This is a genomic window from Curtobacterium sp. 24E2, assembly GCF_016925595.1.
Lineage (GTDB): Bacteria > Actinomycetota > Actinomycetes > Actinomycetales > Microbacteriaceae > Curtobacterium.
The window spans coordinates 57,672-508,766 of sequence record NZ_CP068987.1; the positions used below are offsets into that span (position 1 = coordinate 57,672).

The following is a 451,095-nucleotide window of genomic DNA, read 5'->3' on the forward strand; positions in this document are numbered from 1 at the left end:
TCCGTGCGAAGTGCATCTCGTGCGTGGTCATCAGGATCGTCGATCCCTGCCGCTTCAGCTCGGTGACCAGGTCGAGCACCTCACCGACGAGCTGGGGGTCGAGCGCGCTCGTGACCTCGTCGAGCAGCAGGAGCTCGGGGTCGGACGCGATCGCCCGGACGATGGCCACACGCTGCTGCTGCCCGCCGGAGAGCCGGTCCGGGTAGGCGTCGGCGAACTCTGCCAGCCCGATCCGTTCGAGCAGCCGACGCGCGGTCGCCTCCGCCTGCGCTCGACCGACGCCGTGCACCTGCCGCGAGGCGAGCGTCACGTTGTCGAGCACGCGCATGTGCGGGAACAGGTTGAACTGCTGGAAGACCACGCCGATCCGCGCCCGGACGCCGTCGACGGCGATGCGGGGATCGGCGATGTCGGTCCCCTGCAGCAGGATCTCGCCGTCGTCGATGCCCTCGAGCAGGTTCACCGTCTTGAGCAGGGTCGACTTGCCCGAGCCGGACGCCCCGATGACGCAGATGACCTCGTGGCGGTGCAGCGTCAGGTCGATGCCGCGCAGGACCTCGTGCTCGCCGAAGGCCTTGCGCAACCCGCGCAGTTCGAGGACCGCAGCGTCCGCACCCGACGCACCACGGGCCTCCTGGCCGACCTCGCTCATACGGTCCCTCCGATCTGCTCGCGCCGCTGCTGGCGGCGCGCGATCGCGTCCGTGACGCGGATCAGCGGCAGGCTGATCACCACGAACAGCAGCCCCGCGACGAAGTACGGCGTGAAGTTGTAGGTCTCCGCCTGCGCGATCTGCGCCGAACGGACCGCGTCGACGGCGCCGAGGATCGACACCAGACCGACGTCCTTCTGCATCGAGACGAAGTCGTTCATCAGTGCCGGTGTGACCTTGCGGATCGCCTGCGGCAGCACCACGAGCCGCAGCGTCTTGGCGTGCGAGAGCCCGAGCGACCGCGCGGCCAGACGCTGCGAGGGGTGCACGGCCTCCATGCCGGCACGCAGGACCTCGGCGATGTACGACGAGTACGTCAGGACGATCGCGATCGTGCCCCAGACCTCGGCGGGCAGCCGCGGGAACACCCCGAGACCGGGAATCCCGTAGCCGACCAGGTACAGCACGATGATGAGCGGCAGGCCGCGGAACAGGTCCGTGTACCCGGTGGCGAGCATCCGCAGCGGGAAGAAGACCGGGTTCCGCAGGCCCCGCACCACGGCGAGCAGGGTGCCGAACACGGCGACGCCGATGGCACTGAAGAACAGGATGCGCACGTTCAGCCAGAGGCCCAGCAGGATGTCCGGGAAGCTGTCGATCGCGGTCTGCGGGTCGAAGAACGACTGCTGGACCGCTGCCCAGCCGGGGGTGTTCACGACACCGAAGTAGGCGATCGCGATCACCACGAGCGTCGACACCACCGACACCACGATCGACCGGCGTCCACGCTGCCGACGGTAGAGCCGCCGCTCGGCCTCGACCTGGCTCGGCGCGGCTGCGGCGACCGCGGTACCGGCGCCTGCTGGCACGGTCATGCGGTTACTTCAGGACCGGGGTGTTGGTCTCCGAGGAGAGCCACTTGGTCTGCAGGTCCTCGAGCGTGCCGTCGTCCGTCAGCGACTTGAGCGCCTTGTCGACCTTGCTCGTGAGCTCCGAGCCCTTCGGCAGGACGAAGCCGAACTGGTCGCCCTTGCCGTCCGACGGGAACTGCGCCGACACCGCGCCGTCGTCGAGCTGCGCTGCCGCCATGTAGAACGCCGTCGGCAGGTCGGTGACGATCGCGTCGATCTGGCCCGACTTCAGTGCGAGCACGGCGTCGTCGTTCGAGTTGAAGACCTGCGGAGTGACCCCCAGCACGCTCTTCACGCTGGCGATCGACGTGGACCCGGTGGCGACGCCGATCGCGTCCTTCTTCAGCGCGGCGATGCTCGTGTCGTCGACGGCCTTCGAGGTGCTGGTCGTCACCACGGCCTGCGTCGTCGTGTAGTAGGCGCTCGACATGTCGACGGCCTTCTTGCGCTTGGCGTCGATCGAGAACTGCTGGACGTTGAGGTCCCAGTCCTTCGGACCCGGCGCGATCGCGCTGTCGAAGGTGCTGCGCTTCCAGACGACGTCGGACTTGCTGTAGCCCATCTCCTTCGCGACCGCGTAGGCGACGGCGGACTCGAAGCCCTTGCCGGACTCCGGCTTGTTGTCCTCGATCCACGGCGAGTACGCCGGCTCACCGGTGGCGATCGTCAGCTTGCCGTCGGTGACGGTGCCGTCTTCGTTGCTGCCGCTGCCGGCGGCGCACGACGTCAGGGCGAGGGCGGCGACCGCGGCTGTTGCGACGGCGAGGGTGAGGCGGAGGGGTCGGGTCACGGTCGGGCCTTCGTGCGAGGGGTGGGGGCAGGTGGAAGTGTACTTCGCGGTGGGATACCAACGCGAAACGGAGTCGCGGTACTACTCGGCCTCGTCCGCCATCGTGAAGTCCTCGAACGAGAAGCCCGGTGACACCAGGCAGCTCAGCAGCACCTCGCCGTCGTTCGGGATCGTCCGCTGCCACACGCCGCCGCGTACGAACGCCTGCGCGTCGTTCACCCGGTCACGTCCGGCGTCGGGCCCGAGGGTGATCCGCGCACCGGGCTCGGGAGCATCGTCGGATCCACCGAGTTCGAGCTCGACGGTGTCCGGCCCGTGCCACATCCAGATCTCGTCGCTCGTCACCCGGTGCCAGGCCGAGGCCTCGCCCGGGGGCAGCAGGAAGTGGATCAGGGTCGCGGCGGGACGGTCCCCGGCGGGTGTCGTCACCGTGGCCGGCGAGGTCCAGGTGCGGACGTACCAACCGCCCTCGGGGTGCGGTTCCATGCCGAGGGCGATGGCACGCTTCGGCACGTCGAGCCACTCGATCAGTTCGCCGTCGACGGTGCGACGGGCGGCCATGCCGGGGCGGGGTGCGGTCTCGGTCATGATTCCTCCACAGGGATGACAGGGCGGGCAGGGCGGTCGGGCGATGACGTGGGCACGCCGGTCAGTGCTCCGTCGACGGCGCGGACGACCCCACGGATGACGGTCGCGGACGCACGCCCGGCACCGTCCTCGACGAGCTCGGCGAGTGCGTCGGGCACGGTCCGGGCGTCGACGTCGAAGACGGCCAGGTCGGCGCGGGCCCCCACGGCGAGGTGACCGATGCGGTCCGGCCCGACGGCGAGGCCCATGGCGTGGGCACCACCGAGGGTCGCCGCTGACAGGAGCCGCTCGTGCAGGTCGCGGTGGCCGTACCCCTGGGCGCGGGCGATCCGGTGCAGCGCGGTGACGTCGGCCATCAGGTCGAGGGACGGCGACGACGACAGCGAGTCGGTGCCGATGGCGATCGGGCTGCCCTCGCGCAGGTAGTCGGCGACCGGTGGCGGATCGAGGCCGATGACGGCGTTCGACCGCGGGCACAGTGCGACGGCGGTGCCGCGAGCGCGCAGGAGCGCCCGGTCGGCAGCGGTCATGTAGACGCCGTGCGCGATGTGGCAGTCCGGGCCGAGTACCCCGAGCCGGTCGACGAACGCGGTGGCACTCGCGCCGAAGCCCAGGGCTCGCAGCGCCCGGAACGAGGGCACGTTCGCCAGGTGCCAGTCGTTGCCGTGGCCGACGCCGTCGACGCCGTCCAGTCCGGGGACCGGCCCCAGGGCGATGCGCTCACCCTCGAAGGCGGCCTCGCCCAGGTGCAGGTGCAGCCTGAGTCCGCGCTGCCGGACGATGTCGGGGAGCTCGAGCAGGGGCGCGACGTCGAGCGAGTACGGCGCGTGCGGTGACAGCCCGGCGCCGGGGGTGGTCGGGATCCGGGCGAGTTCGTCGAGCACCTGGTCGCGGCCGTGCGACTGCCAGGCGTCGTTCTCCCAGTCCATCACCTCCCAGTAGGCGATGCCGCCGAGCCCGTACGTCTCGAGCGCGGTGGAGGCCTCGATGTCGGTGACGATGTCCGCGATGCTCGTCACGCCGGCGAGGATCGACGCCTCGGCACCGGCCGCAGCCTCGGCCCGCCAGTCGTGGGGTTCGGCGTAGTCCTCGTTGAACGCGACCGCCCAGTCCTCGAATCCGTCGTACTGGCGGCGTCCGACACTAGCCATGCCGGTGTACTGCAGGTGCGAGTGCGCGTTGACGAGGCCCGGCAGGAGGGCCCCTCGCCACTGCCGTTCGGTGAACGTCGCACCCGAGCCGGCGAGCTGGTCGACGACCCACGACCGGTCGCCGACGTGCAGGATGCGGCCGTCCTGCACGGCTACGGCGCCGTCGGCGATCGGGGGCGCGGTCATCGGCACGACGACGCGCGCCGAGTGCACGACGACGGAGTGGTCGGCACGCGGGTGCGCGGCGCTCGGGGGCGCGGCGCTCATGCGGGGTCTCCGAAACGGCGAGTCCGGACGTCCGGCTCGCGGTCCGCAGGGTGTTCGGCTGGAAGGCCGGGAGGAACGGGGCGCGCTCCGAACGCGGCGAGCGCCACGCGGGCGGTCGCGTCGTCGACCGCGGGGTCGATGGGCACGACGGCTCGCTCGAGTTCGTCGCCCCGCTCGAGCAGCATGCGGACGGCCCCGAGCTGCGCGGCGAAGGACAGGTCCATGATCTCGATCGGGTTGCCCTCGGCCGCCGTGATGTTGATGCAGCCGCCGCGGTCGAGCACGATCGGTCCGCCCTCGGCGTCGGGGAACACGAGGCGTTCGGCCTTCGGGCCCACTGGCCGCAGTTCGGCTCCGGCGGCGCGGGCGTCGTCGAGCGCGACCTCGTGGTCGACCCCGCCCGCGGCGGCGACGACGGCCCCGTCCGCGCACGAGCGCAGCACCCGCAGGTCGATGGTGTCGGCGACCCCGGTGGCGCTCACCACGAGGTCGGCGTCCTGCACGGCCTCGGCGAGCGGCGCGACGGCGTGGCCGGCGAACAGCGCCTGCAGGGCGCGCACGGGATCCGTCTCGGCGACCGTGACCCGGAGACCGAGGGCGGACAGCACCAGCGCGACCCCTTCGCCGACGTGCCCGAACCCGGCGACGACCGCCGCGCCTCCCGACCGCACTCGGTGCGTGCCGGACGGGAGCCCGTCGACCAGGTCGAGCGCCGCGAACACCGTCGACTGCCCGGTGCCGTACCGGTTGTCGAAGAACGTCTTGGTGCGGGCGTCGTTGACGGCGACCACGGGGATGTAGAGCTCGCCCCGCGACGCCATCACGCGCAGGGGTCGGAGGCCGCTCGTGGTCTCCTCGGCCGCGCCGAGCATCGTCGGCAGCAGGTCCGGACGCTCCTGGTGGGCGAGTCGGATGACGTGCGAACCGTCGTCGAGCAGGATGTGCGGCCGGGTGTCGAGCATCGCGAGGGCGAGCGCCTTCTGCTCCGGCAGCGACGCTGCGCTGTTCGCGTGCACCGTGAGACCCGCTGCCCGGAGCGACGCGGCCACGGCGTCGTCGGTCTCGTCGGCGTGTGCGTAGACGACGACCTCGGCACCAGCGTCGCGGAGGAGCAGGCTCAGCACCGCGGTCTTCGGCTCGAGGAACATCGCGACGCCGATGCGGGTGCCGCGGAGCAGTCCGCCGTCGCGGAGTTCGGCGGCGACCGCGCGCGAGACGGGCATCGAGCGTCGCGCCCAGCGCAGCCGGGCGTCGGCGGCCGGGTCGTCCTCGGGGTCGCGACCGGTGGAGACGAGGAAGACGTCGTCGGAGAGCATCGGGACGCCGAGCACGCCGGGGCGGGCGGTGACGACGGGGCCGAAGGCGTCCTCGTCGACGGCGGGCAGGTGCCGGCCGGCGTCGATCACGATGAGCGTGGCGCCGCGGGGGCGGTCCGCCTCGCGCTCGATGACGGGGGTGGAGTCGTCGGGGGAACCGAGGCACCAGAGCTGGTCGATCGGCTCGTGCTCCGCGGCCGGACGGGCACCGAGTCCGGTGAGCAGCCCGTGCAGTGCCGCGGTGTCGCGGGGGTCGCCACCGACGATGCGGAACCGGCGGGCTGCGACGAGCAGGTTCGTGACCGCGGCGAAGCGTCGGACTGCTGCCGACGCCCAGGATCGCGTCTCGGGGTCGGGTCCTGGCGGCATGCCCCAATCGTAGGGAATGCGCGGGGGTCCGCCGACGTACTGTCTGGGCATGAGCGATGCATCCACGACCGGAGTGTTCGACAAGGTGACGATGTTCGGTGCGGACTGGTGCCGCGACTGCCGCCGGTCCAAGGCGCTGCTCGACACCCTCGGCGTCGACTACGAGTACGTCGACGTCGAGCAGGACCTGTCGGCGGCCGACCGTGCCGAGGCGATCAGCGGGCGGAAGAACATCCCCGTCGTGGTGCTGCCGAACGGCAAGCACTTCGTCGAGCCGTCGGACGCGGAGCTGCGCGCCGAGCTCGAGGCCTCCGGCGCCGTCTGAGCTGCGGCCGGCTCCAGCCGGCCGCACGGTCGGCCGCTTCCGCGAAAGCGACAGTGTGCCGCCGAACATCGGCGGCACACTGTCGCGCTGGCGGCACCGACCGTGCGACGGGACGAGATCTGTCGCCTTCGCGGGATGCTCTGGGATCAACCCGGCCGGGAGGCACGGTGCGCGCCCGACGCGCACCGCGCCTCCCGGCCGTGGTCGCGTCCAGAGCCAGCCTGTCGCCGTCGGGCGCGCTGGCGCTCCGCGCTCCCGCGAAAGCGACAGTGTGCCGCCGAACACCGGCGGCACACTGTCGCCTTCGCAGACCTGACCGGCGGAAGACGGCGACTTCTGTCGCTTTCGCACGAGGCGCCACGACTCGGCCGGGCGGACATCGGATGAATCGGGCATCATGAGGGCGTGATCATCGACGCTCACCACCACCTCTGGGACCCCGCCGACCGGCCGTACCCCTGGATGGACGACTCCGTCGCCCCGATCCGCCGCCGGTTCGACGTGGACGACCTCCGAGCGGCGACGCGGGACACCGGCGTGACGCGGACCATCGTCGTGCAGGCCGTGCACGATCCCGGCGAGACCGCCTGGCTGCTCGAACAGCCCGGACCGGTCGCGGGCGTCGTCGGCTGGGTGGACCTCACCGCGCCGGACGTGGCCGACCGGATCGCCGCCGTCCGTGCGCTGCCGGGCGGGCAGCGTCTGGCGGGCATCCGGCACCAGGCGCAGGACGAACCGGATCCGGGCTGGCTCGCCCGCCCGGACGTCGCCCGCGGGGTGCGCGCCCTCGCTGGTGCCGGCCTGGTGTTCGACGTCCTCGTCCGAGCGCGGGAGCACGCCGCTGCGCTGACCCTGGTCGACGCCGTCCCCGACGCATCGTTCGTGCTGGACCACGCCGGCAAGCCGGACATCGCGCACGACGATGCCGAGTCGGCGGCGGCCTGGCGCGGACGGATGACCGACTTCGCCGCACGCCCGAACGTCACGTGCAAGGTCTCCGGCCTGTTCACCGAGGCCGGCCTCGACTGGCGCGACGGCCCGGTCGACCGGTACGTGCGCGAGGTCGTGGAGCAGTTCGGTCCTGATCGGTCGCTGTTCGGCTCGGACTGGCCGGTGTCGACCCTGGCGTCCGGGTACGCCGAGGTCGTGCAGCGGACCACGGACGCCCTCGCCGACCTGTCGACGACCGAGCACGAGGCCGTCTTCAGCGGCACCGCGGAGCGCATCTACCTTGTCCCGATGACCACGCAGACATAGGATGTTTCTGGCTGCACTGGCGCAGCCGGAGAGCGAGGAACGATGCAGTTCGCACGACTCGGCCCGGTGGGGAGCGAGATCCCCGTGGCCATCGACATCGACGGCGAGGTCTTCGACCTCCGCTCGATCACCAGTGACATCAGCGGGGCCTTCCTGGCCTCGGACCCGGTCGGCCGCGTCGACCACGCGCGCAGCGCCGGCGACCTGACGATCATCGGCCGCGACCGGGCCGACGGCATGCGGCGCGGAGCGCCGATCGCACGCCCCGGCAAGGTCGTGTGCATCGGCCTGAACTACCGCGACCACGCCGCCGAGACCGGCGCCGACATCCCCACCGAACCGATCGTGTTCATGAAGGACCCGATGACGGTGATCGGCCCCGACGACGAGGTCCTGATCCCCCGGAACAGCACGAAGACCGATTGGGAGATCGAGCTCGCGATCGTCATCGGCCGCACGGCTCGGTACTGCGAGACCGATGCGGACGCCGAGGCCTCCATCGCCGGCTACGCCATCGCGAACGACGTGTCCGAGCGCGAGTTCCAGCTCGAGCGCGGTGGACAGTGGGACAAGGGCAAGTCCTGCGAGACCTTCAACCCGCTCGGGCCGTGGCTGGTGACACCCGGGTCGCTCGCCGCCGCCGGCCTCGACCCTGCGGCACTCGCGCTCCGACTGACCGTCAACGGCGAGGTCCGCCAGGACGGCACCACCGCCGACATGATCTTCCGGCCTGTGGAGATCGTCCGGTACCTGTCGCAGTTCATGGTGCTGTACCCCGGCGACGTCATCAGCACGGGGACCCCGGCGGGCGTCGCGCTGGCCGGACACGCGCCCTACCTGCAGCCCGGCGACGTCGTCGAGCTCACCGCTGACGGGCTCGGCTCGCAGCGCCAGACGGTCGGAGCAGCCTGATGGCGGACGCAACCGGCAGCACCGGCAGCACCGGCAGCACCGGCGGCACCGGCGGCACCGGCGGCACCGGCTCCGGCCGCGCCGGCTCCGGCCGCGCCAGCAGCGCCGGCAGCCACGCCGGCGTCCGGGCGATCGTCACCGGCGGCGCGTCCGGCATCGGCGCAGCGATCGCCGCCGCCCTGCAGGACCGCGGTGCGACGGTCGCCGTGCTCGACCTCCAGCCGTCGACCGTCGAGGGGTTCCTCTCGGTCACGTGCGACGTCAGCGACGACGCCTCGGTCCGCACCGCCGTCGCCACCGCCGTCGAGCAGCTCGGCGGCCTCGACGTCCTGGTCAACAACGCCGGCATCGGCGCACAGGGCACGATCGAGGACAACGACGACGACGAGTGGCGCCGCGTGTACGAGGTCAACGTCCTCGGCGCTGTCCGGCTGTCGCGGGCCGCGCTCCCCATCTGCGGGCGTCGGGCAACGCGAGCATCGTGAACACCTGCTCGATCGCCGCCACCGCCGGGCTGCCCCAGCGGGCGCTCTACTCGGCGACCAAGGGTGCGATCGCCGCGCTGACCCGCGCGATGGCCGCCGACCACATCCGTGAGGGCATCCGCGTCAACGCCGTCAACCCCGGAACGGCCGACACCCCGTGGGTCGCGCGGTTGCTGTCCACCGCGGGCGACCCGGCCGCCGAACGCGCAGCGCTCGAGGCCCGGCAGCCGCACGGCCGGCTCGTGCAGGCGGAGGAGGTCGCCGAGGCGGTCGCCTACCTGACGAGCCCGCTCGCCCGGTCGACGACGGGCGTCGACCTGGCCGTCGACGGCGGGATGCAGGCCCTCCGGCTGCGGCCCGCCTGATGGTCGGGCCGTGACGACCGGGAGGCCCGGCTATCGTCGACCTGTCGGCTCGCGTCCGCGAGCGGGCCGGGATCAGGAGGTGGTGACGTGGCGTCGCTGACCGACGATGCGATCGCACGCATCCAGCAGATGATCGTGAGCGGTGAGCTCCAACCCGGGCAGCGCCTCCCGCCCGAGAAGGAACTGAGCGAGTCGCTCGGCCTGTCCCGGAACAGCCTGCGTGAAGCGGTGAAGGCCCTCGAGCTCATCCGCGTGCTCGACGTCCGCCGCGGCGACGGCACCTACGTGACGTCGCTGGAACCCGGCGTCCTGCTCGAGGCCGTGTCGTTCGTCGTCGACATGCACCACGACCGGTCCCTCGTCGACCTGCTCGAGGTCCGCCGCATCCTCGAGCCCGCGTCCGCCGTCCTGGCCACCGCGCGGGCCTCGGAGCAGCAGATCGACGAGCTCGCCACGCTGATGCAGTCCGTCGGCGAGGACACCGGCGTCGAGGACCTGGTGGCGCACGACCTGCTGTTCCACTCGACGATCGCGGGCATCGGCGGCAACCAGTACCTGTCCGGGCTGCTCGACGCGCTGTCGAGCAAGACCGTGCGGGTGCGGGTCTGGCGCGGGCTGACGCAGAACGGTTCGGTGCAGCGCACCCTCGACGAGCACGCCGCCATCGTGGACGCCATCCGACGCCGGGACCCGCAGCTCGTGCAGGCGCTCGTGGTGTCGCACGTCGAGGGCGTCGAGCGCTGGTTGCGGCGCTCCCTCGACTGAAACCGAGAACGCGTGCAGGTGGGTGGGTGTTGTGTCGGGCGTCGGCCCTGACTCCGGCAACCATGCCGCGGCAACCGCACCCACGAGGAGGAAACCGTGCTCGGTCTCATCATCAGCTTGATCATCGTCGGACTCATCGCCGGCGCCATCGCCCGGCTCGTCGTCCCCGGCAAGCAGCACATCTCGATCCCCATGACCATCCTGCTGGGCATCATCGGCTCGTTCGTGGGCGGGTTCCTCGGGTTCCTGATCTTCCAGCACGACCCGATGGACGGCTTCTTCCAGCCGGCCGGCATCATCGGTTCGATCATCGGCGCCATCATCGTGCTGATCATCTACGTCCGCTTCTCGGGTCGCAGCGCCAAGACCCGCTAGGCACCAGCACCCCGCCGGGCACGACCCGGCGCACAACCGAAGTCACCCCGAACCGCGCATCCGTGCGGTTCGGGGTGACTTTGGTTGTGCGGGGCTCAGTCGCTGAGCAGGCCAGCGGCGCGCAGGTCCTCCCACAGGGCCTCCGGCACCACGGCCACGGCCCGGGCGACGTTCGAGCGCACCTGCTCGGCGGACTGCGCGCCGAGGGCGATCGCGGCGACCGCAGCCGCACGGCGCGGGAACGCCAGCGCCGCTTCGGGCAGCGTGACCCCGTGCCGCGCGCAGACGTCGGCGATCGCGTTCGCCCGCGCGACGAGTGCCGCCGGCGCCGTGGCGTAGTCGTACGTCGCCGTGGCGTCCGGCCGGTCCTGCCCGAGTAGTCCCGAGTTGTAGACACCGACCGCGACGACCGCGACGCCGAGCGAGGCGCACCGGTCGACGAGGTCCGCCGCCGGCTGTTCGAGCAGTGTGTACCGTCCCGCGAGCATGACCACGTCGCAGAGCCCGGTGGACACCGCGGCGTCGAGGGCTCCGACCGAGTTCGACCCGACGCCGACGGCCCGGACGACACCCTCGTCCCGCAGCTCGGCGAGCGTCGGCAGCGCCTGCGTCAGGCCGTCCTCGAGCGAGTACACGTCGGGGTCGTGCAGGTACGCGATGTCGACGTGGTCGAGTCCGAGCCGTCCGAGCGACTCGTCCAACGACCGCCGTACGCCCATCGGCGACGGGTCCCACTGCCGCACGGTGTCGTTCGGCACCGCGAACCCGCCGGAGGCCAGGTCGTCGCCGTCACCCCGCCCGGGGACGAGCAGCCGCCCGACCTTCGTCGACACCAGGAACGAGTCGCGCGGACGGTCGGCGAGCGCCGCCCCGAGCCGCCGCTCCGACAGCCCGAGGCCGTAGTGCGGCGCGGTGTCGAACCCGCGCACGCCGGCGTCCCAGGCGGCGTCGACCGTGGCACGGGCGTCGTCGTCGGACACCGGGCGCAGCAGGTTGCCGATGCCGGCGCCGCCGAACCAGAACGGACCGCGGTCGAGGTCGAGGTCCGTCATACGTCCACCTGGTCCGCCAGGGACCAGACCCGCGGCACGCCGTCGTCGTTCCCCGAGTAGTCGTCGTCGGCTTCGAGCAGGGGGTTGATGGTCTCCTGCCACTCCGCGTTGACCGGGTCGTCGGCGAGCACCCGGCGCATCGCGCAGTAGTCCTCGACCTCGATGAGGTGGACCAGGTCCTGCCCGTCCCGCCACACCGTCCAGTCGTGCACGCCGGCCTCACGCAGTCGGGCCGCGAGCGCGGGCGGGATCGAAGCGTGCACGGCGTCGTACGCGGCCTCGTTCCCCGCCCGCAGTCGGGTCCTCGACAGGATGCGCTGCATCAGTCGCGCAGGAACAGTTCGACCACCGGCACGGCGACATCGGGTCGCACGATCGGCAGCGTGAGCGTCAGCGTCCCCGCCGGCTGCCCGCCGAGCCCGGTGTTCTGCGCACGGGTCCCCGGCGGGATCTCGCGGAAGTGCAGCTCCGACGCGTCGTTGAGCAGTTGGGCGTAGGCGACGCGTCCGGCCAGGTCGGGCAGGTGCACGTGCTCGAACGGCCATGCGAACAGGTGCAGGTACAGGCGGTTGCCGTTCTGCGTGTACACGGTGTTGTGCGGCGCGACGAACGACGACGGTCCGGCGCCGTAGACGGAGCGGGCGTGCTGGTGCATCCACGTCCCGATGCCGTCGAGGGTCCGGCGCGAGACCCCGTCGAACTCGCCACGACCGGTGGGGCCGATGTTGAGCAGCATGTTCCCGTTGTTCGAGACGCCGTCGACGAGCATGCGGACGAGCAGGTCGACGGGCTTGAGGTTCACGTTGTCGCGGTCGTAGCCCCACGACCCGTTGAGCGTCTGGCAGGCCTCCCACGGCACCTGGGCACCGTCGACCTCCATCGGCTTGTCCGGCTGGTACTGCTCCGGGGTGACGATGTCGCCCGGCAGGTCGAGCCGGTCGTTGACGATGATGCCGGGCTGGAGCCGCCTGGTCAGTTCAAGCAGTTCCGCGGATCCCCAGTCGTCGCGACCCTTGCCACCCCAGATGTCCTCGTGGTCGTTGTCCCGGTACGAGAAGTCGTAGAACAGGTAGTCGATCTGCCCGTAGTCCGACAACAGCTCAGACACCTGCCCGTGCAGGTACTCCCGGTAGCGCGACATGTCACGGCCCTGGTTGAACGCCTCGATCTCCTCGGGCGAGTCGTCGCGCCTCGGGTGCACGCCGTCGACGGTGAAGTCCGGGTGGTGCCAGTCGATGAGCGAGTGGTAGAAGCCGACCCGCAGCCCCTCGGCCCGGACGGCGTCGACGAACTCGCGCACGATGTCGCGGCCGAACGGGGTGTTCGTGGACTTGTAGTCGGTGAGCTTGCTGTCCCAGAGGCAGAAGCCCTCGTGGTGCTTCGTGGTGAGCACGACGTACTTCATGCCGGCTTCGCGAGCACGGCGGGCCCAGTCGGCGGCGTCGAACAGGTCGGGGTCGAAGTGGTCGAAGTACTTCTGGTAGTCGGCGTCGGTGATCCGTTCGCGGTTCTTCACCCACTCGTGCCGTGCCGGCAGGGCGTACAGCCCCCAGTGGATGAACATGCCGAACCGGTCGTGGGTGAACCAGGCGGGCAGGCCGCTCGCGTCGGTCGCGGTCTGCGGCTCTGCAGGTGCGGTGATGGTCATGAGGCCAGTGTTCCTTTCAGAGGGGGAGGGTGTCACCGGCCGCCGAGGCCGCTGGTGACGATGCCCTTGACGAGGTGCTTCTGCAGCAGGACGAGCAGGATCACGGTGGGCAGCATCGAGATCACCGACGCCGCCATCACGAGGTTCCACTCGGAGCCCTGCTGGCCGAAGAACTGCTGCAGGCCGAGCGGGATCGTGCCGTGGGCCTCGACGTCGTTGACGACGACGAGCGGCCAGAGGAACGAGTTCCAGTACGAGATGAACGAGAACACCGCGAGGACGGCCATGGTCGGCCGGGCGAGCGGCAGCATCACCGAGAAGAAGGTCCGGATCGCGCCGGCTCCGTCGACCCGGGCAGCGTCGTCGAGCTCCTGCGGCACGGTCAGGAAGAACTGCCGCACCAGGAACGCGCCGAGGGCCGTGAACGCCCACGGGATGATGAGCGCCTGGAACGTGTCGACCCAGCCGAAGCCCTGCATCATCACGTACATCGGGATGACGAGGACGTCCTGCGGGATCATCAGCGTGACGAGGAACAGCAGGAACACCGTGTTCCGGCCGCGCCAGCGCAGTCGTGAGAACGCGTACCCGGAGAGCACGGCCACGGCGACGTTGATGGCCGTCCCGACCGCCGCGACGAACACACCGTTGAGGATGAACCGCGCGAACGGCAGGTAGGTGAACGCCTGCACGTAGTTGTCCCACTCGAGCGAGCGGCCCCAGAGCGTCGGCGGGGTGGTGAACACCTGGTCGGCGGGCTTGAGGCTCGTCGCGACCATGTAGATGAGCGGCGAGACGAACAGGAGTGTGACGAGGCAGAGCAGGGCGTACCCGATCGCGTGCCGGACCCGCCCCGGTCGTGGCGCGGACTTCGTCCTGGCGACGGCACGCGGGTTGACCGTCCGGTTCGACGTGGTGGCACCGACGTGCCCGCGGACCGCTTCACTCATAGTGCACCCACCGCTTCTGCCCGAGGAACTGGACGGCCGTGATCCCGAGGATGATGACGAACAGCACCCAGGCGCCGGCCGAGGCCAGACCGAGCTGCTGGTTCTGGAAGCCGGTGTTGTAGATGTACTGCACGAGGGTCTCCGTCGCGGTGCCCGGCCCGCCCTTCGTCAGGACGAACGGCTGCACGAACACCTGGAACGAGGTGATCAGCGTCATCATCGTCGCGAAGAAGACCGACGGCGAGATGAGCGGGAACTTGATGGCCCAGAATGTCTGCCAGGCGTTCGCGCCGTCGAGCTGCGAGGCCTCGATCTGGTTCTCCGGCACGGCGTCGAGCGCCGCCGAGAAGATCAGCATGTTGTAGCCGAAGCCCTGCCACACGCTCATCGCGACGATGGCGAGCATCGCCCAGTGCTCGTCGGCGAGGAAGTTCGGCGCGTGCACGCCGACGGTGGACTGCAGGGACGCGTCGATCGCGCCACCGGGCTGGTACAGCATCCGCCACACCACGACGTTCGCGACGATCGGCGTGATGGTCGGGATGAAGAACAGGACGCGGAAGACGTGCCGGCCGGCGATCCGCGGTGTCAGCCAGGCGGCGAGCCCGAGTGACACGACCAGGTTGAGGGGCACGTAGAGCACCACGAACAGCGCCGTGTTGAGCGCGACGGTGCGGAAGACCGGGTCGCCGAAGAGCCGGGCGTAGTTCTCGATGCCGGCCCAGCTGCGTTCGCCGAGCATCGGCCAGTTCATGAAGCTCACGACGAGGGACGCGACGATCGGGAACGCGGTGAAGACGACAAGGCCGATCGAGTGCGGGGCGGCGAAGGCGGCGCCCCACCAGGAGCGGCGTCCGAGCGCGCTCGTGTCCTCGCCGTCCTTCCGCCGTGGGGTGGCGGCTCCGACCGCGACCGCGGTCGCGACCGCGGGGACGGCCGCTTCGGCCGGTGGGTCCTGGATGGTGGTCATGCGACGACCTCCTCGTCGTTCGCGCGGTCCTGAACAGGGGATGGATCGGACTGGAGGCCCGTGGCGGGGCCGCAACGGGCCTCCAGTCCGCTCGTTGGTTCAGCTGGTCACTGCGTGCCGAGCTGGCCGGCGATGGAGGACATCGTCTCCTTGCCGGAGGTCTGCCCGTTCACCGCCTGCAGCGCGTACTGCGTGAACAGCTGGGAGAGCTGGTCGCTCTGCTTGTTCCCGAGGAGCGGCGAGGACTTCGCGAGTCCCGCCTTGAGCGCGGCCTCGGCGCCGTCGATGCCGGCGCTCGAGTACCACGCCGACTGGGCAGCGGTGCGGCCGGGGAAGGCTCGTCCGGCTTCGGCGAGCGACGTCAGGACCTTCTCGCTGGTCATCGTCTGGACGGCCTTGAACGCCTGCTCCGGGTACTTGCACTGCTTCGAGACACCGAAGCCGGAGCCGGCGGCGAAGGTCGACGGACCGGACGTACCCGCGGGGAGCGTCGTGACCCCGAGGTCGAACTCCACCTTGGCCTTCTGGCTGATGAGCGACCACGGACCGTCGGTGTACATCGCGACCTTGCCGGCGGCGAAGTCATTGCCCGGCGTCGAGGAGTCGGAGGACGCCTGCGTGGCGTATCCCTTCTTCACCAGCGACGCGAGCCAGTCGAGGCCGTCCGCGAACTTCGCGTTCGTCGCGTCGAGCTTGCCGGACTCCGTGATGACCCGACCACCGTTGTAGCCGTAGACCATCGACTCGAGGTTGAGGTCGCCCACCGTCGAACCGAACATGGTGATGCCCTTCGCCTTGAGCGCGGCGCCCGCCGCCTCGAAGTCGTCGACGGTCCACCCCGGCTTCGGCTCGGCCACGCCTGCTTTCTCGAAGACGTCCTTGTTGTAGAACATCATGATGGGGCCGGTGTCGTAGGGCAGGCCGTAGAGCTTCCCGTCGACCTTCATGCCGTCGAGCGCGGTGCTGTCGAACGCGGACAGGTCGGTGCCGTCCTTCTCGGCGAGGTCGTCGAGCGGCAGCAGCGACGACGTGTAGTTCGCGGCGCGGAGGGACTGCATGCTCACGACGCACTGGGCGCCGCCCGCGCTCAGCTGCGTGCTGAGCTTCGTGAAGTAGTTCTCGAACGGCGCACCCTGGATCGTCAGGGTGATGCCGTCCTCGCTCTTCACGGTGTCGGCGACCTTCTGCCAGGCGGCCTTGTCCTCCTTCCCGGCGATCCACATGGACCAGGTCAGGGCGTCCTTCGACTGGCTTCCACCGGCACTGCTGCCGGAGGAACAGCCGGTGAGCACGAGGGCCGCGGCAGCTGCTGCCGCGAGTCCGGTGATGATGCGTCGTCGTTGCATCGGTGTCTCCACTTCGTCGTGGTGATGGGGTGTGTGGGGTGGGATCAGGCGACGCGGACCGCGTCGGGGACCGTCTCGGTGTCGACCACGGCCCAGGCCGGGCCGTCCGGGAACGCGTAGGCGTCGAGGGAGTCGGCGAGCATCTCGGTGCCGGCTCCGGGAGCGGTCGGCGGCCAGTAGCGGCCGTCGTGGACGTCGACCGGGGTCACGAAGTGCTCGTGCAGGTGGTCGACGAACTCGATGCACCGGGTGTCGAGGTCGCCGGTCAGCGCGACGGCGTCGAACATCGACAGGTGCTGCACGGCCTCGCACAGGCCGACCCCGCCGGCGTGCGGGCACACCCGGACGCCGTGCTTCGCGGCGAGCAGCAGGATCGCGAGGTTCTCGTTGACCCCCGCGACCCGGGTGGCGTCGATCTGGAGCACCGACATCGACCCCGCCTGGATGAGCTGCTTCGCGATCACCCGGTTGGCCATGTGCTCGCCGGTCGCGACGGGGATCGGGGCGATGCGTCGGGCGATCTCGGCGTGCCCGAGGACGTCGTCGGGGCTCGTGGGTTCCTCGACCCAGGCGAGGTCGAACGGGCGCAGCCGCTCGATCCAGGTGACGGCCTCGTCCACGTCCCAGCGCTGGTTGGCGTCCACCGCGATGCGGATGTCCGGGCCGACCGTGGCGCGGGCGATGCCCATCCGGCGGACGTCCTCGTCGACGTCGCCGCCGACCTTGAGCTTGATCTGGGTAAACCCCTCGTCGACCGCCTCGCGGCAGAGCCGGGTGAGCTTCTCGTCGTCGTAGCCGAGCCAGCCCGGGGTGGTCGTGTACGCCTGGTAGCCCTGCGCTTCGAGCCGGGCCCGACGGCTCGCACGGTGCGGCTCGGCGGCCCGGAACAGCTCGAGCGCCTCGGCCGGGGTGATCGCGTCGGTGAGGTACCGGAAGTCCACCAGCTCGACGAGTTCCTCGGGGCTCAGGTCCGCCAGCAGCGCCCACAGCGGCTGCCCCGCGCGCTTGGCTCGGAGGTCCCAGAGCGCGTTCACCACGGCGCCGATCGCCATGTGCATGACGCCCTTCTCCGGGCCGAGCCAGCGCAGCTGCGAGTCGTGGACCATCGCGCGCCAGGTACCGCCCATGTCGGCGAGGACCGCTTCGGCGTCGGCGCCGACGACGTGCCTGCGCAGTGCGGCGATCGCGGCTTCCTGCACCTCGTTGCCGCGTCCGATCGTGAACACGAAGCCGGTGCCGACGTGTCCGTCCAGGGCGTCGGTCGTGATCTCGACGTACGCGGCGGAGTAGTCGGGCGCGGGGTTCATGGCGTCGGATCCGTCGTGCTCCCGAGAGGTCGGGAAGCGGATGTCGCGCACGTGCAGACCGGTGATGCGGCTCATTCGTGTCTCCTGCCGTCCGGTCTCCGTCGACCGAACGAAGCAATCAAAACATCGGATGTCTCGCGCGTCAAGAGAACTCTTCGTCACGTTCTGGTCTCGAACGGGGCCGAGTCGTCGGATGGCTGTGCTTTGGGTCGGCGTGGATTACGGCGGCGTGGCCGATCCGCGAAAGCGACAGATCCCGGCCAACTGTTCGCGGGGATCTGTCGCGCTCGCGGCACTGTCGACAGTGGAGCTCGCGCATCCGTCGCTTCGGCGGGGCGACCGGACCACGGACGGGAGGCGCGGTGCGGGTCGGACCCGCACCGCGCCTCCCGTCCGTGGTCGCGTGTCAGGCGGAGGCGAGCCGGCCCATCTCGGCCACCACGCCGCGGAGGCGATCCGCCAGCTCATCGCGCGAGCCGTCGGCGAAGCGGTGCGCGGACTCGATGAGCGCCGCCATGACGAGCGTCACCGCGGTCCGTGCGGAGTCCACGTCGGTGCGCTCGGCGGCGACGGTGAACACGGCGAGCCGGGCACGCGCCATCCACTGCAGCATCGCGGGCACCATCTCCGGTCGCGCCTGCACGAGTTCCTTCATGCGACGGCGGTCCGTGGGCAGTGTCACCGTCCGGGCGACGAGGTCGCAGAGGTCCGACACGAGCGGGCCCTCCGCGGTCAGGAACGCCTGCCGTGCCGTGTCAGGCACCGAGCTCTCGGGGAGTCCGAGTGCCGCGTCGCCCTTCGACGGGAAGTAGTTGAAGAAGGTGCGCGGCGAGACGCCGGCGTCGGCGCAGATCTCCTCGACCGTGACGCCGGCCAGGCCCCGTTCGGAGACCAGCGCCAACGCGGCCTGGTGGATCGCGTGCCGGGTCTGCTGCTTCTTGCGTTCCCGCAGGCCGCTGTCGCCTGCCGGGTGCGATTCGATCGTGCTCACTGCTGCTCCTGGTGCGGGTCGGGGCCTCCCGTCTGGTGACGGGAGGCCCCGGTTGCCGGTCCTACGGGCGGTCCCGCTGCACGGGGATCGATCCGGTGACGGGTGCCGTGGGCGACCCCATCGTGTCGGCTGCCTTGACGGCCTGCACCTCGAGGTCGTCGGCGGTGCCGGCCTGGTCGGCCTGCTCCTGCAGGGCCGAGCTCTTGCGGAGCGGCGGCGCCTTGAAGAACCAGCTGAGGACGAACGCCAGCAGGATCACGGCGAAGCCGACCCAGTAGACGGTCACGGCCGATGCGTTGAAGCCCGTCATGAACGGCTTGGTCAGTGCCGGGGTCGCACCGTTGAGGTAGGACGTGTCGCTCGTCTCGCTGCTCGAGCTGCTGCCGTCGCCGGCCCCCTTGTCGATCTGCTTCGACAGTTCGGGGGCGAGCTCGCCGACCCAGTACGAGCGCTGCGAGGCGTCCGACCAGTCGACCACGAGCTTGCCGTCCTGCACGCTGGCGTGCGCCTTGTCGGCTGCGGCGGTGAGGGCCTGCTGCTGCACGGCCTCCGGCGCACCGGTCGTCGCAGCGGTGACCTGCGCGGTGGCCTGGTCGAGGCCGGACTGCACCTGCGACTTCACCGGGGTGACGATCGGGTTCCAGATCTGCTCCATGACCCCCGCGTTCGCCTTCGCCGTGGCGACGGTCGGGTTCAGGGCGGCGTCGAGCGCACCGGACAGGTTCTTCTGGTCCGCGGTGGCGTGCAGGATGTTCGCCGGCATGATCGAGAACAGGACGCTGAGCAGCACCGCCGTACCGAGCGTTCCACCGATCTGGCGGAAGAACGTGGCGGACGACGTCGCCACACCCATGTCCCGCGGCTGCACGGAGTTCTGCGAGGCGAGGGTGATGCTCTGCATGAGCTGCCCGAGGCCGAGGCCGATCAGGAACATGCCGATCATCAGGAACCAGAGGGGCTTGTCGATCGTCATGAACGTCAGGACGACGTAGCCGACCGAGACAAGGGCCGTGCCGATCACCGGGAAGATCCGGTAGCGACCGGTGCGGGCGACGATCTGTCCGGAGGCGATCGAGGCGATCATGAGGCCACCGATCATCGGCAGGGTCGCGAAGCCGGACTCCGTCGGGGTCAGCCCCGTGACGATCTGCAGGTACAGCGGGATGGTCAGCATGGCGCCGAACATCGCGAAGCCGACCAGGAACCCGAGGATCGTGGCCATCGAGAAGGTGCCCGAGCGGAAGAGCTTGAGCGGGATGATCGCGTCGTCCTTCATGAGGGTCTCGATCACCAGGAACGCGACGAGCCCGAGCGCGCCGATCACGTAGCAGGCGATGGCGCCGGCCGAACCCCAGCCCCAGGTGCGGCCCTGTTCGGCCACGAGCAGGAGCGGGACGAGCGTCGCGATGACCGAGGTGGCACCCCACCAGTCGATGCGCGGCTTCGCCTTGGCGTCACCGAACTTCGGCAGGTGCAGGAAGGCGATGACCATCAGGAGCGCCGCGACGCCGATCGGCACGTTGATCAGGAAGACCCAGCGCCAGCCGGTGACACCGAGGATCGTGCTCGCGCCGGCGAACAGGCCGCCGATGAGCGGGCCGATGACGGACGAGATGCCGAAGACCGCGAGGAAGTAGCCCTGGTACTTCGCACGCTCACGCGGGGCGAGGATGTCGCCCATGATCGCGAGCGGCAGCGACATCAGCGCACCGGCACCGATGCCCTGGAAGGCACGGAACGCGGCGAGCATGATCATCGAGGTCGACATCGTCGAGAGCAGCGAGCCGAGGATGAAGACCGCGATGCCGAAGATGTACAGCGGCCGACGGCCGAAGACGTCGGAGAGCTTGCCGTAGATCGGCGTCGTGATGGTCGACGCGATCAGGTACGCGGTCGTGACCCACGCCTGCTGGTCGAGACCGTGCAGGTCGTCGCCGATGGTGCGGATCGCGGTGCCGACGATCGTCTGGTCGAGCGACGACAGGAACATGCCGGCCATGAGGCCGTAGATGACGAGCAGGATCTGACGGTGCGACATGATCGGCTTGCCCGGCGTACTGGCCGGGGAGTCGTGTCGTCCGCGCGACACCTCGACGGGTGCGGTGGCAGTAGACATGGGGGTCCTTCAGGGGTGCGTGGTGGTCGTCGTGCGGGCAAGGGACGCCGGAGCGTGTGTGGCGGGCCGTCGAACGGCGGGTCAACCTTGCAGACGCTGCAACTTTACATCACGAGCACGTTTGCCGCCAGCGCAAACTTGCCATCCCTGCACGTTCGTGAACGGCTTCTCAGGTAGCGTCGTCGGGCATGGGGCGAACTGCGTGGACGGACGTGCCGGCGGTCCTGCGCGACCGGGTGGAACAGACCCTCGGCGGAACGGTGACGAACGCTGAGTCCCAGACCGCCGGGTGGTCGCCGGGGAGTGCCGACCGTGTGGTCACGGCGACGGGGCGACGGGCGTTCGTCAAGACGGTCTCGCGATCGCGGAACGCCGATGCCTTCGCCCTGCACCGCCGGGAAGCCCGCGTGGTGGCGCAGCTGCCGTCGACCGTGCAGGCGCCGCCCCTGCTGGACGCCTTCGACGCCACCGTGGACGGCGACGAGTGGGTCGTCCTGGTCCTCGACGACATCGAGGGCAAGCACCCCGGGGCAGCACTCGACGGCAGGGACACCGCGGCGGTGCTCGATGCGCTGGACACCCTGCCGTCGGCGACCGGCGACCTCGGCACGCTCCCCGGATCGCCGACGACCTGCGCCACGAGTTCGGCGCGTGGGACCGGATGCTCGGCGACCCCACCCTGTCCGACCGGGCCGCCGAGGTCGTTCCGGCGCACGTGCTCGCCGCCGGACCCGAGTTCGCCCGCACCGCCGCCCGGGCAGCGACCCTCGTCGACGGCGAGCACCTCGTGCACGCCGACTGCCGTGCCGACAACCTGCTCGTCGACCGCTCCGGGGCCGTCTGGGTCGTGGACTGGCCGTGGGCGAGCATCGGCGCGCACTGGCTCGACCCGCTGACCTACCTGATCGACACGCTCGTCCGCGGCGAGGACACCGACGTCGAGCACCACCTCGCCACCCACCCGGTGTTCACCGGTGTGCCCGCCACCACGGTCGACGCCGTGCTCGCCGGTCTCGCCGGTCTGTTCTTCGAGCACGCACTGCCCCCGGCACCGCCGAACATGCCGACCATCCGTGACTTCCAACGGCGCGAGGGTCTGGCCGCTGCGGAGTGGCTGCTCCGCCGGTGGCACACGACACCTCGCTGACGACGGACGACAGGCGTCGGGTACCCCGACTGTCCAGCAAGCGCGGCACCACGGAGCGTACGGTCCCCCGCATGACTGATGAGCACCGCACTCCGCGTCCCGAAGACGACGCCGCGCGCCTCGGTCTCGTCGTCGTCGGAGAGGCAGCAGCGCTGCACTCCGGTGACGAGGCGGCACTGGACGCGAGCGAGCAGAACATCCGCGACACCATCGACGAGATGGTCGACGAACCCCTGACCCCACGCCAGGAACAGGTGGTCGAACGACTGGCATCGGCCGGCGGGACCCTCACCGCCGGGCTCAGCGGTGCGCTCGCGGCGCAGACCGGACGGAGCGTCGACGACATCCTCGAGGGCGCGGCCCGCAGCGTCGTGTGGCAGCAGCGGCTCGCCGACCAGCGCGACGCTGCCGGCGCCGAGGACCCGCGCGACGCGGACCCGCGCAACGGCGGCCAGCGCAACGGCGGCCAGCGCGAGGACGCCGGTGGCCAGCAGCGCGAGCGCCGGGACGAGAACGGGCGCGACGAGGACTGATCCTCGCCACGCCCGCTGCGCGCTGCCGCTGACGACTACTCGATCGGCTCCACGACATCGGCGGACTGCTCGCGCACGACGGCCCGGGCCGCGGCCTGCCCCGTCGTCGCACTCTTGACGATGTCGCTCAGGGTGAACCCGGCAGTCGTCCCGAGCAGGGCGTCCACCTCGCTGAACTGGCTCACGACGCTCTTCGACAGGGCGCCGGCGCCGTCGGAGGACACCACGGTCAGCTTGTCGATGTTGCCCATCGGCGCCGCGAGCTCGCGGGCGATGCTCGGTAAGGTCTCGATGGCCTTGACCCGCAGGACGGCTTCGGAGTGCTGCGCGAGTGCGTCGGCCTGGGCCTTCGTGGCGTCCGCCTCGGCCTGGCCCTTGGCGCGGATCGCATCGGCGGCAGCCGCACCCTCGGCACGGGAGGCGTCGGCGGCCAGCTTGCGCGCCTCGGACTCGGCCTTCGCCTCGGCGGCGATGGCCTCGGCGGAGATCCGACGGGCCTCAGCCTGGGCGCGAGCGGTCTCGACCTGGGCACCGGCTGCGGCTTCGGCCTCGACACGGGTCTTGCGAGCCTGCGCCTCGGCGACGGCGGAGACCTCGGACTCGAGCTCGGCACGGCGCAGCTCGGCACGCTTCTGCGCGGTGATCTGCTCCTGCTCGACGACGCCCTGCGCCGCACGGGCCTGGGCGAGCGGACCGGCGGCTGCGGCCTCGGCCGATGCCCGATCGGCGTCGAGCTGCAGCGCGGCACGTCGGATCGCCAGGGTGTTCTCGGCCTCGGCGATGGCCTGGTCGGCGGTCGCACGGGCCTCTCGCGCTTCGCGGTCGGCCTGCGCCTCGGCGTTCTCCGCCTCGAGCCGGACGCGGGCGCGTTCGGCACGGCCGAGGTCACTGATGTACTCGTTGCGGTCCGAGATGCCCTTGATCTCGAAGGAGTCGACGTCGAGCCCCTGGCTGTGCAGCGCGTCCTGCGCGACGGTGAGCACGGCGACGGTCAGTTGGTCGCGGTTGCGGATGATCGTCGACACGTCGGTCGCGCCGATCGACGCACGGAGCGAACCCGACAAGACTTCACGCGCGAAGTCGTCGATCTTCTTCTCCTGCCCGAGGAACCGCTGCGCGGCCGCCCGGATCGAGGAATCGGCCTCCCCGACCTTGACGAGCGCGACGGCCTCGACGTCGATCGTCACACCGCGGGAGTCCTGCGCGTTGACGTTGATGTCGATCGCTCGTGAGCTGAGCGAGAGCTTCGCGACCTTCTCGAAGAACGGCCGGACGAGGACGCCGGCTCCGAGCACCACCTTGATGCCGGACTCGACGGTCTCGGTGCCGTCGTCGTTCTTGACCTTGCGCGAGCGCTTGCCGGTGATGATGAGCGCTTCGTCGGCCCCGGCGTTGCGGTACACGACCTTCGCGTAGATCAGCGCGATCACGGCGAGGACGATGATCCCCACGATGATCAGCGGGATGGCACCGAGCGCGAACAGTACTTCCATGACTCCCCTCCGGACCAGGCGACAGCCTGGATTCCGCATCTGTTGTTCCGTCGGCTCCCATCCTAGGAGACCGCGCGAACGGACAGGAGGCGCGGTGCAGGATCACCTGCAGCGCGCCTCCTGTCGATGGTCGCGTCAGCGCCTACGCGCCCGCACGCCACCAGTCGTCGAAGGGCGTCGCCGGCACCTGGCGCTTGTGCTCGGTCGCGCGGTACCGCGCCTCGATCGCCTCGGCGACCTCGAGCGGCACGTCGTGCCCCTGCAGGTAGGCGTCGATCTCGGCGTAGGACAGCCCGAGGTTCGCTTCGTCGGTCTGGCCGGGCATCTCGTCGAGCAGGTCCGCGGTGGGGGCCTTCTCGTACAGGCGGGCGGGCGCTCCGAGGTGCTCGAGCAGCTGCCGCCCCTGGCTCTTCGACAGGCCGGTGAGCGGCGTCAGGTCGACGCCGCCGTCGCCGTACTTCGTGAAGAAGCCGGTGACCGCCTCGGCCGCGTGGTCGGTCCCGACGACGAGCAGCCCGCGTTGGCCGGCGACGGCGTACTGGGCGACCATGCGCATCCGGGCCTTGACGTTGCCCTTCACGAAGTCGCTCAGCTCGACGCCCGAGGCAGCGGTGTCGTGCATGACGCCGTCGACGCCGTGCTCGATGTTGACGGTGATGCCCGGGTCGGCTGCGATGAACTGCAGGGCGAGTTGGGCATCGTCCTCGTCGGCCTGCACGCGGTACGGCATGCGGACGGTCGTGAACTCGGCGGGGTGACCCTCGGCGCGGAGGGACTCGACCGCGAGCTGGGTCAGGCGCCCGGCGAGCGTGGAGTCCTGGCCGCCGCTGATCGCGAGCAGGAACCCCTTCGCGCCGGTCGTGAGCAGGTAGTCACGGAGGAACCCGACACGGCGGGCGATCTCCTGCTCCGGCTCGATGGTCGGCTGGACGTTGAGGTCCGCGGCGATGGCGGCTTGGAGTTCACGCACCACCCCAGTATCCCGCTGCACCCGCCGGTGTGCACAGGGTTCAGCGGACGGGTTCTGCGTGCAGCGGCCGGATCGTGTTGTCGTGGTCGACGCCGATCGCGCAGGTGCAGACGACGCCGAGCGTCTCGGCGCTCTGCGTCAGGAGGAACCGCTCGACGTGCGGCGGCCCGACGTGCCGGTCGAGCGGGTGGGTGTCGTGATCGTGCACGGTGGTCCTCACTGACTCGTGGTGGTGCGGATGTCCGGTGCGGTGGCGGTCCGAACCGCCACCGCACCGGAGGGCCCGAGGCGACCCGAACGCCGCGGCCCCGTGGAGACGCACGCCGGTACCCGCCGGCGCGCGTCGGAGTTCATGGACGCCGGCGGCGTCGCGCTCGGAGCGCAGTGCGAGTCATGGGTCCCCTTCCCGGGCGGAGATCCGCCACTGCTGATCCATCCCCCGTCGGTTCGACGGGAGACCCGAACGGTCCGGCACCGGACCGAGGACGACGACTGGTGAGGCCGTCTTCCTGTGCAAGCTACCAGCGGCACACCGCGACGCCATACCCCCGTTCCAGGGCCGAACCGTGGATCGATCCCTCGTTGACAGTTAGAGCTCGAACAGTTAGAGTCCTGATCATGCAGGCACCGGATCTCACCACCCCGCTCGAACTCATGCGGTGGATCGGATGGGCACAGCGCAAGGCGGCCGACGAGTGGGTCCGTGATCGGGACCTCACCCGCGAGCAGAGCTTCGTGCTCGGGTACCTGCAGCAGAACCCCGGAGCGATCCAACGCGACATCGCCGAGATCACCCGGACCAGCGCGGCCAGCGTCTCGAGTCTCCTGCAGGGCCTCGAGCGGCGCGGCCTCGTCGAACGACGACCCGACGCCACGAACGGTCGGACCAAGACGGTGCACGCCACCCCGGCGGGCATCGACCTCATCGCCGGCTTCACCGACGCGATGGTCGCCCTCGACGACACCCTGCTCGCACCACTCGACCCGGACGAACGCGCCACCCTGCGGCACCTGCTGCAGAAGGTGACCGCGGAGCTCGCACCGCCGACGCGGTAGCGCCCGCCCCGGCACCGACGTCACCGGCGCGCTCGACGCGCCACGGGCCTCCCGGCCCCACCCCGCACGCGACGGCATCCCGTCGCGCCCTCCGCCCTGCCCAGAAGGAGGCAGTCATGACCACCACGACCCCCGAGAACACCGCCGCGGCCACCAACCGCTGGTACCTCTCCGCCGCCCCGATCGCCCGAGCCCTCGTGCACCTGTGTGTGCCGATGGCCGCGGCGATGGTCGTCAGCGCCCTGTACAACGTCATCAACGCCGGCTTCATCGGCTCGCAGCACGACACGTCGCTGCTCGCCGCGATCACGTTCGGCACTCCGCTGCTCGGCATCGTGATGGCCGTCGGCGGTGTGTTCGGCGTCGGCGGCAGCGCCCTGATGTCCCGCTTGCTCGGCGCCTCGGAACACGACCCCGCCAAGGCGCAGGACATCAAGCACGTCGCCTCGTTCGCCCTCTGGGGAGCCGTCGTCACCGGCGCGGTCCTGGCCGTCGTCGGGCTCGTGTTCCTGCGCCCGCTGGTTGCCGTGCTCGGTGCCGATGCCGCAGCCGTCCCCGCCACGAGCGAGTACGTCGCCGTGATGCTCGCGTTCGTCCCGGTGCTCGCCTCGTCGTTCGCCCTCGAGCAGATCGTCCGCTCCGAGGGTGCCGCACGCCAGGCGATGGTCGGCCTGGTCCTGTCGACCATCGGGAACCTGGTGTTCGACGTGCTCTTCATCCTCCTGCTGCACTGGGGGTCGGCGGTGCAGCACTGGCCGTCGGACTCGCGAACGTCGTGTCGATCGCCTACTGGGTGACCTGGCTGCAGCGGAACAGCGAGAACGTCAGCTTCGCGCCGAAGTGGTTCACGCTCCGTGCCGACATCCTGAAGCCCGTCTTCGGCATCGGCGTCGGCGAACTGCTGCAGTCCGCCTTCCTGATCGTCACGACGCTCGTGCTCAACAACCTCGCCGCCGCCTACGGCGACGACCCGCTCGCCGCCATGGGCGTCGCGGTCCGCATCGCACAGGTGCCGGAGTTCCTGGTGATGGGCGTCACGATCGGCGTACTGCCGCTGCTCGCCTACGCGTTCGGCAAGGGCGACGCTGCACGACTCCGGGCCGCCCTGCGCGGAGCTGCCTTCACGGTGGGGGCGATCGTCCTCGTGTTCTCCGGCGCGGTGTTCACGTTCCGCGAGCAGGTCTTCACGATCTTCTCCGGCGACCACGCGGTCCTCGCGATCGGCCTGACGATCCTGACGGCGCAGCTCGTCGCCGCCATCGTGAACGGGTTCACGGGATTGCTCACCTCGCTGTTCCAGGCGACCGGCATGGTGCTGCCCGCGATGGTGCTGTCGCTGGCGCAGGGCGTGCTGTTCATCCCGATCGTCATCGTCGGCAACCTGTGGTTCGGACTCGCCGGGATCATCTGGGCGCTGACCGTCACCGAGGTCATCGTGTTCGTCGCCGCGGTGGTGCTGTGGCTGGCGTCGCGCGGGAAGATCGCGCGCGGCCTGGCCGCCGGCAGCGAGGAGCGGGCGGACGCCGCGCTCGAGGAGGTGCCCGCCGCGTAACGCGGTGCTCTTGGCACGCGCTCGTGCGCATGGTGAGCAGACGAGGTCGGGTCCCGTTCCAGGACCCGACCTCTTCTGCTCACGAAGCGGGGGTGAACGCGGCCGGCGTCGGACGGGAGGCCCGTGGCGGCCGGGTGACGGGCCTCCCGTCCGGTGCGTGGCCGGGTTGCAGGCGCGGCGCATGGTGCGCAGGAATGGTCGGGTCCCGGAAGGCGACCCGACCATTTCTGCTCACGAAGTGAGCGGGGCGCGCTACGCGCGACCGCGACCGCGGCCGCCGCGGCGCAGGAGGAGCACGACGACGGCCCCGGCGGCGAGGACCGTGCCGGCGCCGAGCGCGACCCAGACACCCGGGGCGATGCCCGGCGCCGAGTCGGGCGCACCATCGGAGGCACCGGTGGCCGTCGCGGTCGACGTCGGAGTAGGCGTGACGGCGCCCGACGTGGGCTCCGTCGTCGCCGGATTCGTCGCGACAGCGGCCCGGTACTCGAACCCGTACGAGCCGTCGATCGGGTGCCCGTCCGGCGACACGTACCGCCAGAGCACCGTGTACGCACCGGCCTCGAGATCGACGGCCTTGCCCATCGTCATGCCGGAGACGGTCACCTCGCCCGTCGACACGTCAGTACCAGCGGCGTCGGTGACCTGGATCCGCAGCCCGGCGTCGAGACCCGCGAGCGGAGCCTCGCTGAACGTCAGGTCGACGCGGTCGAGCGGTTCGGTGACGACCGCGCCGTCAGCGGGCGTGCTGCTCGTCAGCGCCGAGTGCGCCGATGCCGGCTGGACCCCGAGGATCGCGAACACCCCACCGATGACGATCGCGAGGGAAGCTGCCGTCGTTCGTCCTGTCCGCATGCACAGACTCTACAAGCCGTAGAGCAGCGGAGCGGACGGCTCAGAGCTGCTCGCCGAGGAAGTCCGCGTAGGACGGCTCGCGCCGTGCGTCGCCCGTGCTGGTGGACGCGTGGCCCGTTCCTTCGAGGCGTTCGGCCACGAGGGCTTCGAGGTCCTCGGGCGACCGGAGACCGTGACGGTGCCAGTCGTGCTGCATTCTGGCGGCCATGATGACCAGCCCTTCGTCGAGATGATGCGCATCTCGGATTCGTCCGGATCGACCCGCTGTGCCAGACCCCACAAGCGTGTGGGGAGCATCGTGACGACGGGTCCCTGATGACCGATCCAGTTCCTCCACGGTAGGGGTTCCGTCCGATGTCGTCGAGTCCGATGCGCTTCTCGGCCGACCGCGCGCCGCCGCGCGGATCGCCGTAGCGTCGGGGCATGGAGATCCTCTTCGTCCACGGCGCCCTGGTCCGCGACGGTGCCTGGTGGTGGCAGCCCACCGCCGACCTGCTGCACAGCCGCACCGGCATCCGCAGTCGGGCGGTCGCGCTGCCCTCCTGCGGTGAGGGGCCGTCGGGCCACCCTGACGGTGGGCTCGCCGAGGACGCAGCCGCCCTGCGCGCCGCCCTCGACGACAGCGACGGGGCGATCGTCGTCGGGCACTCCTACGGCGGCACCGTCATCGCCGAGGCCGGACGACATGACGCCGTCGCGCACCTGCTGTATGTGTCCTCGTACCTGCCCGACGTCGGCTCCGCGCAGGCCGGCATCATGGCCGACGAGCCCGACCCCGTGTCGATCGGCCCGGCCGGTGACGGTGTCCTCGCCGTCGCCGGCTACGACGCTGCGTCCTTCGGTGCGCGCTTCCTGCAGGACGCCGACGGGAACACGCAGCGAGCGGCATGGGAGCGGGTGACCGCCCAGTCGGCGGGGGCGTTCGTGACGCCGACGACGGCGGCCGGGTGGCAGGACGTCGACTCGACCTCCCTCGTCTGCACCGAGGACCGCAGCACCACCGTCGGGCTGCAGCGCGCGCACGCGGCGCGGGCGACGCGGAGCGTCGACGTGCCGACCGGGCACCACCCGTTCGTCACGCGGCCCGACGTGGTCGTCGAGCAGCTGGAGCTGCTGCTCGGAGGCGCCGCGGCCTGAGCCGGCGGCAGGACGACGGACAGGAGGCGCGGTGCCAGCTGGCACCGCGCCTCCCGTCATGCTCGTTGCGCGTCCACGGCGCGTGACCGGCCGCGTGGTACCGGTCCCGTGGCGCTGCGCTCGTCAGTCGGTGCCGGAGTCGAAGGCTGCGCCCTCGGAGGCGAGGTCCGTCCGGCGTCCGAGTGCATCCTCGGCGTCCGAGGCGATGACGGCGCCACCGAGGATCTCCTCGGACTCGCCCGCCTCGAGCTCGCCGACGAGCTCGGCCGTCGCACCGCCGATGAGACCGGCCGCCGCGTACTGCTCGAGCCTTGAGCGGGAGTCCGCGATGTCGAGGTTGCGCATCGTCAGCTGACCGATGCGGTCGTCCGGACCGAAGGCGGCGTCGCCGACACGCTCCATCGAGAGCTTGTCGGGGTGGTACGACAGCGCCGGACCCGTCGTGTCGAGGATCGTGTAGTCGTCGCCGCGACGCAGGCGCAACGTGACCTCGCCGGTGACGGCCGAGGCGACCCAGCGCTGCAGGGACTCGCGGAGCATGAGCGACTGCGGGTCGAGCCAGCGGCCCTCGTACATCAGACGCCCGAGTCGGCGGCCCTCGTTGTGGTACGACGCGACCGTGTCCTCGTTGTGGATCGCGTTGAGCAGCCGCTCGTACGCGATGTGCAGCAGGGCCATGCCCGGTGCCTCGTAGATGCCGCGGCTCTTCGCCTCGATGATGCGGTTCTCGATCTGGTCGGACGCGCCGAGGCCGTGACGACCGCCGATCGCGTTCGCCTCGTAGACGAGTGCGACGGCGTCCGTGTACTCCTGGCCGTTGATCGCGACGGGGCGTCCGGCCTCGAAGCGGATGCTGACGACCTCGGTGGCGACCTCGACGTCGTCACGCCAGGCGGCGACGCCCATGATCGGCTCGACGATGTCCAGGCCGCTCGAGAGCTCTTCGAGGCTCTTCGCCTCGTGCGTGGCACCCCAGATGTTGGCGTCGGTCGAGTACGCCTTCTCGGTGGAGTCGCGGTACGGGAAGCCGCGGGCGACGAGCCACTCGCTCATCTCCTTGCGACCGCCGAGCTCCTCGACGAACTCGGAGTCCAGCCACGGCTTGTAGACGCGCAGACGCGGGTTGGCCATCAGGCCGTAGCGGTAGAACCGCTCGATGTCGTTGCCCTTGTAGGTGGAGCCGTCACCCCAGATGTCGACGCCGTCCTCCTTCATCGCACGGACGAGCATCGTGCCCGTCACCGCACGACCGAGGGGCGTCGTGTTGAAGTACGTCTTGCCGCCGGAACGGATGTGGAACGCGCCGGTCTGCAGGGCGACGAGGCCCTCTTCCACCAGGGCGCTCTTCGCGTCGACCAGGCGGGCGATCTCGGCACCGTACTCGTGGGCGCGGCTCGGGACGGCGTCGATGTCCGGCTCGTCGTACTGACCGATGTCGGCCGTGTACGTGCAGGGGATCGCCCCCTTCTCGCGCATCCAGGCAACGGCGCAGGAGGTGTCGAGACCCCCTGAGAACGCGATGCCGACTCGTTCGCCGACGGGGAGACTGCTCAGGACCTTGGACACGGGGTCAATCGTACGGGGAGACCGGGGGTCGCTACCGTCCAGCGCGACGGTTGTGGAGAACTGCCCGGCAAAGTGCCCCTGGAAGGCGCGACCTGTTGGTGCCCCTGGAGGGACTCGAACCCCCAACCGTTTCCTTAGGACGGAACTGCTCTTCCATTGAGCTACAGAGGCTGGCCCGTCCACTCTAGCGGCGGAACGGCTCCAGGAAGGTCGTGAGCTCGTCGACGTACAGCGCCGGTTGCTCGAACGGCGCGAAGTGCCCGCCGCGCGGCATCATCCGGTACGACACCAGGTTCGTCGTCCGCTCGAGCCACGCCCGCGGCGGCTCCACCAGGTCGCCGGGGAACAGCGAGAAACCGGAGGGCACCTCGACCCGGCGGGCGAGCTGGTCCGCCGGGATCGCGGCGTTCGCGTGGTACATCCGCATCGCCGAGCCGATCGTGCCGGTGGCCCAGTACTCGGTCAGGAGCGCGAGCACCTCGTCCCGCGTGTAGACGGACCACAGGTCACCGTCGCAGTCGCTCCACGACCGCAGCTTCTCGACGATCCACGCGGCGAGCCCGGCCGGTGAGTCGTTCAGGCCGACCGCGACGGTCTGCGGCTTGGTGCGGTGCATCATCGCGTAGGCACCCTCGGCGTCGCGCCACCGGGCGGTCGCCGCGACGAACCCGCGTTCCTCCGGCGACAACGCGTCCAGGTCGATGCCGGGCCAGGCGAGCCCGCCGTCGATGCGGTGCACGGCGACGACCCGGTCGGCGTGGTCGAGCGCGAGGTAGCGGGCGACGTGGGTGCCGATGTCCCCGCCGGCGACCGCGAAGCGTTCGTAGCCGAGCTCGGTCATCAGCTCGGCCCACATGCCGGCGACCGCTCGGGCGTCGATCGGCTGCGGTGGGGCGTCGGAGAACCCGTACCCGGGCATGTCCGGCACGATCACGTCGAAGCCGGCCTCGACGAGCATCGGCAGGACCTTGCGGTACCGCCATCCGGAGTCCGGCCAGCCGTGGGCAAGCAGGAGCGGCAGTGCGTCGGGCGTGTCCGCTCGGGCGTGCAGCACGTGGATCCCGGTGCCGTCGATCGTCAGCCGTCGGCTGGGCAGTGCGGCGAGCGCCGCCCGGTGCGCGTCGAAGTCGAAGCCGTCTGCCCAGTACTCGATGAGTGACCGGAGCTCGTCGACGTCCGCCCCGAGCGACCAACCAGCGCCAGCGAGGGCGTCCGGCCAGCGCGTGGCCCGCAGTCGCGCGCGGAGGTCCTCGATGGTCGCGTCGTCGATCTGCGGTGTCTCGCCCATGCCCGCGACGCTACTCAGCGGGACCGACACGCGGACGGCGGTCAACGCACCCGAGCCCGCGTCAGCAGCAGTCGCAGGCGTCGACCGCGCGCTCGCCGGTCAGGGCGGCGACCGGCTGCTTGCAGGCATCGCCCCGCCAGGCCTCGAGCCCCTCGCGCACCGCGAACACGACGACCACCAGGCCGGCCACCGGATCCGCCCACGACCACCCGAACAACGTGTTCAGGAGCAGACCGACCAGCACCGCGGCGGACAGGTAGCTGCACACCAGGGTCTGCTTGGAGTCCGCGATCGCCGACGCCGAACCGAGTTCCTTGCCCGTGCGACGCTCGAACAGGCTGAGGAACGGCATCACGGCCAGGCTGACCGCCGCCAACACGATCCCGACGGTGCTGTGCTCCGGCTCGCGCAGCCCGGTCAGGGTCAGCACCGCGTCGACACTGACGTACAGCGCCAGTGCGAAGAACGACACTGCGATGACCTTGAGCGTGACGCGCTCCCGCGCTTCGGGGTCCGGCCCGGCGAACTGCCACGCGACGGCAGCGGCGGACAGGACCTCGACGACGGAGTCGAGTCCGAAGCCGATCAGCGCGGTCGAGGACGCCACCGAACCGGCTGCGATCGCGATGACCGCCTCGATGACGTTGTACGTGATCGTCGCGGCGACGATCAACCGGATCCGTCGCTGCAGCACCAGTCGGCGATCGGGGACGACCGGAGCCATCACCCTGGTCATGCGCCGGGCCCGCAGCAGAGCGGGACGTCGCAGTCCTCGTCGGTGCACGCTTCGCCGTCGTCGACGGCGAGCACGACTTCGAGGAGCGAGCGGATCGCGGCCCCGAGGTGCGGGTCGGCGATCTCGTAGCGGGTGGAACGCCCCTCGGGCACCGCGACGACGATGCCGCATCCGCGCAGGCACGCGAGGTGGTTCGAGACGTTGGACCGGGTCAGCCCGAGTTCGGCCGCGAGCCGGCCCGGGTAGACGGGCGCTTCGAGCATCTCGAGCAGGATCCGGGAGCGCGTCCGGTCCGCCATCGCCCGGCCGAGCCGGTGCATGACGTCGAGCCGCGGAGCCATGGTCAGCATGCGCTGACCATACAGCGTTCGCTGACGTGTCGCGAGCGAACGGCGGACGGGAGGCCCGTGGCGGGGCCGCCACGGGCCTCCCGTCCGCCACGGGGTGGGCACAAGGCGACAGGTCGCCACCCGCGACCCGTCGTCTCGTGCCCACCGGGCGCCTGCGGCGCAGGCCGCTACGCGGCCACGAGGTACTCGTCCCACTCCGCCTGCGGACGCTCGATCCCGCGCACGACCCACGACGAGCCGTGCGGGATCTTCGGACGGAAACGCAGCCGCCACCCCATCTCCTGCGGGGTGCGATCACCCTTCTCGTTGTTGCACGCCAGGCAGCAGGCCACGAGGTTCTCCCACGAGTCCTGCCCACCGCGCGACTTCGGCTGCACGTGGTCGATCGTCGTCGCGTGCCGGTCGCAGTACGCGCACCGGTTGGCGTCACGGCGCAGGACTCCGCGGCGCGACACCGGCACGAGTCTCGAGTGCGGGATGCGCACGTACCGGGTGAGGATGATGACGGACGGCCGATCAGAAGCTCGAGGTCGACCCGGTGACCGGGTGTTCGAGGTCGGCTGCGACGACGGAGGCCTTCTGGTTCATGACCAGCACGAGGGCTCGTCGGAACGAGATCACCGCGAGGGGCTCGTAACCGGCGTTGAGGACGAAGTGCGCATTGGTTCCCTTCCGACGTGCCTGGACGGCTTCCAGGCGCTGCGGCTGCGTCGGACCGGGGTCCTTCGCAGGTGACCGTCGCTCGCGCACACGTCCCCTGAACCACGAAGAGCACCACCCGGAAGGGCAGTGCTCTGGTCATGCAGGGGCGTGCTCGTGCACGCAGGCGGTGGTCGACCGTATGTCGATGCGCGCGCGCCGACCCATGGTGCGGGTCGTGCGGAACAACGACATGGGGTCTCCCTGCTCGGGGCCTTGCGGACCGGTGCAGCGCCAGGCTACGTCAGAAACCGGCCCGGCACGAGGGTGTGCGGGCCGGTTTCGGCGATGTTCACGGGTTCGATGCCCCGCGGTCGGGTCGGATGCCTCAGATGCCGAAGCGGACGATGTGGTAGTCGCTGGTCCAGATGGGACGGATCGACACGGAGCCACCGGGCTTCGGGGCGTCCATGATCATGCCGTTGCCCATGTAGAAGCCGTCGTGCGCCTCGTTGTTGAAGATGACGACGTCGCCGGGCTGCGCCTCGGACTCGGGGATCGTGGTGCCGGCCTGGTCCTGCAGCGGCACGGAGTGCGCGAGGTTGATGCCGTACTGGGCGTAGACGAACATGACGTAGCCCGAGCAGTCGAAGCCGGACGGATCGGCACCGCCGAAGACGTACGGGGTACCGATGTACTGCTTGGCGGTGGCGACCACGGCCGGCAGCGAGAACGGGGTGTCCGCGGCGCTGGAGCTGGCCACGTAGTCGGCGGCGGACGGACCGGTGTACGAGGCGTACTGCTCGGCGGTCTGGGCGCGCGCCGCCTGCGTGGCCGATGCTGCCTGCTCGGCCTGCTCCGCGGTCGCCTCGGCCTGGTCGGCTGCAGCCTGCTTGGCCGCCGCTCGTGCGTCGAGCGTCGCCGTCGAGGTGGCGCCGTAGCCGTCGCGGCTCGTGCCGGCCAGCGCGACGGCGTCGGACACCGAGAACTCCTGGCTCTCGGTCGCGCGGACCTGACGCTGCGCGTTCGCGGCGTCGGTGCTGGTGGAGGGCTGCGCGGCGAAGGCCGGGGCGACGGCCACGGTGCCGAACATGCCGGCCGCGACGGTCAGGACGATGGGCGCGAGGAACTTGCGCTTGCGCGACGACGAGGTCGCCTTGGCTGCGGTCGCCGTGGCTGCGGCCTGTGCGGCTCGACGGCCACCGGGGAGCGGGGCGGAGCGGACCGGGACGACCTTGCGGGTCGGGCGGGTGTCGGCCTGGCGGACGGACCGCCGGGTGAGCGGTGCGTCGGTGGCGTTCTCGGTGTTCGTCGGGTTCGCGGGCGTCTGGTCGTCCGCGGCGGAACCGGTCTGCGTCAAGGGTGTGGTCTCCGGCGTCTCGTCATCACGCTGCCGTGGGTGTCCGACGGCGTGCAACCCCATCCGTTCGTCATCGTTTCCGATCGAGGCAGGAGACGGGTTCGAGACGTCCTGCCACGGGTCTCCGGCTCAGGCGCAGCCGGGGACTCGACGAGTGTACGGGGCCGTCGTTACCTTGTCGAGATGAAACGGGCCGTTTGTAACGAAACGGTTAAGAAGCCCTGGTCAGGGGCAGGAAATCAGTCTCGCTCGATGTACACGTGCTGCGCGACCTCGACGGGAGCTCGATGCCCGAGTCCTCGCCCTCGACGCGGACGGCGACGTAGGCCCCGGCGCGCTGCACGCTCGCCAGACGACCGGGCATGACGCCGGCCGTGCGGAGCTGGTGCAGGAGCTCGGGCTCGAACTGCACGGGCTCGCCCAGACGACGGATGACACCGGTCGCGACGGCGTCGGTGCCCTCGGTCGCGGCGACGATGTTCTGCACGCCGTCGAGGAACCCGGCGGCTGCGGGGCCGCCGATCTCGGCCAGGCCGGGGATCGGGTTGCCGTAGGGCGACTCGGTCGGGTTGCCGAGCATCTCGAGCAGGCGGACCTCGACTTGCTCGCTCATGACGTGTTCCCACCGGCAGGCCTCGTCGTGGACGAACGCCCAGTCGAGTCCGATGACGTCGGCCAGCAGGCGCTCCGCCAGACGGTGCTTGCGCATGACGTGGGTGGCTCGGGAGCGCCCTTCGTCGGTGAGCTCGAGGTGGCGGTCGCCGGAGACGACGACCAGGCCGTCGCGCTCCATGCGGGCGATGGTCTGCGAGACCGTCGGGCCCGAGTGGCCGAGGCGCTCCGAGATGCGAGCGCGCAGCGGAACGATCGCCTCCTCCTCCAAGTCGAGGATGGTGCGAAGGTACATCTCCGTGGTGTCGACGAGATCGGTCACGGTCCGCCTCTCATGTCTGGGCCCAGCGGCCACCACCCTACTTGTTCGGACCGACGAACTCCGACCGACACTTGCACGGGGCAAGAAGAGGGCCGCGGCCGCGGTGGTCCCGGCCTCCCCGTCCGGCCGGTACAGACGCACCAGCACTGGGATCACGCTCGGTAGGATCGGCGCATGGCAGACATCGTCATCCCCGCCGAACTCCTCCCCACCGACGGCCGCTTCGGCTGCGGACCGTCCAAGATCCGCGGCGCGCAGCTCGAGTCCCTCGTGACGCGCGGGGCCACGATCCTCGGCACGTCCCACCGCCAGAAGCCCGTGAAGGACCTGGTCGGCAGCGTCCGCTCCGGGCTCGCCGACCTGTTCGAGGTCCCCGAGGGCTACGAGGTCGTCCTCGGCAACGGCGGTTCGACCGCGTTCTGGGACGCCGCCGCGTTCGGCCTCATCGAGCGCCGTGCCGAGAACCTGTCCTTCGGCGAGTTCGGATCGAAGTTCGCCAAGGCCGCCAGCGCCCCCTGGCTCGAGGCACCGCACGTCGTCGAGGCCCCCGGCGGATCGCTCGCCGCGCTCGAGCCCGTCGACGGCGTCGACGTCTACGCCTACCCCCACAACGAGACCTCGACCGGTGTCATGGCCCCGGTCGTCCGCGCCACCGGTGATGCCGGAGCGCTCACGGTCGTCGACGCCACGAGCGCCGCCGGTGGTGCCGCGTTCGACGTGGACGCCACCGACGTCTACTACTTCGCGCCGCAGAAGAACTTCGCCTCGGACGGCGGCCTGTGGCTCGCGCTGTTCTCCCCTGCCGCGATCGAGCGCATCGAGCGCATCGCAGCGAGCGGTCGGTACATCCCCGAGTTCCTGTCGCTCAAGAACGCCGTCGACAACTCGCGCCTGAACCAGACGCTGAACACCCCGGCGATCTCGACGCTGTTGCTGCTCGACGACCAGGTCCGCTGGATCAACGAGTCCGGCGGCCTGGCCTGGGCGGACACCCGCACGAAGACCTCGTCGTCGACGCTGTACGACTGGGCCGAGTCGGTCGACTACGCGACGCCGTTCGTGACCGACCCCGCAGCCCGCTCGCAGGTCGTCGCCACGATCGACCTCGACGACTCGATCGACGCCAAGGCCGTCGCCGCGACCCTGCGCGCGAACGGCATCGTCGACACCGAGCCGTACCGGAAGCTCGGGCGCAACCAGCTGCGCGTCGCGACGTTCACCGCGATCGACCCGGACGACGTCGCGAAGCTCGTGCAGGCGATCGACTTCACGGTCGACGCCCTGCGCTGACCCGTCCGTCGCGCAGGCCAGCGCCAGCGACGAACACCACGGAAACGACGAAGCACCACGGGATCCCGTGGTGCTTCGTCGTTCTTCGGGTGCGTGTCAGGAGCGGTGGAAGTCCGGGTCGACCTCGCCGGCATCGAGCTGGGCGCCGTCGAGGTCGGCGTCCGGGTCGACGGGCTGCACGCGCTGCGCGCGACGACGGCGGGGCGGCTGCGGCGCTTCGTCGACGTCCTCGTCGTCCGGCTCGGAGGCGTCCGGCTCCGAGGCGTCGGCGAGCGCGTCGACGTCCACACCATCGATGTCGTCGTCGTCCGGTTCGTCGAGGTCGTCCTCGTCCGCTTCGAACTCGGCGTCGTCGTCGTCCTCGTCGTCATCCGACTCGTCGTCGGCTTCGTCGTCGTCCGAGTCGTCGTAGTCGGCGTCCTCGTCGTCGTCCTCATCCGACTCGTCATCGAAGTCGTCGTCGTGCTCGTCGTCGTCGGACTCCTCGTCCGACTCGTGGTCCTGCGCCGCCCGGTACTCGGCCAGTCGCTCGGACCACGGCACCCACTCCGGTGCCACGAGCGAGCCGTCGCCGGGCATCAGCTCGACCTCGAGCACGGTGGGGTCCTCGTCGCCGACCTTCGCGACGCTGACGGTCCAGCGCCAGCCGGGGTAGCCCGGCATGCGGTTCGCGAACAGGACGGAGACGACGCCGTCGCCTTCGTCCACGGTGCCGACGGGCGCGCCGATGCTCGACTCGGGCGTCACCTCGAGCAGCGCGGTCCGCGCCAGGTCGGTGTAGTCAACGGGTACTGCGTCGCTGTCTGTCATGGCGTCACGCCTCCAACTGGTCTGCGACGTGCCGCAGGATGGCGGCGAGTCGATCGCCGTTCTTCGGGTAGCGGCCGTGGCGGAGGTCTCCGCTGATCCGGTCGAGTTCCTTCACCAGGTCCTCGACGATCACGGCCATGTCGTCCGCGGAGCGACGGGTCATCCGGGACAACGACGGCTGCGGGTCGAGGAGCCGCACGGACAGTGCCTGCGACCCCTTCTTGCCCTGCACGACGCCGTACTCGAGCCGGGATCCCGCCTTCACGGTCACGACGCCCTCGGGCAGCGAGGACGCGTGCAGGAACACCTGGTCGCCGTCGTCTCCGGTGATGAAGCCGAAGCCCTTGTCGTCGTCGTAGAACTTGACCTTGCCGGTGGGCATGCGTGGACTCCTCGAGGTCGTGGTACGGCCGTGGTGCGTCGGATATCCTGGGTCGATGGCCAATCCGACCCGATCAACCGGGAACCCGCAGGATTCCGCAGAACCCCCGGTGACGTTCAATCGTACCGAACGCGCTCTGGCGTTCATGGTCGGTGGCATCTTCATCGCTGCGTTCCTCTGCATGGCGGCGATGATCGTCATGTGGCTGACGGTCCCGAGCGCGCAGGGCTCCATGCCGTGGCCGGTGATCATGGCGATCCCGCTCGTCGGCTTCCCGATCGGCATGGTCCTGGTCTTCACGCTCCTCGCCATCACCTGGACGCGCCGCGCACGAGCCAACCGGACGGCTCGCTGACGTCCGCCCCGGACGCTGGCAACGGACGATGACGACCACCGCCGACCTGGCCGCCCGACTCCGGGCGTTGCCGGACGACTCCCTCGAACGACTCGTCGCTGCGCGGAGCCTGCCCCCGGCCGCCCTCGGCGAGACCGGTCCGCAACGGATCACCGACTTCTTCGACCTGGCCGAGGCGCTCCGCACCGACGACGCCGTCGACGCCGCCGTCGAGCACCTGCCCCGCGCCACGATCCTGGCGCTCCGCGACGGCGGGGACGCCGACCGCCTCGGTCCGGCGATCACGCTCGGCCTGGCCGACGAGGACGGCGCCGTCGACGACGCGGTCGCCGCACGCGTGGCCGCCCACCCCGACCTCGTGGCACTGCGATCGACGGGAGGCCCGGATCGCCCCGACCGCGCCACCCACGCCGACGACGTGGCCGGCCAGGACCGCGCGCGCACCACGGGCGCGGAGCAGGCGTTCTCGAGCATGACCGTGCTCGCCGAGCTGCTGCGTGCGGTGGACGCCGGCACCGTCCGCGAGCTCGTCAAGGGCGGCATCGGCACGCCGCTCGCCAAGACCCTGGCCGAGCGCATCGGCACCGACGCCGACGTCGTGCCCGGACGCCTCGCACTGCTCGACCGGGTCGGGTTCGCCGACCCGGGCTCCGGCCGGTGGACGGTCACCGACGCCGGACAGGACTGGCTCGTCGCCGACTGGCCGGACCGCTGGGCGACGTTAGTGTCGGCGTGGGCGGACACGCTCGGCCCCGCGGTGCACGAGGTCCTCGCCCTCGCCGACGACGACCTGCGCGACCTCGTGGCACTCGGCCGTTGGGCGTACCCGGCGGGCTCGCGCTGGCTCGACTCCGTGCTGCTCGACGCGGCCGGCACCGCCGCGTCGCTCGGACTCGCGGTCGACGGCATCGTCACGAGCACCGGCCGAGCACTGTTGGACGGCGACGCCGGGCCCGCGGCGGATGACCTGCCCGGCACCGTCGACCAGGTGTACCTGCAGCACGACCTGACGGTGATCGCCCCCGGTCCCCTCGCGCCGGTCGACGACGCCGCCCTGCGCACGGTCGCCGTGCTCGAGGCACCCGGTCTGGCCGCCCGCTACCGCATCTCCGAGGACACCCTGCGCACGGCGTTCCGTGCCGGGCACTCCCGCGACGACGTCCTGGCGCTGCTCACCCGCCTGTCGTCGACCGGGGTCCCGCAGCCCCTCGCCTACCTGGTCGACCAGGTCGCCGGACGCGACGGCAGCATCGTCGTCGACCGCGGCGAGGGCGGGGTCGGCACCGTGGTGCGCGGCACCGCGGACCAGCTCGACCTGATCGGTGTGGACGTCGAGCTCCGGCAGATGGCGTGGGAGCGCAGCGACCTGACGACGCTCACCACCCGCTACCCGGCGCACGTCGTGCACACCGCGCTCGAGGACCAGCGCTACCCGGCCGTGCTCGCGACCGGGGCCCGCCCCGAGACGCACCACGGGCCTCCCGGTCGGCGCAGTCCCACCGGACGCTCGCCGGAACAGGCGGCGCACGCACTCGTGGAACGGCTCCGCCTGACCACCCAGCGTGGCGACGCGGAACCCGAGCAGGAGTGGCTGGGGCGGCAGATCGACCTGGCCGTGCGCGGTCGCACGCCGATCCGGCTGACGGTGCGGATGCCGGACGGCTCCGAACGGCCGTTCTCGATCATCCCGACCTCGGTCGCCGCCGGACGCGTCCGTGGGCGCGACACCAGCGTCGACGTCGAGCGCACGCTGCCGCTGTCGCTCGTCGTGGCGGTCGAGAGCGACGCCTGAGGTGCACGGTCACCCGAACGCAGGTGACGACGGCTAGGCTGGCAGGTCATGAACGGACCGCTGATCGTGCAGAGCGACCGCACCGTGCTCCTCGAGGTCGCTCACCCCGACGCCGAGGACGCACGCCACGAGCTCGCGGCCTTCGCCGAACTCGAACGCGCCCCTGAGCACGTGCACACCTACCGCATCACCCGCCTCGGCCTGTGGAACGCACGGGCCGCCGGACACGACGCCGAGGCGATGATCGCCACCCTCGAGCGCTTCGCCAAGTTCCCGGTCCCGCAGAGCGTCACCGTGGACATCCGCGACACGGTGTCCCGCTACGGCCGACTCGTCATCCGGCGCGAGGAACGCGAGGACGCCCCGGTCATCGCGAACTCCCCCACCGAGGAACTCGAGCGCCTGCCCGTCCTGCTCCTGACCGCCGAGGACCCGTCCGTGCTGGCCGAGGTCATCCGGTCGAAGCGGATCAAGCCCCTGCTCGGCGACATGCGGAACCCCTCCGAGGTCGAGGCTGCAGCCGTGGGCGCGCGGGCAGATCAAGCAGGAACTCGTGAAGCTCGGCTGGCCGGCCGAGGACCTGGCGGGCTACACACCCGGGCAGCCGCACCCCATCGACCTCGACACGGCCGAGTGGCACATGCGCCCGTACCAGGAGCAGGCCGTCGACACCTTCTTCGCGCAGGGGTCCGGGGTCGTCGTGCTGCCCTGTGGTGCCGGCAAGACCCTGGTCGGTGCCGGGGCGATGGCGACCGTCAAGGCGACCACGCTCATCCTCGTGACGAACACCGTGTCCGCACGGCAGTGGCGCAGCGAGGCTCCTCAAGCGCACGACCCTGCAGCCCGAGGACATCGGCGAGTACTCGGGCAGCGTCAAGGAGATCCGGCCGGTCACGATCGCGACCTACCAGATCCTGACCGCCCGGCGGAAGGGCGAGTACACGCACCTGTCGCTGCTCGACGCCCTCGACTGGGGCCTCATCGTCTACGACGAGGTGCACCTGCTGCCCGCCCCGGTGTTCAAGCTGACCGCTGACCTGCAGGCCCGCCGACGCCTGGGCCTGACCGCGACGCTCGTGCGCGAGGACGGCCGCGAGGGGGACGTGTTCTCGCTCATCGGCCCGAAGCGCTACGACGCCCCGTGGAAGGAGATCGAGGCGCAGGGCTACATCTCCCCAGCCGAGTGCTACGAGGTCCGCATCGACCTGCCGCACCAGGAGCGCCTGGAGTACGCGGCCTCGAGCGACGACGAGCGCTACCGGCTCGCCGCCACGTCGCCCGCGAAGACCCCGGTCGTCCGCGAGGCTCATCGAGAAGCACCGCGGCGAGCAGATCCTGGTGATCGGGCAGTACATCGACCAGCTCGACGAACTGGCGGCGTCGCTCGACGCGGCCGAGATCACGGGTGCGACCCCGGTCGACGAACGTGAGCGGCTGTACGACGCGTTCCGTGCCGGCGAGGTGGACGTGCTCGTCGTGTCGAAGGTCGCGAACTTCTCGATCGACCTGCCCGACGCCACCGTCGCGATCCAGGTCTCCGGGTCGTTCGGGTCACGGCAGGAAGAGGCGCAGCGCCTCGGTCGACTGCTCCGTCCGAACAAGGACGGCCTGCCGGCGTCGTTCTACACGCTCGTCGCGCGGGACACCGTCGACCAGGACTTCGCGCAGAACCGGCAGCGGTTCCTCGCGGAGCAGGGGTACTCCTACACGATCCTGGATGCCGACCAGGTCCAGGCGCCCGTGGGCTGACGTACGCACCGCTCTCAGGAAACCATTAGGGAACGGTCAGAAGATAGGACCATGAGCGATGGCCCCAAGATCCTGATCGTCGACGACGAGCCGAACATCCGCGACCTCCTGACGACCTCGTTGCGCTTCGCCGGGTTCGCCGTCCGTGCCGTCGGCAACGGCGCACAGGCGATCTCGGCCGTGCTCGAGGAAGAACCCGACCTGATCATCCTCGACGTGATGCTCCCCGACATGAACGGCTTCGGCGTCACCAAGCGCCTGCGGTCGTCGGGTTACACCTCGCCGATCCTGTTCCTCACCGCGAAGGACGACACCGAGGACAAGATCACCGGCCTCACCGTCGGCGGCGACGACTACGTCACCAAGCCGTTCTCCCTCGACGAGATCGTCGCCCGCATCAAGGCCATCCTGCGTCGCACCATGAACGACGAGGAAGACGCGATCATCCGCGCCGGCGAGCTCACCATGGACCAGGACACGCACGAGGTCACGATCGGCGACGCGCAGATCGAACTCTCCCCACCGAGTTCAAGCTGCTCCGCTACCTGATGCTCAACCCCAACCGCGTGCTGTCGAAGGCACAGATCCTCGACCACGTGTGGGAGTACGACTTCAACGGCGACGCGGGCATCGTCGAGAGCTACATCTCGTACCTGCGCCGCAAGCTCGACCAGTACTCGGCCGAGCCGATCATCCAGACCAAGCGCGGCTTCGGGTACATGCTGAAGGCCTCCAAGGCCTCGTAGCACCGACCGTTCTTCACGGCGGCCGTCCGGTTTCACCGGGCGGCCGCTGTCTATCGTTGAGGCAGCATGCACACGCGAATGAACCGCTGGTGGGACGGGATCTCCCTGCGCACCAAGATCACCGGGATCACGGTGCTCCTGGTCGCGCTCGGCCTGCTCGTCGCCGGGCTCGGCACCATGACCGTCCTGTCGACGTACCTGATGGCGCAGCTCGACAACAACGTCAAGGGCACCACGGAGCAGCTCGAGGGCCAGAACATCAGCGACGGCGAGCAGTACTGCAAGCTGTCGGTCGTGCTGTCGCAGAGCGCCTACGTCGCCGCGTACGACGCCGACGGCGACCAGATCTGCGAGACGCCGGCGTCCAGCCGACCGGACGTCCGCGAACTCGACTTCTCGACGGCAGCGCAGAACGGTGCGCGCTTCTCGCTCTACGACAGCCAGCACAACCACGAGTGGCGCGCCCAGATCATCCCGGCATCGCTGCAGAACCAGTCCGACGGCTCCACCGAGACCGGCTTCGTGCTCGTCGCGGTGTCGAGCGCCGACACCGACCAGACCATCGCCCGGTTCACCGTCATCTTCCTGGGCTTCGGCATCTCCGTGATCCTGCTCGGCGCCATGCTCACACGGCTGCTCGTCACCGCCACGTTCGACCCGCTGCGCGACGTCGAGGACACCGCCGCGCGCTTCGCCGCCGGGGACTTCAACCAGCGCCTCGAGGCCGACACCCCGAACACCGAGGTCGGGCGCCTGAACCGCTCCCTCAACGTCATGCTCGAGCGCATCGACACCGCGTTCGAGGACCGCCAGCGCACCATCGACCAGATGCGCCGGTTCGTCGGCGACGCCTCGCACGAACTCCGCACCCCGCTGGTGTCCCTGCGCGGGTACGCCGAGCTCTACCGGATGGGCGCCCTCCGCAAGGAAGAAGACGTCGCCCAGGCGATGGAGCGCATCGAGAAAGAGGCGAAGCGGATGGGCCTGCTCGTGCAGGACCTGCTCCAGCTCGCCCGCATCGACGAGTCGAAGCCGCTCGAGCTCGGTCCGGTCGACCTCGTGGCGATCGCCCGTGACTCGGCGCTCGACACCATGGCGTCCAACCCGGACCGCGAGATCCAGGTGCTCGTCGAGGACGCCTTGACGGGCGAGAGCGTGCCCCAGGCCGTGCGGCCGCGCGCGTCGTCGTCGTCGCTCTCGTCGGGGTCGTCGGACTCGTCGGGCTCGTCGTCCGACACGGGCGAGGTCCCCCGGCATCGCCGACGTCGGCGAACACCACCGGCCCCATCGCGTTCTCGCGGCAGACGATCGCGCGGCTGCGTGCTCGGCGGACCCGGGCGATGGACATCGAGGCCGGTGCCGCCCCCACCGACGAGACGACGCCACTGCCCACGGTCGTCATGCCCAAGCGTCCCCCGATCGTGCTGGCGGAGGAGAACAAGATCCGCCAGATCGTGACGAACCTGATGGGCAACGCCATGCGGTTCACCGAGCACGACGACCCGATCGAGATCGGCGTCGGGGTGGATGACGACCGCGGCATGGCCCACATCGACGTCATCGACCACGGTGAGGGGATCCCGGCGCAGCTGCGCGACAAGATCTTCCAGCGGTTCTGGCGAGCCGACACCTCGCGTGCGCGGGACACCGGTGGCTCGGGCCTCGGGCTCGCCATCGTGTCGGGCATCGTCGCGGCACACCACGGCTCGGTCGAGGTCTTCGACACCGAGGGCGGCGGCGCGACCTTCCGCGTCTGGCTGCCGCTGCTGCCCCGCGACTACGCCGCCTGACGGGGTCGCCCGGCCGTCCCGCCCGGTCACAACACCCCGTTCGACGCCGCCGAGCGGTCACGATCTGTCGTCTGTGCGCTCGGCGGACGACAGTTCGTGACCACCCGACGACCGGCTGGCGACGTGTCGTGACCGCGCGACGACCTGTCTCTGTGCGCGGCGATCGCGGCGATCACGCTGACCGCCGACGACTTCTGACCGCTCGGACCTCGAACGCCTGGCGAAGCCGCTCGAACAACACCGCGGGTCGGTGTGCATCCGATGCCGTCGCGTGGATCACGAGCCAGTCGTTCACCACGAACCCGTTGTCCCTCCGCTGATCGTGTCGGAAGGTGTCGCGCTCGCGGTGGTGGTCGCCGTCGTACTCCAACGCGATGCCGAACTCCGACCACGCCATGTCGACGCGGCCGAGGAACTTCCCCGTACCGTCGTGCACGTCGACGTTCAGCTCCGGCTCGGGGAACCCCGCATCGATGACTGCCAGGCGGAGCCACGTCTCCCGAGGGGACTCCGCGCCGGGCCGGACGAGGTCCAGCGCACGCCGAGCAGCGACCGCGAAGCGTGTTCCGGGTCGGATCGACGCACGGAGGTCGTCCGCCGTCGCCAGCCCGGCGGGTCCGACGAGGTGGTCCCCGATCGCGACCAGGGCGTCACGCTGGAGCACGCCGGCGCACTCGAACCACATCTGTGCGGGGACGCTGACCAGGAACCCGCGGTGTTCGACGGTCCTTGGTCGGTCGAGACGGTGTGCGGCCACCCCGGGCCGCCGCATCCGGTACCCGTCCCGCGTGGTCGAGACGTGCACCGGGCCGACCGAGCGCACCGACTGCGGCAGTGGCGCGCCCCAGATCTCGGCGGCAGTCGTGTGACTGAAGAACTGGTCGGGACGCATGACCAGCGCGACGGCGTCGATGAAGTCCGACGAGTCGATCGGGGCACGCACACCGTGGACCGGGGCTGCCAGGTCGGCACGTCGAAGTCGTTCCCGATCGATGCCGTGCTCCACCGCATCGGCCACGCGGAAGGTGGAACGGTCGAACGGAGCAGGAAGGCGGCGGGCAGCTGGCATGCCGTCATGGTCGTTGTGGGGCACTCGAGCCGACCTCGCGCGCACGGAACCTGTGGAGAACGAGGTGAGCCGGGCCTCCTGTGCGGGAGAGACGACCCAAGACACCCGCAAGCCGCACGCAGGAGCCGGCTAGGACTCCCCGCTGCGGCGCCGCCGAGCGGTCACGACGTGTCGACTGGAACGGGCCGAACCGACGGTTTGTGACCGCTCGGCGAACTAGAGCGGGGTGTTGTGACCTCCCGCCGCACGCGCCCGCCCCACGCGCAAGCCCCCGCCGCACGCACAAGACCACACCCCCGCACGCGGAAGGGCCCGCACGCGCAGCGTGCGGGGCCCTTCGAACAGGACTGCCTAGAAGTCCATGCCACCCGTCGGGTCGCCGGCCGGAGCGGCCGCGGCACGCTCGGGCTTGTCGGCGACGACGACCTCGGTCGTCAGGAACAGACCGGCGATCGACGCAGCGTTCTGCAGCGCCGAACGCGTGACCTTGGCCGGGTCGATGATGCCCGCGGCGATGAGGTCGACGTACTCGCCGGTCGCGGCGTTGAGGCCCCAACCCGACTCGAGCTCGCGCACCTTGGCGGCGACGACACCCGGCTCGAGACCGGCGTTCAGCGCGATCTGCTTGAGCGGCGCGTCGATCGCGACGCGGACGATGTTCGCACCGGTCGCCTCGTCACCCTCGAGCTCGAGGGCCTCGAGCGCGACGGCACCGGCCTGGATGAGGGCGACGCCACCACCGGCGACGATGCCCTCTTCGACGGCAGCCTTCGCGTTGCGGACGGCGTCCTCGATGCGGTGCTTGCGCTCCTTGAGCTCGACCTCGGTCGCGGCACCCGCCTTGATGACGGCGACGCCACCGGCGAGCTTCGCGAGGCGCTCCTGGAGCTTCTCGCGGTCGTAATCGGAGTCGGTCGCCTCGATCTCGGAGCGGATCTGGCGGACACGGCCGGCGATCTGCTCGGCGTCGCCGGCACCCTCGACGATCGTGGTCTCGTCCTTGGTGATGACGACCTTGCGGGCACGACCGAGCAGGTCGAGCGTCGCGTTCTCGAGCTTGAGGCCGACCTCTTCCGAGATGACCTGGCCACCGGTCAGGATCGCGATGTCCTGCAGCATGGCCTTGCGGCGGTCACCGAAGCCCGGGGCCTTGACGGCGACGGACTTGAAGATGCCGCGGATCTTGTTCACGACGAGCGTTGCCAGGGCCTCGCCGTCGACGTCCTCGGCGATGATCAGGAGCTGCTTGCCCGCCTGGATCACCTTGTCGACGACCGGCAGGAGGTCCTTGATGTTCGAGATCTTCGAGTTGACGATCAGGATGTAGGCGTCCTCGAAGACGGCTTCCTGACGCTCGGGGTCGGTGACGAAGTACTGCGACAGGTAGCCCTTGTCGAAGCGCATGCCCTCGGTCAGCTCGAGCTCGGTGCCGAAGGTGTTCGACTCCTCGACGGTGACGACACCTTCCTTGCCGACCTTGTCGATGGCCTCGGCGATGAGCGCGCCGATGGTCGGGTCCGCAGCCGAGATCGACGCGGTCGCGGCGATCTGGTCCTTGGTCTCGATGTCCTTCGCGTTGGCGAGGAGCTGGTCGGAGACGGCGGAGACGGCCTTCTCGATGCCGCGCTTGAGCGACACGGGGTCGGCGCCGGCGGCGACGTTGCGGAGGCCCTCGCGGACGAGTGCCTGGGCGAGGACGGTCGCGGTGGTCGTACCGTCACCGGCGACGTCGTCGGTCTTCTTGGCGACCTCCTTGACGAGCTCCGCACCGATCTTCTCGTACGGGTCGTCGAGCTCGATCTCCTTGGCGATGGAGACACCGTCGTTCGTGATCGTGGGGGCGCCCCACTTCTTCTCGAGGACGACGTTGCGGCCGCGCGGGCCGAGCGTCACCTTCACGGCGTCGGCCAGCTGGTTCAGGCCGCGCTCGAGGCCACGGCGGGCCTCCTCGTCGAAAGCAATGATCTTAGCCATGTGAGTTCTCGTCCCTCCCGGACGTCGTGGGGTCGTGCTGGCACTCAACGTGAGCGAGTGCCAACGCCGATTCTGGCACTCGACCGGTGCGAGTGCAACACGATCGGGAGGCTCGTCACGTCTTCCCAGGACACGCCCCGCAAACAGCACACCTCGACCACCGCCACGGGCCGCCCGCCATGCACGTCACGCTGCACGGACCGCGCACGACGAACGCGCCGCCCCTGACGGGACGGCGCGTTCGCGATGAGTGTCGTGCGTTCAGGCCGGTCGGACTGCCTCCGCCTGCGGGCCCTTCGACCCGGTGCCGACGTCGAACACCACTGCCTGGCCCTCCTCGAGGACCTTGTAACCCGACATGTCGATGGCCGAGTAGTGCACGAACACGTCCTGGCCTCCTCCATCGACGGTGATGAAGCCGAAGCCCTTTTCAGCGTTGAACCACTTCACGGTTCCGTTGGCCATGATCTCTTGCTCCCTGGTACTGCTGTGCGAACGACGTGTTCGTCGTCTGCAAGGGACTCTGCTCGAAGCGCGCCGATCAGGCAAGAGGTGTGACGTCGTTTCACGTCGATTCCGTCAGAAATCAACGTGCCCGAAACACGACCGTCACAAAGGCGGGCGGAAAGCGCCCGCGGAATGCGGATCAGCCGGTGTAGTCGGCTCCGAGCACGACGCTCACGTCGGCGTTCGGGAACGCCGTCGACTGCTGCACGGCGGTCACCCCGAGCTGCTTCGCGATGCCCTGGGCGACTGCTGCCTGTGCGGCCTGCTGGTAGTACACGATCGTCGAGGTCGACCCGGTCGTGCCGGCGTCCCCGGTCGAGGCGACTCCCCAGCCGGCACCGGTCAGCGCCGCACTGGCCCGGGCAGCGAGGCCGGAGGTGGTCGTGCCGTTCAGGACGACGACGGTGGTCGTGCCCTGCTGTGCCGGCGTCGCAGCGGCAGCGCCGGAGTCGGCACCCGACCCGGCCGACGACGACGCCGAGGGGTTCGAGGTGGCGGACGCGGACGGCTTCGATGTGGCAGACGAGGTCGACGACGCCGAGGGCGAGTCCGACCCGCTGAACGAGTAGCTGCCGTTGAGCAGCGCGAGGGCGAGCACGCCGATGCCGACGAGCACGCCGGTCGCGAGTGCCGCCCAGGCGAAGACGATCCAGCCACGGCCGCGGCGCTGGGCACCGCGGTGTGCGCCGACCCGGGGCCGTCGGCGACGTCGTCGAACCGGTCACGGGGGAATCTGGTGCTCATCGTTCCTCTTCACGTCCTTCGGGAGCTGCTCCGGGCGCGACGAAGCTGCGCGAGGCCCGGGCGCTGGTGCGCGCATGTCGGAGCCGCTGCAGCCTGGTGACGAGCTGCGGGTCGTACGCGAGTGCCGCCGGCGAGTCGATCACGCGGTTGAGCACCTGGTAGTAGCGCGCCGCCGACATCTCGAACTCGACCCGGATCTCCGCTTCCTTCGTGCGGTCGTGCCGTGCCCGGTCGTGCTCGAACGACAGCACGTGCTTGGCGAGCTCACTGAGTTCGCCAGCGGTGCGCTGCTCGTCGGTGGGGCTGGTCACGGCGGTTCCGATCACGTATCGGGGAACGGGTCTCGCACATCGTAGGGGCCGAGCGCATCCGGACCCTGGCACGGCGCTGGACTGTCGCGAACACCGGTCACAGGTTCGGGTCGCGGAGCCAGCGCACGTGCGTGCCGAACGGGTCCGAGACGGCGACCGCGGTGCCGTCGATCGAGGCCGTGGCGAAGGCGTCCTGATCTGCGGGGTCGACGTCCTCGGGCAGCGTCGCCGCCACACCACGCAGGATCCCGGTGCGCTCGAGTGCGATCCAGTGCACGCCGCGCTCGCGGACGCGGTCCACGAACCGCTGACGCTCGGCGCCCGGCACGTAGACCAGGGTGCCGGTGGTCAGCACGACCGGCTCCACGTCGTCCGGCAGGGCGTCCAGTGCACGGTCGAGGTCACCCGGCAGCGTGCCCCGGATCCGGACGGGAGGCACGGCGAGCGTCGCGCGCGCCGCCTCGCGCATCAGGGCGATCCGGTCCAGGGCCTCCGGTGGGACCGCGTGCACCAGACGGTCGAACGCGCCCGGTGCGGCGAGGTCGATCGGGTTCGGGTCGAGGGCGATCCGCGCGCCGATCCGGATCGGCCTGCTCGCCGGAGCCGGAAGGACCCCGGAGACTTCTGCGACGAGACGGACCGCGGGTTCGTCGACCGCCGTGTGCATCCGGACGAGCTCGGTGCGCACCCCGCCGTGGTCGTCGCGCCCCGAGGAGTCGGGGCGCGACGACAGCTCCGGGGCGCGATCCGCCGGCACCCGGGACTCCGACGTCCGGTGGTCGAGCGTGACCCGGTCCGGGATCGAGCAGAGCCCGGCGGCGGCGCCCGCGTCCACCAGCCCGAGCGGCCGCGAGGCCCGCTCGGCGAGCGCCGCGAACAGCGGGACGACGGGACCGAGCCGCCGCGGGTCGTTGGCCTGCACCGTGGCGGAGGCGAGCGCTGCGACCAGGGCGGGGCGGGCCTCCCGACCGATCGCGCGCAGCGCACCGGGGTCCGACGGATCCGCGCCGAGCCGCCGCGCGACCGCGAAGAGCAGTTCCGGCTGCCGCTGCTGCTCGGCCACCTCGTCGAGGAGCGCGACCAACCCGGGGTCGAGTGACCGCGCCCAGGCGGCGTAGGACGGGGACACGGCCTCGATGCGGTCGGCGTAGGCGGCGTAGCGGCCGAGGGTGTCCATCAGCGCCCCGGGCGGTGCATGCCGACGTGCCGGATGCCGGCTTCGTCGTAGGGTGCCCCGAACCGGACGAAGCCGTGGCGTTCGTAGAGCGCGGCGACGTACTCCTGGGCGTGCAGGACGACGGGTTCGTGCCCGTGGGCCGCGAGCACGGCGGCGACGAGCCGGCCGGCGATGCCCTGCCCACGGTGGTCGGGGTGCGTCGCGACCCGGCCGATCACCCAGGACGGCGGCGGTGCGTCCGCCGGGTGTTCCTCGTCGGCAGCCGGTCGGATCAGGCGCAGGTACCCAACCGCTCCGGCGTCCGTACCGAACCACCAGTGCTCGGTCTCGGGCTCGCGGTCACGGCCGTCGAAGTCCTCGGCCGTCACCCGTTGTTCGAGTGCGAAGACGCGGTTCCGGAGCACCACGATGCCGTACAGTTCGTCCGTCGTCAGACGGGTCCAGCGGGCGTGGTGCACGGAATGCTCGGACATCGTCGCGAGTTTACTGAAGTGGTCGGGAGTGCCCGGAAGAACCCGACCGGAAGCAGGAGGAAACAATGGCATACAACGTCGACAAGTCCGACGCCCAGTGGCGCGAGGAGCTCTCCCCGGACCAGTACGCCGTCCTGCGTCAGGCGGGGACCGAACGGCCGTGGACCGGTGAACTCCTCGATGAGGAGCGTGCCGGCGTCTACACCTGTGCGGCCTGCGGCGCGGAGCTGTTCAAGAGTGGCACGAAGTTCGACTCCGGCTGCGGCTGGCCGTCGTTCTACGAGTCGGTGAACCCCGACGCCGTCCAGCTGATCGACGACAAGTCGCTCGGCATGGTGCGCACCGAGGTCCGTTGCGCGAACTGCGGTTCGCACCTGGGCCACGTGTTCCCCGACGGCTTCGGCACCCCCACCGGCGACCGGTACTGCATGAACTCGATCTCGCTGAACTTCTCGGAGAAGCCGGCCGAGTGAGACCCCGACGCCCTCACCGGTAGGATGAGCGGCGTCAGCCGGCATGGCGCAATTGGTAGCGCACCGTACTTGTAATACGGGGGTTGCGGGTTCAAGTCCCGCTGCCGGCCCCACAACCGCCGTCCGGCGGAGCGATGCCCCGGGTGATCACTCACCCGGGGCAACGGCGCATGTGGAACACGGATCAGGGAGTGTTCCCGGCGCTGGACACGGTAACCAGCCGGTCGTGCGACGAGGATGACACCTCACCGAACCGTGCGTCCACACCCGGACCCCACATCCGCGCGAATCCGCACGAACGTGCACGGATCTTCAGCGTCCGCCGGTGATCTTGCGCTCCCGCTGGGCGACGCCGGCGGTGCCGTACGGGTAGTCGTCGATGCGCGGCGCGCTGGCGTCGGTGAGCTGCGTGAGCTCCGCATCGGTCAGCACGAGGTCGGCCGCACCGAGGTTGTCCTCGAGCTGGGACACCGTCCGGGCGCCGAGGATCACGCTCGTCACCGCCGGCCGGGCGAGCAGCCAGGCGAGGGCGACCTGCGACCGCGAGGCGCCGTGCGCGTCGGCGACCGCGGACACCGCGTCGAGGACGGCCCAGGTGCGCTCGTCACCGTTCCGCGCTTCCCAGGCCTCCATGCCGCGTGCCGGGTTCTCGCCGAGGCGGGTGGAGCCGGTGGGTGCTTCGTCGCGCTGGTACTTGCCGGACAGCCAGCCGCCGGCCAGGGGCGACCAGGGCAGCAGGCCGATCCCGGCGTCGAGGCTGGCGGGCACGATCTCGTGCTCGATGTCGCGGACGAGCAGGTTGTACTGCGGCTGCAGGGTGACCGGCGGGGCCCAACCGTGCGCCTTCGCCTCGTACACGGCCTTCGTGATCTGGTAGCCGAGGTAGTTCGAGAAGCCGTACGAGCCGATCTTGCCGGCGGAGACCGCGTCGTCGAGGAACCGGAGCGTCTCCTCGATCGGCGTCAGGGCGTCCCAGGCGTGCATCTGGTACAGGTCGATGTGCTCGACGCCGAGGCGCTCGAGCGAGGCGTCGAGGGCGACCCGGAGGTGCCGGCGCGACAGGCCGACGTCGTTCGGGCCGTCGCCCTGCGGGAAGCGGCCCTTGGTGGCAAGCACGACCTGCTGCGCCTCGGTGGGGTGTGCCGCGAGCCAGCGGCCGATGATCCGCTCGGACTCGTTGCCCGAGTAGACGTCGGCCGTGTCGATGAGGGTGCCGCCGGCCGCGACGAACGTGTCGATGATGGTGTGGGAGGTGGGTTCGTCGGCTTCGCTGCCGAACGTCATGGTGCCGAGGGTCAGCGTCGACACCGATGTCCCGCTGTTGCCGAGGAGTCTGTATTCCATGGCGGGGACGGTACGCGCGACGGCCTTCGTCAACGAGGACCTGGCAGTACCCGTCAGCGCGACGCGGACAGGCGTCAGCCCCGCAGGAACGCCAGTGCGGCCTCGCGGAACGCCCGCGACGTCGGTGCGTTGAAGTGGTTCCGCCCCGGGATCTCGAAGAACGACGCGTCCGGGGCCGCCTGCGCCAACCGCACGGCACTGTCGCGGATGCCGTCCTCGCTGCCGGCGGCCATCAGGATCGGCTGCGCGGGGGCGTTGTCGGGCGTCGGCTCGATGCTGTTCCGCATCCCCTCGACCATCGCCACGAGCGCCGCGAGGTCGTTCCCCTCGACGTTCGCCGCCATGGTCAGGTAGCCGTTGGTCACGCGGTCCTCGATCGGTGTGCCGTCCGCCAGGTACGCCTTGGCCTGGTCGACCCGCACGCGGCGCATCGGGTCGGCGTCGGGGATCCCACCGAACACCGCGCGGGTGATGCGGTCCGGCAGCCGTTCGGCGGTGTGCCAGCCGACGCGTGCGCCGAGCGAGTACCCGAGGAACGCGACCTCGTCGAGCAGGTGGGTGTCGATGACGGTCGTGACGTCCGCCACCAGCAGGTCCATCGAGTACGCACCGGGATCGCGCGGCTTCGCGCTCGCGCCGTGCCCGCGCTGGTCGAACGCCAGCACGCGGTACCCGGCGCGGACGAGGTCGCGGGTCCAGCCGGAGGCGTGCCAGTTCAGCACCGCACCGGAGGCGAACCCGTGCACCGCGACGACCGCAGGGGCGTCGGGATCGCCGAAGTCGTAGGTCGCGATCCGGAGGCCGTCGGGCGACATCACGATGCGGGGACGGGGCGCTTCGGGGACGAGTGACATGTCCCCTCCAGGGTACCGGGGCACTGTGGTCGTCATGGACGGCTACGGCGGTGACCAGATCCGGGCGGCAGAGCGGCCGCACCTCGACGCGGGTGAGCCCCTCATGCAACGAGCGGCCGACGGCCTGGCCCGCATCGTCGGCGACCTGCTCGACGATCCGGCCGTCCGGCCGGGCGACGGACCGGGGTCCGTCCTGCTGCTGGTGGGCAGTGGCGACAACGGTGGCGACGCCCTGTTCGCGGGTGCGCGGCTGGCAGCGGCCGGGAGGCACGTGGCGGTCCTGCGCGTCGGCTCACGTGTCCACGAGGCGGGCCTGGCAGCGGCGCTGGACGCCGGGGTGCGCCTCCTTGATGATCCTGCGGGACCCGAGGCTGCGGTGACGGACGCGGCACTCGACGCCGACCTGGTGCTCGACGCGATCCTCGGGATCGGGGTGCGGGGGCCTGCGGCCCTCCGCTCCCCGCCCGCGAGGTCGTCGACGCCATCCGTGAGCTCGCCCGCGACCAGCGCGCACCGTTCGTCGTCGCCGTCGACGTGCCGAGCGGCATCGACGTCGACACCGGCGGGATCGCGGACGACCACGTCCTGCACGCCGACGTCACGGTCACGTTCGGCGGGGTGAAGGCCGGGTTGCTGACCGGGCCGGCCGCCACCCTCGCGGGACGGATCGAGCTGGTGGACGTCGGGATCGGCACGGACCTGGCGACGATGGAGCCGCTGGTCCGCACCTGACCCCGATCCGTCAGCGCAGCCGTCCCTCAGTGGTGCTGGTACAGGACCGGCTCCGGCAGGCCGTGCTCGGCGCGGATGCTGCGCGCGATGCCCTCGACGGCGATGAGTGCGTCCACCACGAGCTCCGGCGTGACCGGGAACGGCATGTTGTGGATGGTCTCGCCCGCGACGGTCGCGGCCTCGGCCACGGCGCGGAGTTCCGTCGTGTCGTCGACGGTCAGGCCGATCTCGGTCAGGGTGTTCGGCAGGCCGACCTTCGTGGTGAAGACGACGAAGTCCTCGATCTCCTCGGCCGGTGCGCCCTCGAGCACGAGCTGCGCGATCGTGCCGATGTTGACCTTCTGCCCGTGCGCCAGACCGTGCGCCTGCGGAGCGGCGGTCAGTCCGTTGTGGATCGCGTGCGCTGCCGCCAGTCCGCCGGACTCGAACCCGAGGCCCGACAGCAGGGTGTTCGCCTCGACGACCTTCTCGAGCGCGGGCGTCACGACCCCGGCCTTCACGGCCTCGATGGCCTGCAGGGCGTTCTCGTGCAGCAGCTTCCAGGACAGTTCGGCGAGCGCGACGCCGGTCTCGGTCTGCAGCCCGCCGGCCATGGTGTCGGCGTTCGCACGCTTGGCGGCACGGGCCTCGACCCAGGTGGCCAGGGCGTCGCCGATGCCCGCGACCAGGAACTGGACGGGCGCGTTCGCGACGAGCTTCGTGTCGATGAGGACGAGGTCGGGGTTGTGCGGGAAGAACCGGTACTCGACGAACTCCCCTTCCTCGGAGTAGATCACCGCGAGCGCCGAGGTCGGGGCGTCGGTGCTCGCCGCTGTCGGGACGCTCGCCCAGCGGATGCCGGCCAGGTGTCCGGAGGCCTTGGCCGCGTCGATCGCTGAACCGCCGCCGAGCCCGACGATGACGTCCGCGTCGGTCGACCGGATCTGCTCGACGAGGTCGTCGACCGCCTTCGGAGTGGCGAAGCGACCGAAGCCGACGCGCTCGACCCGCAGGTCGGCCGCCTGGAAGCTCGTCGTCACCGCGGCCTCGACGATGCCCCACACGACGTCGTCGGCGACGATCAGGGGGCGCTTGCCGATGGGGGCGACGAACTCGCCGACGCGGGTGATCGCGTCCTTGCCCTGCACGTAGCGGGCGGGGCTCATCACGGTGCTGATGGGAGTGGCCATGGTGTGGTTCCTTCCGGTTGTACGACACGTGTCGGGGTCGCCGACGTCCCAGACGGTACGCGCGGGGCATGCGTGCGGCGTGCGAGTCCCGTGGGCCGTACATTCGGGGGCATGACGTTCAACGACGATTCGCAGCTCAAGGGCGGCAGGGTGAAGCGCCGGGGTCGGACGGCCGCGGTCGGCGGTGGCGCGGTCGGCGTCACGGCGATCGTGGTCTTCCTGATCGCGCAGTTCACGGGCTTCGACCTCAGCGGGTTCGTCGACGGCGGCAGCGGCACGACGCAGATCCAGCAGCAGGGCGAGACCGTGGACGCCGCCCCGGAGTGCCGCACCGGGCGAGACGCCAACCTGAAGGTCGAGTGCCGGATGGAGGGCGCCGCGGAGTCGCTCGACGGCTACTGGACGGCCGAGGCCCGGAAGCTCGGCATCGCGTACACGGCGCCGGACTTCTTCCTGTTCGACGGCTCGACCGACACGTCGTGCGGTCAGGCGTCCGCTGCAACCGGGCCCTTCTACTGCCCGCCGGACCGCGCGATCTACCTCGACACCGCGTTCTACGACGACCTGCAGTCGGAGTACGGGTCGTCGGGCGGGCCGCTCGCGCAGATGTACGTCGTCGCGCACGAGTGGGGCCACCACATCCAGCAGCTGCAGGGTGCCTTCGCGAGCACGGACCGTTCGGGCACCGGGGCATCGTCCGGCAGCGTCCGCGTCGAGCTGCAGGCCGACTGCTACGCCGGCGCCTGGGTCGGCGACGCGGCGAACACCGAGGACGCGAACGGTGAGACCTTCTTCGAGCCGATCAGTCGGTCCGAGATCGCCGATGCCCTGTCCGCCGCGAGCGCCGTGGGCGACGACAGCATCCAGGAGCGCTCGAGCGGCCGGGTCGACCCGGACTCGTTCACGCACGGCTCGAGTGAGCAGCGCCAGAAGTGGTTCGTCCGCGGCTACCAGCAGGGCGCGACGAGCTGCGACACGTTCAGCGTCCCCGGGTCGTCGCTGTAGCGATCAGCCCTTCGTCGGCGTGGGCGTCGGTGTCGCGCTCCGCGTGCGGGACGGCGTCGCGGTCGGCGTGGGGGTCGGGGTGGGTGTCGCCTCAGTGGCACCGGCCGCGGTGACCACGAAGGTGCGGAAGTCGTCGTTCGTGATCGGCGACGTGAGCTCGTACCGCTGCCCGTTGACGAGCACCAGTGGCGTGCCCGGGAAGTCGCTCAGTGTCGACCCGGGGATGTCCCCGCCGGACACCGCGGTGGTCTGCTCGTCGACCCACTTGCTGTAGTCCTGGTCGGCGATGCAGCTCGTGACGGCCCGGCGGTCCTGCAGGCCGGAGACCCCGGTGACGACCTTGGTGAGCTGCGCGTCGGTGAGCCCGGGTGTGCCTTCTTCCGGCTGCTCGGCGAAGAGCGCCTTGTTGACCGCGTAGAACTGGTCCGGCGAGTGCTCGGCGACGCAGGCCGCAGCGTTCGCCGCGCGGAGCGAGTACTTCGTCCCCTGCGAGCGGTTCGACAGGATCGCGACGGGGTGGATGTCGACGGTGGCAGCCCCGGAGTCGACGAGGCTCTCGATGTAGTCGCCGTTGGCCTGCTCGAATGCGCCGCAGGTCGGGCAGAGGTAGTCGACGTACAGCGTGATGCGCACCGTGCCCGCACCGGCGGTCGCCGAGGCGCTCGGCGATGCACTGCTCGACGCGGTCACGGGCTTGAGCCCCTCGCCGAGGGTGATGCCGCCCTGCGACATGGTCGAGGGTCCGGGGCCTGCTGGCTTCACGGAGTCGACCAGGACGAGCGTGACGACGGCGGCCGCTGCGAGCAGGACGACACCGAGTCCGATCTGGAGTCCGAGCCGGGTTCCGCGCTGGCGGCGCTTCTGCTGTGTCCTGTGGCGCTGCGCTCGCTGTCGGGCGGCTTCGCGGCGCTCGTTCCGCGCGGCGCGGGCGTCACCCTCGGGGCGGTTGGTCATCGGTGCGTCGTCCTCCTGATCGGCGTCCGCACGACCTACCCCCGCTCGGCGGACGGACCCGGCGATTGTAGTGGGCCGCTCTGGGAACCACCCAACCACGCTCTGGGAACCGACCGGCCAGGTGGAAAACACTGGCGCACCCGCGAGAACTCGTGTTGTATGAACCTCGATGGTCGACGACGACCATCCGGGGCCCTCGCGGGCTGACCGCTTCACTCGGATCGTCCGGCACGTACCTGCCGGTGAAGAAAGGACCGAACGCTCATGGCGTCCGTCACCTATGACAAGGCAACCCGTCTCTACCCCGGAGGCAACCGTCCCGCGGTCGACTCCCTCGACCTGGACGTCGCCGACGGCGAGTTCCTCGTCCTCGTCGGCCCCTCGGGTTGTGGCAAGTCCACCTCGCTCCGCATGCTGGCCGGCCTCGAAGAGGTCAACTCCGGTCAGATCCGCATCGGCGACCGCGACGTCACGGACGTCCCGCCGAAGGACCGCGACATCGCGATGGTGTTCCAGAACTACGCGCTGTACCCGCACATGACCGTCGCCGAGAACATGGGCTTCGCGCTCAAGATCGCCGGTGTCGGCAAGGACGAGCGCGCCACCCGCGTGCAGGAGGCCGCCAAGCTCCTCGACCTCGAGGACTACCTCGGCCGCAAGCCGAAGGCGCTCTCCGGTGGTCAGCGTCAGCGCGTCGCGATGGGCCGTGCGATCGTCCGCCAGCCGCAGGTGTTCCTCATGGACGAGCCGCTGTCGAACCTCGACGCCAAGCTCCGCGTCCAGACCCGTACGCAGATCGCGTCGCTCCAGCGTCGTCTCGGTGTCACCACGGTCTACGTCACGCACGACCAGACCGAGGCACTGACCATGGGTGACCGCATCGCGGTGCTCAAGGACGGCATCCTGCAGCAGGTCGGCACGCCGCGCGACCTGTACGAGAAGCCGAACAACGTCTTCGTCGCGGGCTTCATCGGCTCGCCGGCGATGAACCTGCTGCCGGCCGACGTCGTCGAGGGCGGCATCAAGTTCGGCACGCTCAACCACGCGATCGACCGCGACACGCTCTCCAACGCGCGTTCCGGCCAGATCACGGTGGGCATCCGTCCCGAGGACGTCGTCGTGGCGCAGTCGGGCGAGGGCCTGCCCGTCACGGTCGACGTGGTCGAGGAACTCGGCGCCGACGGCTACCTTTACGGTCACGCCGACGTCAAGGGCACGCGCGTCGACATCGTCGCCCGCGTGGACGGCCGTTCGCACCCGTCGATCGGTGACACCATCGTGGTGACGCCGAAGTCGGGCCACGTGCACGCCTTCGACACCGAGTCGGGCGAGCGCCTGGACGACAAGGCCGTCGTCAGCGCGTAACCGAAGCGCACTCCCCGAGAGCCCGCGCCGCCTCACAAGGGCGGGTCGCGGGCTCTCGGCTGTCCCCCACGACACCGAAGGATCCACCGTGCCCGACTCGATGTCCATCACCGCAGCCACCGTCGACCCCGGCCTGCTCGACCTGCCGTGGGACCTGCCGCTGGCGGACTGGCCGGACGAGACCATCGTCGCCCTGCCGAAGGGCATCTCACGGCACCTCGTGCGGTTCGTGCACCTGAGCGGCTACGTCGCAGCCGTCAAGGAGACCGGAGAAGAGGTCGCCCGGGCCGAGTACGACATGCTCCGCACGCTGCAGCGGATGGACGTGCCGTGCGTGGACCCCGTCGCGGTCATCACCAACCGGGTGGACGCCGACGGTGAGCAGCTGCACCCCGTGCTCGTGACGCGGCACCTGCGCTTCTCGCTGCCGTACCGCGCGCTGTACTCGCAGACCCTGCGCCCGGAGACCGCGACCCGTCTCGTCGACGCCCTCGCGCTGCTGCTCGTCCGGCTGCACATCATCGGCTTCTACTGGGGCGACGTGTCGCTGTCGAACACGCTGTTCCGTCGCGACGCGGGCTCGTTCGCCGCGTACCTGGTCGACGCCGAGACCGGCAAGCTCTACCCCGGCGGTCTGTCGAACGGGCAGCGCGAGAACGACCTCGAGGTCGCGCGCGTGAACATCGCCGGCGAGCTCCTCGACCTCGAGGCGGGTGGACGGCTGGACGAGAACGCCGACCCCGTCGACGTCTCCAACCGGATCGTGGCGCAGTACCGGACGCTCTGGACCGAGCTCACGGGCACCGAGCAGTTCGACATCAAGGAACGCTGGCGCATCAACGACCGCGTCGAGCGGCTCAACGAGCTCGGCTTCGACATCGAGGAGCTCTCGATCCACACGACCGAGGGTGGTTCGCAGGTGCGGATCCAGCCGAAGGTCGTCGACGCCGGACACCACCAGCGACGCCTGCTGCGGCTGACCGGCCTGGACGCCGGCGAGAACCAGGCCCGACGCCTGCTCAACGACCTCGACTCCTACCGGGCACGCAACGGCCGCGACGAACTCGACGAGGAGATGGTGGCGCACGAGTGGGTCTCGCGGGTCTTCGAACCCGTGGTCCGCTCGATCCCCCGTGACCTGCGTGGACGCCTCGAGCCCGCCGAGGTCTTCCACGAGCTGCTCGAGCACCGCTGGTTCATGTCGCAGGAAGAGGAGCGGTCGGTCTCGCTGCCCGAGGCCACGACGGCGTACATCAACGACGTGCTGCGCCACCGCCGCGACGAGCGCCTGCTCATCAACCCGCCGACGTCGTCGATGACGTTGCCGATCCCCGTGGTCGAGGACGCGGAGCCCACAGACGACGACGCCGACGTCGAGGACTGGCGCACCACCGTCTGACGCGTTCCCCGCTCGGTCACGACACCCCGCCGGGTGGGCGCCGACTGGTCACAGACCGTCGCCTGCGGCGTCTCGCACCGACGACTCGTGACCACACGGCGAACACCAGCCGACGTGTCCTGATCCTTCGGGGCTCGAGAACGCGACCATCTGGAGGCCCGGCCCGCGTCCCGGAGACCAGCGCCGGCCCTCCAGACCGTCACGCCCGCACCGCCGGTGGTGACGTTGCATGTCGAGCGGTCACGACACCCCGCCGGGTGGGCGCCGACTGGTCACAGAGCGTCGCCTGCGGCGTCGCGCACCGACGACTCGTGACCACACGGCGAACACCAGCCGACGTGTCCTGACCCTTCGGACCGACCCCCGCCGGCCCCGTGCCGGTGCGGCTACTCGGCGCGACGGCGCCGGGCGACCTCCACAGGGTGACGCTCGCGGCGATGCCGGCGTTGAGGGACTCGGTCGCACTCGAGATCGGGATCGACACGATCGCGTCGCAGGTCTCGGTGACCAGGCGTGACAGGCCCTTGCCCTCGGAACCGACGACGATCACGATCGGGCGGTCGGCGAGCGCGAGGCCGTCGAGCTCCACGTCGCCGTCACCGTCGAGACCGAGGACGAACAGGCCCATCGACTTCAGGGACTTCAGCGTCTGGGTGAGGTTCGGTGCCATCGCGACGGGCGTGCGCGCCGCGGCGCCAGCCGAGGTCTTCCACGCCGACGCGGTGACGCCGACCGAGCGACGCTGCGGCACGATGACGCCGTGTCCGCCGAACGCGGCGGTCGAGCGGATGATCGCACCGAGGTTGCGCGGGTCGGTGATGCCGTCGAGGGCGACGAGCAGTGGGACCTGGTCGCGCGAGAAGGCCTGCTCGACGATGTCCTCGGACACGGCGTACTCGTACGCCGGCACCTTGAGCGCGACGCCCTGGTGCACGCTGTCGTGGCCGGTGATGCGGTCGAGCTCGGGGCGCATGAGCTCGATGATCGGCACGCTGCGGTGGTTCGCGAGCGTCAGGATCTCCTTGACGCGGTCGTCGACCTCGATGCGCGACGCGATGTAGAGCGTCGTCGACGGGGTCTTCGTGCGCAGCGCCTCGAGTACGGAGTTGCGTCCGGTCACGAGCTCGGAGTCATCGGTCTTCCGGGCCGGCGGGCGACCGGTGCGGCCCTGCGGGGCGCTCGAGGAACCGTGACGGCCCTTGGCTGCCTCGAAGCGGTCCTTCGCTGCCTTGCGCTTGCCGGCGGGGTGGTACGGCCGGTCCTCGGCCTTCGGGGTCGGCTTGCGACCCTCGAGCGCCTGGGCACCCTGACCACCGGAACCGACCTGCTTGTTGCCCTTGCGACCGGTGCGGACGGCGCCGGGCCGACCCTTCTTGCTTCCCGAGACGTTCTTCATGCGTAGCTCCTGTTCGGCACTGCCGTGTTCAGGCGATGCTCCAGCGTGTTCCGGACGGCGTGTCCTCGATCGTGATGCCCGCGGCGGCGAGGTCGTCGCGCACGCGGTCGGCCGCAGCGAAGTCCCGTGCTGCCCTGGCGTCCGCGCGCTCCTGCACGAGGCGTTCGACGAGAGCGGCGAGCGGGCCTGCCGAGGTGTCCTGACCGCCCCCGACCAGTGGGCGGCTCGCGGGTCGATGCCGAGGACCTCCACCATGGCGGCCACCTGATGGTACGCGACCCCGAGCGTTTCCGCATCGTCGGAGTCCAGGGCGGCATTGCCGGTGCGCACGGTCTCGTGCAGGACGGCCAGCGCCTGGGGCACTGCGAGGTCGTCGTCCATCGCGGCGGCGAAGGCGTCCGGCACGGCGGGAGCGTCGGCGAGCTGCACGCCTTCGAGCCGCACCTCGGCCCGCTGCAGGAACCCGTCGATGCGGTCGTAGGCGGCCTCGGCCTCGGCCAACGAGCCGTCGTGGTGGTCGATCGAGGAGCGGTAGTGCGCAGCGCCGAGGAAGTACCGCACCACGGCCGGACGGGCAGCGGCGAGGAAGTCGGCGGCGAAGATCGAGTTGCCGAGCGACTTCGACATCTTCTGGCCCTCGACCGTGACGAGCCCGTTGTGCAACCAGTACGACGCGAACGGGTCGCCCGCCGCGGTGGACTGCGCGAGCTCGTTCTCGTGGTGCGGGAACCGCAGGTCGAGTCCGCCGCCGTGGATGTCGAACGCCGGACCGAGGTACCGCCGCGACATGGCGGAGCACTCGATGTGCCAGCCCGGACGGCCGGGCCCCCACGGGGAGTCCCACGACGCGGTCGACGGCTCGCCGGGCTTCGCACCCTTCCAGAGCGCGAAGTCGCGGGCGTCCCGCTTGCCGCGGGGGTCGGCGTCGGCGGCCTCGACCATGTCCTCGCGGCGCTGCCGGGTCAGGGCACCGTAGGACTCCCAGCTGCCGGTGTCGAAGTAGACGTCGCCCGAGTCGTCGGCGGCGACGTACGCGTGACCGCGGTCGATGAGCTTCGTGATGATGTCGTGCATCTGCGGCACGCTCGCTGTTGCCCGCGGCTCGTAGGTCGGGGGCAGGATGCCGAGGGCGTTGTACGCGGCGGTGAACTCGAGCTCGACGCGGTAGGCGCGGGCGAACCACGCTTCGTCGGTGCCTGCGGCCAGGTCGAGCACCTTGTCGTCGATGTCGGTGACGTTCCGCACGAGGGTGACGCGCAGACCGCGGTACGTCAGCCAGCGGCGCCAGATGTCGTAGACCAGGGCCGAACGCAGGTGGCCGATGTGCGGCGACGACTGCACCGTCGGACCGCAGACGTAGACACTGACCTGTCCGTCGACCAGGGGGACGAGGTCGACGACGGCTGCGGCGCGGGAGTCGTAGAGGCGAACGGTCACGATCCCAAGCCTAGGACGTCAGGCCGGTCGGGTGACGGCCGTGGCGATCGCGGCGAGCCCCTCGCCCCGGCCGGTGAAGCCGAGGCCGTCGGTCGTCGTACCGGACACCGCCACCGGGGCACCGACGACGACGGACAGGGCGTCCTGCATCTCGGCGCGACGGGCCCCGATGCGCGGCCGGTTCCCGATGACCTGCACCGTGACCGACACGGGTACGAGGCCGGCGTCGGCGAGGAGCGCGACGGCTCCGCGGATGAAGACGTCCCCCGCGGCTCCGGCGTAGGCGGGGTCGGCGGTGCCGAACGTCCCACCGATGTCACCGAGGCCACCGGCGGAGAGCAGGGCGTCGCACACCGCGTGCGCCACGGCGTCACCGTCGCTGTGCCCGGAGAGGCCGGGTTCGCCGGGGAAGTCGAGCAGGCCGACGCGGCACGGCGACTCGACGTCGAACGCGTGCACGTCGACCCCCAGCCCGAGCCGGACCGCCGAGGCAGCGGAGTCACCCGCGACCGTGCTGCGCGACCGGACGATCGACTCCGCCCGCCCGAGGTCCCACGGCGTCGTGATCTTGAAGGCGTCGGCGTCGCCCGGCACGAAGCGCACCGTGCCACCGGCCGCCTGGAACACGCCGGCGTCGTCGGTCTCGGACTGCGTCGACACCGCGTACGCCCGTCGGAGTGCGTCGAGCGGGAAGCCCTGCGGCGTCTGGACCCCGACGAGCGCGGATCGGTCGACGGTCTCGACGACCACGTCGCCGGACACCCGCTTGACCGTGTCGGTGACGGGCAGCGCGGGGACGACGCCGTCACCGGTGCCGGTCGCCACCGAACTCTCGACCGCGGCGAACACCCGGTCGAACTGCGCCGCCGGCGTGAGGCACCGCGCCGCGTCGTGCACCAGCACCGCGGTGACGGAGTCCGGCAGCACGCCCAGGCCGGCCTGGACCGAGCCGTGGCGATCCGTGCCTCCGGCGACGACCGCCGTGTACGCGACCGCGGAGCCCGCGACCGAGACGACCACTTGACGGCAGTCTTCGAGCAGCGCCGACGGCGCGACCACGACGACCAACGTCGGGGACGGCAGCGTGAACAGTGGCTCGAGCGCCCGCGCGAGCATGAGCCGCCCCGCGACGGGGACGAAGGCCTTCGCGGTGCCGATGCCGAGCCGAGTGCCGGACCCGGCTGCAACGACGACGACCGCCCGGTCCACCCCTTCGGGGAACCGTGCGGTCGTCGTGGTGTGCAGTGCGCTCAGGACGCGAGGACTTCGTCGAGGACGGTCGATGCCTTGTCCTCGTCGGTCTTCTCGGCCAGGGCCAGCTCGGAGATCAGGATCTGCCGGGCCTTGGCCAGCATCCGCTTCTCGCCCGCGGACAGGCCGCGGTCCTGATCGCGTCGCCAGAGGTCGCGGACGACCTCGGAGACCTTGATGACGTCCCCGGAAGCGAGCTTCTCGAGGTTCGCCTTGTACCGGCGCGACCAGTTGGTGGGTTCCTCGGTGAACGGCGCCCGGAGGACCTCGAACACCTTGTCGAGCCCTTCCTTGCCGATCACGTCGCGGACTCCGACCAGGTCGACGTTGTCCGCCGGCACCTCGATCGTCAGGTCACCCTGCGTGACCCGCAGTTTCAGGTAGACCTTTTCCTCGCCCTTGATGACGCGCGTCTTGACTTCAGAGATGGTTGCCGCCCCGTGGTGGGGGTAGACGACGGTCTCGCCGACCTCGAATTGCATGTATCAGGCTCCGTTCCCAGACTTCCAGTTTACCACAAGGGGTGTTCGGGTAAGGGGACCCTCAGCACTGGGGCTTCCCGGTGATCGCTAAGATGGAGCGGGACCGTCTGGTCCTCATCGACTTACGGAGGAATCTCTTGCGAGCTCGGGTACTCGTGTCCGTCGCCGTTGCGGCAACCATCGCGCTGGGCGCCACCGGGTGCGAGTTCATGTCGCCTGCGCACACCGTCGACATCAAGCAGATCACCGACGGCGTCAACGTCTCGACCGGCAAGGTCGACGTGCGGAACGCCATCCTCATCTCGGACGACGGCGAGGGTGCGCGGTTCATCGGCACGCTGGTGAACAACTCCGACACCGACGGCATCACCGTGTCGGTCGAGATCGGCGGGGACACCGAGACCGTGCTGGTGCCGGCGAACTCGCACGTCGACCTGGCGAACGACTCGCAGCACGACACGCTCGACTTCGACAGCGCGGACGCGGAGCCCGGCTCGCTCGTCAAGGTGTACTTCTCCTACCCCGACGCCGAGGGCGTCTCGGCCAACGTGCCGGTGCTGACCACCTCGCAAGAGGAGTACGCCACCCTCGCGCCGACCTCGACCCCCGAGCCGACCAGCCAGATCACGCTGCCGGTCGAGACCCCGTCCGCCACGCCGACGGACGGCGAGTAGCCGCACCACGCACGCGCGAGCGCGAGCGCTTCAGACCGGGAGGCCCGGTGTGAGTCCCACGGACTCGCACCGGGCCTCCTGTCCGTGCGTCTCAGGCCTCGATGCGGTACCCGAGACCGCGGACCGTCACCAGGATCTCCGGGGTGGACGGCACGCGCTCGATCTTCGAGCGGATGCGCTTGATGTGCACGTCGAGCGTCTTGGTGTCGCCGAAGTAGTCGGAGCCCCACACGCGATCGATGAGCTGCCCACGGGTGAGCACCCGGCCGGCGTTCCGCAGCAGCAGCTCGAGCAGCTCGAACTCCTTGAGCGGCATCGCCGTCTCCGACCCGTCCACCGCCACCGTGTGGCGCTCGACGTCCATCCGGATGCCGCCGACCTGCAGGATCCCGCTGTCCGCCGGGTCGTCCTCGGTGCGGCGGCGTAGGACCGCACGGATGCGGGCCAGCAGCTCGCGCGTCGAGTACGGCTTCGTCACGTAGTCGTCCGCGCCGAGCTCGAGCCCGACGACGATGTCGACCTCGGAATCCTTCGCCGTCAACATGATGATCGGCGCGTTCGACCGGGTCCGGATCTGGCGGCAGACCTCGGTGCCGGAGAGTCCCGGCAGCATGAGGTCGAGGAGCACCAGGTCCGGGTTCTCCGAGTCGAACTTCGACAGCGCGGTCACGCCGTCGGCCGCGACGGAGGTCTCGTACCCCTCACGCTGCAGCAGGAACTCCAGGGGCTCGCTCAGGGCCGGCTCGTCGTCGACGATGAGGATCTTGGTCACGATGGCTGCTCTTCCAGTTGCTCTTCGAGTGCGGTGGTCAGTTCGGTGTCCGCCTCGGGCAGGCGGATGGTGAAGGTCGAGCCCTTGCCGGGCTGCGACCAGACACGGACGTCGCCGCCGTGGTTGCCCACGACGTGCTTGACGATGGCGAGCCCCAAGCCGGTGCCGCCGGTGGCCCGTGACCGTGCCGGGTCGACGCGGTAGAACCGCTCGAACACCCGGTCGAGGTCGGCCTCGGGGATGCCGACGCCCTGGTCGGTGATCGCGATCTCGACGAACCCCTTCGCGGACCGGACGCCCACGCCGACGCGGGTGCCGTCGGGCGAGTACTTCACCGCGTTGGCGATGAGGTTCGACACGGCGACCTGCAGCAGACCCGGGTCGCCCATCACCCGGAGCTTCGACTTCTTCGCCCGGATGATCTCGATCGAGCGGGCACGCGCGACGACCTCGTTCGCGTCGATCGCGGCCTGCACGATCTTGTCGACACCGGTCTCCTCGCTGTTCTCCAACGCGTCGACCGACTGCAGCCGGGACAGCTCGATGATGTCCTTCGTCAGGGCGCCGAGCCGCTCGGACTCGGTGATGAGCTGCGCGGCGAACTTCTTGACGTGCTCCGGGTCGTCGGCCGCGATCACGAGCGTCTCGGACAGCAGGCCGATGGCGCCGATCGGGGTCTTCAGCTCGTGCGAGATGTTGGCGACGAAGTCACGGCGGACCTCGTCGATGCGCCGGCTCTCGGTCAGGTCGTCGGCCGTGATGAGCACGTACCGGTTGCCGAGCTGCGCTGCCCGGAAGCTGAGGTAGCCGATGAGCTCCCGTGCCGTCCGCGCGGGAGCTCGAGGTCCTCCGCCCCCATCTCGCCGCTCTTGCGCACCCGGTCGACCAGGTCGAGGAGCTCCTGGTGCACGAGCCGGCGCCGGACGACGAGTCCGACGGTCAGTGCCTGGGGCGATGCGGCCACGACCGTGTTCGACGGGTCGATCACCACCGCCGGGTTGTGCATCGTCGCGATCACCGCTGCGACGCCGTCCGGCAGGGTGCGTTCCGCCACGTCGGCAGCACGTGCCGTGCGCTCGGCGGTGATGATCAGCACCACGACGCCCGCGCCGAAGACCCCGCCGAGGAGCATCGACAGTGGCACGAGCCACGCGTTGTCCATGTCGCCAGTGTAGGGATGGTCATGCGGGGTTCCGGTACCGTTCACCCGCCTCGGAAGGCCGGATCGCGAAGCGTTCAGCCCCACGTCACCGTTCGTTCACCTGGGCTGACGACACTCGTCCGGTACGCAGAGAGAGGTACTCCCCCATGCGCGAAGTCTTCCAGCAGGAACTCCAGGACGTCCAGGAGCGACTGACCGAGATCGCAGGACTCGTCGAGTCCGCCATCACCCGGGCCACCCAGGCCTTCAGCGACTCCGACGTCGCCCTCGCCGAGGAGGTGATCGCCGACGACCAGAAGATCGACGAGGCCGCCAACAGCCTCGACGAGATCGCCATCGACATCCTGGCCCGCCAGGCACCGGTCGCCCGCGACCTGCGCGTCGTCGTCACCGCCCTGCGCGTGAGCTCCTCGCTCGAGCGCATGGGCGACATGGCCGAGCACATCGCGCAGCTCGCGCGCCAGCGCTTCCCCGAGAAGGTCGTGCCGAAGGGCCTCCGCGGCACCTTCAAGGAGATGGGCAAGCACGACGTCGCGATGTCGCAGAAGCTCACGCGGCTGCTCGCGACCGAGGACATCGCCCTGGCCGCGGAGATCCGCGACGAGGACGACGCCGTCGACGAACTGCACGCGAGCGTCTTCGACTTCGTGCTCGGCGAGGCGTGGAAGGGCGGGCCGATCGACACCGTCGACGCCACCCTGGCATCCCGCTACCACGAGCGCTTCGCCGACCACGCGGTGTCGATCGCCAAGAAGGTCGAGTACCTGGCGACCGGCGACTGGACCGGCGCCTCGAGTTCGACCGCCGCGGTCTGAACGCACCTGCGCGGTCTGCGAGGATCGACGCATGGCTCAGGTCGCGATCATCGTCAACGGCATGCCCGGTTCCGGCAAGAGCACGATCGGCGCTGCGCTGGCCGAGGTGCTCGGCTGCCCGTTCCTGTCGAAGGACCGCATCAAGGAGCCCCTCGCCGACATCGTCGGGCCGATGATCGCGTCGCGTCCGCTCGGTGGCATCGCGATGGACACCGTGTGGGCGATGGCCGGCGCGGTCGAGAACGGCGTCGTCCTGGACGCGGTCTGGGTCGCACCGGAGAGCCGGGACTTCCTCGCCGCCGGGCTCCTGACGGCCGGTTCGCCCCGTGCGGTCGAGGTCTGGTGCCACGTCGACCGCGCGACCGCCGACGAACGCCTGCGTGATCGCTACGAGCCGGACGCTCCGCTCCGGCACGAGGTCCACGGCGACCTGGCGTCGATCATCGACACCTGGGACACCCTCGGTCCCACCGCGGGACCGACCGGGCTGCTCCCCGTCGTGCGCGTCGACACGACGAAGCCCTACGACGTCGGCGCCCTCGTGCAGGAGATCGCGTCGCACTTCGTCTGACCGGTCGCGGCCCGAGGAGCCGACCTCCCTGCGGAAGCGACACGTCGTCGATGCGGTGATCCGTTCCTCCCGGCAGAGCGACAGGAGTCGGCGGAACGTTCGCGGCAGCCTGTCGCTTTCGCGAACCCACCAGGGAGAACGACGAACGCCCCGCCCGGAGACCGGGCGGGGCGTTCGTGTGTGTGGTGCTACTTCTTGGCGCCTTGGGCGGCCACGGCGGCAGCGCCGGCGGCAGCGGCCTCGGGGTCGAGGTAGTACGCCGGCTTCGTCGGACGGAAGTCGTCGTCGAGCTCGTACACCAGCGGGATGCCCGTCGGGATGTTCAGCCCGGCGATGTCGTCGTCGGAGATGTCGTCGAGGTGCTTCACGAGCGCGCGGAGCGAGTTGCCGTGCGCGGTGACCAGCACGGTCTTGCCCTCGCCCAGGTCCTTCGTGATGTCCGACTCCCAGTAGGGAAGCAGGCGGTCGATCACGAGCTTGAGCGACTCGGTGCGCGGCAGCTGGTCGCCGAGGTCGGCGTAGCGGCGGTCACCGGACTGCGACCACTCGGCACCGTCGGCGATGGGGGGCGGCGGGACGTCGAACGACCGGCGCCACTCCATGAACTGCTGCTCGCCGTACTCGGCCAGCGTCTGGGCCTTGTCCTTGCCCTGCAGGTCGCCGTAGTGGCGTTCGTTGAGGCGCCAGTCACGCTTGACGGGCAGCCAGGCGAGGTCGGCCTGGAGCAGCGCGATGTCGGCCGTCTGGATCGCGCGGGTGAGGAGCGAGGTGTACAGGACGTCGGGGACGATGCCGGACTCGGCGATGAGGTCGCCGGCGCGCTTCGCCTCCTTCTCGCCCAGCTCGCTGAGCCGGACGTCGACCCAACCGGTGAACAGGTTCTTCTGATTCCAGTCACTGTTTCCGTGACGGAGCAGGACGAGCGTGGAGGTCATGCTGCCGAGTCTACCGAGCGTCGGCAGGCCCGTACCCTTGACGTCATGCCCATCGGGAACGTGACGCGCGGGACGACCGGGTACAACCGGCTCCGCCGTGTCGACCGGTGGATCGCGTCGCTGCCGGCGCTCCGCAAGGCCGACGACCCGCTGGTCGCCGACGTCGGGTATGGGGCCTCGCCGACGACGACGCTCGAGCTGCGCGACCGTCTGGCGCTGGTGCGTCCGGACGTCGAGGTCACCGGCATCGAGATCGAACCGGCCCGCGTCGCCTTCGCGAACGCGGGCACCCGCGACGGCGTGACGTTCCGGCTCGGCGGCTTCGAGACGCCCACGCCCGGGCAGCGCCGACCCGCTGTGATCCGGGCGTTCAACGTGCTGCGGCAGTACGACGAGTCCGCGGTGGTGGCGTCGTGGCGGATCATGCAGGACCGGTTGCAGCCCGGCGGCGCACTGGTCGAGGGGACGTGCAACGAGGTCGGGCGGGTGGCCTCGTGGGTGACGCTCGACGAGCACGCACCGGTGTCGTTCACGGTGTCGCTGCGGCTCGCCGGACTCGACGTGCCGTCGATCGTCGCCGAACGGCTACCGAAGGCGCTCATCCACCGGAACGTGCCGGGGGAGCGGGTGCACGCGTTCCTGCGCGACCTCGACCTGTCGTGGGCGGTCGCGGCGCCGCTCGGCACGTACGGACCCCGACAGCGGTGGATCGCCACGGTGCGGGGCATGCGCGACCGCGGGTGGCCGGTGCTGCACGGGCCGAGCAGGTGGCGGCTCGGCGAGCTGAGCGTGCCGTGGTCAGCGGTCGAACCCGCCTGACGGTCGCGGCTGCGAAGGGCGGGGCGCGGGGCGCGGGGGCGCGGGGGCGCGGGGCGCGGGGGCGCGGGGGCGCGGCCGCGATTTTGCGACGATCCACGAGTCGATCACCGCGTTCAATGTCGGAACATGCACGCGCACACGATGCGTGCGCATCACCCGACGAAACACCGGTCGATCAACTCGTGGACTGTCGGAACCTGCCCAGGCGACCGACGACCGGCGACCAGCGACCGGCGACGAGCGGCGACGACCAGCGGCGACGACCGTCAGGACCGCTTGACGGCTCCGAGCCGGGGCAGCCGCGGGACGTTCGCGGTGGCGCCGGCCTCCGGCGGGACGATGGTCTCCTGCGCCGCCGTCACCACGACGTCGTCGGCGGTGAGCGTCAGCGTCGCGGTGGGGTCGAGCGAGCGCTTGACCACGGCCAGCCCGATCGGGCCGAGCTCGTGGTGGACCGCCGAGGCCGACAGGCGCCCGACTTCCTTGTCGCCGAGCATCACGGGCGTGCCCGGGGCCGGCAGCACGGCGTCGGAGCCGTCGAGGTGCAGCTGCACGACCCGACGCGGCGGGTGCCCGAGGTTGTGCACCTTCGCGACGGTCTCCTGCCCGCGGTAGCAGCCCTTCGTCAGGTGCACGGCGGAGCGGAGCCAGTCGAGCTCGTGCGGGATGGTGCGCTCGTCGGCGTCGGACAGCGTCGGACGCCAGGCGGCGATCCGCAGTGCCTCGTACGCGAGCAGCCCCGCGACGGGTTCGTCCGACGCAGCGATCGCGGCCGAGGTGCCGGGCGTGACCACGGCGATGCGGAGGGTCCAGTCGGAGCCGGGATGGGCCTCCAGGGCGGCGTAGCTCCACCCACCGGGCGTGACGGCCGCCCACGGGTCGACCCACTCGACGACGGGCGGGTCCGGCAGGACGGTCGACGCGAACGGGGCGGCCTCGCCGAACCAGCCGAGGGTCGCGAAGTCGGCCGAACGGTCGGCGACCTCGACCCGGAGCATGAAGCGCATCGAGTCGAGCCAGGCGGCGAGCGGTGCGGCGTCCTGGGGCTCGGTGAGGAGCCACGCGACCGCACCGTCGTCGACCACGCGGGCGGCGTGCTCGACCCGGCCGGACTGGTCGAGCACGAGGGTCTCGGTGCTGACGCCGGTCGGCAGGCCGGTCAGCTGCTGCGAGGTGATCGAGTTGAGCCACGACAGACGGTCCGGGCCGGAGACGGTCACGACACCGAGACCGAGCTCGACCACCGCGCGGCCACGGGCCAGCAGCCGCTGCTCGCCCAGGGGGTTGCCGAAGTGTGCGGCGGGCGCACCAGGCGCATCAGATGCTGCGACGAACCCGTCGCGCACCACGAACGCCGACATCAGTCGACCTTCGCAAGCTGCCCCGAGGCGTGCGAGGTGAGTTCACGACCGAGCGCGGCGATGTCCCACGCCCAGAACAGCTTGCCCTCGACCAGGCCGTACAGCCGGGTCGCGGCGGAGTAGTCCTTCGCGTTCGGCGAGCGCATCACGGCGTCGGTGGCCAGGTCGATCCGCCCCTTGAGGACGCGGCCGACGTAGAGCTCGTTGACGCCCGTCGGGTGCACGATCGCGGCTTCGACGTCGAAGCCGTCGGTGGTGTTGCGCAGCGCCTCGACGCTCTCGACGGTGCTGAACGGCGTCGGCCCCTCGCCCAGGAGCATCGCGGGGCCACGGTCACCGGGTTCGGTCGGACGGTCGATGCGCCAGTAGCCCATCTCGGCGGCGAGCGGGGTGTGGTCGTCGTCGAGCAGCCACGTGGTGGACGAGTAGTTGAGGTACGGCAGTCCGTCGTGGCTGAAGCTCACGCGCTGGCCGAACTCGTAGGTGCGGGGCGCCTCTTCGTCACCGACGGGGTACTCCACGACGCCGGTGCCCTCCCAGACGCCGACGAGCCACGACAACGGGACCAGTTCGGGCGCCAGGCCCTCGGGGAGCTCGATCAACGCTGACCCTTGAACAGCTTCCACGACGACGACGACCGAGATGAACGCGATCGCGAGCGACGCAAGACCGAGGAGGCCCACGTAGAACAGCTCGAGCGCAAGCAGCGAATCCATGCCCCGGAGTCTACGCGGCTCGGCTCAACGCGCCAGGAGCACCACCGCGGTGACGAGGACCACGACGAAGGCACCGGACGACGCGATGCTGATCCGTTCGACCAGCCCGTCCTTCGTCGCGGTGATGAGCTGGAGCACGAAGCTCACCATCACGCAGGCGACGAACACGAGCAGCAGCCAGGCGAAGGCGTCGCGCTCGGCGAGCGTCAGGACGAGCACCGCCCCGGCGACGCTGAGGATCCAGACCGGCAGGACGGACGTCAGCTTGAGGCGCCGCTGGTCGGTGGGCTGCACTGGCTGGGTCACGCGTTCCATCATGACAGGGGTGACGCCCGGCGCGCAGGCGCAGCCCCGCGCCCGGCGCTTGCGGCTTCACGCGCAAACCGTCCGGCCGGATGAGGACTTCCCGAGCATCACTAGGATGTGTCCACGACGTCATCCACCTGCGGAGGTCCTGTGGCACAGCTCCTGGTACTCACCTCGACCGCGCCCGGCGACGTCCTGCCGAGCCTCGGTCTCCTGAGCCACAGGATCCGTCACGTGCCGGCCGAGGCCGCACAGCTGGTCAACGCGCCGCAGAGCGACCTGATGTTCGTGGACGCCCGCACCGACCTGGTCAGCGCGAAGGCCCTGTGCAAGATCCTCGCCTCGTCCGGCTCGACGACGCCCATCGTGCTCGTGGTCACCGAGGGCGGGCTCACCGCCGTCAACAGTGACTGGAACGTCGACGACGTGGTGCTCGAGAGCGCGGGCCCGGCCGAGATCGACGCCCGCATCCGGTTGTCCGCGGGCCGTGCGGCCAAGGGGCAGTCCAGCTCGAAGATCCAGGCGTCGGGTGTCGTCATCGACGAGGCGAGCTACTCGGCGAAGGTCCGCGGCCGGCCGCTCGACCTGACGTTCAAGGAGTTCGAGCTCCTCCGCTTCTTCGCCACGCACCCGTCCCGGGTCTTCACGCGCGAGCAGCTGCTCAGCGAGGTCTGGGGCTACGACTACTTCGGTGGCACCCGCACGGTCGACGTGCACGTCCGACGTCTCCGCGCCAAGCTCGGCGACCTCGAGTCGCTCATCGGCACGGTCCGCAACGTCGGGTACCGCTTCAACGTCTACGACGACGAGGCCGAGCGCCTGATGGGCCAGTAGTGCCGGACCTCGCACGGTTCGTGGTGCCCGGTGAGGCGCCGCCGTTCTCCGACCAGACCCTGGTCGACGTCCGCGCGGGGCGCGCAACGGTCCTGACCGTCGACGACGGGGTCGCCGTGGTCCGTGACGGCGAGCTGGAACTCGTGGTCGACCGGGAGGCCCGTGGTCGCGGCACCGGCACCGCCCTCGTCACGCAGGCGCTCGCGCTGGGCGGCGGGGCCGCTCCCGTGCTCGCCTGGGCACACGGGGACCACCCCGCAGCGCGGGCCCTGGCCGATCGGTTCGGCTGGCGCGCGGTCCGCACCCTGCTGCAGCTCCGAGCCCCGATCGACGGTGCCGGGGCTTCTCCGGACGCAGCTTCCGCCGACGTGCCGGCCGGGTACAGCCTGTCCGCGTTCCGACCCGGCACCGACGACGAGGCGGACTGGCTCGCCCTGAACGCCGCGGCCTTCGCGCACCATCCCGAGCAGGGGCGGATGACCATCGACGACCTGCACGCCCGCGAGTCGGACGCCTGGTTCTCCGGCGAGGACCTGCTGCTGCTCCGCGACGCCTCCGGGCAGCTCGCCGGCTCGTGCTGGCTCAAGGTCGAGGACGGCATCGGCGAGTTCTACGCCGTCGCCGTCCGGCCCGACCTGCAGGGACAGCGGCTCGGTGGGGTGCTCATGCGCGCGGGGACTGCTCGGTTGACCGGGCGTGGGCTGACCGCCGCCGCACTGTACGTCGAGGGCGACAACGAGCCTGCGCTGGCGCTCTACCGGCGATCCGGGTTCGAGCAGTACGCGATCGACGTGCAGTACGCCGCGCCGGAGCAGGCGGAGGCGCCGACCGGCCGGTAACATTGCGTGGTCGGCGAGGGGTCGGCCAGCGGGGGAATCGGGAAGTCGGGGACGCAGTGGCGCAGTACGGTCAGGGTGAGCCACTCGGCGCGTCGTACCGGTTGGTCGAGCTGCTCGGGACCGGTGCCACCGGCGAGGTCTGGCGCACCGAGCACACCGCGACCGGCGAGCACGTCGCTGCGAAGCTGCTCCGTGCCGAGCTCGCCGCCGACCCGCAGATCGTCGAACGCTTCGTCCGCGAGCGTTCGGTGCTCCTCGCACTGCAGCACCCCTCGATCGTGCGGGTGCGGGACCTGGTCGTCGAGGGCGACCGGCTCGCGATCGTCATGGACCTGGTGCCCGGTGGGTCCGCGCGCGATCTGCTCGCATCGAACGGTCCGCTGACCCCGCGGGACGCTCTGAGCATCACCGCCGAGGCGCTCGACGCCCTCGCCGCGGCACACGAACGCGACGTGACCCACCGCGACGTCAAGCCCGACAACGTGCTGCTCCAGACCCCGTGGGTCCCCGGTGCGACGGGCGATGTCCGGGTCACCGACTTCGGCATCGCGTCGGTCGTCGCCGAACGCGAGCGCACGACCACCGGGCTCCTCGGCACACCGCAGTACATGGCCCCCGAGTCGATCAGCCACGGCCGCGCCGGTCCCGCTGCGGACGTCTACGGCGCCGGGGTCATGCTCTACGAGCTGCTGTCCGGCCGAACGCCCTTCGCCGGGCCCGGCACGGACTTCGCCGTCGCGTACCGGCACGTCACCTCGAACCCACCGCCGCTCGACGTGCCCGATGCGCTGTGGTCCGCGGTGTCCGCCCTGCTGACGAAGGACCCGAACAGCCGCCCGGCAGCAGCGGACGCCGCGGCGACCCTGCGGCGACTCGCCCGGTCCCTCGCCTCGGCCCCTGCGCTGGCCGCGACGAGCGACCCGGACGCGTTCGACGAGGTCGAGCGGCCGGCCACCGTGGTCCGCGGGGTCCGTCCCGAGCGCGATGCTGATCGGGATGACACCGGGGTACCAGAGGACGAAGCCCTGGCCGGGCCGGCCCCGGAACTCGGCCCCGCCGGGTCGCAGACCGTCATCCGGCCGATGGCACGACAGCCGCTGCTGGCCGCCCCCGCTGACGAGCCCGCACCGACGCGTCGGTTCGCTCGTCCCGAGTGGCTGACGAACCGTGCGCTCCTGTTCGGCGGTGTCGGCGTCGTGCTCGTGGCCGCGCTCGTCGTCGGCGGGGTCGTCTGGCTGCCCGGTGCGCTGCGGAAGACGCCCGGCACCGGCACCGCGACCGCACAGGCCGCCAACGCCTACCAGCAGGACCGCCCACTGCCGACCGGCCTCGCGACCACCCGCCGCGCGACCATCGACCCGGCGAAGGGAACCGTCGACCTGCGCGTCACGTACGCGGCGCAGGCATCGACCCTGACCGGTCCGTTCCTCGAGGTCGTCCCCGGAGCCCGCTCGGGTGCCGCGTGCCCCGCCGTCACCTGGACCGGCGAGGGCATCTCCGCGAAGCGCAACCAGCCCTCGCTGACGGGTGTCGACACCGCGTGCACCTGGAGCCTGTCCGGGGTCGAGGTCCCCGCCGGCGGCGACGTCACGGTCGAGGCCTCGGTGCCGCTCGCCTCCGTCACGGACGGCGCGGCGCTGCAGACGTGGCTCGACGGCGTCGGCGAGGCGACCACAGCTGCCGTGACCGACGACTCGGTGCGTGGGACCGCCTACCCGGTGCAGCGGCTGCAGGGCGTCGAGGTCCGGACGCCCGACCGCACGGTCAGTCAGACGGCCCTGCCGGTGACGCTCGTGCCGGTGTGGCCGAGCGGCGCCGACGAGCTGAACCCGCTCTACCGCAGTCCCGCCACGGGACGCCCGTCGCAGATGCTCGTCGACGTGGCCGGCGGGGAGTCCGGCGTGCGGTTCGCCGACGGCTGCTCGGGGGCGTTGGCGGTGTCGTCCGACGGGCTGGTCGTCACGGCCCTGTCGGTCGCGCCGTCGTGCACGGTGCGGGCGACGGTGGGGAACTTCACGAACCTCGAGAGCTCGCCCTTCGGGATCACGACGCGCGACTGAGCGCGCTCTGGTCGTGACTGCGGGTCGACCCAGCCGTCCGTGGCGGACGCGGCCACGGGCCTCCCGGCCGACGGTCTCGGCGTCTCGGTCAGCTGCCAGCAGACGCGGTCTGCACGAGACGGACGGTCCCGCCCGAAGCGGCGTAGCCGCGGCCGACGGTCAGCGCGACCGGTGCACGACGCGGGAGCGTGACCCCGAGCAGCTCGCCGTCGTAGTCGACGTCCGGCTGTAGCAGGACGCCACACCGGGACTTCCGGACCGCTCGGGTCCAGTGGTTGTACAGCGACCGGAGGTCAGCGGACCGGCCGGCCGCCACGACGCACAGTCCGGGGCGCTCAGTCGTGAGCAGTGTCGCGATGGCCTGGTCGCCGTCGTCGAAGCGTTCGGCGTCGTCGATGAGCAGCAGGACCGGGCCGCGCTCGAGGCGGAGTCCGGCGAGGAGCGCCGGCACCTCGTCCGCACCGACGGCGACCCGGTCGAACGAAGCCGAGGCGAGCGGCGACCGACGGTCGCAGATCGCCCAGACGGCCGGACGGACACCATCGGTCGTCCGTGCGAGCTCGGCGACGGCGAGGAGCACGCTCGACTTGCCGGACCGCGCCGGGCCGGCGACGAGCACGTGTTCGCCGTCGTAGACCTCGACGGACGCCGGCTGCAGGTCGTCCTCGGCGATGCCGATCGGAATCCGCCAGGGCTCACCCGCGAACACCGCTCCGGTGCCGAGCTCGTCCACGAGCACGGCATCGGGCAGCCGACCGACGGCGCTCGCCTTCTTCGCACCGTGCGACCGGGTCTCCGCGATCCGTTCGACGGCCTGCACGAGCGGGACGTCCGGTGTCGCGACGTGCGACTGCAGCCGCCTGGTCGAGTCGATGAAGCGGCCGGGCACCGGCGGCGGGACGTCCTTGGGGCGGACCCCGATGGACGCGTAGTCGTACGGGTCCGCGAGGCGGAACATCCACTTCTGCGTGGTGACCTCGTCCATTGCCGACGGCACCGCCTTCGCGCGGGTCGTGGAGACCGCGAACGAGATGCCGAGCGCCGGACCCTCGGCGTACACGCGGTAGAGCGCGTCGAGCAGCTGCTGCCCCTCGAAGTCCTGGTACTCGTCACGCAGGGCGGCGAGGCCGTCGATGAGCACCACCGCACGGCGCCCACCGGGTGCCGAACGACGACGCTCGAGCTCGACGCGGAGGTGCCGCAGGAACCGCGTCTGCAGCTCCCCGCACCGGCACCCGAGCCGACGTAGGCCGTCGTGTGCGGCAGCTGCGCGAGCGGAGCGAGGTCCCCAGGGCCCATGTCGAGCACCAGGAGGTCGAGCTCGTCGGGGCTCGACGACGCCGCGAGCTGCAGCGCGATCGTGGCGAGCGCGGTGCTCGTCCCGCTGCCCGGGATGCCCATGAGCATGAGGTTGCCCTCGTCGAGGTCCCAGCCGCTGGTGACCTGGCGCTGGTGGTCCGGGTCGTCGGCGAGCGCGACGGGGACGATGCCAGGACGAGGGTCGGTGCCGGGGCCTGGGGTGGTGAGGGCCGACAGCTCGACGCGGTCGCCGAGCGCCTCGGGCCAGATCGGACGCGGTGGGGCGTACCCGGCTGCCTCGTTGGCCTGCCCGATCGCCTCGATGAGCTGGTCGAGGTCGGTGACGTCCGACGCAGTCGGAGCCGGTGCCGGCATCGGAGCGGGGACGCCGAAGACGTCGGTCGGCCGGACCGAGACCGGCTGCTCGGCACGCTCGTCACGGGCCCGGCCGGTGACGAGGGCGGTCTGCACCGGGGTGATGTCGTCCTGCCCGAGTTTCACGTAGGCGCGGCCGGTCTGCTGTCGACCGATCCCGGCTGCGGCGGGGACCCCGATGACGTTCGTCGAGTCCTCGCGGCTCTGCACCCGCAGGGCGACCCGCATGTTCGTGTTCGCGAGGATGTCCTCGCTCACCACACCAGCCGGCCGCTGGGTCGCCAGGATCATGTGGACGCCGAGCGTTCGGCCGACGGCCGCAATGCTGACGAGCGACGTCAAGACGTCCGGGAAGTCCTTCGCGAGCATCGCGAACTCGTCGACGACCAGCAGCAGCCGCGGCATCGGCTCGACCGGCTTCGTCGCCAGGTAGGCATCGAGGTTGTCGATGTCGGCTCCGGCTGCCGCGAACACCCGCTGACGTCGTTCGAGTTCGGCTTCGAGTGCCCGGATCGCACGGTCGGCGAGCTGTTCGTCGAGGTTGCTGATCGTGCCGATGGTGTGCGGGAGACGCTCACACGCCGCGAAGGCCGCACCACCCTTGAAGTCGACGAGCAGGAAGTTCAAGCGTGTCGGGTCGTTCCGCGCGGCGAGCCCGGCCACGAGGGACCGGAGGAACTCGCTCTTGCCGGAACCCGTCGTGCCGCCGACCAGGCCGTGCGGGCCGTCGCGCACCAGGTCGATCTCGAGCACACCGCTCTCGGACGAGCCGATCGGGGTCGAGAAGCCCGTGCGGGCGTCCCACGCCGTGCGGATCCCCTCGCTCGACAACAGCTCTGGCAGGCGGACGAGCGACGGCAACGAGGCACCGGGCACCGTGAGCTCGGGGTCGTCGAAGTGGGCGACGCTCCGAGCACTGCGCTCGGCGGTCTCGACGCTGAGGCCGGCGAGCACGACGTCCTCGACACGGGTCCGGTCCTCTGGTCGGTAGACCGTGGCGGCGGCATCGGCACCGACCGTGATGATCGACGTGCAGGCGGCGGGGAGCTGCTGCTCGTTCGTCGCGATGACGATCCCGCTCACCCGGCGTGGTCGCTCCCCGGGCGCAGGGACTGCCCGGGCACCGAGCGGCCCTGACCGAGCAGGTTGCGGGCAGGGGCATCCCGTCCCTCGGTGAGCACCTCGGAGTCGACCACGACGAGCAGGTTCGGCGTCGGCAGCTCGTCGAGCGACTCCCGCAGGCCGCGGAGCATCGCCGCGCTCTGGTCGCGTTGTGCCGACATCCAGCGGGCGCCGGTGCTGCTCCCCGCCACACGCGCGTGCGGCAGCCAGGAGGCCCACCCCAGTCCTCCGCGCGGCCCGCGTCGCAGAAGACGCCCACCGTCAGATCCGCGGGACCGCAGTGCACGGTGGCCTGCGTGAGGAGGCTGCGCGCGAGGGCGAGGGCTCCCTGACGATCGCCGACGATCCCGACGACGCCGGCGTCGGACAGGTCGGCCACCACCGGGGCGGCCGTCAGACGGCTGTCGGCGATGGCGGCCTTCGCCTCGTCCTCGAGCTTCGCGGTCGCTGCACGCTGATCGACCTCGGGCCGCCAGGGAGCGTCCCCGGTGCCGGCGTGCAGGCTCAGGAAGTCCTCGTCATCCGAGCGGCGCTGCCACAGCAGGGTGGTCGGCAGCTCGGCTCGCCGCACCACGGTCGCCGGGTCGGGCACGAGCTCCTGGCGGCGAGCGGCCTCGACGGCCGCGGCTTCGGAGATCTCACCGCGGAAGGACTCCACGGCTTCGGCGAAGCGGGTGTCCTCTTCTTTCAGGTTCTTCGCGCGGCGGTGCTTCTGCTCGAACCACATGCCGATCGCGGTGACCGGGGAGAGCAGGGCGAAGAGCGCGAACCGTGCGTCGCCGAGCAGGAGCACCATCGCCCCGGCGAGCACCAGGGGCGCGGCGACGGTGATCCAGCTGAACTTCGAGGCCGGCGGCACGTCCTTGCGTCCGGGCGGCACGACCGTCTCGGCGTCGGAGGTCCGGCCGGCGCGTGGTGGGCGGTTGAACGGTGCCGTCGCCGCCGGGGTCAGGTTCGCCATCGAGCCGGCCGCCGGCACGGGCACCTCGTCGAGCGCCGGCCGGACGAGCAGCACGGCCCCGCCCACGATGACGCTCGTCGTCCCGGTGAGCAGGACCCCTCGGCATCGATGCGCTCCCCGGCGATGACGGTGCCGTTCGTCGATCCCGCATCACGCACCCGGACCCCGTCGTCCTCGCGATCGACGGTGCAGTGCTCCCACGATGCGCTCTCGGTGGGGAGCACGACGTCGGCCTGCGGCGCCCGTCCGACCACGAGCTTCCGCCCGCGCGGGACCGGCACCACGAGCCCGGCTTCGAGCCCGCCGGCGAGCGTGACGGTCCAGCCGTCGGTACTGAGCGGCCGTTCGTCGGGGGTTCGTCCGATGCGGGAGCCCTCGAGCAGCACGAGGTCACGGAGCGGGGTGTCGACGCTGGTGCGGTGCCCGTCGACCGCCAGGGTGGTGCCGGGTTCGAGTGTGAGGCCGACGGCCGCGGACACGAGCTCCCGAGTGAGGATGCGCCGGACCACCCGTCGACCTCGACCGCTTCACGTCGGTCGTCGAGCTCGATCAACAGGCGCATGCTCGCGTTCCTCTTCCGGGTCGGTGCGTGGGTGGGTCAGTCCGTGCTGGAGTCGTCGAACCAGACGAGCGACGCGGTCTGGACAGCGTCGGTTCCGCTCCCGGCGCCGTCGCCGGACGCGGTGCTGGCCGGGCGGAGACCGAGCTGCTGTGCCGACGCCGCGAGCACCGTCGCGTGTGCGCCGAGTGCCTGCTGCTGCGTGAAGTCGAGCGCCGGACCGGCGATCCCCGCATCCGCGTCGAGGTCGAGCGCAGCGAGGGCGTCGGAGACGTCCGCCGGCTCGATGCTCCGCGCCGAACCGACGGCGCGGACCAGGGCGATGACGGCGTCGTGGCTACGCGAGTCCGCTGCGCCCGCGACCGCCGAGAACGGCTGGTCACCGGTCAGGTTCTCGGCGTCATGATCGCCGGCGAGCACCCGGACACCGCCGAGGAAGGCGGACATCGCGCGGCCCCCGGCGTCGGAGGCGAGCGCGCGGGCGTCGTCGGTGGCGACACCGACGGTCCGGAAGGAACCGCTCAGGCTGCCGCCGGCCTCGACGAGTGCGGCGCCGAACGTCGGGCTCGTCGCATCCGGCGTGAGGACGACCGGCACCGTGACGTTCTCGGCCTGGAGCGCGGCGACGAAGGCACCCTGGCGTTCCGCGGAGCCGCTGACGACGACGGCGTCGGAGTCCGGCGTCGGGGTCTTCGCGTCGGCATCGGCATCTGCGTCCGCGTCTTGCTCGTTGCTCGTCGCGCCGGTGCGCTCGGCGACGGTCGTGGCGAGCGCTGCGGTGTCCGCGGTGTCGTCACCGTCCAGGACGTGCGCCACCCGCAGACCCGCCGGAGCACCGCCGCCCAGGTCGACCAGCAGTGGAGCGTCGGCGTCGCCGAGTGCCGTCGTCATCGCCTTGCTCATCGAGTCAGCGGCCGGCGCCGTCGACCAGGAGTCCTTCTCCGCCGGTGCGTAGGGCAGGACGACCGGGATCCCCTTCGCCGCAGCTGCCGAGAGGGCGCCGGACACGTGGCTGCCCGACGAGGCGACGACGATGCCCGCGACGCCGCTCTTCGCCAGGGCGTCGACCGCGGCCGTGCCCCCGGCAGCGGTCCCGCCGTCGTTCTTCGTGACGAGCGCGACGTCGGTACCACCGAGGGCGAGCCGACGCTCCGCCACCAGCGCGCCCTGCGCCGCTTCGTTCCACTCGGATCCCTCGCCGTCGCCGAGCGTGACGATGATGCCGATCTTCGTCTTCGCCGGGACGTGTGCCACCGTGATCTTCACCGGCACGGTCGCCGACACCGCTTCGGCCGGGGTGCTGCTGCCGAACGCCCGGAACGTCAGGACGGCGACGACGACCGCGGCCACGAGGAGCACCGCGATGCCGACGAAGAGCAGCGGACGGCGGCTGCGCGGACGCGTTCCGTCGGCGCTCTCGGCCTCAGTTGCTTCGGTCGTCTGGTCACTCATCGGTCGGCCCCGATCCGGAAGGTGTACAGCGTGGTCGACGTCGCGCTGGCCGGGACCTTCAGCTGGAACGCCGGCAGCGTCGTCGCGGCGTCGAGCGATGCACGGAACTGCTCCTGCTGGAGCAGGATGCCGGCGACGTCCTCGGCCCGGACGTTCGCGTAGCCCGCGGCGTTCTGCGACGCCAGGGCGAGCTGGTAGTCGGCGGAGTCGGACTTCGCCGCGCTGGTGGCCATGGCGCCGAGGATGCCGGAGCCGTTCACCTTGCGGTCGCCCAGGTCGAGCATCACGCGGTTGAGGTCGCCGGTCAGCAGCGTCGAGGCACCCTGCACGTCACGCGTCGAGGCGCTCGTGCTGGCCGCGATGCGCTCGAGGCTGGACGCCGTCTGCCGGTCGACCGCGGAGGAGAGCTCCGAACCCTCTTGCTCGAGCGTGCTCTTCTGCTCGTCGATCGTGCCCTTCGAGTCCTTCGTGACCTCGTCAGCGGTGGACTGCAGGCCAGAGATCGACTTGTCGAACGCGTCACGGACGGCCTGGTTGCTCTCGGACGCCGTGGTCGAGACCTTCCGGACCTGCGCGTCGATTGCCTTCTTGAAGGTCTCCGACGACTGGTCGGAAGCGTCCTTGAAGGTCTTCTCGACCTCTGCCGCGAGGTCGATCTGCGTCTGGCGGACCGTCCCGAGCTGCGTCGCGATGACCGCCTGCGAACCGTCGGCGTCCGCGACTGCTGCGCGAAGGCGTTCGATCGTGGAACCCACGTCGTCGCTCCCACCACGGACGGCGTCACGGACAGCACGGATGCTGTCGTCGAGCGCGTCCAGATCGGTTCGCAGGCCGGCGATCGCACTGCCGATGGTGCCCTCGGTCGTCGCGTCGGCGCTGGTCGAGTCGACGACTTCCTGCCAGCGCGCCGTCTGGTCGTCGAGTCGTTCGTCCATCGGGTCGGTGAACCCGAGACCGGGCTGGAGCACGGTCCCCTCAGGCGCACCGGCGCAGGGCTCAGCCGTCAGGTAGCCGCGGAGGCGATCGGCGTCGGCCTGGTCGAGCTGTCCGAGCGTCGCGAGGGTGCAGAGTTGGTCCGCGACCGCCGAGTTCTGGCGCTGCATCGACAGCGGGAACCCTGCGCCGTCGACCAGGTCACGTGCCGCCTCGGCGCGGTCGTGCGTGGTCTGCACGGCCGTCGCCAGTGCGTCGAGCCGCGTGCCGATCTGGTCAGCGCTCGCCGACAGCGCGCGGAGGGTGGCCCCGGTGCCACCGTCTCCGCCGTTCTCGTACTCGTCCAGGGCATCGGAGATGCTGGTCAGCTGCGTGTCGAGGTCAGCGGCGCTCGCGATCGCGGCGTCGACCGTCTCCGGCTGCAACCGCGCGGCGAGCGCCTGCCCGGTGCTCACCAGCCCGATCAGCGAACCGTTGATCGCGGTGGACGACTCGTAGAGCGTGCAGGTCAGCGAGTCTCGCGCGTCCGTCGCGGCGCAGGTCGTCGCGTCCGGGGCCTTCGGGCCGACGGCAGCGGAGAGCTGCGCACTGACCTGCTGCTTGCACGCCTCGCTCGCGTCGGCGTAGCCCTTGAGCTGCGACGAGACGCGGAGCAGGTTGCCGTAGACACTGCCGCCCGCGGTCGAGGTCTTCGGCGTCGCCGCGCACCCGTTACCGTCGAGCACCGTGGCCGGTGCCGTCGCCGAGGTGTCGCCGAGCAAGCTGTCGAGACTCGTGGTGGTCTGCTGGAGCTGCTGCAGCACGGTGGACTGCGTCGCCTTGACGGTCGTGCCGAGGTCGCCGTTCAGGGAACCGAGCTCGCCGGACAGGGACCGCATGGTGCCCGCCAGGGACGAGCTGCTCTCCTTGAGCCGCTCGGCCGTGCTGACGCCGAGGGTCTTCGACGTGGTCTCAAGGTTGGACCGGACCTCGGTGATCGTGCCGCCCGCTCGTGCGAGCACCTCGTTCACCTGCGAGATGAGGTCGATGGTGCGGCGCTGGAGCGCGAGTTCGGAGTCGCTGTCGGACCCGAACGCCGCGTTCACCACGCCGGTCGAGGACAGGTCCGTGGACAGCCCGGGCTGCGCGGCGACGTCGAACGTCGGTGCCGTGAAGTCCTTGACGTCGGCGACGAGGTGCAGCGTGCTGCTCGCGCCGGATGTCGGCGGTGCCAGCAGGCGACCCCACTGGACGACCGCGTCCCCGTCCTCGTTCGTGCTGACGACGCCGTCCGTGGACGAACCGGAGTCAGCGGCATCGGTGACGATGCGGTCGGCCGCGGTGCCGGTGAGGACGGTCGAGGCCGCGACGCTGAACGGTGCACCCACGAGCGCCGGCGTCGAGCGAGAGGTCCCGGCGACGTCGTAGGTCAGGTTCTTCGACGTGACCGTGAGGTTCTCGATCGTCAGGTCGATCGCGATACGACCCGAGTACCCGTCGAGGTCGGCAAGGTCGGTACCGGTCTTCTTCGACGTCGAGTACTGCGTCGTGATGCGGAGCGGGAGGTCACCAGCCGCCTTCGCGGGGTCGTGGTCGGTCGTCGCTGACGAGGAGTCCTTGCCCGCGACGGAGATCGCGGTGTCGGAGATCGACGTGATCGAGCCGTCCGCGGCCAGACGCGTGTCGACCGTCTGCAGGATCCGTGACGGGTCAGCCACCGGCTTGTCGTCGGACGTGCACCCGGCGAGCACCAGCGCGGCGATGCCGGTGACGGCGACCGCCCCCACGAGCTGGCGAGTGGTGCTTCGTGCTCCGGTGTTCCCGGCACGCTGGTTGATCACGGTCTTCCCCCAAGAGAATCGTCGAGCACATCGATGCTAGTTGCTCGATGGCGTCGGGTCCGCGTCGATCGGCCGCCCTGGCCGCCCCCGTTCGGGCCACACGCCCCGACTGGAATACAACGTATCGCATCCAGCGAGTTGTGCGTTCGCCGTCCACAACCGCGCTGATACTCTGCACGCATGATCCAGGGGGACCAGGGCTTCGGGCCCATCGAACGACGACGTCCGCACGCACGACCGGGGGCAGATCGGTGACACTCAACCTCTCGCCGGTCCTCATCGCGCTGCTCGCGATGATCGCGATCCCGGCCGCCGTCAGCGCGCTCGTCCGCCGCAACGATCGCAAGCGACCACCGTCCACCGTCGTCGGCGACGAGGCGTACGGCGTGCTCTTCACCGTCCGCGCACGCCGGTGGAACTACCTGCTGCTCCGGATCATCGGGATCGTGTTCATCGTCGTCGGCGGGTTCTTCTTCCTGGCCACGCTCAGCATGCTCGACGACCCCGACGCGATCGGGATGCTCATTGCCGGCGTCGGCATGGTGCTGTTCGGGCTGCTGTTCGTCTACCTCGGCGTCGGGCAGAAGCGCCGTCGCGTCGAGGCGTACGACTCGCAGCTGGTGGTCACTCCGATGTTCCGCGCCCCGCGGACCGTCGACCCGGCGGCGATCAAGCACATCCGGCCCACCACCAACCGGTTCGGTGGACTCGACATCAAGGTGAACGGGCAGCGCGGCGTCATCAGCGTCGTCTCCATCGATGCGGCCTACCCGGAACTGTGCGCATGGCTCGAGCAGCGTGCGCCGGCGCAGTGGAACGAATTCGTCCGGGTTTTCGGGCGATGACACAAAAGGAGCACAAGACGATGAACACCCGCCGTTCGACCAGCGCCCTCGCCCTCGGAGCAGCGATTCTGGTGGCGATCACCGGCTGCAGCGGGGGCAACATCGACCCCGCCCCTGTACAGACGGCGGAACCAGACATGTCGCAGGCACAGCGGAAGGCGACCTTGCCAGGGCTCACGTCCGATGCAGAGGCCGCCGCCAGCTCCATGCTCGAGTCCATCGCAGCAGGCGAGCTGGATGCGGACAGCGAGGACTACCTGCAAGCGAACCCGCTCGGCGAGCACCACCATCTCGGGACGTGGGAGATCACGAAGAGGTCGACCTACATCAGCGGAACGGTCTGCGTGGAGTACCGCCCGAGCAAGGACGCGGACCCAGTCGCGATGTCGACCTACAACGTGACGTACATCCCGGCACAGGGACGGATACCAGCGAGCAAGAACTCGAGCCCGGTAGGAACTGGGCTCAACACCGGCTGCTGAGCGCCGCGCTTCCACCGGGTGACATCAGCACCCGGGGAACGCCGCCCGATCCACGATCACCTGCGCCCGAAGCGCGCGGAGCGCTCCTTGCAACGTGAAAAACGCAGCACCGAAACGGAATTTGACGTAGCGCGCACGGATCAGCGTCCAGCAACGCCTCCGCTGTTCCCCTCAGTCACCCCGCGACCGAGTACCACGAGGCCGCAGTTCTCCGTTTCGACTTCGACGTGCCCGAACAAGGTCCCGACGCCCTCGGCTCGGTCGACCGCATGGTCGTCCATGGCAGATGCGAGGTCAAGCGGGTTCGAAGCTGGATCGCGCGGTTGAACCGTCGCTCATTACACACACCCTCTCAATGTCCCGGCCAACGTGGCCCCTTCGCCCCGGAGGGCCACAGCCCCGACGATCATCGCAGTCGCCAGGATCGCTTCTTTGTGATCGGCGATCCACTTGCCGGCAGCCGCGATCGCCCCCTGGTTCGCATCCCGGTACGCCTGCAGGTCCTTGTCCGTCGCCGGCCGCAACCCGAGCGGGTCGACGGCCTGCAACGGGTCGTTGCCGGCGTACGAGTAGGGGTTCCCCGACCACGCCGCACCCAGGATCGGCGCGAGCGGGTCGACCGACAGGAAGCCCCGCACCGCCGGGTCGTACACACGGGCGCCGAGCCACTCCAGCCCCGCGACGGACACCCCACCGGAACCGGTCAGTGCCACCCCCGCGGGCAGTCCCACGTCGGTGACGGCAGCGAGCGCCGCCCACGGGTCGGCAGCGTCGGTTGCGCGAGCACTGCGCCACGCGGGCTCGGTGACGGCATCGCCGAACGCGGTGACTCCGCCGGGCAGGTCGAGGAGCGACGTGTCGGCGATCCTGATGAGTGACGGCACGACCGCGGCGGAGTCCCACCACGCCGCGACCCCGGCCACCTCGGCGAGTTCACCCAGGACATCGACCCAGACGTCGAGCCGACCGGTCTCGGCGTACGAGGCGTCGCGGTCGACGACGGCAGCGAGGTACCCCAGGTCCGACCACGCGTACTCGGTGGTGGATCCGTCGACGGCGGTCCGCCGGATACCTCGGCCGACCACGACTGCACCAGATCGCCCGTGGTTGCCCGGGCGATACGACCGAGGCGTCGCAGGAGAACGTCTCGGCAGCGGCGCCGTCACGATCCATCCCGACGACGGCATCGCGGCGGTCGGCTGCGTCGTGCTCGCGTCGAGTGGTCCCGCCGGCAGGGCCTGTGATTGTCGCCAGGCGCCCGCGCTCGTCGTACTCGAACGAGGTGCCCCGTCAAGACCGTTGACGAGGATCGTCTCGGCAGTCGCGACATCGCGAGAAAAACTCCCGGCGAACGCCCGTCGGGTCGACGGTCGCCGCGACGTCGCGCCAGCGGGGTCGGTGACGCCCTGGAGGCGCGACAACGCGTCGTGCGCGAACGTCCGGACCGCACCGCCAAGCACCGCCAGGTTCCCCTGGTCGTCGAACGTCCGCGAGATGCGGCGGCCCAATTGATCGGTCGCAAGCGTCGTCCGACGCCAGAAAGGACGATCCTCAGCAGGATGGCCTGCGAGATCAGGTCTGAGGCGGGTCAGTCCGCCCGCGCCGTCGTCGGCTTCAAGGGGACGGCCGTCGGCGCCGAGGGTGATGGAGCCGTCTCCGTTGGACGTCGATCTGACCGGTTCATCGGGGTCTGCGAGGGCCTTCCTGCTCGCGGGCGGCCCGCCCAGCAGCACACGTCAGTAGCATTTCGGCATGTTCGAAAAACGTGCCTCCAAGGCGGGAGCGATCCAGATGCCGTCACCGTGGACGTGGGATTCCGGCGGTCTTCGGATCACAGCTTCCGCCGAACCCCGCGGCTTGACCCGTCGCCTCCAGCTCATCGTGACAATGGAGATTGCGAGCGTCGTCGCCGTCTTTCGTGGCGAGGAGCTCTCGAGCCTTGTCAACCGTCGGGTGCAACAGATCGAGTCTGATTCGACTCCGACCGCATTCCTGTTCTTCGGCGGAGAACAGGTGACGGGAGCACCCATCGATGCGGCGCGACAGAACGTGCCGGGCGACGCAATCGCTCTCGTCATCACGCCGAACGTCGAGGCCGTCGCGCACACGCTCGCGGCGGTCGAAGTTGAGCGACTGCATTCTTGGCTACGAAAATGTGCGCGCTGACCCACTGCCCCGCCGACTCCGCAACGGACACCGCTTGTCTGTACCAAGCAGCTCACACAGGATTGGTCAGCGCTGGATCCTCGGTTGCGCAGTTCCCCGGAGCCGTAGGCTCACGCGATCGCCGACCGCTGCGCCACTGATCAGACCGGCAAAGGCGGTGAGAAGCCACAACCATTGAAGACCCGCAATCGGCCGAGCAGCGCCGACGAGGCCGATGAAGACCAAGATCACAACCACCATCAGCACGGCCAGTACCACCGGGCGACGATCGTTCAGCTTCGACCAGAATCCGACGGCGCTCCCGTAGCCGAGAGCAACGGCACCGACAATGATCGCCGCGGGGACGTGGATGTCCTGGGGGCCACTCCGCAAGCGCCACCAGGCGATTACCAGGCAAGCGAGGGCTGCAACAGCATCTACGAACCAAGGTCGCATTCGACGGCTTGATCGACTCGTCATCCGAAAAGACCTCCCACGACCGAACCGCCGACGGCCGATCCCCACAAGGTGCTCGTGTTCTTCTGCAAGATGTTGAACGCGCCGGAGGGGTTCGCGGGTGGAAGTACGGCATCTGCGCAAGAGTATCCACTCCGTGCTGACCCGGGAGGATCCTCCCGCTGACGTACGTGCCCGCCATACCCGTGGCTCCGTTCTGCGCCACAGTGCCGAGATCCACTCCGTCCCCGCTGATCACCTGACTAACTGCCGTCCCAGCCGCCGTTGATGCGCCGCTCAGCACCAGGGACGTCCCCTGAGCGAGCGCTCCGGACGCTGAGTACCCGATTTCCTTCGCGATCGTTCCCCCGGCCGGACCAGCCATTCCTCCGGCAGCACCGGTCACCCCACCGCCGACGACGTCCCCCGCAAACTCCCACCCGTTGCGGATCTGCCAGCCGTTCTTCTGAAGGTTGGTCACACCACCACTCACAGCACCGACCCCTCCGTTGACACCCATGTTGACCGCGACGGCTCGCGCCGCTTGGCCTGCAGGTGCGCCTGCCATGGCAGCCTTGCCGAACATCATTGCTCCGCCACCGGCTGCACCGAGCACGCCGCCCACAGCAGTGTCGACTCCGACTCTGCCCCAATCTACTTTTCCGGTCTGTGCTTTCTGCGACGCCACCGAGACGCCCCCGCTGAGCAACGCCCCAGACGCAGCCATGAGCGCGATTCCAGCAGGGCCGCCGACCCCGGTGAACATGAGCGCGACACCCAGTCCAATCGCAGCACCTGCGGCGACGTACTCCCAGTTGTCGTTCCACCAGCTCCCGGCAGCCGCGATCGCCCCCTGGTTCGCATCCCGGTACGCCTGCAGGTCCTTGTCCGTCGCCGGCCGCAACCCGAGCGGGTCGACGGCCTGCAACGGGTCGTTGCCGGCGTACGAGTAGGGGTTCCCCGACCACGCCGCACCCAGGATCGGCGCGAGCGGGTCGACCGACAGGAAGCCCCGCACCGCCGGGTCGTACACACGGGCGCCGAGCCACTCCAGCCCCGCGACGGACACCCCACCGGAACCGGTCAGTGCCACCCCCGCGGGCAGTCCCACGTCGGTGACGGCAGCGAGCGCCGCCCACGGGTCGGCAGCGTCGGTTGCGCGAGCACTGCGCCACGCGGGCTCGGTGACGGCATCGCCGAACGCGGTGACTCCGCCGGGCAGGTCGAGGAGCGACGTGTCGGCGATCCTGATGAGTGACGGCACGACCGCGGCGGAGTCCCACCACGCCGCGACCCCGGCCACCTCGGCGAGTTCACCCAGGACATCGACCCAGACGTCGAGCCGACCGGTCTCGGCGTACGAGGCGTCGCGGTCGACGACGGCAGCGAGGTACCCCAGGTCCGACCACGCGTACTCGGTGGTGGATCCGTCAGCGGCGGTCCGCCGGATGCGTCGGCCGAGACCGTCGTGGACGTACTCGGTCCGGCCGGCCTCGGTGATCGTCGCGACCAGCTGACCGGCAGCGTCGTACTCGTGGCGTGTCTCGGCCCCGTCGACGGTCTCGGCGACGAGCCGCCCACGGTCGTCATAGGTCCACGTCGAGTCCCCGGCGCGGACGAGCTGCCCGGCGGCGTCGTACTCGTACGACACCATTCCGGACGGTCCGTCGACGGCGGTGATCCGCGCGTCGGCATCGCGCTCGATGCTCGTGGTGGTGACACCGTCGAGCGTCGTCGAGGTGTGCGCGACGAGGGCGCCCCCTCGTACGACCACGACTGCACCAGTTCGCCCGTGGCCGCCTGGACGATCCGACCCGAGGCGTCGTACGAGAACGTGCCGGCAGGGGCGCCGTCCCGTTCCACCCCGACGACGCGGCCGACGGCATCGCGACGGTAGGTGGTGCGGGTGCCGTTCGGGTCGACCCGAGCCGTGCGGTTGCCGTCGGCGTCGTACTCCCACGCGACGGACTGATCGCCTCGGGCACGGCGGACGAGCAGGCCACGGCGGTCGTGCTGGAGCTCGTGCTCGATCGTCCGACCGGCACCACGGGTGTGGTCCGTCACGACGACCGTGCGGTGGACGGCGTCTCGGGAGATCTCCGACTGCACCGCACCGTCGACGAGCACGGCCCGCTGTCGGCCTGCCGCGTCGTGGGTCCACTCCGTTGTGCGGCCGTCGGGATCCGTCTGGCGGATCTGGCGCCCGGCGGGGTCGTAGGCCGCGGTGGTGGTGCGGCCGAGCGGGTCGGTGACGGCGACCACACGGTCGGCGGCGTCGTACTCGCGTCGGGTGGTCCCGCCGGCAGGATCGGTGATCGTCACCAGACGCCCGCGCTCGTCGTACTCGAACGAGGCGACCCCGTCGAGACCGTTGACGGCCTCGATCAGCTGCCCCGCGGGGTCGTAGCGGAACCGACGACGGCCGAAGCGTGCGTCGTGGCTGGAGACGAGCCTCCCGGCCTGGTCGTACCGGAACCGCGCGGTGCCGGAACCTGGAGTCGTCTGCGTGACCACACGTCCGACGGCGTCGTACGTGACCTCCTCGACCTCGCCGGTGGGCAGGGTCCGGGCCACGACGCGGGAGTCCGCGTCGTAGGCGAGCGTCGTCCGCGCCCCGGCGGCGTCGGTCGCCGCGGCGGGTCGACCGCAGGCGTCGTACTCGTAGGTCGAGCGCGCTCCCGAGGGGGCGACCAAGGCGACGACACGGCCGGCGAGGTCGCGCTCGAGTCGGGTCAGGCCGCCTTCGCCGTCGACGAGTTCGACGGGTCGGCCGGCAGCGTCGTAGGTGACGAGTTCGGAACCGGTCTCGTCGGAGGTCGACTCGACCGGTCGGCCGTACTCGTCGAACCGGACGGTCGCGGTGTCGAAGGCGTCACGCAGGGTCGCGACGCCGGTCGCGACGTCGCCCGAGAACTCCTGGCGGACGCCCGTCGGGTCGACGGTCGCCGTCAGCTCGCCGACGACGTCGTACTCACGACGCCAGGTGGCGCCGGCGGGGTCGGTGATGGCCTGGAGGCGCGACAAGGCGTCGTGCGCGAACGTCCAGACCGCGCCGCCCGGCAATGCGAGCTCCGCCAGGTTCCCCTGGTCGTCGAACGTCCGCGAGACACGCCGACCCAGCGGGTCGGTGGTCGTCGCGAGCTCGCCGTTCGGGGCGTAGTCGAACGTGGTGCGTGCTCCGAGCGGGTCCACGACCGCTGCGATGCGTGAGCCGGCGCCGTACTCGAATCGCCAGACGGCTCCGTCGGCGTCACGTCGTTCGACGAGGAGCCCAGTTGCGTCGTAGCGGTACTCGCTCCGTGCGCCGGAGGGGCTGACCGCGGCGACCGGGCGACCGGCCGGATCGCGCTCGATCCGCGCGGTGTCGCCGACGGCGTTCGTGGTCGCGGCGAGCTCGCCGAACGCGTCGTGGGAAAGCGTCAGGACCACGCCCGCCGGGTCGACGACGCGGGTGAGGGCGCCGTCCTGCCAGGTCAGCTCCGTCCGGCCGCCGACCGGGTCGGTGATCACCGACGGGTCGCGGTCGTCGCCCACGTACTCGTACGCGACGACGGCGCCGGCCTCGGTGACGACGGTCGTGACGCGGTCCTGCTCGTCGTACCCGTAGGTCAGGTCACCGCCGGACGGCGTGACGGTGCGGGTCTTCCGGCCGCGGTCGTCGTACGCGTGCACGGTGACGGACCCGTCGCGCTCGGTCGCCGACACGAGGTTGCCGTGCCGGTCATGGCTCATCGACTGGCGGCGGTCATCGGAGTCGATGACCCCGACGAGACGCCCCTTGGCGTCGGCGATGTACGAGTTGGACCGGGAGCCGTCGTGGTCGGACACCACCGTGACACGACCGGGCAGGTACGCGAACCGCACCGTGCGGCCGTGCGGGCTGACCTGCTCGACGACACGACGGTGGTCGTCGTAGGTGTTGTCGACCTCGACGACACCGGCCGCGCTCGTGACCGTCGTGATCAAGTCGTCGTTCCAGCCGTAGATCCGGGTGCCGACGGCATCGGTCGCCGAGACGAGTCGGCCGCGATCGTCGTACCCGTACTCGACCCGGCGGCCGTCGGAGGCGCGGAGCACCGCCACCCGGCCGTCGACGTGGTCGACGTCGATCGAGCGACCGCGCTCGTGCACCAGGCGCACGACGACGTCGGCGGCGTCCCGCTCGACGCGGACCGCGGTGCCGGCCCCACCACGCTGTCCGAGCCACAGCCCGGACGGCGAGAAGTCGATGCGCCCGCCCTGGTTGTCGCGGACGACGAGCCGGTCGCCCTCGGCCGCGAGCCAGCGGTTCTCGCCGACGCCGCGGGCCCACCCCTCGCCGTCGCGCGGGAAGCGCACCTGGCGACCGTCGGCGCCGACGAACGACGCGCCTTCGTCGTCGATGAGCAGCCGGGTCTCGAGGATCGACGCCCACCCCGGACCGAAGAGCCCGACGTGCTGGTCGAGGGAGTTGTACATGCGGGTGACCTGCAGCGCTGCAGATGCACCGGTGAACCCGAGGTCGAGCTCCGGTTCGAGGAAGTTGCCCGTCGTGGTGTTGACCGGGTCCATCGAGTAGCCGGTCGTCGGCTGGGCCCCGTAGGCCGACGGCGCATCGAACTGCAGGTCGGTGCGGGACTGCGAGACCCCAGCGGCAGCCAGGGCCGCGGCGAGCGCGGCATCCGAAACCGTGGAGACGGCGCCTTCACCGCCGGCAGCAGCGAACGCGTCGGCGATGGTGTTCGCCCACGTGACGTCCTGGCCGTTGGCGGTGATCCACTGCTCGAAGGCGTTCACCAGGCTCGTCGCGTCGATGTGCCCCCAGGAGCACTTCGACGCGAAGTCGGTGAGCTTGCCGCGCAGGCCAGCCGGCTTGCCGTCGAGCGACTGGTTCAGTGTCGACGACCCGGTGGCGAACGAGCGGAGGTCGGCGGGCTTCGCGGACGACGTCCCGCCACCGCCCCCACCACCGGAGCCGGGGTTCGGCGTCTGGCGCGGGGTGCTCGGTCCGGTCGCCTGGTCGAACGTCGGTGCGTCCTCGTGGTGGACGGTGGGCGGCACGGGAGCCCCGGCGACCTTGTCGTGCACCCACTCGAAGAAGTTCCGGTCGCCGTACTCCGCTTCCCAGTCGCGGGCTTCCTTGCGACGAGCGTTCTCCCGCTCGGCAGCGGCCTTCATCTTGTCGACCCACCCCGCGACGGTGCGGAGGTTCGCGGCGATCGTCGAACCGTCGGACGCTGCCGTCGACGCGTTCTGCGCGAAGAGCTCGGAGAAGTGCCCGCGGAACTCTTGCGACGCGGTCGTGACGTAGGACTGCCGTGAGCCGGCCTGCCCCTCGATCGACTCGGCCGCGCCGTTCAGCGCCGTGCTGAGTGCGTCGGCCGTGCCGTCGTCGAACTTGACCGGATCGTTGCCGTGCAGGTCAGCCATGGTTCATCCCCCGAAGTCGTACTGGTCGTGCTGGTCACGCGGCCCCACCGACCGCGAACGCCCGGACCGCCGCGAGCGCGACGGTCCGGGCGGAACAAGTGGCTGCTTACGCGCCGCCACCCGCGGTGAAGATGTCCTGCGAGATCTTGTCGAGGCTGCGTGCGGAGCTGCTCGAGCTCGGTCTTCGCCTTGTCGAGGGCGGCCTTGGTCTCCGGCCAGGTCGACCCACGGAACGTCGCCGCGAGCGGGCCGTCCCAGACGTTGGAGTCGGACAGGATCCGGCCCTGGGCGTCGAGCTGCGAGATCTGGTCGGTGAAACCACCGTTGATGATCGACTGGACCTGACGGATGGCGGTCTTGGCCTGCTCGGTCGAAAGGACACGCGACATGATGAACCTCTTTCATTCGTAGCTGCACCCCCGCGCAGTGGAATCCCCCGGAGGCTCTGACGGGACCCACCATACCCACAAACGGGCGCAGATGTCACCGTTCGTATATCGTGACCGTTCCTTCACAAACGGTCCGTTCACCCGCGGTTTCCACAGCGTCCACCGGAGGCCCTCCGACCGAGGGGCCCTGGTGGCAGGATGTGGACATGGACACCGAACCGCAGCTCGACGGCGAATCCGTCGCACCCGACCTCGACGACTTCGACGAGGTCGTCGAGATCGAGCACGAGTCGCTGCCGTCGGACCGCTACTTCGACCGCGAGCTGAGCTGGCTGCGCTTCAACCAGCGCGTGCTCGAGCTGGGCGAGGACCGCACGCAGCCCCTGCTCGAGCGGGCGAACTTCCTGGCGATCTTCGCGTCCAACCTCGACGAGTTCTTCATGGTCCGGGTCGCGGGCCTGAAGCGCCGCATCGACACCGGCATCGCCGTGCCGACGAACGTCGGCCGCGCCCCGAGCGACGTCCTGCGCGACATCGCGAAGAAGGCGCACGAGCTGCAGGACCGGCACGCCCAGGCGTTCATCGGGTCGCTCAAGCCCGACCTCGACGCCGCCGGCATCCACGTCGAGCACTGGTCCGACCTCGACGAAGCCGATCGGCTCCGGATGCGCGAGTACTTCAACGAACAGATCTTCCCGGTGCTCATGCCCCTGGCGGTGGACCCGGCGCACCCGTTCCCCTACATCTCCGGGCTCTCGCTCAACCTGGCGGTCCGGGTCCGCAACCCGAAGTCGCAGCGCCAGGAGTTCGCGCGCCTCAAGGTGCCGCAGAACTTCTCCCGCTTCATCAAGCTGCCGGACGACAACTCCGGCCGGATGCGCTTCATCCCCCTCGAAGACCTCATCGCGAACCACCTCGACGACCTGTTCCCGGGGATGGAGGTGCTCGAGCACCACGTGTTCCGGGTCACCCGCAACGAGGACGTCGAGATCGAGGAAGACGAGGCCGAGAACCTCATCCAAGCCCTCGAGCGCGAACTGCTGCGTCGCCGGTTCGGTCCGCCCATCCGCCTCGAGATCACCGAGGACATGGACCCGGTGACCCTCGACCTGCTCGTGCGCGAACTCGACATCACCGAGCAGGAGGTCTTCCGGCTGCCGTCGCCGCTCGACCTCGGTGGCCTGTTCGAGCTCTCGAAGATCAACCGCCCGGACCTGCACTACCCGAAGCACGTGCCGACGACCCCGGTGCAGTTCCAGCCCGGTGAGCCGAACACGAAGCCCGACCTGTTCCGCGCGATCAAGGCGAACGACGTCCTCGTGCACCACCCGTACGAGTCCTTCGCGACGAGCGTGCAGGCGTTCCTCGAGCAGGCCGCAGCCGATCCGCACGTGCTCGCGATCAAGCAGACGCTGTACCGCACCTCGGGTGACAGCCCCATCGTCGAGGCCCTGATCGACGCGGCCGCCGCGGGCAAGCAGGTCCTGGCGCTCGTCGAGATCAAGGCGCGCTTCGACGAGCAGAACAACATCACGTGGGCCCGCAAGCTCGAGAAGGCCGGCGTGCACGTCGTCTACGGCCTGGTCGGGCTGAAGACGCACTCGAAGCTCGTCCTCGTCATCCGGCAAGAGGGCGGCACGCTCAAGCACTACAGCCACATCGGCACGGGCAACTACAACCCGAAGACCTCGCGGATCTACGAGGACATGGGCCTCTTCACCGCCGACGACACCGTGGGCAAGGACCTGACGCGCCTGTTCAACGAGCTGTCCGGCTACGCGATCGAGAAGAAGTTCAAGCGGCTGCTCGTCGCGCCGCTGCACCTGCGCAAGGGGCTGCTCAAGCGGATCCAGACCGAGTCCGACAACGCCCGTGCCGGCAAGCCGTCCGGCATCCGGATCAAGGTCAACTCGATGGTCGACGAGCAGATCATCGACGCCCTGTACCTGGCCAGCCAGGCGGGCGTGCCGGTGGACATCTGGGTGCGCGGCATCTGCTCGCTCAAGCCGGGGATGGAAGGCGTGAGCGACACCATCCGGGTACGGAGCATCGTCGGGCGGTACCTCGAGCACTCCCGTGCGTTCGCGTTCCACAACGACGGCGACCCGGCGGTCTTCATCGGCAGCGCCGACATGATGCACCGCAACCTCGACCGCCGCGTCGAGGCGCTCGTGCGGCTGACGGCACCGGACCACATCGACGAGGTGCTGGCGATGTTCGACCTGGCGATGGCCGACACCGCGAGCTCGTGGCACCTCGAGTCCGACGGTGAGTGGACCCGCCACTCGACCGACGATGACGGTCGCCCGCTCGAAGACGTGCAGAATGTGACGATGCGGAAGATCTCGGCTCGGAAGCGCTCCACTCGGTGAGCGGCGGTCCCTCGGGCCCCGTCCTCGCTGCCGGCGCAGTCGTCTGGCGCGAACAGGACGGCACGCCCCTCGTGCTGCTCATCCACCGCGACCACCACAAGGACGTCTCACTGCCCAAGGGCAAGGTCGACCCGGGCGAGGCCGTCCCGACGACCGCCGTGCGCGAGATCGACGAGGAGACCGGGTACCGCGTGCACCTCGGTGCACCGCTCGGCACCGCGGAGTACGTGCTGCCGAACGGTCGCGACAAGGTCGTGCACTACTGGGCTGCGCGCGTCTCGTCGAAGGAGTACGCCCGCGCGGGTGACTTCACCCCGAACCACGAGGTCGCCGCCCTCGAGTGGGTCACGATCGACGACGCCCGCAACCGCCTGACGTACGAACGCGACGTGGCGATCCTCGACCGGTTCGCCGAGCGCGCCGCCGCCGGCCACCACCGCACGTTCGCCCTGATCGCGCTGCGGCACGCGAAGACCGTGCCCGGCTCCGACTGGAACGGCCCGGACGCCACCCGTCCACTCCTGCCCGTCGGTCGTTCGCAGGCCAAGGCCGCCGCGTCGCCCGTCGCCGCGTTCGGCCCGAAGAAGATCGTGAGCAGCACGGCGGCCCGGTGCCTCGCCACCGTCGAACCGCTGTCCGCCACCACGAAGCTCGGCGTCTCGAGCACCCCCGACATCAGCCAGGACGCCCACGACCGCGGCGCCGCCGACGTCAAGGGCGTCGTCCGCCGTCGGCTCGACAAGGGCAAGAGCACGGTGCTCTGCTCACACGGCCCGGTGCTCCCCGACATCATCGCCCGGATCGCCACCGCGACCGCCGACGACTCGGGCCGGTTCGACCTGCGCCGCGCCGCGATGCTGTCGGTCGGCGACTTCTCGGTGATGCACATCGCCGGCGAGACGCTCGTCGCCGTCGAGACGCACCGCAACACGATCCCGGCGTAGCGACCGCACGCCCTGCACCCGGCCACGGGCCGGGCGTCCGCCGCGCCCGGAACGCGATCCGCGCCTCCCGGTCGGCACAACCCCTCGTTCACCTTCCGTTCACCAACGCGCGTGATCCCCGTCACCTCGCGTCCCTACAGTCGCTCCCGGGTCGGCACCGGCCCAGGGACCGCAGTGGTCCCACTGCACCCCATCCCCGAAGGGACCCCTGTGAACATCAAGCGAATCGGTTCGATCGCAGCAATCGCGATCGCCGGCGCAGTCGTGCTCTCCTCGTGCGCGGCGAACGAGGACGCGGGCAGCACCGAGTCCTCCTCGAGCAACTCCGGCTCCTCGAGCCTCACCGGCACCCTGACCGGCTCCGGCTCCTCCGCCCAGCAGACCGCGCAGGCCACCTGGGCCGCCGGTTTCCAGGACGTCGCCAAGGGCGTCACGGTGAACTACTCGCCCGACGGCTCGGGCGCCGGCCGCAAGAACTTCATCTCGGGCGCCGCGGACTTCGCCGGCTCCGACGCAGCACTGAACGACGAGGAGCTCTCGGGCTCCTTCGACCTGTGCAAGGCCGACACCAAGGCCATCGACATCCCGGTCTACATCTCCCCGATCGCGATCGCCTACAAGGTTGACGGCGTCAGCGACCTGACCCTCGACGCGAAGACCATCGCGGGCATCTTCTCGGGCAAGATCACCAAGTGGAACGACTCGCAGATCGCCTCGCTGAACAAGGACGCGAAGCTGCCGGACGCGAACATCACGGTCGTGCACCGCTCCGACGACTCGGGCACCACGCAGAACTTCTCGGAGTACGTCTCCGCGAACGCCGGCGACGTCTGGACCGAAGAGCCGAGCCAGACCTTCCCGTACTCGGTCGGCGACAGCGCGAAGGGCACCTCCGGTGTCGCCTCCGCCATGGGCAGCGCCACCAACGCGATCACCTACATCGACGACTCCGGCGCGGGTGACCTCGACAAGGCGAAGCTGATGGTCGGCGACAAGGCCACCGAGATCTCAGCCGACGGCGCCGCACAGGTCGTCGCCGACTCGAAGGTCGCCACCGGCCGCGAGGACAACGACCTCGCGATCGACATCGACCGCAAGGACACCGCTGACGGCGCCTGGCCGCTCGTCCTCGTCTCCTACGCCATCGCGTGCCAGGAGTACAAGGACTCGGACAAGGCCGACCTGGTCAAGGGCTTCCTGAACTACGTCGTCTCCGGCGACGCCCAGGACGCTGCGGCGAAGGAGGCCAAGTCGGCCGCCCTGTCGTCCGACCTGGCCGACAAGGCCGCTGCCGCGGTCGACTCCATCAAGTAAGACCCCCAAGCGCCCGGACGCCGGTCCCACCCACCTGACCGGCGTCCGGGCCCTTGCTCGTCGCGACGTGAGCAGCCCGGCTCCCACCGCCAGCGCCCGTCCGACCGGCACCCCGCTCCACGCTCCACCACCCGAACCCGTCGCCTCCCCGGCGTTCCTCCGACAGGAGTCCCATGACGACCGCACCGGCCCAGCCAGGGGCCACCGTCACCCCGACCAAGCCGAAGGCCGTCGTCCGCGTCGGCGACCGGGTGTTCTCCGCCGCCTCGGTGATCGCCGGCGGCCTCATCCTCTTCGTGCTCGTGCTCGTCGCCGCGTTCCTCGTCTGGCAGAGCATCCCGGCGTTCGCCGCCAAGGTCGGCGACCTGCCGAACAACGCCACGAACTTCTGGGACTACGTCGGCCCCCTGGTCTTCGGCACCGTCTGGTCCGCGCTTATCGCGCTCGTGATCGCGGTCCCGCTCGCGCTCGGGATCGCCCTGTTCATCTCGCACTACGCACCGCGACGCCTCGCGCCGGTGCTCGGCTACGTCATCGACCTGCTCGCCGCGGTCCCGTCGGTCGTCTACGGCCTCTGGGGCATCGTGGTGCTGGCACCGTTCGTGAAGCCGTTCTACGCCTTCCTGAACGAGTACCTCGGCTGGTTCCCGCTCTTCTCCGGCCAGGTGTCCGGCACCGGCCGTACCATCCTGACCGCGTCGATCGTCCTCGCCGTGATGGCGATCCCGATCATGACGGCGGTCATGCGCGAGATCTTCCTGCAGGCGCCCACGCTCAACGAGGAAGCCGCCCTGGCCCTCGGTGCGACGCGCTGGGAGATGATCCGCCTGTCCGTGCTGCCGTTCGCGAAGTCCGGCATCGTCTCCGCGATCATGCTCGGGCTCGGACGTGCCCTGGGCGAGACGATGGCGATCGCCCTGGTGCTGTCGGTCTCGACGAACGTCACCTTCCAGATGCTGACCTCGCAGAACCCCTCGACGATCGCCGCGAACATCGCGCTGCAGTTCGCCGAGGCATCGGGAACCGCCCTGAACGCCCTGATCGCGACGGGCCTGATCCTGTTCGTCATCACCCTGGTCATCAACATGCTCGCGCGGTACATCGTCCGCACGCGGGTCAGCTGAGAGGTCGCACCCGATGTCCCTCGCGCTCCGTCAGACCGGCACCGCCGGCAACGTCTACGCCAACGGCAAGCTGCACCGCTCGGTGCCGTGGCTGCTGCTGGTCGGCAGCTGGGTCGCCCTGGTGGCCGTGTTCGCCCTGCTCAACGCCGGTGGCGCGGTCAAGGACTTCAACGTCGTCGCCGCGCTGTTCCTCGGCACCGTCCTGTTCGACGTCCTGATCGTGGTCGTCTCGCGCATCGTCGAGGGCGGTCGTCAGGCCGTCAACCGACTGATCACGTCGCTCGTCATCACCGCCTTCGTCATCGCGGTCCTGCCGCTGGTGTCGCTGCTCTGGACCGTGATCGCCGACGGCCTGGCCCGCTTCGACGCGAACTTCTTCTCGTACTCGATGCGCGGCGTGATCTCCGAGGGCGGCGGCGCGATCCACGCGCTGGTCGGCACGCTCGAGATCACCCTGTTCGCGGCGCTCATCTCGGTGCCGATCGGTCTGCTCACCTCGATCTACCTGGTCGAGTACGGCCGCGGCGCACTGGCGAAGGGCATCACGTTCTTCGTCGACGTCATGACGGGCATCCCCTCGATCGTCGCCGGTCTGTTCGCCTACTCGCTGTTCGCGCTGTTCCTCGGCCCGGGCGCCCGCTTCGGACTGGTCGGCTCCGTCGCCCTGTCGGTGCTGATGATCCCGATCGTCGTGCGCTCCACCGAAGAGGTGCTGAAGATCGTGCCGATGGAGCTCCGCGAAGCGTCGTACGCCCTCGGGGTGCCGAAGTACCTCACGATCCTCAAGGTCGTCCTGCCCACGTCGCTCGCCGGCATCACCACCGGCGTCATGCTCTCCATCGCCCGCGTCATCGGTGAGACGGCTCCGCTGCTCGTCACCGCCGGCTTCACCGCGAGCATGAACTACGACCTGTTCAAGGACCCGATGATGACCCTGCCGGTGTACGCGTACACGCAGTACTCGCAGCAGGGCGCCAACCCGCAGCCGTTCGTCGACCGTGCCTGGACCGCCGCGCTGGTGCTCATCCTCATCGTGATGGCGCTCAACCTGCTCGCCCGGTTCGTCACCCGACTCTTCGCCCCCAAGCTCTCGCGCTAGCGAACCCACTTCCCCACCCACCAGAAGGATCAACGTGTCCAAGCGCATCGAGGTCGACGGCCTCAACGTCTACTACTCGAAGTTCAAGGCGGTCGAGGGTGTCGACATCACCATCGAGCCCCGCACCGTCACCGCCTTCATCGGCCCGTCCGGCTGCGGCAAGTCCACCTTCCTCCGCACCCTGAACCGCATGCACGAGGTCATCCCCGGCGCATGGGTCGAGGGCTCGGTCAAGATCGACGGCGACGACCTGTACGGCCCCGGGGTCGACCCGGTGCTCGTCCGTCGCCAGGTCGGCATGGTCTTCCAGCGTCCGAACCCGTTCCCGACGATGTCCATCAAGGACAACGTGCTCGCGGGCGTGAAGCTCAACAACAAGCGCGTCTCGAAGTCCGAGGCCGACGAGATCGTCGAGCGCTCCCTGCAGGGCGCGAACCTGTGGAACGAGGTCAAGGACCGCCTCGACAAGCCCGGCATGGGCCTGTCCGGTGGACAGCAGCAGCGTCTCTGCATCGCCCGCGCCATCGCGGTGCAGCCCGACGTGCTGCTGATGGACGAGCCCTGCTCGGCGCTCGACCCGATCTCCACCCTGGCCATCGAGGACCTGATCGAGGAGCTCAAGAAGGAGTTCACGATCGTCATCGTCACGCACAACATGCAGCAGGCCTCGCGCGTCAGCGACAAGACGGCCTTCTTCAACATCGCCGGCACCGGTGCGCCGGGCAAGCTCATCGAGTTCGACGACACCGCGACGATGTTCTCGAACCCGTCCGTCCAGGCCACCGAGGACTACGTCTCGGGTCGCTTCGGTTGATCGCTGTCAGTCCGTCGGCCTGACGGACGACCGGGAGGCCCGGTGCACGTCCGCCACGGACGCGCACCGGGCCTTCGTGGTCGCGCTGGGTGCAGGGCTGGCGGGGTTGGGTGCCGCACGGCGTGGGTGGGTGCGTGCGTGCGCATGTTCCGACGATCCACGCGTCGATCGCCTCGTGGTTCGTCGCTCGATGCGCACGCAGACGTTGCGTGCGCATGTTCCGACGTTCCACGCGTCGATCGTCTCGTGGAACGACGGAAGGTGCCCACGCATCGATCGCGTGGGCACCTTCCGGGAGGGTCAGGCCGAGGTGGTCGGGACCGCCATGATCGGCGTCGTGGTCGGCTGCTCCGAACCACCGGCCGGCTCGACCGTCATGCCGATCGTCGCACCGTCGGACATCGAGCCCTTCAGCACGGCCGAGTGCACGCCGTCGGCAACGCCGTCGACCAGACCGGCCGACTTGATCGTGCCGCCCTCGTTCTCGGAGCCGATGTACCAGAGCTCGTACGTCTTGCCCATCGGTGCCTGGGCGACACCGTCGAGGATGACCGCGGACTTGCCGAGGTCGCTCGACCACACGACCGTGGCCGTGCCGCCGCCCTCGACCTTGGTGGTGCTGCGCTGGAAGTCCGACGCCGCGTAGATGCGGTCGAGGCCGCTCGACGCCTGCGTGGTGCCGGTGCCCGGTCCGTCGGCTGGGCCGTTCGCGACGCCGACCCCCAGGCCGACACCGAGGAAGACCACGGCGACCGCAGCAGCACTGGTGAGCATGGCTGCCGGACGCTGGAACCAGCGGCGGCGGGCCTCGGAGGTCGCCCGACCACCGGTGGTGGAGCCGTCGGCGATCGAGGCGACGTGCCTGGCGGGCTCGGGACGGGCCTCCTGGACGGAGGTGGTCTCGGCGACCGAGGTCTGGTCGACCGCCGTGTCGGCCAGTGGTGCAGCCTGCGGGGTCGTGGCGATCTGGGCCAGCAGCGACGCGCGGAGCGACGTCGGGGGCTCGATCGGCGCGGCGGCGAAGGCCAGCTGCAGCGCGGTCTCGCGCAGCGAGTCGGCCTCGGCCTGGAGTTCGGGCGACGTCGTGAGGACGTCCTCGAGGAGCATGCGCTCATCGTCGGACAGCGCGTCGAGTGCGTAGGAACCCGTCAGCAGGGCGGGGTCGTCGTGTCGTTCGGTCATGAGGTCACCCCCATCTCGTCTCGGAGTCGGATCATCCCGTCACGGAGACGGGTCTTGACGGTGCCGATGGGGACACCGAGTTGTTCGGCCATCTCGCTGTGCGAGAAGCCTCCGTAGTACGCGAGCTGCACGGCCTGCCGTTGGAACTCGGTCAGTTTGGCCAGTGCCCGGCCGACCCGTTCGTGTTCGATGCGGATCTCGACCGACTCGGACACCTGGTCGAAACCGGACTCGAGGTCGCGGATACCGATCTTCGTGTCCCGGTCGTGCGAGGCCTGCGACGCCCGGACCCGGTCCACCGCTCGGCGGTGCGCCATGGTCAGGACCCAGCTGGAGGCGGTCCCGCGCTTCCGGTCGAACCGGGTGGCCTGTTGCCAGACTTCGAGGAAGACCTCCTGCGTGACCTCTTCGGACTGAGCGCGGTCCCGGAGGAGCCGCGTCACGAGTCCGAGGACCCGGCCGGAGAGGACGTCGTAGAGGTCCGCGAAGGCGGCTTGGTCACCGGAGGCAACCCGCGCCAAGAGGTCGTCCGGCGATGCCTGGGCTGGCTCTGACGAGCTCCAGCGTTCGGTGTCGCTATCCACGAGGGCAAGCATTGCAGGTTTCCCTCCTCTCGGGTGCTTCGGCGACCGGTTGTGGCCGTTCTGTCAGGGGTGCTGCGTGGCGCTGGTGGTGCTGTGCTGCGGTCCCGCCCCGGGTAGGACGGAGCCGCCGCGTGGTGCGGTCGAGACGAGAGGCCAGCGTGACCCACAGGGAATTGACCGGCGGATACCGGTCCGGGTCACGCCGGGCCCCTCGCGTTCGTGACGGTCATCAAGTCCGTCACGCTGATGATTCGGCGCGGTGCCCGTGGTGGATTGGATCGGATGCCGAGAAGTTGTGGAGACGCCGCGACCGGCCGTCTGCCGGGCACGCCCGGGTCCGGATCTGTCCACCGAGAGTGAACAGGGCAGCGGACTCAGCCGACGCGTCGTAGAGTTGACGTCGCCGGGCCGCAGCAAGCCCCGGGCTCCAAAATTCGCCGCTTCGAGCGGCCTCGCGCCGAGAGGCGCTTCTGCGGCCCGGTTCTTCTCTGCCCTGCGGCGTTCTGCCTTCCGCGTTCTGCCGGGAGGCCCGGTGCGGGTCCGGCGCGTTCGCTCGCTAGTCCAGGCTCTCGCGACGCCAGAGCGCCGCCGCCTCGGTCAGGTCGGCCGCCAGTTCCGTGAGACGGAGCGCCCGCCGCGTCAGTTCGCTCGCGCGGCCGGTCGCGGTCAGGTCGGAGTCGTCCGCCACCGCAGTCGCACCGGCCGCGGTGAGCCGGCAGAACGCCGCCCCACGGTCGAGCGCCACGGCGAAGTCGCCCGTGTACAGCCCGTGCAGGATGCGGTCCGCCAGGGTGAGGATCTCGGCAGGACCGGTCGGCTGTTCCGCCCCCGCGACGGCCTGGTCGATCGTGCCGATGCGCTCGGTGCCGCGCTGGAAGAAGTACGCGATCTCCTCCGGGTTCTGCCGGATCACCGTGCGGACGAGGTACACCCGCCACAGGGCACCCGGCAGGGTGTGCGCACCCACCCGAGCCCAGAGTTCGGCGATCGCGTCGATGCCGTGCACGTCCGTGTAGGTGACGAGCCGCTCGACCACAGCGGGGTCCGGGTCCTGACGCACCCGGTGCAGCAGCGCGTTCGCGGTCTCGTGCGCGACACGGTTCACGACGGCCGGGTCCTCGCCGCCCTGGATCGCGGCGAACTCGGCATCGGTGAAGTGGACAGGACGGTGGTGATCGCGAGGCACCGCGTCAGTGTAGGCACGGCCGGTGACACGCCCGCCCTCCGTTCGCCCAGAACGCAACGGCAGCGCCGCGGGTACGGTGTCTCGTCGGGAGGCGCTCCTCCCGAACGTGAAGGAGAGGACTCCCCATGAACCCGTTGCTCATCATCCTGGCCGTCATCGCGGTCATCCTGCTGTTCGTCGGTGGCTTCACCGCGAGCCTCAAGTTCCTGCTGTGGGTCGGCATCGTGCTGCTCATCGTGGCCGTCGTCCTGTGGCTGCTGCGGACGCTCACCGGGCGCCGCGGCTGACCGGCGACACCAGGTTCTTCCCAGAGGCCCTCACCCGCTAGCCTTGCGGGTGAGGGCCTCTAGCTCAGTTGGTAGAGCACCGGACTTTTAATCCGAGGGTCGTGGGTTCGAGCCCCACGGGGCCCACACTCTCCTGAACGCCGGCTTTTCATCCGAGGGTCGTGGGTTCGAGCCCCACGGGGCCCACACTCTCCTGAACGCCGGCTTTTCATCCGAGGGTCGTGGGTTCGAGCCCCACGGGGCCCACACTCTCCTGAACGCCGGCTTCCCATCCGAGGGTCGTGGGTTCGAGCCCCACGGGGCCCACAGACATGTCCAGTCCAGCGCGCTCGTCAGGCGGACGCCCCGCCAGCGGCGATGCGGATCGCGTTGGACAGGAGCGCCCCGGCAGTGGCGCCGGTCGCCACGGTGGGGTGCACGCCGTCAGCATCGGCGGCTCCGGTCGCGTACGTTCCGTCGAGGCGACGGACCGGGAACCAGGGATCGACCAGCAGCCAGCCGTTGTCGGCGGTGAAGCGTGCCAGGTCGCGGTTGTGGGCGAAGCCGCCGGCGGCGCGGTCGATGTGGTCGGCGCCGTAGTCCGTGAGGTTCGACGGCGCGACCTGCGCGACGACGACGTGGTCGGCGCCCACGATGCCGACGATCGCGGCGATGTTGGCGCGGATCGTCGACCGGCCCACACCGAGGCGGATGTCGTTCGTCCCCACCATGACGACGAGGACGTCCGCGTCGACGGGCGCGGCGGCGTTGCGGACCGTCGCCGACGTCGCACCGCTGATCCCGACGCCCGCGACGAGCCGCAGGTCCGTCCCGGTCAGGAACCGAGTCCACGAGAACGAGTTCTCCGGGTTGGTGATGCTGTCGCCGGCGTAGGTGACGGTCGTCACGGGGCCTCCCAGGGTCGGTGTCAGGTGCGAGCCCGATCAGCAAACCACGATCGGCGGCTCGGACCGCGCGCGCTCGCCCGCGTTCGAGGACACTCCTTCACCGGTCAGCAGGCGTCCGGACCGTGCCGCGTAGAATCCCGGCCGTGGCCCGACGAACCGACGGCGGATGGCCGGACGGTCCCCGTTCGTTGCCGCGCAGACGACGACGCAAGAGGCGACGGCTCCTGCCAGCCGTCGCCCTGAGCGCGATGGCACTCGGCGTCGGCGGGTTCCTCGTCATGCTGCCGGCGGTGTCCGATGCGTGCCTGACGATCCCGGCGACGTCGACCGTCTCGGCTTCCCGGGTGTCGTCGGCCATGGCCCGAGGCGCGGAGGTGCTCATCGTGGGCGACTCGTACACCGTCGGCCGCGGCTCGTCCGACGGCGTGCACGGGTGGGCGCAGGACCTCGCGACGGAGCGCGGCTGGGACGCCACCATCGACGGTGTCGCCGGGAGCGGCTACGTGAACACCGGGAGGTCGCACTCCCCACCATGACCTACCGTGCGCGGATCGAGCAGAACGCATCGCTCGACCCCCGGCTGGTCATCGTGCAGGGCAGCCAGAACGACTGGCTGGTGAGCGCGTCGACACTCGAGGAACGTGTCGAGCAGGCACTGCGGACGGCGAAGCAGCAGTGGCCCGATGCGGTCGTCGTCGCGATCGGGCCGTCGGCCCCGCAGCCCCGTGCGGAGACCACCGTCGCCATCTCGGCGGCGGTCGCAGCCGGCGCTCGGGACGCCGGCGTGCCGTTCGTGGACGCGGTCGACCGGCAGTGGTTCACGGCGATGAACAGCGGCAGCTACGCGGCGGGCGACGGGCAGCACCTCAACGACGACGGCTACCGGTACCTGGCCGACAAGATCGACGGCGCGCTCGAACAGCTCGCCAGCGCTGACCCGTCCGACCGCTGCTCCTGACTGCCTGATCGGCGAGCACCCGATCAGTACACCGGGGGACAAGTCGCCCCCAGCTGGCTCATGGCAGATCCCCTGCACACATCAGCCTGCGCACAGCCGACTGTTGGGCTGCCGCCGATAGTGTCGTTCCCGGATCCGATCACCGGATCCTGCAGCACCGCACCACCACGAACGAACGGGGTACACCGTGATCGAGCCCATCGAAGCCACGCAGACCAGCAGCACCGGGGACGCGCGCCGCATCGTCGAGCTCGCCGCAGCGACCAACACGACGATGAGCAACGAGCTCCTGCTCGACACCCTCCGTCGCAACGCGCAGGTCACGACCCGGCACATCCGCAAGGACTTCATCGAGGTCGCGACGGCCACCGCGGTGCTCGGCTACGTGTGCCGACAGCGCAAGGACTTCATCGCCCTGCGCGGGGACGACCCGGCCTGGGCGCACGAGGTCGGCCGGTACGCCAGCGAGTCCCTCGCGGTCGAGGCACTCCGCATGCGCCGCGGCTGAGCAGCAGCTCCGCAGGCCGACGGAGAAGGCCCCGCCGGACGTCCGGCGGGGCCTTCTCCGTGCAGCCGAGTGATCAGGACCAGACGCGGCGGATGCCCCAGGTACCCGTCCAGGTCTCGTCGGGCTCGAGCCAGCGCAGACCCTCGCCGGAGTTCAGTGCGTTGGCCGGAGCGGTCATCGGCTCGACCGCCACGGCCAGGCCCTTGGCGTTGCCGCGGGGGTACTCCCGCGAGGTGAACACCTGCACGTACGGGAACGACGTGTCCTGCCAGAGCTGCACGCCGTCACCCTCGGGGCCGTGCAAGGTCGTGTGGCGGACACCGTCGGCGTCCGGGGTGATGTCCGAGTACGCGGTGTCGAGATCGGCGTCACCGGCACGCTGCCCCCGCCGCAGGTCGAACGAAGTGCCCTCCACCGACACGGAACCGTTCGGCACCTTCTGCTCGTCGACGGTGAAGGCGGTGGCGGCGTCGAGGGTGACCACGAGGTCCTCTGCGGGGGTGTCACCGGCGCGCAGGTACGGGTGCGCACCCACGGCGAAGGGCGCGCGGGCTCCGGAACGGTTCGTGATCTCGTGGGTCACCTGGATGCCGTCGTCGACGAGCTCGTGGTGCACGCGGGTCTCGAGGGTGAACGGCCAGCCGTGCTGCGGGTGGATCGTCGCTTCCTGCACGATGCCGGTCTCGGTCTGCGACACCACGCGGTACGGCGCGAAGCGGAGCAGTCCGTGCGAGGCGTTGCCGTACTTCGGCTCCGAGACGTCCAGCTGCTGTCGTTTGCCGTCGAGCTCCCAGACCCCTCCGGCGACGCGGTTCGGCCACGGCACGAGCACGATGCCGTTGGCGCCCGGCGGCTGCTCGGTGACGGGGAACGGCTCGGTCAGGTCGAAGCCGGCGACGCGGAGTTCTCGGATGCCGGCGGCGACCTCGGTCACGACGGCCTCGACGACGCCGTCCGGTCCGGCGTGGTGCAGGCGGTACTGGCCACCGGTGGGTGCTGCGGTCATGGGGTGTGGTTCCTTCCGGCTGTGTCCTCGCCGTCGGCGACGACGACCTCGACGCCGGCCGCCCGGATCGTGGCGACCGCGTCGGCTTCGGCCTCGGCGGTGACGACGACGTCGATGTCCTCGAGCGCGCGGACGACCCCGATGTGGGCCCGGCCGAACTTCGACCCGTCCGCGACCACGACCGTACGCCGAGCGGTGGCCGCGAGCACCCGCTTCGCCTCGGTCTCGGGCAGGTTGACGTTGGTCAGGCCGTGCGCGACGTCGACACCGGTGCCGCCGAGGAACACGACGTCAGCGGCGATCACCGGCAACAGGGTGTTGTTGAACGGCGCGACGAGCGAGTGCTGGAGCGGTCGGAGGGTGCCGCCGGTGACGATCACGGTGAACCGCGGCACGGCTCGCTCGAGGGCCAGGGCGGTCGTCAGCGAGTTCGTGACCACGGTGACGTCGGACAGCTCCGTGCGCGCGACGAGCGCCTCGGCGACCGCGGCCGGGGTGGTACCGACGTCGAGCACGACGCACTCGCCGGAGCGCACGAGCGCTGCGGCCGCGCGGCCGATGGCGGCCTTGGCCACCTGGTGCTCGACCGCGGTCTCCTCGAAGGGGCGTTCGGTGGACCCAGCCCCGAGGCGGACCGCTCCCCGTGCACCCGGCGGATCCGGGCCTCCTGGTCGAGGACCGCGAGGTCCTGCCGGACCGTCACCTCACTCGTGCCGAGCGACGCGGCCAGCGCGGCGGTCCGGACCATGCCGGGTGCGCCCTCGACGATGGAGACGATGCGGTCCTGTCGCAGCGGTGCTGGTAGCGATCCAGCCAGGAAGGAGAGGTCGTCGTCGGTCACGGCTCTAGTTTCGCTTGCTTCCGAAGACTTTCGCAACGCTTCGGATCGGCGCTAGGCTGTTCCGGTGATCACCAAGCGCGTGACGAAGCTCGCGGACGGCCGCGACCTGTTCTACTTCGACGATGCGGACAGCACCCTGCCCGCTGAGCGTGCCATCGACGAGCGTGCGCTCGACCCTCGGCCCGAGACCGCGCGGATGCGCCAGGACGTCCTGACCGGCGAGTGGGTCTCCATCGCCGCGAGCCGGCAGAACCGTGCGTTCCTGCCGCCGGCAGACCAGGACCCGCTCGCGCCGCAGACACCGCAGAACCCGTCGGAGATCCCGAGCACCTACGACGTCGCCGTGTTCGAGAACCGGTCACCGTCGTTCGGTCCGGCGCTCGAGGCCGATGACGCACCCGGATCGCTCGACTCGCTCAGCGACGTCGGCCTGAACCGGCAGCTGCGCAGCGTCGGCCGGTGCGAGGTCGTGTGCTTCTCCCCCGCGACCGAGGGGTCCTTCGCGTCGATCTCCGAGTCGCGTGCCCGCACCGTGGTCGAGGCCTGGGCGGACCGCACCGCCGCGCTCTCCGCCATGCCCGGCATCCAGCAGGTCTTCCCGTTCGAGAACCGCGGCGAAGCGATCGGCGTCACGCTGCACCACCCGCACGGGCAGATCTACTCGTACCCGTACATCGCGCCCCGCACGCAGCGCCTGCTCGACTCGATCGAGCGCTTCGGACCGGACCTGTTCGAGCAGCACCTGGCGAACGAGCGGGCCTCGGACCGGGTCGTGCTGCAGGGCGAGCACTTCACGGCGTTCGTGCCGTTCGCCGCACGCTGGCCCGTCGAGATCCACATGCTGCCGCACCGCCACGTCCCCGACTTCGCCGATCTGACCGAAGCCGAGAAGGACGAACTGGCCCACATGCACCTGCGCCTGACGCGGGGCATCGACAAGCTCTACGACGACCCGACCCCGTACATCGCCGCGTGGCACCAGGCGCCGGTGCACGTCGGGCGGGACACCGTGCGGCTCATGCTGCAGATCACGTCGCCGCGTCGGGCGGCGGACAAGTTGAAGTTCCTGGCCGGCAGTGAAGCCGCCATGGGCGCCTGGATCGGGGACCTCGTGCCCGAGAAGGCAGCCGAGTTCATCCGACAGGGAATCGAGCGAGCATGACGTTCCAGCAGGTCTACGGGTACGAGCCGTCGGTGCGGTACTCCGCCCCCGGCCGGGTCAACCTGATCGGTGAGCACACCGACTACAACGACGGGTACGTCCTGCCGTTCGCGATCGACCGGCGCACCACCGCGTCGATCGCTCTGCGGCCGGACCGTCTACTGCGCGTCTCGTCCGCGTTCGACGCCGGCACCGTGCTCGAGCTGTCGCTCGACGACCTCGACCCGTCGAACATGACCGGCTGGTCGGCGTACGTCCTCGGGATCGCCTGGGCGCTCCGCGAGCAGGCCGGCGCGGACCTGTCCGACAAGACCGGATTCGACATCTTCATCGACTCCGACGTCCCCGTCGGCGCGGGCCTGTCCTCCAGCGCAGCGATCGAGTGCGGCGTCGCACTCGCCTTCAACGACCTGTGGGAGCTCGGCCTCGACCGCAAGACCCTGGCGCGCGTCGGCCAGTACTCCGAGAACCACGCCGTCGGTGCGCCCACGGGGATCATGGACCAGTCCGCCTCCCTGCTCGGCGAGCAGGACGCCGTCGTGTTCCTGGACTGCCGCACGCTCGACACCGCCGTGGTCGACCTGGCGCTCGAGGCGAACGGTCTCGAGGTCCTGGTCATCGACACCCGGGTCGAGCACGCCCACGCCACCGGTGGGTACGCAGCGCGTCGGGCCTCGTGCGAGAAGGGTGCGCAGGTGCTCGGTGTCGAGGCCCTGCGTGACCTGAGCGTCGACGACCTGCCCCGTGCGCAGGAGCTGCTCGACGACGAGACCTTCCGCCGCGTGCGCCACGTCGTGACCGAGGACCAGCGCGTCCTCGACACCGTCCGGACGCTGCGCGAACAGGGTCCGCGAGCGATCGGTTCGCTGCTCGTCGCGTCGCACGAGTCGATGCGCGACGACTTCGAGATCTCCGTGCCGGAGCTCGACCTGGCCGTCGCGACCGCGGTCGAGCACGGTGCCGTCGGTGCGCGGATGACCGGTGGCGGGTTCGGCGGTGCAGCGATCGCGTTGGTCGACCAGGAATCGCGTGGTGCGATCACCGAGGCCGTCACCGCCGCCTTCGCCGAGGTCGGCTACCGCGAGCCGAACGTCTTCACGGTGCACGCCGCGCAGGGCGCCCGCCGCGACTGAGCCCTGCGCCGAGTCTCGGGCGGGCGCGCGCGAGACTCGGGCTGGGCGACGGTCCTCGCGGCGCAGCCTCCGAGAACGGTCGCCTACCGCGAGACTCGGGGCAGCGCAGCCGAGACTCGGGCGTCAGCGCGTCATGTGCCCCGTGGTGACGGTGACGCCGCCCCACGGAAAGCCGTGCGGGTGCAGCACCTCGTGCTGCACCTGGTCCATCACGACCTGGCTCTGCCACACCGTGTAGACCAGCACGCCGACGACGATGCACACCGGGACGGCCAGGTACGCCGAGTACCGGACGATGTCGCCGAGGGCGCGGTGCCCGGAGCGCGCGAGCGTCGGCGGCAGGACGATCCCGACGACGACCACGAGCAGCAGCAGTGCGAGTGCGGCCGGCGCGACGTGCCCCTCGACCTGCACCGTGACCGGCGCGGTCTCGAGGACCTTGCCGCCGTTGTCGATCCAGTTGTCGTCTGCGTCGACCCCGCCGTACCCCGACGACGTGCTCCAGAGCACCAGGTTCGGGGACAGCACCAGTGCGACGATCCCGACGAGTGCGAGTCCCCACGCACGCGGACGCAGTTTCCGACCGGCATGCGACATCACGGGCGTGGTCTGGACGTTCTCCCCCATGCGGCGACCGTAGCACTGGGGCCGGCTCCGCACCCGTCCCCAGAACGCGCGGGGCGGGGGCGAGCCGCGCCTCCCGGCCGTCTCTGGACGCAACAGCCCCGGCAAAGCGACAGAATCCCGCGAACTGTTCGCGGGATTCTGTCGCTTTGGCGGTACGAACGGACGGCGGTACGAACCGACGGCGGTACGAACGGACGGCGGTACGAACCGACGGCGGTACGAACGGACGCCGGTACGAACGGACGCCGGTACGGACCGACGGCAGTACGGACGGACGCCAGCAGGCCCGCGCGCCGCACGGCCGGCCGCACCTACTTCAGGTGGCGCTCCGCAGCCTCGACCACGTTCTTCATGAGCATCGCGCGGGTCATCGGCCCGACGCCGCCGGGCACCGGCGACATGAACCCAGCCACGGACGCGACAGCGGGGTCGACGTCCCCGTGCAGTTTCGCCTTGCCCGTCTCGTCGTTCACGACGCGGGTGATGCCCACGTCGATCACGGCCGCGCCGGGCTGCACCCAGTCCGGCTTGACGAGCCCGGCGACCCCGGCTGCCGCGATGACGATGTCGGCGCGACGGCACTCCGCGGCGACGTCCGCCGTCAGGGAGTGGGTCAGGGTGGCGGTGGCCTCGAGCCGGGTGAGCAGCAGACCGAGCGGCCTGCCGACCGTCAGGCCCTGCCCGATGATCGTGACGTGCGCGCCGCGGATCGGGATGTCGTACGCCTCGAGCATCGCGACGATGCCCCGCGGGGTGCAGGGCAGGGGCGCGTCGATCGTGCCGGCGCCACCGGGCACGGCGAGCACGAGCTCACCGAGGTTCGTCGGGTGCAGGCCGTCGGCGTCCTTCGACGGGTCCATCAGCTCGAGCATCGGCGTCGGGTCGATGCCCTCCGGCAGCGGGAGCTGCACGATGAACGCCGTGACCCGGGGGTCGTCGTTCATCTGCAGGATCGCGGCACGGATGTCCGCGGCGGACGCCGTCGCGGGCAGGTCGATGCGGTGCGAGTCGAGCCCGATCTGCGCCGAGTCGCGGTGCTTGCCCGCGACGTAGGACAGCGAACCCGGGTTCTCGCCGACGAGGATCGTGCCGAGCCCCGGACGGATGCCGTGCTCGCGCAGCCGGTCGATGCGGCCGCGCAGTTCGTCGAGGGTCCGGGCGGCGAGGGCGGTGCCGTCGATGCGGACGGCAGTGCCCTCACCGGCCCAGTGCTCGCGCGGGAGCGCAGCAGCCACAGAACCGCTCACGCGTACAGCGGGAACGCGTCGGTCAGGGTCTTCACCCGGGCCGAGAGCGCTGCGATGTCCGGGTTCGGCATGAGGGTCAGCGCGATGATGTCCGCGACCTCGGTGAACTCGGCGTCGCCGAAGCCACGCGTGGCGAGCGCCGACGTGCCGATGCGGACACCCGAGGTGACCATCGGCGGACGCGGGTCGAACGGCACGGAGTTGCGGTTCACGGTGATGCCGACCTCGTGCAGCAGGTCTTCGGCCTGCTTGCCGTCGACCTCGGAGGTGCGCAGGTCGACCAGCACCAAGTGCACGTCGGTGCCACCGGTCAGGACGTCGATGCCGGCCGCGCGGGCGTCCGGCTGCGTGAGCCGATCCGCGAGCAAGCGGGCACCGCGGATGGTGCGCTCCTGGCGGGCCTTGAACTCCGGGGTGCCGGCGAGCAGGAACGCGGTGGCCTTGGCGGCGATCACGTGCATGAGCGGGCCACCCTGCTGACCCGGGAAGACCGCGGAGTTCAGCTTCTTGAACAGCGTCTCGTCGTTGGACAGGATGATGCCCGAGCGGGGGCCGCCGAGGGTCTTGTGCACGGTCGACGAGACGACGTGGGCGTGCGGGACCGGGGACGGGTGCAGACCGGCGGCGACGAGGCCGGCGAAGTGCGCCATGTCGACCCAGAGCTTCGCGCCGACCTCGTCCGCGATCTCGCGGAACTTCGCGAAGTCGAGCTGGCGCGGGTACGCGGACCAGCCAGCGATGAGGACCTTCGGCTGGTGCTCGATGGCCTTCGCGCGGATGTCGTCGTAGTCGACCTCGAACGTCTCGGGGTCGACGCCGTACGCGACGGCGTTGTAGATGCGGCCGGAGAAGTTGAGCTTCATGCCGTGGGTCAGGTGACCGCCGTGCGCGAGCTCGAGGCCGAGGATCGTGTCGCCGGCCGACGCGATGGCGTGCAGGACGGCCGCGTTCGCGGTCGCACCCGAGTGCGGCTGCACGTTGGCGTACTCGGCACCGAAGAGCGCCTTGGCACGGTCGATGGCGAGCTGCTCGGCGACGTCGACGTACTCGCAGCCGCCGTAGTAGCGCTTGCCCGGGTAGCCCTCGGCGTACTTGTTGGTGAGGACGGAGCCCTGGGACTCGAGCACGGCACGCGGCACGAAGTTCTCGGACGCGATCATCTCGAGGGTGTCGCGCTGACGGCCGAGCTCCTGCTGCAGGACGGCGGCGATCTCGGGGTCGACCTCGGTGAGCGGGGCGTTGAAGGCTGCGCGGTCGGTGTCGACGGAGCCGTCGACGGCGGGCAGATCGGTGATGGACACGGTTCTCCTACGTGGGTTGGCGACGACCGGTGAGGTCGCGCACGGACGATCGGTCGGTGCAGCCCAGGCGTACGGCCGCGCACCGTGTCAGGTGTCGCTCCCCGATGGTGACCCATCCAACGCCAGTCGCGACGTGACGATCGTACCGAGCCGCCCGCCCTGTGTCACCCTGGATGCATGACGCTGACCTCGCCCGACGTGGACGAACGGACCACCCCGGACGAACGCACCAGTGCGCGCGCGGACACCCCGTGGGTCACCGTCGTGTGGGACGACCCGGTGAACCTGATGTCGTACGTCACCTACGTCTTCCAGCAGCACTTCGGCTTCGGACGCGAGAAGGCGGAGCGACTCATGCACCAGGTCGACACCGAGGGTCGGGCCATCGTGGCGACGGGTCCGCGCGAGGCGATGGAGGCCCACGTCCAGTCGATGCACGGCTACGGCCTGCAGGCGACCGTCGACAAGGCCCCCGAAGCGTGATCCCCTTCGTCCGCCGGGCCGACGGCGTCCACCTCGGCATGTCCTCCGGCGAGCGCGGGTTGCTCACGTCCCTGACCGAGCAGCTGCGCCAGGTGCTCGACGGCGACCTGACGGCGGACCCGGTGGCGGCACGGATGTTCCCGGACGCCTACCCGGACGACGACGACGCCAGCGCGGAGTTCCGGAAGTACACGCAGTCGGACCTGCTGGCGCAGAAGACCACGAACGCGACGACCGTGCACGAGTGGCTGACGGGGGCCGCGACGGCGCCCTCGACCCCGAGGACGAGCAGGCCTGGCTCCGCACCCTGACCGACCTTCGGCTGACGATCGCCGACCGCCTCGGGATCGTCGACGCCGACGACGACGAGCGTTCCGTCGAGGCCGACGCGGGCGTCGGCCTGCGCGACGTCTACGACTGGCTCGGCTACGTGCAGGAGCACCTGATCACGACGATGACCGACCCGCGGTGACGGTCGCCTTCCGCGCGACCACCGAGGACGACCGGGAGGCCCTGCTCGCGTTCTCGACGTCGGAACCGGTCGCGTGGATCGGTCCGGACCGGTACCGTGCCGAGTCCGGCACGGACAACTACCGCCCGGGGTGGTCGTGGCTGGCCGTGCGCGACGGACGCCCGGTGGCACGAGCGCTCTGGTGGGGCGCGGCGGACGCCGCGGTGCCGTCGACCCTCGACGACCTGCTGGTGGCTCCGGAGGTGACCGAGGACGAGCGGGTGGCGATCGCTGCCGGGCTGATCACGGCGGGGACCGCTGCGTTCGGGCCGCGACCGGAGTGGATCGTCGACGTCGCGGTGGACTGGCACGACGATCCCGAGGCCGTCGCCGCGGTGTCGTGGCGCACGGCGGCCGCCCGCTCGGCGGGGCTCGGACGGTCGACGGAGCGGGTGAGTGTGGCGTGGACGCCGGATCGCGAGCTGCCGGCGCCGTCCTCGCTGCGCTTCCGGTCCGGTGGCGACGACGAGTTCGGGGACCTGTTCGCCCGCGTCGCGGTCGGGAGCCTCGACGCCCACACCGTTGCGTCGGTGGACGAACTCGGCCGGCGGGGCGCCGCCGCCGACGACCTCGAGTTCTACCGCTCACTGCCGGGGTCGCGCGCCGGCTGGCGGGTGGCGCTCGACGCCGACGGGTTGGTGGTCGGGTTCGTCCTGGCGACGCGGACGGCGTACGACGCGGCGATCAGCTTCATCGGCGTGCTGCCGCAGCACCGTGGGCGCGGTGTGGTCGACGGGCTGCTCGCCGAGGGGCTGCGCGTGCACGCCGAGGCCGGGGAGCCGAAGGTGGTCGGCACGACGGACGCGGCGAACACCCCGATGCGCCGGGCGTTCGAACGGGCCGGCTTCGTGGTGGCGAAGCGCCGCATCGTGTTCGAGCGCTGAGCCTGCGTCACCCGAGCAGGTCGTCGCGGTGCGCCCGAGCCCAGTCGGCCAGGCCACGGGGCGCTGCACCCGTGATCCGCAGCACGTCGTCGCTCATCACGTCCACGCCGTCGAGGCCGTGTCGCACCACCCGGCCGAACTGCTGCCGGAGTCCCTCGGCCTGCCACGCCGGCACGCCGCTCAGTCGCAGCACGCCGGCGTACACCCGGCTCGGCAGGTGGAGTGCCCGCACCGGACGCCCGAGCCCGGCGGCGAGCGCGGCGGCGACCCCGCGAGCGTCGAGCAGGTCCGGGCCGGTGAGTACGGGCTCGGTACCGTCGTGGCCGTCGCTCATCAGCACACGCGCAGCCGACCGGGCGATGTCCTCGGTGTCGATCCAGCCGATCACGCCGCGGCCCGTTGTGTGCGGGAACCACCCGCGACGGATCGCGGGCGCCGACGGGATCACGTTCGTCATGAACGACGACGGGTGCAGGATCGTCCACGCCAGACCACTGTCGCGTACCGAGCGGTCGGTGTGCCAGGCAGCGCTGGCCCACGGCATCGGCGATTGCTCGGCAGCGTCCCCGCCGGACAGGTGCACGATGCGGCGCACGCCAGCTCGTTGCGCCGCTCGGACCCCGACTGCGCCCTGCTCGGCCTGCTGCGGGCTGACCGGGGTGACGAGGAAGAACCGGTCGACCCCGTCGAGCGCGGCGGTCAGGGTGGCCACGTCGTCGAGGTCGGCGCGGCGCGCGTCGATCCCCCGGGCACGGAGCGCCGTGACCTGCTCCGGTCGGCGGACGATCGCGCGCACCGGAACGCCCATCCGCCGGAGTTCGTCCACCGTCTTGCCACCGACGTCTCCGGTCGCCCCGGTCACCGCCACGATCTCGCTCATGCGCACTCCTCCGTCAGTATCAGCTTTCTGATACCCGACCCTACGCCGGTACGATCGGCTCGTGCCCCAGGAACCCGCAGCTCCACGCGCCGACGTCGACGGGATCGTGGCGTGGACCGTGATCCGCGCGGCCCGGACGCTCTCACGGAGACTGGCGGTCGACCTGGCACCACTCGGACTCACGCCCGTCGAGTTCGGGGTGCTCATCCAGCTCGCCGCCGCGGGCGAGCTCAGCCAGGCCGACCTCGCTCGCGCCGTCGGCGTGCGGCCGCAGAGCATGACGACGCTCGTCGGCGGATTGTCGACGCGGGGACTCGTCGAGCGGGGCGCCGCGCCGGGCCGGGGACGGGCCTCCCGGATGCACCTGACGCCGGAAGGTGACGCGCTGCTGGCGCGCGCCCATCCCGTGGTGTCCGCGAGCAACGCGTGGTTCGGCAGCCTCGGCGACCAGGTCAACGAGGCACTGCACCCACTGCTCGGGCCGGAGGACCTGAGTGACGACAGCGCAGCTGTCCCGTGACCCACACCAGAAGGACAACTTGCAAGTCATCCTGTTGAGGCGTAGCGTCCGAGCGTGACCGACGCACCCGAGACCGACGCGACCGACCTCGCCGACGCCGTCCTCACGATGCACGGCCGACTCCGACGGTCGCTGCTCGCCTCGAAGGCCGACGAGGTCACCGCGTCACAGACCGCCGCCCTCGGCCGGTTGCTGCGGTACGGCCCCGCCACCGTGGCCGACCTCGCGCGCGCCGAGGGCGTCCGGCCGCAGTCGATGGGCGCGACCGTGCAGGCCCTCGTCGACCTCGGCCTCGCCGAGCGCCAGGCGGACCCGACCGACGGGCGCCGGTCGATCATCAGCGCGACCGACGCCGGTGCCGCAGCACGACAGGCCACCTGGGCCACCCGGAACCGTGAGCTCGCCGATCGACTGACCACGCTGTCCGAGGCGGACCGCCGCGTCGTCGCACGCGCGATGGCGGTGCTCGGGCCGATCGTCGACCCCTGAACCGAGAGAGAAGCCACACCACGTCCACCACCGCCCCCAGCCCACGATCGATGACACCACCAGCGGCTTCGGCCCGAAGCTCCTCATCCCGGTGCTCGTCGGGCCGCTGCTCAACCCGATCAACACCACGATGGTGTCCGTCGCGCTCACGCCGATCTCCCGCGACCTGGGGATCGGCGCGGCGCAGGCGATCTGGCTCGTCGCCGCCCTGTACCTGGCGAGTGCGATCGCGCAGCCGACGATGGGCAAGCTCGCCGACCGCTTCGGCCCGAAGAAGGTGTTCCTGACCGGGCTCGTGATCGTCGGCGTCGCCGGGGTGGTGCCCGAGTTCCTGACCGGCTTCGGCGGCGCGGTGTTCGCCCGCGTGCTCATCGGCATCGGGACCTCGTCCGCGTACCCGGCGGCACTCACCACCCTGCGACAGCACTCGGCACGGATCGGGAAGCCGACCCCGCCGCTCGTGCTCGGGGCACTGTCGATCACCTCGCTCGTGTCGGCGGCGGCCGGGCCTCCGCTCGGCGGCGCGCTGATCGCCGCGTTCGGCTGGCACGCGATCTTCCTGGTGAACGTGCCCCTGGCGGCGTTCGGCATCGTCGTGGCGTCGATGTGGCTGCCGTCCGACCGTCTCCGTCCCCGTGACGACGAGGACCTGCCCGTCCTGCAGGCGCTCGACCCGTTCGGCATGCTGCTCATGACGGGCACCGTCTCCGCGCTGCTCGTGTTCCTGCTCGACCTGTCCGCCGGGCTGTGGTGGCTGCTCGCGGTGGCGATCGTGCTGCTCGTCGGTCTGGTGCTCTGGGAGCTGCGGGCGGTCCGGCCGTTCGTGGACGTCCGGATGCTCGCGCAGAACGGCGCGCTGTCCCGCACCTACATGCGGCTGTTCCTGACCTACCTGCTCGCGTACACGATGACCTACGGGTTCTCGCAGTGGGTGCAGGACGTCGCCGGGTACTCGAGCGACGTCGCCGGGTACATCCAGCTGCCCGCCGCGATCGTGGCCGGCGTCGCGTCGTTCGTCGTCGCCCGGAAGACCGCCGTGCGCGGACCCCTGATCGTCGCGGCCGTCGTGCCGATCGTCGGCGGAGCACTCCTGCTCTTCCTGCACACCGGGTCGCCGGTCGTGCTGCTCGCCCTGGCGCCGGCACTGTTCGGCGTCCCGCAGGCCCTGGCGTCGGTGTCGAACCAGGCGGCGCTGTACCGGCTCGTGCCCGCGTCGTACATCGGCACCGCGGCTGGGCTGTCCCGCACGGCGGTGTACATCGGGGCGATCGGGGCCTCGTCGCTCATCGGTGGAGTGTTCGGCCAGGCCCCGACCACCCCGGACCTGCACGTGCTGGCGTGGGTGATCCTCGGCGTCGCGGTGCTCCTGACGGTCCTGACCCTGGCCGATCGCCGCCTCCGCTCCGCCACCACGCCCGCTTCGTGAGCAGGAATGGTCGGGTCGGGTGACGGCACTCGACCTCTTCTGCTCACGAAGCACCACGCTCGCCGCGCCCGGTACCCTGATCCGGTGACCGACCCGACCCCCACGCACTGGACCCTGACGCTCGTCTGCGACGACCAGCCCGGGATCGTGCACGCCGTCTCCGGAGCGGTCGTCGCCGCCAACGGCAACATCACCGAGTCGCAGCAGTTCTCGAGCGTCGACACGAACACGTTCTTCATGCGCCTGCAGGTCATGGCGCCGGTGGACCGCGCGACCTTCGAGGCGGCCCTCGCCCCCGTCGCCGCCCGCTACGACGCCCGCGTCCAGCTCGACGTCGTCGGTCGCCCGCTGCGCACCCTCGTCCTCGTGTCGAAGGCCGGCCACTGCCTCAACGACCTGCTCTACCGGCAGCGCGGCGGGCAGCTGCCGATCGAGGTCCCCCTCGTGCTGTCCAACCACCCGGACCTGTCCGAGCTCGCGTCGTTCTACTCGGTGCCGTTCGAGCACCGGCCCGTCACCGACGCGGACAGCAAGGCGGCCATGGAGCGCCGTGTCCTCGAGGCGGTCGAGGAGCACGACATCGAACTCGTCGTGCTCGCCCGCTACATGCAGATCCTGTCGCCGGAGCTCTGCGCGGCGCTCGAGGGGCGTGCGGTCAACATCCACCACTCGTTCCTGCCCGGCTTCAAGGGCGCGAACCCCTACCGCCAGGCGCACGCCCGGGGCGTGAAGCTCATCGGCGCGACGGCCCACTTCGTCACGAGCGACCTCGACGAGGGCCCGATCATCGAGCAGAACGTCGTCCGTGTCGACCACACGAAGGACCCCGCCGAGCTGGTCTCCATCGGCCAGGACGAAGAGTCCCGCACCCTCACCCAGGCGGTGCGCTGGATCGCCGAGGACCGCGTCCTGCTCGACGGCGCCCGCACCATCATCTTCAAGTAGGCAGCACCATGACGAACGCCCCGCAGTCCCCCGTCGACTGGGAAGCAGTCCCAGGCCCATCCCCCGCCGGCAAGCAGCGACGGCCGTTCGATGCCTGGCGCGTGCTCCGCGTCCTGGTCTGCACGTTCGGTCTGCTCTCCCTGGCGTTCTGGGGCTACTGGTCGTGGCAGCTCCCCCTGCCCGGGTACGTGTTCATGGTCGGCGCCCCACTGTTCGCGGCCGTCGTCTGGTACTTCTTCCGCTCGCCGGCGTCGCCGATCGAGACCGACATCGTCGGCAAGACGATCGTCGAGGTCGCGTTGGTCATCGCCGCGGGCGCGACCTGGATCTCCATCGGCCACCCGGTCGTGGGCTTCGTCTTCATCGTGATCGCCGCCCTGAGCGGCGTGATCGCGTTCCGCAGGGAGACCGCATGACCGCCACGGGCCTCCAGGCCGGCCGGGAGGCCCGGCGCACCCTGGTGCGCGCATCCCGCGTCGTCGACGCGGCCGGGTCCACGGCGGACGGCTGGGTCCTGCTCGCCGGTGCCGTGGTGCACGCGGTCGGCTCCGGCCCCGAAGCCCCAGCGGCGGACCAGGTCGTCGACCTGGGCGACGCCGTCCTGACGCCCGGGTTCACCGACCTGCACGGGCACGGCGGTGCGACCGAGTCCTACGAGGACGACTCCTTCGCCGAGTCGCTGGCCGTGCACCGGGCGCACGGCACGACCCGGTCGGTCCTGTCCCTCGTCGCGAACCCGGTCCCCACCCTCGCGGACTCGCTCGCGCGGATCCGTTCCGTGATGGCGACCGACCCGCTCGTGCTCGGCGTGCACCTGGAGGGGCCGTTCCTGTCCCCGCACAACAAGGGCGCCCACAACGAGTCGTTCCTCATCGACCCGTCACCCGCAGCGGTCGACGCACTGCTCGAGGCCGGCGAGGGCGTCATCCGCCAGGTCACCATCGCGCCGGAACTGCCGGGCGCGCTCGACGCCGTCCGCCGGTTCGTCGCCGCCGGGGTCACCGTCGCCGTCGGCCACACCGTCGGCACCTACGTCCAGGCCCGTGCCGCGTTCGACGCCGGTGCGACGCTGCTGACCCACGCGTTCAACGCGATGCCAGGGCTGCACCACCGCGGGCCGGGGCCGATCGGTGCCGCGGTGGCCGACGACCGTGTGACGCTCGAGCTCATCCTCGACGCCGTGCACGTGCACCCGGTCGTCGCGGACACCCTGCTCCGCGCTGCCCCGGGCCGGGTGGCACTCATCACCGACGCCATGGGCGCCGCGGGCGCTGCCGACGGCTCGTACCGACTGGGATCGCTCGACGTCACCGTGACGGACGGCGTCGCGCACGTCGCCGGGACCGACACCATCGCGGGGTCGACGTTGACGCAGGACGTGGCGTTGCGGAACGCGGTCTCGCTCGCCGGACGGACGCTGCCCGAGGCCGTCGCGGCGCTGACGAGCGTGCCGGCCGGGGCGCTGGGGCTCGGCGACCGACTGGGACGGCTCGCGCCGGGCTACGCGGCCGACCTCGTGGCGCTGTCACCGGCGCTCGAGGTGCAGCGGGTGTGGGGCGGCGGGCGCGAGCTGCGCTGATCAGCGCCGGACGAGTGCTCCCACGACGAGCCGGAGCAGCAGGGCGACCGCGCCGACCACGGCGACGGCGCACCCGATGACGACGACGATCACGAGTCAGGCGAGGGCGTGCGCCTCGGTTTCGTCCTCGCGGACGCCGATGTACGACGCCCCGACGAACACGAAGACCGCCGCGACGAGCAGCAGCACGCCGATCCAGGTCATGGCGCGGAGCGCGGCCGGTGCTGGTACCCGGTCGCGGTCGGCCGGCGACGCTGGTCGGGCCTTGGCGCCCTCGGTCTCCCAGTCGGCGAGTTCGGTCATCGTGGTCCCCCTCTGTCGCAGATCACGCCCCGGAAGGCTCTGCGTGCTGGCTGTTCCGTCGACGCTGCAGCAACAGGATCGCGGTGGTCAGGACGAGCGTGATGCCGATGAGCCAGATCGGTGCGCCCGGGTGCAGCTGCGTCGTGGCGAGATCGGCGCCCGAGCCCGCGGTTGCCTCCACCATGCCCGGGACGGCGACGGATCCGCCGGTGCTGACCGCGAGCGTGGTGACGACCATGGCGCTGAGCAGGATGACGACTGCGGCGCTGATCGCGGCACGCACGACGGCGAGACCGGTCTTGAGAGCAGTCATGATTTGCGGTTCCTTCCGGAGACGATGACTGGCGCCCGGACCGGCGCCTCGAGAAGCACGTCCGATCGCTGTGTCCTCGCTGGTTCAGCTGACCGACCGGGCTCTCTCGCAGCGTAGAACCGTACGGCACAGTGCGTCAACGGCAATGTATGAATTGCAAATACTGACCGCATTTGAGTGCTCGCAAGCGCCGTACCCTGGCTCCCGTGGCAGGGGGAAGCACGAAGGCACAGCCGGACCAGCGCAGACGACGACCGCGGAAGCGTCGCCCTCGCAAGCCACTGACGTGGGCCCGGTTCTGGCGAGGCCTCCGGACGTACGCACGCGACACCTGGGCGCGCTGGTTCACGATCATCGGCGGCCTCGCCATCCTGCTGACGGTGTTCCATCTGCCCGGCGACGTGTCCTCGCTCCGGCAGAACACCGACCTCCAGCAGCGCGGCCGAACGGCGCAAGCGGTCGTCGTCGAAGTCAGGCACGAGCACCACAGCGGATACCGGGGCGGCTCCTGGGACGAGTACTGGCCGGTGACCGAGCAGACCGTCGACGGCGACGTGTTCACGGCTTCGCTGCGCCGGTACTCCACGCGTGATCCCGATGTCTACGAGCGTGGGCGCCGCATCGAGGTGCTCTACGATCCCGACCACCACTGGACGGTCGCGCTTGCAGGAGCTGATGCTCGCGCCGCCCTGGAGCGACAGGTGCGGAGCGCGAGCACGGTCGGAGCGGTCGGCCTCGCCCTCGTGGCCGTCGGCCTGCCGGTCGACCTGCGCCGCGCGCGACGGAAGCGTCGGCGCGCGGAGATGGCGCGGCCGCTCGGCACCGCGCGGCGCAGACCCAGCCGCTGACCGCACCGCCAGAGGGCGAGACCCCGATGTGTCCGGCCCGACTCAGCGGTCGATCGGGCGCCCTTGCTGCCCGGTCGCCCACGTCGTGTCCGCGGTGTCCCCGACCCGGAGCGACAGCGTCCCACCGCGCGTCACGAAGGACGCCGGCACCCACGACTTCTCGAGGGTTCGCCCGTTCAACCGCGCATCGTGCACGTACGGCGCCGTGCCGGAGGACCGCACGACGATCCGCTCCCCGCTCGACCGCCGGATGTCGACCGTGCTGAACGTGGGGCTCCCGATGAGCATCTCCGCCCGCCCCGGCGTCTGCGGGAACAACCCGATCGACGCGAACACGTACCAGGCGCTCATCGTGCCCAGGTCGTCGTTGCCCGGCAGGCCGCGCGGCCCGGTCGTGTAGGCGTCGTCGACGACCCGGCGCACGGTCTCCTGCGTCTTCCACGGCTTGCCGAGCGCGTTGTACATCCACGGCGTGTGGATGTCGGGTTCGTTGGTCGGGTCGAACTTCGTGGCGTCGCCGCCGGTCACCGCGAACGCGCCGGTGCTGTCGTGGAAGAACGCGTCGAGTCGCGCGACCGCCGCGTCGTCCCCACCCAGCGCGGCCGACAGCCCCTGCACGTCCTGCGGCACGAGCCACGTGTACTGCGCGCTCGTCCCCTGCGCGAACCCGGTGCCGGTCGAGGGCGACCAGTCGGGCGTCCACGATCCATCCGCCTGGCGAGCGGCCTGGTAGCCGACGGCCGCGTTGAACGTGTTCTTCCAGGAGGTCCCGCGCTCCGCGAACACCCGGGCGTCGGAGCGCAGCCCGAGGGAACCCGCCCAGTAGCCGAGCGCACTGTCGGAGATCGAGTCCTCGAGCGTCTCGGCAGCACCGCCCCAGCACGAGCAGTCGTCGTTCGCGGCGTACTGGCGCTGCAGGTACTCGTCGAGCGCCGGGCGTTGCGCCAGGCACTGGCCCGGGCACCCGATGTCGCTCTCGGCGTCGGCGTTCTCGACGGTCGCCTGGTGCTCCAGCGAGGCGTAGGCGGCTCGCACGTCGAAGTTCCGGACCCCCATCGCGTACCAGGTGGCGAGGGTCGCGGCCGAGGGGTCACCCGTCATCACGTGCGTCGGCGCCCCGAGGTGGAGCCAGCGATCCCACACCCCGCCGTTCTGCTGGGCGAACCGCAGCATCGACTGCGCCATGTCCCCGGCGACGTCCGGCCGCAGCAGTGCGAGCAGTTGGATCTGCGCCCGGTACTGGTCCCACCCGGAGTACGTGCCGTAGACGGCGCGGTGCCCTCGGTCCATGCGGTGCACCCGCTGGTCCGGCCCCAGGTAGCGGCCGTCGCGGTCGTTCAACGTGTTCGGCTGCATGAGCGCGTGGTACACGGACGTGTACAGCTGGGTGGTCCGGTCCGCGGTGCCGCCTCCGACGCGCAGACGCGACAGTTCGCGGTTCCAGGAGGCCCGTGTGCCGGCCGCCACGCTGGCGACGGTGGAGCGCTGGGTCACCTCGCCGTCGCGGTTCGCGATCGCTCCTGCGGCGCTCACGTACGAGATGCCGATCTTCGCGTGCACCGTCGCACCGCGACGCGCGTCGAACCCGACCCACGCGCCGGAGCCGCGTCCGGCACGGTCGGCGCCGGTCAGGTAGCCCTCCCCACCGGATGAGGACGTGCCTCCCGGTCGGACCGTGCCGTCCTGCCAGGTGCCGGTGCTCGTGAAGGCCTTGTCGAAGGTGGCCGTGAAGAAGAGGCGGTAGTAGCTGCGCCGGTCGGGGTTGGTGGCCCCGCCGCCGTTCGCCCGGCGGCTGCAGAAGCCGCCGGTCAGGACGCTGCCGCTGACGGTGCGGGTGCGCGCGTCGACGCGGGTGGTCGCGGCCTCGCTGCCGTTGATCGAGTTCGAGGTGCGGAAGAGCAGGTTCGCTGCCTTCCCGGCGGGGAACGCGAACTCGCCGACGCCCGCGCGGGTGGTGACGGCGAGGTCCGTGCGGACGCCGTTGTCGAGGGCGACGCTGTACCGACCGGGGCTCGCGGACTCGTCGTCGTGCGAGTAGCCGGCGGCGTAGACCGCGTCGGTGGAGTCGGCCGACGGCGACGTCGTGATCGGGGTCGTGACCGGCATGATCGGGACGTCGCCCGCGGCTCCCGGTGCGCAGCCCGCGCCGTTCAGGTGCGTCAGGCTGAAGCCGCGCAACCGGTCCACGTCGTACGAGTAGCCGTTCGCGACCGGGGTCGAGGTCTGGTCACCCGCGGTGCCCGTGGGGCTCCACTGGAGCATGCCGAACGGCGCGGTCGCGCCCGGCCAGGTGTTGCCGTCGCCGCTCGTGCCGATGAACGGGTCGACGTACCGGGCGGGATCGGAGACCGTGCGGCCCGCCCGCACTGCCTGTCCCGAGGGCGAGGCGACGGCCGGAGCGGCGACGATCCCCGTCCCCAGCAGTGCGGCGATCGTGGCCGCCGCGGCGAGCGGGAGCGGACGGACGAGCGGGCGACGGTGCACGCGGGAACGGTTCACGTCGGCGACGCTAGCCCCCTCGGACGGGGGACGCGCGATCCGTCACCGAGCGGCCTCCCGCTGTTCACCACAGTCGACGTGTCCGGGACTCACCGGCAGGTCCCATCGCCGCTGGTAGCGTCCGGGCATGGTGTCGACGACCGACGAACCGGCCCGAGGACGTGTACGAGAACTGCTCGGGCTGCCGTCCCCTGACGAACTCCGTCCGGTCGCAGTCCGTCTGGAACCGCTCGGTCGCGACGGGTCGGTCCAGTGGGCACGCATCGAGCTGGACACCGCCGACGGCGACACCATCCCGTGCTTTGTCCTGACACCGGACCACGGCAGCGGAACAGACGTCATCGCCGTCCACCAGCACGCGGGCGACTTCACCTCCGGGAAGAGCGAGGCCGCCGGACGAGTCGGGGACCCGAGCCTCGCGTACGGCGTGATGCTCGCTCGCGGCGGGGCACGCGTGGTCATCCCCGATCTGATCGGCTTCGAGGAACGCCGACGGGACTGGACGGACGACCCGGCGGCCGACGAACGTCTCGACGCGCTCTTCCGTGTGGCGAACGGCAGCAGCTTGCAGGCGAAGCACTCGCACGACATCGCCACGGTGACGTCCTGGATGATCGAGACGAGCGCCGCAGACACCGAATTCGGCGTCATCGGGCACTCCCTCGGCGGCCAGGTGGCACTGTTCGCACTCGCCGTGGACGCCCGGTTCACGCGGGGCGTGGTGAGCTGCGGGCTCGGGACGCTGGCCTCGTTCGAGGCCGCTCGGATCCACCACAACCCAGCGTGGTTCGTCCCGGGGCTGACCGCCGCCGGCGACGTCCCCCTGGTCGCGTCTGCCGTCCGTCAACCGGTGCTCGTCACGGCGGGACGGGACGACGGACTGTTCCCCCTCGCCGGCGTGCAGCGCGTCCTCGACGCGTTCCGTCCAGGCGTCGCGAAGACCGAGTTGTTCGACGGCGGCCACGCGATGCCGCCGCGCATCGCGCAAGCGGCAGTCCGGCACCTCCTGTCCACGTGAACTGATGATCAGGCTCCGGCGTGCACCGCGACCTGGTCCACGAACGCCCGGACCCGAGCTCGGAACGCCGGGTCCGACGCCGGGCCCTTCACCGGCACGACGTGCAGCCGCCGGTCGCCACGACGGAGAGCTGGTCCGACGAACACCCCTCGGTGACGTCCGGGGCGGTGGCTGCCCAGAGTGTCGAACGAGCGCCGTCCGTGGCGGTCCGGGCCAGGCTGCGTGCGACCATGCCGCCGAGGCGCTGCGTCAGGGTCTCCGCCTGGTCGTTCATCCCCGTCGCCGCGATGCCGGGGTGCGCGATCACCGACCGGATGTCCGAACCGGCAGCACGGAGTCGTTCACCGAGGTCGACGCTCAGTGCAGCGGCCGCGGTCTTCGAGTCGGTGTACACACCGAACTGCGAGTAGTCGTCCGGACCGTCGACCCCGCCGGGACCGGGCACGCGGCGGGTGCGCTGCGACAGGTTCGAGCCGACGAGCACGATGCGGGGCGACGGCCCGCCGAGCAGCGGGAGCATCGCCTCGGCGAGCACGGCCGGCCCGACGACGTTCGTCGCCCAGGTGCGCTCGATGCCCTCGTCGGTACGCCCGAACGTGCCGATCGTCGCACCGGCGTTGTTGACGAGGGCGTCCACGACGATGCCGTCCTCGGCGAGCTGCCGGGCGAACGCCGTGACGGACGCGACGGACGCGGTGTCGACGAGCCGCGCCTCCAGGTCGAGGCCCACGGGGAGGACGCGAGCCGCCTTGTCGAGGTCACGCACGCCGGCGACGACGCGGGCGCCGGCCGACGCGAGGGTCGTGGCGACGACGAGGCCGAGCCCACCGGTCGCGCCGGTGACCACCACGGTCCTGCCGTGCTGGTCGGGCATCGCTGCCGGTTCCCACTCGAAGCTGTCCATCGTCGTCTCCTACTCGCTCACCGTGCCAAATCGGATGATTCATCCGGAACGCTAGCACAACCGGATAGAGTGTCCACATGGCGATCACGATGGCCCGACCCGAGGCGCTGCGCTCCGATGCCCAGCGCAACCGGACGGCGTTGCTCGACGTCGCACGCACCTTCGTCGACCGGGGCGAACCGGCCCTGCTCAACGCCGTCGCGCACGAGGCCGGAGTGGGGGTCGGGACCGCCTACCGGCACTTCCCGAGCCAGCAGCACCTGCTCGAAGCGCTCGCGATCGATGCGCTCGAGGACATGCTCGACCAGGTCCGCGACGCCGTCGTGCTGCCGGACGCAGCCGATGCGCTGCGCGGGGTCGTCACGGCCGCGTTCCGGAGCATGGTGGACGACGCAGCTCTCGGTGACCTGCTGACGAACGGCGGGTTCTCCTGTGCGGACACCGCAGCCCTCGCCGGCGACCTGGTCGTGTCCGTCGACGCGCTGCTCGCGCGGGGACGCACCGAGGGGATCGTCCGGACGGACGTCGACGCCGACGACCTCCGCCGACTGCTGTGCGGGCTGCGCGAGGCGGCCGTCGCCGGCGGCACCCGGGTCAGCGATCCGGAGCGCTACGTCGAGATCCTGCTCGCCGGGCTCCGTCCGGCCTGAGGACCGGCACTGCCACGAACCGGCGCGCACTGTCAGGATGGGCGCATGAGCGTCATGGTCTCCGTGTTCGATGCGCACCGCAGCCGTACGAGCGAGAAGTACACGGCGTACCCGCCGGACGTCCTGCCGATGTTCGTCGCCGAGATGGACTCGATGCTCGCGGAACCGGTGCGCGACGCCCTCGTCGCCGCGGTCACCAACGGTGACACCGGGTACGTCGGCCACGGTCGTGCGCTGCCCGAGGCGTTCGCGGACTTCGCCGAGAGCCGGTGGGCCTGGCGCGTCGACCCCGACCTCGTCCGCACCACCACCGACGTGTCGGTCGCCGCGGTCGAGATGCTCCGCCGGATCATCGAGCCCGGCGACCAGGTCGTCATCATGCCGCCCGTGTACCCACCGTTCTGGGAGTACGTGTCCGAAGCCGGCGGCACCGTGACCGAGGTCCCGTTGCTCGCACCCGACGGCCCTGCGGACCCGTTCGACACCACGGCAGGCTGGCGGATGGACCTGGACGGCCTCGCGCAGGCGTTCGCCGACGGGGCCCGCACCGTGCTGCTCTGCAACCCGCACAACCCCTCGGCCTGGTGCACGACCGTGCGTCGCTGGTCGCACTCGCGAAGCTCGCCGCCGAGTGGGACGCCGTGGTCGTCTCGGACGAGATCCACGCGCCGCTCGTGCACGCCGACGCGGTCTTCACGCCGTTCCTGGAGTCCTGCGCCGAGGCCGCCGCGATCGGGGTCTCGTTGACGAGCGCGAGCAAGGCCTGGAACCTCGCGGGCACGAAGTGCGCGCTGATCGTCGGCGCCTCGGAGCGGGCCCGTGCCTGGTTCGACGCCCTGCCGACCGAGGTCGTCGAGCGCACCGGGATCCTCGGGTACACCGCGAGCGTCGCCGCGTTCAGCGAAGGAGGGCCGTGGCTCGCGTCACTGCTCACCGAACTGGCCGCGAACCGCCGCACCCTGGCTGAGCGGATCGGTGACGTCCTGCCCGGCGCGGAGTACCGGCAGCCGCAGGCGTCCTACCTGGCGTGGCTGGACCTGCGCGCCCTGCCGTGGGGCGACGACCCCGCGGCACTGTTGGTCGACGAGGCGAAGGTGGCACTCGCCTCCGGCCCGGCGTTCGGACGCCAGGGTCAGGGGTTCGCGCGGCTGAACTTCGGGTGCTCGGCGGAGACCCTGGACGACGGGCTCAGCCGCCTGCACACCGCGTTCCGGCAGCGCGCAGACGGCTGATCGTCGGTCCTACTCGAACACCTGCCAGGCCGGCTTGTTCGCGTACGTGTAGCGGTAGTAGTCGGCGAGCTGCAGGCCGGCCGCGGCTTCCTCGTCGACGACGACCGTCGCGTGCTCGTGCAGTTGCAGCGCCGAACCGGGGACGAACGAGCTGAGCGGCCCCTCGACCGCTGCGGCGACCGCGTCGGCCTTGGCGGAGCCCTGCGCGACGAGGACGAGCTGCTGGGCGTCGAGGATGGTGCCGAGCCCCTGCGTCATGCAGTGCGTCGGGACCTGCTCGGGCGAGTCGAAGAACCGGGCGTTGGCGTCACGGGTCGACGGCGCCAGGGTCTTGATGCGGGTGCGCGAGGCGAACGAGGACGTCGGCTCGTTGAACCCGATGTGCCCGTTCGCGCCGATGCCGAGGATCTGCACGTCGATCCCGCCGGCGGCACGGATCGCGGCGTCGTACTCCTTCGCCGCGAACTCGAGGTCGTCGGCACGGCCGTCGGGCACCCGCACCCGCGAGGGGTCGAACCCGAGCGGCGCCACGACGTCGCGCGCGATGACGCTGGCGTACGACTCCGGGTGCTCGAGCGGGATGCCGACGTACTCGTCGAGGGCGAACCCGCGAGCCTCGGCGAACGAGATCTCGCCCGCACCGACCCGGCGCTGCAGGTCGGTGTAGATCCCCTGCGGGCTGGATCCGGTGGCGAGACCGATGACGGCGGACGGCTTCTTGGCGACGACGGACGCGATCTTGGCCGCGGCAACGCGACCGACCTCAGCCGGCGTGGGCAGGATGATGATCTCCACGCGCCCATGCTACTGGTCATGACCAGTCTCCGACAGGGTGGGATCGGTAGCGTGGGGACATGCCCACCCCCGACTTCGTCCTGTCCCTCCGCTCGAAGATCGGCACCGATCCCCTCTGGATGACCGGCGTGACGGCGGTGGTCACCCGGGGCGACGGGGACGATCGCGAACTCCTCGTGGTCCGGCGGGCGGACAACGGTGCACTCACGCCCGTCACCGGCATCATCGACCCGGGCGAGGAACCGGCCGTCGCCGCCGAACGCGAGGTCCTGGAAGAGGCCGACGTCGTCGCCATCGCGGAACGGCTGGCGTGGGTGCAGGTGCTGCCGGAGCTGACGTACGCGAACGGCGACCGGGCGCAGTACCTCGACCTGGTGTTCGCCTGCCGGTACGTCTCGGGCACGCCGAACCCCGCCGACGGCGAGAACACCGAGGCGTTCTGGGCCCGGCTCGACGCCCTGCCGGACATGCACCCGAACATGCGTGCGCGCGTCTCCGCCGCCCTGTCCGACGAGCGCGAGGCGCGCTTCCAGCGCTGACCCACCGGACGGGAGCACGTCCCGCTCAGCGGCGACGCGCCAGCGTCACGCGGGGCGCGCCGACCGAGCCTGCGAGGGAGGAGTGCCGGCCCGCCCCGCGCCTCCCGTCCGCCCGTCCGCCCGTCCGCCCGTCCGCCCGTGGTCGCGCCCACCCCGCGAAAGCGACAGTGTGCCGCCGACGTTCCGCGGGGGACTGTCGCTTTCGCCGGGGAACGTGCCCGGCCCGGCGAGGACCGTCGCTCTCGTCGAACGAGCAGTCGCGGTCACGCGAGCGGGGCGACCGCGACGGGGGCGCCGAGCAGGCGGACGGCGACGGACTCGCCGGCGGCGCGACGGTCGCCGACCTCGTGCTGCACGATCACGACGGTGTCGTCGTCGAGCCGGACGGTGGTGCGGCGGATCGAGCCGAGGAAGCTCGACGACACGACGGTGCCGGTGGTGCCCTCCGGGGCGAAGGCGACGTCCTCCGGTCGGACGTAGGCGAGCACCGGGCCGTCGGCGACCGAGGCGTCGAGCGCGGGCACGCGGAACCCGTACACGAACACGTCGCCGCCGCGCAGGTCACCCTGCAGCCGGTTGGACTGGCCGACGAAGTCCGCCGTGAACGCCGACGACGGGGACCGGTAGAGCTCTTCCGGCGTGCCGATCTGCTCGATGTCGCCGGCGTTCATCACGGCGATGCGGTCGGAGACGGCGAGCGCCTCTTCCTGGTCGTGGGTGACGAAAACGGTGGTGATGCCGAGGTCGCTCTGGATGCGGCGGATCTCCTCACGGAGCGAGACGCGCACCTTGGCGTCGAGGGCGGACAGCGGCTCGTCGAGCAGGAGGACGCAGGGCCGCGTGACCAGGGCGCGGGCGAGGGCGACGCGCTGCTGCTGACCACCCGACAGCTGGTGGGGAAGCGCTCGGCGAACTCGCCCAGGTGCACCATGTCGAGCGCCTCGACGACGCGGCTCCTGCGCTCGGCGGCGGGGACGCGGCGCATCTCGAGGCCGAACGCGACGTTCTGCCGCACCGTCATGTGCGGGAACAACGAGTACTGCTGGAACACCATCCCGATGTCGCGCTTGTTCACCGGGGTGGCGGCGACGTCCTGGCCGTCGATGCGGATGGCTCCGGCGTCGATGGCCTCGAGGCCGGCGAGTGCTCGGAGCGCCGTCGTCTTGCCGCAGCCGGACGGGCCGAGCAGGGACACGAACTCGCCCGGTTCGACTCGGAGCGACAGTCCGGCCAGGGCCCGGTGCGTGCCGTAGTGCTTCTCGACGGCCTCGAGCTCGACGACGGCGCCCGTGGAGGCGAGGGACGCCGGGGCTGCCGGTGCGGTGACGGTCATGCGGACTCCTTGACGCGGGTGGTGCGGACGGTGCGGACACGGCCGGCACGACGGCCGGTCCCGATGCGGCCGATGACGACGAGCAGGACGAAGCCGAACACGAGGGCCGCGACCGAGAAGATCGCGGCGACGTACGGGTCGGTCTGCTGCACGAGCACGAGGGCGGTCTGGAAGGTGGTGCGGGACAGGAACGCTGCGAGCGTGTACTCGCCGAGGACCACCGTGATGGTGAGGAAGCACGCGGCGGTGATGCCCCGGCGGAGGTTCGGCAGGAGCACCCTCCAGGTGACCGTCCACCACGAGGCGCCGAGCGACCGGGCAGCCTCGGACAGCACCGTCATGTCCGTCGCGGTGATGGCGGCGGCGATCGGGCGGAACGCGAACGGCAGCGTGACGATGCCGATCGCGAAGGCCAGCGTCCACGCGCCGGATCCGAAGACCTGCGCGACCACCTGGTACACGGGGATGAAGCCGACGACGAGCACCACGACGGGGACCGTGATCGGCACGATGCAGACGAACTCGAGCACGCGGCGGAGCCGCGGGTACCGCAGCGCCGTGATGATCTGGGCGGGCAGCAGGACGAACAGCACGATGCCCACGGAGATGGCGGCGATGAGCAGGGATGCCCCGAGGCCGTCGAACACCGGCTGGTAGGTGAACGCGTTGACCGGGTCGACGATGGCCGCCCAGTGCGCGAAGGTCAGACCGTCGTCGGTGCCCTGGCGGAAGGTGAACTGCACCAACGCGGCCAGCGGGACGGCGAAGACGATCCCGACGACCGTGAGCACGGCCGTGGCGGCGCCCCGAGACGGGGCCGTGCCGAAGCGGCCGACGCGAGCCGGGCCTCCCGTCCGAGCGGACGCGACCGCCGCCGGACGCGACGGGCCCACCGGCGTTGCCGCGCTCATCGCTGCCACCGGGCAGCCCGGCGCTGCAGCAGCGAGTACGCGCCCATCACGACCGCCATCACGACGACCATGCCGAACGCGAGCACCCCGGCGACGTTCTGCAGACCGATGATGGTCTCACTCGTGAGCTGCGTGCGGATCGTGAGCGGCACGATGCCGCCCTGCGAGATGAGTGCCGCGGCGGTGGCGAACGACGAGAAGCCGTTCGCGAAGAGCAGGAGCAACGAGCCCCAGAACGCCGGTGCGAGCACGGGCAGGGCGATCCGGCGCCAGTACGTGGCGCGGGAGGCACCGAGGGTGGCGGCGGCCTCGCCCCACTGCGTCTTCACGCCCTCGAGCGCGGGCATGAACGTGAGGACCATCAGCGGCACCTGGAAGTAGACGTAGGGGATCACGAGACCGGGCACCGTGTAGAGGAAGGCGCCGGTCGCGTTGCGGTCGACGTCGACGAGGGACACCAGCCACGTCGTGACGAGGCCCTGCACGCCGATCGTGGCGATGAACGCGAACGCGAGCATGACGCCGCCGAACTGGGCGAGGACGCTCGCGGCCGAGTCGATCATCGAACGGACGAGCCCGTCAGGCCGCAGTGCCGACAGCGCCCAGCAGACGAGCGCTCCGATGACGGCGCCGATCACGGCGGACACGGCGGACAGGCCGAACGAGCCGCCGAAGGCCCGCAGGACGGACGGATCGGCGAACGCTGCGAGGTTCGCGAGGGTGAACGCGCCGGCGTCGGTGAAGAACCCGCTGCCGACCGCGATCACCGCGGGGACGGCGAGGAAGAGCAGGACGTACGCGGCGAACGGGGTGAGGCCGAGCCACGCCAGGCCGACACGGCGCCGGACACGGGGTCCGGCGCCGCGGGTGGCATCGGCGGACGCTCGTGCGGACGTCGGGAGCACGGGGCTCGTCGCGCTCGTCGCCGGTGCGCTCGCCGCTGGCGCGGGCGCGCCCGCCGATGCGGTGGTCATGCTGGTCAGGACCCCATGGTCGAGGACCACTTCGCCGACAGCACCTTCGCTGCGTCGGCGACCTGGGCATCGGTCAGCTCGACGTAGTCCTTCGGCGCACCGCCGGCGGCGTCGAGGGCGTCTTGGTCGACCTTGCCGGACTTCTCCATCGCGGAGAGCGTCGCGGGGAACGCACCGGCCTGCAGGTAGAGGTTCTGCGCCTCGGGGCTAGCGATGTACTCCTGCCACAGTCGAGCGGCGGCGGGGTGCGGGGCGTCCTTGTTGATCGCCTGCGAGTAGTACGAGCCGAGCGCCTGGCCCTCGGGCACGACGGTCTTCCAGTCCTTGTTGCCACTCGCACCCGCTGCGGGGCCCCACGCGAGGTTGTTGTACGACCACTGGATGACCACGGGGGTCTCACCCGAGGCGACCGTGGCCTGCGTGGGCAGCACGTTCTGGAAGTTGCCGGCCTGCTTGAGCTTGCCGAAGTAGTCGACGCCCTTGGTGATGTCGTCGGCCGAGCCGCCGTTCTCGAGCGCTGCCAGGTACACGGCCGATGCGGCCTGGTTCGCCTGCGTCGGGTCGCCCGCGATGGAGACCTTGCCCTTGTACTCGGAGCCGAGCAGGTCCGTCAGGTCCTTCGGTGCGTCCGTGATCTTCGACGAGTCGTAGCCGATGGACATCAGGCCCGTGTAGTCGCGGGTCCAGGCGCCGTTCTTCTCCTTGAGCGTGTCCGGGATGTCGCTCCAGTTCGCGACCTTGTAGTCCGTCAGCAGGTCGAGGTTCTCCTGCAGCACGGCGTTGCCGAGGTCGAGCACGTCGGGAGCGGTGGACTGTCCCTTCTGCGACTTCACCGCGGCGACCTCGTCGGCGCTGGAGCCGTTCGGGTTCGCGGAGTTGACCTTGATGTCGTACTTCTTGGTGAAGCCGTCGATGATCTTGCCGTAGTTGGCCCACGACGGCGGCAGCGCGATGACGTTGAGCTGTCCCTCGGCCTTCGCGGCCTTCACCAGGGCGTCCATGCCGCCGGAGGCCTCGGCGCTCGTGGCGGTCTTCCAGTTCGTGTCGTCCTTCGTCGTGCTGGCCGAGCTCGTGGCCGAGCATCCGGCGAGGGTGACGATCGCTGCGGCGGCGAGGGCGATGCCGGCGATGGTGCGCTTGTGCTGCACGGGAGGTGCCTTTCGGGTGGGTGCTGCGGGTGCTTCGGGTCGGGCCGCGGTTCTCGGCCCGGGACGATCGTGGAGGCGGCCGGTTTCCGGCCCGTGCTGCGCCGGTGAACGGCTGCGGAACAGCGGGTGTGCCGGTACGATCTCGCCTGGCGGCACGCTCGGTGCGTGCTCCGGTTCACGCCTGGAGGCACGGATGCAGTTCACGACGACGGTCCTGCTGGCGAGGAAGACGGCAACAGGGCTCCCGGTCCCGTCGTCCGTGATCGATGCGCTCGGCTCGGGGAAGCGCCCACCCGTGGTCGTCACGATCAACGGCGGCTACACCTACCGGTCCACCGTCGGGGTCATGGACGAGCAGTTCCTGGTGCCGCTCTCCGCAGCACACCGCGAGTCCGCCGGGATCGCTGCCGGGGACACCGTCGAGGTCACGCTCGTCGTCGACACGCAGCCCCGGGTCATCGACCTGCCCGACGACCTGGCGGCTGCGCTGCAGGAGGCCGGGGTCCGTGCGGCCTTCGACACGCTGTCGAACTCGCGGCAGCGAGCGCTCGCCGACCCGGTGTCGCAGGCGAAGGCGCCGGAGACCCGAGCGCGGCGCATCGCGAAGGCCGTGGAGGCGCTGCAGGGCTGAGCGGGGCGGGGTGGGCGGGGGCGCGGGGCGGGCGGGCGGCGTACCTGGTCGATTCGGGCGTACCTGGTCAGAAGTTTCGGGCAGGTATGCCCGAGAGCATCAGGTATCGCGCGCGCCCTGGGAAAGAACGGGTGAGCTCAGGCGCCGAGTTCGACGAGCACCCGCGGGATCTCGGCTACGAGCCTCGCTCGCCAGGTAACCGAGCGGGCCGACCTGCACCGCGAGCCGATCACCCGCGGCCGCGTGCACGTACGACGCCCACGCCACTGCCTGCGCGGGATCGGCACCCCGTGCCAGCAGCCCCGTGACCGCACCCGACAGGACGTCCCCACTGCCGCTGGTGCCGAGTCCTCCGGAGCCGGTGCCCTTGATCCAGCTCCGCCCCTTCGGAGTCGCGATGGCGTCCCCGAGGGCCACGACCGCACCGAACCGCTGCGCGATCGCCATCGCGTCGGCCACGTCGTCGTCGCTGACCTCCCGACCGAGGAGCCGTTCGGCTTCGCCGGAGTTGGGCGTCATCACCAGCCGACCCCGGAGCGGTTCCAGACGGTCCCGCACGTCGGCCGCCACCCCGAGGGCGAACGCATCGAGCACGACGGTGGCCTGTGGTCCGACGACGTCGGCGAGGCCGGCCACCAGGTCACGGGTGCCGTTCGGCTCGTCGAGCCCCGGGCCGACCAGCAGCGCGTCCGCACTCGCGGCGGCGGCGGCGATCCCCTCGATGGCACCGACGGCGACGTGACCGTCCGCGTCCTCGTCGAGCGGTTCGACGCCGGACTCGGGCACGGCGACCGCGACCTCGTTCGCGATGCTCCGTCCCACTGCGAGGGTGAGCCGCCCCGCTCCCACCCGGAGTGCAGCGAGTGCCGAGAGCATCGCGGCTCCGGGCGTCCGCGCTGCGCCGCCGACCACGAGCACCTGCCCGCGACCGTACTTGCCGGCGCCGGGCTCGGGGAGCGGCCAGTCCCGCAGGAAGTTCGGGGTGACGGTCTCAGCGGACATGCTCGTCGTCCTTCCGGCCGGTGTGTGCCGTGACCTCGTCGTCGTCGAGGTGCCCGACGGAGGAGAACTCCTCGAGCACCCACGGTGCACCGGCACGTTCGCGCCGGAGTCGTGTGAGCGAGGCGTTCGCGACCGCGTGCGTCCGAGCGAACTCCATGAGCGCCGGCTCGTCGAGGTCGAGGCACACCGCCACGACCAGCATCACGACGGCGTCGTGGGCCGCGACGACGAGCCGCTCGGTGCCCTCGATCCGGTCGACGTCGACCAGTGCTGATCGGAGGCGGAGCATCACATCGGCCCAGGACTCACCGCCCGCTGGCCGGTGGTAGTACTTGCCGAGCCACTGCCGGCGACGTTCCTCGTCGGGGTGCCGGTTCCGGACACCCTGCAGAGTGAGCAGGTCGAGGACACCGAGCTCGCGGTCACGGAGCCGCTCGTCCACCCGTCTCTCCGGCTCGGCCAGTCCGCCGGCCCCGAGCGCGATCTCGATGGTCTGCTGCGCACGCAGGTACGGGGAGACCCACAGCGCCACGGGGACGTCGTCGATGCCACGATCGGCGAGTTCCTGCCCGAGCGACCGCGACTGCGACTCGCCGAGCGGGCTGAGCGGGACGTCGGCGTCACGGTACTGGACGTCGATGACGTCGTCGCCCGCGGCCTCCGCTCGGGCGGCGGCGACGTTCGCGAGCGATTCACCGTGGCGGACGAGCCAGATCTCCTGCACTGCCATGCCGCCACGCTAACCACGACGCGCTGAGCCGGCTCACCGACGCCCACCGACTGCGGTGTGGCGGGCGCTCCGGACCGGGCGGATCGCGCAGGGCAACCCCGCGGCGCGGAACCGGAGCGCCAGCGCATCCAGGTCGAACAGGTCTCGCCACTCGAGCCGGATGATCGTCCGGACTCCCGGCACGGTGAGCAGCCGACCGTGCCGCCGCTTCTCGTCGAGGAACACCTCGGCCTGGCTGCGGCCCCCGAGGTAGCGCTCCTGCGTGTACTTCGCGCGTCCGTCGATCTCGACGACGACGCCTTCTGCGGGGAACCAGAAGTCGACGGCGGACCGGCGACCATCGACGACGAACTCCTGCTGCAGCACGGGCGTAGGCAACCCGAGCTCGCGGAAGACCACGCGCGCGAGTGACTCCGCCGGGGAACCCGAACGCCCGTCGGCCAGGTCGAGGACCTGCGCTGCCCTCGCCCGCCCGCGAGCACTCGGGTGCACCGCTCGCCACAGCTCGTCGCGCCCGGTCCCGTTGCGCAGCGCGGCGTCTGCCACGACGACCCCCGTGCGCAGGTCTCCGGTCATCGCGATGTCGATCACCGTCCGCGGGACCGCGGTCACTGCGAGGTCGCCGACCCGGACCCGTTCGGCACCGGACACCGGTCTCGTGTGCAGGACCAGCTCGGGGGTCCTGCCCCGGTACATCGAATCCGGCACGGTGGCGTGCACCGGGATGCTCCACCCGCCGAGCGCGGGCAGCCCGTGCACCGCGGCCGCTGAGTCGTGCGATGCCGTCGCCCGCGGGCCGAGCCGGCCGAGCCGTGCGTACACGCGGGTGACGTACCGCTGCCGTGGCCCGGCCGCGTCCCACGCTGCCCCGTCGACGAACGCGTTCGGGCCTGCCCGGACGAGTCGGCCCGGACCCTGGAGTCGGGTCCGGCGGCGCAGGGTGGTGGCGTCGAGTCCGGCCTCTCGCGTGGCCGAGGCTCGGAGGATGGGCAGCGGTTCGTTCATGGAGGAGACGTTGCCCGACCCGCCATGCGCCCAGCGGGCTGACGTCGAGGACTGTGGACGGGCCTCCAGGCCTGCCCGTCTGTGGAGGAAGGACGTTCCTTCCCAGAACGGCCGCGATGCCAAGTGGAATCGGGCGTACCTGCTCAGAACTTTCGACCAGGTACGCCCGAATCGACCTCCTACGCCCGAATCGACCAAGCGCTCACGCACACACGCAAGGCGGCGCCGGACGGAACGCACCCGTGTCCCGTCCGGCGCCGCGGTCTCTCCCCGAGGGGGACCGGCCCCGCTGCCTCAGGCCCGGCGTACCCGCAAGGTCACGATCTCGAAGGGCCGGAGCGTGAGCACGACCGGCTCCCCCGAGTCCCACGAATTCCCCAGCGGGCGTTCCAACAGGTCCACCGTCGCCACCGAAGCGACGTCGAACCCGAACGACACCCCGACGTCGGTCGCCCGACCACCGGAGGCCTCGTACAGTCGCACGACCACGTCACCGGAGCGGTCCTCGGCGAGCTTCCACGGCCTCGACGAACACCTGCGGCGACGACACCGAGACCAGCGGCGAAACAACGGTCGAACCGGCGACAGAGCGCACCGGCAGGTTCAACCGGTAGCCGGAGTCGGCGGCGTCGAGCACCGATGCCCCCACCCGCAGCACCGTCCGGAACACGTGGTGCCCCTGGTCGGCGTTCGGGTCCGGGAACGTCGGCCCGCGCAACAGCGACTCGCGCACGAGCGTCGTCGTCCCACCGTCTGGTCGCGTGGACCGCGTGATGTCGTGCCCGTAGGTGGAGTCGTTCGCCACCGCGACGCCGAACCCGGGCTCGGCGACGTGCACCCAGCGGTGCGCCGACGTCTCGAAGCGGGCGTGGTCCCACGAGGTGTTCTGGTGGGTCGGCCGGTCGATGTGGCCGAACTGGATCTCGCTCGAGGCGGACGAGGCGCGCACATCGAGCGGGAACGCCAGCTTGAGCAGCTTCTGGTGCTCGTGCCAGTCGACCTCGGTCTCGATGGTGAGTTCCGGCCCGCCCTCGACGGCCGAGTAGCGGGTCGTGAGCGTCGACGACCCGAAAGACCGTTCCACCACGAGCGAAGAGCCGTCGATCGCGACCGACGAGGCCGACAGCACCGTGCCGTTGCGCTGGTACGCGCGGTCGATGTCCCACGCCTCCCACTGGTTCGGGGTGTCGCGGAAGACCGTGTACTCGGCAGCGGCCGCACCCGGTGCGATCGCGTCGCGTCCGCTCGCGCGGTCGACGAGCGAGACGACGTGCCCGGCTCCGTCGATGGTCGCCGTGACGACGCCGGTGTCGAACACGAAGTGGTCGCCGGAGCGGACGGGAGGCACGGGTCGGGGTTCCGAGCCGAGCGAACCACCCAGGGCGGTTGCGTCCCCTGCCGCGACCGGCGAGGCGTTGAAGCGCACGACGTTCCCGGACGAGCCGCTACCGCCGACGGTGTCGCCGCCGGACGGCGCGTCGAGCAGCGCACTGCTGCCGCCGGCGGCCGTCGACGACGAGGCCCCGACCCCGGCGAGCGCCGCAGCGCCCCGTTCGCGAGCGCGGTCGTCGCGTTGCCGATCAGCCCCTCGAGCACCCGGGCGATCTGCGCGTAGTTCTCCTCGGCGTTCTCGTAGACCCAGGCGATCGAGGACCCCGGCAGGATGTCGTGGAACTGCTGCAGCAGGACGGTGTGCCAGGCGCGCTCGAGCTCTTCGTAGGGGTAGTCCAGCCCGAGGCGCACGGCCGCGGTCGACGCCCAGAGCTCGGCTTCGCGGAGCAGGTGCTCGGAGCGGCGGTTGCCCTGCTTCGTGCGGATCTGCGACGTGTAGGTGCCGCGGTGGAACTCGAGGTACATCTCGCCGGACCACACGCCGGGGGTCGGCAGGACCCGTTCGAGCTCCTCGAAGACCTGCGCCGGGGTGCCGAGCTGCACGCGCGGCGAGCCGTCCAGGTCGTGCTGGCGTCGGGCTGCGGCGACCATCTCGCGGGTGGGTCCACCGCCGCCGTCACCGAAGCCGTAGAGCAGCATCGAGGTGTTCGCGACCCCGCGCTCCTTGTTGTTCCGTTCGCCGCGGTGCAGGTCGGCGGCGGAGACGTCGGAGTTGTAGGTGTCGGCCGGCGGCAGGTGCGTCAGGACGCGCGAGCCGTCGATGCCCTCCCAGTGGAAGGAGGTGTGCGGGATGACGTTCGTCTCGTTCCACGACGGCTTCTGGGTGACGAACCACTTCGAGCCGGCGGCGCGGACGATCTGGGGCAGCGCGCCGGAGTAGCCGAACGAGTCGGGCAGCCAGGCCTCGGGGGTGTCGATGCCGAACTCCTCGAGGAAGAAGCGCTTGCCGGCGACGAACTGTCGGGCGAGCGCTTCACCACCGGGCAGGTTCGTGTCCGACTCGACCCACATGCCACCGACCGGGATCCACCGGCCCTCGGCGACGCGCTGCTTGATGCGGGCCCAGATCGACGGGTAGCCGTCGCGGATCCACGCGTACTGCTGCGCGGACGAGCAGGCGAAGGTGAAGTCCGGGTCGCGGTCCATCAGGTCGAGGACGTTCGAGAAGGTGCGGGCGCACTTGCGGATCGTCTCGCGCACCGGCCAGAGCCACGCGGAGTCGATGTGGGCGTGGCCGACGGCGATCGCCCGGTGTGCCGCGGCGCTCGCGGGGACGGCCAGCACGGGTGCCAGGACCTCGCGGGCATCGGCTGCGGTGGCCGCGACGTCGTCGGGGTCGAGGGCGTCCGCTGCCAGCTCGAGGGCGTGCAGGATGTCCGCGCCGCGGGTGCCGTCGGTGGGCAGCTCCGCCATCAGGCCGCGCAGGACCCAGAAGTCCTGCTGCAGTTCCCACACGGTGTCGTCGCGCTCGACGAGTTCGAGGGCGCGCACCCGGTAGATCGGCTTGTCACCCGCGGTGGAGCGCGACCCGAGGGGCGTCGCGCCCTGGAACGAGTCGCCGCCGATGTCCGGGTTCGCACCGGCCTCGACGTACAGCTCGAACGACTCCCCGGCACCGACCTCGACCGGCACGGTGTCGTTCCGCGGCTCGACGCCCTTGATCGTGGAGCCGTCGGGCCGGTACGCCAGTCCCTCGGCCTGGAACCCCGGGTGCCGCTTCGTGAACCCGAGGTCGACGAGCAGCTCCGCGGTGGTGCCCGGCGCCGTGCCGAAGTCGGCGGGGACGGTGCCGGTGATCCGGAACCAGGTGGTCCCCCACGGCCGGCCACCCCAGGCGCTGCCCACGGTGAACGGTGTGTACGCCTGCTGGACGGCGGAGTCGAACGGCACCGGCTCGCCCGGTACCTCCCACGCCTCGATCGTCACCGGCGCCGAGCGGCGGTGGACGGCGGGGTCGACACGGTCGCGGACGAGGCGGGCGATCCGGGCCTCGACGAGCGGTTCGTCCTGGTGCATGTGGTTCCTTTCGAGAGAGCCGGCCGGGGCCAGCAGATCAGCCCTTGATGCCGCCGGCGAGGGCGTTGCCGCCGCCGAGGCCTCGGGACACGATCACGTAGAGGGCGATGACGGGCACGGAGTAGACGATGGAGAACGCGGCGAGCTGTCCGTACGCGACCGCCCCGTTCTGCCCGAAGAAGTTGAAGATGCTCACCGCGGCGGGCACCTTGTCGGGCGAGAGCAGCAGGACGAACGGGACGAAGAAGTTCCCCCACGCCTGGATGAACACGAAGATGAACACGACGGCGATGCCCGGACGCATGAGCGGGACGACGATGCGCGTCAGGGTGGTCATCATCGACGCCCCGTCGGTCCACGCTGCTTCCTCGAGCGAGATCGGCACGGAGTCCATGAAGTTCTTCGCCATCCAGATCGCCATCGGCAGCGACGTGGCGGCGAGGAAGAAGATGCAGCCCCACACGTTGTCGATCAGGTTGAGCGACACGAACAGCGCGTAGACGGGCACCATCATCGCGGTGATCGGCAGGCCGGTCCCGAACAGGATGCTGTACAGGAACGGCTTGTTGACCCGCATCTTGTAGCGGGACAGCGGGTACGCGGCGAGCAGTGCGAAGACCACGGTGACGACCGCCGTACCGCCGGAGAGCAGCAGGCTGTTCGCGAGTGGGATGAACGACAGCTCGGGCGTGAGCACCTTCGTGAAGTTGTCGAGCGTGAACTGCGTCGGCAGCTTCACGGACAGCGACGCCTGCGTGTCGACCGAGGCGAGGACGAGCCAGAGCAGCGGGACCGCGAAGCACACCGCGATCACGAGGAGCACGATGTTCGCCACCCACCGCATGGTGCGGCCGCGGGGCGACGTCATGTGCAGCGAACCGGGAGCGGTCACCGAGCGGGTGGTGGTCGGGTCGAGGGACGGGGCAGTGATGGCCATCAGTCCACCTCCGGCTTGAGGGCTCGGATGTAGATGATCGAGAAGACCGCCCCCACCACGAGCAAGATGGTCGCGATCGCGGTCCCGAAGCCGAGCTGCGAGAACTTGAACGCCTCTTGGTAGGCGAGGATCGGCAGGGTCGACGAGTTCGTGCCCGGCCCACCCCCGGTCATCACGAAGATGAGGGTGAAGACCGACAGCGTCTGCAGCGTCGTCAGCATGAGGTTCGTCGAGATGCTCCGTCGGATCACCGGCAAGGTGATGTAGACGAGGCGCTGCCACCCGGTGGCACCGTCGACCTCGGCGGACTCGGTGATCTCCTCGGGGACCTCCTGCACGGCGGCGGAGTAGACGAGCATCGAGAAGGCCGTACCGCGCCAGATGTTCGCCAGGATCACGGCGAACATCGGGAACGTGTAGAGCCAGTTCGGTCCGCTGATGCCGATGGACCCCAGGAACTCGTTGAGCGTGCCCTCGTCGTTGAAGAACGCGTACGCGGCGAACGAGGCGACGATCTCCGGCAGGACCCAGGCGGCGACGACGAAGGTGCCGACGATCGCGCGGACCGCCTTGTTGGCCGAGCGCATCAGGAGTGCGAGGCCGAGCCCCAGCACGTTCTGTCCCACGACCGCCGAGGCGAGGAGGAACACGACCGTCAGGATGACGGACTTCGGGAAGTCCGGGTCCTGGAACAGTTCGACGTAGTTCTGGAAGCCGACGAACTGCTGGTCTGCAGCGCCGGCGCCGGTGAGCGCGGAGTTCGTGAACGACCCGTAGAACGACGAGATGACGGGGCCGAGCAGGAAGATGACGAGCAGGACGAGGGCGGGCAGGAGCGGGACCGCTCGACCGACGTTCCGCAGTGGCCGCCGCTTGCGCGGCACGGGTGGATCGGTGCGCTTCGGCGCACCGGGCGCCGACAGCGTCGGCGCGAGGGGGTGCTGGACACGATGGGTGCCTTCCGGGTGCGGAGGGGTTCCGAAGGTGGGGAAGGACGGACCGGGAGGCGCGGTGCGGGGCCGCCCCGCGCCTCCCGTCCGTCAGTGGGTGACGTCCGTCAACCAGCCGAGACGGTGTTCTCCTTGCCGACCACCTGCGTGACGGCCTTGTCGTACACGGCAGCCGCCTGCTTCGGTGTCTGCTGTCCGGTCATGACCGACTCCATCGCGACCTGGATCGCGTTGGACACCTGCGAGTAGTCACTCGTCGCCGGGCGGAAGTTCGTGTTCTCCACCAGTCCGGAGAAGAACTTGAACGTCGGGTTGGCGTCGGTGTAGGCGGTGTCGTCCGCGACGTCCTTGCGGACCGCGATCTGGCTGTTCTCGGTGTCGTACTTCAGCGAGCCGTCCTTGTCGAGGAAGCTCGTGATGAAGTCGAACGCCGCCTGCGGGTTCTTCGACTTCGCGCCGACCGCCAGGGTCCAGCCGCCGGACATCGAGTTGTAGCCCGGGTCCTGACCGTTCTGCGTCGGCATCGGCGCCTGACCCATCACGTCGTTCCACTCGGCCCACGGAGCGGTGCCGGACTTCAGCCACGTGCCGGACTGCCACGAACCGTCGAGGTCGATCGCGAGCTTGCCCTTCGGCAGCCACGTCTGCGCGATGGTCGTGCCGACGTTCGTGTCGAGCGCCTGCTGCGGTGTCGGACCGAGGCCGCCCTGGTAGACGTCCTTCACGAACTGCAGCGAGTCCTCGAACTGCTTCGAGCCCGTGACCCACTTCTTGTCCTTGTAGAGCGTGTTCCCGGAGCCGTCCGCTCCGTACAGGAGCATCTCGAAGCCCTGCATGGTCGACGCCTCGCCCTGCGCCTTGCCCGAGTAGATGTTGAACGGGATCAGGTCGGGCTTCTTGTCCTTGATCGTCTTCGCCGCGGCGAGCACGTCGTCCCAGGTCTTCGGCTGCCACGGCACGGGCAGGCCGACGGACTCGAAGATGTCCTTGTTGTACCAGAGGGCGCGGGTGTCGGTGCCCATCGGGACGCCGTAGATCTTGCCGTCGTCACCCTGCCCGGCCTGCTTGGCGTTGTCGAAGAACTGGTCCCAGTCCTTCCACTTCGCCGTGTACTTGTCGAGGGGCAGGAGGTAGCCGGCCTCGGCGTCGGCCTTGACGAGGAAGGTGTCCTCGTACATGACGTCGGGAGCCGTCGCGGGCGCCTTGTTCATGAGCGCGAGCTTCGTGTAGTAGTCGTTGCCCTGGGCCTGGATCGGGACGAGCGTGACCTTCTTGCCCGGGTTGTCCTTCTCGTACTCCTTCTTGACGACCTTCATCTGGGCGTCGAGCTGCTGGAAGGCTCCGAACTTCTGGTACGCGATCTTGATCGTGTCGCTCGAGGCGGACCCCGAGGCTGAGCAGCCTGCCAGGCCGACCGCGGCGACGGCCACGGCTGCGAGTCCGGCGATGATGCGGGTGCGTTTCATCGGTGCTCCTTTGCACGGGTGACATCCGCGGGCTCCATCGCCCGCGCGCAGGATTAGTCCAGCGTATGGACTTATCCGTGTCAAGGAGTTTCTCGCGCCGCGCGCGTCGCGTGCGCGTGGTTGGGGGCGTACCGTGCCGAATCGGGCGTACCTGGTCAGAAGTTTCGACCAGGTACGCCCGATTCCGCTTCCCATCCCACGCGCTGCGGCTCACGCGATCGGGGTCGCGCCCCCGGTCACGGTGATCCCGCCGGCCGACGGGACGTCGACGAGCAGCAGGCTCGGACGACCGACGTGGCGCCCCTGCCGGATGACGATGTGGTCCCCCGGCTCGACGACGCCGACCTCGCGCAGGTACGCCCCGGTCGACGCCGCCGCCGAACCCGTCGCCGGGTCCTCGGTGATGCGGCCGGCGGGGAAGAGATTCCGTGCCTCATACTCGCGCTCCCCGGTCCGGTGCAGCACCGTGACCGTTCCCTGCCAGCCGGCCTCGCGCTTGAGGTCGGCGAGCGGGCCGGGTGCGAAGCGGAACTGGTGGAAGAGCTCCCGGTCGTGCAGCACGAGCACCGGGTGCCAGTTGCCGGCGAAGGACTCGAGCACCGGGAACCCCGGCGCGATGTCGTCGGCCGTGAGGCCGAGCAGTTCGAACAACCGTGCGAGGAGCGCCGGATCGATGTCCCGCGACGCCGGTTCGACGCTCGTCATCGCGACCTGGACCACCCCGTCCTGGCCGGTGGTGGCGTCGAGGGCGACCTCGCCGGCGGCCGTCGAGAACACCCGGCGGCCGAGACCCTGCCGTTCGGCGAGCGCCACTGCGAGCGCGACCGTCGCGTGCCCGCAGAACGGCACCTCGGCGGCGGGCGAGAAGTAGCGGACGTGCGGGCCCGTCGCCGTTGCGCCCACGACGAACGCGGTCTCGGGGTAGCCGACCTCGCGGGCGACGGCGAGCATCTCGTCGTCGGTCAGGCCCGCTGCGTCGAGGACCAGCCCGGCGGGGTTGCCGCCCCCGGGCTCGGCGGCGAAGGCGGTGTACCGGAGGACGTCGATGCTCATGGTGCGACGCTACTGCGGGGGCAGCGCGGTCCGCGCGGGCCGATCACCGACGCGTGGCTCGGCACCTCAGGTGGGGGTAACCCCCGCACAATTCCGGGTGTGCACGTGATGTTTCAGCAGGAGATCCGTCACGAGACTGGGTGCATGAGCATCGACACGCGCCCGAACACCTCCCGCCGCACCCTCCGCATCGCCCTCGCCGGGGCCGCAGCACTGTCCGCGCTCCTCCTGACGACGGGATGCAGCGTGATCCAGGACATCGTCCCGAACAAGACGCCGCAGAAGCACTTCGCCACGTACTCGGACGCCCCGCGGTCCGGTGAGTCGAAGGACATGGCGTTCTTCATGCCGGAGTGGGTGCCCGAGGACGCGAAGGACATCGACGTCCGACTGCATGCCTCCCAGCCCGGGTACGTCATCCGGTTCGCCTCACAGGACGGTGTCGACCTCACCGCGTGCACGAAGCTCGACGGCTCGTACGGCGGCCCGGCGATGGAGGCGGACTTCCTGCCCGACGACCTGCCCACGACGGGCCTGGTCACGTGCGGCGACGGCCGCGCGGTCGCCGAGATCGGCGACCGCTGGTACGGCTGGACCACGAAGGACGCGATCCCCGGTCAGGACCACTCGAGCACGCTGCGCACGGACGGCTGACGCGCCCACAGGGCGGACGGGAGGCCCGTGGCGGCCTGGCCACGGGCCTCCCGTCCGCCTGGGACTCGCGCCCAGGGCTACTCCGCAGCCGCCACCGTGCGACGACGGACGACCAGCACACCCGCACCCGCGGCGATCAGCAGGAACGCGACCAGCGCACCGGCACCGAGGCCCTCGGCGCCCGTGAACGCGAGCTGCCCGTCAGCGGTGATGGTGATCGTGGTCCAGCCCAGCACCGTGCCGTCCGCAGCGGTCACCACGATGCGGTGCTCGCCAGCCGGAGCATCGGCCGGGATCGTGACGCGCACCGTGCCGTCGGCGGCCACCGTCACGGTGCCGAGCAGCGTCGGGGTCGAGTACAGCCAGACGTTCACGACGTCCCCCGCGTACTGCGTGCCGACGGTCACGGTGATGGTCTCCCCGCACGAGCCGACGACGGCGCCGAGACGCTCCCACGGTTCGCGTCGGTCAGGTCGGTCTCCGAGGGAGCCACCGGGGCGATCGGAGCGGCCGGCGACGGGCTCGGCGTCGGCGTCGGTCCACCGGTCCCGGGGGTCGGCGCAGGCGTCGATCCACCGTCACCCGGAGCAGGCGTCGGCGTCGGCGTCGGCGTCGGGTCGGTGCCCGGGTCCGTGCCCGGGTCGGTGCCGCTGCCGTTGCACGGGTACGTCCCCGTGCGGAGCGAGAACCCGTCCGTGTCGTTGTCGTCGGCGTAGAAGGTGGCGCGCTCCCCGTCGGTGCAGACGCCGGAGATCGCGAAGCCCTCGTTGGCGAAGGTCCGGTCGGCGTTCGACGGTGCCTCGAAGACCTTCGCGGCGGTGAAGGCGCCGTCGGTCAGCTCGTACAGCGCGGTGCGTCCGGCGCAGGCGTCGTCGCACACCACCCAGAGCGCGTCGAGGGTCGGGTCGAACTGCACGTCGGCGACGACCGCGAACGGCGACCCGATGGTGGCCACGCGCTGGGACGAACCGTCCGCCATCAGGGCGTACGCGTACACGCTCGCGGTGCCCTCGACACCGACGAAGAAGAGCCCCTCGCCGTGTCCGGCGTACGTCGACGGCGCGTAGGCCGCGCCCGTGTGCTCGTCGGCCAAGCCGTGCTCGGTGAGCCACGAGTCCGGGATCCAGGTGACGCCCTCGAGACCGGCGTTCGCACCGAGTCCCGGGAAGTCGGCGGCGAGGTCCCACTCGTCGGTGGCGCGCAGGGTCGACTCGGACCCGTCGGTGGTGGCGTACCGCAGGACCGACGGACGGCTGGTCTTCGACACGTCGTTGTCCCGCTCGGTCGACACGTACACGGCGCCCGGGTCGTCGCTCGTGACGGTGACGCCCTCGGCGTCCGGGGTCCCCGTGCCGTCGGCGTACCGCAGGTCCGTGCCCGCGGCGTTCGACGGTGCCCAGCCACCCCGCCCGTCCGAGGCCAGGTGGTAGAGCAGGCCGTCGCCGTTCTGCACGGCCCACAGCTGGCCGTCCTCGGACGTGCTCGAGGTGGTCCAGTCGATGCCGCTCAGGTCACCGGTGAAGGTGTCCTCGTCGTCGAGCACGGTCTCGTCCGGGCCGCCGGGCCAGGGCTCGGCGGTGACGACTCCGGCGAACCGGTTCGCGGTGCCCTTCGTCGGCTCGGCGGTGTCGGCGAAGTCGCCGGTGCCGTCCGGGTTGCGGCCGTACGTGGCGGCAGCGTGGGCCGTCCACGAGTACGAGTCGACCAGCGCACCCCGCGGATCGAAGACCCGGGCGGATTCGGCCTTGCCGAGGCCGAAGCCGAAGTCCGCCTCGTCGAGGACGGCGAAGCCCCCGGCCGCGACGGTCGTGCCGGCGGGGATCGTGTACGCGTGGTCGTCCTCGCTGTCCTTGAGGACGTACCCACCCAGGTCGACCGTGGCGCTGCCGACGTTGGTCAGCTCCACCCAGTCGCCGGGGGTGCCGTCCTGCGACTCGACCTCGTTGATGCGCACGGGCGAGGAGCAGTCGTTGGCGGCCCCCTTCGTCGGCGCGGTGGTGTCGATCAGCGCACCGGTCCCGTCGGCGCACCGGCCGTACGTGACGACCGCGTGGCTCGTCCACGAGTACCGCAGCACCAGGTCGCCGGCGGGGTCGTACACCTGCGCGGTGTCGGCGCCGCCGAGCCCGAAGTCGAACCCGGGTGCGGTGGCCGAGAGCTGGTCGATGACGAAGTACCCGCCGGGGGCGATCGTCGAGCCGGCGGGCAGGACGTACGCGTCGTGGGTGCTGTCGTCGTCGAGGAACGCGTAACCGGTCAGGTCGATCGACGCCGACGACGTGTTCTTCAGCTCGACCCAGTCGGTGTCGTCGCCGTTCGACTCGACCTCGTTGACGACGAGGCCGTTCCGAGCGGCGGCGCCGACGCTCGGGTCGTCGTCACCGACGGTCGCGAGTGCCGGGCTGGCAGTGACGACGCCGGCGCCGAGGGCCAGCGCGGTGACGATCGTGGCACCGAGCCGCACGGAGCGGGGGCGCAGGGCAGGAGTGCGCATGCAGGTCCTTCTCGGGAGGAGGGGAGACCTGCACGACTGTTCAGCACCCGGGCATCCGACCGGTGGCCGCCCGGTGAACGACAGGTGTCGCGCGGCGCCGCAACGCTCGACGTCGCAGCGCTCGACGTCGCAACGTTCGATGTCAGCGGCGGATGAGCAGCCCGCTCGCCCGCGGTGACAACGCGGCGTCGAGCACCAGGCACGCGGCTCCCACCGCGGCGACGTCGGCACCGCGGTCGCTCTCGACCACGTCGACCGCGTGCTTCGGGACGAGCAACGGCGACCCGACGATCGCTGCGCGGGCCGCCGGCAGCGCGGCACTGGCGATGCGCGACCAGAACGGTCCGCCGAACACGACCCGGTCGATGTCGAGCAGGTTCACGATGACGACCGCGGCGTCGCCCATCACGGTGCCGGCCTCGGCGGCGAGGGTGATCGCGGCCTCGTCTCCGGCGACGATGGCCTCGGCGAGCTCGTCCCACGCGCGGTTCACCGCATCGACCGCTCCATCGGACGAGACCACACCAGCAGCATCGCCGTCGCCGTCGCCGTCGCCGGACAACGCCACCCCACGCTCCCGCGCGATCCGCACGAGCCGGTCCGGCGCCACGGCCGCACCCACCTCGCCCCGGGTGCCGGACCCGTCGGGGGTGCCGGCGAGCGATCGCTGGTCGACCATGATGTGCCCGGCGTCCCCGGCGTTCGACCCGACGCCGCGCACGGGTTCGTGGTCGACGACGAGCCCGACGCCGAAACCGGTGCCGAAGTACACGAACGCGAAGTTCCGTGCCGACGACTCCCCGCCAGGAACATCTCGCCGACCGCGGCGGCCGTGACGTCCTTCTCGAGCAGCACCGGGTAGCCGGTCGCCTCGGCGAGCGCGTCGCGCAGGGGCACGTCCCGCCACCGGGGCAGGAACGGCGGGTCGACCACGATGCCGGCGTCGACGTCGATGGGGCCGGGGCTGGCGATCCCGATGCCGAGCACCCCGTCGACGTCGACGCCGGCGTCGGCGATCAGGCCGTCGACGGCCGAGCCGATGGTGCGGACGACCTCGGACGGGTCGTCCGCGGTGGGGGTCGAGGTGGTGGACGAGGCGACGACGGTGCCGGCCAGGTCGAGGAGCACGTAGGTGACGACGGCCGGGTCGACGTGCACGCCGACGGCGTAGCGGCTGCCGGGTTCGAGCCGCAGGATGGTGCGCGGCTTGCCCCGACCGGCGACGACGGTGCCGGACTCGACGATCATGCCCGCCTCGATCAGGAACCGGGTGACGTTCGACACCGTCTGCGCGCTGAGGCCCGTTCGCGAGGCGAGTTCGACACGGCTCAGGCCGTCCGGCGAGCGTCGGACGGCATCGAGCACGACCGTGCGGTTGAACCCGCCGATCGACGGGAGGTTCGCTCCACGCCGATGTTCTGCCATTCCGCGACCATACCGCGGCAACGGTGCGGTCTCGGTCTCCCGTCCGCGCTGGCCCCACACGGGTCGCACCGTTACCCTGGCCGCATGGCCGACCTGCGTCTCGAAGAACTCTCCGCGAAGACCGCTGCCGCGGCGAACTCCCTGACGCTCAAGCCGGGGCAGGAACAGTTCGTGCAGCCGACCACCTACGGGGTCGCCGAGTCCGACGTCAAGCCGAGCTCCGCGTGGACCCGGGTGGTCCTGGACGGTGACGAGGTCCTGGGCCTCATCATCGGTTCGTTCGACGCCGACAATTCGCAGGAAGAACTGCGCAGTGCCATCTGGCGGGTCAACGTCGCTGGCACCGCGCAGGGTCGCGGCGTCGGCCGCTTCGCGGTGCACGGCCTGGCGGACGAGGCCCGCAGCCGTGGGCAGGAACGCCTGACGGTCGTGTACGAGCCTGGTGGCGACGACAGCCCCGAGGCGTTCTTCCGCGCCGTGGGCTTCGAGGTCGTCCGTGAGACCCAGTACGGCGACCACTTCGCGGTCCTGACGCTCTAGTACTTCCCGACGACGTGCCCGAGGACGACGCCCCCGCGCCGGAGCAGGACTTCGGGGCGGCGGTGGCCGAGGTGGTCCGGATGATCCCGTCCGGTCACGTCATGACGTACGGCGACGTCGCCGCGGCGCTCGGCTCACGCGCGTCGCGTGCGGTTGGCAAGGTGATGGCGCACGAGGGCGCCGACCTGCCCTGGTGGCGTGTGGTGCGCGCGGGTGGGCACCCGCCGCTGCACCACGAGGCCCGTGCACTCCAGCACTACCGCGCGGAGGGCACGCCGATCGTGCAGGGGACGGCGGCCTGGAGGCTCGACATGCGTCGTGCCCGCTGGTCGCCGTCCACGGATGCGGACGACCCGTTCTGACGCGCCGCCCGCGGACGTCGGCCGTCAGCGGTCGAAGCGCTCGCCTCTCGGGCTCGTCGGGATCAGGCACAGCACGTACACGACGAGCGAACCGATGCCGGGCACGACGTACAGGAACTGCCAGAAGCCGGACAGGCCGGCGTCGTGCAGCCGTCGGGCGCCGAGGGCGAGCGACCCGATCAGGGTCGCGAGGCCCCAGAGCACGAACAGGTAGGACCCGACGGGGTTCTCGAACAGCGCGGTGTCCGGCGTGAACGCCTGCGGGACGAGCTGCAGCACGAGTCCGATGGCGAGCGACGTCAGCCACCACCACCAGAACTCGGCACGCGAGGCCCGACCGGTGAACACGGTGTACTTCCGCCAGAACCGCCGGACGGCCTCGGTGAAGGGCGCGCCGTAGAAGGGGTCACGCAGGGCGACGCCGCCGGGCTGCACGCTGTCGTTGCTCATGGAGCAAGCCAACCACGTGGTGCAGCCCGGCCGCGTCCTACACGAGCGAGTCGCGCCAGGCCGCGTGCAGCTGGGCGAACCGCCCGGTACCCGCGATGAGGTCGGCGGGGGTGCCGTCCTCGACGATCTTCCCGTGTTCCATCACGAGCACGCGGTGGGCGATCGCGACGGTGGACAGGCGATGCGCGATGATCACCGCGGTGCGGTCGGCGAGCAGGGTCTCGAGCCCTTCCTGCACCAGCCGCTCCGAGGGGATGTCGAGCGACGCCGTGGCCTCGTCGAGGATGAGCACCTTCGGGTCCGCGATGAACGCCCGCGCGAACGAGAGCAGCTGCCGCTGTCCCGCCGAGACACGACCACCGCGCTTGTTCACGTCGGTGTCGTACCCGTCGGGGAGCGCCATGATGAACTCGTGCGCGCCCACCGCCTTGGCGGACGCCTCGATCTCGGCGCGGGAGGCCCCCGGCTTGCCGAGCGCGATGTTGTCGGCGACCGTGCCGGAGAACAGGTAGGCCTCCTGCGTGACCATGACGATCGCGCGGCGCATGTCCTTCGTGTCGAGGTCGCGCAGGTCCACGCCGTCGAGCCGCACGGATCCCTGCGACGGGTCGTAGAAGCGCGCCATGAGCTTGGCGAGCGTCGACTTGCCGGCGCCGGTGGACCCGACGAGTGCGATGGTCTGCCCCGAGGGGATGTGCAGGTCGAACTCCGGCAGCACGACCTTGCCCGCGTTGTACGCGAACACGACCTCGTCGAAGTCCATCTTGCCCGTGGCGTCGGCCAGCTTGGTCGGCTTCACCGGGTCCGGCACGCTCGGCCGTTCCTCGAGGACGCCGGAGATCTTCTCCATCGCCGCCGAGGCCGACTGGTACCCGTTGTAGAACATCGCGAGCTCCTGCGCCGGGTCGAAGAAGCGCTTGGCGTACAGCGCGACCGCGAGCAGCGCACCGACCTCGAGCGTCCCGCCGACGATCCGGAAGCCACCGACGATGACGACCGCGGCGAGGGTCGCGTTGCCGATGAGCACGAGCACCGGGTCGAACGTCCCGAACAGGTTGAACACCTTCGTGTTCGCCAGCCGGTAGTCCTCGACGAAGCCGCCGTACTCGTCCTTGTTGCGGGACTCCTTGCGGAACGCCTGCACGGCGCGGATGCCCGTCATCGTCTCGACGAAGTGCACGATCACGCGTGCCGAGGTGACGCGGGTGGCGCGGAACAGCGTCTGCGAGTTCGTCTGGAACCAGCGGATCAGGAACCAGAGCGGCACGAGCGACACCGCGAGCACGAGCCCCGACGTCGGGTCGAGCAGCACCAGGGCCACGGCGGTGAACACCATGTAGAGCACGCCCTGGATGAGCTGGTTCAGCCCGGAGTCGAGCAGCTCGCGGATCGAGTCGAGGTCACTCGTCTGGCGGGAGATGATCCGGCCGGACGTGTAGGTCTCGTGGAACTCGAGCGACAGCCGCTGCGTGTGCAGGAACACCCGCTTGCGCAGGTCGAACAGGATGGCCTGGCTGATCCGGGCGGCGAGCACGGTGTACCAGGCGGTGAGCACCGCGCCGAGGACGGCCACGACGATGTACGTCGCGACGACGCCGAACGCCGGCACCCAGTCGTTCTGGTCCATCACCGCGGGCAGGGCGTTGTCGATTCCCCACGCGATGAGCGCCGGACCCGCGACGGTGCCCGCCGTGGAGACCACGACGACGATCCCGAGCAGCACCAGGCGGAGCTTCAGCGGAGCCGCGAGGGAACCGAGCAGGGCGAGGAGCGACGCCGCAGGCGCTTGCTCTCCGCCTTGGTGAAGTCCTCGCGCTCCTCGCCGCGCACGCCCAGGGTGGTGATCGAGGCGGTGACGGGCGCGGCAGACTGCGCGTCCGCAGCGTCGTCGGTGACCGGTGCCGTGCCTCCCGGCAGGTCCTGGTCCGTCTGCTGGCTCATGCCATCGCCTCCTGTCGTGCGACCTGGTCATCGTCGTCGAGCGACGAGATGACGTAGCGGTAGTGCTCGTTGGTGGCCATCAGGTCGTGGTGGGTCCCGACGGCGGTGATGACGCCGTTCTCCATCAGGGCGACCCGGTCGGCCAGCGTCACCGTCGACGGACGGTGCGCCACGATGAGCGACGTCGTCTCGGCGAGGACGCGGCGGAGGCCGGCCTCGACCCGCGCCTCGGTGTCGACGTCGAGCGCCGACAGCGGGTCGTCGAGCACGAGCACCGACGGCCGCGCGGCGATCGCACGGGCGAGCGCCAGACGCTGTCGCTGTCCACCGGACAGCGACAGGCCCTCTTCACCGACGCGGGTGTCGACGCCGTCGGGCAGGTCGTCCACGAAGGACGCCTGCGCGATGTCGAGGGCCTCGCGCATGAGCGCCTCGGCCTCGTCACCCTCGACGTCCGGACGACCGAGCAGCACGTTCTGCCGCACCGTCGTCGAGAACAGGGTGGCGTCCTCGAACGCGACGCCGACGTGACGTCGCAGTTCTTCGCGGGTGAGGTCGCGGATGTCGACCCCGTCGATCGTCACCGAACCGCCGGTCACGTCGTAGAGGCGCGGCACCAGCGAGAGCAGCGTCGTCTTGCCGCAGCCCGTGAGTCCGACGAGCGCCATGGTCTCGCCCGGCTGCAGCTGCAGCTCGACGCCGTTGATCAGGTCCGGGTACTGCGGCGCGGAGTCCTGGTACCGGAAGTGCACGCTGTTGAACGACAGTGCACCGTGCGGCTCCGCGATCGTCTTCGGGTCCTTCGGGTCCGTGATGGTGTTCTCGGAGTCCATGACCTCGAAGAAGCGGTCGACCGCGGTGCGGGTGTCGAACGTCATCGAGAGCAGGAAGCCGATCGACTCGATCGGGAACCGCAGCACCGTCGCCGTCGCGAAGAACGCGAACAGCTGACCGACGGTCATCTCGCCCTGCGACGCCAGCCAGATGCCGGCGAGCAAGCACAGCGCGAACGCGACGTCCGGCACGAGCAGTAGCCACAGCCAGATGCTCGCGATGGCCTTCGCCTTCTTGATCTCCGTGCCGCGCAGGGCTTCGGCCTGCTCGCTGAACTCCTCGAGCTTCGACCCGCCGCGGCCGAACGCCTTGAGCACGCGGATGCCGTGCACCGACTGCTCGACGCTCGTCGCGAGGTCACCGACCTGGTCCTGGCTGCGGCGCGCGACGACGGAGTACCGACGCTCGAACAGCAGCCCGTTGATCCACAGCGGGATCGACGCGATCAGGAAGATCAGCCCGAGCAGCCACCCGAAGGTGAACAGCACGACGAAGCCGACGACGATCGTCACGACGTTCACGACGAGCAGGACGACACCGAAGGCCAGCCAGCGGCGGATCAGCGACAGGTCCGACACGGAACGGGACAGCAGCTGCCCCGATTCCCACCGGTCGTGGAACGCGACGGGCAGGTCCTGCAGCTTCGCGTACAGCGAGTTCCGCATGCTGGCCTCGATCCGCGTCGAGGGACGCATCACCATCCGGCGGCGCGAGGCGATGAAGAACGCCTCGAGCACACCGAGGGCGAGCACGCCGAGGCCGGCGGGCCAGATCTGTGCGCCGTCCTTCGATGACAGCGGACCGTCGACGAGCCACTGCAGGACGTAGGGGATTGCGAGCGCCACCAAGGAGGCTCCCATCGCTGCGGCCATGCCGCCGATGAGGCGCCCCTGGTAGGGCTTCACGTAGGGGTGGATCCGCGCGATCGCGCGGAAGGTGGACGGGCGCGCCGTGGTGGGCGACTTGGACATGCGTTGCGTCCTCATGCGTCTGCCGGGTCCCCGGGTCGCGCTGCGCCCTGGCCGCCTGCTGCTTGCTTGCTGCTGGCGTGCGGTGCGTGCGCGGCCTCGACCTGGAGGCTCGGTGTGGCGTTGCGTGGTGATTATCGGCCGGGCGCGTGGTCGCGCCTCCGCCGTCACTCGCGTGACGTCGGTCGGGCCGGAGGGCACCGGGAGACACTCGTCCCCCGGGTTCAGGCGGGTGGTTCGCGGACGCTCGTCGTGCGGCGCCGCGAGGCCGTGGGAACGGCCTGGCTAGACGGCGGCCGCGACGCGCAGTCGCGGTGCGATCAGGGATCGCCGTGCGGGAGTGGTCCCCACGACGGACACGAGACCTGCACGGGCGGCCGTCGCCACGGTTCCGGTCATGTTGTCCATCGTCACTCCAGTCGTCGTCTTCGTCACCGTTGTGTCCGCGGTGCCACCGGTCCCGGAGGATCGTCGGCTGCCTGTCGCGGAGCCTTACAGACTATTCACAGAGACTCTCAGCGCGCAATAGGGTGCCGCGATTTGTTCACTTCAGTGGACGAACCGGTGCTCGCCTCAGTGGAAGAAGTGGCGCTCACCCGTGAAGTACATCGTGACCCCAGCGGCCGTCGCTGCGGCGATGACCTCGTCGTCGCGGACGCTGCCACCGGGCTGGGCCACCGCGCGCACACCGGCGTCGAGCAGCACCTGCAGGCCGTCGGCGAACGGGAAGAACGCATCGGACGCCGCGACGCTGCCGGTCGCGCGGTCACCGGCACGGTTGACCGCGAGGTGGCACGAGTCCACCCGGTTGACCTGGCCCATGCCGACCCCGACGCTCGCGCCCTGGTTCGCCAGCAGGATGGCGTTCGACTTGACCGAACGGCTCGCCTTCCACGCGAAGGCCAGGTCGGCGAGGGTCTGGTCGTCGGCGGGCTCGCCGGCGACCAGGGTCCACGTGGACTGGTCGAACGCCGTGAAGCGGTCGGCGTCCTGCACCAGGAAGCCGCCGGAGATCTGCTTGACCTCGCGCGGCGCCAGGGCGAAGTCGGCCGGCAGCGTGAGCAGGCGGATGTTCTTCTTGCGCGACAGGATCTCGAGCGCCTCGGGGTCGAAGCCCGGGGCGACGACGACCTCGGTGAAGATGTCCTTCACGGTCTCCGCCATCGCCACGGTGACCGGACGGTTCGCGGCGATGACCCCACCGAACGCCGACAGCGGGTCGCAGGCGTGCGCGGCGGCGTGGGCCGAGGCGATCGGGTCGGCGGCGTCCGCCGGGGCGATCGCGATGCCGCACGGGTTGGCGTGCTTGATGATCGCGACGGCGGGGGTGTCGAAGTCGAACGCTGCACGGACGGCCGCGTCGGCGTCGACGTAGTTGTTGTAGGACATCTCCTTGCCGTGCAGCTGCGTCGCCTGCGCGATGCCGGCGCCGTCGGTGCTCGTGTACAGCGCGGCGGCCTGGTGCGCGTTCTCGCCGTAGCGGAGCGTGGCCGACAGGTCGGCGGTGAAGCCGAGGTGCTCATCGAACGCGCCGGGTGTCTGGATGTCGCCGCTGGTCGTCGGCGCCGCAGCGGCCGCGACGACGTCGCTGGCGAAGTAGGACGCCACCGCGGTGTCGTACGCCGCGGTGTGCGCGAACGCCTGGGCCGCCAGACGCTTGCGGAGCTCGAGCGAGGTGCCGCCGGCGCGGACGGCCTCGACGACCTCGGCGTAGGACGACGGCGAGACGACGATCGCGACGTTCGGGTGGTTCTTCGCCGACGCACGGACCATCGCGGGGCCGCCGATGTCGACGTTCTCGACCACGGTCGCGGTGTCGGCGCCGGAGGCCACCGTCTCGACGAACGGGTACAGGTTCACGACGACGAGCTCGAACGCCGCGATCCCGAGGTCGGCGAGCTGCTGCTCGTGCGACTCGAGCCGCAGGTCGGCGAGCAGACCGGCGTGCACCGACGGGTGCAGCGTCTTGACCCGGCCGTCGAGCGACTCCGGGAACCCGGTGACGCTCGCGACGTCGGTGACGGCGTACCCGGCGTCGCGGATGGTCTGGGCGGTGGACCCCGTCGACACGATCTCGACACCCGACTCGGCGAGGGCGCCGGCGAGCTCGAGCAGGCCGGACTTGTCGCTCACCGAGATGAGTGCGCGGCGGACCGGCACCACGTCACGGTCGCGGTAGAGGCTGGGGTCGGCTGCGTGCACGCTCATGCGCTCGGGGTGCCCTTCAGGTCGGTGGTGCCGTTGGCGATGTCGAGGATGGTCTGGATGAGCAGGCGGCGCTCGACCGGCTTGATGCGGTCGTGCAGCGTCGACTCGGAGTCGCCCGGGAGCACGGGGACGCGCTCCTGGGCCAGGATCGGGCCGGTGTCCACGCCGTCGTCGACCGCGATGACGCTCGCGCCGGTCTCGGTGACGCCGGCGGCCAGGGCGTCCCGCACGCCGTGGGCGCCGGGGAACTCGGGCAGGTAGGCCGGGTGGGTGTTGATGATGCCCGGAGCGAACTCGGACACCACGGCCGGGGGCAGCAGGCGCATCAGGCCGGAGAGCACGAGCAGGTCGGGCGACCACGGTCGGATCTGCTCGGCGAGGGACTGTCCCCACTCGGCGCGGGTCTCGTAGCGCGAGAACGGCACCGTGAAGGTCGGGATCGAGAACTCCTCGCCCAGACCGAGGCCCTCGGCATCACGGTCGGCACCGATGGCGACGACACGGGCGGGGTACTCGGCGTCGAAGGTCGCTTCGAGCAGGGCTCGGAGGTTCGACCCGGTACCGGAGATCAGGACGACCAGTTCGAGCACGGCACCAACCCTACCGGGACCCGCGGGTGGTGACGTCGGCGCTAGCGATCGCCCTTCGGGCGGCGCCACCAGGGCAGCTCCTCGTCGGGGATCTGGTCGGTGACGTCCCAGTTCGTCGGCCGGGCCGACGGGGTGGAAGCGGCGGCGGCCTCGGGTGCGGCCGGTTCGTCGTCGACGTCGTCCCGTCCGGCGACGAACTCCTCGGTGCTCCACGGGAACGCCGGCTGCGCGTCGGTGTGGTCGGGCGTGGACGTCGACGTGGCGGGCCGTTCCGGAGCGGGCACCGGGCGCTGCTGCTCGGCGACGGCGTCGGCACCGGTCACACGGTCGCGGAGTCCACCGGCGCGGTCGCGGAGTCCACCGGCTCGCTCGCGGAGTCCACCAGCCCGTTCGCGCGCACCGTCGGCGACACCGTGCAGTCGATCGCGCAGGGCACCCATCGCGGCACGTCCCGACGAGCGGGGTTCACTCGGGCTCTCGTCGGCCAGGCGCTCCGAAGCGACGGCGTCGGTCTTCGCCCAGGCCGGCAGTTCCACGTCGTGGTCCGGGTCCTGCGGGGGCGTCCGATGCGTTGCGATGGGCGCAGGCACGACCGGCTCGTCGGCGATCGGTTCCGTCGGGCTGTCCACAGTGGCGCGCGAGCGAGCAGCGGTCGACCCGTCGTGGGACTCCTCGACCACGAACCGGTGCACGTCCGTGGTCCGTCCCGCGCCGGCCTGGTCGAGCGCGGCGAGCAGCGAGCCCGCCCCCGCGTCAGCACCGCCGCGAACGGCCTCGTCGTCGTCCGCCTCGGTCCAGCGCTCTCGTGTCCAGCCCCGGTCCGGCAGGCGGACGAGGTCGCTGCCCGCGGCGAGGGCGATGACCGCCGGCAGGCCGATCTCGAGCGCGGCGAAGCCCCCACCACCAGGGCGTGCGGGCCGACGTCGGCCAGTCGTCCGGGGCCGAACGATCCGGACGACACCCAGGCGATCAGCCCGGTCAGCACACCGGCGACGACGCCCGTCGCGACACCGGCGAGCGCTCGGTGGAGTGCGGAGTCGGCGTTCCCCAGCGCGCGGACGAGTCGCGGGCGCATCGAGCCGCCGATCGCGAAGCCGGCGATCACCGGTACCAGGATCCAGACCAGGCCGAAGGTGTGACCAGCGGCCGGCAGTGCGCCGAACACCGGCAGTCCGGGGATCGGCCCGAGGGTCGTGGCGATCGGGGACACGCTCGAACCGGTGCCGATGGCGAACCCGGGGCCGATCAGCCACGACGTCGCCCACCCGACGAAGTCCGGCAGGAACGCGAGCTGTCCGACGGTGAGGGCGATGCCGCCGATGACGCCGGCGTGGGACTGTTCGTACAGGGTGATGACCTCGGCGAACGAGGTGAAGAGCAGGAGCGCGACGACGACTCCGGCGAACGCGACGACGACTGCGGTGGCGGCGGTTCCGGCGCGGAGACCGAACCCGGCGATCGCACGCCAGAGCAGGGGCACGCGGTCGAGCAGGTCGAGCACACGCTGGGTGGCGGGGTCCGCCGGCAGGTCCCGCCGGCGTCGGCAGACCTCCGAACTGATGAGCGCCGGTATCCCGAACCACAGGGCAGGCAGGACCACGGCCTGCCAGATCGTGGGCTGCGTGGCTGCGGAGGTCGACGACAGCGCGACGCCGAGCCCGAGCGCCGCGACGACCGCCGTCCCGACCAGCAGGCCGGTGGTGCGGTGCTCGGTCTCCGCGAAGCGTCGACCGGCACGGGCGCCGAGCCAGGCGGTCACGACCGCGAAGCCGAGTGCCGCGAGCGTCACGTGGATCGGGTCGGCGGCACCGCTGACCCCCGAGCTCTTCGCCAGCGCGGACCCGAGCAGGAACGAGACGTCGACACCGTGGCCGACGAGCCAGACGCTGCCGGTGGCCTTCCAGAACACGTCCCAGTCGATCTGCAGGCCGTACTCGAAGCCCCACAGCAGCGTGAGCGGGACCAGTGCGATCCCGATGCCGACGCCGACCGTCACGACCGCCTCGATCGCGGCGAGCAGAGCGGTTCCCAGGCGGTTCATCGCAGCGAGGATACGTGAGCCGACCCCGAACGACGGGAGGCTCGGCGCGGAAGCCGCACCGAGCCTCCCGGCTTCGTCCCGACCGTGTGCCGGGCGATGGTCGCTAGCGGGCGGCGACGACCTCGCGCAGCAGCGCAGCGGTCTCGGACGGCGTCTTGCCGACCTTCACGCCTGCGGCCTCGAGCGCCTGCTTCTTCGCCTCGGCGGTGCCGGCGGAACCGGACACGATCGCCCCGGCGTGACCCATCGTCTTGCCCTCGGGAGCGGTGAAGCCCGCGACGTAGCCGACGACCGGCTTCGTGACGTGCGCCTTGATGAACTCGGCTGCGCGCTCCTCGGCGTCGCCACCGATCTCACCGATCATCACGATGGCCTCGGTCTCGGGGTCGGCCTCGAACGCGGCGAGCGCGTCGATGTGCGTCGTCCCGATGACCGGGTCGCCGCCGATGCCGATGGCGGTCGAGAAGCCCAGGTCACGCAGCTCGTACATCATCTGGTAGGTCAGGGTGCCCGACTTCGAGACGAGGCCGATCGGGCCCTTGCCGGTGATCGTCGCCGGGGTGATGCCGACGAGCGACTCCCCGGGGTGATGATGCCGGGGCAGTTCGGGCCGATGATGCGGGTCTTCCCGCCGAGCGCCTTGGCGTGCGCCCAGAACTCGGCGGCGTCCTGCACCGGGATGCCCTCGGTGATGACGACGACGAGAGGGATCGCGGCATCGATGGCCTCGAGCACGGCGTCCTTGGCGAAGGCCGGCGGCACGAAGACGATGGAGACGTCGGCACCGGTGGTGTCGATGGCCTCGCGCACGGTGCCGAAGACGGGCAGCGACACGTCACCGTGGGTGACGGTGGTGCCGGCCTTGCGGGCGTTGACGCCACCGACGACCTGGGTGCCGGCCTTGAGCATCAGTGCAGTGTGCTTGGTGCCCTCGCCGCCGGTGATGCCCTGGACGATGACCTTGGAGTCCTTGTTGAGGAAGATCGACATGGTCAGTCCCTTCAGGCCGCGGCAGCGGCGAGTTCGGCGGCCTGCTCGGCCGCGTCGTCCATGGTCGCGGCGACGGTGACGAGCGGGTGCGCTGCCTCCGCCAGGATCCGTCGGCCCTCTTCCACGTTGTTGCCGTCCAGGCGCACGACGAGCGGCTTGGTGGCCGCGTCGCCGAGGATGCCGAGGGCGGCGACGATGCCGTTCGCGACGGCGTCGCAGGCGGTGATGCCGCCGAAGACGTTCACGAAGACGCTCTTCACCTGCGGGTCGCCGAGGATGACGTCGAGGCCGTTGGCCATGACCTCGGCCGAGGCACCGCCACCGATGTCGAGGAAGTTCGCGGGCTTGACGCCGCCGTGCCGCTCACCGGCGTAGGCGACGACGTCGAGCGTCGACATGACGAGGCCCGCGCCGTTGCCGATGACGCCGACCTGGCCGTCGAGCTTCACGTAGTTCAGGCCGTGGGCCTTCGCCTTGGCCTCGAGCGGGTCCTCGCTCGCGGAGTCCTCGAGGTCCTTGTGCGCGGGGTGGCGGAAGTCGGCGTTCTCGTCGAGCGAGACCTTGCCGTCGAGCGCCAGGATCTGGCCGTCGCCGGTGCGGACGAGGGGTTCACCTCGACGAGCGTGGCGTCCTCGCCCTTGTAGACGTCGTAGAGCTTCGAGAAGACGTCGGCCACCTGGTCGACGAGCTCAGCCGGGAACCCGGCCTGCTCGGCGATCGCACGGCCGGCGGCCGCGTCGATCCCGGTGAGCGGGTCGACCTCGACGCGCGCGAGCGCCTCGGGCTTCTCCACCGCGAGCTGCTCGATCTCCATGCCGCCCTCGACGCTGGTGAGCGAGAGGTAGGAGCGGTTGGCCCGGTCGAGCAGCACGGAGAAGTAGAACTCCTCGGCGATGTCCGCGCCCTGGGCGATCATGACGCGCTTGACGGTGTGGCCCTTGATGTCGAGCCCGAGGATGGCCTGCGCGTGCTCGAACGCCTCGTCGGGGGTCTTCGCGACCTTGACGCCGCCGGCCTTGCCGCGCCCACCGACCTTCACCTGGGCCTTGACGACCACGACGCCACCGATCTTCTCGGCCGCCGCTCTCGCCTCTTCCGGGGTGTCGGCGATGATCCCCTGGAGGACGGGGACGCCGTAGGACTCGAAGAGGTCCCTGGCCTGATACTCGAAAAGATCCACGCTGTTCTTCTTCCCGCACGGTTCGTGCGATCGGCATCGGTTTCCCGGTCGCGCACTCCACATCGAGGGTCGCTCGATGTCGAGACAACGGCCGTCACGCAGCCTAGCGCGGTGACATGGACGTCGAGACAACGGGCGGCGCGGGACGCAGGGGAAGGCGCGGTCGCTCGACCACCCGTCGGCGACCGCGCTCCACTCCCCGAGCACCGGCAGTGTGCACGTCCCTCGTGACGAGCAGGTGACGTCGAGGTGAACTCCCTCGGCGTTCCGGGTCGTCCCAGGGGGACCGGCGTACACCAGAAGACCCCGACGGAAGGACCCCGCATGACCGCGGAACGGAACCAGCAGGCGCAGGAACGACTCGGCGAGATCCTGGAGGCGCGCGCCTTCGACCGCTTCCCCGAGGTGTGGGCCGAAGACGTCGTGGACCACGACCCCGCGCCCGACCAGCAGCCCGGCCTCGCGGGGATCGTCGACTTCTGGACCGAGTTCACCACCGCGTTCCCGGACCTCACGCTCGAGCCCGACCCGCTCGTCGTCACCGACGACTACATCACCGCGGTGTTCACGATCCGCGGGACCCACACCGGTCCGTTCCAGGGCCATGCGCCGACGGGTCGCACCTTCGAGGTCCGCGGCATCCAGGTCTCGAAGTTCCGTGACGGCAAGATCGCCGAACGCTGGGGCGCGACCGACGAGAAGGGTCTGGCGGAGCAGCTCGCGCTCGGCTCCGGCGACGTCCACTTCGTCAGCGCCTGAACACCATCCGACACCCGGCACCACCCACACCCAGGAGGACACCATGAGCGATCCCGGCATCAGCCCCGTCGACGACTTCGAGGCCCAGCAGCGCCGCGACGACGACATCGACCGCGAGCACGTCGGCCCGTACGAGGTGGACGAGTCCGAGGAGTCCCTCGAGACCGTGACGAACGACGCCGTCGCCGGCGAGACCGTCGAGCCGCAGCCCGGTGACGGTACCGACGACGGTCCGACCGGCGGCTCCCCGCGCGAGGGCTCGCCCGACCTGTGGGAGCACGACGCCGACGAGGACCGGCCGGACCTGGGTGACGACCTCGGCACCAAGCCGCTCTGATCCGCTTCCCTGACCAGCGATCCCCAGGGATCCGCGGAACACGGCCCGTAGCATCGGGCCGTGTTCCGTCGCGTCCGAGCCAGCGTCCGCAGCACGCCGTCGGCCGCCCGGCTGGTGGCGATCGCGGCGATGCTGCTCGTCGCGGCCTCTGCACACCTCGCCGCGCAGTCCGAGCCGGCAGGACGGTGGGTCCCGCTCCTCGCGGTCGCGGTGGTCGGAGCCGTCGTCACCGGAGCACCGAGCCGCCTCTGGCCGCTCCCCGCGATCTGGCTCGTCGCGACCCTGCTCGCCCTGACGGGCGCCGTCCGGGTCGACGGCACGTACCTGGTGACCGCCCTCGCGACCGGCGCGATCACGCTCGTCGCGGCGATCGCCGCTGATCTCGTCCCCGTCCTGCGGGCGCGACGCCGACGGGGTGCGTCGTGACCACCCCGCAGCCTGGAGGCCCGGTGCCGGGCCCGCCATGTCCCTCCAGTCACGGCCGTCACCCCGCTGGCGCGGTGCGCCGGAACCGGCTGGTGGGGCCCACCTCCCGTCCGTCGTCCGGTCACGTCCACGACCGCAGCCTGCGTCGGTTCCTCGGTGACAGCACGCCCGTGGCCGCTGGCGGCCGTGCCATCCTGCTGCAGATCGCCGACCCGGTCGTCGCGGCTGGCGTCCGCCGGCACTCGGACTTCGCACGACGACCGCAGCAGCGGCTGGCCCACACCCTGATGTTCGTGTACGCCGTCGTCTCCGGCACGGAGCGGGACGCCGCGATCGCCGCCGGCTTCGTGAACCGGGCCCATGCGCCCGTGACCGGCGCGGACGACGTCGACCGGCAGCTGTGGGTGGCCGCGACCCTGTTCGACTCGGCTCGTCGGGCGCACGACCTGTTCGGTGCGCCCGTCACGGCGGAACGCGCCGAGGCCGTACTCGCCGCGTACGCCCCGATCGCGACGACGCTGCGGGTGCCCGCCGAGCGCTGGCCGACCTCCGTCGCGGCCTTCGACGAGTACTGGGCCGACGCCCTCGAGCGGCTCGAGGTCACCGACGACGCCCGCGGCGTGGTGCGGGACCTGCTCCACCCGCGCTTCGCGCCGTTCTGGGTGCGTGCCGCGATGCCGCTCGTCCGGATCGTCACGGTCGGGATGCTGCCGGAACGGCTGCGGACCGCTTACGGGTTCCCGTGGGGGCCGCGCGAGCACCGTCGGTTCCAGCGCACGGTCGCCGTGGTCAGCTGGGTGCGGTCGGTCCTGCCCGGGGCCCTGCTGCGGCTGCCGGGTCCGCTGCTGCTGCGGGCGATGCGGCGGACGGCCGGGCGACACGCCACTGCTGCTCGTGCTGCTGCTGGCGCTGCTGCTGCTGCTCAGCCGGCGAGTACCCGCACGGCGTAGTCCCCCACCATCACGACGTCACCGGGCCGGGCGATGACCTGCGCACCGCCCACGCTCGGTTCCTGGGCACCGGAGGCGCGGACGACCACCGTGCCGTTCGACGATCCGAGGTCCTCGACCACCAGGCCGCCGTCCCCCGTCGGCCGCATCGCGGCGTGCTCGCGCGACACCGACTTCCCCGGGTCGTCGAGCAGCACGGCTCGTCGCCCCGGCGCGGTCGGGACGCGTCGTCCCACGACGACCGGCTGGTCGAGCGGCACGACGGTGCCCGGCGCGACCTCGAGCACGAGTCGCGGCACGATGCCGATCGTCGGCAGCGGCTGCTCGGTCCGGACGACGGCGTCCGGCTCGTCGTCCGACACCGGAGCCGCGGGCAGCACCCATGCCCGGGACAGGTACCCGGCCTGTCGGTCGCGCTCGACGTCGGCACGCGTCACGACCGGACGTCTCGGAGTGTCGTCGTCCTTCCGGCGTCGAGCCACCGTGTACCCCTCGTTCTGGTGATTGTTCAGAAGTGGTGCGAGATGCAACGCGATCCAGTATGGTCGAATCGCGCCGGGGGTCGCCCGGTACTTCACATACGCATCGGGAGGGCATGCGCCATGGCCAACGTCAACGTCACCTACGACGATCTTCGCAACCAGGCTTCGCAGCTTCGCAACGGCCAGAAGGCCATCGAGGACCAGCTGAGCCAGCTCAAGAGCCAGATCGACAACCTCGTCTCGTCCGGCTACGTCACCGACAAGTCCTCGAAGGCGTTCGACTCGACGTACTCGGAGTTCAACTCCGGCGCGACGCAGACGATCCAGGCCATCGACGGCATGGCCGGGTTCCTCGAGAGCGCGGCCAACACCCTCGAGTCGACCGACGAGCAGCTCGCGTCCAGCATCGGCTGAGACCGGCTCGGAACGGTGGTGGCCGGCGTCTTCGGATGCCGGCCACCGTTCTCGCTGCTCCGGCAGCACACGCTTCGAACGACGACTTGACCAACGGGGGGACCGTGGGCGGCACGCTCAAACTCGATCTCGACATGATCGGCGGCCTGGCAGCTGATCTATCGAGGCTGCACGGCGACTTCGAACACGTCGCCTCGACTGCTGCTGACTACAAGTCCGGGGTCGGCTCGTCGACCATCGTCAGTGCGATCGACGAGTTCGCCAGCAACTGGGACATCCGCCGGGGGCGACTCCAGGAGTCCATCAAGGCGGTCGCCGAGATGGCTGAGAGCGCACACGACGGTTTCACGCAGACCGAGGTCGAACTCGCCAACAAGATCCTCGGGAAGGACAGCTGATGGCGCGTCCCACCGACTGGAGCGCCGTCGACCTGCCGATCGACCCGGTGCCGGGCGATCCCACGGAGATCCGCCAGTCCGCATCGGGCGCTCGTTCGATCGAACGGGCCATCACCGAGCAGGTCAACCGCCTCAATTCCCTCAAGGACGGCGAGGGTTGGGAGAGCGAGTCGGGTACGAAGTTCCGCGACTCGGCCGGTGACCTCGCCGGCGCCATCGAGAAGGCGAAGGGGCGCTACACCCAGCTCGCCGCGGCGCTCGACGACTGGGCGAACGGGCTCGAGGGGCTCCAGCGCGAGGCCGACGCGGCCCTGGTGCAGGCGCAGGACGCGCGGGATGCGCACCGCGCGGCGGCGAACCAGACGATCACCGCCGAGGCCGACAGCCCGGACCACCAGGACCAGGTCGACGCGCAGGACCGCGCGCTGAGTGCGGCGCAGGGCGACATCGACGCGGCGAAGGCGATCATCCACCGGATCGCTGGCCCGTCCGGGCTGGCAGGCGAGTACGGGGACCTCTCCGACCGCGTCGCGAGCCGCATCCGGGACGGTGCGGACGACGGGATGAAGGACGGCTGGTTCGACCACGTGAAGCAGGCGATCCACGATGCCAAGGGGGTGCTCGAGGCGATCAAGAGCATCCTGAACGTGGTCGCCCTCGTCCTCGTGGTGGCCGCGGTCATCGTCGCCTTCGCGATCCCGGGCGTCAACCTCATCGCGTTCGCCGTCGCCGGCCTCGTCGTGGCGAGTCTGACGTTCGGTATCACTGCAACGCAGGCCGCCGCCGGAGACGCCACAGCATCGGATGTGGCGTGGGCGGCCGTCGGCGTCGCGGCGTCCGCTGTGGGCCTCGGAGCCGCGAAGACTGCTGCGTCCGCGCTACCGGCCTTGACACGGTCGACCCTGCAGTCCGGCGCACGCGGAGCAGCGAACAGCGCGCGAGCGGCCGGCATCCCGGAGGGACCGGTCTTCTCTGCCAAGTACGCCGAACTGCGAGCGAGCGCGGCAGCGGTCGGCGACAAGGCCTTGGTCAAGTTCTTCGACAACACGCTCACCAACGGTGCGATCGCGCCGGTGCTCATCAGCCGGCTTGCGAGCGGAGGGCCGATCGCTCAGGAGATGCTGCCGAAGATCCTGCTCCCAGCCGTGACCGCCTCGGTACTCGGGGCGAAGGGCATCTACGACGGCGTCGTCGACGCTGCTGACGACCTCGGCGACCTCTTCTCCGGCAACTACTGGAAGAACGCGACGTCGGTGCAGGTCGGCTCTCTGTGACCGGCTACCGCCTGCAACTCCCGGAAGGGTGGATCCGGACCCGTCTCTCCGGCGACCTCGACCACGTCGTCGACCAGATGGTCGAGCGGACGATCCCGCGCGGGCGCTTCGGAGACTCGGACGGTGCCATCGCCAGACGCCGGCTCAGAGACGACCTTCGCCAGTCCTTCGGCGCCGCCGCCGACGCAGGAGCGGTCGACATGTACTCCTTCGAGGGCGAGGTCAGCGGTGTCCGGCTGCCGATGAGCTTCTCGGTCTCCGTGGCGCACTTCGGCGTGACCGTCGGCGCCCTGCCGCTCGAGGTCTTCGCAGAGGCGCTCAGCGACTCGGGTGACGCGCGGGTCGTCGACTTCCCCGCGGGCAAGATGATCCGTGCTCGGAAGGAAGTCAGCGAGACTGCCGGAGCAGCACTCCGCGCCGCAGGGCCCCTGCCACCGGGATCGGTCTCCTCTCCGCGCCGTCCCAGCGCTCGCTGGAGGCGTTGAACCGATTCGTCGCAGACAACGCCGACGTCGAGGTGTCAACGACAACGGTCGATTACCTCGCTCCCATCCCGGGTGAGCAGGGGACCTTCGTCCTTGTTTCGCTGACGGCTCCCGGCCCCACGGACGTCGAAGCACGTGTCGGGCACTTCGACGTGCTCATGGCAGGGTTCGGGTGGACACGATGACGACGCGGCTGGAGGTCCCTGTCACCACCGTGATGGCCCCGCTCGGGATCGTGTCGAACCGCGTCCAGACCAGCGAGGACCTCGCCACGACGGATCGCGAGGACCTTTCCGAGCTCGGCCAGCTGCTGGCTGCGCGGGGAGCAGATGCCGCATGGGCCCTCCTCGACGAAGTCGACGATTCGATCGCGTCCTGGATCGCGCTCACGCTCCGACCCCTCGGAGGTGCTGCGCCGGGTGTCGTCCGTCGAGCCGCGCGCTACGACGATCCGATCGAGAGCGACGAGGCGATGCGCAACACGACGCTCGGCCGAGCGCTTCGGCTTCGACAACGAGCCGCCATCACAGCGCCGAGGCGCGACGAACCGAATGCCACCATCGTGAGCGAGAGTCTCAATTGGTCGTGGGTCCTCCCCGCGGACATGATGTTGTGCGTGCACTCGAACACAACACAACTGGTCTATGCCGATTGGGTCGCCCGTCACGTCGATCTGGTAGCGAACGGCATCGACGTTGTCCACTGATCTCCCTGAACTCGTCGTCCGCAGCGCGGTCGTCAGTGATCGGGCAGCGGCGCGTGACCAGTTCATCGGTCTGACCGTCGTCGATGGCACGGTCTTCTCGGTCCGATCGGACGGCCGCATCGAGACGCTCTGCTCCGGCATCCGCCGAGCGGCATGGGCTCCCGCCACGGCACTGCCACGGGAGATCGGCGTCGTCACCTCCGTCGGGGCGGTTGTCCTGATCAGCGACGACAGCACCAACGTGTTCCCACTGGACGTGTGGTGGATCGAGCCTGCCGCTCCGGCGACGCCTCGCCAAGCAGTGTCATCAAGCGGGTTCTACGACCTCGCCGACCGACTCGGTCTCGAGATCGCGTTCGATCCGGACGCGATGACGGGCTTCCAGACAGCGAGCGCCGTCGTCCACGTCCCGCTTCCGGACACCGCAGCACGCCGCGCCCGACGGCGCACCTTCGTGGTCGCGCTCCTGCAGGCGATCGCGCTCGTTCCCGTCCCCATCGCGTTCGCGCTGCTCGGCCGAGGGTGGGGCGGCAGCGTCGCGGTGCTGGGTTGGCTGAGTGCGGCCGTCTCAGCAGCCGCTCTGGTGAACGTCGTGCTCAGTGTCCGAGGACGACGTCGAACGCGACTGCGGATCGGGACCACGGTGGTTCGTCCGAGATCCGGGCCCGGGTGGTTCCGAGCGCGAGCCGGCATCTCAGTCGCGAGCGGCATGGTCGTGATCGACGACGGACGCGGCCGATCCGTCCTGCTGTCCACACCGCAAGCGACCTCATCCGCGTCGGCTGTCGTTCGTGCGCGCACGGTCCGCGGGAAGCAGGCTCGCGCGGTACTGATCGACGGGACGGACGTCGTCCGCGCCGAGCTGCCGTTCGCGTCCTGGCCCGAGTCCGACATCGACGAACTGCTCCGAGAGCTCTCGGTGATCCGAGATGCAGGCAGCGACCGACGCAGGTCTGCGGACGTGCGCTTCGACCCGCACCGCGGTGCCGCCGTTCCTGGCACATCACTCATCGCGTGGACCTCGCTCGGGGTCGTCCCGCTCACCGCCGTGGGCGGTGCGACGATCCTGCAACTGATGGTCTCGGTCTTCGCGAAGATCGGAGGGCCGCTGACATGGGGGATCGCCCTCTCGTTCGGTTCCGCGTCCGTCGTGATCCTGCTCGCGGTCATCGGCACCGAGCTCGGCGGACGACTGCCCCCTGTCGAACCGCCTCCTCGAGGTTTCCGGCCTTCTCGGACCTTCGGGTCTGTTGTCGGCTGGTTCGTCCTCCTCTCCGCCGTGGCAGTCGGGTTCCTCGCGGTCGGAGACCCGGGGACCGCCTGCTACGCGGAAGCGCTTGCTTTCGCGAGTGTGGCGTTGCACTGGTCGCTGTACCGTCGCCGTGCCATCCAGTCCCGTCGTGGAGTGACGAGCATCGGGCGCTGGCTCGCAACGGGATGCAGGAATTGACCGGACAGCCGAGAAGGGAGAACTCCTGATGGGACTCGAATTCGATTACGTCAACGCCTGGACGAGGTTCATCGAGGGCGACCCGGCCACCGCGGGGCGCGCCGCAACAGCGAACGTGATCAGCCACATCCACCGGCCTGTTCCGAAGCGTGTCGCAGGATCGCTCGAGTCGGCGATGACTGAACTGGCACGACTGCGGAACGACGTCGATGCCCACGACTTCTTCGTCCTGACGACCGACGCCCCGACCATCGAGATACTCGCCTACACGGTCATCCAGTACTTCCCAGGACTCGATGCTGCAGCCCGGGCGGTCGACGACGCACTCCTCCCGCTCGCCGAACGGACAGCCGATGCCGATGTGTCCACCGTCACGACGGCACTCGGCCCCGCAACGAGGATCCTCGACCGGACGGAGACACCGGCTCGCTCACTCCTGCGCCGCGCGGTTCCGTCCACGACGATCCGATGGGTGCAGCCCATCGGACAGCTGCCCGATCCGCTGACCGCCGTCCTGACCACGTTCATCCCGAAGCGTGCGGACGAGTCGTTCGCTGCGCCCTTGGCCGACCAGTTCGCCCTCGGGCTGGTGCTCACTCCAGACGCCGAGTGAGAACGACCACGACAACCATCACGACCACGACCACGACCACCGACCCGCGAAGGAAGCGATGACACGACGGCTCCCCCGCACACCCGGACGCCGCTGGGCCGCATTCGCCCGCGACACGGTGATCGTGCTGGCCATCGGTGTCGGCGTCTCCCTCCTCCCAGGTGGCAAGTACGACACGGGTCCCTGGGACGGACCGACCGCGTGGCTCATCCGGTACGTCGTGTGGGGATTCGCGTTGGTCGTCGGCGTCGTCATCGGAAGTCGTCACCTGAAGGCATCCCGTCCGTCGAGGGGCGGACGATGACGACGCCCGCTGGCGGCGGCGCACCGCCCGCGCACGTGCAGCGCATGACCTGGCCGTTCGTGTCCGACGCATCCACGGCGCGACGTGACCGATGGGGGCTGCGCTGAGCCCGCGTCGCGGTGAACCGACCCGCTCCCCCACACCGCGCCTCCAGGCCGAGCGCCCATCCACAACCCGGACGCAACACGACCTGCCCGACCGAGGAACCTGCGAGAATCAGGCCATGAGCGGCAGCATGACGCTGCGGGGGCCTCGTCCGACCACCGCGCTGCGACCACGACGACCACGATCTCCGGTGCGGGGCGCCACACGTGCGCCTGACGTTCACCGCGAGCCACCTTCCATCGAGCGCCTCCGCCGACTTCGTGGTGGAGTGCGACGAGGACACCCTGCTCGGCGAGGTCGTCGAGGTCGTCGCCAAGCGGCTCGGCCACGGGGCCGCGGCGATCGTCGACGTCGCGGTCGACGCGGTTCCGACCACCCCGCACGCCCGCATCGGTGACGGCGTCCTGCTCGAGGGTGCTCGGCTGACGTTCGGGGCCCCGGCCCCGGTGCTCCCACTGCCCGGTGACCTGCCGAGCGTCCGCATCGTCGGCGGACCTGGCGCCGGCACCGTCGTGGTGCTCGACGCCGGCATCGCCCACGTCGGTTCAGCGCCCGACGCGACCGTGCCCCTGCCGGACCGGAGCGCACCGGAGTACGCCGCGATCCTGCGGCTCGACCTCAACCGTCGGTTCACGATCACGCCGACCGACGGCGCCACGGTACTGGTGGACCGCGCCGAGATCGACGACGAGACCCCGGTCGAGCCGGGCAGCATCGTCACCATCGGCGACACCCTGCTGTCGGTCGCGGTGCCGGACGCCGACCGAGCAGCGATCACCCTGACCGCCGGCGGCGGCTCGCTCGACTACACACGGCCGCCGCGGCTCCTGCCCGAGGACCACCCCTCCGTGTTCAAGTTGCCGGCCGTGCCGGCGCAGCAGTCGCGGCGCTCCATCCCGATCATCGCGGCGCTCGCGCCGCTGGGCATGGCCGCCGTGATGATCTCGATCTTCCACAACGTCGCGTACCTCGCGTTCGGTCTGATGTCGCCGATCATCATGTTCGGCAACGCCTGGTGGGACCGCCGGAACGGCAAGAAGACCCACAAGCAGCGCGTCGCCGAGTACGAGGAGACCAAGAAGGCGGTCGAGGCGGACGCCCTGGAGGCAGTGGTCCGGTACCAGCGCGAGCTGCGGACGAGCGCACCCGACCCCGCGACCGTGCTCGACGTCGCGTTGCGGCGTCGCGCCCGCCTGTGGGAGCGACGCCGGACCGATCCGGACTACCTGACGCTCCGCGTCGGGACCGCTGACGTGCCGTCCGGTGTCGTGCTCGAGGACCCGGCGGCGCTCGAGCACCGTCGCGCCGTGGACACGCTGGCGGAGGACGTGCCGGTGGTCGTCGACCTCGGCGTGCAGGGCGTCGTCGGCGTCGCGGGTCGTGACGAGCACACCCGCCACCTCACGTCGTGGTTCGTCGCGCAACTCGCGGTGCTGCAGAGCCCGCGCGACACCCAGTTCGTCGTGCTGACCGACACCCGGTCGGCTGACGAGTGGGCGTGGCTGCGGTGGATCCCGCAGGCCCGTCCGGGCTTCGGGCAGGACGCGGTGATCGCCATCGGCAACGACGCCGAGACGCTCGGCGCCCGGGTGGCCGAGGTCGGTCAGTTGATCGATGCACGACAGCGGGCGATGCGGGAGTCCAACCTGCGCGGCATCCCCGGTCCGGACATCGTCGTCGTGCTCGACGGCGCTCGACGGCTCCGCGCGCTGCCCGGCCTGATCCGCATCCTCAAGGAAGGTCCGGCGGTCGGCGTCCGGTCCGTCTGCATCGAGGAAGAGGCGCGTCTGCTGCCGGAGGAGTGCTCGGTCGTCGTCACCGTCGGCCCGGAGCGCATCCGCGTGGCTGCCCAACGCCAGGCGACGGTCACCGACGTGCGTCCCGACCGGATCCCGGACGGCTGGTTCGAGACGGTCGCCCGTGCGGTCGCACCGATGGTCGACGCCGACGACGAGAGCGATGCCGGCGGCCTGCCCACCTCGTCGCGGTTGCTCGACGTCATGCTGCTCGAACCGCCGACGGCCCGGGCGATCACCGGGAAGTGGACCGCCCGACCGCGGACGACCGAGGTGGTCGTCGGGGAGAGCCTCGACGGTCCGTTCGCGTTCGACCTGCGGAAGGACGGCCCCCACGGGCTCGTCGCCGGCACCACGGGCTCCGGCAAGTCCGAACTCCTGCAGACGATCGTGGCCTCGCTCGCGGCCACGAACACACCGGAGGGCATGAACTTCGTCCTCATCGACTACAAGGGCGGCGCGGCGTTCCGCGACTTCGCACCGCTGCCGCACACCGTCGGCATGGTGACCGACCTCGACACGCACCTGGTCGAGCGGGCACTCGAGTCCCTCGGCGCCGAGCTCCGTCGTCGCGAGCACCTGCTGGCCGATGCGGCGGCGAAGGACATCGAGGACTACCTCGACCGCCTCGGCCGGGGCGAGCCCCTGCCGCCGATGCCGCGCCTGCTCATCGTGATCGACGAGTTCGCGAGCCTGGTGCGGGAGCTGCCCGACTTCGTCACGGGGCTCGTCAACATCGCCCAACGCGGCCGTTCGCTCGGCATCCACCTCATCCTCGCCACCCAGCGTCCGACCGGCGTCGTGTCGAACGACATCCGCGCGAACACGAACCTGCGGATCGCGCTGCGAGTCACCGACTCGAGTGAGAGCACCGACGTGATCGACGCCGGAGACGCGGCGCAGATCCAGAAGAGCACGCCGGGCCGTGGGTACATCCGGCTCGGCGCCGGTGCGCTGCTGCCGTTCCAGTCCGGTCGCGTCGGTGGACGCCGTCCCGGGCAGTCGACCCAGCGGAAGCAGGTCTGGGCCGGCGCCGTCTCGTGGTCCGCGCTCGGCACCACCCCGCCGGCGCCGCCGAAGTCGCAGGAGCAGCACACCGATGCGCGCACCGACCTGCAGGAGCTCGTCAGCGCCGTCACCCAGGCCGCGGTCGACCTCGGCGGGCCGGCACCGTACCGGCCGTGGCTCGACGCCCTGCCGGAGACCCTGCTCTTCACCGACCTCAACGACCGTGCGTGGCAGCTCGACGACAGCACCGTGACCGACGCCCGGCTGACCCCGCTGCCGTTCGCGTTGCAGGACTTCCCAGCCGAGCAGGCCCAGCGGGTGCGCAGCTTCGACCTCGACTCCGACGGCCACCTGTACGTCGTCGGCGCCCCGCGGAGCGGCCGCTCGCAGGTCCTCCGCACCATCGCGGCGGCCATCGCGCGGAACACCTCGTCGGCCGACGTCCACGTGTACGCGCTCGACTGCGGCAACGGCGCACTGCTGCCGATCCAGGCCCTCCCGCACGCCGGCGCGGTCGTGCAGCGGGTGCAGACCGAGCGGGCGCAGCGCCTCCTGACGAAGCTCACGCAGGAGCTCGCCCGGCGGCAGCAGGTCCTGGCAGACGGCGGGTTCGCGAGCATCGTCGAGCAGCGCGCCGCTGCAGTGGTGCCGGCCGAGCGGCTCCCCCACGTCGTGTTCATGCTCGACCGGTGGGAGGGCTTCGTCGGTTCCCTCGGAGAACTCGACCACGGTGCCCCGACGGACCAGGTGATGACCCTGCTGCGCGAGGGCGCGAGCGTCGGCATCCACCTCGTCGTCACCGGGGACCGCCAACTGCTCTCCAGCCGGATGGCGACCCTGGTCGAGGACAAGCTCGTCCTCCGGCTGTCGGACCGCGGGGACTACGGGCTCGCGTCGCTCAACCCGCGCAAGCTCCCGGAGCAGGTGCCCGACGGTCGCGCCTTCGCCTCCGAGTCCGCGACCGAGACCCAGATCGCGCTGCTCGCCGCCGCCGGGACCGGCCAGTCGCAGGCCGCGGCGATCACCGCCCTCGCGACCTTCGCCACCGAACGCGACCGCGCGGTCGAACGTGCCCGCCGTCCGTTCCGGGTGGACCAGCTCTCCGGCCCGGTGCCGTTCGAGCGCGCATGGGAGATGCGCGACGACGATGCCGGGTTGTTCGGCCTGGTCGGCATCGGCGGTGACGACCTCACCGCGATCGGACCGGACCTCGCAACCGCCGGATCGTTCGTGGTGGGTGGACCCGCGAAGTCCGGGCGCAGCGCCGTCCTGCTGTCGATGACCCGGTCGGTCCTGCGCGAGGGAGGCGAGGTCGTGCTCGTGACCCCGCGGCAGTCCCCGCTCCGCGCACTCGCCACCGAGCCCGGCGTCCTCGCGGCCCACGAAGGCGTCGACCTCGCCGAGGACGACCTCGCACCGCTGTTCGACGGTCGGCCCGGCCGCCGGGTCCTCGTCATCGACGACGCCGAGCTCGTCAAGGACGCCCCGGCGAAGAGCTGGCTGCAGGCCTTCGTGAAGAGCGCGGCGGACAACGGCCAGGCGATCGTCGCCGCGGGCCTGACGGCCGAGTTCGGTGTCGGGTTCACCGGGTGGCAGGTCGACATGAAGCGCCGCCGGTCCGGAGCCCTGCTCAGTCCGCAGACGATCACCGAGGGCGACCTGCTCGGCATGCGCCTGCCGCGCAGCAGCATCGTCGAGCGCGTGCAGGTCGGCTCCGCGATCGTGCACCTGGGTGACGGCGAACTGGTCTCCGTCCAGGTCCCGACACCCTGAGGCCGGGGAGTCGACACAGCTTCTTGTCATCCTGACAATTACCGTGGTACGGTCGAGTCATGGCAGTCGAACTCAGCACCTGGGATGCCCAGGGCAACCAGACGACACCGACGTTCTCCACCATGCGGTTCCCCGCCGGTGAAGCCCACGTCAAGGTCGCGAACGACACCGCCGAGCCGGGGGACCTCACCGAGATCGCGACCCTGCGCGGCACGAACGGCGACGACCTGATCATGCTCGGCATGTGGGCGGACGCCGTGCGACAGCGCGGCTCGAAGTCCGTCGCACTCGTCCCCTACCTGCCCGGTGCGCGGCAGGACCGCGGCCTGCCGTTCGGCGCGAAGGTCTACGCCGACGTCCTCAACGGGTTCCACCTCGACCAGGTCATCGCGTTCGACCCGCACTCGCCGGTCATCGTCGGACTGGTCGACAACCTGATCGTCGTCACGAGCGAGCAGGTCGTCCGCGACGCCGTGGTCAGCGCACCCGAGCACGACAGCGGCGACCCGTACACCGGCATCATCGCCCCGGACAAGGGCGCGGTGCCCCGTGCCACCGCGGTCGCCGAGGCGTGCGGGCTGCCGCTCTACCGGGCCGAGAAGCACCGCAACCCCGACACCGGCAAGCTCGACGGCTTCACCTGCGAACCCCTGCCCGACACCGGACGGTTCCTGGTGGTCGACGACATCTGCGACGGCGGCGGCACGTTCATGGGCCTCGCCGGCTCGACGGGTCTGCCCAAGGAACGCCTCGGCCTCTGGGTCTCGCACGGCGTCTTCTCCGGTCGGGCCGCACAGCTCGCCGACCACTTCGGCGAGATCGTCACCACCGACTCGTACCCCGCGCAGAACGCCGTCGACGGCCTGCGCACGATCGCACTCACCCCCTACCTGACGGAGCAGATCCGATGACGCAGACCACGAGCACCACGACCAGCACGAGCACCGGGATCGAGCCGCGCATCACCACGGCGAGCCCGATCGCGCCCCTGCTGGCCGTCGACGGCTACAAGCACTCGCACCGGCAGGTCTACCCGGCAGGCACCACCCGCATCCTGATCAACTGGACGAACCGGTCGAACGCGCACATGCCCGAGTCGAGGCACGCCGTGGTCTTCGGACTGCAGGCGTTCATCCAGCGCTCGCTCGTCGAGGCCTGGGCGCCGTTCTTCGCGGCCGACGAAGACGAGGTCGTCCGGCTGTTCGACGAAGCGCTGCAGAGCTACTTCGGTCCGAACCACATCGGCACCGACCACGTCCGGGCCCTGCACCGTCTCGGCTTCCTCCCCTCGAGATCCGTGCGCTTCCCGAGGGCACCCTCGCCCCGATCGGCGTCGCGACCCTCACCGTCGAGAACACGATCGACGAGTTCTACTGGCTGCCCAACTACATCGAGACCGCCCTGTCGGCGTCGATCTGGCACCCGTCGACGGTCGCGACGAAGGCGCTCGAGTACCGCGACCTGATGGAGGACTGGGCCGCCCGCACCGGCGCGGTCCCGGCCGGCATCGACTTCGCCGCGCACGACTTCTCGTTCCGTGGGCAGTCGAGCATCGAGTCGGCCGCAGCCGGCGGAGCGGGCCACCTGCTCTCGTTCCTCGGCACCGACTCGATGCCGTCGCTCGACTTCATCGACCGCTACTACCCGGGCGACAACGGCCTCGTGGCCGCGAGCGTGCCCGCCACCGAGCACAGCGTGATGTGCGTCCGCGGCGCTGACGGCGAGCTGGCGACGTTCGAGCAGATCCTCGACGTGTACCCGACGGGCATCGTCTCGGCGGTCAGCGACGGCTTCGACCTGTTCAAGGTCATCACCGACACCCTGCCGCAGCTCAAGGACCGCATCACCGGTCGCGACGGCAAGCTCGTCATCCGCCCCGACTCGGGCGACCCGGTCGACATCGTCACCGGCACCGTGCACGGTGTCGACGAGGCGGAACTGTTCGCCGCTGACCGCAGCCACGAGCAGAAGGGCGTCGTCGAACTGCTCGACGAGATCTTCGGGCACACCGTGAACGAGCAGGGCTTCAAGGTCCTCGACCAGCACATCGGGGTCATCTACGGCGACAGCATCACGCTCGACCGTGCTCGTCGCATCTACGAGCGACTGGCCGCCAAGGGGTACTCGAGCGACAACATCGTGCTCGGCATCGGCTCGTACACGTACCAGTACATGACCCGCGACAACCTCGGCAGCGCGGTCAAGGCCACATGGGCACTCGTCGACGGCGAACCCGTCGACATCCAGAAGGACCCGAAGACCGGCAGCGGCAAGAAGAGCGCGAAGGGCCGCATCGCCCTGCACCGCGACGAGACCGGCGAGATCCGGCAGACGGACCAGGCCACCGCTGACGACGAGGCGACCAGCCTGCTCCAGCCGGTGTGGGTCGACGGCCGCTTCACGCGCCTCCAGTCCTTCGCAGACGTCCGTCAGACGCTCCGCGAGGAGCGTTCGGCCCGCGCCACCCGCCGGGCGGCCACCGCGTGACCGACGCCGCAGCGGCGATCCGCGACCAACCGCTCATCGCGATCGACGTCGTCCCGGTGTCCTTCGCGACGACGGAAGGTCTGCGGATCGCCACCGCGCGTCGGGCGTACGCACCGTACGCCGGACGAGAAGCGCTCCCCGGCGTGCTCCTCGACGGCACCGAGATCCTCGCCGACGGTGCGCGGCGCGCCCTGCGGACCAAGACCGGGATCGGCTCGACGGCGGTACGCCACCTCGCGCAGGTCGGCGCGTTCGACGGACCCGACCGCGATCCACGGAGCGCCGCGATCAGCATCGCGTTCCTCGCGGTCATCGACCCGGCAGCGCACGCCGACGCGACGTGGCACGACGTCGGTGCGCTGCCGCTCGGGTTGCCGTTCGACCACGACCGGATCGTTGACTCGGCGCTCGAGCGCGCACGGGTCCTCCTCTGGTCGGACCTCCCGTTCACACGGGCACTCCTCGGTGATCCGTTCACCACGGCGGACGCCGCTCGGCTGCGGATCGCACTGACGGGGACCGCACCGGACCCGGGCAACCTCAACCGGACCCTCCGCACGAACACCGCGCTTGCCCGGGTCGACCTCCCAGCGAGTGCGGGACCCCGCGGGGGCGTCCCCGGCAGCCTGGACGTGGCAGGACTGAGCACGGTTGGGTGGACCCATGTCCTCCTCCCTGTCCGGTGACGATTCCCTGCACCTGCCCGAGTTCGACGCACCCCCGGCGTCGCCCCTCGACCTCGCGCAGCAATGGCTGGATGCCGCGGACGAACGCGACGTCTCCGAGCCGAAGTCGATGACCCTCGCCACGGCCGGGGCGGACGGTCGAGTGGCCGCCCGCACGGTCGACGTGAAGCGGCTCGACGACCGTGGGCTCGTGTTCGGCACCTCGACGCTGAGCCCGAAGGGTCGTCAGCTCGCCGACAACCCGCACGCGGCGCTGCAGGTCTACTGGCGCGAGACCATGCAGCAGCTCCGGTTCGAGGGCCGGGCGGTGCAGCTGTCCGACGACGAGTCCGACGCGCTGTTCGCCGATCGTTCGCCGAAGTCCCGCGCCGCCACAGCCATCGCCGACCAGTCCGCCGTGCTCGAACCGCGGACGCTGCAGGACCTGATCGACGACGCCAACGTGCTGCTCGACGAGTCCGACGACGCCGTGCCACGACCCGCCGGGTGGGTGGCGTGGCGGCTTGAGCCCGACGTCGTCGAGTTCTGGCACGGCAGCCGCGACCGCATGCACCGCCGGCTGCAGTACGTGCTCGACGAGGGCACCTGGTCGGCCACGCGCCTGCAGCCGTAGTCGAGTCCGCTCCCGCCCGCAGCCCCTACCGCCCGATCGGGTTCGGCATCGCCCCCGCCCGGATGAGCGACGACGACTGGTCCGCCAGGTCGACCATCGACAGGGTGTTCCGCAGCTGCAGCCGGTTCAGGCAGGAGTGCTCGAACGTCGGCACCCGCAGGTCCAACGGCCGGCGTAGGCCCGGGTGCGCGGCGGCGTGCGCGTCGATGCACTCCCCACGACCTCCCAGAACCGGCCCTCCGGCAGCACCCCGTCGTCGTCGAGGATCGCGCCGACGAACCGCAGCACCCCGTCGAACACGTCGGTGAACACCGCGAGCGCAGCCTCGTCGTCGGACACCGGGTGCACGATCCGGTCGATGTCGGCGGGCACGGGACGGTCGTCGTGCCGCCCGAGCACCGCGGCCTCTTCCCCGATGTCCTTCATGACGGCACGGACCACGGCACCGTCGCGGACGACGAGCACGAGGTTCTCGCCGTGCGGCATGAACACCAGGTCGTGCACGGTCAGGCAGTGCACGACGGGCAACAGGTAGGCGTCGAGCCAGCGCCGCACCCACTCGTCGGCAGGAAGTCCCGACGCCTCGATCAGCGCTGAGACGACGGCGTTGCCCGAGGCGTCACGGTGCAGCAGCGCCGCCATGGTGAGCAGCCGTTCGCCCTCCGCCAGCCGCGGCAGCGGGCTCTCCCGCCACAGTGCCGCGAGCATCTTCCGCTGCGGCGACGACACGGCGACCCGGTGGTACGCGTCGCCGGTGTACCCGATGGCGGCGTGCTCCCGGAGCACCGAGAACCCGACCGACTCGAGTGTCGGGTCGGCGGCGACGATCGACTCGACCCAGTCGTTCACCGCCGGGGTGTTCCGCATGTACGCGGGCGACATCCCCGCAGGAATCCCATGTTCTGCACGGCGAGCGCCGTCTTGACGTACGAGCGCGTCGGGTCCGAGTGGTCGAACGCGGTGCGGATCGACTGCTGCGGCTGGTACTCGTCCGGCCCCTCACCGAGGTCGACGAGGTCCTGCCGCCCCAGGTCGGGTGCGAACGTCACGGCGATCCGGTGCTGCCACTGCCAGGGGTGCACGGGGATCCACACGTAGTCGTCGGGGTCGAGGCCGCGGGACACGAGCACGGCCCGGAACCCATCGATGGTCTGCGGGTCGAGCTCGGCCGCCCAGTGGTCGCGCTCGGTGCGGTCCGCGGCGAGCGCCAGGTGGGTGTGCTGGCGTCGGGCGGCGAGCCACCGGTAGCGGAACCGGCCGCCGACCTCGGGCGCGAAGGCGCGGTACTCGTCGAGCCCGAACCCGATCCGCCCGTTCGCGGCGACGAACGCCGGGTGTCCTTCGGTCATCGCCGCCTCGACGTCCTGGAACGAGGCGACGGCAGCCTCGACGGAATCGCCCGTCCGCCCACGCGCGAGCTGCGCGGCCGACGGCCCACCCCGCCGGTGCTTCGCCGCGGCGCTCGCCAAGGTCGAGGCGATCTCCTCCAGGTACGTGCCGAGCAGCTCGTCCGGGATCCCGAGGACCTCGTGCAGTTCGAGCACGAGGTCCTGCGCACTGAGTGACGTCGGCATCCCAGAGCGAGTGCGTGTCAGCGAGGCTTCGTCGATCGACCAGTGCTCGAGCACGTGCTGCCGTGCGCGGAACCGGTAGGTCGAGTCCGCCGCGTCGAGCCGCCAGCCCTCCTCGTCCGGAACCGGTGCGATCAGCCGCTCGTGCGTGAACTCGGCGATGGCCTTCGCGACGAGGTGCCGTTCGGCGGGTTCCAGGTGCTCGGGTCGCAGGTGCGCGGCCGGCCCGTCGTCGTCCGTCACGCCGATCCGGTCGGTGTCGAGCACCGACAGCAGGGCCCGCTTGCCGTCGACGTCCACCTGGCGCAGCGCGCGGAACCCCACCTCGGCGTTCTTCGCCTGCACCGCGGTGTTCCGCACGTCCGGCTCGACGACGACCCGGCGTGCACCGAGGGCGTCGCGGCAGTGCTCGACGACGGCGCGCATCACGGCGCTCGTCAGTCCGTGCACGCGTCCGCCGGCAGGGACCGGTGCGACGAGCAGGTGCATGCCGACGTCGCCCGGCTCCGCCGCCCACACGTCGGTGAGCAGGACGACGGCGGGGTCGTAGGTCTCGACCAGGAAGCACGGCTCACCGTCGCGTCGGCCGAGCCACGCGGCCTGCGCCGGGTCGGCCTGCACCCCGGCCAGGTAGTCGCGGACGCCCGCCACGTCGAGGTGCCCCATCTCCCACCACGACGACGCCGGGTGGGCGAGCCACGACCGGACGACGGCGGCGTCGCGATCCGGGTCCACGGGTTCGACGGTCAGGAGGCCCGGAGCGACTCCGGCAGACACCGGCACCTCGGGCACACTGGCCAGTCCAGTGCCCGTCAGACCGGCGCCCGTCAGATCGGCGCCCGTCAGATCTGCGCCCGTCACGTGCGTGCTCATGCGGGCACCTCCGTGCGCTCGGTCGTTCTGCCGGGCCGGCGCGCGGTGCGCGCCGTCGGGTGGGGTCGTGGACTGGTCCGTTGCGGGCAGGCCGAACTCCTGGAAGGCGATCCGGGCCTCCAGGCCGTACACGGGGCGACCCGTGACGGACCGGATGATCGATGCGTTCCGCCACGCACCCATCCCGAGGTCGGGCGCGGTCAGGCCGTGCGTGTGCTCCTCGGCGTTCTGCACCCAGATGCGTCCGCCCAGGGTGTCGACGTGGTGGTCGCGTGCGACGGCCAGGCGACCACGGGAGTCACGGGCGATGAGGTGCTCGACGGGGTCGAGGAACCGTGGCGTCCGCGGCGTGTACCCGGTCGCCAGGACCAGCCGCTCGACCTCGTGCTCGTACGTCTCGCCGAGCTGCTCGTGGCGGAGCGTCAGCCGGTACGTCCCCCGGTCGGCGAGCCACTCGGCGTCGACGACGCTGGTCTCGGTGCGCAGGGTCGTCGGGATCGGGCCTCGAGCGCTGATCCGGTACAGCTGGTCGTAGAGCTCGTCGACGAGGTCCGCGCTGATGCCCTTGTAGAGCCCGCGCTGCTCGCGGCCGAGGCGGTCGCGCTCCCCTCGGGCAGGCCGTGGAAGTGGTCCGTGTACTCCGGGCTCGTCATCTCGAGCGTGAGCTTCGTGTCCTCCATCGGGAAGAACCGCGGCGACCGGGTGATCCAGTCGAGTCGGTAGCCGTCCTGGCGCAGGTCCTCGAGCAGCTCGCGGTAGACCTCGGCAGCGGACTGCCCGCTGCCGACCACCGCGATCGAGGCGGCACCGCGGAGCGCGTCGCGGTTCGGCAGGAACTCGGCGGAGTGGATGACCGGTCCGGCGATCCCACGCAGCGGGGCGGGGACCGACGGCTCCGTGCCGATGCCGACCACGACGTGGCGCGCGCGGTACGTCTCGGGACCCTGATCGGTCTCGGCGTGCACCGTGAACACGTCCGTCGCCGGGTCGTGCTCGACCGCCGTGACGGACCGGCCCCAGCGGAGCGTGTCGAGCCGGTCGGCGGCCCACCGGCAGTACGCGTCGTACTCGCTGCGCAGGGGGTGGAAGTCCTCGCGGATGTAGAACGGGTACAGCCGGCCGGTCTCCTTGAGCCAGGCGAGGAACGAGAACGGCGAGGTCGGGTCGGCCATCGTCACCAGGTCCGCCATGAAGGGCACCTGGATCGTGGCGTCGTCGAGCATCATGCCGTGGTGCCAGGCGAAGCCGTCGGCGGCGTCGAGGAACACCGCGTCGAGGTCGTCGAGCGGGTCGGTGAGGCAGGCGAGGCCGAGGTTGAACGGGCCGATGCCGATGCCGATCAGGTCGTGGACGGGCTGCTCGTCGTGGCTCATCGGATCGCTCCTTCCGGGGTGGTGGTGACGGCTCGGACGCGCGCGGCCGTCGCGGCGACGTGCTCCAGCGAGGCGCGCATCTGCGCCGGGGTGGTCTCGGGGTTGAGCAGCGTCAGCTTGTTGCAGGGTCGGCCGTCGATCACGGTCTTCGCGATGAGGACCCGGCCCTCGGCGAGGAGGGCCGCACGGATCGGGGCGACGAGCGCGTCGGCCTGCTCGTCGGTCACCCCGGCCGACTGCCAGCGGAAGAGCACGGTGCTGAGCTGCGTCGGGGCGACGAGCACCAGGTCGGGGTGCTCCTCGACGATCCGGTGGGTGGCGGCGGCGAGGTCGATGACGGCGTCGAACGCGGTGCCGATCGCGTCTGCCCCGGTCGCGCGCAGGGTGGCCCAGAGCTTCAGGGCGTCGAACCGGCGGGTGGTCTGCAGCGACTTGTCGACCTGGTTCGGTTCGGCGGCGTCCTCGGGGTTGAGGTAGTCGGCGTACCAGGCAGTCCTGCGCAGGTCGGCCGGGTCACGGACGAGCAGTGCACTCGAGGACACCGGCTGGAAGAAGGACTTGTGCAGATCGGTCGTCACGCTGCGCGCCCGCTCGATGCCGGCGAGCAGGTGCCGACGCGTCGGGGACACGAGCAGTCCGCAGCCGTACGCGGCGTCGACGTGCAGCCAGACGTCCTCGAGGTCGCACACGTCGGCGATCGGCTCGATCGGGTCGATGACCCCGCGGTCGGTGGTGCCGGCGGTCGCGACGACCGCGATCGGGGTCCCGCCCGATGCCCGCGTCGCGGCGATCGCCTCCGCGAGGGCCGCCGGCCGCATCCGACCGGCGTGGTCCGTGGCGACGTCGACCACGGCCTCGAGACCGAGGAGTCGTGCCGACTTCGCGATGCTGAAGTGCGTCTCGGCCGTCGTGAACACGGTGCCGGCCACGCCGACCGATTCGCGCGCCAGCAGCAGCGCCTGCAGGTTGGACTGCGAACCGCCCGAGGTGAACACCCCGTCACCGGCAGCGAACCCGGCACGACGGGCCAGCCAGTCGATCACGTGGCGTTCGATGTCGGTGCCGATGCGGGACTGGTCCCAGGTGTCGACCGACGGGTTCACCGCGGCGAGGACGGACTCGGCGGCGACCGCGGGCAGCGCGACCGGGCAGTTGAGGTGTGCGAGGTAGCCGGGGTCGTGGAACCACACGGCCTCGCGGACGAACAGGTCGTCGAGTTCGGCGAGCGCCTGTTCCGTCCCGACGGGAGCGGCGTCCAGGTCGACCGCGCGCACCCGGTCGTGCAGCGCTTCCGGGTTGGTCGCGGTCGTCGGGCGATCCACGGTGGCGAGTCGGTCGGCGAGCTGGTCCACCGTCGACCCGACGGTCGACCGGTAGCGCTCGGCGTTGGCAGTGGTCAGCAGTTCGATGGGTGTCACGTTAGGTAAGGCTAACCTCACCTCGTTTTCGGTGTCACCCGAACAGGGGTGGACTCTCAGGTCTCGGGCGTGGCGCAACGTCCTCGCGCCCACGACGAGCGCACCCCGCCGGGGAACCGGCGGGGTGTACGGACGTTCAGCCGGCTCTGGCTAGAGCTTCTCGATCGGCGCGATCTTGATGAGCAGCTTCTTGCGGCCCGCGGAGTCGAACGCGATCTCGGCGATGCGCTTCGCACCCTGGCCGGTCACCGCCGAGACGGTGCCCTCGCCGAAGTCGACGTGCTTGATCCGGTCGCCGGCGACGAGTTCCATGTCGCCGTTGTCGCGGACCTGGCCGGACACCCGGTTCGCCCACTCGGTCTTCGGGCGGGTCTTCGACGCAGCGGCCGCGCGGTCGTACGAGCCACCGCCCCAGCCGCCGCCACCGCGGTAGCCACCGCCGCCGCCCCCGCCGATGCCGCCCTCGCGCTTCGCGTTCAGCGCACGGGGCTGCGTGCCGCCACGGCTGTTCGCCATGCCCGGCGACTGCTTCCACTCGATGAGCCCCTCGGGGATCTCCTGCAGGAAGCGCGACGGCATGGCGACGTTGACGTCACCGAACTGGGCGCGGGTCATCGCCAGTGACAGGAACAGGACCTTCTTCGCGCGGGTGATGCCGACGTAGAACAGCCGGCGTTCCTCCGCCGGGCCACCCGGCTCGTTCGCGGACATCCGGTGCGGCAGCAGGTCTTCCTCGACCCCGGTCAGGAACACGGCCTCGTACTCCAACCCCTTGGCCGTGTGCAGCGTCATGAGCGACACCGTGCCGGACGAGTCGTCGAGCTCATCCGCCGCCGCGACCAACGAGACCTCGGTCAGGAAGTCCGTCAGCGTGCCCTCGGGGTTGTTCTTCTGGAACTCGCGCGTCACCGCCACGAGCTCGTCGATGTTGTCGGCCCGGGCGGCGTCCTGCGCGTCGGGCGACTTCCGCAGGTTCTCGAGCAGGTGGGAGCCGTCGAGCAGCTGGGTCAGGGTGTCGACGACCGGCTGCCTCGGAGCCTTCTCGGACACGGAGTCCAGCAGCGCCGCGAACTCGGTGATGGCGTTCCGCACCTTCGGCCCGAAGCCGAGCTCGCCCGCGTGCCGCAGGGCATCGCGCATCGTGGTCTCGTGCTCGTCGGCGTAGCGCTGCAGGGTCGTCTCGGTGACGGAGCCGATGCCGCGCTTCGGCACGTTGAGCACGCGACGGAGCGCCATCGGGTCGGCGGGGTTCGCCACGGTGATCAGGTACGCCATGGCGTCCTTGATCTCGGCGCGCTCGTAGAACTTCGTGCCGCCGAGCACCCGGTACGGGATCGCGGCGCGGATGAAGATCTCCTCGAGCGCACGGGTCTGCGAGTTGGTCCGGTAGAACACCGCCATGTCGCGGTAGTCCATGCCGTCCTCGCGCAGGCGCTGGATCTCGTCGGCGACGAACTGGGCCTCGTCGTGGCCGGTGTACCCGGTGAAGCCGACGATCTTCTCGCCCGCGCCGACGTCCGTGAACAGGTTCTTCGCCTGACGGTCGAAGTTGTTCGCGATGACGGCGTTCGCGGCGTCGAGGATGGTCTGCGTCGAGCGGTAGTTCTGCTCGAGCAGGATCACCTTGGAGTTCGGGAAGTCGCGCTCGAACTCGACGATGTTGCGGATGTCGGCCCCGCGGAACGCGTAGATCGACTGGTCCGAGTCGCCGACGACGGTCAGGGACGCTCCGGCGATCGACCCGTCACGCTCGCGCATGCGGGCGACGTGCTGGCCGGAGTCCTCGAGCTTGTCGACCTGCTCGACCGGCACCGGACGCGTGAGTTCGCGGATCAGGGAGTACTGCGCGTGGTTGGTGTCCTGGTACTCGTCGACCAGGATGAAGCGGAAGCGCCGCTGGTAGAGCGCAGCGACCTCGGGGAACGCCCGGAACAGGAAGACGGTCTGGCCGATGAGGTCGTCGAAGTCGAAGGCGTTCGCCCGGCGCAGGTCGTTCGTGTACCGACGGAAGACCTCGGTGAACATGACTTCCTGCGGGTCGTTCACGTTGATGTTGCGCGCGTACGAGTCGATGTCCTGCAGCTCGTTCTTGAGCTTCGAGATCTTCGACGCCGCGGCGCCCACGGTGAGCCCGAGCGTGTCCGCCTCGAGGTCCTTGATGATCCGCTTCAGCAGCGCCTTGGAGTCGGCGGAGTCGTAGATCGTGAACGACTGCGCGAACCCGAACCGCTCGGCCTCGCGCCGGAGGATGCGCACGCACGCCGAGTGGAACGTCGAGATCCACATGCCGTCGGACTCGCCGCCCACCAGGGCCCGGACGCGCTCACGCATCTCGGCCGCGGCCTTGTTCGTGAACGTGATCGCGAGGATCTGCGACGGCCAGGCTTCACGGTTGGCGAGCAGCAGCGCGATGCGGCGCGTGAGGACGCTCGTCTTGCCGGACCCGGCGCCGGCCACGATCAACAGGGACTCGCCGCGGTACTCGACGGCTTCCTTCTGCTGGGGGTTCAGACCCGCGGTGAACGGGTCTTCGTACGCACGGGCACCGGCGCCCGGCTCGGGCGTCGATTCGAAGGGGTCGAGCACGATCGTCATGTTCGGGACAGTCTAAGCGGGACCCCCGACAGCCGACCGGGCGAGGACCGCCAGGTCGGTGTGGTCCGCGAACACCCCGTCGAGGCCGGTCCGGATCACCGAGGTGTACCAGCGCTCCCAGTCACCGAAGCCAGCGACGTCCCCACCGCGGCGCAGCGGCCCGGGCAGGAACCGGTTCTCCGGTCGGAGCGTCCACGTGTACACCGCGAGGCCCACGGCGTGCGCACGGTCGACGATCGCGCTCCGGACCGGCGTCGGGTCCTCGAGCGCGACGCTGTCCACCCCGGCCATCAGCGTGCCGAGGTCGACGCTGATGCCGTGGAACTCGGTCGCGAACGACGCGAGCGCGTCCTCGGAACGCTCCGCAGCGTAGGTGGGGGCGAGCGATCCGTGGGACGCGACCTCGTCGGCGGCACTGCCACGGGCCTCCTGGAGGTACACCAGCCGACCACCCGTGTGCCGCTCGCGCAGGTCGCGGAGCACGCCCTTCTCGAAGCTCTCGACCGTGAGCCGCTCGTCACGGCGCCACCCGGCGTCACCGAGCGTGCGGTCGACGAGTTCGCCCATCGGGAAGCCCGCGCGGTCGAAGAACGCCGCGTGCTTGACCTCGGCGACCAGCCCGACCGGACGAGGCGCGGCGTCGAGGATCGCGAGCAGGTCCTCCAGGCGCAGGATCGGCTCCTCGCCGTCGTGCTCGGCCGATCCGGGCCGCAGGGCGGGCAGACGTTCCCGGGTGCGGAGCGTCTGCAGCTCGGCCCAGGTGAAGTCCTCGGTGAACCAGCCGGTCAGGCTCTGGCCGTCGACGGTCTTCGTCGTGCGCAGGTGCCGGAACTCCGCGTGGTCCGCGACGTCGGTGGTGCCGGACACCTCGTTCTCGTGGCGGAGCACGAGCACGCCGTCCTTCGTGGGCACCAGGTCCGGCTCGATCGCGTCGGCACCGAGCTCGATCGCGAGTGCGTACGCGCTCCGCGAGTGCTCGGGGCGGTAGCCGGACGCACCACGGTGGGCGATCACGAGGGTCATGGCGCGACCCTACTGGGCCAGGGTGACGGCGGACCGTCCTGTGTCGCGGGACACACGCGCCCGGCCGGGCCCCGTGCATCTCAGCATCGGCGCTGACCATCGCTGCATGACCGTCCGATCGCTCTCCACCGCCGTCGAGGCCCGGATCGACCGCGCCGCCCGCCGACTGCTCGACGCCGGGCACCAACCGCGCCGGCCCGTCCGGCTGTTCGTCACCGAGTTCCTGGTGTTCGGCGCGAAGCAGGCGTGGGCGTGCGCGTTCGGGGCGTTGCTGCTCGGTTCGATGGCCGTGGCCTCGCTGACCGTGCCGGCGGCGTTCCGGAACGACGTGCTGACCGTCGTGGCGGTGCTGCTGCAGCTCGGCATGCTCGTCTTCGGGCTCGAGACCGTGCGGGAACTCCGGGTCGTGCTGCTCTTCCACGTCGTCGGCACCGCCATGGAGGTCTTCAAGACGCACATGGGTTCGTGGTCGTACGAACCCGGCGGGCTGCTCGTCATCGCCGGCGTCCCGCTGTTCTCCGGGTTCATGTACGGCGCGGTCGGGTCGTACATGGTCCGCGTGCACCGCCTGTTCGACCTGCGGTTCGACCGGTACCCGCGGCAGTGGCTGCTCGCCGTCGTCGCTGCCGGCGTGTACCTGAACTTCTTCGGGCAGCACTTCCTGCCCGACGCCCGCTGGGTCCTGCTCGCACTCATCGTGCTGCTCTTCGCCCGCACGACCATGCACGTCCGGATCCACCGAGCGACGATGCGCATGCCGGTGCTCGTCGCCATGGGACTCGTCGCCGTGTTCATCTGGTTCGCCGAGAACGTCGCGACCTGGGCCGGGGCCTGGAGCTACCCCGCGCAGCCTCGCCGTCTGGCACCCGGTGGCCCCGATGAAGATCGTCGCGTGGTTCCTGCTCATGACGATCTCGGTCGCGCTCGTCACCTGGCTCCACCCGGCGCTGCCGTCGGACTCGGCGCGCTCGACGGCGGACTCTCGACGTCTTCGAGGCGTGCGTGCAGCGGGCGCCCATAGGCTGCCGTCGTCAGGGCCTGCGGGCCCGCGTCCGCTCGCCGCGAATCCTCAGCCTTCCGCGACCGAGCGCACCTAGGCTGAGAGGACTCATATCTCCTAGGAAGAGGACACCATGGCCTTCAAGCCCGGTTTCGACCAGTCCCCCGCCTTCAACGCCCAGGGAGCCAACACCTGGGGTGGGCGCGGCGCTGGTCAGCAGCAGGCCGGCTGGGGACAGACCCCGCAGCAGGCACAGGGCGGGATGACCCCCGAGCAGCTGCAGTACATGTACGACCGCCCGGCGGCATCGACGGTCGACACCGACCGCATGTCGTACGAGGACACCATCGTCAAGACGCTGCTCGCCTTCGGCGTGCTCGTCGTCGGTGCAGTCGCCGGTTGGAACCTGCCCCCGATCGTCTGGATCATCGGCGCCGTCGTCGGGTTCGTCCTGGCGCTCGTGAACATGTTCAAGAAGAAGCCCTCACCGGGCCTCGTCCTGGCGTACTCGTTCGCCCAGGGCCTGTTCGTGGGTGGCATCTCCGGCGCGTACAACTCGATGTGGGGCGGCATCGTCACCCAGGCAGTGTTCGGGACGCTCGGTGTCTTCGCCGTGACGCTCGCGCTGTTCGCATCGGGGAAGGTCCGGGCCACACCGAAGGCCACGCGCTTCTTCCTCGTCGCGATGGTCGGGTACATGGTGTTCTCGCTCATCAACCTGGTCCTGATGTGGACCGGGGTGACGAACACCGCGTTCGGTGCCCTCGGGTACGAAGTCTTCGGCATCCCGCTCGGCGTGATCATCGGCATCCTCGTCGTGGTCATGGCGGCGTACTCGCTGATCCTCGACTTCGACCAGATCCAGACCGGTGTCCGTCGTGGAGCTCCCGCATCTACGCCTGGACCGCGGCGTTCGGCCTGATCATGACGATCGTCTGGCTGTACCTCGAGATCCTGCGCATCCTCGCCATCGTCGCGAGCAGCGCGCGCAACTAGTACCACCGCGTACACGAGGGCCCCGGCGCTGCCGGGGCCCTTCGTCGTTCCGGGCCGTTGGGCGACCACGCTCGCTCCGCCGCCCGGTCACAACATCCCGCCAGTCGCCCGGCGAGTGGTCACGAAGTGTCGCCCGGGCCGGGGCCAGCCGACAGTTCGTGACCGCTCGGCAACGGGCCGCGGGGTGTTGTGGCCACTCGACGGTCCCCGGCAGCGCACGCGCGCCCGGCCCCGGACGCACGCCCGGACGCGCGGAGGCCCGGCACGCAGGGCGTGCCGGGCCTCCGGTCGTTCAGGGGAGCGTCACTCCCACTCGATCGTCCCCGGCGGCTTCGACGTGACGTCGAGCACGACCCGGTTGACGTCGGGCACCTCGTTGGTGATGCGGTTCGAGATCTTCGCGAGCACGTCGTACGGCAGGCGCGTCCAGTCCGCGGTCATGGCGTCCTCGGACGAGACCGGACGGAGCACGATCGGGTGCCCGTACGTGCGGCCGTCACCCTGGACCCCCACGGAGCGGACATCGGCGAGCAGGACGACCGGGCACTGCCAGATCTCCCCGTCGAGGCCCGCTGCGGAGAGTTCCTCGCGCGCGATCTTGTCGGCGGCGCGGAGCAGCTCGAGTCGCTGCTTGTCGACCGAACCCACGATGCGGATGCCGAGCCCCGGTCCGGGGAACGGCTGGCGGCCGACGATGACCTCGGGCAGACCGAGCTCGCGACCGACGGCACGGACCTCGTCCTTGAAGAGCGCACGGAGCGGCTCGACGAGCTCGAAGGTCATGTCCTCGGGCAGGCCGCCCACGTTGTGGTGCGACTTGATGTTCGCGGTCCCCGCTCCGCCGCCGGACTCGACGACGTCGGGGTAGAGGGTGCCCTGCACGAGGAACTTGACCTCGCCGTCGTCACCGTCCCCGCGCGCCTCGAGCACGAGCGCCTCGGCCGCAGCCTCGAACGTGCGGATGAACTCGCGGCCGATGATCTTGCGCTTCTGCTCGGGGTCGCTCACGCCGGCGAGGGCGTCGAGGAACTGCTGCTCGGCATCGATCGTGATGAGCCGGACACCGGTGGAGGCGACGTAGTCCTCTTCCACCTGCTTGCGCTCGTCGGCGCGGAGGAGCCCGTGGTCGACGAAGACGCAGGTGAGCTGGTCACCGACGGCCTTGTGCACGATGGCTGCGGCGACGGCGGAGTCGACACCGCCGGACAGGCCGGCGATCACACGGTTCGACCCGACCTGGGCCTGGATCCGGGCGACCTGCTCGTCGATGACGTTGCTCGAGTTCCAGTCACCGGGCAGACCGGCGGCGCGGTGCAGGAAGTTCTCGAGGACGGCCTGGCCGTGCTCGGAGTGCTTCACCTCGGGGTGCCACTGCACGCCGTAGAGCTTGCGCTCGTCGGACGCGAAGGCCGCGACGGGGGTCGACGCGCTCGACGCGAGGACCTCGAAGCCCTCGGGGGCCTTCGCTACGGAGTCGCCGTGCGACATCCACGTGACCTGGGACCCGGGCTGCCCGCCGAGCAGGACGCTGTCGGTCCCGCTGACGTCGACGGACGTCGCGCCGTACTCACGCAGGCCGGTGTTCGCGACCTCGCCACCGAGGGCGGTCGCCATGGCCTGGAAGCCGTAGCAGATGCCGAGCACGGGGACGCCGAGGTCGAGGATGTCGCCGTCGAGGGACGGTGCACCTGCTTCGTACACGGACGACGGACCACCGGACAGCACGATGGCTGCGGGGTCCTTCGCGCGGATCTCCTCCGCCGTGATGGAGTGCGGGACGATCTCGCTGTAGACGTTCGCTTCACGGACCCGGCGCGCGATGAGCTGCGCGTACTGGGCCCCGAAGTCGACGACGAGGACGGGACGCTGTTCGGTCTCGCTCACCGAGCGGCCTCCTTCTCACGCTGCTGGGCAGCGATCAGCTCGTGGTAGGTGTCCATGGCCTTCTGCTGCATGCGGTGTTCGACCACGAAGGACATGAACGGGATGATGCCACCGAGGGCGATGAGCAGGAAGCGGGAGGGCTTCCAGCGCATGATGCTCCACAGACGGAAGTCCGTGAAGAGGTAGAGGACGTACAGCCAGCCGTGCGCGATGAGGATCGCGATCGACAGGTTGAACGTGCCGGGTGCTTCACCGGCCGTGCCGTTCGGCACGAAGAACGGGCCGTTGCCGAGCTGCATCTCGAGCTGGAGCGGCGTGTACTTGATGATGACCTCGATCACGAGGGCCAGCAGCAGCACACCGGTGATGTACGCGGAGACGCGGTACCACTTCACCGCACCCGGGATCTTCGGGATGTCGCGGGTTCGGACGGTCAAGGCCATGACGACCAGCCTACCGTCGGTCCGCGAGGGCCCCGTCGACGCTGAGGGCAGCCTCACGCCGCTCCTCTTCCTCGCGCTCCCAGGCGTCCTTCACGAACCGGTACCAGAGGAACACCGCGAAGCCGGCGAAGACGACCCACTCGATCGCGTAGAACAGGTTCAGCCAGTCGAACTGGACCTCGCGCGACGGCGCCCGGTCGGCGATGGTGCCGAGGTCGGCGGCCTGCGCGGTGGCACCGTCGGCGACGACGTACCCGAGGTACATCCGGTCGTCGAACGCCTTCCACGTGTTCACGAAGCGCGCGGGTGCGACGGCGGAGTACTCCGCCTGCTTGTAGGTGTCCTGGTCGGGCGACTCGGCGGGGTAGTACCGGCCCTGCACCGTGAGCGTCTGCCCGTCCGTCAGGCGGTCACCACCGGCGACGGCGGCCGACCGCTGGTCGGACCACCCGATGACGACCGGGAGGCTCGCCCCACCATCCGAGTCCACCAGGTGACCCACGGTCTGGTACGTCCCACCCCCGGTGCGGCCGGTCAGGATCGTGGTGTCGCCGGCGACGAAGGTGCCGGTGACGGTGACCTTCTGGCCGGCGATGGTCTCGCTCGCGGGCTCTTCCGGCGCGGTGACCGCCTCGAGCGTCTTGCGGGTCTCGGTGGTCGCCGGCAGCGGCTTGCCGTTGGCGATGCTCCGCTCCAGCTGCCACTTGCCCAGCCCGGCGAACACCGCCGCGAGCACGAGCGCCAGCAACAGCAGCGCGATCCACCTCGGTCGTCGGGCAACGGCCCACATCTGTATCAGTACTCCGGATCGCGCTGTCGGACCGGACGCTCAGGGCGCTCGGTGGGGATCTCGACGGGCGACGTGACGGGTTCGTCGGTCGCCTCCGGTGACCCATTCTCCTGCTCGTCCCTGCCAGCGGCCTCCACGAGCGCGAACTCCTCCGCGAACTGGCGGTCCCGTTCGGCACGTCGGACGGCTGCGGCAGACGCTGCCTCGGCTTCCTCGGCCTCTGCCGCCTCGGCGGCGGCAGCCGCGGCGACCGCTCGACGGCCCCCGAGTCGCCCGCGCAGGCGTGCGAGGCGGGCGGGACGCACCACGAGGCGGCCGATCCGCTCCGAGTTCACCGCGAGCAACGGCCCGAGGACCGCCATGACGAGGACGTAGAGGCCCGCGAACGCGGTGATCCGTGATTCCAGTCCGGCGGCAGCCGAGAGCGTTGCGAGGATCAGCGCGAACTCGCCACGGTTCACCAGGATGACGGCGGTGTTGATCCCCTGCTGGACGTTGAAGCCGTTCATGCGCGCGACGATCTGCCCGGCGACCGCGTTGAGCACGACCGTCATGCCGATCGCACCGAGGACCGGCCAGAGCACCTCGCCGAAGGTCGACAGGTCGAGACCGAGGCCGAAGTTCACGAAGAAGAACGCGGCGAAGACGTCGCGCATCGGCAGTGCGAGCTGCTCGATGCGGTCGCGGTACCGGGTGGCGCCGCAGAGCAGACCGATGACGAACGCGCCGATGGCGTCGGTGACGCCGAGCAGGTCGCCGATGCCACCGAACATCACGGCGAGCCCGAAGAACAGCACCGTGAACAGTTCGTCGTCACGCGTCGCGAAGATCTTCGAGACCCACTTGCCGGCGAACCGGGCGAGCGTGAACATCACGATGAGGAAGCCGAACGCGAGCGCGAGCTTGCCGACGACGGCCCAAGCGTTGGTGTCGCCGGACAGCACGACCGAGACGATCGCCAGGTAGATGGCGATGAAGACGTCCTCGATGACCGTGACGCCCAGGATCATCGGAGTCTCGTCGTTCGCGAGTCGTCGCAGCTCGATGAGGAGCTTCGTGACGATCGCGCTCGACGAGGTGGCCGTCATGCCGGCGATGATCAGGGCTTCCCGGGTGCCCCAGCCGAGCGAGAACCCGAACGCGAACCCGACGCCCATGTTGATGACGACGTAGGTGCCGCCCGACACGAGGAGTTTGCCGGCGTTGCCGTAGAACTCCTCTTGGTCGAACTCCAACCCGAGGTTGAACAGCAGCAGGATGAGCCCGAACGTCGCGATGAGCTCGATCGTGTGCGACTCGACGTTGAGCCCGATCCACGGGGTGTGCGGACTCGCGATGAGCCCGACGATCATGTAGATCGGGATCGCCGGCAGACCGATGGTCTTGCCGAGCCGCCCGAGCACGTAGGCGATGACGAACAGCACACCGATGGTGAGCAGTTCACCGCCCAGGTGCATGCGCTAGCTCTTCCGCGGGGCCTCGGCCGATGCGGCCGCAAGCTCTCCGCTGCGGTAGAAGGAGAAGGCCTTGGCGACCTTCTCGGGGGAACCGGCGACGACGATGGTGTCACCGGGGAAGACGACGAAGTCCGGCGAGGGTGCCGGGTTCGCGCTGTCGCCACGGACGACCGCCACGACGGTCAGACCGATGAAGCCGGAGTCGTGCAGGTCGCCCAGCGGCTTGCCGGCGATCGCGTCGTCGTAGTCGACCGAGAACCAGTCGATGGACAGCCCGGGGATCTCGTCGAGCTTGTCGAGGCCCTCGGTGATCCGGGTGCCGCCCAGGAGTTCGGCGAGGGTGTGCGCCTCGTCCTCGCTGAGGCGCAGCGAGACCTTCTCGGACTTGTCCGCGCCGTCGGAGACGTCGGCGAACGAGATGAGGTCGGAGTGACCCGACCGGTGCGTGATGACACCGCACTTGCCACCGTCGTCGGTGTAGAAGCTGTGCAGCACGCCGACTCCGGGGAGTTTGACGCGATGGACGTCGACCATGATGGCTCCCTTTTCGAGTACGTCCATGCTAACCACCGCACGGCCCAGCGCATTCCGGCCGCTACTGTTCCGTGGATGGGGAACACTCGGATCGTCGTCGGGGTCGTCGGGACGCTGGTCGTCACGCTGTACGCGGGGTTGCTGGCGCTCAACGCGCTCGTACTCGATCCGCTCGGCGCGGTGCCCGGGCAGTCGCTCGCGCAGATCCACGCCGAGCTCACCCGCCAGGGCTTCTCGGTGCGGACCGACACGGTGATCGTGGTCGTGGTCGCCGCGGTCGGTGTCCTGCTCGCCGGCGGGCTCTCCGTGCTGCTGCTGATCACCCGCGCCACCGCACACGTGATGGCGGCCGTGCTGCTCGCCGTCGTGGCGTTCGGTGCTCCGGCGTCGTTCTGGAGCGGGTTCGCACTCGGCATGGACGTCGCGGACGGCTTCGGGATCGGCGGCGGGGACCACACCATCTGGGCCGGTGTGCTGTACGTCACGAGTCTCGTCGCGCTGATCGCGGTGCCGGTCGTGCTCGTCGTCGGCCAGGCGGTGCACGTGCGCCGCGCCGCCCTGCGGGCGCGCGCCGCCTGACGGACGCGCCACGGGCCTCCCGTCCGGTGTTCCCCGTCTGGGCCCACGCCGCCGGTTCCGGGGCGACGCGCCAGCGGCGTCACGGCCGTGCCGGTGGGGAGAGGCCTGTGGCCGCGTCCGCGGGTCGCTACTCCGGCTCGCTCGTCTTCTCCCCCACCACCTGCTCGTCGGACGCCTTCGCGCCCTCGGCGCCGCTGCTGCGGCCGCCGCCCACGACGACGTCGTCCTCGTCGAAGCCGAACGCGATGTCCGGCGCCTCGAGCCGCACGCGGTCGGCGCTCTCGTCGTCGGGCTGCAGCTGCGACTCGCGTTCCGCTGCCACACGCTTCAGGTAGTTCGACACCTCGTGCTCGGTGGTCTCCTGGTCCCAGCCGAGCACGTCGGCCATGAGCTTCGCGGCGACCGGGGCCGCCGACTCACCGCGGTCCCAGGCCTCGATCGAGATGCGGGTGCGGCGGGCGAGGACGTCCTCCAGGTGCAGGGCTCCCTCGTGCGAGGCGGCGTACACGACCTCGGCACCGATGTAGTCGTCGGCTCCCGGCAGCGGCTCGGCCAGGGCGGGGTCCTGCTCGACGAGCTGCAGCACCTCGGTGGCCAGGGTGCCGTAGCGGTTCAGCAGGTGCTCGATGCGGACCTTGTGCACGTTGAAGCTGCGGGCGGTCCGTGCGCGACGGTTCCACGCGGCCGGGTAGCCCTCGGCCCCGAGCAGGGGGATGTCCTCGGTCGTGGACGCCGGGATCTTGCCGTCCATCGCGGCGACCGCCTCGTCGATGGCGTCCTTGCCCATCACCCGGTAGGTCGTCCACTTGCCGCCGGCGACCACGACGAGTCCGGGCACCGTGTGCGCCACGACGTGCTCGCGGCTGAGCTTCGAGGTCTGGTCGGACTCCCCGCCAGCAGGGGACGGAGGCCGGCGTAGACGCCCTCGACGTCCTCTCGGGTGAGCGGGACGCGCAGCACCTTGTTGACGTGCTCGAGGATGTAGTCGATGTCGGCCGCGGTCGCCGCCGGGTGCGCCTTGTCGAGGTACCAGTCGGTGTCGGTCGTGCCGACCAGCCAGTGCCGGCCCCACGGGATCACGAACAGCACGCTCTTCTCGGTGCGCAGGATCATGCCCATGTTCGACTGGAACCGGTCGCGCGGGATGACCAGGTGCACGCCCTTCGACGCCCGCACCTTGAACTGCCCGCGGGTGCCGATCATCGCCTGGGTGTCGTCCGTCCAGACGCCCGTGGCGTTCACGACCTGCTTCGCGCGGATCTCGAACCGCTCACCGGTCTGGATGTCGTGGGCCTGCGCGCCGACCACGCGCTCCCCACCTTGATGAAGCCCTCGATCCGGATCCGGCTCGCGGCGTGGGCCCCGTAGGACACCGCCGTGCGGACGAGCGAGGCCACGTAGCGGGCGTCGTCGACCTGGGCGTCGTAGTAGGTCATGCCACCGACGAAGGCGTCCTTCTTGAGCGACGGCATCGAGCGGAGCACCTGCGTGCGGCTGAGGTGCCGGTGGTGCGGGACCCCGGGCGGACGACCGCCGGACCAACTGAAGGCGTCGTACATCGCCATGCCGATGCCGATGTAGAACCGCTCCCACACGCGGTGGTTGAGCGGGTACAGGAAGCGCACCGGCTTCACCAGGTGCGGGGCGATCCGCTGCAGCAGCAGGCCACGTTCGATGAGGGCCTCGCGCACGAGCCCGAAGTTCAACTGCTCCAGGTAGCGGATGCCGCCGTGCACGAGCTTCGACGAACGGCTCGACGTGCCGGAACCCCAGTCACGGGCCTCGACGATGCCGACGGTCAGGCCGCGGGTGACGGCGTCGAGGGCACTGCCCGCACCGACGATGCCGCCGCCCACGACCAGGACGTCGAGCTCCTTCGTCTTGAGGGTCTCGATCGCCGCCGCGCGTTCGTCGGGGCCGAGCTTGGCCGCGGGGTCGAACCCCGCCCCCGGCACGACGTCGCCAGGACGTCCGGCCGAACTGGTCTGCTTCGTGGTGCTGGACTTCGCCATCGTCGCCTCCGGGTCACGGTCGGCGCCGAAGCGTCACCCGCGTCGGTGCGCGGGTGCCACCGTGGTCACTGGTGGTACGGCGCCACGACCACTTCTACTCGCTGGAACTCCTTGACGTCGGAGTACCCGGTCGTCGCCATCGAGCGGCGCAGCGCACCGACCAGGTTGGCGCGGCCGTCGAACGTCGGGGTCGGGCCGTTCAGCACGTTCTCGAGCGGGGCGATCGTGCCCACCTCGACCCGGCGGCCACGGGGCAGCTCCGGGTGGTGCGCCTCGGCACCCCAGTGGAAGCCGCCACCCGGTGCCTCGGTGGCACGGGCGAGCGCGGTGCCGAGCATGACGGCGTCCGCACCGACCGCGATCGCCTTGACGACGTCGCCGGCGGTGTCGAGACCGCCGTCGGCGATGACGTGCACGTAGCGGCCACCCGACTCGTCGAGGTAGTCACGACGCGCACCCGCGACGTCGGCGACCGCGGTGGCCATCGGCGCGTGGATGCCCAGCGCGGCACGCGTGGTGGACGCAGCACCGCCACCGAAGCCGACGAGGACACCGGCGGCTCCCGTGCGCATGAGGTGCAGCGCCGATGTGTAGGTCGAGGCACCGCCCACGATCACCGGGACGTCGAGCTCGTAGATGAACTTCTTGAGGTTGAGGGGCTCTTCGTTCTGCGACACGTGCTCGGCCGAGACCGTCGTGCCGCGGATGACGAACAGGTCGACACCGGCGTCGACGACCGTCTTCGAGAACTCCTGCGTGCGCTGCGGGCTGAGCGAGCCGGCGACCGGCACCCCGGCGGCGCGGATCTCGGCCAGGCGGGCGGTGATCAGCTCCGGCTTGATCGGCTCGGAGTAGATCTCCTGCATGCGCTTCGTGACGTTGCCGTCGGTGAGCGACTTGATCTCGTCGTAGTAGGGCGTCGGGTCCTCGTAGCGGGTCCACAGCCCCTCGAGGTCGAGGACGCCCAGGATCCCGAGCTTGCCCATCTGGATGACCGTGGCCGGCGAGGACACGGAGTCCATCGGCGCGGAGAGGATCGGCGACGCGAAGGTGAACGCGTCGATCGACCACTGCACGCTGACGTCGCGCGGGTCACGCGTCCGCCTGGAGGGGACCACCGCGATGTCGTCGAACGCGTACGCCCGACGTCCGCGCTTGCCTGCACCGATCTCGACTTCACTCACCCGGCAAGCCTACCGGGCAGGTCCGGGGCGTGCACGGACCGGACGGTGCGGACCAGGGCAGGGGCCGCGGGGCGGCGGGGCGCGCGGTCAGCGCGGACGCCGCGGGGTCCGGCGTCGCTTGCGGAGCACCCGCAGCACGAAGCCGAGCAGGAGCGCGAGCACCACGAGGACGACCAGGAGCGCAGCCGCCACCTTCACGAGCAGCGCCGCACCGACGAACAGCGCGATGAAGACCACCCACACCAGGGCGTCCATCGCGCCCGCCGACAGTCTCTGCACCTGCGGAACGATACCGACCCGGCGGACGCGGGGCGGGCCTCCCGTCCGGTCCGGACCGGCCACGCACCGTCGCGAGCCGACGGGGCCCCACGCACCGTCGCGAGCCGACCGGGCCCCACGTGCAGGAGCGGGGCCGTGCGGCGCGAAGCGACCACGCACGGCCCCACCCGTCGCGGATACCACCCCCACAGCGGTACCCGCAGTCGACACAGGGCGCTAGCGCCCCGCGTCGACGTCCTTTGCGAGCGTCCCGAGGTACAGCTCGATGACCTTCGGGTCGTCCGCGAGTTCCTTCCCCGTGCCCGAGTACGCGTTCCTCCCCTGGTCGAGCACGTACCCACGATCGCAGATCTGCAGACAGCGTCGCGCGTTCTGCTCCACCATCACGATCGACACACCGGCCTTGTTGATCCGGCGGGTCCGCAGGAACGTCTCGTCCTGGCGCACCGGGGACAGCCCGGCACTCGGCTCGTCGAGCAGCAGCACCTTCGGGTCCATCATCAGCGCACGTGCCATGGCGACCGACTGCCGCTCGCCGCCGGACAGGGATCCCGCCCGCTGGCCGCGGCGCTGCGCGAGCACCGGGAACAGGTCGTAGATGACCTCGAGGCGCTCGGCGAACTTGCGGGGCCGCAGGTACAGCCCCATCTGCAGGTTCTCCTCGATGGACAGCGACGGGAACACGTTGTTCGTCTGCGGGACGAAGCCGACGCCGGCCTGGACGAGCTTGTTCGCCTTGAGGTTCGTGATGTCCTCCCCTGCAGGGTGACCGAGCCCTCGCGGATCGACACGAGACCGAACAGGGCCTTGAGCAGCGTGGACTTGCCCGCGCCGTTCGGCCCGATGATCCCGATCAGCTCGCCGGGGTAGCAGTCCAGGTCGCAGCCGTTCAGGATGTTCACGCCCGGCAGGTAGCCGGCGACGAGGTTCTTCGCGCTCAGTACCGGCTCGCGTTCCAGCGTGGCGGTGCTCGCTTTCGGCGCTTCCGGACTGGAGGCGCTGCTCGCGTTCGTGGGGTCGACTGCGTCCGTCATCGGGTCTTCTCCTCTGCTGCTGCGTCCGCCGCGTCTTCTTCCGCGACTTCCTCCGCCAGTTCCTCGAAGGTCTCCTCGGTGAGGAGCGAGTCGTCACCCAGGTCGGTGTCGTGGTGCGCACCCAGGTACGCGTCGATGACCGCCTGGTCGTCCATCACGGTGTCGGCAGGGCCCTCGGCGACGACCTTGCCCTCGGCCATCACGACCACCCAGTCCGAGATGTGCCGGACCATGTGCATGTCGTGCTCGACGAACAGCACGGTCATGCCGTCGTCGCGCAGGGACTGGATGTGCCCGAGCAGCGACTGCGTCAGCGCGGGGTTCACGCCCGCCATCGGCTCGTCGAGCATGATCATCGTCGGGTCGGACATCAGCGCCCTGGCCATCTCGAGGAGCTTCCGCTGGCCGCCGGACAGCGAACCGGCGTAGTCGTCCGCCTTGTCGTCGAGCTTGAAGCGGGCGAGGAGGTCCTCGGCCTTCGCGGTGATCTCCCGCTCGCGCTTCGCCCACACCGGCTTGACGAGCGCGGCGAAGAAGTTCTCGCCGGGCTGGTCGCGGGCGCCGAGCAGCATGTTCTGCATCACGGTGAGCCGCGACAGCGCCTTCGTCAGCTGGAAGGTGCGGACCATGCCGCGGTTGGCGATGTGGGTCGCGCTGGTCTTCTGCAGCGTGGCGCCGTTGAACTGCGTCCTGGCGCCGGGGCTGGGCTTGTCGAAGCCGGTCAGCAGGTTGAAGAAGGTCGTCTTGCCGGCGCCGTTCGGGCCGATCAGGGCCGTGATGGAGCCGCGCTGGACCTCGAGGTGGTCGACGTCCACGGCGGTCATGCCGCCGAAGTGCCGGGTGACGCCGTCGACCGTGAGGATCGGGTCGGCCTTCGTGTAGCCGTAGGTCTCAGACACTGAACGTCAGCTCCTTCTTGTTGCCGAGCAGGCCCTGTGGTCGGAACACGATCAGGAGCATGAGCGCGACGCCGACGAGCACGTACGAGAACTGCTCGGCCTGCTGGGCGTTCATGATCGAGTCGGGGATGAAGTCGCCGGCCAGGGTGCGGATGAAGAGCCGGACGACGAAGAACAGCACCGCACCGAGCACCGGACCGAACACCGTCGCGGCACCACCGAGGATGAGCGCCGTCCAGATGAAGAAGGTCATCGAGCGGCCCATGGCGTCCGGTTGCACCGAACTCGGCAGCACGTAGATGATCCCGGCGATCGCACCGAGCGCACCACCGAACACGAGCGCCTGCATCTTGTACGAGTAGACGTTCTTGCCGAGGGAGCGGACGGCGTCCTCGTCCTCGCGGATCGCCTTCAGGACACGGCCCCAGGGGCTGCGCATGAGCAGGAAGAGCACGAGGGTGAACAACGCGACGAGGGCCCAGGCGGCGATGCGGATCCACCAGCCGTTGACGCCGTTGTTCGCGTAGGTGAACCAGAGGATGGTCGTGGTGCCGTCCGGCAGCGGGCTCAGCGCGGTGAACGGGTCGCGGTAGCTCGACCCGGTGATGCCGTTGGAGCCGCCCGTCGTCTCGGTCAGCAGGCTGGAGCGGCCGACCATGCGGATGATCTCGGCGCCGGAGATCGTCACGATCGCCAGGTAGTCGCCGCGGAGCCGCAACGTCGGGACGCCGAGGATGATCGCGAACACGATGGCGACGAGCAGGGCGATGAGCACGGCCATCACGAACGGCAGCCCGTTCGTGATCGAGATCGCGAAGCCGTAGGCGCCGAGCAGCAGGAACGCCGCCTGACCCATGTTCACGAGCCCGGTCAGGCCGAAGTGCACGTTCAGTCCGATGGCCGCCAGGGCGAACGCCGCCGTGGTCGGGGCGAGGGCCTCCTGGGTGAGCGAGGACAGCAGGTTGAGGATGTAGTCCATGCGCGTGCTCCCTTAGCCGATCCGCTCGGCGCGGCCGAAGATGCCCTGCGGCCGGAACAGCAGGATGAGGATGAGGATGACGAGGGCGGTGGCGTACTTGAAGTCACCGGGGAGCACGAGGTTCGTGAGCTCGACGACGACGCCGATGATCATCGACCCCACCAGCGCGCCGTAGGCCGTCCCGAGACCGCCCAGGGTCACCGAGGCGAACATGAGCAGGAGCAGCTGCAGGCCGGTCTGCCAGTTCACGCCGTTCAGCACCAGGCCGAGCATCACGCCGGACAGGCCGGCGAGACCGGCGGCGAGCGTCCACACGAACCGGATGACGCGGTCGACGTCGATGCCCGACGCCGCGGCGAGCGCCGGGTTGTCCGACACCGCGCGGGTGGCCCGGCCGAAGCGGGTCTTCGCCAGGAACAGGCCGGTGGCGATCAGGACGACCAGCGCGATGCCCATCGCCACGTAGGACTGCACCGTGAGCGTGACCCCGGCGAACCGGACGGTCTCGGGGTTGCCCTGCTGGATCCGGACGGTCGCGGCGCCGAAGAAGTACTGGAACGCGTACTGGGCGGCGATCGACAGACCGATCGTCACGATCATGAGCTGCGTGAGGCTGATCCGCTTGCGCCGCAGTGGCCGCCAGATCCCGGCGTCCTGCAGGTACCCGGTCGCCGCACACAGCAGCGTGACGACGATGCCGGTCACCCAGATGTTCCAACCGAGCTGGTTCGCGAACACGTAGGCCAGCAGCCCGCCGAGGGTGACCTGCTCGCCGTGCGAGAAGCTCGACAGCCCCGTCGTGCCGTAGATGAGCGAGAGCCCGATCGACGCCAGCGCGATGAGCAGGCCGAGGCGGATCCCCGAGGCGAACTGCTGCCAGGCCCGCTGCGGGCTGACGCTCGACGAGTCCGTCGTGGTCGTGGCACCCTTCTGGTCGGACAGCTGGAAGATCTGTCCGACGTTGGCGTTCAGGGTCGCCTGGACCTTGCGCTCCGCATCCGCCGCGTTCGTCAGGTACTGGCCCTTCGGCAGGGTGTCCTGGTCGACACTGACGGTGTACTCGCCGGCCTCGTCGACGCTGACCGACCAGCGGCCGTCGGCGTTCGTGGTGGCGGTCTCGGCGAAGCCGCCGGGCCCGGCGACGTCGACGTCGACGTCGACGGCCGGTTCCCGCTCGGAGTCGGTGATCGTGCCCTGGATGCACCCGTTCGTCGGGCTGACGGTGCAGGCCTGGCTGGTCGCCGGTGCCGACGTGGCGCTGAAGGCCGGCAGGGTGACCGCCCAGTCGATCAGGAAGGTCGCCAGGAACGCGGCGACGAGCACGGCCGCCAGGACCGGTCGTCGCCGGGCCTGGCGGAGGCGGAACAGGCGCGGCTGCGCCCGTCCCGGAGGAGTGATGGATCCCACGGAAGAGCCTCTCGTTCGGATGTCGAGTGACGTTATGGGGATTGTGTGACACCCGTGTTTCCAACTCGTTCCCGCTGTGAGTCGTCGCGCAACCGTGACCTGTGTGGAGGAGAGCCGCAATCCGTTCTCCCAGGCGGAACGCGGAATAGCGGGACGGCCCACGCGCGTTACCATGTCCTATCCGGAACCCGCCGTTGCGTTCTCGGTGTCTCGACCACTTCACTCGCCCACGAAGGGGACCCATGGACCAGCCGGATCCGTTCGGATTCATCGGACTCACGTACGACGACGTCATGCTCCTGCCGGGGCACACCGACGTCATCCCGAGCGAGGCGTCCACGGCGTCCCGGCTCACCAGGCGGATCTCCGTCAACGTCCCGCTGCTCTCCGCGGCGATGGACACCGTCACCGAAGCCCGCATGGCCATCGCCATGGCGCGGCAGGGCGGCATCGGGATCCTCCACCGCAACCTCTCCATCGAGGACCAGGCCGCCTACGTCGACAAGGTCAAGCGCTCCGAGTCGGGCATGATCACCAACCCGGTGACCACCACCCCGGACGCCACCGTGGCCGAGGTCGACGCGATCTGCGGACAGTTCCGCGTCTCCGGCCTGCCCGTGGTCGAAGCGGACGGCACCCTCGTCGGCATCATCACCAACCGCGACATGCGGTTCGTGGCGACCTTCGAGCAGTCGACCACCTTCGTGCGCGACGTCATGACCAAGGCGCCGCTGATCACCGCGATGGAGGGCATCGACCCCGAAGAGGCCATCGCGATCTTCGCGCAGCACAAGATCGAGAAGCTCCCGCTGGTTGACGCCGAGGGCAAGCTCCGCGGCCTCATCACCGTCAAGGACTTCGATAAGAGCGAGCAGTACCCGGACGCCACCAAGGACGACGAGGGCCGACTGCGCGTCGGTGCCGCGATCGGCTTCTTCGGCGACGCCTGGCAGCGTGCCGAGGCCCTGCGTGACGCGGGCGTCGACGTGCTCGTGGTCGACACCGCCAACGGCGAGAGCGAAGGCGTGCTCGACATGGTGCGCCGCCTCAAGGCCGACCCGTCCTTCGCGGACATCGACGTCATCGGCGGCAACGTCGCGACGCGTGCCGGCGCGCAGGCGCTCATCGACGCCGGTGTCGACGCCGTCAAGGTGGGCGTCGGACCCGGCTCGATCTGCACCACCCGCGTCGTCGCCGGCGTCGGTGTCCCGCAGGTCACCGCGGTGTACGAAGCCTCCTCGCTGCGCGCGAGGCCGGCGTGCCGATCATCGCCGACGGTGGCCTGCAGTACTCGGGCGACATCGCCAAGGCCCTGGTGGCCGGCGCCGACACCGTCATGCTCGGTTCGCTGCTGGCCGGCACCGACGAGTCCCCGGCGACCTGGTCTTCGTGGGCGGCAAGCAGTTCAAGGCGTACCGCGGGATGGGCTCCCTGGGTGCACTGCAGACCCGCGGCAAGAAGACCTCGTACTCGAAGGACCGCTACTTCCAGGCCGACGTCCCGAACGACGACAAGCTGATCCCCGAGGGCATCGAGGGCCAGGTGCCCTACCGCGGCTCGGTCGGCAACGTCGTGTACCAGCTCACCGGTGGGCTCCGGCAGTCGATGTTCTACGTCGGCGGCCGCACGATCCCGGAGCTCAAGGCCCGCGGCAAGTTCGTCCGCATCACGGCCGCCGGGCTCAAGGAGTCGCACCCGCACGACGTCCAGATGGTCGTCGAGGCGCCGAACTACCGCAGCTGAGCCGACTGCACCCCGAACGCCCCGCTCCCCACCGGAGCGGGGCGTTCGTCGTCTGCCGGCAGTAGTGTCGCGGCATGGTCAGCGCCGTCTCCCACACCACGATCGACTGCCGTGACGCCTTCGCCCTGTCGGAGTGGTGGAAGCAGGTCCTCGGCTACGTCGACATCGCCGACGACCCGAACGCCCCCGGGCACGAGGAGTGCATGATCACGGCACCCGACGGCTCGCACCAGGTGCTGTTCATCCAGGTCCCCGAGGCGAAGTCCGTGAAGAACCGGATCCACTTCGACCTGCGTCCCACCGACCGCACGCGCGATGCCGAGGTCGAGCGACTGCGAGGCATCGGTGCGACCGAACTCGCGGACCTCCGCCACGACGACGGCGGGTGGGTCGTGTTCGCCGATCCGGAGGGCAACGAGTTCTGCGTGCTGCGTTCCGTGGCTGAACTCGACGGCTGACGCGCGGGCTGCCCGGATCGCCGATCCCTGATCCTCCGCACAGAAACGATCACGGCTCGGTAACGAAACACTTTCCGTACCGCCCCGTCACACGGGCGAAACACCAGGACCCTACGTTTCTCGACATCCAGTGGAGGCGCCGCGTTCGACCCGAAGCGGCACGGCCTCCGCGCAGAGAAAGGGCTCCACGGATGATCAGAACCACCCGTGCCACCACGGCACTGGCGTTGGCAGGCGCAGTAGCCGTCCTCCTCGCCGCGTGTTCCACCACCAGCAGCGGCGACTCGCCTTCCAGCTCGGCGTCGAGCGGTGCGAAGAAGGACCCCGCCGCCAGTTGCAAGGCCCCCGACACCCCCACCACCGACGCGCTGAAGATCGGCACGATCCTGCCGCTCACCGGCTCGCTCGCGTACCTGAACCCGCCGGCCGAGTCCGGCGTCGGCCTCGCGGTGAAGGACATCAACGCCGCGGGCGGCGTCCTCGACAAGGACGTCACCATCGACCCGGCGACGGACTCGGGCGACAGCAACGACATGACCGTGTCGAGCTCGGCCGCGACGAAGCTCGTGAACGCGAAGGTCCCGGTCGCGATCGGCGCCGAGTCCTCGTCGGTCACGCTCAACGTCATCGACCAGCTCACCAGCAACTGCATCGTCGAGATCTCGCCCGCGAACACCGCGAGCGACCTGTCCGGCTACTCGTCGTACTACTACCGGACCGCTCCGCCGGACTCGGTGCAGGGTTCGGCACTCGGTCAGCTCGTGACCGGTGACGGCAACGCCAAGGTCGCGTTCCTCGTCTTCAACGACACCTACGGCACGGGCCTCCGCAACTCGGTGCAGTCCGCGGTCGAGGCCTCCGGTGGCCAGGTCGTCTACGGCGGCAAGGGCGAGGGCCAGGAGTTCCCGCCCGGTCAGACCACGTTCTCGTCCGAGGTGACGGCTGCACTCGCAGCCAAGCCGGACGCGATCGTCGTCCTGGCCTTCGACGAGACGAAGTCGATCATCCCGGAGCTCGTCTCGCAGGGGAACACGGCGAAGATCTACATGTCCGACGGCAACACGGCGGACTACTCGAAGGACTTCGACAAGGGCACCCTGACCGGCGCCCAGGGCACCATCCCCGGTGCCTCGCCGAAGGACGACTTCAAGAAGCAGCTGTCCGACTTCTACAAGGAGTCGTCGAACAAGACGCTCGCCGACTACTCGTACGCGGCGGAGTCCTACGACGCCACCGTCCTCGCCGCCCTCGCTGCCGTGAAGGGCAAGGGCACCGACTCGGGCACGATCCAGGCCAACATGGCCGCGGTCTCCGGAGCAGACGGCGGCACCGAGTGCGCCACGTTCAAGGAGTGCGTCGCGCTGCTCGACGACGGCAAGGACATCCACTACACCGGCCCGTCGGGCATCGGTCCGTTCGACGACAACAACGACCCGTCGAGCGCCTACATCGGCATCTACAAGTTCGACGGCGACAACAAGCCCGTCTACCAGAGCGCGATCCAGGGCGCGGTCAAGAAGTAGGGCACCGGCTCCACCTCACGAAAGCGACAGTTCCCTGCGGATGATCCGCAGGGAACTGTCGCTTTTGCGTGTGGGACGGGCGGACGGGAGGCCCGGGGTGCGTCCGTCAGGCCGGCTCGACCGGAGCAGGTGCGAGCGCTCGGCGACGGGACGCACGCGCGGCGGCGAACGAGTCCGCCGTCAGCACCACGAGCGCCAACCACACGATCCCGAAGCCGAACCAGCGCGCGGGCGGCATCGCCTCGTGCTGCACCACCACACCGACGAGCAGCTGCATCACGGGCGCGAGGTACTGCGTCAGGCCGAGGGTCGACAGGCTCACCCGACGCGCCGACGAGGCGAACAGCAGGAGCGGGACCGCCGTCGCCGGGCCGGTGAGCACCGTCACCAGGACGTGCGCCCAGCCTTCGCTCGTGAACGTCACACCGCCGCCGAGCCCCGTCGCGCCGAGCACGACCAGCGCCACGACCGCGATCGGCAGCAGCCACACGGTCTCGATCGTCAGACCGCTCAGCGCGTCGACGGTGCCGCCGACCCGCTTCTTCACCAGGCCGTACAGGCCGAACGAGCAGGCGAGCACGAGCGAGATCCACGGCACCTGGCCGTAGCCGACGGCGATCACGACGACCGCCACGACGCTGATGCCGACCGCGGCCCACTGCGCCGGCCGCAGGCGTTCGCGGAGCACCACGACGCCGAGCGCGATGGTGACCAGGGGGTTGATGAAGTACCCGAGCGCGGCCTCGACGGTGTGCCCGGTCGTGGTCGCCAGGACGTACACGGTCCAGTTCACCAGGATGAGGACGGCGGCCAGACCCATCACGGCCATCACCCGCCGCTGCGCCATCAGGGTGCGGGTGCGGAGCCACGAGCGGGTGACGGCGATCGCGACCGCGCAGAACACCAGCCCGAAGACGATGCGCCAGGCGACGATCTCGAACGCGCCGGCGGGGGCCATCGCCGCGAAGAGCAGGGGCATGAGGCCCCAGAGCCCGTACGCGATGATCGCCTGCACCACGCCGACGGATGCCTCGCTGCGGACGGGTCGCGCGGGACTCGGTTCACTCACGGAACCATCCTAGGAACGACCGCCGACGGGCCGGGCGTGCCACGGGCCTCCCGGTCGGAGCGCGTGCACGCGACGGACCCGCCGGAAGCCCGCAGACGCACGAACGCCCCGCCGGCCGACAGGCCGAACGGGGCGTTCGTGTGGAGTACTGGACTCAGTTGACGACGACCGCGAGGACGTCGCGGGCCGACAGGACCAGCAGGTCCTCGCCCGAGTACTTGACCTCGGTTCCGCCGTACTTGGAGTAGATGACCTTGTCACCCACGGCGACGTCGAGCGGGACGCGGTTGCCGTTGTCGTCGATGCGACCGGGGCCCACGGCGACGACCTCGCCCTCCTGGGGCTTCTCCTTCGCGGTGTCGGGGATGACCAGACCGGATGCGGTGGTCTGCTCTGCCTCGACCTGGCGGATGACGATGCGATCCTCGAGCGGCTTGATGCTGACGGCCACGGTGACCTCTTCTTTCTCGGTACGGACTCGGTACAGATGAAAACCGGGTTGGCACTACGCACAGGAGAGTGCCAACGCCAACTCTAGGGGGCCATTGGCACTCGGTCAATCCGAGTGCCAGCACATCAGGGGAACATCCAGCACCTGGGAGGATCGGGACATGGAAGCCGCCGAACTCGCCGCTCTGCTGACCCCTGACGGGATGGCCCTGCTCGACCGTACTCCCGGCGTCTCGGACGGCGGCGAGATCGTCCGGGTGGTGTCGCGGCTGCGAGCCGAGGGGCACGACCCGCAGCTCGTCGCGGCGGTCCTGACCCAGGCCAAGCTCCGGCTCAGGGCCCGTGGCAAGTTCGGCGACTTCGCCGCGCGCATGCTCTTCACCGAGGCCGGGCTCGAGCAGGCCACGCGCCTGCAGGTCGCCGCGCAGCACGCCGGACGCTTCGCCGCGGCCGGACTCACCCGCGTCGCCGACCTCGGGTGCGGGATCGGCGGCGACGCGATGGCGATGGCCGCGCTCGACCTCGACGTCACGGCGGTCGACCGCGACGAGGTCACCGCTGCGGTCGCCACGCACAACCTGGCGGTGTGGCCGAACGCCCGGGTCGAACTGGGCGACGCGGCCTCGTTCGACGTCGCACGCGTCGACGGCATCTGGATGGACCCCGCACGTCGGACCTCCGGCCACTCGGACACCCGTCGCCTCGCCGACCCGGACGACTGGTCGCCATCGTTGGACACCGTGTTCGCCACCGCGACGATCACCCCGACCGGGGTGGAAGCTCGGGCCGGGCATCGACCGCGACCTGATCCCGGACACCGCCGAGGCGCAGTGGACGTCCGTCGACCGCGAGGTCGTCGAGCTCGCGCTGTGGTTCGGGACCCTCGCCCGGCCGGGGATCCGCCGTGCCGCCACGGTGATCGGTGCACACGGCATCGCCGAGATGACCGGCCCGGCAGATTCGGAGGACGCCGAGGTGGGGCCGCTCGGGGCCTACCTGTACGAGCCGGACGGCGCAGTCATCCGCGCACGGCTCATCGGCGACCTGGCCCGCACCCTGGACGGCCACATGCTCTCCGACGGGATCGCGTACGTGACCTCGGACCGTGCCGTGTCGACGCCCTTCGCCCAGGGCTTCCGGGTGCTCGACACCATGCCGCTCGACGTGAAGCGACTGTCAGCGCGACTCGCCGCCGACGGCATCGGCACCGTCGAGATCAAGAAGCGCGGCGTCGACGTCGACCCGGCGCAGTTCCGCAAGCGGCTGCGGCTGCGCGGGACCGGTCGTGTGACCCTCGTGCTCACCCGGCTGGAGGGCCGGCACACCGCGGTCCTGTGCGAGCGGCTCAGCTGAGGAACGCGCCGGTGCCCGAGTCGTAGCCGTAGTCGGAGTAGCCGCTCTGACCGACCGCCGCGAGGAAGATGATGAAGGCGATCCAGATCAGCCAGACGCCGGTCATCACCCACCCGGCGATGATGCCGGTCAGGGCGAGCCCTCGGCCAGCCTCACCGTTCTGCTTGATCTTGCCGAGTGCGACGTGGCCGAGGATGGCGCCGGCGGGACCGAGCAGGATCGCGATGAACCACATCGGGACGGCGGCGAGACCGAACACGATCGACAGGATCGCCAGCGTGTTCGTCTTCGGACGCTGCGCGTAGGGCTGGTACCCCGTCGCGCCGTATGCACCCGCGGGCGCGTACGGCTGCTGCTGCGGCTGCGCGTAGGGGTTCTGGCCGCCCTGCTGCTGCGCGTACGGGTTCTGCTGGCCGTACGGGTTCTGAGCGGCGCCGTACGGGTCCTGTGGCGCCTGTGGTGCCGAGTACGGGTTCTGCGGCTGCTGCGGAGCCGCGTACGGGTTGGACTGCTGCGGCTGGCCGTACGGGTTGGACTGCTGCGGCTGGCCGTAGGGGTTCGGCTGCTGCGGTGCGGCGTACGGGTTCGACGGCTGCTGCTGCCCGTACGGGTTCTGCGGTTGCTCGGGAGCCGACGGGGCCTGGGGTGCGTCGGGGGCCTGCGGCGCGTCCGGAGCGGACGTCCCCTCGGGCTGCCCGCCGGTCGTGCCGCCCGGCGTCGTCTCGCCCGGCTTCGGCCACTCGTTCTGATCGGACACCGTCCACCCCTCTCGGCGCCCGGTCTCTCCGACGCCATGTGAATCCTCCCACAGGCGCCCGAGGGCCGACCGGGTCGACGCCGGGACGGTTCAGACCTGGACGGTCGTCACCGGCAACGTCGAGTCGGCCGCGATCCCGAGGTCGCTCGGGGCGTGCCCCTCGGCGACCAGGCGTGCGCCGACGGCCGCGATCATGGCACCGTTGTCCGTGCACAGGTCGAACGGCGGGATCCGCAGCTGCACCCCGCGGCGGCGCACCGCTCTTCGGCGACCTGCCGCAGCCGGGCGTTCGCGACCACACCGCCACCGAGCAGGAGCCGGTCCACGCCGGTGTCGCGGCACGCGTTCAGGGCCTTGGTCAGCAGGACGTCGACGACCGCTTCGCGGAAGCTCGCGGCGACGTCGGCCACGGGCACCTCGCGCCCTTCGTCACGGCAGCGCTCGACCCAGCGGGCGACGGCGGTCTTCAGTCCGGAGAACGAGAAGTCGTAGCGGTGCGCGGCCAGGTCCTTCGGCAGCGTCAGGCCGCGGGGGAACCGGATGGCCTTCGGGTCGCCGTCCGCCGCGGCCCGGTCGATCTGCGGCCCGCCGGGGTACGGCAGGCCGAGCAGCCGTGCGACCTTGTCGAACGCTTCACCCGCGGCGTCGTCGATGGTCTCGCCGAGCAGTTCGACGTCGCCGACCAGGTCCTTCACGAGCAGCAGGGAGGTGTGCCCGCCGGACACCAGCAGCGCGATCGTCGGCAGCTCGATGTCGCTGCCGTCCGTGCGCAGGACGTCGGCGCCGACGTGCCCGACCAGGTGGTTCACGCCGTACAGGGGCTTGCCGGTGGCGACCGCGAGCGCCTTCGCGGCACCGACCCCGACCATGAGCGCGCCCGCCAGACCCGGCCCGGCGGTGACCGCGACGGCGTCCAGTTCGTCGAGGGTGACCCCGGCCCGCTCGAGGGCCGCGTGCAACGTCGGGGTCATCGCCTCGAGGTGCGCCCGCGCGGCGACCTCGGGCACGACGCCGCCGTACCGGGCGTGCTCGTCCATGCTCGACGCGATGACGTTCGCGAGCAGGGTGCTCCCCGCACGATGCCCACGCCCGTCTCGTCACAGCTCGTCTCGATGCCGAGCACCAGTGGTTCAGCCACGCTCATCGAGCGCCTCCTGTCCGATCGGGCCGACGGTCGGCGGCGTCGACGCCGCGTCTGCTGCGACCGGCAGCTCCGCCCGCATCACCCACGCGTCGACGCCGTCCGGCTGGTAGTAGCGGGGCCGGGTCGCGATGTGCTCGAACCCGAACGCCGTGTACATCGACTGCGCGACCGGGTTGTCGGCGCGCACCTCGAGGAACACCTCGCGTACACCGCGGCGACGGGCCTCGTCGAGGAGGTCCGTGAAGAGCACCCGCCCGAGCCCCTTGCCGCGCTGCTCGGCTGCGACCGCGATGGTCTGCACGTCGGCGACCGGGTTGCCCGCCAACGAGGACAGTCCGGCGTAGCCGACGACCGACGGCGCTGCCGGTTCGTCGACGGTCTCGATCACGACGTAGTACCCGTGCGGCGAGTACAGCTCGCCCGACATCTGCGACGCCGACCAGGCGTCCGTCGGGAACGAGACGTGCTCGAGCCACATGATGTCGTCGAGGTCCTGCGGGTGCGCCCGCCGCAAGCGGAGCCCGTCCGGCACCGTCACTGCTTCACCCGTTTCGGCGCACCCGGCACCGTGACGTCGGGTTCCCGCAGGTAGAGGGGTGTCCTGGTCGAACCCCGCGCCGGACCGCAGGCGGTCCGCGGCGAGTGATCCGAGCCTCCAGGCAGGGATGGACAGGGCCGTCACGCGGTCCCAGCCCACCGCTCCGGGCCGGGAGGCACGGATCGCCTCGTCGAGATCGGCGGGCCTGGCGAGACCCGGGCCCGCAACGCGCGTGCCGGTCTGGTCGTACGCGCTCCAGTAGACCTCGCGCCGGCGGGCGTCCGTCAGGACGACGAACGGTCCGTCCCGTCGGCCGTCGCGCTCGTCGGCCGCGACCGCGTCGTGGCTGACGAGCGGAAGGACGGGCACGCCGACCGCGGCGGCGAAGGTTCGGGCGGCGGCGATGCCGACGCGCAGGCCGGTGAACGGGCCGGGGCCCATGCCGGCGACGACGCCCGTGACGTCCGGGCCGGTGATGCCCGCCTCGGCGAGCGCCTCGGCCAGGAACGGGCCGATCACCTCGGCGTGCCGGCGGCTGTCCTCGGTGTCACGGGTCGCGAGGGGCGTGCCGGTGGTCGGGTCGACGACGGCCACGGACGTTCCGGCGGAGGTGTCGATGGCGAGGAGCACCCGTCCATCGTAGGCGTGCTCGTCGTGGCAGCGAGGCCGCGTCAGAGGGAGACGTCGGCCCAGCGTGGGCCGGTCGCGCTGACGACGACGCGGCGGGGTTCGTCGGGGACGTCGTCGGGGTCGTCGGCCTCGGTGGCACCCGAGGCGTCGGCGCCGGTGGCCCGGGTGATCTCGACGTCGAGCACGCTGTCGCTGATGCCGTCGACCATGCCGCGGCCCCACTCGACCACGACGATCGACGCATCCCAGTCGAGGTCGAGGTCGTCGAGCTCGACGGGGTCGGACAGCCGGTACGCGTCGACGTGCACCAGGTCCGGCCCGGCGGTGGTGGGGTGCGTCCGGGCGAGGACGAAGGTCGGGCTCGACACCTGGCCACGCGCGCCGAGGGCAGCGCCGAGGCCACGGGTCAGCGTCGTCTTGCCGGCGCCGAGCGGCCCGGTCAGCACGACCAGGTCCCCGGCACGGAGGACCGCGGCCAACCGCGCCCCGAGCTCGCCCATCGCATCGGTGCCGTCGACGGCCGTGTCCAGCAGGACCCGAGGGGTGCCGGTCACGACTGGTCGCCCCGCAGGTACTCCCCGACGCGTCCCTCGATGTCGTGGCCCTCGTAGAACCGTGGCACGCGGGTCCCGATGCGGCAGACGATCTCCTCGCCGATGGTGCCGAGCGAACGGCCCCAGTCGAGGACGGTCATCTCGTCGTGCTCGCCGGTGCCGAACAGGGTCACGGTGTCGCCGGTGCGGACGTCGTCGTCGCCGACGTCGACCAGGAACTGGTCCATGGCCACCCGGCCGGCGATCGGGTAGCGCTTGCCGCCGATCGCGACCTCGATGCGGCCCTGCGCCAGACGGGGACGCCGTCCGCGTACCCGACGGGCACGAGCGCGAGCGTGGTCTCCGCTGCGGTGCGGTACGTGTAGTCGTACGAGACGCCGGTGTCGACGGGGACCCGCTTGGTCTTCGCGACCGACGCCGTCAGGGTCATCACGGGTTCGAGCCCGAGGTCGGCTGCCGAGACACCGTCCGCGCCCGGGATGCCGAACAGGTTGGCGCCCATCCGGACCATGTCCTTGCGGAACTCCTTGCGCTCCAACCCGGCGAGCGAAGCGGCGACGTGTTCCATCGGGAGGTCGAGCCCGAGGTCGTCTGCCTGCTCCACGGCGGCGTCGAAGAGCGCCACGGCGTCGGCGTCGTCCTGGTCCGAGGACTCCGCCAGGTGCGTGTACGCCGCCACGACCTCGATGCGGCCGGCGCGCTGGGCGTCCAGCGCGAGCGACACGAGCGCTGGCCAGGCCGCCGGGGTCGCTCCGTCGCGGTGCAGCCCGGAGTCGAAGCCGAGGTGCACGCGCGCGGGTCGCTGGTCGACGGCGTCGATGACGCGCTGCAGCTCCGGCACGTTCGAGACACCGAGGTCGACGGCGGAGTCGATGGCGTCGCGGAAGTCGAGAGCGGGGTCGTGCTGCCAGGTGAAGAGGTGGACGTCCTCACCGACGCCGATCGACCGCAGCCGCAGGGCCGCGGGGACCGTGAGCACCCCGATCCAGCGGATGCCGGCGTCCACCGCGGCGAGCGCGATCGGCTCGAGACCGTGGCCGTAGGCGTCGGCCTTCATGATCGCCATGACCGCGACGGGGTCCATCCACTCGCGGACCAGGTCGAGGTTCGCGCGGTAGGCGTCCAGGTCGATTCGTGCCTGGCGCAGGGGTGCGGAGCTCACGTCGTCCTCCGGTGCACGCTGTGGCCGACCCGGGCGACCACCTCGTAGTTGATGGTGCCGATCGCCGCGGCCCAGTCCTCGACCGCGGGGTCGCCGTTCGCCGGGTCGCCCCAGAGCACGGCTTCGTCGCCGATGCTGACGTCGGCGTCGCCGATGTCCACGTGCATGGCGTTCATCGCGACCCGGCCGACCACGGGGAACGTGCGGTCGCCGATGCGGACGGAGACCCGGTTGCCGAAGTCGCGGTCGAACCCGTCGGCGTACCCGAGACCGATGACCGCGAGGCGGGTGTCGGTCGACGCCCGCCAGGTGTAGCCGTAGGACACACCCTCGCCGGCGCCGACGTCGACGGTGCGGAGCACGGCAGCGGTCACACGCATGGCGGGGCGGAGACCGAGGTCGGCCGACGTGCGGTCGGTGAACGGGCTCAGGCCGTACAGGGCGAGTCCGACGCGGGACAGGTCGCGGCGCGTCTCGGGCACGGCGATGCTCGCGGCACTCGCGGCGAGGTGCACCAGGTCGGGCACGATGCCGTTGGCGGCGAGGCCGTCGAGTGCGCGCTGCAGTGCGGCGTCCTGGTCGAGGTCGTCCGTGCGCGACGCGTTCGACAGGTGCGACATCAGCCCCTCGACACGGGTGCGGTTGCCACCACGGGCGAGGGCGCCGGCGGTCGCGAAGAGTTCGGCCCACTCGGACTCGACCGCACCGTTGCGGCTCAGGCCGGTGTCGACGCAGATGTGCACGGCGCCGACTTCGGAGTCGGCAGCGGCGGACAACTGCTCGACGCTCGACACCGCCGGGGTGATGCCGTACTGCGCTGCCCGGCGGAAGTCCTCGTCGGGGGCGTGCAACCACGCGAGGATCCGGACGTCCTCGTCGATGCCGCCCTGCCGGAGCGCGACGGCCTCGTCGATGTCCGCGACGCCGAGCCACTCGGCACCGGCGTCGACGAAGGCCCGTGCGGCGTCGAGCGCGCCGTGGCCGTAGGCGTTGGCCTTGACGACCGCGATGACACCGGCCGGTGCGACCTGCTCGGCGATCGTCGCGTAGTTCTCGATCAGCGCTTCACGATCGACCGTGATGCCGGTGAACGCACTCACTTCGTTGTTCCCTCCAGGACCACGAACGCGGTCGCGATCCCTCCATCATGCGAGAGCGACAGGTGCACGCTCGTCACGCCACGCGCATCCGCCACCTGTCGCGCCTGTTGGTGCAGCGTCAGCGACGGGTTGCGCTGGTCGTCCGACACGACCTCGAGGTCCTGCCAGCTGAGCCCGGCACTGGAGCCGAACGCCTTGATCAGGGCCTCCTTGGCGGCGAACCGCGCAGCAAGCGACGCGATCGGCCGTTGTTCGCCGTCGCGGACCTGCTCGGCCGGGGTGAACAACCGCGCACGCATCGCCGGCGTGCGCGACAGCACCCGCTCGAACCGCTCCAGGTCCACCACGTCGACCCCGATGCCGATGATCATCGTGCGACTACTCGACGGTGACCGACTTCGCGAGGTTGCGCGGCTGGTCGACGTCGAGGCCCTTGGCCGCGGCGAGCTCCATGCCGAACATGTGCAGCGGCGCCACGGCGAGCAGCGGCTCGAACAGCGGGGTCGCGAGCGGGATGCGCAGGACCTCGTCGGCGAAGGGCAGCACGGCGGCGTCGCCCTCTTCCGCGATGGCGATCACGCGAGCACCACGGGCGCGGATCTCCTGGATGTTCGACACGACCTTCGGGTGCAGCGACCGCGGGTCACGCGGCGACGGCACGATGACGAAGACGATCTGCCCGGGCTCGATGAGCGCGATCGGGCCGTGCTTGAGCTCACCGGCGGCGAAGCCCTCGGCGTGGATGTACGCGAGCTCCTTGAGCTTGAGCGCACCCTCGAGCGCGATCGGGTAGCCGACGTGGCGACCGAGGAACAGCACGCTGCGGGTGTCCGCCATCCAGCGCGCCAGGTCCTTGATGCCGGCGGCGTCGTCGATGGTCTGCTGCAGCTTCGGGGCCAGGCCCTCGAGCTCGGCGACCTGCTCGGCGATCTGCTCCGCCGTCATGGTGCCGCGGAGGGTGGCCAGGTGCAGGCCCAGCAGGTACAGCGCGACGCCCTGGGCGATGAAGGCCTTCGTCGACGCGACGGCGACCTCGGGCCCGGCGTGCGTGTAGATCACGGCGTCGGACTCGCGCGGGATCGTCGCGCCCTGGGTGTTGCAGATCGACAGCACCTGCGCGCCCTGCTCGCGGGCGTACTTGACGGCCATGAGCGTGTCCATCGTCTCGCCGGACTGGCTGATCGAGACGACGAGGGTGCGGTCGTTCAGCACCGGGTCGCGGTAGCGGAACTCGTGGGCGAGCTCGACCTCGACCGGGATGCGGGCCCACTGCTCGATGGCGTACTTGCCGAGGATGCCGGCGTACGCAGCGGTGCCGCAGGCGATCACGATGACGCGGTCGACCGTCGCCAGGCGCTCGGCGATCGGGTCGAGGTCGGTCAGGGTGACGGCACCGTCGTGCACGCGGCCGAGGATCGTCTTGGCGACGGCCTCGGGCTCCTCGCTGATCTCCTTCGCCATGAACGAGGACCAGCCGCCCTTGTCGGCGGCGGAGGCGTCCCAGTTCACCTCGAACTCGCTCGGGGTGGCCGGGGTGCCGTCGAAGTGGATCACGTCGACGCCGTCCGGGCGGATCGTGGCGATCTCGTCCTGACCGATGGCGAGCGCGCGCTGCGTGTAGGCGACGAACGCGGCGACGTCCGAGCCCATGAAGTTCTCGCCATCGCCGAGGCCCACCACCAGCGGGGAGTTGCGGCGCGCGCCGACGACGACGCCGGGCTGGTCGGCGTGCACGACGAGGAGCGTGAACGCCCCGTCCAGTCGCTGCACGGCCCGCTGCATGGCGTCGGTCAGGTCACCGGTCTCGCGGAACGCCCGACCGACCAGGTGCGCGGCGACCTCGGAGTCGGTCTCGCTGCGGAACTCGATGCCCTCGGCCTGCAGCTCGGCGCGCAGCTCGGAGAAGTTCTCGATGATGCCGTTGTGGATGAGGGCGAGCTTGTCGCCGTCGGCCAGGTGCGGGTGGGCGTTGCCGTCCGTCGGGCCGCCGTGGGTCGCCCAGCGGGTGTGTCCGATGCCCGTGGTGCCGTCCGGGATCGGCGACGACTCGAGCTCGTCGACGAGGGCCTGGAGCTTGCCCGCCTTCTTGGCGGAGACGAGGTCCCCGCGGGGTCGACCACGGCGATGCCCGCCGAGTCGTAGCCGCGGTACTCGAGGCGACGGAGGCCACCGAGGAGGACGTCCTGGCTGCTGTTGCTGCCGACGTAGCCGACGATTCCACACATGGAAGCGATCCTACGGTCTGCCTGAGCGCGGACCCTGCGAAGCAGCAGGGCTGGGGATAACGTTTCGACCATGGGACGCTTCGACGACATCGCCATCACCACGCTGCACGGCGAGGACACCACGTTCGGCTCGTTCGCGGACAAGGCGGTGCTGGTCGTGAACGTCGCGTCGCGGTGCGGTCTCGCTCCGCAGTACGAGCAGCTCGAGGCCCTCCAGAAGCAGTACGGCCCGCGCGGCTTCACGGTCCTCGGGTTCCCGAGCAACCAGTTCCTGCAGGAGCTCGGCTCGTCCGAGGCCATCGACGAGTACTGCTCCACCACGTGGGGGTCACCTTCCCGATGTCCGAGAAGGTCAAGGTGAACGGCAAGAGCGCCCACCCGCTCTACCAGGCGCTCAAGGAGACCCCGGACGCCGATGGCAAGGCCGGACGGGTCAGCTGGAACTTCGAGAAGTTCCTCGTCGCGCCGGACGGCACCGTCTCGCGCTTCCGTCCGACCACGAAGCCGGACGCCCCCGAGGTGATCGCGGCCATCGAGGCCGCCCTGCCCGCCTGATGCACCGCGTCCTGCGGACGCACACCGAGCACTGGACGGGAGGCCCGGTGCAGGTGAGCCGGTCAGCTCACCTGCACCGGGCCTCCCGTCTGTACGCTCGTCCCCATGCCGATCCCGGAGACCGCCGTCGCGCACCCGACCCCGTTCGTGGAGATCCCGCGGCACGACTGGTCGCAGCTCGCCCCCAAGGAGCACCTGTCGCTCACCGAGACCGAGATCGTGCAGCTGCGCGGGCTCGGCGACCGGTTGGACATGCAGGAGGTGCAGGAGGTCTACCTCCCGCTGTCGCGGCTGCTGACGCTCTACGCGGCCGGCGCCCGCAACCTGCACGCGTCGACATCGGCGTTCCTGGGTGACCGAGCCGGACGCACGCCGTTCGTGATCGGCGTCGCCGGGTCCGTCGCCGTCGGGAAGTCCACCGTCGCGCGACTGCTCCGCGAGCTGACGAAGCGCTGGCCGGACACCCCGCGCGTGGAACTGGTGACGACCGACGGGTTCCTGTACCCGAACGCCGAGCTCGAGCGTCGCGGGATCATGGACCGGAAGGGCTTCCCGGAGTCCTACGACCGCCGGTCCCTGCTGCGGTTCGTCAGCCAGGTCAAGAGCGGCGCGACCGAGGTCCGGGCGCCGTACTACTCGCACCTCGTCTACGACATCGTGCCGGACGCCGAGATCGTCGTCCGCCAGCCGGACATCCTCATCGTCGAGGGACTCAACGTGCTCGCGCCACCGGTGCACGGGCGGCTCGCACTGTCCGACCTGTTCGACTTCACGATCTACGTCGACGCCAAGACCAAGGACATCGAGGCCTGGTACGTCGACCGGTTCCTGGCCCTGCAGGAAGAGGCGTTCTCGAGCCCGGACTCGTTCTTCCACCGGTTCGCGAGCCTGTCGCGCGAGGACGCAGTCCGCACCGCGACAGAGGTGTGGCGGGCGATCAACGAGCCGAACCTGCTCGAGAATGTCCTGCCGACCCGCTCCCGGGCGACCCTGGTGCTGAAGAAGGCCGCCGACCACAAGGTGAACTCGGTCCTGCTCCGCAAGATCTAGCGCGGGTGCGCGCGGGCTTGCACCCGGTACGGTCGTTGCGCCCCGAAGAATCGGGGCGCAACGACCGCAGCGGGGCGCACGACCGAAGCGGCACGCAACGCAAGCGCGACGCGGTCGCGAGCGCGGTCGCGAGCGCGGGTGCGCGCCCCGTACGGTCATCGCGCCCGGAAGAGTCGGGGCGCGACGACCGCAGCGGGGCGCGAACGCGGCGCGCGCAGCGCGAAGTCGCGCCCGGCACCCCGGCCTACGCGGCGTCGAGCGCCAGGCGCTCCTGCACGACGGCGGCGAGCTCCTCGGCGATGCGCTGCGCATCGTCCTGCGAGGCGGCCTCGACCATCACGCGCACGACCGGCTCGGTGCCCGACGGACGGAGCAGCACGCGGCCGCTGTCCCCGAGCGCCTCGCTGGCTGCGGCGATGGCGTCCTGCACACCCTGGTCGGCAAGACCGTGCCGGTCGACTCCGCGCACGTTGAGCAGCACCTGCGGGAACACCGTCATGCACGATGCGAGCTCCTGCAGCGACTTCCCGGTGCGCGCCATCTCGGCGACCAGGTGCAACCCGGTCAGGATGCCGTCGCCCGTGGTGGCGTACTCGTTGAAGATGATGTGGCCGGACTGCTCGCCACCGATGGAGTAGTCGCCCTCGTTCATCTTCTCGAGCACGTAGCGGTCGCCGACACCGGCCTCGATCACGGTGATGCCCGCGTCCGCCATGGCGCGCTTGAGCCCGAGGTTGGACATGACCGTCGCGACGAGCGTGTCGTCCTTCAGCCGGCCGCGCTCCTGCAGCGACAGCGCCAGGATCGCCATGATCTGGTCACCGTCGATGGCGTTGCCGGCGGCGTCCACCGCAAGGCAGCGGTCGGCGTCGCCGTCGTGCGCGATGCCGACGTCGGCGCCGGCAGCCAGGACGGCGCGGGACAGGTTGTCGATGTGGGTCGAGCCGACCCCGTCGTTGATGTTCCACCCGTTCGGGTCGGCGCCGATCAGCGTCACACGGGCCCCGGCGTTGACGAACACCTCGGGCGAGACGCCGGCGGCTGCACCGTTGGCGCAGTCGAGCACGACGTGGATCCCGTCGAGCCGGTGCGGCAGCGTGCCGAGCAGGTGGACGACGTAGCGGTCCTCGGCGTCGGCGAACCGGGTGATCCGACCGACGTCGATGCCGGTGGGGGTCGGCGCGGAGTGGTCGTGCATGGCCGCTTCGATGCGGTCCTCGACCTCGTCCGGCAGCTTGCGACCACCCGTGGCGAAGAACTTGATCCCGTTGTCCGGGGCGGGGTTGTGCGACGCGGAGATCATCACGCCGAAGTCGGCGTCGATGTCCGCGACGAGGAACGCCGCAGCGGGGTGGGGATGACCCCGGCATCGAGCACGTCGACGCCGGCAGAGGCGAGTCCGGCCGCGACCGCGGCACCGAGGAACTCACCGGAGACGCGCGGGTCGCGCGCCAGGACCGCGCGGGGGCGCGGCCGACCGGACGCCCGCCGGGCGTCCGCATGGTGTCCGTGTGTGAGGACGGCCGCGCTCGCCTGGGCAAGACCCAGTGCGAGCGCGGCCGTCAGCTCGCCGTTGGCGAGACCACGAACCCCGTCGGTACCGAACAGACGCGGCATTGCGATCTTCAGCCGGTGACGACTAGCGCTTCGAGAACTGCGAAGCCTTGCGGGCCTTCTTGAGACCGGCCTTCTTGCGCTCGATGACGCGGGCGTCACGGGTGAGGAAGCCGGCCTTCTTGAGGGTCGCGCGGTTGTTCTCGCGGTCGATCTCGTTCAGCGTGCGGGCGATGGCGAGGCGGAGTGCGCCGGCCTGACCCGAGGGGCCGCCACCGGTGATGCGGGCGACGACGTCGTACGAGCCGAGGAGCTCGAGGACCTTGAACGGGTCGTTGATGAGCTGCTGGTGCAGCTTGTTCGGGAAGTAGTCCTCGAGCGAGCGACCGTTCACGACGAACGTGCCGGAGCCCGGAACGAGGCGAACGCGCGCGATGGCCTCCTTGCGGCGCCCGACGGCACCGCCGGAGACGTTGAGGATCTGACGGGGAGCAGCCTCGGCAGCGGCGGGTGCGCTCTCCGTGGTGAAGCTCTCCGGGGTCTGGTCGAGGGAATCAGCGATCTGAGCCATGAGTTTCTCTATGTCCTTGAAGTCGTCGTGGCCGGAACTACTGTGCGACCTGGTCGAAGATGTACGCCTTGGGCTGCTGCGCGGAGTGCGGGTGCTCCGCGCCGGCGTAGACCTTCAGCTTCTTGAGCTGCTCGCGACCGAGGGTGTTCTTCGGCAGCATGCCGCGGATCGCCTTCTCGACGGCGCGGGTGGGGTGCTTCTCGAGCATCTCCGGGTAGGAGGTCGCCGTCAGGCCGCCCGGGTACCCCGAGTGGCGGTAGTAGACCTTCTTCGCGAGCTTCTGAACCGGTCAGGGCGACCTTGTCGGCGTTCACGATGATGACGTAGTCACCCATGTCCATGTGCTGGGCGAAGGTGGCCTTGTGCTTGCCGCGCAGGAGCGCCGCGGCGTGGGTGGCGAGACGGCCGAGGACGACGTCGGTCGCGTCGATGACGATCCAGTCGTGCTGGACGTCTGCCGGCTTCGGTGAGAACGTGCGAGTCACAGGAGTGCTGCTTTCGTGTCGAGGTGAGGAGTCCGTGAATCCCACTCCGGTCGGGGTTCCCCGCGGCAGAAGCCGGCGGAACGCCCGGATGGAGGGCTCATCTGACTGTCCGGCGCGCGTGGCGCACAGACCAAGGTGAGAGCTTAGCCGATGCGGGTCGCGTCGGTCAAACGCAGCCACTGCCGGACGGGAGGCCCGTGGCGAACCCGCCACGGGCCTCCCGTCCGCCGTGGACTCGCGCCTACCCCGCATGGTGAGCAGCAATGGTCGGGTCCGATGTGCGGACCCGACCATTGCTGCTCATGAAGTGCCCCGTGGGGCGTGGGGACTACTCCGCAGCCGCCGCCTTGCGACGACGGACGACCAGCACACCCGCACCCGCGGCGAGCAGCAGGAACGCGACCAGCGCACCGGCACCGAGGCCCTCGACACCCGTGAACGCGAGCTGCCCGTCAGCGGTGATCGTGATCGGGGTCCACCCGATCAGGCTCCCGTCCGCGGCCGTCACCGCGAGGCGGTGTGCACCAGCGGGGGTGTCCGACGGGATCGTCACCCGGACCGTCCCGTCGGCGGCCACCGTCACCGTGCCGAGCAGCGTCGGGGTCGAGTACAGCCACACGTTCACGCCGTCCCCCGCGTACTGCGTGCCGACGGTCACGGTGATGGTCTCCCCGCGCGAGCCGACGACGGCGCCGAGACGCTCCCGCGGTTCGCGTCGGTCAGGCCGGTCTCCGACGGGGCAACCGGCGTCACCGCGCCCGGAGCCGACGGTGTCGGGGCAGGGGTCGGGGACGTGCCACCGTCACCCGGCGTCGGGGTCGGGGTCGGCACCGGGGTCGGGTCGGTGCCGGGGTCCGTGCCCGGGTCGGTGCCGGCAGCGTCCAGGTCGAACCCGACCAGGATCGGGTCGTGGTCGCTCGCCCGGAACACGTCGTCGCTGTACAGGTCCGACGCGTTGTAGTTGTAGCGGCTGTACTCCAGGCCCACCGACTCGACCGAGTTGATGTTCCAGATGTCCACGCCCGTGACCGTCTCGGTGGCGGCCGGGGACGCGAACACGTGGTCGAGCGACCCGCTCAGGCCGGAGAACACGTACGAGTACTCGGTGGCGTCGAGCGCCGGGCCGAGGTCGGTGTAGCCGGCGTCGTCGAGGACGACCACCGGGTCCTCCTTGCTGTAGGCGTTGAAGTCGCCGAGCATGAACACCTTGTCGGTGCCGTACTGCGCCTGCATGTCGGTGGAGAAGGTCACGAGGGCCTTCGCCTGCCGCACCCGGTCGGCGTTCGAGGCGCCCTGGCCGTCACCCTGGTCGGCGTTCTCGCCGGTGCCGGAGCCCTTCGACTTGAAGTGGTTCGCGATCACGAGGAAGTCGTCCTCGAAGGTGCCGCCGACGGGGCGGAACGCGTCCGCGACGGGCTGCCGGGCGTTCGTGAACGCGTCGTCGAGCAGGATCGTCGACTCACCGACGGGGGCGACGCGGTCCTGCTTGTAGATGAGTGCGAGGCGGATGACGTCCTCGCTCGTCGGGACGGTCGCGGGCGACTTCGCGTAGGCCCAGGTGTCCTCGCCGGTGGCGGCGTTCAGGGCGTCGACGAGCGTGGCGACCGCGGCGTCGCGGTCCTGGCCGAAGCGCGCCGAGTTCTCGATCTCCTCGAGCGAGACGACGTCCGCGCCGAGGCCGTTGATCGCCTTGACGATCTTGACCTGCTGGCGCAGGAAGTCCTCTTGCTCAGCGGCACCGCGCGCGTCGCAGCCGGAGTTCACCGTGACGGGGTCGCCCGCGCGGTCGGTGTAGTACGAGCAGCCGGTGAGCTGATCGCCCGTGGTCGGGAAGTAGTTCAGCACGTTGAACCCGGCGAGCTTGAGGTCGCCGCCGACGTCCTGCGGCTTCGCCTGTCGCACGTTCGAGAACGACGCGGGCAGGTCGGCCGCCGGGGTCGCACCGGTGATCGGCGTGGTCGGCTGGAACTTCCACCCGCTGTTGCGGTAGTCGAGGACGACCGGAGCCTCGAACGTGGCGGTCGCCCCGACGGTGACCGGCCCCTGGGTGAGCCACGACACCGGGATGCCCTGGTTGGCCTTCGTCAGGAAGTTGGTGCTGGCGCCGTCGTCGAGCGTGACCTTTCGCGCGGCGTTGGACGCCTCGACGGCCTTCGCCTCGGCGCTGCCCGGGCGGCCGACCTCGGTCGGCTGGACGAGCCGGCCGGCGCCGCTGGCGAGCACGACCTCGCCGTACTGGTTCGTCGTGTAGTTGTCGGCGACCGTGAAGGAGCCCTGCGGGGCGATGAGCATGCTCTCGAGCGACTCACGCTGCGCGTCCGACGACGGGAACGCGACCGCTGCGGGCTGCGGGGCGACGACGGTGTCGGTGAGCTTCTCGAACGATGCCGTGTCCGACACCGTGAGCTCGGTCAGGCCGAAGTACTCGGAGACCCCACCGGTGACGCGCACGTGGTCGCCCTCGGCCACCAGCCCGGCGGTCGCGGACGAGAAGACGAAGACGGCGTCGGACGCGGTGTGGGTGCCGAGGTCGATCGCGCCGCCGGTCCCCGGGGTCTGGATCGTGTAGCCGTTGAAGCCGCCGGACGCGTAGACCGCGGTGACGACACCGTCGGTGGTGACGGTCCTGCCGGCGTAGGGCGAGGTGTCCGTGGTGCCCTGCAGTTGCGCGATGGTCACGGCCTCGGCGGGGGCGCCGGGGTCCGTCGGCTCCGTCGGGTCGGTGGGCTCCGTCGGATCGGTCGGCGCAGCCGTCTCGCCCGCGGCGTTCCGCGGCGTCAGGGTCGTCGTCACCGAGAAGTCCGCGCCGTTGTCGTCGGTGTCCGTCGTGCCCTGGCGGACCAGGCCGTTCGGCACGGCGTTCGCACCCTCGACGGTGCGCACGGTGCCCTCGAAGGTGTTCGAGGCGCCGTAGCCGAGCAGGTCGACGACGCCCGCGGTGCCGGTCGCCACGGGACCCGCGGCGAGGGCCACCGGTGTGGCGGCGTTCGACAGCACGATCGTGCCCGTGGTGCCGGAGGGGTTCAGCGAGGCGGTGTCGTCCGCCGTCGGCAGGTCCGCACCGACCGCGGTGGCCCCACCGTTGCCGGCCATCGACACCAGGAACGTGCCCTCGGCCGGCACCGTCCCCTCGAGCGCGCTCGTGGAGAAGGCACCGGTGCTCGTCGCCGAGCGGTACTGCAGCGACCAGCCGTCGAGCGACACCGGGGCGTCGGTCGGGTTGCCGATCTCGATGAACTTCTGGTTGTAGAAGGCGCCGTTGCTGCCGGCCTTCAGGTAGGCCTCCTCGATGACGAGGCCACTCCCTCGGGGTTCGCGGTCGCTGCGGTGACGGTGACGAGCGGGGCCGCGAGGAGTGTCGCGGCAGCCGTGGCGCACAGCAGAGTGCGCCCGAGGGAGTTGGGCATGTCCGCACGCTACCGACCTGCGGAGTCCCTCAGGTTGCGTCGAGGTAAATGATTGCTCTCGGCAACATCAGGACCGGGCGTTCACTCCCGCCGCGCCCGCGTCTGCTCCGCTCGCCCCGCGAGCTCCTCGTCCGCCGGGTACCCGACCTCGGTCAGCGTCAGTCCCTTCGCCGGCGCCGTCTTGAACGCGCTCGTCCGCGTCTCGGCGACGCGGAGCTCCTCGAGCCGTTCCGGCCCGAACCGCCCCTCGCCGACGGCGATGGTCGCCCCCACCATCGCGCGCACCATGGAGTGGCAGAACGCATCGGCCTGGAGGCGCGCCACCAGCACCCCGTCCGGCTCGCGGTCCCAGCGGAACTCCTGCAACGTCCGGATGGTCGTCGCGCCCTCGCGCGGCTTGCAGAACGTCGCGAAGTCGTGCAGCCCCAACAGCGTCAGCGCACCGCGCTTCATCGCTGCCGGGTCGAGGCTCGCCCCGTGCCAGACCGTGTACCCGCGCCGACGTGGATCGCGCGGGGCGTCGGCGTCCGCGATCCGGTACTCGTACCGCCGCCAGAGTGGCGAGAACCGGGCGTCGAACCCGTCCGGCGCGACCGAGGCCCGAGTGACGACGACGTCGCCCTCTGGTGCCGCGATGCCGTTGACGCGTTTGACGAGCCCGTCCAGCGGCGAGCGCCCCGAGCCGCGCCCCGCGCTGAGCGCGTCCCACTGCTCGGCGGACAGGTCGAGGTGGGCGACCTGCCCGGTGGCGTGCACGCCGGCGTCGGTGCGTCCGGCGACGGTGAGCAGTGGCGGCTCGCCCCACCGGGTGAAGACGGTGGCGAGGGCGGCCTCGAGCGCGCCCTGCACCGTCCGCAGCCCGGGCTGACGGGCCCACCCGGAGAACGCGGCCCCGTCGTACGCGATGTCCAGCCGCAGCCGGATCCCGGCAGCCTCGCCGCCGCCCTGCAGGCCCGCCGTCTCGTCCACGCGACCACCGTACCGGGGCTGCACCGCGCCTCCCGTCCGTCCTGCACAGCACCCGGCTGACGCGCGCTGTCCACCGATGTCAGCGCCACGTCAGTGCCGCGTGAGCGCCCCGCGGCACAATCGTCCTCGACATCGACGAAAGGACCCTTCGATGAACACGACACCGCTCGCGGTGGAGGCCTCCGGCCTCGTGAAGACCTTCGGAACGAACCGTGCAGTGGACGGTGTCGACCTCCGTGTGGAGGCCGGCACGGTCTACGGCGTGCTCGGTCCCAACGGCGCCGGCAAGACCACCACCATCTCCATGCTCGCGACCCTGCTCAAGGCGGACGGCGGCGAGGCCCGGATCTTCGGGCACGACGTCCGGCGCGAGGCGCAGACCGTCCGCACCCTGATCGGGGTGACCGGTCAGTACGCCAGCGTCGACGAGACCCTCAGCGCGACCGAGAACCTGGTGATCTTCGCGCGCCTGCTCGGGCTGTCCCGCGCGGATGCGAAGCGGAAGGCCGTGGAGCTGCTCGAGCGCTTCGGGCTGACCGAGGCCGCGTCGCGCCCGCTCAAGGCCTTCTCCGGTGGCATGCGTCGCCGGCTCGACCTGGCTGCGAGCCTGATCGCGCAGCCGCCGCTGATCTTCCTCGACGAGCCGACCACGGGGCTCGACCCCGGACCCGTGCGCAGATGTGGGACACCATCCGCGAGCTCGTGGCGACGGGCTCGACGGTGCTGCTGACGACGCAGTACCTGGACGAGGCGGACCAGCTCGCCGACCGCATCGCGGTCATCGACCACGGCAAGGTCGTCGCCGAGGGCACGAGCGACGAGTTGAAGGCCTCGATCGGCAGTTCGTCGCTGCAGCTCCGCCTGACCGATGCGCTCCGGCTCGACGCCGCGCGCACGATCGTCCGGAACACCCTCGGTGTCGACGCGGTGGCCAGCCCCGAGGGCTCGCGTCTCACCGCACCGATGTCGGACCCCGACCGCGTGACGGACCTGCTGGTGTCGTTCCGCGAGGCCGGCATCACCCTCGCCGAGATGAGCGTGCAGAAGCCCACCCTCGACGAGGTCTTCCTGACGATCACCGGCGCACCGGCGACCACCGACGACGACAACGACAGCACCGACCGCGAACTCGCAGGGACCATCGCATGACCACCATCACCACCACCACGGGCACCGCTGCGCCCCGGATCACCCCGCGCCCCGGCGTCGGTGCGACCGGGCTCGGCGCCACCGTCCGGCAGTCGCTCACGATGGCGTACCGCGGCCTGATCAAGGTCCGGCGCACCCCGGAGCAGCTGTTCGACGTCACCCTGATGCCGATCATCTTCACCGTGATGTTCACGTACATCTTCGGTGGTGCGATCGCGGGTGACGTCGCGAGCTACCTGCCGATCATCATCCCCGGCATCCTGGTGCAGACGAACATCACGTCGTCGATCGTCACGGGCGTGCAGCTGCGCGAGGACATGGACAAGGGCGTCTTCGACCGCTTCAAGTCCCTGCCCATCGCCCGGATCGCCCCGCTCGCGGGTGCGCTGCTCGCCGACACCGTCCGGTACGCGATCGCCACCACGATCACCTTCACGGTCGGCATCATCATGGGGCTGCGTCCGGCCGGCGGCTTCGGTGCGGTCGTCCTGGCCGGGTTGCTGGTCATCGTCGTCGCGTGGGCGATCAGCTGGATCTTCGCCTACTTCGGCGTCGTCGCGCGGACGGCGTCGAGCGTCTCCGGCATCTCCAACATGGTGCTGTTCCCGCTGACGTTCCTGTCGAACGCGTTCGTGCCGGCGGACACCCTGCCGGACTGGCTGCGCTGGTTCTCCGAGGTCAACCCGATCTCGCACCTGATCACGGCGGTCCGCGAGCTCGTGAACCACGGCACGGTGGGCGTCGACCTCTGGATCAGCCTGCTCGGCGCAGCGGTCGTGGTCGCGGTGTTCGCGCCGCTGACGGTCCGCGCGTACATGCGCAAGGCCTGACGGGCGCCGGTCAGCGCACGCGGAACCGCAGCTCCTCGAGCAGGAGCCGCGCCTGCGAGACGGCCTCGGTCCGGTTCGATCCGGCCGAGGCCGTCTCGGCGTCGGCCAGCACCGTGGCACCGAGGGCCCCGGCCAGCACCGACCGCATCCGTGGGTGTGCGAGCACGCCGAAGTCCTGCCGCGAACCGAGTCGGGTCGCCAGCCCCCAACAGCGAGCGGCGTGCTCCGGCCGTCCGTCGCGGGCGGCGGCGAGCGCCAGCCCGAGCAGGGCAGTCCCGATCACGGGCAGGTCCAGCCACCACAGGTGGACGCGCAGCATCACGAGCGCACCGACGCGCAGGCGTCTCGCGACCGCCACGTCGTCGACCGGGAGGCCCGTCACGCCTCCGTCGGACCGGCGCACCGCCGCCTCGTCCCGCGCCGCGATCCGCGCCGAGCCCGCCATGAGCGTCCAGTGCGGCGTCTGCTTCCGCAGGGGCAACACGGAGTCCCAGGCGCGGGCGTACTCCGCCGCCGCGTCGTCGAGGGCTCCTTCCCAGCGCGAGCACTCCGCACCGATGGCCATCGCGAGCACGCCGATCTGCACCCGGTCCTCGTCGAACCCGCCGCGGGCCTCGACCGGCCGGTGCTGCAGGTCGTCGGCGACCTGCCGGGCACGCACGACGTCGCCGGTGCTCGCGGCGCAGAGCCCGATGGTCCAGCCGATCTCGTACAGGTCGTCGTCGGCCCCGAACCGTTCGAGTTGCTCGCGGGCGACCTCGGCGGACCGCAGGGCGTCGGCGTGCCGACCGGTCTGCGCCAGGAGCTGGGTCATGGTGACGGCGATCGACCCGGTCGTCCAGGCGTCGTCGCTCGACCGCGAGAGCCTCTCGGCGCGGGTCGCGTACCGCAGGGCGACGGCGGACTCCCCGTCGTTCTCGGCGAGCGGCGCGCTGAGCATGTTCGCCAGGCAGGCGACACCGGGCTCCGGGTCGTCGCGGTAGCGGGCGAGCAGGGCGTACCCGTCGGCCGGTCGCCCCAGGGTGAGGAGCAGCGCTGCCTGGGCGTCGAGCACCGCGAACCCGGTGGTGCCGTCGCGCATCACGCGGCGCAGGGTCGACACGGCCAGGGCTGCGGTGCGCTTGTCGCTGAACGCTGACGACCCGCCGGTGACGACGAGTCCGAGCACGGTCGCGGCACGGTCCTCGGCCGCCGGTCCGGTACGGCGCAGGACCGGGACGACCTCGGGGCCGAGTGCGACGACCTCACCGTGGGCACCGCGCAGCGACCAGTAGCCGCCGAGGGCCGCGAACAGGTGCGCGACCGCCGCGGTGTCGTCGGCAGCCAGGCTCCAGCGGAGCAGCGTGACGAGGTTGTCGGATTCGCGGGCGACCTCGCGGAACCGCTCGAGCTGTGCGGAACCCGTGATCGTGAGCAGGTTGCGCTCGGCCGCGAACCCCGGCCCCAGCCGATCATGGCCGCACGGACGGCCTCGGTGGCGCCGCGGTCCCCCAGCCGGGCCGCACCGAACTCCCGCACGGTCTCGAGCAGCCGGTACCGCACGGGCTCACCCTCGTGCTCGACGAGCTGCACGAGCGACTGCTCCACGAGCTCGGCGAGGTCGTCGAGCGCGTCCGCCCGGCGGTCCGGGGCCGCGACCGCCTCGACGGCGTCGACCGCGAGTCCGTCCGGGAAGAGGGCCAAACGCGTCAGCAGGTCCTGGGCCCCGTCGTCGAGCAGGCGCCAGCTCCACTCGATCACGGCGAGCAGGGTGCGGTGCCGCTCCGGGGCGCTCCGGTCACCGCCGCGCAGCAGCGCGAACCGGTCGTCCAACCGGCGCTCGATCTCGTCGGCGCTCATCCCCCGGATGCGTGCGGCCGCGAGCTCGATGGCCAGCGGTGACCCGTCGAGCCGCGTGCAGATCCGGCGCACCGTGTCCACCGGCAGCACGGCTCCGGGTCGTGCGGCCCGCGCCCGCTCGGTGAAGAGCCGGACGGCCGCCCCGTCGGCCTCGACGGGCAGGGGTGCGAGGGGAGCCACGACCTCGCCGGCGATGGCGAGCGGCGCGCGCGACGTCGTCAGGATCCGCAGGGCGGGCACGGTCGCGAGCAGGTCCGCGGCGAAGGCGGCGACCTCGGCCACCAGGTGCTCGCAGTTGTCCAGGACGAGCACGGTCGGCCCGTCGGCGAGCGCCCGCACGACCCGGGTGCGCAGGTCGGCCGCGACGGCGTCCCGGAGCGATCGGGTGGAGCGGAACTCGGCGATGCCGAGCAGCGCGCCGAGGGCCGGCACGATGTCGTCGGCCGAGGCGAGCGGCGCGAGTTCGACCACGACGACGCCCTGTGTCGGCGGCAGGCCGGCGGCGACCGCCTGCGCCAGGCGGGTCTTCCCCAGCCCACCCGCTCCGAGGATCGTGACCAGCCGTCCGGCGGACAGCAGGTCCGAGACGGCGGCGAGGTCGGCCTCCTCCCGACCAACGTGTTCGGCGCAGCACGCAGGCCGACGCGGCGGACGCTGCCCGTTGCGGGGCCGGATCGGCGCAGCAACTCGGCGTTGAGGCGGACCAGGTCGGCCGAGGGGTCGGCGCCGAGTTCGTCGGCGAGGCGGTCACGGTGCGCCGCGAAGGCGGCGATGGCCTCGCTCGTGCGGCCGGCTGCGGCAAGGGCGCGCATCGAACCGGCGACCGCGACCTCGTCGTAGGGGTTGGCGACGGCCTCTGCCGCCCAGAGTGCGGCGGCCTCGTCGGCGTCGCCCGCGTCGAGCAGGGCGCCGCCGAGCGCGCGCCGGAGCGTCCGCCGGAGGGCTGCCGCACGGTCCGCGAGCGCCGCGCCCAGGTCGCCGTCGACGTCGGCGCCCGGGTCACCACGCCAGAGGTCGAGGGCGGCACGGACCGCTGCCGGCTCCGTCTCGCCCACCGCACGCGCGGCACGGGCGAGGTCGACGTCCTCGGGGTCGCCGCCCAGCGCGTACCCGGTGCTCGTCGACACCACGAGGCCGTCCGCCACGCTCCGGCGCAGTCGGGACACGAGCGTCTGCAGCGCCGCACGCGCACCCCGCGGCTGCGCGTCCGGCCAGAGGTCGTCGATCAGGGACTCGGTGGTCAGGGCATGGCCGCGCGCGAGCACCAGCGCCGTCAGGAACGCCCGAGCGAGCGCTCCGGGCACGGGCGACTGCCGGCCGTCCGCACCCGTCACCGTGACCGGTCCGAGGACGGCGATGCGGGGCGGGACGGTCACGGTGCGAGTCTACGGAGCGCCGGTGTCACAGGGTCCTTGCGTCAGCCGCGCGGACGGTGGAACGCCGACGGCCCCGTGCGGGTGTCGAGGTTGTCCGTCGCACGACGCTCGGACTCCACGATGCCGCGGAGCGCCACGAGCGCGGACGCCGTCACCGCGACGTGTGAGGGTTCTCGCGCGAGGCGTCGAGCGCCTGCTCGAGTCGCTCGATCGCCTTGTCGCCTTCGTCCTCGGGGCACTCCCCGCGGATCACACAGGCGAGTTGCCGGATCGCCTCGGTGAGCGGTTCGGTGAACGCCGGGTCCGGACGACCGAGGTTCGAGGACACCGGACCCGACCGGGCGACGAGCTCGGTGAGGTCCGTCGTGTACCAGGCGACCCGTTCGAGCGCCCGGAAGCGTGCCCCGTCCTGCTGGAGCCGGGCCCGTGACCCTCGGAGCGCCCCGCGGGGTTGATCTTCCGGCTCTCGTGGGCGACGGACACCCGCGCGCGCACATCGGCGATCGCGCGGTCGAGCTTGTCCTGCTGCCGGTTCCAGGCGTCGTCGTCGCGCTCCCCGCTCTCGAGTACCCGGGCGAGGCCTTCGAGGTGCTCGGCCAAGACGGCGTTCACCTCGTCGATCCGACGTTCGGCGTCCCAGAAGTGCAGCGGAGGGAACACCAGGAAGTTCACGAGCAGACCGACGACGACGCCGACGGCCATCTGCACCAGGTACCCGAACGAGTAGCCCTCGGCGTTCGCCCCGCCGACGAGGAGCACGAACAACGCCGCCGTCGAGACCCAGGTGCTGCCCTCGCCGAGCACCCGGAACCCGCCGACGAGCACCCCGATGCCGACCGCGAGGGCCACGGCGAGGATCCCCGGGTCGCCCACGATCATCGTGAAGCCCGCGACGGCGATGCCGAGCAGGATGCCGACGAGCGTCTGGATGCCGTTGCGCAGCCCCGCGTAGACCGTCGTCTGCATCGCGACGATCGCCCCGAGCGGTGCGTAGTACGGGTAGTCGGACGCGACCCCGGGCACGTGCCTGGCGATGAACCAGGCCAGTGCCGCGGCGCCGGCGGCCTTGGCTGCGTGCAGCAGTCGCGGCTGTGTGCCGGACGTGCGGCTCCACCGCCACGCGCGGCGACCGACGCCCGCGATGTGTTGGAACTCCATGTGGTGACTCTCCCTGTCGGGCGAACACGCTACGGGGCACGCACTGGGAAGGCGACGGTCCTGCGTTCTCCGGACGTCGGGGTGCAGGGGTATCGCTCCCGAACGCGACGAAGCCCCCGCGACCTGGGTCGCGGGGGCTTCGTCGTGGTGACGCGGGGTCCTACTTGGTGTCGTCGCTCTTCTCGGCGGCGTCGGCCTCGACCTCGGCGGCAGCCTCGGTCTCGGTCTCCGACTCGACCGGCGCGGACTCCTCGGTGGTCTCGGTCTCATCGACCGGGGCCTCCTCGGTGGTCTCGTCGGCAGCCGGCTCCTCGACCGGAGCGGCGGCGGCCGGAGCCGCGGTGCGCTTCACCGGGGCGGGCGTGCCCGACACCGGCTCGAGGACGAGCTCGATCGACGCCAGCGGGGCGTTGTCGCCCTTGCGGAAGCCGAGCTTCGTGATGCGGGTGTAGCCGCCCTGACGGTCCTCGACCTGCGGGGCGATCTCCGTGAACAGCGTGTGCACGACGGACTTGTCGCGCAGGGTCGCGATGACCCGACGACGAGCGTGCAGGTCGCCGCGCTTCGCGAACGTGATGAGCCGCTCGGCGACCGGACGGAGGCGCTTGGCCTTCGTCTCGGTGGTCGTGATGCGACCGTGCGTGAAGAGGGCGTTGGCGAGGTTGCTCAGGAGCAGGCGCTCGTGAGCGGGACCGCCACCGAGGCGGGGGCCCTTGGTGGGCTTCGGCATGTCAGTTCTCCAGTGGTGAAAGTGGTGCGCGCGGTGTCAGCGCGCTTGCGCGTGAGCGCGAGATCAGTTGTTGGACTCGTCCTCGTCGTACCCGCTGTAGAAGTGGGCGCCGTCGAATCCGGGGACGGTGTCCTTGAGGGACAGGCCGAGCTCGGTGAGCTTGTCCTTGACCTCGTCCACCGACTTCTGACCGAAGTTGCGGATGTTCATGAGCTGCGTCTCCGACAGGGCGACGAGCTCGGACACCGTGTTGATGCCCTCGCGCTTCAGGCAGTTGTAGCTGCGGACCGACAGGTCGAGGTCCTCGATCGGGGTCTGCAGCTCGTTCGACAGGACAGCGTCGACCGGCGCGGGGCCGATCTCGATGCCCTCTGCGGCCGTGTTGAGCCTCGCGAGCGAGCCCGAACAGCTCGACCAGCGTGCGACCGGCCGACGCGATGGCGTCGCGCGGCGTGATCGCCGGCTTCGACTCGACGTCGACGACCAGGCGGTCGAAGTCCGTGCGCTCACCGGCACGCGTCGCCTCGACGCGGTAGGTGACCTTGAGGACCGGCGAGTAGATCGAGTCGATCGGGATCTGACCGGCCTCGGAGAACTCGGAACGGTTCTGCGTGGCCGAGACGTAGCCGCGGCCGCGCTCGATCGTGAGCTCGAGCTCGAACCGCGCGGTGTCGTTCAGGGTCGCGATGACGAGTTCCGGGTTGTGGATCTCGACGCCGGCCGGAGCGGAGATGTCCGCTGCGGTGACCTGACCGGCACCCTGCTTGCGCAGGTACGCGGTGATCGGCTCGTCGTGCTCGCTGGAGACGACGAGGCTCTTGATGTTGAGGATGATCTCGGTGACGTCTTCCTTCACACCGGGAACGGTGCTGAATTCGTGGAGGACACCGTCGATGCGGATGCTGGTGACAGCCGCGCCGGGGATCGAGGAGAGGAGCGTGCGGCGCAGCGAGTTGCCGAGGGTGTAACCGAAGCCCGGCTCGAGCGGCTCGATGACGAAGCGCGAGCGGTGCTCGGAGATCGACTCCTCGGTCAGGGTGGGGCGCTGTGCAATGAGCACTGTGGGATTCCTTTCGGCGAAGTGTCCGCTATATGACACTTGGCGGTACGACGGGGCCGCGTGGGCCCCGACGGGTCTGTTGAGTTGTGATCACGCGCACCGATGTGCGCGATCGAACGACCAGGAATGGCCGCGGGCCCTGCCCGACCCCGTCAGGGGACGAGCAGGGCGCGGCCGGTTGCTCCTCGCGTCAGACGCGACGACGCTTCGGCGGGCGGCAACCGTTGTGCGCCTGCGGAGTGACGTCGTTGATCGAGCCGACCTCGAGGCCAGCGGCCTGGAGCGAACGGATCGCGGTCTCGCGGCCCGAACCCGGACCCTTCACGAAGACGTCGACCTTCTTGACGCCGTGCTCCTGCGCCTGACGCGCAGCGGACTCGGCAGCGAGCTGCGCCGCGAACGGCGTCGACTTGCGCGAACCCTTGAAGCCGACGGCACCCGAGGACGCCCAGCTGAGGACGGCACCCGACGGGTCGGTGATGCTGACGATCGTGTTGTTGAACGTGCTCTTGATGTGGGCCTGGCCCACTGCGACGTTCTTCTTCTCCTTGCGGCGCGGCTTGCGCGCGGCAGTCTTGGGGGTAGCCATCGGGGTCTCCTATCGAGCCTTCTTCTTGCCTGCCACGGTGCGCTTCGGTCCCTTGCGGGTACGCGCGTTGGTCTTGGTGCGCTGACCGCGCACCGGGAGACCACGACGGTGGCGAAGACCCTCGTAGCTACCGATCTCGACCTTGCGACGGATGTCGGCTGCCACCTCGCGGCGGAGGTCACCCTCCACCTTGAAGTTGCCCTCGATGAAGTCACGGAGGGCGACGAGCTGGTCGTCGGTCAGGTCCTTGACGCGGATGTCACCGGAGATACCGGTCTCGGCGAGTGCCTGGACCGCGCGGGTACGGCCGACGCCGTAGATGTACGTGAGTGCGATCTCCACGCGCTTCTCGCGCGGGATGTCGACGCCTGCTAGACGTGCCATGTGATGGCTGCTCCTGTTGTCGATGGAGGTGTGGAGCAGTACCGGTGCCCGGGCCTCCGACCCGAGGTGTCCCCCGGTCGTCGTGCGACCGGGTTCTGGTACTGCGTTGTCGATCTTCAGTTGTGGGTCGTGCTCGAGCAGCCGGCTGTCCGAGGGACAGCGTCGGCGCCGGTCACGCGTCGGGGACTAGCCCTGGCGCTGCTTGTGACGCGGGTTGCTCTTGCAGATCACCATGACGCGGCCCTTGCGGCGGATCACTCGGCAGTGCTCGCACATGGGCTTGACGCTGGGGTTGACCTTCATTGTTCTTTCCTCGTGCTCGCTGGCTTCGTGCGCGGCAGGATTGCCGAGCCGTTCCTTTCCAGCTCGCGGATCACTTGTAGCGGTAGACGATCCGGCCGCGGGTCAGGTCGTACGGGCTCAGCTCCACGATCACGCGGTCCTCGGGGAGGATGCGGATGTAGTGCTGGCGCATCTTCCCGGAGATGTGCGCGAGGACCTTGTGTCCGTTCGTCAGCTCAACGCGGAACATCGCGTTGGGCAGAGCTTCTGAGCACCGAGCCTTCGATCTCGATGACGCCGTCTTTCTTGGCCATAGCCTCACTGTCGCTTGGTTGTGGAACAGGTGTGATCCCCGAACCGGTCTGCGGGTCGGTCGCCACACCCGAGAGGGCATGACACACCAAAGATCGATCTTATGTGGTAAACCCGCAATTGCCAAGTGCGCGCTCGGCACGCCCCTCACCTGGGGCTTCCGGAGGCGTGCCTGAGTGTTCCACAGTGGTTTGACGGCGCGCTCCGGGCCGACGCCCCCGCCCGGACCGTAGCGTTGCTCCGCAGCCACGTCCGCCGCCGACGTACCTCGCGCGGACCACCGAACGGAGACCACGTGCCCGACGCCAGACGACGCCCCTTCGCCGCACACGGCAAGCAGGCCCGCCGTCGCGGCTGGACCACGCTGGTGACCGTCGTGGCCTCGGCGCTGGCCGTCGTGCTCGTGAGCGGCACGAGCGTCGCCGCCATCGCCGGCGCCCAGCTGGCGACCGCGCCGCAGACCGTTCAGCTCAGCACCGACGACCAGAGCACCGCGAAGACCGCCGACATCACGGCCATCAAGGGCGGCGCGAACATCCTGCTCATCGGCAGCGACACCCGCGTCGGCCAGTTCGACTCCGACGAGGACGTCGAGGGTGCCCGCAACGACGTCACGATGCTCATCCACGTCTCGCAGGACCACCAGCAGCTCACCGCGGTCAGCTTCCCCGCGACCTCATGGTCCCGATCCCCGCGTGCACGAACCCCGCGACCGGCACGACGTACCCCGCGTCGACCTCGGCGATGTTCAACACGGCACTCGGCAACGGCGGCGTCTCGTGCGTGGTGGACACCGTCGAGAACCTCACCGGTCTGAGCATCCCGTACGCCGGCCTGATCACCTTCGACGGCGTGATCGAGATGTCGAACGCCCTGGGCGGCGTCGACGTCTGCGTCGCGGAGCCGATCAACGACACGTTCACCGGCCTGCACCTCACCGCGGGTTCGCACAACCTCGAGGGCTCGGACGCCCTCGCGTTCCTGCGCACCCGCCACGGCGTCGGCGACGGCAGCGACCTCGCTCGGATCAGCTCGCAGCAGGTGTTCCTGTCGGCGCTGCTCCGCAAGGTCACCTCCGACGGCACGCTGTCGAACCCCATCACCCTCTACAAGCTCGCCGGCGCCGCCCTGTCGAACATGACCCTGTCGGACGGCCTGGCACAGGCCCGCACCCTCGTCGGCCTCGCCTCGGCACTGCGCGGCATGAGCACCGCCAACATGCTCTTCGTGCAGTACCCGGTCGCCGACGACCCCGACGACAGCGCGCGGGTGATCGTCGACCAGGAGACCGCCCACACGCTCAACGTGGCGCTGCAGAACGACGTGAAGTCCTCGCTGAGCGACTCGAGCACGGGGCGCGCGTCAGAGGAGTCGCCGACCGCCGGGGGCGCCGCGACGACCGCACCGTCGACCGGCACCACGCCGTCCGACACGTCGTCGTCGCCCGCGTCGGGCGGCGCATCGTCGGGGACGTCGTCCGCACCGAGCTCGTCCGCCACGAGCACGGCGACGTCGACCCCGCTGCCGTCGTCGATCACCGGGCAGAGCGCCTCCGAGCAGACCTGCTCGGTCGGCAACTGACCGCGTCGCGAGACGCCGTCGTCCTGGCACGACACCCCCGAACGCACGAGACGCCGCCGATTCCGACGGCGTCTCGGCGTCTTGCCGGCGTCTCCGCACGACGACGGCGTCTCGCGCGGCCGTGGACGTGGGACTGCCAGGCGCGCGCTGCGCGACCGAGCCGCGCCGAGCCTCCCGGTCGGGGTGCACGGCCGGCAGTGGCGTGTCGGACTGGAGGCCCGCCCTACGGGATCGGGACGGGCATCACGCCCAGCGGGGCCAGGCCCGCAGCGCCGCCGTCGGCGGCCGTCAGGACCCACAGGCCGTCGGCGTGCACGGCGACGCTGTGCTCCCAGTGCGCGGCGTCCTTGCCGTCCATCGTGCGGACGGTCCAGTCGTCGTCGTCCGTCGAGCTGTCGATCGTGCCCGCGGTGACCATCGGCTCGATGGCGACCACCAGGCCGGGCTTCACCGCCGGACCGGCACCGCGGACGCGGTAGTTGAAGACCGGCGGGTCCTCGTGCATGGAGCGACCGATGCCGTGCCCCGTGTAGTCCTCGACGATGCCCCAGGCGCCGGTCTCGTCGATGGCGTCCTCGACCGCGGAACCGACCTCGTGCAGGTTCTTCGCGTGGGCGAGCGCCGCGATGCCGTGCCAGAGCGAGCGTTCCGTGGTGTCGCAGAGCGTCTGGCGCGCCGCGGACACCTCGGCGTCGCCACCGGGGACGACCGTGGTGAACGCGCTGTCGCCGTTCCAGCCGTCGACCTCGGCACCGGCGTCCACCGAAACGATGTCACCGGGAGCGAGTACGCGGTCGCCGGGGATGCCGTGCACGATCTCGTCGTTCACGGACACGCACAGCGTGTGCCGGTAGCCCGGCACGAGCTGGAAGTTCGGGATCCCGCCGCCGTCGCGGATCGTCCGCTCGGCGATCGCGTCGAGCTCGCCCGTCGTGACGCCGGGACGGATCGCCGCACGCACTGCGTCGAGCGCCTCAGCGGTCAGCAGCCCGGGGCGCACCATGGCGCGGAGCTCGTCCGGCGTCTTGTAGATCGAGGGCTTGCGGAAACGGACCACGCCGGGTCAGACGCCCGCGGTCAGCCCGCGAGCCGACAGCGCGGCCTGGATGCGGTCGCCGACCTCGTCGATCGCGCCGAGGCCGTCGACGTCGAGCACGAGACCGCGGTCGCCGTAGGCGCCGACGATCGGGGCGGTCTGCTCGGTGTAGACCTGCTGGCGACGACGGATCGTCTCCTCGTTGTCGTCACTGCGGCCCTGCTGCTCGGCACGCTTGAGCAACCGGCCGACGAGCTCGTCCTGGTCGGCGACGAGCTGCACGACCGCGTCGATCCCGGTGCCCTGCTCGGCGAGCAGCGCGTCGAGGTACTCGACCTGCCCGACCGTGCGGGGGTACCCGTCGAGCAGGAACCCTCGGCTGCGTCCGCCTCGTTCAGGCGGGACTTCACGAGCTCGTTCGTCAGGGAGTCCGGCACGTAGTCGCCGGCGTCCATGATCGCCTTGGCCTGCACACCGAGCGGCGTGCCCTCTGCGACGTTCTTGCGGAAGATGTCGCCCGTCGAGACGGCCGGGATCCCGAAGGACTCGGCGATCCGGCCGGCCTGGGTGCCCTTCCCCGCTCCGGGGGTCCGACGATGATGAGACGTGCGCTCAACGGAGAAGCCCTTCGTAGTGACGCTGCTGCAGCTGCGAGTCGATCTGCTTCACGGTCTCGAGACCGACACCCACGATGATCAGGATGCTCGCGCCACCGAACGGGAAGTTCTGGTTCGCGCCGAACAGCGCCAGTGCTGCCAGCGGGATGAGCGCGATGAAACCGAGGTAGAGCGAGCCGGGCAGCGTCACCCGGGTGAGGACGTAGTCGAGGTACTCGGCCGTCGGGCGACCGGCACGGATGCCGGGGATGAACCCGCCGTACTTCTTCATGTTGTCGGCGACCTCTTCGGGGTTGAAGGTGATCGCCACGTAGAAGTACGTGAAACCGACGATGAGCAGGAAGTACAGCACCATGTAGAACAGGTTGTCGCCGGAGACGAGGTTGTTCTCGATCCAGGTGACCCACGCCGCGGGCTCGGAGCCGTCCGAGGGCTTGTTGAACTGCGCGACCAGGGCCGGCAGGTACAGCAGCGACGACGCGAAGATGACGGGCACGACGCCGGCCATGTTCACCTTGATCGGGATGTACGTGTTGTTGCCGCCGTACGTGCGTCGGCCGACCATGCGCTTGGCGTACTGGACCGGGATCCGCCGCTGCGACTGCTCGACGAACACGACGGCCATCATGATGACCAGCCCGACCAGGATGACGAACAGGAAGAGCTCGAACGACTGCGACTGCTCGATGGCCCAGAGCGCCGACGGGAACTGCGCCGCGATCGACGTGAAGATGAGGAGCGACATGCCGTTGCCGATGCCGCGCTCGGTGACGAGCCTCGCCCATCCACATGATGAGGCCGGTACCGGCGGTCAGGGTGACGACCATCAGCATGATCGCGTACCAGCTGTCGTTCGAGATGATCGACGAGCAGGAGGACGACGCGTTCGTGCCGAAGAGGGCACCCGAGCGGGCGACCGTGATCAGGGTGGTGGACTGCAGCACGCCCAGCGCGATCGTGAGGTAGCGCGTGTACTGCGTCAGCTTGGCCTGACCGGACTGGCCCTCCTTGTAGAGGGAGTCGAAGTGCGGGATGACCACGCGCAGGAGCTGCACGATGATCGACGACGTGATGTACGGCATGATGCCGAGCGCGAAGACCGAGAGCTTCCAGCAGCGCGCCGCCGGAGAACAGGTTGATCAGGTCGTAGAGACCGCCGGACGACGAGGCGCTGGCGAGACAGCTCTGCACGGCCGCGTAGTCGACGAACGGTGCCGGGATGTACGACCCGAGGCGGAACAGCGCGATGATCGCGAGGGTGAAGCCGATCTTCTTGCGAAGATCAGGGGTGCGCATGATGCGCGCGACCGCTCTGAACACGAGGACTCCGAACTTCTGGGACCGGGGCCGTCGATCGCGGCCGTTCCGGTGTCGGTCGGCAGGGCCGACCAGGCTGGCGGATGCCGGCCACTGTCAAGGAAACCGTAACGGCGGCCCGTGCGCAAACGCACGGGCCGCCGACGGGGGTTACTGGGAGACGGTGCCGCCAGCAGCCACGATCTTCTCGGCGGCGGACGCCGAGACCTTGTCGACCGTGACCGTGATCTTCACGGTGATGTCACCCTGACCGAGAACCTTGACCTTCTCGTTCTTGCGGACGGCGCCCTTGGCGACCAGGCCCGCAACGGTGACGTCGCCACCATCGGGGTAGAGCTCCGAGATCTTGTCCAGGTTCACGACCTGGTACTCGACCCGGAACGGGTTCTTGAACCCGCGGAGCTTCGGGGTGCGCATGTGCAGCGGCATCTGCCCACCCTCGAAGCCGACCCGGACCTGGTAACGGGCCTTCGTGCCCTTGGTACCACGCCCAGCGGTCTTGCCCTTCGAGCCCTCACCGCGACCCACACGGGTGCGGTCCTTCTTGGCGCCCTCTGCGGGGCGGAGGTGGTGCAGCTTCAGCACCTGCACGCGCTCGTTCTTCTCGTCGCTCATGCGTCGACCTCCTCGACCTTCACGAGGTGCGCCACCGTTGCGATGTACCCGCGGTTCTGGGCGTTGTCCTCACGCTCGACCGTGCGGCCGATGCGCTTGAGACCCAGGCTGCGGAGCGTGTCGCGCTGGTACTGCTTCTCGCTGATAACGGACTTGATCTGCGTGATCTTCAGCGTCGCCATCACGCACCTGCCTTCTCGGTCGCGGCACGCAGTGCTGCGGCCTCGGCCTGGAGCAGACGAGCCGGGACGACCCGCTCGACGTCGAGGCCACGACGGCTCGCGACGGCGCGGGGCTCCTCGAGCTGCTTCAGAGCCTCGACGGTCGCGTGCACGATGTTGATGGTGTTCGACGAACCGAGCGACTTGCTCAGGACGTCGTGGATGCCGGCGCACTCGAGCACGGCACGGACGGGACCGCCGGCGATGACACCGGTACCCGGACCGGCCGGACGCAGGAGCACGACGCCGGCAGCGGCTTCACCCTGCACGGGGTGCGGGATGGTGTTGCCGACGCGGGGGACGCGGAAGAAGTTCTTCTTCGCCTCTTCGACACCCTTGGAGATCGCCGTGGGGACCTCCTTGGCCTTGCCGTAGCCGACGCCCACGAGGCCGTTGCCGTCACCCACAACGACGAGCGCCGTGAAGCTGAAGCGACGACCACCCTTGACGACCTTCGACACGCGGTTGATGGTCACCACGCGCTCGAGGAACTGGCTGTCGCCACCGCGGTTGTTGCGGTCGCGGCCCTGCTGACGGTCACGACCGCCACCACGACGGCCACGGTTGTCGGCCGAGTCGCGGTTGTTCGATGCGGAACCGGCAGCGGTCTCGACGGGACGCTCGGCGACGGCAGGTGCCTCCGCCTCCTTGCCCTTCGCGGCGGTGTCGGTGCCCTCAGCGGTTGCTTCGGTGGCCTCAGCGGTTGCCTCGGTGGCCTCGGGGGCCTCCGTGCTCGCCTCGGTGGTCTCGACGGCGTCCGTGGCCTCGACGGCCTCGGTCTTGGCGTCTTCGTTGGTGTTCGCGTTGTCGCTCACAGGTTCAGCCCTCCTTCACGGGCACCATCGGCGATCGCGGCGACGCGACCGGCGTACTTGCTGCCACCGCGGTCGAAGACCACGGCCTCGACGCCAGCCGACTTCGCGCGCTCGGCGAGGAGCTCACCGACGCGACGGGCCTTGGCGGTCTTGTCGCCGTCGAACGAGCGGAGGTCTGCCTCCATCGTCGAGGCGCTTGCGAGGGTGTGACCCTTCGCGTCGTCGATGACCTGCACGAACACGTGACGCGACGAGCGGGTGACGGCGAGACGGGGACGAGCCTCGGTGCCGGTGATCTTCTTGCGGAGACGGTTGTGACGACGCGCCTTGGCGGCCGCCTTGCTCTTGCCTCGTGTCTTGAGGAGTCCCATGATCACTTACCTGACTTTCCGGCCTTGCGGCGCACGTTCTCGCCGGCGTAACGGACACCCTTGCCCTTGTACGGCTCGGGCTTCCGGAGCTTCCGGATGTTCGCCGCCACTTCGCCGACTGCCTGCTTGTCGATGCCGGCGACCGTGACCTTGTTGTTGCCCTCGACCGCGAAGCTGATGCCCGCGGGCGGCTCGACCGTGATCGAGTGGGAGTACCCGAGCGCGAACTCGAGGTTCGAGCCCTTCGCCTGCACGCGGTAACCGGTGCCGACGACCTCGAGGCCCTTGGTGTAGCCCTGGGTCACGCCGATGATGTTGTTGGCGATGAGGGTACGGGTCAGGCCGTGGAGCGAACGCGACTCGCGCTCGTCGTCCGGACGGGTGACGAGAACCTGGTTCTCCTCGACCTTGGCCTGGATGGGCTCCGCGATGACGAGCGCGAGCTCGCCCTTCGGGCCCTTGACCGCCACGCTTTGACCGTCAACTGAGACGGTCACGCCGGCGGGGATGTCGATGGGAAGACGTCCGATTCGTGACATTGTCGATCACCACACGTAGGCGAGGACTTCCCCACCCACGCCCTTCTGCTCGGCTTCGCGGTCGGTCAGCAGCCCGGACGAGGTCGAGAGGATCGCCACGCCGAGGCCACCGAGGACCTGGGGGATCTCCGTCGACTTCGCGTAGACCCGGAGGCCCGGCTTCGACACGCGCTTGATGCCGGCGATCGAACGCTCGCGCTCGGGGCCGTACTTCAGGTCGATGGTGAGGGTCTGCCCGACTCGGGCGTCCTCCACCTTCCACTCGCTGATGTAGCCCTCACGCTTGAGGATGTCGGCGATGTTCTTCTTGAGCTTGGAGCTCGGGAGCGCGACGGCGTCGTGGTGCGCGGAGTTCGCGTTCCGCAATCTGGTCAGCATGTCTGCGACCGGATCGGTCATCGTCATGATGTTCGTCCATTTCTCGCCTGGTTTCGACACCCGTTCCACGAATGCCGACCTGAGCGATCGAGTGATCCCGGGGCGGTTCCCCAGGATCGGTGTGTTCGTGCGTGCGGGCCGGAGGACGTGAATCCTCCGGCCCGCACCGCCCGAAGTAGCTTAGACCGTCTGCTCGTTGGAGCGGAACGGGAAGCCGAGCTGACGGAGCAGCGCGCGTCCCTCGTCGTCCGTCTTCGCGGTGGTGACGACAGTGATGTCGAAGCCGCGGACACGGTCGATGCGGTCCTGGTCGATCTCGTGGAACACGGACTGCTCCGAGAGACCGAACGTGTAGTTGCCGTTCCCGTCGAACTGCTTGTCGCTGAGACCGCGGAAGTCGCGGATGCGGGGCAGTGCGAGGGAGATCAGGCGGTCGAGGAACTCCCAGGCGCGGTCACCACGGAGGGTGACGTGCGCACCGATCGCCTGACCCTCGCGCAGCTTGAACTGCGCGATGGACTTGCGAGCGATGTTGACCTGGGGCTTCTGACCCGTGATCGCCGTGAGGTCCTTGATGGCCCCCTCGATGATCTTCGAGTCGCGAGCGGCCTCGCCGACACCGGTGTTCACGACGACCTTGACCAGGCCGGGGACCTGGTTGACGTTCGCGTAGCCGAACTGCTCGGTGAGCGTGGCCTTGATCTCGTCCTTGTACTTCTGCTTGAGGCGCGGCTGGACCTTGGGGGCCTCAGTCGTTGCAGTCGTGTCGGTCATCAGAGCGTCTCACCTGACTTCTTGGCGTAGCGGACGCGGACGGTCTTCTTGACCCCGCCCTTCTCCACCTCTTCGGTACGGAAGCCGACGCGGGTCGGCTTCTTCGTCTTCGGGTCGACGAGAGCGACGTTGGACACGTGGATCGAGGCTTCGTGCTTCTCGATGCCACCCGTCTTCGAGCCGCGCTGCGTCTGGCCGACGCGGACGTGCTTCGTGACGAAGTTCACGCCCTCGACGACGACGCGCTGCTTGTCCTTGAGGACCTCGATGACCTTGCCCTGCTTGCCACGGTCGCCGCCACGCTCCTGCGTCGCGCCCGTGATGACCTGGACGAGGTCACCCTTCTTGATGTTCGCCATGGCTTACAGCACCTCCGGCGCGAGCGAGATGATCTTCATGAACTTCTTGTCACGGAGTTCGCGACCGACCGGACCGAAGATGCGCGTGCCGCGCGGGTCGCCGTCGGCCTTGAGGATCACTGCCGCGTTCTCGTCGAACTTGATGTAGGAGCCGTCCTGACGACGGGTCTCCTTCTTGGTGCGAACGATGACCGCCTTGACGACGTCACCCTTCTTCACGTTGCCGCCGGGGATGGCGTCCTTCACCGTGGCGACGATGACGTCACCGAGACCGGCGTAGCGACGACCCGAACCACCGAGCACACGGATGGTCAAGATCTCCTTGGCGCCCGTGTTGTCGGCGATCTTCAGGCGGGATTCCTGCTGAATCACTGCTGTCTCCTATTCCGAAGCAGGCCGAGGCCTACTTGGCCTTCTCGAGGATCTCGACCAGGCGCCAGCGCTTGGAAGCGCTGAGGGGACGGGTCTCGCTGATCACGACGAGGTCGCCGACACCAGCGGTGCCGAGCCTCGTCGTGGGCCTTCACCTTGGACGTGCGACGGATGATCTTGCCGTAGAGCGCGTGCTTCACGCGGTCCTCGACCTCGACCACGATGGTCTTGTCCATCTTGTCGCTGGTCACGTAGCCGCGACGCGTCTTGCGGTAGCCGCGAGTGAGGGCGGCGGAGGTCTTCTCTTCGTTCGCCATTACTTCTCCTCGGCGGTCTCGGCCTCGGTCGACTCAGCCGGCTTGTCAGCCTTCTTCGTCGTCTTCTTGGCCTTGGTGGCGGTCTCGACGGGCGCGGGAGTGGCACGGATGCCGAGCTCGCGCTCGCGGAGGACGGTGTAGATGCGAGCGATGTCGCGCTTGACGGCACGGAGACGACCGTGGCTCTCCAGCTGGCCGGTGGCCGACTGGAAGCGGAGGTTGAAGAGTTCCTCCTTGGCCTTCTTCAGCTCGTCAGCGAGACGCTCGTTCTCGAACGTGTCGAGCTCCGTCGGACGGAGCTCCTTGGAACCGATCGCCATTATGCGTCGCCCTCCTCGCGCTTGATGATGCGTGCCTTGAGGGGCAGCTTGTGGATTGCACGGGTCAGCGCCTCACGGGCGATGTCCTCGGTGACGCCGGAGAGCTCGAAGAGCACACGACCCGGCTTGACGTTGGCGACCCACCACTCGGGCGAGCCCTTACCGGAACCCATGCGGGTCTCAGCCGGCTTCTTCGTGAGCGGACGGTCCGGGTAGATGTTGATCCAGACCTTGCCGCCACGCTTGATGTGACGCGTCATGGCGATACGAGCGGACTCGATCTGACGGTTGGTCACGTACGCCGGGGTGAGGGCCTGGATGCCGTAGTCGCCGAAGCTGACCTTGGTACCACCGGTTGCCTGACCCGAACGCTTCGGGTGGTGCTGCTTGCGGTGCTTGACTCGACGGGGAATAAGCATGGTTACGCCTCAACTCCTGCGCCGGCCGGCGCGTCCTGCGGGGCCTGCTGCGGGCGGCGGTCACCGCGGTCGCCGCCACGACGGTCGCCGCCACGGTCGCCACGCTCACCGCGCGGGCCGCCACGACGCTCGGGGCGCGACGAACGCTGGTTCGCCTGCTCGCGAGCGAGCTCCTTGTTCGTGATGTCGCCCTTGTAGATCCAGACCTTCACGCCGATGCGGCCGAACGTGGTCCGGGCCTCGTAGAAGCCGTAGTCGATGTTCGCGCGGAGGGTGTGCAGCGGCACACGGCCTTCGCGGTAGAACTCCGAACGGGACATCTCGGCGCCGCCGAGACGACCCGACACCTGGATGCGGACACCCTTGGCGCCGGCGCGCTGTGCACCCTGCAGGCCCTTGCGCATGGCGCGACGGAACGCGACACGAGCGGAGAGCTGCTCGGCGATGCCCTGCGCGACGAGCTGGGCCTCGGTCTCGGGGTTCTTGACCTCGAGGATGTTGAGCTGGATCTGCTTCTTGGTGAGCTTCTCGAGCTCACCGCGAACGCGCTCCGCCTCGGCGCCGCGGCGACCGATGACGATGCCCGGACGCGCCGTGTGGATGTCCACGCGGACACGGTCACGGGTGCGCTCGAGCTCGATGCGGGCGACACCGGCGCGGTCGAGGGTCTTCTTCAGGTACTCGCGCACCTTGATGTCCTCGGCCACGTAGTCGGCGTAGCGCTGACCGGCCTTCTTGCTGTCGGTGAACCAGTGCGAGACGTGGTCCGTCGTGATCCCGAGACGGAAGCCGTACGGGTTGACCTTCTGGCCCATTAGTTGCTCGCCTTCTTGCTCGTCGCGGCAGCCTCGGCCTCTTCCGGCGTCGCGAGGACGACCGTGATGTGGCTGGTGCGCTTGTTGATGCGGAAGGCCCGGCCCTGGGCGCGCGGCTGGAACCGCTTCAGGGTCGTTCCCTCGTCGACGAAGACGCGGCTCACGTAGAGGTCGCGCTCGTCGAGGAAGCTGTTCGTCGAGTCAGCCTTCACCCGGGCGTTCGCGATCGCCGAGGCGACCAGCTTGTACACGGGCTCCGAAGCGCCCTGGGGGCGAACTTCAGGATGGCGAGCGCCTCGTGGGCCTGCTTGCCGCGGATCAGCTCGATGACGCGACGGGCCTTCTGAGGCGTGACGCGGATGTGTCGCACGCGTGCGATCGACTCCACCATTTCGTTCCTCCTCTGCGTCCCCGCGTTAGCGGCGACGGCCCTTCTTGTCGTCCTTCACGTGACCACGGAAGGTGCGGGTCGGCGCGAACTCGCCGAGCTTGTGACCGACCATCGACTCGGTGACGAACACCGGGATGTGCTTGCGGCCGTCGTGCACGGCGATGGTGTGCCCGAGCATGTTCGGGACGATCATCGACCGACGCGACCACGTACGGATCACGTTCTTGGTGTTGGCCTCGTTCTGCGTGACGACCTTGCGGAGCAGGTGCTCGTCGACGAAGGGGCCCTTCTTCAGACTGCGTGGCATCTTCTGAACTCCTACTTGCGCTTCTTGCCGGCGTTACGGCGACGGACGATGAGCTTGTCGCTCGGCTTGTTCGGCTTGCGCGTGCGACCCTCGGCCTGGCCCCAGGGGCTGACCGGGTGACGACCACCGGAGGTCTTGCCCTCGCCACCACCGTGGGGGTGGTCGACCGGGTTCATCGCGACACCACGCACGGTCGGGCGGACGCCCTTCCAGCGCATGCGGCCGGCCTTGCCCCAGTTGATGTTCGACTGCTCGGCGTTGCCGACCTCGCCGATCGTGGCGCGGCAGCGTGCGTCGACGTTGCGGACCTCGCCCGACGGCAGACGGAGCTGCGCGTAGGGGCCGTCCTTGGCGACGAGACGCACCGAGGCGCCGGCCGAGCGGGCCATCTTCGCGCCGCCACCGGGGCGGAGCTCGATGGCGTGCACGACGGTACCCACGGGGATGTTGCGCAGCGGCAGGTTGTTGCCGGGCTTGATGTCGGCACCGGGGCCCTGCTCGATGACGTCGCCCTGCTTGAGCTTGTTCGGCGCGATGATGTACCGCTTCGTGCCGTCCACGTAGTGCAGGAGCGCGATGCGCGCAGTGCGGTTGGGGTCGTACTCGATGTGAGCGACCTTGGCGTCCACGCCGTCCTTGTCGGAGCGACGGAAGTCGATCACGCGGTACTGGCGCTTGTGGCCACCACCGATGTGACGCGTGGTGATGCGGCCGGAGCTGTTGCGACCACCGGTCTTCGGCAGCGGACGAAGCAGGGACTTCTCCGGAGTCGAACGGGTGATCTCAGCGAAGTCGGCGACCGACGAGCCGCGACGACCGGGGGTCGTCGGCTTGTAGTTACGAATAGCCATGATTTATCCCTCTGGTCCTCAGCCGACAGCCGTGAAGATGTCGATCGAACCGGACTTGAGCGTCACGATGGCGCGCTTGGTGTCCTTGCGCTTGCCGAGACCGAACTTGGTGCGGCGGGTCTTGCCCGGGCGGTTCAGCGTGTTGATGCTCGCGACCTTGACCTCGAAGATCTTCTCGATGGCGAGCTTGATCTCGGTCTTGTTCGAGCGGGGGTCCACGATGAACGTGTACTTGCCCTGGTCGATGAGCGCGTAGCTCTTCTCCGAGACGACCGGCGAGATGATGACGTCGCGCGGGTCCTTGTTGAAGCCGCTCATGCGGTGATCTCCTTCGCGGTCTTCGACGCGATGAAGGCGTCGAGGGCGCTCTTGCTGAAGACGACGGCGTCCGACTTGAGGACGTCGTAGGCGTTCAGCTGGCCGTACGAGAGCGCGTGGACGTTCGGCAGGTTGCGGATCGACTTGAGCGTCAGCTCGTCGTTCGACTCGAGCACGATCAGCACGTGCTTGACGGGCGCGACCTTCTCGAGGAGCGTCCGGGCGACCTTGGTCGACGGCACGTCGCCCTCGACGAAGCCGTCGACGGCCGAGATGCGGCCACCGCGGGCGCGGTCCGAAAGCGAGCCGAGCAGCGCTGCGGCGATCATCTTCTTGGGGGTGCGCTGCGAGTAGTCGCGGGGGTCGGTCCGTGGACGACGCCACCACCGGTGTGCTCGGGAGCACGGACGGAACCCTGACGGGCGCGGCCGGTGCCCTTCTGCTTGAACGGCTTGCGACCGGCACCGCGGACTTCGCCGCGGTTCTTGGTCTTGTGGGTGCCCTGACGCGCGGCTGCGAGCTGCGCGGTGACGACCTGGTGGATCAGCGGGACGTTGGTCTCGACGTCGAAGAGAGCTGCGGGCAGCTCGACGGTGCCGGACTTGACACCCGATGCGTCGAGGACGTCGATCGTGGTTGCGGTCGTGGTGGCCATGATCACTTACCCTTCACGGCGGTGCGGACGAAGACGGAGCGGCCGCGAGCACCGGGGACGGCGCCCTTGACGAGCAGCAGACCCTTCTCGGCGTCGACGGCGTGCACCGTGAGGTTGAGGACGGTCACACGGTCGCCACCCATACGACCGGCCATGCGCATGCCCTTGAAGACACGCGACGGGGTCGAGGAAGCACCGATCGAGCCGGGCTTGCGGTGGTTGCGGTGTGCACCGTGCGAGGCGCCGACGCCGTGGAAGCCGTGGCGCTTCATGACACCGGCGAAGCCCTTGCCCTTGGAGGTTCCGACGACGTCGACCTTCTGGCCCGCCGTGAACGTGCCGTCCACGGTGAGCTCCTGGCCGAGCGTGTACTCAGCGGAGTCGTTGGTCCGGATCTCGGTGAGGGTGCGACGCGGGGTCACGCCAGCGGCCTCGAAGTGGCCGGCGGCCGGCTTGTTGACCTTGCGCGGGTCGATGGCACCGGCGGCGATCTGGATCGCCTCGTAGCCGTCGCGCTCAGCGTTGCGGATCTGGGTGACCACGTTCGGGCCGACCTCGATCACGGTGACGGGGATGAACTTGTTGTTCTCGTCCCACACCTGGGTCATCCCGAGCTTCTTGCCGAGGAGGCCCTTGACGGTCTTGGTTGAGTTCGCCATTGGTCAGCCCCCTTACAGCTTGATCTCGATGTTGACGTCTGCCGGAAGGTCGAGTCGCATGAGCGAGTCGACGGCCTTCGGCGTCGGGTCGACGATGTCGATGACCCGCTTGTGCGTGCGCTTCTCGAAGTGCTCGCGCGAGTCCTTGTACTTGTGAGGGGAACGGATCACTGCGATCACGTTCTTCTCGGTGGGGAGTGGCACCGGGCCGACCACGGTCGCACCGGCACGGGTCACCGTGTCGACGATCTTCCGGGCCGACGTGTCGATGACCTCGTGGTCATACGACTTGAGCCGGATGCGGATCTTCTGTCCCGCCATGTGTCTCTTGTCCTCTCTCTGCGCCGCGCACCCGCAGGCCGCCTGACGCCGCTCGGCTCCGCATTGCTGCGGACCGTGCTGTTTTCCTGAACCAACCGGCCGCATCCGCTGGGGATGACCGCTGTTCACCTGTCAACCGCGCGGGCGACCTTGGCCGTCCAGCGTGGGCAATCGACTTCCTCGCACTCCGGGCGCAACAGTGTCGCGTCCGTCATGACCTCGGGGAGTCGTGTTCTGCTGCCTGCGGCCCAACCCAGCCCTGCTGAACAGGGGGTTGTGCACTGCCAGAGCAGTGATCCTGCGGACTCGCACCCGCGGGGAATTCGGAACCGGACAAGTCTCGCATGTCCCGAGCCCACGTGCAACCCGGGCGTGTCGCGATGCGCCGGGCGTGTCGGCACCGGCTCGCTTCCCCGGATCCACGGGGATCGGACGGCCTGGAGGCACGGGTCGCCGCCGCAACGCGGAGCGCCCTCCGGAGATGGTCCGGAGGGCGCTCGTGGAGACGGTTACTCGGCCGTCACCGGGGGACGAACCACGGCGGGAAGACCGCCACGCGCGGCGCGTGGCCGCCGTGGTCGGCGAGCACCGCACGGACCGTCTGACGGGCCTTGTCGTTCGGGACGCCGATCACCGCGACGGACGAGAACGGCACGCTCGGCCCCGCGAGGAGCTCGAGCCCGAGCATCTCCGGGTCGGAGAAGTCCGTCCGGCGGATCAGGTTCGTCCCGGCGTCGGGGCCGACGGCGAAGCGGACGTCGTCGGCGTCGGCGTCCTGGTCGGCGACGACCACCGAGTCACCGAACGCCGAGACCGGGACGACGAGCACGACGTAGTCCACCGCGCGCGTGCGTCGGGCGGCGTCGGACCACCTTTCCCCGACGGCGCCGGTGCGGAGCTCGTCCCACCGGAGGGCATCCGGCGACAGGGTGAACGGCACGTGGCTCGCGATGGTGCTGCCGTCGGGTGCTTCGGCCTCGGCGCGAGCGGCACGGGTCTCGGGGCTGCTCACGTCGACGGCGGGCTCCGCCTGGTCTGCTGCGAGGATCGCACCGGAGCCGACGATGCCGTCGAGGTTGTCGATGTGGGTCACGTGGTGTGCGCGCAGCGACGCGAACACCCGGGCCTCGGGCAGGTCGGCAGACGACGACCGGAGGGACGTCGGCGAACGCAGCGACGTCCCGGGGCCGGAGGCCGGCGGGTCGACGCGCAGGTTGGTGGTGATGCGGGTCCGCCGTGGCGCCGGAGCGGCTGGGATCGCCGACTCCTCGCGCTGCCGGGGCGCGCAGATGTCGCAGAGCTCGGTGGGGAAACCGTGGATGCACTCGTCAGTCACGACTGTTGTGGGTCCTTCCGTGCCGTGTGGGGTGGTCCGGCACGTCGACCAACGCTACGTCATCCGGACGCTCCCGGGGTCATTGTCGGTAGAGCAGCGCCCGGACCTCGGACTCGGCGGCGTGGATCCGGGCCGGATCGATGGTCTCGCCGTGTTCGTAGGCGTCGAGCAGCCGCGGGTCGATGTAGCTCTGCCGACACACCGTCGGGGTGTTGCCGAGCCTCGTCGCTCGCGGCCTTCACGGCATGGGACACCGCACGCTTCCGCTTCGCCTCCGACGGCAGCGGACCGGTCTGTGCCAGGTCGACGGCCGCGGCCACCGTGCCGTGCAGGGTGCGGAAGTCCTTCGCCGTGAAGTCGTCACCCGCACGCTCCTTGACGTAACCGTTGATGTCCTCGGCGGACAACGGCTCCCACTCCTCACCGCGGCGTTCGCGGAACGACAGCAGTCGGGCGTTCGGCCCGCGGCGCTTCATGCCGGCGATCACCGTCGCGAGGTCTGCGTCGTGGATCGACGACGACCACTCCTGCCCGCTCTTGCCGGGGAAGTCGAGCCCGATGTCGTCACCGGAGACGTGGGCGTGCGCGCACAGCAGGGTCGACAGCCCGCGGCTGCCGTGCTCGCTCGCGTACCGCTCCGAACCGACTCGCAGCGATCCCTGGTCGAGCATCCGGAACGCCGCGGCCAGCGCTCGGCGGCGATCCGGTTCCGGTCGCCGGAGGTCCTGCGTCACCCCGCGCCGTGCCACCGGCAACGACTCCGCGAGTGCGAGCGCGCGGTCGTACTTGATCCGGTCCATCCGCTCGCGCCACGACGGGTGGTACATGTACTGGCGACGGCCGGCGCCGTCGATCCCGGTCGCGAGGACGTGTCCGTTCTCGTACGGCGAGATCCAGACGTCGTCCCAGGCCGGCGGTATGACGAGGTCCTCGAGCCGCTGACGCACCGCGGCATCCGTGACGGTCGCACCGTCGGGGTCGCGGTACGAGAAGCCGCGTCCGCTCCGGACACGGTGGTAGCCGCGACCGGAGGTCGTGGAACGGCGCAGACGGGTCACCCGTCCGAGCCAACTCCCCGATGCCTGGGACGCCGCACGGGGCGGACCGGCGCCGACGTGGCGGGCGTACCCCGGGCCTCCCGTCCGCCGCCCGCCACGCCCGTGAGCGACCGACAGTGACTCGTGGGCGGTACCACGCCCGTAGGGCAACGACAAAGCGGGGCCGAGCCCGAAGGCTCGACCCCGCTGAGGCAGGTAACCGGAGTTACTTGACGATCTTCTCGACCGTACCGGCACCGACCGTACGACCACCCTCACGGATGGCGAAACGGAGGCCCTCTTCCATGGCGATCGGCTGGATCAGCTCGACCGTCATGGCGACGGTGTCACCGGGCATGACCATCTCGGTGCCCTCGGGCAGCGTGATGACGCCGGTGACGTCCGTGGTGCGGAAGTAGAACTGCGGGCGGTAGTTCGCGTAGAACGGGTTGTGACGCCCGCCCTCTTCCTTGGTCAGGATGTACGCGTTCGCCTGGAACTCGGTGTGCGGCGTGACCGAACCCGGCTTGACGACGACCTGGCCGCGCTCCACGTCCTCGCGCTTGAGGCCACGGATGAGCAGACCGGTGTTGTCACCGGCGACCGCCTGGTCGAGCAGCTTGCGGAACATCTCGATGCCCGTGACGGTGGTCTTCTGCGTCGCGCGGATGCCGACGATCTCGACCTCCTCGTTCAGGTTGAGCGTGCCACGCTCGACGCGACCGGTGACGACCGTGCCACGACCGGTGATCGTGAAGACGTCCTCGATCGGCATCAGGAACGGCTGGTCGGTGGCGCGCACCGGGTCCGGCACGTGCTCGTCGACCTGGGCCATGAGGTCCTGGACCGACTTGACCCACTTCTCGTCGCCCTCGAGCGCCTTGAGCGCCGAGACCTGCACGACGGGGGCGTCCTCGTCGAACTGCTGCGAGCCGAGGAGCTCGCGGACCTCGAGCTCGACGAGCTCCAGGATCTCCTCGTCGTCCACCATGTCGGACTTGTTCAGCGCGACGACGATGTAGGGGACGCCGACCTGGCGGGCGAGCAGCACGTGCTCACGCGTCTGGGGCATCGGGCCGTCGGTGGCGGCGACCACGAGGATCGCGCCGTCCATCTGCGCCGCACCCGTGATCATGTTCTTCACGTAGTCGGCGTGACCGGGGGCGTCGACGTGCGCGTAGTGACGCTTCTCGGTCTGGTACTCGACGTGCGAGATGTTGATCGTGATGCCGCGCTGACGCTCCTCGGGAGCGTTGTCGATCTGCGCGAAGTCACGGGCCTCGTTGAGGTCCGGGTACTGGTCGTGCAGAACCTTGGTGATCGCCGCCGTGAGCGTGGTCTTGCCGTGGTCGACGTGACCGATGGTTCCGATGTTGACGTGCGGCTTGGTGCGCTCGAACTTGGCCTTGGCCACTGTGGGTCCTCCTCAGGACTCGGAAGCGTCATCCCCGGCCGGCCCTGGATGGGCTCGCGACCGTTGATGCGCGGTGTGTGTCTTTACTTTACTTGGTGGCGAGGGGCCCGTCGCCGGGCACCCCCGCCTGTGGAGAGACGCTCGAGCGTCACTCCCCGCGTTCTTCGCGATGATCTCCTCGGCGACCTTGGCCGGGACCTGGCTGTAGGTCTCGAAGGTCATCGAGTAGACCGCACGACCAGAGGTCTTCGACCGCAGGTCGCCGACGTAGCCGAACATCTCGGACAGCGGCACGCTCGCGCGGACCACCTTGACGCCCGAGGCGTCCTCCATCGAGGCGATCTGGCCACGACGGGAGTTCAGGTCACCGATGACGTCGCCCATGTACTCCTCAGGAGTACGGACCTCGACGGCCATGATCGGCTCGAGGATCGCCGGACCGGCCTTGCGAGCCGCTTCCTTGTAGGCGATGGAACCGGCGATCTTGAACGCCATCTCAGACGAGTCGACGTCGTGCGCCGCGCCGTCCTTGAGGATGGCCTTCACGCCGACGGTCGGGTAGCCCGCGAGGATGCCGACCTGCATGGCGTCCTGGATGCCGGCGTCGACCGACGGGATGTACTCGCGCGGGACACGGCCACCGGAGGTCGCGTTGACGAACTCGTAGACCTTCTCGCTCGTGACCTCCATCGGCTCGAGGGCGATCTGCACCTTCGCGAACTGGCCGGAACCACCGGTCTGCTTCTTGTGGGTGTAGTCGTACCGCTCGACGATCTTCGTGAGGGTCTCGCGGTAGGCCACCTGGGGCTTGCCGACGCTCGCCTCGACGTGGAACTCGCGCTTCATACGGTCGACGAGGATGTCGAGGTGGAGCTCGCCCATGCCCTTGATCGTCGTCTGACCGGTCTCGGCGTTGAGCTCGACGCGGAACGTCGGGTCCTCTTCGGCGAGCTTCTGGATGGCCGTGGAGAGCTTCTCCTGGTCAGCCTTCGTGTTCGGCTCGATCGCGACCTCGATGACCGGCTCCGGGAACGTCATCGACTCGAGGACGACCTGGTTGGTCGGGTCGCACAGGGTGTCACCGGTGGTGGTGTCCTTGAGGCCGATGACCGCGTAGATGTGGCCAGCGGTCACGTTGGCGACCGGGTTCTCCTTGTTGGAGTGCATCTGGAAGATCTTGCCGATGCGCTCCTTCTTGCCCTTGGTCGAGTTGATGACCTGTGCGCCGGACTCGATCGAGCCGGAGTACACGCGGACGTAGGTGAGGCGACCGAAGAAGGGGTGCACCGCGACCTTGAACGCGAGAGCCGAGAACGGCTCCGACGCGTCGGGCTTGCGGATGATCTCCTTCTCCTCGTCCTTGACGTCGTGGCCGATCATCGGCGGCACGTCGAGCGGGGACGGGAGGTAGTCGATGACGGCGTCGAGCATCGGCTGGACACCGCGGTTCTTGAACGCGGAACCGCACAGCACCGGGTAGAGCGTGCTGCTCACGGTGAGGGCGCGGATCGCGGCCTTGATCTCGTCGACCGAGAAGTCGGTGTCGCCCTCGAGGTAACGCTCCATGAGGACGTCGTCCGCCTCGGCCACGCGCTCGATGAGCTTCTCGCGGTACTCGGCGGCGCGGTCCTGCAGGTCGGCCGGGATCTCTTCGATCTCGTACTTCGCACCCATCGCGACGTCACCCTTGGCGTCGCCGCGCCAGGTGAGTGCACGCATCTGGACGAGGTCGACGACGCCTTCGAACGAGCTCTCCGAACCGATCGGCAGCTGGAGCACGAGGGGCTCCGCACCGAGGCGGTTGATGATCGTGTCGACGGTGTAGTAGAAGTCCGCGCCGAGCTTGTCCATCTTGTTGACGAAGCAGATGCGCGGGACGTTGTACTTGTCGGCCTGACGCCACACGGTCTCGGACTGGGGCTCGACGCCCTCCTTGCCGTCGAAGACGGCGACCGCACCGTCGAGGACGCGGAGCGAACGCTCCACCTCGACCGTGAAGTCCACGTGACCGGGGGTGTCGATGATGTTGATCTGGTTGTTGTCCCAGAAGCAGGTCGTCGCGGCCGACGTGATCGTGATGCCGCGCTCCTGCTCCTGCGCCATCCAGTCCATCGTGGCAGCGCCGTCGTGGACCTCACCGATCTTGTGCGTGATGCCCGTGTAGAACAGGATGCGCTCGGTCGTCGTGGTCTTGCCGGCATCGATGTGCGCCATGATGCCGATGTTGCGGACCTTGTTCAGGTCGGTGAGCACGTCCTGTGCCACAGGGTTCCTCCGGAAGAGTTGTAGGAGAGGTTGGCGGCCGTCCGGGCGCCGGGGTTCTTGACCACCGGTGCCCGGACGGTGCCGGGACTACCAGCGGTAGTGGGCGAAGGCCTTGTTCGACTCGGCCATCTTGTGCGTGTCCTCGCGGCGCTTGACCGCGGCACCGAGACCGTTCGACGCGTCGAGGATCTCGTTCATGAGACGCTCGGTCATCGTCTTCTCGCGACGGGCCTTGGCGTACGAGGTCAGCCAGCGGAGCGCGAGGGTGTTCGCGCGGTGCGGCTTGACCTCGACCGGGACCTGGTAGGTCGAGCCACCGACGCGGCGGCTGCGGACCTCGAGGGTCGGACGGACGTTGTCGAGCGCCTTCTTGAGCGTGACGACAGCATCCTGCTGGTTCTTGGCAGTGACGCCCTCGAGTGCACCGTAGACGATGCGCTCAGCGAGGCCCTTCTTGCCGTCGAGCAGGATCTTGTTGACGAGCTGGCTGACGATCGGCGCACCGTAGACCGGGTCGGCGACGACGGGACGCTTGGGGGCGGGACCCTTACGAGGCATCTAACTCAACCCTTCTTCGCGCCGTAGCGGCTACGAGCCTGCTTACGGTTCTTCACGGCCTGGGTGTCCAGGGCGCCACGGATGATCTTGTAGCGCACACCGGGGAGGTCCTTCACACGACCGCCACGGACGAGCACCATCGAGTGCTCCTGGAGGTTGTGGCCCTCACCGGGGATGTACGCCGTGACCTCGGTGCCGTTCGAGAGCTTCACACGAGCGACCTTGCGCAGTGCGGAGTTCGGCTTCTTCGGGGTGGTGGTGTAGACGCGGGTGCACACACCACGCTGCTGGGGGTTCGCCTTCAGGGCGGGCGCCTTGGTCTTGGTGACCTTCGGCGTACGACCCTTGCGAACCAGCTGCTGAATAGTAGGCAACTGTTCTCCTGGTTCTTCGCTCGTGCTCTCTGGCCGGCGCGATCCGCCGACTTCCTCGTCCCACGCTGATGACCGCCTGACGGCGGAGGAACCTGCGGGGGGACGGAGTGGTCCGACTGGGCGATCTCGCCCGCCGGACTTTTCGGGCGCGCCCGAGGGCGCACACCCAGAAGAGACTACCCGCGTAACGGGACGAAATCAATCCGGGCCGGCACCACGCCGGACACCGTCATGAGCCGGTGTCCGAGGAGCCGTTGCCGACCGCCGACCGGAACGTCGCCCCCGAGCTCGAGAACCCCGTGATGTACCCGCTGGCGTTCACGTTGAGCGGCCCGGCGGTGGCCGTCCCGGTGCCGCCGGCGCCGGCGATGTCCGCCGTGAAGGTGGCCCGGCCGAACGTCGTGGTGGAGACGAGCCAGCCGTTCGTGGTCCAGCTGCCGACGGCGACGGTCGGCCGCGACTCGAGCGTCCACTTCTCGTTCGTGTACGTGTACGCGGGGTTCTCGCCGTACGCGTAGAAGCTGCACCCGGCCGGTGCGGCGTCGTCCGAGGCGATGCAGCCGTCCACCCACGCGTCCACGGCCCGCTTCGCCGCCTGGTCCCCCGCGCTCGTGAGCGTCGCGGTGATCTGCACGGGCGTCGAGGCGCTGCCACCGAACCCTCCCACGACGGCGCTGCCGCCCGTGGCCTTCGTCCACTTGCCGCCGTCGTACGTGACCGCGTAGGTGCCGGGGAGCGCGCGGAGACCGACCGTGCCGTCCTTCGAGGTCTTCGTCGACGTGCCCGCGACCTGCACCGCGGCGCCGGACGGCCCCGGACGCTGACGTCGACGCTGCCGAGCTCCGGCGCCTGCAGCTCCCACACCGGGAACACACCCCAGTCGGTGCCGGTCTTGTCGAGCGTGAAGGTCGCCGCGACGTCACGGCCGGCCTGGCGCAGGTAGGCGCGGACGGTGGCGGTGTCGCCGTCCGTCCGCGTCGCAGCCACCCGGTATCCGGTGACCTTCGCGGTCGCCTTCGCGTACGCGTCGTCGGTGAGGAGCACGTCCGACTTCGTCCGGTCGATGCCGGCCGCGTCGAGGGCGTCGGCGACCTTGCCCGCGGTCAGGTCGTCGAGGAAGGCCCGCACGGGTCGGTCGGCCGAGTGGGTGGCGGAGCCGACCGAGAACCCGACGACACCGGCGACGAGCAGCAGCACGACGGCGGTGCCGCCCGAGATGATCCCGATGAGCTGGCCACGACGGAGCTTCCGGCGCGGAGCGGGCGAGCCGGACGGTGCGTACTGCGCGCCGTGCGCGCTCGACCCGGCCTGCGCGTTCTGCGCGGCGGCGGGCGTCTCCTGCGTCCCGCGGATCGACGCCACCGACGGCACGGCTCCCCAGCCGTCCTGCTGGTCCGGATCCGGCGTGTGCTGGTCGCTCATCGTTCCCCCGTTGCGTGTGCGTCGTGCCCGGGAAGACTACCGCCCGACGGTGTCGTCCCCCGAGACGGTGGTCTCCTGCCGCTGCCCGGCAGCGGGCGTCCGGTCCGTCGTCCGGGCCTGGTGCCGGGCCATGGAGATCCCGCCGATCACCGACAGGAGCGCCACCACGACGGACCCGACCACGAACGGCCCGAGTGCGTAGCCGGCCGGGAAGACGAGGAGCTCGGTCAGGTCGCGGCGGATCGCCGCGTAGCCGACGGCGCCGACGCCGAGCATCACCAGGTAGGCGGTCGCGGCGGCGACCAGGCCGGTGACACCGGGGTTGCCCTCGCGCGCGCCGACCGCGGTCGCGAGGAACACCACCACGGCGGCGCCGACCACCATGGCCGGGCCGAGGTACGGGGTCGCGTCCGGCTGCGCGATCGCCTCGACGTCGGCGAGGAGCGCTTCGAACCCCGCGACGGCGACGACGAGCGCGATGAAGAGGACGGACGTCATCGTCGCGATCAACCACCGGGACATGAGGTGATCGTATCGCCGACGGGACGGTCAGCGGATGGCTTCGGTCCGCTCCGCGTGGTCGATGCCGTCTGCGCTGTCCGCGCTGTCCGCGCTGTCCGCACGCTCCACGTGCCCCTGGGCTGCGGCGACCAGGGCCAGTGCGATCGTCGCGGTGATGATCGGGACGGTCTCGGTCATCGGAGCGACCTGCGTCGTGCTGGTGGTCGGTGCGGTCTGGAGGCCCGGGGCTGCGTCCGCCTCGGAGGGCTCCTCCGGCTCGTGGTCACGCAGGGCGGGGCCGATGATCGGCAGGACGCCGGTGGTGGACGCCGGCTCGGCGTGCAGGACGGTCGCCTCGGAGGCCGCCGGCTCGCCCCGCTTCGCCGCGCGACGGGCGCGTCCCATCTTCACCAGGACGACCACGGCGACGATCGCCCAGATGCCGTTGACGATGGTCGACGGCACCGCGTGGTGCGCGGCCACGTTGACGGCGACGGCCAGGCCACCCACGAGGTTGAAGAGCTGGTACACCGGCCCGTTCGGGAGCTTCCCCGTAGAGAAGAGAATGTAACCTGCCAACACGGTTACAGCGCCGAACCAACCAAGGAATTCCACGATTCCGACCAACACGCGCGACTCCGGGCACGACGGGAACGGCCGGTTCGAGCCGACCGTTCGAGAGGGAGATGAGCAGCCGCGATCACGGCGTCGTGAGCATCGTACGCACACCGACGGGTGTCGCGGAAGAGGGTCGGCGTGGCGCGTCACGCCCCAGTGGGAGGGGGCGGATCAGCCGTTCGCGGAGGTTGTCGCCGTGGTCGTGGCGGCCCCGTCTGCGGAACGATCGAGCACGTAGATCGATCCGCCGAAGGTCCACGAACTGCTGCTGGCGGTTCCGTCCTCGCCGCTCTTCTCCGCGGAGGAGATCGTCGTGATGAGGAACAGTCGATCGCCACCCTGGACTCCCTTGACGAACTGCAGCGCCTGGTCGAACGAGCCGTCGACCGCGACGGTGACGGGGATCACCGAGAAGTTCTGGCCGGTGACCGCTGCGTCCGTGACGAGGCTCGGCGCCTGCGGAGCGGACGGCGCCGCTCCGGCCGTCGCGGACGGCGATGCCGACGGCGTTGCAGCGCCCTGCCCCGCAGCCGCGGGCTCCGCCGTGACCGCTGGCGAGTACGCCGTCGCATCGCTCGCCGTGAACGACGAGACCTGCATCCCGGAAGCCGCAGCGATCGTGTTGAGCTCGTCGATGAACGCGGACAGCCGAGCGGTGTCCGGCACCGAGGCCGCACGGGTCGACAGCTCGCGCTTCATGGCTGGCAGGTCCGCCGCCTGCTCCCGCAGGCGTGCGAGCTCGCTGCGGCTGGTGTCGTTCGTCTGCTCGACGGACGCCGTCTGGGTGTGCGCCGCAGCCGTCTGGGCGAGCTGCGGCTGGACCGCGAGGAAGAACCCGCCGACGGCGACGACCGCCATCGCGAGGACGGCGAGCAAGAGGCTCAGGCGGTTGCGAGACATGGTCAGTCCTTCTTCGCGTCGTCGGCGGCGTACCGGCCGTCGAACGCCTTCTCGTCGAGGTGGATGGTCATGTTGACCGCGTACCCGCCGCCGTCCTGCGACCGCGCGACCGAGTTGGCGTTCGCATCGACGAACCCGGTGACCCCGCCGACGGCGGTCAGCCAGTCCGGGATCGAGGGCAGGGCGTCGCTCGTGGCGTCGAAGGTGAGTGTCGCGATGCGTTGCCCCTGCAGCGGGTCGTCCGACTGCGCGTAGGCTTCCTCGGCTCCGGCGGAGTCGATCGTCAGTCCGGTGATCTGCACCCCGGCAGGCAGTCTCGAACGCACCGACGCGAGCGTCGTCGCCCAGTCGATCTCCGTCGACCCGCCGACCGTCTGCGCGCTCTGCAGCAACGCGCTCTCGGACTCGGTCACCCGGACGTCCCGGTACTGGCCCTGTTGCTTGGCGAGCGTCGCCGTCTCGCTCTGGGCCGCGGCAAGGTCCTGCTCGGCAGACATGCGGTCCGTCATCGCCCACGCCGTCGCCAGTCCGACCGCGATCGCGACGACCAGCACGCCCGCCCACGCACGCCGGACCGTTGCGCGCTGCCGCCGCCTGACGTGGACCTCGACGGGGAGCAGGTCCACACGCGGCGGTCCTCCGACCACCAGGACACGCGACTTCGCGCCGGCTCTCGCCGTGTGGGGAGCGGCGTCTGCACTGCGGCCGGGAGTCGCCCGGAAGGGGCGCCGTCGGTCGGTCGAGGTGGTGTCGATCATCTTGGTCATGCTGCTCGGCCTCCGACCGCGAGGCTCCAGGCGACCGAGATGGAAGCCGACCGCTCCCGGAGGAGTTCCGGGGTGATGCCCCGCGATGTCCGCGCGGACACGAAGGGGTCCCCGACGGCGACCGGCAGACCGGAGACGTCGCCGAGGCTCTCCCGGAAGCCGGGGAGTGCCGCACCGCCGCCGACGAGCACGATTCCCCGCACGACATCGGCAGGCCGGGTGTTGGCGTAGTAGGTCACCGTGTTCCGCACGCTGGTGAGCAGTTCGCCGACGGTCTCACGCGTGACGGCCACGGCACGGGCGTCGTCCGGCGTCTGCGCTCGACCGACCAGACCGAAGTGCCGCTTGATCGCCTCGGCTTCGGCGAGGGAGACCTCGAGCCGGGTGGCGATCGTCTTCGTCACGTGGTCGCCACCCGTCGGGATGATGCGCACGAACGTGGGCACCCCGTCGTTGGCGATCACGACCGACGTCGTGTTGCCGCCGCAGTCGACGATCGCGACCGTTCCGGCGCCGTCGACCCGGGGTGCCAGGACCCGTGACAGGGCGAACGGGATCAGGTCGACACCCACCGGGCGCAGTCCGGCCAGCTCCGCAGCGCGGACGTTCGCGAGGACCGCGTCCTTGATCGCAGCGACGAGCAAGCCGTGCACGACCGGTCCGGACTCGCCGACACCCTCGGACACCGGGTAGAAGTCGAGGATCGCGTCCACGACCGGGACGGGGAGCATGTCCTGGACCTGGAAGGGGAGCGACTCGCGGATCTGCGCGAGCGGCGCCTTCGGCACGGTGAGGTCACGTGAGAGGACGCGCTGGTTCCCCATGCCCAGGACGACGTCCTTGGTCCGGAAGCGGCCGATCGACCAGAGCTCGCGGAACGCCGCCGCGACCGTGTTCGCCTCGAGGACCTCGCCCTGCTTCGTCGCGTCCTTCGGGACCGGCACCTCGGCGACACGGACGATCGTCGGGTTCGCCTTCTCGGCGTCGGCGACCTCCACCGCGCGGATCGTCTCGGCACCGATGTCGATGCCGACGATGTTCTTCGTCATGTCGTGTTCCTTCCGGTCGAGCCGGGCTCAGAGGGTGTCAGCCCGGTTCGTCAGGTGAGACCGAGGAGTCGGAGGTAGGCGTTCCAGATCGGGACCCCGGAGAACGCGCCCACCCACGCGCCGAGGAGCATCCACGGGCCGAACGGGATCCCCGTCGAGCGACCCGCACGCCTGGTCAGGAGGAGGACGATCCCGAAGGTACCGCCGAGGAGGAACGCTCCGAAAGCACCCACAGCGAGGGGTCCCCATCCGAGGTACGCCAGCAGGAGCCCCAGGGCACCGGCGAGCTTCACGTCCCCGAATCCCATCCCCCGTGGTGCCGCGATCGCGAGGACCAGGTACACGCCACCGAGGATCACGAGACCGAGCAGCCCGCGGAGCATCGCAGCCCAATCGCCGGTCAGGACGCTCGAGGCGGCGAGCAGCACGACCAGCACCGGGTACATCGGCAGGACGATCCGGTTCGGCAACGTGTGCGTGTCGATGTCGATGAGCGCCAACGCGACGCTCACCGCCATGACGAAGAGCAGGGCGACGAGCAGGACCGTCTGGCCTGCGATGACCGCACCGGGCGCACCGGCCCGCGGCAGGAACCGGACGATCACCGCGACGAACAGCACCGCCGTCGATGCCTCGACGACCGGGTAGCGGACCGAGATGGGTTCGGCGCAGTCACGGCACCGGCCACGGAGCACCAGCCAGGACACCAACGGAACGTTGTCGAAGCCCCGGATCGCGCGCCCGCACTTCGGACACGCGGATGCGGGGGCGACGACGGACATCCCGGCCGGGACCCGATGGACGACCACGTTGAGGAACGAACCGACGGCGAGCCCGAACACCGCTCCGAACGCAGCGACGAACGCCGCGAGGGTCGAGACGGCGCTGGTCACGAGGTCGGCGCTCCGTTCGGGTCGTACGCCGTCTTCGACTCGACCTGGGTGGCCACTCGGTACGTCGTCACGGTCGGCTGCGGGAACTTCGGCGGCGTGTAGGTCGCCAAGCTCGAGTCGAACGTGTACGCCTTCGTGTAGCCCTGCCCGCTCGCCAGACCGACCGCACCGCGGAAGTTCTGCGCGATCGATCCGCTGACCGTGAGGGTCCCCCGGCCGTTCGACGAACCCCGTGTCCAGTTCTGCACGACGAACGTGCCGGTGTTCGAGAGGATCGCTGCGTCGATCTCGCGATCGTTCGACAGGATCGCAGCGTTGTTCGTGTTGATCGGGTTCCACACCCAGACCGCACGCTGACCGATCAGCCCGAGGACCGTGGACGCGGACCGCGTCGTCGGGTATCGGATGTCGCCCGTGACGTAGAGGTAGTTCTCGGCGGCGATGGTGACCGCCTTGTCGACCGTGCCCTGCACGAACGCGTCGCCGCGATCGCAACCGTACGGCGCCGTCACCGAGGTGCCACCGCCAGCGGTGGGGTCGGTCTCGGAGTTGTTCGCCGAGGAACCGACGAAGGGGAAACCGACACCGTTCGGCTTCAGGGTGGTCGCGGTGCTCGCGGCCGAGGTCGCATCACACGCTGTCGCGACGTTCTTGAGGGTGGCGTTGCCCTTCCAGTAGTTCGGGTCCGGCGTCGTCCCGGCCGCACGTGCGCTCGGCTCGTTCTGCACGAAGATCAGGTTGTTCTTCGGGATCGTGACCCGAGCCCCGCTGGCGCTCCGGAGGTCGGTGGGAGCACCGCACTTGGCCGCGGCTGCCGACGTGTCGCTGTTCACGCCGGTGATCTGCGCCCCCGGTGTCGCGGTCGCTCCGGTGACCTGCGTCGCGATCGTCATCGGCGAGCGCACCGTCATCGTGCCGTCTCCGTTGAACGTGATCTTCGTCGGCCCGGTGTACATGCAGCCGGCTCCCTCGACGGTGCTGGTGGTGCTGGCCAGATCGGAGCGCGTGTAGTCGCGCAGGTCACCGATCGTGGCAGGCGGGGTCAACGTCGAGGATGTCGTCGGGTTCGAGGCGTACCGCCCGAGCGTGCACCCACTGCTGCTCACGCCGTAGACGCTCTGGACCGTGCTCTTGAACTGCGCGCCGCACACCTTGAGTTGATCGTTCGACCGCACCGGACCCTCGAGCACGTCACCGCCGCCGAACTGGATCTGGTCGCAGGTCGACGACGTCGCGACCGGTCGGTACACCGAGGTGCACGGCAGCGTCCCGACGCCCTTCTCGTTCGTGACGGTCGGGTCGCCGGACTCGAAGTTGGTGAAGTACAGGTAGTTCGAGAACCCGTCCGGCCGCACGTTGGCGACGACGGTCCTGGTCGTCGTGCCGGAACGCCCGGTCGACTGCACCCGGATCACGCCCTGCGACGAGAGCTTGCTGTTGTCGACGGCGTACCGGTACGACGAGTCGCTGGCGGAGCCGTCGCCGGTGGGGACGGACACCCACTGCTGGCCGGTCTGGTAGTTGAACGCCGCGTTGTCGCCGGTGCCCTTGCTGAAGGTGCTGTTCGACGCGGCGCTGAACGGTGCGCTCGACTGCCCGTAGTTGCCGTAGGTGTTGTCGGCGTTGAGCCGCGACTGGTAATCGGCGACGCCGGCGTAGGCCGCCGCGATGGCTCGGTTCCAGGATCGGTCCGTCGACGTGACCTTCGCGCCCGACGTCGCGATCGCGACCATCGTCGCGACCAGGATCATCACGACCATGCCGATGCCCACGACGGCAACGAGGGCGACACCACGTTCGTCGTCCCGGGAACGGATGACGCGGAGGAGTCGGATCACGAGGAGGCTCCCATCACGATGTTCGGCATGCTGGCCCTGTTGGTCAGGGTCACGGCGTTCGGGTCCGTCGTGCTCGACCCGACCGTCAGCGTCACGCTGACCGAACGGATGTTCGGCAGGTCCGTCACCGCGACCGGTGACGTCAGCGTTCCGAGCACGTTGTTCGACGCATCGGTGAACGAGAACGCAACCCCGTTCACCGCGGAGGACACCAGCGTGCGCTTCGACGTGGGAGTCGACGTCAGCGTGGCACCGAGGGCCAGCGGGAACGAGAAGTACGAGGAGTTGCCGGAGACGGCGGTACCCCTCCACGTCGTCTCGGTGATCCGCTTCGTCGCCGGGTCGAGCGTCAGCTGGACCTGGACCGGCTGGGAGAGTGTCGAGTCGAGGTTCACGTACGCGAAGAACCGGATCGACGTCGCGCTGGCGTACTGGAAGGCGAACTGCGAGTCGTCGCCGGTCGGCACCGGGTTGTCCGTCGCCGCCCGGAGCATGCGGCCCATCTCGTTCATGGCTGTCGACGCAGCTCGCGTGTTCTGACTGATCGAGCTCGCCGTCACGGAGGCCTTCTGGGACGCGACGAGGAAGGAGCCCGCGATCGTCAGCACGAGGAGCGAGAGACTCATGCCCACGATGAGCTCGACGAGCGTGATACCCCGTTGGTCGGTACGGGCGCGGTCGAGGACTCGGCGGATCCGGCCGATCACGAGGTCGGCACCGTTCGGGGGTCGAGCGTCACGACGTTGCCGCTCGAGGAGACCTTGAGGTTCGTCACGTTCGGGTTCGAGGCGATGGTCTGCGTGTTGCTGCTCAGCACGCCACCGAGTACGGTCGTCCCGCGCAGCGTCCACGTGCCGAACGGCAGTGCGATCGTCGTCGCGGCCGAGGGCGTCATGCCGGTGAAGGTGTACGTCGTCGACGGTGCGCATCCGGGATCGCCGTTGGTCACCGCTGCCGTGTTCTTGACCGTCGCGACGAGGACGGTGTCCACGCCGCCCATCTTCACGTCGAACACCCCCATGGGAGCGCGCGCGGTCGCGGTGAGCGCGGTCGTCGGGTTGTACCCGGGCGTGGAGCCGTCGGCCCCGTTGAAGATGTTCGGCGATGTCGTCAGGTTGCTCGCCGTGGGCCACGCCGTCGGGTCGACGTCCTTGCACGTCGAGGTGTAGGCGCCAGCGATCGCGGTCCACTGGTACGGGAAGAGCACGGTGGACGTGGTGGTGAACGTCTTCACCGTGTCGTCGTAGCGGTAGGTCATCGGGAGCGACGTCGGCAGCTTCGCTGTGACGCCGTCCTTGAGGTTCAGCGGCGCACCGGCCGTGACGGTGATCGCCTGGTCGTAGAGGAAGGTCGCGTTGCCGACGCCACCGGCGGTGGTCGCCACCGACGACGACGGGGCGGTGGCGCCGTCCTTGTCGATGTTCCCGGCCTTCGCGATCGTCACCTTGTAGGTTCCCGGAGTGACCCCGACCGCGTAGCTGCACCCGTTCGTATCGGTCACCGCTGGCGGGTTCGACAAGCCGGTCGCGCCGCCGGACACGGGCGTGATCGTCACGGCGACGCCGGAGTTCGGTCCGCCCGTCGCGGTCTGGACCCCGACGACGATCGTGGACGCGCTCGCGCTCGACACCGCAGCGGAAGGGGAGATCAGGGTGTCGAGCACCACGTTCTTCTGACGCGGCGACGTCCCACTCGTCCAGGAGACGGTGATCGACACGCGCTTGTAGGCGAGGACCCCTGAGCCGGCGCCGCACGAGTTGTCGGAGCCGTCCGAGTTGATCCAGTTCGTGGTCTGCTTGATCGTGTACGCCTGGTTGCCGATCGACTGCAGCGACGTGTCGTCGTCGAGCGTGAAGACGTCCTTCGTGCTGCGTGCCGCGTCGAGCGCCTGGTTCGCCAGGTTGAGCGCAGCTTCGCGCGAACGGTTGTCCTGTGTGAGGTAGAGCGTGGAGACGATGCCCGCTGCGACACCCGCGGCGATCATCGCGAAGACGGTCATCGCGACCATCACCTCGATGATCGAGAAGCCCTCGTCGGACTCACGAGCCGCCCGGAGGCGGTCGACGATGCGCAGCAACACGTTCTGCCTCTCTGTCGGAGCGGTGGTCGCGACGAGCCGTGACGGACGTCACGGCTCGTCGCTGGACGGCAGGTCAGCAGGTCGAACCGCTGACGACGCCGGAGGTGTCCGACGTGCAGAAGGTGCTGTTGGTCGAGCTGGTGCCGACGATCTTGAACGTCGGCACAGCGGTGGTGCCGCCGATCGTGTAGACGATCGACGACGTGTCGCTGCCGAGGCTCGCGCCGGCACCCTTCAACGCCGTGGTGAGCGCGGTGGTTCCGTTGTACGTCCCTGCGGCGGGGAACGAACCGCTGGTCGACTGGATGCTGATCACCGCGGTCTTGAAGTTGGTGATGTCCGACTTCGTGCTCGATTCCTTAGCGTTGTTCGTGATGCCCAGGTACACCGGGATGGCGATCGCGGCGAGGATGCCGATGATGATCACGACGACGAGGAGCTCGATGAGCGTGAAGCCCTTCTCGTTCTCTTCGAGAAGACCCTTGCGGCGAGCGTTCAGCTTGCCCATGAGAGCGAAGTACATGGTGTTTCCATTCTTTCGGGAATGTGATGGGGAAAGTGTCCGGCACTTGCTCGGCCGCCGGTGACGAGCGTATTCACACGAGGTTCGGTGCAGAATCCCGAGAACGGGGGTGATCCGGGGTGCGAAATACCCCCAGTACCGGGGTGGAACAGCACAGGCCACCCCCGTCAGAGGGTGGCCTACGCTGTTGGATCGCTACTTGACGAGCGACGAGATCTGGAAGATCGGCAGGTACAGGGCGACGATCATGCCGCCGACGACCACCCCGAGGAATCCGATGAGCAGCGGTTCGATCAGCGAGGTCAGCGCTTCTGTCGATGCCTCGACCTCGTTGTCGTAGAAGACCGCGATCCGCTCGAGCATCAATTCCATCGAACCGGCGTCCTCACCGACCGCGATCATCTGCGTCACCATTGTCGGGAAGACCGATTCCCGCTCGAGCGGGGCGGCGATTGATTCCCCCTTCCGAACCGCTTCGGAAACACGCCCCAATGCCTGCTCGACGACGAAGTTGTTCGACACCTGTCCGGCGATCTGCAATGCCTCGAGAATGGGCACGCCAGCCCCGATCATGTTCGACAGGTTGCGCGCGAACCGGGCCATCACGATCTTGCGGTTGAGTTGACCGAACACCGGAAGGCGCATCCGGAGCGGATCGACCACCCGACGCACACGGTCGGTGTTCTTGTTCGCGCGCCACCAGAACCAGCCGACGGCCACGGCGACCGCGAGGAACGGTCCGACGTACACCATCGCGTGCGACAGGTACACGAGCATCAGCGTCGGCAACGGGAGCTGCCCGCCGAGCGACTCGAACATGCCCTGGAAGATCGGCACGATGAACACGAGCATGATGACGACCGCGGCCAGTGACATGCACAGCACGACCACGGGGTAGGTCATCGCCGACTTGATCGTCGAGCGGAGCTTGTGCTCCTTCTCGAAGTTCGTGGCGATGGAGTCCATGGCCTGGTCGAGGAAACCGCCGGTCTCTCCCGCACGGATCATGTTGATCATGATCGGCGGGAACTCGACCGGGTACTTCGCCACCGCGTCGGAGAACGAGACGCCGCGCTCGACGTCGTCGCGGACCTTGCCGAGGATCTCCTTGAGCTTCTTGCTCTCGGTCTGGTCGGCGAGGATCGACAGCGCCCGCAGCAGCGAGAGGCCCGAGGTGAGCATCGTCGAGGCCTGCCGCGACATGATCGCGAGGTCCTTGAGACCGACACCCTTCTCGAAGCCCGGGATCTTGATCTCGGTCTGCAGGCCGGTGCCGGCCGTGGACTCGGTGATCGCGATCGGCGAGACACCCATGCCCCGGAGCCGCTGGACGACCGCTCCTTCGGACGAGGCGTCGAGGCGCCCCTTGACGAGCTTGCCGGCACCGTCGCGCCCGCGGTAGTCGAATGCGAGGGACATCAGTAGCCTCCGGAGAACTTGTCGCCGAAGTCGATCCCGCTGGCGGCGATCGCGGCGGCCGACGAATCGGACGGGGATTCGACGCGCTGCACCAGCCGGTCGAAGCCCTCTTCGTCGTGCACCTTGTCCATCGCGGCCTTGCGCGAGATCGTGCCGACGTTGACCAGTTCGGCGAGGTCCTGGTCCATGGTGTGCATGCCCAGGTCACGGCCGGCCTGCATGGCGGACGTGATCTGGTAGGTCTTGCCCTCGCGGATCAGGTTGCCGATGGCGGGGGTGATCGTCATGATCTCGGTGGCGACGACCCGGCCGACACCGTTGGCCTTCGGCACCAGGGTCTGGCAGACGACGCCCTGCAGGGTCGCCGCGAGCTGCGTGCGGATCTGGCCCTGCTGGTGTGGCGGGAAGACGTCGATGACACGGTCGATCGTGCCGGGGGCGCTCTGCGTGTGCAGGGTGGCGAACACCAGGTGACCGGTCTCGGCTGCAGTGAGCGCGACCGAGATGGTCTCGAGGTCGCGGAGCTCGCCGATCAGGATGACGTCGGGGTCCTGGCGCAGCACGTGCTTCAGCGCGGCGGCGAAGGAGTGCGTGTCGGCACCGACCTCGCGCTGGTTGATGATCGCCTTCTTGTGCTCGTGCATGAACTCGATCGGGTCCTCGACCGTCACGATGTGGTCGGCACGGCTCTCGTTCACCAGGTCGATGAGGGCGGCGAGGGTCGTGGACTTGCCGGAACCGGTCGGGCCGGTGACCAGGACGAGTCCGCGGGGCAGGCCGGCGAAGTCGCCGACGTGCTCGGGGATGCCGAGTTGCTTGAGCGTCTTGATCTTGGTGGGGATGATGCGGAAGGCCGCGCCCCAGTTGCCGCGCTGCTGGTAGAAGTTCACGCGGAAGCGGTACTCCGGCGACAGCGAGTAGGCGAAGTCGAGTTCCTGCTCCTGGTCGAACTGTCCGGCCTGTTCGACCGACAGCATCGTCTTGAGGGCGGCGATGACCTTGCCGCGCGACCACGCGCCTCCGGGGACCGCGGGACGAAGCGAGCCGTCGACGCGGACGGTGGGCGGCGCGTCGGCGGTGACGTGCAGGTCGGACGCGCCCTGGTACACGACCTGGGCGAGTGCGGTGATGAGGTCGGGGTCGGCGACCTCGCGCGCGTGGCGCGAGAACTCGATGTCGCCGCCGATCGTGGCGGTCGGTGCCGGGGCCGCAGGCGGCGCGGGCAGCTGCTGCGTCGGCGCCTCGGCGTAGCCGTAGGTCGCGATCGACGACGGCACCCCGGCGGGCGGCGTCGCAGGCGCGGCGAGCGGCTGCGCGACGGGCACGGCGACGGGCGACCCGGACGGTGCCGGCCAGCCGGCGGTGTCGTCCCCGAGGTCGTACACCTGTTCCGGAGGGGCCGACGCTGCGGCGGCAGCCAGACGTGCTGCACGGCGGGAGCCCACCTCGGTGCCGGGGTTGCCCGGGTGCCAGCCGGCGACGGGCTCGTCGCCGGGGTGCGTGATGTCGTACACGGAGTCGGTCATCTGCTGCGCTCTTTCGTGGCTACGCGACCACGCGCAGGATCTCGTCGACGCTCGTGAGACCGAGCTTGACCTTCTCGAAGCCGTCCTGGCGGAGCGTCAGCATCCCCTGCGCCTGGGCGACACGGCTGATCTCGGCGCTCGAGGCGCGCGAGACGGCGAGGCGTTCGATCTCCTCGGTGACGGTCATGACCTCGTGCAGGGCGAGGCGGCCGCGGTACCCGGTGTTCGAGCAGACCGCGCAGCCGATCGGGGCGAAGAACGCCGGGACCTCGTCGCCGGGGCGCAGGAACCCGAGGCTGCGGAGCTGGTCGGCCTCGTACACGGCGGGTGCCTTGCAGCGGTCGCACAGCCGTCGCGCCAGACGCTGGGCCACGACGGAGTCCAGGGCGGAGCCGACCAGGAAGGGCTCGATGTCCATCTCGGTCAGGCGGGTCACGGCCGAGGGGGCGTCGTTCGTGTGCAGGGTGGACAGCACGAGGTGCCCGGTGAGGGACGCCTCGATGGCGATCTGGGCGGTCTCGTGGTCGCGGATCTCACCGAGCAGCACGACGTCGGGGTCGGATCGCAGGATCGAGCGCAGCGCCGACGCGAAGGTCAGCCCCGCCTTCGGGTTGACCTGCACCTGGTTGATGCCGGCCATCCGGTACTCGACCGGGTCCTCGACCGTGATGACGTTGATCTCGGGCTTCGCGACCGCGTTCAGGGTCGTGTACAGCGTCGTGGACTTGCCCGAGCCGGTGGGCCCGGTGACCAGGATCATGCCGTACGGCTTCGAGTACGAGCGCTGGTACGCCTGGAAGTTCTGCTCGAGGAGGTTGAGGTCCTTGAGGGTCAGCGACGTGTTCGTGTTGTCGAGGATCCGCATGACGACCTTCTCGCCCCACACGGTGGGCAGCGTCGCCACACGGAGGTCGATCTGGCGGCCACCGTGGCGGACCGACATGCGGCCGTCCTGCGGCTTGCGACGCTCGGCGATGTCGATGTCGCTCATGATCTTCAGGCGGCTGATGACGCCGTTCTGGATGTTCTTCGGCGCCGGGGCCATCTCGTGCAGCACGCCGTCGATGCGGTACCGGATCCGGACCTCGTGCTCACCGGGCTCGATGTGGATGTCCGAGGCGTGGTCCTGGATCGCCTGCGACACGAGCAGGTTCACGAAGCGGACGATCGGGACGTCGTCGAGGGCACCGTCGGCCAGGTCGACCTGGGCCGAGGAGCTGACCGAGGCTTCTTCTTCGAGCGACGAGGTCAGGTCGTTGAGCTCGTCGTCGGCACGCAGGTAGCGATCGAGCGCGGTGAGCAGGTCGCGCTCGTCGACCTGGAGCGGCTTGATCGGCCGGCCGGACGCAGCGCGGGCGTCGTCGATCGCGAGCACGTTGGTCGGGTTGACCATCGCGAGGATGAGCAGCTCGCCCTCGAACCCGACGCCGAGGACGCCGTGCCGCCGGCAGAGCGCGGCGGGGAGGATCGAGACCGCGGTGCCGTCGACCGGGTAGTCGGTCAACGGGACGGTGCGGGAGTTGTTCGACGCCGCGCGGGCGGTGATGAACTGCGCCTCGCTCACGACGCCCTGGTCGACCAGCCCGCGGATCGCGCGCTCGTCCAGGTCCTCGTCGCCCGTCATCGAGTCGAGGTGCTCGATCGGCAAGGCGCCGTTCAGGATGAGGATCTCGGACAGGGTCGCCATGAGTCCTGTGCCTCCTTGGACTCGCGCGCGGCGAGACGTGGTCGGGTTGCGCACCACCAGGGATGTGGCGCTCGACCACGCTACTTCTGCGGCAGTCCTCGGCCGCAGTCCCAGAAGGAGGGGGCGGAGGGGGTCCGGATGCACCCAGAACTGGGGTCCGGGACCCCCGACGTGACGGTCAGAGCGACGTCGACGCGGTGACGTGGACCTCGCCGGCGACGAACCCGAGTCGCTCGTAGATGCGTCCGGCTCCGCTCGGGTTCTCGGCGTCGACGTGCAGCACCGCAGCGGACAACCCGTCGGCGCGGATCGCCTGCAGCGTGGCGTCGAGGACGATCGGGGCGAGCCCCGTCCCCCGTGCGGCACGCACGACGCCGACCCAGTGCACGTACCCGTACGAACGGCCCCGGGCAGCGAACCCGTCGGGCTCCACCTCGACGATCGTGAACGCCACGACCGAGCCGTCGGCACCGAGGACGACCCGCGACAGGTCCAGCCGGCTCTTGTCCGAGGTGAGGAACCCCCGCCAGTCCGACGCGACCATCGGCTGGGAACCCCAGTGATCGCGGAAGGCGTCGTTCTTGGCCGTCCGGAGCGGCTCGATGTCGTCCGCCGTGACGGGCCGCAGGACGAGCCCGTCCGCCAGGACGGGTACGGCACCGGCGTCCGGTCCGCGGTCGTCGAACACGACCTGCATGTCGAGCCAGGTGCGCACCGGCGCGAAGTCGAGGTGCGCCGCCAGCCGGAGCACCGAGGACCCCTGCCGCCCACCGACGTCGAGCGTCGCAGGCAGGTCGACGTCGAGCGTCGCCAGGCGCTGGCGGGCCCGGCCGACCTGCCATGCGAGTACCCGCCGTCCGATCCCCTGCCCGCGCAGGTCGGGATGGACCGCCCCGTCGAGCACGGCGCGCGCGGCGGTGACGCGGGAGGGGACGTCGATGACGATGCCGTAGGCCTGCACACGCCCTCCAGCATCGACGCCCACCACGGTGTCCCTGGTGACGTCCAGCCCCTCGGTGGACAACGACCGTTCGAGGTCAGCTGTGGAGGGACGGGCGTGCGGGTCGTCGACAGCCGCCGACGCGACCGCGACGGCGTGCATCGCCCCGACGTCGGCCTGCCCGGCGGCCCGGAACGTCAGCCCGCCGATCGCCGTGGGGAACGAGAGGTGTGCCGGGGCCGTGATCCGTTCGCGCAGGGTCGCCATCCGTCCACAGTGCCATCTCACGACCCAGCCAGCTCCACCCGGCGCCGGGGCGTCACGGAAAGCCCCTCGACGAGCAGGCCCGACCGGGACCATGATGAGTCATGGACATCACGAGCGTGACCGTGGGGCTGCCCGTCACCGACATCGAGGCGTCCTGCCTCTGGTACGGCGCCGTCTTCGAGCGCACCGAACCGGACCTCGAGCCCGAGGACGGTGTCGCCGAGTACGAGGTCGGCGGGATCTGGGTCCAGCTCTACGAGGACGACTCCGCCGAGGAGAACCCGGTGAGCGTGCGGTTCGGCGTCGACGACGTCGGGGCGCAGCACGCCCGCATCGGCGCGCTCGGGATCGACATCGGACCGGTCGAGTGCGTCGACGGCGCCGTGAACTGGTTCGACGTCCGCGACCCCGACGGCAACGTCCTCAGCCTGTTCTCGCTCGTCGACGAGACCGGTCGCGGATCGGGACGCGACAACGGCGCGGACCGCGCGCTCTAGACGCCACCGCTCGCAGGCCGGGAGGCCCGTGGCGGCCTGGCACCGTGCCTCCAGTCCGTCACGTGGTGACGACACGACGAAGGCCCCGCCTCCTTGCGGAGACGGGGCCTTCGTGGGATCACATCAGACTCAGTTGTACGTGCCCGGCGTGAAGTCGTCCGACGAGAAGCTGTCGAAGTCGACGAAGCTCAGGTCGGCGTCCGAGAACGACGAGTCGTCCGCGAAGATGCGGTTGGGGTACCGCTCTGCCTTCGCTTCTTCCGTCGCGTTCACGTCCACGTCGCGGTACCGGCTGAGGCCCGTCCCGGCGGGGATGAGCTTACCGATGATGACGTTCTCCTTGAGGCCGACGAGGTGGTCCTGCTTGCCCTCCATGGCCGCCTGCGTGAGCACGCGGGTGGTCTCCTGGAAGGAAGCGGCGGACAGCCACGACTCGGTCGCGAGGGACGCCTTCGTGATGCCCATGACCTCCTGGCGAGCCGAGGCGGTCTTGCGACCCTCCTGCAGCGCCGCACGGTTCAGCGCGTTGTAGCGCGACCGGTCGACGAGCTCACCCGGCAGCAGATCGGTGTCGCCATGGTCGACGACGGTGACCTTGCGGAGCATCTGACGGACGATGACCTCGATGTGCTTGTCGTGGATCGGCACACCCTGCGAGCCGTAGACGTCCTGCACACCGTTGACCAGGTGCTTCTGGACCTCTCGGACACCCTTGACCCGGAGGACTTCCTTCGGGTCGACGGTGCCGGCGATGAACTGCTCGCCGAGCTCGACGTGCTGGTTGTCCTCGATGAGGAGCGTCGCACGCTTGAGCACCGGGTAGATGAACGGCTCGTCACCGTTGTCCGGCGTGAGGATGATCCGACGACCCTTGTCCGTGTCCTCGACGACGACGCGGCCGGGGGCCTCGGCGATCGGGGACGCGCCCTTGGGCGTACGGGCCTCGAAGAGTTCCGTGACACGCGGCAGACCCTGGGTGATGTCGTCGGCCGAGGCCGAACCACCCGTGTGGAAGGTACGCATCGTCAGCTGGGTACCGGGCTCACCGATGGACTGCGCGGCGATGATGCCGACTGCCTCACCGATGTCGACCAGGTTGCCGGTGGCGAGCGAACGGCCGTAGCACTTCGCGCAGACACCGACGGCCGACTCGCAGGTCAGGACCGAGCGCACCTTGATGCTCTCGACACCGGCTGCCAGCAGCTTCTCGAGGAGCACGTCACCGACGTCCTCGCGAGCCTCGGCGACGACCGTGCCCTTGGCGTCCACGGCCTCGGTGGCCAGGGTGCGCGAGTACACGGTGTTCTCGACGCGCGGGTCGCGGACCAGCTTGCCGTCGGCGTCCACGGTCGCGATCGGCAGCTCGAGGCCACGGGTCGTACCGCAGTCGTCCTCGCGGATGATGACGTCCTGCGAGACGTCCACGAGACGACGGGTGAGGTACCCGGAGTCCGCGGTACGGAGCGCGGTGTCGGCAAGACCCTTACGAGCACCGTGGGTGGCGATGAAGTACTCCGCCACGGTCAGGCCCTCGCGGTACGAGTTGATGATCGGGCGGGCGATGATCTCGCCCTTCGGGTTGTTCACCAGACCACGCATACCCGCGATGTTGCGGACCTGCAGCCAGTTACCACGAGCACCCGACGACACCATGCGGTTGATCGTGTTGTCGACGGGGAAGTTGTCCCGCATCTCCTGTGCGATCTCGTTGGTGGCCTCGGTCCAGATCTTGATCAGGTCGGCGCGACGCTCGGAGTCGGTGATCAGACCCTTGTCGAACTCGCCCTGCACCTTGGCGGCCTGGATCTCGTAGCCCGCGATGATCTCCTTCTTGCGAGGAGGCGTCACGACGTCCGACAGGGCGACGGTCACACCGGAGCGGGTGCCCCAGTAGAAGCCGGCGTCCTTGATCCGGTCCAGCGCAGCGGCCGTCTCGGTCTTGGAGTACCGCTCGGCGAGGTCGTTGACGATCGCGGACAGCACGCCCTTGTCGGTGACCTTCTGGACGAACGGGTAGTTCGCCGGGAGGGTCTCGTTGAAGAGCGCACGGCCCAGGGTCGTCTCGAGGAGGACGGTGTCGCCCTGCTCGTAGCCCTCGGGAGCTTCACCCTCGGCGAAGTGGACGCCCGTCATGCGGATCTTCGCCATGGCGTTGAGGTGCAGCGTGTGCTGGTCGTTGGCCAGGATCGCCTCGGCGACCGAGGAGAACGCACGGCCCTCACCGACGGCGCCCTCGCGGACGGTCGTCAGGTGGTGCAGACCGATGATCATGTCCTGTGCGGGCAGGGTCACCGGACGGCCGTCGGACGGCTTCAGGATGTTGTTCGAGGCGAGCATCAGGATGCGGGCCTCGGCCTGGGCCTCCACCGACAGCGGCAGGTGCACGGCCATCTGGTCACCGTCGAAGTCCGCGTTGAACGCAGCACACACGAGCGGGTGGAGCTGGATGGCCTTGCCCTCGACGAGCTGCGGCTCGAACGCCTGGATGCCCAGACGGTGCAGCGTCGGCGCACGGTTCAGCAGCACGGGGCGCTCGCGGATGATCTCCTCGAGCACGTCCCACACCTGCGGACGCGAACGCTCGACCATGCGCTTGGCCGACTTGATGTTCTGCGCGTGCGACAGGTCGATCAGGCGCTTGATCACGAACGGCTTGAAGAGCTCGAGCGCCATCTGCTTGGGCAGACCACACTGGTGCAGCTTCAGCTGCGGGCCGACGATGATGACCGAACGGCCCGAGTAGTCGACGCGCTTGCCGAGCAGGTTCTGGCGGAAACGACCCTGCTTGCCCTTGAGCATGTCGCTCAGGGACTTCAGGGCGCGGTTGCCGGTACCCGTGACCGGACGTCCACGACGACCGTTGTCGAACAGCGCGTCGACGGCTTCCTGCAGCATGCGCTTCTCGTTGTTCACGATGATCTCGGGGGCACCGAGGTCGAGCAGGCGGCGGAGACGGTTGTTGCGGTTGATCACACGACGGTAGAGGTCGTTGAGGTCCGACGTGGCGAAACGGCCACCGTCGAGCTGCACCATCGGGCGCAGTTCCGGCGGGATGACCGGCACGACGCCGAGCACCATCGCTGCCGGCGAGTTGCCGGTGGCGAGGAAGGAGCTGACGACGCGCAGACGCTTGATCGCGCGGATCTTCTTCTGGCCCTTGCCCTCGGCGATCTGCAGACGCAGCGCCTCGGCCTCGGCAGCCAGGTCGAACGCCTCGAGCCGGAGCTTGATCGCCTCGGCGCCCATGTAGGCGTCGAAGTAGATCCCGAACCGGTCCTGGAGCTCGTGGAAGACGGCGTCCTCGGGCTTGAGATCGCCCACCTTGAGGTTGCGGAAGTCCTCCCACACACGCTCGAGACGGGTGATGTCCTCGTCGAACGACTTGCGGACCTGGGACATCTCCTTCTCGGCGGTGTCCTTGGTACGGCGCTTGACGTCGGCCTTCGCACCCTCTTCCTCAAGGGCTGCGAGGTCGTCCTCGAGCTTCTTGAGGCGGTCGGCGATGATCGAGTCGCGCTGGCCCTCGAGGGTCTTGATCTCGAGACGCATCTCGTTCTCGAGGCCGGGCATGTCCGCGTGACGGCCCTCTTCATCGATGTCGATGATCATGTACGCCGCGAAGTAGATGACCTTCTCGAGGTCCTTCGGCGCCATGTCGAGGAGGTACCCGAGGCGCGACGGGACGCCCTTGAAGTACCAGATGTGCGTGACGGGGGCAGCGAGCTCGATGTGGCCCATGCGCTCACGACGGACCGAGGACTTGGTGACCTCGACGCCGCAGCGCTCGCAGACGATGCCCTTGAACCGGACACGCTTGTACTTGCCGCAGGCGCACTCCCAGTCACGGGAAGGACCGAAGATCTGCTCGCCGAACAGACCGTCCTTCTCGGGCTTCAGGGTGCGGTAGTTGATGGTCTCCGGCTTCTTGACCTCGCCGTACGACCACTGACGGATGTCCTCGGCGGTCGCGAGGCCGATCCGAATGGCGTCAAAGGAAGTTGCTTCGAGCAATGTTCTTCTCTCTTGCTTGATTCAGGCTTCGATGTACGGGCGGGATCAGATGTCGTCGACGGACGACGACTCGAACCGCGAGGAGATGTTGATGCCCAGCTCCTCCGCAGCGCGGAAGACCTCGTCATCGTTGTCGCGCAGGCTGACCGCCTGGCCGTCGGCCGAGAGGACCTCGACGTTCAGGCAGAGCGACTGCATCTCCTTCATGAGGACCTTGAAGGACTCGGGGATGCCGGGTTCCTGGATGTTCTCGCCCTTGACGATCGCCTCGTAGACCTTCACGCGGCCGAGGATGTCGTCGGACTTGATCGTCAGGAGCTCCTGGAGGGCGTAGGCGGCGCCGTACGCCTCGAGCGCCCACACCTCCATCTCACCGAATCGCTGGCCACCGAACTGCGCCTTACCACCCAGCGGCTGCTGCGTGATCATCGAGTACGGCCCCGTCGAACGAGCGTGGATCTTGTCGTCGACCAGGTGGTGCAGCTTGAGGATGTACATGTAGCCGACCGAGACGGGCTCGGGGAACGGCTCGCCGGAGCGTCCGTCGAAGAGCTGCGCCTTGCCGGACGAGCCGATCAGGCGCTCGCCGTCGCGGTTCGGGAGGGTCGAGTCGAGGAGGCCCTCGATCTCGCGCTCGTACGCACCGTCGAACACCGGGGTGGCGACCTTCGTACCCGGAGCGGCGCTGTGCGCTGCCTCGGGGAGGGCCGATGCCCACTCCTGGATGCCCTCGACGTTCCAGCCCTGCTTGGCGAGCCAACCGAGGTGGATCTCGAGGACCTGGCCGAAGTTCATGCGGCCGGGGACGCCGAGCGGGTTCAGGACGATGTCGACCGGGGTGCCGTCGGCGAGGAAGGGCATGTCCTCGACCGGGAGGATGGTCGAGATGACGCCCTTGTTGCCGTGACGACCGGCGAGCTTGTCACCCGCGGTGATCTTGCGCTTCTGGGCGATGTAGACGACCACGCGCTGGTTGACACCAGAGCCGAGTTCGTCGTCGCCGTCCTGCGAGTCGAACACCTTGACGCCGATGATCGTGCCCTCTTCACCGTGGGGCACCTTCAGCGAGGTGTCGCGGACTTCGCGCGACTTCTCGTTGAAGATCGCGCGGAGGAGGCGCTCTTCAGCGGAGAGCTCGGTCTCGCCCTTCGGCGTGACCTTGCCGACCAGGATGTCGCCGGGGCGGACCTCGGCACCGATGCGGATGATGCCGCGCTCGTCGAGGTCGGCCAGCAGGTCCGGGCTGACGTTGGGGAGGTCACGGGTGATCTCCTCCTTGCCGAGCTTCGTGTCGCGGGCGTCGACCTCGTACTCCTCGATGTGGATCGAGGAGAGCGTGTCGTCCTTGATGAGGTTCTGCGACAGGATCATCGCGTCCTCGTAGTTGTAGCCCTCCCACGGCATGAACGCGACGAGGAGGTTCTTGCCGAGCGCGAGCTCGCCGTTCTCCGTCGCGGGACCGTCGGCGATGACCTCGCCCTGCTCCACACGCTCGCCGGCCGAGACGACCACGCGGTGGTTGTAGCTCGTGCCCTGGTTGGAGCGGTCGAACTTGCGCAGGTAGAAGGTCTGCGTGCCACCCTCGTCGAGCTGCAGGGTCACGGCGTCGGCCGAGACCTCGGAGACGACACCGGCCTTGTCGGCGGTGACGACGTCACCGGCGTCGATCGCGGTGTAGCCCTCCATGCCGGTGCCGACGAGCGGCGACTCGGAACGGAGCAGCGGGACGGCCTGACGCTGCATGTTCGCACCCATGAGGGCGCGGTTCGCGTCGTCGTGCTCGAGGAACGGGATGAGCGACGTCGCGACCGACACCATCTGGCGCGGCGAGACGTCCATGTAGTCGACCTCGCCCTTGGCGACGAGTTCGACCTCGCCACCCTTCTTGCGGACGAGGACCTTGTCGTCGGCGAAGTGGAACGAGTCGGTCAGCGGGGCGTTGGCCTGCGCGACGACGAACTCGTCCTCTTCCGAGGCGGTCAGGTAGTCGATGGTCTTCGTGACCTCGCCGTTGACGACGCGACGGTACGGGGTCTCGATGAAGCCGAACGAGTTGATCCGACCGAACGACGCGAGCGAGCCGATCAGGCCGATGTTCGGGCCTTCCGGGGTCTCGATCGGGCACATGCGGCCGTAGTGCGACGGGTGGACGTCGCGGACCTCGACGCCGGCACGCTCACGGGACAGACCACCCGGGCCGAGGGCCGAGAGACGACGCTTGTGCGTCAGGCCCGCGAGCGGGTTGTTCTGGTCCATGAACTGCGACAGCTGGGACGTTCCGAAGAACTCCTTGATCGCGGCGACGACCGGACGCACGTTGATGAGCGTCTGGGGCGTGATCGCCTCGATGTCCTGCGTGGTCATGCGCTCGCGGACGACGCGCTCCATGCGGGACAGACCCGTGCGGACCTGGTTCTGGATGAGCTCGCCGACGGCGCGGATGCGACGGTTGCCGAAGTGGTCGATGTCGTCCACGTCGAGGCGCAGCTGCACCGGCTCGCCGTCACGCACGCCGTTCAGCGTGGTCTTCTCGGCGTGCAGGGACACGAGGTACTTGATCGTCGCGACGATGTCCTTGACGGTCAGCACCGAGTCGGACAGCGGGGCGTCGATCCCGAGCTTGCGGTTGACCTTGTAACGGCCCACCTTCGCCAGGTCGTAACGCTTCGAGTTGAAGTAGAAGTTGTCGAGCAGCGCACGCGCGGCCTCGGCAGCGACCTGCTCGCCCGGGCGCAGCTTGCGGTAGATGTCCTTGAGCGCCTCTTCCTTCGTGAGGATGGCGTCCTTCTCGAGGGTCGACTCGATCGAGGCGAAGCCCTGGAACTCCTCCATGATCTCCTCGCTGGTCAGACCCAGCGCCTTGAGGAAGACCGTGACCGACTGCTTGCGCTTGCGGTCGATGCGCACGCCCACCTGGTCGCGCTTGTCGATCTCGAACTCGAGCCACGCACCACGCGAGGGGATGACGCGAGCGGAGTAGATGTCCTTGTCGGACGTCTTCTCCTGCTGGCGCTCGAAGTACACGCCGGGCGAACGGACGAGCTGCGACACGACGACGCGCTCGGTGCCGTTGATGATGAACGTGCCGCGTTCGGTCATGAGCGGGAAGTCGCCCATGAAGACCGTCTGCGTCTTGATCTCACCCGTCATGTGGTTCATGAACTCGGCGTTGACGTACAGCGGAGCGGCGTAGGTCTTGCCGCGCTCCTTGCAGTCGTCGATCGAGTACTTGGGGTCCTCGAGCTCGGGCGCCGTGAACGAGAGCTGCATGGTCTCGCCGAGGTCCTCGATCGGGGAGATCTCCTCGAAGATCTCCTCCAACCCGGAGTGCAGGGCGAGGTCGGTGCGACCCTGCTCCTGTCCCTCTGCGAGACGGGCCTTCCAGACGTCGTTGCCGACGAGCCAGTCGAAGCTCTCCGTCTGGAGTGCGAGCAGATCAGGAACCGTGAGGGTGTCCGTGATCTTGGCGAACGAGAGTCGCGAGTGGTTGCGACCGTTCTTGGGGTTGGTGGATGCGTTGGGCGCAGCAGCCAAGGGTGTGACCTCCGTAGGCCCCGTCGGGCCGATACTGACGAGCAGCATGTAGGTGAGTAGATGATCGCTCGGCGATCCCCGCGAGTTCATGCCCTGCGACCACGCCGACGCGTGCCTGACGCGGAACGTCGGTGCACGTGTGGGATGATCTCCGTGAGCGGGACCCGCCGCCATATACGGGTCCGGCTGCACCAGGGCGAGTTGAGCTTGTCCAACTCAGAACTCTGCGTCGACCGCAATATGACGACACGGATGCCAGGGAGCGCGAACTGCCATCATAGTTCGCGCCGAGTCGTGCTGTCCAGTCCTGGCTTGACCAGATTCGGCAGTGGCGTGTATAAGCCGCCGCGTGCCCGCAGAATTCCCGGCCCGCGCCCGGCCCGCGACGGCCCGCAACGGGCCTGCGCACCCGGCCCGCGCAGTGGACCCGGCCGTGCGCTCAGCCGAGGCGCTCGCGCTCGACGTGCCCCGCGCCTCCCGGCCGGACCTGCCGTCCCGCCAGCGCACGGAAGGCGTCTTCGGGCCGGCGGGTGCGCACGAAGGTGACGCGACCGCGGTCGTCGGTGAGCTCGATCCCGAGTCCGGGGGTGAGGATCAGTGCGCGCACGCCGCGACCGATCCGCAGGCCGACGCCACCGTAGGTGCGGGCGTCCGCCTCGACGAGTCGGACGCTGGTGATGCGCTGACGCGCGATGCGCCGTGGCGGCAGCGGCCGGAAGTGCAGGGTGACGTGCGTGTCGGTGACGGCGAACCCGGCTCGCGCGAGCAGCAGGAGCACGCCCGCCACGACGGCGACCAGCGCCGGCACGATGAGCGCGGTCTCCGGCGCGTCGCCGGGCCATGCGGTCACCGCGGCGGTCAGGCCGAGCCCGCCGAGGAGCAGGACCGCACCGACGACACGCATCCAGGTGGGCGCCGTCTCGTGGTCGGCGTGGGCCGGACGGGAGGCGCGGGGCACCCGGATCGACCGGCTCGCGGTCGTGCGCACGGTGGCGCGTGTCGTCGGTGCGGCCAGGCGTGCGGTGGGCACGCTCATCGTGTCGGCGGTCATGTCGGGTCTCCTGCGGCTCGGCGGAGTGTTGCATCCCGTATTTTACATGACGGGTGCGATGTGATCACGGCCAGCGCGCGCGGGTGACCGGAAGGGGCACGCGGACGCGCGCCGACGGCGCGCACGCTCGAGCGGTGGGGGCGCTCGACGGCACGTCGTGGTCACGTCGGGAGGGCGGACGCGCGAGGTGTGGGGCACTGCACGCATCGACGCGGTCCCGCGTGACGACCGGATGAACAGTACGGAACGAGTCTTGGCGTCCGCTGGCCGTCCATGTGTACGCATTCATGTGCCGGGCCGGGCCGGTCAGCGCGAGACGCGCGCGGCCGCGTCAACGCGAGCCGCGCGCAGCCGCGTCAACGCGAGCCGCGCCCGGTGGCGTCAGCGCAGGACGCGCGCGACCGCCTCGGCGCGGGTGGCGACCCCGAGCTTCGCGAACACCTGGTTCACGTACGACTTCACCGTCGGCACCGTCAGGAACAACTCCGCCGCGATCTGCGGGTTCGTCCGGCCCGCCGCGATGTGCTCGAGCACGTCCGCCTCGCGCGGGGTGAGGTCCGGGAACCGCTCACGCAGCGCCGGCACAGCGGGCACGGACGCCGTCGCCCCGCCGCCGGCGAGCTGCGCCACCAGCCGCGCCCCCACCGTCGCGTCGAACGTCGACTGCCCCGACGCGACCGCCCGGATCGCCGTCGCGATCTCGGTCCGTCCGGCGTCCTTCGTCAGGTACCCGCGCGCACCCGCCCGGAGCGCGGTCACGATCGACTCGTCGTCCGCGTAGGTCGTCAGCACGAGCACCGCCACCTGCGGGTGGTCGGCCACGATGCGCGCGGTCGCCGTCGGCCCGTCGGTACCGGGCATGCGCAGGTCCATGAGCACGACGTCGGGGGCGTCCCGGTCCACCGCCGCGATCGCCTCGGCGCCGTCGGCGGCCTCACCCGTCACCTGCAGGTCCGGCACGAGCGACAGCACCGTCACCAGGCCGTCGCGGACGATCGCCTGGTCGTCGACGACGAGGACACGGATGGTCACGAGACATCCCCCTCGGTGGTGACCACGGCGTCCACCGGCAGGTGCAGCGCGACGACGAACTCGTCGTCGGACCGCTCGGCCTCGACCGTCGCGCCGCTGCCGAGCTCCTCGACGCGCTCGCGCATCCCGAGCAGGCCCTGGCCGCCGCCCGTGAGCGGGTTGGCCACGACGACGTCCACGGCGTCGCCGTCGCGGACGACGGACAGCGACACGGGTCGGCCGGGGGCGTGCCTGCGGGCGTTGCTGAGGGCCTCGCGGACGACCTGGACGGCGGTGGCGCGGTGCGCCTCGTCGAGTGCGGCCAGGGTCGCGTCGCCCTGCACCACGATGGTGCCGCCGAACGAGCGGTGGGCGTCGACCAGGGCGGTCAGGTCGGTGCGGTTCGTGTGGTCGGTGCGGTTCGTGTGGTCGGTAGACGACCGGGAGGCCCGGCTCGCGTCCGGCACGTCGGCTCCGTCGGTCCGCGTGGCCGGGTCCGGGGCGGTCGCACGGTCCGGGGTGGCCGTCCGGTCCGGAGCGGTCGTCGTGTCCGGGGCGGTCGTCGTGTCCGGGGCGGCATCGGGATCGGGCTCGGCGTCCGCGTCGTCGCGGAGGGCGTGCACGGCTCGGCGGGCCTCGGCAAGGCCGTCCGCCGCCAGGGTCCTGGCCTCGCCGGCACGCCTCGTCGCGTCGTCGACCCGGCCGGCCTCGAGCAGGGCCTCGACCGCGTCGAGCTGCAGCACGAGACCGCCGAGCGAGTGCGCGAGGACGTCGTGGATGTCCCGCGAGGCCCGGGACCGGTCGGCGAGGAGCTGTGCCCGCTGCTGGTCCCGCTCAGCCTGCCGCGCACGCTGCGCCGCGACCCGGAACTGTCGGCGGCTGAACCCGATGAGCACGCCGAGCAGCAACCCGCCGCTCGTGCCCAGGACGAACTGGACCGAGGCGTGCTCGATCCTCGCGCAGACGGCGATGACCACCACCGCCCCCACCGCGGCCACCGCTGCGACCCAGACCGGCACCCGGAGGTTCGCGCCGAGCAGGACGATCCCGACGATCACGGGGACGATCATGAGCGAGTCGGTCGCCACCACCGTCAGGGAACCGGCGACGATCATCACCACGCCCGCGACGACGAGCAGCTGCGGCGTCCGGCCGAACTCACGGAGCGCCCACGCGGCGAGCGCCACCGCACCGAGCACCCACACCCACGCGGGGGCTGCAGCTCGAGTCCGTTCTTCACGAACCAGAACCCGACGATCACGATGCCGAGGGCGTTGAGTCCCCAGGCGGTTGCCGAACGGGACCGACCCCCGGGGAGGTCGGTCGGGTCCTGTCCGCTCAGCAGGGTCACCGGACCATCATGCCGCGGGTGGTGCGGCCACTGGCGGTCCGGTCTCCGCGGTCGCTCTGGTCTCCGCGGTCGCTCCGGTCTCCGCCGTGCCCGCGCGGGATGCGCTGGTCGATGACCACGGCGCGTGCGGCGCGGTTCAGGGCGAGCACGAGCAGGATCGCGCCGGTCGAGGTGAGCAGGTGCGCACCGAGGTGGCCGCCGAGGACGTCGAGGCCGACGCGCACGGCGATGAGCACGATCCAGAGCGACGCCCCGAGCCACCCCGTGCGGGACTGGATAGTCCGACCCTTGCTGTCCGGGGTGGCGGCGGTACGGAACCGGGTGATGGTGCCCATCGTCAGGCCCACGCCGATCGTGATCAGGGCCTCGATGCCGAGGAACACGACGTCGGTCGTGGTGATCGTCGCCCCCGACTGCGCCAGGACCACCACGCCGACGATCGCCATGATCATCGGCGTGCGCCAGATGCGCGCCGGGTCGAGGTACTGCCAGGTGGCCTGGCGGTACCCGAGGAAGCCGACGAGTGCGACGCCGATCAGGACGTTGACGAGGAGCTGGACCGACATGGTGTGCCTTTCGAGGTGACCCGGCGGGACGTTCCCGACCGATGGATCCAGCCTCGTTCCGGCGGGTCCGCGGGCACACCAACCAGGGGTGGGGGACCGGGTGGTGATCGCGGTGCCGGTCGGGTGGTGTTCGATTGACGGCATGGCTGATGCGTTCGACGGGTTCCGGATCGGTGCGGGGTACTCGGTCGTCGAGCCGGACCGGCACCGCCCCGGGTCCTTCACGCTCGTGGTGGACGGCACGCCGCAGTCGCACGTCGACCTCGAGGACCCGACCCACCTGGCGTTCGAGTACATCCGGCGGATCGGCCACGCCATCGACCTGCTGCCGTCCGGCCCGGTCACGGCGTTGCACCTCGGCGCCGGCGCCCTGACGCTCCCCCGGTACGTCGCGGTGACCCGACCGGGCTCGCGCCAACAGGTCATCGAGCTCGAGCGCGACCTGGTGGACCACGTCCGCGAGGTCCTGCCGTTCCCCGCGGTGCGTCGATCCGGGTGCGGTACGGCGACGCTCGCGAGGTGCTCGGCAAGCTCCCTCCGGGCTGCGCGGCACGGTGGACCTGGCGGTGGTGGACGTCTTCGGCGGGTCGCAGATCCCGGCGCACGTGACGAGCATCGAGTTCTACCGCGAGGTCGCCGCGTTCCTGTCACCGACCGGCATCGTCGCCGTGAACGTGGCCGACGGCGCGGGCCTCGCGTTCGCGCGGGGGCAGGCGTCGACGCTGCAGGCCGTGCTGCCGTCGGTGGCAGCGGTGGCGGACACCGGCATGCTCAAGGGGCGGCGGTTCGGGAACATCGTGCTGCTCGGCTCGCCGACCGACCTGCCGATCGCCGAGATGCCGCGGCGGTACTCGTCGGACCCGATGCCGGCGAAGGTGGTCCACGGGGCCGAGTTGCGGGCGTTCATCGCCGGGGCGCCGATCGTCACCGACGCGACGGCCGTGGCGTCACCGGAGCCGAACCGGAGCGTGTTCGGCGCCTGACCCCGCGACGACGACGGGGCGGCGCGCGGGGCCGTTCCCGGGCACTCGGCGGGTGCGGCTGTCAGGATGGTCTGAACGACCGCGCAGGTGCGCGACCGAGCGATGGGATCCCCTGATGACGAACGACGACCGGAGCAACCAGGACCGGACGGGCGACGGCCAGGCGCCGAGCTGGGGCGGGGCCCCGCAGCAGCAGCCCGGCGCCGACACACCGCGGTACGGCGAGCGGAGCGACCCGACACCGCAGTACGGGCAGTCCGCCCCGCAGTACGGCGAGCAGCAGGACCAGTACGGGCAGCAGCAGAACCAGTACGGCCAGCAGCAGTACGGCCAGCAGCCGTACGCCGCGGCGCCCGCGAGCTCCGGCTCCCCCGCGTGGCAGAGCTACGAGGAGCCGAAGGCCAAGAAGAAGACCGTCGGCGTCATCGCGTTCGTGGTCGGCCTCGCTGCCCTGGTCGTCGGAGCCATCGGCGGGTACCTGTTCGGGCAGTCGTTCGGCGCTTCCGACGCCTTCCGCGAATCGATGCAGAACAGCGGGGCGACGCCGAGCGATGCGCAGATCACCGAGCTGATGACCTCGTCGAACGTCATCACCGGGTCCCTCATGTTCTACCTGGGCACGGCGCTCGGGCTGTGGGCGATCGTGCAGGGCATCATCGCTGCCGTCACCAAGCGTGGCCGCGGTTGGGGCGTCTTCGCGATCGTCCTCGCCGTCGTCGCGCTCATCGTCTTCGTCGTCGCGGTCGGCGTCGCTGCGGTTGCGGCCAGTGGGATGTCCTGACCCGCTGAACCGGTCCGGAACGGCCCGTCGTGCTCCGGCACGGCGGGCCGTTCCGCGTCCACCGAAGCGAAGCCCGAGCGCGTCGCACCGGCCGCTCCCGGCAGAGCGCGGCTACCCTCGAACCGATGTCCCTCCCGCCCGACGACCGCCAGCAGCCCGACCCGTCCGACCAGTCCCGTGAACCGCGCCACGCGGCTCCCGTGACGGCCGGGGTCAGCCCGGGCAGCACCTTCGCGCCCATCAGCCTGCGGCCGGCGGTCGACGTCGACGCCGTGCACCAGCGTCTGCGTGACCTCGGTCGGAGCCGCAGCACCGAGGCGCTCGCGGAACGCGCCGAGCTCCTCCGCCTGCTCGGCCGCCTCGACGAGTCACTCGTCGTCGCGGAGGAGGTCTTCCGCCTCGCGATGTTCACGGGCGAACGCCAGGACAAGGTCGCCGCCCGGATCCGGCGCGCACACATCCTGCACGACCTCGGTCGGCACGACCGTGCCGCGACCGAGGCCGCCCTGGCCCGCGACACCGCGGCGACCGAGGAGTGGCCGGAGCTCGAGGGCGCGGCCGCCGAGATCGAGGGGTGGTCGCTGTTCGAGAACGACCGCTTCGACGAGGCGCGCGCCGCGCTGTCCCGCGCCTACCAGGCGTTCCGCCAGGCCGGAGCCCCGTCCGAGCGCACCGACGCCCTGCGCACCGCGGTCGAGGCGGCCATGCGCGCATCGATCACGCACCCCGCCGCGCCCGCCGACAAGCCGCGGACGGCCCGCGAGGTCGCCGCCCGCCGCGCCGAGGACGACGAACCGACGATGCGCGTCGCCGAGCCGGTCAAGCAGGTGCCGCCGATCCGCCGCCGGGTGCTCGGTGCGCCGGACGCCGCGCGGACCGAGGCCGACGACATCTGGGGCCGGATCGCCGCACGAGCAGCCAAGAAGGGCCAGGCCGACCCCCGCGCCGACCAGTGACCGCACTCGAGACGGTCCGCTCCCGGGCCGAGGCACTCATCACCGAGCACCTCGGCGCTGGTTCGTGGGCCTTCGGCTTCGACCACGCGAAGACCCGCGCGGGACAGTGCGACTTCGCCCGGAAACGCATCACCGTCAGCCGACACCTGGCCGCACGGTTCTCGGACGACGACGTCGAGCAGGTCCTGCTGCACGAGGTCGCCCACGCCCTCGCCGGGGCACGTGCGGGCCACGGCCCGAAGTGGAAGCGGACCGCGGCCGCCATCGGGTACACGGGTTCGCGGCTGCACGACGGCCCGATCGCCAGCGAGCTCGCACCGTGGATCGGGACCTGTCCCGCCGGACACGAGCACTTCCGGTACCGGACGCCCACCCGCCAGCTCGCCTGTGCGCGGTGCTCCCGCCGGTTCGACGCCCGCAACGCCATCGTCTGGCGGCGCCGGAGCGACGCTGACATCCCGTCGACGGCGGCCTCGACTACCGCATGAGTCCGTCCGCGCTCGGAGGCGCGCCGGTAACCCGTTAGCCTGGACGGATGCACACGGGGCAGCACATCCGCACGGACGCCGGATCCACCTGGTTCTTCGACGCCGGTCGGATCGCCCTGGACTTCGCGCACACGGGTGGGTTCGCCGACGACCCGGACGGCCGGCGTCCCCGATCGCAACTCGGTGAGCTGCTCGCGAGCCCGGCGGACCTGGACGAGTGGCTCAGCGACCACACCGAGCCGATCGACGTCGGGGCGAGTGCGCGCGAGCTGCAGGACGCCCGTGCGCTCCGCGCGGCGATCGCCCGCCTGGCCGTCGCCGCGGCCCCCGGCCCGGCGACCACCGCGGCCGAGCGCACCGCCGTCGCGGCGGGCCTGCGTGCCGGGACCGGCCGCACGCGCCCCGCGCCCGACGACATCGACACCGTCAACCTGTTCGCCGCCCTGCCGGACGTGCCCCCGAGCCTCCCGGGTGGCCGACGCCGTGCCGGAGCCAACCGCGTCCGCCTGGCCCAGGCGCTGTCCAGCGTCGCGCGCGACGCCGTCGCGCTGTTCACCGAGGTCGGCTTCGACGACGTCGAGGCCGACGGCCGGCCGACGCGTCTGAGCCGCTGCTCGGCGGACGACTGCGCGCTGGTCTTCTACGACTCCTCGCGGGGCGGGACGCGTCGCTGGTGCTCGATGCAGCGCTGCGGGAACCGCGCCAAGGTCCGTGCGCACCGCGCTCGGCGCGCGGCGGCCTGACCGCGGAGTGAGCACGGCGTGGCCACCTCTGGTGGCCGCGCCGCCACCGGCCTCCCGTCCGCCCTTCGCCAGCGGTCACGACACCCCGCGCACCACCGCCGAGCGGTCACCGACCGTCGCCCGACAGCGGCGCAGCCGACAGATTGCGACCAGCCGACGAAAAGCAAGCGACGAGTCGCGACCACCCGACCGCACAGGAGGCGCGTGGCCGCGCAGCCACGGGCCTCCCGTCCGCCCTTCGCGAGCGGTCACGACACCCCGCTCACCTCCGCCGAGCGGTCACCGACGGTCGCCCGACAGCGGCGCAGCCGACAGATTGCGACCAGCCGACGAAAAGCAAGCGACGAGTCCTGACCACCCGACACACTCACGCGCAAGTGGCGACCGGCCAGCGCAACGCCGTGTCGAAGATAAAGATTCGACGTGCCGAATTCTCTGGCATGCTGGTCCCGTGACCGACACCGCCGCCGCCAGGACCACCGAGCAGCCCTCCGGTACGCCGCGCCGCCGCGCCGCGGGCCTGACCCTGCTCGGCCCGGCGTTCGTCGCGGCCATCGCCTACGTCGACCCCGGCAACGTCGCCGCGAACCTCACCGCCGGTGCGAAGTACGGCTACCTGCTGCTCTGGGTCCTGGTCGCCGCGAACGCCAGCGCCGTGGTCGTGCAGTACCTGTCCGCCAAGCTCGGCGTCGTCACGGGCAAGTCCCTGCCGGAGCACCTCGGCCTGCGGATGCGTCGCACCCCGAGACTGCTGTTCTGGGGGCAGGCCGAGATCGTCGCGGCCGCGACCGACATCGCCGAGGTGATCGGTGGCGCACTCGCCCTGCACCTGCTCTTCGGCCTGCCGCTCGTCGCCGGCGGGCTCATCACGGGCGTCGTCTCGATGCTCCTGCTGACCCTGCACAGCCGCCGCGGGACCCGCACGTTCGAAGCCGTCGTCACGGCGATGCTCGCGATCCTGACCGTCGGCTTCTGCGCCGGACTGCTCTTCGCGCAGGTCTCCCCGCCGAGCTCGTCAGCGGCCTGGTGCCGCGGTTCGAGGGCTCCGAGTCGGTGATGCTCGCGGCGTCGATGCTCGGCGCGACGGTCATGCCGCACGCGGTCTACCTGCACTCGGCGCTCGCGCGCGACCGACACGGCGACGTCCCCGCCGGCCCGGAGCGCCGCCGCGTGCTCGTCGCGACCCGATGGGACGTCGGTCTCGCGCTGGTCGTCGCCGGCGGCGTCAACATCTGCATGCTCGTCCTCGCCGCGGCGACGCTGCCCGGCGTCGCCGGCACCGACTCGATCCCCGGTGCCCAGCGGGCGATCGCCGACCACGTCGGGCCCGTCGTCGGGGTGCTCTTCGCGGTGGGGCTGCTGGCGTCCGGACTGGCCTCGACCTCGGTCGGCTGCATGGCCGGCGCCGAGATCATGAAGGGGCTGCTGCACGTCCGGATCCCGCTCGTGGCGCGGCGCGTGGTCACCCTGGTGCCGGCGATCGTGCTGCTCGCGATCGGTGTCGACGCGACGATGCTGCTGGTGGTGAGCCAGGTGGTGCTGAGCTTCGGGATCGCGTTCGCGATCATCCCGCTGGTCGTCTACACGTCGCGCCGCAGCATCATGGGCACGGACGTGAACGCCGCGACCACCCGCGTGGTGGCGTGGGTGATCGCGGCGGTCATCGTGGCGCTCAACGTCGCGCTGGTCGTGCTGACGGTGACGCAGTGAGTGCCGTGACGTCGGTCGTCACTCGACGACCGTGACGTCCTTCCAGAACGCGACGTAGCCCGAGTAGTCCTTGCCGACGCGGTCGAACGACGACGGGATCGGCGTCGGGTAGGACCACGCGCGGTCCTGCAGCGCCTGTCCGTCGACGTTCACCGTGAAGTACTGGGTGTCGCCCTTCCACGGGCAGTGGTACTGGGTGGGGCTCTCGGTGAACAGCTCGGACTTCACGCTCGACGGCGGGAAGTACCAGTTGCCCTCGATCTTGATGAGGTCCTCTTCCGGGGCCTCCGCGATCACCGTGTCGCCGACGACTGCCTTCATGCGTTGCTCCTTCGCTCGCTGGTGCCGGACGGCCTGGGCGGCGCTCCGGTCCCCGTCCGCCCGAACGCTACGCCCGGCCCCGCGATTCCCGCAGGACGACCAGGTCCGGTCCGACGGTGAGCGCCGCGTGCGCCTGCTCGCGACCGAGGACGGCCGCGCTCTCGGACGCCGTGACCAGGTGCTTCACCGCACGCCGGAGCCCGGTGTACGCCGCACAGGCAGCGGCGGCCTCCGGAGAGGTGTGGTCGATCCCGACCGCCGCGAGCGCGTCGACGACGGCGCCGGCGGCGAGCAGGTCCTCGACGGCGAAGTCGGGTGCGTCGGGCACGTCGACGGTCTCGCCCGCGGCCTCGGCCGCGTCGTCCAACGTTCCGGGATGGTGCAGCCCGGCGGCGACGACCGCGACCACGCACCGGTCACCCCGCTCGGCCTGGAGGCCCGTCACCCGTTCCGCGACCGCGCCCGCGTTGCCGAGGTGGCCGAGCACGACCTCCGGACCGTCCGGCAGCTGGGCGGTCGCGTTCCGCAGCGCGCGGCGCTGCGCCGCCGCGTCCGTCGAGGCCGGCAGGACGTCCACCCAGACGACGAGGTGTGCGCCGTGGGCGACGCGTGCCGCCCCACCGGTGCCCCACGCGAACCGGACCTGGTACTGCTCCTGGGTGCGTTCTGCCACGTCCGTCACGATAGCCGCCCGGACGATGCTGTCCCTCTCCACAGGGTGGCCGTCCCGACAGGCTCCACCATGGTCGGCGACCGTAGGATGCACTTCCATGGAGATCGCCCCCGCGCCCACCCTGACCGGCGACCGTGTGACCCTCGAGCCCCTGTCACAGGAGCACGCGGACGACCTGCGGGCAGCGGTGACGGACGGCGATCTGTGGCGGACCTGGTACACCTCGGTCCCCGCGCCGGCCCAGGTCGAGGACGAGATCGACCGGCGCCTCGCCGAGCACGAGGCCGGTCGCATGGTGCCGTTCGCGGTACGTGACCGTCCGACCGGCCGCGTGGTGGGCTCGACGACCTTCATGAACATCGACGCGGGCAACCGGCACGTCGAGATCGGCAGCACGTTCCTGGCGAAGTCGGCGCAGCGTTCGGGCATCAACACCGAGGCGAAGCTGCTGATGCTCTCCCACGCGTTCGAGGCCTGGCAGTGCATCGCGGTGGAGTTCCGCACGCACTGGCACAACCACCAGTCCCGTGCCGCGATCGCCGGTCTGGGCGCGAAGCAGGACGGCGTGCTGCGGAACCACTCGATCGGTCGCGACGGCACGCTCCGCGACACCGTGGTGTTCTCGATCATCGCGTCGGAGTGGCCGGCGGTCCGGCTGTCCCTGGCCGAGCGGCTCCGGCAGCACGACCGTGCCGAGGGGTCGCGCCGCCGGTCCGCCCGGCACGCCTGACCGTCAGAGCGTGTGACGGACCGTCCGGTCACCCAGTGGCTGGACCGGACGCGCGTTCTCGACGTGCGCTGCCTCGAGGTCGGCGAGCTGGTCGGCGCCGAGCTCGATCGGGTCCTCGAGCACGATCCACCGCACCCCCTCGGTGCACGGCGGCGTGGTGAGCGAGCCCTCGTAGGTCGCGAAGGAGCGCGACGCGGGCAGCATCGCCTCGACGTCCACCGTGCTCTCGCGACCCGCCCCTGCCGTCGCACCGGCGAGGTAGCTCTCGTAGGCGGGGTTGTGCGCGCCCCGCTCGGCGAGGACCCCGACGACGGTCAGGGCTCCGCGGTCGTCGGCGTGCACGAAGTGGAACTCCGCCTCGGCCGGATCGCCGTCGACGGTGTGCTCCGAGCCCGCGTGGAAGTGCATCTGCACCAGGTCGAGTTCCTCGCCGGCGACGGTCGTCGAGGCGCCGTCGTCAGCGGTGAACTGCACGGTGTGCCCGTTGTCCGCCGTCAGCCCCCGGACAGCACCCGAGCCCACGAGGTCGAGGTCGGCGCCACCGCGGGCCGCCGGGAGGTCGATCGGTGACTGCTGGTCGCCGGCGCCGCACGTGCCGTACTCGTCGGTGAGACCACCCCAGTGCTGCGGGGCACCCGCTCCCTCGTACGACCACGACGTGCCGGCGTCGTGCGCGTCGGACTCGGGAGGCGTTCCGGCCGCGCAGCCGGCGAGGGCGAGGAGGACTGCTGGGGCGACGAGCAAGGGGAAGCGGGGGTGAGTGGATCGCATGCTGTCCACACTCACATACTCGTATTTCACATTTGCCGAGAGTGGTCGTCGGCCGCGAGCGTAGGGTCCTGGACATGCACGTCGGTATCCGGATCGTCCTCGATGCGCCGGTCGACGCCGTGCGCGATGCCCTGCTGTCCCCGTCGGTCATGGTCGCGGTGACGAAACCGTTCCTGGTGTACCGCTCGCGCAGCCCCGAGGGGTTCCCCGAGCGGTGGGAACCGGGGCACCCGCACCCGATCACCGCGAGTGCGTTCGGTCTGGTGCCGAGCGGCGACACGCACGTCGACCTCGACCTGTACGAGATCGACGGCGTCCCCGTGCAGCGTGACAACGGCGGCGGCACGAGCGGGCTGTTCGGCCGGATGACGATGCGCCACCGGATGGCGGTCGTGCCGGCTCCAGGAGACCGGACGCTGCTCATCGACCGCCTGACCTACCGGATGCGGCCGTGGCCACTCGGCGCACTGCTGTGGCCGGGGATGTGGGTCATCTGGCAGTGGCGGGCGTACCGGATGCGTGCCCTCGCACCCACCTGGCGGACGGATGCTGCCTGACCGAGGCGAGTCGGGCCTCCCGTCCACCGCGGAGCGGGCGTAGCCTCGACCACGTGAGCCAGACGCGCCCCCAGGAGCCGACGACCGACGACCGTGTGCGCAGCACGCTGGCGACCGTGGACTGGCGGCGCATGACGTTCGACCTGTACCGCCGCGTCCGCGCGACGCCCGATCCCCAGACGGCGCACGCACTGTGGCGGGAGACCCGCGACGCGATGTTCGCCGAGCACCCCGCGTCGCCGCTCCTGGACGACGATGCCCGCGACTTCGAGTCGCTGCCCGTGCCGGACTACGACCCCGCCTGGCGGTTCCAGGTGCGCATCGAACCGGCCGAGCCCGCCGAGTTCGACTACGAGACCGGTACCGACGGCACCGTGCACTTCGACCGCCTCGGCATCGTGACGGTCCCGGGCGTCGGCACGCTCGACGTCTGGTCGCACGGCGGCTACGGGGGCGGGCTGTTCGTCCCCGTGAAGGACTCCAGCGCCGGCAAGGCCCGCGGTACGTACGGCGGCGGACGCTACCTGCTCGACACGATCAAGGGCTCGGACCTGGGCGGCGACGACGCCGACTCGCTCGTGCTGGACTTCAACTTCGCGTACAACCCGTCGTGCGCGTACGACCCGGCGTGGGCGTGCCCGCTCGCGCCTCCCGGCAACACCGTGCCGGTGCCGATCCCGGTCGGCGAGCAGTACGACTTCTAGGGTGGAACGCATGGCAGGACTGGTCGCACTCGACGCCGGCGGACGCGTACCGCCCTTCGAGCAGGTCCGCTCGCAGATCGCGGCGCAGATCGGCGCGGGGTACCTCGTCGACGGCGAACGGCTGCCGAGCGTGCGAGGGCTGGCCGACGAGCTCGGGCTGGCGGCCGGCACGGTCGCGAAGGCCTACCAGCTGCTCGAGGAGGCCGGTCTCGTGCACACCGCGCGTGGTGCCGGCACCCGGGTGGTGCGGCCGGCCGAGGTGCCGGACGCCGTGGCTGATGCGGCCCGCGCGCTGGCTGCCGCTGCCCGCGCGGCGGGTCTGTCGGCGGACCAGGCGGCCACCGCGCTCAAGGACGCCTGGCCCGCGTAGGCGCGGGGCTTCGGGGGCGTACCTGGTGCTTCCGGGCGTACCTGGTCCGAAGTTCCGGCCCAGTACGCCCGATTCGACGTTCCATCGCGGGCGTTCTGGGAAGGAACCCGCGCTCAGCAGTGCTCGAAGACGTACGCGTCGTCCGCCGGGGTCACCAGGTCGCGGTCGCGCAGGATCGTCATCGCGGGCCGGTCCTCCAGCCCGCACACCGATGCCCACGAGCGCTCGAGGGTGTCCGCGTACTCGATGTCGATGACCCGCTTGCCGTAGGCCTTCGTGTACGCCGAGCACTCCTGGTACTGCACACACTCCTCGGCGACGACGAAGTCGAACCCGGTCTGCTTCCGGCCGGAGGCCCCGAGCTGCGGCGTGTTCTTCTGCCCGACGGCCAGACCGTGGCGGTGCCCCGTGTCGACGAGTGCCTTCGCGAGCGCCAGGTTGCCGGCGCGCGTCAACCGCTTCCCGCTCCGGGTCCACGAATCGAGGTTGTCGAACTCGACCGCGTCGAACCCGCGGTCGGCGCAGCGGGCGATGGACTTCGCGAGCACCTTCGTGATGAGCGCGCGCTTCGCCGCCGTCCGGGTGTCGAGGAGCATCTCGTCCGGCCAGCCCGGGTCGGACACCGGCTTGCCGGCCCGGTCGCGCAGGATCGCCGAGGGGTACGACTTCGTCCACGTGCGGGCGGCCTCGGGCTGCGTCTGGAACCCGTTGACGTAGCAGATGTCGTACTTGCCCTTCGCGGGCTTCGCGGTGCTGTCCCGCTCGACGATCGTCACACCGGACGGCGGCGTGTAGGAGCCGCCGAGCTGGTAGTCCGGGCGCCCCGAGGTCGGCAGGTTCCGGTAGCTCGCCGCAGCGCTGGTCGGAGCGGCCTCGGCGCAGCCGGCGGTGCCGAGGACGGCCACCAGGGCCATCGCGGTGGTGATCAGGACGGTTCGCGTGCGCACCCGGGAATCCTCGCATGCACACGGCGAACGGACCGGTCCTGGGTTCTGCGGGGTGCACGCGCTATGCTGGTGGTACTCGAGACGCCGATCGTCTCGTGCGTCGTACGGACGCCCCGAACTCCCGACCACGTTCCACTGATCCTCTGGTCGATGATCGAGCACCTCCCGAAGGTGCCCAGGCTTCTCTGCTGCGGCGACTGCGCCAGCCACCTCTGTTGGCGCGCATCCCGCCCGCGCGCTGCCTCAGAGCGCGCCCACAGCCGGTCTCATCCGGCTCGAAAGGTCACCATGACCACCGAAGACATCCGTTTCTCCGACCTCGGCGTCCCCGCCCCGATGGTCGCCGTCCTCGCCGACCAGGGCAAGGAGACCGCGTTCCCGATCCAGGAGGACACGCTCCCCGACTCCCTGCAGGGCAAGGACGTCCTCGGCCGTGGCCGCACCGGCTCCGGCAAGACGATCGCGTTCGCGATCCCGCTCGTCGCCCGCCTCGCCGCCAGTGGCCGCAAGCGCCGCGCCGGCCGCCCCCGTGCCCTGGTGCTCGCCCCCACCCGTGAGCTCGCGACCCAGATCGACGTCGCGCTCGCCCCGCTCGCCAAGGCCATGGGCCTCAACACCACGACCATCTTCGGCGGCGTCGGACAGGGCCGTCAGGTCGACGCCCTGCGCGGCGGCGTGGACGTCGTCGTGGCCTGCCCGGGTCGCCTCGCCGACCTCATGCAGCAGGGCCACGTCAACCTCGGTGACATCGAGGTGACCGTCCTCGACGAGGCCGACCACATGGCCGACATGGGCTTCCTGCCCGGCGTGACCAAGATCATGCAGGCGACGCCCGAGCAGGGGCAGCGTCTGCTGTTCTCCGCCACGCTCGACAACGGCGTGGACAAGCTCGTCAAGAAGTTCCTGCACAACCCGGTGATGCACTCCGTCGACGAGGCGAACAGCCCCGTCGAGGCGATGACCCACCACCTGTTCGAGGTGGCCGACGCCGACGCGAAGAAGCACCTCGTGAGCACCCTCGCCTCGGGCAACGGCCGCCGCATCCTCTTCATGCGCACGAAGCACCACGCCAAGCGCCTCGCCAAGCAGCTCAGCAGCCAGGGGATCCCGGCCGTCGACCTGCAGGGCAACCTGTCGCAGGGCGCCCGTGAGCGGAACCTGGCGAAGTTCTCGTCCGGCGAGGCCCTCGTCCTCGTCGCCACCGACGTCGCCGCCCGTGGTGTGCACGTCGACAACGTCGAGCTCGTCGTGCACGTCGACCCGCCCACCGAGCACAAGGCGTACCTGCACCGCTCGGGCCGTACCGCCCGTGCCGGTTCGTCCGGTGACGTCGTCACGGTGACGATGCCCGCCGAGCGTCGCGACGTCGCGCAGATGATGCGTGCCGCAGCGATCAAGGTCACCCCGCAGCAGGTCACCGCGACCTCCCCGGCGGTCACCACGCTCGTCGGCGAGGTCGCCCCGATCCGCCACGTCGCCGAGGACCAGCCCGCGCAGCGAGCAGCGTCAGCCGAAGCAGCGCTCCGCCGATTCCGCCGGTGACCGTGGCCGTCGTGGTCGCGGCGGCCGTCCGGGAGGCTCGGGGCAGCCCGCGCGCTCCGGCTCGGCTTCCGAGTCCGCCGGTTCGGCCGGGGGCCGTCAGGGCCGTCCGGCTCGCGGCGCACGTTCCGAGGGCACCGGGCGTTCCGCCGCCGCGGGCGCGGGTTCGACGGGTGGTCGCCGCAGCGGCGGCAGCCGTCGCGCCGGCAGCGACACCGTGCGCGGTGGGTCCTCTGCGGTCTGGTCCTCGGACGGTGGCTACGCCGCGGGCCGTGGAGCCGGCCAGGAGTCGGGCGGGGGCCGTCGTGGCTCGTCGCGCCGTGCCTCCCGTCCGGCCGGCGCTGCCGACCGCCACTGATCTGTCGATCCGGCTCGCGCTGACCAGCGGGGGACAACCTTGGGGGCGCCTGCGAAGCGGACGGCCCCGAGGCGTAGGTTCTTCTTCACCGGATGCCGCGCAAGCGGCTGACGGGGAAACGTCCGCTGTTGGAAGGAGTGCCTATGGCTGGGATCGAAGACATCAAGAACGCCGCTGAGAAGGCGGCAGGCAAGGTCAAGGAGGCCGTCGGGAACGCGACGGACAACGACCACCTCAAGGCTGAGGGCAAGACCGACCAGGTCAAGGCCGACACCAAGCAGGCGGGTACGAACGTCAAGGACGCCGCTTCCGGCGTCGCCGACAGCCTCAAGAGCGACCGCGACACGAAGTAACAAGCAGGTCAAGTACCGCGCTGCGAAGCCCCCGGATCCGATCGGATCCGGGGGCTTCGTCGTGTGCGGCTACGGGCCGTGCGTCACATGAGTGCGCCGACCGATGCGAGGCCCGCGCGCAGCAGGGCGCCGCGGCCACCCTCCATGTCGTCGGCGACGCCGTCGGACGCCGCTTCCGACGGGGTCATCCAGGTGAGCTCGAGGGCGTCCTGCCGGGGCTCGCACGTGCCGGTGACCGGCACGACGTAGGCCAGCGAGATCGCGTGCTGCCGCTCGTCGGTGTACACGGAGGCACCGGGCAGCGGGAAGTACTCGGCCACCGTGAACGGCGTCGGGCTCGACGGCAGCTGCGGGAACGCCATCGGGCCGAGGTCCTTCTCGAGGTGGCGGAAGAGCGCCGTGCGGATGGACTCGCCGAACATCACGCGACCGGACACCAGGGTGCGGACGATCGAACCGCTCGGGGCCACGCGGAGGAGCACCCCGACCTCGGTCACGACGCCGAGCCCGTCGGTGCGGACGGGGATCGCCTCGACGTAGCAGATGGGGAGTCGACGACGCGCGTTGGCGAGTTCCTCGTCGGACAGCCAGCCGGAGTCGGGGTCGGGGGTTTGCAACGAGGCCATGCACCGTGTCTACCAGGGACGGCGTCGAGTTCGGCGGAAGGCGCGGGACTTGGGGATGGTTAGCGTTGTCCACATGATCGATGCAGACCTGGTGCAGTGGACCCGTCCCGCGGAAGAACGCGCAGGGACACCGCTGCTCGTGACCATGCACGGGGTGGGGTCGAACGAACGCGACCTGCTCGGACTCGCCCCCGCGCTGCCGGCGGCCTGGACGATGGCGTCACTACGGGCACCGATGCCGTGGGGCCAGGGGTTCAGCTGGTACCCGCTCGGGACGCCGGGCTCCCCGCACTCGAGCCCGTCGACGCCGCGGTCGCCGAGGTGCTCGCGTGGGTCGACTCCGTCGCCGCCGACCACCCGCGGATCGGGTTGCTCGGGTTCTCGCAGGGCGGATCGATGGCGCTGCAGCTGCTGCGTGCACGACCGGCTGCGTTCGCGTTCGCGGTGTCGCTGTCCGGGTTCGTCGTGCCGGGGGTGACGGACCCGCGTGACGAGGCCGTCGCCGCCGTCCGCCCGCGGGTCTTCCTCGGGCACGGCGACCTCGACCCGGTGATCCCGGCGGAGGCCACTGCGCGGACGCAGGCGTGGGCGGCGGCGAACACCACCGTGACGGACCGGACGTACGAGGGCCTGCCGCACGCGGTGTCGGCAGCGGAGCTGTCGGACGTCGCGGCGTTCATCGGGGCGTAGGAGCCCCGAGACTCGGGCTCGGCGGCATCACTCGCGCTCGCGAGCGCGAGTGATGCCGCTCAGGCCGAGTCTCGCGGTGGGCGGGACCAGACGATCGACGGGAGGCACGGTGCCAGCTGGCACCGTGCCTCCCGTTCGTGGGTTCCGACGTCAGTCGGCGAGGATCTGCAGGAGGTCCTTGCGGAGCTGGTCGACCTTGGCGGTGGCGGCCTTGGCCTGGTCCTCCGTCGCGGTCGTCCGGTACATCTGCAGGACGCCCATGGTCTTCCGGAGCGCCTCGAAGAACTCGCGCTGCGCGTCCGGGATCCCGGGGCCGCGTCGAGCGCCGCTGCGATCTCGTCGGCCTTCGCCTCGGCCTCGGCCTTGCCGGCGTCGGTGAGCTCGAAGAGCGTCTTGCGGCCGTCGCCCGACGAGACCACGAGGTCTTCGTCGACGAGCTGCTGGAGCGTCGGGTAGACCGAGCCGGGGCTCGGCTTCCAGGCGCCGCCGGTGCGCTCGGCGATGGTCTTGATCACGGCGTAGCCGTTCTGCGGCCCCTCGGCCAGCAGGCCGAGGATCGCGAGGCGGACGTCACCGCGGCGGCGGCGTTCGCGACCGAAGCCGGGTCCGCCGAAGCCACCGAAGCCGGGGCCGAAGCCCATGCCCGGCCCGAAGCCCGGGCCGAAGCCACGGCCACCTCGGCCGCCGTGCTCGTGGTCACCGCGGTCGCGGCCGGGGAAGCCGGCGCCGTGGTGCTGCCGCGCGCCGCCGAAACGGGGGCCGCGCGGGTGGTGGTTGCTGTCGTTGTCGTTGTGCATGGGGCGCATGATGCGTCCTTCCTTGTTGCTGAGTCGGCTCGCGATCGGTCTGACTGGTTCCGCCTTCGTCGTATCGCGATGTGTTCACGATAGATCGCTACCTATCGTCTTGTCAAGGGGTACTCCCCGCTCGGGCTGCTGTCGGTGGTGACGGGCAGGATGGGACGGACCATGACGGACGTCTTCGAGCGCTTCTCCCCGCGACCGCGGAGTGGTTCCGTGGTGCGTTCGACGCCCCCACTCCCGCACAGGCGGGCGCGTGGGACGCCATCTCGACGGGGCAGCACGCACTCGTCATCGCGCCGACCGGTTCCGGCAAGACCCTCGCCTCGTTCCTGTGGTCCATCGACCGGCTCATCAGCGCGACCGACCGGCCCCCGGCCAAGCAGCGCACGCGGGTCCTGTACGTCTCGCCGCTCAAGGCCCTCGGCGTCGACGTCGAGCGGAACCTGCGCAGCCCGCTCGTCGGCATCACGCAGACGGCCCGGCGGCTCGGCACCGAACCACCCGAGGTCACCGTCGGGGTGCGCAGTGGCGACACCCCGTCGTCGGACCGGCAGAAGCTGCTCCGCCAACCGCCGGACATCCTCATCACCACGCCCGAGTCGCTGTACCTCATGCTCACCTCGCAGGCGCGCGAGACCCTGGTGAACGTCGACACCGTCATCGTCGACGAGGTCCACGCCGTCGCGTCGACCAAGCGCGGGGCGCACCTGGCCGTCTCGCTCGAACGGCTCGACGACCTGCTCGACAAGCCGGTGCAGCGCATCGGGCTGTCCGCCACGGTCCGGCCGCCGGAAGAGGTCGCCCGGTTCCTCGGGGGTCGGGCACCGGTGACGATCATCGCGCCGCCGGCGCAGAAGACCTTCGACCTGCGCGTCGTCGTGCCGGTCGACGACATGGCCGAGCTCGGTGCTCCGCCGGTCGGTGCGGACGCGTCCGACGCACCCTCGAACGGCTCGATCTGGCCGCACGTCGAAGAACGTGTGGTCGACCTCGTCGAGGAGCACCGGTCGACGATCGTGTTCGCGAACTCGCGGCGACTGGCCGAGCGACTCACCGCGCGGCTGAACGAGATCCACGAAGAGCGCGTCCTCGCTGCGGCGGCTCCGGCCGCGGTGGCCGACGCGCTGGTCCCGGCAGGTGTCTCGCCGGCCGACGACGGCCTGCCGGTGGCGCGGGGTCGCCCGCAGTCACCCGCGCGGACCTCGGCGCACGCGGTCGCACCCCAGGGCACGAAGCGGCCGCCGGCGCAGGTGATCGGCGCGTCCGGGCAGACCGGTGGCGGCGGCTCCGACACCGCGGTGCCCGTGCTCGCCCGCGCCCACCACGGCTCGGTGTCGAAGGACCAGCGGGCGATCATCGAGGACGACCTCAAGTCCGGTCGACTGCGGTGCGTGGTCGCGACCAGTTCACTCGAGCTCGGGATCGACATGGGCGAGGTCGACCTCGTCGTCCAGGTCGAGGCACCGCCCTCGGTCGCGAGCGGCCTGCAGCGCGTCGGGCGTGCCGGGCACCAGGTGGGCGAGATCTCCCGCGGGGTGCTGTTCCCGAAGCACCGCGCCGACCTCGTCAACAGTGCGGTCACGGTGGAACGGATGGTCTCGGGGCAGATCGAGTCGATCTCGGTGCCGGCGAACCCCTCGACGTCCTGGCGCAGCACACCGTCGCGGCCGGGGCGATCGACACCGTCGACGTCGAGCACTGGTTCGACCTGGTCCGGCGCAGCGCCCCGTTCAGCGGCCTGCCCCGCTCGGCGTTCGACGCCACGCTCGACCTGGTGACCGGACGGTACCCGAGCGACGAGTTCGCCGAACTCCGCCCGCGGCTGGTGTGGGACCGCGTGCACGGCACCCTGACCGGACGCCCCGGCGCCCAGCGGCTCGCGGTGACGAGCGGCGGCACGATCCCGGACCGCGGCATGTTCGGCGTGTTCATGGTCGGCGAGAAGGCGTCGCGCGTCGGCGAGCTCGACGAGGAGATGGTCTACGAGTCCCGCGTCGGCGACGTCTTCGCCCTCGGAGCCACGAGCTGGCGGATCGAGGAGATCACCCACGACCGGGTCATCGTGAGCCCGGCGTTCGGACAGCCCGGTCGGGTGCCGTTCTGGAAGGGCGACGGCATCGGCCGCCCCGCCGAACTCGGTCGCGCGACAGGGGCGTTCGTGCGCGAGGTCGAGGGCGCCTCGGACGACGACGCCCGCGCCCGGGTCGCCGCCGGCGGCCTCGACGAGCGTGCCGTCACGAACCTGCTGACCTTCCTGCGCGACCAGCGCGCGGCCACCGGTCACGTCCCCAACGACACCACGCTCGTGGTCGAGCGCTTCCGCGACGAACTCGGCGACTGGCGGCTCATCCTGCACTCGCCGTACGGCATGCAGGTGCACGCGCCGTGGGCCCTGGCCGTCGCGGCGCGTCTGCGGGAACGCCACGGCATCGACGGCGACGCGATGGCCGCCGACGACGGCATCGTGGTGCGCATCCCCGAGACCGACGCCGAACCGCCGGGTGCCGACCTGTTCGTGTTCGAGCGCGACGACCTCGAGGCACTCGTCACGGACGAGGTCGGTGGGTCGGCGCTGTTCGCCGCGCGGTTCCGCGAGTGTGCGGCGCGCGCCCTGCTGCTGCCCCGTCGGAATCCCGGGCAGCGGTCGCCCCTGTGGCAGCAGCGGCAACGGGCCTCGCAGCTGCTCGAGGTGGCCAGGAAGTACCCGTCGTTCCCGATCGTGCTCGAGACCGTGCGCGAGGTGCTGCAGGACGTCTACGACGTGCCCGCCCTGCTCGGCATCGCCGACGAGATCGCCGGCCGCCGCATCCGCCTGGTCGAGACCGAGACCGAGACGCCGTCCCCCTTCGCTCGGTCGATCCTGTTCGGGTACGTCGCCGCGTTCATGTACGAGGGCGACTCCCCGCTCGCCGAGCGTCGGGCTGCGGCGCTCTCGCTCGACTCGACGCTGCTCGGCGAACTGCTCGGTCGGGCCGAGCTGCGGGAGCTGCTGGACCCGGCGGTCATCGCCTCGGTCGAACAGGACCTGCAGCGGCTCTCGCCGGACCGCCGCGCCCGCGACGCCGAGGGGCTGGTCGACGTGCTGCGGCTCGTCGGCGCGCTCGACGTCGACGAAGCCGTCGACCGCAGCTGGCTGGCGGCGTCGGACGACCGCACCGCCGCTACGACCGAGGTGCAGACCGTGCTCACCGCGCTCGAACGGGACCGCCGCGTCCTGTCGTTCTCGCACGCCGGGTCCACCCGTTGGGCCGTCATCGAGGACGCCTCGCGCCTGCGTGACGCCCTCGGGGTCCCGCTGCCGATCGGTGTACCGACCGCGTTCGTCGAACCCGTCGCCGACCCGCTCGGTGACCTGGTCGGCCGGTACGCCCGGTCGCACGGGCCGTTCTCGGCGCAGGAGGCCGCGGGGCGCCTCGGCCTCGGGGTCGCCGTCGTGCAGGACACCCTTCGCCGTCTGGTCGCCGACCGGCGTGTGGTCGAGGGCGAGTTCCGCCCGGATCGGCAGGGCGCCGAGTGGTGTGACGCCGAAGTCCTGCGGCGGATCCGCACGAAGTCGCTCGCCGCGCTCCGGCACGAGGTCGAGCCGGTGTCACCGGACACGCTCGCGCGCTTCCTGCCCGCCTGGCAGCACGTGCAGACCCCCGGCACCCGCGGCGGCCTGCGCGGGGTCGACGGAGTCCTGCAGGTGATCGACCAGCTCGCCGGTATCGCCCTGCCCGCCAGCGCCTGGGAGACCCTGGTGCTGCCCGCGCGCGTGACCGACTACTCGACGAACATGCTCGACGAGGCTCACCGCCACCGGCGAGGTCCTGTGGTCCGGCGGCGGGACCCTGCCCGGCAACGACGGCTGGGTGCGCCTGCACCTGGCCGAGACCGCCTCGACGACCCTCGCGGAGCCCTCCGGCGACGAGACCACCGAGCTGCAGCGCGACGTGCTCGGGGCCCTGGCCGGCGGTGGCGCGTACTTCTTCCGCCAGCTCGGGCAGGCCGTCGGCAGCACCGACGACCCGGCCCTTACGACGGCGCTGTGGGACCTGGTCTGGGCCGGTCAGATCACGAACGACACGTTCGCCCCGCTGCGATCGATGCTCGGCGGCAAGGCGAGGAGCACCAGTGCGCCTCGGGCCCGCGCCTACCGCGGGCGCCGCCGTCCGACGATGCCGACGCAGTCCGGTCCGCCGTCCGTCGGCGGTCGCTGGTCCCTGCTGCCGCTCGCCGAGTCCGACTCGACCGTGCGGGCTGTGGCGACCGCCGAACAGCTGCTCGAGCGGTACGGGGTCGTGACGCGCGGTGCCGTCCAGGTGGAGGGGGTCCGGGGTGGGTTCGCGGGCGTGTACCGGGTGCTGTCGCGGTTCGAGGAGTCCGGGCGGGCGCGACGCGGGTACTTCATCGAGGGGCTCGGGGCAGCACAGTTCGCCACCGGCCCGACGATCGACCGGCTCCGCACCTACGCCCGTGAACTCGACGACGACGAACGTGTCGATCCGGACCGGAAGCGCGAAGCACTGACCCTGGCTGCGACCGACCCCGCGAACCCGTACGGAGCATCGCTGCCCTGGCCGTCCGACGACCGCGCGGCCGCCGATCCGGACGACACGGGCGCCGACGCCGCCCCTGTCGGTGCGGCTGCGCAGAAGGCCTCGGCACCGACTGCCACGGGCGCGCGCGGCCACCGGCCCGGACGCAAGGCCGGAGCGCTCGTCACCACGGTCGACGGCCGGCTCGCGGTGTACGTCGAGCGGGGCGGCAAGTCGGTGCTGACCTTCACCGACGACCCCGCCGACCTGGCCGTCGCAGCGGCGTCGATCGCGGGCATCGTGCGCACCGGGCTGCGGAAGCTCGCGGTCGAGCGCGTCGACGGCGAGTTCGTGCTCGGCACCCCGCTCGGCACCGCACTGGGCGGCGCCGGGTTCACCGCCACACCGCAGGGACTCCGGCTCCGTGCCTGAGGGCGACACCGTCTACCGAGCGGCACATCGGTTGCACACGGCGCTCGCGGGCAAGGTCCTGACCCGGAGCGACTTCCGGGTGCCCGCGTTCGCGACCGTCGACCTGGTCGGTCGCACCGTCGACGAGGTCGTGCCCCGCGGCAAGCACCTGCTGCACCGGATCGGGGACCTGACCGTGCACTCGCACCTCAAGATGGAGGGGCGGTGGGACGTCTACTCCCCGAAGAGCGCTGGCGACGTCCGGCGCACCTGGCGCGCGCGATCCTCGACGCCGAGGACGTCTCGACCGTCGGCTTCACGCTCGGGGTGCTCGAGGTGATCCCCCGCGACCAGGAGTCCGAGGTCGTCGGGCACCTCGGCCCGGACCTGCTCGGGCCCGACTGGGACGCCGACCTGGCACTCGAGAACCTGACGCGGGATCCTGCACGTCCGGTCGGACTCGCCCTGCTCGACCAGCGGGTGCTCGCCGGCCTCGGCAACGTCTACCGCAACGAACTCTGCTTCCTGCGCGGGGTCCTGCCGACCCGCCCGGTGGCCGAGGTGCACGACGCCGGCCGCACGATCGCCCTGGCGAGCCGACTCATCCTGGCGAACCGGGACCGCAGCCACCGGGTGACGACGGGGATCGACCGCCCGGGGCGTCGGTTCTGGGTCTACGGACGAGCGGGCAAGCCGTGTCTGCGGTGCGGCACCCGGATCCGGCGAGGAGACCTCGGCGATTCGGAGCTCACCCTGCGGGACACCTACTGGTGTCCGCGCTGCCAGACCTGAGCCACGGGCGCAGGGACGAGCACCGGCGTGCTCACCGGGTGACGGGGTGCAGCCGTTCGGCGGCGGTCGTCCGCACGGCGTCCGTCACCCGCTCGAGCAGCGGCGACGCCAGGTTCCACCGTTGCCACCACAGGGCGACGTCGGCCCGGCGCGTCGGGGTGAGCTCGAGCAGCTCGCCCCGTGTCAGGGCATCGAGGCACTGCGCCTCGGGCAGCATCCCCCACCCGAAGCCGAGCGAGACCGCCCGTGCGAAGTCGGCCGACGTCGGGACGAAGTGGCGTGGGCCGGAGGGCGCGTGGCCGAGCACCCGGCGGAGGTAGCCCTGCTGCAGGTCGTCATCACGGTCGTAGTCGACGAGCGGCACCCGGTCGAGGCGGCTCAGCATCCGCCGCTCGGTGTCGGCGTCGGACAGGTAGCGGTCCACGAACGCCGGCGATGCCACCGCCCGGTACCGGTCGATGCCGAGCGGCACCGACGAGCAGCCCTGCACGGGGTCCGCCTCGGCCGTCACGGCACCCATCACCGTGCCGGCGCGCAAGAGCTCGGCGGTGCGGTCCTGGTCCTCGCGGTGCAGGTCGAAGACCACCTCGGTGTCGACACGGACGAGTGCGAGCGCATCGAGGAACCACGTGCCGAGCGAGTCGGCGTTGACGGCGAGCGGGATCGACGGCACCGCGGACCCCGCACCCCGGGCATCGGTCTCGCCGAGGGCGCGGGCGGTCTCGGCGTCGAGCAACCGCACCTGACGTGCGTGCCGGAGCACGACCGCGCCGTCGGCGGTCGGGGCGACCGGGGTCGTCCGTTGCAGCAGGACCCGACCGACCTGCTGCTCCATCGACTTGATGCGCTGCGAGACCGCCGACGGGGTGATCGCCAGGGCCCGGGCGGCCGCGTCGAGCGTGCCGTGGTCGACGGCGGCCAACAGGGTCTCGAGGTGCTCGCGCTGGAACCGGACCATGCAGTGCAGCTTACGGTGCTGAAGGAACATGAGCTGGTCTACAGACCACGGCGCACCTAGCGTCGTGGACGTGACCGCACTCCTCCCCTGCTCGCCGGCCTCGGCACCGGACTCGCCCTGATCGTCGCGATCGGCGTGCAGAACACCTACCTGCTCCGGTTGGCGGTCAGCTCGGGCCTGCGGGTGGTGACGGCGGCGGTCGTCGTGTGCGCGGTGTCGGACGCCGTGCTCATCGTCGCCGGGGTGCTCGGCGTCGGGGCCGTGGTCGAGCGGTTCCCGGTGGCGCTCGTCGTCGTACGGTTCGTCGGGGCCGCGTTCCTCGTGACCTACGGCGTGCTCGCCGCGCGACGGGCGCTGCGGCCGCCGAGCGACGCCATGCGCGTGGCCGACGAGGCGGCGGACGACGGCGTGCCGGAGCCGCCCGCGGGCAGTGCACCCGAGCGCCCGGGGACGGTGGTGGCGGGGCGGACGCGCACCGTACCTCCCGGCCAGGCGGTGACCATGCGCACGGCGGTGGCGACCATGCTCGTCTTCACGTGGGCGAACCCGCACGTGTACCTGGACACGCTGGTGTTCCTTGGTTCCGTCGCGAACCAGCAGGGGCCGGACGACCGCTGGCTGTGGACCGTCGGCGCCGTCGCGGCGAGCTGCCTGTGGTTCGGCGCGCTCGGGTTCGGCGGGCGACTGCTCCGGCCGCTGTTCGCGAAGCCGGTGACGTGGCGGGTGTTCGACGGCCTGGTCGCCGTCGTGATGCTGACCTTCGGCGTCCTGCTGGTCGTCGGCGCCTAGGAGGCCGGAGCCCGCTACTGCTGGCCCTTGCCCACCCGGCTGTTGCGGCGGCTGTAGCCGAAGTAGATCGCGAAGCCGATGACGAGCCAGACGACGAACCGCAGCCACGTCTCGACCTCGAGGTTGAGCATCAGCCAGAAGCACAGCACGGCCGACAGGATCGGGATCACCGGCGACCACGGCACCCGGAACGAGCGCGGGGCGTCCGGGCGCGACTTGCGGAGCACGATGATGCCGATCGACACGAGCACGAAGGCCGACAGCGTGCCGATGTTGATCATGCCCTCGAGCTTGTCGACCGCCGTGAACCCGGCGAGCAGCGCGACGACGACCCCCGCGACGACCTGCACGCGCACCGGCGTCTGCGTCTTCGGGTTCGTCTTCGAGAACCAGCGCGGCAGCAGACCGTCACGGCTCATCGCGAAGACGATGCGGGACAGACCGAGCAACAACACCATGACGACGGTCGTCAGGCCGATCAGGGAGCCGATGGCGATGATGCCGGCCGCCCACGGCAGCCCGACGATGTCGAAGGCCGAGGCCAGGGACGGTGCGTCCTCCTGCGCCAGGCGCTGGTAGGAGACCATGCCGGTGATGACGATGCTGACGCCGACGTACAGCAGCGTCACGATGCCCAGGCCGATGAAGATGCCGCGGGGCAGCGTCTTCTGCGGGTTCTCGGTCTCCTCCGCGCTGGTCGCGACGACGTCGAAGCCGATGAACGCGAAGAACACGAGCGACGCCGCGGCGAGCAGCCCGAAGACGCCGTACTGCGCCGGCTCGGAACCGGTGAACCAGGACACGAGCGACTGGGTCCAGACGCTGCCCTCGGCGCCCTTTGCGGGCTCCGACGGCGGGATGAAGGGGTGAAGTTCGCGGCCTTGACGAAGAACGCACCGGCGACGATGACGAACACCACGATGGCGACCTTGATGATGGTGATGACCGCCGAGACCCGCGACGACAGGCGGGTGCCGAACGCGAGCAGCACCGTGAAGATGCCGACGATCAGGACCGGGCCCCAGGTGAACGGGATCGGGCCGAGCTGGATCGTGCTCGGCAGGCTCACCCCGAACACGTCGAACGCGGTGCTGAGGTAGATGCCCCAGTACTTCGCGATGACGGCGCTGGCGGTGAGGGTCTCGAGGATGAGGTCCCAGCCGACGATCCAGGCGAGCAGCTCGCCCATCGTGGCGTAGGTGAACGTGTAGGCCGAGCCGGCGACGGGGATCGTCGAGGCGAACTCGGCGTAGCACATGATCGCCAGGCCGCACGTGACGGCGGCGAGCAGGAACGAGATGATGACGCCGGGCCCGGCGAAGTTCGCGGCGGCGTTCGCGCCGACCGAGAAGATGCCGGCGCCGACGGCGACCGCGATGCCCATCGCGGCGATGTCGAACGTCTTCAGGGAGCGTTTCAGGGATCGGCCCTGCTCCTCGGAGTCGGCCAGTGAGGCCTCGATCGACTTGATGCGGAGCTTCGTTGCCATGGGGTGGATCCCGTCATCGGCTGGGCGGCGGACCCCGTGACATTACTGGTGTACCACCCCGACACGCAAACAGCGGAGCCGCTGGGCGCGCGGGAACCAGGTTCCGTGCGCAGGGCGGGTCGACCGGGAGGCCCGGCTCGGCTCAGGCGGATCGGCGCCAGTTGCGCAGGAACCGCGCTCCGGCCTCGTCGTGGATCACCCCGTCGGATGCGGTGAGCACCGGGTACGGCGTCACCGGGACGCCGTCCGAGGGACGGACGTCGACGTGCGCGACCTCGTGGCCGTTCGCGTGCAGCCAGTCCGCCATCGCGTAGTCGCTGCGCGAGTCGCCCATCGTGCGCCAGGCCGTCGGCAGCTCGCCGTCCTGCGCCAGGAGCTCGAGCGACCGCTCGGCGCCCATGTCCTTGCCGCTGCGGTCGGACTCGACGTCGGTCGAGATGATCGTCGGGTCGATCCGCCACTGCACGGCGCCGTCGGCGTCGGGTCGGACGTCGTCGAGACGGCGCACGCCCAGGCCGCGGCGCTCGAGGGCCGCCATCGCCTTCGCGTCGAACTCGGGCTGCCGGTCCAGGTACGTGGCGTTCGGCACCTCCACCCGCTGCTCGATCGACACCATGGCGCGCTTCGTCTCGTCGAAGAACACCAGGTCGGCGTACTCGGTGCGGACGAGCTCGCGCATCTCGTCGGCGTAGTCGCGCGGGAGCGCCAGGTCGTCGGCGACGGTGAGCTCGCTCATGCCGCCCTCGTACTGCGGACCGATCGAGCACCAGACGGCGCCCTTCTCGCAGACGGCGTGCACGCGGCCCCCTCGGCGAGACCACCGGCCAGCAGCGGACCGACCACCTCGCTCCGGATGAAGGCGTCGCTCCGGCCGGTGTTGAAGACGACGGGGATGCCCTCGGCGGCGAGGGCGACGAGGTCCTCGATGATGCTCGGGATCGCGATGGTGCGGGAGACCGGGCTGGCGATGGGCCCGTCGACGTCGAGCAGGAGACCGAGACGAGGTGCGTTCACGCCACCATCCTCTCAGCCCCGCGTGACCGCCCTCGCGGTGAACCCGTCGAGCACGGCGCCGATCGCAGCCGGGTCGGGGACGTGACCCTGCCCGGGGACCTCGACGTAGTCCGACCCCGGCACGGCCTCGACGACCGCTCGGGCCGCCTGCCGCATCCACTCGTGGCCGTCGCTGCCCGCGGCGACGAGCACCGGGACACCGACCGCTGCGGCGACCCGCTCCGGGATCGCCAGACCGTTGAGCACCCGCACGTCGCGGCTGAGCACGTGGGCGTCGACGACGAGGGACCGCCAGAGCGCACCCCGCAGCCGCAGCGCCGAGATCTGCCCCATCGGCACCCCCAGGACGTGCGCGAGGAACGCCCGGACGGCCTGGGCACGGCGGCCGGCGGCGACGTGCTCGTCGAGCAGGTCGGCGAAGACGACGTCGTCGGCGTGCGGGTCGACGGTCGCGCGGTACGGCGGCTCCCACAGCACGGCGGCCCCGAGCGGGACACCGGCGGCGAGGCCCCGGAGGACCACCCCCGCGCCGACGCAGAGGCCGAGCGCGGCGACGGGTCCGTCCACGCTCCCGACGACGGCCGCGAGGTCCTCGACCTCCCGTTCGATCGTCCACGGTGTGGTGTCGCCGCTCGCACCGCGGCCCCGCCGGTCGTACGTGATGACCCGGTAGCGGTCCTGCAGCGCGCCGGTCAGGTGCTCGACGGTGGGGGTGCCGTGGTGGTCGAAGGCGCCACCGACCACGACGAGCGCCGGACCGGTGCCCGCGTCGGACACGGCGATCACCGTGCCGTCGGCGGAGACGACCGTGCGGTCGACGTGCTGGTCCATTGGGGGCCTTCCGAGGGTGGTTCGACGGCGCTGCGTCGGGTCCTCGGGAGGGACCGGGCGGGTCGGTCCTCGAAGCATGGCATCGGAGCGCTCCCACGTCACCACCCGCAACCAGGGGGAGACGACCGGTCCGACGGTGGTCAGCGCCGGCGGTAGATCTCCCTCCGATGCCCGGCACGGACGACGACGACGATCAGACGGCCGTCGTCGATCAGGTAGAGGACCCGGTAGTCGCCGACACGGACTCTCCACTCCGGATTGTTCACCAGTTTGCGCGCCGCAGGGGGTCGTGGTTCCTCGGCGAGGATCGCGACGACGCCCTCGACGAGCCGTCGAGCCTGCGGCGGGAGCTTCCGGATGGAACGGGCAGCGTTCGGCTCGAACTCGACTCGGTAGGTCATCCCATACCGAGCTCGCGTTTGAGGTCTTCCCACTTCACGTTCTCGCCGCCCAGGCGCTCGTTCTCGATCCGGGCATCCTCGAGCGCCTGCAGGTCGTCGAGGTCCTCGGCCGCCTCGAGCAGGCGGTCCAGGACATCCGCGTCCACCACCGCCGCGACGCGCTTGTTGCGCCGGGTCAGGTAGACGGGTTCGTTCCGGGCGTCGTCGATGATCGACGCCAGGCGGCCACGCGCTTCGGAGATCGACACTTCGCTCACCTGTGCATTCTAGAGCGTTTTGTACAACTCAGACGAGCGCCGTGGTGCCGACCGATTCCCGTTCGAGCAACGACCGTTTGACGTCGAGCCCCCACGCGAAACCCCCAGCGTGCCGTCGGACCGCAGCACCCGGTGGCACGGCACGAACAGGGCTGGAGCGTTGCGTGCGCACACGCTGGCGGCGGCCCGCACGGCGTCCGGGCGACCCATCGCCCCCGCGAACTCGGTGTAGGTCAGGGTCCCGCCGGCGGGGATGCGGCGGAGCTGCCGCCACCCCTCGGTGAACAGGTCGGTGCCGAACTGCCGCACCGGCACCTGCATGGCGTGCTCGACCTCGCCCGAGTAGAAGGCGTCCACGGCATCGGCGGCGGCGACCGTGCCGTCGACGATGCGGGTGGGCCGGTACCGGTCGGCGAGCCGCCCGAGGATCCGGTCGACGGAGTCGGTCCAGCCCGAAGCGAGGACACGGCCCTCGGCGTCCTCGAGCACGGTGAAGGCCCCGTCGGGGGTGTCCAGGGTCTGGATGGTTGCGTCGGTCATCGTTCGTCCTTCCGAGGGTTCTCGTCTGCGTGCCGCGCACGGCCGGTGCCGTGCGCCCGTGCGCCGGCGGCCGTCGCGATCGCGCGGTCGATGATCGGTCGCCAGCAGTGCATCGTCAGGATAGCTCCGCCAGGGCGCCACCTGCTCCGACCATAGGGAGAGCTCGCGCGCCGTACCGGGCAGTCCGAGTTCCTGTGCACCGTTGCGCACCGCGAGGTCGCTGTGGAGGAACACGTCGGGGTGGTGCCGGACCCGGAGCGCCACGTAGTCAGCGGTCCACGGCCCGATGCCCTTCACCGCCAGCAACCGCTCGCGCAACTCGTCGAGGGACTGTCCACCGTCGACCACGAGCGACCCGTCGGCGAGCGCCGCGGCGACGCGCAGGATCGTGTCGACGCGGGCGGCCGGACCGCGCAGCACCTCGTGGCCGCGGGCGGCGATGACCTCGGCGGACGGGAACAGCAGGCCGTCCGGCAGGATCGCCGACGGCACGGCGGGACCGAGCGCCGCCACGAGCCGCGTCTGGGCCGTCCGGGCCGCGGCGACGGAGACCTGCTGCCCGATGAGGGTGCGGAACACGATCTCGTGCGCGTCGACGGCACCGGGCAGCCGCAGGCCGGGGACCCGCTGCACGGCCGCGGCGAGCTCGGGCACGGAACCGAGCACCGCGTCGACGGCGACCGGGTCGGCGTCGAGGTCGAAGTACGACCGGACGCGGGCGACGAGCGTCGGCAGGTCGGACAGGTCGGTGACGCGCACCCGCAGGTCGATCCCGGTGCCGCGGCCGGCTGCGGTGGAGCCGGCCGTCCCCGCGACCGTGGCCGATGCGCTGAACCAGCCCGGGCCTCCCGGCAGGTCGAGCAACCGCCCGTACGAGGTGACCCGACCGGATTCGTCGGTGTCCACCTGCTCCAGGCCCGGCAGGGCGTGCAGCGCGTGCCAGTCGAGCAGCCCCTGCGCGTCGAACGGCGGCCGCGCGGGCAGGTGGACGTGCAGCGCACCGTCGGACGCGGGCCGGAGCGTCCGCCGAGCGCGGAGCTCGGACGGGGTGACGGCGAAGACCTCGCGGACGGTCTCGTTGAACTGGCGGACGCTCGCGAACCCGGCGGCGAAGGCGACGTCCGCGATGGGCAGGTCCGACGACGTCAGCAGCGTGCGTGCCGTCTGGGCGCGGTGCGCGCGACTGAGCGCCTTCGGACCGGCGCCGAGTTCGGCCGTCATGATGCGGTTGAGCTGGCGTTCGGAGTAGCCGACCCGTGCGGCGAGCCCCGGGACGCCGTCGCGCTCGACGACGCCGTCGAGGACGAGGCGCATGGCGCGTCCGGCGACGTCCTCGCGCAGGTCCCACTCGGGGCTGCCGGGGGTCGCCTCGGGCAGGCAGCGCTTGCAGGCGCGGAAGCCGGCCAGGTGCGCCGCCGCGCTCGTGCGGTAGAAGGTGACGCCGGTCTCGCGGGGCGTGCGTGCCGGGCAGCTCGGTCGGCAGTAGATGCCCGTGGAGTGCACGGCGGTGACGAACTGGCCGTCGAAGCGTGCGTCGCGCGAGGCCACGACGCGGTAGCGCTCGGCGTGCAGTTGGTCGGTTCCGGGGATGGTCACGGGCCCAGCCTGACACGCACCACCGACCGCGACTGGCGGAAATCGGACGCCGCGGCGGACGCGTGCGGGCGGGCCTCCGTGGCGCGTCGCGTGGGGCGGGCGGGCCCGAGGTTCCGAGATCTCGGCATGTCGGCGCTCGATGTGCTCGCCTGTGGAACCTCCGCGCCACACCGACGGCGTGTTGCGGAACCTCGGCGCCGCGGTACCGACGACGGTCGACCGGGAGGCCCGGCTAGCGTTGGGCGGGTGACCTCTGGAGACGACGTGGCCGGGTCTGACCACCGGGTCGGCTCCGACGTGCTCGCCGACTCCGTCGACCTGCCGTTCCGGACCGAGGTCGAGATCGCACTGCTGCTCGTGTCGCGCCGCCACCGCTACGAGGGCAGGCCAGCCGACGGCGCCTTGCCGGTCCTGCCGGACGAGCCGGACGAGCTGCGGGACCGCGTCGAACTCCGCACCGGGCTCGGCATCGTCGGCGACCGCTACTTCGCGGCGCGGGCGCACGTGCACGCCTCGGTGACGGTCATCGGGCTCGAGGGCCTCGACGAGGTCGGACGATCACTCGGCGCACGGGTCGATCCCGTGGCGACCCGGCGGAACGTGTTCCTGCGCGGCGCCGACGTCGAAGCGCTCCGGGGCGAGCCGTTCTCGTTGCAGAGTCCCGGCAGCGATGCGGTGCTGTTCCGCGGGTACCGGCCGGCGAATCCGTGCGCCTGGATGGACCACGAGGTGGCGCCGGGTGCGTTCCGGGCGATGCGTGGACGGGGCGGGGTGCGGTGCGACCCCGAGTCCGACGGCGTGCTCACCCTCGGACCGGCGGTGCTCCGGACGACCCGCCCCGTCGCGCTGGGCTGACAGCCGCGCCGTCAGCGGCAGGGCCGCCAGCGGCAAGGCCGTCAGCGGCAGCGCCGTCAGCGGCAGCGCCGTCAGCGGCAGCGCACCGTGCTCACGCGGTCAGCGCGCTCTCGATCGCGTCGACGAAGGCCGGCAGGTCGTCGGGGTTCCGCGAGGTGATGATGCCGCCGTCGACCTGGACCTCCTGGTCGACCCACTCGGCGCCCGCGTTCCGGACGTCGGTCTGCAGCGACGGGAACGAGGTGATCGTCCGTCCGCGCAGCACGCCGGCCTCGATGAGGGTCCACGGGCCGTGGCAGATCGCCGCGACGGGCTTGTTCGCCTCGACGAAGGCCGTCACCAGGGAGACCGCCGAGTTGTCCTGTCGCAGGGTGTCGGCGTTGATGGTGCCACCGGGGACCACGAGCGCGTCGTACCCGGTCACGTTGACACCGGCGATGGTGGTGTCCGGGTCGAGGGACTTGCCGGGGTCCTTGTCGCCGACGAGGGTCGCGATCGAACCGGAGTCCTGCGCCGCCACGGTCACCGTCGCGCCGCGCTCGCGGAGCTGGTCGACGGGCACGACGATCTCGTCCTGCTCCACGCCGTAGTTCGTCGCGATGACGAGGACCTTCTTGCCGTCCAGGGTTGCCATGGTCGCTCCTTCCGCGGCCCGGTGGTTCCGGCCGCACGTGCGGCCCGGTGGTTCCGGCCGCACACCCGAGGGTCGTCGGGGAGCGCTGGGCGTGCCCGCAGGACGCAGCGGGTCCTCAGCCGCGGATGCGGAAAGCGGACCCTTCGGGCTCGACGGTGATGCCGTCGTACCCCGACACCCGGTAGAGCCCGGCCGTGACGTCCGACTCGTGCGGGCCGACGACGACCGTGGTCGCTCCCGAGGCGATGGCCGACTCGAGGCCGGCGGGGGCGTCCTCGAACGCGACGCAGTCGGTGGCCGCGACACCGAGCAGCGCAGCACCGCGCAGGTACCCGTCGGGGTGCGGCTTGCCGTGTTCGACGTCCTCGGACGGCACGAACGCCGTCGGCATGGTCAGGCCCGCTGCCGCCATCCGGCCGGCGGCCAGGTCGCGCGGTGCACTCGTCACGAGCGCCACCGGGACCCCGGCGTCGAGGAGCCGGTCCACGAAGGCGGCGGCACCGGGGATCTCGAAGATGCCCTCGCTGCTCGCGCTCTCCTCGGCGACCAGTCCGGCAGCGATGCGGAGCTGCTCGTCGCGGTCCAGGTCGGGCAGGAAGTGCTCGATCGTGCTGATCGCCTGACGGCCGTGCGAGAAGGCGAGGATGTCGGCCGGGTCGATGCCGCGGTCCTGACCGAAGCGGGTCCAGGTCGCCTCGACCACCGCGGTCGAGTCGACGAGGGTCCCGTCCATGTCGAAGAGGACCCCGGACGCCACGATGTCGATCACGCGCCCGACCCTAGCCGACGCGGGTGGTCGGCCCCGAGACTCGGGCGGTCGGCCCCGAGACTCGGGTGGGCAGCCCCGAGACACGGGTGGGCAGCCCCAAGACTCGTCTCCGGCGACACTTCTCGGCCTCCGGAGCGCGAGGAGGGTCGCTCAGGCCGAGACTCGGGCAGACGGCACCGCCCGGACGTACCGGGTCAACAGCACGTCACCCGCACCGCGGAGCACGTGCGCGGGGCGCATCCGCCGCAGCTCCGGGGAACCGCCGCGGGCGATCCGCGGCCCGGTGCCACCCTCGAGCGACGGGTCGATCGTCAGGGTCAACTCGTCGACGGCGTCCGCGGCGATCAGTGACCCGAGGAACGTCGGGCCGCCCTCGCAGTGGATCGTGCCGAGCCCCCGCGCCACCAGTGCGTCGCGGACGAGCGACACGTCGACCGACTCGGGATCGGCCGCGGAGCTGCACGGCACCACGTCGGCGACGGACGACAGCGCGACCCCGGCGTCCGACGGCGCCGCAGCCGCGGAGGTCAGGACGACGGGCCGGACCGGGGCCTCGGTGAACACCCGGGATCCGGCGTCGAGCGACAGCGACCGTGAGACGATCGCGAACACCGGGTGGTCGGGCAGGCCGTGCGACAGGCGCCAGGCGACGTCGGCGTCGTGCAGGACCATCGGCCCGTAGCCCTCGTCGCGCACGGTGCCCGCGGCGACGAGCACCACGTCGGCCACCCGGCGGAGCAGGTCGAACACGCGCAGGTCGTCCGGACCGCCGAGCGACCCCGAGACCCCGGCGGCCGAAGCGGACCCGTCGAGCGTCGCCACGAAGTTCACCCGCAGCCACGGCGCCGACGCACCCGCGGTGTACAGGTCGATCAGGTCGTCGTCGGACAGGTCAGCGATCGACGGGGGCAGGAGGTTCACGTGTTGTGCCGCGCTTCCACCGGCGCGCGCCAACCGAGCGTCGCCTCGACCATGCGCATCGCGTCGACGCTCTCGACGACGTCGTGCATCCGGACGATCCGCGCCCCGAGCATCGCGCTCACGGTCGCGACGGCGAGCGACCCCGCCAGGCGTTCGCCGCGCGGGCGTCCGAGCGACTCCCCACGAAGTCCTTGTTCGACACCGCCGCGAGCACCGGGTACCCGAGCGCCACGACCTCGGGCAGGCGCCGGGTCACCTCGAGCGTGTGCACGGTGTTCTTGTTGAGGTCGTGGCCCGGGTCGACGACGATCCGCGACTCCGGGATCCCCGCGGTGAGCGCCCGCTCGACGCGCTCCCGCAGGAAGCCGACGACGGACGCCGTGACGTCGTCGTACCGGGGCGGCTCCGGCAGCTGCTGGCGCGGCGGGGCGGTGGAGTGCGTGATGACGATCGTGGCCTCGGAGTCCGCGACGACGGCAGCCATCCGGGGGTCCGACAGGCCGGTGGTGTCGTTGATGACACTCGCACCGGCCGCGATCGCCGCTGCGGCGACCTCGGGGCGGAACGTGTCGACGCTGATCGTGACGTCGGACTCCTGGGCGAGCTGCTGGACGACGGGGACGACGCGGTCGACCTCGTCCGCAGCGGGCAGCTCGGGCCCCGGAGCGAACTTCACGCCGCCGATGTCGACCCAGTCGGCACCCTGTTCGGCAGCCCGGACGGCGGCGACGACGGCGCGGTCGAGCTCGAAGGTGGCACCGCGGTCGTGGAACGAGTCGGGCGTGCGGTTCACGATCGCCATCACGGCGATGCGGTGGTCGAAGTCGAACGAACGGCGTCCGATCGTGCGGACCGGGTCGCGCAGGTCGGGCACCACCCAGCCGTGTCCAGCCGTGCCGTCGGGGAGGCCCGTGGCGCGCCCGTCGGTCGTCATGCGTCCGCCCCGGTGTCCGTCACACGCCCCGCACCGATGAGCGCGATCGCCTCGGCCCGGCCCGCGGCGTCGGCCAGCGAACCGTTCGCCGCGACGGTGACGGTCGTCGACCCGGTCTGGCGCTCCCCACGCGTCGTCACGCACTGGTGCTGCGCGTCGAGGACCACGAGGACCCCTCGGCGCCGAGCCCCTCGGCGATCGTCGCGGCGACCTGCTCGCCCAGTCGTTCCTGCAGCTGCGGACGCGAGGCCACGGCGTCGAGCACACGCGAGAGGGTGCCGAGCCCGATCAGCCGGTCGCCCGGCGCGTAGGCCAGGTGCGCGACCCCGAGGAACGGCAGCAGGTGGTGCTCGCAGACGGACCGGAACTTCACGTCGCGGACGATGACGAGCCGACCGCGTTCGCCGTCCTCGGCGTGCACGGTGCCGTCGCGGGCGATGGCCACGGCGTCCGTGCCGATGCCGGCGAAGAACTCGGCGTACGAGTCGGCGACCCGAGCGGGGGTGCGTTCGAGTTCGGGGCGGTCGGGATCCTCGCCGATGCCGAGCAGGAGTTCGCGCACCGCGGCCTCGACGCGGGCACGGTCCATGCGTGACGTCACCCGACCATCCAACACCAGCCGTAGCCGGAGAACGCGAGCCGGTGCACGGCGTGACGTCCCCGATCGCGCGGGGCGGGCCTCCCGGTCGGACGACGACTTCGTCAGTCGGACACGGTGTGCCGGGCGAAGGTCGTCGCGACCGGCTTCTGCGCACCCCACAGGCCGGTGTCACGATCGACGGGCACCAAGCCGTAGACGTCCTGTCCGGGGGCGGCGGTGGGCTGGTCGAGGAGCTCGTAGAGGAACACGTGCGTCAGTGCGCTGGGGGCTCGGTCGCGGAGGGCGACGATGACCTCCTCGAGTCGGCCCGACTGGGCGGCGAGCCGGGAGCGGTCCGTCCCGGCACCGCCCTCGAGGTTGAGTTCGGTGATGAGCACCTGCTCCTGCGGCAGCGCCCCCAGCCGCTCGATCACAGCGAGCAGTTGGTCGTCGCCGGTCAGCTCGTTCTGCTCCGGCTGGACGTACCAGTTGAGCGAGTTGACGTCCCAGAGGACGCCGTCCTCGTGGAGGCGTTCGAGGAATCCGGTGTGCTTCCAGGCCACGTTCGCCACGGTGCGCGCAGCCGGGTCACCGAGCCGGACGCCGTCCCGGAGCGCCGACTGCACGTTGCGGACCATCGGTAACGCCTCGGTGTCGAAGTGCTCGGGCCGGGATCCGTCCACCCCCTTCCTGATCGCCACGTTGTCGAGTTCGTTCGCCAACTGGAACCAGGGATCCGGCCCGCGTAGCGCTCCACCACGGGCACGCAGTTGTCGAGGAGCGACTCGTACGACCGTCGGTACCCGCCCTCGGGCGTGAGGACGCAGAGCAGCTCGAGGTCGAGCTGCTCTGCGGTGTCGACGACGGTGTCGTACCACTGCCAGTCCCATCGGCTGGACATGGCCTGCGGCACGAACCAGTCCACCCGGTAGGAGTCGCACCCGAACACCTTGGCGAGTTGGAGTTGCTGCACCACGTCGGCTGCCGGGTAGGAGAAGCCGTCGATCCAGGGGTGGTGTGCTCCGACGCCGAACCGCAACGGCATCCCGCGCGCTCTCGGTCCCGCGGTGCCGGACACGCCCGCGGCCGATCGCGGTCCCCCGGAAGCGAGCGATCCGCCGAGCAGGGTGGCCCCCGCCGCTTGGAGGAGCGTGCGACGGCGGGGCATCGCGGGCCGGTGACTCGACTGGTTGCTGTGCATCCACACAGGCCAAGGAGCGTCCTGCACCAGCGCCCAAGAGTTCGTATATCGCGCGAGAGCTCGCGCTCTGTGAGGATCCTGTGACATGCCGGAAACCCAGCAGGCTTTAAACTTGCTCGGTGAGCGCCCCGCAGACCGACACCCCACCCCGGAACCGCTTCGCGACCGGCCTCGATCGATACTTCTCCATCACGAAGCGCGGATCCACGATCCCGCGCGAGGTGCGAGGCGGAGTCGTCTCGTTCGTGACGATGGCGTACATCGTCATCCTCAACCCGCTGATCCTCGGCGGGTTCAGCGCCGACCAGGCCGCCAAGGACGTCTCCGGCGGCTGGCTCGAGAACGCGCAGGTCGCCGCCGCGACCGGCCTCGTCGCCGGCCTGATGACGATCGCCATGGGCGTCATCGCGAACCTGCCGTTCGGCATCGCCGCGGGCCTCGGGATCAACTCGTTCCTGGCCGTCAGCGTCGTGCAGCAGGTCACCTGGGCCGAGGCGATGGGACTCGTCGTCATCAACGGCGTGATCATCGTGATCCTGGCGTTGACGGGGATCCGGACGATGATCTTCACAGCCGTCCCGGCGCAGCTGAAGGCCGCGATCACCGTCGGCATCGGCCTGTTCATCGCCTTCATCGGCCTCGTCGACTCGGGCTTCGTGCGCTCGTCCGGGCTCGCGTCGCCGCCACTGCAGCTCGGTGAGGACGGCTCCGTCGGCGCCCTGCCGACCATCGTGTTCCTGATCGGCCTCGTCATCATCGGCACGCTCATGGCCCGCAAGGTCAAGGGCGCCCTGCTCATCGGGATCGTCGCCACGACGATCATCGCGATCATCCTGCAGGCGATCTTCCAGGTGCCGACGTCGGTCGACTCGAAGACCGGCTGGAACCTCAACGCCCCCGGTCTGCCGAGCGCGCTGTTCGCGTTCCCCGACCTCTCGCTCGTCGGCCACGCCGACCTGTTCGGCGCGTTCAGCCGCATCGGGCCGTTGGCCGCGTCGATGCTCGTCTTCACCCTCGTGTTCACGAACTTCTTCGACGCGATGGGCACCATGACCGGCCTGGCGAAGGCCGCCGGCGTCGCGAAGCCCGACGGCACGTTCCCCGCCTGAAGTCGGCGCTCGTCGTCGAGGGCGTCGGCGCGATCGCCGGCGGCGGCGCCTCGGTGTCGTCGAACACCGTCTTCATCGACTCCGCCGCCGGCATCGGCGAGGGCGCACGCACCGGCATGGCGTCGGTCGTCACCGGCCTGCTGTTCCTGGCGTCGATGTTCCTCACCCCGCTCACACAGGTCGTGCCGCTCGAGGTCGCCGCTGCCGGGCTCGTCGTCGTCGGCGCCCTGATGGTGGCGCAGGTGGCAGACATCTCCTGGACGGACTTCGGGTCGGCCCTGCCCGCGTTCCTGACGATCGTCGTCATGCCGCTCACCTACTCGATCGCGAACGGCATCGGCGTGGGCTTCATCAGCTGGGTCCTCATCAAGCTGCTGTCCGGCCGGGGTCGCGAGGTGTCGTGGCTGCTCTACGTCGTCGCTGCGGGCTTCCTGCTGTACTTCGCGCGGGGGCCACTCGAGGCGCTGCTCGGCGTCGGCTGAGGCCGGGCGGACCGCGCGCGGTCCGCTTCTACGGTGCGCTTGCCTCCCGCACAACCGAAATCGGCTCGCGCCACGGAATTCCGTGGTGCGAGCCGATTCCGTCGTGCGGAGAGTGCCGACGCTCGGCCGGGAGGCCCGTGCTCAGTCCGGCAGGTCGCTCGGCGTCGCCTCGTGGTGACGTCGACCGCCGGACCGCCGGTCCTCCTTCATGCCCGCCTCGAACAGGTGGCGGCGCCCCTGCACGAGCTCGTCCCGCGCAGTGCGCTCGAGTTCCTTCGCCAGGGCGTAGTACCCGTCGTCGTAGTCCTCGACGACCTGGAACGTCCAGCGGCCGGCGATGACGTTGCGGCCCACGAGCTCCGTGTCGACGCGGTCGGCCAGTTCGGTGTGGCCCGCCTTCCGGAGCTGCTCGACGGCTTCGCCGAGGTTCAGGTCGGCGGTGCCCGTCAGACGGTGGAAGCCGTAGAGCAGGCCGCGGGCGTGCTCGATGACCTCGACCGCGGCCGACAGTGTGCCGAGCGCCTCGACCGTGGCCTCTGACACTCCCTCTGGGACCTGGTGCTGTGCGTCGGGGCCGTGATCATCGTTCGTCATGCTCCCCGTCTACACGAGGGCGTCTGCGACCGCGGACGGTCTCGTCCGCGACCCGCCGTCACGTCGGCGAGCGCTTGCGGGGTTTCGCCCGGCGACCTAGCATTCGAACACACGTTCGAACGAGGAGGCCCGATGATGATCACGGAGACGGCTGCCACGGTGTGGTGGTCCGAGGGCGCACCGAGCCGGCTGGTCTGGGGCGGGCGCCGTTGGCGGGTGAGCGACACCCCGACCCGTCTGACCGTGACGCGGGCCGAACTGCCGACCGCAATCACCCACGCCCCCGAGCGCACGGTCGGCTGGCGGTTCCAGGCCACGGCCGACGACGGGGACACGCTGGTGGTCGACATCGTGCCCGAGGGCAGCGGCTGGGGCGTCGCGCGGACGTGGACGTGAGCGCCGCCCCGGATGCGGACTACGTCGTCACGTGGTCGACCGGCGCCCGCTCCGGAGCCGGTCGTTCCATGAGACGCCAGGCGCCACCCGTCAGCGGCGCGAGCGTCACGACGGTGTAGAGCACGACGACCGCCCCGAACGTCGCCTGCACACCGACACCCTCGGCCGCGAACCCAGCGAGCAGTCCGCCGAGCGGGATCCCCGCCCACGACCCGGCTCCGAGCAGCCCGAACACCCGAGCGCGCATGTGCTCCGGGATGCGCTCGAGCTCGACGGCTCCGAGGATCGGGTTGAGTGACCCGGCGGCGAGGCCCGACACCGCCGAAGCCGCGAGCATCCACGGCAGCCCGAGGCCGAGCGCCGGCACCAGGAGCGAGGGCCCACCCGCGAGCACGAAGCACACGACGAACGTGATCCGACGGGGCACGCGGTGTGCGACGTACCCGAAGGCCACCGACCCGAGGAACGCCGCACCCCCGAAGGTCCCCGTCACGAAGCCCAGCGCCTGCGCCCCACCGAGGGTGTCGGCGGCGTAGAGCGGGAGCAACGTCGTCGATCGGGCCGCGTCGAGCAGGTTCGTGATCAGCACGAGGGCGATCACGAGCCGGAAGAACGGGTCGCGGACGCAGAACCGGAAGCCCTCGGCGATGTCCCGCCAGTACCCGCTGGTCGGAGCCGCGTCAGCGCTCACGGCCGCTGCGCCGTCGTCCGCTGGCCGGACGAGCACCGCAGCGAGCAGGGCTGCGGTGCCGAACGCCACCGCGGTGCAGACGAGCGCTGCCATCGGTCCCGCGGCGGCGACGAGCACCCCGCCGAGCGGTGCACCGATGAGCACCGAGAGTCGCTGGGACGCCTCGAAGTGACCGACCGCGCGCTCCAGCGGCACGCCGGCCGATCGTGCGAGGCCCGGGAGCAGAACCCGGCGTGCGGACTCCCCGGGCAGGTCGAAGAGGCCGCTCACGAACACGAGCGCCAGGAGCGCCCAGAACGGCAGACCCACCGTCCAGGCGAGGACCGGCATCGCCAGCAGGGTCGCACCGCTGACGAGGTCCGACGTCACGCTCGAACGGACGAACCCGACCCGCTCGACGAGCGCCCCGCCGAACGGGCCGCCGAGGACGATGGGCACCGTCGCGGCGAAGGCGGCGATCCCGACGTCCGTCGCCGAGCCACCCCGGGCCAGCACGGCGAAGGGCACGGCCACGGTCGTGACGACGTTGCCGGTCCGCGAGACGACCTGGAGCACGAGCAGTGCACGCAACCGTGCCCGGGCGTTCACGGTCGCCCCATCCGGTAGCTCTGGGTGACGGCGATGACGCGCTCCGACCCGTCGCCCGGTGTGTGCGCGTCGCTCACGGCCGTCCATCGCTCGACGACGGCACGCAGTTCGGCGCCGAGGCCGGTGAGTTCGTCGGCGGTCAGTCGCAGCACCTCGTCGGAACTGGTCGACGCCGCGACCCACTCGCGGCCGAGCACGGGCGCCTGGTCGATGAACCGCCCGTACTCGGCCGCGTACGCATCGGCGACGGTGTGGTCGAGTGCCGTCGTGGCGAGCATGCGTTCCGGGTCGTCGAGCGCATCGGCGAGGTCCCACGACGTGTGGTCCGCAGTGGCACGCCACCACCGCTCCCGCCGGTCGGAGCCGAGCTCCGGCGCCGGCTCGATGAAGTCCGCGTCGGCCAGACGCTTGCAGTGGTAGCTGATCGTGCCGGGTGCCTCGTCGATCTCGTCGCCGAGCATCGCGGCGGTCTGCGGTCCACCGGATCGCAGGAGCCCGACGATCCGCAGTCGGGTCGGGTGGGCGAGGGCGCGCATGTGGGCGGCGTCGTCGAGTCTGCGCACGGTCATGCTCTGAGAATAGATGCACAAGAACTCTTGCGCAATGCTTCTTGTGTAGTTGATCGACTGGGACCGCCGCCACCGCGCTACGGTTCCGGCATGGCGAAGTGGATCGCGCTGCTGCGCGGAGTGAACGTCAACGGCATCACGATCAAGAACGCCGACCTCGCGGAACTGCTCCGCGGACTCGGCTTCGACGACGTCCGCACGGTGCTCGCGTCCGGCAACGTGGTGTTCGGCGCGGACGCCGATGCGCCGACCCTGAAGGCCACGATCGAACAGGCGCTCCGCGAGCGCTTCGGCTACGACGCGTGGATCGTGCTCGTCCCGCACGACGACCTCGAAGGCATCGTCGAACGGTTCCCGTTCGACCGGGCCGACGATCGGCACGACTACGTGGTGTTCGGCTCCGACGACGACGCCCTCGACGCGCTGCTCGCCGACCTCACGCTCGACGCCGCCGTGGAGCAGGTCGCCCGGGGTGACGGGGTCGTGTACTGGTCCTGCCCGAAGGGGTCGAGCACGGACACCGTGTTCGCGAAGCGGGCCGGAGCAGCACGCTTCAAGCGCACGACCACGACGCGCAACACGAACACGCTCCGGAAGCTCCTGTGACCCGAGGCGCCCTGCACCACGTCGAGCTCCGCACCGCCCACCTCGACACGGCGAGCAGCGCGTGGGGCTGGCTGCTCGGCGAGCTCGGGTACACGCCGTTCCAGGCGTGGCCTGCGGGCCGGAGCTGGCGACTCGGTGACGTCTACGTCGTGCTCGAGACCGCGCCGCTCGACGGCACGCACGACCGTCGACGGCCCGGTCTGAGCCACCTTGCGTTCCACGCCGGCGATGCCGAGCAGGTCGAGCAGCTGTGGTCGGACGCGCCGAGGCACGGGTGGACCCGCCTGTACGAGGACCGGCACCCGTTCGCCGGCGGACCGGACCACCGTGCAGCCTTCTTGGAGGACACCGAACGCTTCAAGGTCGAGCTCGTCGCGAGCTGACCGGGTCGAGCTGGCCCCTGCCGACAGCCGACAGCCGACAGCCGACAGCCGACGTGACGCCCTACGCGGTCGTCTCGTCCACGTCGAAGTCGCGCTGGAGCGAGATCGTCGGGATCGACGCCGTGATCACGGAGCCGTCGGCGCGGAGCGTGCCCTGGATGTCGCTCGTGGTCGGTGCGTGCCCGGACATCCGCGGCCCCTGGTGCGGGAGCGGGACCACGGTCGGCTCGCCGGCCTCGATGTCCCACTGCTGGTTGTGCACCCAGGCGGTGAAGCCCGAACCCGTCTCGACCGTGAAGGTCATGGCGTCCTGCCCGAGGTCGACCCGGACCCGCGACCCGCGCACGGTCAGTCGGTAGGTCAGCGAGTCCCAGTGCCGCGGCAGTCGCGGGTTGAACGTCATCCGGCCGCCGTGGTCGCGCATGCCGCCGAACCCGTTGACGAGCGCACCCCAGATGCCACCGGTCGACGCGATGTGCACGCCGTCCGAGGTGTTGCCGTGCAGGTCGGCCAGGTCGACGTAGAGCGCCGTCTGGAAGTACTGGTCGGCGAGGTCGTGGTAGCCGACCTCGGCCGCCATGATCGACTGCACGACCGCCGACAGCGTCGAGTCGCCCGTGGTGAGCGCGTCGTAGTAGTCGAAGTCGCGGCGCTTCTCGGCCGCGGTGAACTCGTGCCCCTGCAGGAACAGCGCGAGCACGACGTCGGCCTGCTTGAGCACCTGGAACCGGTAGATGACCAGCGGGTGGTAGTGCAGCAGCAGCGGGCGCTTGGACTCGGGGGTGTTCTCGAGGTCCCAGAGTTCCTTGTCGAGGAACTGGGCGTCCTGCGGGTGGATACCACGGTGCGGGTCGAAGGGGATCTCCATCGACTCGGCGGCGTGCTCCCACTCGACGAGCTCGTCGGGGCGCAGACCGGTGCGCCGGATCATCCGGTCGTACTCTTCGACGTCGTCGGCCGCGAGTTCGCGGCACGCGTTGACCGCGAACCACAGGTTCGCCCGCGCCATGACGTTCGTGTAGAGGTTGTCGTCGACGACGGTCGTGTACTCGTCGGGTCCGGTGACGCCGTCGATGTGGAACTTCTTGTCGCCGTTGGAGCGCCAGAAGCCGAGGTCCGCCCACAGCCGAGCGGTCTCGACGAGCACGTCGATCGCCCCGCGCTTGAGGAACTCGGTGTCACCGGAGGCCCGCACGTACTGCATCAAGGCATGGGCGATGTCGGCGTCGATGTGGTACTGCGCGGTGCCGGCGGCGTAGTACGCGCTCGACTCCTCACCGTTGATCGTTCGCCAGGGGAACAGGGCCCCCGCTGGTTCAGCTCGCGTGCCCGCGAGCGTGCGGCGTCGAGCATGTTGTAGCGGAACCGCAGCGCGTTCCGGGCGACGATCGGCGCCGTGTACGACAGGAACGGCAGGACGTAGATCTCCATGTCCCAGAAGTAGTGCCCGCCGTAGCCGGAGCCGGTGACGCCCTTGGCGGCGATGCCGTGCCCGTCGGTGCGGGCCGTGGCCTGCGCGAGCATGAACAGGTTCCACCGGACCGCCTGCTGGATCTCCGGCTGCCCGGCGATCTCGACGTCGCTCCGGGCCCAGTAGTCGTCGAGCCAGACGCGCTGCTTCTCGAACGTCTCGTCGATGTTCTCGGCGTGCGCCCGGTCGAGCGTGCGGTCGCAGCGGTCGGCGAGTTCGCGCACCGGGACACCGCGGGAGGTGTGGTACACCACGTGCTTGACGAGTCGGATCGGCTGCCCGGCGCGCGCCTGGACGCGGTAGACGTGCTTCGCCAGGTCGTCGTCGATCGACGACGACTCGTCCCAGCTGTTCTCCGTCTCGAGGTGGTGTTCCACACCGACGCAGATCGTCATGCCGGAGCTCGACGCCTGGTACCCGAGCAGGGAACGGGCGCCGGTGCTGCGCTTGAGCTTCGGTTCGAGCACCCGGTCGGTGAAGGCCTCGGCCTTGCGCGGGTCGAAGGCGTTCGCGGCTGCCCGCATCCCCGCGTGGTACTCGTCCTGCACGTCCTGGCGGTTGAGGATCTGGCTGGACAGCAGGATCGAGGCGTCCGCGTCGAGCACGGTGACCTCGTAGTCGATGACGGCGAGGTGTCGATCGGTGAACGACACCAGGCGGCGGGACCGGATGAGCACGCGCTTGCCGGACGGCGTCGACCACTCGGTCTCGCGGAACAGGTAGCCGCCGCGGAACTCGAGGCGCCGCGTGTGGCGGAGGATGTCGGCCTCGGCCAGCACCAGGGGTTCGTCGTCGACGTACAGGCGGATCACCTTGGCGTCGGGCGCGTTGATGATCGTCTGGCCGGTCTTGGCGAACCCGAAGGCGTCTTCGGCGTGCCGGATCGGCCAGGTCTCGTGGAACCCGTTGATGTACGTGCCGTACTGCACGCCGCCACGGCCCTCGTCGAGGTTGCCGCGCAGGCCGAGGTACCCGTTGCCGACGGCGAAGTTCGTCTCGGCGACGCCCTGCTGGTCGGGGGTGTACTCGGTCTCGACGAGTGCCCACTCGTCGATCGGGTACCGGACGCGGTCGAGCGGGTCCGAGGTGATGGGGTTCATGGTGCTCCGTGGGAAGGGAGGGTGGCGTGGGGACGTCGGTTCGACCGGGAGGCGCGGCTCGCCTCCGGCGCGCTGGCTACGTCGTGCTGGTGATCGCGTGGGGAAGGTCAGCGACCAGGTCGGCGAGGTCCGTCACGACGACGTCGGCACCGTGTTCACGCAGCGCATCGGCGCCCGCTCCGCGGTCGACCCCGACGACGAGCCCGAAGGCCCCGTTCCGGCCGGCTTCGACACCACTGGTGGCGTCCTCGACCACGACGCACTCGGCGGCGGTCAGTCCGAAGCGCCCGGCGGCGTCCAGGTAGGTGTCGGGAGCGGGCTTGCCGGCGAGGCCGTCCTGGCGGGCGACGAGCCCGTCGACCACGACGGTGAACCGGTCGAGGATGCCGGCGGTCCGCAGCACCGAGACGGCGTTCGCGGAACTCGAGACGACCGCGACGTGGAAGCCGGCGTCGATCGCGGCGGTGAGGAACCGGAGCGAGCCGGGGTACGGCTCGACGCCGTGCTCGTCGAGCTCGGCGGTGAACTCGGCGTTCTTCCGGTTGCCGAGACCACACACGGTGTCGTCGTCCGGGCCGTCGTCCGGGGTGCCCTGCGGCAGGTCGATGCCCCGTGACTCGAGGAGCGACCGCACGCCGTCGTACCGCGGCTTGCCGTCGATGTACGCGAAGTAGTCGGCCTGCGTGTACGGCGCGACCCCGTGCGCCTCGAGGTACGGCGTGAAGAGCCGGCTCCAGGCGCGCATGTGCACGTCGGCGGTGGGGGTGAGGACACCGTCCAGGTCGAACAGGAGCGCTCGCGTGTCCGCGAGTCGCGCGGGTGTGCGCCGGGTCGGCGTCGTCATCTGCAGCCCTTCAGGGAACCGGGTTCGTGGACGTTGCTCTCGTCGAGTCTAGGACCGCTCCAGCACGGGTGTTCAACCGCGCCCGGCGGCCTGTGAACTCCCTGAGCCGACGGTCGACACGCTGGTCCGGACGGAAGGCTCCACCATGACCAGCGACACCGCGGCGCCCCAGCACGACGGTGCCGGATCCAAGCTCAGGCAGGCCATCACCGGGCCGCTCCTGTACCTGTTCATCCTCGGCGACGTCCTCGGCGCCGGGATCTACGCCCTGATGGGCACCCTGTCGAAGGACGTGGGCGGTGCGCTCTGGGCGCCGCTCCTGCTCGCGCTGCTGCTGGCTCTGCTCACCGCGGGCTCGTACGCGGAGCTCGTGACGAAGTACCCGAAGGCCGGCGGTGCTGCGGTGTTCGCCGAGCGCGCCTACAGGACGCCCATCGTGTCGTTCCTGGTCGGCTTCAGCATGCTCGCGGCGGGGGTCACGAGCGCCGCGGGGCTGTCACTCGCGTTCGCCGGCGACTACCTCGGCACGTTCGTCGACCTGCCACCCGTCCCGACCGCGATCGTGTTCCTCGCGCTGATCGCCTGCCTGAACGCCCGCGGCATCTCGGACTCGCTGAAGAGCAACGTCGTGATGACCGTCATCGAGGTCTCCGGCCTCGTCATCGTCATCGTGGTCGTCGCCGTGATGCTCGGCGGCGGAGGTGGCGACGTCTCCCGCATCGGCGAGTTCCCCGCCGAGGCGAACCCCGCCCTCGCGACCCTGAGCGCGGCGATCGTCGCCTACTACTCGTTCGTCGGCTTCGAGACCTCGGCGAACGTCGCGGAGGAGGCCCGCGAGCCGAGCCGGGTCTACCCGAAGGCCTTGTTCGGAGCCCTCGCCACCGCGGGCGTCGTCTACGTCCTCGTCGGGCTCGCCAGCTCGATCGCGTTGCCGGCGTCCGAACTGTCGGACTCGACCGGGCCGCTCCTCGCCGTGGTGTCGGCGAGCGGGGTCCCGATCCCGGACTGGGTCTTCAGCCTCATCGCCCTGGTCGCCGTCGCGAACGGCGCCCTGCTCACCATGATCATGTCGAGCCGGGTGACCTACGGCATGGCGGAGCAGCGTCTGTTGCCCGCGCTGTTGGCCAAGGTGCTGCCGAACCGGAAGACCCCGTGGACCGCCATCGTGGCGACCACCGTCGTCGCGATGCTCCTCACCCTGGTCGGCGACGTGGGGGTCCTGGCCGAGACCGTCGTGCTCCTGCTGCTCTTCGTCTTCATCAGCACGAACGTCGCCGTCCTGGTGCTGCGCCGTGACCGCGTCGACCACGACCACTTCCGGGTGTGGACGTTCGTCCCCGTGCTCGGCGTCGCGTCGTGTGTACTGCTGCTCACGCAGCAGAGCGGGCAGGTCTGGCTCTACTCGGCGATCCTGCTCGCCGTCGGCGTGGTGCTGTACTTCGTCGCCCGGACCACCGGGCGACGCTCTGGACGCGACCACGAGGCGGGCGTCATCCGCTGACGCGACGCGCCACGGGCCTCCCGGTCAGCGCAGGCCAGGGGCCGGCGGCAGGTCGCGCGCCCACTCCTCGATCGCCGAGGAGATCTGCTCGCGGGCGGCCTCGCGGCTGATGGTCGCCGTACGGTCGCCCGGCTGGTCCCCGTAGGCGCCGAAGTCGGCGTGGTTCGAGCCCTGGACCTCGGTCATCGTCGCGGTCGACGGCAGCAGGTGCCGGGCGGCGTCGACCTTGTCCGGCGTCGAGAGCCCGTCACGCGAGCCCGAGACGCTCAGCACGTCGATGTACGACGTGCTGATGTCGTTCGCGCAGTAGCTGCCGAGCAGCAGCAGGCCGTCCGCGTCCTGCGCGAGCTGGCAGGCGCGGACCCCGCCCAGCGAGTGCCCGCCGACCGCCCAGGTCGCGACGTCCGGCGCGTGCGCCTCGAAGGTCGAGAGCGGCCGGGTGTCGAAGAACGCGAGGTTGAGCGTCGGCTTCGTGATGACGACCGTCGTGCCGTTCGCGACCACCTGCCGGAAGGTCGCCATGTACGCGTACGGATCGACCTTGGCACCCGGGATGAACACGATGCCCTTGCCGTCGGCCTGCCCCGTCGGCGTCATCACCACGGAGTCACCGGCGTCCTGGACCGACACGCGGTCGTCGCGCCAGACCTGCAGCGCGGCGCTCCGGGTGCCCTGCATGACGATGTGCGCCCAGACGAGGAACACCACCACGACCACCAGCAGCACGGCGACGATCCACGCGGTCCACCGCAGTACTCGGTTCATGCGACCACCGTACGGCGCATCAGCACCTCGTTCCGGACCTCGGGCAGGGCGCAGCTCGATCGTCACGCCTCGACGGTACTGGCGGAGGTCCCTCGGTGAGCAGAAATGGTCGGGTGCGGGATGCGCACTCGACCATTTCTGCTCACCATCGCGCCGCGGGCGCTACGCGGTGATCGCGGCGCGGATCTCGGCGGCTGCTGCGCCGACGTCCGACGCGCTGTAGATCGCGCTGCCGGCGACGGCGATGCGGGCACCGGCCTCCTGTACCGAGGCGACGGACGACGCGTTCACGCCACCGGCGATCGAGAACGGCACACCCGACTCCTTGCCGGCGTCGAGCAGCGTGGAGAACGTGAAGCCCTCTTCCGCCTGCTCGTCGAGCCCGGCGTGGACCTCGACGAACTCGGCACCGAGCGCGACGACCTCGCGGGCACGGGCGGCCTTGTCGTGGACGCCGATCAGGTCGACGACGATGCCCTTGCCGTGCTTCTTCGCGGCCTTGACGGCGCCGACGATCGTCGAGTCGCCGGCGACACCGAGGACGGTGACGAGGTCGGCACCCGCCGAGAACGCGATGTCGGCCTCGAGCTCGCCGGCGTCCATCGTCTTGAGGTCGGCGAAGACGATCTTGTCCGGGTGGGCTTCCTTGATCGCGGTGACGGCGGACAGGCCGGCGCTCTTGATCAGGGGCGTGCCGAGCTCGAGGACGTCGACGTGGGGCGCGGCCGCTGCGGCGAGTTCGAGGGCGGCTTCGGTGGTCAGGGTGTCCATGGCGAACTGGAGCTGCATGTGGATGCCTTTCATTCGAGGTTTGCGTGTCGGGGCCAGAGGTCGTCGGCGGACTGCCCGCCGCGGGACCAGAGCGTGTGGAACAGGGCGTCGCCGACCAGGGCGACGGCCTGTTCGAAGAGGCTGCCGGCGTACTGCGCCGAGGCCGTGCCGGAGCGGTCGGTCTTCGTCGCTGCCGGCAGCACGAGGGTGGTGTCCGCGACCTCGGACAACGGGGAGTCGTCGGTGGTCGACAGGGCGACGACGGACGCGCCGACGTCGTGCGCGGTGCGGGCCGCCTGCACGATGCCGGTGGTCGTGCCGGACCCGCTCGCGACGAGGAGCACGTCCCCTGGCCGGATCGCGGGCGTGGTGACCTCGCCGACGACGTGGACGTCGCGACCGAGGTGCATGAGCCGCATCGCGGTCATGCGCAGTGCGAGTCCGGAACGGCCGGCGCCGTGCACGAAGACACGGTCGGAGCGGTCGATCAGGTCGAGGGCGCGCTCAGCCGACGCGTCGTCGACGTTCGCGGCGAGGTCGGTGACCTCACGCACGATCACGTCGAACGCTGCGGGGACGGTGGGTTCTGCCATGTCCACGAGCATGCCGTCACGCGGCACGCCGCACCGCTACCCGCGTCGGCAGGCATCCCACCCGATCGGGTGGCCCCGTCCGCACGGGTGGGACAGGTAGGTTCGGCACCCATGGACGCCATCGCACCCGACCGGGAGGCCCATGGCGAGCCCGCCAGTCGGCTCGCCGCCTCGGAGCACGCCCGGACCGTCGCCGAGCAGGCGGACCGTCAGGCGCTCACCCTCGAGTCCGTGCTCGCCGTGCTCCGGTCGCCGCGGGTGTCCGATGCCGCCGCGCGGGCCGAGGCCGTCGAGATCGCGTCGGCAGCACTCGTCGACCTGCGCACCGAGACCGACCACCAGCGCAGCACCCTGCTCGAGCCGGTCACCGGGGCGTTCTCGCGCCTCCGAGCCGACCTGCGCCCGCTCGTCCGGTTCGGCGACCTCGACGTGCAGTTCGTCGAGCCGCCCACCACCGGGCGCGCGCTGCCCGGCGACGTCGCCCACGCGGCCCGCGCCATCGTCCGGACCGCCGTGCTCGCCCTGGTCGACGGTGGTGCGGCCAAGCGGGTCCGCATCCAGTGGGACTGCGACGGCCGGAACCTGCTCATGCAGCTCCGCGACGACGGGTCCGGCACCCTCGACGTGCACGACGACGCCATGCGGCCGATCGCAGAACGGGTCGTCACCCTCGACGGCCGCGTCCAGGTCTCCAGCACACCGGACTGGGGCTCGGTCCTCGACATCTCGTTGCCCCTCGACCCGTCACCGACCGAGGTGGACTCGGTCGCGGACGACGACCTCACCCCGCGGGAGCGCGACGTGCTGCGGCTGCTCGCGACGGGTGTCGGCAACCGCGAGATCGCCGAGGGCCTGGGCATCAGCGTCAACACCGTGAAGTACCACGTGGCGAACCTGCTCCGGAAACACGGGGCCCGCACCCGTGCCGAGCTCGCCGCCTTCAGTTCCCGGGCGTGACCCGCCGCGACCGCGACAGCGGGTACCGGCGGTCGAGCGAGGGTTCGACGACGGTCGCCATCAGGAACTGCGAGAGCAGCTTGCCAGCGGCCCAGTAGACGGGGATCACGAAGATCGTGAACCCGGTCCAGACCCCGGCACCGATGAGGGCGATCGTCCCGAGTGTCACGACGATGCCAACACCCGAGTAGAGGTACTGCCACCCCCGCGTCGCCGACTCGCGTTGCACCTGCTGCTGCTCCGCCCGCTCGTCGAGTCCGCGCACCCCGGGCTCGAGGGACTCCCGCTCCTCGGTGACGAACAGGTCCCGCACGGGCACCTCGAGCGCCGCGGCGACCGACGACAGCGACTCCAGGCTCGCGTCGTTGCCGCTCTCCATCCGCTGCACCGTCCGCACCGCGAGGCCGCTCGCCTCGGCCAGTCGTTCCTGGGTCCACCCGCGCAGTCGCCGCAGCTCCTCGATCCGCATCTCGTTCATGCCCTGAACACTAGGGATCCCCGGAACGACGCACCACGACACGGACCCGACACCTGCACGACAGCGACCCGCCAGTCACGCGACAGCGGTCCGACCGCCTTCGTCACCGCCCTCCCGGCGCGAAGCGGTAGCCCATGCCGGACTCGGTGACCAGGTACCGCGGGGTCGCCGAGTCGGGCTCGAGCTTCCGCCGCAGCTGCGCCATGTACAGCCGCAGGTACCCGGAGTCGTTGCCGTGTGACGGCCCCCACACCTCGGTCAGGAGCATCTCGCGGGTCATCAGCCGGTCGGGGTTCGTGACGAGCACCTCGAGCAGGCGCCACTCGGTCGGGGTCAGCCGGATCGCGGGACCGCTGGCCGGGGTGACCTGCTTCGCGACGAGGTCCACGACGAGGTCGCCGATCCGGATCGTCGGCGCGCTGTCGACACCGGCCGGGGCACGGCGTCGTCCGAGTGCCCGCAACCGCGCCAGCAGCTCGTCCATCTGGAACGGCTTCGTCACGTAGTCGTCCGCGCCGGCGTCGAGTGCGTCGACCTTGTCGGAGGAGTCGGTCCGTCCGGACAGCACGAGCACCGGCACCTGCGACCACCCCCGGATGCCCTCGAGCACCCCGATGCCGTCGAGCCGGGGCATGCCCAGGTCGAGCAGCACCAGGTCGGGCCGTTCGGTGATGACGGCGTCGATCGCCGCACGGCCGTCCTTCGCCGTCACGACCTCGTACCCGCGGGCGGCGAGCGTGACGGAGAGGGCCCGGACGAGTTGCGCGTCGTCGTCGGCGATCAGGACCTTCACCGGAGCTCCACTCCCACGTGCCCGGCGATCGGCAGCCGCACCACGACGGTGAGCCCACCGCCCGGGGTGTCATCGACCTCGATCGTGCCGCCCATGCCCTCGGTGAAGCCCCGCGCGAGTGCGAGACCGAGCCCGAGGCCCGTCTCGTTGTCGGTGTCGCCGAGGCGCTGGAACGGCTGGAAGACCTCGTCGACCCGGTCCGACGGGATACCCGGACCGTGGTCGGCGATCCGGAGCTCGACCCCGCCGCCGAAGGCGCTCGCCGCGACGCGCACACGGGTGCCGTCGGGAGCGTAGCGGACGGCGTTCGCGAGCAGGTTCACGACGACCCGCTGCAGCAGGACCGGGTCGGCAAGCACCGGCGGCAGGTCGGCCGGCAGGTCGAGGTCGACGTCGTGGGGCCCGAGCTCGAGCTCGTCGAGCGCGGGGGCGACCACCGTGTCGAGGGCCAGCGGCCCGGACGCGACCGCGAGCACACCCGCCTGCACCCGGCTGACGTCCAACAGGTCAGCCAACAGCACCGCCAGCTGACCGAGGCTCTCGTCGGCGGTCGCGAGCAGTGCCTCCCGGTCGGCCCTGGACAGGTCGACGTCCAGCGCACGCAACGACTGGACGGCGGCCGAGGCGGCCGCGATCGGCCGACGCACGTCGTGGCCGACGGCCGCGAGGATCGCGCTGCGGACGCGGTCCGCCGCCGCGATCCGCTCCGCGTCCAACGCGGTGCGCGTCAACGAGCGGTGTTCGACCGCGGCATCGAGCTGCTGCTCGACGACACGCAGCAACCGGCGCTGGGTCGGGTCGTCCGCAGCGCCCGCGAACTCGAGCACGGCACCGGACGGGAGGCTCGTGGCCGCGTCCGGCGTCTCGCCGAACGTCCCCGACGTGGCGGGTTCCTCGTTCCCCTGCCGGATCCGGACGCCGGCAAACCCGAAGGCCTCGCGGGTGCGGTCGAGCAGGGCCTGCAGGGCGTCGTCGCCACGGAGGACGCTGCCGGCGATCCCCATCAACAGGCCGGACTCCGCCGCGGCGCGACGGGCAGCACGCGAACGTCTGGCGGACCGGTCGACCACGAAGCTGACGAGCACGGCGCTGATCACGTACATGACCAGGGCGAAGAGGTGCCACGGCTGCTGCACCGTGACCATGTGCAGGGGTTGGACGAAGAAGAAGTCGAGGCTCAGTCCGGACAGCACCGCCGTGAACACCGCCGGCCACATCCCACCGACGAGCGCCACGACGAGCACCAGCAACTGGTACGCCAGGACGTCCACGGTGATGGCGTCGGGGTCGCTGCCGATCGACAGGACCCAGGTGAGCAGGGGCCCGACCAGGACCGAGAGCACGAACGCGGCGAGGACCCGTCCGCGGGACAGACTGCCGCCGAGCTTCGGCAGGGCGAAGCCACCACCGGCGCGCTCGTGCGTGACGACGTGCACGTCGATGTCGCCTGACTCACGGATCACGGTGTTGCCGATGCCCGGGCCGGTCAGGGCCGCGGCGAGCCGACTGCGACGGCTGACGCCGATGACGATCTGGGTCGCGTCGATCGACCGCGCGAACCGCACGAGGGTCGACGGCACGTCGTCGCCGACCACCTGGTGGTACGTCCCGCCGAGCTGTTCGAGCAGGGTGCGCTGGGCACCGAGCGCCCCCGGGTGCCGCTCGCGCAGGCCGTCGTTCGTCGTCACGTGCACGGCCGCGAGTTCGCCCCCGGCACTGCGGGCAGCGATGCGGGCCCCGCGGCGCAGCAGGGTCTCGCCCTCGGGCCCGCCGGTCAGGGCGACGAGCACGCGCTCCCGGGTCTCCCACCGGTGCTCGATGCCGTGCTCGGCGCGGTAGGCCTTGAGCGCGTCGTCGACCTCGTCGGCCAACCAGAGCAGGGCGATCTCGCGCAGCGCGGTGAGGTTGCCGAGCCGGAAGTAGTTGGACAGCGCCGCGTCGATGCGGGCCGCTGGGTACACGAGCCCGTCGGAGAGCCGCTCGCGCAGGGCAGCCGGCGCCAGGTCGACGACCTCGATCTGGTCGGCCGCACGCACGACGGCGTCGGGGACGGTCTCGCGCTGCACGGTGCCGGTGATCTCGCGGACCACGTCGCCGAGGGACTGCATGTGCTGCACGTTCACCGTCGAGATGACGTCGATCCCGGCGTCGCGCAGCGCTTCGACGTCCTGCCAGCGCTTCTCGTTCGCACTGCCGGGAGCGTTCGTGTGCGCGAGTTCGTCGACGAGGGCGACCTCGGGTGCTCGCCGGAGGACCGCGTCGAGGTCCAGGTCGTCGAGCTCCACGCCGCGGTGGTCCACGGTGCGGCGCGGGACGACCTCGAGCCCGTTCACCAGCGCGGCGGTGGCGGCGCGTTCGTGCGTCTCGACCACGGCGACGACGACGTCACGGCCCTCGTCGAGCAGCCGGCGGCCCTCCTCGAGCATGGTGAACGTCTTGCCGACACCCGGTGCGGCACCGAGCAGGACCCGTAGCTTGCCGCGCTTCACGTGCTCATCCTCTCGCGTCGAGTTCCGCAGCAGGTGCGAAGCCGGGCGCAGGGCGGGATCGCGCCCCCGTGTGGTCATCGCGCCCCGGTGAGTCGGGGCGCGATGACCACCGCGGGGTGCGATCGATCACGAGGACGACTTCGCCAGCGCGAGGTTCAGGGCCAGCACGTTCACCACGGGTTCCCCGAGGAACCCGAGCTGCCGCGACTCGGTGTGCTCCGTCACGAGCGCCCGCACGTCGTCGGCCGACATGCCCCGCGCCGAGGCCACCCGCTGCACCTGCTGCAGCGCGTACTCGGGGCTGATGTCCGGGTCGAGACCCGAGCCCGAGGCCGTCACGGCGTCGGCCGGGACCTCGGACACGGGCACGCCGTCGGCCTTCGCGACCGCCTGCTGCCGCTCCTTGACGGCCTTGAGCAAGTCGGGGTTGTTCGGGCCGAGGTTCGAGCCGGACGACGCCGCGGCGTCGTACCCGTCCTCGCCAGCTGCGGAGGGCCGCGACTGGAACCAGCGATCGGCCTGCTTGCCGGAGAACGACTGCCCGATGAGCGAGGACCCCACGACGGCGCCGGACGAGTCGGTGACCTCCGAGCCGTTGGCCTGCTCGTGGAACACCCCTGGCCGACCCCCAGACGGCGAGCGGGTAGCCGACGCCGAGCACGACGGTGGCGAGCAGGGTGAGGCGGATGGCCACACCAGCGGAACGGACGGTGGAACGTGCAGATGCCATGACTAGAACCCCGGGATGAGACCGACCACGAGGTCGATCAGTTTGATGCCGATGAAGGGGACGATCACGCCGCCGAGCCCGTAGACGAGCAGGTTCCGGCCGAGGATCGACGACGCTGCGGCGGCGCGGTACTTGACGCCGCGCAGGGACAGCGGGATGAGCGCCACGATGACGAGCGCGTTGAAGACGACGGCCGACAGGATCGCGGACGACGGGCTGTGCAGCCCCATGATGTTCAGGGCCGCGAGCCCGGGGAACGCCGCCTGGAACATCGCCGGGATGATCGCGAAGTACTTCGCGACGTCGTTGGCGATGGAGAAGGTGGTCAGGGCCCCGCGGGTGATGAGCAGCTGCTTGCCGATGCGGACGACGTCGATGAGCTTGGTCGGGTCGGAGTCGAGGTCGACCATGTTGCCCGCCTCCTTCGCCGCCGTCGTGCCGGTGTTCATCGCGACGCCGACGTCCGCCTGCGCCAGGGCGGGGGCGTCGTTGGTGCCGTCGCCGGTCATCGCGACGAGGTTGCCGCCCTCCTGTTCACGCTTGATGTACGCGAGCTTGTCCTCCGGGGTGGCCTCGGCGAGGAAGTCGTCGACGCCGGCCTCGTGGGCGATCGCGGCAGCGGTGCGGGGGTTGTCGCCGGTGATCATCACCGTGCGGATGCCCATCGACCGGAGCTCGGCGAACCGTGACGCCATGCCGTCCTTGACGACGTCCTTCAGGTGCACGACGCCGAGCAACGTGACCGCGCCGTCCGAGGAGCGGCGACCGACGACGAGCGGGGTCCCGCCCTGGTCGGAGATCTCCGCGACGGTGGAGTCGATCGCGGCGACCAAACCGGCGTCGGGGGTGTCGGCCCAGGCGAGCACTGCAGCAGCGGCTCCCTTCCGGATCTGCGACCCATCCGGCAGGTCGAGACCCGACATGCGCGTCTGGGCCGTGAACGGCACCTCGACGGCCCCGTTCGGCAGTGCCGGCGTCACCCCGGCGTCCGCGGCGAGCGACACGATCGAACGACCTTCGGGCGTCGAGTCCGCAGCGCTCGACAGGGCTGCTGCTTCCATCAGCGAGGCCTCGCTCACACCCGGCACCGGCACCACGCGGGACGCCCGACGGTTGCCGTACGTGATCGTGCCGGTCTTGTCGAGCAGCAGGGTGGTGATGTCACCGGCGGCCTCGACCGCGCGACCCGACATCGCGAGCACGTTGTGCTGCACGAGCCGGTCCATGCCGGCGATGCCGATCGCGGAGAGCAGGGCGCCGATGGTGGTCGGGATGAGGCAGACGAGCAGGGCGATGAGCACCGGCACGCTGACGGTCGCACCGACGAGTCCCGCGATGGGCTGCATCGTCAGGCAGACGATCACGAAGACGATCGACAGCGAGGCGAGCAGGATGTTCAGCGCGATCTCGTTCGGCGTCTTCTGCCGGGCAGCACCCTCGACCAGACGGATCATCCGGTCGATGAAGGTCTCACCAGGGGTCGAGGTGATGCGCACGATGATCCGGTCGGACAGCACCCGGGTGCCGCCGGTGACCGCACTGCGGTCGCCGCCGGACTCGCGGATGACGGGCGCGGACTCACCGGTGACGGCTGACTCGTCGACCGACGCGATGCCGTCGACGACGTCGCCGTCGCCCGGGATCACCTCGCCTGCGACGACCACGACCACGTCACCCTTGGCCAGGTCGACCGACGCGACCTCCTCGGTCACGTTGCCGGTCGCCGCTGCGTCGACCGGGTCGTAGCCGAGCACCCGGCGGGCGCTCGTGGTCGAGCGGGTCTTCCGCAGCGTGTCGGCCTGCGCCTTGCCCCGCCCCTCGGCGACCGACTCCGCCAGGTTCGCGAAGACGACGGTGAGCCAGAGCCACACCGCGATGGCGATGGTGAACGCGGACGGTTCGACGACGGCGGCGGCCGTCGTCAGCGCTGCGCCGACCTCGACGATGAACATGACGGGGTTCCGCCACATGAGTCGCGGATCGAGTTTCCGCAGGGCTCCCGGAAGGCCCGCCACCAGTTGGCGGGGCCCGAATGCGGACGAGCGGGTGGCCGGCTCCACTGCGGTGCGCGGTTCCGGCTCGGTGGTCACGGTCATGACAGTCCTTCTGCGAGCGGGCCCAGTGCGAGCACCGGGAAGTAGGTGAGTGCGGTGACGATGACGGCGACGCCGCCGAGCAGCCCGATGAACAGCGGGCGGTGGGTGGGCAGGGTGCCGGCGGTCTCGGGCACGCGGTCCTGGGCGGCGAGGGACCCGGCGAGCGCCAGGACGAACACCATCGGCACGAAGCGGCCGAGCAGCATCACGACACCGAGCGCGGAGTTCATCCACGTGGTGTTCGCGGTGAGCCCGCCGAAGGCCGACCCGTTGTTGTTCGCACCCGAGGTGAAGGCGTAGAGCAACTCGGACAGCCCGTGGTTGCCGGGGTTGAAGATCGACGTGCCGAGCACCTGTTCGCGGACACCGGGGATCACGAGCGAGAGTCCGGTCGCGAGGAGCACCAGGGTCGGCGTGACCAGGATGTACAGCGCCGCGAAGGTCATCTCCTTCGCGCGGATCTTCTTGCCGAGGTACTCCGGGGTCCGGCCGACGAGCAGGCCGCCGATGAACACCGTGATGACGGCGAGCACGAGCATGCCGTACAGGCCGGAACCGACGCCGCCCGGGGTGACCTCGCCGAGCATCATGTTGAGCATCGCCATCATCCCGCCGATCGGCGTGAAGCTGTCGAACATGCCGTTCACCGCACCGGTCGACGTCGCGGTCGACGTCGTGCCGAAGAGCGTGGTGCCGAGGATCCCGAACCGGGTCTCCTTGCCCTCCATCGCGGCACCGGCTGCGTGCGTGGCGAGTCCGCCGCCACCGAGCTCGGCGATCGACATCACGGACAGGGACACGAGGAAGATCGCGCCCATCACGGCGAGGATCGCGTAGCCCTGGCGGTCGTCGCCGACCATCCGGCCGAAGGTGCGCGGCAGGGAGAACGGGATGACGAGCATCAGGAAGACCTCGACCAGGTTCGTCCACGCCTGCGGGTTCTCGAACGGGTGCGCCGAGTTGGCGTTGAAGTAGCCGCCGCCGTTCGTGCCGAGTTCCTTGATCGCCTCCTGCGACGCCACGAACCCGTCGGGCAGGTGCTGCGTGCCGCCGACCAGCGTGGTGACGTCGGTGCCGCTCCCCACGACTGGATGACGCCGCCGGCGACGAGCACGATCGCGAAGACGAACGCACCGGGCAGCAGCAGTCGACCGACGCCGCGGACGACGTCGACCCACACGTTGCCGAGCGTGCTGGACTTGCGGCGGGCGAACCCGCGCACCAGTGCCACGGCGACGGCGAGGCCGACGGCTGCGGACAGGAAGTTCTGCACCGCGAGGCCGGCCATCTGCACGCTGTACCCGACGGTGACCTCGGGTGAGTACGACTGCCAGTTCGTGTTCGCGACGAACGACGCCGCGGTGTTGAACGCGAGCGACGGGCCCACGGCGGGCAGCCCGAGGTCGCCGGGCAGGACGACCTGGATGCGCTGCAGCAGGTAGACGAGCAGGAGGCCGACGACGCTGAAGAGCAGCACGCCGCGCAGGTACACGGGCCACGACTGTTCGGCGTCCGGGTCGACCCCGATCAGCCGGTAGACCCCCGCTCGATCCGGTTGTGCCGGACGGGTGTGAAGACCCGGGCCATCCAGTCGCCGAGCGGCCGGTAGGCGACGACGAGCAGCAGGACGAGTGTGGCGACCTGGACGATCCCCGCCCAGACGTCCGCGGTGCCCGCGCCCATCAGAACCGCTCCGGACGCACGAGCGCCCAGACGAGGTACACGACTGCGGCGATGCCGAGGACGGCGGCCGCGATGGTGATGCCGATCACAGCCGTTCCACCCCTTGGCGATCAGTGCCACCACGCCGAACACGGCGAGGACACCGGCGACGACGAACACGTCGAACACGAGGGACTCCAGAAGGTCTGCGGTGTCCGCGCCGGGCGACGCGGACGGCACCACGTGTGGTGCCGAGACCGATGCTGGGTCCTGCACCGGGCCTCCAGGCCGCTCCTAACGGTTTCCTCACGCCGCCCTGGCGGACGCATGCGCCCCGCTAACACGCGCTCGCCGTCCTACGATCGGACCATGGTGATCCCCGCTCCCCCGACCCGCCCGGGCACGAGGGCGTCCGCCGTCGCCGGGAGCCTGCTCGCCACGGCCGTGGTGTCGATCGGCGCGCTGTGGGCGGTCGTCTTCGGTCCGCTCTGGCTCTTCGGCGAGCAGCGACAGCTCCTGCTGTGGTTCTGGGCCGTTCCCCTGGCGTTCGTGCCGTGGCTGGCCGCCATCGCGGCGCTCGTCCTCGCGCTGGTGGGGTGGTCGCGCGGGCGCGGGCGGAAGCGCGCGGCGTTGGCCGTCTGCTGCGCCGTGGTCGTCCTGCTGGCACCGATCGCGATGCTGTTCGGCCCGGGCAGCGCGCTCGTCGACACCTCGGTCTGAGGCCCGAACGGGTCCGTGCTCAGTCCGCGGCCGAGGCGCTGAGTCGTGCGGACAGCGCGCGGACCGAGCCGGCGAGGTCCTCGGGGCCCTCGACGACGAAGTCCACCGCGAACGCGGCGAACGCTCCGGCGAGACCCGGCCAGGACCACGAGCCGAGCGTCACCCGGCTCCGCTCGTCGGACAGGGGTTCGACGACGGCGTCCTCGGGCAGGTAGGGCCCGATCGTCCGTGCGTCGGCGGCCGTCATGGTGACCGAACCGACGCACGGCCAGGCGTCGGCCCGCGCCGATCCCTTGAACCGCGCCGACACGAAGGCCACGGGGTCGCCGCCGGGCACCGGTCGGGGTGTGAACGGCACGCGCGTGCGCACCCGCGGCGTGATCCGGTCGATGCGGTGGGTGCGCCAGTCGTCGCGGTCGAGGTCCCAGTCGAGCAGGTACCAGCGGCCGTTCCGCGCGATCACGGCGTGGGGTTCGACGCGGTGCGGGGTCTCGTTCTCGCCGTACCCGAAGCGGAACACCTCGCGCAGGTGGACGACCTCGCTCACCGCCACCAGGACGTCCGGGTCGGTCGTGGTCCGGCTCGTCGCGGTCACGGCCTGCACCGCGTCGACCCGTGACCGGAGCCGCGCGGGCATCACCTGCCGGACCGTCGCCAGTGCTCGGGCAGCCGACTCGGCGATGTCAGCGCCCGACGCGGGCGCGACGGCGAGTGCCAGGGCGATCGCCACGGCCTGGTCGTCGTCGAATAGCAGGGGCGGCAGGTCCGAACCCGCTGCGAGCCGGTACCCACCGGCGGGACCGCGCAGTGCCTCGACCCGGTACCCGAACTCGCGGAGCCGGTCGACGTCGCGGCGGACCGTGCGGGGGCTGACCTCGAGGCGTCCGGCGAGGCTCGTCGCCCGGCCAGTCGCGGTGCACCTGCAACAGCGACAGCAGCGTGAGCATGCGCGAGGAGGGTCCGGACATGTCGACCATTCTCGCCGAAGAAGCGGACACGATCTGACCGCATCGACGGTCATCCTCGTTCCATGAGCATCGAAACGACAACCCACCTCAACTTCGACGGCACCGCCCGCGAGGCCCTCGACTTCTACGCATCGGTCTTCGGCGGCGATGTCACCGCCGCCACCTACGGGCAGATGGGCGCCCTGGACGATCCCGCCTGGACGGACCGCGTCGTCTTCGGCCAGGTCTCCACCGACGCCGGGTTCCGGGTCATGGCGTTCGACGTCTGGCCCGGACAGCCCTACGACCAGGGATCGAACGCCTTCTACGTGTTCGTGCACGGCGACGACTCCGCCGAGATCGAACGGTACTGGGCCGCACTGTCCGAGGGCGCCGAGGTCCGACAGCCCCTGGAACCCTCGGCCTGGGCACCATTGGCCGGGCAACTGCGTGACCGCTTCGGTGTGGTCTGGCAGCTCGACGTCGCGGCTCCGACCGAGTGACGCGGCGGTGCGGTCGGGAAGGGCCTGCGCCGCACCGACGCTCGGACGTTTGTGAACCACTTCCCCACGGAAACCGGCCGCCGCTAGCGTGCTGGCATGCCCGAGTTCCGTCCGATGCCCGGCTACGAGCTCGGCGAAGGATGGGTGGCCGCCCGCCGACGCCGCTCCCGGTTCGGCCGCGTGTGGCGCTGGGTCGGCCCGCCGGTCGCGCTCCTCGCCGCCGTCGCGGCCGTCCTGCTGTTCCGCTGGTACGCGGGCGTGGCCGACCAGGTCGAGTGGGAGTGCGCGGTGTCCACCTGCGGCACGAACGACCCGCGGTCCTTCGCGCCGGAGGGGTGCTGGGCGCTCCTCGTGCTCGCCGGGCTCGGTACCGTCCGGGTCCCCGGGCGGTGGTGGTGGACGGGCGCGCTCCTGCTCGGGTTCGCACTCGTCGCCGCGTGGTCGATCGACTGGTGGCGGATGCCCGGGATCGACCTCGGGCTGTTCGTGACGCCGATCGGAGCCGGGAGCGTGGGCGCCGTCCTCCTGCTCGCCCGGACCGGGATGGCCGTCGACCGTGTGCGCGGGCGAGCCCACACCGCCCGTCGGCGGGCCGAACAGGACAGTCCGCGGGACGTGGGCGAGCGCTGACCCGGTCGGAGGATCAGCCCGAGCGGCTCCACGTACTGACCATCACGGTCGCGGTCACGCTCGTCGGCGCGAACACCTGCTCCGGAGCGACGTGGTGGTGGCTCGGCCCCATGTGCACGACATCGTGGACGTCCTCGGCGGAGAGGTCCATCGTCCACGTCAGGTCATCGGAGGACCGCAGGACGAACGACGGCGTGAGCGAGTCGTGCAGCCGCCGCTCCTTCTCCGGATCGACAGAGATCGTCGCCTCGGCCAGCTCCGCCAGGTGGCCGGTCCGCGGGGTCACGACGACCAGCACCCCGTCGGGGTGCAGGACGCGCGCGTACTCGGTCTGGTTGCGCGGTGCGAAGACGTCGAGGACGACGGCGGCAGCGTCGTCGACGACCGGGAGGCGCTCGGTCACGTCCCCGACGACGGCTCCGGCACGTTCGTGGACGCGGGCCGCCCGTCGGATCGCAATCGCCGACAGGTCCAGCGCAACACCGAGCCTCCCGTCCGCCGCGCGCAGCGCATGCGCCAGGTACGTCCCCGGACCGGAGCCGACGTCGAGCACGATGCCGGGTGCCGTCGCCTCGGCGACGACGTCGGCGAGCGCCCGCTCGACGGGCGCGTAGTGCCCGCGCCCCAGGAACCGCAGCCGGGCGTCGACCATCTCCGGGGTGTCCGCCGTGAGCGCGCGACGCTTCGCCGGCAGGAGCGTCAGGTGCCCCTGCCTGGCCTCGTCGAACCGGTGTCCGGTCGCGCAGCCGACCTGGCCGCCGTCGACCCGGCCGAGCGGCTCGGCGCACACGGGGCAGGCGAGCATCGGCAGCAGGTCGTCACGCACCGGCCCAGCGTACGGGGCCTCGCTAGCCTGGCCGGATGTCGCTGCAGGGGGTCACCTCCAACGTCCTCATCCCCGGTTTCGTGCGCCCCCGCTCAACGAGCGGCTCGGTTCCGACCCGGCGGCGGTGTCCGCCCTCGCGGCGCGGACGCTGGTCGGCCGGAACGGACTCGCGTCGGACTTCGCTGCCGCTGCCGTGTTCCTCGCCGGCCCTGGTTCGGCGTACGTCACGGGGCAGTCGATCGCGGTCGACGGCGGGTTCTCCGTGCGCTGAGCGGCGCCGGATGCGCCGGCCTGGGGTACTGGCAGGGCCTGCCTGTGCCGGTGCACGGCTGGCAGGATCGTGGGCGTGAAGACACTGGAGTTGCCACAGACGGACCTCACCGCATCCGACGTCGTCGTCGGCTTGATGCGGATCAACGACATGAGCGACGAGGACATCCGCGCGCTCTACAGCGCCTCGCGTGACGCGGGCGTGAACATGTTCGACCACGCCGCGGTGTACGGCGAGTGGCACGGCTGCGAGGAGCGGTTCGGCGCGGCCGTCACGCTGTCGCCCGCGGAGCGGGCCGAGATCGTGCTGCAGACCAAGGTCGGCATCCGACCGACGCCGAAGGGCGCGTACTTCGACTTCTCGTACGAGCACATCCTCGAGTCCGTGCACGAATCGCTCGCCGCGCTGCAGACCGAGTACGTCGACGTCCTACTCCTGCACCGCCCCGACGCCCTGGTGGAGCCGGAAGAGGTCGCGAAGGCCTTCGACGAGCTGCACGCCGCCGGCAAGGTGCACCACTTCGGGGTCTCGAACCACACCCCCGGTCAGGTGGACCTGCTCAAGAAGCACGTCCAGCAGCCGCTCGCCTTCAACCAAGTGCAGCTCAGCATCACGCACGCCAACGTCATCTCGCAGGGCCTCACGGCGAACATGGGTGGCCTCGACCAGTCGATCTCCCGCGACAACGACATCCTCAACTACTCGCGGATCAACGACATCACGCTGCAGGCATGGTCGCCGTTCCAGAAGGGCTTCTTCGACGGCGTCTTCCTCGGCGACCGCGAGCAGTACGCCGAGCTGAACGACGTGCTCGAGGAGATCGCCTCCGCGCACGGGGTCACCCCGACGGGCATCGCCGTCGCCTGGATCACCCGCCACCCCGCACACTTCCAGGTCGTCCTCGGCACGACGAACCCGCAGCGCGTGCGCGACTCGGCGGCCGGCTCGGACGTCGAGCTGTCCCGCGAGGAGTGGTACCGGATCTTCACCGCCGCGGGGCACACCGTTCCGTGAGTCCATCGGGCAGGGTGGGGTCGTGCTCCCCGACCTCACCCTGCCCGTCCGCTTGTCTGCCCACGCCGGATCGGTGGTGGTGCGGAACGCGGCCGACGACGACCTCGACGCACTGATGGCGTTGCTGTCCGACGACCCGATCAGTGCGGCCCGCGGGGACGTCGCCGCCCCGGAGGACCGTCCGCAGTACGCCGCGGCCCTCCGAGCGATCACCGACGACCCAGCGAACGCGCTGCTGGTCGCCGAGGACGAGGGCGGTCGACTCGTCGGCACGCTGCAGCTCACCCGGATCCCGGGCATGGCTCGTCGAGGAGCAACCCGGCTGCTCGTCGAGGCCGTGCGCGTGAGCAGCGCGCTCCGCTCCGGCGGCATCGGCAGCGCGATGATGCGGTGGGTGACCGACGTCGCAGCACCGGAGCTCGGAACCCCGCTCGTGCAGCTCACATCGGACGCCGCCCGCACGGACGCGCACCGGTTCTACGAGCGCCTCGGGTTCACCGGATCGCACGTCGGCTTCAAGTACCGCGTGCCTGACCTTTCCGCGCGCTGACGTTCTTTCCCAGAACGCGCGCGATGCAAGACGGTTTCGGGCGTACCTGGTCGAAACTTCCGACCAGGTACGCCCGATTCGACCAGGTACGCCTCAGTCGGCGGAGTCAGCAGACCGCGCCGTCGGGACGCGTACGTCGACGGGGGACACCGCGGCGGGGTCGGCGGAGGCGCCACCGACGACGTCGAAGGAGATCCCGAGCATCGCCGGGTCCTCGTCGAGCTCCAGCCCGTCCTCGCGGACCTGGTCCTCCGGGATTGCACGGCCACCAGACGGGTCCCACGAGTTCGCGATCGACATGCCGACGAGCATGCCGGGCGACCTTGAGTGACGCCTCTGAACCGCCGCAGAAGCTCCGATCAGCAGTCGAGGTCAGGCACCGTCCGCCGCGATCAGCTCGAGCTGCGTCAGCGCCACGTCGGTGCCCGCGGTGAAGACGAACGACGAGCCGCCGCCGATGATCCGGAAGACGCGGGTCTGCCCGGTCCAGGTGAACTCGGCGCCGTCGACCGCCGTGACCGTCTCGCCGAGGGACACCTGCCACGAGTACGACCCCGGAGTCACCACCGTCACCGTGTACAACGACGCTGCGGGGCAGTCCACGTCGAACGACACCGACTCCCCCGCGGCGAGCGCCGTGACCGTGCGCCCGGTGTCATCCGTGAGCGGCGACGCCCCGACGGGCAGCAGGTCGACGGGGGCGTCCCGGTAGCCGTGCACCTCGGACGCCGAGACGGGGCGGGTGTCCGATGCCCAGCACTGCGGCTCGGAGGACAGCGTGAAGACGATGTGCGACGCCGACACCACCACGTGGTGCGGGATGCTGACCGATGTCCAGGGCGAGCCGTCGACCGTCACCGACGCCACGTACGCGCCTGCGGAACCGTCGGCGACCTCGATGACGGTGGGCGTTCCTCCCGGCTGGTGCAGCGCCGTCCTGCGAACCGACGGCGGCACGAGCACGTAGGTGCCCGTGGACGGCGCCAGGGGTACAGGCCGATCGTCGCGAAGACGTACCAGGCGCTCATCTCGCCGTTGTCCTCGTCGCCGGGGTAGCCCTGGCCGAGGTCGGAGCCGACGAACAGCCGCTCCAGCGATTCGCGGACGATGCGGTGCGCGTCGTCGTGCCGACCGGTGAACATCGGGAAGAACGGGATGTGGTGCGCGGGCTGGTTGGACAGGCCGAGCATGCCCATCCGGACGTCGCGGGCCTCGGTCATCTCGTGGATTGGGAAGCCGTACGCGCCGGATCGGACGGTCGCGCCGGTCTCGGGTGTCGCGAAGAATGCGTCGAGTGCGGCGTCGAACCGGGCTGGTCCGCCGTGCAGGTCCACGATGCCGGCACCGTCGTGGGGAGCGGTGAAGGCCGTGCCCCACGCGTTCGTCTCGGTGTAGTCGTCGCCCCAGTCGCGCGGGTCGAACTCGGTGCCGACCCGCCACGAGCCGTCGGGGTCGCGCCCGATGAAGAAGCCCCGCTCGGAGTCGAACACGTGCCGGTACTGCAGGGACCGCCGGGCGAACCACTCCGCCTCGGCCTCGTACCGGGACAGGTCGGCGGGCGTCGCCGCCCGCGATGCGAGCAGCCCCGCCATCACCGCGAGTCCCCAGTCGTTGATGGCGGCGTCCAGGGTCCAGGACATCCCCTCGGACGTCGCCGTGTCGACGTGGCCGCGGAAGGCGCCCGGGAGGCTCCCCTTGCGTCCGACGCGCTCGTCGCGCGGCGGGACGGTCGCGTTCCGCACCGCGCTCCGGTACGCCTCGGCGAGGTCGAACCCGGTGACGCCCTTCGCCGCGAGGTCGGCGAAGACGGTGTCGCTCGTGGTGCCCGTCATGCAGTCCTCGGCGCCGGGGCGCTCCAGCGCGGGGTCCACCCGCCGTCGTGGTGGTGCTCGACGAAGCCCTGCGCGAGCTCGCCGGCGGTCTCCGGGGTGAGGAGCCCGAGGAGCGGCCACGCGGTGCGGTAGGTGTCCCAGAACCCGTTCGTGGTGGTGAACGGCCCCTCGACGACCTCCGGCCCGGGCTCGTCGCGGATCGGGTCGGCGAGGACGGCTCCGTACGGGGAGCGGTGGTGCGGCGACCCGGTCAGAGCGGTCTCGCCGGCACGGTTCGGGTAGAGGAACAGCCGGTAGAGGCCGGAGTACAGGCTCGTCAGCTGGTCCGGGGTGGCTCCGTCGAAGGAAAGGGTCGCGAGCTTCTCCGTCCAGAGCGCCTCGGCGCGGGTGCACATGGCGTCGAAGGAGCCGGCGGCGTCGAGGTTCGCGCGGGCGTCCTCGATCGAGACGGTCGAGATGCCGAGCAGGACGTCGACGACACTGGTGCCGTCCACGGCCAGCCAGCCGCGCAGCTCGTGCTCGCCGGTGCTCGTGTGGTCCGCGGTCACGTGCGGGACCCGGACGTGCACGTGGTGCGGCGGGGTGCCGGGGCGGTCGTCGAGCAGGGCCTCCACCACGGCGGTGCCGTCGGTCACGGTCACGGAGACGTCGGAGACCCACCCGTGGTGGTCGAGCACGATGCTGCGGGTACCGGTGAACCGGAAGCCGAGGGCGAACTCCCCCGCGGTCACCTCGGCCGTCACACCCTGGTCGAGGGCGACCCGGTACCGGTGCGGAGCGTCGATCTCGTCGTCGTGGTCGAAGCCGAGCGCGCGGGCTGCCCGGTCGACGTCGGGGGCGTCGAGCGGCGACGGCATGAACTGGAACACCCCGCGGTCCCCATCCACGGCGACGGGATGTGACTCGTCGCGAAGGCCTGGATCGCCGGTCGGACCCGTCCGTCGGCGTTGGTGCGCGCGTGCTCCTGGTAGGCGTACGGCCACCGGTTGCTCGACGCGTCGGTCATCGGCAGGCCGAAGACCCCGCCGTGGGGGATGCCGACGAGCGGCGCGTTGTTGCCGCGGGAGAACCGTGACGACGCCTGGGTGCCGCGGGTCGTGCGGACGTGGTCGAGCGGCGTGACCGGTGCCGGGCGCGCCGGGGCGATCCGGACGTCGTCGAGCCAGCCGCGCAGGGCTGGACGCTCCCCGGCGGCGCCCGACGGCTGCGTGTCGGAGCCGAGCCGGGCCTCCAGTCGGTCGACGACCAGCCCCGCGAACGGCGTGAGGTCCACCGCGCGACGGTTCCACTGGTCGACCCACTGCTTGCGGGCCGCGTCCTGCGCCTCGGGCGTGAGCGCGTCGCCGTACTGGTCGCGAGCCTGTCCGCCGTGCGCGGCCGCGTGCTCGCTCAGTCGTGTGCCGTCGGTGAAGACCACGTCGACGGCGAAGGCCGTGGCGTCCCAGAAGTGCGGCAGGTCCGCCTCGGTGGGCTCGGTGGCGCCCTGCGGCAGCGTGCGTTCCGGGAACCAGACCCACGACAGTTCGTCGCCGGGTGCGACCACCCGGCCTCCGGAGCCGGGGACGATCGCCACGACGACGCCGGCGCCCGCGGGTCGTTCGACCAGCCACCCCTCCGACGATCCGAAGCCGACACCGTTCCGCGCCGCGACGGCCGTCGTCGGCCCACCGCTCCGTTGCAGTTCTCGCACGGGACCAGCGTATTTGGTCCAGCGTCTGGACGAAAACGCTCGGCGTGTCAGCCCTTGTTCTGCCCGGGGGCGTTCTCGGACTTGCCGGGCCCGGAGTCGACCGCGGTGTCCGCCGCGCCGGTGCCGTCCTGGGGTTGCTGCACCGGGTTGGACGCCGGGCTGCTCGGCTCGGGACCGACCGGCGGGTCCTGCGTCGGTTGCGCCGGTTCGCTCGGTTCCTCGCTCGGCTGCTCAGCGGGCTCGGACGGCTGTTCGGCCGGTTCGGACGGCTGCTGCTCGGCCGGTTCGCTCGGCTGTTGCTGCTCGTCGCTCGGCTGTTGGTCCTCGCTCGGCTGGTCCTCGGGCGGTGCGGTCGAGGTCGAGTCCGTCGGTGCGGGCGTGCTGTCGCCGTCACCGTTCAGGGCGAAGACCGCGACGCCGATGCCGATCAGCACCAGGACGACCACGACGATCGCCGTGATGATCGGCCCCTTGCGCCGCTTCTCGCGCTGCGCCGGGTCGTCACCGGCACCCGGGCGGACGGGCGGGGCCGCGGGTGGCACGCCACCACCACCGCCGGTCGGGCCGCCGGTGCCACGCTGGGCACCGAGGACGGTGGTCGACACGTCGTCCGCCGCGTGCGGCTGCTGCGCGTCCATCACGCGGGTCGCGTCGTCCGCACCAGGCTGTCCACCCGGACGGGAGGCGCCACTCGCCGGCATCACGCGGGTCGCGTCGTCCGCGTGCGCGGCCATCGGAGCCGTGGCTGCGGCGGCGGCACCGGCCGCGGCAGCACCGGCCGCCGCACCTCCTGCGGCCGCCGTGCGTGTTCCGGGCCCGCCGGGCAGGAGCTGCGTGGCGGTGGAGGGCTCGTCGCGGCCCAGGGCGCGCAGTCGTTCGGCTGCCTCGGCCGCGCTCGGGCGCTCGGACGGGTCCTGCGCGGTCATCACGTGCAGGAGCGTGCGCCAGGCAGTCGGCAGGTGCTGGTCGATCTCCGGGCTGCGGGTCAGCCGCGCGGTCGCGGACTCGATCGCACTGCCCGGGAACGGCGTCTTGCCGGTCATGCACTCGAGCAGCACCAGCCCGAGCGCGTAGACGTCGGCCTTGCCGGTGATCTCCTGCGCGAGGACCTGCTCCGGCGCCAGGTACGCGGCCGTCCCCATCACGGTGCCGGTGCCGGTCACGCGCGAGGCGTCACGGAGCAGGGCGATGCCGAAGTCGGCGAGCTTGACGTGGGTGCCGTCGCGTTCGAGCAGCACGTTGGCGGGCTTCACGTCGCGGTGGACGATGCCCTGCGCGTGCACGGCGCTCAGCCCGTCGGCCACCTGTGAGCCGACACGGGCCGCGGTCGTGGGGTCGAGCGGTCCCTCGCGCAGTCGGGTGGCGAGGTCGCTGCCGGGGACGAGCTCCATGACGAGGTACGAGTCCCCGTCCTCGTCGTCGAGCGCGGCGTCGTACAGGGTGACGAGGGCCGGGCTGCGCAGTGTCGCGAGGGTCTGGATCTCCGACTCGGCTCGGGCGCGTTCACCGTGGTCGACCGGTCCGATGCGGAACACCTTGACGGCGACCTCGCGGCCGAGTTGCTCGTCGACCGCTCGGTACACGGACGCCATGCCACCGTGTCCGAGCGTGCCCGTGACGCGGTACCTGCCGCCGAAGACCCGTTCTTCCATGCGGGGCAACCTACCGGTAGCGGCTGACGGGCCTCTGCCGCCGGTCCCGCACCCGGCTCAGTCCGGGGTGGGCTCGGCGCCGTGGCGGAGCGCCGTCAGGTACAGCCGGTGCGCCGTGATCACGAGGGCGAGCCAGGCGAGCCCCAGCGCCCACGCCGCCAGCACGTCGGTGAGCCAGTGGTGCCCGAGGAACACCCGCGAGGCCCCGACCGACAGCACGAACAGGGTCCCGACGACGATCGTCCACACCCGCGTGACGACCCGCGACTGCCGCAGGAGCAGCAGGTACACGATCGTCCCCACGATCACCGTCGCGTTGAGGGTGTGGCCGGACGGGAACGACGGCGAGTGCTCGTACGGCGGCACCGCGTCGGAGAGCGGCGGACGCGCCCGACCGATGAGGTCCTTGCCGGCGATCGTCATGAGCAGCGAGCCGCCACTCGCCGCGACGAGCAGCACCAACGGGGTCCACGCCCGACGCTGGACGGTGAACCCGACCAGGAAGCCGAGGGCGACGATGGGCATGCCGATCGTGCCGGCGATGTCGGTCCACCACGTGACCAGGCGATCCCCCACGGGCGACCGGAGGGTGAGTGCCCAGTCGAGCACCGGACGGTCGAGCACGGCGACGTCGTCGGCTTCGCGGACGGCGTCGTAGACCTCTGACGCGAGCCAGGTCGCGACGACGGCGATGCCGATCCCGACGGCCAGCGTGAGCAGCAGGAGCGGCATCGCGCCGTACCGGTGGCCGAGCGCGGTCCACCCCTGCGCGGTCGCCCGACCCGCGCGGGTGCGCCAGCGGGTGAGGTCGACCTCGCCGACGGTGCGGTCGGCGGCGTCCCCGCGTTCGGTGTCCATCCGTCCACCCTGCCCGAAGCGCCCGGGAACCGCCGAGGCAGACTCCGGTCAGTCCTTCGCCTCGGAGTACGCCCCCACAACCGCGACCGACAGCGGGAACGTCACCGGGAAGTCCTGGAACAACAGCCGACCAGCATCGACCGCGGCTTCGCGGATCTGCGTCGCCACCCACTCGGCGTGCTCCTCCGGCGCGTGCACCACGATCTCGTCGTGCACGAAGAACACCAGGTGCGGGCCGTCCGTCACGGCCCCGGGGAACCGCGCGGTGAGCCGGGAGCGCAACGACCCCATCCACGCGAGCGCCCACTCGGCCGCGGTCCCCTGCACCACGAAGTTCCGGGTGAACCGCCCCCAGCTCCGCGCCCGGGACTCGACGGCACGCTGCATCGCCGGGGTCCCCTCGACCGTGTATGCCTGGTTCCTGGCCTCGAACCACGACGGCTCCGGAACGGGCGACGTCCGTCCGAGCAACGTCGTGACGGGTTCGCCCCGCTCCCCGCGCGAGCGGCGCGTTCGACCAGGTCGAGCGCGCGCGGGAACGCCCGCACCAGGCGCGGGACGAGCCGACCGCCCTCACCCTGGGTGGCGCCGTACATCGCGCCGAGCATGGCGACCTTCGCCTGCTGCCGGGTCTCGACCGCGCCCGAGGCCACGACGCCGTCGTACAGGTCACGTCCGTCGCCCGCGGAGGCCATCGCTCGGTCACCGGCCATCGCGGCGAGCACGCGTGGCTCCAGCTGCGCAGCGTCGGCCACGACGAGCTTCCAGCCCGGGTCGGCGATGACCGCCCCGCGGATCCCCTTCGGCAGCTGCATCGCTCCCCCGCCGTCGGCCGCCCAGCGTCCGGTGACGACGCCGCCGACCACGTACTTCGGGTGGAACCGGCCATCGCGCACCCAGTCGTCGAGCCACGTCCAGCCGTTCGCCGTCAGGAGCCGCGCGAGTCGCTTGTACTCGAGCAGCGGTTCGATGACGGGGTGCTCGATCTCCTGCAGCTCCCACTTGCGGGTACTCGTCACCATGAGCCCCGCACGGCGCAGCGAGCGCAGGACGTCGGCCGGCGAGTCCGGGTTGAGCGTCGGGTCGTCGAGGCGCTCGCGCACGACGGCGGCGATCTCCTCGAGCCGCCGCGGCCGCACGCCGTACGGGACGCGCGGCCCGAGCGTCTCCTCGAGCAGTCGCTCGTGCACGTCGGCACGCCACGGCAGCCCGGCGTGCAGCATCTCCGCCGCGACGAGGGCTCCGGCGGACTCCGCCGTCGTCAGCAGGCGGAGGGCACCGGGCGACGTCGACCCCGCGACCGCGGCGAGCTGTGCCCGGAACTCGGCAACCGGGTCGATGTCGTCGTCCGGCACCGACGCGGTGAACAGGGCGTCGTCGAAGAGCTGGGCCTGCGTCGGCCGGACGACCCGGGCCTCCGCCACCGGAGCGTCGAGCGCGTCCGCCGGTGCCGCAGCGAGCGCGGACCCGCGCGCGGCCAGCGCTGCACGCAGGATCCGCCGACACAACCGCAGGTCGACGCAGCGGCCCACGCGTCCGCCGGCGGCGAGCACGGCCGGGTACCAGCGTGCGGTGTCGTCCCACACCCAGCGCACGCCCGGTGCGTCGTGCGCTGCGACGAAGGTCGGGAGGCCCGACTCGTCCACGCGCATCGGCTCGCCGGCAGCGGTCCCCGCGTCGGTCAGGGGCGTCGCGAGGACGCCGCCGTCGACGCGGCGGAGGACGAGGTGCACGGAACGATCATGCCGTGCCCCACCGTCACCGGCTGACGGGGTGACGGATCAGGCGCGCGTCGGACCGCCGGGGCGCACGGCTGCGGTGTCGGCGACGTCGATGCGGACGTCGCCGTCCTCGGCGCGGGACACCTCGACCCGGGGGCGGCGTCGTGCGCGTCGGACCCGGACATGCGTCGGAAGGTGTCCTGGCGTCGTTCCTCGAACGTCATGTCCACGCCGTCGTCGAGGTGGTCGTGGTCGGGCTTCGTCATGCGCTGCACGGTACGCGCTGACCGCTGCGCGCGATCAGACGACGGGCGCGGTGCCGGTCCGTTCGGTCCAGTGCGCGCCCGCCGCCCACCGGTCGAGCACCGCCCGGGGCAGACGACCGGACGCGTTCGAGGCCCGCGCCGTGGCCAACGGCACACCGAACACGAACTTCGCCACACTCTCGTCCCCCTCGGCGGCGTCGTGCGGGCCGGGTGGCGCGAGCCGGAACCGTCGCGCGAAGCGCACCAGGTTCGCGTCGGGACCGAGCACCGTGGCCAGACCGGGGTCGAGGATCCACGAGCGGCACTGCCACCGTTCGGCGGCGTGCGCCGGTGCGAGAGCCCGCAGGACCTCCGGCGCGCGGGCGAATGACCGGTCGCAGGCGTCCGGATCGAGCGGCCCGGTCTCAGGGACGTGGACACCGTAGGCCGGCTGGCCGTCCGGCAGGTGGTCGCCGAGTTCGTACTGGAGGCGCCCCACGGCCACCACGCGACCGGTCGCCACCGCGACGAGCCAGTCCACCCCCGTGCCACGCAGGCCGTACCGGTCGAGTTTCCGGTCGACGTCGGCGACGGACGCCTCAGCCAGGCTGCGCGGGAGTCCCCGCGCCTCGAGCGCCGCGGCGTTGCCGGGCACGGACGCGCGGAACGCGGCGATCAGCAGGGCGTCCCGCTGGGCGGGCTCCGCGTCGACCACGGTGGCGGCCAGTGCGGCCGCCACCGTGGCGGAGTCGTCCGGCGACCCCACGGCGGCGGCGAGGACCGCGACGGAGGCGGGACGGGCCTCCTGGCCGGGGGTGTCGGCGGTCACTTCAGACCGGACGAGGCGAGCCCGTCCATCACCCGCCGCTGCAGGACGATGAACATGATGAGCACCGGGGCCATGGCCATCAGGCTCGCGGCCATGAGCACCGGGTAGTCGATCGTCCGGTCGCTCGACAGCGTCGCGAGTCCTGCGGCGAGGGGCATGTCCTCGGCCCGGGTCGAGACGACGAGCGGCCAGAGCAGCTCGTTCCACGACCACAGCACTGTCGTGATCGCGAGCACGCTGATCGAGGGACGTGCGAGCGGCAGCATGATCCGCCAGAAGGTCTGGAACGGGTTCGCGCCGTCCATGCGCGCAGCCTCTTCGAGCTCGGGCGGCATGTTCAGGAACGCCGTCCGCATCAGGAAGGTGCCGAACGCGCTGAACAGGCCCGGCGCGACGATCCCCATCAAGGTGTCGAGCCATCCGAGCCCCTGCACGATCTGGTACTGCGAGATCAGGTAGACCTGCGACGGCACGAGCAGGATCGACAACACGATCGCGAGCAGGATCGCCCGGCCGCGGAACCGCATGCGGGCGAAGGCGTAGCCGGCGAGCGTGCAGAGCACGATCTGCGCGAGGGTGCGGATGATCGTGACGTACACGGACGTGCCGAGCTGGCTGAGGAACGGCAGGCGCTCGAACACCTGCGCGTAGTTCTGCCACTGCAGCTCCCCGGCCAGAACGTCGGGGTGACGGACTGCACCTGGGCGTTCGTGGACAGCGACATGATGATCTGCCACACGAACGGGAACGCCATCGCGAAGCCGCCGACGCCGAGGACGACGTGGATCCACCAGTGGCTGCCACCGCGACGACCGGGCCGTCGTGCTGCCCGTGGCGGTGTGACGGTTGCGGTCATGCCTGCACCCACTTCCGTTGGACGCGGAACTGCACGAGCGTGACGATGCCGATGAGCAGGAAGATCACCATGGCGATCGCAGCCGCGAAGCCCTTGGCGTTGTCGATGAACCCAGCGCTGTAGAAGTAGAAGACGAGCGACATCGTCTTCGGGATCACCGGGTTGGTGCTGCCGAGGATGGCGTAGAGCAGGTCGAACAGCTGGAAGCTCGAGATCGTCGTGACGATGACCACGAAGAAGATGCTCGGGCTGAGCAGCGGGACCGTGACGGAGCGGAACTGCCGCCAGCGGCTCGCGCCGTCGAGTTCGGCGGCCTCGTACAGCTCCGGGGGATGTCCTTGAGGCCCGCGCCGAGGATGATCATCGAGAACCCGAGGGACGACCACAGGCCGACGAAGCTCACCGCGACGAGCGCGAACCCGGGCGTCGAGATCCAGTACGGACCGTCGATGCCGAACAGTCCGATGAACCAGTTCACGATGCCGTAGTCGCCGTTGAACATGATGCGCCAGACGAGGGCGATCGCGGCAGGCATGGCGACGTAGGGCAGGAAGAAGAGCACCCGGTAGAACTGTGCGAACCGCAGGCCCGGGGTGTTCAGCAGGCTGGCGAGCCACACCGCGATCGGGATGCCGGCCAGCACGATGACCGTGTAGACGATCGTGTTGAGCAGCGACTGGTACAGCTGCGGGTCACCGGCGAGGCGGACGTAGTTCGCGACACCGCTGAACGTCGCACCGCCGAACACGCCCCAGCTGGTGAAGGAGTACCAGAACGTCTGGATGATCGGCCAGATGTAGAAGGTGCCGACGCCGATGAGCAGCGGGAGGACGAACAGCCACGGCCACCAGCCGTCGGTCCGTCGGGGTGCGCGCTTGCCGCCGGCCGTCGGGCCGGGCGCCCCGCCCGGACGAACGCGTCGTCCGGGCGGGGGTGGAGGCGGCCGGCGGCCGCTCGGTGTTGATCGTCATCGGCTCGGGACTCACTGTTCCTTGGCGAGGGCGGCGTCCATCTTCTGCGCGAGCTGCTTCGCGACGTCGTCGACCGGGGTCGAACCGTCGAAGGCGTTCGGCAGGAGGTTGGTCTCGAGGGTGTTCCACGCAGCGGTGTTCTTCGACACCGGCAGGGGCTTGGCGTAGTCGACGGCGTCGAGGAACACCTGCAGGTCGGCGTCCGGCATCGTCTTCGTGAAGGCGGACTGCGTGCCCTCGTAGGCGGGGATGACGGCGCCCATGTCGCCCTGCTGCTGCTGTGCGGTCTTGCCGGCGAGGTAGACCTGGAGCGCCTGCGCCGCGGCCTTGTTCTTGCTCGCCTCGGACACGACGTTCGAGACACCGTGGATGACGGTCGCCTGCTCCTTGCCCTTCGGCAGCGGGTACACGACGATGTCCTTCTCCATCGCGGTGCCGGTCAGGGCCGAGCGGAACCAGCTGCCGCCCTGGTACATCGCGAGCTTGCCCGAGGTGAACCACTGGTCGGCGGTGGTGTCGGTGAGCTGCTTGATCGACGGCGAAGCGCCCGAGTCGATCAGGTCCGTCCAGAACTGCAGGCCCGCTTCCGATGCCTTCGAGTCGTACTCGGACTTCGTGCCGTCCGCGTTCACGACGGATCCCCCGGCCTGGAAGATCGTGTCGTAGTAGGTCGTCTGGCCGTCCATGCCGCCGGCCGCGCCGTACGCGCCGTCGGCCTTGAGCTTCTCGCTGAGCTCGGCGCCGGTCTTCTGGAAGTCGTCCCAGGTCCAGTCCTTCGACGGCAGGTCCATGCCGGCCTTCGCGAACAGGGCCTTGTTGACCCAGACGCCGATGGTGTCGAAGTCCTTCGGCACGCCGTACTGGGTGTCGTCGTACGTGTACAGGTCGTTCAGCGCGCTCGAGTACTTCGCGGGGTCGATGTCGCCGGCCTCGACCTCGCCGGTGATCGGCGCGAGCTTGCCGTTGGCCGCGTACAGCTGGAAGTTCGGGCCGTTCATCCAGAACAGGTCGGGAAGCGTGTTGCTCGAGCCCTGGGTCTGCAGCTTCGTCCAGTAGTTGGCGAACGGCGTGACGTCGACGCTGACCTTGATGTGCGGGTACTCCTCGTTGAAGCCCTCGAGGTTGGCCTTGATCGCCTTGACCTGGTTCTCGTCCCAGACGGCGTACGTCAGGTTCGCCTTGGTGTCCTTCGCGGCGGCGGTGTAGTCGCCGCCGGAGCTCGACGCCCCGGAGGACGTGGAGCACCCGGCGAGGAGTGCGGCCGCGCCGAGGGCGGCGACGGCGCCGACGAGGATCCGGCGGACGCCGGTTCCTCGGGCGGGGATGTGTGCGGTCATCGGGAGGTCCTTTCGCACGGCCGTCAGGAACCGACGGTCTGGGCGGGGTGGGTGGGGTGCGGAGCGGGTCGTGTGGCGGGTGTGGCGGGCCGGCTGAAGTGCGCGATCGTCTCGGCCGGCAGCGGCGGGACGTCGATGGGGACGGAACCGGTGCGCAGCGAGCGGGTCGCCAGGGCACCGGCGGCGACCGCGGCGCGCGCCGCGATCGGGGACAGCTCCGTCGGTTCACCGAGGGCGACGGACCGGAGGAACTCGGTCATGGTGATCAGGTCGGCGTCGGCGTGGCCGTCCTCGACGCCGTCGATCGGGTACTCGCGGTCCCCCGCGGTGTCCCAGCCACGACGGTGCGTCCAGACCTTCACGACGCCACCGCCGGTGTCGCCGATGTTCTCGAGGCGGCCCTCGGTGCCGATGACCGTGTAGTTCCGCCAGTAGTCCGGGGTGAAGTGGCACTGCTCGTAGCTGGCCTGCACGCCGTTGTCGAGCGTCATCATCACCATCGAGACGTCCTCGACGTCGACGACGGGGTTCAGCCCGGTCTGGGCGAGCGGCGGCCAGTTGTCGTGGGAGAACCAGTCCCCCATCAGCTCGCCGCTGCGGTCCCGTCGGTCGGTGACGTCGCCGTAGACCGACAGCGACCCCATGCCGACGACGCGGCTGGTGTCCCCGCCGCCGAGCGCGTGGATGACGTCCAGGTCGTGGCTGGCCTTCTGCAGGAGCAGGGAGTTGACGTTCGCACGGTCGGCGTGCCAGTCCTTGAAGTAGTAGTCCCCGCCGTTGCCGACGAAGTGGCGGCACCAGACGGCCTTGACCGCACCGATCTCGCCGCGGTCGACGATCTCGCGCATCAGGCGGACGACGGCCGCGTGGCGGAAGTTGTGGCCGACGTAGAGCGGGGTGCCCGTCTCGGCCGCGGTGTTGAGCACCGCGTCGGCGTCCTCGACCGTGATGGCGAGGGGCTTCTCGAGGTAGACGGCGATGCCCGCGCGGAGCAGCTCGATCGCGATCTCGGCGTGCGTCCGGTCCGGAGTGGTCACGATCGCGGCGTCGACCTGGCCCGTGAGGTCCCGGTGGTGCTCGACCACCAGCGCATCGGGGTACTCGGCCCGCCCGCGCTCGCGGCCCGCTGCGGTGACGTCCGCCACGGCGACGACCTGCGCCCGCAGTGCCGGGTCCGCGGCGACCGCCTCGGCGACGTGCCGTGCGATGGCGGACCGCTGGCCCATGCCGATCACCGCGACGCGGAGTATCCCGTTGTCAACGCCCATGCTCATCTCGCTCCCTTGCGTGATTGTGACGCCCATGATGCCGAATCGATCATGAATGCACAATAGGCGCTCATGGATCGCTCATGGGTCCACGGCGGGAGGGTTTTACACGATCGAAACGTCGCGCCCGGGATCCGGGCTCGTCCATCGGCTCAGTCGGCGACGACGAGCTCCACGCCGGCGCTGGCGAGGTCGGCTGCGAAGGCCGGCGGGACGGGCTGGTCGGTGACCAGGACGTCGATGCGGTCCAGCGGACAGATCCTGGCGAACGTCGACCGCTCGATCTTGGTCGAGTCGGCGACCACGATGACCCGTCGGCCGACCGAGGCGAAGTGCCGACTGACCTCGGCCTCGCCCTCGTGCATGGTCGTGGCGCCGTACTGCCCGGTGAGCCCGTCCACCCCGAGGACCACGAGGTCGAGTGCGAACTCGTCGAGGGTGTCGCGGACGAGCGGGCCGACGAGCTCGTACGACTGCCGACGCGCCACCCCGCCCGTGACCACGATCTTGACGTTGGCGCGGACGGACAGTTCGTACCCGACGTTGAGCGCGTTCGTCACGATGGTGATCCCGAACTCGCCGTCGGCACGGATGAACCGCTCGCTCTTGCCGAGTTCACGAGCGACCTCGGTCGTGGTGGTCCCACCGTTCAACCCGACGGTCTCACCCGGCTGCACCAGTCGCGCGGCGGCGCGGGCGATGGCGGTCTTCGCCTCGGCCTGGCGCGCGATCTTGTACTGCAGGGGCAGTTCGTAGCCGGCACCGAGCGCCGCGGCGCCGCCGTGCGTGCGCGTGACGAGCCGCTGGTCGGCGAGCGTCGTGAGGTCGCGTCGGGCCGTGGCGGCCGAGATCCCCAGCAGCTCCTCGATCTCGGCGATCGACACGTTGCCGCGTTCGCTCACCAGTTCGAGCAGGGCGTTCAGCCGCTGTTGGGGGTCATGACGGCCATCCTACGGTGCCATCGCGACCGCTTGGTGATCGGAATTGACGCTTTGGTCTTCCATCGCGCACGATCGCTCGCTACGCTTCCTGATCATCGATCACCCGGATCGAACCGGACCGGAAGGCTCCCATGACCGACACCTTCGTGAGCGCCGAACTGGCCTCCCAGCCGGAGACCTGGCGCGCTGCCGCAGCACTCCTGCCGACCTTCTCGGACGCGCTCCCCAGCCCGGTGAACGCGTCGCCGTGATCGGCTGCGGCACGAGCTGGTTCATCGCGATGAGCTACGCCGTCGCCCGTGAGCAGGCCGGCCTCGGGGTCACCGACGCCTTCGCCGGCTCCGAGTACCCCGCATCGCGCGAGTACGACCGCGTGCTCACCATCAGCCGCTCGGGCACCACGACCGAGATCGTCGACCTGCTGCAGGCGCTGCCGTCGCAGCGCACCGTCCTGATCACGGCCGTCGCGGACAGTCCCGCCGCGGCCGTCGCCGACGACGTGGTCGCACTGCCCTTCGCCGACGAGCGCTCCGTCGTGCAGACGCGGTTCGCCACCACGGCGCTCGCCCTGCTGCGCGGGTCGATCGGCGACGACGTCGAGGCCCTCGCCGCCCAGGCCGAGATCGCGCTGACCCTGCCGATCGACGACCTGCTCGACGCCGAGCAGGTCTCGTTCGTGGGCCGCGGTGCCGCCGTCGGCCTGACGTTCGAGGCCGCACTCAAGACGCGGGAGGCCGCGCAGTTCTGGGCGGAGTCCTACCCGGCGATGGACTACCGGCACGGGCCGATCGCCATCGCACAGCCCGGCCGGCTCGTCTGGTCGCTCGGTGCCGCACCGCAGGGGCTGGCCGACGAGGTCGCCGCCACCGGTGCGCGCTTCGTGCAGCACGACCTCGACCCGATCGCCGGCCTCGTCGTCGTGCACCGGTTCGCCGTCGCCCTGGCCGAGGGCCGTGGGCTGGACCCGGACAACCCCTGTTCGCTGACGCGGTCGGTCATCCTCACCTGATGGCGGGCGCAGGCGCGGTGCTCGGGGTCGACGTCGGCGGCACGGGCACCAAGGCCCGACTGACCGACGCCGACGGACTCGTCCTGGACGACACCCGGGTCCCGACGCCGCGCGACGATCCGTCGGGGCTCCGACTGGCCGTCGCCGTCGCCGACCTGGCAGTGCGGGCACTCGACCGCGGTCGGCTCGACGCCGTCGGGCTCGTCACGCCGGGCGTCGTCGACGAATCCGCCGGCACCGTCGTCCTCGCGGTGAACCTCGGGTGGCGGGACGTGCCGGTCCGCGACCTCGTGCGGGCCGAGCTCGTCCGACGCGGTGTCGACGTCCCGATCGCCTTCGGCCACGACGTCCGCGCCGGTGCCCTCGCCGAGACCCACACCGGCGACTCGGCACTGTCCCGCGGATCGGTCGCGTTCGTGCCCGTCGGTACCGGCCTGGCCAGCGCGCTGGTCGTCGACGGCCAGGTCGTGTCCGGCGGCGGATGGGCGGGGAGATCGGCCAGGTGCTGATCCCGTCCGGACCGCACGCGGGGCTCCGGGTCGAGGAGATCGCATCGGCCGGGGAGTCGCACGCCGCTCCGGGTCGGCATCGGCGCACGCAGCCATGCTCCGAGTGCGCGACGGCGACCCCGTGGCGACCGCCGTCTGGGACGACTGCGTCGCCGTGCTCGCGGACGCCCTCGCCTGGACGACCGCGGTCGCCGGCTGCCACACCGTCATCGTCGGCGGTGGACTCGCCGAGTCCGGCCCGCTGCTGTTCGGGCCGCTCCGCACGGCGGTGGCCGAGCGACTCGTCGGGGTCCGCGCACCGGAGATCCTGCCGGCCGCCCACGGCGACGCCGCCGGAGCCATCGGCGCAGGTCTGCTCGCACGGCGGGTGCTCGAGGCCGGGGTCCTGCTGTGACCACGCTCGTCCGCGCGCCACGCATCGTGACCGCCGCCCACGACCTGCACGACGGGTGGCTCGTCCTCGGCGACGACGCCACCGTGCTCGCGGTCGGTGCCGGCACACCGCCGCGCGCGGACTCCGCGGTCACCGTCGAGGGCACCGTCGTGCCGGGCCTCGTCGACCTGCACGCCCACGGCGCACTCGGCCACGACTTCGCGACGTGTTCCGCAGCGGACGCCCGAGCGGCGGCCGCGCACCACCGGTCACGGGGGACCACGACGCTCGTCGCCTCGATCGCGACCGGGCGTCCCGACGACACCGTCGCAGCGCTCACGCGCCTGCGCCCGCTCACCTCGGACGGAACGCTGGCGGGCCTGCACCTCGAAGGGCCGTGGTTGTCCCCGGCCCGCCGCGGAGCCCACCGGGTGGACCTGCTCCACGCCCCGGACCCGCTCGAGGTCGACACGTACCTGGCGGCCGCCGACGGCGCGCTGCGGGTCGTGACACTCGCCCCCGAGCTCCCGGCGCCCTCGACACCGTGTCGCGGTGCGTCGCCGCCGGGGTCGTCGTGGCGATCGGGCACACCGACGCCACCGCCGAGCAGACCCGCCGCGCCATCGACGCCGGCGCCACGCTCGTCACGCACCTGTTCAACGGCATGCCACCGCTCCACCACCGCACGCCGGGGCCGGTCGGGGCTGCCCTGACCGACGACCGCGTCCTGCTCGAGTGCATCGTCGACGGACACCACCTCGACCCGACCACGATTGGGCTCGTCCAGCGGAGTGCGCCAGGCCGCCTGGTGCTCGTGTCCGACGCGATGTCGGCGACGGGCTGCCCCGACGGTGACCACACCATCGCCGGGTCCGCGGTCACGGTCCGCGGCGGGGTCGCCGTGCTCGCCGACGGGTCGTCGTTGGCGGGCAGCACGATCACCGTCGCCGACGCCGTCCGCGGGCTGCTGACGAGCGGGGTCGCGGTGCCCGAGGTCGTCGCCGCCTCCGCCACGCGTGCGGCTCGGCTGCTCGGTCGACCGGCACCGCTCACGGTCGGCGCACCCGCCGACCTCCTCGTCCTCGACCCCGACACCGGTGCGGTGCGGGACCCCTCCGGACGGCAGTGGTCTCGTGATCGTCGTCGTCACCCCGAACCCGGCCGTCGACGTGACGTACCGGGTCGCCGAACAGCGCATCGGCGAGACCCAGCGGGTCCTCGACGTCGCACGGCACCCGGGCGGCAAGGGCCTGAACGTCGGCCGGGTCCTGGCGGCGACCGGTGTCGCGACGCACGCCGTCCTGCCCCTCGGGGAGACGCCCGGCCGCTGGATCTCGGACGCGCTCGACGACCTCGGCCTCGGCCACACCGACGTCGTGGTGTCCGGCACGACCCGCACGACCGTCACCGTGGTCGACGACGTCGCCCACCCGACGATGTTCGGTGAGCCCGGCCCGGTGCTCACCAGCACCGAGTGGGACGCCGTCGCCGCAGCGGTCGACGGACTGCTCGGCCGCCACGACGCCACCGCCCTCGTGGTGTCCGGTTCGCTGCCCGGCGGTGCCACACCCGACGTCGTCGCGAGCTGGGTCGCCACGGCCCGTGAGCACGGCGTCCTGAGCGTCGTGGACTGCTCCGGTGCCGCACTGCTGGCGGCGGCGAGCGCGGGTGCCACCGTCTGCAAGCCCAACCGCGAGGAACTGCTCGAGGCCACCGGCGCCGCGGACGAACGCACCGCCGCCCTCCGGCTGCTGGAACGCGGCGCCGGCGTCGTCGTGGTCTCCCGCGGAGCGGACGGCATCGCCGCCCACACCACGGACCACGTGCTCGAGGTCCCGGCGGTGCCCGGCGTCTCGGGCAACCCGACCGGGGCGGGCGACGCAGCGACCGCCGGTCTGGTCGGTGCCCTGGTCCGCGCGGGTGACCAGCAGAGCGCCGGTGCCCCCTTCGCCGACGACACCCTGCTCCGAGCGCTCCGGTCCGCCGCTGCCCACGGGGCCGCGGCCGTCCTGCGCCCGGTGGCGGGTGAGGTCGACCCCGCCGACGTCCACCGCTTCCTGATCCACCCCGACCGAACGAGGACCCCAGCATGATCACCGACCTCGCCCTGACGGGCCTGCTCGACACCGCCCGCACGGCACACCGCGGCGTCGGCGCGTTCAACGTCGTGCTGCTCGAGCACGCCGAGGCCATCGTCACCGGGGCCGAGCGCGCCGGACTCCCCGTCATCCTGCAGATCAGCGAGAACTGCGTCCGGTACCACGGTGGGCTCGCGCCGATCACGACCGCGACCCAGGCGATCGCGCGAGCCGCCGACGTCGACGTCCTGGTCCACCTCGACCACATCGAGGACCCGGACCTCGTCACCGCCGGCATCGACCTCGGCGTGGACTCCGTCATGTACGACGGCTCGCACCTGGACTTCGCGGCGAACGTCGCTGCCACCCGTGACCTCGCGGTCCGGTGTCACGCCGCAGGCGTCGCCATCGAGGCCGAACTCGGCGAGGTGGGCGGCAAGGACGGCGTGCACGCTCCGGGTGTCCGCACCGACCCCACCGATGCCGCCGCGTTCGTGGCCGACACCGGAGTCAATGCCCTGGCCGTCGCCGTCGGGACCTCGCACGCGATGCAGACCCGCGAGGCCTCGGTCGACCGCGACCTGGTGGAACGCCTGCGTGACGCGGTGCCGGTCCCGCTGGTCCTGCACGGTTCGTCCGGGCTGTCCGACGACGAACTGCGCGGCGCGGTGCAGGCCGGCATGACGAAGATCAACATCTCGACCCATCTGAACGGCCTGTTCACCCGTGCCCTGCGCACCGTGCTCGATGAGCGGCCCGACCTGGTCGACCCCCGGAAGTACGTGTCGGCGGGGCGCGAGGCGATCTCCAGCGAGACCGCACGACTGCTGACGCTCCTGCACGGCTGAGCGGTGGTGGCCCGGGCAGCCGCAGTCCTCAGCAGAGCGGGACGTTCACCGCGAGCCCGCCCATGGCGGTCTCCTTGTACTTCGTCGACATGTCCGCGCCGGTCTGCCGCATCGTCTCGACGACCTGGTCGAGCGACACGTGGTGCACGCCGTCCCCGCGCAGGGCCATCCGTGCGGCGTTGATCGCCTTGTTCGCCGCGATCGCGTTCCGCTCGATGCACGGGATCTGCACCAGGCCACCGATCGGGTCGCAGGTGAGCCCGAGGTTGTGCTCCATCGCGATCTCGGCGGCGTTCTCGACCTGTTCCGGGGTGCCCCCGAGGACCTCGGCGAGTCCGGCGGCCGCCATCGACGCGGCCGAGCCGACCTCGCCCTGGCAACCGACCTCGGCGCCGGAGATCGACGCGCGCTCCTTGTAGATCGACCCGACGGCGCCGGCTGTGAGCAGGAACCGCACGACTGCGTCGTCCCGGTCGGCAGCGGTGATCGCGGGGACGTAGGTGAGCGCGTAGTACAGCACCGCGGGGATGATGCCGGCGGCGCCGTTGGTGGGTGCGGTGACGACCCGGCCGCCGGAGGCGTTCTCCTCGTTCACCGCCATGGCGACGAGGTTCACCCACTCCATGGCGAACAGCGGGTCGTGGTCGGGGTCCTCGCGCGTGAGCTGCTCGTGCCACGTGGCTGCGCGACGCCGGACGTCGAGTCCGCCGGGCAGGCATCCGTCACGGCGGACGGAGCGTTCGACGCACGAGTCCATGACGATGTGGATGTCGAGCAGCCCGGTGCGGACGTCGGCGTCGGACCGGGTGACCGACTCGTTGGCGAGCGCCACCCCGCTGATCGGCAGACCGGAGGCAGCGCAGGCGGCCAGCAGCTCGGCGCCGCTCGAGAACGCGAACGGGACGCGGTCGTCGACCGGGATCGCCGCCCCCGCGACCACGGCGCCGTCGTCCTCGGCACCGTCGTCCACGCCGTCGCGCGCGATGAAGCCACCACCGATCGAGTAGTACGTCTCGTCAGCCAGGTCGGCACCGGCTCCGTCACGGGCTCGCAGCCGCATGGCGTTCGGGTGCCGGGGCAGCATCGTGAGGGTGCAGCACGATGTCGGCGATCCGGAACGGCACGGTCGCCCCACCGTCGAGCCGGAGCAGGCCGTCGCGTTCGAGGGCGTCGAGCGCCGACGACATCGCGTCCGGGTCGACCGTCTCGGGGTGGGACCCCATCAGGCCGGCGACCACGGCGCCGAGGGTGCCGTGGCCCTGCCCGGTCGACGCCAGTGAGCCGTACAGGTCGACGGCCACGGAAGCGACGGGCAGCCCGGCGATCAGGGACGCGAACTCGGCGCCGGCCCGCATCGGCCCGACGGTGTGCGAGCTCGAGGGACCGACACCCACGCTGAACAGATCGAAGACGGAGACCGGCACGCCGCCACACTAACCCGTCCGGACGGACCGGGGTTCAGCGGCGGGTGTTGCCCTCCGCCGGCACCACGAACCACAGGACGACGTAGGCGATCCACAGCGGCCCGGGGAACAGGCTCAGGATCACCCAGCCGATCCGGACGAGGGTACGGGACAGGCCGAAGCGGTCGGCGAGGCCGGCGCAGACACCGGCGAGGATGCGGCCGTTGCGGGGCCGGGAGAGAGTGCTCATGGGGACGACGTTACGCACCGGCGACGAGCGAGGGCATCCGGGCAGTACCCCGGAGAACGGTGGGGACAACCCCCGAACGGCCAGGACAGCCGTCAGGGGATCAGCACGATCTTCCCGCGGGTGTGCCGCTGCTCCAGCTGCTCGTAGGCGTCCTGCACCCGGTCGAGCGGGTAGGTCGCCGCGATCGGCACCTCGACCTCGCCGTTCGCCACCTGCATCGCCAGGGCGCCGAGGATCTCCGGGTCGGCCGTGTCCGCGCTGCCGGAGGCCTTCGCACCGACCTCGGCGGCGGCCTCGAAGGCGATGATCGTCTCGATGCGGTCGACCGGCACGCCCAGGGCGATCCCCAGGTGCACGTACTCCGGACCGTACGTGTCGATGACAGCGTCGATGCCGTTGGTGGCGAGCTCGGTGATCCGCTCGTGCAGGCCCTCGCCGTACGCGACGGGCCGTGCACGCTTCGACCGGAGCCACTCGTGGTTCGCCTCGGACGCGATCGCGATCACGTCGATGCCCTCGTTCGTCAGCAGCTGCGTGACGAACCCGCCGACACCACCGGCGGCACCGGACACGACGACGGTCTCGCCGGGTCGGGGGTCGACGGCTCGGACGGCTGCGGCAGCGGTGGTGGCGACGATGTCGAGCCCGCCGGCGACGGTCCAGTCGAGCAGTCGCGGCTTCTGCACGACCTGTTCGGCCGGCACCGAGACGTACTCGGCCTGGCTCGCGCGGTCCCACGACCAGCCGAGGACCTCTTCGCCCTCGTCGACGCCGTCGACGCCCTCGCCGACAGCCACGACGATGCCGGCGAAGTCGGTGCCCTGACCGGACGGCAGCGCGTCGGAGGACCCGCCGTCGAACAGCCCCTGACGGATCGCCGACTCGCCCGGGTTGATGCCGGCGGCGCGGACGCGCACGAGCACCCGACCGGCGGTGGCCTCGGGGACGGGGACCTCGGCGACGTGCAGCACGGAGCGGTCGCCCCACTCGTCGAAGCGGACAGCGCGCATGGTCTCCGGGATCTCAGTCATCGCGTCCGACGGTACCCCGAGCCCCACGAACAGTCCGCTTGGACCGCTCCATCGCGACAACGGTGGGAGACTGATCCCATGCCCATCCTCAACAAGGACATGCAGGTCTGCATGTCGCTCGCGGCCCGGCCGAGCAACATCGGCACCCGGTTCCACAACTTCCTGTACGACGAGCTCGGGCTCAACTTCTTGTACAAGGCGTTCACCACGACCGACCTGCCCGGCGCCGTGGCCGGCATCCGCGCCCTCGGCATCCGCGGCTGCTCGGTGTCGATGCCCTTCAAGGAGGCGATCATCCCGCTGGTCGACCACATCGAGGAGTCCGCCGCCGCCATCCAGTCGGTGAACACGGTCGTGAACGACGACGGCGTGCTCACCGCGTCGAACACCGACTACGAGGCGATCGCCGCGCTGCTCGCCTCGCACGACGTCGACACCGCGTCCCGCGTGCTGCTCCGCGGCTCCGGCGGCATGGCGAAGGCCGTGACCGCTGCCTTCCGCGGCGCCGGCTTCGACCGCCTGACGGTCGTCGCCCGCAACGAGCAGACCGGTTCGGCGCTCGCGTCGCAGTACGGCTACGAGTGGGTCGCCGAGGAGCGCGAGGCGGGGAGTCCGACCTGGTCGTCAACGTCACGCCCCTCGGCATGCGGGGCGACCAGCAGGACGCGCTCGCCTTCGCGCAGGGCCGGATCGAGGCGGCCCACACGGTCTTCGACGTGGTCGCGTTCCCGTCGGAGACCCCGTTGGTCCGTGCGGGGCGGGATGCCGGCAAGCACGTCATCACCGGAGCGGAGGTCATCGCGCTGCAGGCGGCCCGCCAGTTCGAGCGGTACACGGGCGTCGCCCTGACGGACGACCAGGTGGCGCGCGCCAGCGAGTTCTCGCGCGCCGAGTAGTCGACGCGACCAGAAGACGGACGGGAGGCCCGTGGCGGCGCCGCCACGGGCCTCCCGTCCGTCTCGTGGGACGTCTCAGGCGTTCGCCGCGCGTCCGACGGCCACCCACCCGAGCCGGCGCAGCGTCTCGTGGTTGCGCACCCAGATGAGCGGCTGCATGAGGAAGTCGGGGACGTGGGCGCCCGGACCGGCGACGGCGTTCTCGACGATCGTGACCTTGCAGCCCTTGCGGTGCGGCTCCACGGTGATTTCCACACGGGCCTCGCCGATCGGCCACCCCTTCGGCTGGATCACCATGCGGTGGGGCGGGTCCCACACCAAGGACGTCGTGACGTCGTCGATGACGATCGGCCACGCACCGAACGAGTGGTGCAGGTGTGTGCCGACCGCTGGCCAACCGGGTTCCTCACCACGCATACGCGAGGCACCGACCACCCAGGTCGTGTAGAGCCAGCCGTCGCCGAGCACGTCGAAGACGTCCTCGGGAGCGCAGTGCAGGATGCGGACGTTCTTCGCCATGGTGATCAGCCTTCCGGGGTGAGGTCGACGTCGTCGGGCAGCCCGAAGGTGTGCCGGAGCGCACTCTTCGCGGCACGCCAACCAGCCATGCCGTGCACGCCGGGGCCGGGGGCGGACGACTCGGAGCACAGGTACATGCCACCGCCCATCCGCCACGGGTCACTGGACAGCACCGGGCGCTTCACGAGCTGCCAGAAGCTCGCGGCCCCGGCGGCGATGTCACCGCCGACGTAGTTCGGGTTGTGGTCCGACATGTGCGCAGCCGTGCGGCTCGACGTGTGCAGGATCGTGTCGCGGAAGCCCGGCGCGAACCGTTCGACCTGGCGCGTGATCGCCTCGGTCTGGTCGACGTCGGACCCCGACGGCACGTGCGCGTAGGCCCAGAAGACGTGCTTCCCTCCGGCGCACGGGTCCGGTCGACGACGGTCGGCTCGGAGCCGAGCACGTACGGCCGTTCGGCGTGCTGACCGCGCGCGACGGAGCCCTCCGCCGCCGCGATCTCGGCTCGTGTCCCACCGATGTGCACGGTGCCGGCCCGGCGCAGCGCCTCGTTCGTCCACGGCACCGGGTCGGACAGTGCGAAGTCGACCTTCGCGGCCGCGTTGCCGAACCGGAACCGGCGGAGCGCACCGCGCTTCGGCGTGGGGATCTGCGACCCGGCGATCCGCAGCATGCCGGGGACACTCGTGTCGAACAGCACCGCCTTCGCCGGGGTGAGGTCGCCGAGCGACCGGACCTCGTGCCCGGTGACGATCCGTCCGCCGTGCGCGACGAGGTCGTCGGCGAGCGCGTCGACGATCGCCTGGCTGCCGCCGATCGGCACGGGCCAGCCGCGGGCGTGCGCGTAGGCGCCGAGCGACAGCGCCGCGGCGGCCGTCGACAGCGAGGGCATGTGCTGGATGGAGTGCGCGGCGACGCCGGACACCATCGCCGGCGCGGCGTCCTGCCGGAAGCGGGCGTTCCAGGCACTGCTGCCCTGCTCGAGAGCGCGGAGGCCGAACCGCAGCACCGTGAGCGGGTGCCGCGGCACGTGCAGGAGGGCGTCGGTGGCGAAGTCGGCGACCTGGTCGGCCGCGCGGGCGAGCGGGCCCATCAGGTTCCGGAAGGCCGGGCCGTCCACGCCGAGCTCGGCGGCCGTCCGTTCGAGGTCCTGGTACGCGATGCCCGCGCGACCGCCGTCGAGCGGGTGCCCGTACTGCACCTCGGGCAGACGGAGCTCGATGCGCTCCTCCATGCGGAACAGCCGGAAGAACTCGGACTGCAGGGCCATCGGGTGCACGGCCGAGCAGACGTCGTGCAGGAACCCCGGCAGCGTGAGTTCCTCGGTGCGGGTGCCGCCGCCGATGGTGTCGTTCCGTTCGACCACCTCGACGGACAGGCCCGCGCGGGCGAGTGTCACCGCCGCCGCGAGTCCGTTCGGACCGGCACCGACCACGACCGCATCAACCATGGTCCGAGCCTAGGGACTCGTGTCTGCGCGTGGTCCCGGTTCAGGGGCGGGCGACGTCGGGGTCTGCGGGGTCGGAGCCGTCCTCGTCGCCGTCGGCGTCGTCCGGCTCGTCGGCGTCGACCGGGGTCGAGCCCACGGGGTGCTCGGCGAGCAACGTCGCGAAGTCCTCGTCGAGCATCTGCTGCAGGCGGTCGTCGCGGCCGATCTCGTAGTCGTCCGCCGGACGCTGGGCCCAGCCGAGGCGCCCGACCACCGTGGTGCCGATGTCGTCCCAGGCTCGGGCACGGGCGGCGAGCACGATGCCGTCGACGAAGTGCTGGTCGTCACGGCGCTTGTCGAGCATCGTCGCGAGTTGCTCGTACGTCGCCTCGCGCGTGCGCAGCTTGAGGTCGTCACCCCGGCGGTAGTCGTGCTGGTGCCGTGAGCGGCCCTTCGACTTGCTCGACGTCGACCGGATCTCCCGCATGCGCGCGGCGTCGCCACGCTGCTCCTCGGCCATGCGGTGGAGCTCCTCGCGCGCGGCCTCGGCGATCAGCGCGTGGTCGAAGTACCCCTGGTCGCGCAGCGCATTGGTGATGATCCGGTTGCCGACCGCGATCGTGACCGCGGCCTTCGCGATGAGGAACCCCTCGTCGACGGCCCGCTTCAGTTCGACCTGGCTGATGGGTCGATCGCGCACGTCGTGGTTGCGTCGTCCGAACAAGGCCATGCTCCGACGATACCGGCGTCCGGTGACCATCCGTCGGCAGGTGGACCCGCATCACGCCCTGGAGGGACGACACGCCCCGAGTGGTTCCGTAGCGTCGGGTGCATGGTCACGTACACGGAGTCCCCCGCACCGGTCTCGGCACCGCGAGCCTCGTCCTCGGGATCTGTTCGCTGCTCGCCGGTTGGACGTTCATCGCGCCGATCGTCGGGCTGTGCCTGGGCGTCGCATCGCGGAGCCGGGAGCCGCTCGCCCGTGGTCGCGCGGGCTGGGGGATCTTCCTGAACCTCATCGCGCTCGCCGTCTGGATCCTGCTGCTCGTGCTGGCGGTCGTCGGCGGGGTGTTCGCGGTCTGGCAGGGCGCGACGCACAGCTCCTGACGCGCACGCACGGCGGAGGCGGGGGTGTCGTCTAGAGCAGCAGGCCGTAGACGGCGACGTCGGCGCGGACGGGGCCGAGCGGCAGCGCACCCCGCAGGGTCCCCTCGTGGGCGAACCCGAGCCGTTCGGCGAGCGCGCGGCTACGGACGTTGTCGACCCCGGTCCGGATCTCGAGCCGTGCGGTGCCGCGTGCCCGCGCGACCTCGACCAGGACCCCGGCGGCCCGCCCCGCGACACCGCGGCCCTCGTGTCCGGCGTCCACCCAGTAGCCGAGTGACGCCTGGCCCAGGTACGGGTCGAAGGTCAGCGACGCCACCCCGACGATGCGGTCGTCGGAACGGATGACGCAGGGGAGCGCGCGGTCCATCGCGAACTGGCCGAGCAGCCGTTCGGTGTGCAGTCCGATGGTCTCGCGGTCCTGCGGATCCCACGCCCACGGTTCGGCCGCACGCAGCCGGTCCAGGTTCGCGCGCACGAGTTCCAGCACCGGGTCGACCGTCGTCAGGTCGCGCAGCGTCAGCGTGTACCCGTCGCCGAGGTCCCGCCCGAATGCCGCCACCCGTCAGAGACTATGCACGCCGGGCGCTACTCGTACCGGAGCGCCTCGATCGGGTTCTGCCGCGCGGCGCGGCGTGCGGGGAGGGTGCCGGCGAGGAACGCGATGAACATCACGACGAGGATGATCGTCGCCACCGAACTCGGCGCGAACTGCATGATCTGCAGGCCCGGCAGGTCTTTGAGCACCGTGCCGGCGAGCACGTTCGAGATGCCGGTGCCGAGCAGGATCGCGACACCGGCTCCGATGGCGCTGCCGAGGAACCCGATGAAGACCGCCTCGAGCGAGAACAGCGTGTAGACCTTGCCGCCGCCCATGCCCATCGCCTTCATCAGGCCGATCTCGCGGGTGCGTTCCTGCACGCTCATCAGCAGCGTGTTGATGATGCCGAAGCCCGCAGCCACCAGGGCGATGACGGCGAAGGCGTTCAGGACCCCGACGATGCCGCTGATGACGGTCTGGAACTGTCCGAGCTGGTCCTGGATGGTCTGCCCGAGGAACCCGTCGTCCGACAGCGCCTTCTTGACCGTGGTCGCGGAGGCCCCGGAGTCGAGCGTCGCGGTGGCGCTGGCGTACGAGGTCGCGATCGAGTCCGGCTTGCCGATCTCCTGCGCGGCCTGCATCGCGTCGGTGAGCGCGGCGTTCGCCCCGGCACCGCCGCCGAACAGCGACTCGTTCTGCACACCGACCACCGTCGCGGTGAGGGTGTGCTCCTTGCCCTGGTAGTCGTCCACCGCGAAGGTGAGGTCCTTGCCGACGGCGGCCTTCGCGCTGCCGAGTCCGAGGTTCTCCAGGTAGTTCGTCGGCAGGATCACCTGGTTCGCGTCGGTGTCGTCGTCGAGCTGCTTCCCGCTCGCCAGGTCGGCGTCGAGCTCACCCGCGTTGGCGGTCAGCGAGACGACGTACTTGCCGTCGTCGCCGTGCTCGGCGTACTTCGGGGCGAGCGCGACCGCCGGACGGATGCTCTTGATGCCGTCGATCGCGCGGATGTCGTCGACGTCGGACTGCGACAGGTACGAGAACGACGCGGGGCCGCGGTCCACGCTCTGGCCGGACTCGTCGGGGTCGTACTCCGCCGGGCCGCTGTCGGTCGACGCGGTGTCGACGGCCTTCGTGATGGTCAGGGAACCGGTGTCGCCGATCGACGAGACCTGGGTGTCGATGTAGTTGCTGACTCCCGTGCCGATCGCCGAGGTCAGCGTGATCGTGAAGGCGCCGATGAAGATCGCGATGACGGTCAGGGTCGTGCGCAGCTTCGACCGGAAGGTGTTCGAGACCGCGGTGCGGAGCAGGTCGAGGAAGTTCATGCGGAGTGCCTTCCGTGCGTGGCCTGCTGGTCGACGGCGGCACCGGCGGTGGGCGTGCCGTCCGATCCCCCGACGATGAGTCCGTCGCGGACGTTGACGCTGCGGTCGCAGCGGGCGGCGAGTTCTTCGTCGTGCGTGACCACGACGAGCGTGATCCCGCGTTCGCGCTGCAGGCCGAAGAGCATGTCCTCGACCACCTGCCCGGTGTTCGTGTCGAGGTTGCCGGTCGGCTCGTCGGCGAAGATGACGCTCGGCTCGCCGACCAGCGCGCGTGCGATGACCACGCGCTGCTTCTGCCCGCCGGACAGGTCGTTGGCGTCGTTCTTCGCCTTGTCGGCCAGACCGAGGGAGTCGAGCGCCGCCATGCCGCGTCGTTTCCGCTCGGCCCCGGAGACGCCCGCGATCTTGAGCGGCAGCACGACGTTGTCGAGGACCGAGGTCTTGGGGGTCAGGAAGAACTGCTGGAACACGAACCCGAAGGTGCTGTTGCGTGTGCGGTTCACCTGGCGGGCGCCGAGCGTCGCCGCGTCGGTGCCGTCGAGCAGGACCTGCCCGGTCGACGGCTTGTCGAGCAGCGCGAGCAGGTGCATGAGCGTCGACTTGCCCGATCCGGACTTGCCGACGATCGCCAGGCTCTCGCCCTGGTGCACCTGGAGTGACACCCCTTGAGCGCGTCGAACCGCGTCGGGCCTCGGCCGTAGGTCCTGGCGAGGTCACGGGCCTCGAGCACGGGAGTGGTCATGGCCCCACCGTAGTGTCCGCTGCACGACTGCAAGTTTGCGTTTGCTGTAGATCATGTGACGTTCCGGTTACAGTCGGGCCATGCCCGACACCGCGCCCGCCACCGAGATGGGTCTGCGCGACCGCAAGCGGATCGAGACACGCCACCGCATCGCGGAGGCGGCTCGGTCCCTCGCGCTCGAGCAGGACATCGACCACACCACGATCGAACAGATCGCCGCACGCGCCGAGGTGTCGCCCCGCACGTTCTTCAACTACTTCGAGAGCAAGGAGGACGCGGTCCTCGGGCACACCGAGCTCGACCTGGACGCCGAGACCCTGGCGGCGCACCTCGAGACCGTCGCGGGAGAGCCGGCTGCGCAGGCCGTGGTCGACCTGGCGTTCCTGGTGTTCGGCTCGTCGTTCGGCGACGAGCACGAGCGGCTTGCCCGGAAGGAGATCATCGTGCGCTTCCCGCAGCTCATGCGCCGCCAGGTCAGCCGGATGACGACCGTGGCCGAGGCGATGACGGGTGCGGTGCGCACGATCCTCGAACGCGATCCGGCGTGGGGGCCGGACGCCGCGACCCCGCAGGCCGCCGAGATGCTGCTCGGCATGTGCATGACCGGCCTGCGGAGTTCGGCGCGGCACGAGGGTTCCGACCCGGACGAGGTCCGCGCCCGCGTCGTCGCGTCGATCCGCGACACGGCTGCGCGGGTCACGGCTTCGTGATGAAGCCCTCCTTCACCATCCAGTCGAACGCGACGTCGGCGGGCTCGCGCCCCTCGACGTCGACCTGACGGTTCAGCTCCTGCAGCACGGCGTCGGTGAGCTTCGGCGAGATCTGGTCGTAGACGTCCGCGAGCTGCGGGTACTCCTTCAGGGTGGCCGAGTCGAGCACCGGGGCGACGTTGTACGCCGGGAAGAAGCCCTTGTCGTCCTCGAGCACGGTCAGACCGAGCGACTTGATGCGGCCGTCGGTGGTGAAGACCTCGCCGAAGTTGCACTTGCCCCGGTCGGTGGCCGTGTAGACCGTGCCGGTGTCGAGGATGCTGACGTTGTCACTCGGGATCCCGTTGTCGCCCGAACCGCCGAGTTCCAAGCCGTACTTCTTGAGCATCGGCTTGAACCCGTCGGCACGCGAGTTGAACTCGGACTCGACACAGAAGGTGCGCTGGTCGACCGGCAGCTTCGCGATGTCGGACAGGGTCGTGACGTCGCCGAGCTCCTTGACCGCCTCGTCCCGCACCGCGAACGCGTAGGTGTTGTTCATCGGCGCCGGCTCGAGCCAGGTCAGCCCGTTGCGGGCATCCTCCTTCTTGACCGCTTCCCACTGCTCGGTCTTGTCCGGGATCCCCTCGGCGTGGCCCATGTAGGTCAGCCACGCGGTGCCGGTGTACTCGTACGTCATGTCCGCGTCGTGCGTGGTCATGAGCTGCCGGGCGGGGACGCTCCCGGGCACGTTCGTCTCGTCGGTGACGTCGAACCCGGCAGCCTTCGCCGCGAGCACAGCGACCTTGCCGAGGACGAGCTGCTCGGTGAAGTTCTTCGACGTCACGGTGATGTGTGCGCCGGCCGGCAGATCGTCGATGCGCTGGATGGTGCCCGGAGCAGCATCGGGGACGAAGGACGTCGCCGGCTGCAGACCGCAACCGGTCAGCACGAGCGCGGTGGCACCGGCGACGAACGCGGCGGCACCGACCCGGGTACGGATGCGGCGGGTGCGGCGGTTCATCGGAGTCCCTTCGGTCGTGCGACGGTCTCGACCACGCGGCCGAGCCAGTCGATGGAGAGGGCGAGGAGGGCGACCAGCAGCGCGCCGGACACCAGCACCTTCGGCAGGAACAGGTTCACCCCGGTCGTGATGAGCAGGCCGAGGCCACCCGCGCCGATGAAGGTCGCCAGGCTCGCGGTGCCGACGAGCAGCACCAGAGCGGTCCGGATGCCGGAGAGCATGACGGGCACCGCGAGCGGCAGTTCGACGCGCATCAGCACGCTGAAGGCGCTCATCCCCATGCCGCGGCCGGCCTCGACCAGCCGGGAGTCGACACTCTGCACGCCGATCATGGTGTTCCGGAGCACCGGCAGGATGGCGTACAGGACGAGGGCGACGACCGCGGACCACGAGTTCAGGCCGAGCCACGCTCCGAGGAGCACGATCAGGCCGACGGCGGGGGCCGCCTGCCCGAAGTTCGCGACGGCGAGGACGTACGGGCTCGCCCGGCGGAGTGGCCCACGGGTGAGCACGATGCCGAGCGGGATGCCGACCACGAGCACAAGCACCGTCGCCTGCAGGGTCAGCACGAGGTGCTGCCCGGTCAGGTCGAGGATGTCCGACGGGTTGAGCGTCGTGCGCTCGGTCGGGGTGAGGTCGGCAGTGGCGAGCCAGATCACGAACCCGGCCAGCACCACCAGGATCGCGATCGGCTGGAACAGCAGGCCCTTCCAGGACGTGCTGGCGCCGGTGGCGGGCCCGGCGGCGACAGCACTCACAGGTCTTCCCCGGAGGGCGCGATCACGGGCGCGGCCGACGAGGACGGCAGCGTCTCGATCTGGTTGGTGTTCGTGCCGACCGGCGTGTACGCACGGTCGTCGGCCGCTGCCGCCCGCGACCGGGTGATGGCCTCCATGACGACCTCGACCGTGATGACACCGCGGAACGCCTCGCCCCGACCGGTGACCAGTGCGGCCCCGGCGCTCGAGACGAGCATGGTGTCGAGCGCGTCGTTGAGCGTCGAGGCCTCGCCCACGATGGGCAGCTCCGGGTCGACGCCGTCCGGGATCCGGTCCAGACGCTCGAGCTGCCGGCGCGATGGCCAGCCGATCGGCCGCTGCCGACGGTCGACCACGACGGCGTGCCCGTGACCTCCTGCCTCCTGCATGCGCTGCAGGACGGCCTTCGCCTCCTCACCGGGGAGCAGGTCACCGCGGAGACGACCTCGACGTCGCGGACGCGGTTCAGGGTGAGCTGCTTCAACCCGGCGCCCGAGCCGATGAAGTTCTCCACGAACTCGTTCGCCGGCTCCGCCAGGATCCGCTCCGGGGTGTCGTACTGCACGATGTGAGCGCCCTCGGTGAAGATGACGATCCAGTCGCCGAGCTTCACGGCCTCGTCGAAGTCGTGGCTGACGATGACGATCGTCTTGTGCAGCTCTTCCTGGATGCGCAGGAGCTCGTCCTGCAGGCGCTGCCGGGTGATCGGGTCGACCGCACCGAACGGCTCGTCCATCAGCAGGACGGGCGGGTCCGCGGCGAGCGCCCGGGCGACGCCGACACGCTGCTGCTGGCCGCCGGAGAGTTCGCGGGGGTAGCGGTCGCGGTAGGTGTCGGGATCGAGCGAGACGAGGTCGAGCAGCTCGTCGACGCGCGCCGCGATCTTCTCCTTCGACCAGCCGAGCATCTTCGGCACGATCGCGATGTTCGCCGCGACGGTCATGTGCGGGAAGAGCCCGCCAGCCTGGATCACGTAGCCCATCCGGCGGCGGAGCTCGTCGGCGTCGATGCCGGTCACGTCGTCGTCACCGACGACGATGCGGCCCTCGGTGGGCTCGATCAGGCGGTTGATCATCTTGAGGGTCGTCGTCTTGCCGCAGCCGGACGGGCCGACGAGCATGACGATCTTGCCGGCCGGGATCTCGAGGGTGATGCCGTCGACGGCTGGCTTCGACTGCCCGGGGTACCGCTTGGTGACCTCGTCGAGCAGGATGCTGCGGCCGGTGACGTCCCCGTCGGGCGCGGTGGTGGTGGCGGAGTCAGTGCTGGACACGGATACCTCTCGAGATGGTCAGGCGGCCGAGGCCGAGGAGGAGCAGGTCGAGGACGAGGGCGAGCAGGACGACGCCGACCACCCCGACGACCACGGAGTACAGGGCGTTCGCGCCGCCGAGGCGCGAGAGTCCGGAGAAGATGAAGCCACCGAGCCCGGGGCCGAGCGCGTACGCGGCGATGGCTGCGATGCCCATCACCATCTGGGCGGACACGCGGACGCCGCTCAGGATGATCGGCCAGGCCATCGGCAGTTCGACCTGCACGAGGGTCCGGAACCGGCTCATGCCGATGCCACGCGCGGACTCGACCACGCTCGGCGGGATCTCGGCGAGGCCGACGACCGCGTTGCGCAGGATGGGGAGCGCGGCGAAGAAGACGACGGTGACCACCGACGGCAGGACACCGAAGCCGAGCGGGACGATGAGCAGGCCGATGACCGCGAAGGACGGCAGGGTGAGGCCGATGGCGGACACCCCGTTCGCGACGGAGGTCAGGCGGGGACTGCGGTAGACGAGTGTGGCGAGCACCACGGCGATGACCGTGGCGAGCACCGTGCACTGGACCACCAGTGAGAAGTGCTGCCACGACGAGAACCAGATCTGGCTCCATCGCTCCACGACGTACTGGAACACGGGTGGGCGCTCCCCTTCCGGTCGGCCGAACTGCCCACGGGTCGGGGCACAAGCTGCGCCAAAGCTACGCAGGGCACGGACCGGTCGCACGACGAAGCGCAGCGGAAGCGATCGTTTCCTGTGCAGATGGTCGGACGAGAACCCCTGGTCAACAGGCAGTTCGACCGTCGAGCCTGAGAGAACGGTAACGATCGTGAGGGGCCATCGGCTACATGGCCAGGCCCCGCAGGCCGGACCGCTCGGCGATGTCGACGAGCTGCTCGCGCCAGAGGACCCACGCTTCGGGGCTCTTGTCGGCCAGGTTGCCGTCCCCGTCGCCCGCCAGTCCGTCGAGCATCTCGCGGACGATGTCGGCGTGCCCCGCGTGCCGGGCCGTCTCGTACGCCATGTGCACCAGGATGCGGTGGAGCGTGACCTCGCGGTGCTCCTCCGGCCACCAGGGGACGGTGCCGCGGGCGTCGAGATCGAGCGCTTCGATGGTCGCGTCGGCGTGTGCAGCGCTGCGGTGGTGGAAGGCCACGACGTCGTCCAGGGTCTCGTCGAACGTCGCGTACATGTCCTCGCCGTCCTCCGACTCGAGCCAGGCGGGCGCGTCGGGCAGCGGCCGACCGAAGACCTCGCCGAAGTACCCGGCCTGCACACCGGCGACGTGCTTCACCAGCCCGAGCACGTTCGTGCCGGTCGGGGTCACCGGCCAGCGGGCCTGCCGTTCGGCCAGGCCGTCGAGCTTGCCGAGCAGCGCGGCGCGGTGCTTCTGCAGGTACCGGTGCAGCGTCCGCTTCACCGCAGCGGCCGAGGCCAGGGGATCGGTGTCCGACGACGCGCCCTCGTCCGACAGGACCGAGTTCCCGCTGGACGCGAGACCGGTGGTCGTCGCGGGGTGGACCTCGGGGACGGCGTCGGTGCTGCTCATGCCCTCGATCGTGCCACCACGACGTCCTGCAGGCGTGCCGATTCCTGCACGGCCACACGCTCCGCGGTGAGCAGCAGTCCGGCCACCTCGGCCGAGGTGCGCGCTGGGGCGTCGTTCCAGCTCGTCAGGTCGCGGACGCGGCCCATCCGGACGTCGGGTGCCGGACACCAGAGCACCGGCGCACCTTCGTCCACGGCGAGCGCGTGCCAGACCAGGTCGAGCGAGTGCTGGACCCGCGGCGAGTGCACGGCGTGCGGCCCGCCGGCGGCCGAGACGACCGCGCCGACCAGGCAGGCGGCGACGAGGGGCCGCCCCTGCACGTCCATCGCGGCGGCACTCGTGGCCTTCCGCATCCGGCCGTGCTCGTCGAGGTACGCGAACCAGGCGTGCTGGATCCAGCCGCGTTCGACGACGCCACGCGCGTCGGACAGCAGGTGCTCGAGCTCGCCGAGTTCCTGCAGCCGGGCTTCGACCCGTCGGACGCGTGCGGCGGCGCGGCGCTCGGCGAGGCGGTCGAGGAACCCGCGGAGGCCGGTTCGCTCGGATCGGGTGGGGGCGGGAGAGGCGTCGGTGGCGACGTCGTGCTGGACGCGGAACTCGAGGGTCATGAGGGCCCCTCCGATCGGCTGTGCACGGATGGTGCGGTCACGATAGCCCCGCGGGGTCTCAGCCGTCCAGCACCGCGTCGATGCTGCGCCGCGCGACGCTCCGGAAGGCGCGTTCGTCGGACGTCGCGAGCGCCGAGGCGAGCGCGATCGCCCACCCGCGCGCGCGTCCCCAGGTGACGTCCGGAGCGGCGACCAGCGTCCGGAACGCGTGGCGGGCCTCCCGGTCGAGCGTCAGCCAGGCGGTGGCGAGGTCGACGGCGGGGTCCCCCGAGGTCACGTCGCCGAAGTCGACGACCGCCGACAGGCGTTCGTCGCCGTCCGGCGTGCGGTCCACGAGCAGGTTGAACGGGTGCAGGTCGCCGTGCACCCAGACGGGAGGCCCGGTGTGCGTCGGCAACGCCGCCGCGGTCCGCCAGACCGCTGCCAGCTCCACGGCCCGGGGCACGTCCTGCGTGGCGAGTCGCGTCAGGACGGCGTCGCTGCGCGTCGCCAACGGCACCGCACGGAACGGGTTCGCCGGAGCATCAGCCGGCGCCGGCACGTGCAGCAGTCGCACGAACTCCGCGAGGGCCCCGGCGACCCGGACACCGGCAGCACGCTCACCGACGGGTGCTCCCGGGAGCCACGGGACGATGCTCCACGACCAGGGGTACCCGAGCGCCGGACGGCCCACGCGCACCGGAGCCGGCACCGGGACGACCGGGGCGACGCGGGCCGCGATCTCCGGAAGCCACCGCTGCTCGTGCTCGACCAGGCGTGCCGCGAGCTCCCGACGCGGCAAGCGCACGGCGTACTCGTCGCCGAGCCGCACGATGACGTTGTCCCAGCCGTTCGCGACGACCACGAGCGGCAGGTCCGCCAGGTCGGGGTGCTGGTCTCGCAGCAGGGCCCGGACGAGTGGGACGTCGACGTCGACCTCTGCCGGTGGTGTGGGCACCGGCTCAGGCTAGTGGGCCGGTGGACACATGCCCGCGAACGGGGGCGGGTGCGGAAACCGACCGCTGGGTATCCTCGTGGAGCGGTGACGTGGGTGTTTCCCTGGGGGGACCCGCGTCATTCCGGCGCGATGATGGCGACGAGTCGCGGGACCTCTGGCCGGAGGCGTTCGGTGACGAGCGCGGCGAGCAGCACCGTCCAGAGTTCCCGCAGGCGTTCGTACAGGTCGGTGCGGTCGGCGAGCACGTCCGACACCGTCTGCACACCCGTGTACGCGGGGATGACGACGCGTCCGACGAGTTCCGGGTCCCACCGCGGGTCGACCTCGCCGGCGTCGATCGCCTGGCGCACGGTCTGTGCGATGAGCGCCATCCAGTCGGTGTACGGGTCCTGACGAGGGACGTCGTGCGTCGCGACCTCGGTCGACAGACGGATGCCGGCGCTCACGACGACCTCGGTGACCATCTGGGTCGCAAGTCCCTGCGACATCCACATGAGTGCTTCGAGCGGCGTCCGGCTCCGGGCGACCGCGGCTTCGCCGTAGCGCCGCGAGACCTCGTGCTGCTGCGCGATCACGGCGCCGGCGAGGTCGGCCTTCGACGCGAAGTGGAAGTACAGCGCGCCCTTGGTCAGCCCGATCCGCTCGGCGACGCCGTCCATCGACGCGCCGAGGTACCCGCGCTCGTCGAACTCGGCGGCCGCGGCCCCGATGATCGCCGCGCGGGTCTCGAGCGCCCGCTGCTGCCGGGTGCGTCCGTCCTGGGCCATCACCTGCCGATCGTAGTCCGCTCCGAGGCTGCGCACGGCCCGCGTCCGGGCGGGTGCCCTACGGTTGGCCGCCATGGACGGATGGCGGAACCCCGCGCGGTGGGCGCGGACCGGACGGTGGCTACTGCTGCCGATCGCGGTGCTGGACTGGGTGGCCCTCGCGCCGCAGACCATCGTCGTGCTCGCGTTCCTGATCGCCGTCGTCGGGCTCGCCGGGATGGCAGCCGCGCTCGTCGTGCACATGCTCGGGCGCTCCCGCGGTGCGATGGCGCTGCTCGGTGTCGTGCTGCTGCTCGGCGGGCTCGTGGTGTTCGGCCTCGACCCGTTCCCCGGCTCGTTCCCGCTGATCGACGCGTGGTGGCCCGAGTCGATCACGCAACCGCAGGTGGTCGGCAGTGCCTACTGGCAGCTCGCCGGCCTCGGCATCGAGCTCGCGGGCTTCGGCATGCTGGCCACGTTGCTCGTCGTCGCGCTGACGGGCGCACCGCGATCACGGCAGGACCGCTTCCGCTCCTGACGGCGGCGCAGCGGCACGTCGTTCAGCGGCGGCGCAGCAGCACGACGGTGACGTCCCGGCGGCTGTCCGCCGGCACGAGCGCGCGGATACGCTCGACCGCCGCGGTACCGGTCGGCTCGGACCGCACCAGGTCGGCCAGGTCGTCGAGGTGCCGGATGCCCTCGAGCGCCAGGACGCCCTCGGTGCACAGCACCAGCCGGTCGCCCGCCGCCAGGTCGAGCGTTGCGGGGGACCGCGGCACGGACTCCGGCTGCAGGCCGAGCGGCAGGTCGAGCGAGTGCAGCGCCCGGCTGGTGCCGTCGGCGCGGACGAGCACCGCGAGGCCGTGCCCGGCGTCCCCGAAGTCGACGTGCCCCGACGTCGGGTCGAGCCGCAGGTGGAAGAGCGAGCCGACGGCGTCCGCAGCGGACAGGTCGGCGGTGATCTGGGCCTCCAGGCCGCCGATCGCGTCCTGCATGACGGTCTCGGTGCGCGCCACCACGGCACCGCGCACTGCCGAGGCGAGGAGACCCGACGCTCGTCCCGCTGCCGACAGGCCGCCCACGGTGACGTGCAGCACACCGTCGGTGGCGAGCCGCCAGTCGGCGACGTCCCCGCCGCCCGGCTCACGCCGGATCGCGAGGGTGTCCAGGTCGTACCCGGGGACGTCGACCGGTTCGGACACCAGCCCCTCGAGCACACGGTTGACCCGGCTGCGGTCGATGGCGTGCCCGAGCTCCCGTTCGGCCCAACGGGCGAGGTCACGCAGCAGCTCGAGGTCCTCGACCGACAGCTCGCGCGGGGTCGCGTCCATGATGCAGAGCGTGCCGACCCTGGTGCCGTCGTGCATCGTCAGCGGCGCCCCCGCGTAGAAGCGGATCCCGTGCTCCACCACCGCCGCGGTGTGCGCGAACCGGGCGTCGAGCGAGGTGTCGGGGATCACCATCGGCTCCGGACTGAGCACCGTCGTCGCGCAGAACTGCTCGCTCGCGGGCACGCTCGAGCCCTGGTGCCAGCCGAACGTCGACTGCGACGTGACGACGTCACTGTGGACGAGGTTGAGGAAGGTCAGCGGCACGCCGAACGCCTCGTGGGTCATGCGGGTGATGCGGTCGAAACGCTCCTCGGGGCCTGCCCCCAAGACCTCGAGCGCCTCGATCACAGCGGTGCGTCGGTCCGCACCGTCGAGATGGTTGGTCACACGCCCTGTCTACCCGCTCAGTCCGTCAGGAACCAGTCCCGCGGGTGGGGGTCGGCGCTGAGCGTGCGCCGCTCGGACACCGGGGCCGCCCACGCCGCCGCGTTCGACAGCACCCGCTGGATGTCCGGGTGGTGGTAGACGGGGTACTCCTGGTCGCCGGGGAGAAGTAGAAGACCTTGCCCAGACCGCGGCGGTAGGCGACCCCGGACCGGAAGACCTCGCCGCCGGCGAAGGTCGACAGGAACACCTCTTCGTCGGGGCGCGGGATGTCGAAGTACTCGCCGTACATCTCCTGGCGCTCGATCACGATCGGGTGCGGGACCCCGGCGGCGATCGGGTGCTCGGGGGCGACCGTCCAGACGAGCCTCGCGCTCACCGTCGTTGCGCCACTTCAGCGAGCAGGTCGTGCCCATCAGGCGCTTGAACGGCTTCGAGTAGTGCCCGGAGTGCAGCACCACCAAGCCCATGCCGGCGTGCACCGCGTCGACGACCAGGTCGACCACGGCGTCGCTGACCTCGTCGTGGGCGGCGTGGCCCCACCAGAACAGGACGTCGGTCGTGGCCAGTCGCTCGGCGGTGATGCCGTGGTCGGGCTCCTGCAGCGTCGCGGTGCTCACGGTGGCGTCGGGGTGGTGCTCACGGAGCGCTGCCGCGATCACGGTGTGCATGCCGTCGGGGTAGTGCCCGATGACCGTCGCGTCACCGCGGGTCTCGTGCACGTTCTCGTTCCAGACGACGATGTTCAGGGGACGGTTCTCGGTCGGCACTGACATGGCTCCAACGCTAGCCTCCCCGGGCGTCGAATCGATACGACCACCGGAGTGTCGGGAGTTTCCCGGGACGCGTCCGCGACGATGTGGACATGACTCCCCGCTCCCTGTTCCGTGCCGCCGCGGTCGCCGAACTCGTGACCTAAACCATGCTCATCGCCGGGATGGTGCTCAAGTACGGCCTGGACGCCGGCGACTGGGGCGTCCGGATCGGCGGCGGGGTGCACGGCTTCGTGTTCCTGGCCTACCTCGTCGTGACGACCGTCGTCGCGGTCAACCAGCGCTGGACCCCCGGCGCACTCGTGCTCGGTTGGGCGAGTGCCGTCGTGCCGTACGCCACGGTGCCGTTCGAGGTCGCGGTCGCCCGACGCGGCATGCTCGAGGGCCCGTGGCGCCGCTCACCCGACGCGCGCTCGGGCTTCTGGGACCGTCTGTTGTTCTTCGTGGTGCGTCGCCCCGCGGTCGCGGTCGTCATCGGGGTCGCGGCGGTCGCCCTGGTCTTCGTGGTGCTGCTGGCGGCGGGCCCGCCCGTCCCGCGCTCCTGAGCCTCGTTCTGGCTCTGGCGTCGCGAGGGCGCGCCGTCGCGAGGTTCCACAACATGCCGCTCAGGTTCGCCGGGGTTCCAAAAACGGGCCGTGCGCGGCGCGAGATGCCGAGATTTCGGAACCTCACGGGACGCGACCGGGCGGGGACTGGGCGGAGCGGGCAGGCGCACGCGCGCGGACGACGGACGGGAGGCCCGGTGCCGGCTGGCACCGGGCCTCCCGTCCGTCAGGCGCGTGCGTCTAGAGCGCGGCGAGCGTCGCGTTCAACGTGGCGGACGGGCGCATGACCGCGCTCGTTTTGGCGTCGTCGGGACGGTAGTAGCCGCCGATGTCGGCCGGGTGGCCCTGCACGCCGTTCAGCTCCTCGACGATCTGCTGCTCCTGCGCGTCGAGCTTGCCCGCGATCTCGGCGAACGACGCGGCGAGCTCGGTGTCCGTCGTCTGCGCTGCGAGCTCTTCCGCCCAGTACTTGGCGAGGTAGAAGTGGCTGCCGCGGTTGTCGATCGAGCCGAGCTTGCGGCCCGGCGACTTGTCCTGCTCGAGGAAGGTCCCGGTGGCACGGTCGAGCGTCTCACCGAGGATCTTCGCCCGCTCGTTGCCCGTCACACCGGCAAGGTGCTCGAGGCTGACCGCCAGGGCCAGGAACTCGCCGAGGCTGTCCCAGCGCAGGTAGTTCTGCTGCACGAGCTGCTGCACGTGCTTCGGCGCCGAACCACCGGCACCGGTCTCGAACAGGCCACCACCGCCGAGCAGCGGGACGACGGAGAGCATCTTCGCCGAGGTGCCGAGCTCCATGATCGGGAACAGGTCGGTCAGGTAGTCGCGCAGGACGTTGCCCGTGACGGAGATGGTGTCCTCGCCGCGGCGGATGCGCTCGAGCGAGAAGCGCATGGCGTCCTCCGGCGAGAGGATCTCGATCTGCAGGCCCTCGGTGTCGAGCTCGCCCAGGTACTGGCGGACCAGACCGATCAGGTTCGCGTCGTGCGCACGGGTCTCGTCGAGCCAGAAGACGGCCGGGGTCTCCGAGGCGCGGGCACGGGTGACGGCGAGCTTGACCCAGTCGCGGATGGCGACGTCCTTGGTCTGGCAGGCACGCCAGATGTCACCGGGCTCGACGTCGTGCTCGATGACGACGTCACCGGCAGCGTTCGTCACGCGGACGGCGCCCGCGCCGGGGACCTCGAAGGTCTTGTCGTGCGAGCCGTACTCCTCGGCCTTCAGCGCCATGAGCCCGACGTTGGGCACGGAGCCCATCGTCGCCGGGTCGAAGGCACCGTTGACGCGGCAGTCGTCGATCACGGTCTGGTAGATGCCGGCGTAGCTCGAGTCCGGGATCACGGCGAGGGTGTCGTGCTCGTCGCCGTCCGGGCCCCACATGTGGCCGGACGTGCGGATCATCGCGGGCATCGAGGCGTCCACGATGACGTCGCTCGGGACGTGCAGGTTCGTGATGCCCTTGTCCGAGTCGACCATCGCGAGCTCGGGGCCCGCGGCGATGCCGTCGGTGAAGGCCTGCTTGATCTCCGCACCGTTCGGCAGGGCGTCGAGCCCGGCGAGGATCGAGCCGAGACCGTCGTTCGGGGTGAGCCCGGCGGCGGCCAGGTCGGCACCGAAGCGCTCGAACACCGACGGGAAGAAGGCCTTGATGACGTGGCCGAAGATGATCGGGTCGGAGACCTTCATCATCGTCGCCTTGAGGTGCACGGAGAACAGGATGTCCTCGGCCGCGGCGCGCTGGATCTGGTCCTGCAGGAAGGCCTCGAGCGCCGCGACGTGCAGCACGGTGCCGTCGACGACCTCGCCCTGCACGACGGGGATCGACTGCTTGAGGACCTGGGTCTCGCCGCCCTCGGCGACGAACGTGATCGTCAGGACGTCGTCGGCGGGGGCGATCCAGGACTTCTCGTTCGAGCGGAAGTCGTCGACGCCCATCGTGACGACGTTCGTCTTCGAGTCGCTGCTCCACGCACCCATGCGGTGCGGGTGCTTCCGGGCGTAGTTCTTGACGGACAGGGGAGCGCGGCGGTCGGAGTTGCCCTCGCGCAGCACGGGGTTGACGGCGCTGCCCTGGACGCGGCCGTAGCGGGCACGAGCGTCGCGCTGCTCGTCCGTCGTGGGCTCGTCCGGGTAGTCGGGCAGGTCGTAGCCCTGCGACTGCAGTTCCTTGATCGCGACCTTGAGCTGCGGGATCGACGCCGAGATGTTCGGCAGCTTGATGATGTTCGCCTCGGGGGTCTTCGCGAGCTCGCCGAGCTCGGCCAGGGCGTCGTCCACGCGCTGCTCGTCGGTGAGCCGCTCCGGGAACTGGGCGATGATCCGGCCGGCGAGCGATATGTCGCGGGTCTCGACGTCGACACCAGCGGTGCCGGCGAAGGCCTGGATGACCGGGAGGAAGGAGTGGGTGGCGAGGAACGGTGCCTCGTCCGTGAGGGTGTAGATGATCTTGGCCATGCTGGCGGGTACTCCCTTGTTCGACCGTCGGTACGTCCACGCTACTCGTGGTGCGGGATGTCTCGACATCAAGATACATGGTCCGGCCTGCGTCCGGCAGGTACTCGGCAGACGTCCCGGAGGCGCACTGTCGGCTCATAGGAATGCTCGGTGGACTGGTCTTCCGCAGTTCCAGAGCCGCAGGAGGGCGATCATGGCGACGACACGTGCGACACCGGAGGACTTCGGGTGGACCGCGGAGGACCTCCGCTCGGCCTACGCCTCGGACGGCAGCGGCCCGTACCGGTACGCCCCGGACGGCTCCGGGCCGTTCTCGTACGACGTCGACGGATCCGGTCCGTGGCTCGTCGGGCCGGAACCACGCCGCGGACTGGCACGGTTCGCCCCACGCGACCGCGGTGGACGCTCCCGACTCCGCCGCATCGGCACAGCAGTGAGCGCCGGGGCGCTGGCGCTCGTGCTCGCCGTCGGCAGCGTCGCGGTCGTCGCCCACACCGCCCCTCCACACCCCTCGGTCCAGGCGGGTGTAGTCCACAGCGGTGAGCCCGACGGGACCTGATCGCACGGACGGTGCCACGCTGGACCGGTGACCGAACTCCTCGTCGTGGGCGTCATCGCCCTGATCGCCATCGCCGGTGCCGCCGTGCTCGGGCCCCGCATCGGGGTCGCGGCACCGTTGGTGCTCGTCGTCGTCGGGATCATCGCGAGCCTGCTGCCGTTCATCCCGGACGCAGAGATCGAGCCGGAGTGGATCCTCGCCGGGGTCCTGCCGCCGCTGTTGTACTCGTCGGCGGTGTCGATGCCGTCGATGAACTTCCGGCGCGAGTTCGGCGCCATCAGTGGCCTGTCGGTGCTGCTCGTCATCGCGTCGAGCCTGGTGCTCGGCCTGTTCTTCGCCTGGGTGGTGCCGGACCTCGGGTTCTGGTGGGGCATCGCCCTCGGCGCGATCGTCAGTCCCACCGACGCCGTCGCCACCTCGATCGTCAAGCAGACCTCGGTGTCGCGCCGGGCGATCTCGATCCTCGACGGCGAATCGCTGCTCAACGACGCCACCGCGCTGGTGCTCCTGCGCACGGCCGTCTTCACCGCTGGTGCATCGTTCTCGTTCTGGGGTGCGCTCGGCGACTTCGCCAGGGCCGTCGCCATCGCCGTGGTCATCGGCTGGTTCGTCGGTTGGGTGAACGTGTTCGTCCGCGCCCGGGTGCCGAACGCCGCGGTGAACACGGCCCTGTCCTTCGCGGTGCCGTTCGTCGCGGCGGTGCCGACTGAACTCCTCGGCGGGTCCGGGCTCGTGGCCGCGGTCGTCGCGGGGCTGTTCACCGGCATCGTCGGACCGCGCAGGCTCCCGCCGGGGCACCGACTGTCGGACGCGCAGAACTGGCAGACCATCGAGCTCGTGCTCGAGGGTGCGGTGTTCCTGACGATGGGGCTCGAGCTGGCGAAGATCCTCGGCGACGTGCAGCGGGAGCACGCGGGCATCGGTCCGGCGCTGCTCATCGCCGTCGGGGCCCTCGTGCTCACCGTGCTGGTACGGGCCGCGTACGTCGTCCCGCTGCTGTTCGCGCTGTCGGCGGCCGCCAAGCGCGGCGAGCGGATGCAGGAACGCTTCGCCGAGATGCACGCCGGCGACCGCGACGCGATGAGCGAGGTGATCCGCGAGCACCGGCCGGGCAACCGAGCGCCCTCGGAGCGCGAACTCGACCGGTTCACGACACGCGTCCGCCGCACCCTGGCGGACATCGCCTACTACACGAAGGCCCCGCTGGGCTGGCGCGAGGGCACCGCCGTGGTCTGGGCCGGCATGCGCGGGGCGGTGACGGTCGCCGCCGCCCAGACCCTGCCCGAAGGGACGCCGCAACGATCGCTCCTGGTGTTCATCGCGTTCGCGGTGGCACTGCTCTCGCTCGTGGTCCAGGGCGGCACGATCGGCCCACTGCTCCGTCGGATCGCCGCCCCCGCACCCGACACGTCGGCGCAGGACACCGAGGAGCGCAAGCGGCTGCTCGAGCTCATGCGGACGGCGGCCGAGGACGTCCCCGGGACCCGCGAGGCCGGCCCTCGGGCACGCGAAGAACTCGAGGCAGCCGACCCGGCCGAGCTCCGGGCGTGGATGGGACGCGAGAAGGCGCGACGACTCGCGGTGCTCGAGGCGCAGCGTGCGGCGATCCTCGACGCCCGCGACGACGGTTCCTTCGACGCCGAGGTGCTCGAGTCGATGCTGCAGAACCTCGACGCCGAGCAGATCGCCCTCGAGCTCCGTGGGGCACCTGCCCGCTGACGGCAGTCCCGCCGGTCAGGTGCCGATCGACACGCGGAACACCCGGACGCCGGCCGCCCGGAGTGCTGCGAGCCCGAGCCGCATCCGCATGCTGCGGAACGGCCGCTCGAACCCCGACGGCGCCGATGCGGCATCGATCTGGTGGAGCACCTCGGACGTCAGGGTGCGCTCGACCTTGGGCGCGAGCCGTGTCAGTCCCGAGACCGTCACCACGATCCGGACCGCGTGCGGCACGAGCAGCGGATCGATGAGCTCGGCTGCTGCCTGCGCACGGTGGAACGCGGGGTCGTCACCGGGGCGGCGGATCGCGATGACCGCGAGTTCGGCGTCCCAGGTCTCCTCCGGGTCCGGCAGGTCGTCGACCCCGATGACCCGCATGCGGGCAGCGTCGATGCCCGCGCGCACCGCGGCGGCGCGGAGCACGGGCAGGAGTTCCTGGGTGCCGGCGAGCACGACGTCGGCGGTGCCGAGGTCGACCTGCGCGGGCCGCTCTCGCGGCGATCGGGCCATGGTGCGGGTCCTTCCGTCGCTTTCCCACGACGGTACCGATGTCGGACGGTCGGGGGACGTCGGGGCCCGCGGTGATCAGGTGCCTCCCAGCCCCGCGGTAACGAAAAGATCACGGTGAGGCCTGTACAAAGCGACAGAGTCGTGCAGAATGGTGGGCGGCCATGACGACTGCACCCGAACTCGACCAGCACCCGGAGACCCCGGTGGTGCACCTGTCCCGTCGCGCTGCCCTCGAGGCCGAGCGCGCCGCAGCCCGGAAGCCCCAGCGCCGAGCGGAGAAGCCCGCCAAGGCAGTGAAGGTTGCGAAGCCGGCCGAGGTCGCGAAGCCCGTCGGCCGCCGCGCCACCGCAGCCCGCGCGACGACCGAGCACGCCGACACCCGCATCACGCGCGTGGTCCGCCGCCCCGCTGCCGCCGTGACGAGCGTCGCGAAGGCCCCACGGGCCTCCCGGTCCGGTCGTGCCGGACGGATCACCCTGACCAGCGCGGCCGCTGCGATCGCGATGTTCGCCGCCTCGGCGATGCCCGCCCACGCCAGCGCCGGCACCTCGATGGCGACCTCGACCATCGCGCCGATCGTGCGCACCCAGGACTACGCGGTCACCCAGGCGGTCACCGCGACCGGGCTCGACCGCGACGGGTTCACCGTCGGTGGCGGCACGACGCGCCGGGTCGTCACCACCGGCGGCACGGCCGACACGAGTGGCATCGCCGGCGAAGCTGTCTCGTACGGCGGCGCGGTCCGCTCCCCGTTCCCCGGCCCGGTGCAGATGAGCTCGGGCTTCGGCTACCGCTCGGCACCGTGCGGCGCGTGCTCCTCGCTGCACCAGGGCCTCGACTTCACGCCCGGGATGGGCACGGCCATCGGTGCCGTCGCCGCGGGCACCGTCCGGATCTCGGGCACGTACTTCTCGTACGGCAACGCCGTGATCATCGACCACGAGATCGACGGCCGCCAGGTGTCGACGCTCTACGGGCACATGATCCCGGGGTCGTCACCGCTCAAGGTCGGCGACCAGGTCGAGGCTGGCGAGTTCATCGGACTCGTGGGTTCCTCCGGCGTCTCGACCGGCGCGCACCTGCACCTCGAGGTCCTGATGGACGGCGTGACCCCGATCGACCCCGAGGCGTGGCTCGAAGCCCGCATCGGCCGGTCGCTGACGACGTAGCCGCGGCACCGCCCGCCGCACGCACCCCGGATGCACAGCAGACGTCGAGCGCTGGTGGGGTGACGTCCCAGCCGCCCTGTGCAGACTCACAGGCATGGACGATCACCACAGACCGCCCGCCCGACGTCGATCCGAGGAAGCTGCCCGCTGATGGGCGCCGACACCTGGATCGCCTTCGGGCTCGTCATCCTCTTCGTGCTCGTCGGCGGGGTCTTCGCCGCCGCCGAGATCGCGCTCGTCTCGCTCCGTGAGTCGCAGCTGCAGCAGCTCGAACGCCGGGGCTCCCGTGGCCTGCGGGTCGCCGAACTCGGACGCGACCCGAACCGGTTCCTCGCGGCCGTGCAGATCGGTGTGACCGTCGCCGGGTTCTTCTCCGCCGCGTACGGCGCCTCGTCGATCGCGCCCGACGTCGCACCCCTGTTCACCGGGCTCGGACTCGGCCAGGGGGCCGCCGAGACGGTGGCTCTCGTGCTGATGACCCTCGTCATCGCCTACCTGTCGCTCGTGTTCGGTGAACTCGTGCCGAAGCGACTCGCCCTGCAGCGGGCCGAGGGCTTCTCGATGCTCGTCGCGCCGACCCTCGACCGCTTCGCGACCCTGATGCGCCCGGTGATCTGGGTGCTGTCGGCCTCGACGAACCTCGTCGTCCGCGCACTCGGTGGCGACCCGAACGCCCGCAGCGAGTCGATGAGCACCGAGGAGCTCCGCGGCCTCGTCGACGAGCACACCGGCGTCGACGAGCAGGGCCGCCGGATCGCCCGGAGTGCGCTGGACGCCGGTGACCGGATCCTGCGCGAATCGATGCGCCCCTGGTACGACGTGTCCACGATCGACGCCGCACTGACCATCGCCGAGGCCACCGACCACGCGATCGAGGTCGGGCACACCCGGTACCTCGTGACCTCCGGCGGACGCGACGAGGTCGACGGCTTCGTGCACCTCCGCGACCTGCTCCGGCCGAGCGACCCGTCCGCACCGGTGTCGACCCTGGTGCGCCCGGTGCTCGCACTGCCGGAGACGAAGTCGCTGTCGAGCGCGATCGCGGACATGCGGACCGACGGGCACCAGATCGCCCTGGTGGTGGACGAGTACGGCGGCAGCGCGGGCATGGTCACGCTCGAGGCGCTGCTCGAGGACCTCGTCGGCCGTATCCGCGACGAGTACGACGAACCCACGGCCGAGCACGACGGTGTGGACGGGTCCACGGTGCTCGAGGACCTCGTCGCCGACGGCGGTCCGGCGCTGCCCGACGGCGACTACGAGACCGTCGGCGGGCTCGTCCAGGTCCACCTGGACCGCGTGCCGGAGGTCGGCGACGTGGTCGCCGCCGGCGGACACCGCCTCGAGGTGACCGCCATGGACGGTCACCGGGTGGCGCGCGTGCGGATCACGGCCGACGTCACGCTCTGAACTCCGCGCAGCTGACCGGGAGGCCCGTGGCGGCGCCGCCACGGGCCTCCCGTCCGCCCGGCGGGTACCGCCAGGGCCTGCCGAACGGACAGCGCTGCCACGTACGCTCTCCCCATGGGTATCGACGTGCGCAACGAGATCCGCGACTTCCTGTCCTCCCGGCGAGCGCGGCTCACCCCCGAGCAGGTCGGCATGCCGTCGTTCGGCGGCGGGGTCCGACGCGTCCCCGGGCTGCGGCGGCACGAGGTCGCGATGCTCGCCGGTGTGAGCGTCGACTACTACACACGCCTCGAGCGCGGATCGCTCAAGGGGGTCTCGGACAGCGTGCTCGAGGGCCTCGCGAGCGCCCTGCAGCTCGACGAGGACGAGCGCGTCCACCTGTGGGACCTCACCCGACTGGCGAACTCCGGCGTCAAGACGATGCACCGCACCGTCCCCACCCGGGTCCGCCCCGGCGTCCAGCGCCTGCTCGACGCCATCACCGGCGCGCCTGCCTGGGTGCGGAACGAACGCGGTGACGTGGTCGCGACGAACGAGCTCGGTCGCGCGCTGTACTCGCCCATGTTCGCCGGCCCGGGGCGCCCCGTGAACACCGCACGCTTCACGTTCCTCGACCCCGCGGCCCGCGACTTCTTCCCGGACTGGGCGCAGACCGCGAAGGACGCCGTCGCCGTGCTCCGGGCGGCCGCGGTGTCGAACCCGTGCGAGCCCGGACTCATCACGCTCGTCGAGGAGCTCTCCACGCGCAGCGAGGAGTTCCGCGGCTGGTGGGCCGCGCACGACGTCCGACTGCAGCGCGCCGGCGGGAAGCGCATCGACCACCCGATCGTCGGCGAGCTGCGACTGGCGTACGAGGCGCTCGACCTGGTCGCCGACCCCGGCCTGACCCTGTTCACGTACTCGGCCGAGCCGGGCAGCGAGTCCGAGCGGTCGCTGGCCTTGCTCGGCACCTGGGCCGCGACGGAACGGGCCGAGCAGTACGCTGCCCTGCGCGCGGCGGAGTCGGAGTCCGAGTCGGTCGACTGACCGCTGGTCGGCCCGGTGCGCGGTCCGTAGTGTGGGGATCGTGACGAGGACGACGGACGGATCAGCGGGGGACGCCGACTACTCCCGCATCGGCCAGGACTACCGGCAGTACCGCCGTCCCGAACCGACGTTCGCCCGGGCGATCGCGAAAGCCCTCGGCGACGCCCGCACCGTCCTCAACGTGGGTGCCGGTGCCGGGTCCTACGAGCCGACCGATCGCGACGTCACGGCCGTCGAACCCTCGGCGTCGATGCGCGCCCAACGACCGGACACCCTGTCGACGGCGATCGACGCCACCGCCGAGGACCTGCCCTTCGACGACGACTCGTTCGACGCGGCGATGACGACGTTCTCGGTGCACCAGTGGGGCGACCTCGAGCGCGGGCTGGCCGAGCTGCGTCGGGTGACCCGGGGCCCGATCGTGATCCTGACGTGCGACCCGGCCCGCGTCGAGGACTTCTGGCTCGCCGAGTACGCACCAGAGGTGATGGCGACCGAGGCCCGTCGCTACCCCACGCTCGACCGCATCGCCGCTGCACTGGGCGACGACACCGTCACGACCACCCCGCTGCCGATCCCGTTCACGTGCGTCGACGGCTTCTCCGAGGCGTACTACGCCCGGCCGGAACGCCTGCTCGACCCGGGCGCCCGGAAGGCGAACTCGGCGTGGAGCTTCGTCGACGAACTCACCGCACGGCGATCGGTGGCCGCCCTCCGCACCGCGCTCGACTCCGGCGAGTGGGACCGGCGGCACGGGGCGCTGCGGATCCGGCCGACCTACGAGGGCGCCCTCGTCCTGGTGACGGCCGTCCCCGCCGCTTGACACGTCGACGTAGGCTGGTCGCGTGAGCTTCCAGGAGGTGGTCGGCGCCCGTGACGCCGGCATCAGGGCGTGAGGCCCCCGGTCATGCCGCAGGCACGGCCGCCCTCGTCGAACCCTGACCTCCTTCCGCCCGGTGCGGTGTGCGTCCGCACGCCCCGGGCCCGCTCGAAAGCGATGCACCATGCTCCCCATCACGGAGAAGACCCTCCGCACGTCCTTCGTCAACGCCTCCCGCAAGGAGACGACCGACATCACGCTGCCCGCCGACTTCGAGGGGATCGACTGGGACGCCCTCGACTTCCTGGGCTGGCGCGACCCGAAGATCGGTCGGCGTGCGTACGCCGTCGTGCCGACGCTCGAGGGAACGCTCATCGGCATCGTGTTCCGGCAGGCCGAGGCCTCGTCGCGCTCGCGCGCCCAGTGCTCGTGGTGCCAGGACGTCAAGCTGCCGAACGACGTCGTGTTCTACAGCGCGAAGCGGTCCGGCAAGGCGGGACGGAACGGCGACACCGTCGGCACGCTCGTCTGCCAGGACTTCCAGTGCTCGCGGAACGTCCGGAAGCTGCCGCCGCCCGTCTACGAGGGCTACGACGTCGAGGCCGCGCGCCTGCGGCGCATCGAGGACCTGCAGCTGCGCGCAGCGTCCTTCGCCACGGAGGTCTGAGCCGCCGAGGTCTGAGCCGCCGGCGTCTCGCGTCCGCAACGCGACGGACGGCGGACGGGAGGCGCGGGGCGGGGCCGCCACGGGCCTCCCGTCCGGCAGACGCGACCGTTTCAGGGCCGCCGGTCGCGTTGCGGGGGAAACCGCCCGGTAACGCGGGTGAAACGGGCGTTCCATAGCCTCGGCACATGGACCTCGGCGACCTCGACGACGCGACCGCCCCCGACGCTGCCGCGGTGATCCGGCGCTGGGCGGACGTGCCCGCATGGGTCGACGCCCTGGTGGCCGCGCGCCCGTTCGGCACGGTGCCGGCGCTGCTCGACCGGGCGCGTGCCGAGTCGGCGTCGTGGGGTGCGCCGGAACTCGACCACGCCCTCGCGCAGCACCCGCGGATCGGTGAACGGACGACCGATGCCTCGTCGGCCCGCGAACAGTCGTCGATGCGCACCGCCGGCGACGAGGTGGCCGGCCGGATCGCCGACGGCAACGCCGCGTACGAGCAGCGGTTCGGGCGGGTGTTCCTGGTGCGGGCCGCCGGTCGGACCTCCGAGGAGCTGCTGGCCGAGCTCGACCGGCGCCTCGCGGGCGACCCGGCGGTCGAGACGCGCGAGGCCGCCGCTGCCCTGTCCGACATCGCCCTGCACCGCATCCGTGCGACCTTCGCCGTGCCGCACCTGACCACGCACGTGCTCGACGCCACCACCGGCACCCCGGCGGTCGGCGTCGGCCTGACCCTCAGCACCATCGACGGTGACGTCGTCGCGACCGGCTCGACCGACGCCGACGGCCGTGCAGCACTCGGCCCCGACGTGCTCGCGCGCACCGACCACGTGCTGCGCTTCGAGACCGGGGCGTACTTCGCCGCCGCCGGGACCCCGACCTTCCACCCGTTCGTGACCGTGGCGTTCCGCGTCACGGGCACCGAGCACCTGCACGTCCCGCTGCTGCTGAGCCCCTTCGCCTACAGCACCTACCGAGGGAGTTGACCCGCCATGTCGGAGACCACCGTCCACCTGGGACCGAACAAGTACGGCAAGGCCGAGAACCGCCTGGTGCGGGTGACCCGGCACGGTGACCGGCACGAGATCGCCGACCTGACCGTGACGTCGCAGCTCATCGGCGAGGCGTTCGCCGGGTCGTTCACCAGCGGCGACAACTCCCGGATCGTCGCGACGGACACCCAGAAGAACACCGTGTTCGCCCTGGCGAAGGAGCACGGCGTCGGCGCCCCGGAGGACTTCCTCGCACTGCTCGCCGACCAGTTCACGAGCGAGTTCGACTGGGTCGAGGGCGGGCTCTGGCAGGCCGAGGTGCACCCGTGGGAACGCATCACGGTCGACGGGCAGCCGCACGACCACTCGTTCCGCCGCACCGGCACCGGCACCCGCCTGGCGACGGTGCACGTCGAGGCCGGCGAGCGCCACGTCACCGGCGGCGTGAAGGACCTGGTCGTCCTGAAGTCGACCGGCTCCGAGTTCCACGGCTTCCCGCGGTCGCGGTTCACGACCCTGCCGGAGACGACCGACCGGATCATGGCGACCGAGGTCACGGCGCGGTGGCGGTACCTGCCGTCCGCCGTCGAGGCCGGGATCGCCTACGACGCCCTGTACGAGGAGGTCGTCGCGGTGATGCTCGAGCAGTTCGCCACCGTGCACTCACTCGCCCTGCAGCAGACGCTGTGGGGGATGGGCCGCGCGGCGATCGAGCTGCGGCCGGAGCTCGCCGAGGTGCGGTTCGCGATGCCGAACAAGCACCACTTCGTCGTGGACCTGTCGCCGTTCGACCTGACGAACGAGAACGAGGTGTTCATCGCGGCCGACCGTCCCTACGGGCTGATCGAGGGGACGGTCGTCCGCGACGGCGTGGCCGAGGCGCCCGGTGCGTGGGAGCACCTGCCAGCCTTCGTCTAGGCCGAGGGCTCGCTGCTCGACTCGCGCGATCCGTGCGGGTCGGGCAGTGCGATCGGCGCCGTCGACCGCACCCCGTCGTACGAACCGACCGCCGGGTCCTCGCCGTACCGCTCGGCCACGGAACGCGAGCCGAGCAGCAGGTTGAGCAGGATCGCCGCGACGGCACCGGCCGAGATCCCCGAGTCGAACACCAGGGTGAACCAGGTCGGGAACTGCCCGTAGATCTCCGGGGCGACGGTCGGCAGCAGCGCGATGCCGAGCGGCAGCGCCACGACGAGCACGTTCCGGTTGTCGAACCGCACCTTCGACAGCGTCCTGATGCCCGAAGCCGCCACCATGCCGAACAGGGCGACGCCGGCGCCGCCGAGCACCGCGTGCGGGATCGCCTCGACCACCGCGGCCACCTTCGGCACCAGGCCGAGCACGACGAGGATGCCGCCGGCCGCCGTCGCCACGTACCGGGAGCGCACGCCGGTCAGTGCGACGAGCCCGACGTTCTGCGCGAACGCCGTGTACGGGAACGTGTTGAACACCCCGCCGACGACGGTACCGAGTCCGTCCGCCCGCAGGCCGTCGGCGAGCGTGCGCTTCGACACGGGACGCCCGGTGACCTCGCCGACCGCGATCATGTCGCCGGTCGTCTCGGTCATGATCACGAGCCCGACGACGAGCATCGACACGATCGAGGCGAGGTCGAACGTCGGCAGCCCGAAGTGGAACGGCGTGACGAAGGCGAACCAGCCCGCGTCGCCGATGCCCGACCCGTCGACCATGCCGGGGACGAACAGCGCCACGACGGTTCCGAGCAGCAGCCCGAACAGCACCGACACCCGCGCGAGGCCGCGCGGCGCGAACCGTTCGACCAGGACGATCGCGAGCAGCACCCCGGCCGCGAACGCGACGTCGAGCGGGTCCGCAGCACCGTCCTTCCCGCCGTCGGTGACCCAGCCGGCGGCGACGCTCATGAGCGACAGACCGATGATGAGGATGACCGTGCCGGTGACGATCGGCGGGAACAGCCGGACGAGCTGCGCGAACCACGGCGCGACCACCACCATGAAGACCCCGCACGCGATCGTCGCCCCGTAGACGGCGGTGATGCCGTGCTCGGTGCCGATCGCGATCATCGGGCCGACCGCGGCGAACGTGACGCCCTGCACCAGCGGCAGCCGGACCCCGAACCGCCAGAAGCCGACGGACTGCACGATCGTGGCGAGGCCCGCGACGAACAGGTCGGCGCTGATGAGGAACGCCAGGTCGGCGCTGTCGAAGCCGAGGGCTCCGCCGACGATGAGCGGGACGGCGATCGCGCCCGCGTACATCGCGAGCACGTGCTGCAGTCCGAGCGGCAGGAGCCTGGCGAGCGGTGGGACGGAGTCGACGCCGTCGTCACTCCGGGTCGTGCGCGGTGTCTTCTCGGTCGTCATGGCGTCCCCTTCGAGCGGTGGTTTCCCTGTGCTCCGGACGCTATGCAGCCCGTGTTTCCCCGGGATGACGGGCGTGGGTCGCGTCGGTCACCGGGCTCCGGCCCGAAACGCACGCCGAGACGAGACGGGAGGCCCGTGGCGGATCCGCCACGGGCCTCCTGGCCGTCATCCGGTTGCGTCAGCGACCGATGGTCGACATGTCGGGGTAGCGGTCGCCGGTCGGGACCGGGAGCGCCGACAGGCGCGCGACCTGGTCCGCGGTGAGGGTCAGGTCGGCGGCTCCGACGTTCTCCTCGAGGCGCGACACGCGCTTCGTGCCCGGGATCGGCACGATGTCGTCGCCCTGGGCGAGCAGCCAGGCGAGGGAGATCTGTGCCGGGGTCGCCTCCGCCTCGGCGGCGATCTCCTTGACGGCGTCGACGATGCGCATGTTCTGCGCGAACGCCTCCTCCTGGAACCGGGGGTTCGCCAGGCGGAAGTCGTCGGAGTCCAGGTCGGACGGCTTCGTGATCGCACCGGTCAGGAACCCGCGGCCGAGCGGCGAGTACGGCACCAGTCCGATGCCGAGCTCGCGCAGGGTGTCGAGCACCGCACCCTCGGGGTCGCGCGTCCACAGCGAGTACTCGCTCTGCAGGGCCGTGATCGGGTGCACGGCGTGGGCCTTCCGGATGGTCTCCGGGCCGGCCTCGGACAGGCCGATGTGCCGGATCTTGCCCTCCTGCACGAATCCGGCGAGCTGCCCGATGACGTCCTCGATCGGGACGGCCGGGTCGACGCGGTGCTGGTAGTACAGGTCGATGTGGTCGGTGCCGAGGCGCCGCAGGGACCCCTCGAGCGCCTCGCGCACGGACTCGGGTGCGGAGCTGATGCCGCGGCCGGTGGCGGGCGTCTCCTCACCGATGGTGTGGGTGATGAGGCCGAACTTCGTCGCGATCACGACGTCGTCGCGGCGGTCGGCGAGGGCCCGGCGGAGCAGGTCCTCGTTCGTGTAGGGGCCGTACGCCTCGGCCGTGTCGAACAGGGTGACGCCGAGGTCGATCGCGCGGTGGATCGTGCGGATCGACTCCGCGTCGTCGGTGCCGGCGCCCGTGTAGAAGGCGCTCATGCCCATGGTGCCGAGGCCGACGGGTCCGACCTCGAGGTCTGCGAGCTTGCGTGTCTGCATGGTGCAGGTCTACTCCGGGTGCGCCGCTCGGAGGAAGGCACTGCCGGTGCCGGTCAGACACGGGCACCCTTCGTGTGGATCCTCCAAGGTCCACGCGGGGCAGCGAGGCCTTCTGGTGTGATCGGGGCGTGAACCTGTACTTCCGGCTGTTCCTGTTGCGCCTGCGTGTCCGGCTCCGCCCGACGATCGGTGGACGGCGGCCGTCGCTGTGGGACGAGGTCCGCACCCCGTTCCGCGTGACCCTGACCGACCTCGACCCGCTGCGACACGTCAACAACGGGAAGTACCTGTCGATGCTCGACCTCGGGCGGCTCGACCTGATGCTGCGGTCGGGGTTCTGGGGCGCGATCGCGGAGCGCGGCTGGTACCCGGTCGTCTCGGCGCAGACCATCACGTACAAGCGGTCCCTGACGCTCGGGCAGCGGTTCGAGCTCGTGACCCGGGTGCTCGGCGTCGACGACCGGGCCGTGTACCTGGAGCAGACCTTCGTCCGTCGCGGAGCCGTCGTCGCCCGTGCCGTCGTGCAGGCGCGGTTCCTGCGACGCTCCGGCGGGACCGTCCCGATGGCGGACCTGCTCGACGCCGTCGGCGGAGCACCGGCCGACCGTGAACTGCCAGCGTGGGTGCACGGGTGGGCGGGCGCCGTTCGGATCAGCAGCGCGGCGTAGACACGGCGGCGGTACGCTCGGGGGACGGGGTGGACGCCCCGGGACGGAAGGGGAACGTCATGGTCGTCGTGTGGATCGTCATCGGAGTGGTCGTGGCCATCGCCGCGCTGCTCACCGTGCTCGAGGTGCAGAACCGCCGCCGTGCGAAGCGCCTCGCCCACCTCGAACCCGTCGACCCGACCCTCGGAGCCCGATCCCTCGCCGATGCCGAAGCGGCGCACTCGATGACCGAGGGCCTCGCGAAGTCCGCACACCCCGGCATCACCGGTGCCGGCGGCGGACTCGCCGGGTCGTGACGCACCGCCCGACCAGGCGGATCCTGCTCGCCGGGGGCGTCGGACTCGGGCTCGCCGGGGTCCTGGCAGCGTGCAGCCGGCCGAGCCCCGCTCCGTCGGGTTCGCCGCGACCGACCTCCAGCGGCTCCGCACAGCCGATCAGGACGCCGTCGAGCACGCCGACGCCCGGCGGCCCCGACTCGTGGGACGCCCTCGCCGCCGCCGTCTCGGGCACGGTGCTCCGGTCCGGGTCGAACGGCTGGGACAGCGCCCGCGTGCTCGAGAACCCGCGCTACGACGACGCCGACCCGCAGGGCATCCTGCGCGCCGCCGGCGTGGCCGACGTGCAGGCCGGTCTCGCGTTCGCGCGGAACACCCGCACCCCCGTCGCACTGCGCGCGGGCGGACACTCGTACACGGGCTGGTCGGCCGGCGGCGCCCCAGGCACCGACGTCCCGCGGTCGCTCGTGATCAGCACGCAGGACCTCGACGGCATCGAACTGCACGACGACGACACCGTCACGATCGGCCCGGGCGCACGGCTCGGGGACGTCTACGCCGCGCTCGCGACGGCCGGACGGGCGATCGGCGCCGGCTCCTGCCCGACCGTCGGCATCGGCGGGCTCACCCTCGGCGGTGGGGTCGGCGTGCTCGTCCGCTCGTTCGGGCTGACCTGCGACCAGCTCACCGGCGTCACGCTCGTCACCCCGGACGGCGCCGTGCACGAGGTCTCGACGTCCAGCGAACCGGACCTGTTCTGGGCCTGCCGCGGTGGGGGCGGTGGAACCGTCGGCGTCGTGACCGCACTGACGTACCGGACGCAGGCCGCGCCTCCCGTCCTGCTCTTCACCATCACGTTCGCGTGGTCGGCCGCCGCTGCCGTCGTGCGCGCCTGGCAGGACTGGGCGCCCACCGCCGACCCGAAGCTGGGGTCGACGCTCAAGCTGCTGAACGGCAGTCGGCACACCGCCCCGACGGTCACCGTGACCGGCGTGTGGACCGGATCGAAGACCGGCGCCGACACCTCCGTCGACGGTTTCATCGCCGCCACCGGCGCGAAGCCGCTCGCCCACACCGGGCGGGTGCTCACCTACGGCGCCGCGATGTCCACGCTGGCGGGGAAGCCGCAGCGGGTGTCCGAGGCGGCGACGTCGTCGATCGGATCGGCGAAGCTCACCGACGCGCAGATCGAGGTGCTCGTCACCCGGGCGGCCGCAGCGGGCGACGTCGACGGCAACCTCGAGGGCGGGGTCGCGCTCGATGCCCTCGGCGGCGTCGTGGCGGACGTCGGCCGGACCGAATCGGCGTTCCCGTGGCGGTCCGCGCTCATGACCGTGCAGTACACCGCGGTCTTCGCCGACGGCGCGGACCCGGCCCCCTTCGACGCGTACGTGCGGGGGTTCCGCCGCGCCATGCGGCCGGCGTGGGGCGACGCGGCGTACGCGAACTACTGCGACGCGGCCATCACGGACCCGTCGGCCTACTTCGGGGACAACACCTCGCGCCTGCACCGCATCGCCGAACAGGCGGACCCGACGGGGTGCTGGCGCAGCCGAACTGGGTCTGACGCCGCACGAGTCTCGGCCCGGCGCACGCGAGTCTCGGTGTGAGCGACAGTTCTCGTGGAGCGCACCGCGAGGACTGTCGCCCACACCGAGACTCGGGCAGGCGCCGGGGCCGGCCGGCCGGCCGCGACCTACGATGACCGCATGGACATCGTCGACCTGGTGCTGCCGGACGCCGCTGCCTGGCGCGTGTGGCTCGACGAGCACGAGGACGACGCCGACGGGGTGTGGCTCGTGCTCGCGAAGAAGGGCTTCACGGAGCCGACGACCCTGACCTACGACCAGGCGCTCGACGAAGCGCTGTGCTCCGGGTGGATCGACGGGCAGAAGCGCGGCCGCGACGACGCGACGTTCCGGCAGCGGTTCACCCCGCGACGGAAGGCCTCACTCTGGTCGCAGCGGAACATCGGACTCGTCGCGACACTCATCGCCGACGGCCGGATGCGCGAGCGAGGGCAGGCCGAGATCGACCGGGCGAAGGAGGACGGCCGGTGGGACCGCGCGTACGCCGGAGCGGCGAGCGCCACCGTCCCCGAGGACCTGCAGGCAGCGCTCGACGCGTCACCCGCGGCAGCCGCCCTGTTCGCCGAGCTCGACGCGACGAACCGGTACGCCGTGCTGCACCGGATCACGACGGCGCCGAGTGCGACCTCGCGGACGAGCCGGCTGACGAAGCTCGTCGCCGGGTTGGCGCGCGGCGAGACGCCGTACCCGCGTCCGGACCGGTCGGAGCGCCGGGGGACACCGACTCAGGGACCGGCAACGCCTCCGGCGTAGACCGGGGTCATGACCACTGGCACCGACACCACGAACCGTCCGGCCGCCGCCTCCGGCACCTTCCGCATCGGGGGCGACCTCGAGGTCCACCGCCTCGGCTACGGCACCATGCAGCTCACCGGCCCCGGCGTCTGGGGAGCCCCGAAGGACCACGACGAGGCCGTCCGCGTCCTCAAGCGCGCTGTCGAGCTCGGCGTGGACTTCTTCGACACCGCCGACTCGTACGGCCCCTACGTCGCCGAGGAGCTCCTGCACGAGGCGCTCCACCCTACGGCGACGACGTCGTCATCGCGACGAAGGCCGGACTCACCCGGACCGGCCCGAACGAGTGGCCGCCGGTCGGCCGCCCGGAGTACCTGCGCCAGGAGGCCGAGATGAGCCTCCGCCGTCTGGGCCTCGAGCGCATCGACCTGTTCCAGCTGCACCGCATCGACCCGAAGGTCCCGCTCGAGGACCAGGTCGGCGAGCTGAAGAAGCTGCAGGACGAGGGCAAGATCCGGCACATCGGCCTGTCCGAGGTGTCGGTCGACGACGTCAAGGCGGCCCAGGAGATCGCGACGATCGTCTCCGTCCAGAACCTGTACAACCTGCAGAAGCGCGACGCCGAGGAGCTCCTCGACTGGTCGACCGAGCAGGGCATCGCGTTCATCCCGTGGTTCCCGCTCGCGACCGGCGGGCTGACCGGCGAGGACTCCCCGCTCACCGAGATCGCGTCGCGCAAGGGTGCGTCGCCGGCGCAGCTCGCGCTCGCCTGGCTGCTCAAGCGCTCGCCCGTCGTGCTCCCGATCCCCGGCACATCGAGCGTCTCGCACCTGGAGGACAACCTGCAGGGCGCGACCATCGAGCTGACCGACGACGAGTTCGAGGAGCTGTCGAAGCTGGGTTCCTGACACTTCGGTCGCGGACGCGACCGAACGGCGGACTGGAGGCCCGTGGCGACACCGCCACGGGCCTCCAGTCCGTCTCCTGGTTGCGGATGCATACGCGGTATGGGCATACTCGGTATGTCCATGGTGGACGGGAGACGGGGGAAGTGTCATGAGCGTACGGATGGGCGTACTCGCGCTGCTGGTGGGGGGACCCGGGTACGGGTACCAGCTCAGGGGAGTTCGAGCACCGCACCGGCGGGAGCTGGCCGCTGAACATCGGCCAGGTCTACACGACGCTCGACCGCCTGGAACGCGACGGCCTCGTGGCCCGCGGCGACACCGATGACGACGGCCACGTGGTCTACACGGTGACCGACGCGGGTCGCGGGGAGGTGGCGCGCTGGTTCAGCGAGCCGGTGCCCGCCAAGCGTGGTCGTGACGAACTCGCGATCAAGTTCGCGCTCGCCGTGACGGTGCCCGGCGTCGACGTCGAGCGCCTGGTGCAGGTGCAGCGCGGAGCGGCGATCCGGAACCTGCAGGACCTGACCCGGCTCAAGCGCACGACCGATCCCGCGACGGACCTGGCGTGGTCGCTCGTGCTCGAGTCGATGGTGTTCCAGGCCGAGGCCGAGGTGCGGTGGCTCGACCACGTGGAGTCGACCGTGGCGCGGTACCGGCCGGACGAGCACCCGGCGGCTGACGCTGGCTCCTCGTCCCCGACCACCGCCGACACCGCGCGGAGTGCACGGTGAGCGCCGCACCGCTCCTGCGGCTCGACGCCGTCAGCGTGCACTACGGCTCCGGCGCGAAGGCCGTCACGGCGCTGGCCGGCATCGACCTGGCCGTCCAGCGCGGTGAGATGGTCGCCGTCATGGGGACCTCGGGCTCCGGCAAGTCGACGCTGCTCGCCTGCGCCGGCACCCTGCTGCCGCCGACGAGCGGCGAGGTGCTGATCGACGGCGACTTCGTGTCCGACCGGCCGGCCAAGGAACTCGCGGCCCTCCGCCGTCGCCTCATCGGGTTCGTGTTCCAGGACTTCAACCTGATCCCCTCGCTCACCGCGGTCGAGAACGTGGCGCTGCCGCTCGAGCTCGACGGCTGGAAGGCCTCGCAGGCCCGCCGCGCCGCGGAACTGGCACTCGACAACGTCGAACTCGCACACCGCGCCGACTCCTACCCCGACGACCTGTCCGGTGGGCAGCAGCAGCGCGTCGCGATCGCCAGGGGCGTCGTCGGCGAACGTCGGCTCGTGCTGGCGGACGAACCGACCGGCGCCCTCGACTCGCAGACCGGCGAGGTCGTGCTCCGCATGCTCCGGCGGCACGTCGATGCCGGAGCCGGCGCACTGCTCGTCACCCACGACGCCCGGCACGCTGCCTGGGCGGACCGGATCGTCTTCCTGCGCGACGGTCGCGTGGTCGACGAGACCGTGTACTCGGGCGTCGAGCTCACCCTGTCGGACCGGACCGCATCGTGAGCCGGCGTCGGCGTCCCGGTACCGGCCGGACGCCGTTCGCCCTCCGACCGGCGCTCCGCCTGGGGCGTCGACTGGCCTTCGCGAAGGCCGGTCGGGCGGCGCTCATCATCGCGCTCATCGGCATCCCCACCGCCGGGTTCGCCGCGGTGGCGGTCGTCGTGCAGTCGACGCAGGCCACGACCGCGGAGTCGCTGGACTACGACCTCGGCAACGCGGCCGCGCAGATGCGGGTCTCCGGTCCGGACCTGCCCGGCATGCGGCAGGACCCGGTGCAGTGGCAGTTCACCGACGCGAAGCGGAACAGCCCGGTCACGAAGGCCGACGAGGACGCGCCGTTCGCGAACGTCCTCGCCCACGTGCCGGACGGTGCACTGTCGATCCCGGTCGGCGGCACACCCGTCGTGGTGCAGGGTCCGCGGGGCCCGGTGGGTCTGGCCGCGGTGGAGGGCAGCGTCTGGGACCCGTCGCTCGAGGGCCACTGGCGCGTCCTCGACGGTTCGGCGCCGACCGCGCGCAACCAACTGATGGTCACGCCGGCGACCCTCGACCGGCTCGGCGCACACATCGGTGACACCGTCGACCTCACCGATCCCGTCACGAAGCGGTTCACGATCACCGGGACGATGCGCGACCTCGGTTCGGCGCCCAGCGAGCAGGGCGTGTTCCTGCCGTGGGGGACAACGCTGTCGACGACGGACACCACCGACGACGTCGGCCTGACCGACGTCACCGTCTACCTGCCGTCGGACGCCCCGACCTGGTCGGAGATCCGGCAACTCAACGCGCACGGCATCGTCGTACAGTCCCGCCCCGTCGTCCTCGACCCGCCGGACGCCCGCCTGCCCGGCGGCCAGATGAGCTCCTCGCTCCTGTGGTATCTCGGTGCGATGGCACTGCTCGGTGTCTTCGCGATGTTCGAGGTCGCACTGCTCGCCGGGGCCGCGTTCCTGGTCGGCACCCGGGCGGACACCCGTTCGTACGCGATCGTCACGAGCGTCGGCGGGGACAAGCGGTTCGTCCGGACGATCGTCGCCGGGTCCGGCCTCGTGCTCGGGTCCATCGGTGCGGTCCTCGGCGTCGCGGTGGGCACCGGGATCGGCGTCGCGGTGTTCCGCCTGATCGACAACGGCGACGTCGTGTCGTTCCCGGGCCTGCACGTGCCCCCGCTCCTGCTGCTCGTGGTCGCGGCCGCCGGCGTCCTGGCCGGACTGGTCTCCGCCCTCGTCGCCGCTCGCGCCGCCACCCGGATCAACGTGCTCGCGGCGCTGCGGGGTTCGCTCCGACCCGCGCCCGTCGACCGTCCTGCTCGTCGTCGGCGACGCATCTGGGGGCCGGTGCTCGTCATCGCCGGCGCCGTGATGACGCTGGCCTGCGGCGTCGGGGTGCTCATGCTCAACGACCGCCGGGTGCAGGACGACCACTGGGCCTGGGTGGTCGGTGCCGGAGTCGCGCTCGGACCGTGCCTGATGCAGCTCGGCATCGCGATCTGCTCGCCGTGGCTCCTCGCCCTGGTGTCCCGGATGTCCGCACGCCTGGGCCTGTCGGCTCGGTTGGCCGCCCGCGATGCCCGGCGCAACCCGGTCCGGACGGTGCCGGTGCTCGCCAGTGTGATGAGCGTCGTGTTCGTCGCGTCGGTCGTGATCACGTGGAGTGCATCGAGCCACGCGCAGTACGTCCGCGGGTACGAGTACCGCACGGCCGTCGGGGTAGCGACGTCCGAGGTGCAACTGTCCAGCAAGGACGGTGCCGCATCCGGTCACGACGCGGCGTTGACGGCCCACGCCGCGAAGGTCGTGGCGCGGGTGCTCGACCACGACCGGATCCGGGTGCTCGGCGTGGCCGAGGGCTGGGCGGGCGACACCCCGTCGTCTGTGACGATGCCGCACCGGTGGACGGACTTCGACTGCCCCGCCAACGACACCACCGACTGCTCGTACTACCTCGACACCGCTGACGCGACCGTCCCGCACATCTGGACCGGTACCGTCGACGACTACGCCGTGCTCACCGGACACCGACCGTCTGCTGCCGTGCGGGATGCGCTCGAGGGCGGCAAGGCGGTGTCACTGTGGCCGGAGTACGCCCACGACGGTGCGGTCCGCATCGACACGTTCCACGACCGCACGTGGGAGAGCCCGACGATCACGACGACGACGAAGCCGGACGCCAGCGTGTCGATCCCGGCCGTGCTCGACGTGCAGTCGCCGCGGATCCAGGTCGGGGTCTTCATGACGAAGACGACCGCGGCGCACTACGGGGTGCGCGCCGTCGACGGCATGCTCGTCACGACGCTGCCCGGGGCCATCGCGCCCGAGCAGTGGGACGAGCTGAGTTCCGCCTGGCAGAGCTTCGGCGGCGCGGACCGCGCTCGGTGGGACGGCCCGCAGTTCGCCTACGAGGCCGGCCCGGTGGACAACGGCGCGCTCATCCGCGCGATCGTGCTCGCGTTGGCCGCGGCCGTGACGATCGGTGCGACGGCGGTGGCCATCGGGCTCGCACGGTCCGACGGGCGCCGCGACGACGAGGTGCTCGACGCGATCGGCGCTGCACCACGCTTGCGTCGACGGGTGTCGACCTGGCAGGCGGCGATCCTGGCCTCGGTCGGCGCGGTGATCGGCACCCTGCTGGGGCTGCTGCCGATGCGGGCGCTCACCCTGCGGTTCACGGAACCCGTGGTCGGCACGAACCACATGCCGTTCGTGCCGGACTGGCCGATGCTGGCCCTGCTCGCGATCGGTCTGCCGCTCCTGGTGACGGCCGGGGCATGGCTCACCGCGCACGGTCGACGCCGGGTGGCGGTGCGGCGAGCGCACTGAGTCCTGGAGCGGTCAGACGCCTGGCTGCACGACCATGAGGACGGCGACGACGACCCACACCAGGTTGAACAGGCCGACCAGGGCGGCGAGCTTCCGCGGCGAGCTTCCGCGGCGAGCGCTCGGTACCGTTGCCGCGCAGGACCTCGCGCTGCTCCGGCAGGACCCCGAGCGCGAGGATCCCCGCAGCCACCGCGGTCAGACCGATCGAGACGAGCAGCCAGGCCTCGTCGAGCGCCCCGACCTCGAACGCCAGGGCGGTGCCGAACGTCGGGACGGCGAGCGAGATGATCGAGTACACGTGGCAGATCCGGTGCAGGACCTTGGCGACCGCTCGGGCCCCTGGTCGTCCGGATCAGCGACGAGCGCGCGGGCCGGCTTCGGGAACATGCTCCCGGCGACCGCGACGGGCCCGAGGGTGAGCAGCGCCGCCACGACGTGCACGGTGAGGAGGACGCTGGACATCGCTTCCAGCCTAGGGCGCGGTACTTCGTGAGCAGAAATGGTCGGGTCGCTGTTGGCGGACTCGACCGTTTCTGCTCACGAAGTGGTCGTCGTTCGCACCGATCGCTCACCGCTGGGCGATGGGCACCTCGGCCAGCACGACCTCGTCGTCCATCGGGATCGGACCGCGCACCCGGGGACCCCGTCGACCCACTCGACCGTCACCCCCGCGGCCGCGAGCCCTGCGACGCTCAGGTCGATCCGGAGCAGGGGCAGCGCGAGGTCGCCGTACCGCTCGGCGACGACCCCGGACACCCGGTCGGGTGTGGTGGCGCGGACGTACCCGCCTGGCTCGAGCGGCACCCCTCGGGTCGACACCTCGTACTCGCCGAACCCGCGGCTCATCTCCCAGTCATCGGCGATCGCCACGTGACAGACCACATCGGTCATGGACCCTCCTCGGTAATGAAACGGGAGCGTATCATTACCGCTAGGGTGGGTCCGTGAACAAGCGTGGACGTCCGACCGCCGACGAGCGGATCGCCCGGGACGAGCGGATCCTCGACGTCGCGACCGACCTGTTCCTGGAGCACGGGTTCGCGGGCGTCGCGCTCGACCGCGTCGCCGCCGAGTCCGGGGTCACCAAGCGCACGCTCTACACGGCGTTCGGCGACAAGCCCGCGATCCTGCGCGCGGTCGTCCGCCGGCAGCACCCGTACGCCGACCAGCCCACCGGCGACCTCGTGTCCACGGCCACGGCGATCGGCAGCGCGTTGCTCTCGGACCGCGCCGTCGCCCTGCACCGGCTCGTGATCGCGGAGTCGACGCGGTCACCCGGGCTCGCCCGCGAGTTCCACGAGGCCGGACCGCTCGCCGCCCAGCAGGCCCTGGTCCGCGCCGGAGCGACTCCGGAGACCGCCGCCGAGCTCTTCACGCTGCTGCTCGGCGAGCTCCACCGCCAGCGCCTGCTCGGCCTGGCTCCGGCGCCGACGGCGGCGGACGTCGCCGCACGCGCCGCGCGTGCCGTCGCGGTGCTCTCGACCTGACCCCGTGGCGGACGGGAGGCCCGTGGCGGCGTGACCACGGGCCTCCCGTCCGTCCGCGACATCGTGAGCAGAAATGGTCGGGTGGCCGTCAGTGGACCCGACCATTTCTGCTCACGAAGCGGCACGCGGCGCGAACCGCGCTCAGGCGGGGTCGGGCAGCGCCTCCGCGTACGTGCGGAACTCGCCGCGCTCCGAGTGGATCGCCCAGAGGCGATCCGCGATGGACTCGCCGGAGTGCTCCGGCTGCCCGTCGTCGATGCCGAACGGGATGATGAGCTGACCGACGTGGACCTGCTCGTCGCGCACGGCGTCGTGCAGGAGCTGGGCGTAGGCACTCTCGGCAGCGAAGGCGACCGAGGTGCCGGTGACCCGGGCGCCGGGACGCACCGCACTGCCGCCGTTCACGAACAGGATCGTGCCGTGGCCGATCGCGCGCATGCCGGGCAGCACCTGGCGCACCGCGTTGACCGAGCCGTAGACCGAGAACTCGATCGGGCCGACCAGGTCGTCCGCGGTGGTCTCGAGCACCGGGCGCATGTACTCCTTGGCGGGGAGCGGGCTGTACTGCAGCACCTCGATGGGGCCGAGCTGCTCGGTCGCACGCTCGAGGGCGCTGCGGAGCGAATCGCCGTCGCGGACGTTCGCGGCGAACCCGGCGGCCGTGATGCCCTGCTCGCGCAGCGACGCGGCGAGGCCGTCCAGGCGGTCCTGGTTGCGGGAGACGAGGGCGATCGAGAAGCCCTCGCGGCCGAAGCGTTCGGCAACGGCGAGACCGAGGCCCTTGCCGGCCCCGATGATGGCGATGGTGGTCATGCAGAGTACTCCTCGTCGGTGACGTGCTCGAGCCAGGTGGTGGTGGTCGCCGGGTCGTCGGCGAGGTCGAGCATCGCGAGGTGCTCCATGGAGTCCGTCGGGGTCGCACCGTGCCAGTGCTCCTCACCCGCAGGCGTGTAGACGGTCTGGCCCGGCTGGACCTCGATCACGCCGCCGTCACGGGTGCCCATGCGCGCGACGCCCTCGGTGACGTGCAGGGTCTGACCCTTGGCGTGCGAGTGCCAGGCGGTGCGGGCGCCGGGCAGGAACCGGACCTTCGCGACGGTCATCGACTGGCCGGCTTCCTCGGGCTGGCGATGGCGTCGAGGTACACGTCGCCGGTGAACTGCGCGGCCGGGTTCTTGACGGTCGGCTGCTTCGGTTGGATCTCCATGGCCCCGACGGTAGGCCGATGTGCGCATCGGAGGGAGGTGCCGGCCGTACCCCTCAGCCGTTTCCCGAGCACGGCGTGTGTGATCGACGCACGATCCGGGAGGACCACCGTGGACAGCAGCGAACACCCGAACCCGCACCCGCACCCGCACCCGCACCCGCACCCGCACCCGAGCCTCACCCGCGCCCGCCGCGCCTGGTCCGCTATGGGCATCGCCGCGGTGGCCGCACTCGCTCTGGGCGGCTGCGCCGATGCCGCACCGGACGACGACCGCGGCTCGTCGGCGAGCGCCCGCGCCACCGCCCCCGCCGACCTGCCCACCGGGCAGGTCGCGCTCGACGGCGACACCAGCGACGTGGTCACCGGGCTCGAGGCACCGTGGTCGGTCGTCCGCACCGGCGACGACGGCGACGCCCTGGTCAGCGAACGCGACTCCGCGAAGGTCCTCGAGCTGCAGGACGACGGCACGACGCGCGAGGTGGGCACCGTCGACGGCGTCAGCCACGGCGGCGAGGGCGGACTGCTCGGGCTGGCCCTGCACGACGACGACCTGTTCGTGTACTCGACGGCCGACGACGGCAACCGGATCCAGCGGTTCGAACTGACGGGCAGCACCGGGTCATGGGCGCTCGGTGACGCCACGACGATCATCGACGGGCTGCCGTCGAACACGTTCCACGACGGCGGCCGCATCGCGTTCGGCCCCGACGACATGCTCTACGCCAGCGTCGGGGACGCCGGCACGAGCGGTGACGCGCAGGACGAGGACTCGCTCGCGGGCAAGATCCTGCGGCTCACCCCGGACGGCGACGTGCCGGACGACAACCCGTTCGACGGGTCACCCGTCTGGAGCCTCGGGCACCGCAACGTGCAGGGCCTGGGGTGGTCGTCGGACGGGACGATGTTCGCGTCGGAGTTCGGCGAGAACACCCTCGACGAGCTGAACGTGATCGAGGCGGGCGAGGACTACGGCTGGCCCGAGGTCGAGGGCGAGGGCGGCGAGGACCAGGGCTTCGTCGACCCGGTGCAGCAGTGGTCGACGGACGAGGCGTCCCCGAGCGGCCTGACGGTCGTCGACGACACCGTGTTCGTGGCCAACCTGCGCGGCGAGGTGCTCCGGGCGATCCCGGCGGACGACCCGGGGACCTCGACCGAGTACTTCCCGGGCGACTTCGGCCGGATCCGGACCGTGCTCGAGGGGCCGTCGGGCGCGCTCTGGTTCGTCACGAACAACACCGACGGCCGTGGTGACCCCGCAGCGGGGGACGATCGCATCGTCTCGGTCCCGCTCACGCGGGCGGCGGGCTGAGCCAGCGACCTCGCCCCACAGGGGTTCCGGCAGCCCCTCGCTCGCACGCTGCCCAGCCGGTTACCGTGACGGCATGAACCACCGCGACGAAGCCCGCGACTTCCTGTCCAGCCGTCGCGCCCGCATCACCCCCGAGCAGGCCGGGGTCGAGACCTTCGGCACCCGCCGTCGGGTCACCGGGCTCCGGCGCGAAGAGGTCGCACGGCTGGCAGGCGTCAGCATCGACTACTACACGCGGCTCGAGCGGGGGAACCTGCAGGGCGTCTCGGACAGCGTGCTCGAGGCCGTCGCCGGCGCACTGCAGCTCGACGCCGCCGAGCTCGAGCACCTGCGCGACCTGTCCCGGCACCAGAACGCGACACCGCGGCGAGCGGGCAAGGTCGTGCCGGTGGCCGCCGTCCGCCCGGAGCTGCAGTACCTGCTCGACGTCATCACCGACGCCCCGGCGATGATCATCAACAACCGGCAGGACATCGTCGCCGCCAACGCGCTCGGCTACGCGATGCACTCGGACCTGGTGGCGGCACCGGCCCGGCCGATGAACTTCTCGCGCTTCATCTTCCTCGACCCGCAGGCCCGGAACTTCTACCAGGACTGGCAGCGGGCGGCGCACACGAACGTCGCGATCCTGCGGCGCGAGGCCGGCCGCACGCCGAACGACCGCGACCTCGCAGCCCTCATCGGCGAGCTGTCGATGCGGAGCGACGACTTCCGCGCGCTCTGGGCGGCGCACGACGTCCGCCGCCACTACGCCGGCGTGAAGTCCTTCCGGCATGCCGTCGTCGGTCCGCTCGAGCTGCACTTCCAGACGCTCGAACTCGCCGAGGACCCCGGGCTCGCGCTCACGATCTACCCGGCGACCCCGGGCAGCCCGACCGCCGACGCGCTCCGCCTGCTCGCTTCGTGGGCGGCGACGGAGCAGATCGTGGAACGCGCGCGCGAATCCGCCTGACGGGTACCAGCAACCCCTTCTTCCCCGCCCGGCACCGTCCTACCGTGGACGCATGGACACCAAGAGCGAAGTGCGCGACTTCCTCCGCACCCGCCGCGAGCGCGTCACGCCGCAGCAGGTCGGCCTGCCCGACTTCGGTGGCGCCCGACGGGTCAAGGGTCTCCGCCGCGAGGAGCTCGCGCTCGTCGCCGGCATGAGCGTCGACTACTACATCCGCCTCGAGCGCGGGAACCTCACCGGCGTCTCGGAGAGCGTGCTCGAAGCGCTGTCGCGTGCGTTGCGCCTCGACGACGCCGAGCACGCGCACCTGTTCGACCTGGCTCGCGTGCAGAACGCCTCGGCGACCACGCGGCGGAAGCCCCCGACGTCCAAGGTCCGACCGAACGTGCAGCGCATGCTCGACGGCATGACCATGCCCGCGTGGGTCCGCAACGGCCGCTCGGACTTCCTGGCCGGCAACGCCCTGGCACGTGCGCTGTACTCCCCGCTCTTCCTCGACCCCGCCGGCACCCCGAACACCGCCCGCTTCGCGTTCCTCGACCCACGCGGTCAGGAGTTCTGGCGCGACTGGGACGTCGTCGCGAGCGACATGGTGGCCGTGCTCCGTGCCGAGGCAGCCCGGTCGCCGTACGACAAGGGACTGACCGACCTGATCGGCGAGCTCTCGACCCGCAGCGAGGATTTCCGGCAGCGCTGGGCCGCGCACGGCGTCATGCGGCACCTGAACGGCTCGAAGCGGGTGCACCACCCCGAGGTCGGCGACCTCGACCTGACGTACGAGACCATGGAGCTCGCGACCGACACCGGTCTGACGCTCATCGCCTACGGCACCGAGCCGGGCTCACCGTCCGAGGAGCGTCTGCAGCTGCTCGCGAACCTCGTCGCCACGACGGCCGCAGCCGTCCCGGAACCGGAGGACGCATGAGCGAGACCGAGTCCGTCCCGACGACCGCCCCCGCCGCACCGCTCGGGTTCCTGGGCCGGTTGCGGTTCCGCTGGCGCGCTGAGCAGGAGATCCACGACCTGACCCGCGACCGTGCGCTCGAGGAGCGCGTGCGTGCCGAGGCCGCTGTGCGGCTCGCGCCCGGCCCGTGGCACCTCGGCGACCTCTTCCGCCGTCGCTGACGCAACGACAGGGCGGACCGCCCAGGGTATTCAGCAATCCCGCGCGGTCGGCCTCACGATCGTCGCCAAGGTTGTCTCTGCACCCAGAAAAAGAACGCAGCGGTTGCGGCCACCCCGGAGATCGTCGCAAGCAACGGATTCCCTACCGAACTGCTGATCCCGCTGACGATCACTCCTGTGAAGAACACCCAGAGGTACGGCGACCTCCAGCCTGAGCGCACTCTGGACTTAGCCGGCTTCACCACTTCTGCCCTCTCCCTGGTTCAGTTCTCGGATACCGATTCGTAACGCCTGCAGCGCCGTGCGATGTCGGCTCCACTGACGCGATTGCGACACGGCCACGATTTCCGCCGGGAGCCCATCGTTCTGCGCGAAGCGCAGAAGCATAGAACGAGCCGGTGTGGTCCTGGTCGGATCGTTGCGACCTCGCGCGCTGCCTACTTCCACCATCAGATCCCCTACATCTCGAAGAGCGACATCACGATCTTCCGATATCACCGATGTGCGCCAGTGTATCCCATACTCTCCGGCAGTATGTCAGTGTTGGCTCGACATCGAAGGAGGACATCCAATGAAGCGCAGACTCTCCATTGCTGGGTCGGTAGTGGTCATGGCCGTGCTCGCCACGGGAATGGCCACCCCGCCCACGCTGCCGCGAGCTACGAAGTTTCGATCATCCCCAAGACCACTCCGGGTGGGGTCTCATGGGGAGACCCACCTCGCCCAAGACAACGTCGGTCAAGTTCTACTCCCGAGCTTCCCACCCAGATGAAGAAGATCTCGACCCGCGCGATCGTCAAGCAGTATCCGCAGAACAAACTGCTTTACGACACCACTCGCGCCTCAACGAGCCTCGAACATCAACTCCTTGACGTACGCCGTTCCCGCCTCATTGCATTCGGGTACCGGATTCAATGCGTCGATGACGACGAAGTTCACAAATAAGTCGGGCGCTGTGGCCACAAGATCCACTTCGAAGAAGTGGATCACACCCAAGGTGTGACACGCGTCGGGCGCGCTCCGAACCGCGGTACGGCGCGCGCCAACGCGTTCCTGTCGACCCTCGCTGCGCTGTCGTTCTTGAACGCCGCGACGGCATGTACGAAAGTGCCAGAGGACACAGTCGTTGAGAGCATCGAATACGAAACGTCGGCGAGTTCAAGCTTCTCGAACCCCAACCCAACTCGGTTCGAGCTTGATGCGGAGGGCGGTTTAACGGCGTACATCAGGGTCGATGCCGACGGGCTCGGAGTTCTCCGATTCCAGACACTCGTCACGGTGGACGGGAAGTATGCGGGACGGGCCCGCGAAATCGCTCGCCGCCCCGGAAACGTAGTGGACGTTCAGGTAAAAGCAAGAAACCTGCACAACAGGAGCGGCCTGGCAAGTGTTTACTTCATCTATGAAGATGGAAGTGGAGTATCGATGACCCCCGTGGTCGCCGTTCCGTTGCGCGTCGGCACCGTGTTCAACACAGATCGCTGCGCCAGCGAAGCTAGGCATCCGAATTTCGTCGCAGTGGACGTGAACATAAGGAAGCCCGCCGAGACCTCCTGCCGCCTCATTTCATCCGAACCCGATGCGCAACAGATCGATGTGTTCCGGAAAGAATTTTCGAACACTGTTCCCATTTCACTCCCACTGAGCCTCGTACGAGGCCTCAGAGCTCTCGGGGAACAATTACGCAGCTAGCCTCGAAGACCGTTTGTAGGCGAAGTGTGGGGTACCGCACTCGGACGGGAGGCCCGTGGCTAGCTGGTCACGGGCCTCCCGTCTGCCACTCGGTCGTGTCCGGTCAGCCGCGTGCGTCCGCAAGGTCCTGACGGACCACCGCGGGTTCCGCGTCGAGCGGCTGGTTCTCCTGGTCGCGGATGCCGTCGACACCCGTGTCCGGGTCGAGCGCCGCGAACACCGGCCCGAGGTCGGCCTGCTCCGGACCGCGCTCGGCGACGAGTTCGAGCGTCCGGCCGACAGCGGTCTCCGTGGTCAGGGCGTCGACCAGGACCCGCGCGATCTGCCGCCGGGCGATCACCCCGTCCGCAGGGCTGCCCGCGTGACGGGTGTCGCCCTGCAGGAACGTGACCTCGAGCTGGTCCGGGCCGTTCATGTCGAACCACGACGGCCGGACGATCGTGTACGCGTTGCCGGAGGCGCGCACGAGTCGTTCGCCGCGGCGCTTCCAGTCGTGCGTCGTACCGCGTCGCGTGACGCCGATGCTCGTCATCAGCGCGATGCGCACCGGGCGACCGTCGAGCGCGGTCAGGACGTTCCGGACCGCGCCGTAGTCGACTGCCTCGGCGTCGTCGCTGCCGTAGGCCGCACCGTGCGTGAACACCACGGCGTCGATGCCGGCCACCGCGTCGCGGAGCGAGTCCGCGCGGGTGAGGTCGCCGACGACGACCTCGGCGGCCGGGTCGAGCCGACCGGCCCGCGACCCATCACGCACGAGGGCACGGGTGGTGTGCCCCTGGCGCACCAACTCCGCGACGACGAGGCGACCGACGCTGCCGGTCGCCCCGACGACGAGGACCGTCAGGCCGCTCACCGGCGACGTGCGGCGGGCACCAGGGTGTGCTGCCCGTAGCTGTTGTCATCGGGGTTGATCGTGACGCCCGGTGCGACGAGCTCGTCGATGCGGTCCAGGACCTCGTCGCTGAGCACGCGGTCGGCGGCGGGGAGCTGCGACTCGAGCTGCTCCATGGTGCGCGGGCCGATGATCGCGCTCGTGACGCCGGGGTGCCGGATCACCCACGCCAACGACATCTCGATGAGGGACATGTCCTGCGACTCGGCCAGGAGTGCGAGTTCCTCGACGACGTCGAGCTTCCGCTGGTTCGCGGGCGTCGACATGTCGAACCGGGCCGCGGGGCGGTGCTTCGCCGTCGGGGTGCCGGGAGCGTCCTTGCGCCAGCGGCCACTGAGCCAGCCGCCGGCGAGCGGGCTGTAGACGAGGGTGCCCATGCCGTAGCGCTGCGTGGTCGGCAGGACGTCCTCCTCGATGCCGCGCACCAGGATCGAGTACGGCGGCTGCTCGGTGCGGAAGCGCTCCAGGCCACGGCGCTCCGAGGTCCACTGGGCCTCGACGATCTCGGCGCCCGAGTACGACGACGATCCGATGTTCCGGACCTTGCCCTGGCGGACCAGGTCGGTCAGTGCGCCCAGGGTCTCCTCGACGTCCGTCGTCGGGGACGGACGGTGCACCTGGTACAGGTCGATGTGGTCGGTGCCGAGGCGGCGCAGGGAGTTCTCGACCTCCTGCATGATCCAGCGGCGCGAGCCGCCGGAGCGGTTCGGGCCCTCACCCATCGGCATGAAGAACTTGGTGGCGAGCACGACGTCGTCACGGCGGTCCTTGACGGCCTTGCCGACGATCTCCTCGGAGACGCCGTCCGAGTAGGCGTCGGCGGTGTCGACGAAGTTGATGCCCGCGTCGAGGGCGCGGTGGATGATCCGGATCGAGTCGTCGACGTCGGCGTTCGCCCACGGGCCGAACATCATGGTGCCCAGAGCGAGCGGGCTCACCTCGACGCCGGTGCGTCCGAGCTGGCGGTACTCCATGGTTTCCTCTCCGTGCCCGCGGGTCTCGCCGGGCACGGCTGCCACGCTAGGCCGGTCACCCACGGCGAAAGGGGGAGGCCCGTACCTCCCTCGGTCGGCGGGGCGGTCGTAGCGTCGGGGACATGACGTTCGCCGAGACCGACCCCGAGTTCGCCCAGTACCACGCCGACTTCGTGGACGAGACGCTGCAGCACGCGTCGCTCAGCAGCCACGACCGCGCGGTCGTGCAGCTCGGCGCGATGATCGCCGCCGGCACGCAGACCGCCTTCCGACAGCTGCTCGGCACCGCGCTCGACGGCTCGCTGACCCCGGTCGAGGCGAAGGAGATCGGCTACCAGGCCGTCGCCTACGTCGGGTCCGCGCGCGCCTCGGACTTCCTCACGATCACGAACGACGTGCTGACCGCGCGCGGTGTCGAGCTGCCGTTGCCGGGTCGGTCGACGACCACCCCCGGCGACCGACTCGAACGGGGCCGTGCAGTCCAGAGCGCCGTCGTCGGCGCCGGACGAGTCGACGCGATGTACGAGAACGCGGCCGACGACACCGTGCACTTCCAGCGGTTCCTGTCCGGCAACTGCTTCGGCGACACCGTCGGACGGGACGGGCTCGACCTGCCGACGCGTGAGCTGCTGACGTTCGCGGTCCTCGTCGCACTCGGCGGTGCGGACGCGCAGGTCACGGGACACGTCGCGGGCAACCTGCACGTCGGGAACACCCGGCAGCAGCTGCTCGCCGTGCTCACCGTCCTGGTGCCGGTGATCGGCTACCCTCGGACGCTCAACGGGCTCGCCGCCGTGAACGAGGGTGCGCCGGTCGCTTGACGGTGCAAGAGCAACGCCGTGGTGGGGGCGCGCTCCTCAGACGACGAGGGGCCCGGCGACCTCGAGCTGGTCGTGCTCGACCTGCCAGCGGACGGCGTCGAGCACCGTCTGTTCGGCGGTGAACCCGGGCGCGTAACCGAGCAGACGGCGGGCCTTCTCGACGCTGAACACCTGGCTGCGTGACAGGTGCTCCCAGCTGGCGCCAGCGTGCTCTGGAGTCGTGGTCTCGCGGAACCGGTCCCAGCTGACGGACTCGAGCCGGGCCTCCTGTCCGAACCACGACGCTGCCAGGTGGGCGTACCCACGCGCGGTGAGCGCCGTCGGGGCCGTGATGAAGAAGTCCTCGCCGACCGCCGACCCGCGGTGTTCGACGGCGAGCTGGAAGGCCTGCGCGACGTCGTCCGCGTGCACGTGGGCCATGGTCTCGGCACCGAGGCCGGGGACCTCGATCGCGTCGCCGGCGGACAACCTCGTCAGCACCGACGGGTCGAGGTTGCCGAGCGGACCGATCGGCACCCAGCCCGGACCGCTGATGTGACCCGGGTGCAGCGTCGTCGTCGCCAAACCCCTGACGCGGTTTCTTTCTTGAGCATCCGGGCGATCGCGTCCTTCTGCACGCCGTAGTCGCCGAAGGGCGGCGTGAAGTCGTCCTCGGTGATCGGCAGCACACGGGATGCACCCGCGCGCCAGATCGATCCGCAGTGCACGAGGTGCGTTCCCGTGTCGCGGAGCGCTTCGACGAGGGCGGCGGCGGACGACTCGGTGAAGCAGACGAGGTCGACGACGGCTGCGGCGCCGAGCGCGGCGATCCGCGCTCCGAACGTGCCGTCGCGGTCCTCCTGCTCGCGGTCCGCGGTGACGCGTTCGACCTGCTGCCACTCGGGGAGTCGGCGTAGGGGTGCTGGTGCCGCGACTGATGGCCACGACCTCGTGGCCGGCGCGGACGAGACGGGGGACGAGGAACGTGCCGATGTGGCCGGTGGCTCCGATGACGACGATGCGCATGCGGCACACGGTAGGCCGAGCCGCTTCGGATCGTGAGCAGGAACGGTCGTGTGCGCATGGGCGACTCGACCGTTCCTGCTCACGAAGAGCGCGCGACGCGGTGCCTCCGCCCGCTACGCGGAGGGCTCCGCGACGACGGCGCGCATCGCGGCCTCGGTCGCGGCGGCGAGTGCTTCGGCGGGCTGCGACAGCAGACCCTTCACGAAGTGGGAGTCGTCGTCGGCGAGGACCTCGTAGACGCCGGCGACGGTGCCCTCGTAGGCCTGGGCGACGACGTCCTCCGGACGGGACTTCGGGACGTCGAACCGAGCTCCCATCGCCGTGTCCACCATGCCCACGATGAGCCCAGTGACGGTGGTGCCCTGCGGTGCGAGCTCCACGCGGAGCCCGTTGGTCGCGGACCAGGCAGCTGCCTTCGATGCGGCGTACACGGTGGGGACCGGGGTCCATGCGGCGAGCGACAGGACGTTGAGGACCGCACCACCGCCGTTCGCCGCCAGGATCGGTGCGAACGCGGCCGACATCCGGATGGTGCCGAAGGTGTTGGTCGCGAAGACCTCCTCGAGCGACTCGTCCGACGGTGCAGCGATGGACGCGTCCGTCGCCGGCGCGATGCCCGCGTTGTTCACCAGGAGGTCGACGTCCGATGCCACCGCCGCTGCGGCCACGATCGACGACGGGTCGGTGAGGTCGAGCACGAGCGGCTCGACGCGGTCGTCCTCCCACGCGCGCGGCGAGCGAGCCGCTGCGTAGACCCGACGCGCGCCCCCGTCGAGTGCCTGCCGGACGAACTCGCTTCCGAGGCCACCGTTGGCGCCGGTGACGAGGACGGTGCGGTTCTCGAGCTGGTTGGACATGATCACTCCTGCAGTAGGCTGACGAAACGGGGAAGCTCCCGGATCATTATGTGGGGATTGTCCCCACTTACGTCAACCCAGGAGTGCGCATGCGTGCCGATGCCCAGCGGAACCGGGACGCGATCCTCGCCGCAGCGCGCGAGGTGTTCGACGCCGACGGCATCCTCGCGCCCATCGACGGCATCGCCACCCGCGCCGGGGTCGGGAACGCGACGTTCTACCGGAACTTCCCGACCCGCGACGACCTGCTCGCAGCCGTGATGGACGACAGCGTGCGCGCGATCATCGACGAGTCGGCGGAACTGGATGCCCTCGACGCCGACGTGGCGCTGCGCGAGTGGATGTTCCGGCTGACGTGGCAGCTGCGCGTGTGGCAGAACCTGCCGTCGTGCATCGCCGACGCGATCGAGGACGAGGATTCCCCGATCCGGACGTTGTGCGCACGACTCACCGCGCGCACCGCGGAGCTGCTCGATCGTGCTCGGGCGGCGGGAACCGCGTCCGCGGTGGAGGCCGCTGCGGTGTTCGAACTGCTGACGACGGTGTCGTGGGGGTCGACCGGTTCGGGGACGACGAAGAGCGAGCCCGGGAACGTGTCCGGCTCGCGACCGCCGGAGTGCTCGCCGCGCGGTGAGGCGTGCCGCCCGCCGCCTCGCGCTGATCAGTCGGCGGTGATGACCTTCACGGAGCCGGCGATGGTCGCGGCGTCCTCGGCGAGCGCCACGACCGGGTCGGGCAGGCGGGTGGTGGCACCGACGAGCTTGCGGGCACCCCACCCGACGAACGACCCGACGATCGCGCCGACGCCGCCGAGGATCGCGCCCTCGATGCGCAGGTCGCGCTTGCCGGTCGTGCCGAGTGCTGCGCCGACGAGCGCTCCGGACCCGATGCGGCCGATCAGGCCGGCGGGGAGATGCGGTTCGGGGTCATCGGCAGCTTGTCGCCGATGAGTTCACCGACGGCCGAGGCGACGAGGAGTCCGCGGCCGAGCGGGGTGCTGAAGACCTTCCAGTCCTGCCACGACCCCTTCAACGAGGACCGGTCGTGGTTCAGCGCCAGCACCGCGAGTGGGGTGGCACTGCGGCCGCCGCTCAGGATGCCGAGCACCAGGGTGCGGACCAGGGTGTGCTGCTCGTGCTGCGTGCTCATCGTGTCTCCAGACGTGGTCAGGTCCGACCGTACGCACGCAGGCCGCGAGCGCTCCGAGGGTCCTCACGGACTGCGGGTACTGAGCTGGCCCGAGTAGCGTCCGCCGCATGAGCAACGTCATCGTCTTCGGCGGCCACGGCAAGGTCGCACTCCTCACCACCCGCATCCTCAGCGACCGCGGCCACACCGTTACCTCGGTCATCCGCGACGCGGACCAGTCCGACGAGATCCGTGCCCACGGCGGCGAACCCCGGGTCGCGGACATCCAGCAGCAGTCCCTGACCGACTTCGCGGAGCTCGTCCACGGGCACGACGCCGTCGTGTGGTCGGCCGGTGCCGGCGGCGGGTCCGCCGACCGCACGTGGGCGATCGACCGCGACGCCGCGATCCTGTCGGTGCAGGGCGCGAAGCAGGCCGGGGTCGACCGCTACGTCATGGTGTCGTGGTCCGGGTCGCAGCTCGACCACGGGGTACCGCAGGACAACGACTTCTTCGCGTACGCCCAGTCGAAGGCGGTCGCCGACGCCGTGGTGCGCGACTCCGGGCTGCAGTGGACCATCGTGGCGCCGAGCACCCTGACGGACGACGAGGCCACCGGCTCGGTCGACTGGGCGGGCTCGTCGAGCGACGTGCCGCGCGGCGACGTCGCACACGTGATCGCCGACGTGCTCGAGACCCCCGGCACGGCCGGCAACACCATCCGGTTCAACTCGGGATCGACCCCGATCGCGGACTTCCTGCGCGCCGACGCGGTCTGACGACGGGGCGCGGCCCGCAGCCGCGCCTCAGTAGATCGCCGCGATGCCGGTCATGTCGCCGAACCCGAGCGTGCGTGAGCCGGTGTCGCAGTAGCCGCCGGACGGCTCCATGACCTGATCGGTGCCGGTCTGCACGTGGCCGAGTCCGTACAGGTGTCCCCACTCGTGGGTGGCGACGGCCTGGGTGTCGAAGCGGGTGCCCGAACAGGTCGCCGTCGAGCTCCAGTTGTAGCTCGTGGCGTACCGCTGGTCGGACTCCTTCGCGATGCCGTTGCCGTCGTACCAGACGCACGTCACCCCGAGGGTGCCGGAGGGCAGCTTGCCCCAGCCGACGACGCTGTAGCCGTTGCTCGCCGCGCAGCCGCCCTTGTCGGTCAGTCCGGGGGCCTGGGTCGCGAGGCGGACGTAGGAGTTCCGCGCCGACGAGGTCACGGTGCGGCCGCACGACGTGATCGTGCCGGTCCAGGTGTTCGCCGCCTTGCGCAGGGCGTCCTTGGCGTACGACGACTTCTGGCCGGACTCGTTGTAGTACCACTTCACGGTGCTCGACCAGCGGTACCCGTTCCGTGCGTTGGCCGTGCTGGTGCACTTGGTGATGGCCGCGGTCGTGGCGCTCGGCGCTGCGGCGCTGGCTGCTGCGCTCCTCGCCTGTTCGTGGCGCACCGCCGGGGCCGAACCGCTCCACGCCTCGTCGATGCGGACCGCGACACCGCCGGTGCCGGTGTTGGCGATGACGCTCTCACCGGGCGCTGGCACGGAGAACGTGCGTCCGTCCGCCAGCGTGACCGTGGCCGACGAGACCGTCCACCCCGTCCGGAGCGTCTGCACCGACAGCGTCCCCGCGGCGCAACGGCTGCCGGCCGCCGACGCGCTCGGCGCCGCCGCCTGCGCGGGTGCCGCCGCGATCGGTCAGCGCAGCCGCTCGACCATCGGACACGCGAACGGATCGCGAGCCGCCAGACCGACCTCGTTGAGGTACCGGACCACGATGACGTAGGAGTGCACCAGCGTCGTCTCGGTGTACGGCACGCCCTGGTCGGCGCAGTACTTCCGGACCATGTCCCGGGCGGCCCGCAGGTTCGGTCGGGCCATGCTCGGGAACAGGTGGTGCTCGACCTGGTGGTTCAGGCCGCCCATGAAGTACTCGACCCAGGCGCCGCCGCCGATGTCGCGCGAGGTCAGGACCTGGCGCGAGAAGAAGTCCACGCGGCGACCGGGTTCGATGACGGGCATGCCCTTGTGGTTCGGCGCGAACGCGATCCCCATGAGGAACCCGAACACGGCGAGCTGCACACCGAGGAACGCGAAGGCCATGCCGACCGGCAGGAACCAGAACACGACACCGAGGTAGAGCACGAACCGGCCGACGAAGACCGATCCCTCGGCCCACCGTCGCTTCACCGGGCCACGGCTGGTGTACGTGCGGATCGACTGCCAGTGGAGGTTGACGCCCTCGACCAGGAGCATCGGGAAGAACGCGTAGCCCTGCACCCGGACGAGCACCCGCAGGAACCCGGTCCGGCTGGCAGCGTCCTCGGGCCGGAACGAGATCGCGTCGAACGAGATGTCGGGGTCCTTGCCGACGGTGTTCGGGTTGGCGTGGTGCCGGGTGTGCTTGTTCATCCACCACGCGTAGCTGATCCCGGTCAGGAACGTGCCGGCGTAGCGGGCCGCCCGGTCGTTCCAGTGGTGCGACGCGAAGACCTGCCGGTGCGCTGCCTCGTGCGACAGGAAGGCGAACTGCGTGAACAGCGCGCCGAGCACGCCGGCCACGATCAGCTGGTACCACGAGCCACCCAGCACGGCGAAGGCCCCGCCGGTGAGGACGAGCAGCACGGCGAGCCCGGCGATGAGCCCCCAGTACCAGCCCGTACGGCGTCCGAGCAGCCCGGCGGAACGGACCTGCGCCAGCAGCGCGGTGTACGTCGAGGTGGTGTCGGTCCGAGCCGACCGTCGTTCGGTCTTCCGGTAGCCCGTCGGTACGACCAGTTCGTCGCCCATGGTTTCCTCCTGGATCCAGTGCTGCGGCTGCAACCGGGGTCCGGGGCTACGACTTGCTGGTGATCGTACGCCGGCCCGGACCGGGGACACACGGGATCAGGCGGGGAGGACCAGACGGCGTTCGACGATCGCGCGGGCGACGTCGGCGAGGCGCTCCTGGTTCGACCGCGCGTACTGCCGCAGCAGTTCGAACGCCGCCTCGGTGTCGACCGAGTGCGTGTACGCCACGAACCCCTTGGCCTGCTCGATCACGACCCGGCTGTCGAGGGCTCGCTGCAACTGCGCCTGCGTCAGCGCTGCGTGTTGCAGGGTCCGCTGCTGCAGGATGCTGATGGTCGCGACGTCGGTCAGGGCCTGTGCAGCGAGGGCGTCGTCGCGGTTCAGCGCCCCCTCGGTCTCGCGGAACAGGTTGAGCGACCCGAGCGTGGTGTCCCGCAACCGCATCGGGATCGCGTGCACCGACGCGTACCCCGACTCGGCGGACGCGGCGGCGAACGTCGGCCACCGGCGTTGCATCTCCGCCTGGTCGCTCACGGACACCGGACGCCCGGTCGCGAAGCACTCCACGCACGGTCCTTCGCCGGCGTCGAGCTGCAGGAGTCCGACGAAGCTGGACCGCTCACTGGTCGACGCCACGACCTCGAGTTCCTGGTGCTGGTTGGCCAGCAGGATGCCGGCCGCCGAGGCGTCGAAGATGTCGACGACGCTGTCGACCAGGTTCTGCAGGAGGTCGACGACGTCGTACTCGTCGACGAGGGTGTCGGTCAGCGTGACGAAGGTGTCGATGAGCCGGCGCTCGCGGGTCGGTGCCATGGTGCGTGCTCCTCAGTTCTCGGAACCGTACGGCCGGGCGAGGTCGATGCGGCGAGCGATGACGTCGGTGGCGACGTCGCGGACGGTGCGTTCGGTGGCGAAGGCGTGCGCCTGCAGCACGAGGAGGGCGTCGGTGACGTCCACCCCGAGCTGTGCTGCGACCATGCCGGTCGCCTGGTGCACCTCTCGTCGGGAGTAGCGGCTGGTGCCCATGTCGGCACGGCCGTCGGCGGCCGCGGCGAGCAGGGCACCGCGGAGCACCCGACGGGCTGCGACCTCGGTGAGCTCCACGGCGCCGCGGATCTGCCCGACGGTCAGGGTGCGCTCGCTGTCCACGGACAGGTCGACGGCGCCGACGGGGATCGTCCCGATGCGCATCGGGAACGAGAACACCGCCCCGACTCCGGCGCGCAGGAGTTCCTCGAGCGCGAGCGGCCAGTCGGTGTTCGTCGTGCCGGACAGGTCGGGCTCCAGGACCGGGCGGCGGGTCGTCAACGCCTGCCAACACGGGCCCTCGCCGAGGTCGAACTGGATCTCGTCGATCCGCGCGGCGCGCGCGTCGCTCGCGCACACCGTCGCCGACCCGAGTGGGTTGCCGAGGGTGGAGATGCCGACCCCGGTCACGGGCAGCGTCGTCAGGAACGGCGGGCACATGTCGGTGCCGTCGGGTGCGGCCTGCAGTGCGGAGACTGCCGTCGTGAAGTCGTTCATCGCGAGGAAACCATCCGGGTCCGTGAACGCGGGGCTGATCCGGTCCCCGCGTGCTGCAACGCTAGCGCAGTGCCCCGCGGGCGTCGCCCGCCGGCCACGTCGGCCCGCGCGGACACGGTCAGCCCGCGCTGACGCGCGACGGCTCCGGCACGAAGTGGATCCGCTCCGCCGCCCGCGTGACCTCGCGCGCCCGGGCCGTACGGTCGTCGAACTCGATGCGGGCTGCGTCACGGACCTGCTCCTTGTCGAACAACGACGCCCTGCTCACGACGTCGACGATCGTCGCCACCACCGTGGCGAGACCGCGTTCGAGCTGTCCGAGGTTCGTGTTGCCGATGACGAGACGCCGGTCCTGCACGTCGAGCGTGACGTCGGGGTAACCGGCCGTGACGAGCTGCGCGTGTCCGTCGGCACCGCGCAGGCCGGCCATCTCGGCTGCGTCGGGTCGGCGGTTGAACACCGCCGGGACGTCGTAGTACTTCGCCGCCGTGGGCTTGCCGAGCTCGGTGGGCAGGCCGGAGGCCACCACACTCGTGAGCGCGAGCGGCGTCGAGGCCGCCTCGGACTGGTCCGTCATGATGACTCCCTTGGCGGCTCCCCGCGGGAGCTCGAGAGGATCTCGGACTCGGTACGGCGACACCGTGGCGTCAGTGTGGGACCCGCGGATGTGAGCACTCCCAGCCGCGACCCGGCGCCGGGGCTCCGCCACGCCCCGGCGCCACGCCACTCAGGCGAACTGCGCGTAGAACGCCGACGGGTCCTGCGACAGCGACGCCTTCACCGCACTGCTCCACTCGTCGACGACGACCTCGGCCGCGCCCCGCTCGACGCCGTCCAGCGCGGCCCGCGCCACGTCGGCCGGGTCGACCTTCGGCCCCTCGTAGCCGTCCATCATGTCCGTGTCCGCCGCCCCGAGGTGCAGCCCCTGCACGCTGATCCCCTTGCCGGCGAGCTCCAACCGGACGGCGTTCGTCAGGTTCCACTCGGCGGCCTTCGCCGCCGCGTACGCGCCGGATCCCGGGTAGACGAACCAGGACAGTGCGGACAGGACGTTCACGATGCCGCCGCCGCCGTTCCGCTCGATCACCGGCGCGAACGCCCGGATCATCGCGAGGTTCCCCCAGTAGTGCGTGTCCATCTCGCGGCGTGCATCGGTCAGGTCGTCGGTGAGCAGCGAGCCCGTCGTCGAGATGCCCGCGTTGTTCACGAGCAGGGTGACGTCGCCGGCAGCTGCTGCCGCCGCCTCGACCGACGCCTGGTCGGTGATGTCGAGCGGCAGCGCCACGACGCCCTCGATGTCCACGAGCTCGGGTCGGCGGGCGGTCGCGTAGACCTTCGTGGCGCCGCGCTCCAGCAGCTGCAGGGCGAAGCGGCGTCCGATGCCCCGGTTCGAGCCCGTGACGAGTGCGACCGATCCAGCGATGTCCATGGTGTCTCCTCCTGCCGCGCGGGTGTCTCCCGCCGCGGCTCGGTTACGCTAAGACCTCACATCCATGTCAGGGGCAAGCCCCGGATCGGAGACCGCATGCGGATCGGCGACCTCGCCGCAGAGACGGGCGCCAGCGTGCGCTCACTGCGCTACTACGAAGAGCAAGGACTGCTCACGGCGTCGCGGACCACCAGCGGGCAGCGCGTCTACGACACCCCGGCGGTCGAACGGGTCCAGCTCGTGCAGCAGCTGTTCGCCGCCGGTCTGCCGAGCCGCACCATCGTGCAGCTGTTGCCGTGCGTGGACAGCGGGCACGCGACGCCGGAGTCGTTCGCGCTGCTCGTCGCCGAGCGCGACCGGATCACGGCGCAGATGGCGGAGCTCGAGGCCGCGCGCGGCCGGCTCGACGAGGTCATCGCCATCAGCGAGCACCCGACTGCCGAGCACTGCCCGGCGCTGCGCGAGCCGGCAGACGGAGCGGTCGCGGCCTGAGACGTGGTGCGGGACGGACGGGAGGCCCGTGGCGGGTCCGCCACGGGCCTCCCGTCCGGAGCCCTGGTCACCACCAGGGCGACGGCCGCGGCGTCAGGGCTGGAACACCTGGATCTGGTCCAGCTCCGCGAACCCGGTGCCCTTCGTGAAGGTCAGCGTGTTCGCGCCGGCCTTCAGGGTGACGGTCTTCTGCGCCCACCCGAAGCGCCCCCAGTTGACGGTCGGCGCGTAGCTGACCGTCCCGGCCGACGTTCCGTTGACGGCGAGCGCGTGCGTGCTCGTCGCGCCGGTGCCGTTGTCGTAGCGGACGTTGACGGTGTACGTGCCCGCGGTCGCCGCCTGCACCGTGAACTGCACGGAGCTGGTCGCGTTGTTGATGTTGCCGACCTTCGCGCCGCCGACGGCGTCGGCCTGGGTGACCGTGCTCGTGTCGCTCCGCACCGCCGACTCGGCCTCGTACCGCAGGGCGTTGATCGGGATCGACCCGACCCGCACGTCGTTGTAGGTCGTCGTCAGGTTCTCGACGTTCGTCGCCTGGTAGAGCGTCTTGCCGTCCGCGCTCGAGTCGAAGCCCTGGGCGAACCCGCTGAACGTGCCGCCCTCGGCGTCGCGGGCGTCGTAGGTCACGGCGTAGGGCAGCTGCTCCCACGAGCCGGAGCCCTGGTTGCGGTTGACGACGAAGTTCTGCCCGCCGTCGATGTTGCCGGCGCTGTCGAGCGACCACTTCGACGACACCACGATCATGCCGTTCGCGTTGCCCGTCGTCGGGACCCAGCGGACCTCGGGCGAGGACCCGACACCACGGCCGTCCGGCAGCGCGATCTTGGTCCCGATGCTCGTCTCCGGGCTCCAGGTCAGCCCGTCGGGCGAGGTCTTGAAGTACACGGGAGCGGTGTTGTTCGTCTGGCTCGGTCGGTTGACGACCTCGAACGTCGCCACGTAGTTGCCGTTCGGGATCCGGGTGACCGTGATCATGCCCGGCCGGTCGCTCTTGTTCGTCGGTGCCGACACGTTCACCAGGCCACCCCAGGTGAGACCGCCGTCCGTCGAGCGTCGGTAGCTGACGGCCTGCAGGACGCCCTTCGCCTTCTGCCGCTCGTCCGAGAAGTACGTCACGAGGCCGCCGTCGGCGTCGACCGCGACGGACGGCTCCCAGACCGTCGAGGTGGTGGACGTCGGGCTCGGGTCGTAGGTGGCGGGCCCGCCGGTGTCGACGGTGCTCACGAACGACCAGGTCAGCCCGTGGTCGAGGCTCTTGTACATGACCAGGCGGCTGCTCGACCGGTCGGTCGGCATGATCATCCCGCTCAGCAGCAGGGTGCCGGCGGGCATGGTGCCGAGCTGGATCGGGGTCTCGTACAGCGAGGGCTGCGCGGTGCGGGTGAGCGTCGGGAACTGCGTGCTCGGCTTCACGGTGGCGACGCGGCTCCACGAGGTGCCGTTGTCGGTGCTGCGGTAGATCGGGTAGACCTGCACGCCGTTCTCGAGCACGAGCTGGTCGAACGTGACGAACTGCTGCCCGTTCGCCGACCCGCTGTTCTTCAGGACGATGTTCTTGGCGTAGGTCGTGCCGGCAGCACGTCCGCCCTCGGGGTTGAAGGCGGTGCCCGCTGCTGGCGAGTACACGAGGGCTCCGTTGCCGGTCGTGACCGCCTGGGCGGGAGCGGGGCCGGCGACGCCGGCGACGAGGGCCGCCGCAGCGGCGGCAGCGGTGACGACGAGCGCGAGCGCTCGGCGTCGACGAGGCGCCGGAGCGGCGCCGAGGCGGAGGGACATGGTGCTCCGTTCGGTTGGTGGTGCAGTGGTGGTGCGCGGAGACGGACTGGAGGCGCGGGACCGACCCGACCCGCGCCTCCAGACCGTCACTGGGTCGCCGACAGGGCCGCTGCCACGGCTCGTTCCTGCCGCGCATGCGCGGCGAAGGCGTCGGCGACCGGGTTGCGACGGCGGTCGAGCCTGCCGTCGCCGTCTTCGACGAGGTCGAAGAGGCCCATCGTGAGCAGGTGTTCCTGGCGGGGTGCGTCCGTGTGCCGCCAGGTCCACTCGTACATGTCGAACAGCGGCCACCAGGTGTACCCGACCACCGGGACGCCCTCGGCACGGAGCTCGTGCACGGCGGCCACCGAGTCGTCGAGCCAGCCGATGCGTGCGTCGACGGACCCGGTGACGCACGTCTCGGTCAGCATGACCGGGGCGCCGTACCGATCGGCGTACGTGGTGAGGACGTCGCGGAGCCCCTCGGCCCCCGTGTCCCGGTACGGACGCGGGTCGGCGAAGCCGCCGCCGTGGTGGACGCCGGCCTCGAAGACCTCGGTGGAGTGCAGCGGGTAGTAGTTGACGCCCATCACGTCCGGCCGGACCGCGTGCTGGCGGAACCAGTCGAGGTCGTCGTCGGTGACCCCGCCGGACCGCAGCCGTCCGACGAGCGGGTGGTGGTCGTCGACGCCGCCGGTCACGAGGTCCTCGACCAGGAACGTCTGGGCGCGGAGCCGTGCCACGGTGTCGCGGTGCTCGGGGGCATCGACGTCGCCGACGTACCGGATGCCGGCGTCGACGTGCACGAAGGTGGCGGCGTCACCGAGTTCACGAGCGATCGCGTGCTGGGTGGAGACGAACCCCTTCGCCAGCGCCGAGGCGATGCGGGCGGAGCCCTCGGCACCGGTCAGGTACGGGGGCCAGTACCCGTACTCGCCGGAGAACAGGGCGTGGATCACGGGCTCGTTGACGGGCGTGTAGTCCGTGGCGACGTCGCCGTACCGGGCGGCGAACCGGGCGGCGTACTCCGTGACGTGCGCCGGGTAGTCGGGGTTCGCGAATTGGCCGTCGAGCCAGAGCGGTGTGCCGTAGTGCAGCAGGTCGACGACGGGGCGCAGACCGGTCTCGCGGAACCGCTGCATGACACCGTCGACCCACGACCAGTCCCACACGCCGGGCTCCGGCGCGACCCGGTACCAGGGCACACCCCAGCGGAGCAGCTCGGCACCCACGTCGACGGCCAGGCCGAGGTCGGCGGCGTACTGCCGGTAGTGGTCGGTGAGTTCGTACTCGTCGATGGGGCGCTCGCCCGGGCGGGCCTGCGGGACGAAGGTGTCCTCGATGCCCAGGGCGAAGTGCAGGTGTCCGTCGTCGGACCAGTGCATGGTGTCTCGTTCCGTGGTGGGCGCACTCCCGGAGGGAGGTCGCGGAGTCGTCGTCACTTGAGCCCGGTGCTGGCGACGCTCTCGATGAAGCGGCGTTGCACGAGCAGGAACACGACGGCGAGGGGCAGCACGGCGATCAGGGCGCCGGCCATCATCACGCCCTGCGGGATGATGCCGCCGGGTCCGGTCAGCAGGGTCAGCCCCGAGGTGATGGTCCCCATGTCCTGGTCCGTGGTGAACACCAGCGGCCAGAGGAGGTCGTTCCAGTTGTTGACGAAGGTGAAGATGCCGAGCGTGAGCAGTGCCGGCACGGCGTTCGGCAGGATGATGCTCCGGAAGATCCGCCACTCGGACGCCCCGTCGATGCGCGCCGCGTTGTCGAGGTCGCGGGGGAGCGACACGAAGAACTGCCGGAGGAAGAAGATCCCGAAGGCGTCCGCCGCCCGCGGTGCGATGAGGCCGGCGAAGGTGTTCACCCACCCGAGGTCGGACACGAGCTGGTAGATCGGGATCAGGGTGGCCTGGAACGGGATCATCAGGCTGGCGATGATCACGATGAGCAGGACCTTGCTGCCCCGGAAGTCGAGCCGGGCCAGCGCGTAGGCGGCGAGCGCGTCGAACGCCAGCGCGAAGACCGTCACACCGCCGGCGAAGGCGAAGCTGTTCAGGATGAGCCGGCCGAACGGCAGCTGCGTGAAGATCGCTCGGAAGTTGTCGAGCGTCCACGTGTGCGGGAACAGCGTCGGCGGGTAGGCGTTCACCTCGCTCGCCGGCTTGAACGCCGTGAACACGATGACGAGCACGGGGAGCAGCACCGCGAGGGTCACGATGAGCACCGCGGCGAAGCCGATCCAGCGCATCGACGGTGGGCGCCGGGCGACGGTCCTGCGCCGCACCGCGGTGGCCGGACGGGGAGTGCGGTCATGATGCGGTGTCCTCTCCGCGCTTGCCGAAGAACAGGAACTGCACGAGGCTCAGCAGCAGGGTCGCGATGAGCAGCACGTAGGCCAGCGCGGACGCGAAGCCGAGGTCGAGGTCCTTGAACCCGGACTGGTAGATCTGCATGACGATCGTCTCGGTGGACCGGTACGGCCCGCCGCCGGTCAGGACGTAGATCTGGTCGAACGCCTGCAGTGCGGCGATGAGCGCGACGATGACGACGAACGCCATGGTGTTGCTGAGCATCGGGAACGTCACGTTGGCGAACCGCTGGCGGCCGTTCGCGCCGTCGAGCTGCGCCGCCTCGTACAGGCTGGTCGGGATCTCCTGGAGCCCCGCCAGGAAGATGACCATGTAGAAGCCGAAGTTCTTCCAGACCGCGACGAGCACCACGGTCGGCATCGCCAGGGCCGGGTCCTGCAGGACGTTGCCGAGCCGGATGCCGCCCACCTGGAGCCAGTGGTTCAGCAGGCCGATCTGCGGGTCGAGCAGGTACGACCACGCGAACGCGGCGACCGCCAGGGACACGATGAACGGCAGGAACAGCGCCGAGCGGAAGAACCCGCGGAACGGCAGCGCCGGGTGGTTGAGCGCCAACGCCAGCACCAGCGCCACGGCGATCGCGACCGGCGTGAACAGCACCGAGTACAGCGCCGTGTTGCCGATCGAGCGGACCACGTCGGGGTCGGTGAAGACCCGGACGTAGTTCGCGAAGCCGACCCAGCTCGGGTCACCGAACCCGCTGGCGTCCGTGAAGGACAACCGCAGCGCGGAGAGCATCGGCCAGAGGACGAACGCCCCGAGGATGACGATCGCGGGTGCGAGGAATCCGACGACGGTCGCACGGCGGCGGAAGGTCCCGTTCAGGGGCGTCCGGCCGCCGAGCTGTCCCGGTGGTCGGTACGGACGGCGTCGGCCGAGTTGCTGCGTGGTCATCGTGGTCCTCTACCTCAGGGCTGACTGCACGTCGGTGTCGGCAGTGCCGAGGAGCGACTCCGGGTCGCCGCCCGCGATCGACTTCTGCGTCGCGGTGTCGAGGGTGGTGAGCACGTCGCCGCTGTTCACGACCCCCGGCAGGAGCGGGATCGTCGTGCCGGGCAGACCGGTCAGCGCCGCGACGGTGGGGTTCGCGTCGACGTCGGCGGCGGTCACGTCGGTGCGCAGGGACGGCCAACCCGACCCGAGCGCCCACTTGGTCGCGACGTTCTTCTCGTTGAAGTACCGCAGGAAGTCCTCGGCAGCGGCCTGCTTCGGGTCGTCGGTCTGTGCGGTCACGCCGAGCGAGATGCCGATGGCGGAGGCCACCTGCGCCTTCGGCCCGGCCGGGATCGCGGCGATCCCGTAGTCGATGTCGGACGCCTTCGCGACGCCGGCCATCCACGGGCCGCCGATCTCCATGGCGGTCTTGCCGGCGGTGAAGAGCTTGTCGGCCGCGATGCCGTCGACACCGGTCGGCGAGATCTTGTCCTGCCGGATCGCCTTCGCCCAGTACTCGAGCGTCTCGACGTTCGCAGCGGAGTCGATGGTCGACTTGGTCCCGGCGTCGTTCGTGATCGAGCCGCCGTTGCCGGCGAACAGGCTCGGCCAGATGCCGTTGCCGACCGTCTGGTGGTCCGGCAGCACGAGCCCGTACTGCTCCGGGGTGCCGTCGCCGTTCTCGTCCTTCGTCAGCTTCTTCGCGTCGGCGACCCACTCGTCCCACGTCGTCGGGAACGCGTCGATGCCGGCCTCGGCGAAGAGCTTCTTGTTGTAGATCACCGACAGGGGGACGAAGCCGCTCGGGACGCCGTACTCCTTGCCGTCGACCCGCTCCATCGCGACGGCCTGCTCCTTGAGCTCGCCGGTGTTGCTGGTGTCATCGTCGTAGAAGTCGCTCAGGTCGACGAGCGCCTTCTTCTCGGCGTAGACGGGCAGTCGATCCGAGGTCATCGCGACGATGTCCGGGCCCTTCTTCGCCGTCAGCGCGGGGAGCATCGTGTCGTCGATGACCGCCCACGTCTTCGTCTGGGTCGTGATCGTGACCTTGTCCTGGGACTCGTTGAAGTCCTCGACGATGCCGTCCAGGACCTTGCCGTCGGCCTCGGTGTACCCGTGCCAGAGCGTCAGGTCGACGTGGGCGTTCGCGGACGATCCGGGGAGCCGGCGCACCCGGCCAGGGAGATCGCCGCCGCTGTTGCGAGCGCGACGACCGCGATGTGCTTCTTCATCGAAAACCTGCCATCCGTCCCGCACTTCGGTGTGCGGGACCTCGTCCATGCCGGATTTACACCGGTGTAAATCTGGACAGTAGTCCGTGCTCGTCGGGCAGGTCAAGACCTCAGACGGAGACCGTGCGTTCCACGGCGACGGGCGCCGACGACGCCCGCACGACCAGTGCATGCGGCGAGCGCAGCACACCCGGGCCGACGGCCGCGTCCTGCTCGAGCTGCTCGACGAGCACCCCGACCGCCGTCGCCGCGACCCGGTCCAGGTCGGCCGACACCGTGGTCAGCGCGGGCGTCGCGTACGCCGACTCCTCGATGTCGTCGAAGCCGACGACCGCGACGTCGTCCGGCACCGTGCGACCCGCGAGCTGCAACGCACTCATCGCCCCGAGCGCCAGGGCGTCGTTGCAGCAGACGATCCCGTCGACCTCGACACCGGAGTCGAGCAGTGCCCGCGCCGCCGCCGCACCCTCGGCGCGGTGCCAGAGCGCCGTCGGCACGACCCGCTCCTGCCGGAACGCGACGCCGTGTTCGGCGAGCGCCTCGCGGTACCCGCGCAGGCGCTCCTGGGCCGTCCGCACCGGCCCCGACGGTTCTGACCCGATGAACGCGATCGATCGACGGCCCGCGTCGAGCAGGTGCGCCGTCGCGTCGTGCAGCGCATCCGCGTTCGACATCGTGATGAACGTGACCGGGCTGTCCGGGATCGGCTCGCCGAGCACCACGAGGGGGAACTTCACCTCGAGCGCCGGAGCATCGCTCGACCGCACCGTCAGCGGGCTGTAGATGATGCCGTCGATCGAGTGCTCGCGCATCCGGGTGATCGCATCCGCCTCGCGAACACCGCTCGCGGTCTGCTCGATGAGCACCGTGTACCCGACGGCACCGGCGGCGCGGATCACGGCGTCGGCGAGCTCGGCGAAGTACGCCTGCCGCAGTTCCGGCACCGCCAGGCCGATGACCTTCGACCGGCCGGCGCGGAAGTTCCGGGCCGAGACGTTGAGCTCGTACCCGAGTTCGTCCACCGCAGCCATCACCCGGTCGTGGGTGCGGGCGGAGACGTGTTCGTAGCCCGACAGGACGTTCGAGACGGTCTTCTTTGAGACGCCGGCGACGGCTGCGACGTCGCTCATCGTGGGGGCGAGCGGTGTCCCTGGGCCATCCGCGTCCCCTCTCTCGCGTCCGGAATGCGTTGGGCAGGAACCTACCGCACCAGCGTGGTGCGGCCCGGACGTGTCAGTCCGGTCACGGCTGGCGGGCCCCGGGCGGCGTCCACGCCGGAGCTGCGTCCACTGCGTCGCCGATGCTCCGCGCGATGACCCCGAGCTGCCGCGTCTGGGTCTCGGTGAGCGTGTCGAACACCAGGCGCTCGACCAGGGCATGGTGCGCAGGCGTCGACTCGAGGACCTTGCCGTGCCCGTCATCCGTCAACACCGCGAGGGTGAAGCGGCCGTCCGTCGGGTCGACCACACGGCGCACGCACCCCTTCGCCTCGAGCCGCGTCACCGCGCGGGACAGCCGCGAGAGCGTCGAGCTCGCGTACCCGGCGAGCGTGCTCATCCGCAGGGTCCTGCCCGGCGCGGCGTCGAGGGCGGTGAGGACCCCGAGTTCGAAGTGCGTGAGGCCACTGTCTCGTTGGAGTTGGGCGTCCAGGGCGACCGGGAGCCGTTCGAGCATCGTCGCCACGGCTGCCCAGATCTCGAGTCGTTCGCCGCACAGGCCGTGTGGTTCGTCGGGCGGGGTCATCTCGGCATCGTACGACCGGTGACTTGCCTGAGCAAGTGAATGGTCGTACGCTGACTTGCTCAGGCAAGTCACCGGGTCGAGCAACGCGGGACGACGAAGGAGGATCCATGGACCTGCAGCTCCGAGGCAGAACGGCGTTCATCAGCGGATCGACGCAGGGCATCGGGTACGCGATCGCCTCCGCACTCGCGGCCGAGGGCATGCGCGTGATCGTCAACGGCCGAGAGGACGCCCGGGTCGAGGCAGCCGTCGATCGTCTGCGGCGTGACCAGCCGGGAGCCACGGTGTCCGGGATCGCGGCCGACTTCGGAGACCCGGGCGACGTCACCCGACTGCTCGGGTCCCTCGACGACGTCGACGTCCTCGTCAACAACGTCGGACTCTTCGGCCTCGCCGCCTTCGAGTCGATCGCCGACGAGGACTGGTCCCGGTACTTCGAGGTCAACGTGATGAGCGGGGTCCGCCTGTCGAGGCACCTGCTCGGCGGGATGCTCGAACGCGGGTGGGGTCGCATCGTGTTCATCGGGAGCGAGTCCGGCGTGAACGTCCCCGCGGACATGGTGCACTACGGCGTGGCCAAGGCCGCGGTGATCGCGCTCGCGAACGGACTCGCGAAGCAGACACGTGGGACCTCGGTCACGATCAACACCGTCCTCGGCGGTCCCACGTACTCCGACGGTGTCGCGACGACGGTCGAGGCGATCGCCGAGGCGCAGGCTCTTCCGGTCGAGGCGATGCAGGCCGCGATCATCGGTCAGAACCGGACAAGCCTGCTCGAGCGCTTCATCGACCCGGCCGAGATCGCGGCGCTCGTCACCTACCTCGCGAGCCCGCTGTCCGCCGCGACGAACGGCGCCGCGATCCGGGCTGACGGCGGCGTCCTGACCGGGCTCCTGTAGGTGGCACGTCAGCCCAGGTGCGCGTAGTCCGGCAGGTCGATGGCGTCCGCCGGAGGCGTGAAGAACCGATCGCCGAGCCGACCGATGAACGGGGTGGAGGCGACCCGGACCGCAGCACCGAACGCAGCGATCCCGAGTCGGCTCTTCGGGTTCGCGACCCGCGGGACCCCTGGCGGGAGCTGCTGCGCCTGCGCGACGTACGGCCGCATGATGCGCTCGTAGCCGCGGAAGGCGTCGCGGTGGTCGACGTGGGCGGCGAGTTCACCGGCCAACACGTACGCCCCGGTGAGCGACAGACTCGTGCCCATGCCACTGACCGGTGAGGCGCAGTAGGCGGCGTCGCCCACGAGCGCGACCCGACCCTCGGACCACCGCGGCGCACGGACCTGCCCGATCGACTCGGAGTACAGGTCGTCGGCGGCGTCGATGCCCTCGAGCACACGACCCGCCTCCCACCCGGCGTCCGCGAACACGGTGCGCAGGCGTCGGCGCTGTTCCTCGATCGTCCGTCGTTCGGAGCCGGCGCGCTCCCGCGTCCGGTCGGTCACGAACGACAGCGTCGCGCGGATCGTACCGTGCGGGTCCGGGCGCAGCGTGACCGATCGGCCACCCGGTGCGTTGTACCAGCGCCACCAGTCGTCGTCGGCGTCGGTCCGGGGGATCGTCGCGTAGGACGTCTCGAGGCCGAGGGACCGGATCTCGGGCTCGTCGCCGAAGACCAGACGCCTGGTGCTCGACCCGATGCCGTCTGCTGCCACCACCAGGTCGAACTGCTCGTCAGGGGCGTGCGCGAACTGCACGGTCACGCCGTCGCCGGCGCCGCCGTCGTTGTCCGCGATGCCGGTGATGCGGTCGCCGAACCGGTACTCGGTGGTGTCGGTGGTCCGGCTGACCAGCAGTTGCGCCAGGTCACCGCGCAGGATCTCGAGCTCCGCGGTGGCGCCGCCCGAATCCGTGGTGCCCGCCGGGAACTCCGCGATGACCGAACCGGAGCGGCCGATGAACCGCGTGCCGACCTCACCCGTCGTGGCGGCACGGATGTCGTCTTCGATCCCCATCCGCCGCGAGACCTCACGCCCGGCGCCCCGCACGTCGACGTTCTGGCCGCCGGTCCGGAGTTCCGGGGCGCGCTCGATGATCGTCGTCTGGTAGCCGTAGCGGTGCAGCCAGTAGGCCAGGGCGGGCCCGGCGATGCTCGCACCGGAGATGAGGACGCGCTTGCGGTCGGTCGACATGTTGCCTCGAATCTTGATTACCAATGAGATTGGCAATGTACACGACTACCATCGACTTCGTGCCGCACGACGAACCGACAGCGCCCACCGACGGACGACGAGACCGCGACGCCCGACGCGACCACGACGCCCGACGCGAACGCGAGGACCGACGCGACCGCGAAGCCGCCCGTCGCGACGGACGACCGCTGCCCGACGACGACATCCGCGCTCGGGTCCAACAGGTCGGCGTCCGCCAGCAGCGGTTCGAGCGACACCTCGCCCGGGCGCTCGACGTCGACGCGGCCGGGCTCGAGGCGATGGACCACCTCATCAGCCACGGTCAGTCCACCCCGACCGAGCTCGCGCGGCGACTGGAGATCTCCACCGCAGCGATGACCCTCGTGCTCAACCGACTCGAGTCCGCCGGCCACGTCACGCGGGAGCGGCACCCCAGCGACGGCCGGAAGCTCGTGGTCACCGCAGCCGAGCGGTCGTCCGACCGTGCGTACGACCTGGTGCTCCCGTTGATCGAGGGCATCGAGGACGTCGTCGCCGGCATGGACGACAGCGAACGCGCGACGGTGCAGACGTTCCTCGACCGCCTGATCGGGATCTACGACGACGCGATGGACTGATCAGTCGACTCCGTCGGGTGACCACGGTCGCTCACCGAAGCTCCACCGCGCCAATGCCTCGAGCTGTGCCTTCGCACTCTCCAGGCTCGTGTGGTCGCCGAAGACCTCGCCCGACCACCCACGGACCTCGTACCGGTTCGTGAAGACGACGGTCCCGATGTGGGACCGGCCGGAGCGGGCTTCCCACCGGCCGACCTCGAGCGCGGTCCAGCTCGTCGGGTCGTACTGGTGTGGGAGATCGGTCTGCGAGGAGGACATGGCGTTCCCGGTCGGCATCGGACGAAGAGATCGTGCCGGCAGCCGGGGGCTCGGGTCACCTGCGGTCGACGGTAGTCCCCGGCCGACACGACGGCTCAGGTTCGTCCGCCGGCCCGTGCGATCAGTGCGCCGCCCGCGTGAACGTGCGGTGCACGACCCCCGACGGCGACGCGACCGTCTCGACGGCGAAGCGCTCCTCGATCCCCTCGAGTCCGTCCCAGAGCCGCTCGCCCCGGCCGAGCACGATCGGCACCTCGACCACGTGCAGGTGGTCGACCAGGTCGGCCAGCAGGAACTCGCGGACGGTCTCGACCCCACCGCCGATGCGGACGTCCCGGCCCGGTGCGACCTGGCGGGCGAGCGCAAGCGCCTCCGCCGGGGTCGCGTCGACGAAGTGGAAGGTCGTCCCGCCCGCCATCTCGAGGGGCTCGCGCGGATGGTGCGTGAGCACGAACACGGGCGTGTGGAACGGCGGTTCGTCGCCCCACCACCCGGTCCAGCCGTCATCGGGCCACGGTCCGCGCTGGGGTCCGAACTTGTTCCGCCCCATGATCTCGACACCGATCTCCGGTCCCCAGGCGCGGGCGAAATCGTCGTCGACATCGGTGGTCCCGCCGGACGCCCCCTGCATCGCGCGGAAGGTCGCGGTGGCGGCGAACCACCCCATGAGTCGACCGTCGGCGTGCCCGAACGGCCGGTCGACCGACTGGTCGGCTCCGGCGCCGTACCCGTCGAGCGAGATCGCGAAGTTGTGGACCCTGACCGTCGACATGCTGCTCCAGTCCTGCTTCAGAGGGTGATGCCCGTCGCCGCTGCCAGGGCGTCGACGAGCTGGCGGCGGAACTGCGGGTCAGCGACCGCCTGGTGCGGCTCCTGCCGCTCTCCGTGGAACCAGTAACCGCCGCTGATGGTTGCGTCGGGGTCGGTCACGAGGGCCTCCTGCGTGCGGTGCCCGAGCTCGAGGTCGTCCGATGCCCCCGCGCCGCCCATCTTGGTCGGGACCCAGCCCGGGTCGACGGCGTTGCTCAGGACGCCGGGCCGGCGCTCGGCGACCTCGGCGGCGAGCGCGGTCACGAAGAGCTTGGTGTCCGAGTAGGTGTTCGTCTCCGCGGTGCCGTCCCAGTCGACGCCGTCCAGTCGGGGGCGGCCGCCGCGGTGCATCCCACTGCTCAGGTAGACGTGCCGGGTCGGCGCGTGGAGCAGCGCGGTGAACAGGTACGGCGCGAGGACGTTGACCGGGATCAGCGCACGGCCGGAGATCACGCCGGCGTTGTGCACGACCACGTCGATCGGGTCGCCGGCGTCGAGGTCGCGCGCGGCGGCGATCACGGCGTCGCGGTCGGACAGGTCGGCGACGACGAGGGTGGCACCGCGGTCGAGCAGGTCGGCGACCGCGTCCGCACGTGCCGTGCTCCGGGCGTGCACGACGACGTCGTGCCCGTCGCGGAGCAGGGTGTCGGCGGTCGCCCGCCCGAGGCCGTCGGTCGAGCCGGTGACGAGGATGCGGGGCACGTGGCCATCATGCGCCGGGTGGCGGAGGCAGGTGCGGCGCGACACCGCGGCCTCAGCCGATGACGCCCGTGTGCTCGAGCACGATGTTCACGCCGATCAGGATGAGCACGACACCGCCGGCGATCTCGGCCGGCTTGCCGAACCGGGCTCCGACACGCCGCCCGACGATCACGCCAGCGAAGGACAGCACCGCCGTCGTCACACCGATGAGCAGCACCGCGCCGCCGATCGACACCGGCAGGAACGCCAGCGTGACCCCGACCGCGAGGGCGTCGATGCTCGTGGCGACTGCCAGGACCAGGAGCTCACGGATCGGCAGGCTGTCGGTGTCCTGCTCGGTGTCCTCGTGCTTCGAGAACGCCTCCCACAGCATCTTGCCGCCGATCAGCGCGAGCAGCCCGAACGCGATCCAGTGGTCGAAGGACGCGATGGAGCGGGCAAACGCCGACCCGAGCAACCAGCCGAGCAGGGGCATGAGCGCCTGGAACGCACCGAACGTCAGCGCGATGACGAGGGCGTGCCGCACGTCGAAACGCTTCATGTGCAGGCCCTTGCCGAGGGCGACGGCGAAGGCGTCTGCGGAGACGCCGAGCGCGATGAGGAAGAGGGCCCAGAACGACATGGGGGCGGCGCCTTTCGAGACGGTCGGACGGAGACGCCGACGTCTCAGGACCTGTCGATACTGGCACGGTACTCAACACGAAAAGGCCTGATCAGCGGTATTCGTCGCGCCGAATCCGGGGTTGGTGGGCCCGCCCCGGGCCCCCGTGGTCGCCGCCGGTCGAGCCACCGGTCCTCAGCGAGCGACGGACAGCGCGAAGGGTGCGAATCCGATCGCACCGAGCAGGCTCGGCACCATCAGGGCCATCGACTCCGGGCCCGATGCCGTGGCGATGGAACCGAGGTCGACGATCCACCCGTTCTGCCAGCCCAGGCTCCGCAGCAGGTCTCCCACGGTGGCCTTCGCCGCGGCGTCGTCCCCGGACACGAAGGCGGTCGGCGGGGTGTCGAGTGCCGCCGGTGCGGTCATGACCGAGAACAGCATCGTGTTGAGGCTCTTCACCACCCGGGTCTCCGGCAGGGCTGCCTGGAGCCGCTCGCCGAGGCTGCCCTCGACGTAGGCGAGTCCACCCGGAAACCCGTCGGCGGTCCGCGTGGTCGCGTTCGAGACGTCGAGCAGGATCCGTCCGGCGAGTCCGGCTCGCAGTGCCGTCATCCGCTCGAGGGTCGTGTCGCCGGGTGTGGCGTTGACCACGACCGCGGCGGTCCGGATCGCGGTCGCGACGTCGACGACGTCGATCCCGGTGCCTTCCCAGTCCGGCCGGGCGGACTCGGGGTCGCGGACGCCGATGGTGACGGGGTGGCCGGCGGCGGCCAGGCCGCGCGCGAGCGTGCCCCCGACACGTCCGGATCCGAGGACGGCGATGGTGGTGATGCTGGTGGTGGTGGTCATGGGGTGTCCTTCGTGGTCAGGTGCGATGGGTGGGTCAAGGGGTTGGGGGTCAGCGGATCAGCGGGTGAGCACTGCTGCGATCGGGCGAGCGAGGTCCGGAGCCGCCGCGACGCAGTCCTCGCTCGCGAGCGTCCAGGGAGCACCGGTCGTGTCGATGACGGCACCGCCCGCTTCGTGCACCAGAAGCGCCCCGGCAGCCAGGCCGGACCGCACCTGCCCGAACTGCCAGAAGCCGTCGACGTGCCCGGTGGCGACCTGCACGAGCTGCACCGTCGCGGGGACCGAGGCCGACACGAGCAGCGCTGCGTCGAGCATCCGGTCGATCGAGTCGCTCATCCGGCGACGGACCGCCGGTGCCTCGCCCGGCTTCGCCTGACCGGTACCGACCAGGGCGGCTCCGAGCTCGGTCTTCCGCGAGGCGCTGATCGGGGTCCCGTTCAACCGCGCACCGGCCCCGCGGACGGCCGTGAACACCTGGCCGAGTGCCGGCAGGACGACGGCGGTCAGGACGGGGACGTCGTCGCGCACGAGCGTCGCCGTCACGCCCCAGTTCGCGGATCCGTGGACCAGGTTGACGTTGCCCTCGGCAGCGTCGGTCACCCACCACTCGCCCGGGCCGAGCGCACCGGTGCCCTCTTCGTCGTCGTCCCACTGCGCGTCGGGCCGGAGCCGTTCGAGCGCCGGTCGGAGCACCGCCGTCGAGGCCGCGTCGTTCGCGTCGATCGCGGCGAGCAGCGACCGCGCATCGTCGACCCGGTTCGCCGTCGAGAACCGCTCGAGGAGCACCTGCGCGGCCGCGGTCACCGCCTCCGTCGCGCCGTCGAGCAGCTGGTGGTCGTCCATGGTCGTCTCCTGTCCCGGCCGACGCGTTCCGTCGATCCGGGAGCAACGCTACGAACGTCGACCATTGCGCACCAGTACATTCCGTGCACCGGTAGATTGCGTCTCGTGCAACTGGATCTGAACCTGCTCACCGCGCTCGACGCCCTGCTCGAAGAGGAGAGCGTGACGGGCGCCGCCGATCGGCTGCACCTGTCGGCACCCGCCATGAGCCGCGCGCTCGGCCGCATCCGGCTCGCCGTCGGAGACGAGGTCCTGGTCCGCAGCGGCCGGGTCATGCGCCCCACACCACGCGCCCTCGCGATGCGCGAGGAGGTCCGGTCGCTCGTGCTGCGGAGCCGTCAGGTCCTGGCACCCGAGACGACCTTCGACGCCGGCGCCCTGCACCGGACCTTCACGATCCGGGCGCACGACGCCCTGGTCTCCGTGCTCGCGCCGTGGCTCGTCGAGCACACGCACCGGATCGCCCCGGGCGTCGGCCTGCGGTTCCTCGGCGAACCGGACGACGACACCACGGACCTGCGGCGGGGCGTCGTGGACCTGGAGATCGGTTCCGCCGAGCCCGCGACCGCCGAGATCGACCACCGGCACATCGCGACCGATCCCCTGGTCGGGCTGGCACGCCGCGGGCACCCGCTCCTGGCCTCGGCCACCGCCGACGTCGACCTGGCTGCGTGGGCAGGTGTGCCGCACGTCGTCGTCTCCCGCCGCGGCCGGTTCGGCGACCGGATCGACGAGATGCTCGCCGTGACCGGGCGGTCACGGTCGGTGGTCGCGTCGGTCGCGTCCACGAGCGCCGCCGTCGAGATCGTGCGCGCGACGGACGCGGTCGTCGTCATCCCGGCGTCGGTGGCGTCACGTGCCGTCCGCGCGGACGACACCGTGGTCTTCACGCCGCCCGTCGAGCTGCCGGCGGTTTCGGTCGTCCTGACCTGGCACCAGCGCTCCACGTCCGACCAGGGGCACCGGTGGCTGCGCGGCCTCGTCGAGCAGGCGCTCGTCGGCACGCTGGAACCCTGACCGGCTTCGGCGACCCGGCTCACGTCTTCGACGTCAGCCGGATCGGACGGGAGGCCCGTGGCGGGCCCGCCTCGGGCCTCCCGTCCGCCCTGCGGCGCGTCAGCGACCGGCTGCTGCGTGCGCGGCGACCTGGCTCGCGGACAGTTCCGTCCCGTAGACGGCCGCGTACCGCATGGACCCGGTGAAGTAGGCGTTGGCGGGCGAACCCGGCCATCCGCCGATGGTGTCGTAGCCGATCCGGAACCAGCCGGTGTAGTTCTCCGGCGTCTTGTACGTCGCGTTCGACGCGACCAGCGTGCCGTCGACGTACAGACGCATGCCGTTCGTCGGCGACATCGTGGTCACGACGTGGTGCCACGTGCCGTCGGTGTACACCTTCGGCGAGGTGACGACCTGGGTCGTGCCGTTGTAGGTCCCGAAGACGAGCTGTCCGCTCGTGTTGAGGTAGAGCTTGCGGTCGTGCTGCCCGGAGCCACCGGTCTGGCTGCTGCCGAAGCCGATGAGCTGACCGCCGGCGACCGTCGTCTTGAACCAGACCTCTTCGCTGAAGGTCGTCGGGTTGGCGTACGAGGTCGGGGTCGAGACGTAGCTCGTCGAACCGTTCAGGACGTAGGCGCTGCCGCTGTCCCGCGGGCAGGCGATCGGGGTCGTCGTGGCCGTGGTCATCGAGCCCTGGTACGTGCCGTTCGCACCGCGGCCCGACGAGTCGGTCGCGGTCTTCGCGTTCGTCGACTCGGTGAGCCGGTAGGCGAAGAGCGCGTTGGCGGCATCGGCGGTGACGGCACCGGTGCAGGTGAAGTACGGCGCGGTCGCGGCGGTGTTCGTGTCGTTCCGCACGGTGGCGCTGTAGGCGGAGCGCGTCGGGGCGAACTGGTTCAGCAGGACGACGACGGCCAGGGCGACCACGAGCAGGAGGGCGACGACACGGCCGTCACGCAGGCGACGGAGGATCACGATGCGCGCACCGCCTCGACGCGACCGACGGCCAGGCAGGCGACGAGCGGCACCAGGCACACGGCGATCAGCGCCACCCACCCGAGCGGGTCGAGGTCGATGTTCGAGGTCAGCTGGTAGTGCCCGTTCTTCGTGAGTTCGTGGATGACCACGCGGCCGACCTCACCGTCGACCAGGTGCACGGTGTTGCCGCCGTGGGCGTCGATGCGCACCGGGAAGATGCCCGACGAGATGACGGTGGCCTCGACGCCCGTCGGGCTCGAGGTGTTCGTGATGGTCGTCACGTTGACGAAGGGCTTCAGGACGAACGCCGCATAGGAGACCGTCAGGGCGGAGCCGGCGATCCGGAGGCAGGTGCGGGTCACCCGGTCGGTGAAGGCACTGGTCAGGGTGAGGATCAGCAACGTGCCGATGAGCAGGATCGGCGCGGCGCGGAACAACCAGCCGAGGTGCGGGACCAGGAGCGCCGGGGTGCCGATCACGTCGGCCTGCGACAGCGTCCACGGGTCGACCGCGCCGTTCACGTCGCCGCGGGTGTGCAGGCCGCCGTCGGCGTCGATCGCGATGATGCGGTGCGTGTAGACGACGTCGGGGTTCGCGGAGGTCTCGAACGAGACGACGTCGCCGACGTGCAGGGTGCTGACGTCGACCGGCAGGTCGAGCACGAGGGTGCCGACCGGGGCTGCTTCACCCATCGAGGGCGTCTCGACGACGAACCAGCGGCCGCCGGCGGACAGGAACAGGACGGCGGCGGTGAGCAACACGGCGGCCACCAGCGCCAGCAGCCAGGCGAGGGCGGTCTCGGAGCGGGTGACCGCGCGGCCCCGGAGGACCGGACGGTCGAGCGTGCCGCTGAGCGGGATCGCTGCGGTCTGGCTCATGTGCTGCTCCTGCGGCTCGGGGGTTCGGCTCAGCGCTCGCTGCGCTTGGTGGAACGGGGTGGCGACGCTCGGCCGGAGGGGGTCGGTCGAGCGTCGCCGGTCTGGGGTCACGGGCTCGTCACGGGGCGGCTGGGGGCACCGACCCGGGGCGGGATCAGGCCGTGAACGTCCAGGTCATGGGGACCGAGGCCGCGAGGCCCTGGTAGGTGTTGCCCGCCGAGGAGTCGAGGGTCACCGCGAAGTTGAACGGGACGCTCGCACCGGCTGCCGGAGCGGCCGGCATCGTGAAGGCCGAGGCCGCCGCGCCCTTGAAGCTGGCGAGGGTGCCGCTGAAGACCGTGGTCGAACCCGAGGTGATGACGAG

General features: G+C 70.7%; 412 protein-coding genes, 3 tRNA genes, 68 pseudogenes and 1 riboswitch (2 of these 484 running past the window's edge). Of the genes and pseudogenes, 173 read left to right on the forward strand and 310 right to left on the reverse strand.

The features are described from left to right. The 6 genes from JN350_RS00260 to JN350_RS00285 form a co-directional block, all read right to left on the reverse strand. On the reverse strand, positions 1-652 hold the 5' portion of the coding sequence (locus JN350_RS00260) for an amino acid ABC transporter ATP-binding protein (protein WP_205463174.1). The gene continues 125 nt to the left of window position 1, outside the view; the window shows 652 of its 777 coding nt (coding positions 1-652); its start codon is at positions 650-652; its stop codon lies beyond the left edge, outside the window. Continuing rightward, positions 649-1,527: an amino acid ABC transporter permease gene (locus tag JN350_RS00265; protein ID WP_205463175.1), complete on the reverse strand. Its 879-nt coding sequence runs from the start codon at positions 1,525-1,527 to the stop codon at positions 649-651. The genes JN350_RS00260 and JN350_RS00265 overlap by 4 nt, the downstream gene beginning before the upstream one ends. 4 nt (positions 1,528-1,531) lie before the next feature. Next, positions 1,532-2,353 (reverse strand): ABC transporter substrate-binding protein, encoded by an 822-nt coding sequence (locus JN350_RS00270; RefSeq protein ID WP_205463176.1) that lies wholly within the window; start codon positions 2,351-2,353, stop codon positions 1,532-1,534. 81 nt (positions 2,354-2,434) lie between these two features. Then, complete coding sequence (locus tag JN350_RS00275; protein WP_240347446.1) at positions 2,435-2,941, reverse strand: cupin domain-containing protein; 507 nt, start codon at positions 2,939-2,941, stop codon at positions 2,435-2,437. Next, positions 2,938-4,359, reverse strand: a complete 1,422-nt coding sequence (locus JN350_RS00280) for an amidohydrolase family protein (RefSeq protein WP_240347447.1) — start codon at positions 4,357-4,359, stop codon at positions 2,938-2,940. Before JN350_RS00280 ends, JN350_RS00275 begins: the two co-directional genes overlap by 4 nt. Continuing rightward, on the reverse strand, positions 4,356-6,044 hold the full coding sequence (locus JN350_RS00285) for an adenosylhomocysteinase (protein WP_205463177.1): 1,689 nt from the start codon (positions 6,042-6,044) through the stop codon (positions 4,356-4,358). Before JN350_RS00285 ends, JN350_RS00280 begins: the two co-directional genes overlap by 4 nt. Positions 6,045-6,093: 49 nt before the next feature. Between JN350_RS00285 and JN350_RS00290 the strand changes: the two genes are divergently transcribed. From JN350_RS00290 to JN350_RS00315, 6 genes and pseudogenes are all read left to right on the forward strand, one after another. After that, entirely contained in the window at positions 6,094-6,369 is a 276-nt protein-coding gene (locus JN350_RS00290) for a glutaredoxin family protein (protein ID WP_205463178.1), read from the forward strand. 405 nt (positions 6,370-6,774) lie between these two features. Further along, complete coding sequence (locus tag JN350_RS00295) at positions 6,775-7,626, forward strand: amidohydrolase family protein (RefSeq protein WP_205463179.1); 852 nt, start codon at positions 6,775-6,777, stop codon at positions 7,624-7,626. A gap of 42 nt (positions 7,627-7,668) precedes the next feature. Then, on the forward strand, positions 7,669-8,538 hold the full coding sequence (locus JN350_RS00300; protein WP_205463180.1) for a fumarylacetoacetate hydrolase family protein: 870 nt from the start codon (positions 7,669-7,671) through the stop codon (positions 8,536-8,538). Further along, positions 8,538-9,388 (forward strand): annotated as a pseudogene (locus JN350_RS00305) (SDR family NAD(P)-dependent oxidoreductase). Before JN350_RS00300 ends, JN350_RS00305 begins: the two are co-directional and overlap by 1 nt. 87 nt (positions 9,389-9,475) lie before the next feature. Further along, positions 9,476-10,153: a FadR/GntR family transcriptional regulator gene (locus JN350_RS00310; RefSeq protein ID WP_111086323.1), complete on the forward strand. Its 678-nt coding sequence runs from the start codon at positions 9,476-9,478 to the stop codon at positions 10,151-10,153. 96 nt (positions 10,154-10,249) lie between these two features. Next, entirely contained in the window at positions 10,250-10,528 is a 279-nt protein-coding gene (locus JN350_RS00315; protein WP_205463181.1) for a GlsB/YeaQ/YmgE family stress response membrane protein, read from the forward strand. Positions 10,529-10,623: 95 nt separating this feature from the next. Here the strand turns inward: JN350_RS00315 and JN350_RS00320 are convergent, their stop codons facing one another. The 9 genes from JN350_RS00320 to JN350_RS00360 all read right to left on the reverse strand — a co-directional run bounded on the left by JN350_RS00320 (position 10,624) and on the right by JN350_RS00360 (position 20,908). Beyond that, the gene (locus tag JN350_RS00320) at positions 10,624-11,580 is read right to left on the reverse strand and encodes an aldo/keto reductase (protein WP_205463182.1); all 957 of its coding nucleotides are present in this window, start codon (positions 11,578-11,580) and stop codon (positions 10,624-10,626) included. Next, a complete protein-coding gene (locus tag JN350_RS00325) occupies positions 11,577-11,903 on the reverse strand; it encodes an L-rhamnose mutarotase (RefSeq protein ID WP_205463183.1) in 327 nt (108 codons plus the stop codon). Before JN350_RS00325 ends, JN350_RS00320 begins: the two co-directional genes overlap by 4 nt. Continuing rightward, positions 11,903-13,228 carry an alpha-L-fucosidase gene (locus tag JN350_RS00330; RefSeq protein ID WP_205463184.1) on the reverse strand — a complete coding sequence of 442 codons (1,326 nt, stop codon included), beginning with the start codon at positions 13,226-13,228 and terminating at the stop codon, positions 11,903-11,905. Before JN350_RS00330 ends, JN350_RS00325 begins: the two co-directional genes overlap by 1 nt. Before the next feature lie 32 nt (positions 13,229-13,260). After that, on the reverse strand, positions 13,261-14,178 hold the full coding sequence (locus JN350_RS00335) for a carbohydrate ABC transporter permease (protein WP_111115282.1): 918 nt from the start codon (positions 14,176-14,178) through the stop codon (positions 13,261-13,263). Continuing rightward, positions 14,171-15,148 carry a carbohydrate ABC transporter permease gene (locus JN350_RS00340; RefSeq protein WP_205463185.1) on the reverse strand — a complete coding sequence of 326 codons (978 nt, stop codon included), beginning with the start codon at positions 15,146-15,148 and terminating at the stop codon, positions 14,171-14,173. Before JN350_RS00340 ends, JN350_RS00335 begins: the two co-directional genes overlap by 8 nt. Before the next feature lie 107 nt (positions 15,149-15,255). Further along, a complete protein-coding gene (locus tag JN350_RS00345; RefSeq protein WP_240347448.1) occupies positions 15,256-16,494 on the reverse strand; it encodes an ABC transporter substrate-binding protein in 1,239 nt (412 codons plus the stop codon). Between the two features lie 44 nt (positions 16,495-16,538). After that, positions 16,539-17,876, reverse strand: coding sequence for an enolase C-terminal domain-like protein (locus tag JN350_RS00350; RefSeq protein WP_205463187.1), 1,338 nt, complete (start codon positions 17,874-17,876; stop codon positions 16,539-16,541). Positions 17,877-18,207: 331 nt separating this feature from the next. Beyond that, positions 18,208-18,792, reverse strand: a complete 585-nt coding sequence (locus JN350_RS00355) for a TetR/AcrR family transcriptional regulator (RefSeq protein ID WP_205463188.1) — start codon at positions 18,790-18,792, stop codon at positions 18,208-18,210. 61 nt (positions 18,793-18,853) lie between these two features. Continuing rightward, positions 18,854-20,908, reverse strand: a complete 2,055-nt coding sequence (locus JN350_RS00360) for an MDR family MFS transporter (protein ID WP_205463189.1) — start codon at positions 20,906-20,908, stop codon at positions 18,854-18,856. Positions 20,909-21,569: 661 nt separating this feature from the next. Here JN350_RS00360 and JN350_RS00365 point away from each other — a divergent pair. Continuing rightward, positions 21,570-22,055 carry a hypothetical protein gene (locus tag JN350_RS00365; RefSeq protein ID WP_205463190.1) on the forward strand — a complete coding sequence of 162 codons (486 nt, stop codon included), beginning with the start codon at positions 21,570-21,572 and terminating at the stop codon, positions 22,053-22,055. 71 nt (positions 22,056-22,126) lie between these two features. Next, complete coding sequence (locus JN350_RS00370) at positions 22,127-22,588, forward strand: hypothetical protein (RefSeq protein WP_205463191.1); 462 nt, start codon at positions 22,127-22,129, stop codon at positions 22,586-22,588. Positions 22,589-22,623: 35 nt separating this feature from the next. Here JN350_RS00370 and JN350_RS00375 read toward each other — a convergent pair whose 3' ends face one another. The 3 genes from JN350_RS00375 to JN350_RS00385 form a co-directional block, all read right to left on the reverse strand. Beyond that, the gene (locus JN350_RS00375) at positions 22,624-24,081 is read right to left on the reverse strand and encodes an SPFH domain-containing protein (protein ID WP_205463192.1); all 1,458 of its coding nucleotides are present in this window, start codon (positions 24,079-24,081) and stop codon (positions 22,624-22,626) included. A gap of 142 nt (positions 24,082-24,223) precedes the next feature. Further along, positions 24,224-25,051 carry an ammonia-dependent NAD(+) synthetase gene (nadE, locus tag JN350_RS00380; protein WP_205463193.1) on the reverse strand — a complete coding sequence of 276 codons (828 nt, stop codon included), beginning with the start codon at positions 25,049-25,051 and terminating at the stop codon, positions 24,224-24,226. A gap of 40 nt (positions 25,052-25,091) precedes the next feature. Beyond that, on the reverse strand, positions 25,092-25,259 hold the full coding sequence (locus JN350_RS00385) for a hypothetical protein (RefSeq protein ID WP_205463194.1): 168 nt from the start codon (positions 25,257-25,259) through the stop codon (positions 25,092-25,094). A gap of 410 nt (positions 25,260-25,669) precedes the next feature. On the opposite strand from JN350_RS00385, the gene JN350_RS00390 reads away from it, so the two are divergent. The 3 genes from JN350_RS00390 (at position 25,670) to JN350_RS00400 (ending at position 27,659) form a co-directional block, all read left to right on the forward strand. Then, the gene (locus JN350_RS00390) at positions 25,670-26,107 is read left to right on the forward strand and encodes a MarR family winged helix-turn-helix transcriptional regulator (RefSeq protein WP_205463195.1); all 438 of its coding nucleotides are present in this window, start codon (positions 25,670-25,672) and stop codon (positions 26,105-26,107) included. A gap of 116 nt (positions 26,108-26,223) precedes the next feature. Further along, positions 26,224-26,904: an MATE family efflux transporter gene (locus tag JN350_RS00395; RefSeq protein WP_205463196.1), complete on the forward strand. Its 681-nt coding sequence runs from the start codon at positions 26,224-26,226 to the stop codon at positions 26,902-26,904. Beyond that, the gene (locus tag JN350_RS00400; protein WP_205463197.1) at positions 26,883-27,659 is read left to right on the forward strand and encodes an MATE family efflux transporter; all 777 of its coding nucleotides are present in this window, start codon (positions 26,883-26,885) and stop codon (positions 27,657-27,659) included. The genes JN350_RS00395 and JN350_RS00400 overlap by 22 nt, the downstream gene beginning before the upstream one ends. 252 nt (positions 27,660-27,911) lie before the next feature. Here the strand turns inward: JN350_RS00400 and JN350_RS00405 are convergent, their stop codons facing one another. Both JN350_RS00405 and JN350_RS00410 read right to left on the reverse strand, forming a co-directional pair. Then, positions 27,912-28,514: a copper resistance CopC family protein gene (locus tag JN350_RS00405; RefSeq protein ID WP_205463198.1), complete on the reverse strand. Its 603-nt coding sequence runs from the start codon at positions 28,512-28,514 to the stop codon at positions 27,912-27,914. 40 nt (positions 28,515-28,554) lie between these two features. Next, a complete protein-coding gene (locus tag JN350_RS00410) occupies positions 28,555-28,722 on the reverse strand; it encodes a hypothetical protein (protein ID WP_205463199.1) in 168 nt (55 codons plus the stop codon). 215 nt (positions 28,723-28,937) lie between these two features. On the opposite strand from JN350_RS00410, the gene JN350_RS00415 reads away from it, so the two are divergent. Further along, complete coding sequence (locus JN350_RS00415; protein ID WP_205463200.1) at positions 28,938-29,651, forward strand: alpha/beta hydrolase; 714 nt, start codon at positions 28,938-28,940, stop codon at positions 29,649-29,651. A 123-nt stretch (positions 29,652-29,774) separates the two neighbouring features. Here JN350_RS00415 and argG read toward each other — a convergent pair whose 3' ends face one another. The 8 genes and pseudogenes from argG to JN350_RS00455 all read right to left on the reverse strand — a co-directional run bounded on the left by argG (position 29,775) and on the right by JN350_RS00455 (position 36,524). Then, positions 29,775-31,217 carry an argininosuccinate synthase gene (gene argG, locus JN350_RS00420; RefSeq protein WP_131877443.1) on the reverse strand — a complete coding sequence of 481 codons (1,443 nt, stop codon included), beginning with the start codon at positions 31,215-31,217 and terminating at the stop codon, positions 29,775-29,777. A gap of 96 nt (positions 31,218-31,313) precedes the next feature. Continuing rightward, positions 31,314-31,388: transfer RNA gene (locus JN350_RS00425), tRNA-Arg, on the reverse strand. Positions 31,389-31,401: 13 nt separating this feature from the next. Beyond that, positions 31,402-32,505 (reverse strand): epoxide hydrolase family protein, encoded by a 1,104-nt coding sequence (locus tag JN350_RS00430; protein ID WP_205463201.1) that lies wholly within the window; start codon positions 32,503-32,505, stop codon positions 31,402-31,404. Positions 32,506-32,566: 61 nt separating this feature from the next. Beyond that, entirely contained in the window at positions 32,567-33,229 is a 663-nt protein-coding gene (locus JN350_RS00435) for a cation transporter (RefSeq protein ID WP_240347449.1), read from the reverse strand. An 8-nt stretch (positions 33,230-33,237) separates the two neighbouring features. Next, entirely contained in the window at positions 33,238-33,591 is a 354-nt protein-coding gene (gene cmtR, locus JN350_RS00440) for a Cd(II)/Pb(II)-sensing metalloregulatory transcriptional regulator CmtR (protein ID WP_205463203.1), read from the reverse strand. Positions 33,592-33,758: 167 nt separating this feature from the next. Continuing rightward, positions 33,759-34,287 (reverse strand): annotated as a pseudogene (locus JN350_RS00445) (HNH endonuclease). A gap of 331 nt (positions 34,288-34,618) precedes the next feature. Next, positions 34,619-35,653 carry a C40 family peptidase gene (locus JN350_RS19985; RefSeq protein ID WP_205463204.1) on the reverse strand — a complete coding sequence of 345 codons (1,035 nt, stop codon included), beginning with the start codon at positions 35,651-35,653 and terminating at the stop codon, positions 34,619-34,621. A gap of 176 nt (positions 35,654-35,829) precedes the next feature. Beyond that, positions 35,830-36,524, reverse strand: a pseudogene (locus JN350_RS00455) (metal-dependent transcriptional regulator). A 174-nt stretch (positions 36,525-36,698) separates the two neighbouring features. Between JN350_RS00455 and serC the strand changes: the two are divergent. Then, complete coding sequence (gene serC / locus JN350_RS00460) at positions 36,699-37,814, forward strand: phosphoserine transaminase (protein WP_205463205.1); 1,116 nt, start codon at positions 36,699-36,701, stop codon at positions 37,812-37,814. A 96-nt stretch (positions 37,815-37,910) separates the two neighbouring features. On the opposite strand, the gene JN350_RS00465 is transcribed toward serC, so the two are convergent. Further along, a complete protein-coding gene (locus JN350_RS00465) occupies positions 37,911-38,624 on the reverse strand; it encodes a DUF3027 domain-containing protein (RefSeq protein WP_205463206.1) in 714 nt (237 codons plus the stop codon). Between the two features lie 4 nt (positions 38,625-38,628). Beyond that, positions 38,629-39,006 (reverse strand): cold-shock protein, encoded by a 378-nt coding sequence (locus JN350_RS00470; RefSeq protein WP_131846066.1) that lies wholly within the window; start codon positions 39,004-39,006, stop codon positions 38,629-38,631. Between the two features lie 109 nt (positions 39,007-39,115). Here JN350_RS00470 and JN350_RS00475 point away from each other — a divergent pair, with 109 nt between their 5' ends. From JN350_RS00475 to JN350_RS20405, 8 genes and pseudogenes are all read left to right on the forward strand, one after another. Next, positions 39,116-39,361: a hypothetical protein gene (locus JN350_RS00475; RefSeq protein WP_123340886.1), complete on the forward strand. Its 246-nt coding sequence runs from the start codon at positions 39,116-39,118 to the stop codon at positions 39,359-39,361. 28 nt (positions 39,362-39,389) lie between these two features. Further along, a complete protein-coding gene (locus JN350_RS00480) occupies positions 39,390-41,153 on the forward strand; it encodes a helicase-associated domain-containing protein (RefSeq protein WP_205463207.1) in 1,764 nt (587 codons plus the stop codon). Positions 41,154-41,201: 48 nt separating this feature from the next. Next, positions 41,202-42,071 carry a helicase-associated domain-containing protein gene (locus JN350_RS20390; RefSeq protein WP_461963386.1) on the forward strand — a complete coding sequence of 290 codons (870 nt, stop codon included), beginning with the start codon at positions 41,202-41,204 and terminating at the stop codon, positions 42,069-42,071. Beyond that, on the forward strand, positions 42,065-42,583 hold the full coding sequence (locus JN350_RS20395; protein ID WP_461964335.1) for a DEAD/DEAH box helicase: 519 nt from the start codon (positions 42,065-42,067) through the stop codon (positions 42,581-42,583). The genes JN350_RS20390 and JN350_RS20395 overlap by 7 nt, the downstream gene beginning before the upstream one ends. Beyond that, the gene (locus tag JN350_RS20400) at positions 42,492-42,902 is read left to right on the forward strand and encodes a helicase-related protein (protein ID WP_461963387.1); all 411 of its coding nucleotides are present in this window, start codon (positions 42,492-42,494) and stop codon (positions 42,900-42,902) included. Before JN350_RS20395 ends, JN350_RS20400 begins: the two co-directional genes overlap by 92 nt. Positions 42,903-42,953: 51 nt before the next feature. Beyond that, positions 42,954-43,648, forward strand: a pseudogene (locus JN350_RS00490) (response regulator transcription factor). Between the two features lie 66 nt (positions 43,649-43,714). Next, the gene (locus JN350_RS00495; RefSeq protein ID WP_205463208.1) at positions 43,715-45,106 is read left to right on the forward strand and encodes a sensor histidine kinase; all 1,392 of its coding nucleotides are present in this window, start codon (positions 43,715-43,717) and stop codon (positions 45,104-45,106) included. Continuing rightward, entirely contained in the window at positions 45,049-45,438 is a 390-nt protein-coding gene (locus JN350_RS20405; RefSeq protein WP_461963389.1) for a sensor histidine kinase, read from the forward strand. Before JN350_RS00495 ends, JN350_RS20405 begins: the two co-directional genes overlap by 58 nt. A gap of 172 nt (positions 45,439-45,610) precedes the next feature. On the opposite strand, the gene JN350_RS00505 is transcribed toward JN350_RS20405, so the two are convergent. The 7 genes from JN350_RS00505 to JN350_RS00535 all read right to left on the reverse strand — a co-directional run bounded on the left by JN350_RS00505 (position 45,611) and on the right by JN350_RS00535 (position 51,693). After that, positions 45,611-46,507 carry a hypothetical protein gene (locus JN350_RS00505; RefSeq protein WP_205463210.1) on the reverse strand — a complete coding sequence of 299 codons (897 nt, stop codon included), beginning with the start codon at positions 46,505-46,507 and terminating at the stop codon, positions 45,611-45,613. Between the two features lie 351 nt (positions 46,508-46,858). Next, positions 46,859-48,481 carry a chaperonin GroEL gene (groL, locus tag JN350_RS00510; protein WP_123312014.1) on the reverse strand — a complete coding sequence of 541 codons (1,623 nt, stop codon included), beginning with the start codon at positions 48,479-48,481 and terminating at the stop codon, positions 46,859-46,861. A gap of 261 nt (positions 48,482-48,742) precedes the next feature. Further along, entirely contained in the window at positions 48,743-48,946 is a 204-nt protein-coding gene (locus tag JN350_RS00515) for a cold-shock protein (protein WP_111085222.1), read from the reverse strand. Between the two features lie 181 nt (positions 48,947-49,127). Continuing rightward, positions 49,128-49,604, reverse strand: a complete 477-nt coding sequence (locus JN350_RS00520) for a LytR C-terminal domain-containing protein (protein WP_205463211.1) — start codon at positions 49,602-49,604, stop codon at positions 49,128-49,130. Between the two features lie 124 nt (positions 49,605-49,728). After that, entirely contained in the window at positions 49,729-50,043 is a 315-nt protein-coding gene (locus tag JN350_RS00525) for a DUF3263 domain-containing protein (protein ID WP_240347450.1), read from the reverse strand. A 97-nt stretch (positions 50,044-50,140) separates the two neighbouring features. Further along, positions 50,141-51,220 carry a DUF2332 family protein gene (locus JN350_RS00530; protein WP_205463213.1) on the reverse strand — a complete coding sequence of 360 codons (1,080 nt, stop codon included), beginning with the start codon at positions 51,218-51,220 and terminating at the stop codon, positions 50,141-50,143. Next, the gene (locus JN350_RS00535; protein ID WP_205463214.1) at positions 51,220-51,693 is read right to left on the reverse strand and encodes a GNAT family N-acetyltransferase; all 474 of its coding nucleotides are present in this window, start codon (positions 51,691-51,693) and stop codon (positions 51,220-51,222) included. Before JN350_RS00535 ends, JN350_RS00530 begins: the two co-directional genes overlap by 1 nt. A 65-nt stretch (positions 51,694-51,758) precedes the next feature. Here JN350_RS00535 and msrB point away from each other — a divergent pair, with 65 nt between their 5' ends. Both msrB and JN350_RS00545 read left to right on the forward strand, forming a co-directional pair. Continuing rightward, a complete protein-coding gene (msrB, locus tag JN350_RS00540; protein WP_205463215.1) occupies positions 51,759-52,166 on the forward strand; it encodes a peptide-methionine (R)-S-oxide reductase MsrB in 408 nt (135 codons plus the stop codon). A gap of 37 nt (positions 52,167-52,203) precedes the next feature. Then, positions 52,204-52,279, forward strand: a tRNA-Thr gene (locus tag JN350_RS00545). A gap of 199 nt (positions 52,280-52,478) precedes the next feature. Here JN350_RS00545 and JN350_RS00550 read toward each other — a convergent pair. Both JN350_RS00550 and JN350_RS00555 read right to left on the reverse strand, forming a co-directional pair. After that, positions 52,479-53,510 (reverse strand): aldo/keto reductase, encoded by a 1,032-nt coding sequence (locus tag JN350_RS00550; protein ID WP_205463216.1) that lies wholly within the window; start codon positions 53,508-53,510, stop codon positions 52,479-52,481. Between the two features lie 74 nt (positions 53,511-53,584). Next, entirely contained in the window at positions 53,585-54,364 is a 780-nt protein-coding gene (locus JN350_RS00555) for an alpha/beta fold hydrolase (RefSeq protein ID WP_205463217.1), read from the reverse strand. A 103-nt stretch (positions 54,365-54,467) separates the two neighbouring features. Between JN350_RS00555 and JN350_RS19990 the strand changes: the two are divergent. Both JN350_RS19990 and JN350_RS19995 read left to right on the forward strand, forming a co-directional pair. Further along, positions 54,468-54,749, forward strand: a pseudogene (locus JN350_RS19990) (NAD(P)H-hydrate epimerase); the annotation flags it as partial. Positions 54,750-54,847: 98 nt separating this feature from the next. Then, positions 54,848-54,934: pseudogene (locus tag JN350_RS19995) on the forward strand (hypothetical protein); the annotation flags it as partial. Positions 54,935-55,122: 188 nt separating this feature from the next. On the opposite strand, the gene JN350_RS00565 reads toward JN350_RS19995, so the two are convergent. Then, positions 55,123-56,265 carry a glycerol dehydrogenase gene (locus tag JN350_RS00565; protein WP_205463218.1) on the reverse strand — a complete coding sequence of 381 codons (1,143 nt, stop codon included), beginning with the start codon at positions 56,263-56,265 and terminating at the stop codon, positions 55,123-55,125. Positions 56,266-56,376: 111 nt separating this feature from the next. On the opposite strand from JN350_RS00565, the gene ypfJ reads away from it, so the two are divergent. Then, positions 56,377-57,270, forward strand: a complete 894-nt coding sequence (gene ypfJ, locus JN350_RS00570) for a KPN_02809 family neutral zinc metallopeptidase (RefSeq protein WP_205463219.1) — start codon at positions 56,377-56,379, stop codon at positions 57,268-57,270. 3 nt (positions 57,271-57,273) lie between these two features. On the opposite strand, the gene JN350_RS00575 is transcribed toward ypfJ, so the two are convergent. Further along, a complete protein-coding gene (locus tag JN350_RS00575) occupies positions 57,274-58,224 on the reverse strand; it encodes a DsbA family protein (RefSeq protein ID WP_205463220.1) in 951 nt (316 codons plus the stop codon). Positions 58,225-58,488: 264 nt separating this feature from the next. Between JN350_RS00575 and JN350_RS00580 the strand changes: the two genes are divergently transcribed. Next, complete coding sequence (locus JN350_RS00580) at positions 58,489-59,589, forward strand: ABC transporter ATP-binding protein (protein ID WP_123311994.1); 1,101 nt, start codon at positions 58,489-58,491, stop codon at positions 59,587-59,589. 88 nt (positions 59,590-59,677) lie between these two features. Next, on the forward strand, positions 59,678-60,988 hold the full coding sequence (locus JN350_RS00585) for a DUF4032 domain-containing protein (RefSeq protein WP_205463221.1): 1,311 nt from the start codon (positions 59,678-59,680) through the stop codon (positions 60,986-60,988). A 199-nt stretch (positions 60,989-61,187) separates the two neighbouring features. On the opposite strand, the gene rlmB is transcribed toward JN350_RS00585, so the two are convergent. The 4 genes and pseudogenes from rlmB to JN350_RS00605 all read right to left on the reverse strand — a co-directional run bounded on the left by rlmB (position 61,188) and on the right by JN350_RS00605 (position 65,554). Next, a complete protein-coding gene (gene rlmB / locus JN350_RS00590; protein WP_240347451.1) occupies positions 61,188-62,384 on the reverse strand; it encodes a 23S rRNA (guanosine(2251)-2'-O)-methyltransferase RlmB in 1,197 nt (398 codons plus the stop codon). A 28-nt stretch (positions 62,385-62,412) separates the two neighbouring features. After that, positions 62,413-63,821, reverse strand: a pseudogene (gene cysS, locus JN350_RS00595) (cysteine--tRNA ligase). Between the two features lie 18 nt (positions 63,822-63,839). Next, a complete protein-coding gene (gene ispD / locus JN350_RS00600) occupies positions 63,840-65,030 on the reverse strand; it encodes a 2-C-methyl-D-erythritol 4-phosphate cytidylyltransferase (protein ID WP_205463222.1) in 1,191 nt (396 codons plus the stop codon). A 41-nt stretch (positions 65,031-65,071) separates the two neighbouring features. Further along, a complete protein-coding gene (locus tag JN350_RS00605) occupies positions 65,072-65,554 on the reverse strand; it encodes a CarD family transcriptional regulator (protein ID WP_017888066.1) in 483 nt (160 codons plus the stop codon). A 209-nt stretch (positions 65,555-65,763) separates the two neighbouring features. On the opposite strand from JN350_RS00605, the gene JN350_RS00610 reads away from it, so the two are divergent. Continuing rightward, on the forward strand, positions 65,764-66,228 hold the full coding sequence (locus tag JN350_RS00610; protein ID WP_205463223.1) for a hypothetical protein: 465 nt from the start codon (positions 65,764-65,766) through the stop codon (positions 66,226-66,228). A gap of 91 nt (positions 66,229-66,319) precedes the next feature. Here JN350_RS00610 and JN350_RS00615 read toward each other — a convergent pair whose 3' ends face one another. Genes JN350_RS00615 through JN350_RS18735 form a run of 3 tightly spaced genes read right to left on the reverse strand, consistent with a single transcriptional unit; the run spans position 66,320 to position 68,162 of the window. Continuing rightward, positions 66,320-67,000 carry a response regulator transcription factor gene (locus JN350_RS00615; protein WP_205463224.1) on the reverse strand — a complete coding sequence of 227 codons (681 nt, stop codon included), beginning with the start codon at positions 66,998-67,000 and terminating at the stop codon, positions 66,320-66,322. Continuing rightward, entirely contained in the window at positions 66,997-67,767 is a 771-nt protein-coding gene (locus tag JN350_RS00620; RefSeq protein WP_240347452.1) for an ATP-binding protein, read from the reverse strand. The genes JN350_RS00615 and JN350_RS00620 overlap by 4 nt, the downstream gene beginning before the upstream one ends. Continuing rightward, positions 67,743-68,162 carry a hypothetical protein gene (locus JN350_RS18735; protein ID WP_240347453.1) on the reverse strand — a complete coding sequence of 140 codons (420 nt, stop codon included), beginning with the start codon at positions 68,160-68,162 and terminating at the stop codon, positions 67,743-67,745. The genes JN350_RS00620 and JN350_RS18735 overlap by 25 nt, the downstream gene beginning before the upstream one ends. 146 nt (positions 68,163-68,308) lie before the next feature. Between JN350_RS18735 and phoU the strand changes: the two genes are divergently transcribed. Next, positions 68,309-68,977: a phosphate signaling complex protein PhoU gene (phoU, locus tag JN350_RS00625; protein ID WP_123293296.1), complete on the forward strand. Its 669-nt coding sequence runs from the start codon at positions 68,309-68,311 to the stop codon at positions 68,975-68,977. A 31-nt stretch (positions 68,978-69,008) separates the two neighbouring features. After that, positions 69,009-69,548: a P-loop nucleotide/nucleoside kinase family protein gene (locus tag JN350_RS00630; RefSeq protein ID WP_205463225.1), complete on the forward strand. Its 540-nt coding sequence runs from the start codon at positions 69,009-69,011 to the stop codon at positions 69,546-69,548. A 188-nt stretch (positions 69,549-69,736) separates the two neighbouring features. On the opposite strand, the gene JN350_RS00635 is transcribed toward JN350_RS00630, so the two are convergent. After that, positions 69,737-70,483 carry a phosphoglyceromutase gene (locus JN350_RS00635; protein WP_205463226.1) on the reverse strand — a complete coding sequence of 249 codons (747 nt, stop codon included), beginning with the start codon at positions 70,481-70,483 and terminating at the stop codon, positions 69,737-69,739. 45 nt (positions 70,484-70,528) lie between these two features. On the opposite strand from JN350_RS00635, the gene JN350_RS00640 reads away from it, so the two are divergent. Beyond that, a complete protein-coding gene (locus JN350_RS00640; RefSeq protein ID WP_205463227.1) occupies positions 70,529-71,302 on the forward strand; it encodes a class I SAM-dependent methyltransferase in 774 nt (257 codons plus the stop codon). Between the two features lie 266 nt (positions 71,303-71,568). On the opposite strand, the gene ygfZ is transcribed toward JN350_RS00640, so the two are convergent. The 3 genes from ygfZ to JN350_RS00655 form a co-directional block, all read right to left on the reverse strand. Further along, positions 71,569-72,663, reverse strand: a complete 1,095-nt coding sequence (gene ygfZ, locus JN350_RS00645; protein ID WP_205463228.1) for a CAF17-like 4Fe-4S cluster assembly/insertion protein YgfZ — start codon at positions 72,661-72,663, stop codon at positions 71,569-71,571. Then, positions 72,663-73,265 carry a heme-binding beta-barrel domain-containing protein gene (locus JN350_RS00650; RefSeq protein ID WP_111085252.1) on the reverse strand — a complete coding sequence of 201 codons (603 nt, stop codon included), beginning with the start codon at positions 73,263-73,265 and terminating at the stop codon, positions 72,663-72,665. The genes ygfZ and JN350_RS00650 overlap by 1 nt, the downstream gene beginning before the upstream one ends. Positions 73,266-73,403: 138 nt before the next feature. Next, positions 73,404-73,685, reverse strand: coding sequence for a hypothetical protein (locus tag JN350_RS00655; RefSeq protein ID WP_131877491.1), 282 nt, complete (start codon positions 73,683-73,685; stop codon positions 73,404-73,406). Positions 73,686-73,835: 150 nt separating this feature from the next. On the opposite strand from JN350_RS00655, the gene JN350_RS00660 reads away from it, so the two are divergent. The 3 genes from JN350_RS00660 to JN350_RS00670 are packed head-to-tail and all read left to right on the forward strand — an operon-like array spanning position 73,836 to position 77,418. Then, complete coding sequence (locus JN350_RS00660) at positions 73,836-74,519, forward strand: response regulator transcription factor (RefSeq protein ID WP_111085255.1); 684 nt, start codon at positions 73,836-73,838, stop codon at positions 74,517-74,519. Further along, positions 74,519-75,358: a mycothiol synthase gene (gene mshD / locus JN350_RS00665; protein WP_205463229.1), complete on the forward strand. Its 840-nt coding sequence runs from the start codon at positions 74,519-74,521 to the stop codon at positions 75,356-75,358. The genes JN350_RS00660 and mshD overlap by 1 nt, the downstream gene beginning before the upstream one ends. 56 nt (positions 75,359-75,414) lie before the next feature. Next, positions 75,415-77,418, forward strand: a complete 2,004-nt coding sequence (locus JN350_RS00670; protein WP_205463230.1) for a serine/threonine-protein kinase — start codon at positions 75,415-75,417, stop codon at positions 77,416-77,418. 88 nt (positions 77,419-77,506) lie between these two features. Here JN350_RS00670 and JN350_RS18740 read toward each other — a convergent pair whose 3' ends face one another. The 6 genes and pseudogenes from JN350_RS18740 to JN350_RS00685 form a co-directional block, all read right to left on the reverse strand. After that, positions 77,507-78,559 (reverse strand): hypothetical protein, encoded by a 1,053-nt coding sequence (locus tag JN350_RS18740; protein ID WP_240347454.1) that lies wholly within the window; start codon positions 78,557-78,559, stop codon positions 77,507-77,509. Between the two features lie 167 nt (positions 78,560-78,726). Beyond that, a pseudogene (locus JN350_RS18745) lies at positions 78,727-80,175 on the reverse strand (FtsK/SpoIIIE domain-containing protein); the annotation flags it as partial. Beyond that, positions 80,172-80,375 carry a hypothetical protein gene (locus tag JN350_RS18750; protein ID WP_240347455.1) on the reverse strand — a complete coding sequence of 68 codons (204 nt, stop codon included), beginning with the start codon at positions 80,373-80,375 and terminating at the stop codon, positions 80,172-80,174. The gene JN350_RS18750 and the pseudogene JN350_RS18745, both read right to left, overlap by 4 nt. Before the next feature lie 787 nt (positions 80,376-81,162). Beyond that, entirely contained in the window at positions 81,163-81,684 is a 522-nt protein-coding gene (locus JN350_RS18755; RefSeq protein ID WP_240347456.1) for an FHA domain-containing protein, read from the reverse strand. Positions 81,685-81,773: 89 nt separating this feature from the next. Further along, positions 81,774-83,186 carry a hypothetical protein gene (locus JN350_RS00680; protein WP_205463231.1) on the reverse strand — a complete coding sequence of 471 codons (1,413 nt, stop codon included), beginning with the start codon at positions 83,184-83,186 and terminating at the stop codon, positions 81,774-81,776. Continuing rightward, on the reverse strand, positions 83,183-85,939 hold the full coding sequence (locus JN350_RS00685) for a hypothetical protein (protein ID WP_205463232.1): 2,757 nt from the start codon (positions 85,937-85,939) through the stop codon (positions 83,183-83,185). The genes JN350_RS00680 and JN350_RS00685 overlap by 4 nt, the downstream gene beginning before the upstream one ends. A gap of 251 nt (positions 85,940-86,190) precedes the next feature. On the opposite strand from JN350_RS00685, the gene JN350_RS00690 reads away from it, so the two are divergent. Both JN350_RS00690 and JN350_RS00695 read left to right on the forward strand, forming a co-directional pair. Then, on the forward strand, positions 86,191-86,784 hold the full coding sequence (locus JN350_RS00690; RefSeq protein WP_205463233.1) for a hypothetical protein: 594 nt from the start codon (positions 86,191-86,193) through the stop codon (positions 86,782-86,784). Positions 86,785-86,804: 20 nt separating this feature from the next. After that, the gene (locus JN350_RS00695) at positions 86,805-87,266 is read left to right on the forward strand and encodes a hypothetical protein (protein WP_205463234.1); all 462 of its coding nucleotides are present in this window, start codon (positions 86,805-86,807) and stop codon (positions 87,264-87,266) included. A 338-nt stretch (positions 87,267-87,604) separates the two neighbouring features. On the opposite strand, the gene JN350_RS00700 is transcribed toward JN350_RS00695, so the two are convergent. Next, positions 87,605-88,999 (reverse strand): RHS repeat-associated core domain-containing protein, encoded by a 1,395-nt coding sequence (locus tag JN350_RS00700; protein ID WP_205463235.1) that lies wholly within the window; start codon positions 88,997-88,999, stop codon positions 87,605-87,607. A gap of 19 nt (positions 89,000-89,018) precedes the next feature. Between JN350_RS00700 and JN350_RS00705 the strand changes: the two genes are divergently transcribed. Then, the gene (locus JN350_RS00705) at positions 89,019-89,432 is read left to right on the forward strand and encodes a hypothetical protein (protein WP_205463236.1); all 414 of its coding nucleotides are present in this window, start codon (positions 89,019-89,021) and stop codon (positions 89,430-89,432) included. Positions 89,433-89,484: 52 nt separating this feature from the next. Here the strand turns inward: JN350_RS00705 and JN350_RS20410 are convergent, their stop codons facing one another. Genes JN350_RS20410 through JN350_RS18765 form a run of 3 tightly spaced genes read right to left on the reverse strand, consistent with a single transcriptional unit; the run spans position 89,485 to position 95,665 of the window. Continuing rightward, positions 89,485-90,978 (reverse strand): RHS repeat-associated core domain-containing protein, encoded by a 1,494-nt coding sequence (locus tag JN350_RS20410; RefSeq protein ID WP_461963405.1) that lies wholly within the window; start codon positions 90,976-90,978, stop codon positions 89,485-89,487. Next, positions 90,951-95,276, reverse strand: a complete 4,326-nt coding sequence (locus JN350_RS18760) for a DUF6531 domain-containing protein (RefSeq protein WP_240347457.1) — start codon at positions 95,274-95,276, stop codon at positions 90,951-90,953. Before JN350_RS18760 ends, JN350_RS20410 begins: the two co-directional genes overlap by 28 nt. Next, on the reverse strand, positions 95,204-95,665 hold the full coding sequence (locus JN350_RS18765) for a hypothetical protein (RefSeq protein WP_240347458.1): 462 nt from the start codon (positions 95,663-95,665) through the stop codon (positions 95,204-95,206). Before JN350_RS18765 ends, JN350_RS18760 begins: the two co-directional genes overlap by 73 nt. A gap of 206 nt (positions 95,666-95,871) precedes the next feature. Between JN350_RS18765 and JN350_RS00740 the strand changes: the two genes are divergently transcribed. The 6 genes from JN350_RS00740 to pstB all read left to right on the forward strand — a co-directional run bounded on the left by JN350_RS00740 (position 95,872) and on the right by pstB (position 103,332). Further along, complete coding sequence (locus tag JN350_RS00740; RefSeq protein WP_205463238.1) at positions 95,872-98,037, forward strand: RNA degradosome polyphosphate kinase; 2,166 nt, start codon at positions 95,872-95,874, stop codon at positions 98,035-98,037. Further along, positions 98,034-98,981 carry an NUDIX hydrolase gene (locus JN350_RS00745; RefSeq protein ID WP_205463239.1) on the forward strand — a complete coding sequence of 316 codons (948 nt, stop codon included), beginning with the start codon at positions 98,034-98,036 and terminating at the stop codon, positions 98,979-98,981. Before JN350_RS00740 ends, JN350_RS00745 begins: the two co-directional genes overlap by 4 nt. Positions 98,982-99,191: 210 nt before the next feature. Beyond that, positions 99,192-100,295, forward strand: a complete 1,104-nt coding sequence (locus JN350_RS00750; RefSeq protein WP_205463240.1) for a phosphate ABC transporter substrate-binding protein PstS — start codon at positions 99,192-99,194, stop codon at positions 100,293-100,295. A 173-nt stretch (positions 100,296-100,468) separates the two neighbouring features. Beyond that, positions 100,469-101,419 (forward strand): phosphate ABC transporter permease subunit PstC, encoded by a 951-nt coding sequence (gene pstC, locus JN350_RS00755; RefSeq protein WP_205463241.1) that lies wholly within the window; start codon positions 100,469-100,471, stop codon positions 101,417-101,419. A gap of 13 nt (positions 101,420-101,432) precedes the next feature. Beyond that, positions 101,433-102,518: a phosphate ABC transporter permease PstA gene (gene pstA / locus JN350_RS00760; RefSeq protein ID WP_205463242.1), complete on the forward strand. Its 1,086-nt coding sequence runs from the start codon at positions 101,433-101,435 to the stop codon at positions 102,516-102,518. A gap of 34 nt (positions 102,519-102,552) precedes the next feature. Beyond that, a complete protein-coding gene (gene pstB, locus JN350_RS00765; protein ID WP_205463243.1) occupies positions 102,553-103,332 on the forward strand; it encodes a phosphate ABC transporter ATP-binding protein PstB in 780 nt (259 codons plus the stop codon). A gap of 300 nt (positions 103,333-103,632) precedes the next feature. Here the strand turns inward: pstB and JN350_RS00770 are convergent, their stop codons facing one another. The 3 genes from JN350_RS00770 to JN350_RS00780 form a co-directional block, all read right to left on the reverse strand. Then, positions 103,633-104,514 (reverse strand): anti-sigma factor, encoded by an 882-nt coding sequence (locus JN350_RS00770; protein WP_205463244.1) that lies wholly within the window; start codon positions 104,512-104,514, stop codon positions 103,633-103,635. Beyond that, complete coding sequence (sigK, locus tag JN350_RS00775; RefSeq protein WP_123293272.1) at positions 104,511-105,110, reverse strand: ECF RNA polymerase sigma factor SigK; 600 nt, start codon at positions 105,108-105,110, stop codon at positions 104,511-104,513. The genes JN350_RS00770 and sigK overlap by 4 nt, the downstream gene beginning before the upstream one ends. 544 nt (positions 105,111-105,654) lie before the next feature. Beyond that, positions 105,655-106,284, reverse strand: coding sequence for a DNA-directed RNA polymerase subunit beta (locus JN350_RS00780; RefSeq protein WP_173168866.1), 630 nt, complete (start codon positions 106,282-106,284; stop codon positions 105,655-105,657). Positions 106,285-106,409: 125 nt separating this feature from the next. Between JN350_RS00780 and JN350_RS00785 the strand changes: the two genes are divergently transcribed. Then, a complete protein-coding gene (locus JN350_RS00785) occupies positions 106,410-106,571 on the forward strand; it encodes a DUF2207 domain-containing protein (protein WP_146249745.1) in 162 nt (53 codons plus the stop codon). A gap of 53 nt (positions 106,572-106,624) precedes the next feature. After that, positions 106,625-106,697 (forward strand) — tRNA-Lys (locus JN350_RS00790). Positions 106,698-106,903: 206 nt separating this feature from the next. Here JN350_RS00790 and JN350_RS00795 read toward each other — a convergent pair. Then, complete coding sequence (locus JN350_RS00795; RefSeq protein ID WP_205463245.1) at positions 106,904-107,458, reverse strand: SGNH/GDSL hydrolase family protein; 555 nt, start codon at positions 107,456-107,458, stop codon at positions 106,904-106,906. A gap of 143 nt (positions 107,459-107,601) precedes the next feature. Between JN350_RS00795 and JN350_RS00800 the strand changes: the two genes are divergently transcribed. From JN350_RS00800 to JN350_RS00810, 3 genes are all read left to right on the forward strand, one after another. Further along, complete coding sequence (locus JN350_RS00800; protein ID WP_205463246.1) at positions 107,602-107,994, forward strand: hypothetical protein; 393 nt, start codon at positions 107,602-107,604, stop codon at positions 107,992-107,994. After that, positions 107,991-108,416, forward strand: coding sequence for an SGNH/GDSL hydrolase family protein (locus tag JN350_RS00805; RefSeq protein WP_205463247.1), 426 nt, complete (start codon positions 107,991-107,993; stop codon positions 108,414-108,416). The genes JN350_RS00800 and JN350_RS00805 overlap by 4 nt, the downstream gene beginning before the upstream one ends. Before the next feature lie 187 nt (positions 108,417-108,603). Further along, the gene (locus tag JN350_RS00810) at positions 108,604-108,924 is read left to right on the forward strand and encodes a hypothetical protein (protein ID WP_111085292.1); all 321 of its coding nucleotides are present in this window, start codon (positions 108,604-108,606) and stop codon (positions 108,922-108,924) included. A 73-nt stretch (positions 108,925-108,997) separates the two neighbouring features. Here JN350_RS00810 and JN350_RS00815 read toward each other — a convergent pair whose 3' ends face one another. From JN350_RS00815 to JN350_RS18770, 3 genes and pseudogenes are all read right to left on the reverse strand, one after another. Further along, a complete protein-coding gene (locus tag JN350_RS00815) occupies positions 108,998-109,930 on the reverse strand; it encodes an aldose 1-epimerase family protein (RefSeq protein WP_205463248.1) in 933 nt (310 codons plus the stop codon). Next, positions 109,927-110,505 carry a DeoR/GlpR family DNA-binding transcription regulator gene (locus JN350_RS00820; RefSeq protein ID WP_240347459.1) on the reverse strand — a complete coding sequence of 193 codons (579 nt, stop codon included), beginning with the start codon at positions 110,503-110,505 and terminating at the stop codon, positions 109,927-109,929. The genes JN350_RS00815 and JN350_RS00820 overlap by 4 nt, the downstream gene beginning before the upstream one ends. A 125-nt stretch (positions 110,506-110,630) precedes the next feature. Further along, positions 110,631-110,678 (reverse strand): annotated as a pseudogene (locus JN350_RS18770) (hypothetical protein); the annotation flags it as partial. A 157-nt stretch (positions 110,679-110,835) separates the two neighbouring features. On the opposite strand from JN350_RS18770, the gene galT reads away from it, so the two are divergent. Both galT and galK read left to right on the forward strand, forming a co-directional pair. Then, positions 110,836-111,933, forward strand: coding sequence for a galactose-1-phosphate uridylyltransferase (gene galT, locus JN350_RS00825; protein WP_205463249.1), 1,098 nt, complete (start codon positions 110,836-110,838; stop codon positions 111,931-111,933). Beyond that, a complete protein-coding gene (galK, locus tag JN350_RS00830; protein WP_205463250.1) occupies positions 111,930-113,066 on the forward strand; it encodes a galactokinase in 1,137 nt (378 codons plus the stop codon). The genes galT and galK overlap by 4 nt, the downstream gene beginning before the upstream one ends. Positions 113,067-113,189: 123 nt before the next feature. Here galK and JN350_RS00835 read toward each other — a convergent pair whose 3' ends face one another. The 3 genes from JN350_RS00835 to glyA all read right to left on the reverse strand — a co-directional run bounded on the left by JN350_RS00835 (position 113,190) and on the right by glyA (position 116,241). Continuing rightward, positions 113,190-113,693 carry a hypothetical protein gene (locus JN350_RS00835; RefSeq protein WP_205463251.1) on the reverse strand — a complete coding sequence of 168 codons (504 nt, stop codon included), beginning with the start codon at positions 113,691-113,693 and terminating at the stop codon, positions 113,190-113,192. A 311-nt stretch (positions 113,694-114,004) separates the two neighbouring features. Then, on the reverse strand, positions 114,005-114,940 hold the full coding sequence (locus tag JN350_RS00840) for a bifunctional 5,10-methylenetetrahydrofolate dehydrogenase/5,10-methenyltetrahydrofolate cyclohydrolase (RefSeq protein ID WP_461963415.1): 936 nt from the start codon (positions 114,938-114,940) through the stop codon (positions 114,005-114,007). After that, on the reverse strand, positions 114,937-116,241 hold the full coding sequence (gene glyA / locus JN350_RS00845) for a serine hydroxymethyltransferase (protein ID WP_404559717.1): 1,305 nt from the start codon (positions 116,239-116,241) through the stop codon (positions 114,937-114,939). The genes JN350_RS00840 and glyA overlap by 4 nt, the downstream gene beginning before the upstream one ends. Before the next feature lie 54 nt (positions 116,242-116,295). Next, positions 116,296-116,381: riboswitch (ZMP/ZTP riboswitch) on the reverse strand. 37 nt (positions 116,382-116,418) lie between these two features. On the opposite strand from glyA, the gene clpS reads away from it, so the two are divergent. The 3 genes and pseudogenes from clpS (at position 116,419) to JN350_RS00865 (ending at position 118,119) form a co-directional block, all read left to right on the forward strand. Continuing rightward, positions 116,419-116,724 carry an ATP-dependent Clp protease adapter ClpS gene (gene clpS / locus JN350_RS00850; protein WP_205463252.1) on the forward strand — a complete coding sequence of 102 codons (306 nt, stop codon included), beginning with the start codon at positions 116,419-116,421 and terminating at the stop codon, positions 116,722-116,724. A 38-nt stretch (positions 116,725-116,762) separates the two neighbouring features. After that, positions 116,763-117,196, forward strand: a pseudogene (locus tag JN350_RS20415) (DUF2017 family protein). After that, complete coding sequence (locus tag JN350_RS00865; RefSeq protein WP_205463255.1) at positions 117,193-118,119, forward strand: GNAT family N-acetyltransferase; 927 nt, start codon at positions 117,193-117,195, stop codon at positions 118,117-118,119. Before JN350_RS20415 ends, JN350_RS00865 begins: the two are co-directional and overlap by 4 nt. A gap of 7 nt (positions 118,120-118,126) precedes the next feature. Here the strand turns inward: JN350_RS00865 and JN350_RS00870 are convergent, their stop codons facing one another. After that, a complete protein-coding gene (locus JN350_RS00870; protein ID WP_205463256.1) occupies positions 118,127-118,999 on the reverse strand; it encodes an NAD(P)H-binding protein in 873 nt (290 codons plus the stop codon). A 61-nt stretch (positions 119,000-119,060) separates the two neighbouring features. On the opposite strand from JN350_RS00870, the gene JN350_RS00875 reads away from it, so the two are divergent. From JN350_RS00875 to nagA, 6 genes are all read left to right on the forward strand, one after another. Further along, complete coding sequence (locus tag JN350_RS00875) at positions 119,061-119,519, forward strand: MarR family winged helix-turn-helix transcriptional regulator (RefSeq protein WP_205463257.1); 459 nt, start codon at positions 119,061-119,063, stop codon at positions 119,517-119,519. A gap of 54 nt (positions 119,520-119,573) precedes the next feature. Next, complete coding sequence (locus tag JN350_RS00880) at positions 119,574-120,008, forward strand: MarR family winged helix-turn-helix transcriptional regulator (protein ID WP_205463258.1); 435 nt, start codon at positions 119,574-119,576, stop codon at positions 120,006-120,008. 91 nt (positions 120,009-120,099) lie between these two features. Continuing rightward, positions 120,100-121,434: an MFS transporter gene (locus JN350_RS00885; protein WP_205463259.1), complete on the forward strand. Its 1,335-nt coding sequence runs from the start codon at positions 120,100-120,102 to the stop codon at positions 121,432-121,434. A gap of 39 nt (positions 121,435-121,473) precedes the next feature. Further along, the gene (purU, locus tag JN350_RS00890; protein ID WP_461964338.1) at positions 121,474-122,379 is read left to right on the forward strand and encodes a formyltetrahydrofolate deformylase; all 906 of its coding nucleotides are present in this window, start codon (positions 121,474-121,476) and stop codon (positions 122,377-122,379) included. Between the two features lie 8 nt (positions 122,380-122,387). Continuing rightward, positions 122,388-122,795, forward strand: a complete 408-nt coding sequence (locus JN350_RS00895) for a YrdB family protein (protein ID WP_205463261.1) — start codon at positions 122,388-122,390, stop codon at positions 122,793-122,795. Next, positions 122,792-123,958 (forward strand): N-acetylglucosamine-6-phosphate deacetylase, encoded by a 1,167-nt coding sequence (gene nagA / locus JN350_RS00900; RefSeq protein WP_205463262.1) that lies wholly within the window; start codon positions 122,792-122,794, stop codon positions 123,956-123,958. The genes JN350_RS00895 and nagA overlap by 4 nt, the downstream gene beginning before the upstream one ends. 96 nt (positions 123,959-124,054) lie before the next feature. Here the strand turns inward: nagA and JN350_RS00905 are convergent, their stop codons facing one another. After that, entirely contained in the window at positions 124,055-124,261 is a 207-nt protein-coding gene (locus JN350_RS00905) for a hypothetical protein (RefSeq protein ID WP_205463263.1), read from the reverse strand. Positions 124,262-124,283: 22 nt separating this feature from the next. Further along, the gene (locus JN350_RS00910; RefSeq protein ID WP_205463264.1) at positions 124,284-124,574 is read right to left on the reverse strand and encodes a hypothetical protein; all 291 of its coding nucleotides are present in this window, start codon (positions 124,572-124,574) and stop codon (positions 124,284-124,286) included. Between the two features lie 206 nt (positions 124,575-124,780). Between JN350_RS00910 and JN350_RS00915 the strand changes: the two genes are divergently transcribed. Further along, positions 124,781-125,422, forward strand: coding sequence for a DUF3592 domain-containing protein (locus JN350_RS00915; protein WP_205463265.1), 642 nt, complete (start codon positions 124,781-124,783; stop codon positions 125,420-125,422). 42 nt (positions 125,423-125,464) lie between these two features. Here the strand turns inward: JN350_RS00915 and JN350_RS00920 are convergent, their stop codons facing one another. Then, entirely contained in the window at positions 125,465-127,921 is a 2,457-nt protein-coding gene (locus JN350_RS00920; protein WP_240347460.1) for a GH92 family glycosyl hydrolase, read from the reverse strand. A 127-nt stretch (positions 127,922-128,048) separates the two neighbouring features. Between JN350_RS00920 and JN350_RS00925 the strand changes: the two genes are divergently transcribed. Continuing rightward, entirely contained in the window at positions 128,049-128,939 is an 891-nt protein-coding gene (locus JN350_RS00925) for an alpha/beta hydrolase family protein (protein WP_205463266.1), read from the forward strand. Positions 128,940-129,027: 88 nt separating this feature from the next. Here the strand turns inward: JN350_RS00925 and JN350_RS00930 are convergent, their stop codons facing one another. After that, entirely contained in the window at positions 129,028-129,843 is an 816-nt protein-coding gene (locus tag JN350_RS00930) for an SDR family NAD(P)-dependent oxidoreductase (protein WP_205463267.1), read from the reverse strand. 77 nt (positions 129,844-129,920) lie between these two features. On the opposite strand from JN350_RS00930, the gene JN350_RS00935 reads away from it, so the two are divergent. After that, positions 129,921-130,493: a TetR/AcrR family transcriptional regulator gene (locus tag JN350_RS00935; RefSeq protein WP_205463268.1), complete on the forward strand. Its 573-nt coding sequence runs from the start codon at positions 129,921-129,923 to the stop codon at positions 130,491-130,493. Between the two features lie 153 nt (positions 130,494-130,646). After that, positions 130,647-131,725: pseudogene (locus JN350_RS00940) on the forward strand (MalY/PatB family protein). Positions 131,726-131,734: 9 nt separating this feature from the next. On the opposite strand, the gene nagB reads toward JN350_RS00940, so the two are convergent. Then, positions 131,735-132,520: a glucosamine-6-phosphate deaminase gene (nagB, locus tag JN350_RS00945; protein WP_111085323.1), complete on the reverse strand. Its 786-nt coding sequence runs from the start codon at positions 132,518-132,520 to the stop codon at positions 131,735-131,737. Positions 132,521-132,579: 59 nt separating this feature from the next. Between nagB and JN350_RS00950 the strand changes: the two genes are divergently transcribed. Then, on the forward strand, positions 132,580-133,059 hold the full coding sequence (locus JN350_RS00950) for an NUDIX hydrolase (protein WP_205463269.1): 480 nt from the start codon (positions 132,580-132,582) through the stop codon (positions 133,057-133,059). Positions 133,060-133,322: 263 nt separating this feature from the next. On the opposite strand, the pseudogene JN350_RS00955 reads toward JN350_RS00950, so the two are convergent. The 4 genes and pseudogenes from JN350_RS00955 to JN350_RS00970 form a co-directional block, all read right to left on the reverse strand. Next, positions 133,323-134,392, reverse strand: a pseudogene (locus JN350_RS00955) (ABC transporter ATP-binding protein). After that, positions 134,389-135,303 (reverse strand): ABC transporter permease, encoded by a 915-nt coding sequence (locus JN350_RS00960; RefSeq protein WP_205463270.1) that lies wholly within the window; start codon positions 135,301-135,303, stop codon positions 134,389-134,391. Before JN350_RS00960 ends, JN350_RS00955 begins: the two are co-directional and overlap by 4 nt. Then, complete coding sequence (locus tag JN350_RS00965) at positions 135,300-136,277, reverse strand: ABC transporter permease subunit (RefSeq protein ID WP_240347461.1); 978 nt, start codon at positions 136,275-136,277, stop codon at positions 135,300-135,302. Before JN350_RS00965 ends, JN350_RS00960 begins: the two co-directional genes overlap by 4 nt. 5 nt (positions 136,278-136,282) lie before the next feature. Next, complete coding sequence (locus JN350_RS00970; RefSeq protein WP_205463272.1) at positions 136,283-137,425, reverse strand: ABC transporter substrate-binding protein; 1,143 nt, start codon at positions 137,423-137,425, stop codon at positions 136,283-136,285. 193 nt (positions 137,426-137,618) lie between these two features. On the opposite strand from JN350_RS00970, the gene JN350_RS00975 reads away from it, so the two are divergent. Next, on the forward strand, positions 137,619-138,056 hold the full coding sequence (locus tag JN350_RS00975; RefSeq protein ID WP_205463273.1) for a YdeI/OmpD-associated family protein: 438 nt from the start codon (positions 137,619-137,621) through the stop codon (positions 138,054-138,056). Between the two features lie 99 nt (positions 138,057-138,155). Here JN350_RS00975 and JN350_RS00980 read toward each other — a convergent pair whose 3' ends face one another. The 11 genes and pseudogenes from JN350_RS00980 to JN350_RS01025 all read right to left on the reverse strand — a co-directional run bounded on the left by JN350_RS00980 (position 138,156) and on the right by JN350_RS01025 (position 148,607). After that, positions 138,156-139,058, reverse strand: coding sequence for an NAD(P)H-hydrate dehydratase (locus JN350_RS00980; protein ID WP_205463274.1), 903 nt, complete (start codon positions 139,056-139,058; stop codon positions 138,156-138,158). Next, on the reverse strand, positions 139,048-139,788 hold the full coding sequence (locus tag JN350_RS00985; RefSeq protein ID WP_205463275.1) for a histidine phosphatase family protein: 741 nt from the start codon (positions 139,786-139,788) through the stop codon (positions 139,048-139,050). The genes JN350_RS00980 and JN350_RS00985 overlap by 11 nt, the downstream gene beginning before the upstream one ends. A gap of 33 nt (positions 139,789-139,821) precedes the next feature. Beyond that, entirely contained in the window at positions 139,822-140,793 is a 972-nt protein-coding gene (locus tag JN350_RS00990) for a hypothetical protein (RefSeq protein ID WP_205463276.1), read from the reverse strand. A gap of 294 nt (positions 140,794-141,087) precedes the next feature. Beyond that, positions 141,088-141,282, reverse strand: a complete 195-nt coding sequence (locus JN350_RS00995) for a glycosyl hydrolase-related protein (RefSeq protein ID WP_205463277.1) — start codon at positions 141,280-141,282, stop codon at positions 141,088-141,090. Between the two features lies 1 nt (position 141,283). Then, positions 141,284-141,430: a hypothetical protein gene (locus JN350_RS01000; RefSeq protein ID WP_205463278.1), complete on the reverse strand. Its 147-nt coding sequence runs from the start codon at positions 141,428-141,430 to the stop codon at positions 141,284-141,286. A 114-nt stretch (positions 141,431-141,544) separates the two neighbouring features. Further along, positions 141,545-142,219 (reverse strand): annotated as a pseudogene (locus tag JN350_RS20420) (glycoside hydrolase family 38 C-terminal domain-containing protein); the annotation flags it as partial. Between the two features lie 143 nt (positions 142,220-142,362). After that, a pseudogene (locus JN350_RS01005) lies at positions 142,363-144,201 on the reverse strand (alpha-mannosidase); the annotation flags it as partial. Positions 144,202-144,238: 37 nt separating this feature from the next. After that, positions 144,239-145,138, reverse strand: a complete 900-nt coding sequence (locus JN350_RS01010) for a carbohydrate ABC transporter permease (RefSeq protein WP_374114446.1) — start codon at positions 145,136-145,138, stop codon at positions 144,239-144,241. Then, on the reverse strand, positions 145,138-146,022 hold the full coding sequence (locus tag JN350_RS01015) for a carbohydrate ABC transporter permease (protein WP_240347462.1): 885 nt from the start codon (positions 146,020-146,022) through the stop codon (positions 145,138-145,140). Before JN350_RS01015 ends, JN350_RS01010 begins: the two co-directional genes overlap by 1 nt. A gap of 173 nt (positions 146,023-146,195) precedes the next feature. Beyond that, positions 146,196-147,554, reverse strand: coding sequence for an extracellular solute-binding protein (locus JN350_RS01020; RefSeq protein ID WP_205463280.1), 1,359 nt, complete (start codon positions 147,552-147,554; stop codon positions 146,196-146,198). Positions 147,555-147,764: 210 nt separating this feature from the next. After that, positions 147,765-148,607: a PhzF family phenazine biosynthesis protein gene (locus JN350_RS01025; RefSeq protein ID WP_205463281.1), complete on the reverse strand. Its 843-nt coding sequence runs from the start codon at positions 148,605-148,607 to the stop codon at positions 147,765-147,767. 144 nt (positions 148,608-148,751) lie between these two features. Here JN350_RS01025 and JN350_RS01030 point away from each other — a divergent pair, with 144 nt between their 5' ends. Continuing rightward, positions 148,752-149,261, forward strand: a complete 510-nt coding sequence (locus JN350_RS01030; protein WP_205463282.1) for a hypothetical protein — start codon at positions 148,752-148,754, stop codon at positions 149,259-149,261. Between the two features lie 77 nt (positions 149,262-149,338). Here the strand turns inward: JN350_RS01030 and JN350_RS01035 are convergent, their stop codons facing one another. From JN350_RS01035 to JN350_RS20425, 3 genes and pseudogenes are all read right to left on the reverse strand, one after another. Then, positions 149,339-149,668, reverse strand: a complete 330-nt coding sequence (locus tag JN350_RS01035; protein ID WP_205463283.1) for a hypothetical protein — start codon at positions 149,666-149,668, stop codon at positions 149,339-149,341. Next, positions 149,665-151,755 carry a lamin tail domain-containing protein gene (locus JN350_RS01040; protein ID WP_205463284.1) on the reverse strand — a complete coding sequence of 697 codons (2,091 nt, stop codon included), beginning with the start codon at positions 151,753-151,755 and terminating at the stop codon, positions 149,665-149,667. Before JN350_RS01040 ends, JN350_RS01035 begins: the two co-directional genes overlap by 4 nt. A gap of 142 nt (positions 151,756-151,897) precedes the next feature. Then, positions 151,898-153,180, reverse strand: a pseudogene (locus tag JN350_RS20425) (ROK family transcriptional regulator). 84 nt (positions 153,181-153,264) lie between these two features. On the opposite strand from JN350_RS20425, the gene JN350_RS01050 reads away from it, so the two are divergent. Both JN350_RS01050 and JN350_RS01055 read left to right on the forward strand, forming a co-directional pair. After that, complete coding sequence (locus tag JN350_RS01050) at positions 153,265-153,720, forward strand: GNAT family N-acetyltransferase (protein ID WP_205463285.1); 456 nt, start codon at positions 153,265-153,267, stop codon at positions 153,718-153,720. A 14-nt stretch (positions 153,721-153,734) separates the two neighbouring features. Beyond that, positions 153,735-154,082 (forward strand): MGMT family protein, encoded by a 348-nt coding sequence (locus JN350_RS01055; protein WP_240347464.1) that lies wholly within the window; start codon positions 153,735-153,737, stop codon positions 154,080-154,082. A gap of 24 nt (positions 154,083-154,106) precedes the next feature. On the opposite strand, the gene JN350_RS01060 is transcribed toward JN350_RS01055, so the two are convergent. From JN350_RS01060 to sucC, 9 genes and pseudogenes are all read right to left on the reverse strand, one after another. Continuing rightward, positions 154,107-154,532, reverse strand: coding sequence for a DUF805 domain-containing protein (locus JN350_RS01060; RefSeq protein ID WP_205463286.1), 426 nt, complete (start codon positions 154,530-154,532; stop codon positions 154,107-154,109). Between the two features lie 37 nt (positions 154,533-154,569). Beyond that, positions 154,570-156,377 (reverse strand): annotated as a pseudogene (locus JN350_RS01065) (ABC transporter ATP-binding protein). A 92-nt stretch (positions 156,378-156,469) separates the two neighbouring features. Beyond that, positions 156,470-158,278 carry an ABC transporter ATP-binding protein gene (locus JN350_RS01070; RefSeq protein ID WP_205463287.1) on the reverse strand — a complete coding sequence of 603 codons (1,809 nt, stop codon included), beginning with the start codon at positions 158,276-158,278 and terminating at the stop codon, positions 156,470-156,472. Positions 158,279-158,848: 570 nt separating this feature from the next. Further along, positions 158,849-160,483, reverse strand: coding sequence for a bifunctional phosphoribosylaminoimidazolecarboxamide formyltransferase/IMP cyclohydrolase (gene purH / locus JN350_RS01075; protein ID WP_123671462.1), 1,635 nt, complete (start codon positions 160,481-160,483; stop codon positions 158,849-158,851). Beyond that, positions 160,480-161,073: a phosphoribosylglycinamide formyltransferase gene (gene purN / locus JN350_RS01080; RefSeq protein ID WP_111085342.1), complete on the reverse strand. Its 594-nt coding sequence runs from the start codon at positions 161,071-161,073 to the stop codon at positions 160,480-160,482. The genes purH and purN overlap by 4 nt, the downstream gene beginning before the upstream one ends. Before the next feature lie 41 nt (positions 161,074-161,114). Next, positions 161,115-161,396: a hypothetical protein gene (locus JN350_RS01085; RefSeq protein WP_205463288.1), complete on the reverse strand. Its 282-nt coding sequence runs from the start codon at positions 161,394-161,396 to the stop codon at positions 161,115-161,117. Then, entirely contained in the window at positions 161,393-163,114 is a 1,722-nt protein-coding gene (locus tag JN350_RS01090; protein ID WP_205463289.1) for a cell division protein PerM, read from the reverse strand. The genes JN350_RS01085 and JN350_RS01090 overlap by 4 nt, the downstream gene beginning before the upstream one ends. Positions 163,115-163,217: 103 nt before the next feature. Continuing rightward, a pseudogene (sucD, locus tag JN350_RS01095) lies at positions 163,218-164,104 on the reverse strand (succinate--CoA ligase subunit alpha). Between the two features lie 11 nt (positions 164,105-164,115). Further along, positions 164,116-165,284 (reverse strand): annotated as a pseudogene (gene sucC / locus JN350_RS01100) (ADP-forming succinate--CoA ligase subunit beta). 324 nt (positions 165,285-165,608) lie between these two features. Here sucC and JN350_RS01105 point away from each other — a divergent pair. From JN350_RS01105 to JN350_RS01120, 4 genes are all read left to right on the forward strand, one after another. Continuing rightward, on the forward strand, positions 165,609-166,043 hold the full coding sequence (locus tag JN350_RS01105; protein WP_123340960.1) for an ester cyclase: 435 nt from the start codon (positions 165,609-165,611) through the stop codon (positions 166,041-166,043). A 43-nt stretch (positions 166,044-166,086) separates the two neighbouring features. After that, positions 166,087-166,380 (forward strand): hypothetical protein, encoded by a 294-nt coding sequence (locus JN350_RS01110; RefSeq protein ID WP_111085347.1) that lies wholly within the window; start codon positions 166,087-166,089, stop codon positions 166,378-166,380. Positions 166,381-166,440: 60 nt separating this feature from the next. Then, positions 166,441-166,806: a hypothetical protein gene (locus JN350_RS01115; protein ID WP_205463290.1), complete on the forward strand. Its 366-nt coding sequence runs from the start codon at positions 166,441-166,443 to the stop codon at positions 166,804-166,806. Positions 166,807-166,898: 92 nt separating this feature from the next. Continuing rightward, positions 166,899-167,756 carry an oxygenase MpaB family protein gene (locus JN350_RS01120; RefSeq protein WP_205463291.1) on the forward strand — a complete coding sequence of 286 codons (858 nt, stop codon included), beginning with the start codon at positions 166,899-166,901 and terminating at the stop codon, positions 167,754-167,756. Here JN350_RS01120 and JN350_RS01125 read toward each other — a convergent pair. Beyond that, on the reverse strand, positions 167,729-168,193 hold the full coding sequence (locus tag JN350_RS01125; RefSeq protein ID WP_205463292.1) for an FHA domain-containing protein: 465 nt from the start codon (positions 168,191-168,193) through the stop codon (positions 167,729-167,731). The two genes, JN350_RS01120 and JN350_RS01125, sit on opposite strands and share 28 nt — an antisense overlap. Positions 168,194-168,358: 165 nt before the next feature. Between JN350_RS01125 and JN350_RS01130 the strand changes: the two genes are divergently transcribed. The 14 genes and pseudogenes from JN350_RS01130 (at position 168,359) to JN350_RS01190 (ending at position 182,350) form a co-directional block, all read left to right on the forward strand. Then, on the forward strand, positions 168,359-168,652 hold the full coding sequence (locus tag JN350_RS01130) for a WXG100 family type VII secretion target (RefSeq protein ID WP_111089241.1): 294 nt from the start codon (positions 168,359-168,361) through the stop codon (positions 168,650-168,652). A gap of 86 nt (positions 168,653-168,738) precedes the next feature. Continuing rightward, a complete protein-coding gene (locus JN350_RS01135; protein WP_146250618.1) occupies positions 168,739-169,050 on the forward strand; it encodes a hypothetical protein in 312 nt (103 codons plus the stop codon). Next, positions 169,050-170,324: a hypothetical protein gene (locus JN350_RS01140; protein WP_205463293.1), complete on the forward strand. Its 1,275-nt coding sequence runs from the start codon at positions 169,050-169,052 to the stop codon at positions 170,322-170,324. The genes JN350_RS01135 and JN350_RS01140 overlap by 1 nt, the downstream gene beginning before the upstream one ends. Continuing rightward, entirely contained in the window at positions 170,321-170,809 is a 489-nt protein-coding gene (locus JN350_RS01145) for a hypothetical protein (protein ID WP_205463294.1), read from the forward strand. Before JN350_RS01140 ends, JN350_RS01145 begins: the two co-directional genes overlap by 4 nt. A 172-nt stretch (positions 170,810-170,981) precedes the next feature. After that, positions 170,982-171,515: a hypothetical protein gene (locus tag JN350_RS01150; protein WP_205463295.1), complete on the forward strand. Its 534-nt coding sequence runs from the start codon at positions 170,982-170,984 to the stop codon at positions 171,513-171,515. Further along, a complete protein-coding gene (locus JN350_RS01155; RefSeq protein ID WP_205463296.1) occupies positions 171,505-172,965 on the forward strand; it encodes a hypothetical protein in 1,461 nt (486 codons plus the stop codon). The genes JN350_RS01150 and JN350_RS01155 overlap by 11 nt, the downstream gene beginning before the upstream one ends. Positions 172,966-172,993: 28 nt before the next feature. Then, entirely contained in the window at positions 172,994-173,578 is a 585-nt protein-coding gene (locus JN350_RS01160; RefSeq protein WP_205463297.1) for a hypothetical protein, read from the forward strand. Between the two features lie 58 nt (positions 173,579-173,636). Beyond that, entirely contained in the window at positions 173,637-173,882 is a 246-nt protein-coding gene (locus tag JN350_RS01165; protein WP_205463298.1) for a hypothetical protein, read from the forward strand. A 311-nt stretch (positions 173,883-174,193) separates the two neighbouring features. After that, the gene (locus tag JN350_RS01170) at positions 174,194-178,564 is read left to right on the forward strand and encodes an FtsK/SpoIIIE domain-containing protein (protein ID WP_205463299.1); all 4,371 of its coding nucleotides are present in this window, start codon (positions 174,194-174,196) and stop codon (positions 178,562-178,564) included. 59 nt (positions 178,565-178,623) lie between these two features. After that, complete coding sequence (locus JN350_RS01175) at positions 178,624-179,475, forward strand: ribose-phosphate diphosphokinase (protein WP_205463300.1); 852 nt, start codon at positions 178,624-178,626, stop codon at positions 179,473-179,475. Continuing rightward, a pseudogene (locus JN350_RS20430) lies at positions 179,472-179,651 on the forward strand (nicotinate phosphoribosyltransferase); the annotation flags it as partial. The gene JN350_RS01175 and the pseudogene JN350_RS20430, both read left to right, overlap by 4 nt. Before the next feature lie 239 nt (positions 179,652-179,890). Beyond that, a complete protein-coding gene (locus JN350_RS01180) occupies positions 179,891-181,051 on the forward strand; it encodes a nicotinate phosphoribosyltransferase (RefSeq protein ID WP_240347668.1) in 1,161 nt (386 codons plus the stop codon). Further along, positions 181,048-181,737 (forward strand): NUDIX hydrolase, encoded by a 690-nt coding sequence (locus JN350_RS01185; RefSeq protein ID WP_205463301.1) that lies wholly within the window; start codon positions 181,048-181,050, stop codon positions 181,735-181,737. The genes JN350_RS01180 and JN350_RS01185 overlap by 4 nt, the downstream gene beginning before the upstream one ends. Continuing rightward, positions 181,715-182,350 (forward strand): pyridoxal 5'-phosphate synthase, encoded by a 636-nt coding sequence (locus JN350_RS01190; protein ID WP_205463302.1) that lies wholly within the window; start codon positions 181,715-181,717, stop codon positions 182,348-182,350. The genes JN350_RS01185 and JN350_RS01190 overlap by 23 nt, the downstream gene beginning before the upstream one ends. A gap of 25 nt (positions 182,351-182,375) precedes the next feature. On the opposite strand, the gene JN350_RS20435 is transcribed toward JN350_RS01190, so the two are convergent. The 6 genes and pseudogenes from JN350_RS20435 to JN350_RS01215 form a co-directional block, all read right to left on the reverse strand. Continuing rightward, a complete protein-coding gene (locus JN350_RS20435) occupies positions 182,376-182,504 on the reverse strand; it encodes a hypothetical protein (protein ID WP_461963435.1) in 129 nt (42 codons plus the stop codon). After that, positions 182,477-183,058 carry an IucA/IucC family C-terminal-domain containing protein gene (locus tag JN350_RS20440; protein ID WP_461964340.1) on the reverse strand — a complete coding sequence of 194 codons (582 nt, stop codon included), beginning with the start codon at positions 183,056-183,058 and terminating at the stop codon, positions 182,477-182,479. The genes JN350_RS20435 and JN350_RS20440 overlap by 28 nt, the downstream gene beginning before the upstream one ends. After that, positions 183,035-186,167 (reverse strand): annotated as a pseudogene (locus JN350_RS20445) (GNAT family N-acetyltransferase); the annotation flags it as partial. The gene JN350_RS20440 and the pseudogene JN350_RS20445, both read right to left, overlap by 24 nt. Continuing rightward, complete coding sequence (locus JN350_RS01205; protein WP_275898008.1) at positions 186,164-187,585, reverse strand: pyridoxal-dependent decarboxylase; 1,422 nt, start codon at positions 187,583-187,585, stop codon at positions 186,164-186,166. The pseudogene JN350_RS20445 and the gene JN350_RS01205, both read right to left, overlap by 4 nt. A gap of 150 nt (positions 187,586-187,735) precedes the next feature. Next, the gene (locus JN350_RS01210) at positions 187,736-190,180 is read right to left on the reverse strand and encodes an ATP-dependent helicase (protein ID WP_205463303.1); all 2,445 of its coding nucleotides are present in this window, start codon (positions 190,178-190,180) and stop codon (positions 187,736-187,738) included. Between the two features lie 12 nt (positions 190,181-190,192). Next, the gene (locus tag JN350_RS01215) at positions 190,193-191,203 is read right to left on the reverse strand and encodes a glycerophosphodiester phosphodiesterase family protein (protein WP_205463304.1); all 1,011 of its coding nucleotides are present in this window, start codon (positions 191,201-191,203) and stop codon (positions 190,193-190,195) included. A gap of 106 nt (positions 191,204-191,309) precedes the next feature. Between JN350_RS01215 and JN350_RS01220 the strand changes: the two genes are divergently transcribed. Further along, positions 191,310-192,224 (forward strand): DUF817 domain-containing protein, encoded by a 915-nt coding sequence (locus tag JN350_RS01220; protein WP_461963438.1) that lies wholly within the window; start codon positions 191,310-191,312, stop codon positions 192,222-192,224. Between the two features lie 112 nt (positions 192,225-192,336). Next, positions 192,337-193,199: pseudogene (locus tag JN350_RS01225) on the forward strand (Bax inhibitor-1/YccA family protein). Positions 193,200-193,502: 303 nt separating this feature from the next. On the opposite strand, the gene guaA reads toward JN350_RS01225, so the two are convergent. The 5 genes from guaA to JN350_RS01250 are packed head-to-tail and all read right to left on the reverse strand — an operon-like array spanning position 193,503 to position 198,307. After that, positions 193,503-195,083, reverse strand: coding sequence for a glutamine-hydrolyzing GMP synthase (gene guaA, locus JN350_RS01230; RefSeq protein ID WP_205463305.1), 1,581 nt, complete (start codon positions 195,081-195,083; stop codon positions 193,503-193,505). Next, positions 195,080-195,526 carry a DUF3817 domain-containing protein gene (locus tag JN350_RS01235; RefSeq protein ID WP_111083416.1) on the reverse strand — a complete coding sequence of 149 codons (447 nt, stop codon included), beginning with the start codon at positions 195,524-195,526 and terminating at the stop codon, positions 195,080-195,082. The genes guaA and JN350_RS01235 overlap by 4 nt, the downstream gene beginning before the upstream one ends. 10 nt (positions 195,527-195,536) lie before the next feature. Further along, positions 195,537-196,316, reverse strand: a complete 780-nt coding sequence (locus tag JN350_RS01240; RefSeq protein WP_123671443.1) for an SURF1 family cytochrome oxidase biogenesis protein — start codon at positions 196,314-196,316, stop codon at positions 195,537-195,539. 5 nt (positions 196,317-196,321) lie between these two features. Continuing rightward, positions 196,322-197,773: a cation:proton antiporter gene (locus JN350_RS01245; protein WP_205463306.1), complete on the reverse strand. Its 1,452-nt coding sequence runs from the start codon at positions 197,771-197,773 to the stop codon at positions 196,322-196,324. 3 nt (positions 197,774-197,776) lie between these two features. After that, positions 197,777-198,307 (reverse strand): cation:proton antiporter regulatory subunit, encoded by a 531-nt coding sequence (locus tag JN350_RS01250; RefSeq protein ID WP_071260110.1) that lies wholly within the window; start codon positions 198,305-198,307, stop codon positions 197,777-197,779. 75 nt (positions 198,308-198,382) lie between these two features. Here JN350_RS01250 and JN350_RS01255 point away from each other — a divergent pair, with 75 nt between their 5' ends. Beyond that, the gene (locus JN350_RS01255) at positions 198,383-198,886 is read left to right on the forward strand and encodes a hypothetical protein (protein ID WP_205463307.1); all 504 of its coding nucleotides are present in this window, start codon (positions 198,383-198,385) and stop codon (positions 198,884-198,886) included. A gap of 127 nt (positions 198,887-199,013) precedes the next feature. Here JN350_RS01255 and JN350_RS01260 read toward each other — a convergent pair. From JN350_RS01260 to JN350_RS01290, 7 genes and pseudogenes are all read right to left on the reverse strand, one after another. Next, positions 199,014-200,898, reverse strand: a pseudogene (locus JN350_RS01260) (glycerol-3-phosphate dehydrogenase/oxidase). A 65-nt stretch (positions 200,899-200,963) separates the two neighbouring features. After that, positions 200,964-202,082, reverse strand: coding sequence for a GuaB3 family IMP dehydrogenase-related protein (locus tag JN350_RS01265; RefSeq protein ID WP_123293181.1), 1,119 nt, complete (start codon positions 202,080-202,082; stop codon positions 200,964-200,966). Between the two features lie 87 nt (positions 202,083-202,169). Then, the gene (locus JN350_RS01270) at positions 202,170-202,361 is read right to left on the reverse strand and encodes a hypothetical protein (protein ID WP_123936942.1); all 192 of its coding nucleotides are present in this window, start codon (positions 202,359-202,361) and stop codon (positions 202,170-202,172) included. Between the two features lie 216 nt (positions 202,362-202,577). Further along, positions 202,578-203,395, reverse strand: a pseudogene (locus tag JN350_RS01275) (ABC transporter ATP-binding protein). Next, complete coding sequence (locus JN350_RS01280; RefSeq protein WP_205463308.1) at positions 203,392-204,294, reverse strand: ABC transporter ATP-binding protein; 903 nt, start codon at positions 204,292-204,294, stop codon at positions 203,392-203,394. Before JN350_RS01280 ends, JN350_RS01275 begins: the two are co-directional and overlap by 4 nt. Further along, the gene (locus JN350_RS01285) at positions 204,287-205,273 is read right to left on the reverse strand and encodes a branched-chain amino acid ABC transporter permease (protein ID WP_205463309.1); all 987 of its coding nucleotides are present in this window, start codon (positions 205,271-205,273) and stop codon (positions 204,287-204,289) included. Before JN350_RS01285 ends, JN350_RS01280 begins: the two co-directional genes overlap by 8 nt. 12 nt (positions 205,274-205,285) lie before the next feature. Further along, positions 205,286-206,596 carry a branched-chain amino acid ABC transporter permease gene (locus JN350_RS01290; protein WP_205464328.1) on the reverse strand — a complete coding sequence of 437 codons (1,311 nt, stop codon included), beginning with the start codon at positions 206,594-206,596 and terminating at the stop codon, positions 205,286-205,288. A gap of 326 nt (positions 206,597-206,922) precedes the next feature. Here JN350_RS01290 and guaB point away from each other — a divergent pair. The 3 genes and pseudogenes from guaB to JN350_RS01305 all read left to right on the forward strand — a co-directional run bounded on the left by guaB (position 206,923) and on the right by JN350_RS01305 (position 210,404). Continuing rightward, positions 206,923-208,423 (forward strand): annotated as a pseudogene (guaB, locus tag JN350_RS01295) (IMP dehydrogenase). A gap of 74 nt (positions 208,424-208,497) precedes the next feature. After that, complete coding sequence (locus JN350_RS01300) at positions 208,498-208,881, forward strand: VOC family protein (protein ID WP_205463310.1); 384 nt, start codon at positions 208,498-208,500, stop codon at positions 208,879-208,881. Positions 208,882-209,072: 191 nt separating this feature from the next. Further along, entirely contained in the window at positions 209,073-210,404 is a 1,332-nt protein-coding gene (locus JN350_RS01305) for an ABC transporter substrate-binding protein (RefSeq protein ID WP_205463311.1), read from the forward strand. Positions 210,405-210,510: 106 nt separating this feature from the next. On the opposite strand, the gene rarD is transcribed toward JN350_RS01305, so the two are convergent. Both rarD and groES read right to left on the reverse strand, forming a co-directional pair. Then, a complete protein-coding gene (rarD, locus tag JN350_RS01310) occupies positions 210,511-211,473 on the reverse strand; it encodes an EamA family transporter RarD (RefSeq protein ID WP_205463312.1) in 963 nt (320 codons plus the stop codon). 154 nt (positions 211,474-211,627) lie between these two features. Then, entirely contained in the window at positions 211,628-211,924 is a 297-nt protein-coding gene (groES, locus tag JN350_RS01315; protein WP_110893972.1) for a co-chaperone GroES, read from the reverse strand. Positions 211,925-212,084: 160 nt separating this feature from the next. On the opposite strand from groES, the pseudogene JN350_RS01320 reads away from it, so the two are divergent. Then, positions 212,085-213,276: pseudogene (locus tag JN350_RS01320) on the forward strand (class I SAM-dependent methyltransferase). Here the strand turns inward: JN350_RS01320 and JN350_RS20000 are convergent. The 8 genes and pseudogenes from JN350_RS20000 to glmS form a co-directional block, all read right to left on the reverse strand. Then, positions 213,269-214,033: a DUF4190 domain-containing protein gene (locus JN350_RS20000; RefSeq protein WP_205463313.1), complete on the reverse strand. Its 765-nt coding sequence runs from the start codon at positions 214,031-214,033 to the stop codon at positions 213,269-213,271. The pseudogene JN350_RS01320 and the gene JN350_RS20000 sit on opposite strands and share 8 nt — an antisense overlap. A 90-nt stretch (positions 214,034-214,123) precedes the next feature. Then, positions 214,124-215,177 (reverse strand): annotated as a pseudogene (tsaD, locus tag JN350_RS01330) (tRNA (adenosine(37)-N6)-threonylcarbamoyltransferase complex transferase subunit TsaD). Beyond that, positions 215,164-216,345 carry a tRNA (adenosine(37)-N6)-threonylcarbamoyltransferase complex dimerization subunit type 1 TsaB gene (tsaB, locus tag JN350_RS18790; protein WP_240347466.1) on the reverse strand — a complete coding sequence of 394 codons (1,182 nt, stop codon included), beginning with the start codon at positions 216,343-216,345 and terminating at the stop codon, positions 215,164-215,166. Before tsaB ends, tsaD begins: the two are co-directional and overlap by 14 nt. A gap of 41 nt (positions 216,346-216,386) precedes the next feature. Further along, the gene (gene tsaE, locus JN350_RS01345; RefSeq protein WP_240347467.1) at positions 216,387-216,899 is read right to left on the reverse strand and encodes a tRNA (adenosine(37)-N6)-threonylcarbamoyltransferase complex ATPase subunit type 1 TsaE; all 513 of its coding nucleotides are present in this window, start codon (positions 216,897-216,899) and stop codon (positions 216,387-216,389) included. Next, positions 216,896-217,983, reverse strand: a pseudogene (gene alr / locus JN350_RS01350) (alanine racemase). Before alr (JN350_RS01350) ends, tsaE begins: the two are co-directional and overlap by 4 nt. A gap of 74 nt (positions 217,984-218,057) precedes the next feature. Beyond that, positions 218,058-219,161 carry an alanine racemase gene (alr, locus tag JN350_RS01355; protein WP_205463315.1) on the reverse strand — a complete coding sequence of 368 codons (1,104 nt, stop codon included), beginning with the start codon at positions 219,159-219,161 and terminating at the stop codon, positions 218,058-218,060. Beyond that, complete coding sequence (locus tag JN350_RS01360) at positions 219,158-219,532, reverse strand: holo-ACP synthase (RefSeq protein ID WP_123293157.1); 375 nt, start codon at positions 219,530-219,532, stop codon at positions 219,158-219,160. The genes alr (JN350_RS01355) and JN350_RS01360 overlap by 4 nt, the downstream gene beginning before the upstream one ends. A 7-nt stretch (positions 219,533-219,539) precedes the next feature. Further along, positions 219,540-221,386 (reverse strand): annotated as a pseudogene (gene glmS / locus JN350_RS01365) (glutamine--fructose-6-phosphate transaminase (isomerizing)). A gap of 70 nt (positions 221,387-221,456) precedes the next feature. Between glmS and JN350_RS01370 the strand changes: the two are divergent. Both JN350_RS01370 and coaA read left to right on the forward strand, forming a co-directional pair. Continuing rightward, a pseudogene (locus JN350_RS01370) lies at positions 221,457-221,941 on the forward strand (glutathione peroxidase). A gap of 105 nt (positions 221,942-222,046) precedes the next feature. Beyond that, positions 222,047-222,991, forward strand: coding sequence for a type I pantothenate kinase (gene coaA / locus JN350_RS01375; RefSeq protein ID WP_205463316.1), 945 nt, complete (start codon positions 222,047-222,049; stop codon positions 222,989-222,991). Positions 222,992-223,235: 244 nt separating this feature from the next. Here the strand turns inward: coaA and glmM are convergent. From glmM to truA, 6 genes and pseudogenes are all read right to left on the reverse strand, one after another. Continuing rightward, positions 223,236-224,608, reverse strand: a pseudogene (gene glmM / locus JN350_RS01380) (phosphoglucosamine mutase). A gap of 22 nt (positions 224,609-224,630) precedes the next feature. Beyond that, positions 224,631-225,116: a 30S ribosomal protein S9 gene (gene rpsI, locus JN350_RS01385; protein WP_111083442.1), complete on the reverse strand. Its 486-nt coding sequence runs from the start codon at positions 225,114-225,116 to the stop codon at positions 224,631-224,633. Positions 225,117-225,153: 37 nt separating this feature from the next. Then, positions 225,154-225,601 (reverse strand): annotated as a pseudogene (rplM, locus tag JN350_RS01390) (50S ribosomal protein L13). A 328-nt stretch (positions 225,602-225,929) separates the two neighbouring features. Beyond that, on the reverse strand, positions 225,930-226,259 hold the full coding sequence (locus tag JN350_RS01395) for a hypothetical protein (RefSeq protein WP_205463317.1): 330 nt from the start codon (positions 226,257-226,259) through the stop codon (positions 225,930-225,932). Beyond that, positions 226,256-228,979: an ExeM/NucH family extracellular endonuclease gene (locus JN350_RS01400; protein ID WP_240347469.1), complete on the reverse strand. Its 2,724-nt coding sequence runs from the start codon at positions 228,977-228,979 to the stop codon at positions 226,256-226,258. Before JN350_RS01400 ends, JN350_RS01395 begins: the two co-directional genes overlap by 4 nt. Positions 228,980-229,089: 110 nt before the next feature. Beyond that, positions 229,090-229,977, reverse strand: a complete 888-nt coding sequence (gene truA, locus JN350_RS01405) for a tRNA pseudouridine(38-40) synthase TruA (protein WP_240347470.1) — start codon at positions 229,975-229,977, stop codon at positions 229,090-229,092. 151 nt (positions 229,978-230,128) lie between these two features. Between truA and JN350_RS01410 the strand changes: the two are divergent. Further along, positions 230,129-231,126: pseudogene (locus JN350_RS01410) on the forward strand (ATP-binding cassette domain-containing protein). Next, positions 231,123-231,956 (forward strand): ABC transporter permease, encoded by an 834-nt coding sequence (locus tag JN350_RS01415; protein WP_123339476.1) that lies wholly within the window; start codon positions 231,123-231,125, stop codon positions 231,954-231,956. Before JN350_RS01410 ends, JN350_RS01415 begins: the two are co-directional and overlap by 4 nt. A gap of 10 nt (positions 231,957-231,966) precedes the next feature. Here the strand turns inward: JN350_RS01415 and JN350_RS01420 are convergent, their stop codons facing one another. The 10 genes and pseudogenes from JN350_RS01420 to infA all read right to left on the reverse strand — a co-directional run bounded on the left by JN350_RS01420 (position 231,967) and on the right by infA (position 239,688). Then, complete coding sequence (locus tag JN350_RS01420; RefSeq protein WP_205463318.1) at positions 231,967-233,124, reverse strand: hypothetical protein; 1,158 nt, start codon at positions 233,122-233,124, stop codon at positions 231,967-231,969. Beyond that, on the reverse strand, positions 233,037-234,470 hold the full coding sequence (locus JN350_RS18800) for an ATP-binding protein (protein ID WP_461964342.1): 1,434 nt from the start codon (positions 234,468-234,470) through the stop codon (positions 233,037-233,039). The genes JN350_RS01420 and JN350_RS18800 overlap by 88 nt, the downstream gene beginning before the upstream one ends. A 17-nt stretch (positions 234,471-234,487) precedes the next feature. Further along, positions 234,488-235,171, reverse strand: a pseudogene (locus JN350_RS18805) (AfsR/SARP family transcriptional regulator); the annotation flags it as partial. Between the two features lie 249 nt (positions 235,172-235,420). Further along, positions 235,421-236,329 carry an FUSC family protein gene (locus JN350_RS01430; protein ID WP_205463320.1) on the reverse strand — a complete coding sequence of 303 codons (909 nt, stop codon included), beginning with the start codon at positions 236,327-236,329 and terminating at the stop codon, positions 235,421-235,423. A gap of 160 nt (positions 236,330-236,489) precedes the next feature. Continuing rightward, positions 236,490-237,059, reverse strand: coding sequence for a 50S ribosomal protein L17 (gene rplQ / locus JN350_RS01435; protein WP_205463321.1), 570 nt, complete (start codon positions 237,057-237,059; stop codon positions 236,490-236,492). A gap of 63 nt (positions 237,060-237,122) precedes the next feature. Next, positions 237,123-238,119, reverse strand: a pseudogene (locus tag JN350_RS01440) (DNA-directed RNA polymerase subunit alpha). Positions 238,120-238,309: 190 nt separating this feature from the next. Continuing rightward, positions 238,310-238,708, reverse strand: a complete 399-nt coding sequence (gene rpsK / locus JN350_RS01445; RefSeq protein ID WP_017885507.1) for a 30S ribosomal protein S11 — start codon at positions 238,706-238,708, stop codon at positions 238,310-238,312. Between the two features lie 9 nt (positions 238,709-238,717). After that, positions 238,718-239,092 carry a 30S ribosomal protein S13 gene (gene rpsM / locus JN350_RS01450; RefSeq protein ID WP_058728274.1) on the reverse strand — a complete coding sequence of 125 codons (375 nt, stop codon included), beginning with the start codon at positions 239,090-239,092 and terminating at the stop codon, positions 238,718-238,720. A gap of 186 nt (positions 239,093-239,278) precedes the next feature. After that, entirely contained in the window at positions 239,279-239,395 is a 117-nt protein-coding gene (rpmJ, locus tag JN350_RS01455; RefSeq protein WP_071276701.1) for a 50S ribosomal protein L36, read from the reverse strand. Positions 239,396-239,465: 70 nt separating this feature from the next. Then, positions 239,466-239,688, reverse strand: a pseudogene (gene infA / locus JN350_RS01460) (translation initiation factor IF-1). Positions 239,689-240,364: 676 nt separating this feature from the next. Between infA and JN350_RS01465 the strand changes: the two are divergent. After that, complete coding sequence (locus JN350_RS01465; protein WP_205463322.1) at positions 240,365-241,267, forward strand: LCP family protein; 903 nt, start codon at positions 240,365-240,367, stop codon at positions 241,265-241,267. 223 nt (positions 241,268-241,490) lie between these two features. Here the strand turns inward: JN350_RS01465 and map are convergent, their stop codons facing one another. The 44 genes and pseudogenes from map to JN350_RS01685 form a co-directional block, all read right to left on the reverse strand. Beyond that, complete coding sequence (gene map, locus JN350_RS01470) at positions 241,491-242,324, reverse strand: type I methionyl aminopeptidase (RefSeq protein WP_205463323.1); 834 nt, start codon at positions 242,322-242,324, stop codon at positions 241,491-241,493. Between the two features lie 6 nt (positions 242,325-242,330). Further along, positions 242,331-242,857, reverse strand: a pseudogene (locus JN350_RS18810) (adenylate kinase). A 58-nt stretch (positions 242,858-242,915) separates the two neighbouring features. After that, positions 242,916-244,240, reverse strand: a pseudogene (secY, locus tag JN350_RS01480) (preprotein translocase subunit SecY). 147 nt (positions 244,241-244,387) lie between these two features. Next, on the reverse strand, positions 244,388-244,852 hold the full coding sequence (gene rplO / locus JN350_RS01485) for a 50S ribosomal protein L15 (RefSeq protein ID WP_027466723.1): 465 nt from the start codon (positions 244,850-244,852) through the stop codon (positions 244,388-244,390). After that, positions 244,849-245,034, reverse strand: coding sequence for a 50S ribosomal protein L30 (gene rpmD, locus JN350_RS01490; protein WP_173168934.1), 186 nt, complete (start codon positions 245,032-245,034; stop codon positions 244,849-244,851). Before rpmD ends, rplO begins: the two co-directional genes overlap by 4 nt. After that, entirely contained in the window at positions 245,034-245,888 is an 855-nt protein-coding gene (rpsE, locus tag JN350_RS01495) for a 30S ribosomal protein S5 (RefSeq protein WP_205463324.1), read from the reverse strand. The genes rpmD and rpsE overlap by 1 nt, the downstream gene beginning before the upstream one ends. Then, complete coding sequence (gene rplR / locus JN350_RS01500; RefSeq protein ID WP_031259041.1) at positions 245,885-246,259, reverse strand: 50S ribosomal protein L18; 375 nt, start codon at positions 246,257-246,259, stop codon at positions 245,885-245,887. The genes rpsE and rplR overlap by 4 nt, the downstream gene beginning before the upstream one ends. Positions 246,260-246,261: 2 nt before the next feature. After that, positions 246,262-246,798 carry a 50S ribosomal protein L6 gene (gene rplF, locus JN350_RS01505; RefSeq protein ID WP_111083459.1) on the reverse strand — a complete coding sequence of 179 codons (537 nt, stop codon included), beginning with the start codon at positions 246,796-246,798 and terminating at the stop codon, positions 246,262-246,264. Between the two features lie 6 nt (positions 246,799-246,804). Next, entirely contained in the window at positions 246,805-247,203 is a 399-nt protein-coding gene (gene rpsH / locus JN350_RS01510; RefSeq protein WP_017885519.1) for a 30S ribosomal protein S8, read from the reverse strand. A 153-nt stretch (positions 247,204-247,356) separates the two neighbouring features. After that, positions 247,357-247,950 carry a 50S ribosomal protein L5 gene (gene rplE, locus JN350_RS01515; protein ID WP_194647370.1) on the reverse strand — a complete coding sequence of 198 codons (594 nt, stop codon included), beginning with the start codon at positions 247,948-247,950 and terminating at the stop codon, positions 247,357-247,359. Continuing rightward, positions 247,950-248,309 carry a 50S ribosomal protein L24 gene (rplX, locus tag JN350_RS01520; RefSeq protein WP_111083461.1) on the reverse strand — a complete coding sequence of 120 codons (360 nt, stop codon included), beginning with the start codon at positions 248,307-248,309 and terminating at the stop codon, positions 247,950-247,952. Before rplX ends, rplE begins: the two co-directional genes overlap by 1 nt. Positions 248,310-248,312: 3 nt before the next feature. Then, the gene (gene rplN, locus JN350_RS01525; RefSeq protein ID WP_111083462.1) at positions 248,313-248,681 is read right to left on the reverse strand and encodes a 50S ribosomal protein L14; all 369 of its coding nucleotides are present in this window, start codon (positions 248,679-248,681) and stop codon (positions 248,313-248,315) included. A gap of 31 nt (positions 248,682-248,712) precedes the next feature. Then, positions 248,713-248,998: pseudogene (rpsQ, locus tag JN350_RS01530) on the reverse strand (30S ribosomal protein S17). Then, on the reverse strand, positions 248,998-249,318 hold the full coding sequence (rpmC, locus tag JN350_RS20005) for a 50S ribosomal protein L29 (RefSeq protein ID WP_111083464.1): 321 nt from the start codon (positions 249,316-249,318) through the stop codon (positions 248,998-249,000). Before rpmC ends, rpsQ begins: the two are co-directional and overlap by 1 nt. Beyond that, entirely contained in the window at positions 249,318-249,737 is a 420-nt protein-coding gene (rplP, locus tag JN350_RS01540) for a 50S ribosomal protein L16 (protein WP_111083465.1), read from the reverse strand. Before rplP ends, rpmC begins: the two co-directional genes overlap by 1 nt. A gap of 2 nt (positions 249,738-249,739) precedes the next feature. Beyond that, entirely contained in the window at positions 249,740-250,552 is an 813-nt protein-coding gene (gene rpsC / locus JN350_RS01545; protein WP_017885527.1) for a 30S ribosomal protein S3, read from the reverse strand. Further along, positions 250,552-250,943 (reverse strand): annotated as a pseudogene (rplV, locus tag JN350_RS01550) (50S ribosomal protein L22). The gene rpsC and the pseudogene rplV overlap by 1 nt, the downstream one beginning before the upstream one ends. A gap of 25 nt (positions 250,944-250,968) precedes the next feature. Further along, complete coding sequence (gene rpsS / locus JN350_RS01555; RefSeq protein ID WP_017885529.1) at positions 250,969-251,250, reverse strand: 30S ribosomal protein S19; 282 nt, start codon at positions 251,248-251,250, stop codon at positions 250,969-250,971. An 11-nt stretch (positions 251,251-251,261) separates the two neighbouring features. After that, the gene (rplB, locus tag JN350_RS01560; RefSeq protein WP_111083467.1) at positions 251,262-252,101 is read right to left on the reverse strand and encodes a 50S ribosomal protein L2; all 840 of its coding nucleotides are present in this window, start codon (positions 252,099-252,101) and stop codon (positions 251,262-251,264) included. An 18-nt stretch (positions 252,102-252,119) separates the two neighbouring features. Beyond that, entirely contained in the window at positions 252,120-252,419 is a 300-nt protein-coding gene (gene rplW, locus JN350_RS01565) for a 50S ribosomal protein L23 (protein WP_111083468.1), read from the reverse strand. Continuing rightward, positions 252,416-253,074 (reverse strand): annotated as a pseudogene (rplD, locus tag JN350_RS01570) (50S ribosomal protein L4). The gene rplW and the pseudogene rplD overlap by 4 nt, the downstream one beginning before the upstream one ends. Before the next feature lie 2 nt (positions 253,075-253,076). Next, positions 253,077-253,733, reverse strand: coding sequence for a 50S ribosomal protein L3 (rplC, locus tag JN350_RS01575; protein ID WP_027466731.1), 657 nt, complete (start codon positions 253,731-253,733; stop codon positions 253,077-253,079). A 12-nt stretch (positions 253,734-253,745) separates the two neighbouring features. Beyond that, positions 253,746-254,054 (reverse strand): 30S ribosomal protein S10, encoded by a 309-nt coding sequence (gene rpsJ / locus JN350_RS01580; RefSeq protein ID WP_017885534.1) that lies wholly within the window; start codon positions 254,052-254,054, stop codon positions 253,746-253,748. A gap of 520 nt (positions 254,055-254,574) precedes the next feature. Next, the gene (locus JN350_RS01585; RefSeq protein WP_205463325.1) at positions 254,575-255,390 is read right to left on the reverse strand and encodes a DarT ssDNA thymidine ADP-ribosyltransferase family protein; all 816 of its coding nucleotides are present in this window, start codon (positions 255,388-255,390) and stop codon (positions 254,575-254,577) included. Positions 255,391-255,469: 79 nt separating this feature from the next. Next, positions 255,470-256,448, reverse strand: a pseudogene (locus tag JN350_RS01590) (DNA topoisomerase IB). A gap of 205 nt (positions 256,449-256,653) precedes the next feature. Next, positions 256,654-257,841 (reverse strand): elongation factor Tu, encoded by a 1,188-nt coding sequence (tuf, locus tag JN350_RS01595; RefSeq protein WP_111083472.1) that lies wholly within the window; start codon positions 257,839-257,841, stop codon positions 256,654-256,656. A 153-nt stretch (positions 257,842-257,994) separates the two neighbouring features. Beyond that, a pseudogene (gene fusA / locus JN350_RS01600) lies at positions 257,995-260,106 on the reverse strand (elongation factor G); the annotation flags it as partial. An 87-nt stretch (positions 260,107-260,193) separates the two neighbouring features. After that, entirely contained in the window at positions 260,194-260,664 is a 471-nt protein-coding gene (gene rpsG, locus JN350_RS01605) for a 30S ribosomal protein S7 (RefSeq protein WP_055950927.1), read from the reverse strand. A 5-nt stretch (positions 260,665-260,669) separates the two neighbouring features. Continuing rightward, a complete protein-coding gene (gene rpsL / locus JN350_RS01610) occupies positions 260,670-261,038 on the reverse strand; it encodes a 30S ribosomal protein S12 (protein WP_017885540.1) in 369 nt (122 codons plus the stop codon). 229 nt (positions 261,039-261,267) lie between these two features. After that, a complete protein-coding gene (locus tag JN350_RS01615) occupies positions 261,268-261,834 on the reverse strand; it encodes a hypothetical protein (RefSeq protein ID WP_205463326.1) in 567 nt (188 codons plus the stop codon). 662 nt (positions 261,835-262,496) lie between these two features. Continuing rightward, positions 262,497-262,982 carry a DUF6121 family protein gene (locus tag JN350_RS01620; RefSeq protein WP_205463327.1) on the reverse strand — a complete coding sequence of 162 codons (486 nt, stop codon included), beginning with the start codon at positions 262,980-262,982 and terminating at the stop codon, positions 262,497-262,499. Between the two features lie 27 nt (positions 262,983-263,009). After that, positions 263,010-263,729, reverse strand: coding sequence for a CBU_0592 family membrane protein (locus tag JN350_RS01625; RefSeq protein WP_461963463.1), 720 nt, complete (start codon positions 263,727-263,729; stop codon positions 263,010-263,012). A gap of 21 nt (positions 263,730-263,750) precedes the next feature. Further along, positions 263,751-264,479 (reverse strand): type IV pilus assembly protein FimV, encoded by a 729-nt coding sequence (locus JN350_RS01630; RefSeq protein ID WP_205463329.1) that lies wholly within the window; start codon positions 264,477-264,479, stop codon positions 263,751-263,753. A gap of 2 nt (positions 264,480-264,481) precedes the next feature. Continuing rightward, positions 264,482-265,105, reverse strand: coding sequence for a hypothetical protein (locus JN350_RS01635; RefSeq protein ID WP_205463330.1), 624 nt, complete (start codon positions 265,103-265,105; stop codon positions 264,482-264,484). 137 nt (positions 265,106-265,242) lie between these two features. Next, on the reverse strand, positions 265,243-266,295 hold the full coding sequence (gene pilM / locus JN350_RS01640) for a type IV pilus assembly protein PilM (RefSeq protein ID WP_205463331.1): 1,053 nt from the start codon (positions 266,293-266,295) through the stop codon (positions 265,243-265,245). 50 nt (positions 266,296-266,345) lie between these two features. Continuing rightward, the gene (locus JN350_RS01645; protein ID WP_240347471.1) at positions 266,346-267,188 is read right to left on the reverse strand and encodes an A24 family peptidase; all 843 of its coding nucleotides are present in this window, start codon (positions 267,186-267,188) and stop codon (positions 266,346-266,348) included. Continuing rightward, entirely contained in the window at positions 267,185-269,026 is a 1,842-nt protein-coding gene (locus JN350_RS01650; protein WP_205463332.1) for a hypothetical protein, read from the reverse strand. Before JN350_RS01650 ends, JN350_RS01645 begins: the two co-directional genes overlap by 4 nt. Beyond that, positions 269,023-269,733, reverse strand: coding sequence for a PulJ/GspJ family protein (locus JN350_RS01655; protein WP_205463333.1), 711 nt, complete (start codon positions 269,731-269,733; stop codon positions 269,023-269,025). Before JN350_RS01655 ends, JN350_RS01650 begins: the two co-directional genes overlap by 4 nt. Further along, positions 269,730-271,106 carry a type IV pilus modification PilV family protein gene (locus JN350_RS01660; protein ID WP_205463334.1) on the reverse strand — a complete coding sequence of 459 codons (1,377 nt, stop codon included), beginning with the start codon at positions 271,104-271,106 and terminating at the stop codon, positions 269,730-269,732. Before JN350_RS01660 ends, JN350_RS01655 begins: the two co-directional genes overlap by 4 nt. A gap of 73 nt (positions 271,107-271,179) precedes the next feature. Further along, positions 271,180-271,629, reverse strand: a complete 450-nt coding sequence (locus JN350_RS20010) for a type II secretion system protein (RefSeq protein WP_205463335.1) — start codon at positions 271,627-271,629, stop codon at positions 271,180-271,182. Positions 271,630-271,824: 195 nt separating this feature from the next. Further along, on the reverse strand, positions 271,825-273,048 hold the full coding sequence (locus tag JN350_RS01670; RefSeq protein WP_205463336.1) for a type II secretion system F family protein: 1,224 nt from the start codon (positions 273,046-273,048) through the stop codon (positions 271,825-271,827). Continuing rightward, positions 273,048-274,574: a type IV pilus twitching motility protein PilT gene (locus tag JN350_RS01675; RefSeq protein WP_205463337.1), complete on the reverse strand. Its 1,527-nt coding sequence runs from the start codon at positions 274,572-274,574 to the stop codon at positions 273,048-273,050. Before JN350_RS01675 ends, JN350_RS01670 begins: the two co-directional genes overlap by 1 nt. Before the next feature lie 19 nt (positions 274,575-274,593). Next, positions 274,594-276,261 carry a GspE/PulE family protein gene (locus tag JN350_RS01680; RefSeq protein WP_205463338.1) on the reverse strand — a complete coding sequence of 556 codons (1,668 nt, stop codon included), beginning with the start codon at positions 276,259-276,261 and terminating at the stop codon, positions 274,594-274,596. Between the two features lie 178 nt (positions 276,262-276,439). Continuing rightward, positions 276,440-277,468 (reverse strand): GNAT family N-acetyltransferase, encoded by a 1,029-nt coding sequence (locus tag JN350_RS01685; protein WP_205463339.1) that lies wholly within the window; start codon positions 277,466-277,468, stop codon positions 276,440-276,442. A 101-nt stretch (positions 277,469-277,569) separates the two neighbouring features. On the opposite strand from JN350_RS01685, the gene JN350_RS01690 reads away from it, so the two are divergent. Then, the gene (locus JN350_RS01690; RefSeq protein WP_205463340.1) at positions 277,570-277,965 is read left to right on the forward strand and encodes a VOC family protein; all 396 of its coding nucleotides are present in this window, start codon (positions 277,570-277,572) and stop codon (positions 277,963-277,965) included. 129 nt (positions 277,966-278,094) lie between these two features. On the opposite strand, the gene rpoC is transcribed toward JN350_RS01690, so the two are convergent. The 6 genes from rpoC to JN350_RS01720 form a co-directional block, all read right to left on the reverse strand. Continuing rightward, complete coding sequence (rpoC, locus tag JN350_RS01695) at positions 278,095-281,976, reverse strand: DNA-directed RNA polymerase subunit beta' (protein WP_205463341.1); 3,882 nt, start codon at positions 281,974-281,976, stop codon at positions 278,095-278,097. Between the two features lie 45 nt (positions 281,977-282,021). Continuing rightward, positions 282,022-285,510 carry a DNA-directed RNA polymerase subunit beta gene (gene rpoB, locus JN350_RS01700; protein WP_111083490.1) on the reverse strand — a complete coding sequence of 1,163 codons (3,489 nt, stop codon included), beginning with the start codon at positions 285,508-285,510 and terminating at the stop codon, positions 282,022-282,024. Positions 285,511-285,949: 439 nt separating this feature from the next. After that, positions 285,950-286,561, reverse strand: a complete 612-nt coding sequence (locus JN350_RS01705) for a hypothetical protein (RefSeq protein ID WP_205463342.1) — start codon at positions 286,559-286,561, stop codon at positions 285,950-285,952. A 381-nt stretch (positions 286,562-286,942) separates the two neighbouring features. Continuing rightward, on the reverse strand, positions 286,943-287,593 hold the full coding sequence (locus JN350_RS01710) for a response regulator transcription factor (RefSeq protein ID WP_205463343.1): 651 nt from the start codon (positions 287,591-287,593) through the stop codon (positions 286,943-286,945). After that, positions 287,590-288,771, reverse strand: coding sequence for a sensor histidine kinase (locus JN350_RS01715; protein ID WP_205463344.1), 1,182 nt, complete (start codon positions 288,769-288,771; stop codon positions 287,590-287,592). Before JN350_RS01715 ends, JN350_RS01710 begins: the two co-directional genes overlap by 4 nt. Positions 288,772-288,919: 148 nt before the next feature. Continuing rightward, positions 288,920-289,489, reverse strand: coding sequence for a hypothetical protein (locus JN350_RS01720; protein ID WP_205463345.1), 570 nt, complete (start codon positions 289,487-289,489; stop codon positions 288,920-288,922). 142 nt (positions 289,490-289,631) lie between these two features. Between JN350_RS01720 and JN350_RS01725 the strand changes: the two are divergent. The 6 genes and pseudogenes from JN350_RS01725 to JN350_RS01750 all read left to right on the forward strand — a co-directional run bounded on the left by JN350_RS01725 (position 289,632) and on the right by JN350_RS01750 (position 295,150). Continuing rightward, positions 289,632-290,472: pseudogene (locus JN350_RS01725) on the forward strand (spermidine synthase). Between the two features lie 115 nt (positions 290,473-290,587). Continuing rightward, on the forward strand, positions 290,588-291,253 hold the full coding sequence (locus JN350_RS01730) for a hypothetical protein (protein ID WP_205463346.1): 666 nt from the start codon (positions 290,588-290,590) through the stop codon (positions 291,251-291,253). A gap of 125 nt (positions 291,254-291,378) precedes the next feature. After that, positions 291,379-292,209, forward strand: a complete 831-nt coding sequence (locus JN350_RS01735) for a hypothetical protein (protein WP_205463347.1) — start codon at positions 291,379-291,381, stop codon at positions 292,207-292,209. Continuing rightward, complete coding sequence (locus JN350_RS01740; protein ID WP_205463348.1) at positions 292,206-292,697, forward strand: SprT-like domain-containing protein; 492 nt, start codon at positions 292,206-292,208, stop codon at positions 292,695-292,697. The genes JN350_RS01735 and JN350_RS01740 overlap by 4 nt, the downstream gene beginning before the upstream one ends. 47 nt (positions 292,698-292,744) lie before the next feature. Then, a complete protein-coding gene (locus JN350_RS01745) occupies positions 292,745-293,440 on the forward strand; it encodes a CGNR zinc finger domain-containing protein (protein ID WP_123311680.1) in 696 nt (231 codons plus the stop codon). Positions 293,441-293,891: 451 nt separating this feature from the next. Continuing rightward, positions 293,892-295,150 (forward strand): annotated as a pseudogene (locus JN350_RS01750) (Nramp family divalent metal transporter). 18 nt (positions 295,151-295,168) lie between these two features. On the opposite strand, the gene JN350_RS01755 reads toward JN350_RS01750, so the two are convergent. Together JN350_RS01755 and JN350_RS01760 are read right to left on the reverse strand one after the other, a co-directional pair. Further along, on the reverse strand, positions 295,169-295,471 hold the full coding sequence (locus JN350_RS01755) for a DUF427 domain-containing protein (RefSeq protein ID WP_111083501.1): 303 nt from the start codon (positions 295,469-295,471) through the stop codon (positions 295,169-295,171). Positions 295,472-295,538: 67 nt separating this feature from the next. Further along, positions 295,539-296,144 (reverse strand): hypothetical protein, encoded by a 606-nt coding sequence (locus JN350_RS01760; protein WP_240347473.1) that lies wholly within the window; start codon positions 296,142-296,144, stop codon positions 295,539-295,541. Between the two features lie 97 nt (positions 296,145-296,241). Between JN350_RS01760 and JN350_RS01765 the strand changes: the two genes are divergently transcribed. Further along, positions 296,242-296,874 (forward strand): GNAT family N-acetyltransferase, encoded by a 633-nt coding sequence (locus tag JN350_RS01765; protein WP_205463349.1) that lies wholly within the window; start codon positions 296,242-296,244, stop codon positions 296,872-296,874. Positions 296,875-296,877: 3 nt separating this feature from the next. Here JN350_RS01765 and JN350_RS01770 read toward each other — a convergent pair whose 3' ends face one another. Continuing rightward, positions 296,878-297,645 carry a carbonic anhydrase gene (locus JN350_RS01770; protein ID WP_205463350.1) on the reverse strand — a complete coding sequence of 256 codons (768 nt, stop codon included), beginning with the start codon at positions 297,643-297,645 and terminating at the stop codon, positions 296,878-296,880. A gap of 74 nt (positions 297,646-297,719) precedes the next feature. Between JN350_RS01770 and JN350_RS01775 the strand changes: the two genes are divergently transcribed. From JN350_RS01775 to JN350_RS01785, 3 genes are all read left to right on the forward strand, one after another. Continuing rightward, positions 297,720-298,202, forward strand: a complete 483-nt coding sequence (locus JN350_RS01775; protein WP_123293092.1) for a hypothetical protein — start codon at positions 297,720-297,722, stop codon at positions 298,200-298,202. Between the two features lie 131 nt (positions 298,203-298,333). Next, complete coding sequence (locus JN350_RS01780) at positions 298,334-298,906, forward strand: DUF1684 domain-containing protein (protein ID WP_205464333.1); 573 nt, start codon at positions 298,334-298,336, stop codon at positions 298,904-298,906. Between the two features lie 10 nt (positions 298,907-298,916). Then, positions 298,917-299,276, forward strand: coding sequence for a GntR family transcriptional regulator (locus JN350_RS01785; RefSeq protein ID WP_165901018.1), 360 nt, complete (start codon positions 298,917-298,919; stop codon positions 299,274-299,276). 113 nt (positions 299,277-299,389) lie between these two features. Here the strand turns inward: JN350_RS01785 and JN350_RS01790 are convergent, their stop codons facing one another. Next, a complete protein-coding gene (locus JN350_RS01790; RefSeq protein WP_205463351.1) occupies positions 299,390-300,223 on the reverse strand; it encodes an endo alpha-1,4 polygalactosaminidase in 834 nt (277 codons plus the stop codon). Positions 300,224-300,511: 288 nt separating this feature from the next. Here JN350_RS01790 and JN350_RS01795 point away from each other — a divergent pair, with 288 nt between their 5' ends. Together JN350_RS01795 and JN350_RS01800 are read left to right on the forward strand one after the other, a co-directional pair. Continuing rightward, positions 300,512-301,765: a DEAD/DEAH box helicase gene (locus JN350_RS01795; RefSeq protein ID WP_461963475.1), complete on the forward strand. Its 1,254-nt coding sequence runs from the start codon at positions 300,512-300,514 to the stop codon at positions 301,763-301,765. A gap of 498 nt (positions 301,766-302,263) precedes the next feature. Beyond that, positions 302,264-302,473 (forward strand): CsbD family protein, encoded by a 210-nt coding sequence (locus tag JN350_RS01800; RefSeq protein WP_111083508.1) that lies wholly within the window; start codon positions 302,264-302,266, stop codon positions 302,471-302,473. Between the two features lie 83 nt (positions 302,474-302,556). On the opposite strand, the gene JN350_RS01805 is transcribed toward JN350_RS01800, so the two are convergent. Continuing rightward, entirely contained in the window at positions 302,557-303,099 is a 543-nt protein-coding gene (locus JN350_RS01805) for an NUDIX hydrolase family protein (protein WP_205463352.1), read from the reverse strand. A gap of 240 nt (positions 303,100-303,339) precedes the next feature. On the opposite strand from JN350_RS01805, the gene JN350_RS01810 reads away from it, so the two are divergent. Then, positions 303,340-303,789 carry an alpha/beta hydrolase-fold protein gene (locus JN350_RS01810; RefSeq protein ID WP_240347474.1) on the forward strand — a complete coding sequence of 150 codons (450 nt, stop codon included), beginning with the start codon at positions 303,340-303,342 and terminating at the stop codon, positions 303,787-303,789. Between the two features lie 59 nt (positions 303,790-303,848). Here the strand turns inward: JN350_RS01810 and JN350_RS01815 are convergent, their stop codons facing one another. Further along, entirely contained in the window at positions 303,849-304,586 is a 738-nt protein-coding gene (locus JN350_RS01815) for a PadR family transcriptional regulator (RefSeq protein WP_240347475.1), read from the reverse strand. A gap of 171 nt (positions 304,587-304,757) precedes the next feature. On the opposite strand from JN350_RS01815, the pseudogene JN350_RS01820 reads away from it, so the two are divergent. Beyond that, positions 304,758-309,541 (forward strand): annotated as a pseudogene (locus JN350_RS01820) (Lhr family ATP-dependent helicase). Further along, positions 309,534-310,312 (forward strand): annotated as a pseudogene (locus tag JN350_RS01825) (Fpg/Nei family DNA glycosylase). Before JN350_RS01820 ends, JN350_RS01825 begins: the two co-directional pseudogenes overlap by 8 nt. 31 nt (positions 310,313-310,343) lie before the next feature. Here the strand turns inward: JN350_RS01825 and JN350_RS01830 are convergent. Continuing rightward, entirely contained in the window at positions 310,344-311,270 is a 927-nt protein-coding gene (locus tag JN350_RS01830) for a LysR family transcriptional regulator ArgP (protein WP_205463353.1), read from the reverse strand. Positions 311,271-311,357: 87 nt separating this feature from the next. Between JN350_RS01830 and JN350_RS01835 the strand changes: the two genes are divergently transcribed. Next, positions 311,358-312,059, forward strand: a complete 702-nt coding sequence (locus JN350_RS01835; RefSeq protein WP_205464334.1) for a LysE/ArgO family amino acid transporter — start codon at positions 311,358-311,360, stop codon at positions 312,057-312,059. 14 nt (positions 312,060-312,073) lie between these two features. On the opposite strand, the pseudogene JN350_RS01840 reads toward JN350_RS01835, so the two are convergent. The 7 genes and pseudogenes from JN350_RS01840 to JN350_RS01870 form a co-directional block, all read right to left on the reverse strand. Then, positions 312,074-313,548: pseudogene (locus tag JN350_RS01840) on the reverse strand (APC family permease). A gap of 142 nt (positions 313,549-313,690) precedes the next feature. Beyond that, a pseudogene (locus JN350_RS01845) lies at positions 313,691-314,562 on the reverse strand (hypothetical protein). Positions 314,563-314,574: 12 nt separating this feature from the next. Beyond that, entirely contained in the window at positions 314,575-315,393 is an 819-nt protein-coding gene (locus tag JN350_RS01850; RefSeq protein WP_205463354.1) for an alpha/beta fold hydrolase, read from the reverse strand. A gap of 140 nt (positions 315,394-315,533) precedes the next feature. Next, the gene (locus JN350_RS01855; protein ID WP_205463355.1) at positions 315,534-315,794 is read right to left on the reverse strand and encodes a type II toxin-antitoxin system RelE family toxin; all 261 of its coding nucleotides are present in this window, start codon (positions 315,792-315,794) and stop codon (positions 315,534-315,536) included. Next, a complete protein-coding gene (locus JN350_RS01860; protein WP_240347477.1) occupies positions 315,791-316,051 on the reverse strand; it encodes a type II toxin-antitoxin system Phd/YefM family antitoxin in 261 nt (86 codons plus the stop codon). The genes JN350_RS01855 and JN350_RS01860 overlap by 4 nt, the downstream gene beginning before the upstream one ends. 28 nt (positions 316,052-316,079) lie before the next feature. After that, positions 316,080-316,591, reverse strand: a pseudogene (locus JN350_RS01865) (methylated-DNA--[protein]-cysteine S-methyltransferase). Next, positions 316,588-318,187 (reverse strand): annotated as a pseudogene (locus JN350_RS01870) (AlkA N-terminal domain-containing protein). The pseudogenes JN350_RS01865 and JN350_RS01870 overlap by 4 nt, the downstream one beginning before the upstream one ends. A 297-nt stretch (positions 318,188-318,484) precedes the next feature. Between JN350_RS01870 and JN350_RS01875 the strand changes: the two are divergent. Beyond that, a complete protein-coding gene (locus JN350_RS01875; protein WP_205464336.1) occupies positions 318,485-319,042 on the forward strand; it encodes a molybdenum cofactor biosysynthesis protein in 558 nt (185 codons plus the stop codon). A gap of 91 nt (positions 319,043-319,133) precedes the next feature. Here the strand turns inward: JN350_RS01875 and JN350_RS01880 are convergent, their stop codons facing one another. The 7 genes and pseudogenes from JN350_RS01880 to JN350_RS01905 form a co-directional block, all read right to left on the reverse strand. Then, the gene (locus JN350_RS01880; protein WP_111083520.1) at positions 319,134-319,676 is read right to left on the reverse strand and encodes a type 1 glutamine amidotransferase domain-containing protein; all 543 of its coding nucleotides are present in this window, start codon (positions 319,674-319,676) and stop codon (positions 319,134-319,136) included. Positions 319,677-319,791: 115 nt separating this feature from the next. Continuing rightward, the gene (locus JN350_RS01885) at positions 319,792-320,445 is read right to left on the reverse strand and encodes an HAD-IA family hydrolase (protein ID WP_205463356.1); all 654 of its coding nucleotides are present in this window, start codon (positions 320,443-320,445) and stop codon (positions 319,792-319,794) included. Positions 320,446-320,595: 150 nt separating this feature from the next. Beyond that, a complete protein-coding gene (locus JN350_RS01890; protein ID WP_205463357.1) occupies positions 320,596-321,366 on the reverse strand; it encodes a pyrimidine reductase family protein in 771 nt (256 codons plus the stop codon). Continuing rightward, positions 321,363-321,488, reverse strand: coding sequence for a hypothetical protein (locus JN350_RS20450; RefSeq protein WP_461963481.1), 126 nt, complete (start codon positions 321,486-321,488; stop codon positions 321,363-321,365). The genes JN350_RS01890 and JN350_RS20450 overlap by 4 nt, the downstream gene beginning before the upstream one ends. Beyond that, positions 321,485-322,300: a dihydropteroate synthase gene (folP, locus tag JN350_RS01895; RefSeq protein ID WP_461963483.1), complete on the reverse strand. Its 816-nt coding sequence runs from the start codon at positions 322,298-322,300 to the stop codon at positions 321,485-321,487. The genes JN350_RS20450 and folP overlap by 4 nt, the downstream gene beginning before the upstream one ends. Further along, positions 322,297-322,889, reverse strand: a pseudogene (gene folE / locus JN350_RS01900) (GTP cyclohydrolase I). The gene folP and the pseudogene folE overlap by 4 nt, the downstream one beginning before the upstream one ends. A 113-nt stretch (positions 322,890-323,002) precedes the next feature. After that, a complete protein-coding gene (locus tag JN350_RS01905) occupies positions 323,003-323,581 on the reverse strand; it encodes a hypothetical protein (protein WP_205463358.1) in 579 nt (192 codons plus the stop codon). Positions 323,582-324,200: 619 nt separating this feature from the next. Between JN350_RS01905 and JN350_RS01910 the strand changes: the two are divergent. After that, a pseudogene (locus tag JN350_RS01910) lies at positions 324,201-325,672 on the forward strand (NCS2 family permease). Between the two features lie 141 nt (positions 325,673-325,813). On the opposite strand, the gene JN350_RS01915 reads toward JN350_RS01910, so the two are convergent. After that, positions 325,814-326,266, reverse strand: a complete 453-nt coding sequence (locus JN350_RS01915) for a hypothetical protein (RefSeq protein ID WP_205463359.1) — start codon at positions 326,264-326,266, stop codon at positions 325,814-325,816. 132 nt (positions 326,267-326,398) lie between these two features. Here JN350_RS01915 and JN350_RS01920 point away from each other — a divergent pair, with 132 nt between their 5' ends. Further along, entirely contained in the window at positions 326,399-326,662 is a 264-nt protein-coding gene (locus JN350_RS01920; protein WP_111083527.1) for a hypothetical protein, read from the forward strand. A 19-nt stretch (positions 326,663-326,681) separates the two neighbouring features. Here the strand turns inward: JN350_RS01920 and JN350_RS01925 are convergent, their stop codons facing one another. Further along, positions 326,682-327,941, reverse strand: coding sequence for an MFS transporter (locus JN350_RS01925; protein WP_240347478.1), 1,260 nt, complete (start codon positions 327,939-327,941; stop codon positions 326,682-326,684). After that, on the reverse strand, positions 327,938-328,510 hold the full coding sequence (locus JN350_RS01930; RefSeq protein ID WP_205463361.1) for an ArsR/SmtB family transcription factor: 573 nt from the start codon (positions 328,508-328,510) through the stop codon (positions 327,938-327,940). The genes JN350_RS01925 and JN350_RS01930 overlap by 4 nt, the downstream gene beginning before the upstream one ends. A 90-nt stretch (positions 328,511-328,600) precedes the next feature. Here JN350_RS01930 and JN350_RS01935 point away from each other — a divergent pair, with 90 nt between their 5' ends. Further along, on the forward strand, positions 328,601-329,116 hold the full coding sequence (locus JN350_RS01935) for a DUF1697 domain-containing protein (RefSeq protein ID WP_205463362.1): 516 nt from the start codon (positions 328,601-328,603) through the stop codon (positions 329,114-329,116). Further along, positions 329,113-329,499 (forward strand): VOC family protein, encoded by a 387-nt coding sequence (locus tag JN350_RS01940; protein WP_205463363.1) that lies wholly within the window; start codon positions 329,113-329,115, stop codon positions 329,497-329,499. The genes JN350_RS01935 and JN350_RS01940 overlap by 4 nt, the downstream gene beginning before the upstream one ends. 61 nt (positions 329,500-329,560) lie before the next feature. Here JN350_RS01940 and JN350_RS01945 read toward each other — a convergent pair. Together JN350_RS01945 and JN350_RS01950 are read right to left on the reverse strand one after the other, a co-directional pair. After that, positions 329,561-332,070: pseudogene (locus JN350_RS01945) on the reverse strand (glycoside hydrolase family 65 protein). A gap of 76 nt (positions 332,071-332,146) precedes the next feature. After that, positions 332,147-332,914 (reverse strand): HAD family hydrolase, encoded by a 768-nt coding sequence (locus JN350_RS01950; RefSeq protein WP_205463364.1) that lies wholly within the window; start codon positions 332,912-332,914, stop codon positions 332,147-332,149. 145 nt (positions 332,915-333,059) lie between these two features. Here JN350_RS01950 and JN350_RS01955 point away from each other — a divergent pair, with 145 nt between their 5' ends. Further along, on the forward strand, positions 333,060-334,415 hold the full coding sequence (locus tag JN350_RS01955; protein ID WP_205463365.1) for an APC family permease: 1,356 nt from the start codon (positions 333,060-333,062) through the stop codon (positions 334,413-334,415). A 24-nt stretch (positions 334,416-334,439) separates the two neighbouring features. On the opposite strand, the gene JN350_RS01960 is transcribed toward JN350_RS01955, so the two are convergent. The 3 genes from JN350_RS01960 to hxlB form a co-directional block, all read right to left on the reverse strand. Continuing rightward, positions 334,440-335,180 (reverse strand): alpha/beta hydrolase, encoded by a 741-nt coding sequence (locus tag JN350_RS01960; protein WP_205463366.1) that lies wholly within the window; start codon positions 335,178-335,180, stop codon positions 334,440-334,442. A 162-nt stretch (positions 335,181-335,342) separates the two neighbouring features. Continuing rightward, positions 335,343-335,969: a 3-hexulose-6-phosphate synthase gene (hxlA, locus tag JN350_RS01965; RefSeq protein WP_205463367.1), complete on the reverse strand. Its 627-nt coding sequence runs from the start codon at positions 335,967-335,969 to the stop codon at positions 335,343-335,345. An 11-nt stretch (positions 335,970-335,980) separates the two neighbouring features. After that, positions 335,981-336,544 carry a 6-phospho-3-hexuloisomerase gene (gene hxlB, locus JN350_RS01970; protein ID WP_205463368.1) on the reverse strand — a complete coding sequence of 188 codons (564 nt, stop codon included), beginning with the start codon at positions 336,542-336,544 and terminating at the stop codon, positions 335,981-335,983. 111 nt (positions 336,545-336,655) lie between these two features. Here hxlB and JN350_RS01975 point away from each other — a divergent pair, with 111 nt between their 5' ends. Beyond that, positions 336,656-337,501 (forward strand): helix-turn-helix transcriptional regulator, encoded by an 846-nt coding sequence (locus JN350_RS01975; RefSeq protein ID WP_205463369.1) that lies wholly within the window; start codon positions 336,656-336,658, stop codon positions 337,499-337,501. On the opposite strand, the gene JN350_RS01980 is transcribed toward JN350_RS01975, so the two are convergent. From JN350_RS01980 to JN350_RS02010, 8 genes and pseudogenes are all read right to left on the reverse strand, one after another. Next, complete coding sequence (locus tag JN350_RS01980) at positions 337,485-337,979, reverse strand: helix-turn-helix domain-containing protein (protein ID WP_205463370.1); 495 nt, start codon at positions 337,977-337,979, stop codon at positions 337,485-337,487. The two genes, JN350_RS01975 and JN350_RS01980, sit on opposite strands and share 17 nt — an antisense overlap. Positions 337,980-338,082: 103 nt before the next feature. Continuing rightward, positions 338,083-338,772, reverse strand: a complete 690-nt coding sequence (locus JN350_RS01985) for a response regulator (protein WP_123339421.1) — start codon at positions 338,770-338,772, stop codon at positions 338,083-338,085. Further along, on the reverse strand, positions 338,769-341,261 hold the full coding sequence (locus JN350_RS01990) for an ATP-binding protein (protein WP_205463371.1): 2,493 nt from the start codon (positions 341,259-341,261) through the stop codon (positions 338,769-338,771). The genes JN350_RS01985 and JN350_RS01990 overlap by 4 nt, the downstream gene beginning before the upstream one ends. A 126-nt stretch (positions 341,262-341,387) precedes the next feature. Further along, positions 341,388-341,991, reverse strand: a pseudogene (gene kdpC / locus JN350_RS01995) (potassium-transporting ATPase subunit KdpC). Between the two features lie 2 nt (positions 341,992-341,993). Beyond that, positions 341,994-344,087, reverse strand: coding sequence for a potassium-transporting ATPase subunit KdpB (kdpB, locus tag JN350_RS02000; RefSeq protein WP_205463372.1), 2,094 nt, complete (start codon positions 344,085-344,087; stop codon positions 341,994-341,996). Further along, positions 344,084-345,579: pseudogene (gene kdpA / locus JN350_RS02005) on the reverse strand (potassium-transporting ATPase subunit KdpA). The gene kdpB and the pseudogene kdpA overlap by 4 nt, the downstream one beginning before the upstream one ends. A gap of 35 nt (positions 345,580-345,614) precedes the next feature. Then, positions 345,615-345,770 (reverse strand): hypothetical protein, encoded by a 156-nt coding sequence (locus JN350_RS20455; RefSeq protein WP_461963490.1) that lies wholly within the window; start codon positions 345,768-345,770, stop codon positions 345,615-345,617. Beyond that, positions 345,770-345,859: a potassium-transporting ATPase subunit F gene (locus JN350_RS02010; protein WP_017887940.1), complete on the reverse strand. Its 90-nt coding sequence runs from the start codon at positions 345,857-345,859 to the stop codon at positions 345,770-345,772. The genes JN350_RS20455 and JN350_RS02010 overlap by 1 nt, the downstream gene beginning before the upstream one ends. 259 nt (positions 345,860-346,118) lie before the next feature. Between JN350_RS02010 and JN350_RS02015 the strand changes: the two genes are divergently transcribed. Continuing rightward, on the forward strand, positions 346,119-346,469 hold the full coding sequence (locus JN350_RS02015) for a hypothetical protein (protein ID WP_205463373.1): 351 nt from the start codon (positions 346,119-346,121) through the stop codon (positions 346,467-346,469). 19 nt (positions 346,470-346,488) lie between these two features. On the opposite strand, the gene JN350_RS02020 is transcribed toward JN350_RS02015, so the two are convergent. Beyond that, a complete protein-coding gene (locus JN350_RS02020) occupies positions 346,489-347,199 on the reverse strand; it encodes a helix-turn-helix transcriptional regulator (RefSeq protein WP_461964345.1) in 711 nt (236 codons plus the stop codon). 105 nt (positions 347,200-347,304) lie between these two features. Further along, a pseudogene (locus tag JN350_RS20460) lies at positions 347,305-347,490 on the reverse strand (hypothetical protein); the annotation flags it as partial. A gap of 9 nt (positions 347,491-347,499) precedes the next feature. Between JN350_RS20460 and JN350_RS02025 the strand changes: the two are divergent. Then, positions 347,500-347,919: a VOC family protein gene (locus tag JN350_RS02025; protein ID WP_205463374.1), complete on the forward strand. Its 420-nt coding sequence runs from the start codon at positions 347,500-347,502 to the stop codon at positions 347,917-347,919. Positions 347,920-348,015: 96 nt separating this feature from the next. Then, entirely contained in the window at positions 348,016-348,549 is a 534-nt protein-coding gene (locus tag JN350_RS02030) for a hypothetical protein (protein WP_205463375.1), read from the forward strand. Positions 348,550-348,562: 13 nt separating this feature from the next. On the opposite strand, the gene JN350_RS02035 is transcribed toward JN350_RS02030, so the two are convergent. Then, a complete protein-coding gene (locus JN350_RS02035) occupies positions 348,563-349,375 on the reverse strand; it encodes a putative RNA methyltransferase (protein WP_205463376.1) in 813 nt (270 codons plus the stop codon). A gap of 124 nt (positions 349,376-349,499) precedes the next feature. On the opposite strand from JN350_RS02035, the gene JN350_RS18835 reads away from it, so the two are divergent. The 3 genes from JN350_RS18835 (at position 349,500) to JN350_RS02050 (ending at position 351,210) form a co-directional block, all read left to right on the forward strand. After that, positions 349,500-349,646, forward strand: coding sequence for an SDR family oxidoreductase (locus JN350_RS18835; RefSeq protein ID WP_240347479.1), 147 nt, complete (start codon positions 349,500-349,502; stop codon positions 349,644-349,646). Between the two features lie 75 nt (positions 349,647-349,721). Next, positions 349,722-350,660, forward strand: coding sequence for an aldo/keto reductase (locus JN350_RS02045; protein ID WP_205463377.1), 939 nt, complete (start codon positions 349,722-349,724; stop codon positions 350,658-350,660). 22 nt (positions 350,661-350,682) lie between these two features. Next, complete coding sequence (locus JN350_RS02050; protein ID WP_205463378.1) at positions 350,683-351,210, forward strand: GNAT family N-acetyltransferase; 528 nt, start codon at positions 350,683-350,685, stop codon at positions 351,208-351,210. Between the two features lie 93 nt (positions 351,211-351,303). On the opposite strand, the gene JN350_RS02055 is transcribed toward JN350_RS02050, so the two are convergent. The 13 genes and pseudogenes from JN350_RS02055 to JN350_RS02125 form a co-directional block, all read right to left on the reverse strand. Then, positions 351,304-351,522, reverse strand: a complete 219-nt coding sequence (locus JN350_RS02055; protein ID WP_205463379.1) for a hypothetical protein — start codon at positions 351,520-351,522, stop codon at positions 351,304-351,306. A 60-nt stretch (positions 351,523-351,582) separates the two neighbouring features. Next, a pseudogene (locus JN350_RS20465) lies at positions 351,583-353,899 on the reverse strand (GH92 family glycosyl hydrolase). Further along, positions 353,782-354,732 (reverse strand): hypothetical protein, encoded by a 951-nt coding sequence (locus tag JN350_RS02075; protein WP_240347480.1) that lies wholly within the window; start codon positions 354,730-354,732, stop codon positions 353,782-353,784. Before JN350_RS02075 ends, JN350_RS20465 begins: the two are co-directional and overlap by 118 nt. A 47-nt stretch (positions 354,733-354,779) precedes the next feature. After that, positions 354,780-356,384, reverse strand: coding sequence for a serine/threonine-protein kinase (locus JN350_RS02080; protein WP_205463384.1), 1,605 nt, complete (start codon positions 356,382-356,384; stop codon positions 354,780-354,782). Positions 356,385-356,441: 57 nt separating this feature from the next. Next, a complete protein-coding gene (locus JN350_RS02085) occupies positions 356,442-357,242 on the reverse strand; it encodes a phosphatase PAP2 family protein (RefSeq protein WP_205463385.1) in 801 nt (266 codons plus the stop codon). Positions 357,243-357,290: 48 nt separating this feature from the next. Next, a pseudogene (locus tag JN350_RS02090) lies at positions 357,291-358,975 on the reverse strand (bifunctional 3'-5' exonuclease/DNA polymerase). Further along, positions 358,924-359,229 (reverse strand): hypothetical protein, encoded by a 306-nt coding sequence (locus JN350_RS02095; RefSeq protein ID WP_205463386.1) that lies wholly within the window; start codon positions 359,227-359,229, stop codon positions 358,924-358,926. The pseudogene JN350_RS02090 and the gene JN350_RS02095 overlap by 52 nt, the downstream one beginning before the upstream one ends. A gap of 34 nt (positions 359,230-359,263) precedes the next feature. After that, entirely contained in the window at positions 359,264-360,037 is a 774-nt protein-coding gene (locus JN350_RS02100; protein WP_205463387.1) for a hypothetical protein, read from the reverse strand. After that, a complete protein-coding gene (locus tag JN350_RS02105; RefSeq protein WP_240347481.1) occupies positions 360,034-360,774 on the reverse strand; it encodes a carbohydrate ABC transporter permease in 741 nt (246 codons plus the stop codon). Before JN350_RS02105 ends, JN350_RS02100 begins: the two co-directional genes overlap by 4 nt. 115 nt (positions 360,775-360,889) lie before the next feature. Next, entirely contained in the window at positions 360,890-361,510 is a 621-nt protein-coding gene (locus JN350_RS20470; RefSeq protein ID WP_461963498.1) for a carbohydrate ABC transporter permease, read from the reverse strand. Positions 361,511-361,875: 365 nt separating this feature from the next. After that, positions 361,876-363,201 (reverse strand): ABC transporter substrate-binding protein, encoded by a 1,326-nt coding sequence (locus JN350_RS02115; protein WP_205463388.1) that lies wholly within the window; start codon positions 363,199-363,201, stop codon positions 361,876-361,878. Between the two features lie 23 nt (positions 363,202-363,224). Then, positions 363,225-364,475, reverse strand: coding sequence for a Gfo/Idh/MocA family protein (locus JN350_RS02120; RefSeq protein WP_205463389.1), 1,251 nt, complete (start codon positions 364,473-364,475; stop codon positions 363,225-363,227). Positions 364,476-364,621: 146 nt separating this feature from the next. Beyond that, the gene (locus JN350_RS02125) at positions 364,622-365,392 is read right to left on the reverse strand and encodes a DeoR/GlpR family DNA-binding transcription regulator (RefSeq protein ID WP_205464337.1); all 771 of its coding nucleotides are present in this window, start codon (positions 365,390-365,392) and stop codon (positions 364,622-364,624) included. Positions 365,393-365,657: 265 nt separating this feature from the next. On the opposite strand from JN350_RS02125, the gene JN350_RS02130 reads away from it, so the two are divergent. The 6 genes from JN350_RS02130 (at position 365,658) to JN350_RS02155 (ending at position 370,227) form a co-directional block, all read left to right on the forward strand. Beyond that, on the forward strand, positions 365,658-366,419 hold the full coding sequence (locus JN350_RS02130; RefSeq protein WP_461963501.1) for an SIS domain-containing protein: 762 nt from the start codon (positions 365,658-365,660) through the stop codon (positions 366,417-366,419). Further along, the gene (locus tag JN350_RS20015; RefSeq protein ID WP_205463390.1) at positions 366,419-366,928 is read left to right on the forward strand and encodes an ROK family protein; all 510 of its coding nucleotides are present in this window, start codon (positions 366,419-366,421) and stop codon (positions 366,926-366,928) included. The genes JN350_RS02130 and JN350_RS20015 overlap by 1 nt, the downstream gene beginning before the upstream one ends. Before the next feature lie 94 nt (positions 366,929-367,022). Continuing rightward, positions 367,023-367,322 carry an ROK family protein gene (locus tag JN350_RS20020; RefSeq protein ID WP_205463391.1) on the forward strand — a complete coding sequence of 100 codons (300 nt, stop codon included), beginning with the start codon at positions 367,023-367,025 and terminating at the stop codon, positions 367,320-367,322. Continuing rightward, positions 367,319-368,014: an amidohydrolase family protein gene (locus tag JN350_RS02145; protein WP_205463392.1), complete on the forward strand. Its 696-nt coding sequence runs from the start codon at positions 367,319-367,321 to the stop codon at positions 368,012-368,014. Before JN350_RS20020 ends, JN350_RS02145 begins: the two co-directional genes overlap by 4 nt. A gap of 420 nt (positions 368,015-368,434) precedes the next feature. Continuing rightward, entirely contained in the window at positions 368,435-369,394 is a 960-nt protein-coding gene (locus JN350_RS02150; RefSeq protein ID WP_205463393.1) for a 1-phosphofructokinase family hexose kinase, read from the forward strand. Next, on the forward strand, positions 369,391-370,227 hold the full coding sequence (locus tag JN350_RS02155) for a class II fructose-bisphosphate aldolase (RefSeq protein ID WP_205463394.1): 837 nt from the start codon (positions 369,391-369,393) through the stop codon (positions 370,225-370,227). Before JN350_RS02150 ends, JN350_RS02155 begins: the two co-directional genes overlap by 4 nt. A gap of 28 nt (positions 370,228-370,255) precedes the next feature. On the opposite strand, the pseudogene JN350_RS02160 reads toward JN350_RS02155, so the two are convergent. From JN350_RS02160 to JN350_RS02170, 3 genes and pseudogenes are all read right to left on the reverse strand, one after another. Further along, a pseudogene (locus JN350_RS02160) lies at positions 370,256-371,651 on the reverse strand (L-serine ammonia-lyase). Positions 371,652-371,685: 34 nt separating this feature from the next. After that, positions 371,686-371,880 carry a PspC domain-containing protein gene (locus tag JN350_RS02165; protein ID WP_111083567.1) on the reverse strand — a complete coding sequence of 65 codons (195 nt, stop codon included), beginning with the start codon at positions 371,878-371,880 and terminating at the stop codon, positions 371,686-371,688. A 92-nt stretch (positions 371,881-371,972) separates the two neighbouring features. After that, a complete protein-coding gene (locus JN350_RS02170; RefSeq protein ID WP_240347484.1) occupies positions 371,973-372,911 on the reverse strand; it encodes an NADP-dependent oxidoreductase in 939 nt (312 codons plus the stop codon). Positions 372,912-372,989: 78 nt separating this feature from the next. Here JN350_RS02170 and JN350_RS02175 point away from each other — a divergent pair. Next, positions 372,990-373,807 (forward strand): annotated as a pseudogene (locus JN350_RS02175) (shikimate 5-dehydrogenase). Positions 373,808-373,882: 75 nt separating this feature from the next. On the opposite strand, the gene JN350_RS02180 reads toward JN350_RS02175, so the two are convergent. From JN350_RS02180 to JN350_RS02190, 3 genes and pseudogenes are all read right to left on the reverse strand, one after another. Further along, positions 373,883-374,326, reverse strand: a complete 444-nt coding sequence (locus JN350_RS02180; RefSeq protein ID WP_205463395.1) for an SRPBCC family protein — start codon at positions 374,324-374,326, stop codon at positions 373,883-373,885. Positions 374,327-374,331: 5 nt separating this feature from the next. Beyond that, positions 374,332-375,776: pseudogene (locus JN350_RS02185) on the reverse strand (phytoene desaturase family protein). Positions 375,777-375,816: 40 nt separating this feature from the next. Further along, the gene (locus JN350_RS02190) at positions 375,817-376,485 is read right to left on the reverse strand and encodes a hypothetical protein (protein ID WP_111083572.1); all 669 of its coding nucleotides are present in this window, start codon (positions 376,483-376,485) and stop codon (positions 375,817-375,819) included. Positions 376,486-376,583: 98 nt separating this feature from the next. Between JN350_RS02190 and JN350_RS02195 the strand changes: the two genes are divergently transcribed. Next, positions 376,584-376,862, forward strand: coding sequence for a hypothetical protein (locus tag JN350_RS02195; RefSeq protein WP_205463396.1), 279 nt, complete (start codon positions 376,584-376,586; stop codon positions 376,860-376,862). 31 nt (positions 376,863-376,893) lie between these two features. Here JN350_RS02195 and JN350_RS02200 read toward each other — a convergent pair whose 3' ends face one another. From JN350_RS02200 to JN350_RS02210, 3 genes are read right to left on the reverse strand one after another with little or no spacing between them, the layout of a single operon-like run. Then, a complete protein-coding gene (locus JN350_RS02200; RefSeq protein ID WP_111083574.1) occupies positions 376,894-377,421 on the reverse strand; it encodes a GNAT family N-acetyltransferase in 528 nt (175 codons plus the stop codon). Positions 377,422-377,447: 26 nt separating this feature from the next. Next, positions 377,448-378,725, reverse strand: a complete 1,278-nt coding sequence (locus tag JN350_RS02205; protein WP_205463397.1) for an ABC transporter permease — start codon at positions 378,723-378,725, stop codon at positions 377,448-377,450. Beyond that, complete coding sequence (locus JN350_RS02210) at positions 378,722-379,387, reverse strand: ABC transporter ATP-binding protein (protein WP_240347485.1); 666 nt, start codon at positions 379,385-379,387, stop codon at positions 378,722-378,724. Before JN350_RS02210 ends, JN350_RS02205 begins: the two co-directional genes overlap by 4 nt. A 160-nt stretch (positions 379,388-379,547) precedes the next feature. Between JN350_RS02210 and JN350_RS02215 the strand changes: the two genes are divergently transcribed. Continuing rightward, positions 379,548-380,177: a TetR/AcrR family transcriptional regulator gene (locus JN350_RS02215; RefSeq protein WP_205463398.1), complete on the forward strand. Its 630-nt coding sequence runs from the start codon at positions 379,548-379,550 to the stop codon at positions 380,175-380,177. Here the strand turns inward: JN350_RS02215 and JN350_RS02220 are convergent. From JN350_RS02220 to JN350_RS02255, 8 genes and pseudogenes are all read right to left on the reverse strand, one after another. Further along, a complete protein-coding gene (locus tag JN350_RS02220) occupies positions 380,164-381,180 on the reverse strand; it encodes a glycine betaine ABC transporter substrate-binding protein (RefSeq protein WP_205463399.1) in 1,017 nt (338 codons plus the stop codon). The two genes, JN350_RS02215 and JN350_RS02220, sit on opposite strands and share 14 nt — an antisense overlap. Then, entirely contained in the window at positions 381,177-381,938 is a 762-nt protein-coding gene (locus tag JN350_RS02225; RefSeq protein ID WP_205463400.1) for an ABC transporter permease, read from the reverse strand. Before JN350_RS02225 ends, JN350_RS02220 begins: the two co-directional genes overlap by 4 nt. Beyond that, a pseudogene (locus tag JN350_RS02230) lies at positions 381,935-383,211 on the reverse strand (ABC transporter ATP-binding protein). The gene JN350_RS02225 and the pseudogene JN350_RS02230 overlap by 4 nt, the downstream one beginning before the upstream one ends. Next, positions 383,198-383,845 carry an ABC transporter permease gene (locus tag JN350_RS02235; protein WP_111083581.1) on the reverse strand — a complete coding sequence of 216 codons (648 nt, stop codon included), beginning with the start codon at positions 383,843-383,845 and terminating at the stop codon, positions 383,198-383,200. The pseudogene JN350_RS02230 and the gene JN350_RS02235 overlap by 14 nt, the downstream one beginning before the upstream one ends. Positions 383,846-384,053: 208 nt before the next feature. Further along, entirely contained in the window at positions 384,054-384,758 is a 705-nt protein-coding gene (locus JN350_RS02240) for a DinB family protein (RefSeq protein ID WP_205463401.1), read from the reverse strand. Next, entirely contained in the window at positions 384,755-385,366 is a 612-nt protein-coding gene (locus tag JN350_RS02245) for a DUF6197 family protein (RefSeq protein ID WP_123339389.1), read from the reverse strand. Before JN350_RS02245 ends, JN350_RS02240 begins: the two co-directional genes overlap by 4 nt. A gap of 58 nt (positions 385,367-385,424) precedes the next feature. Next, complete coding sequence (locus JN350_RS02250) at positions 385,425-386,303, reverse strand: aminoglycoside phosphotransferase family protein (RefSeq protein WP_205463402.1); 879 nt, start codon at positions 386,301-386,303, stop codon at positions 385,425-385,427. 116 nt (positions 386,304-386,419) lie between these two features. Continuing rightward, on the reverse strand, positions 386,420-387,070 hold the full coding sequence (locus JN350_RS02255) for a ScbR family autoregulator-binding transcription factor (protein ID WP_165932299.1): 651 nt from the start codon (positions 387,068-387,070) through the stop codon (positions 386,420-386,422). Between the two features lie 73 nt (positions 387,071-387,143). Between JN350_RS02255 and JN350_RS02260 the strand changes: the two genes are divergently transcribed. After that, positions 387,144-387,587 carry a hypothetical protein gene (locus tag JN350_RS02260; protein WP_205463403.1) on the forward strand — a complete coding sequence of 148 codons (444 nt, stop codon included), beginning with the start codon at positions 387,144-387,146 and terminating at the stop codon, positions 387,585-387,587. Positions 387,588-387,609: 22 nt separating this feature from the next. Here the strand turns inward: JN350_RS02260 and JN350_RS02265 are convergent, their stop codons facing one another. Beyond that, complete coding sequence (locus tag JN350_RS02265; RefSeq protein WP_205463404.1) at positions 387,610-388,767, reverse strand: PP2C family protein-serine/threonine phosphatase; 1,158 nt, start codon at positions 388,765-388,767, stop codon at positions 387,610-387,612. Between the two features lie 17 nt (positions 388,768-388,784). Then, positions 388,785-389,540: pseudogene (locus JN350_RS02270) on the reverse strand (ThuA domain-containing protein). Positions 389,541-389,686: 146 nt separating this feature from the next. Here JN350_RS02270 and JN350_RS02275 point away from each other — a divergent pair. Beyond that, the gene (locus JN350_RS02275) at positions 389,687-390,082 is read left to right on the forward strand and encodes a DUF3817 domain-containing protein (protein WP_240347486.1); all 396 of its coding nucleotides are present in this window, start codon (positions 389,687-389,689) and stop codon (positions 390,080-390,082) included. A 240-nt stretch (positions 390,083-390,322) separates the two neighbouring features. Here JN350_RS02275 and JN350_RS02280 read toward each other — a convergent pair whose 3' ends face one another. Then, the gene (locus tag JN350_RS02280; protein ID WP_205463405.1) at positions 390,323-392,533 is read right to left on the reverse strand and encodes an NADP-dependent isocitrate dehydrogenase; all 2,211 of its coding nucleotides are present in this window, start codon (positions 392,531-392,533) and stop codon (positions 390,323-390,325) included. Between the two features lie 193 nt (positions 392,534-392,726). Between JN350_RS02280 and JN350_RS02285 the strand changes: the two genes are divergently transcribed. Both JN350_RS02285 and JN350_RS02290 read left to right on the forward strand, forming a co-directional pair. Then, positions 392,727-393,092: a hypothetical protein gene (locus JN350_RS02285; protein WP_205463406.1), complete on the forward strand. Its 366-nt coding sequence runs from the start codon at positions 392,727-392,729 to the stop codon at positions 393,090-393,092. Positions 393,093-393,119: 27 nt separating this feature from the next. Next, positions 393,120-394,811, forward strand: a complete 1,692-nt coding sequence (locus tag JN350_RS02290; protein WP_205463407.1) for a cation:proton antiporter — start codon at positions 393,120-393,122, stop codon at positions 394,809-394,811. Positions 394,812-394,826: 15 nt separating this feature from the next. Here JN350_RS02290 and JN350_RS02295 read toward each other — a convergent pair whose 3' ends face one another. Further along, positions 394,827-395,321 (reverse strand): hypothetical protein, encoded by a 495-nt coding sequence (locus JN350_RS02295; protein ID WP_111083592.1) that lies wholly within the window; start codon positions 395,319-395,321, stop codon positions 394,827-394,829. A gap of 161 nt (positions 395,322-395,482) precedes the next feature. Between JN350_RS02295 and JN350_RS02300 the strand changes: the two genes are divergently transcribed. The 8 genes and pseudogenes from JN350_RS02300 to pucL all read left to right on the forward strand — a co-directional run bounded on the left by JN350_RS02300 (position 395,483) and on the right by pucL (position 402,320). Then, entirely contained in the window at positions 395,483-396,490 is a 1,008-nt protein-coding gene (locus JN350_RS02300) for a M23 family metallopeptidase (protein ID WP_205463408.1), read from the forward strand. Between the two features lie 150 nt (positions 396,491-396,640). Then, entirely contained in the window at positions 396,641-397,900 is a 1,260-nt protein-coding gene (locus JN350_RS02305) for a hemolysin family protein (RefSeq protein ID WP_111083594.1), read from the forward strand. Positions 397,901-398,014: 114 nt separating this feature from the next. Further along, complete coding sequence (locus tag JN350_RS02310; RefSeq protein ID WP_205463409.1) at positions 398,015-398,926, forward strand: helix-turn-helix transcriptional regulator; 912 nt, start codon at positions 398,015-398,017, stop codon at positions 398,924-398,926. 40 nt (positions 398,927-398,966) lie between these two features. After that, positions 398,967-399,749, forward strand: coding sequence for a class I SAM-dependent methyltransferase (locus JN350_RS02315; RefSeq protein ID WP_205463410.1), 783 nt, complete (start codon positions 398,967-398,969; stop codon positions 399,747-399,749). 181 nt (positions 399,750-399,930) lie between these two features. Then, entirely contained in the window at positions 399,931-400,413 is a 483-nt protein-coding gene (locus tag JN350_RS02320) for an FBP domain-containing protein (protein ID WP_205463411.1), read from the forward strand. Positions 400,414-400,598: 185 nt separating this feature from the next. Beyond that, positions 400,599-401,057: pseudogene (gene uraD, locus JN350_RS18850) on the forward strand (2-oxo-4-hydroxy-4-carboxy-5-ureidoimidazoline decarboxylase); the annotation flags it as partial. A gap of 18 nt (positions 401,058-401,075) precedes the next feature. Beyond that, a complete protein-coding gene (gene uraH / locus JN350_RS18855; protein WP_240347675.1) occupies positions 401,076-401,396 on the forward strand; it encodes a hydroxyisourate hydrolase in 321 nt (106 codons plus the stop codon). 6 nt (positions 401,397-401,402) lie between these two features. Beyond that, a complete protein-coding gene (pucL, locus tag JN350_RS02330; RefSeq protein WP_205463413.1) occupies positions 401,403-402,320 on the forward strand; it encodes a factor-independent urate hydroxylase in 918 nt (305 codons plus the stop codon). Here pucL and JN350_RS02335 read toward each other — a convergent pair. Beyond that, positions 402,317-403,747 carry a nucleobase:cation symporter-2 family protein gene (locus JN350_RS02335; protein WP_240347487.1) on the reverse strand — a complete coding sequence of 477 codons (1,431 nt, stop codon included), beginning with the start codon at positions 403,745-403,747 and terminating at the stop codon, positions 402,317-402,319. The genes pucL and JN350_RS02335 overlap by 4 nt on opposite strands. Before the next feature lie 178 nt (positions 403,748-403,925). Then, positions 403,926-404,912 (reverse strand): aldo/keto reductase, encoded by a 987-nt coding sequence (locus tag JN350_RS02340; protein ID WP_205463414.1) that lies wholly within the window; start codon positions 404,910-404,912, stop codon positions 403,926-403,928. A 128-nt stretch (positions 404,913-405,040) separates the two neighbouring features. On the opposite strand from JN350_RS02340, the gene JN350_RS02345 reads away from it, so the two are divergent. From JN350_RS02345 to JN350_RS02380, 9 genes and pseudogenes are all read left to right on the forward strand, one after another. Then, the gene (locus tag JN350_RS02345) at positions 405,041-405,580 is read left to right on the forward strand and encodes an acyl-CoA thioesterase (RefSeq protein ID WP_205463415.1); all 540 of its coding nucleotides are present in this window, start codon (positions 405,041-405,043) and stop codon (positions 405,578-405,580) included. Positions 405,581-405,639: 59 nt separating this feature from the next. After that, on the forward strand, positions 405,640-405,876 hold the full coding sequence (locus tag JN350_RS02350; RefSeq protein WP_205463416.1) for a hypothetical protein: 237 nt from the start codon (positions 405,640-405,642) through the stop codon (positions 405,874-405,876). Further along, the gene (locus JN350_RS02355) at positions 405,873-407,465 is read left to right on the forward strand and encodes an FAD-binding oxidoreductase (protein WP_205463417.1); all 1,593 of its coding nucleotides are present in this window, start codon (positions 405,873-405,875) and stop codon (positions 407,463-407,465) included. The genes JN350_RS02350 and JN350_RS02355 overlap by 4 nt, the downstream gene beginning before the upstream one ends. 99 nt (positions 407,466-407,564) lie before the next feature. Then, on the forward strand, positions 407,565-408,197 hold the full coding sequence (locus tag JN350_RS02360) for a YdeI/OmpD-associated family protein (RefSeq protein WP_205463418.1): 633 nt from the start codon (positions 407,565-407,567) through the stop codon (positions 408,195-408,197). 9 nt (positions 408,198-408,206) lie between these two features. Further along, a pseudogene (locus JN350_RS02365) lies at positions 408,207-409,087 on the forward strand (aldo/keto reductase). Positions 409,088-409,341: 254 nt separating this feature from the next. Further along, a pseudogene (locus tag JN350_RS20475) lies at positions 409,342-409,404 on the forward strand (PadR family transcriptional regulator); the annotation flags it as partial. A gap of 18 nt (positions 409,405-409,422) precedes the next feature. Then, a complete protein-coding gene (locus JN350_RS02370) occupies positions 409,423-409,818 on the forward strand; it encodes a hypothetical protein (protein WP_461963517.1) in 396 nt (131 codons plus the stop codon). Further along, positions 409,815-410,543 carry an ABC transporter ATP-binding protein gene (locus tag JN350_RS02375; RefSeq protein ID WP_205463419.1) on the forward strand — a complete coding sequence of 243 codons (729 nt, stop codon included), beginning with the start codon at positions 409,815-409,817 and terminating at the stop codon, positions 410,541-410,543. Before JN350_RS02370 ends, JN350_RS02375 begins: the two co-directional genes overlap by 4 nt. Beyond that, positions 410,540-413,359, forward strand: coding sequence for an ABC transporter permease (locus JN350_RS02380; protein WP_205463420.1), 2,820 nt, complete (start codon positions 410,540-410,542; stop codon positions 413,357-413,359). The genes JN350_RS02375 and JN350_RS02380 overlap by 4 nt, the downstream gene beginning before the upstream one ends. On the opposite strand, the gene JN350_RS02385 is transcribed toward JN350_RS02380, so the two are convergent. Both JN350_RS02385 and JN350_RS02390 read right to left on the reverse strand, forming a co-directional pair. Next, positions 413,313-413,657, reverse strand: coding sequence for a hypothetical protein (locus tag JN350_RS02385; protein ID WP_205463421.1), 345 nt, complete (start codon positions 413,655-413,657; stop codon positions 413,313-413,315). The two genes, JN350_RS02380 and JN350_RS02385, sit on opposite strands and share 47 nt — an antisense overlap. Before the next feature lie 239 nt (positions 413,658-413,896). Next, positions 413,897-414,250 (reverse strand): DUF952 domain-containing protein, encoded by a 354-nt coding sequence (locus JN350_RS02390; protein ID WP_205463422.1) that lies wholly within the window; start codon positions 414,248-414,250, stop codon positions 413,897-413,899. A gap of 53 nt (positions 414,251-414,303) precedes the next feature. On the opposite strand from JN350_RS02390, the gene JN350_RS02395 reads away from it, so the two are divergent. Next, positions 414,304-414,846, forward strand: a complete 543-nt coding sequence (locus tag JN350_RS02395) for a TetR/AcrR family transcriptional regulator (RefSeq protein WP_205463423.1) — start codon at positions 414,304-414,306, stop codon at positions 414,844-414,846. A gap of 141 nt (positions 414,847-414,987) precedes the next feature. On the opposite strand, the gene JN350_RS02400 is transcribed toward JN350_RS02395, so the two are convergent. Then, complete coding sequence (locus tag JN350_RS02400; RefSeq protein WP_111083610.1) at positions 414,988-415,659, reverse strand: SDR family NAD(P)-dependent oxidoreductase; 672 nt, start codon at positions 415,657-415,659, stop codon at positions 414,988-414,990. Beyond that, a pseudogene (locus tag JN350_RS02405) lies at positions 415,656-416,053 on the reverse strand ((R)-mandelonitrile lyase). Before JN350_RS02405 ends, JN350_RS02400 begins: the two are co-directional and overlap by 4 nt. Before the next feature lie 205 nt (positions 416,054-416,258). On the opposite strand from JN350_RS02405, the gene JN350_RS02410 reads away from it, so the two are divergent. The 4 genes from JN350_RS02410 to JN350_RS02425 all read left to right on the forward strand — a co-directional run bounded on the left by JN350_RS02410 (position 416,259) and on the right by JN350_RS02425 (position 419,439). Next, positions 416,259-417,362, forward strand: coding sequence for a PQQ-dependent sugar dehydrogenase (locus JN350_RS02410; RefSeq protein WP_205464339.1), 1,104 nt, complete (start codon positions 416,259-416,261; stop codon positions 417,360-417,362). A 73-nt stretch (positions 417,363-417,435) separates the two neighbouring features. Beyond that, the gene (locus JN350_RS02415) at positions 417,436-418,314 is read left to right on the forward strand and encodes a helix-turn-helix transcriptional regulator (RefSeq protein ID WP_205463424.1); all 879 of its coding nucleotides are present in this window, start codon (positions 417,436-417,438) and stop codon (positions 418,312-418,314) included. 52 nt (positions 418,315-418,366) lie between these two features. Next, positions 418,367-419,239 (forward strand): helix-turn-helix transcriptional regulator, encoded by an 873-nt coding sequence (locus JN350_RS02420; protein WP_205463425.1) that lies wholly within the window; start codon positions 418,367-418,369, stop codon positions 419,237-419,239. Continuing rightward, the gene (locus JN350_RS02425; protein WP_205463426.1) at positions 419,236-419,439 is read left to right on the forward strand and encodes a hypothetical protein; all 204 of its coding nucleotides are present in this window, start codon (positions 419,236-419,238) and stop codon (positions 419,437-419,439) included. Before JN350_RS02420 ends, JN350_RS02425 begins: the two co-directional genes overlap by 4 nt. Before the next feature lie 843 nt (positions 419,440-420,282). Here the strand turns inward: JN350_RS02425 and JN350_RS02430 are convergent. After that, positions 420,283-420,429 carry a hypothetical protein gene (locus JN350_RS02430; RefSeq protein WP_205463427.1) on the reverse strand — a complete coding sequence of 49 codons (147 nt, stop codon included), beginning with the start codon at positions 420,427-420,429 and terminating at the stop codon, positions 420,283-420,285. A 90-nt stretch (positions 420,430-420,519) separates the two neighbouring features. Here JN350_RS02430 and JN350_RS02435 point away from each other — a divergent pair, with 90 nt between their 5' ends. Next, positions 420,520-421,131: a hypothetical protein gene (locus tag JN350_RS02435; protein WP_205463428.1), complete on the forward strand. Its 612-nt coding sequence runs from the start codon at positions 420,520-420,522 to the stop codon at positions 421,129-421,131. A gap of 103 nt (positions 421,132-421,234) precedes the next feature. On the opposite strand, the gene JN350_RS02440 is transcribed toward JN350_RS02435, so the two are convergent. Then, a complete protein-coding gene (locus JN350_RS02440) occupies positions 421,235-421,984 on the reverse strand; it encodes an SDR family oxidoreductase (RefSeq protein WP_205463429.1) in 750 nt (249 codons plus the stop codon). Beyond that, positions 421,981-422,997 (reverse strand): aldo/keto reductase, encoded by a 1,017-nt coding sequence (locus tag JN350_RS02445; RefSeq protein ID WP_205463430.1) that lies wholly within the window; start codon positions 422,995-422,997, stop codon positions 421,981-421,983. The genes JN350_RS02440 and JN350_RS02445 overlap by 4 nt, the downstream gene beginning before the upstream one ends. 122 nt (positions 422,998-423,119) lie before the next feature. Here JN350_RS02445 and JN350_RS02450 point away from each other — a divergent pair, with 122 nt between their 5' ends. Then, the gene (locus JN350_RS02450; protein WP_205463431.1) at positions 423,120-423,818 is read left to right on the forward strand and encodes a carboxymuconolactone decarboxylase family protein; all 699 of its coding nucleotides are present in this window, start codon (positions 423,120-423,122) and stop codon (positions 423,816-423,818) included. Between the two features lie 36 nt (positions 423,819-423,854). On the opposite strand, the gene JN350_RS20480 is transcribed toward JN350_RS02450, so the two are convergent. After that, positions 423,855-424,382, reverse strand: a complete 528-nt coding sequence (locus JN350_RS20480; protein ID WP_461964348.1) for an NAD-dependent epimerase/dehydratase family protein — start codon at positions 424,380-424,382, stop codon at positions 423,855-423,857. Positions 424,383-424,528: 146 nt separating this feature from the next. Here JN350_RS20480 and JN350_RS20485 point away from each other — a divergent pair, with 146 nt between their 5' ends. Then, positions 424,529-424,714, forward strand: a complete 186-nt coding sequence (locus JN350_RS20485; protein ID WP_461964504.1) for a hypothetical protein — start codon at positions 424,529-424,531, stop codon at positions 424,712-424,714. Positions 424,715-424,760: 46 nt separating this feature from the next. Here JN350_RS20485 and JN350_RS20490 read toward each other — a convergent pair. Together JN350_RS20490 and JN350_RS02460 are read right to left on the reverse strand one after the other, a co-directional pair. After that, positions 424,761-424,823, reverse strand: a pseudogene (locus JN350_RS20490) (hypothetical protein); the annotation flags it as partial. Positions 424,824-424,936: 113 nt separating this feature from the next. Beyond that, entirely contained in the window at positions 424,937-425,680 is a 744-nt protein-coding gene (locus JN350_RS02460) for an SDR family oxidoreductase (RefSeq protein ID WP_205463432.1), read from the reverse strand. 89 nt (positions 425,681-425,769) lie between these two features. Here JN350_RS02460 and JN350_RS02465 point away from each other — a divergent pair, with 89 nt between their 5' ends. After that, a complete protein-coding gene (locus JN350_RS02465) occupies positions 425,770-426,630 on the forward strand; it encodes a TetR/AcrR family transcriptional regulator (RefSeq protein ID WP_205463433.1) in 861 nt (286 codons plus the stop codon). On the opposite strand, the gene JN350_RS02470 is transcribed toward JN350_RS02465, so the two are convergent. Next, positions 426,578-426,829, reverse strand: a complete 252-nt coding sequence (locus JN350_RS02470; protein WP_205463434.1) for a hypothetical protein — start codon at positions 426,827-426,829, stop codon at positions 426,578-426,580. The genes JN350_RS02465 and JN350_RS02470 overlap by 53 nt on opposite strands. 107 nt (positions 426,830-426,936) lie before the next feature. On the opposite strand from JN350_RS02470, the gene JN350_RS02475 reads away from it, so the two are divergent. Beyond that, on the forward strand, positions 426,937-427,587 hold the full coding sequence (locus JN350_RS02475) for an SDR family oxidoreductase (protein ID WP_123339355.1): 651 nt from the start codon (positions 426,937-426,939) through the stop codon (positions 427,585-427,587). A 27-nt stretch (positions 427,588-427,614) separates the two neighbouring features. Here the strand turns inward: JN350_RS02475 and JN350_RS02480 are convergent, their stop codons facing one another. The 6 genes from JN350_RS02480 to JN350_RS02505 all read right to left on the reverse strand — a co-directional run bounded on the left by JN350_RS02480 (position 427,615) and on the right by JN350_RS02505 (position 432,541). Next, on the reverse strand, positions 427,615-428,415 hold the full coding sequence (locus tag JN350_RS02480) for a matrixin family metalloprotease (RefSeq protein ID WP_205463435.1): 801 nt from the start codon (positions 428,413-428,415) through the stop codon (positions 427,615-427,617). A gap of 81 nt (positions 428,416-428,496) precedes the next feature. After that, positions 428,497-429,588: a fatty acid desaturase family protein gene (locus tag JN350_RS02485; protein ID WP_205463436.1), complete on the reverse strand. Its 1,092-nt coding sequence runs from the start codon at positions 429,586-429,588 to the stop codon at positions 428,497-428,499. A 96-nt stretch (positions 429,589-429,684) separates the two neighbouring features. After that, positions 429,685-430,401, reverse strand: a complete 717-nt coding sequence (locus tag JN350_RS02490; protein ID WP_123339354.1) for a GAF and ANTAR domain-containing protein — start codon at positions 430,399-430,401, stop codon at positions 429,685-429,687. Positions 430,402-430,413: 12 nt separating this feature from the next. Continuing rightward, positions 430,414-431,112, reverse strand: a complete 699-nt coding sequence (locus JN350_RS02495; RefSeq protein ID WP_205463437.1) for a GAF and ANTAR domain-containing protein — start codon at positions 431,110-431,112, stop codon at positions 430,414-430,416. 118 nt (positions 431,113-431,230) lie between these two features. After that, entirely contained in the window at positions 431,231-431,689 is a 459-nt protein-coding gene (locus JN350_RS02500) for a hypothetical protein (protein ID WP_123339352.1), read from the reverse strand. A 150-nt stretch (positions 431,690-431,839) separates the two neighbouring features. After that, entirely contained in the window at positions 431,840-432,541 is a 702-nt protein-coding gene (locus tag JN350_RS02505; RefSeq protein WP_205463438.1) for an SDR family oxidoreductase, read from the reverse strand. 96 nt (positions 432,542-432,637) lie between these two features. On the opposite strand from JN350_RS02505, the gene JN350_RS02510 reads away from it, so the two are divergent. Then, a complete protein-coding gene (locus JN350_RS02510) occupies positions 432,638-433,033 on the forward strand; it encodes a MerR family transcriptional regulator (RefSeq protein WP_131877865.1) in 396 nt (131 codons plus the stop codon). 93 nt (positions 433,034-433,126) lie between these two features. Here the strand turns inward: JN350_RS02510 and JN350_RS02515 are convergent, their stop codons facing one another. The 7 genes from JN350_RS02515 to JN350_RS02545 all read right to left on the reverse strand — a co-directional run bounded on the left by JN350_RS02515 (position 433,127) and on the right by JN350_RS02545 (position 441,062). After that, positions 433,127-434,809, reverse strand: a complete 1,683-nt coding sequence (locus JN350_RS02515; RefSeq protein ID WP_205463439.1) for a CBM35 domain-containing protein — start codon at positions 434,807-434,809, stop codon at positions 433,127-433,129. An 86-nt stretch (positions 434,810-434,895) separates the two neighbouring features. Then, positions 434,896-436,173 carry a family 1 glycosylhydrolase gene (locus JN350_RS02520; protein WP_205463440.1) on the reverse strand — a complete coding sequence of 426 codons (1,278 nt, stop codon included), beginning with the start codon at positions 436,171-436,173 and terminating at the stop codon, positions 434,896-434,898. A gap of 53 nt (positions 436,174-436,226) precedes the next feature. Next, positions 436,227-437,033 (reverse strand): carbohydrate ABC transporter permease, encoded by an 807-nt coding sequence (locus JN350_RS02525; protein ID WP_205463441.1) that lies wholly within the window; start codon positions 437,031-437,033, stop codon positions 436,227-436,229. A 61-nt stretch (positions 437,034-437,094) separates the two neighbouring features. Then, complete coding sequence (locus JN350_RS02530) at positions 437,095-438,048, reverse strand: carbohydrate ABC transporter permease (RefSeq protein ID WP_205463442.1); 954 nt, start codon at positions 438,046-438,048, stop codon at positions 437,095-437,097. Positions 438,049-438,057: 9 nt separating this feature from the next. Next, complete coding sequence (locus JN350_RS02535) at positions 438,058-439,260, reverse strand: ABC transporter substrate-binding protein (protein ID WP_240347488.1); 1,203 nt, start codon at positions 439,258-439,260, stop codon at positions 438,058-438,060. Between the two features lie 169 nt (positions 439,261-439,429). Further along, a complete protein-coding gene (locus JN350_RS02540) occupies positions 439,430-440,449 on the reverse strand; it encodes a LacI family DNA-binding transcriptional regulator (protein ID WP_181437367.1) in 1,020 nt (339 codons plus the stop codon). 112 nt (positions 440,450-440,561) lie between these two features. Beyond that, entirely contained in the window at positions 440,562-441,062 is a 501-nt protein-coding gene (locus JN350_RS02545) for a MarR family winged helix-turn-helix transcriptional regulator (RefSeq protein WP_205463443.1), read from the reverse strand. A 107-nt stretch (positions 441,063-441,169) separates the two neighbouring features. Between JN350_RS02545 and JN350_RS02550 the strand changes: the two genes are divergently transcribed. After that, positions 441,170-441,961: an SDR family NAD(P)-dependent oxidoreductase gene (locus JN350_RS02550; protein ID WP_205463444.1), complete on the forward strand. Its 792-nt coding sequence runs from the start codon at positions 441,170-441,172 to the stop codon at positions 441,959-441,961. 8 nt (positions 441,962-441,969) lie between these two features. On the opposite strand, the gene JN350_RS02555 is transcribed toward JN350_RS02550, so the two are convergent. Then, positions 441,970-443,196: an FAD-dependent monooxygenase gene (locus tag JN350_RS02555; RefSeq protein ID WP_205463445.1), complete on the reverse strand. Its 1,227-nt coding sequence runs from the start codon at positions 443,194-443,196 to the stop codon at positions 441,970-441,972. A gap of 35 nt (positions 443,197-443,231) precedes the next feature. Between JN350_RS02555 and JN350_RS02560 the strand changes: the two genes are divergently transcribed. After that, on the forward strand, positions 443,232-443,813 hold the full coding sequence (locus JN350_RS02560; RefSeq protein WP_205463446.1) for a MarR family winged helix-turn-helix transcriptional regulator: 582 nt from the start codon (positions 443,232-443,234) through the stop codon (positions 443,811-443,813). Here the strand turns inward: JN350_RS02560 and JN350_RS02565 are convergent, their stop codons facing one another. From JN350_RS02565 to JN350_RS02590, 6 genes are all read right to left on the reverse strand, one after another. Beyond that, the gene (locus JN350_RS02565; protein ID WP_205463447.1) at positions 443,814-444,071 is read right to left on the reverse strand and encodes a hypothetical protein; all 258 of its coding nucleotides are present in this window, start codon (positions 444,069-444,071) and stop codon (positions 443,814-443,816) included. A 121-nt stretch (positions 444,072-444,192) separates the two neighbouring features. Then, entirely contained in the window at positions 444,193-444,843 is a 651-nt protein-coding gene (locus JN350_RS02570; RefSeq protein ID WP_205463448.1) for a dihydrofolate reductase family protein, read from the reverse strand. A 17-nt stretch (positions 444,844-444,860) separates the two neighbouring features. Continuing rightward, positions 444,861-445,583, reverse strand: coding sequence for an SDR family NAD(P)-dependent oxidoreductase (locus JN350_RS02575; RefSeq protein WP_205463449.1), 723 nt, complete (start codon positions 445,581-445,583; stop codon positions 444,861-444,863). 52 nt (positions 445,584-445,635) lie between these two features. Next, a complete protein-coding gene (locus JN350_RS02580) occupies positions 445,636-446,205 on the reverse strand; it encodes a manganese efflux pump MntP (protein WP_205463450.1) in 570 nt (189 codons plus the stop codon). A gap of 174 nt (positions 446,206-446,379) precedes the next feature. After that, positions 446,380-447,036, reverse strand: coding sequence for an NADPH-dependent F420 reductase (locus JN350_RS02585; protein ID WP_205463451.1), 657 nt, complete (start codon positions 447,034-447,036; stop codon positions 446,380-446,382). Positions 447,037-447,093: 57 nt separating this feature from the next. Beyond that, positions 447,094-447,879 (reverse strand): inositol monophosphatase family protein, encoded by a 786-nt coding sequence (locus JN350_RS02590; RefSeq protein WP_205463452.1) that lies wholly within the window; start codon positions 447,877-447,879, stop codon positions 447,094-447,096. A 105-nt stretch (positions 447,880-447,984) separates the two neighbouring features. Between JN350_RS02590 and JN350_RS02595 the strand changes: the two genes are divergently transcribed. Then, positions 447,985-448,896, forward strand: a complete 912-nt coding sequence (locus tag JN350_RS02595) for a LysR family transcriptional regulator (protein ID WP_205463453.1) — start codon at positions 447,985-447,987, stop codon at positions 448,894-448,896. Positions 448,897-448,995: 99 nt separating this feature from the next. On the opposite strand, the gene JN350_RS02600 is transcribed toward JN350_RS02595, so the two are convergent. From JN350_RS02600 to JN350_RS02610, 3 genes are all read right to left on the reverse strand, one after another. Beyond that, positions 448,996-449,850 (reverse strand): LamG domain-containing protein, encoded by an 855-nt coding sequence (locus JN350_RS02600; protein WP_205463454.1) that lies wholly within the window; start codon positions 449,848-449,850, stop codon positions 448,996-448,998. Further along, positions 449,847-450,731 carry a S26 family signal peptidase gene (locus JN350_RS02605; RefSeq protein ID WP_205463455.1) on the reverse strand — a complete coding sequence of 295 codons (885 nt, stop codon included), beginning with the start codon at positions 450,729-450,731 and terminating at the stop codon, positions 449,847-449,849. The genes JN350_RS02600 and JN350_RS02605 overlap by 4 nt, the downstream gene beginning before the upstream one ends. 154 nt (positions 450,732-450,885) lie before the next feature. After that, positions 450,886-451,095, reverse strand: the 3' portion of a protein-coding gene (locus JN350_RS02610; protein WP_240347489.1) for a hypothetical protein. Its footprint extends 270 nt past the window's final position; only the last 210 of its 480 coding nucleotides appear in the window; its start codon lies beyond the right edge, outside the window; its stop codon occupies positions 450,886-450,888.

What these genes read in the sequence shown, in the direction of transcription:
- JN350_RS02585 (WP_205463451.1), bottom strand. Translation starts at nt 447,036, where the DNA reads ATGACCACCACCACCAGCATCACCACCATCGCCGTCCTCGGATCCGGA.
- JN350_RS02030 (WP_205463375.1), top strand. Translation starts at nt 348,016, where the DNA reads ATGCCCGAGTTCCGTCCGATGCCCGGCTACGAGCTCGGCGAAGGATGG.
- JN350_RS01240 (WP_123671443.1), bottom strand. Translation starts at nt 196,316, where the DNA reads ATGTGGGCCGTTGCCCGACGACCGAGGTGGATCGCGCTGCTGTTGCTG.
- JN350_RS00770 (WP_205463244.1), bottom strand. Translation starts at nt 104,514, where the DNA reads ATGACCGAACGACACGACGACCCCGCCCTGCTGACGGGTTCCTACGCA.
- JN350_RS01620 (WP_205463327.1), bottom strand. Translation starts at nt 262,982, where the DNA reads ATGTCCCGGTGGTTGATCGCGACGATGACGTCCGTCCTCTTCATCGCG.
- JN350_RS01090 (WP_205463289.1), bottom strand. Translation starts at nt 163,114, where the DNA reads ATGAACCGCCTGGGAACCGCTCTGCTCGCCGCGATCGAGGCGGTCGTG.
- JN350_RS00975 (WP_205463273.1), top strand. Translation starts at nt 137,619, where the DNA reads ATGCAGTTCACGACGACGGTCCTGCTGGCGAGGAAGACGGCAACAGGG.
- rplP (WP_111083465.1), bottom strand. Translation starts at nt 249,737, where the DNA reads ATGCTTATTCCCCGTCGAGTCAAGCACCGCAAGCAGCACCACCCGAAG.
- JN350_RS02310 (WP_205463409.1), top strand. Translation starts at nt 398,015, where the DNA reads ATGGGTATCGACGTGCGCAACGAGATCCGCGACTTCCTGTCCTCCCGG.
- JN350_RS01830 (WP_205463353.1), bottom strand. Translation starts at nt 311,270, where the DNA reads ATGGTCCGGTTCCAGCGCGAGCACCTCGAGACCCTGTTGGCCGCCGTC.
- JN350_RS02245 (WP_123339389.1), bottom strand. Translation starts at nt 385,366, where the DNA reads ATGACCCTCGAGTTCCGCGTCCAGCACGACGTCGCCACCGACGCCTCT.
- JN350_RS00550 (WP_205463216.1), bottom strand. Translation starts at nt 53,510, where the DNA reads ATGGAATACAGACTCCTCGGCAACAGCGGGACATCGGTGTCGACGCTG.
- JN350_RS02305 (WP_111083594.1), top strand. Translation starts at nt 396,641, where the DNA reads ATGGGCGCCGACACCTGGATCGCCTTCGGGCTCGTCATCCTCTTCGTG.
- JN350_RS00345 (WP_240347448.1), bottom strand. Translation starts at nt 16,494, where the DNA reads ATGCAACGACGACGCATCATCACCGGACTCGCGGCAGCAGCTGCCGCG.
- JN350_RS02525 (WP_205463441.1), bottom strand. Translation starts at nt 437,033, where the DNA reads ATGCGCTGGATCGGCTTCGCCGCGGTGCTCATCGTGACCCTCGCGGTG.
- JN350_RS02295 (WP_111083592.1), bottom strand. Translation starts at nt 395,321, where the DNA reads ATGGCCCGATCGCCGCGAGAGCGGCCCGCGCAGGTCGACCTCGGCACC.
- JN350_RS00375 (WP_205463192.1), bottom strand. Translation starts at nt 24,081, where the DNA reads ATGGAAGTACTGTTCGCGCTCGGTGCCATCCCGCTGATCATCGTGGGG.
- JN350_RS02095 (WP_205463386.1), bottom strand. Translation starts at nt 359,229, where the DNA reads ATGACGAAGCCCGACCACGACCACCTCGACGACGGCGTGGACATGACG.
- JN350_RS18735 (WP_240347453.1), bottom strand. Translation starts at nt 68,162, where the DNA reads ATGGACAACGCGTGGCTCGTGCCACTGTCGATGCTCCTCGGCGGGGTC.
- JN350_RS02260 (WP_205463403.1), top strand. Translation starts at nt 387,144, where the DNA reads ATGGACGGATGGCGGAACCCCGCGCGGTGGGCGCGGACCGGACGGTGG.
- JN350_RS02550 (WP_205463444.1), top strand. Translation starts at nt 441,170, where the DNA reads ATGGACCTGCAGCTCCGAGGCAGAACGGCGTTCATCAGCGGATCGACG.
- JN350_RS02415 (WP_205463424.1), top strand. Translation starts at nt 417,436, where the DNA reads ATGAACCACCGCGACGAAGCCCGCGACTTCCTGTCCAGCCGTCGCGCC.
- JN350_RS18765 (WP_240347458.1), bottom strand. Translation starts at nt 95,665, where the DNA reads ATGTCGCGTGTCCTTTCGACCGAGCAGGCCAAGACCGCCATCCGTCAG.
- JN350_RS01785 (WP_165901018.1), top strand. Translation starts at nt 298,917, where the DNA reads ATGGCAGGACTGGTCGCACTCGACGCCGGCGGACGCGTACCGCCCTTC.
- JN350_RS18750 (WP_240347455.1), bottom strand. Translation starts at nt 80,375, where the DNA reads ATGTCGGCACAACGCGACCAGAGCGCGGCGATGCTCCGCGGCCTGCGG.
- JN350_RS00435 (WP_240347449.1), bottom strand. Translation starts at nt 33,229, where the DNA reads ATGGCTCCGGTCGTCCCCGATCGCCGACTGGTGCTGCAGCGACGGATC.
- JN350_RS01415 (WP_123339476.1), top strand. Translation starts at nt 231,123, where the DNA reads ATGACCACCATCACCACCACCACGGGCACCGCTGCGCCCCGGATCACC.
- JN350_RS01070 (WP_205463287.1), bottom strand. Translation starts at nt 158,278, where the DNA reads ATGTCCAAGTCGCCCACCACGGCGCGCCCGTCCACCTTCCGCGCGATC.
- JN350_RS02470 (WP_205463434.1), bottom strand. Translation starts at nt 426,829, where the DNA reads ATGAGCACGCAGCACGAGCAGCACACCCTGGTCCGCACCCTGGTGCTC.
- JN350_RS02605 (WP_205463455.1), bottom strand. Translation starts at nt 450,731, where the DNA reads ATGAGCCAGACCGCAGCGATCCCGCTCAGCGGCACGCTCGACCGTCCG.
- JN350_RS02540 (WP_181437367.1), bottom strand. Translation starts at nt 440,449, where the DNA reads ATGAGCGACGTCGCAGCCGTCGCCGGCGTCTCAAAGAAGACCGTCTCG.
- JN350_RS01770 (WP_205463350.1), bottom strand. Translation starts at nt 297,645, where the DNA reads ATGCGATCCACTCACCCCCGCTTCCCCTTGCTCGTCGCCCCAGCAGTC.
- JN350_RS01855 (WP_205463355.1), bottom strand. Translation starts at nt 315,794, where the DNA reads ATGACCTACCGAGTCGAGTTCGAGCCGAACGCTGCCCGTTCCATCCGG.
- rplB (WP_111083467.1), bottom strand. Translation starts at nt 252,101, where the DNA reads ATGGCTATTCGTAACTACAAGCCGACGACCCCCGGTCGTCGCGGCTCG.
- JN350_RS01795 (WP_461963475.1), top strand. Translation starts at nt 300,512, where the DNA reads ATGACCACCGAAGACATCCGTTTCTCCGACCTCGGCGTCCCCGCCCCG.
- JN350_RS00515 (WP_111085222.1), bottom strand. Translation starts at nt 48,946, where the DNA reads ATGGCCAACGGAACCGTGAAGTGGTTCAACGCTGAAAAGGGCTTCGGC.
- hxlA (WP_205463367.1), bottom strand. Translation starts at nt 335,969, where the DNA reads ATGCAGCTCCAGTTCGCCATGGACACCCTGACCACCGAAGCCGCCCTC.
- JN350_RS00960 (WP_205463270.1), bottom strand. Translation starts at nt 135,303, where the DNA reads ATGAGCGCGGCAACGCCGGTGGGCCCGTCGCGTCCGGCGGCGGTCGCG.
- JN350_RS00805 (WP_205463247.1), top strand. Translation starts at nt 107,991, where the DNA reads ATGACCTACCGTGCGCGGATCGAGCAGAACGCATCGCTCGACCCCCGG.
- JN350_RS02410 (WP_205464339.1), top strand. Translation starts at nt 416,259, where the DNA reads ATGGGCATCGCCGCGGTGGCCGCACTCGCTCTGGGCGGCTGCGCCGAT.
- JN350_RS00415 (WP_205463200.1), top strand. Translation starts at nt 28,938, where the DNA reads ATGGAGATCCTCTTCGTCCACGGCGCCCTGGTCCGCGACGGTGCCTGG.
- JN350_RS01670 (WP_205463336.1), bottom strand. Translation starts at nt 273,048, where the DNA reads ATGTCCCTCGCATTCGACTACCGCGGGCGCGACGGTGCCGGCAAGCTC.
- JN350_RS00350 (WP_205463187.1), bottom strand. Translation starts at nt 17,876, where the DNA reads ATGAGCCGCATCACCGGTCTGCACGTGCGCGACATCCGCTTCCCGACC.
- JN350_RS01745 (WP_123311680.1), top strand. Translation starts at nt 292,745, where the DNA reads ATGCACACGGGGCAGCACATCCGCACGGACGCCGGATCCACCTGGTTC.
- pstC (WP_205463241.1), top strand. Translation starts at nt 100,469, where the DNA reads ATGACGACCGCACCGGCCCAGCCAGGGGCCACCGTCACCCCGACCAAG.
- JN350_RS00265 (WP_205463175.1), bottom strand. Translation starts at nt 1,527, where the DNA reads ATGACCGTGCCAGCAGGCGCCGGTACCGCGGTCGCCGCAGCCGCGCCG.
- JN350_RS01880 (WP_111083520.1), bottom strand. Translation starts at nt 319,676, where the DNA reads ATGGCAACCCTGGACGGCAAGAAGGTCCTCGTCATCGCGACGAACTAC.
- JN350_RS02590 (WP_205463452.1), bottom strand. Translation starts at nt 447,879, where the DNA reads ATGGACGACCACCAGCTGCTCGACGGCGCGACGGAGGCGGTGACCGCG.
- JN350_RS01680 (WP_205463338.1), bottom strand. Translation starts at nt 276,261, where the DNA reads ATGGCGACCCTGTCCGAGATCCTCATCCTGAACGGCGCCTTGCCGATC.
- JN350_RS01765 (WP_205463349.1), top strand. Translation starts at nt 296,242, where the DNA reads ATGGAGATCGCCCCCGCGCCCACCCTGACCGGCGACCGTGTGACCCTC.
- JN350_RS00390 (WP_205463195.1), top strand. Translation starts at nt 25,670, where the DNA reads ATGCAGGCACCGGATCTCACCACCCCGCTCGAACTCATGCGGTGGATC.
- phoU (WP_123293296.1), top strand. Translation starts at nt 68,309, where the DNA reads ATGCGCGAAGTCTTCCAGCAGGAACTCCAGGACGTCCAGGAGCGACTG.
- JN350_RS00405 (WP_205463198.1), bottom strand. Translation starts at nt 28,514, where the DNA reads ATGCGGACAGGACGAACGACGGCAGCTTCCCTCGCGATCGTCATCGGT.
- JN350_RS02490 (WP_123339354.1), bottom strand. Translation starts at nt 430,401, where the DNA reads ATGGCACCGACCCGCGAGCGCCGGCTCATCGACACCTTCGTCACGCTG.
- rpmJ (WP_071276701.1), bottom strand. Translation starts at nt 239,395, where the DNA reads ATGAAGGTCAACCCCAGCGTCAAGCCCATGTGCGAGCACTGCCGAGTG.
- JN350_RS01235 (WP_111083416.1), bottom strand. Translation starts at nt 195,526, where the DNA reads ATGGCCTTGACCGTCCGAACCCGCGACATCCCGAAGATCCCGGGTGCG.
- JN350_RS02505 (WP_205463438.1), bottom strand. Translation starts at nt 432,541, where the DNA reads ATGGACATCGCTGGATCGGTCGCACTCGTCACGGGCTCGAACCGGGGC.
- JN350_RS00705 (WP_205463236.1), top strand. Translation starts at nt 89,019, where the DNA reads ATGTTCGAAAAACGTGCCTCCAAGGCGGGAGCGATCCAGATGCCGTCA.
- JN350_RS00965 (WP_240347461.1), bottom strand. Translation starts at nt 136,277, where the DNA reads ATGACCACCGCATCGGCGGGCGCGCCCGCGCCAGCGGCGAGCGCACCG.
- JN350_RS00985 (WP_205463275.1), bottom strand. Translation starts at nt 139,788, where the DNA reads ATGGCAGTGCAGGAGATCTGGCTCGTCCGCCACGGTGAATCGCTCGCG.
- JN350_RS02570 (WP_205463448.1), bottom strand. Translation starts at nt 444,843, where the DNA reads ATGTCGACGGTCAGGGTCCACAACTTCGCGATCTCGCTCGACGGGTAC.
- JN350_RS02120 (WP_205463389.1), bottom strand. Translation starts at nt 364,475, where the DNA reads ATGAGCATGGGCGTTGACAACGGGATACTCCGCGTCGCGGTGATCGGC.
- JN350_RS02285 (WP_205463406.1), top strand. Translation starts at nt 392,727, where the DNA reads ATGGCGACGACACGTGCGACACCGGAGGACTTCGGGTGGACCGCGGAG.
- kdpB (WP_205463372.1), bottom strand. Translation starts at nt 344,087, where the DNA reads ATGACCGTGACCACCGAGCCGGAACCGCGCACCGCAGTGGAGCCGGCC.
- JN350_RS00580 (WP_123311994.1), top strand. Translation starts at nt 58,489, where the DNA reads ATGGCGTCCGTCACCTATGACAAGGCAACCCGTCTCTACCCCGGAGGC.
- JN350_RS01755 (WP_111083501.1), bottom strand. Translation starts at nt 295,471, where the DNA reads ATGAAGGCAGTCGTCGGCGACACGGTGATCGCGGAGGCCCCGGAAGAG.
- JN350_RS01050 (WP_205463285.1), top strand. Translation starts at nt 153,265, where the DNA reads ATGGCCGACCTGCGTCTCGAAGAACTCTCCGCGAAGACCGCTGCCGCG.
- rpmC (WP_111083464.1), bottom strand. Translation starts at nt 249,318, where the DNA reads ATGGCGATCGGTTCCAAGGAGCTCCGTCCGACGGAGCTCGACACGTTC.
- JN350_RS00555 (WP_205463217.1), bottom strand. Translation starts at nt 54,364, where the DNA reads ATGTCACTCGTCCCCGAAGCGCCCCGTCCCCGCATCGTGATGTCGCCC.
- JN350_RS01955 (WP_205463365.1), top strand. Translation starts at nt 333,060, where the DNA reads ATGACCAGCGACACCGCGGCGCCCCAGCACGACGGTGCCGGATCCAAG.
- JN350_RS01160 (WP_205463297.1), top strand. Translation starts at nt 172,994, where the DNA reads ATGGGACTCGAATTCGATTACGTCAACGCCTGGACGAGGTTCATCGAG.
- JN350_RS02080 (WP_205463384.1), bottom strand. Translation starts at nt 356,384, where the DNA reads ATGGAAGAACGGGTCTTCGGCGGCAGGTACCGCGTCACGGGCACGCTC.
- JN350_RS00330 (WP_205463184.1), bottom strand. Translation starts at nt 13,228, where the DNA reads ATGACCATCACCGCACCTGCAGAGCCGCAGACCGCGACCGACGCGAGC.
- JN350_RS00925 (WP_205463266.1), top strand. Translation starts at nt 128,049, where the DNA reads ATGGTGTCGACGACCGACGAACCGGCCCGAGGACGTGTACGAGAACTG.
- JN350_RS01305 (WP_205463311.1), top strand. Translation starts at nt 209,073, where the DNA reads ATGATCAGAACCACCCGTGCCACCACGGCACTGGCGTTGGCAGGCGCA.
- JN350_RS01300 (WP_205463310.1), top strand. Translation starts at nt 208,498, where the DNA reads ATGGTCAGCGCCGTCTCCCACACCACGATCGACTGCCGTGACGCCTTC.
- groL (WP_123312014.1), bottom strand. Translation starts at nt 48,481, where the DNA reads ATGGCTAAGATCATTGCTTTCGACGAGGAGGCCCGCCGTGGCCTCGAG.
- JN350_RS00480 (WP_205463207.1), top strand. Translation starts at nt 39,390, where the DNA reads ATGACGACCACCGCCGACCTGGCCGCCCGACTCCGGGCGTTGCCGGAC.
- JN350_RS02460 (WP_205463432.1), bottom strand. Translation starts at nt 425,680, where the DNA reads ATGTCCAACCAGCTCGAGAACCGCACCGTCCTCGTCACCGGCGCCAAC.
- serC (WP_205463205.1), top strand. Translation starts at nt 36,699, where the DNA reads ATGGCAGACATCGTCATCCCCGCCGAACTCCTCCCCACCGACGGCCGC.
- JN350_RS00340 (WP_205463185.1), bottom strand. Translation starts at nt 15,148, where the DNA reads ATGACCACCATCCAGGACCCACCGGCCGAAGCGGCCGTCCCCGCGGTC.
- JN350_RS00365 (WP_205463190.1), top strand. Translation starts at nt 21,570, where the DNA reads ATGCTCGGCGACCCCACCCTGTCCGACCGGGCCGCCGAGGTCGTTCCG.
- JN350_RS00870 (WP_205463256.1), bottom strand. Translation starts at nt 118,999, where the DNA reads ATGAGCGAGATCGTGGCGGTGACCGGGGCGACCGGAGACGTCGGTGGC.
- JN350_RS01215 (WP_205463304.1), bottom strand. Translation starts at nt 191,203, where the DNA reads ATGACCCTCGTGATCGCCCACCGTGGTGCGTCCGGCTACCGCCCCGAG.
- JN350_RS02500 (WP_123339352.1), bottom strand. Translation starts at nt 431,689, where the DNA reads ATGACGGACCAGTCCGAGGCGGCCTCGACGCCGCTCGCGCTCACGAGT.
- coaA (WP_205463316.1), top strand. Translation starts at nt 222,047, where the DNA reads ATGCCGATCCCGGAGACCGCCGTCGCGCACCCGACCCCGTTCGTGGAG.
- JN350_RS02190 (WP_111083572.1), bottom strand. Translation starts at nt 376,485, where the DNA reads ATGGCCTTGTTCGGACGACGCAACCACGACGTGCGCGATCGACCCATC.
- rpsJ (WP_017885534.1), bottom strand. Translation starts at nt 254,054, where the DNA reads ATGGCGGGACAGAAGATCCGCATCCGGCTCAAGTCGTATGACCACGAG.
- JN350_RS01800 (WP_111083508.1), top strand. Translation starts at nt 302,264, where the DNA reads ATGGCTGGGATCGAAGACATCAAGAACGCCGCTGAGAAGGCGGCAGGC.
- JN350_RS02205 (WP_205463397.1), bottom strand. Translation starts at nt 378,725, where the DNA reads ATGAACTTCCTCGACCTGCTCCGCACCGCGGTCTCGAACACCTTCCGG.
- JN350_RS00565 (WP_205463218.1), bottom strand. Translation starts at nt 56,265, where the DNA reads ATGGCCACTCCCATCAGCACCGTGATGAGCCCCGCCCGCTACGTGCAG.
- JN350_RS02495 (WP_205463437.1), bottom strand. Translation starts at nt 431,112, where the DNA reads ATGAACGACTTCACGACGGCAGTCTCCGCACTGCAGGCCGCACCCGAC.
- JN350_RS00635 (WP_205463226.1), bottom strand. Translation starts at nt 70,483, where the DNA reads ATGACCTCCACGCTCGTCCTGCTCCGTCACGGAAACAGTGACTGGAAT.
- JN350_RS02360 (WP_205463418.1), top strand. Translation starts at nt 407,565, where the DNA reads ATGGACATCGTCGACCTGGTGCTGCCGGACGCCGCTGCCTGGCGCGTG.
- JN350_RS02510 (WP_131877865.1), top strand. Translation starts at nt 432,638, where the DNA reads ATGCGGATCGGCGACCTCGCCGCAGAGACGGGCGCCAGCGTGCGCTCA.
- JN350_RS00695 (WP_205463234.1), top strand. Translation starts at nt 86,805, where the DNA reads ATGAACACCCGCCGTTCGACCAGCGCCCTCGCCCTCGGAGCAGCGATT.
- JN350_RS01245 (WP_205463306.1), bottom strand. Translation starts at nt 197,773, where the DNA reads ATGCACCTGGGCGGTGAACTGCTCACCATCGGTGTGCTGTTCGTCATC.
- rplO (WP_027466723.1), bottom strand. Translation starts at nt 244,852, where the DNA reads ATGAGCGACGAGAAGAACGAGCGCGTGCAGGTGCTGAAGCTGCACCAC.
- JN350_RS02335 (WP_240347487.1), bottom strand. Translation starts at nt 403,747, where the DNA reads ATGACGACCGAGAAGACACCGCGCACGACCCGGAGTGACGACGGCGTC.
- JN350_RS20015 (WP_205463390.1), top strand. Translation starts at nt 366,419, where the DNA reads ATGGCGGGCGCAGGCGCGGTGCTCGGGGTCGACGTCGGCGGCACGGGC.
- rpmD (WP_173168934.1), bottom strand. Translation starts at nt 245,034, where the DNA reads ATGGCGACGCTGAAGATCACGCAGATCAAGTCCGTTATCAGCGAGAAG.
- pilM (WP_205463331.1), bottom strand. Translation starts at nt 266,295, where the DNA reads ATGACGAAGAACATCGTCGGCATCGACATCGGTGCCGAGACGATCCGC.
- JN350_RS00535 (WP_205463214.1), bottom strand. Translation starts at nt 51,693, where the DNA reads ATGTCCGAGCATTCCGTGCACCACGCCCGCTGGACCCGTCTGACGACG.
- JN350_RS00470 (WP_131846066.1), bottom strand. Translation starts at nt 39,006, where the DNA reads ATGCCCACCGGCAAGGTCAAGTTCTACGACGACGACAAGGGCTTCGGC.
- JN350_RS00300 (WP_205463180.1), top strand. Translation starts at nt 7,669, where the DNA reads ATGCAGTTCGCACGACTCGGCCCGGTGGGGAGCGAGATCCCCGTGGCC.
- JN350_RS02170 (WP_240347484.1), bottom strand. Translation starts at nt 372,911, where the DNA reads ATGACTGAGATCCCGGAGACCATGCGCGCTGTCCGCTTCGACGAGTGG.
- JN350_RS02015 (WP_205463373.1), top strand. Translation starts at nt 346,119, where the DNA reads ATGGTGATCCCCGCTCCCCCGACCCGCCCGGGCACGAGGGCGTCCGCC.
- JN350_RS01210 (WP_205463303.1), bottom strand. Translation starts at nt 190,180, where the DNA reads ATGACGATCGTGCTCGACCCCTTCGAATCGACGCCCGAGCCGGGCGCC.
- JN350_RS01850 (WP_205463354.1), bottom strand. Translation starts at nt 315,393, where the DNA reads ATGGACCAGCACGTCGACCGCACGGTCGTCTCCGCCGACGGCACGGTG.
- JN350_RS02240 (WP_205463401.1), bottom strand. Translation starts at nt 384,758, where the DNA reads ATGAGCAGCACCGACGCCGTCCCCGAGGTCCACCCCGCGACGACCACC.
- JN350_RS20405 (WP_461963389.1), top strand. Translation starts at nt 45,049, where the DNA reads ATGCCCAAGCGTCCCCCGATCGTGCTGGCGGAGGAGAACAAGATCCGC.
- JN350_RS00785 (WP_146249745.1), top strand. Translation starts at nt 106,410, where the DNA reads ATGAACCCGTTGCTCATCATCCTGGCCGTCATCGCGGTCATCCTGCTG.
- rplF (WP_111083459.1), bottom strand. Translation starts at nt 246,798, where the DNA reads ATGTCACGAATCGGACGTCTTCCCATCGACATCCCCGCCGGCGTGACC.
- JN350_RS01025 (WP_205463281.1), bottom strand. Translation starts at nt 148,607, where the DNA reads ATGAGCATCGACGTCCTCCGGTACACCGCCTTCGCCGCCGAGCCCGGG.
- JN350_RS20455 (WP_461963490.1), bottom strand. Translation starts at nt 345,770, where the DNA reads ATGGGCGCGGGCACCGCGGACGTCTGGGCGGGGATCGTCCAGGTCGCC.
- JN350_RS01915 (WP_205463359.1), bottom strand. Translation starts at nt 326,266, where the DNA reads ATGACGAACGATGATCACGGCCCCGACGCACAGCACCAGGTCCCAGAG.
- JN350_RS01360 (WP_123293157.1), bottom strand. Translation starts at nt 219,532, where the DNA reads ATGATCATCGGCATCGGGGTCGACGTGGTGGACCTGGAGCGGTTCGAG.
- JN350_RS02400 (WP_111083610.1), bottom strand. Translation starts at nt 415,659, where the DNA reads ATGACCACCATCGCCATCATCGGGGCCGGCAAGGGCCTCGGTCTCGCC.
- JN350_RS01030 (WP_205463282.1), top strand. Translation starts at nt 148,752, where the DNA reads ATGAGCATCGACACGCGCCCGAACACCTCCCGCCGCACCCTCCGCATC.
- JN350_RS01220 (WP_461963438.1), top strand. Translation starts at nt 191,310, where the DNA reads ATGACCGTCCGATCGCTCTCCACCGCCGTCGAGGCCCGGATCGACCGC.
- JN350_RS00950 (WP_205463269.1), top strand. Translation starts at nt 132,580, where the DNA reads ATGCCCACCCCCGACTTCGTCCTGTCCCTCCGCTCGAAGATCGGCACC.
- JN350_RS01190 (WP_205463302.1), top strand. Translation starts at nt 181,715, where the DNA reads ATGTCCTCCTCCCTGTCCGGTGACGATTCCCTGCACCTGCCCGAGTTC.
- JN350_RS02565 (WP_205463447.1), bottom strand. Translation starts at nt 444,071, where the DNA reads ATGTCCTCCTCGCAGACCGATCTCCCACACCAGTACGACCCGACGAGC.
- JN350_RS01950 (WP_205463364.1), bottom strand. Translation starts at nt 332,914, where the DNA reads ATGACGACGCCGACCCGGCGCACACCCGCGCGACTCGCGGACACGCGA.
- JN350_RS02390 (WP_205463422.1), bottom strand. Translation starts at nt 414,250, where the DNA reads ATGACCGATGTGGTCTGTCACGTGGCGATCGCCGATGACTGGGAGATG.
- JN350_RS00605 (WP_017888066.1), bottom strand. Translation starts at nt 65,554, where the DNA reads ATGCAATTCGAGGTCGGCGAGACCGTCGTCTACCCCCACCACGGGGCG.
- JN350_RS00935 (WP_205463268.1), top strand. Translation starts at nt 129,921, where the DNA reads ATGGCGATCACGATGGCCCGACCCGAGGCGCTGCGCTCCGATGCCCAG.
- JN350_RS20020 (WP_205463391.1), top strand. Translation starts at nt 367,023, where the DNA reads ATGCTCCGAGTGCGCGACGGCGACCCCGTGGCGACCGCCGTCTGGGAC.
- JN350_RS02580 (WP_205463450.1), bottom strand. Translation starts at nt 446,205, where the DNA reads ATGTCGTTCTGGGCCCTCTTCCTCATCGCGCTCGGCGTCTCCGCAGAC.
- JN350_RS02520 (WP_205463440.1), bottom strand. Translation starts at nt 436,173, where the DNA reads ATGCACTGGTCCGACGACGGACACCTGCACTTCGCCCTGGGCATCGAG.
- JN350_RS01690 (WP_205463340.1), top strand. Translation starts at nt 277,570, where the DNA reads ATGGACATCACGAGCGTGACCGTGGGGCTGCCCGTCACCGACATCGAG.
- JN350_RS02300 (WP_205463408.1), top strand. Translation starts at nt 395,483, where the DNA reads ATGACGACTGCACCCGAACTCGACCAGCACCCGGAGACCCCGGTGGTG.
- folP (WP_461963483.1), bottom strand. Translation starts at nt 322,300, where the DNA reads ATGACGACCGACGGGCGCGCCACGGGCCTCCCCGACGGCACGGCTGGA.
- JN350_RS02085 (WP_205463385.1), bottom strand. Translation starts at nt 357,242, where the DNA reads ATGGACACCGAACGCGGGGACGCCGCCGACCGCACCGTCGGCGAGGTC.
- JN350_RS00505 (WP_205463210.1), bottom strand. Translation starts at nt 46,507, where the DNA reads ATGCCAGCTGCCCGCCGCCTTCCTGCTCCGTTCGACCGTTCCACCTTC.
- JN350_RS02420 (WP_205463425.1), top strand. Translation starts at nt 418,367, where the DNA reads ATGGACACCAAGAGCGAAGTGCGCGACTTCCTCCGCACCCGCCGCGAG.
- rpsI (WP_111083442.1), bottom strand. Translation starts at nt 225,116, where the DNA reads ATGGCTCAGATCGCTGATTCCCTCGACCAGACCCCGGAGAGCTTCACC.
- JN350_RS02450 (WP_205463431.1), top strand. Translation starts at nt 423,120, where the DNA reads ATGACGTTCGCCGAGACCGACCCCGAGTTCGCCCAGTACCACGCCGAC.
- rplC (WP_027466731.1), bottom strand. Translation starts at nt 253,733, where the DNA reads ATGGCGAACTCAACCAAGACCGTCAAGGGCCTCCTCGGCAAGAAGCTC.
- JN350_RS01720 (WP_205463345.1), bottom strand. Translation starts at nt 289,489, where the DNA reads ATGTCGGTCCAGCTCCTCGTCAACGTCCTGATCGGCGTCGCACTCGTC.
- pstA (WP_205463242.1), top strand. Translation starts at nt 101,433, where the DNA reads ATGTCCCTCGCGCTCCGTCAGACCGGCACCGCCGGCAACGTCTACGCC.
- JN350_RS01020 (WP_205463280.1), bottom strand. Translation starts at nt 147,554, where the DNA reads ATGAAACGCACCCGCATCATCGCCGGACTCGCAGCCGTGGCCGTCGCC.
- ygfZ (WP_205463228.1), bottom strand. Translation starts at nt 72,663, where the DNA reads ATGTCGGCGTTCGTGGTGCGCGACGGGTTCGTCGCAGCATCTGATGCG.
- JN350_RS01110 (WP_111085347.1), top strand. Translation starts at nt 166,087, where the DNA reads ATGAGCGATCCCGGCATCAGCCCCGTCGACGACTTCGAGGCCCAGCAG.
- JN350_RS00465 (WP_205463206.1), bottom strand. Translation starts at nt 38,624, where the DNA reads ATGACAGACAGCGACGCAGTACCCGTTGACTACACCGACCTGGCGCGG.
- JN350_RS01775 (WP_123293092.1), top strand. Translation starts at nt 297,720, where the DNA reads ATGCACGTCGGTATCCGGATCGTCCTCGATGCGCCGGTCGACGCCGTG.
- JN350_RS01285 (WP_205463309.1), bottom strand. Translation starts at nt 205,273, where the DNA reads ATGGACTACATCCTCAACCTGCTGTCCTCGCTCACCCAGGAGGCCCTC.
- JN350_RS01165 (WP_205463298.1), top strand. Translation starts at nt 173,637, where the DNA reads ATGACACGACGGCTCCCCCGCACACCCGGACGCCGCTGGGCCGCATTC.
- JN350_RS02220 (WP_205463399.1), bottom strand. Translation starts at nt 381,180, where the DNA reads ATGAACCGCCGCACCCGCCGCATCCGTACCCGGGTCGGTGCCGCCGCG.
- JN350_RS01465 (WP_205463322.1), top strand. Translation starts at nt 240,365, where the DNA reads ATGGTCCCGATCCCCGCGTGCACGAACCCCGCGACCGGCACGACGTAC.
- JN350_RS00430 (WP_205463201.1), bottom strand. Translation starts at nt 32,505, where the DNA reads ATGGGCGAGACACCGCAGATCGACGACGCGACCATCGAGGACCTCCGC.
- JN350_RS01780 (WP_205464333.1), top strand. Translation starts at nt 298,334, where the DNA reads ATGACGTTCGACCTGTACCGCCGCGTCCGCGCGACGCCCGATCCCCAG.
- JN350_RS02350 (WP_205463416.1), top strand. Translation starts at nt 405,640, where the DNA reads ATGGTCGTCGTGTGGATCGTCATCGGAGTGGTCGTGGCCATCGCCGCG.
- JN350_RS02055 (WP_205463379.1), bottom strand. Translation starts at nt 351,522, where the DNA reads ATGCTCGTCGGCATGTCGATCGCGAACTCGTGGGACCCGTCTGGTGGC.
- JN350_RS00290 (WP_205463178.1), top strand. Translation starts at nt 6,094, where the DNA reads ATGAGCGATGCATCCACGACCGGAGTGTTCGACAAGGTGACGATGTTC.
- JN350_RS20010 (WP_205463335.1), bottom strand. Translation starts at nt 271,629, where the DNA reads ATGTACTTCGCTCTCATGGGCAAGCTGAACGCTCGCCGCAAGGGTCTT.
- JN350_RS19985 (WP_205463204.1), bottom strand. Translation starts at nt 35,653, where the DNA reads ATGGGGTTGCACGCCGTCGGACACCCACGGCAGCGTGATGACGAGACG.
- JN350_RS00610 (WP_205463223.1), top strand. Translation starts at nt 65,764, where the DNA reads ATGTCGCCTGCGCACACCGTCGACATCAAGCAGATCACCGACGGCGTC.
- JN350_RS00980 (WP_205463274.1), bottom strand. Translation starts at nt 139,058, where the DNA reads ATGTCCGCTGAGACCGTCACCCCGAACTTCCTGCGGGACTGGCCGCTC.
- JN350_RS00285 (WP_205463177.1), bottom strand. Translation starts at nt 6,044, where the DNA reads ATGCCGCCAGGACCCGACCCCGAGACGCGATCCTGGGCGTCGGCAGCA.
- JN350_RS20390 (WP_461963386.1), top strand. Translation starts at nt 41,202, where the DNA reads ATGAACGGACCGCTGATCGTGCAGAGCGACCGCACCGTGCTCCTCGAG.
- JN350_RS00640 (WP_205463227.1), top strand. Translation starts at nt 70,529, where the DNA reads ATGCCCATCGGGAACGTGACGCGCGGGACGACCGGGTACAACCGGCTC.
- JN350_RS01935 (WP_205463362.1), top strand. Translation starts at nt 328,601, where the DNA reads ATGGCGAAGTGGATCGCGCTGCTGCGCGGAGTGAACGTCAACGGCATC.
- JN350_RS00395 (WP_205463196.1), top strand. Translation starts at nt 26,224, where the DNA reads ATGACCACCACGACCCCCGAGAACACCGCCGCGGCCACCAACCGCTGG.
- JN350_RS01685 (WP_205463339.1), bottom strand. Translation starts at nt 277,468, where the DNA reads ATGGCGACCCTGCGCGAACGGATCACGGCCCCGGCACACCTCTCGTTC.
- JN350_RS01975 (WP_205463369.1), top strand. Translation starts at nt 336,656, where the DNA reads ATGGACGCCATCGCACCCGACCGGGAGGCCCATGGCGAGCCCGCCAGT.
- JN350_RS02275 (WP_240347486.1), top strand. Translation starts at nt 389,687, where the DNA reads ATGCTCATCGCCGGGATGGTGCTCAAGTACGGCCTGGACGCCGGCGAC.
- JN350_RS02465 (WP_205463433.1), top strand. Translation starts at nt 425,770, where the DNA reads ATGCGTGCCGATGCCCAGCGGAACCGGGACGCGATCCTCGCCGCAGCG.
- JN350_RS01140 (WP_205463293.1), top strand. Translation starts at nt 169,050, where the DNA reads ATGGCGCGTCCCACCGACTGGAGCGCCGTCGACCTGCCGATCGACCCG.
- JN350_RS00815 (WP_205463248.1), bottom strand. Translation starts at nt 109,930, where the DNA reads ATGACCGCAGCACCCACCGGTGGCCAGTACCGCCTGCACCACGCCGGA.
- JN350_RS01255 (WP_205463307.1), top strand. Translation starts at nt 198,383, where the DNA reads ATGGGGAACACTCGGATCGTCGTCGGGGTCGTCGGGACGCTGGTCGTC.
- JN350_RS02485 (WP_205463436.1), bottom strand. Translation starts at nt 429,588, where the DNA reads ATGGGCGACGAACTGGTCGTACCGACGGGCTACCGGAAGACCGAACGA.
- JN350_RS00835 (WP_205463251.1), bottom strand. Translation starts at nt 113,693, where the DNA reads ATGGGGGAGAACGTCCAGACCACGCCCGTGATGTCGCATGCCGGTCGG.
- JN350_RS00630 (WP_205463225.1), top strand. Translation starts at nt 69,009, where the DNA reads ATGGCTCAGGTCGCGATCATCGTCAACGGCATGCCCGGTTCCGGCAAG.
- rlmB (WP_240347451.1), bottom strand. Translation starts at nt 62,384, where the DNA reads ATGAAGAACGTCTCGGGAAGCAAGAAGGGTCGGCCCGGCGCCGTCCGC.
- JN350_RS00895 (WP_205463261.1), top strand. Translation starts at nt 122,388, where the DNA reads ATGACGAACGCCCCGCAGTCCCCCGTCGACTGGGAAGCAGTCCCAGGC.
- JN350_RS02155 (WP_205463394.1), top strand. Translation starts at nt 369,391, where the DNA reads ATGATCACCGACCTCGCCCTGACGGGCCTGCTCGACACCGCCCGCACG.
- JN350_RS02445 (WP_205463430.1), bottom strand. Translation starts at nt 422,997, where the DNA reads ATGGAGTACCGCCAGCTCGGACGCACCGGCGTCGAGGTGAGCCCGCTC.
- JN350_RS00680 (WP_205463231.1), bottom strand. Translation starts at nt 83,186, where the DNA reads ATGAGTGACCAGACGACCGAAGCAACTGAGGCCGAGAGCGCCGACGGA.
- JN350_RS02280 (WP_205463405.1), bottom strand. Translation starts at nt 392,533, where the DNA reads ATGGCCAAGATCATCTACACCCTCACGGACGAGGCACCGTTCCTCGCC.
- JN350_RS00280 (WP_240347447.1), bottom strand. Translation starts at nt 4,359, where the DNA reads ATGAGCGCCGCGCCCCCGAGCGCCGCGCACCCGCGTGCCGACCACTCC.
- JN350_RS01010 (WP_374114446.1), bottom strand. Translation starts at nt 145,138, where the DNA reads ATGGCCATCACTGCCCCGTCCCTCGACCCGACCACCACCCGCTCGGTG.
- hxlB (WP_205463368.1), bottom strand. Translation starts at nt 336,544, where the DNA reads ATGGCAGAACCCACCGTCCCCGCAGCGTTCGACGTGATCGTGCGTGAG.
- msrB (WP_205463215.1), top strand. Translation starts at nt 51,759, where the DNA reads ATGGCATACAACGTCGACAAGTCCGACGCCCAGTGGCGCGAGGAGCTC.
- JN350_RS02215 (WP_205463398.1), top strand. Translation starts at nt 379,548, where the DNA reads ATGCCCGACACCGCGCCCGCCACCGAGATGGGTCTGCGCGACCGCAAG.
- rplX (WP_111083461.1), bottom strand. Translation starts at nt 248,309, where the DNA reads ATGGCGAACATCAAGAAGGGTGACCTCGTCCAGGTCATCACGGGCGCG.
- JN350_RS02115 (WP_205463388.1), bottom strand. Translation starts at nt 363,201, where the DNA reads ATGACCGCACACATCCCCGCCCGAGGAACCGGCGTCCGCCGGATCCTC.
- rplW (WP_111083468.1), bottom strand. Translation starts at nt 252,419, where the DNA reads ATGAGCGGCTTCAACAAGGACCCGCGCGACGTCATCATCTCGCCGGTC.
- rplR (WP_031259041.1), bottom strand. Translation starts at nt 246,259, where the DNA reads ATGGGACTCCTCAAGACACGAGGCAAGAGCAAGGCGGCCGCCAAGGCG.
- JN350_RS18760 (WP_240347457.1), bottom strand. Translation starts at nt 95,276, where the DNA reads ATGGCTGACCTGCACGGCAACGATCCGGTCAAGTTCGACGACGGCACG.
- JN350_RS01920 (WP_111083527.1), top strand. Translation starts at nt 326,399, where the DNA reads ATGATGATCACGGAGACGGCTGCCACGGTGTGGTGGTCCGAGGGCGCA.
- JN350_RS01735 (WP_205463347.1), top strand. Translation starts at nt 291,379, where the DNA reads ATGTCCCTCCCGCCCGACGACCGCCAGCAGCCCGACCCGTCCGACCAG.
- JN350_RS01960 (WP_205463366.1), bottom strand. Translation starts at nt 335,180, where the DNA reads ATGAACCGAGTACTGCGGTGGACCGCGTGGATCGTCGCCGTGCTGCTG.
- JN350_RS00335 (WP_111115282.1), bottom strand. Translation starts at nt 14,178, where the DNA reads ATGAGTGAAGCGGTCCGCGGGCACGTCGGTGCCACCACGTCGAACCGG.
- JN350_RS00325 (WP_205463183.1), bottom strand. Translation starts at nt 11,903, where the DNA reads ATGCAGCGCATCCTGTCGAGGACCCGACTGCGGGCGGGGAACGAGGCC.
- cmtR (WP_205463203.1), bottom strand. Translation starts at nt 33,591, where the DNA reads ATGCTGACCATGGCTCCGCGGCTCGACGTCATGCACCGGCTCGGCCGG.
- JN350_RS00740 (WP_205463238.1), top strand. Translation starts at nt 95,872, where the DNA reads ATGGACACCGAACCGCAGCTCGACGGCGAATCCGTCGCACCCGACCTC.
- JN350_RS02545 (WP_205463443.1), bottom strand. Translation starts at nt 441,062, where the DNA reads ATGACCCCGCCCGACGAACCACACGGCCTGTGCGGCGAACGACTCGAG.
- JN350_RS01430 (WP_205463320.1), bottom strand. Translation starts at nt 236,329, where the DNA reads ATGGAGTTCCAACACATCGCGGGCGTCGGTCGCCGCGCGTGGCGGTGG.
- JN350_RS01805 (WP_205463352.1), bottom strand. Translation starts at nt 303,099, where the DNA reads ATGGCCTCGTTGCAAACCCCCGACCCCGACTCCGGCTGGCTGTCCGAC.
- rplE (WP_194647370.1), bottom strand. Translation starts at nt 247,950, where the DNA reads ATGACCGACACGACTGCAACGACTGAGGCCCCCAAGGTCCAGCCGCGC.
- JN350_RS01930 (WP_205463361.1), bottom strand. Translation starts at nt 328,510, where the DNA reads ATGACCGTGCGCAGACTCGACGACGCCGCCCACATGCGCGCCCTCGCC.
- JN350_RS00905 (WP_205463263.1), bottom strand. Translation starts at nt 124,261, where the DNA reads ATGACCGAACTCGCCGACTGGGAGACCGAGGGCGCCAAGGCCCGACCA.
- rpsH (WP_017885519.1), bottom strand. Translation starts at nt 247,203, where the DNA reads ATGACGATGACCGATCCGGTCGCAGACATGCTGACCAGATTGCGGAAC.
- JN350_RS01250 (WP_071260110.1), bottom strand. Translation starts at nt 198,307, where the DNA reads ATGGTCGACGTCCATCGCGTCAAACTCCCCGGAGTCGGCGTGCTGCAC.
- JN350_RS01105 (WP_123340960.1), top strand. Translation starts at nt 165,609, where the DNA reads ATGACCGCGGAACGGAACCAGCAGGCGCAGGAACGACTCGGCGAGATC.
- JN350_RS02555 (WP_205463445.1), bottom strand. Translation starts at nt 443,196, where the DNA reads ATGTCGACCGACCGCAAGCGCGTCCTCATCTCCGGTGCGAGCATCGCC.
- rpsG (WP_055950927.1), bottom strand. Translation starts at nt 260,664, where the DNA reads ATGCCTCGTAAGGGTCCCGCCCCCAAGCGTCCCGTCGTCGCCGACCCG.
- ypfJ (WP_205463219.1), top strand. Translation starts at nt 56,377, where the DNA reads ATGACGTTCAACGACGATTCGCAGCTCAAGGGCGGCAGGGTGAAGCGC.
- JN350_RS00410 (WP_205463199.1), bottom strand. Translation starts at nt 28,722, where the DNA reads ATGGCCGCCAGAATGCAGCACGACTGGCACCGTCACGGTCTCCGGTCG.
- JN350_RS02320 (WP_205463411.1), top strand. Translation starts at nt 399,931, where the DNA reads ATGCTCCCCATCACGGAGAAGACCCTCCGCACGTCCTTCGTCAACGCC.
- JN350_RS20440 (WP_461964340.1), bottom strand. Translation starts at nt 183,058, where the DNA reads ATGCTCGCGGCACTGTGGCGGGAGAGCCCGCTGCCGCGGCTGGCGGAG.
- JN350_RS01705 (WP_205463342.1), bottom strand. Translation starts at nt 286,561, where the DNA reads ATGACCGCCGACACGATGAGCGTGCCCACCGCACGCCTGGCCGCACCG.
- JN350_RS01630 (WP_205463329.1), bottom strand. Translation starts at nt 264,479, where the DNA reads ATGTCTCGCAACCGCCTGAGCCTCTTGCTCGCCGTCCTCGCGATGGCG.
- JN350_RS01175 (WP_205463300.1), top strand. Translation starts at nt 178,624, where the DNA reads ATGGCAGTCGAACTCAGCACCTGGGATGCCCAGGGCAACCAGACGACA.
- sigK (WP_123293272.1), bottom strand. Translation starts at nt 105,110, where the DNA reads ATGCTTGCCCTCGTGGATAGCGACACCGAACGCTGGAGCTCGTCAGAG.
- JN350_RS01815 (WP_240347475.1), bottom strand. Translation starts at nt 304,586, where the DNA reads ATGCACAACGACAACGACAGCAACCACCACCCGCGCGGCCCCCGTTTC.
- galK (WP_205463250.1), top strand. Translation starts at nt 111,930, where the DNA reads ATGACGTTCCAGCAGGTCTACGGGTACGAGCCGTCGGTGCGGTACTCC.
- JN350_RS01675 (WP_205463337.1), bottom strand. Translation starts at nt 274,574, where the DNA reads ATGACCGACTCCGTGTACGACATCACGCACCCCGGCGACGAGCCCGTC.
- JN350_RS00275 (WP_240347446.1), bottom strand. Translation starts at nt 2,941, where the DNA reads ATGACCGAGACCGCACCCCGCCCCGGCATGGCCGCCCGTCGCACCGTC.
- JN350_RS00370 (WP_205463191.1), top strand. Translation starts at nt 22,127, where the DNA reads ATGACTGATGAGCACCGCACTCCGCGTCCCGAAGACGACGCCGCGCGC.
- rpsK (WP_017885507.1), bottom strand. Translation starts at nt 238,708, where the DNA reads ATGGCTACCCCCAAGACTGCCGCGCGCAAGCCGCGCCGCAAGGAGAAG.
- JN350_RS02340 (WP_205463414.1), bottom strand. Translation starts at nt 404,912, where the DNA reads ATGCAGACACGCAAGCTCGCAGACCTCGAGGTCGGACCCGTCGGCCTC.
- JN350_RS01130 (WP_111089241.1), top strand. Translation starts at nt 168,359, where the DNA reads ATGGCCAACGTCAACGTCACCTACGACGATCTTCGCAACCAGGCTTCG.
- clpS (WP_205463252.1), top strand. Translation starts at nt 116,419, where the DNA reads ATGACGCTGACCTCGCCCGACGTGGACGAACGGACCACCCCGGACGAA.
- rpsC (WP_017885527.1), bottom strand. Translation starts at nt 250,552, where the DNA reads ATGGGCCAGAAGGTCAACCCGTACGGCTTCCGTCTCGGGATCACGACG.
- JN350_RS00530 (WP_205463213.1), bottom strand. Translation starts at nt 51,220, where the DNA reads ATGGACACCCTCGGCCGCTACGCCGCCTACGCCGACCGCATCGAGGCC.
- JN350_RS00360 (WP_205463189.1), bottom strand. Translation starts at nt 20,908, where the DNA reads ATGTCTACTGCCACCGCACCCGTCGAGGTGTCGCGCGGACGACACGAC.
- JN350_RS00930 (WP_205463267.1), bottom strand. Translation starts at nt 129,843, where the DNA reads ATGGACAGCTTCGAGTGGGAACCGGCAGCGATGCCCGACCAGCACGGC.
- rpsS (WP_017885529.1), bottom strand. Translation starts at nt 251,250, where the DNA reads ATGCCACGCAGTCTGAAGAAGGGCCCCTTCGTCGACGAGCACCTGCTC.
- JN350_RS01040 (WP_205463284.1), bottom strand. Translation starts at nt 151,755, where the DNA reads ATGCGCACTCCTGCCCTGCGCCCCCGCTCCGTGCGGCTCGGTGCCACG.
- JN350_RS01730 (WP_205463346.1), top strand. Translation starts at nt 290,588, where the DNA reads ATGACGAACGACGACCGGAGCAACCAGGACCGGACGGGCGACGGCCAG.
- JN350_RS00320 (WP_205463182.1), bottom strand. Translation starts at nt 11,580, where the DNA reads ATGACGGACCTCGACCTCGACCGCGGTCCGTTCTGGTTCGGCGGCGCC.
- JN350_RS02180 (WP_205463395.1), bottom strand. Translation starts at nt 374,326, where the DNA reads ATGGCGAAGAACGTCCGCATCCTGCACTGCGCTCCCGAGGACGTCTTC.
- JN350_RS02530 (WP_205463442.1), bottom strand. Translation starts at nt 438,048, where the DNA reads ATGACCACGCAGCAACTCGGCCGACGCCGTCCGTACCGACCACCGGGA.
- JN350_RS02425 (WP_205463426.1), top strand. Translation starts at nt 419,236, where the DNA reads ATGAGCGAGACCGAGTCCGTCCCGACGACCGCCCCCGCCGCACCGCTC.
- rplQ (WP_205463321.1), bottom strand. Translation starts at nt 237,059, where the DNA reads ATGCCGAAGCCCACCAAGGGCCCCCGCCTCGGTGGCGGTCCCGCTCAC.
- purH (WP_123671462.1), bottom strand. Translation starts at nt 160,483, where the DNA reads ATGAGCGTGCACGCAGCCGACCCCAGCCTCTACCGCGACCGTGACGTG.
- JN350_RS02025 (WP_205463374.1), top strand. Translation starts at nt 347,500, where the DNA reads ATGAGCATCGAAACGACAACCCACCTCAACTTCGACGGCACCGCCCGC.
- JN350_RS02255 (WP_165932299.1), bottom strand. Translation starts at nt 387,070, where the DNA reads ATGGCCCAGGACGGACGCACCCGGCAGCAGCGGGCGCTCGAGACCCGC.
- JN350_RS02560 (WP_205463446.1), top strand. Translation starts at nt 443,232, where the DNA reads ATGTACACGACTACCATCGACTTCGTGCCGCACGACGAACCGACAGCG.
- JN350_RS01980 (WP_205463370.1), bottom strand. Translation starts at nt 337,979, where the DNA reads ATGAACGAGATGCGGATCGAGGAGCTGCGGCGACTGCGCGGGTGGACC.
- JN350_RS02515 (WP_205463439.1), bottom strand. Translation starts at nt 434,809, where the DNA reads ATGTCCCTCCGCCTCGGCGCCGCTCCGGCGCCTCGTCGACGCCGAGCG.
- JN350_RS00575 (WP_205463220.1), bottom strand. Translation starts at nt 58,224, where the DNA reads ATGACCAACCGCCCCGAGGGTGACGCCCGCGCCGCGCGGAACGAGCGC.
- JN350_RS02475 (WP_123339355.1), top strand. Translation starts at nt 426,937, where the DNA reads ATGAGCAACGTCATCGTCTTCGGCGGCCACGGCAAGGTCGCACTCCTC.
- JN350_RS01060 (WP_205463286.1), bottom strand. Translation starts at nt 154,532, where the DNA reads ATGAGCAACGACAGCGTGCAGCCCGGCGGCGTCGCCCTGCGTGACCCC.
- JN350_RS02165 (WP_111083567.1), bottom strand. Translation starts at nt 371,880, where the DNA reads ATGAGCACTCTCTCCCGGCCCCGCAACGGCCGCATCCTCGCCGGTGTC.
- pucL (WP_205463413.1), top strand. Translation starts at nt 401,403, where the DNA reads ATGTCGGAGACCACCGTCCACCTGGGACCGAACAAGTACGGCAAGGCC.
- JN350_RS00495 (WP_205463208.1), top strand. Translation starts at nt 43,715, where the DNA reads ATGCACACGCGAATGAACCGCTGGTGGGACGGGATCTCCCTGCGCACC.
- nagA (WP_205463262.1), top strand. Translation starts at nt 122,792, where the DNA reads ATGACCGCCACGGGCCTCCAGGCCGGCCGGGAGGCCCGGCGCACCCTG.
- rpsM (WP_058728274.1), bottom strand. Translation starts at nt 239,092, where the DNA reads ATGGCACGTCTAGCAGGCGTCGACATCCCGCGCGAGAAGCGCGTGGAG.
- JN350_RS00910 (WP_205463264.1), bottom strand. Translation starts at nt 124,574, where the DNA reads ATGACTGCTCTCAAGACCGGTCTCGCCGTCGTGCGTGCCGCGATCAGC.
- JN350_RS00990 (WP_205463276.1), bottom strand. Translation starts at nt 140,793, where the DNA reads ATGAACGAACCGCTGCCCATCCTCCGAGCCTCGGCCACGCGAGAGGCC.